The sequence below is a fragment of the Serratia ureilytica genome, assembly GCF_013375155.1.
In the GTDB taxonomy this organism is placed as follows: Bacteria; Pseudomonadota; Gammaproteobacteria; order Enterobacterales; family Enterobacteriaceae; genus Serratia; species Serratia ureilytica.
On record NZ_JABXOF010000003.1, the window covers coordinates 112,082 to 513,811 of the forward strand.

351 protein-coding genes, 1 tRNA gene, 5 pseudogenes, 2 riboswitches and 1 other annotated feature (1 of these 360 running past the window's edge) are annotated in these 401,730 nt (G+C 59.8%); of the genes and pseudogenes, 174 read left to right on the forward strand and 183 right to left on the reverse strand.

The window, feature by feature from the left end; genetic code table 11:
* Together HWW83_RS07105 and HWW83_RS07110 are read left to right on the forward strand one after the other, a co-directional pair.
* Positions 1-433, forward strand: partial view of an Rrf2 family transcriptional regulator gene (locus tag HWW83_RS07105; protein WP_033650438.1) — the 3' portion only. The gene continues 38 nt to the left of window position 1, outside the view; only the last 433 of its 471 coding nucleotides appear in the window; its start codon lies off the left edge, out of view; it ends in the stop codon at positions 431-433.
* A gap of 193 nt (positions 434-626) precedes the next feature.
* Positions 627-761: an AcrZ family multidrug efflux pump-associated protein gene (locus tag HWW83_RS07110; protein WP_033643027.1), complete on the forward strand. Its 135-nt coding sequence runs from the start codon at positions 627-629 to the stop codon at positions 759-761.
* Positions 762-821: 60 nt separating this feature from the next.
* Here the strand turns inward: HWW83_RS07110 and HWW83_RS07115 are convergent, their stop codons facing one another.
* Positions 822-1,700 carry an alpha/beta hydrolase gene (locus HWW83_RS07115; RefSeq protein WP_176589162.1) on the reverse strand — a complete coding sequence of 293 codons (879 nt, stop codon included), beginning with the start codon at positions 1,698-1,700 and terminating at the stop codon, positions 822-824.
* Positions 1,701-1,850: 150 nt separating this feature from the next.
* Between HWW83_RS07115 and HWW83_RS07120 the strand changes: the two genes are divergently transcribed.
* The 3 genes from HWW83_RS07120 (at position 1,851) to HWW83_RS07130 (ending at position 5,188) form a co-directional block, all read left to right on the forward strand.
* Positions 1,851-2,600: a DeoR/GlpR family DNA-binding transcription regulator gene (locus tag HWW83_RS07120; protein ID WP_033650433.1), complete on the forward strand. Its 750-nt coding sequence runs from the start codon at positions 1,851-1,853 to the stop codon at positions 2,598-2,600.
* A gap of 12 nt (positions 2,601-2,612) precedes the next feature.
* Positions 2,613-3,680, forward strand: a complete 1,068-nt coding sequence (locus tag HWW83_RS07125; protein ID WP_069100340.1) for an oxidoreductase — start codon at positions 2,613-2,615, stop codon at positions 3,678-3,680.
* 113 nt (positions 3,681-3,793) lie between these two features.
* Entirely contained in the window at positions 3,794-5,188 is a 1,395-nt protein-coding gene (locus HWW83_RS07130; protein WP_069100341.1) for an MFS transporter, read from the forward strand.
* Here the strand turns inward: HWW83_RS07130 and HWW83_RS07135 are convergent.
* From HWW83_RS07135 to HWW83_RS07165, 7 genes are all read right to left on the reverse strand, one after another.
* Positions 5,173-5,709 (reverse strand): dihydrofolate reductase family protein, encoded by a 537-nt coding sequence (locus tag HWW83_RS07135; RefSeq protein WP_169539571.1) that lies wholly within the window; start codon positions 5,707-5,709, stop codon positions 5,173-5,175. The two genes, HWW83_RS07130 and HWW83_RS07135, sit on opposite strands and share 16 nt — an antisense overlap.
* Entirely contained in the window at positions 5,709-6,110 is a 402-nt protein-coding gene (locus HWW83_RS07140; protein WP_015377846.1) for a VOC family protein, read from the reverse strand. Before HWW83_RS07140 ends, HWW83_RS07135 begins: the two co-directional genes overlap by 1 nt.
* A 147-nt stretch (positions 6,111-6,257) precedes the next feature.
* Positions 6,258-6,452 (reverse strand): ribbon-helix-helix protein, encoded by a 195-nt coding sequence (locus HWW83_RS07145; protein ID WP_004928567.1) that lies wholly within the window; start codon positions 6,450-6,452, stop codon positions 6,258-6,260.
* 80 nt (positions 6,453-6,532) lie between these two features.
* The gene (locus tag HWW83_RS07150; protein ID WP_176589163.1) at positions 6,533-7,321 is read right to left on the reverse strand and encodes a spermidine synthase; all 789 of its coding nucleotides are present in this window, start codon (positions 7,319-7,321) and stop codon (positions 6,533-6,535) included.
* Positions 7,322-7,355: 34 nt separating this feature from the next.
* Positions 7,356-7,811 carry a 3-hydroxyacyl-ACP dehydratase FabZ gene (gene fabZ / locus HWW83_RS07155; protein ID WP_033643035.1) on the reverse strand — a complete coding sequence of 152 codons (456 nt, stop codon included), beginning with the start codon at positions 7,809-7,811 and terminating at the stop codon, positions 7,356-7,358.
* Between the two features lie 188 nt (positions 7,812-7,999).
* Complete coding sequence (locus tag HWW83_RS07160; RefSeq protein WP_025302805.1) at positions 8,000-8,494, reverse strand: TIGR00645 family protein; 495 nt, start codon at positions 8,492-8,494, stop codon at positions 8,000-8,002.
* Positions 8,495-8,588: 94 nt separating this feature from the next.
* Positions 8,589-9,788, reverse strand: coding sequence for an MFS transporter (locus HWW83_RS07165; RefSeq protein WP_176589164.1), 1,200 nt, complete (start codon positions 9,786-9,788; stop codon positions 8,589-8,591).
* A 97-nt stretch (positions 9,789-9,885) separates the two neighbouring features.
* Between HWW83_RS07165 and HWW83_RS07170 the strand changes: the two genes are divergently transcribed.
* Positions 9,886-10,827 carry a LysR family transcriptional regulator gene (locus HWW83_RS07170; RefSeq protein WP_033650428.1) on the forward strand — a complete coding sequence of 314 codons (942 nt, stop codon included), beginning with the start codon at positions 9,886-9,888 and terminating at the stop codon, positions 10,825-10,827.
* 6 nt (positions 10,828-10,833) lie between these two features.
* Here the strand turns inward: HWW83_RS07170 and HWW83_RS07175 are convergent, their stop codons facing one another.
* Both HWW83_RS07175 and HWW83_RS07180 read right to left on the reverse strand, forming a co-directional pair.
* Positions 10,834-11,127 carry an Rdx family protein gene (locus HWW83_RS07175; RefSeq protein WP_025159743.1) on the reverse strand — a complete coding sequence of 98 codons (294 nt, stop codon included), beginning with the start codon at positions 11,125-11,127 and terminating at the stop codon, positions 10,834-10,836.
* Between the two features lie 127 nt (positions 11,128-11,254).
* Positions 11,255-12,490, reverse strand: a complete 1,236-nt coding sequence (locus tag HWW83_RS07180; protein WP_033643039.1) for an NAD(P)/FAD-dependent oxidoreductase — start codon at positions 12,488-12,490, stop codon at positions 11,255-11,257.
* A gap of 191 nt (positions 12,491-12,681) precedes the next feature.
* Here HWW83_RS07180 and HWW83_RS07185 point away from each other — a divergent pair, with 191 nt between their 5' ends.
* The 3 genes from HWW83_RS07185 to adhP all read left to right on the forward strand — a co-directional run bounded on the left by HWW83_RS07185 (position 12,682) and on the right by adhP (position 15,987).
* Entirely contained in the window at positions 12,682-13,467 is a 786-nt protein-coding gene (locus HWW83_RS07185) for a sulfite exporter TauE/SafE family protein (RefSeq protein WP_083223808.1), read from the forward strand.
* Positions 13,468-13,483: 16 nt separating this feature from the next.
* A complete protein-coding gene (gene blh / locus HWW83_RS07190) occupies positions 13,484-14,773 on the forward strand; it encodes a bifunctional sulfur transferase/dioxygenase Blh (RefSeq protein ID WP_033643041.1) in 1,290 nt (429 codons plus the stop codon).
* A 197-nt stretch (positions 14,774-14,970) separates the two neighbouring features.
* Positions 14,971-15,987, forward strand: a complete 1,017-nt coding sequence (gene adhP / locus HWW83_RS07195) for an alcohol dehydrogenase AdhP (protein WP_033643042.1) — start codon at positions 14,971-14,973, stop codon at positions 15,985-15,987.
* Positions 15,988-16,047: 60 nt separating this feature from the next.
* Here the strand turns inward: adhP and exaC are convergent, their stop codons facing one another.
* Positions 16,048-17,568, reverse strand: coding sequence for an acetaldehyde dehydrogenase ExaC (gene exaC, locus HWW83_RS07200; protein WP_033643043.1), 1,521 nt, complete (start codon positions 17,566-17,568; stop codon positions 16,048-16,050).
* 275 nt (positions 17,569-17,843) lie between these two features.
* Between exaC and HWW83_RS07205 the strand changes: the two genes are divergently transcribed.
* The gene (locus HWW83_RS07205; RefSeq protein ID WP_176589165.1) at positions 17,844-19,619 is read left to right on the forward strand and encodes a sigma-54-dependent Fis family transcriptional regulator; all 1,776 of its coding nucleotides are present in this window, start codon (positions 17,844-17,846) and stop codon (positions 19,617-19,619) included.
* A 57-nt stretch (positions 19,620-19,676) separates the two neighbouring features.
* Here HWW83_RS07205 and HWW83_RS07210 read toward each other — a convergent pair whose 3' ends face one another.
* Positions 19,677-20,594 carry an ABC transporter substrate-binding protein gene (locus HWW83_RS07210; RefSeq protein WP_089191740.1) on the reverse strand — a complete coding sequence of 306 codons (918 nt, stop codon included), beginning with the start codon at positions 20,592-20,594 and terminating at the stop codon, positions 19,677-19,679.
* A gap of 149 nt (positions 20,595-20,743) precedes the next feature.
* Between HWW83_RS07210 and HWW83_RS07215 the strand changes: the two genes are divergently transcribed.
* Entirely contained in the window at positions 20,744-21,937 is a 1,194-nt protein-coding gene (locus tag HWW83_RS07215) for an MFS transporter (protein ID WP_103101450.1), read from the forward strand.
* 30 nt (positions 21,938-21,967) lie between these two features.
* Here HWW83_RS07215 and HWW83_RS07220 read toward each other — a convergent pair whose 3' ends face one another.
* The 7 genes from HWW83_RS07220 to HWW83_RS07250 all read right to left on the reverse strand — a co-directional run bounded on the left by HWW83_RS07220 (position 21,968) and on the right by HWW83_RS07250 (position 31,346).
* On the reverse strand, positions 21,968-22,780 hold the full coding sequence (locus HWW83_RS07220) for a hypothetical protein (RefSeq protein ID WP_069100349.1): 813 nt from the start codon (positions 22,778-22,780) through the stop codon (positions 21,968-21,970).
* A gap of 22 nt (positions 22,781-22,802) precedes the next feature.
* The gene (locus tag HWW83_RS07225; protein ID WP_176589166.1) at positions 22,803-23,975 is read right to left on the reverse strand and encodes an MFS transporter; all 1,173 of its coding nucleotides are present in this window, start codon (positions 23,973-23,975) and stop codon (positions 22,803-22,805) included.
* Positions 23,972-24,781 (reverse strand): hypothetical protein, encoded by an 810-nt coding sequence (locus tag HWW83_RS07230; protein WP_015377860.1) that lies wholly within the window; start codon positions 24,779-24,781, stop codon positions 23,972-23,974. The genes HWW83_RS07225 and HWW83_RS07230 overlap by 4 nt, the downstream gene beginning before the upstream one ends.
* A gap of 3 nt (positions 24,782-24,784) precedes the next feature.
* Positions 24,785-26,233: a radical SAM protein gene (locus tag HWW83_RS07235; protein WP_099783057.1), complete on the reverse strand. Its 1,449-nt coding sequence runs from the start codon at positions 26,231-26,233 to the stop codon at positions 24,785-24,787.
* Positions 26,233-27,510, reverse strand: a complete 1,278-nt coding sequence (locus HWW83_RS07240; protein WP_046898373.1) for a glycosyltransferase family 2 protein — start codon at positions 27,508-27,510, stop codon at positions 26,233-26,235. Before HWW83_RS07240 ends, HWW83_RS07235 begins: the two co-directional genes overlap by 1 nt.
* Positions 27,511-27,586: 76 nt before the next feature.
* The gene (locus tag HWW83_RS07245) at positions 27,587-28,963 is read right to left on the reverse strand and encodes a glycosyltransferase family protein (RefSeq protein WP_089194737.1); all 1,377 of its coding nucleotides are present in this window, start codon (positions 28,961-28,963) and stop codon (positions 27,587-27,589) included.
* A 277-nt stretch (positions 28,964-29,240) separates the two neighbouring features.
* Positions 29,241-31,346 carry a putative bifunctional diguanylate cyclase/phosphodiesterase gene (locus HWW83_RS07250; RefSeq protein WP_142002409.1) on the reverse strand — a complete coding sequence of 702 codons (2,106 nt, stop codon included), beginning with the start codon at positions 31,344-31,346 and terminating at the stop codon, positions 29,241-29,243.
* A 1,024-nt stretch (positions 31,347-32,370) separates the two neighbouring features.
* Here HWW83_RS07250 and HWW83_RS07255 point away from each other — a divergent pair.
* Positions 32,371-35,301, forward strand: coding sequence for an autotransporter domain-containing protein (locus HWW83_RS07255; protein WP_233788444.1), 2,931 nt, complete (start codon positions 32,371-32,373; stop codon positions 35,299-35,301).
* A 444-nt stretch (positions 35,302-35,745) separates the two neighbouring features.
* Here HWW83_RS07255 and HWW83_RS07260 read toward each other — a convergent pair whose 3' ends face one another.
* The 8 genes from HWW83_RS07260 to HWW83_RS07295 all read right to left on the reverse strand — a co-directional run bounded on the left by HWW83_RS07260 (position 35,746) and on the right by HWW83_RS07295 (position 45,029).
* The gene (locus HWW83_RS07260) at positions 35,746-38,181 is read right to left on the reverse strand and encodes a glucose/quinate/shikimate family membrane-bound PQQ-dependent dehydrogenase (RefSeq protein WP_033643055.1); all 2,436 of its coding nucleotides are present in this window, start codon (positions 38,179-38,181) and stop codon (positions 35,746-35,748) included.
* Positions 38,182-38,330: 149 nt separating this feature from the next.
* The gene (pqqF, locus tag HWW83_RS07265; protein WP_176589167.1) at positions 38,331-40,640 is read right to left on the reverse strand and encodes a pyrroloquinoline quinone biosynthesis protein PqqF; all 2,310 of its coding nucleotides are present in this window, start codon (positions 40,638-40,640) and stop codon (positions 38,331-38,333) included.
* A gap of 2 nt (positions 40,641-40,642) precedes the next feature.
* On the reverse strand, positions 40,643-41,779 hold the full coding sequence (pqqE, locus tag HWW83_RS07270) for a pyrroloquinoline quinone biosynthesis protein PqqE (protein WP_033643058.1): 1,137 nt from the start codon (positions 41,777-41,779) through the stop codon (positions 40,643-40,645).
* Complete coding sequence (gene pqqD, locus HWW83_RS07275; RefSeq protein ID WP_033643059.1) at positions 41,772-42,050, reverse strand: pyrroloquinoline quinone biosynthesis peptide chaperone PqqD; 279 nt, start codon at positions 42,048-42,050, stop codon at positions 41,772-41,774. The genes pqqE and pqqD overlap by 8 nt, the downstream gene beginning before the upstream one ends.
* Positions 42,050-42,805 carry a pyrroloquinoline-quinone synthase PqqC gene (pqqC, locus tag HWW83_RS07280; RefSeq protein ID WP_033643060.1) on the reverse strand — a complete coding sequence of 252 codons (756 nt, stop codon included), beginning with the start codon at positions 42,803-42,805 and terminating at the stop codon, positions 42,050-42,052. The genes pqqD and pqqC overlap by 1 nt, the downstream gene beginning before the upstream one ends.
* 9 nt (positions 42,806-42,814) lie before the next feature.
* Complete coding sequence (gene pqqB / locus HWW83_RS07285) at positions 42,815-43,726, reverse strand: pyrroloquinoline quinone biosynthesis protein PqqB (protein ID WP_033643061.1); 912 nt, start codon at positions 43,724-43,726, stop codon at positions 42,815-42,817.
* Between the two features lie 58 nt (positions 43,727-43,784).
* A complete protein-coding gene (pqqA, locus tag HWW83_RS07290; protein ID WP_004937827.1) occupies positions 43,785-43,862 on the reverse strand; it encodes a pyrroloquinoline quinone precursor peptide PqqA in 78 nt (25 codons plus the stop codon).
* A gap of 117 nt (positions 43,863-43,979) precedes the next feature.
* Positions 43,980-45,029, reverse strand: coding sequence for a dipeptidase (locus HWW83_RS07295; RefSeq protein WP_099783079.1), 1,050 nt, complete (start codon positions 45,027-45,029; stop codon positions 43,980-43,982).
* A 245-nt stretch (positions 45,030-45,274) separates the two neighbouring features.
* On the opposite strand from HWW83_RS07295, the gene HWW83_RS07300 reads away from it, so the two are divergent.
* Positions 45,275-45,748 (forward strand): SLATT domain-containing protein, encoded by a 474-nt coding sequence (locus HWW83_RS07300; RefSeq protein WP_122003826.1) that lies wholly within the window; start codon positions 45,275-45,277, stop codon positions 45,746-45,748.
* Between the two features lie 8 nt (positions 45,749-45,756).
* Positions 45,757-46,842 carry a DUF4917 family protein gene (locus tag HWW83_RS07305; RefSeq protein WP_176589168.1) on the forward strand — a complete coding sequence of 362 codons (1,086 nt, stop codon included), beginning with the start codon at positions 45,757-45,759 and terminating at the stop codon, positions 46,840-46,842.
* A gap of 185 nt (positions 46,843-47,027) precedes the next feature.
* Here HWW83_RS07305 and HWW83_RS07310 read toward each other — a convergent pair whose 3' ends face one another.
* Complete coding sequence (locus HWW83_RS07310) at positions 47,028-47,693, reverse strand: O-methyltransferase (protein ID WP_096242244.1); 666 nt, start codon at positions 47,691-47,693, stop codon at positions 47,028-47,030.
* 93 nt (positions 47,694-47,786) lie between these two features.
* On the opposite strand from HWW83_RS07310, the gene HWW83_RS07315 reads away from it, so the two are divergent.
* A complete protein-coding gene (locus HWW83_RS07315) occupies positions 47,787-48,428 on the forward strand; it encodes a TetR/AcrR family transcriptional regulator (protein ID WP_160204291.1) in 642 nt (213 codons plus the stop codon).
* Between the two features lie 40 nt (positions 48,429-48,468).
* Here the strand turns inward: HWW83_RS07315 and HWW83_RS07320 are convergent, their stop codons facing one another.
* Together HWW83_RS07320 and HWW83_RS07325 are read right to left on the reverse strand one after the other, a co-directional pair.
* Positions 48,469-49,374, reverse strand: a complete 906-nt coding sequence (locus HWW83_RS07320) for a LysR family transcriptional regulator (protein WP_160204292.1) — start codon at positions 49,372-49,374, stop codon at positions 48,469-48,471.
* A gap of 68 nt (positions 49,375-49,442) precedes the next feature.
* On the reverse strand, positions 49,443-50,138 hold the full coding sequence (locus tag HWW83_RS07325) for a helix-turn-helix domain-containing protein (RefSeq protein WP_226772939.1): 696 nt from the start codon (positions 50,136-50,138) through the stop codon (positions 49,443-49,445).
* Between HWW83_RS07325 and HWW83_RS07330 the strand changes: the two genes are divergently transcribed.
* Positions 50,128-51,165, forward strand: coding sequence for a cyclase family protein (locus HWW83_RS07330; protein ID WP_230358676.1), 1,038 nt, complete (start codon positions 50,128-50,130; stop codon positions 51,163-51,165). The two genes, HWW83_RS07325 and HWW83_RS07330, sit on opposite strands and share 11 nt — an antisense overlap.
* Positions 51,166-51,168: 3 nt before the next feature.
* Entirely contained in the window at positions 51,169-51,696 is a 528-nt protein-coding gene (locus HWW83_RS07335; protein ID WP_069100362.1) for a carboxymuconolactone decarboxylase family protein, read from the forward strand.
* A gap of 78 nt (positions 51,697-51,774) precedes the next feature.
* On the opposite strand, the gene HWW83_RS07340 is transcribed toward HWW83_RS07335, so the two are convergent.
* From HWW83_RS07340 to HWW83_RS07350, 3 genes are all read right to left on the reverse strand, one after another.
* Positions 51,775-53,244: a pyridoxal phosphate-dependent decarboxylase family protein gene (locus tag HWW83_RS07340; RefSeq protein ID WP_069100365.1), complete on the reverse strand. Its 1,470-nt coding sequence runs from the start codon at positions 53,242-53,244 to the stop codon at positions 51,775-51,777.
* Between the two features lie 18 nt (positions 53,245-53,262).
* The gene (locus HWW83_RS07345; protein ID WP_071845182.1) at positions 53,263-54,645 is read right to left on the reverse strand and encodes a diaminobutyrate--2-oxoglutarate transaminase; all 1,383 of its coding nucleotides are present in this window, start codon (positions 54,643-54,645) and stop codon (positions 53,263-53,265) included.
* A 505-nt stretch (positions 54,646-55,150) separates the two neighbouring features.
* Positions 55,151-56,371 carry an NADH:flavin oxidoreductase/NADH oxidase family protein gene (locus HWW83_RS07350; RefSeq protein ID WP_176589169.1) on the reverse strand — a complete coding sequence of 407 codons (1,221 nt, stop codon included), beginning with the start codon at positions 56,369-56,371 and terminating at the stop codon, positions 55,151-55,153.
* Positions 56,372-56,441: 70 nt separating this feature from the next.
* On the opposite strand from HWW83_RS07350, the gene HWW83_RS07355 reads away from it, so the two are divergent.
* The gene (locus HWW83_RS07355; protein WP_033643072.1) at positions 56,442-56,849 is read left to right on the forward strand and encodes a MerR family transcriptional regulator; all 408 of its coding nucleotides are present in this window, start codon (positions 56,442-56,444) and stop codon (positions 56,847-56,849) included.
* On the opposite strand, the gene eno is transcribed toward HWW83_RS07355, so the two are convergent.
* The 3 genes from eno to HWW83_RS07370 are packed head-to-tail and all read right to left on the reverse strand — an operon-like array spanning position 56,846 to position 59,543.
* Complete coding sequence (gene eno, locus HWW83_RS07360; protein WP_069100168.1) at positions 56,846-58,129, reverse strand: phosphopyruvate hydratase; 1,284 nt, start codon at positions 58,127-58,129, stop codon at positions 56,846-56,848. The two genes, HWW83_RS07355 and eno, sit on opposite strands and share 4 nt — an antisense overlap.
* A 16-nt stretch (positions 58,130-58,145) precedes the next feature.
* Positions 58,146-58,574 (reverse strand): adenine nucleotide alpha hydrolase family protein, encoded by a 429-nt coding sequence (locus HWW83_RS07365; RefSeq protein WP_033650404.1) that lies wholly within the window; start codon positions 58,572-58,574, stop codon positions 58,146-58,148.
* A 3-nt stretch (positions 58,575-58,577) separates the two neighbouring features.
* Positions 58,578-59,543, reverse strand: a complete 966-nt coding sequence (locus HWW83_RS07370) for a DHH family phosphoesterase (protein ID WP_080280835.1) — start codon at positions 59,541-59,543, stop codon at positions 58,578-58,580.
* Positions 59,544-59,583: 40 nt separating this feature from the next.
* Positions 59,584-59,659, reverse strand: a riboswitch (Fluoride riboswitch).
* A gap of 180 nt (positions 59,660-59,839) precedes the next feature.
* On the opposite strand from HWW83_RS07370, the gene HWW83_RS07375 reads away from it, so the two are divergent.
* The 4 genes from HWW83_RS07375 to HWW83_RS07390 all read left to right on the forward strand — a co-directional run bounded on the left by HWW83_RS07375 (position 59,840) and on the right by HWW83_RS07390 (position 64,024).
* Positions 59,840-61,720 carry a PAS domain S-box protein gene (locus HWW83_RS07375; RefSeq protein ID WP_103101464.1) on the forward strand — a complete coding sequence of 627 codons (1,881 nt, stop codon included), beginning with the start codon at positions 59,840-59,842 and terminating at the stop codon, positions 61,718-61,720.
* A gap of 71 nt (positions 61,721-61,791) precedes the next feature.
* Positions 61,792-62,640: an AraC family transcriptional regulator gene (locus HWW83_RS07380; RefSeq protein ID WP_060660719.1), complete on the forward strand. Its 849-nt coding sequence runs from the start codon at positions 61,792-61,794 to the stop codon at positions 62,638-62,640.
* 53 nt (positions 62,641-62,693) lie between these two features.
* Complete coding sequence (locus tag HWW83_RS07385; RefSeq protein WP_103101465.1) at positions 62,694-63,101, forward strand: DUF2000 domain-containing protein; 408 nt, start codon at positions 62,694-62,696, stop codon at positions 63,099-63,101.
* A 239-nt stretch (positions 63,102-63,340) separates the two neighbouring features.
* A complete protein-coding gene (locus HWW83_RS07390) occupies positions 63,341-64,024 on the forward strand; it encodes a hypothetical protein (RefSeq protein WP_103101466.1) in 684 nt (227 codons plus the stop codon).
* A 19-nt stretch (positions 64,025-64,043) separates the two neighbouring features.
* Here the strand turns inward: HWW83_RS07390 and HWW83_RS07395 are convergent, their stop codons facing one another.
* The gene (locus tag HWW83_RS07395) at positions 64,044-64,913 is read right to left on the reverse strand and encodes a LysR substrate-binding domain-containing protein (protein WP_103101467.1); all 870 of its coding nucleotides are present in this window, start codon (positions 64,911-64,913) and stop codon (positions 64,044-64,046) included.
* A gap of 181 nt (positions 64,914-65,094) precedes the next feature.
* Between HWW83_RS07395 and HWW83_RS07400 the strand changes: the two genes are divergently transcribed.
* From HWW83_RS07400 to HWW83_RS07420, 5 genes are all read left to right on the forward strand, one after another.
* Positions 65,095-66,267, forward strand: a complete 1,173-nt coding sequence (locus HWW83_RS07400; RefSeq protein ID WP_232094507.1) for an MFS transporter — start codon at positions 65,095-65,097, stop codon at positions 66,265-66,267.
* Positions 66,268-66,284: 17 nt separating this feature from the next.
* Positions 66,285-68,255, forward strand: coding sequence for an FAD-dependent oxidoreductase (locus tag HWW83_RS07405; RefSeq protein ID WP_176589170.1), 1,971 nt, complete (start codon positions 66,285-66,287; stop codon positions 68,253-68,255).
* 233 nt (positions 68,256-68,488) lie between these two features.
* The gene (locus HWW83_RS07410) at positions 68,489-68,806 is read left to right on the forward strand and encodes a cupin domain-containing protein (RefSeq protein WP_033643078.1); all 318 of its coding nucleotides are present in this window, start codon (positions 68,489-68,491) and stop codon (positions 68,804-68,806) included.
* A gap of 356 nt (positions 68,807-69,162) precedes the next feature.
* The gene (locus HWW83_RS07415; RefSeq protein WP_033643079.1) at positions 69,163-69,954 is read left to right on the forward strand and encodes an AraC family transcriptional regulator; all 792 of its coding nucleotides are present in this window, start codon (positions 69,163-69,165) and stop codon (positions 69,952-69,954) included.
* Between the two features lie 86 nt (positions 69,955-70,040).
* Positions 70,041-71,576 carry a phospholipase D family protein gene (locus HWW83_RS07420; RefSeq protein WP_069100165.1) on the forward strand — a complete coding sequence of 512 codons (1,536 nt, stop codon included), beginning with the start codon at positions 70,041-70,043 and terminating at the stop codon, positions 71,574-71,576.
* Here the strand turns inward: HWW83_RS07420 and HWW83_RS07425 are convergent.
* Both HWW83_RS07425 and HWW83_RS07430 read right to left on the reverse strand, forming a co-directional pair.
* On the reverse strand, positions 71,557-71,913 hold the full coding sequence (locus tag HWW83_RS07425; protein WP_050594418.1) for a thioredoxin family protein: 357 nt from the start codon (positions 71,911-71,913) through the stop codon (positions 71,557-71,559). The two genes, HWW83_RS07420 and HWW83_RS07425, sit on opposite strands and share 20 nt — an antisense overlap.
* Positions 71,910-72,332 carry an MAPEG family protein gene (locus HWW83_RS07430; protein ID WP_033650398.1) on the reverse strand — a complete coding sequence of 141 codons (423 nt, stop codon included), beginning with the start codon at positions 72,330-72,332 and terminating at the stop codon, positions 71,910-71,912. The genes HWW83_RS07425 and HWW83_RS07430 overlap by 4 nt, the downstream gene beginning before the upstream one ends.
* A 186-nt stretch (positions 72,333-72,518) precedes the next feature.
* Between HWW83_RS07430 and HWW83_RS07435 the strand changes: the two genes are divergently transcribed.
* Positions 72,519-72,833: an ArsR/SmtB family transcription factor gene (locus HWW83_RS07435; protein ID WP_042784504.1), complete on the forward strand. Its 315-nt coding sequence runs from the start codon at positions 72,519-72,521 to the stop codon at positions 72,831-72,833.
* A gap of 24 nt (positions 72,834-72,857) precedes the next feature.
* Here HWW83_RS07435 and HWW83_RS07440 read toward each other — a convergent pair whose 3' ends face one another.
* Both HWW83_RS07440 and HWW83_RS07445 read right to left on the reverse strand, forming a co-directional pair.
* Complete coding sequence (locus tag HWW83_RS07440; RefSeq protein ID WP_176589171.1) at positions 72,858-74,243, reverse strand: MmgE/PrpD family protein; 1,386 nt, start codon at positions 74,241-74,243, stop codon at positions 72,858-72,860.
* A gap of 2 nt (positions 74,244-74,245) precedes the next feature.
* Positions 74,246-75,844, reverse strand: a complete 1,599-nt coding sequence (locus HWW83_RS07445; RefSeq protein ID WP_332107997.1) for an MFS transporter — start codon at positions 75,842-75,844, stop codon at positions 74,246-74,248.
* Between the two features lie 121 nt (positions 75,845-75,965).
* Between HWW83_RS07445 and HWW83_RS07450 the strand changes: the two genes are divergently transcribed.
* A complete protein-coding gene (locus HWW83_RS07450; protein ID WP_033643085.1) occupies positions 75,966-76,574 on the forward strand; it encodes a TetR/AcrR family transcriptional regulator in 609 nt (202 codons plus the stop codon).
* 4 nt (positions 76,575-76,578) lie between these two features.
* Here the strand turns inward: HWW83_RS07450 and HWW83_RS07455 are convergent, their stop codons facing one another.
* Both HWW83_RS07455 and HWW83_RS07460 read right to left on the reverse strand, forming a co-directional pair.
* Positions 76,579-77,718, reverse strand: a complete 1,140-nt coding sequence (locus HWW83_RS07455; protein ID WP_176589172.1) for an ABC transporter substrate-binding protein — start codon at positions 77,716-77,718, stop codon at positions 76,579-76,581.
* Positions 77,718-79,859 (reverse strand): TonB-dependent siderophore receptor, encoded by a 2,142-nt coding sequence (locus tag HWW83_RS07460; protein ID WP_083223800.1) that lies wholly within the window; start codon positions 79,857-79,859, stop codon positions 77,718-77,720. Before HWW83_RS07460 ends, HWW83_RS07455 begins: the two co-directional genes overlap by 1 nt.
* Positions 79,860-79,996: 137 nt before the next feature.
* Between HWW83_RS07460 and HWW83_RS07465 the strand changes: the two genes are divergently transcribed.
* From HWW83_RS07465 to HWW83_RS07505, 9 genes are all read left to right on the forward strand, one after another.
* Positions 79,997-80,221 carry a hypothetical protein gene (locus HWW83_RS07465; RefSeq protein ID WP_033643087.1) on the forward strand — a complete coding sequence of 75 codons (225 nt, stop codon included), beginning with the start codon at positions 79,997-79,999 and terminating at the stop codon, positions 80,219-80,221.
* 300 nt (positions 80,222-80,521) lie between these two features.
* A complete protein-coding gene (locus HWW83_RS07470) occupies positions 80,522-82,126 on the forward strand; it encodes an AMP-binding protein (protein WP_069100162.1) in 1,605 nt (534 codons plus the stop codon).
* A complete protein-coding gene (locus HWW83_RS07475) occupies positions 82,123-82,851 on the forward strand; it encodes a thioesterase II family protein (protein ID WP_176589173.1) in 729 nt (242 codons plus the stop codon). The genes HWW83_RS07470 and HWW83_RS07475 overlap by 4 nt, the downstream gene beginning before the upstream one ends.
* 42 nt (positions 82,852-82,893) lie before the next feature.
* Complete coding sequence (locus tag HWW83_RS07480) at positions 82,894-83,922, forward strand: PLP-dependent cysteine synthase family protein (protein WP_033643090.1); 1,029 nt, start codon at positions 82,894-82,896, stop codon at positions 83,920-83,922.
* Between the two features lie 22 nt (positions 83,923-83,944).
* A complete protein-coding gene (locus HWW83_RS07485) occupies positions 83,945-84,502 on the forward strand; it encodes an allene oxide cyclase barrel-like domain-containing protein (protein WP_050440105.1) in 558 nt (185 codons plus the stop codon).
* A gap of 40 nt (positions 84,503-84,542) precedes the next feature.
* Entirely contained in the window at positions 84,543-85,718 is a 1,176-nt protein-coding gene (locus HWW83_RS07490; protein ID WP_033643091.1) for an NAD(P)/FAD-dependent oxidoreductase, read from the forward strand.
* Positions 85,719-85,731: 13 nt separating this feature from the next.
* Positions 85,732-88,611 (forward strand): type I polyketide synthase, encoded by a 2,880-nt coding sequence (locus HWW83_RS07495; protein ID WP_129993069.1) that lies wholly within the window; start codon positions 85,732-85,734, stop codon positions 88,609-88,611.
* Positions 88,612-88,627: 16 nt separating this feature from the next.
* Positions 88,628-89,665, forward strand: a complete 1,038-nt coding sequence (locus tag HWW83_RS07500) for a Glu/Leu/Phe/Val dehydrogenase dimerization domain-containing protein (protein ID WP_033643093.1) — start codon at positions 88,628-88,630, stop codon at positions 89,663-89,665.
* A gap of 61 nt (positions 89,666-89,726) precedes the next feature.
* On the forward strand, positions 89,727-90,824 hold the full coding sequence (locus HWW83_RS07505) for a hypothetical protein (RefSeq protein WP_060660711.1): 1,098 nt from the start codon (positions 89,727-89,729) through the stop codon (positions 90,822-90,824).
* 53 nt (positions 90,825-90,877) lie between these two features.
* Here HWW83_RS07505 and HWW83_RS07510 read toward each other — a convergent pair whose 3' ends face one another.
* The 3 genes from HWW83_RS07510 to HWW83_RS07520 form a co-directional block, all read right to left on the reverse strand.
* Positions 90,878-91,819: a sugar phosphate isomerase/epimerase family protein gene (locus HWW83_RS07510; protein WP_033643095.1), complete on the reverse strand. Its 942-nt coding sequence runs from the start codon at positions 91,817-91,819 to the stop codon at positions 90,878-90,880.
* Between the two features lie 10 nt (positions 91,820-91,829).
* Complete coding sequence (locus HWW83_RS07515; protein ID WP_176589174.1) at positions 91,830-93,005, reverse strand: Gfo/Idh/MocA family protein; 1,176 nt, start codon at positions 93,003-93,005, stop codon at positions 91,830-91,832.
* Positions 93,006-93,072: 67 nt separating this feature from the next.
* The gene (locus tag HWW83_RS07520; protein WP_033650386.1) at positions 93,073-93,996 is read right to left on the reverse strand and encodes a substrate-binding domain-containing protein; all 924 of its coding nucleotides are present in this window, start codon (positions 93,994-93,996) and stop codon (positions 93,073-93,075) included.
* A 316-nt stretch (positions 93,997-94,312) separates the two neighbouring features.
* Here HWW83_RS07520 and HWW83_RS07525 point away from each other — a divergent pair, with 316 nt between their 5' ends.
* The 3 genes from HWW83_RS07525 to HWW83_RS07535 all read left to right on the forward strand — a co-directional run bounded on the left by HWW83_RS07525 (position 94,313) and on the right by HWW83_RS07535 (position 96,343).
* Positions 94,313-95,323 carry a LacI family DNA-binding transcriptional regulator gene (locus HWW83_RS07525; RefSeq protein WP_176589175.1) on the forward strand — a complete coding sequence of 337 codons (1,011 nt, stop codon included), beginning with the start codon at positions 94,313-94,315 and terminating at the stop codon, positions 95,321-95,323.
* A gap of 228 nt (positions 95,324-95,551) precedes the next feature.
* Complete coding sequence (locus tag HWW83_RS07530) at positions 95,552-95,932, forward strand: nuclear transport factor 2 family protein (RefSeq protein ID WP_176589212.1); 381 nt, start codon at positions 95,552-95,554, stop codon at positions 95,930-95,932.
* 6 nt (positions 95,933-95,938) lie between these two features.
* Complete coding sequence (locus HWW83_RS07535) at positions 95,939-96,343, forward strand: hypothetical protein (RefSeq protein WP_176589176.1); 405 nt, start codon at positions 95,939-95,941, stop codon at positions 96,341-96,343.
* 130 nt (positions 96,344-96,473) lie between these two features.
* Here the strand turns inward: HWW83_RS07535 and HWW83_RS07540 are convergent, their stop codons facing one another.
* The gene (locus HWW83_RS07540) at positions 96,474-96,689 is read right to left on the reverse strand and encodes a hypothetical protein (protein WP_033643101.1); all 216 of its coding nucleotides are present in this window, start codon (positions 96,687-96,689) and stop codon (positions 96,474-96,476) included.
* A 24-nt stretch (positions 96,690-96,713) separates the two neighbouring features.
* Here HWW83_RS07540 and HWW83_RS07545 point away from each other — a divergent pair, with 24 nt between their 5' ends.
* Positions 96,714-97,091, forward strand: a complete 378-nt coding sequence (locus HWW83_RS07545; protein ID WP_033643102.1) for a VOC family protein — start codon at positions 96,714-96,716, stop codon at positions 97,089-97,091.
* Positions 97,092-97,171: 80 nt separating this feature from the next.
* Here HWW83_RS07545 and HWW83_RS07550 read toward each other — a convergent pair whose 3' ends face one another.
* Positions 97,172-97,630, reverse strand: a complete 459-nt coding sequence (locus tag HWW83_RS07550) for a YbaK/EbsC family protein (RefSeq protein ID WP_042784516.1) — start codon at positions 97,628-97,630, stop codon at positions 97,172-97,174.
* A 168-nt stretch (positions 97,631-97,798) separates the two neighbouring features.
* Here HWW83_RS07550 and HWW83_RS07555 point away from each other — a divergent pair, with 168 nt between their 5' ends.
* The 6 genes from HWW83_RS07555 (at position 97,799) to HWW83_RS07580 (ending at position 103,465) form a co-directional block, all read left to right on the forward strand.
* The gene (locus tag HWW83_RS07555; protein ID WP_033650381.1) at positions 97,799-98,224 is read left to right on the forward strand and encodes a DUF2231 domain-containing protein; all 426 of its coding nucleotides are present in this window, start codon (positions 97,799-97,801) and stop codon (positions 98,222-98,224) included.
* A gap of 10 nt (positions 98,225-98,234) precedes the next feature.
* On the forward strand, positions 98,235-99,536 hold the full coding sequence (locus HWW83_RS07560) for a PQQ-dependent sugar dehydrogenase (protein ID WP_176589177.1): 1,302 nt from the start codon (positions 98,235-98,237) through the stop codon (positions 99,534-99,536).
* 338 nt (positions 99,537-99,874) lie between these two features.
* Positions 99,875-100,282, forward strand: coding sequence for a DUF2946 domain-containing protein (locus HWW83_RS07565; protein ID WP_071991645.1), 408 nt, complete (start codon positions 99,875-99,877; stop codon positions 100,280-100,282).
* 223 nt (positions 100,283-100,505) lie between these two features.
* A complete protein-coding gene (locus HWW83_RS07570; protein ID WP_163965328.1) occupies positions 100,506-102,572 on the forward strand; it encodes a TonB-dependent copper receptor in 2,067 nt (688 codons plus the stop codon).
* Between the two features lie 141 nt (positions 102,573-102,713).
* Entirely contained in the window at positions 102,714-102,875 is a 162-nt protein-coding gene (locus HWW83_RS07575; RefSeq protein ID WP_162997437.1) for a hypothetical protein, read from the forward strand.
* Between the two features lie 110 nt (positions 102,876-102,985).
* A complete protein-coding gene (locus HWW83_RS07580) occupies positions 102,986-103,465 on the forward strand; it encodes a GNAT family N-acetyltransferase (protein ID WP_033643107.1) in 480 nt (159 codons plus the stop codon).
* Positions 103,466-103,478: 13 nt separating this feature from the next.
* Here HWW83_RS07580 and HWW83_RS07585 read toward each other — a convergent pair whose 3' ends face one another.
* Positions 103,479-104,372 (reverse strand): LysR family transcriptional regulator, encoded by an 894-nt coding sequence (locus HWW83_RS07585; protein ID WP_033643108.1) that lies wholly within the window; start codon positions 104,370-104,372, stop codon positions 103,479-103,481.
* A gap of 84 nt (positions 104,373-104,456) precedes the next feature.
* Here HWW83_RS07585 and HWW83_RS07590 point away from each other — a divergent pair, with 84 nt between their 5' ends.
* Positions 104,457-105,233 (forward strand): NAD(P)H-dependent oxidoreductase, encoded by a 777-nt coding sequence (locus HWW83_RS07590; RefSeq protein WP_033643109.1) that lies wholly within the window; start codon positions 104,457-104,459, stop codon positions 105,231-105,233.
* A 37-nt stretch (positions 105,234-105,270) separates the two neighbouring features.
* On the opposite strand, the gene HWW83_RS07595 is transcribed toward HWW83_RS07590, so the two are convergent.
* A complete protein-coding gene (locus tag HWW83_RS07595; protein WP_033643110.1) occupies positions 105,271-105,825 on the reverse strand; it encodes an NAD(P)H-dependent oxidoreductase in 555 nt (184 codons plus the stop codon).
* Positions 105,826-105,926: 101 nt separating this feature from the next.
* Here HWW83_RS07595 and HWW83_RS07600 point away from each other — a divergent pair, with 101 nt between their 5' ends.
* Positions 105,927-106,286, forward strand: a complete 360-nt coding sequence (locus HWW83_RS07600; protein WP_033643111.1) for a winged helix-turn-helix transcriptional regulator — start codon at positions 105,927-105,929, stop codon at positions 106,284-106,286.
* A 4-nt stretch (positions 106,287-106,290) separates the two neighbouring features.
* On the opposite strand, the gene entS is transcribed toward HWW83_RS07600, so the two are convergent.
* From entS to fes, 4 genes are read right to left on the reverse strand one after another with little or no spacing between them, the layout of a single operon-like run.
* Complete coding sequence (gene entS, locus HWW83_RS07605) at positions 106,291-107,574, reverse strand: enterobactin transporter EntS (RefSeq protein ID WP_046687064.1); 1,284 nt, start codon at positions 107,572-107,574, stop codon at positions 106,291-106,293.
* Between the two features lie 58 nt (positions 107,575-107,632).
* Entirely contained in the window at positions 107,633-116,143 is an 8,511-nt protein-coding gene (locus tag HWW83_RS07610; protein WP_176589178.1) for a non-ribosomal peptide synthetase, read from the reverse strand.
* A 51-nt stretch (positions 116,144-116,194) separates the two neighbouring features.
* A complete protein-coding gene (locus HWW83_RS07615; protein WP_033643114.1) occupies positions 116,195-116,419 on the reverse strand; it encodes an MbtH family protein in 225 nt (74 codons plus the stop codon).
* A gap of 29 nt (positions 116,420-116,448) precedes the next feature.
* Positions 116,449-117,756: an enterochelin esterase gene (gene fes, locus HWW83_RS07620; protein WP_232096986.1), complete on the reverse strand. Its 1,308-nt coding sequence runs from the start codon at positions 117,754-117,756 to the stop codon at positions 116,449-116,451.
* Between the two features lie 202 nt (positions 117,757-117,958).
* On the opposite strand from fes, the gene HWW83_RS07625 reads away from it, so the two are divergent.
* Positions 117,959-120,148, forward strand: a complete 2,190-nt coding sequence (locus tag HWW83_RS07625) for a TonB-dependent siderophore receptor (RefSeq protein WP_096242262.1) — start codon at positions 117,959-117,961, stop codon at positions 120,146-120,148.
* A 50-nt stretch (positions 120,149-120,198) separates the two neighbouring features.
* Here HWW83_RS07625 and HWW83_RS07630 read toward each other — a convergent pair whose 3' ends face one another.
* Positions 120,199-120,819, reverse strand: a complete 621-nt coding sequence (locus HWW83_RS07630; RefSeq protein ID WP_042784528.1) for a helix-turn-helix transcriptional regulator — start codon at positions 120,817-120,819, stop codon at positions 120,199-120,201.
* Between the two features lie 512 nt (positions 120,820-121,331).
* Here HWW83_RS07630 and HWW83_RS07635 point away from each other — a divergent pair.
* Both HWW83_RS07635 and HWW83_RS07640 read left to right on the forward strand, forming a co-directional pair.
* The gene (locus HWW83_RS07635; RefSeq protein ID WP_033643118.1) at positions 121,332-121,679 is read left to right on the forward strand and encodes an antibiotic biosynthesis monooxygenase family protein; all 348 of its coding nucleotides are present in this window, start codon (positions 121,332-121,334) and stop codon (positions 121,677-121,679) included.
* Positions 121,680-122,221: 542 nt separating this feature from the next.
* Positions 122,222-123,496 carry a Glu/Leu/Phe/Val family dehydrogenase gene (locus tag HWW83_RS07640; protein WP_033643119.1) on the forward strand — a complete coding sequence of 425 codons (1,275 nt, stop codon included), beginning with the start codon at positions 122,222-122,224 and terminating at the stop codon, positions 123,494-123,496.
* 39 nt (positions 123,497-123,535) lie between these two features.
* Here the strand turns inward: HWW83_RS07640 and HWW83_RS07645 are convergent, their stop codons facing one another.
* On the reverse strand, positions 123,536-125,074 hold the full coding sequence (locus HWW83_RS07645; RefSeq protein ID WP_176589179.1) for a long-chain-fatty-acid--CoA ligase: 1,539 nt from the start codon (positions 125,072-125,074) through the stop codon (positions 123,536-123,538).
* Between the two features lie 133 nt (positions 125,075-125,207).
* On the opposite strand from HWW83_RS07645, the gene HWW83_RS07650 reads away from it, so the two are divergent.
* Complete coding sequence (locus HWW83_RS07650) at positions 125,208-125,777, forward strand: DJ-1/PfpI family protein (RefSeq protein WP_033643121.1); 570 nt, start codon at positions 125,208-125,210, stop codon at positions 125,775-125,777.
* A 7-nt stretch (positions 125,778-125,784) separates the two neighbouring features.
* Here HWW83_RS07650 and HWW83_RS07655 read toward each other — a convergent pair whose 3' ends face one another.
* From HWW83_RS07655 to HWW83_RS07685, 7 genes are all read right to left on the reverse strand, one after another.
* Positions 125,785-126,138 carry a DUF1493 family protein gene (locus HWW83_RS07655; protein WP_033643122.1) on the reverse strand — a complete coding sequence of 118 codons (354 nt, stop codon included), beginning with the start codon at positions 126,136-126,138 and terminating at the stop codon, positions 125,785-125,787.
* A 157-nt stretch (positions 126,139-126,295) separates the two neighbouring features.
* A complete protein-coding gene (locus tag HWW83_RS07660) occupies positions 126,296-127,738 on the reverse strand; it encodes an efflux transporter outer membrane subunit (protein WP_332108455.1) in 1,443 nt (480 codons plus the stop codon).
* Between the two features lies 1 nt (position 127,739).
* Positions 127,740-130,877 carry an efflux RND transporter permease subunit gene (locus HWW83_RS07665; protein WP_176589180.1) on the reverse strand — a complete coding sequence of 1,046 codons (3,138 nt, stop codon included), beginning with the start codon at positions 130,875-130,877 and terminating at the stop codon, positions 127,740-127,742.
* Position 130,878: 1 nt separating this feature from the next.
* Positions 130,879-132,021, reverse strand: coding sequence for an efflux RND transporter periplasmic adaptor subunit (locus tag HWW83_RS07670; RefSeq protein WP_096242264.1), 1,143 nt, complete (start codon positions 132,019-132,021; stop codon positions 130,879-130,881).
* Positions 132,022-132,145: 124 nt separating this feature from the next.
* On the reverse strand, positions 132,146-132,808 hold the full coding sequence (locus tag HWW83_RS07675; protein WP_163965342.1) for a hypothetical protein: 663 nt from the start codon (positions 132,806-132,808) through the stop codon (positions 132,146-132,148).
* Between the two features lie 43 nt (positions 132,809-132,851).
* On the reverse strand, positions 132,852-133,532 hold the full coding sequence (locus HWW83_RS07680) for a class I SAM-dependent methyltransferase (protein ID WP_033643126.1): 681 nt from the start codon (positions 133,530-133,532) through the stop codon (positions 132,852-132,854).
* Between the two features lie 79 nt (positions 133,533-133,611).
* Positions 133,612-134,748: an agmatine deiminase family protein gene (locus HWW83_RS07685; RefSeq protein ID WP_176589181.1), complete on the reverse strand. Its 1,137-nt coding sequence runs from the start codon at positions 134,746-134,748 to the stop codon at positions 133,612-133,614.
* A gap of 143 nt (positions 134,749-134,891) precedes the next feature.
* On the opposite strand from HWW83_RS07685, the gene HWW83_RS07690 reads away from it, so the two are divergent.
* Together HWW83_RS07690 and ggt are read left to right on the forward strand one after the other, a co-directional pair.
* Positions 134,892-135,755 carry a LysR substrate-binding domain-containing protein gene (locus tag HWW83_RS07690; RefSeq protein WP_033650363.1) on the forward strand — a complete coding sequence of 288 codons (864 nt, stop codon included), beginning with the start codon at positions 134,892-134,894 and terminating at the stop codon, positions 135,753-135,755.
* Between the two features lie 162 nt (positions 135,756-135,917).
* Entirely contained in the window at positions 135,918-137,591 is a 1,674-nt protein-coding gene (gene ggt, locus HWW83_RS07695) for a gamma-glutamyltransferase (RefSeq protein WP_142075566.1), read from the forward strand.
* A gap of 156 nt (positions 137,592-137,747) precedes the next feature.
* Here the strand turns inward: ggt and HWW83_RS07700 are convergent, their stop codons facing one another.
* Positions 137,748-138,743 (reverse strand): hypothetical protein, encoded by a 996-nt coding sequence (locus HWW83_RS07700; RefSeq protein ID WP_176589182.1) that lies wholly within the window; start codon positions 138,741-138,743, stop codon positions 137,748-137,750.
* Positions 138,744-138,903: 160 nt separating this feature from the next.
* Here HWW83_RS07700 and HWW83_RS07705 point away from each other — a divergent pair.
* Positions 138,904-139,044, forward strand: a pseudogene (locus tag HWW83_RS07705) (hypothetical protein); the annotation flags it as partial.
* A 48-nt stretch (positions 139,045-139,092) separates the two neighbouring features.
* Here the strand turns inward: HWW83_RS07705 and HWW83_RS07710 are convergent.
* The 3 genes from HWW83_RS07710 to HWW83_RS07720 form a co-directional block, all read right to left on the reverse strand.
* Positions 139,093-139,863 (reverse strand): DeoR/GlpR family DNA-binding transcription regulator, encoded by a 771-nt coding sequence (locus tag HWW83_RS07710; protein WP_033643131.1) that lies wholly within the window; start codon positions 139,861-139,863, stop codon positions 139,093-139,095.
* A 113-nt stretch (positions 139,864-139,976) separates the two neighbouring features.
* Positions 139,977-141,200, reverse strand: a complete 1,224-nt coding sequence (locus tag HWW83_RS07715; protein WP_033643132.1) for an FAD-dependent oxidoreductase — start codon at positions 141,198-141,200, stop codon at positions 139,977-139,979.
* Positions 141,190-142,593 carry an NAD(P)/FAD-dependent oxidoreductase gene (locus HWW83_RS07720; protein ID WP_033643133.1) on the reverse strand — a complete coding sequence of 468 codons (1,404 nt, stop codon included), beginning with the start codon at positions 142,591-142,593 and terminating at the stop codon, positions 141,190-141,192. Before HWW83_RS07720 ends, HWW83_RS07715 begins: the two co-directional genes overlap by 11 nt.
* Positions 142,594-142,851: 258 nt before the next feature.
* On the opposite strand from HWW83_RS07720, the gene HWW83_RS07725 reads away from it, so the two are divergent.
* From HWW83_RS07725 to HWW83_RS07735, 3 genes are all read left to right on the forward strand, one after another.
* On the forward strand, positions 142,852-144,312 hold the full coding sequence (locus tag HWW83_RS07725) for an FGGY-family carbohydrate kinase (protein WP_096242268.1): 1,461 nt from the start codon (positions 142,852-142,854) through the stop codon (positions 144,310-144,312).
* Positions 144,305-145,537, forward strand: coding sequence for an ethanolamine utilization protein EutH (gene eutH, locus HWW83_RS07730; RefSeq protein ID WP_033643135.1), 1,233 nt, complete (start codon positions 144,305-144,307; stop codon positions 145,535-145,537). The genes HWW83_RS07725 and eutH overlap by 8 nt, the downstream gene beginning before the upstream one ends.
* 99 nt (positions 145,538-145,636) lie before the next feature.
* Entirely contained in the window at positions 145,637-145,993 is a 357-nt protein-coding gene (locus HWW83_RS07735; protein WP_049188927.1) for a DUF1937 family protein, read from the forward strand.
* 38 nt (positions 145,994-146,031) lie between these two features.
* Here HWW83_RS07735 and HWW83_RS07740 read toward each other — a convergent pair whose 3' ends face one another.
* Both HWW83_RS07740 and HWW83_RS07745 read right to left on the reverse strand, forming a co-directional pair.
* On the reverse strand, positions 146,032-147,957 hold the full coding sequence (locus HWW83_RS07740; protein WP_033650356.1) for a DUF3857 domain-containing protein: 1,926 nt from the start codon (positions 147,955-147,957) through the stop codon (positions 146,032-146,034).
* A gap of 122 nt (positions 147,958-148,079) precedes the next feature.
* Positions 148,080-148,649, reverse strand: coding sequence for a helix-turn-helix domain-containing protein (locus tag HWW83_RS07745; RefSeq protein ID WP_033643138.1), 570 nt, complete (start codon positions 148,647-148,649; stop codon positions 148,080-148,082).
* Positions 148,650-148,778: 129 nt separating this feature from the next.
* On the opposite strand from HWW83_RS07745, the gene HWW83_RS07750 reads away from it, so the two are divergent.
* Positions 148,779-149,675: a DMT family transporter gene (locus HWW83_RS07750; protein WP_033650354.1), complete on the forward strand. Its 897-nt coding sequence runs from the start codon at positions 148,779-148,781 to the stop codon at positions 149,673-149,675.
* Between the two features lie 209 nt (positions 149,676-149,884).
* Here the strand turns inward: HWW83_RS07750 and HWW83_RS07755 are convergent, their stop codons facing one another.
* The 5 genes from HWW83_RS07755 to tetR all read right to left on the reverse strand — a co-directional run bounded on the left by HWW83_RS07755 (position 149,885) and on the right by tetR (position 155,432).
* Positions 149,885-150,490 (reverse strand): nitroreductase family protein, encoded by a 606-nt coding sequence (locus HWW83_RS07755; protein ID WP_176589183.1) that lies wholly within the window; start codon positions 150,488-150,490, stop codon positions 149,885-149,887.
* 69 nt (positions 150,491-150,559) lie between these two features.
* A complete protein-coding gene (locus HWW83_RS07760) occupies positions 150,560-151,858 on the reverse strand; it encodes a c-type cytochrome (RefSeq protein ID WP_176589184.1) in 1,299 nt (432 codons plus the stop codon).
* A gap of 28 nt (positions 151,859-151,886) precedes the next feature.
* Positions 151,887-154,145 (reverse strand): xanthine dehydrogenase family protein molybdopterin-binding subunit, encoded by a 2,259-nt coding sequence (locus HWW83_RS07765; protein ID WP_176589185.1) that lies wholly within the window; start codon positions 154,143-154,145, stop codon positions 151,887-151,889.
* Positions 154,142-154,615, reverse strand: a complete 474-nt coding sequence (locus HWW83_RS07770; RefSeq protein WP_033643143.1) for a (2Fe-2S)-binding protein — start codon at positions 154,613-154,615, stop codon at positions 154,142-154,144. Before HWW83_RS07770 ends, HWW83_RS07765 begins: the two co-directional genes overlap by 4 nt.
* A gap of 175 nt (positions 154,616-154,790) precedes the next feature.
* Complete coding sequence (gene tetR / locus HWW83_RS07775) at positions 154,791-155,432, reverse strand: tetracycline resistance transcriptional repressor TetR (RefSeq protein WP_033643144.1); 642 nt, start codon at positions 155,430-155,432, stop codon at positions 154,791-154,793.
* Between the two features lie 64 nt (positions 155,433-155,496).
* Between tetR and tet(41) the strand changes: the two genes are divergently transcribed.
* The 4 genes from tet(41) to HWW83_RS07795 all read left to right on the forward strand — a co-directional run bounded on the left by tet(41) (position 155,497) and on the right by HWW83_RS07795 (position 160,388).
* A complete protein-coding gene (tet(41), locus tag HWW83_RS07780; RefSeq protein WP_071883552.1) occupies positions 155,497-156,675 on the forward strand; it encodes a tetracycline efflux MFS transporter Tet(41) in 1,179 nt (392 codons plus the stop codon).
* 198 nt (positions 156,676-156,873) lie between these two features.
* On the forward strand, positions 156,874-157,830 hold the full coding sequence (locus HWW83_RS07785) for a sulfonate ABC transporter substrate-binding protein (RefSeq protein WP_176589186.1): 957 nt from the start codon (positions 156,874-156,876) through the stop codon (positions 157,828-157,830).
* A gap of 258 nt (positions 157,831-158,088) precedes the next feature.
* Positions 158,089-158,823, forward strand: coding sequence for a MurR/RpiR family transcriptional regulator (locus HWW83_RS07790; protein WP_033643147.1), 735 nt, complete (start codon positions 158,089-158,091; stop codon positions 158,821-158,823).
* 128 nt (positions 158,824-158,951) lie between these two features.
* Complete coding sequence (locus tag HWW83_RS07795; protein WP_122016607.1) at positions 158,952-160,388, forward strand: 6-phospho-beta-glucosidase; 1,437 nt, start codon at positions 158,952-158,954, stop codon at positions 160,386-160,388.
* Positions 160,389-160,452: 64 nt separating this feature from the next.
* On the opposite strand, the gene HWW83_RS07800 is transcribed toward HWW83_RS07795, so the two are convergent.
* The 7 genes from HWW83_RS07800 to HWW83_RS07830 all read right to left on the reverse strand — a co-directional run bounded on the left by HWW83_RS07800 (position 160,453) and on the right by HWW83_RS07830 (position 167,940).
* Positions 160,453-161,631, reverse strand: coding sequence for a 4-hydroxybenzoate 3-monooxygenase (locus tag HWW83_RS07800; RefSeq protein ID WP_016927657.1), 1,179 nt, complete (start codon positions 161,629-161,631; stop codon positions 160,453-160,455).
* Between the two features lie 12 nt (positions 161,632-161,643).
* Entirely contained in the window at positions 161,644-162,999 is a 1,356-nt protein-coding gene (locus HWW83_RS07805) for an MFS transporter (protein ID WP_142002457.1), read from the reverse strand.
* 395 nt (positions 163,000-163,394) lie between these two features.
* The gene (gene dsdA, locus HWW83_RS07810) at positions 163,395-164,732 is read right to left on the reverse strand and encodes a D-serine ammonia-lyase (RefSeq protein ID WP_047575133.1); all 1,338 of its coding nucleotides are present in this window, start codon (positions 164,730-164,732) and stop codon (positions 163,395-163,397) included.
* A 109-nt stretch (positions 164,733-164,841) separates the two neighbouring features.
* On the reverse strand, positions 164,842-165,531 hold the full coding sequence (locus HWW83_RS07815) for a VIT1/CCC1 transporter family protein (protein ID WP_176589187.1): 690 nt from the start codon (positions 165,529-165,531) through the stop codon (positions 164,842-164,844).
* 26 nt (positions 165,532-165,557) lie between these two features.
* Positions 165,558-166,031: a VOC family protein gene (locus HWW83_RS07820; protein WP_060439899.1), complete on the reverse strand. Its 474-nt coding sequence runs from the start codon at positions 166,029-166,031 to the stop codon at positions 165,558-165,560.
* Positions 166,032-166,042: 11 nt separating this feature from the next.
* Positions 166,043-166,393 carry a DUF1428 domain-containing protein gene (locus tag HWW83_RS07825; RefSeq protein WP_038871540.1) on the reverse strand — a complete coding sequence of 117 codons (351 nt, stop codon included), beginning with the start codon at positions 166,391-166,393 and terminating at the stop codon, positions 166,043-166,045.
* Positions 166,394-166,497: 104 nt separating this feature from the next.
* The gene (locus tag HWW83_RS07830; protein ID WP_129993052.1) at positions 166,498-167,940 is read right to left on the reverse strand and encodes a GGDEF domain-containing protein; all 1,443 of its coding nucleotides are present in this window, start codon (positions 167,938-167,940) and stop codon (positions 166,498-166,500) included.
* 388 nt (positions 167,941-168,328) lie between these two features.
* Between HWW83_RS07830 and HWW83_RS07835 the strand changes: the two genes are divergently transcribed.
* Complete coding sequence (locus HWW83_RS07835; RefSeq protein WP_390904300.1) at positions 168,329-170,467, forward strand: TonB-dependent siderophore receptor; 2,139 nt, start codon at positions 168,329-168,331, stop codon at positions 170,465-170,467.
* A gap of 4 nt (positions 170,468-170,471) precedes the next feature.
* On the opposite strand, the gene HWW83_RS07840 is transcribed toward HWW83_RS07835, so the two are convergent.
* Positions 170,472-171,320 carry an alpha/beta fold hydrolase gene (locus HWW83_RS07840; RefSeq protein WP_033643153.1) on the reverse strand — a complete coding sequence of 283 codons (849 nt, stop codon included), beginning with the start codon at positions 171,318-171,320 and terminating at the stop codon, positions 170,472-170,474.
* A gap of 129 nt (positions 171,321-171,449) precedes the next feature.
* Between HWW83_RS07840 and HWW83_RS07845 the strand changes: the two genes are divergently transcribed.
* On the forward strand, positions 171,450-171,617 hold the full coding sequence (locus HWW83_RS07845; protein ID WP_226886075.1) for a hypothetical protein: 168 nt from the start codon (positions 171,450-171,452) through the stop codon (positions 171,615-171,617).
* A gap of 48 nt (positions 171,618-171,665) precedes the next feature.
* Here the strand turns inward: HWW83_RS07845 and HWW83_RS07850 are convergent, their stop codons facing one another.
* Positions 171,666-174,095, reverse strand: coding sequence for a DUF3772 domain-containing protein (locus HWW83_RS07850; protein WP_169539598.1), 2,430 nt, complete (start codon positions 174,093-174,095; stop codon positions 171,666-171,668).
* Positions 174,096-174,545: 450 nt separating this feature from the next.
* Between HWW83_RS07850 and HWW83_RS07855 the strand changes: the two genes are divergently transcribed.
* From HWW83_RS07855 to HWW83_RS07865, 3 genes are all read left to right on the forward strand, one after another.
* Positions 174,546-176,276, forward strand: coding sequence for an ABC-F family ATP-binding cassette domain-containing protein (locus HWW83_RS07855; protein ID WP_123061715.1), 1,731 nt, complete (start codon positions 174,546-174,548; stop codon positions 176,274-176,276).
* A gap of 47 nt (positions 176,277-176,323) precedes the next feature.
* Complete coding sequence (locus tag HWW83_RS07860; RefSeq protein WP_047026074.1) at positions 176,324-176,764, forward strand: GNAT family N-acetyltransferase; 441 nt, start codon at positions 176,324-176,326, stop codon at positions 176,762-176,764.
* 66 nt (positions 176,765-176,830) lie between these two features.
* The gene (locus HWW83_RS07865; protein ID WP_089197087.1) at positions 176,831-177,676 is read left to right on the forward strand and encodes an inositol monophosphatase family protein; all 846 of its coding nucleotides are present in this window, start codon (positions 176,831-176,833) and stop codon (positions 177,674-177,676) included.
* Here HWW83_RS07865 and HWW83_RS07870 read toward each other — a convergent pair.
* From HWW83_RS07870 to HWW83_RS07895, 6 genes are all read right to left on the reverse strand, one after another.
* Positions 177,619-178,995, reverse strand: coding sequence for a cation diffusion facilitator family transporter (locus HWW83_RS07870; protein ID WP_033643159.1), 1,377 nt, complete (start codon positions 178,993-178,995; stop codon positions 177,619-177,621). The two genes, HWW83_RS07865 and HWW83_RS07870, sit on opposite strands and share 58 nt — an antisense overlap.
* Before the next feature lie 26 nt (positions 178,996-179,021).
* Complete coding sequence (locus HWW83_RS07875) at positions 179,022-179,201, reverse strand: hypothetical protein (protein ID WP_004938106.1); 180 nt, start codon at positions 179,199-179,201, stop codon at positions 179,022-179,024.
* Positions 179,202-179,308: 107 nt separating this feature from the next.
* Positions 179,309-179,401 carry a protein MgtS gene (gene mgtS, locus HWW83_RS07880; protein ID WP_004938109.1) on the reverse strand — a complete coding sequence of 31 codons (93 nt, stop codon included), beginning with the start codon at positions 179,399-179,401 and terminating at the stop codon, positions 179,309-179,311.
* 132 nt (positions 179,402-179,533) lie between these two features.
* Positions 179,534-180,556 (reverse strand): magnesium transporter, encoded by a 1,023-nt coding sequence (locus HWW83_RS07885; protein WP_033643160.1) that lies wholly within the window; start codon positions 180,554-180,556, stop codon positions 179,534-179,536.
* 75 nt (positions 180,557-180,631) lie between these two features.
* A riboswitch (M-box (ykoK) riboswitch) is annotated at positions 180,632-180,805 on the reverse strand.
* A 143-nt stretch (positions 180,806-180,948) separates the two neighbouring features.
* Positions 180,949-182,568: an ABC transporter substrate-binding protein gene (locus HWW83_RS07890; protein WP_129993051.1), complete on the reverse strand. Its 1,620-nt coding sequence runs from the start codon at positions 182,566-182,568 to the stop codon at positions 180,949-180,951.
* Between the two features lie 174 nt (positions 182,569-182,742).
* Positions 182,743-183,012: a hypothetical protein gene (locus HWW83_RS07895; protein ID WP_033643162.1), complete on the reverse strand. Its 270-nt coding sequence runs from the start codon at positions 183,010-183,012 to the stop codon at positions 182,743-182,745.
* A gap of 708 nt (positions 183,013-183,720) precedes the next feature.
* Here HWW83_RS07895 and HWW83_RS07900 point away from each other — a divergent pair.
* From HWW83_RS07900 to HWW83_RS07920, 5 genes are all read left to right on the forward strand, one after another.
* A complete protein-coding gene (locus HWW83_RS07900; RefSeq protein WP_033643163.1) occupies positions 183,721-184,296 on the forward strand; it encodes a hypothetical protein in 576 nt (191 codons plus the stop codon).
* Between the two features lie 273 nt (positions 184,297-184,569).
* The gene (locus HWW83_RS07905; RefSeq protein WP_103101496.1) at positions 184,570-185,586 is read left to right on the forward strand and encodes an iron ABC transporter substrate-binding protein; all 1,017 of its coding nucleotides are present in this window, start codon (positions 184,570-184,572) and stop codon (positions 185,584-185,586) included.
* Between the two features lie 33 nt (positions 185,587-185,619).
* Entirely contained in the window at positions 185,620-187,203 is a 1,584-nt protein-coding gene (locus HWW83_RS07910) for an ABC transporter permease (RefSeq protein ID WP_129993050.1), read from the forward strand.
* On the forward strand, positions 187,200-188,237 hold the full coding sequence (locus HWW83_RS07915) for an ABC transporter ATP-binding protein (protein WP_089197090.1): 1,038 nt from the start codon (positions 187,200-187,202) through the stop codon (positions 188,235-188,237). Before HWW83_RS07910 ends, HWW83_RS07915 begins: the two co-directional genes overlap by 4 nt.
* Before the next feature lie 222 nt (positions 188,238-188,459).
* Entirely contained in the window at positions 188,460-189,005 is a 546-nt protein-coding gene (locus tag HWW83_RS07920; RefSeq protein ID WP_033643168.1) for a cysteine hydrolase family protein, read from the forward strand.
* Between the two features lie 45 nt (positions 189,006-189,050).
* On the opposite strand, the gene HWW83_RS07925 is transcribed toward HWW83_RS07920, so the two are convergent.
* The gene (locus tag HWW83_RS07925) at positions 189,051-190,547 is read right to left on the reverse strand and encodes an alpha/beta hydrolase (RefSeq protein ID WP_033643169.1); all 1,497 of its coding nucleotides are present in this window, start codon (positions 190,545-190,547) and stop codon (positions 189,051-189,053) included.
* Positions 190,548-190,768: 221 nt separating this feature from the next.
* Here HWW83_RS07925 and HWW83_RS07930 point away from each other — a divergent pair, with 221 nt between their 5' ends.
* Both HWW83_RS07930 and fusA read left to right on the forward strand, forming a co-directional pair.
* Complete coding sequence (locus HWW83_RS07930) at positions 190,769-191,017, forward strand: glycine zipper domain-containing protein (RefSeq protein ID WP_004938127.1); 249 nt, start codon at positions 190,769-190,771, stop codon at positions 191,015-191,017.
* 248 nt (positions 191,018-191,265) lie between these two features.
* Positions 191,266-193,371, forward strand: coding sequence for an elongation factor G (gene fusA, locus HWW83_RS07935; RefSeq protein WP_033643170.1), 2,106 nt, complete (start codon positions 191,266-191,268; stop codon positions 193,369-193,371).
* 27 nt (positions 193,372-193,398) lie between these two features.
* On the opposite strand, the gene HWW83_RS07940 is transcribed toward fusA, so the two are convergent.
* A complete protein-coding gene (locus tag HWW83_RS07940; RefSeq protein ID WP_060660678.1) occupies positions 193,399-194,367 on the reverse strand; it encodes a DMT family transporter in 969 nt (322 codons plus the stop codon).
* A 98-nt stretch (positions 194,368-194,465) separates the two neighbouring features.
* On the reverse strand, positions 194,466-195,293 hold the full coding sequence (locus tag HWW83_RS07945; protein ID WP_163965373.1) for an AraC family transcriptional regulator: 828 nt from the start codon (positions 195,291-195,293) through the stop codon (positions 194,466-194,468).
* Positions 195,294-195,489: 196 nt separating this feature from the next.
* Between HWW83_RS07945 and HWW83_RS07950 the strand changes: the two genes are divergently transcribed.
* Complete coding sequence (locus HWW83_RS07950) at positions 195,490-196,923, forward strand: NAD-dependent succinate-semialdehyde dehydrogenase (RefSeq protein WP_033643173.1); 1,434 nt, start codon at positions 195,490-195,492, stop codon at positions 196,921-196,923.
* A 428-nt stretch (positions 196,924-197,351) separates the two neighbouring features.
* On the opposite strand, the gene HWW83_RS07955 is transcribed toward HWW83_RS07950, so the two are convergent.
* The 3 genes from HWW83_RS07955 to HWW83_RS07965 are packed head-to-tail and all read right to left on the reverse strand — an operon-like array spanning position 197,352 to position 200,219.
* Entirely contained in the window at positions 197,352-198,254 is a 903-nt protein-coding gene (locus tag HWW83_RS07955; RefSeq protein ID WP_176589188.1) for an alpha/beta hydrolase, read from the reverse strand.
* The gene (locus HWW83_RS07960) at positions 198,244-199,137 is read right to left on the reverse strand and encodes an alpha/beta fold hydrolase (protein ID WP_033643175.1); all 894 of its coding nucleotides are present in this window, start codon (positions 199,135-199,137) and stop codon (positions 198,244-198,246) included. Before HWW83_RS07960 ends, HWW83_RS07955 begins: the two co-directional genes overlap by 11 nt.
* 26 nt (positions 199,138-199,163) lie before the next feature.
* Entirely contained in the window at positions 199,164-200,219 is a 1,056-nt protein-coding gene (locus tag HWW83_RS07965) for a sugar phosphate isomerase/epimerase family protein (RefSeq protein ID WP_129993712.1), read from the reverse strand.
* A gap of 140 nt (positions 200,220-200,359) precedes the next feature.
* Here HWW83_RS07965 and HWW83_RS07970 point away from each other — a divergent pair, with 140 nt between their 5' ends.
* A complete protein-coding gene (locus HWW83_RS07970) occupies positions 200,360-200,953 on the forward strand; it encodes a TetR/AcrR family transcriptional regulator (protein WP_033643177.1) in 594 nt (197 codons plus the stop codon).
* A 39-nt stretch (positions 200,954-200,992) separates the two neighbouring features.
* Here HWW83_RS07970 and HWW83_RS07975 read toward each other — a convergent pair whose 3' ends face one another.
* Positions 200,993-201,886, reverse strand: a complete 894-nt coding sequence (locus HWW83_RS07975; RefSeq protein WP_033643178.1) for a LysR family transcriptional regulator — start codon at positions 201,884-201,886, stop codon at positions 200,993-200,995.
* Between the two features lie 64 nt (positions 201,887-201,950).
* Between HWW83_RS07975 and HWW83_RS07980 the strand changes: the two genes are divergently transcribed.
* Complete coding sequence (locus HWW83_RS07980) at positions 201,951-203,108, forward strand: alpha/beta fold hydrolase (protein ID WP_197665059.1); 1,158 nt, start codon at positions 201,951-201,953, stop codon at positions 203,106-203,108.
* On the opposite strand, the gene HWW83_RS07985 is transcribed toward HWW83_RS07980, so the two are convergent.
* The 4 genes from HWW83_RS07985 to HWW83_RS08000 all read right to left on the reverse strand — a co-directional run bounded on the left by HWW83_RS07985 (position 203,087) and on the right by HWW83_RS08000 (position 207,502).
* The gene (locus HWW83_RS07985) at positions 203,087-203,407 is read right to left on the reverse strand and encodes a cupin domain-containing protein (protein WP_089194796.1); all 321 of its coding nucleotides are present in this window, start codon (positions 203,405-203,407) and stop codon (positions 203,087-203,089) included. The genes HWW83_RS07980 and HWW83_RS07985 overlap by 22 nt on opposite strands.
* A 118-nt stretch (positions 203,408-203,525) precedes the next feature.
* A complete protein-coding gene (locus HWW83_RS07990) occupies positions 203,526-204,245 on the reverse strand; it encodes a glucosamine-6-phosphate deaminase (RefSeq protein WP_033643180.1) in 720 nt (239 codons plus the stop codon).
* 190 nt (positions 204,246-204,435) lie between these two features.
* Positions 204,436-206,316, reverse strand: coding sequence for a potassium transporter Kup (locus HWW83_RS07995; RefSeq protein WP_176589189.1), 1,881 nt, complete (start codon positions 206,314-206,316; stop codon positions 204,436-204,438).
* A 256-nt stretch (positions 206,317-206,572) separates the two neighbouring features.
* Positions 206,573-207,502, reverse strand: a complete 930-nt coding sequence (locus HWW83_RS08000) for a LysR substrate-binding domain-containing protein (protein WP_176589190.1) — start codon at positions 207,500-207,502, stop codon at positions 206,573-206,575.
* 170 nt (positions 207,503-207,672) lie between these two features.
* Between HWW83_RS08000 and HWW83_RS08005 the strand changes: the two genes are divergently transcribed.
* The 9 genes from HWW83_RS08005 (at position 207,673) to HWW83_RS08045 (ending at position 215,105) form a co-directional block, all read left to right on the forward strand.
* Positions 207,673-208,623 (forward strand): branched-chain amino acid ABC transporter permease, encoded by a 951-nt coding sequence (locus HWW83_RS08005; protein WP_046687108.1) that lies wholly within the window; start codon positions 207,673-207,675, stop codon positions 208,621-208,623.
* A 10-nt stretch (positions 208,624-208,633) separates the two neighbouring features.
* On the forward strand, positions 208,634-209,746 hold the full coding sequence (locus HWW83_RS08010; RefSeq protein WP_033643184.1) for an ABC transporter permease subunit: 1,113 nt from the start codon (positions 208,634-208,636) through the stop codon (positions 209,744-209,746).
* Positions 209,743-210,513 (forward strand): ABC transporter ATP-binding protein, encoded by a 771-nt coding sequence (locus tag HWW83_RS08015; RefSeq protein ID WP_176589191.1) that lies wholly within the window; start codon positions 209,743-209,745, stop codon positions 210,511-210,513. Before HWW83_RS08010 ends, HWW83_RS08015 begins: the two co-directional genes overlap by 4 nt.
* The gene (locus HWW83_RS08020) at positions 210,506-211,219 is read left to right on the forward strand and encodes an ABC transporter ATP-binding protein (protein WP_033643186.1); all 714 of its coding nucleotides are present in this window, start codon (positions 210,506-210,508) and stop codon (positions 211,217-211,219) included. Before HWW83_RS08015 ends, HWW83_RS08020 begins: the two co-directional genes overlap by 8 nt.
* Before the next feature lie 76 nt (positions 211,220-211,295).
* Positions 211,296-212,405, forward strand: a complete 1,110-nt coding sequence (locus HWW83_RS08025) for a branched-chain amino acid ABC transporter substrate-binding protein (protein ID WP_346405209.1) — start codon at positions 211,296-211,298, stop codon at positions 212,403-212,405.
* Between the two features lie 18 nt (positions 212,406-212,423).
* Complete coding sequence (locus HWW83_RS08030) at positions 212,424-212,915, forward strand: L-2-amino-thiazoline-4-carboxylic acid hydrolase (protein WP_149542461.1); 492 nt, start codon at positions 212,424-212,426, stop codon at positions 212,913-212,915.
* Positions 212,912-214,138, forward strand: a complete 1,227-nt coding sequence (locus HWW83_RS08035; protein ID WP_176589192.1) for a Zn-dependent hydrolase — start codon at positions 212,912-212,914, stop codon at positions 214,136-214,138. Before HWW83_RS08030 ends, HWW83_RS08035 begins: the two co-directional genes overlap by 4 nt.
* Before the next feature lie 82 nt (positions 214,139-214,220).
* Positions 214,221-214,568 carry an ArsR/SmtB family transcription factor gene (locus HWW83_RS08040; RefSeq protein WP_004938187.1) on the forward strand — a complete coding sequence of 116 codons (348 nt, stop codon included), beginning with the start codon at positions 214,221-214,223 and terminating at the stop codon, positions 214,566-214,568.
* Between the two features lie 3 nt (positions 214,569-214,571).
* Complete coding sequence (locus tag HWW83_RS08045; RefSeq protein WP_176589193.1) at positions 214,572-215,105, forward strand: SRPBCC family protein; 534 nt, start codon at positions 214,572-214,574, stop codon at positions 215,103-215,105.
* Here the strand turns inward: HWW83_RS08045 and HWW83_RS08050 are convergent, their stop codons facing one another.
* Positions 215,106-216,134 (reverse strand): transporter, encoded by a 1,029-nt coding sequence (locus HWW83_RS08050; RefSeq protein WP_033643191.1) that lies wholly within the window; start codon positions 216,132-216,134, stop codon positions 215,106-215,108. It lies immediately after the preceding gene.
* Positions 216,135-216,390: 256 nt separating this feature from the next.
* Between HWW83_RS08050 and HWW83_RS08055 the strand changes: the two genes are divergently transcribed.
* Entirely contained in the window at positions 216,391-217,143 is a 753-nt protein-coding gene (locus HWW83_RS08055) for a hypothetical protein (RefSeq protein ID WP_122003862.1), read from the forward strand.
* Between the two features lie 68 nt (positions 217,144-217,211).
* Here the strand turns inward: HWW83_RS08055 and HWW83_RS08060 are convergent, their stop codons facing one another.
* Entirely contained in the window at positions 217,212-218,642 is a 1,431-nt protein-coding gene (locus HWW83_RS08060; RefSeq protein ID WP_122003863.1) for an SH3 domain-containing C40 family peptidase, read from the reverse strand.
* A gap of 235 nt (positions 218,643-218,877) precedes the next feature.
* On the opposite strand from HWW83_RS08060, the gene nudI reads away from it, so the two are divergent.
* From nudI to HWW83_RS08075, 3 genes are all read left to right on the forward strand, one after another.
* Positions 218,878-219,303: a nucleoside triphosphatase NudI gene (nudI, locus tag HWW83_RS08065; protein ID WP_046687112.1), complete on the forward strand. Its 426-nt coding sequence runs from the start codon at positions 218,878-218,880 to the stop codon at positions 219,301-219,303.
* Positions 219,304-219,396: 93 nt separating this feature from the next.
* Complete coding sequence (gene pbpG / locus HWW83_RS08070) at positions 219,397-220,233, forward strand: D-alanyl-D-alanine endopeptidase (RefSeq protein WP_047575080.1); 837 nt, start codon at positions 219,397-219,399, stop codon at positions 220,231-220,233.
* 139 nt (positions 220,234-220,372) lie between these two features.
* A complete protein-coding gene (locus HWW83_RS08075; RefSeq protein WP_046687114.1) occupies positions 220,373-221,359 on the forward strand; it encodes an MsnO8 family LLM class oxidoreductase in 987 nt (328 codons plus the stop codon).
* On the opposite strand, the gene HWW83_RS08080 is transcribed toward HWW83_RS08075, so the two are convergent.
* Positions 221,356-222,660: an aminotransferase class I/II-fold pyridoxal phosphate-dependent enzyme gene (locus HWW83_RS08080; protein WP_176589194.1), complete on the reverse strand. Its 1,305-nt coding sequence runs from the start codon at positions 222,658-222,660 to the stop codon at positions 221,356-221,358. The genes HWW83_RS08075 and HWW83_RS08080 overlap by 4 nt on opposite strands.
* A gap of 66 nt (positions 222,661-222,726) precedes the next feature.
* Between HWW83_RS08080 and HWW83_RS08085 the strand changes: the two genes are divergently transcribed.
* Genes HWW83_RS08085 through HWW83_RS08095 form a run of 3 tightly spaced genes read left to right on the forward strand, consistent with a single transcriptional unit; the run spans position 222,727 to position 224,540 of the window.
* On the forward strand, positions 222,727-222,981 hold the full coding sequence (locus tag HWW83_RS08085; RefSeq protein ID WP_033643198.1) for a hypothetical protein: 255 nt from the start codon (positions 222,727-222,729) through the stop codon (positions 222,979-222,981).
* Complete coding sequence (locus HWW83_RS08090) at positions 222,978-223,694, forward strand: glutamine amidotransferase (RefSeq protein ID WP_176589195.1); 717 nt, start codon at positions 222,978-222,980, stop codon at positions 223,692-223,694. The genes HWW83_RS08085 and HWW83_RS08090 overlap by 4 nt, the downstream gene beginning before the upstream one ends.
* A 3-nt stretch (positions 223,695-223,697) precedes the next feature.
* Positions 223,698-224,540 carry a PfkB family carbohydrate kinase gene (locus HWW83_RS08095; RefSeq protein WP_049210152.1) on the forward strand — a complete coding sequence of 281 codons (843 nt, stop codon included), beginning with the start codon at positions 223,698-223,700 and terminating at the stop codon, positions 224,538-224,540.
* A gap of 43 nt (positions 224,541-224,583) precedes the next feature.
* Here the strand turns inward: HWW83_RS08095 and HWW83_RS08100 are convergent, their stop codons facing one another.
* The 3 genes from HWW83_RS08100 to olsF form a co-directional block, all read right to left on the reverse strand.
* On the reverse strand, positions 224,584-225,297 hold the full coding sequence (locus HWW83_RS08100; protein WP_033643201.1) for a flagellar brake protein: 714 nt from the start codon (positions 225,295-225,297) through the stop codon (positions 224,584-224,586).
* Positions 225,298-225,373: 76 nt separating this feature from the next.
* Positions 225,374-226,156 (reverse strand): N-formylglutamate amidohydrolase, encoded by a 783-nt coding sequence (locus tag HWW83_RS08105; RefSeq protein ID WP_033643202.1) that lies wholly within the window; start codon positions 226,154-226,156, stop codon positions 225,374-225,376.
* A gap of 101 nt (positions 226,157-226,257) precedes the next feature.
* On the reverse strand, positions 226,258-227,979 hold the full coding sequence (gene olsF / locus HWW83_RS08110) for a bifunctional ornithine lipid synthase OlsF (protein ID WP_033643203.1): 1,722 nt from the start codon (positions 227,977-227,979) through the stop codon (positions 226,258-226,260).
* Positions 227,980-228,777: 798 nt separating this feature from the next.
* Between olsF and HWW83_RS25855 the strand changes: the two are divergent.
* From HWW83_RS25855 to uspE, 7 genes and pseudogenes are all read left to right on the forward strand, one after another.
* Positions 228,778-228,929, forward strand: a pseudogene (locus HWW83_RS25855) (transcriptional repressor AgaR); the annotation flags it as partial.
* Between the two features lie 26 nt (positions 228,930-228,955).
* Entirely contained in the window at positions 228,956-230,122 is a 1,167-nt protein-coding gene (locus HWW83_RS08120) for an SIS domain-containing protein (protein ID WP_176589196.1), read from the forward strand.
* A 9-nt stretch (positions 230,123-230,131) separates the two neighbouring features.
* Positions 230,132-230,986, forward strand: coding sequence for a tagatose bisphosphate family class II aldolase (locus tag HWW83_RS08125; protein WP_033650298.1), 855 nt, complete (start codon positions 230,132-230,134; stop codon positions 230,984-230,986).
* A 306-nt stretch (positions 230,987-231,292) separates the two neighbouring features.
* Positions 231,293-231,604, forward strand: a complete 312-nt coding sequence (locus tag HWW83_RS08130) for a YmdA family protein (RefSeq protein WP_033643206.1) — start codon at positions 231,293-231,295, stop codon at positions 231,602-231,604.
* A gap of 219 nt (positions 231,605-231,823) precedes the next feature.
* Entirely contained in the window at positions 231,824-232,348 is a 525-nt protein-coding gene (gene ogt / locus HWW83_RS08135; RefSeq protein ID WP_004938274.1) for a methylated-DNA--[protein]-cysteine S-methyltransferase, read from the forward strand.
* A 280-nt stretch (positions 232,349-232,628) separates the two neighbouring features.
* Positions 232,629-233,393, forward strand: coding sequence for a fumarate/nitrate reduction transcriptional regulator Fnr (gene fnr / locus HWW83_RS08140; protein ID WP_004938278.1), 765 nt, complete (start codon positions 232,629-232,631; stop codon positions 233,391-233,393).
* A 126-nt stretch (positions 233,394-233,519) separates the two neighbouring features.
* Complete coding sequence (gene uspE, locus HWW83_RS08145; protein WP_004938281.1) at positions 233,520-234,482, forward strand: universal stress protein UspE; 963 nt, start codon at positions 233,520-233,522, stop codon at positions 234,480-234,482.
* Positions 234,483-234,543: 61 nt separating this feature from the next.
* Here the strand turns inward: uspE and pntB are convergent, their stop codons facing one another.
* Together pntB and pntA are read right to left on the reverse strand one after the other, a co-directional pair.
* Entirely contained in the window at positions 234,544-235,938 is a 1,395-nt protein-coding gene (gene pntB / locus HWW83_RS08150; RefSeq protein ID WP_025159771.1) for a Re/Si-specific NAD(P)(+) transhydrogenase subunit beta, read from the reverse strand.
* Between the two features lie 10 nt (positions 235,939-235,948).
* Positions 235,949-237,478 (reverse strand): Re/Si-specific NAD(P)(+) transhydrogenase subunit alpha, encoded by a 1,530-nt coding sequence (gene pntA, locus HWW83_RS08155; RefSeq protein ID WP_033643207.1) that lies wholly within the window; start codon positions 237,476-237,478, stop codon positions 235,949-235,951.
* A gap of 537 nt (positions 237,479-238,015) precedes the next feature.
* Between pntA and ydgH the strand changes: the two genes are divergently transcribed.
* A complete protein-coding gene (ydgH, locus tag HWW83_RS08160; protein ID WP_025302966.1) occupies positions 238,016-238,966 on the forward strand; it encodes a DUF1471 family protein YdgH in 951 nt (316 codons plus the stop codon).
* On the opposite strand, the gene HWW83_RS08165 is transcribed toward ydgH, so the two are convergent.
* Positions 238,959-239,153, reverse strand: coding sequence for a hypothetical protein (locus HWW83_RS08165; protein WP_127897184.1), 195 nt, complete (start codon positions 239,151-239,153; stop codon positions 238,959-238,961). The genes ydgH and HWW83_RS08165 overlap by 8 nt on opposite strands.
* Positions 239,154-239,210: 57 nt before the next feature.
* Between HWW83_RS08165 and HWW83_RS08170 the strand changes: the two genes are divergently transcribed.
* From HWW83_RS08170 to HWW83_RS08180, 3 genes are all read left to right on the forward strand, one after another.
* Positions 239,211-240,602 carry an amino acid permease gene (locus HWW83_RS08170; protein ID WP_176589197.1) on the forward strand — a complete coding sequence of 464 codons (1,392 nt, stop codon included), beginning with the start codon at positions 239,211-239,213 and terminating at the stop codon, positions 240,600-240,602.
* Between the two features lie 221 nt (positions 240,603-240,823).
* Complete coding sequence (locus HWW83_RS08175; RefSeq protein ID WP_164119845.1) at positions 240,824-241,309, forward strand: DUF2753 family protein; 486 nt, start codon at positions 240,824-240,826, stop codon at positions 241,307-241,309.
* Positions 241,310-241,340: 31 nt separating this feature from the next.
* A complete protein-coding gene (locus tag HWW83_RS08180) occupies positions 241,341-241,736 on the forward strand; it encodes a pyridoxamine 5'-phosphate oxidase family protein (protein ID WP_033643210.1) in 396 nt (131 codons plus the stop codon).
* A gap of 99 nt (positions 241,737-241,835) precedes the next feature.
* Here HWW83_RS08180 and HWW83_RS08185 read toward each other — a convergent pair whose 3' ends face one another.
* Entirely contained in the window at positions 241,836-242,246 is a 411-nt protein-coding gene (locus HWW83_RS08185; protein WP_033643211.1) for a hypothetical protein, read from the reverse strand.
* 183 nt (positions 242,247-242,429) lie between these two features.
* Here HWW83_RS08185 and folM point away from each other — a divergent pair, with 183 nt between their 5' ends.
* The 4 genes from folM to HWW83_RS08205 all read left to right on the forward strand — a co-directional run bounded on the left by folM (position 242,430) and on the right by HWW83_RS08205 (position 246,789).
* Complete coding sequence (gene folM, locus HWW83_RS08190) at positions 242,430-243,152, forward strand: dihydromonapterin reductase (protein ID WP_033643212.1); 723 nt, start codon at positions 242,430-242,432, stop codon at positions 243,150-243,152.
* Positions 243,153-243,227: 75 nt separating this feature from the next.
* The gene (gene rstA, locus HWW83_RS08195; protein WP_004938307.1) at positions 243,228-243,953 is read left to right on the forward strand and encodes a two-component system response regulator RstA; all 726 of its coding nucleotides are present in this window, start codon (positions 243,228-243,230) and stop codon (positions 243,951-243,953) included.
* Complete coding sequence (gene rstB, locus HWW83_RS08200; RefSeq protein ID WP_033643213.1) at positions 243,950-245,254, forward strand: two-component system sensor histidine kinase RstB; 1,305 nt, start codon at positions 243,950-243,952, stop codon at positions 245,252-245,254. Before rstA ends, rstB begins: the two co-directional genes overlap by 4 nt.
* A gap of 35 nt (positions 245,255-245,289) precedes the next feature.
* Entirely contained in the window at positions 245,290-246,789 is a 1,500-nt protein-coding gene (locus HWW83_RS08205; protein WP_046687123.1) for a carboxypeptidase M32, read from the forward strand.
* Between the two features lie 170 nt (positions 246,790-246,959).
* On the opposite strand, the gene HWW83_RS08210 is transcribed toward HWW83_RS08205, so the two are convergent.
* Positions 246,960-247,865 carry an alpha/beta fold hydrolase gene (locus HWW83_RS08210; protein ID WP_176589198.1) on the reverse strand — a complete coding sequence of 302 codons (906 nt, stop codon included), beginning with the start codon at positions 247,863-247,865 and terminating at the stop codon, positions 246,960-246,962.
* A gap of 185 nt (positions 247,866-248,050) precedes the next feature.
* Between HWW83_RS08210 and asr the strand changes: the two genes are divergently transcribed.
* The 3 genes from asr (at position 248,051) to HWW83_RS08220 (ending at position 249,437) form a co-directional block, all read left to right on the forward strand.
* On the forward strand, positions 248,051-248,329 hold the full coding sequence (gene asr, locus HWW83_RS08215; RefSeq protein ID WP_033643216.1) for an acid resistance repetitive basic protein Asr: 279 nt from the start codon (positions 248,051-248,053) through the stop codon (positions 248,327-248,329).
* A gap of 87 nt (positions 248,330-248,416) precedes the next feature.
* Entirely contained in the window at positions 248,417-248,497 is an 81-nt protein-coding gene (gene ydgU, locus HWW83_RS25895; protein WP_456301727.1) for a small membrane protein YdgU, read from the forward strand.
* Positions 248,498-248,624: 127 nt separating this feature from the next.
* Positions 248,625-249,437 (forward strand): trypsin-like serine peptidase, encoded by an 813-nt coding sequence (locus HWW83_RS08220; protein ID WP_046687125.1) that lies wholly within the window; start codon positions 248,625-248,627, stop codon positions 249,435-249,437.
* 96 nt (positions 249,438-249,533) lie between these two features.
* On the opposite strand, the gene hrpA is transcribed toward HWW83_RS08220, so the two are convergent.
* Complete coding sequence (hrpA, locus tag HWW83_RS08225; protein ID WP_176589199.1) at positions 249,534-253,421, reverse strand: ATP-dependent RNA helicase HrpA; 3,888 nt, start codon at positions 253,419-253,421, stop codon at positions 249,534-249,536.
* A 269-nt stretch (positions 253,422-253,690) separates the two neighbouring features.
* Between hrpA and azoR the strand changes: the two genes are divergently transcribed.
* Positions 253,691-254,296, forward strand: a complete 606-nt coding sequence (gene azoR / locus HWW83_RS08230) for an FMN-dependent NADH-azoreductase (protein WP_015377994.1) — start codon at positions 253,691-253,693, stop codon at positions 254,294-254,296.
* Positions 254,297-254,415: 119 nt separating this feature from the next.
* Here azoR and HWW83_RS08235 read toward each other — a convergent pair whose 3' ends face one another.
* The 3 genes from HWW83_RS08235 to HWW83_RS08245 are packed head-to-tail and all read right to left on the reverse strand — an operon-like array spanning position 254,416 to position 257,554.
* Positions 254,416-254,739 carry a YdbL family probable chaperone protein gene (locus tag HWW83_RS08235; RefSeq protein ID WP_033643218.1) on the reverse strand — a complete coding sequence of 108 codons (324 nt, stop codon included), beginning with the start codon at positions 254,737-254,739 and terminating at the stop codon, positions 254,416-254,418.
* Between the two features lie 8 nt (positions 254,740-254,747).
* Complete coding sequence (locus HWW83_RS08240) at positions 254,748-254,945, reverse strand: YnbE family lipoprotein (RefSeq protein ID WP_025302979.1); 198 nt, start codon at positions 254,943-254,945, stop codon at positions 254,748-254,750.
* Positions 254,942-257,554, reverse strand: a complete 2,613-nt coding sequence (locus HWW83_RS08245) for a YdbH family protein (RefSeq protein ID WP_176589200.1) — start codon at positions 257,552-257,554, stop codon at positions 254,942-254,944. Before HWW83_RS08245 ends, HWW83_RS08240 begins: the two co-directional genes overlap by 4 nt.
* A gap of 443 nt (positions 257,555-257,997) precedes the next feature.
* Between HWW83_RS08245 and HWW83_RS08250 the strand changes: the two genes are divergently transcribed.
* Positions 257,998-258,990 (forward strand): 2-hydroxyacid dehydrogenase, encoded by a 993-nt coding sequence (locus HWW83_RS08250; protein WP_033650287.1) that lies wholly within the window; start codon positions 257,998-258,000, stop codon positions 258,988-258,990.
* Positions 258,991-259,042: 52 nt separating this feature from the next.
* The gene (gene hslJ / locus HWW83_RS08255) at positions 259,043-259,468 is read left to right on the forward strand and encodes a heat shock protein HslJ (RefSeq protein WP_033643221.1); all 426 of its coding nucleotides are present in this window, start codon (positions 259,043-259,045) and stop codon (positions 259,466-259,468) included.
* 29 nt (positions 259,469-259,497) lie between these two features.
* Here the strand turns inward: hslJ and HWW83_RS08260 are convergent, their stop codons facing one another.
* Positions 259,498-259,752, reverse strand: a complete 255-nt coding sequence (locus HWW83_RS08260) for a putative hemolysin (protein WP_176589201.1) — start codon at positions 259,750-259,752, stop codon at positions 259,498-259,500.
* A gap of 499 nt (positions 259,753-260,251) precedes the next feature.
* Entirely contained in the window at positions 260,252-260,584 is a 333-nt protein-coding gene (ssmE, locus tag HWW83_RS08265) for a multidrug efflux SMR transporter SsmE (protein ID WP_033632935.1), read from the reverse strand.
* A 247-nt stretch (positions 260,585-260,831) separates the two neighbouring features.
* On the opposite strand from ssmE, the gene nifJ reads away from it, so the two are divergent.
* The 3 genes from nifJ (at position 260,832) to HWW83_RS08280 (ending at position 266,079) form a co-directional block, all read left to right on the forward strand.
* Positions 260,832-264,365 carry a pyruvate:ferredoxin (flavodoxin) oxidoreductase gene (gene nifJ / locus HWW83_RS08270; protein WP_176589202.1) on the forward strand — a complete coding sequence of 1,178 codons (3,534 nt, stop codon included), beginning with the start codon at positions 260,832-260,834 and terminating at the stop codon, positions 264,363-264,365.
* 229 nt (positions 264,366-264,594) lie between these two features.
* Positions 264,595-265,533, forward strand: coding sequence for a tRNA 2-thiocytidine(32) synthetase TtcA (gene ttcA / locus HWW83_RS08275; RefSeq protein ID WP_069100970.1), 939 nt, complete (start codon positions 264,595-264,597; stop codon positions 265,531-265,533).
* 147 nt (positions 265,534-265,680) lie between these two features.
* Positions 265,681-266,079, forward strand: coding sequence for a VOC family protein (locus tag HWW83_RS08280; protein WP_033643223.1), 399 nt, complete (start codon positions 265,681-265,683; stop codon positions 266,077-266,079).
* A gap of 217 nt (positions 266,080-266,296) precedes the next feature.
* On the opposite strand, the gene zntB is transcribed toward HWW83_RS08280, so the two are convergent.
* The gene (gene zntB, locus HWW83_RS08285; RefSeq protein ID WP_033643224.1) at positions 266,297-267,280 is read right to left on the reverse strand and encodes a zinc transporter ZntB; all 984 of its coding nucleotides are present in this window, start codon (positions 267,278-267,280) and stop codon (positions 266,297-266,299) included.
* 50 nt (positions 267,281-267,330) lie between these two features.
* On the opposite strand from zntB, the gene HWW83_RS08290 reads away from it, so the two are divergent.
* From HWW83_RS08290 to HWW83_RS08300, 3 genes are all read left to right on the forward strand, one after another.
* Entirely contained in the window at positions 267,331-268,140 is an 810-nt protein-coding gene (locus HWW83_RS08290) for a hypothetical protein (RefSeq protein WP_223524914.1), read from the forward strand.
* Positions 268,092-269,183 carry a hypothetical protein gene (locus HWW83_RS08295; RefSeq protein ID WP_122003873.1) on the forward strand — a complete coding sequence of 364 codons (1,092 nt, stop codon included), beginning with the start codon at positions 268,092-268,094 and terminating at the stop codon, positions 269,181-269,183. The genes HWW83_RS08290 and HWW83_RS08295 overlap by 49 nt, the downstream gene beginning before the upstream one ends.
* A gap of 194 nt (positions 269,184-269,377) precedes the next feature.
* Entirely contained in the window at positions 269,378-269,626 is a 249-nt protein-coding gene (locus HWW83_RS08300; RefSeq protein ID WP_004930507.1) for a hypothetical protein, read from the forward strand.
* Between the two features lie 158 nt (positions 269,627-269,784).
* On the opposite strand, the gene HWW83_RS08305 is transcribed toward HWW83_RS08300, so the two are convergent.
* Positions 269,785-271,419 carry a peptide ABC transporter substrate-binding protein gene (locus HWW83_RS08305; protein ID WP_176589203.1) on the reverse strand — a complete coding sequence of 545 codons (1,635 nt, stop codon included), beginning with the start codon at positions 271,417-271,419 and terminating at the stop codon, positions 269,785-269,787.
* Between the two features lie 158 nt (positions 271,420-271,577).
* The gene (locus HWW83_RS08310; RefSeq protein WP_015378006.1) at positions 271,578-271,928 is read right to left on the reverse strand and encodes a hypothetical protein; all 351 of its coding nucleotides are present in this window, start codon (positions 271,926-271,928) and stop codon (positions 271,578-271,580) included.
* Between the two features lie 206 nt (positions 271,929-272,134).
* Between HWW83_RS08310 and mpaA the strand changes: the two genes are divergently transcribed.
* Positions 272,135-272,842, forward strand: a complete 708-nt coding sequence (mpaA, locus tag HWW83_RS08315) for a murein tripeptide amidase MpaA (protein WP_116286234.1) — start codon at positions 272,135-272,137, stop codon at positions 272,840-272,842.
* A 3-nt stretch (positions 272,843-272,845) separates the two neighbouring features.
* On the opposite strand, the gene ycjG is transcribed toward mpaA, so the two are convergent.
* The gene (ycjG, locus tag HWW83_RS08320; RefSeq protein ID WP_046687132.1) at positions 272,846-273,820 is read right to left on the reverse strand and encodes an L-Ala-D/L-Glu epimerase; all 975 of its coding nucleotides are present in this window, start codon (positions 273,818-273,820) and stop codon (positions 272,846-272,848) included.
* A gap of 225 nt (positions 273,821-274,045) precedes the next feature.
* On the opposite strand from ycjG, the gene tpx reads away from it, so the two are divergent.
* Positions 274,046-274,549: a thiol peroxidase gene (tpx, locus tag HWW83_RS08325; RefSeq protein ID WP_004930536.1), complete on the forward strand. Its 504-nt coding sequence runs from the start codon at positions 274,046-274,048 to the stop codon at positions 274,547-274,549.
* Between the two features lie 56 nt (positions 274,550-274,605).
* Here the strand turns inward: tpx and tyrR are convergent, their stop codons facing one another.
* From tyrR to pspA, 7 genes are all read right to left on the reverse strand, one after another.
* Positions 274,606-276,177: a transcriptional regulator TyrR gene (tyrR, locus tag HWW83_RS08330; protein WP_033643230.1), complete on the reverse strand. Its 1,572-nt coding sequence runs from the start codon at positions 276,175-276,177 to the stop codon at positions 274,606-274,608.
* Positions 276,178-276,490: 313 nt separating this feature from the next.
* The gene (locus HWW83_RS08335; protein WP_033650280.1) at positions 276,491-277,552 is read right to left on the reverse strand and encodes a YcjF family protein; all 1,062 of its coding nucleotides are present in this window, start codon (positions 277,550-277,552) and stop codon (positions 276,491-276,493) included.
* Positions 277,549-278,946, reverse strand: a complete 1,398-nt coding sequence (locus HWW83_RS08340; RefSeq protein ID WP_176589204.1) for a YcjX family GTP-binding protein — start codon at positions 278,944-278,946, stop codon at positions 277,549-277,551. The genes HWW83_RS08335 and HWW83_RS08340 overlap by 4 nt, the downstream gene beginning before the upstream one ends.
* Positions 278,927-279,193 (reverse strand): phage shock protein PspD, encoded by a 267-nt coding sequence (gene pspD, locus HWW83_RS08345; RefSeq protein ID WP_071845135.1) that lies wholly within the window; start codon positions 279,191-279,193, stop codon positions 278,927-278,929. The genes HWW83_RS08340 and pspD overlap by 20 nt, the downstream gene beginning before the upstream one ends.
* A gap of 96 nt (positions 279,194-279,289) precedes the next feature.
* Positions 279,290-279,649 carry an envelope stress response membrane protein PspC gene (pspC, locus tag HWW83_RS08350; RefSeq protein ID WP_033643233.1) on the reverse strand — a complete coding sequence of 120 codons (360 nt, stop codon included), beginning with the start codon at positions 279,647-279,649 and terminating at the stop codon, positions 279,290-279,292.
* Positions 279,649-279,876 (reverse strand): envelope stress response membrane protein PspB, encoded by a 228-nt coding sequence (pspB, locus tag HWW83_RS08355; protein ID WP_004930553.1) that lies wholly within the window; start codon positions 279,874-279,876, stop codon positions 279,649-279,651. The genes pspC and pspB overlap by 1 nt, the downstream gene beginning before the upstream one ends.
* Positions 279,877-279,939: 63 nt before the next feature.
* Positions 279,940-280,605, reverse strand: coding sequence for a phage shock protein PspA (gene pspA, locus HWW83_RS08360; RefSeq protein WP_004930555.1), 666 nt, complete (start codon positions 280,603-280,605; stop codon positions 279,940-279,942).
* A gap of 184 nt (positions 280,606-280,789) precedes the next feature.
* Here pspA and pspF point away from each other — a divergent pair, with 184 nt between their 5' ends.
* A complete protein-coding gene (gene pspF / locus HWW83_RS08365; protein WP_060660660.1) occupies positions 280,790-281,797 on the forward strand; it encodes a phage shock protein operon transcriptional activator in 1,008 nt (335 codons plus the stop codon).
* A gap of 155 nt (positions 281,798-281,952) precedes the next feature.
* On the opposite strand, the gene HWW83_RS08370 is transcribed toward pspF, so the two are convergent.
* Together HWW83_RS08370 and HWW83_RS08375 are read right to left on the reverse strand one after the other, a co-directional pair.
* Positions 281,953-283,083: an MFS transporter gene (locus HWW83_RS08370; RefSeq protein WP_060660659.1), complete on the reverse strand. Its 1,131-nt coding sequence runs from the start codon at positions 283,081-283,083 to the stop codon at positions 281,953-281,955.
* Positions 283,084-283,113: 30 nt separating this feature from the next.
* On the reverse strand, positions 283,114-284,079 hold the full coding sequence (locus HWW83_RS08375; RefSeq protein WP_218035828.1) for an SDR family NAD(P)-dependent oxidoreductase: 966 nt from the start codon (positions 284,077-284,079) through the stop codon (positions 283,114-283,116).
* Between the two features lie 83 nt (positions 284,080-284,162).
* Here HWW83_RS08375 and HWW83_RS08380 point away from each other — a divergent pair, with 83 nt between their 5' ends.
* Positions 284,163-284,300 carry a hypothetical protein gene (locus HWW83_RS08380; RefSeq protein WP_154582449.1) on the forward strand — a complete coding sequence of 46 codons (138 nt, stop codon included), beginning with the start codon at positions 284,163-284,165 and terminating at the stop codon, positions 284,298-284,300.
* Positions 284,301-284,457: 157 nt separating this feature from the next.
* On the opposite strand, the gene zigA is transcribed toward HWW83_RS08380, so the two are convergent.
* The 3 genes from zigA to folE2 are packed head-to-tail and all read right to left on the reverse strand — an operon-like array spanning position 284,458 to position 287,132.
* Positions 284,458-285,645, reverse strand: a complete 1,188-nt coding sequence (zigA, locus tag HWW83_RS08385; protein ID WP_033650275.1) for a zinc metallochaperone GTPase ZigA — start codon at positions 285,643-285,645, stop codon at positions 284,458-284,460.
* Between the two features lie 10 nt (positions 285,646-285,655).
* Positions 285,656-286,216 (reverse strand): LbetaH domain-containing protein, encoded by a 561-nt coding sequence (locus tag HWW83_RS08390; protein WP_060660657.1) that lies wholly within the window; start codon positions 286,214-286,216, stop codon positions 285,656-285,658.
* The gene (gene folE2, locus HWW83_RS08395; RefSeq protein WP_176589205.1) at positions 286,206-287,132 is read right to left on the reverse strand and encodes a GTP cyclohydrolase FolE2; all 927 of its coding nucleotides are present in this window, start codon (positions 287,130-287,132) and stop codon (positions 286,206-286,208) included. Before folE2 ends, HWW83_RS08390 begins: the two co-directional genes overlap by 11 nt.
* A 204-nt stretch (positions 287,133-287,336) precedes the next feature.
* Between folE2 and sapA the strand changes: the two genes are divergently transcribed.
* From sapA to sapF, 5 genes are read left to right on the forward strand one after another with little or no spacing between them, the layout of a single operon-like run.
* Positions 287,337-288,986, forward strand: coding sequence for an ABC transporter substrate-binding protein SapA (gene sapA, locus HWW83_RS08400; protein WP_033643238.1), 1,650 nt, complete (start codon positions 287,337-287,339; stop codon positions 288,984-288,986).
* Positions 288,983-289,948, forward strand: a complete 966-nt coding sequence (sapB, locus tag HWW83_RS08405) for a putrescine export ABC transporter permease SapB (RefSeq protein ID WP_004930575.1) — start codon at positions 288,983-288,985, stop codon at positions 289,946-289,948. The genes sapA and sapB overlap by 4 nt, the downstream gene beginning before the upstream one ends.
* On the forward strand, positions 289,935-290,825 hold the full coding sequence (gene sapC, locus HWW83_RS08410) for a putrescine export ABC transporter permease SapC (protein WP_004930580.1): 891 nt from the start codon (positions 289,935-289,937) through the stop codon (positions 290,823-290,825). The genes sapB and sapC overlap by 14 nt, the downstream gene beginning before the upstream one ends.
* Positions 290,825-291,817 carry a putrescine export ABC transporter ATP-binding protein SapD gene (gene sapD, locus HWW83_RS08415; RefSeq protein WP_016927551.1) on the forward strand — a complete coding sequence of 331 codons (993 nt, stop codon included), beginning with the start codon at positions 290,825-290,827 and terminating at the stop codon, positions 291,815-291,817. The genes sapC and sapD overlap by 1 nt, the downstream gene beginning before the upstream one ends.
* 1 nt (position 291,818) lies before the next feature.
* Positions 291,819-292,631, forward strand: a complete 813-nt coding sequence (sapF, locus tag HWW83_RS08420; protein ID WP_016927550.1) for a putrescine export ABC transporter ATP-binding protein SapF — start codon at positions 291,819-291,821, stop codon at positions 292,629-292,631.
* A gap of 145 nt (positions 292,632-292,776) precedes the next feature.
* Here sapF and HWW83_RS08425 read toward each other — a convergent pair whose 3' ends face one another.
* Positions 292,777-293,034: a hypothetical protein gene (locus HWW83_RS08425; protein WP_004930590.1), complete on the reverse strand. Its 258-nt coding sequence runs from the start codon at positions 293,032-293,034 to the stop codon at positions 292,777-292,779.
* A gap of 16 nt (positions 293,035-293,050) precedes the next feature.
* On the opposite strand from HWW83_RS08425, the gene HWW83_RS08430 reads away from it, so the two are divergent.
* On the forward strand, positions 293,051-294,235 hold the full coding sequence (locus HWW83_RS08430; protein ID WP_047575019.1) for a CMD domain-containing protein: 1,185 nt from the start codon (positions 293,051-293,053) through the stop codon (positions 294,233-294,235).
* Positions 294,236-294,686: 451 nt separating this feature from the next.
* On the forward strand, positions 294,687-295,235 hold the full coding sequence (locus HWW83_RS08435; RefSeq protein WP_033643240.1) for an inclusion body family protein: 549 nt from the start codon (positions 294,687-294,689) through the stop codon (positions 295,233-295,235).
* Between the two features lie 88 nt (positions 295,236-295,323).
* Here HWW83_RS08435 and HWW83_RS08440 read toward each other — a convergent pair whose 3' ends face one another.
* Both HWW83_RS08440 and dacD read right to left on the reverse strand, forming a co-directional pair.
* Positions 295,324-296,229, reverse strand: coding sequence for a LysR family transcriptional regulator (locus HWW83_RS08440; protein ID WP_033643241.1), 906 nt, complete (start codon positions 296,227-296,229; stop codon positions 295,324-295,326).
* A 64-nt stretch (positions 296,230-296,293) separates the two neighbouring features.
* On the reverse strand, positions 296,294-297,463 hold the full coding sequence (gene dacD / locus HWW83_RS08445) for a serine-type D-Ala-D-Ala carboxypeptidase DacD (RefSeq protein WP_176589206.1): 1,170 nt from the start codon (positions 297,461-297,463) through the stop codon (positions 296,294-296,296).
* A gap of 282 nt (positions 297,464-297,745) precedes the next feature.
* Here dacD and HWW83_RS08450 point away from each other — a divergent pair, with 282 nt between their 5' ends.
* Positions 297,746-300,052: an FdhF/YdeP family oxidoreductase gene (locus HWW83_RS08450; RefSeq protein ID WP_033643243.1), complete on the forward strand. Its 2,307-nt coding sequence runs from the start codon at positions 297,746-297,748 to the stop codon at positions 300,050-300,052.
* Positions 300,053-300,067: 15 nt separating this feature from the next.
* Here the strand turns inward: HWW83_RS08450 and HWW83_RS08455 are convergent, their stop codons facing one another.
* Positions 300,068-300,922 carry a LysR family transcriptional regulator gene (locus HWW83_RS08455; RefSeq protein ID WP_089194821.1) on the reverse strand — a complete coding sequence of 285 codons (855 nt, stop codon included), beginning with the start codon at positions 300,920-300,922 and terminating at the stop codon, positions 300,068-300,070.
* Between the two features lie 99 nt (positions 300,923-301,021).
* On the opposite strand from HWW83_RS08455, the gene gloA reads away from it, so the two are divergent.
* Together gloA and HWW83_RS08465 are read left to right on the forward strand one after the other, a co-directional pair.
* Positions 301,022-301,549, forward strand: coding sequence for a lactoylglutathione lyase (gloA, locus tag HWW83_RS08460; protein WP_019452681.1), 528 nt, complete (start codon positions 301,022-301,024; stop codon positions 301,547-301,549).
* Positions 301,550-301,735: 186 nt separating this feature from the next.
* On the forward strand, positions 301,736-303,670 hold the full coding sequence (locus HWW83_RS08465) for an exoribonuclease II (protein WP_060660652.1): 1,935 nt from the start codon (positions 301,736-301,738) through the stop codon (positions 303,668-303,670).
* A gap of 74 nt (positions 303,671-303,744) precedes the next feature.
* Here HWW83_RS08465 and HWW83_RS08470 read toward each other — a convergent pair whose 3' ends face one another.
* Entirely contained in the window at positions 303,745-305,055 is a 1,311-nt protein-coding gene (locus HWW83_RS08470) for an MFS transporter (protein WP_033643247.1), read from the reverse strand.
* 30 nt (positions 305,056-305,085) lie between these two features.
* Complete coding sequence (locus HWW83_RS08475) at positions 305,086-306,249, reverse strand: M20 aminoacylase family protein (protein WP_033643248.1); 1,164 nt, start codon at positions 306,247-306,249, stop codon at positions 305,086-305,088.
* Between the two features lie 384 nt (positions 306,250-306,633).
* On the opposite strand from HWW83_RS08475, the gene HWW83_RS08480 reads away from it, so the two are divergent.
* Positions 306,634-308,700 (forward strand): carbon starvation CstA family protein, encoded by a 2,067-nt coding sequence (locus HWW83_RS08480; RefSeq protein ID WP_046687146.1) that lies wholly within the window; start codon positions 306,634-306,636, stop codon positions 308,698-308,700.
* 84 nt (positions 308,701-308,784) lie between these two features.
* Here the strand turns inward: HWW83_RS08480 and HWW83_RS08485 are convergent.
* From HWW83_RS08485 to fsa, 6 genes and pseudogenes are all read right to left on the reverse strand, one after another.
* Positions 308,785-309,198, reverse strand: a pseudogene (locus HWW83_RS08485) (hypothetical protein); the annotation flags it as partial.
* A gap of 361 nt (positions 309,199-309,559) precedes the next feature.
* A pseudogene (locus tag HWW83_RS08490) lies at positions 309,560-310,912 on the reverse strand (VENN motif pre-toxin domain-containing protein); the annotation flags it as partial.
* Between the two features lie 50 nt (positions 310,913-310,962).
* Positions 310,963-311,265, reverse strand: a complete 303-nt coding sequence (locus HWW83_RS08495; protein WP_033640149.1) for a hypothetical protein — start codon at positions 311,263-311,265, stop codon at positions 310,963-310,965.
* Positions 311,252-321,856, reverse strand: a complete 10,605-nt coding sequence (locus HWW83_RS25685; RefSeq protein WP_255326654.1) for a hemagglutinin repeat-containing protein — start codon at positions 321,854-321,856, stop codon at positions 311,252-311,254. Before HWW83_RS25685 ends, HWW83_RS08495 begins: the two co-directional genes overlap by 14 nt.
* Positions 321,857-321,924: 68 nt before the next feature.
* Complete coding sequence (locus tag HWW83_RS08520) at positions 321,925-323,529, reverse strand: ShlB/FhaC/HecB family hemolysin secretion/activation protein (RefSeq protein WP_230358696.1); 1,605 nt, start codon at positions 323,527-323,529, stop codon at positions 321,925-321,927.
* A 374-nt stretch (positions 323,530-323,903) separates the two neighbouring features.
* A complete protein-coding gene (gene fsa / locus HWW83_RS08525) occupies positions 323,904-324,569 on the reverse strand; it encodes a fructose-6-phosphate aldolase (RefSeq protein ID WP_046687149.1) in 666 nt (221 codons plus the stop codon).
* A 149-nt stretch (positions 324,570-324,718) separates the two neighbouring features.
* On the opposite strand from fsa, the gene HWW83_RS08530 reads away from it, so the two are divergent.
* From HWW83_RS08530 to osmB, 4 genes are all read left to right on the forward strand, one after another.
* Complete coding sequence (locus HWW83_RS08530) at positions 324,719-325,618, forward strand: glycyl-radical enzyme activating protein (RefSeq protein ID WP_046687150.1); 900 nt, start codon at positions 324,719-324,721, stop codon at positions 325,616-325,618.
* Between the two features lie 4 nt (positions 325,619-325,622).
* Positions 325,623-328,055 (forward strand): formate C-acetyltransferase/glycerol dehydratase family glycyl radical enzyme, encoded by a 2,433-nt coding sequence (locus HWW83_RS08535; RefSeq protein ID WP_046687151.1) that lies wholly within the window; start codon positions 325,623-325,625, stop codon positions 328,053-328,055.
* A gap of 50 nt (positions 328,056-328,105) precedes the next feature.
* Positions 328,106-328,852 (forward strand): DeoR/GlpR family DNA-binding transcription regulator, encoded by a 747-nt coding sequence (locus HWW83_RS08540; protein WP_004930631.1) that lies wholly within the window; start codon positions 328,106-328,108, stop codon positions 328,850-328,852.
* Positions 328,853-329,110: 258 nt separating this feature from the next.
* A complete protein-coding gene (osmB, locus tag HWW83_RS08545; protein ID WP_004930634.1) occupies positions 329,111-329,329 on the forward strand; it encodes an osmotically-inducible lipoprotein OsmB in 219 nt (72 codons plus the stop codon).
* Between the two features lie 188 nt (positions 329,330-329,517).
* Here the strand turns inward: osmB and yciH are convergent, their stop codons facing one another.
* Together yciH and pyrF are read right to left on the reverse strand one after the other, a co-directional pair.
* Positions 329,518-329,844, reverse strand: a complete 327-nt coding sequence (gene yciH, locus HWW83_RS08550) for a stress response translation initiation inhibitor YciH (RefSeq protein WP_004930637.1) — start codon at positions 329,842-329,844, stop codon at positions 329,518-329,520.
* Between the two features lie 10 nt (positions 329,845-329,854).
* A complete protein-coding gene (pyrF, locus tag HWW83_RS08555) occupies positions 329,855-330,583 on the reverse strand; it encodes an orotidine-5'-phosphate decarboxylase (RefSeq protein ID WP_046898957.1) in 729 nt (242 codons plus the stop codon).
* Between the two features lie 329 nt (positions 330,584-330,912).
* Between pyrF and bhsA the strand changes: the two genes are divergently transcribed.
* Positions 330,913-331,173, forward strand: coding sequence for a multiple stress resistance protein BhsA (bhsA, locus tag HWW83_RS08560; protein ID WP_033643254.1), 261 nt, complete (start codon positions 330,913-330,915; stop codon positions 331,171-331,173).
* 172 nt (positions 331,174-331,345) lie between these two features.
* Entirely contained in the window at positions 331,346-331,645 is a 300-nt protein-coding gene (locus tag HWW83_RS08565) for a hypothetical protein (RefSeq protein ID WP_033643255.1), read from the forward strand.
* Positions 331,646-331,706: 61 nt separating this feature from the next.
* Here the strand turns inward: HWW83_RS08565 and lapB are convergent, their stop codons facing one another.
* From lapB to pgpB, 3 genes are all read right to left on the reverse strand, one after another.
* Positions 331,707-332,879 (reverse strand): lipopolysaccharide assembly protein LapB, encoded by a 1,173-nt coding sequence (gene lapB / locus HWW83_RS08570; protein WP_019452693.1) that lies wholly within the window; start codon positions 332,877-332,879, stop codon positions 331,707-331,709.
* Between the two features lie 6 nt (positions 332,880-332,885).
* A complete protein-coding gene (locus tag HWW83_RS08575) occupies positions 332,886-333,188 on the reverse strand; it encodes a LapA family protein (RefSeq protein WP_033643257.1) in 303 nt (100 codons plus the stop codon).
* Between the two features lie 298 nt (positions 333,189-333,486).
* Positions 333,487-334,251: a phosphatidylglycerophosphatase B gene (gene pgpB / locus HWW83_RS08580; RefSeq protein WP_033643258.1), complete on the reverse strand. Its 765-nt coding sequence runs from the start codon at positions 334,249-334,251 to the stop codon at positions 333,487-333,489.
* A 278-nt stretch (positions 334,252-334,529) separates the two neighbouring features.
* Between pgpB and ribA the strand changes: the two genes are divergently transcribed.
* The gene (gene ribA, locus HWW83_RS08585; RefSeq protein ID WP_019452695.1) at positions 334,530-335,123 is read left to right on the forward strand and encodes a GTP cyclohydrolase II; all 594 of its coding nucleotides are present in this window, start codon (positions 334,530-334,532) and stop codon (positions 335,121-335,123) included.
* Positions 335,124-335,180: 57 nt separating this feature from the next.
* On the opposite strand, the gene acnA is transcribed toward ribA, so the two are convergent.
* The 5 genes from acnA to topA all read right to left on the reverse strand — a co-directional run bounded on the left by acnA (position 335,181) and on the right by topA (position 342,598).
* A complete protein-coding gene (acnA, locus tag HWW83_RS08590) occupies positions 335,181-337,853 on the reverse strand; it encodes an aconitate hydratase AcnA (RefSeq protein ID WP_089197118.1) in 2,673 nt (890 codons plus the stop codon).
* A gap of 223 nt (positions 337,854-338,076) precedes the next feature.
* On the reverse strand, positions 338,077-338,355 hold the full coding sequence (locus HWW83_RS08595) for a hypothetical protein (protein ID WP_176589207.1): 279 nt from the start codon (positions 338,353-338,355) through the stop codon (positions 338,077-338,079).
* Between the two features lie 309 nt (positions 338,356-338,664).
* Positions 338,665-339,639, reverse strand: coding sequence for an HTH-type transcriptional regulator CysB (cysB, locus tag HWW83_RS08600; protein WP_004930690.1), 975 nt, complete (start codon positions 339,637-339,639; stop codon positions 338,665-338,667).
* 221 nt (positions 339,640-339,860) lie between these two features.
* Positions 339,861-339,995, reverse strand: a complete 135-nt coding sequence (locus tag HWW83_RS25690) for a hypothetical protein (protein ID WP_255201708.1) — start codon at positions 339,993-339,995, stop codon at positions 339,861-339,863.
* Positions 339,996-340,000: 5 nt separating this feature from the next.
* Complete coding sequence (gene topA / locus HWW83_RS08605) at positions 340,001-342,598, reverse strand: type I DNA topoisomerase (RefSeq protein ID WP_015378045.1); 2,598 nt, start codon at positions 342,596-342,598, stop codon at positions 340,001-340,003.
* 427 nt (positions 342,599-343,025) lie between these two features.
* On the opposite strand from topA, the gene HWW83_RS08610 reads away from it, so the two are divergent.
* Positions 343,026-343,277 carry a YciN family protein gene (locus HWW83_RS08610; RefSeq protein WP_033650243.1) on the forward strand — a complete coding sequence of 84 codons (252 nt, stop codon included), beginning with the start codon at positions 343,026-343,028 and terminating at the stop codon, positions 343,275-343,277.
* A gap of 50 nt (positions 343,278-343,327) precedes the next feature.
* Here the strand turns inward: HWW83_RS08610 and sohB are convergent, their stop codons facing one another.
* A complete protein-coding gene (gene sohB, locus HWW83_RS08615; RefSeq protein ID WP_033650242.1) occupies positions 343,328-344,374 on the reverse strand; it encodes a protease SohB in 1,047 nt (348 codons plus the stop codon).
* Between the two features lie 359 nt (positions 344,375-344,733).
* Between sohB and HWW83_RS08620 the strand changes: the two genes are divergently transcribed.
* Positions 344,734-345,495: a YciK family oxidoreductase gene (locus HWW83_RS08620; protein ID WP_164119588.1), complete on the forward strand. Its 762-nt coding sequence runs from the start codon at positions 344,734-344,736 to the stop codon at positions 345,493-345,495.
* A 13-nt stretch (positions 345,496-345,508) separates the two neighbouring features.
* Entirely contained in the window at positions 345,509-346,099 is a 591-nt protein-coding gene (cobO, locus tag HWW83_RS08625) for a cob(I)yrinic acid a,c-diamide adenosyltransferase (RefSeq protein ID WP_033643265.1), read from the forward strand.
* A 39-nt stretch (positions 346,100-346,138) separates the two neighbouring features.
* Here cobO and rluB read toward each other — a convergent pair whose 3' ends face one another.
* From rluB to rnm, 5 genes are all read right to left on the reverse strand, one after another.
* Positions 346,139-347,044, reverse strand: coding sequence for a 23S rRNA pseudouridine(2605) synthase RluB (gene rluB, locus HWW83_RS08630; protein ID WP_033643266.1), 906 nt, complete (start codon positions 347,042-347,044; stop codon positions 346,139-346,141).
* 159 nt (positions 347,045-347,203) lie between these two features.
* On the reverse strand, positions 347,204-348,001 hold the full coding sequence (locus HWW83_RS08635; RefSeq protein ID WP_033643267.1) for an alpha/beta fold hydrolase: 798 nt from the start codon (positions 347,999-348,001) through the stop codon (positions 347,204-347,206).
* Between the two features lie 148 nt (positions 348,002-348,149).
* The gene (locus HWW83_RS08640) at positions 348,150-348,509 is read right to left on the reverse strand and encodes a Rap1a/Tai family immunity protein (protein WP_016927523.1); all 360 of its coding nucleotides are present in this window, start codon (positions 348,507-348,509) and stop codon (positions 348,150-348,152) included.
* Between the two features lie 115 nt (positions 348,510-348,624).
* Positions 348,625-349,245, reverse strand: coding sequence for an L-threonylcarbamoyladenylate synthase (locus tag HWW83_RS08645; protein WP_033643268.1), 621 nt, complete (start codon positions 349,243-349,245; stop codon positions 348,625-348,627).
* A gap of 47 nt (positions 349,246-349,292) precedes the next feature.
* Positions 349,293-350,174 carry an RNase RNM gene (gene rnm / locus HWW83_RS08650; protein ID WP_033643269.1) on the reverse strand — a complete coding sequence of 294 codons (882 nt, stop codon included), beginning with the start codon at positions 350,172-350,174 and terminating at the stop codon, positions 349,293-349,295.
* A gap of 252 nt (positions 350,175-350,426) precedes the next feature.
* Positions 350,427-350,530 (forward strand) — a sequence feature (Trp leader region).
* A 24-nt stretch (positions 350,531-350,554) separates the two neighbouring features.
* On the opposite strand from rnm, the gene HWW83_RS08655 reads away from it, so the two are divergent.
* The 6 genes and pseudogenes from HWW83_RS08655 (at position 350,555) to HWW83_RS08685 (ending at position 357,649) form a co-directional block, all read left to right on the forward strand.
* Positions 350,555-352,117 (forward strand): anthranilate synthase component 1, encoded by a 1,563-nt coding sequence (locus tag HWW83_RS08655; RefSeq protein WP_033643270.1) that lies wholly within the window; start codon positions 350,555-350,557, stop codon positions 352,115-352,117.
* Positions 352,117-353,713 (forward strand): annotated as a pseudogene (gene trpD / locus HWW83_RS25695) (bifunctional anthranilate synthase glutamate amidotransferase component TrpG/anthranilate phosphoribosyltransferase TrpD). Before HWW83_RS08655 ends, trpD begins: the two are co-directional and overlap by 1 nt.
* A 3-nt stretch (positions 353,714-353,716) precedes the next feature.
* Positions 353,717-355,078: a bifunctional indole-3-glycerol-phosphate synthase TrpC/phosphoribosylanthranilate isomerase TrpF gene (trpCF, locus tag HWW83_RS08670; RefSeq protein WP_169539684.1), complete on the forward strand. Its 1,362-nt coding sequence runs from the start codon at positions 353,717-353,719 to the stop codon at positions 355,076-355,078.
* Between the two features lie 26 nt (positions 355,079-355,104).
* On the forward strand, positions 355,105-356,310 hold the full coding sequence (trpB, locus tag HWW83_RS08675; RefSeq protein ID WP_170852993.1) for a tryptophan synthase subunit beta: 1,206 nt from the start codon (positions 355,105-355,107) through the stop codon (positions 356,308-356,310).
* Positions 356,310-357,116 carry a tryptophan synthase subunit alpha gene (gene trpA, locus HWW83_RS08680; protein ID WP_047574957.1) on the forward strand — a complete coding sequence of 269 codons (807 nt, stop codon included), beginning with the start codon at positions 356,310-356,312 and terminating at the stop codon, positions 357,114-357,116. Before trpB ends, trpA begins: the two co-directional genes overlap by 1 nt.
* A 218-nt stretch (positions 357,117-357,334) precedes the next feature.
* A complete protein-coding gene (locus HWW83_RS08685; protein ID WP_016927515.1) occupies positions 357,335-357,649 on the forward strand; it encodes a BON domain-containing protein in 315 nt (104 codons plus the stop codon).
* A 44-nt stretch (positions 357,650-357,693) separates the two neighbouring features.
* Here the strand turns inward: HWW83_RS08685 and ompW are convergent, their stop codons facing one another.
* The gene (gene ompW / locus HWW83_RS08690) at positions 357,694-358,326 is read right to left on the reverse strand and encodes an outer membrane protein OmpW (RefSeq protein ID WP_019452715.1); all 633 of its coding nucleotides are present in this window, start codon (positions 358,324-358,326) and stop codon (positions 357,694-357,696) included.
* Positions 358,327-358,612: 286 nt separating this feature from the next.
* Between ompW and HWW83_RS08695 the strand changes: the two genes are divergently transcribed.
* Positions 358,613-359,053 (forward strand): YkgJ family cysteine cluster protein, encoded by a 441-nt coding sequence (locus HWW83_RS08695; protein ID WP_033643277.1) that lies wholly within the window; start codon positions 358,613-358,615, stop codon positions 359,051-359,053.
* A 34-nt stretch (positions 359,054-359,087) separates the two neighbouring features.
* The gene (locus tag HWW83_RS08700) at positions 359,088-359,840 is read left to right on the forward strand and encodes a YciC family protein (protein ID WP_033643278.1); all 753 of its coding nucleotides are present in this window, start codon (positions 359,088-359,090) and stop codon (positions 359,838-359,840) included.
* A 50-nt stretch (positions 359,841-359,890) separates the two neighbouring features.
* Here HWW83_RS08700 and HWW83_RS08705 read toward each other — a convergent pair whose 3' ends face one another.
* Entirely contained in the window at positions 359,891-361,594 is a 1,704-nt protein-coding gene (locus HWW83_RS08705; RefSeq protein WP_103101077.1) for a SulP family inorganic anion transporter, read from the reverse strand.
* Between the two features lie 221 nt (positions 361,595-361,815).
* Between HWW83_RS08705 and HWW83_RS08710 the strand changes: the two genes are divergently transcribed.
* Entirely contained in the window at positions 361,816-362,355 is a 540-nt protein-coding gene (locus tag HWW83_RS08710; protein WP_033643280.1) for a septation protein A, read from the forward strand.
* A 76-nt stretch (positions 362,356-362,431) separates the two neighbouring features.
* Entirely contained in the window at positions 362,432-362,860 is a 429-nt protein-coding gene (gene yciA, locus HWW83_RS08715; RefSeq protein WP_004932085.1) for an acyl-CoA thioester hydrolase YciA, read from the forward strand.
* 70 nt (positions 362,861-362,930) lie between these two features.
* Here yciA and tonB read toward each other — a convergent pair whose 3' ends face one another.
* Together tonB and HWW83_RS08725 are read right to left on the reverse strand one after the other, a co-directional pair.
* The gene (tonB, locus tag HWW83_RS08720; protein WP_033643281.1) at positions 362,931-363,674 is read right to left on the reverse strand and encodes a TonB system transport protein TonB; all 744 of its coding nucleotides are present in this window, start codon (positions 363,672-363,674) and stop codon (positions 362,931-362,933) included.
* A gap of 235 nt (positions 363,675-363,909) precedes the next feature.
* Positions 363,910-364,563 (reverse strand): epoxyqueuosine reductase QueH, encoded by a 654-nt coding sequence (locus tag HWW83_RS08725; RefSeq protein WP_033643282.1) that lies wholly within the window; start codon positions 364,561-364,563, stop codon positions 363,910-363,912.
* Between the two features lie 176 nt (positions 364,564-364,739).
* Here HWW83_RS08725 and HWW83_RS08730 point away from each other — a divergent pair, with 176 nt between their 5' ends.
* Positions 364,740-365,036 carry a YciI family protein gene (locus HWW83_RS08730; protein WP_033643283.1) on the forward strand — a complete coding sequence of 99 codons (297 nt, stop codon included), beginning with the start codon at positions 364,740-364,742 and terminating at the stop codon, positions 365,034-365,036.
* Between the two features lie 109 nt (positions 365,037-365,145).
* On the opposite strand, the gene HWW83_RS08735 is transcribed toward HWW83_RS08730, so the two are convergent.
* Positions 365,146-366,000 carry a LysR family transcriptional regulator gene (locus HWW83_RS08735; RefSeq protein ID WP_164119586.1) on the reverse strand — a complete coding sequence of 285 codons (855 nt, stop codon included), beginning with the start codon at positions 365,998-366,000 and terminating at the stop codon, positions 365,146-365,148.
* A gap of 91 nt (positions 366,001-366,091) precedes the next feature.
* Between HWW83_RS08735 and HWW83_RS08740 the strand changes: the two genes are divergently transcribed.
* Positions 366,092-367,057, forward strand: coding sequence for a DMT family transporter (locus tag HWW83_RS08740; protein ID WP_176589208.1), 966 nt, complete (start codon positions 366,092-366,094; stop codon positions 367,055-367,057).
* A 37-nt stretch (positions 367,058-367,094) separates the two neighbouring features.
* On the opposite strand, the gene HWW83_RS08745 is transcribed toward HWW83_RS08740, so the two are convergent.
* Together HWW83_RS08745 and HWW83_RS08750 are read right to left on the reverse strand one after the other, a co-directional pair.
* On the reverse strand, positions 367,095-368,096 hold the full coding sequence (locus HWW83_RS08745) for a LacI family DNA-binding transcriptional regulator (protein ID WP_033643286.1): 1,002 nt from the start codon (positions 368,094-368,096) through the stop codon (positions 367,095-367,097).
* Between the two features lie 71 nt (positions 368,097-368,167).
* Positions 368,168-368,722, reverse strand: coding sequence for a D-lyxose/D-mannose family sugar isomerase (locus HWW83_RS08750; RefSeq protein WP_042784691.1), 555 nt, complete (start codon positions 368,720-368,722; stop codon positions 368,168-368,170).
* A gap of 228 nt (positions 368,723-368,950) precedes the next feature.
* Here HWW83_RS08750 and HWW83_RS08755 point away from each other — a divergent pair, with 228 nt between their 5' ends.
* From HWW83_RS08755 to HWW83_RS08775, 5 genes are read left to right on the forward strand one after another with little or no spacing between them, the layout of a single operon-like run.
* Positions 368,951-369,985 (forward strand): NAD(P)-dependent alcohol dehydrogenase, encoded by a 1,035-nt coding sequence (locus HWW83_RS08755; protein WP_042784692.1) that lies wholly within the window; start codon positions 368,951-368,953, stop codon positions 369,983-369,985.
* 4 nt (positions 369,986-369,989) lie between these two features.
* Positions 369,990-371,507, forward strand: coding sequence for a xylulokinase (gene xylB, locus HWW83_RS08760; RefSeq protein ID WP_103101074.1), 1,518 nt, complete (start codon positions 369,990-369,992; stop codon positions 371,505-371,507).
* Positions 371,501-373,009 (forward strand): sugar ABC transporter ATP-binding protein, encoded by a 1,509-nt coding sequence (locus tag HWW83_RS08765; RefSeq protein WP_369825822.1) that lies wholly within the window; start codon positions 371,501-371,503, stop codon positions 373,007-373,009. The genes xylB and HWW83_RS08765 overlap by 7 nt, the downstream gene beginning before the upstream one ends.
* Before the next feature lie 18 nt (positions 373,010-373,027).
* The gene (locus tag HWW83_RS08770) at positions 373,028-374,065 is read left to right on the forward strand and encodes an ABC transporter permease (protein WP_033643291.1); all 1,038 of its coding nucleotides are present in this window, start codon (positions 373,028-373,030) and stop codon (positions 374,063-374,065) included.
* A gap of 33 nt (positions 374,066-374,098) precedes the next feature.
* Positions 374,099-375,106 carry a substrate-binding domain-containing protein gene (locus HWW83_RS08775; protein WP_176589209.1) on the forward strand — a complete coding sequence of 336 codons (1,008 nt, stop codon included), beginning with the start codon at positions 374,099-374,101 and terminating at the stop codon, positions 375,104-375,106.
* 143 nt (positions 375,107-375,249) lie between these two features.
* Here HWW83_RS08775 and HWW83_RS08780 read toward each other — a convergent pair whose 3' ends face one another.
* Entirely contained in the window at positions 375,250-375,813 is a 564-nt protein-coding gene (locus HWW83_RS08780) for a TetR/AcrR family transcriptional regulator (RefSeq protein ID WP_069100708.1), read from the reverse strand.
* A gap of 127 nt (positions 375,814-375,940) precedes the next feature.
* Between HWW83_RS08780 and smfY the strand changes: the two genes are divergently transcribed.
* Both smfY and HWW83_RS08790 read left to right on the forward strand, forming a co-directional pair.
* Positions 375,941-377,413, forward strand: a complete 1,473-nt coding sequence (smfY, locus tag HWW83_RS08785) for a multidrug efflux MFS transporter SmfY (protein ID WP_033643294.1) — start codon at positions 375,941-375,943, stop codon at positions 377,411-377,413.
* 200 nt (positions 377,414-377,613) lie between these two features.
* Positions 377,614-378,105 (forward strand): Dps family protein, encoded by a 492-nt coding sequence (locus HWW83_RS08790; RefSeq protein WP_019452735.1) that lies wholly within the window; start codon positions 377,614-377,616, stop codon positions 378,103-378,105.
* A 46-nt stretch (positions 378,106-378,151) separates the two neighbouring features.
* Here the strand turns inward: HWW83_RS08790 and HWW83_RS08795 are convergent, their stop codons facing one another.
* Positions 378,152-378,328: a YciY family protein gene (locus HWW83_RS08795; RefSeq protein ID WP_025159792.1), complete on the reverse strand. Its 177-nt coding sequence runs from the start codon at positions 378,326-378,328 to the stop codon at positions 378,152-378,154.
* A gap of 242 nt (positions 378,329-378,570) precedes the next feature.
* Between HWW83_RS08795 and cls the strand changes: the two genes are divergently transcribed.
* Both cls and HWW83_RS08805 read left to right on the forward strand, forming a co-directional pair.
* Positions 378,571-380,031, forward strand: a complete 1,461-nt coding sequence (gene cls / locus HWW83_RS08800; protein ID WP_103101072.1) for a cardiolipin synthase — start codon at positions 378,571-378,573, stop codon at positions 380,029-380,031.
* Between the two features lie 56 nt (positions 380,032-380,087).
* Positions 380,088-380,411, forward strand: a complete 324-nt coding sequence (locus HWW83_RS08805; protein WP_004932139.1) for an HI1450 family dsDNA-mimic protein — start codon at positions 380,088-380,090, stop codon at positions 380,409-380,411.
* A gap of 73 nt (positions 380,412-380,484) precedes the next feature.
* Here the strand turns inward: HWW83_RS08805 and oppF are convergent, their stop codons facing one another.
* The 7 genes from oppF to HWW83_RS08840 all read right to left on the reverse strand — a co-directional run bounded on the left by oppF (position 380,485) and on the right by HWW83_RS08840 (position 389,202).
* The gene (gene oppF / locus HWW83_RS08810; RefSeq protein ID WP_019452737.1) at positions 380,485-381,486 is read right to left on the reverse strand and encodes a murein tripeptide/oligopeptide ABC transporter ATP binding protein OppF; all 1,002 of its coding nucleotides are present in this window, start codon (positions 381,484-381,486) and stop codon (positions 380,485-380,487) included.
* Complete coding sequence (locus HWW83_RS08815) at positions 381,483-382,499, reverse strand: ABC transporter ATP-binding protein (protein WP_016927496.1); 1,017 nt, start codon at positions 382,497-382,499, stop codon at positions 381,483-381,485. Before HWW83_RS08815 ends, oppF begins: the two co-directional genes overlap by 4 nt.
* Positions 382,500-382,510: 11 nt before the next feature.
* Positions 382,511-383,419: an oligopeptide ABC transporter permease OppC gene (gene oppC / locus HWW83_RS08820; RefSeq protein ID WP_004932149.1), complete on the reverse strand. Its 909-nt coding sequence runs from the start codon at positions 383,417-383,419 to the stop codon at positions 382,511-382,513.
* A gap of 14 nt (positions 383,420-383,433) precedes the next feature.
* Positions 383,434-384,354: an oligopeptide ABC transporter permease OppB gene (gene oppB, locus HWW83_RS08825; RefSeq protein ID WP_004932150.1), complete on the reverse strand. Its 921-nt coding sequence runs from the start codon at positions 384,352-384,354 to the stop codon at positions 383,434-383,436.
* 83 nt (positions 384,355-384,437) lie between these two features.
* On the reverse strand, positions 384,438-386,075 hold the full coding sequence (oppA, locus tag HWW83_RS08830) for an oligopeptide ABC transporter substrate-binding protein OppA (RefSeq protein WP_176589210.1): 1,638 nt from the start codon (positions 386,073-386,075) through the stop codon (positions 384,438-384,440).
* Positions 386,076-386,224: 149 nt separating this feature from the next.
* Positions 386,225-387,862 carry an ABC transporter substrate-binding protein gene (locus tag HWW83_RS08835; protein ID WP_046898917.1) on the reverse strand — a complete coding sequence of 546 codons (1,638 nt, stop codon included), beginning with the start codon at positions 387,860-387,862 and terminating at the stop codon, positions 386,225-386,227.
* A gap of 695 nt (positions 387,863-388,557) precedes the next feature.
* Positions 388,558-389,202: a YchE family NAAT transporter gene (locus HWW83_RS08840; RefSeq protein ID WP_015378089.1), complete on the reverse strand. Its 645-nt coding sequence runs from the start codon at positions 389,200-389,202 to the stop codon at positions 388,558-388,560.
* 529 nt (positions 389,203-389,731) lie between these two features.
* On the opposite strand from HWW83_RS08840, the gene adhE reads away from it, so the two are divergent.
* Entirely contained in the window at positions 389,732-392,404 is a 2,673-nt protein-coding gene (gene adhE, locus HWW83_RS08845) for a bifunctional acetaldehyde-CoA/alcohol dehydrogenase (RefSeq protein ID WP_033643300.1), read from the forward strand.
* A 120-nt stretch (positions 392,405-392,524) separates the two neighbouring features.
* Here adhE and HWW83_RS08850 read toward each other — a convergent pair whose 3' ends face one another.
* On the reverse strand, positions 392,525-393,109 hold the full coding sequence (locus HWW83_RS08850) for a thymidine kinase (RefSeq protein WP_033643301.1): 585 nt from the start codon (positions 393,107-393,109) through the stop codon (positions 392,525-392,527).
* Positions 393,110-393,813: 704 nt separating this feature from the next.
* Between HWW83_RS08850 and hns the strand changes: the two genes are divergently transcribed.
* Positions 393,814-394,221 (forward strand): histone-like nucleoid-structuring protein H-NS, encoded by a 408-nt coding sequence (gene hns / locus HWW83_RS08855; RefSeq protein ID WP_004932170.1) that lies wholly within the window; start codon positions 393,814-393,816, stop codon positions 394,219-394,221.
* Between the two features lie 188 nt (positions 394,222-394,409).
* On the opposite strand, the gene HWW83_RS08860 is transcribed toward hns, so the two are convergent.
* The 5 genes from HWW83_RS08860 to rssA all read right to left on the reverse strand — a co-directional run bounded on the left by HWW83_RS08860 (position 394,410) and on the right by rssA (position 399,967).
* Entirely contained in the window at positions 394,410-395,420 is a 1,011-nt protein-coding gene (locus tag HWW83_RS08860) for an NAD-dependent epimerase (protein WP_033650223.1), read from the reverse strand.
* A gap of 9 nt (positions 395,421-395,429) precedes the next feature.
* A complete protein-coding gene (locus HWW83_RS08865) occupies positions 395,430-396,773 on the reverse strand; it encodes a UDP-glucose dehydrogenase family protein (RefSeq protein WP_046687225.1) in 1,344 nt (447 codons plus the stop codon).
* A 43-nt stretch (positions 396,774-396,816) separates the two neighbouring features.
* Entirely contained in the window at positions 396,817-397,734 is a 918-nt protein-coding gene (galU, locus tag HWW83_RS08870; RefSeq protein WP_033650221.1) for a UTP--glucose-1-phosphate uridylyltransferase GalU, read from the reverse strand.
* 213 nt (positions 397,735-397,947) lie between these two features.
* On the reverse strand, positions 397,948-398,961 hold the full coding sequence (gene rssB / locus HWW83_RS08875) for a two-component system response regulator RssB (RefSeq protein ID WP_176589211.1): 1,014 nt from the start codon (positions 398,959-398,961) through the stop codon (positions 397,948-397,950).
* A 103-nt stretch (positions 398,962-399,064) separates the two neighbouring features.
* Entirely contained in the window at positions 399,065-399,967 is a 903-nt protein-coding gene (rssA, locus tag HWW83_RS08880) for a patatin-like phospholipase RssA (RefSeq protein WP_042784708.1), read from the reverse strand.
* Positions 399,968-400,085: 118 nt separating this feature from the next.
* On the opposite strand from rssA, the gene HWW83_RS08885 reads away from it, so the two are divergent.
* The 3 genes from HWW83_RS08885 to HWW83_RS08895 all read left to right on the forward strand — a co-directional run bounded on the left by HWW83_RS08885 (position 400,086) and on the right by HWW83_RS08895 (position 401,727).
* Positions 400,086-400,550 carry a YchJ family protein gene (locus tag HWW83_RS08885; RefSeq protein WP_033643306.1) on the forward strand — a complete coding sequence of 155 codons (465 nt, stop codon included), beginning with the start codon at positions 400,086-400,088 and terminating at the stop codon, positions 400,548-400,550.
* A gap of 68 nt (positions 400,551-400,618) precedes the next feature.
* A complete protein-coding gene (gene purU, locus HWW83_RS08890) occupies positions 400,619-401,467 on the forward strand; it encodes a formyltetrahydrofolate deformylase (RefSeq protein ID WP_004932187.1) in 849 nt (282 codons plus the stop codon).
* A 175-nt stretch (positions 401,468-401,642) separates the two neighbouring features.
* Positions 401,643-401,727 (forward strand) — tRNA-Tyr (locus HWW83_RS08895).
* Positions 401,728-401,730: the final 3 nt, after the last annotated feature.

Genomic DNA, 401,730 nt, shown 5'->3' on the forward strand with positions numbered 1-401,730 from the left:
TCTGACCAACATCACGCTGTGTCGCGGCCAGACGGTGCGTTCCGAAGATATCGCCCGCAGCGTCAACACCAATCCGACGGTGGTGCGGCGCATTCTCGGGGCGTTGGCGGAGGCGGGGCTGACCTATTCGCAGATGGGGCAAGGCGGCGGGGCGCTGTTGGCGCGGCCGGCGGAAGCGATTTCTTTGCTGGACGTGTATCGCGCGGTGGAGGATCAACCTTATTTCACGCTGCATCGCACCCGGCCTAACGAGGCGTGCTATATCGGCCACGCCATTACCCCGGTGCTGGAGCAAGAGTTTGCGCGCGTCGGCCATGCGCTGGAAGCCAGCCTGGCACAGACCAGCATCGCCGAAATGGCCGGGCAGGTTGAGCTGCGCGCCGGCTATCCCTTCGTCCCTTGTTCACCGCAATATCAAGCAGATACGCAATAAAAAATCACGCCAAACCCCGTTCCGCGCAGAGCATTTTTTGCATTGCGTTAATGTAATTGTGTAAGTTACATTAGCTCGCATCAAGTGTGATGTAGCTCACGTTTTAGACTGCCTCCCCACGATAATCGACCGTTTGGCCGGAAACCTTTTCTTCCGGCGCAGATTCGCTGTGCTTATAAACCAGGAGAGAACGATGTTAGAAATGATTGAAAGCTTGGCCACCGTGGTGGTCCTGGTGCCGGTAATGGTGGCCGTCTTGCTCGGCGCGATTTACGGCCTGGGTGAAGTGTTCAACGTCTTTTCCGCTATCGGCCGCAAAAACGGCTGAATCTGTATGCTTGGGGGCTATCGGCCCCCGGCTATAACTCCCTTATTTCCCCCTTTCTCTCTATGAACGCGCCGTTGCGTCGATCATCGCCATCACCTGCCGAAACATCGCGCTTTCCGCATCCGCCAGCTCGTTGACCAGCGTAAAGTGATTGCAGTGGCGGTCGGCCAACAGGTGGACGTCGAGGCCGCGCGCCAGGCAGGCGTCATAATAGGCCTGCGTCTGGTTTTTGAACCCCTGGGTTTCCCGCTGACCGACGTCGAGCAGGATCTGCGGCGCATGCGCTTTCGCCGGCAGCAAAAACAGCGGGCTGAGAGTTTGCGCCTGTTCGGGCGTCAGGTGCAGCCAGTCGTTGATGTAGATATCGCACAGCGGGCGCAGATCGTAGAGGCCGCTCAGCGCCAGCGCGCCTTTGATCGCATCGGGCGGCAGGCGATAGCGTTGCTGCCAGCCGTCGGCGATCAGCATGCCGCACAGGTGGCCGCCGGCCGAACTGCCGCTGACGAAAATGCGCGCCGGATCGATGCCGAACGGTGCCCCGTGATGATAAAGCCAGGCGACGGCGCTGCGCACCTCATGCACGATCTCCGCCAGCGTCGCTTCCGGCGCCAGCGTATATTCCAGCGTGGCGACCGCCACACCGCGGCGGGCGAACGCGGCGGCCATCGAGCAGGCTTCCTCTTTGCGCTGTGAATGCCAGTAGCCGCCATGAATAAAGATCAGCAGCGGGGCGGGCTGTGCGCTGGCCGGGAACAGATCGAGACGCTCGGCGGCGCTCATGCCGTAGCGCAGATCGTAAATGCCCGGCGTCTGCGCTTTGGCGCGCTGAGCCAGCGCGGCATAGTCCGCCATGCAGGCGTCAAAATCCTCCACCGAAGCGCGGGCGTTGTATTGCGCGGCGCGGACGCTCAGGTCTTCAAACGTCAGATCGATGTTCATGCGTTTCTCCGGATTGTTATGCGTTATGTCTTCATCATCGTCCCGCAGGGGAAAAGATGTTTGATCTCCGGTGCGCACAATTGCGGCTTCTCCAATGCTGTTATCTGCTGTATATTGCCGTTTTATGCTTTTTTAATGCGGAATAATCCCATGCACAAAGCGGCACGACAGCGCCATTTACTGGATTTGCTCAGCGAACGCGGGCAGGCGGCGGTGGCGGAATTGGCCAGCGCCATCGGTGTTTCGGTCGATACCGTGCGCCGCGACTTGGCCGATCTTGAGCGGCAGGGGTTGGCGCAGAAACATCACGGCGGCGCGATAGCGCTCGAACCGTCCGGCATGCCGCGCCAGGCGCGCGCGGCGCTGTTGCCGCAGGTCAAGCAGCGGCTCGGCCGCGCGGTGGCCGCACAGATCCCGCCCGGCAGCACCCTGATGCTGGATGCGGGCAGTACGCTGTTGGCGGTGGCGCAAGCGTTGCGCGGCCCGGCGACGGTGATCACCGCCTCGTTGGATATCGCGCAGTGCCTGAGCGATAAGCCGGAGATCCAACTGATCCTGCTCGGCGGCCAGTGGGACGCGCGCCAACGGCTGTTCGCCGGCAGCGCGACGCTGGCGTTGCTGGAACGCTACCGCGCGGACATCGCTTTGCTGGGCGCCTGTGCGGTGCATTCTCAGCTGGGGCTGAGCGCCGGCGAAGAGGCCGATGCAGAGGTCAAACGCGCCATGCTGGCCAACAGCGGCGAGCGCTGGCTGGTGGCCGACCATATGAAGCTGGATCGCTGCGAGCCGCATCACGTGGCGGATCTGGCGCAGATCCAACGCCTGTTTACCGATCGCCCGTGGGATAACCTGGACGAGCAATCAATGATTGAACTTTGTGTCGTCGCCGACGACCGCTAGAGGAGAACCCTGATGAACGATAACGCTCAACCGTTGCAGGTGGCGCTGATTGGTTACGGCTTTGTCGGCAAGGCGTTTCATGCGCCGCTGATTAACGCGGTGCCGGGTCTGGCGCTGAGCGTGGTGGCTTCGCGCGATGCCGCCAAAGTCCATGCCGATCTGCCACACGTGCGCGTGATCGCCGATCCGCTGGAGGCGATCCGCTTGCCGGAAGTGGACCTGGTGGTGATTGCTTCGCCGAACGCCACCCATGCGCCGCTGGCGCTGGCTGCGCTGGAAGCGGGCAAGCACGTGGTGGTGGATAAGCCGTTTACGCTGGATTTGGCGCAGGCGCGCACGCTGATTGCGGCGGCGGAGAAGCACGGCCGTCTGCTGTCGGTATTCCAGAATCGCCGCTGGGACAGCGATTTCCTGGGCGTGAAGCAGGTGATCGAGCAGGGACTGATCGGCAAGGTAACGCACTTTGAGTCGCACATCGATCGTTACCGCCCAGAAGTGCGGGTGCGCTGGCGCGAGCAGAATCTGCCGGGCAGCGGGCTGTGGTTCGATCTGGGGCCGCACATGGTCGATCAGGCGCTGCAGCTGTTCGGTTTGCCGCACAGCGTGCAGGCCAACATCGCCACGCTGCGCGCCAATGCGCAGATCAATGACTGGGCGCATGTGGTGCTGAACTACCCGACGCACCGCGTGATTTTGCATGGCAGCATGCTGGTGGCGGGCGGCGTGTCGCGCTTTACCGTGCACGGCGATAAAGGCAGCGTGGTCAAAGCGCGCGCCGACGGGCAGGAGAGCCAACTGCTGGCCGGCGTAACGCCGGGTTCGGCGGAGTGGGGTAAAGACGACGACGCGATGCGCCTGTTTATCGGCACGGAGCCGGTGCGTACGTTGCCGACGCCGGATGGCGATCAGCGCCAATATTACGTCCAGGTGCGTGACGCGCTGCGCGGCGCCGGCGCCAACCCGGTCACCGCATCGCAGGCGTTGGCGGTGATGGCGGTGCTGGAAGCGGCCACGCTGGCGGCGGAAACCGGCGTAACCCAAACGCTGCCGCTCACCGAGGCGGAGATCGCCGCCTGGTAACGCATCGCGCCAGATAAGGCGTCAGATGCATTGATACAGTGCATCGCATGCGTCTTCCGCCATCCCAACCCCTGACATAGGCTAACCCTCAGTCTATGTCAGGAGTGCTTATCATGTTATCCCATCCTTCGCCGCAGGGCGTCCGCGGCATACTGGCCGCACTTTCTCTGTGTATGCTGTTGTCATCGCTCGGCATCAGCATCGCCAACGTCGGGCTGCCGGCGCTCGCCACCGCATTCCATGCCTCGTTCCAGGCGGTGCAGTGGGTGCTGCTCTGCTATTTGTTGGCCGTCACCACCTGCATCATCGGCATCGGCCGCTTGGGCGACAGCCTCAATCGTCGCCGCCTGCTGCTGGCGGGCATCGCGCTGTTTACCGCCGCTTCGCTGGCTTGTGCGTTGGCTCCGCAGCTGTGGCTGCTGCTGGCGGCGCGCCTGGCGCAGGGGCTGGGGGGCGCAGTCATGATGTCAATCACCATGGCGCTGGCGGGCGAGGCGCTGGGCACGGAAAAGATCGGCCGCGCGATGGGGCTGCTCGGCACTATGTCGGCCGTGGGCACCGCGCTGGGGCCGTCGTTGGGCGGCGCGCTGATCGCCGGCTTCGGCTGGCGAACGATATTCCTGATCAACCTGCCGCTGGGGCTGCTGGCGCTGTGGCTCGCCTGGCGATACTTGCCGAATGGGGCGCGGGCGGCGACGCGCCCTGAACCGTTCGACCGCGCCGGCACGCTGCTGCTGGGCGGCGCATTGCTTTGCTACTCGCTGGCGATGACTCTGGGACGCGGTGATTTCGGCGCGCTTAACCTGGCGTTGATGTTGGGCGCTCTGTTGGCGGCAGGGGTGTTTATCCGCGTGGAGCGCCGCGCCGTGTCGCCGCTGTTGGCACCGACGATGTTCCGCCATCCGGCCCTGACGGCGGGGCTGGCGGCCAGCGCGTTGGTCATGACGGTGATGACCGCCACGCTGGTGGTCGGGCCGTTTTATCTGGCGCGCGCGCTGGGGTTAAGCGCCGCGCAGGTGGGGCTGGTGATGTCGGCAGGGCCGGCGGTGGCGATCCTGACCGGTATTCCGGCGGGTTATCTGGTGGATCGCTTTGGATCGCAACGCATCGCCCAGCTTGGGCTGGCGGCAGTGGCCGCCGGGGCGGGATTGCTGTCGCTGCTGGGCCGCTGGGGCGTACTCGGCTATGTCGCGCCGATCGCGCTGTTGACCGCCGGTTATGCGCTGTTTCAGGTGGCCAACAACACGGTGCTGATGAAGGATCTGTTTCCCGAACGACGCGGGTTGATCGCCGGCATGGTCAATCTGGCGCGCAATCTGGGGGCGATCACCGGCGCGTCGGCGATGGGGGCGCTGTTTTATCTGGCCTCGCAGCGGGTGGCGGGCGCCGCGGCGGCCGCGGCTTACGGCATGCGCGTCACCTACGGCGCGGCGGCGTTGCTGGCGTTGGCGGCATTGCTTATCGCCTTCGGCGGCCGCCGACTGGCGCTGCGTTATGACGCGCGCTGAACGGCGTAGCGTTCTTGCACGAAACCGTTGTCCGACTGGGTGACGGCGAGCAGACGCAGGCGCTGCTCAGGGGCATCGGCGCCGAACAAGGGAATGCCGCCGCCCAGCAGCAGCGGCACGCGCGTAATCGTCAATTCGTCGATCAACCCGGCCTGCAGGAAACGCTGCACGGTCTGGCCGCCGTCGATATACAGGTGACGGCAGCCGGCCTCGGCCAACCGCGCCACGACGCTGGCCGGTTCGCCGCTCATCCAGCGGACAGGCTCTGCGCCGTGCGGTGCGGATTGCGTCGACAGTACCACCACCGGCAGTTCTCCATAGGGCCATTCGGGAAAGGCGCGGACTTTTTCATAGGTATGGCGGCCCATCACCAGCGCGTCGATGTCGGCGATAAACGCTTCAAAACTCAGGCCATTGAGCAACGACACCGCGTACTCGGGCCGCAGCAGCCAATCGATGTCGCCGTCGGGGCCGGCAATGAATCCGTCTACGCTGGTGGCGATGTAAACCGAGCATTTCATCAGGCGAGATCTCCGCGGTAAACCACATGGACCTTGTTGCCGTCGGGATCGCGCAGGTAAGCGCCGAAATAGCCTTTGCCGTAGTGCGCGCGCTCGCCGGGTTCGCCTTCACTGCTGCCACCCGCCAGCAGGCCGGCGGCGTAGGCGCGTTTAACCGCCAGCTCGTCGGCGGCGAGAAAGGCCAACATGCTGCCGTTGCCGGCGCTGGCGGGCTGTCTGTCGAAGGGTTGGTAGGCATAAAACCGCGGCAGCGTTTGGCCCGGCATCACCCAGCAGCGGGCGGCGGGGCCGCCGTCCGGCGTCACTTCCCGCCGTTGTAAACCCAATGGCAACAAAATGGCGTCGTAGAACGCGGCGGCGGCGTCCAGATCGCTGACGCCGACGGTAATATGGCTGAACATGGCGCGTTTCCTTTCCCAAGAGAGAATAATGAACGGATAAAACAGTAGCAGCGATAGCGCAGGATGGACAGACCGCGGTGGAGGATTCGGATTAGGGACGCGCGCAGGGGGGCAAAGCGCGCTTCAAGGTTTGTGGGGCGGGCCGCCTCAATTGCTCTCGACGCGAGGATTGGCGTGGGTCGGCTGGCTGGGATAATCCACCTGATGCTTGTGCAGATAATCGCGTATCAGCTGGCGCACCACCTGGGAAGGGGTGACGTCCTGCTGCAGGCACAGCTCTTCCAGGGCTTTCTTTTTGTCCGGGTCAATCAGCACCGTTAGCCGCGCCGTTTTCTTTTCCATCAGGATCCTCCAGAGAATGATGACTGAATGATAATACCATGTGAGCGAAGCGGCCAGCCAGACAGCGCCGCCGCTCGTCTTTAGCGGAAATGCAGCCGCTCTATCTTGCGTGACAGGTAGCCGAGTTCGCAGTTGAACAGCTCGCCGCTGCCGGCGGCCAGCGTGCGCAGCGTGCTGAGCGGCAGCGACACCTGGGCCGGCGTAGCATAAATGATCACGTTGCCGCTGGGGGCGACGCAAAACAGCACGGTGGCGAATATCCGGTGCAGGCTGTGGTACAGCAAGCTGTTTTCGTCGGGCAGATCGTGGTAATTCAGCACCAGCCAGCCCCCGTCATTCAGCCGCGCGGCGCAGTTCTCGAGGAATGTCTGGGTGCCTTGCTGCGGATCCATGGCGAACGCCGAATAAAGATCGGAGAAAATCAGATCGTAACGCGTTTTGGCGGGCGGGCGCACGAAGTCCATGGCGTCGGCGGTGCGCAGGCTGATGGTGTCGGTGGCCGGCAGCGTAAAATAGCGGCGCGCGACGGCGATCACCGCGGCGCGCAGCTCAACGACCTCCAGGCGCATAGCCGGATCGAGCGCGTGCAGCGCACGCAGCAGGCTGCCGCCGCCTAACCCCAGGATCAACGCCGACGTCGGCGGCTGCCAGGCCACCGCCATCAGCATCGCTTTGATGTAGTTGTGGATCGGCTGTGCGGGGTTGCTGAGGCTCATCTTGCTTTGCTCGCAGATGCCGTCAAACCGCAGCGTGCGGTAGTCCTTGTGATCGGAAACGATGATTTCGCCCCAGGCGTCGGCTTCGCGAGCGATCACCTGGCCACGCGGGGAGAAATCGAGGGTTCTGAGTAAGCTGTCAACCAGAGACATGGTATTCGCAGGGCTCCTTTGGCAAGCGGCCTGTTTACTTACGGGCGCACATGAAATCGGCGGTGCAAATGCGCCGGCCATCGATGCTGGCACGGCCGGTGAAGCGGGCGATCGCGCCGCGCCGGCGTACAAAGGCGACCTCCATCAACACCTGGTCGCCGGGACGGGCGGCGCGATAAAACCGCGCCCGCTGAATGGAAGCGAAGTAGTAATGTTCCCCTTCGTTCAGCGCCCCGAGATAGTAATGCGCCAGCAGACCGGTGCTTTGCGCCAGCGCTTCCACCAACAGCACGCCAGGAAAACCGGCGAAGCGCGCATGGCCGCTCCAGAACGTCGGCTCATTGGCGGTGATGTTCTTGATGGCGCTCAGCCGCCCTTCGGCGATGCAGGTGCCGGCGGGCAGCACGCGATCGACCAACAGACAGGGATAGCGATGAGGCAGAATCGCCTGAATATCGTGGAATTGCAGGGGGTGACCATGTAATGGCATGGGGGAGCGTGATCCTGTCTGCGGCGAATCCGGCGCGATGGCCGGCGTTCGGTCCATAATGAGTGTAATGACATTATAATAAAATTATCATCAGATGTGCCAGATGAAAGACATGACGGCGGCGACGGTTGGGAAACAGCGAAGGAGGGGAAGACACCCGATCCTGACGATCGGGCGTGGCGGCGCGTTTAGTGCTTGGAGCGGGTCACTTTGTCCAAATAACCCATCACGAAGGCGGAGAGCACGAAGGTGAGGTGGATGATCACATACCACATCAGCTTGTTGTCTGGCACGTTCTTGGCGTCCATAAACACCCGCAGCAGATGGATGGACGAGATGGCGACGATAGACGCGGCGACTTTGTTTTTCAGCGAGGTGGCGTCCATTTTGCCCAGCCAGCTCAGCTTTTCTTTGCCTTCGGTGATATCCAACTGCGAGACGAAATTTTCGTACCCGGAGAACATCACCATCACCAGCAGCCCGCCGACCAGCGCCATGTCGACCAACGACAGCAGGGTCAGGATCAGATCGGCTTCAGCGACGGAGAAAATGTTGGGCAGGACGTGCAGGATCTCCTGAAAAAATTTGATAGACAGGGCGACCAGGGCCAGTGAAAGGCCGAAATAAACCGGCGCGAGCAGCCAGCGGGAGGCGTACATCGCGTTTTCTAGCAAGCGTTCCATCATAAAATTGTTTTGAATGCGTAGCAAAAAGGGCGCTCAGTATAGCGCAAGAGGCCTGGGTGAAATCAACCGCTTGCGCCAGTAGAGGGCGATATCAGGCCGCTACGCGCGCCGTTTTGCGCCCGCAGCGGATCCACAGCGCCACGGCCCCCGCCGCCGTCGCCAGCGCCACGACGCCCGGCCAGCCCGCGCTTGCCAGAATGCGGCTGCCGAGGGCGGCGCCGGTCGCCATGCCGATGAATACGCCGGTGAACAAGAGGGCGTTCAAGCGGCTGCGGGCCGCCGGATCAAGACCGTAGACGATGGTCTGGTGTGCGATCAGCGTCGCCTGGATGCCCAGATCGAATCCGACGGCGCTCAGCGCAATGAGAGCCAGCTGCGCCGGGAGCGGCAACAGCGGAAGCAGAAACATCAGGGCGAAGGCGGCCAGGACCAGTGCCGCGCCGATGCGGGTCACGGCGTCAGGGCCGTGCCGATCGGCCAGGCTTCCCGCCAACGGCGCCGCCAGCGCACCCGCCGCCCCTGCCAGACCAAACGCGCCGGCCGCCGCGCTGCCGATCTGGTAGCGCTCCGCCAGCATCAACGCCAGCGTTGACCAGAAAGCGCTGAAGCCCAATGACAGAAAGCCTTGCGCCAGCGTTGCACGCTGCAGCTCGGGATACGCGGCCCACAGATGCCCCAGCGAGCGCAGCAGCGCGGGGTAACTCAGCGCGTTATGGGGGCGAAGACGCGGCAACATGCGCCAGATAGCCAGCGTGATCGGCAAAACGCCCAGCGCCGCCAGCGCGTAAACGCTGCGCCAGCCGGCGAACTCGGCGAGCGCGCCGCTGAACACGCGCGACAGCAGAATACCGGCCAATAGCCCGGTCATCACCGCGCCGACGGTTTTGCCGCGGCTGGCCTCCGGCGCCAGCGTGGCGGCGGCGGGGATAATGTCCTGGGCGACGGTGGCGGTCAGGCCTATCGCCAGGCTGCTGAGCAACAACAGCGGGAATGAGGTGGCAAACGCGCAAAGCAGCAGCGTCAGCGTCAGCAGCGCGCCTTTGATCAGAATGATCCGCCGGCGATCGTACCGGTCGCCCAGCGGCGCCAACAGTAAAATGCCCAGCGCATAACCCAACTGGGTCAGCGTCGGCACCATGCCGGCATCGGCGACGCCGGCGTGGAAATCGGCGCCCATCATGCCGAGCATGGGCTGGCTGTAATAGATTGAAGCGACGCTGAGGCCGGCGCCGGCGGCCAGCAGAAACACGACGTTGGCGGACGGGGCGCCGTTGGTGGCGGTGGTGCTCATGGCAAAGATCCCTGCAAAGTGAATGTGCGGCCATTTTTACCGCTTGCTTCATTCCGCTGTAGCCCCCTCGCAGGTAAAACTGTTATACACTTAACGTATGAATAAAATTAATTTACCCAACGGCGACCGCATAACTTTGCTGCATACGCTGGTGCGCATCGTCGAAAGCGGCAGCCTGTCGGCGGCGGCGCAGCAGCTGGGCACCTCACAACCGACGATCAGTCGGCGTCTGCAGGCGTTGGAGCAGCTGCTGGGCGCCAAACTGATCCAGCGGACGACTCACGCCCTCAAACTGACCGACGACGGCGAGCGCTGTTACCGCCAGGCGCGGGGGCTGATCGAGCAATGGCAAAGCCTGGAAGAAGGGCTGGGCGGCGCGCGCGACGAACCGGTCGGGGTGTTGCGCGTGCGGGCGCCGCACGCTTTCGGCCAGGATCAGCTGATCGGTCCGTTGGGCGAGTACCTGCGGCGCTACCCGCAAACTTACGTTGAGTGGACGCTGAACGATCATTCTCCGGACTTTATTCCCGAAGGCGTGGATTGCGCCATTCACGTCGGTGCGGTGACCGATCCGTCGGTCGTGGCGGTATTGCTGGCGGAGGTGCCGCGCAGCACGGTAGCGTCGCCGGCGCTGCTGAAGAGCCGAGAACCGGTTCGCTGTCTTGACGATTTGGCGCGGTTGCCGTGGCTGGCGTTGAACAGTTTTTATCGCAATGAAGTGGTGCTGACCCATGTTGAGCGCGGCGAGCAGGGGCGGTTCGATATAACGCCGAGGTTGAGCACCGACAGCCTGTACGCGGTACGCAAGGCGGCGCTGGAGGGGCTGGGCGTCGCGATTGTCTCCTCCTGGCTGGTGCGGGACGATGTGGCCGACGGGGCGCTGCAAACCGTGTTGCCGGCCTGGCGCGCCGCGCCGCTGCCTATCTACCTGCTGTATCCCTACGCCAGCTATTACCCGGCTCGCCTGCGCAAGTTCATGGAAATGATGAAAGAAGTGATGCCGCGCATTCTCGGCGCGCGGCCGCCGGCGGCGGGCTGATGCCGTTCAGTGCCGGGCTTTTTTGCCGTCGCTGTGGCCGAGGGAACGCTCGGGAAAGCTGTGATCGCGCAGCCGCTGCTTTAACTGCGCCGCATCGGGGAAGCCGCCGTCAATTTTGCGATCCCAAATCATCACGCCATCGACGCTGATTTGATACACCCCGCCGGTGCCCGGCATCAGGGTGACGGAGGCGAGATCGTCGCCGAAGGTATTGAGCAGCTCTTGCGCCATCCAGCCGGCGCGCAGCAACCAATTGCATTGTGAACAGTAGTGAATCGTAACGGCGGGGGCATTTTTCATCGTTGATCGACCGGTTAGTGGTGACGGCTTGCAATCAGCCTGATGGCTCGCAAGCGATGGTGGCTGTGTATCGCCAAATAGTCAAGCGCCTGCGGAAGCCGCGAGGCGCGGATAACGATGACGGTCGCTATGGTTTGCTTTTGGCAAACCATTCGACCCCGCGCAACATGCCCGCCCAGTAAAATTTGGGTAAAAACCAGGCCTTCAGCCACCATGCCATACGGCTGGGATGCGTGTTGTCGAACAGAGGAAAGGTGGGGAGCAATTTACTGTCGTAACCAAACTCCGCCAGAACAACCTTGCCTTTCTCTACCGTCAATGGGCAGGAGCCATAACCATCATACCGTGCCGCATCAGGGGCGCCGTTAAGCTGCGCCGCGATGTTCTCTGCCACCACCACCACCTGTTTGCGAGCCGCCGCCAGGGTTTTGGCATTTGGCGTGGCACAACAGTCGCCAACCGCAAAAATCGTCTGCCACTGCTTATGCCGTAGGGTGAATTTATCCACGTCGCACCAACCTGACTCGTCAGACAACCCACTTTGCGAAATGAACGCCGGCGCAGATTGCGGCGGCACTACGTGCAGCATATCGAAGGGCAGTGTCACTTCGCGTTTGCCTTCTTCATCACCGTCCAGAGAAAAGGTCGCTTGCCGACGCTGCCCATCAACGCGAACTAAATTATGCCGGAAGTTGACCTGTGCGCGGTATTTTTTCAAGTAATCGGTCAGCGGAGGAACAAATTGCGGCACGCCGAATACCGCCGCGCCCGCCAGGCAAAAATTGACGTTAATATTATTAAGGACACCTTGTCGCCGCCAGTGATCGCATGAAAGGTATAAGGCTTTTTGCGGCGCGCCGGCGCATTTTATCGGAATTGGTGGTTGAGAAAATATCGCCTCGCCGCCTTGCATTTCACGAACCAGTTTCCAGGTGTATTCCGCAAGATCAAAACGATAATTAGAGGTGACGCCATTCATTCCCAACGTTTCTTCAAGACCCTCTATTTTATCCCAACGTAAAACGAGGCCGCAGGCAACAATAAGGAAGTCGTAGTTTATTTTCTGCCCTTGGCGGGTCTCGACATATTTTGGGCCGGGCTCCACTCTGACCACGCTATCCTGAATCCATGCGGTTCCTGGGGGGATGACGGCGCGCATGGAACGCCGCGTTTCATTGATATCAAAAAGCCCGCCGCCCACCAGGGTCCATGCCGGTTGATAATAATGACAGTCGCCAGGTTCAATTACCGTTATATCAATGCCTTTAACTCGCTTCCTTATGCTTGCCACGACGCTTATTCCAGATGAACCACCGCCAATAACAACAACTTTTTTCTGGGTGTTTATTTTTTCCGGTTTCATGCAGGCCTCCTTTCATAAGAAAGTAGGGGGTTAATGCCCAGATTAAAAGGGGATTCATAGAACTTATGGTTATATTGAAAATCACATATTCGATTTAGCTATATGTAATAGCTAAATATAATAAGTTATTTGACAATCAATGCGAACTGATCGTTAATAAATGCCACAAACACCGTTCAGGAATTAACGCATTGGATTTTTTCCATTTTACTTTTTATACCCTGATGTTATTGGTGATAACCGGAGGAATAGTCGGATTTCTCTTGGCCCTGACAGGCGGAGGCGGCTCCATCGTTTGTGTGCCGCTGCTGCTGTATATGGTGCAAATCCCGGATACGCATTTGGTGATAGGCACCAGCGCCATGGCCGTCGCCGTCAGCGCGCTGCTCAACCTTTTTGCGCACGCCGCCAAAGGAAACGTCCGGTGGCGAACCGGCATTGTCGTGTCACTGGTCGCGGTGGTCGGGACGCTGGCAGGTTCACAGATGGGAAAAATCACGGACGGGCGCTATCTAACCCTGCCTTTCGCTTTGCTGATGCTGATTGTCGCCGGATTAACGCTGAAAAAAAATCACCGGGCCGGCAACGGGTTGGCTTCCCCGGATGCAACCTTTCATCCCGCCATCGTGTGGCCCAGCGTGTTGGCGCTCGGCGCGGTGGCCGGCTTTCTGGGTATCGGCGGCGGATTTTTAGTGGTGCCGGCGCTGCTCTGGTTTTTCCGCTTTTCGCTGCTTGAAGCGGTGGCCACCTCGCTGGTGGTGGTTTCTGCCATGGGTTTATCGACGAGCGCAAGCTATGCCTTGTCCGGCAAGGTGTCGCTCGTCATCACGTGCTGGCTGATCGTCGGCGGTGTTCTGGGGGGCGTCGTGGGGGTTGCGCTCACCGAGCGCCTGAAGAAACGCGAGGACATTATCCGTGTGCTCTACGCCGCCATGCTCTTGGTGCTGGCCCTTTATATGCTTTTTAAAAGCTTATAAGACAGAAGGAAAAAATATGCGCATCCGTACATACCATCATCAGCTCTCCTTTTCGGGGGCGCCCGCAGCGAGTGATTTCGCTACCCTGCATCAACAAGGCTACCGGCTTATTGTCAACAACCGGCCAGATGAAGAACCGGGGGAGCATCTATCCCATCAGCAAGAGAAAACGCTGGCTGAAGGCATGGGCATAGACTACGTCTATCTTCCTTACACGTTCGACACGCTGACCTGGGAGACCGTTTATACCTTCCATTACCTGTTGCGGCGGGGCAAGAAGACCCTGGCGCACTGCCGGAGCGGGGCGCGCTCAGCCTGCCTTGCTCTGCTGCATGCGCTGCGCGAAGGGCGGATCGATGAAGCGCGATTCCGCAGCCAATGCGAAGAATATGGCGCGGATGCCGATAAGGCGCTCAGCTGGTATCGCCGGCATCAGTCCGTTCAGTCTCATGCGCAAGTGCACGCATTTTATGAGCCGGAAAGCGGCAGCCTGCAGTATGTCGTCGCCGATCCCGAGGCGCGTCGCTGCGCCATCATCGACCCGGTACTGGATTTTGACCGCCGATCGGGCACGGTATCGCATCAGCAGGCGCACACCATTTTGAGCTTTATCCGGCAGCAAGGATGGGGCGTGGCCTGGGTGCTGGATACGCACCCGCATGCCGACCATTTTTCTGCCGCAACCTGGCTGGCGCAGAAAACCGGCGCCCTCAGCGGTATAGGCGAAAAAATCACCGCCGTGCAGGGGCTGTGGCAAGACATCTATAATTTGAAGGAACTGCCTCCCGCCGAGACCGTGTGGGATGCGCTGTTTGCGGATGGGGACGTCTTTTTTATCGGCAACCTGCGCGCTGAAGTCTTGCTGTCTCCTGGCCACACCCTGGCTTCCGTCACGTATCACATTGCCGATGCGGCGTTTATTCACGATACGTTTTTCATGCCTGACAGCGGCACCGCAAGGGCCGATTTCCCCGGCGGAAATGCGGAAGCCCTGTGGGATTCGTTGCAGCGGATCTTGAGCCTGCCAGCGGATACCCGCCTGTTTACCGGCCACGATTATCGCCCGGCGGGGCGTGAGGCCCGCTGGGAAAGCACCGTGCGAGAGCAGCGCGAGAACAACCCCTGGGTGGCCAACATGGATAAAGCCCAATTTATCGCGCAAAGAAAGCAGCGAGACGCCACGTTGCCGCATCCGGAATTGATGCTGATGGCGCTGCAGGTCAACATTCGCGGCGGCGTTCTGCCTGATTGCGAAGATGATGGGCGGCACTACCTCAAAATCCCTGTTAATCGCTTCAAGGGGTAAATCAAGCCAGAGAGGCGCGATTGTTCACGGCTGTCAATCTCAAGGCGATCGCGCCGTCTGTTAATGGTTTTTTATGAAATAATCAGACTGATTCATATTTAATTATTTGTTTTTACACAAAACACGCGGCGCTTGCCCTCGCCGAATACAGTCACTACATTAACAACTGTACTTCCCACACTGCTAAGGAAAACACCATGAAAGCTGCCGTAGTGACGAAAAACCATACCGTAGACATTCAGGATAAAGTGCTGCGCCCGCTGAAGCACGGCGAAGCGGCGTTGAAAATGGAGTGTTGCGGGGTGTGCCACACCGATTTGCACGTGAAAAACGGCGATTTCGGCGAGGTGCCGGGCATTACGTTGGGGCATGAGGGCATCGGCGTGGTCTCCGCCGTCGGTGAGGGCGTCACCTCGTTAAAAGTGGGTGACCGCGCCAGCGTCGCCTGGTTTTACCAGGGTTGCGGCCACTGCGAATACTGCGTCAGCGGCAACGAGACCCTGTGCCGCTCGGTGAAAAACGCCGGCTACAGCGTTGACGGCGGCATGGCGGAAGAGTGCATCGTGGTGGCGGACTACGCGGTGAAAGTGCCGGACGGGCTCGATTCTTTCGCCGCCAGCAGCATCACCTGCGCCGGCGTCACCACCTACAAGGCGGTGAAGATTTCCGATATCAAGCCGGGGCAGTGGATCGCCATCTATGGCCTGGGCGGGCTGGGCAACCTGGCGTTGCAGTACGCCAAGAACGTGTTTAACGCCAAAGTGATCGCCATCGACGTCAATGATGGCCAGCTGGAGTTCGCCAAACAGATCGGCGCCGATCTGACTATCAACTCCAAAACGCAAAACGCGGAGGAGATCATTCAGCAGCAAACCGGCGGCGCTCACGCGGCGGTGGTGACGGCGGTGGCGAAAGCCGCCTTCAACTCGGCGGTCAATGCGGTGCGCGCCGGCGGTAAAGTGGTGGCCGTGGGGCTGCCGCCGGAGAGTATGGATCTGAGCATTCCGCGCCTGGTGCTGGACGGCATTCAGGTGGTGGGTTCGCTGGTGGGCACGCGCGAAGATCTGAAAGAGGCGTTCCAGTTCGCCGCCGAAGGCAAAGTGACGCCGAAAGTGACCAAACGGCCATTGGGCGATATCAACGCCATCTTCGAGGAGATGAAGGCGGGCACCATTCGCGGTCGCATGGTGATCGATCTCGGCATGGCGAAGTAGGCCACGCGAAAAAAGAAGGCCACCTGCGGGTGGCCTTCTTGTTATCTCATTACGCCGGCTTCAGAACAGGCCCAGCGGTTTGGCGTCGTAGCTGACCAGCAGGTTTTTCACCTGCTGATAGTGCGACAGCGCCGCCTTGTGGGTCTCGCGCCCGATGCCGGAGTTTTTGTAGCCGCCGAACGCGGCGTGCGCCGGGTACAGGTGGTAGCAGTTGGTCCATACGCGGCCGGCCTTGATCGCACGTCCCATGCGGTAGGCGCGGTTGATGTCGCGGGTCCACAGCCCGGCGCCCAGCCCGAACTCGGTGTCGTTGGCCAGCGCCAGGGCTTCGGCCTCATCCTTGAAGGTGGTGACGCCAATCACCGGCCCGAAGATCTCCTCGCGGAAGAAACGCATGCTGTTGTCGCCGGTGATCAGCGTCGGCTGCAGGTAGAAACCGTTTTGCACTTCGTCGCCGCGCTGAGCGGGCTCGCCGCCCGCAACGATTTTGCCGCCCTCGTTTTTAGCGATGTCGATGTAGGACAGGATCTTGTCGTACTGCTGTTTTGACGCCTGGGCGCCGATCATGGTCTCGGTGTCGAAGGGATCGCCCTGGCGGATGGTGGCGATACGCGCCAGCACTTTCTCCATGAACTGCGGGTAGATGGACTCCTGGATCAGCGCGCGTGAAGGGCAGGTGCAAACCTCTCCCTGGTTGAAAAAGCCCAGCACCAGCCCCTCAACCGCCTTGTCGATAAACGCCGGCTCCGCCTGCATGATGTCTTCAAAATAAATGTTCGGCGATTTGCCGCCCAGCTCGACGGTGCTGGGGATGATGTTCTCCGCCGCACAGGCGAGAATGTGGCGGCCGACCGGCGTGGAGCCGGTGAAGGCGATTTTTTCGATGCGTTTGCTGCGCGCCAGCGCTTCGCCGGCCTCGGCGCCGAAACCTTGCACCACGTTGAGCACCCCCGGCGGCAGCAGATCGCCGATCTCTTCCATCAGCACGCTGATGCCGAGCGGCGTCTGTTCCGCCGGTTTCAGCACCACGCAGTTACCGCCCGCCAGCGCCGGCGCCAGTTTCCAGGCGGCCATCAGCAGCGGGAAGTTCCACGGGATAATCTGGCCGACCACGCCCAGCGGTTCATAGATATGGTAGGCCACGGTATTTTGGTCGATCTCCGCCGCGGTGCCTTCCTGCGCGCGCAGGCAGCCGGCGAAGTAGCGGAAATGGTCGACCGCCAGCGGCAGATCGGCATTCAGGGTTTCGCGGATCGGTTTGCCGTTGTCCCAGGTTTCGGTCAGCGCCAGCATCTCCAGCCGCGACTCGATGCGATCGGCGATGGCCAACAGCACATTGGCGCGTTCCTGCACGCTGGTTTTACCCCAGGCGTCCGCCGCCGCATGCGCCGCGTCAAGCGCCAGCTCGATGTCTTTGGCGTCGGAACGCGGGAATTCGGCGATCGGCTGGCCGGTCACCGGCGAGGTGTTGGTGAAGTAGTTGCCGGATACCGGTTCGACAAATTTGCCGCCAATGTAGTTGCCATAGCGTTGACGGAACGAAACCAGCGAGCCAGGCAAACCGGGGTGAACATATTTCATGTGAAGCACCTCTCTGCAGATGATAACCGGCGCTATTGCGCTGCGCCTGTGAGTGCGGCCTGTCGCCGCAGCACAGAGAAGCACGCCCCGTGCCAGATTAGCGACGGACGTAGCGTTATTTAAAAAATGGCTATTTATTAAAACGTTAAGCACTGATGTGGGTAAGCCAATCGAGCGGTGCCGCTGCCGCCGATGATTTTTTGTGTTCCGTGTCGCAACGCCTGATACACATCCATGATACATATTTGCAACACTTGCAGCCGGGGGAGAAACGCATGTTGCCTGACGATCGCTTGCTCACTGAGAGCGCCAGTTTGCTGACCCACCCGCTGGCGGAATCCTGGCAGCGCAGCCGCAGTTACGGCCTGACGCGCGCCGATCAACATATCCCGTTTATCAAAGCCGGTCTGCTCGAAGAACTGCGCAGCCGCAACGACTGGGTGCCGCAACGGGTACAGCCGCTGATCGAACAGTTGGGCGCGCAAATTACGCGTCAACCGGCCATCGTGGTGATCGCCGACGCCGACGGGCTGGTGTTGGAAACCCGTGGCAATCACGATTTTCTGCACAAGGCGTCGCGCTTTGCGCTGGCGCCGGGCAACCAGTGGGGAGAAGCGGAGCGGGGCACTAACGCCATCGGCACTGCGCTGGCGCTGGGCGCTTTCTGCGAAGTGCGCGGCGATCAGCATTTTCTCAACCAAAACGCCGGATTGAACTGCACCGCCGCGCCGATCTACCGGCCGGATGGCCATATTGCCGGCATACTGGATCTCTCTGCCCCGGCCCAGCGCCCGTATCCTGATGCGCAGCGTCTGATCATGCAGGCGGTGCGCCATATCGAACACCGCTGGGTCAGAAGCGCGATCGCCGATCGTCACTGGACGCTGCGCCTGCACGCCGACGCTGGGCGCCTGGGCAGCGCGCAGGAACTGCTGCTGGTGTTTCACGACGAAGTGCTGATCGCCGCCAATCGGCTGGCGATGGTCGAGTTCCAACTCTCGCCGGCCGCATTCGGCTCGCTTGAATTCGCTCAGCTGTTCCCCGATCTGTTGCGGCAACCCTCCGGCGCGCCGCGCCAGACGCTGGCCGGCAATCAACGGCACTATTATTCGCTGCTCGAGGCGCCCCAACGCCGCGTTAGCGCTCTGCGTTCGACGCCGCCGGCGGAACGGCACGACGAGCAGCATCAGAAAGCGTTGCGTATTCTCAACGCCGGCCTTTCTCTGTGCGTGACCGGCGAAACCGGCTGCGGCAAGGAGCACTTCAGCCGCCGCCTGTTTCAGGAAAGTCGCTGGCGCAACGGCAACTTTGTGGCGATCAACTGCGCGGCGCTGCCGGAACCGCTGATCGAGTCCGAACTGTTCGGCTATGCGCCGGGGGCGTTTACCGGTGCCAACCCCAAAGGCTATATCGGCAAGATCCGCGAGGCGGACGGCGGCGTGCTGTTCCTCGATGAAATCGGCGACATGCCGGCGGGCCTTCAAACGCGCCTGCTGCGGGTGTTGCAGGAGAAAACGGTCACGCCGCTCGGCAGCCGCAGCGCCTATGCGGTCGATTTCGCGCTGGTTTGCGCGACGCACCACGATCTGCATCGGCAGGTGCAAACGGGGGCGTTTCGCGAAGATTTATTGTATCGCATACAGGAATACAGCCTGCGCATCCCGCCGCTCAGAGAGCGGGCGCAATTGGAGGCGTTCATTCTGCAGCTGTGGCGGGAGCTGGGCGGCGAACGGCGCGACATTCGCCTGTTGCCGGAGGCGCTGGCGATGCTGGCGCGCTATCCGTGGCCCGGCAACGTGCGGCAATTGTTAAGTACGCTCAAGGTGCTGCTGGCGCTGGCGGACGATCGCGCGGTGATCACCCTGGACGATCTGCCGCAGTCGATCGCGGTACTGTCGCCGCGCCAGGTATGCGCCGACGCCGGCGGCGAGGATCTGCAGGCGGCGATCGACAGGGCGGGCGGCAATCTCAGCCGGGCGGCGAAGGCGCTCGGCGTTTCGCGCAGCACGCTGTACCGCAAGCTGGGGAGGCGAAGAGCGGCAGAGGAATGACGCTTATCGATTGACGGGCGATAAGGCCCCGCTGCGCGGGGCCTGTTTGTTGCTCTCTCAATCCCCCAGTCCCGGCGGGTTAATCTCGGAGTGGGCAATCTTCTCGTCGCTCTCCGCCCAGCGATCCAACACCTGCAGATAACTGCCGTTGGCGATGGCGCTGTTGAGCGAAGCCTGCACCGCGTCCACCAGGCCGTTGCCTTTCTTCAGCGTGACGGCGATGTTGGCGGTCTTCGGCCAGCCGCCGGGCACGATGCCCACCAGCCGGGTTTTACCGGTCAGCCGCGCCTGATAAGCGCCGGAGACGTTGGGCCCGAAGGTGGCGTCGGCGCGGCCGGACTGAATGGCCAGCGTGGAGGCGGCCTTATCGGTGACGTACACCGGCTGCAGCGGCGCTAATCCCTTGGCGCGGTTCTCCTTGTCCCAGGCCAGCAGTACCGCTTCCTGATTGGTGCCGGAATCGACGATGATCTTTTTACCGGCGATATCCGGCGCCGTTTTGATCTGGGTGATTTTACTGTCGGACTTGACGTAGAAGCCCAGCGTATCCTGCCGATAGGTGGCGAAATCGAATTTGGTTTTGCGTTCGTTGGTCACTGTGATGTTGTAAACCGCGGCGTCATATTTGCCGGAGGCCACCCCCAGCGGCCAGTCTTCCCACGACGTGGGCACCAGCCTGAGTTTCAGCCCCAAACCGTCGGCCACCAGGCGCGCGATGTCCGCCTCGCTGCCGATCACCGTTTTATTGTCGCGGGCGTACAGGCCGAACGGCGGGCCGCTGCCCAGCAGGGAAATGGCCACCGTCAGCGTGCCGGGTTCCACGAACCGGAAGCCGGCGGGGATTTTGGCCACGGCTTCGGCGCTCTTCACCGTGTGGATCGGCGTTTCGTTGGCGACGAGATCCACGCCCGGTGCGGCGGCGGCGGAAAAACTCAGCAGCGCCGCAATCACTATCATCTTTTTGCTATATATCATTATGTTAATTACCTTCATTATTATGGATGTCACACGGTCGTTGCACTATCTCTAAAGGCTGCAGATCTGTGAACGAACAAAATCAACTAACCAATCTTGGAAAAATCATGAGGCGCCTCTGGCGGCGCTGAATCGATCGAGGATGAACCATGCCGTCGCGTTTCGCTACGTTGGGCCGCATACCGCGCGGCGTGTGGGTATTGGGTGGCGTGAGCCTGCTGATGGACGTTTCCTCGGAAATGATCCATAGCCTGTTGCCGCTGTTTATGGCGACGACGCTCGGCGCCAGCGTGATTGTCATCGGTCTGATCGAAGGGCTGGCGGAGGCGACGGCGTTGATCGTCAAGGTGTTCTCCGGCGTGCTCAGCGATTACCTCGGCAAACGTAAAGGGCTGGCGCTGCTGGGCTACGGGTTGGGCGCCATCAGCAAACCGTTTTTCGCCATCGCGTCGTCGTCCGGCATGGTGATGAGCGCGCGCCTGCTGGATCGCGTGGGCAAAGGCATTCGCGGGGCGCCGCGTGATGCCCTGGTGGCCGACGTGACGCCGCCGGAAATTCGCGGCGCGGCTTTCGGGCTGCGCCAGTCGCTGGATACCGTCGGCGCCTTTTTAGGGCCGCTGCTGGCCGTCGGTCTGATGCTGCTGTGGCACAACGATTTTCGCGCCATCTTCTGGGTGGCGGCGATCCCGGCGGCGCTGGCGATTGCGCTGCTGTTTTTCGGCCTGAAAGAGCCGGCCGCCACGATAACCCACAAGCGCACCAACCCGATCACTCGCGCCAACCTGCGGCTGCTGGGGCGCAGCTATTGGTGGGTGGTGAGCATCGGCGCGATCTTCACGCTGGCGCGCTTCAGTGAAGCGTTCCTGGTGTTGAAGGCGCAGCAGGGCGGCACGCCGCTGGCGCTGATCCCGCTGGTGATGGTCGCCATGAATCTGGTCTACGCCTGCTCGGCCTATCCGTTCGGAAAACTGTCCGACCGCATGAGCCATGAAGGATTGCTGAAAGCCGGGTTGCTGGTGCTGATCGCCGCTGATCTGGTATTGGCGCTGAGCGATCATTGGGGCGGGGTGCTTTTTGGCGTCGCGCTGTGGGGCGTGCACATGGGCATGACCCAGGGGCTACTGGCGGCGATGGTGGCACATACCGCGCCGGCGCACCTGCGCGGCACCGCGTTCGGCATGTTCAATCTGATCAGCGGCGTGGCGCTGCTGCTGGCGAGTCTCGGGGCCGGAACCCTGTGGGAGCTGTTCGGTTCCGCCTCCACCTTCTACGCCGGGGCGCTCATCTGCGTGGTGACGCTTATCGGCATGAAGCTGGCGCCGTTCGGCGAACGGCGGCCGTGAAAGCGGCGGCGCTCAACGCCGCCGCGCGGTTTACGCCGGATGGGCGTCATTCTCGTTGCCGCCAATCGCCAGGTAATCCGTGTAGATTTGTGGCGCGCCGGAGAACGACGCCAGTGTTTTCCACTCGTCGTACATGCGTTCGGTGTCCTGATGCTCGGCCACGAACCTGAGCGCTTGCTCGGTTGAGACATCGAGCTCCGGATGGAACGCGTTGAGCGACGCCAGACTTTCAATGATCAGCATCACCGCGTATTGGTCCAGCCGATTGCCGCTCTGGCCCTTCAGCAGGTGAAACTTCCAGCCCGGGTAGTCTTCCACGCGGTGGATGTTGTCGGTAATGAACCGTTCAAACCGCTCGGGTGAGACGCCCGCTTTAAGCGCCAGGTTATGAATGCCGATGACACGCTGAATGCTTTCCTTCCCTGGTTCGCTGCGGTAATTGGGGCCGGGCGGCAATGAACTGCGGCTATTCTCGGCCACCAGACGGTAACAGGTGTAAAGGGTCGGCAGTTCGGCGAAGGTCGCGAAGGTTTTCCACTCCTCAATCAGCGCGGCGGCCTCCGGACGCTGCCGCCAAAAGGCGTGCGCCTCGTCGGTCAGCTCGCCGTTGCCGTCGATATAGCGCGCGTAGGTGGCGGCGTCTTTAGCCTGATAAACCATCAGGTACTGATTTTCACGCTCGCCGCGCAGGCCGCGCAGCAGCGTCCATCGCCAGCCGGGATAGGCCGGGATGGCGACGCCTTTACGGCGAACGAACGCTTCGAAACGATCTGAGGCGACGCCCCGTTTCAGGTTGATTCCCACGTAGTGCAGGGAGAAAACCGGCGTGGTTGATGCATGCATTAAACGATCCTCGCAAGTTAAGTTAGTGAGATGTGTTCGTCACGGCTTTGGCGCTGATGCTGACCAGCAACAGGCACAGCAACGTGCAGCCGAAAGCCAGGGCCAGGCTGGTGTAATTGGCGATAAAACCGATCAGCGCCGGGCCGGTTAATAAGCCGAGATAGCCGACCAGCGTCACGGCCGGAAACGCCTGGCCGGGCGGCACCTGTTTTTGATTGCCGACGGCGTTGAACAGAATGGGAACGATGTTGGCGATGCCCAGACCGGCGAGCATCAACCCGCCAAAGGCGGCCGATACCAGAGGGACGGTGACGGTCAACAGCACGCCTGCCGCGGCGCACAGGCTGCCGAGCAGCAGAGTGCGGTAGCGCCCGACGGCGCCGATCAGCCTGTCGCCATACAGCCGCCCGCAGGCCACGGCGACGGCGTACAGCGTGAACCCGATCCCCGCCTGCGATTTGGCCACGCCGCGCTCGGCATGCAGGAATAATGCCGACCAGTCGAGCATCGCCCCCTCGGTCAGGAACACGAAGAAACAGAGCAGGGCGATAAACAGGATCTTGCCGTGGGCCAGCGCCCACCGCGCGCCGCCCCGTCGCCGCTCGCCGATGCCGCCGTGCGCCAGTAAATCGCCGGCGACGATCAGCAGCAGGATCGCGATGAGGAGGGCGATCAGGCCGATGGCCTGGGTCGGGGCGAGGCCCGCCAGCAGCAACAGACTGACGCCGCCGGCGCCGGCAATGCCACCAAGGCTGTAGAAGCCATGAAAACCGGACATTTTCGCCTGGCCGCTCTCCCGCTCGACGATTATCGCCTGTGAGTTCATCGCCACATCCATGATGCCGTTGACGGCGCCAAATACCCCCAATGCCGCCCCCATCAACAGCGGAGCATCGAGTAACGCCAACAGCGGCAAGTCGATGCACAGCAAGGCGCCAGCGCCCAGCAACACGGCGCGGCACCCCAGTTTGGCGATCAGATACCCGGCGAAGGGCATGATCGCCATGGAGCCGGCGGCGAGGCAAAACAGCAGCAAACCGAGCGCGCCGTCATCGATGCCCAATCGCGCTTTCACGAAAGGGATCAACGGCGCCCAGGCGGCCATGCCCAACCCGGCGAGGAAGAAGATCGCTCGGGTGGCGATTTGCCGGCGATGATTCTCTGCGGCCTCGCCGGTTAGCCAAGGCAGCATCATGACGATCGGCTCTGCGCGACGGACAGATAATCGGTATAAATCTGCGGTGAACCGGAAAATGACGCCAGTTGCTTCCACTCTTCATACATTTGCTTGGTGTCGCGATGCGCTTTGGCGAAGGTTGCCGCTTCGGCGGTGGCGATATCGGGCTCCGGATAGAACACGTCCAGCGCCGCCAGGCTGACGATTTCCATCATCACCGCGTACTGGTCGAGCCGATTGCCGCGCTCTCCCTTCAGCAAGTGAAACTTCCAGCCCGGATAATCCTCAATGCGATGGTGATTTTCGGCGATAAAGCGTTCGAATTGCGCCGGGGTCACGCCTTCGCGCAGCGCCAGATTGTGGATGCCGATAATGCGCGCCTCGGGCGGTTCGCCCGGCCGTTCCCGGTAGCGCGGGCCGGGCGGCACGTCGCTTTTTCTGTTCTCAGCCAGCAGGCGATAATCGCTGAACAGCGTCGGCAGCAGGCTGTAGGTGCCCAGTTTTCGCCACTCGGCGAGGATTTCCTGCGCGGCGGCATGCCGCCGCCAGAATTCGTGCGCGTGCGCCGTTCGCTGCCCGGTGGCGGTGACGTAACGATCGCGCTGCTCGGCGCTGTCAATCTCGTACAGCATCAGGTATTGCCCGACGCGTTCGCCGCGCAGGCCGCGCAGCAACGTCCAGCGCCAGCCGGGATAACAGGGGATATGCACGCCTTGTTCGCGCACGAAGGTTTCAAACTGTTGTGGCGTGACGCCGGCTTCGGTATCGATGCCGATGTAATAAAAGCTGAATACCGGTTTGGGATCGGAGACTGTCGTCGTCATCTTTCACTCCTGATTGGCGAATGCGGCGGAAAATTGGGTATTGATAATGGCTTCGACCAGCGTGACGCCGATGGGCGTGAGCGTCACGCACGGGCCATCGACAGTGACCAGCGCTTTATCTACCAGGATTTTCAACGTGCGGCGGATGACCGGGTTAGCAAACAGGCTGTTGCCGTCAAAGCGCCGTTTAAACACCCGATCGTCCACCGGCAGCAAGGTGGAGAGCGCCATTTTGAAGGCGTTCACTTCACGCTGGATCGGGGAGAAACCGCGGCTTTCCTCGATGGGCAGGCGGTCTTGGTTGAGCGCCTCCTTGTACTTCTTGTAACCGGTGATGTTGATGGCTTCGGATCGCGTCGATTTGGAGCTGCCGCCCAAACCGATCGCCACTTCCGGATACTGCTTGTCGAGATCGGTGATGAGCGCTTTCCACTTTTCCGGCTGTTGATCATTGCGGTGAAAGTACATGGTGGGGTGTTCGGTATAGCCGCCATTCAGGTAGTTCTCGACCAGCTCGCGCATTTGGTACTGTTTGCCCAGGCCAGGGAAGCGCAGGTTGTTGATGCTGATCAGCCCCTTTTTCTGCCACAGGCTTTCGCGCTCGCCCGAGACGCCGGTGCGATTTTTAATAAACTCATCCATGTGCAGCTTGGTGCAGACGACGTGCGACAGATTCAGCTCGAGGGTTTTTTCCATGTCGTATTTCACGTCGTCCACGCTTTGGCCCAGCATGCCGTAAATGAGGTCCACGCTGACCCAATCAATGCCGAGCGCGCGCGCATGATGAATGGTCTCCACGCACTCTTCGGCCGAGTGCATGCGCCCGCAGGCGGTGATGATGTCGTCATTGAAGGATTGGGTGCCGAAACTGATTTTGCTGAAGCCGAGCTCTTTCAGCAGCGCCAGATAGGCTTTGTTCAGGGTGCCGGGCTCCCCTTCGAAGCGCAGGGTGGCGTTGGTGAAGTTAAAGTGGCTGAAGTAGAAGGCCATCATGCGGCGCAGTTCCGGCTCCGGCAGCAAGGACGGCGTGCCGCCAAAGACGTTGAATTCACCGATTTCCACTTCGGCCAGGCTGGGCACGCGCGCCAGCCACATTTGCGCCTCCTTGATGTTGAAATCGACCAAATCGCGGAATACCGCCTGAGAGGCGGGCGCCTTGGGATTGAGGATCACCGTGGGGTACTGACAAAAATGGCAGCGATAGCGGCAGGTCGGGATATAGGCCCAGAGGTGGATTTTGCCCGCCTGGCGAATGTCAGCCTCCATATCGGCAAAAAACGCGGCCAGCGGGTAGTCGACGAGATCGCCGGGGAACACGTGACAGCCGAACGGATCCTTATGGACGTACTCCAGAAAGGCCCGGTTTTCCGGTTGCGCCAGGAACGCGTTCACCCGCGGCGTGGGATAGTTTTCATCGATATCCAGCAATGAGTGCAAGGCTTCGTCGTTCATCAGAAGACCCCCCCGTTGCCGAAATAGTTGTGGGCTTCGCCGGACTCGCGGTCTTCACAGAAGTAATAAACAAAGCGGGTGAAATCCTCGTCTTTGACCGTATCGAAGCAGGCCGGCAATGCGGGCGGGAAGCCGATATCGTCACCGACGGCGCGCCGCATGGCGGCAAACAGCGCATCGCGAAATTCGAGGTAGAGCCGATAGGCGGGGGTTTTGTAGGCATGGATCGGTTTGAAATCGATGATGCGCATCTCGTGTTTCAGCTCATGAATGCGGCGGTAGAGGCTGTCGGCCAGCGGGCCGGAGAAGAAATCGCGCACTTCGCTGTTTTCCAACAGCAGATACGGATTGAGCAGCACCGGCAGTAAGATATTCTTTGGCGTGTAGTCCTTGACCGAGTAGTCCCAGGCCAGTTTCGCCTCCGCCGGCGTGGCGTCCGCCAGCGCGGTTTTCTGTCGCTCAACGTCCGGCCGAACGTCCTTCATGATAATGATGCCGTCCTTGCCGTAGGCGATGCCGTTGATCACCTCATCGAGAATGGTGTCCACCCGGCGGCTGTTGATCTCAACGTAAGCATGGCGAGCGTAAACCGGCTTGCCGCCGTAGGCGATGACCTTAATGCCGAAGTCCCAGTCGTCGGACAGGTGTTCGACAAAGCGGCCATGGTTGAGCTGGTAGAAGATTTCGATGCCGCCTACCGCGTCATACAGGCTGCGCTCCACCCCGAACCCTTTGCCGTCGGGGAAGCCGCCGAACAGGGAGAACGAAAATTCGCGCAGACGCAGCGTTTTTTGGATCTCGCGGAACAGGTTGGGGCGGTGCTCAAACTCTGCGGGAGGGTAGTAATAGTTGCAGGTGCCCAGGTCGCCTTGTTGCTCGATCATGGTATTCACCAGCTCGTAAAGCCAAAATGCATCCACGGTGCAATCGGCATCGGCGGAAACGATATAGTGCTTGCGTTTATTTCCCAGCCGGCTGTCGCGGGCTTTAGAACGCAGCGACGCATAGTCCATGCCGCGTTTTCTGGCCGAGGAGACACCCTGCACCGTTTCGGCGATAACATGAATGGCCATAGCCGGATGCCTTTCACTAAACGCGTTTATTTTAGCGACGGAATCATCGGTGGAGTTGTTATCAACGACAATCAGTTCGTAAGTGTCGTGGGTGATTAATTCATTCTTGGTGTGCTGATTGAACAGCGAAAGTAAAACCGCCTCAATACGGTCGCTTTCATTATAAACGGGCAGTACGACAGACACAAAAACAGTATCACGCATAGATCCTCCAAGGGCTAATGAAAGTCCACAGTTAGAAATGGCTTGTCTGAAAATGAAATGTCACGTCATTCGATGATTAGCTGATATTTAAGAACTCCATGACGTTGTTGGATAAAATCCGCTTGCCCAGCGCGTAATTCTTTTCCGCCACGCGTTTCATCTTCTCCTTGTTATTAATGAACCGGTAGACTTCCTGGATGAATTCGTCGTTCGGCGGCCCATCCTGTAACTCGGAGATCGGCATGACGGGCGCTTCAAACCCATGCCGGCCGTAGACTTCGTGATAATATTCGTAGCGAGTGGTGATATAGCAACGGCGGCAACTGATCGCTTCGCCGATAGGATTGCCATAGCTATCATAATCATACGAGGTGAGAAACGAGACCAGGTCGCAAGAGTGATAGAGGTCCTCTATGCAAAACGCGTCGTTTTCCGAGCGCATATCGACATGAGGAAGCATGCCGACGAATTTGACATAGGGGAGAACATTCAGTTCCTGCGCCAATTTAGCGAGTTGCAGATAACATGACGGATTTTCATATTCATTGCCGGCGATCGCCAAATAGGCGCGTCGCGTGTTGTGGTCGCGGATAAATAAATCGTTCAGCCGGCTGATCAGTATAATATCGCGGTCCAATCTTTTCTGAGGGATGATGCGGGTGGTTCTGGCAATGAGAAGATCATTGTCGCGAATATTCATCTGCTTTCTGACATTCGTTCTTTCGTGACTGTCCGAGAAGTCATAGGTATTTTTCTTTACCTCGACATGGACATCATGATTGCACCAGGCCTCCAGCTTTTGCTTCAGATCGTGATTGAGCGTGACATAGGTAATGTATTTTGAAGGGATAGGTTTGATGGCGTGAGAATAAGGCGGTGGGCCGTATTTGAGCACCTTTTTTTCGCTGTTCCACATCAGGTCATGATCGCGCCAGATGACGAAACGCGTCAGTCGATAACGTCGGCCATAATCTTCGATCGCCAGATACAGCGCTTTGGTATAGATGATGTTTTCCGGCAGCGTGCCGTTTTCCACCACCACATGGCTGATTGCGAGCGCTTCCCATTGGGCGATGAGGCGATCCGCCAGCTGCCGCGCCGTCAACGCGATGGTATGCAACAAAGCGGCTTTTTCTTGCTCGTCAATGGGCGTTTTCTGGCCGATCAACGCCGCGTGCGCGTACTCGAGAAAGGCGGGGTGGTAATCTGGAATCGACGTGATGTCGTCCAGGCGGACCAGCGTAAAGACATCGCGGTAGATGTCATGCTCATGCTGATAGGGTTTATTAAAGTTTCCCTTATCAATCTTGATGTCGTATCCCAAATCAAGATAAGAGCGAAATCCACAGGCTTGCAGTCGTTTGGCAATCTTCATTGCTTCCACCGTGATCCCCGAGACCGAGACGGCATCGAACGAAATGAACATTGCATTCTTCTCTTGCCTTTCGTGCATCGCAGTACCTCCTGCTATTATTTGTAGTGCATTGATTTAAATTAACTATTTCTTAACAAGTCTCCGGTAACGTTCCCAATTGAGTGGAAAAAGAATCGTTTTGACGCTCTGGAATACACTCAAATCTGACAGAACGGAAGCTTAACCGTTCAAAAATGTAAAGATACGTTTATGCTTTGTGAGGGCTCTCACAAATATTCCGGTGCGGGAGGCGTGAAACAAGCAGAGGAAAAGAGGGGGGATCAAGCCCCCCGAATGTGGGGCATGCGATGCCGATTTAACGATTCGCCGTGCCGCCTTCGGCAGGCTGAAGTATCGCCTGCAGCAGCGTCGGCACCTGCTGGGATCCCACCGCCGGGCTGAACAAAAACCCCTGGCCGATATGGAAACCGGCTTCGCACAGCGTTTGGCGCTGCTGCTCGGTTTCCACGCCTTCGGCGATGATATCGATCGACAGCTTTTGACCGAGAATGCCGATGCTTTCCACGATCGCCAGGATCGCCGGTTCGGTGTTCATGCGTTGAATGAAGTCGCAGTCCAGCTTAATGCAGTCCAGCGGGTAGTCCATGATATGGCTGAACGAGGAGTGGCCAGTGCCGAAGTCGTCCAGCGCGATACGGATACCCATCTCTTTGAGCATGTGCAGCGCGCGCAGTACGTATTTCGAACCGTGCTTGTTGAACGCGTGTTCGGTCACTTCCAGTTCGATCAGGTGGTGGGGAATGTGGAACTTCAGCAGGCGTTGCAGGAAGGTTTCGGCGTAGTTGTCGCGTAAAAACTCGATCGGCGACACGTTCAGCGAAACGGGCCGCACCGCCACGCCGGCCGCGCGCCAGCGGGCGATATCGGCGAAGACTTTCAGCTGCATGGCTTCGCTGATTTTGGTCGCCAGTTCATAGTCGTTGAAGGCCTCGCTGACCGTCGCCGGCAGCTGTATGCCGTTTTGCGGGCAATGCCAGCGCAGCAGCGCTTCGAAGCCGACGATGCTGCCATCGGCGAGGCTGACCTTCGGCTGGTAGTTGGGGCGAATGCAATTATCGCGCACGATCTGGCGCGCGTAGTTGAGCTGACTGGCACGGGCGCGGGCTTTGTCCATCATCTTGCTGTCGAACATGTAGACGCCGCCGCGGCCGCCTTCTTTCAGTTCATACAGCGCGGTATCGGCGCACTTCATCAGCTCTGACGCATCGCGGGCATCTTTGGGATAGATGGCGCCACCGATGCTCATGCCGCAATGCAACGTCTTGCCGCCGTGGGTGATCGGCGTCTCCAGCTGCAGCAGAAACTTGTTGGCGATGCGGAAAATATCCTGCTCGTTTTCGACGTCGCTGATCACGACGGCGAACTCGTCGCCGCCGAGGCGAGAGACGAACGAATGAGTATTCATGCAGGCGCTGAGCCTTTTGCCCAGCACCCGCAGCAGATGATCGCCCGCCGCGTGGCCCAGCGTATCATTCACCAGTTTAAAATGGTCAAGATCCAGCAGCATCAGCCCGAGCGACTTGTTGCCGTGCAGGGCGCGCTTCATCTCTTGCTTCAGCTTTTTCTTGAAGAGGCGCCGGTTGGGCAGGCCGGTCAGTTCGTCATACTCGCTGGCAAGCAGCAGGCGTTGCTCCATCACGCGCTGCGACGTCACATCCCGTGAGACGCACAAGATCTCGGCCACGGCGCCGTGCTCATCGCTGACGGGAGAGAGGATGTTGTCCCAATGCTGTTTTTTGCCCTGCGGCGTCACGCTCAATCCCGCGAAACGCGCATTCTTACCGGCTTTGACGCTGCGCAACGCTTTGCTGCCGCGGCGGCGAACTTCGGGCGACAACAGCCCCAGCCAGGGCATGCCAAACTCTTTTTGCGCCGGATCGAGGCCGAGCGCCAGGCTGCCGGAGCGGTTCATGTGGCGCAGCGTGCCGTCGCGATTGATCACTTTGATGCAGTCGACGCTGGCGTCCAGCATGTCTTGCTGGATAGAGAGCGCCTGAACGTTTTGCTGGCGTTGCAGCATTTGCGGATGGATGTCGGTGGCGGTGAGGTACCAGCTGGGCTCCAGCGCCTTGCCGTCCTGGCGGGTGTTAAACGCCAGCATAAACCACCGGTAGGCGCCGCTGCGCTCGCGCAGACGGGCTTCGCCGGCGAACGAGGAGAGGGCAACGATGGCCTGGCGCCATTGCGCGGCCAGGCGTTCGCGATCGTCAGGGTGCAGGGCCTCGAGCCAGTCTGCGGCGCCGTGCTCACCGGCGATTGCGCCGGTATAGTCGCGCCACTGCTTGTTGAAGTAACCGCCAAGGCGGTTGCCGAAGCAAATCAGACCCGGCAAGTCGTCTACGATTTCGCTGTAGAGGTCGATCGGATTTTTGTTATTTTTCTGCTCGGGCAACAGGCTCATGCGGTATTTCCTCGGAAAATTACCCATATTCTTGCTCTATAGCAGAGCCTCTTTCAATATAGTCTTGCCAATGAAAATGGGAATAGCCAGCGGGCGCGGCTAAAAATCGGCCTGGTAGCATGAAATAGATTACGCAAGAACGCATTAGGAATACTCCTGTTATTTATAAGCCCCTCTTATATTGCATCGAAAAATAAGTGCTCCGACCAGGCGGTTTAATAATCGCAAAAAAGTAATCAAACCTGATGTTTCTTTTTGAGGAAATGTTCAGTCTTTCTGCTGCTCTTTCACTCGTCATACCGCCTCTCTTATGCATCATGACTGACAAAATCCGCATGCCGGGCGGTAAAAAGCGCCATGTTATGCCCGGCTCAGCGGTGGCCGACGCACTTGTCGCCGACGTTTGCGGTGAAAGTTATGATGCAAATCAAGAAATGTTTTGTTTCATCTGTTGACACTTTGCTTACGTATAAGATAGCCTCGCGAATGAAAATCATTAACAAAACTGGATGATTGAGCGGGATGCACTCACAGCCTGATTCTCGCGCTTCGGCCGGATGGCCGAGCCGTGCCGGTATAACGGCGCCGGGTTTATCGCCGGCAAACGTACATTCGCCACCTGTCTGCACTTCTGCGCCCTAAGCGTATGGCGTGGTGACATCTTCATGTCCGCACGCCCGAATTTTTATCACTCAGCCTGTTTTATGCGGCCCGCGTCGGGCAGGCATGCGTTATCTGTCGTTTCACGATCATAGGAGGTTTCAGCGCAGTTAAAACGTCAGTTTTCTTCTGGGTATAAATAAACATGGAGCGTAAAATGATACTTAATAAAAAATTGAAGTTAGCGTATTGCGTGTTTCTGGGTTGTTATGGCTTATCTCTTCATTCATCTCTTGCTGCTTATCGGGAACCAGGGCAATTAGGTTCGCCCGACAGTTGGAAAACCGCAGAATTTAATCGCCAATGGGGGCTTGAGGCTATTTCCGCCGAGTTCGCCTATGCCAGAGGCTATACCGGAAAAGGCGTGACGATTGGCGTTATTGATGATGCCATTCTCTCTCATCCGGAATTTGCCGGTAAACTGACGCGGCTGGATAACGGCAGCTATAATTTCTCGTATGATAAACAAGATAATATGTCATTCGGCACGCATGGCACGCATGTCGCCGGTATTGCAGCCGCCAAAAGAGACGGCTCCGGTATGCATGGCGTCGCCTACGACGCGGACATTATCGGCGCCAAGTTGAACGACTTCGGCAACCGCAACGGCCGCGAAGAACTGATCCAGAGCCCAGCCCGGGTTATCAATAACAGCTGGGGGATCCCACCGGCGGTCAGAAAGGATGCCAATGGCAACACCATTTGGCTGCCGAACGGGCGGCCTGACTATGTGGCGTGGGTGAAAACCGACGTCATCAATGAAGTGATGCGCAATAAGTCCAACCTGGAATGGGGCAGCGAGCAACCCGTGCCCACCGGCGGGCACAGCGCCATGGCGACGCTGCTGCGCGCCGCCAAGCATGGCAAACTGATCGTTTTCTCGGCAGGCAATTACAATAACTACAATATTCCTGAGGCGCAAAAGTCACTTCCCTATGCTTTCCCTGAGGTATTAAACAATTATCTGATCGTGACCAATCTGAGTAATAACGATAAGTTAAGCGTTTCCTCAACCAGCTGCGGACATACGGCCAGTTTTTGCGTGTCAGCGCCAGGCAGCAGTATTTACAGCAGCGTAGGGGAGCTGGTTTCCAATACCGGCGGGGCGGTGAACCGCGAAGCCTATAATAAGGGCGAGCTGACGGTTAAACCCGATTACGGAAATATGTCGGGCACCTCAATGGCGGCGCCGCACGTCACCGGATTTGCCGCCGTATTGATGCAGCGCTTCCCTTATATGAGCGCCGCTCAAATATCCGCGGTCATCAAAACCACCGCCACCGATTTAGGCGAGGCCGGCATTGATCATTTATTCGGCTGGGGCCGCGTCAATTTACGCGATGCGATCAACGGGCCGAAGATGTTTATCACCCAAGAGGATATTCCGCAGGAATTCTATGTGCCGGGTTCCTACAGTGAAAAACAGTTTGTGGTGAATATCCCCGGTCTGGGGAATATCGTCGAAGCCGGAACCCCGGTTGAGCGGCGTTGCACGTCGGGCGAATGCGACTTCGATTCGTGGAGCAATGACATCCGCGGCCACGGCGGGTTGACCAAAACGGGCGCCGGTACGCTGGCGCTGTTAGGCAATAATACTTACAGCGGTGACACCTGGGTGAAACAGGGCGTACTGGCGATCAACGGTTCGGTGGCGTCCAATGTCTATATCGAAAATAGCGGCACGCTGGCCGGCGACGGCACGGTGGGGGCGTTCAGAGCGGTTCGGGGCGGCAGCGTGACGCCGGGAAATGGCATCGGTACGCTGCACGTGTTGCATGACGCCGTGTTTGATCGCGGCTCGCAGTATAACGTGGAGGTCGCAGACAATGGCCGCAGCGATAAAATCGAAGCGCGGCGCGCTTTCCTCTACGGCGGCAGTGTGAACGTCAGCCTGGAGCACAGCAAAAACCTGCTGTCGCAAAATGAGGCGCAAAGCCTGCTGGGCAACAAATACACCATCCTGACGACGACGGATGGCGTGACCGGCCGCTTCGAAAATGCCAATCCTTCGTATCCGTTTGTCAACGTGACGCTGGACTATCAGGGCAATGACGTCGGCCTTGGGATCACGCGCACCGCCGCCCGTTTTGACAGCCTGGCCAGCACCGAAAACGAGAAAGCGGTCGCCCGGGCGGTGGAAACGCTCAACGCCACGGAACCGGTCACGGAAACGGCCAAACGCAGCGTCGCGGCGCCTACCGCTGAAGCGCTAACCGCACTGCAGGGCGTTGAAGGCGAGGCGACAGCCGTTACCGAAGCGACGAGCCCCGTGGCCGGCCATCCGGTTTATGAAAGCTTCCTCGGCTTCACTTCGGCCAGAGAATTGCAGCAGGCGACCCGTCAACTGTCCGGCCAGATCCACGCGGATATGGCTTCCGCCCAGATCAACGAAAGCCGTAATTTGCGCGATACCGCCACCGAGCGATTGCGCCAGGCTGAAGGCCGCCGCACCGCTTCCGATATCAAAGCGGATGATAATGGCGCCTGGGCGAAACTGCTGGGCAACTGGGGGCATGCTTCCGGCAACGACAACGCCACCGGTTACCAGACATCCACCTATGGCGTGCTGTTGGGTCTGGACAGTGAACTGTTTGACGACGGCCGGCTGGGCGTGATGACCGGGTATACCCGCACGTCGCTGGATGGCGGCTATCAGTCAGATGCTCACAGCGACAACTACCATCTGGGGCTGTACGGCGACAAACGTTTCGGCGCGTTGGCGCTGCGAGCGGGCGGCACCTATACCTGGCATCGCATCGACACGTCACGCTCGGTAAACTACGGCGCGCAGGCGGATCGCGAAAAGGCCCGCTATAACGCGCGCACCGGTCAGCTGTTTATCGAAAGCGGTTACGATTGGAGCAACGACGTGGTCAATCTTGAGCCGTTCGCCAACCTGGCGTACACCCACTATCGCAACGAGGGGATCAACGAGCAAGGCGGAGCGGCGGCGCTGCGCGGCGATAAGCAAAGTCAGTCCGCCACCGCTTCGACGCTGGGCCTGCGCGCCGATACGCAATGGCAGACCGACAGCGTGGCGATCGCGCTGCGCGGCGAGCTGGGTTGGCAACATCAGTACGGCAAGCTGGAGCGTAAAACACAGCTGATGTTCAAACGCAGCGATGCGGCGTTCGACGTGAACAGCGTCCCCGTTTCCCGTGACGGGGCGGTTCTGAAGGCGGGCGTCGATGTTTGGGTTAACAAAAACGCCGTGTTGTCCCTCGGTTACGGCGGGCAATTGTCGTCCAACCATCAGGACAACAGCGTCAATGCCGGTCTGACCTGGCGCTTCTGATAGCCGTTGATCCGTTTCACGCTACTCAGCCCCCATCGCAACGATGGGGGTTTTTTATGGGGCGCGCGGAAGCGACAGGCCGGGCGGCGGTGTCTTCACAGGATAAAGGCGCGTTAGAACAGGATGTTTCTAATTCTTTTGGTTAGAAAAATTGATGATAATCATCTGAAATGACTAAAAGGATTTAGGCCGAAACATGGAATTTCTCTTCATTTTATTATTTTTTACCTTATACATATCAATTGCCTGTGAGTATCACCGGCGCCGGTGGCGCGCGCTGTATCGCCGTAAGAGAAATAGAAGAAAAGGGATGAAAATGAAACGGATGGTTAATATTCTGCTGTTCAGGCAATAAACCCAAAAAAAAGGAGACGTCATGCAACGTCTCCCTCTAAATGCCCATTGAGCGCGGTGCGCCGCTTTATTTAACCGGCGTTCCGGCGATTATTTATCCAGCGCGTAGGCGATGACGTAATCACCACGATCCGGCGACTGACGTGCGCCGCCGGCGGAAATGACGACATACTGCTTACCGGTGGTCGGCGAGACGTAACTCATCGGCGTGCCGCCGCTGCCGACCGGCAAGCGCGCTTTCCACAGCTCTTGCCCGGTGGACGAATCAAAGGCGCGCAGATAATAATCCTGCGTACCGGCGATAAACACCAGGCCGCCTTGAGTCGCTAGCGTGCCGCCCAGCGTCGGCATGCCGACCGGCATCTGCGCGCGCATTTTGATGCCGAACGGCCCGGTATCCTGCACCGTTCCTACCGGAACCTGCCACACCACTTTGCGCGTCTGCAAATCGATGGCGGAGAGGGTGCCGAACGGCGGTTTTTGGCAAGGAATGCCCAGCGGCGACATGAAGCGATTCTTATTGACGGCATACGGCGTGCCTTTGAGCGGGACCGCGCCCATGCCGGTATTCACGGCTTCACCGCCGTTGCCGGCCGGCGCGCCTGCGTCGGCTTTCTGCGGGATCATCTGCACCCACAGACCCAGACGCATATCGTTGGCGAAAATATAACGGTTGTTCGGATCGGTAGAGAGACCGCCCCAGTTCATGCCGCCCAGCGAGCCGGGGAAGCTGAGGGAAACGTCGGTGTCCGGCGCGGTGAACAGGCCGTCATAACGCATCGATTTAAAGCTGATGCGGCACATCAATTGATCGAATGGCGTAGCGCCCCACATGTCGGACTCGCTGAGCTTCTGCGCGCCAATCTGCGGCATGCCGACGGAGAACGGCTGCGTGGCGGAATATTGCTCGCCCGGAATGGTGCGGGTCTTCACCGGCAGTTCCTTCACTTCGGTCAGCGGTTTGCCGGTATGGCGATCCAGCACGAAGATCTGCCCGCTTTTGGTGCCGATAACCAACGCAGGGCGGGTGGTGCCGTCCTGCATCGGGAAGTCGAGCAGGCTGGGCTGCATCGGCAGATCGAAGTCCCACAGATCGTTATGCACGGTCTGATAGACCCATTTCTCTTTGCCGGTGGTCGCGTCGAGCGCCAGCACCGAGGCGCCGTATCGGTGATCCAGCGCGTTGCGGTTGGCGCCCCACAGATCGACGGAGGAGCTGCCCATCGGCAGGAAGACCGTGTTCATCGCCGGATCGTACGACATCGGCGCCCAGGAGTTCGGGGTGCTGCGCACGAAGTGTTGATCCGGTTTCAGGGCAGCGTTCGGCTGCGGATTGCCCGGGTCAAACGCCCAGCGCATTTCGCCGGTGATCACGTTGAAGCCGCGCAGCACGCCGCCGGGCATATCGGTTTGCACGTTATCGGCAACGCGCCCGCCGACCACCACGGTGGTGCCGGCCAGCGTCGGCGCTGACGTCAGTTGATATTTAGGATCGGCGGCGTCGCCCAGACCGGCCTTCAGGTCCACCACGCCCTGGTTGCCGAAGTGTTGGCAGAATTCGCCGTTGTCGGCGTTAATCGCCATCAGGCGCGCGTCGATGGTGTTCATCAATATGCGTCGTTGGCAGCTGTCACCGGCCGCCAGCGCGACGGGCGCGGCGGGGGTTGAACCCGGCACGCTCGGCGCGGGCAACGGCTTGTTGACGTCGAAGTAGGCCAGGCCGCGACAGCGGTTCCATACCTGCGACTTGGCGTTGACTTCTCGCCGCCAAATTTCTTTGCCGCTGTCGGCGTCGACGGCGATCACATTGTTATGCGGCGTGCACAGGAAAATGCGGTTGCCGATCTGCAGCGGCGTTTGCTGATCTTCCGCGCCGTTGCCATCAGGGCTGATAGGGATGTCACCCGTATGGAACGTCCAGGCGACTTTCAGCTCCCGCACGTTATCGCGGGTGATCTGATCCAGCGCGACGAAACGGCTGCCGCCCGGCGTATTGCCGTAGTTATCCCAATCTTTCTGCTGTTGCGCTTTATCAACCGGGATCAGCGGCAGCGGCTGGCCGCTGAAGGCAACGGTGGGATGCGGCTGGAACATTTGGACAAAGGCGCCGACCATGCCGACCGCCAGCAAGGCGGAGAGCAGGTAAGCCGGCTTGGCCAACGGCGCTTTGCCTTCGCGCTTGCGCAGCGCCGGCCAGGTGAGGAAGGCCAGCAGCATCAGGCCGGTCGGCACCATCAGGCGGGAAATCAACGGCCAAAAATCAAAACCGGCGTCCAACGGCGCCCAAATGACGGTGCTGATGAACACCGCCAGGAACAGCCAAACCGCTGAGGACTTGCGGCGGAAAAACTGAATGGCCGACAGCAGGATGACGAGGCCGGCAATCAGGAAGTAGGCGCTGCCGCCCAGCGAGAGCAGTTTGCCGCCGGCGACGGTGAAGAACAGGCCGGTGGCGGCCAGGATGATGCCCAACAGGCAACACCACAGCGTAAGTTTTATGCCCGAACGTGCATTGGCATCTGACATTGAATAATCTCCAATAACATACTGATTCTTAAAGGTGAAAAGGTCGTTATTGGCGACTATTGTAACATTGATGGAGGTGCGCTTGTTAAGGATATGTAACTGCATTTATGAGGGAAAAGCCGACGTTATCGGCACAACCTCGGTTTGGCTTAGAGGAATATCCGTTTCTGCCAGTGTACGAGCTGCGCGGCAGGCAGAGAGGCAACCTGCGCCACCCGGTGGCGATTTTCCAGGGCGATTTCCCGGGCGCGTTGCAACGGCTCGGCGCTGAGGCGCTGCACGCTTTGCCGCAGCGCCTGTTGCGCCAGCGCCAGTTCGCCGGCGCCGAGGTGCGCCAGTTCATGGCGCATCTGCAGCAAGAATTCGTCGGTTAACTGCCGCAGCTGCGCAACGGCGAACGTCGGGGATTGCAGTGCAAACAGCAGGCCTTCGGCATCGGCGCTGCGATGAAAGGCGCATTGCACCACGTAACCCACGTTGCGCTCGACGCGCAACTGCTGGAAGTAACGCGGCGCGTAAAGCCGGGCCAGCACGCGCAGCGCCCAACGCCCTTCGGCTTCGTCGTTCGGCAGCGGGTAAAATTGCAGCAAGGCGTGTTCTGCGCCGCTTTCCGTCAGGGTGACGGGGTGGTGATGCAGAGGCGCCGGCCGCTGAGCCTCGTCGGTTATGGGAAAAGGAAAGTCATACAGCAAATGCGACAGCCGCCGTTTTAACTCGCCGTCGCCGCCGACCAGGGTGGCATGCCAGAGTGGGGCCGTTGCCGTTGATACGCTCAACGCCGCCGGCAATTGGGCTAACAGGCGGCGAATGGCGATATCGTTTTGCGCTTTGAGCTGCGCGTGGCGCAGGTTTCTCGCCGCCTCGTTGATGACGGCCGGCGGCAGCGCCGCCAGGGCTCGATTCACGACGTTCAGACCGTGGCAGATCAGCGCTGCGCTGCCCGCCAGCTGTAACAACCACACGCCCTGGTGGCGCTCGAAGCTTAAATGTCCCTCCCGATGGGCTAACTCGGCCGCTCCAGGGCGCAATGCCGCCTGCAAACCACAGGCCTGTTCTTCGCTGAGAGCGCCATGCGGCGATGGGCGCAGCAGCAGCACCGGCTGCGCTTCGTCGGGGTGCAGATGCCGCAGCGGCGCCTGGCCGGCCGGCAGGGGCGGGATCGGCAGCGCCGCCGAGGTGGAGAAAAAGCGGAAAGGATCTATTGTGGGCGTCGGCACGGTGCGGACGAAGGGCGCGAGCGCCAACGGCAGCCCTTGAATTTCACGCGTTTCACCGCCTCCCTCAGGCAGCATGGCCAGACGGCGATGCGGCGCGCTAATCAGCGCCGAAATATGCCGTGGCCAATCGTCGTTCGGCTCCACCGGCGGCAGCCCAAATGCTCTGGCGCGCAACTGATCGAGCGGCGCCAAACGGTGGAAATCGCGGTTTGCCAGTTGCCCGAAATGCGCAAGCTGAGCCGGTGTCAGCGCGATAAGCGCCTGCAACCAGGCCAGCAAGGCGCTTTCGATGTGGGCGGCTTCAGACGCCGAGCCGTGATTGACGGTAAAAATAAAACTCAGCAGGGCGCTGTTTTCAGCGCAGCGGGCGTAATCCAGCCTAACGGCGTCGGCCCACGCGTGAGCGCGCAGCCGTGCCAGCAGCCCGCCAGGGGCTTCGTCCAGCAATAAACGCTCCAGCCGCCGCAGCCAGCCGCGTGAACGGGAGTGCGGCAGGGCAAACACCAACCGCAGCTGCGGCGCGCCGGGGAGAGACAGCGTGTAATCTTGCCCGGCGGCCAGCGGCGGCAATGCCTCGGGCGGCTCGATGCTGCCCGGCGGCAAGGCGCCGCCGTAGCGCTGCGCCAGCGCATGCAACTGCTCGAGCGATTGCGGGCCTTGCAGCCACAGCGTGATGTTCGGCGCGCGGTAATAGTGGTGGTGAAACTGCCGCAGCACCCGCTGCAACGCGGGAATATCGCTGCCGAAAGCGGCGCGGCTGCCGATATGAAAGCGGTGCAACGCGTCAATGCCGCTGAACATCTGCCGCTGCGCCGCTTCGCAGCGGGTTTCAACGTCGGCGCGCAGCAGGCGATATTCGGCGTCGATGACCTCGATCTCCTGGGCGATTACCTCAGCCGCCAGCTGTGGGACGGCGAGCATATCGATCAGCCTGGCCAACCCCTCCGCCAGCTGTTCGGCGCCCACCTCAAAGAAAAACGCGGTTTGCGTGGCCTGGGTCGTGGCGTTTAACCGGCCGCCGACCGCCGGCGTCCAGCCCATCAGCCCATCCTGCGCGCTAAAGTTCACGCTGCCGCGAAACAGCATATGCTCCAGCAGATGCGCCAGGCCCGGCCAGGCGGCAGGCGCCTGAAAGCTGCCCGCCTCGATGCGCACCAGCGCGGCGGCGGCCTCGGCGTCAGGGGTGCTAATCGCCCTGACGGCCAAACCGTTATCGAGCTGCCACGAGGCGGCGAGTGTCATCGTCAGCCCTTGAAGATCAATCGGGAGTTGGTCTGATTGCGAAAACGCAGCTGATCGATGCCGATCTGCGAGCGATTCGCCGCTTCACGCGCCGCCAGAATGGTGCCATGGTGCGGCGACTTGCCGCACACCGGATCGGCGTTGTCGGCGTCGCCGGTCAGCATGAACGCCTGGCAGCGGCAGCCGCCGTAGTCTTTCTCTTTCTCCGAACAGGAACGGCAGGGCTCAGGCATCCAGTCATAGCCGCGATAGCGGTTAAAGCCGAAGGAGTGATACCAGATATGCTGCAGATCGTGCTCCAGCACCGACGGAAAGGCGATCGGCAACTGGCGGGCGCTGTGACAGGGTAACGCCATGCCTTCCGGCGTCACGCTCATGAAAATAGCCCCCCAACCGCCCATGCAGCCTTTGGGGCGTTCCTCATAGTAATCCGGCGTGACGAACAGCAGGTTGGCCAGCTTGCCGTCGGCAGCCATGCGCTCGCGATAGCGTTTCACCACGGCTTCAGCATCGGCGATCTGTTCGCGGGTCGGCAGCAGGCCTTCACGGTTCAGGTGCGCCCAGCCGTAGAACTGGCAGGTCGCCAGCTCGACGTCGTCGGCATCCAGCTGGATCGCCAGTTCGATGATGCGGTCGATCTGGCCGATATTATGGCGATGCAAGACGAAGTTAAGCACCATCGGATAGCCGAGCGCCTTGACCGCCTTGGCCATCGCCAGCTTCTGCTGAAACGCCTTGGCGGAGCCCGCCAGCGCGGCGTTCAGCGTTTCGTCGCTGGCCTGAAAACTGATCTGAATATGATCCAGCCCGGCGTCGGCGAAGGTCTGCAGCTTTTTCTCGGTCAGGCCGATGCCGGAGGTGATCAGGTTGGTGTAAAACCCGAGATCGCGCGCGGCGGCGATCAGCTCGGGCAGGTCTTTACGCACCAACGGCTCGCCGCCGGAGAAACCGAGCTGTACGCTGCCCATCGCCCGCGCCTGGCGAAACACCGCGATCCATTGCTCGGTCGTCAGCTCTTTTTCCTGCGCGGCAAAGTCGAGCGGGTTGGAGCAATAGGGGCACTGCAGCGGGCAGCGATAGGTCAGCTCCGCCAGCAGCCAGAGCGGCGGATTTACCGCCGGCGCGCGTGGCTCAGTCACGGAAGGTCACCCATTTTTGTTCGTAGGCGCGCTGGAAAAACGCCAGCACGTCGTCCGCCAACCCCTCGGCACCGGGGAAGCGGGCGTTCAGCTGCGCGATGATGCCGTTCAGCGTGGTGTTGCCGTCAACCAGCTGCAGGATGGCGGCGGCGCTGTCGTTCAGTTTGGCCATGCCTTCCGGGTAGAGGATCACGTGGCTGTTTTGCACCTGCTCCCATTGCAGGCGGTAGCCGCGGCGGAAGACGGGGGTGTGTTCAGGATTCAGTGTCATTACACCAGCCTCTGATTGTGCCAGACCCGCGCGGCGGTCACGCTGTGGTAAGGCGGGCGGTTCAGGGTATAGGCCATGCTCATGGCGTCCAGCATGCTCCACAAAATATCCAGCTTGAACTGCAGGATTTCCAGCATGCGCTGCTGTTTTTCAACGGTATCGCAATAGTCCAGCGCCAGCGCCAGCCCGTGCTCCACGTCGCGGTTAGCCTGGCCGAGGCGACTGCGGAAATAGCCGTAGCCGGCGGCGTCAATCCACGGGTAGTGCTGCGGCCAGCTGTCGAGGCGCGACTGGTGGATCTGCGGCGCAAACAATTCGGTCAGCGAGCTGCAGGCCGCTTCCTGCCAACAGGCGCGGCGCGCGAAGTTGACGTAGGCATCCACCGCGAAACGCACGCCGGGCAGCACCAGTTGCTCGGATAGCAGGGCGTCGCGCTGCAGCCCAACCGCCTCGCCGAGGCGCAGCCAGGCCTCGATGCCGCCTTCGCTGCCGCCGTAACCGTCGTGATCCAGAATGCGCTGCACCCATTTGCGACGGGTTTCCGGCTGCGGGCAGTTGGCCATGATCGCCGCATCCTTGATCGGAATGCTGGTCTGATAGTAGAAACGGTTGGCCACCCAGCCCTGGATCTGCTCACGGGTCGCTTCGCCGTTGTGCATCGCGATGTGATACGGGTGGTGGATATGATAATAAGCGCCTTTGGCGCGCAGCGCCGCTTCAAATGCCTGCGGAGTCAGGGGGAGTGGTTGCGTCATGGCGATTCCCTACAGTTCGATATTCATGCCGTCCCAGCTCACTTCGATGCCGGCGGCGCTCAGGCTCTGCCGTTCCGCGGAGTCTTCATTGAGGATCGGGTTGGTATTGTTAATGTGGATCAAGATCTTGCGTTTGGCGGGCAAGGTGCTGAGCAGGGCCGCCAGCCCGTGCTCTTCCGCCAGTGCCAGGTGCCCCATGTCTTTGCCGGTATTGCGCCCCACGCCGGCGTTGGCTAGCTCGTTGTCGCGCCAGAGCGTGCCGTCGATCAGCAGGCAATCCGCCCGGCGCAGCCAGGGCATCAAAGCCTCGTCCGGCTCACCCAGGCCCGGCGCGTACAGCAGACCGACCCCGCGCGCGGTATCTTCGATAAACAGCGCCACGTTGTGGCCCGGCAGCGGGCGATCGCGGTACGGCGAATAGGGCGGCGCGTTGCTGAGCAGCGGAATGGCGGTGAAGCGCACGTTTGGGCAGACCGCCGTGTGGAACGGTTCGCCGGGCGTCACAGGGTGATGGATTAACCCGCCGTTCCAGTGAGAGAGCATGGGAAACACAGGGAAACCGGTGCTGAGATCGTCGTGCACTTCGGGGGTGCACCAGACCTGATGCGGGCAGCCCTCACGCAAATTGAGCAAGCCCGCGCTGTGATCGATCTGGCTGTCGGTCAGCACGATCGCGCCGATGCCGGTGCCGCGCAGCACGTCGGGATTGTTCAATTCGGGCGAGGCCAGCAGCTGATGGCAAATGTCCGGGGAAACGTTGCACAGCACCCAGTTTTTACCGTCGTCGCTGACGGCGATGGAAGACTGCGTGCGGCGCGTGGCGTTGATGCTGTGGCTGCGAACGCCCCGGCAGTTGTCGCAGTTGCAATTCCACTGGGGAAAGCCGCCGCCCGCTGCCGAGCCGAGAACTTTTATCTGCATGTCTGAACCAGAAAAAGAAGGAAAGAAATGCCCGCGCGAAAGGCGGGCAGACAGGCGATTAACGGTTGGAAATGTACAGCGTCACTTCCAGCCCCAGACGCAGGTCAACAAACTCAGGTTTGGTCCAGGTAGTCATAGCGGTGCTCCTTTGCATGCATCGTGATAGTTCGAAGCCAATGAGAAAAATTCGCATTCGGCTGGCTCAATGTTGACGAAATGTGACGGAGATCGCAACCGTTAAAGCGTAACCGGGTTATTCACCCCAGGTGGCGGAGAGCACGTTCAGCCAGTTGCGCCAGGTCAGCTTCTCCAGCAGCCGGTCGTCAAACCCCGCCTGCTTGAGCGCTTGCGTCAGGCGCGGCAGGCCTGCGGCGTCCTCCAACGGTTGCGGTACGTTAACCCCGTCAAAATCAGAGCCAAATCCCACGCGATCTTCACCAAGTTTAGCGATCAAATACTCAACGTGTTTAACAATTTCTGTTAAGCCGGTCGTTGCACTGTCACGTTTTCCGTCAGCCCGCAGGAAGGCGGTGCCGAAATTGACGCCGACCATACCGTCGCTCTGGGCGATAGCGTCCAGCTGCGCGTCGGTCAGGTTGCGCGGCTGCGGGCAGAGGGCGTGGGCATTGGAATGGGTGGCGACCAGCGGTGCGGTGCTCAACGCGGCGGTTTGCCAGAAGGTTTTCTCGTTCATGTGCGAGACGTCAATCATGATGCGGCGCTGGTTGCAGGCGCGGATCAGCGCTTCACCGGCCGGCGTCAGGCCGGGGCCGGTATCGGGTGATCCGGGGAACGGCCCGCTGACGCCGGTGCCGAAGGCGTTCGGCAGATTCCAGAAGGGCCCGATGCTGCGCACGCCCAGCCGGTAGAAGGCCGCCAGCTGCGTCAGCGCCGCGTCGATCATGCCGGCACCTTCGATATGCAGCACCGCGGCGATTTGCCCGTCGAGGCGGCACTGTTCTATCTCGGTAGCCGTGCGGCAGAGACGCAACTGCCCCTGAGAGGCACGTTCCAACTGGTGCAGGATGGCTATCTGCCGTTCGGCTATCGCCAGCGGATCGAACGCGGCCTGCGCTTCCTCCAGCGTTTGATTACGCATTTGGGCGATATAGCTGACCGGAGGAATAAACACCGCGAACAGCCCGCCGCAGAATCCGCCGCGCCGCATGCGTGGAAAGTCGAGGTGGCCCGGCGTGACGTGCGAATAAAAGGCGGTGACCGGATCGTCATCGTGCTGCAGCCACAGGTTGAGCAGCAGATCGTTATGGCCGTCGAACACCGGCCAAAGGGGGGGAAGCGTCATGGGCGTTTCACTGTGTCAGGCATCATGCACGTATATTCCCTGATTGGATGATGGTTAACAAGCATTCACGATTTACTGGATACCAATCAGGCCTAAAATTGACTGGTAAAAACTTTTCTTTAAGTGAGCTCCATGGCAATATTTAAACGTCGTTGTCAAATTTTTAAACTTTCCCTTCGAAGGGATTTAATTTTACTGCTTATAGTTAAAACTGCATATTTCAATTTTTTGACTAGGGAGGGGCTTTGAATAGACTGGAGCTGAACGATTACAAGAATCGTATAGAACTCATGAGTGATTGGCATGAACGTTTATATAATGCGCAACGAGGACATTATGTATGTTCGGAAAAATTGTACAATAAAGCAGATCTAACAGGGTATGCCCTAATCCTGAGTTCCACGATTGTTACTGGATGCCTTTTCTTCGATGCGCAGGGATGGTGGAAATTCATGCTAGTCACTATGAGTATTCTTTCTGCAGCATTGTCCGGACTTGTTTCATTTGGACGCTTTTCAGAAAAAGCTGAATTACATCGTGCGGCGGCAGGAAACTATGGAAAGCTAAGGCGACAATTGGAAAATCTGCACGCAAAAAAAGATAAGCTCGATGATGATGCGCTAGACATAAAGCTTAAAGTTTTGAGAATTGAATGGGAATACATTTCTCAAAACTCTCCCTTAACACCTAAATCTGCATTGAAAAATCGTGGTATCTAAGGATGGAAATGGAAAAGATCAACAAATGGGAAGATATAGAGCAACATTTTTTATCGGGCAGTCTGATTTTAGGTAATGGCGCAAGCATTGCCGTATCAGACTCATTTAATTACGATTCGTTATATCTAGAAGCACAACACCGTGATTATCTCAATGCCTTTTCAGTCAGTGTATTCAAAAGTTTCAAAGCAAATGATTTTGAATTTGTCTTGCGAAACCTATTGCAAGCTAAGCAAGTTAATCAGGTTTTGAATATTGACTGCACATTAATAGATTCAGCATATATAAACATTAGAGATGCATTGATAAGAACACTCCGTGATATTCACATCTCTTACAGCGAGGCGCTTCCGCATCTACCAAGTATTTATAATTTCATGAGGTTATTTAAAACTGTAGCATCACTTAATTATGACCTTATCGTATATTGGGCGGCAATGCTTGGCAATCATGAACTAGGACGATGGTTCAAGGATTGCTTTACTCCTTATTATCTGGATGAGGATTGGGAGAAATACCTCGAGCCAATTGGTGAGGCGTCGGGGGCTACACTGTTTTTTTATCCTCATGGTAATCTAGTCCTTCATAGAGAGGACTTTTTGACCAGAAAAATAATAACCAGGCCTGATCTTTACACCCATGATCTTTTGAACGAAATTTTATCCTGCTGGGAAAAAAATGCCTTTATTCCAGTATTCGTCTGTGAGGGGCGACAAGATGATAAAGTTAGGTCAATATCAAATAGCAGTTATTTAGATAGGGTGTTTTATGAGGTTCTACCCAATCTGGAATCTAAATTGGTTATATATGGTTGGAGTATTGGACAGCAAGATCAGCATATCATTGAGCAAATAAAAAAAGCTGAATTATCTAGGGTGGCGGTTTCTGTTTTTCGCGAAGATAAAGAGTATATGGAAAGAGTTAAAAGAATATTTTCTCGCATTGGTGTTCAAGATGTTATTTTTTTTGATGCCGAAAGCCCTGGAGTCTGGAATAATCCCTCTAGAAAGTCACCTGATTGTGGTGAATTTGACTTCAAAATCGATCTAAAAGAGGGCGAGAAACTAACCAGCTTAAGAAGGTTTTATGACTAAAATCCATCATTAAATAGAAGCTATCAAGAATAGTTTAAAATAGATTTAATTTATCCGCCAGGAGCTCCTGACGGATAAATTGGGTGTTATAAATCTGATGAATTTTATTTCATAACTTATCAGTTGGAGGAGTCAATACTTCCGTTCTCTAACTTACTGGTAATTCCAAACTGTATTGGAATTTTTTATAAAAGGCGTATCGACAGCTCGACGTCATCCGCGAACGGCGTGGAGAGATAACCCGACGCCGGAGAACGCACGCGCGCCAGATAATCTGGGCTGTCATCGGCGTTATCGGCGACGATCAGCGCGCCGGGGCGCAGACGATTTTCCAGCAGCGCGAGGATATCGGGGTAAAGTCCCTTGGCGCCGTCGAGCAACAGCAGATCGACCGTGGCCGGCAGATCGTCGCGCAGCGTTTCCAGGGCGTCGCCGACGCGGATCTCCACCAGATCGACGACGCCGCCTTCAGTCAGGTTGTTGCGCGCCTGCACCGCTTTGCTCGGTTCAAACTCGCAGGTAATCAATCGGCCGCCGCCATTATCGCGCAGTGCGGCGGCCAGGTGCAGAGTAGAAATGCCGAACGACGTGCCGAATTCGACGATGTTTTGCGCCCGGCAACCGCGCGCCAACATATACAGCAATGCGCCGGTTGCCGGCGACACGGCCAGCGGGAAATCCTTCAGGCGGTGGTAGAGTTCGCGATACTCGGTTTTGCTCTGCATCAGCCGGCTTTGCTCTGCGTCCGGCACGTCGCGGAACAGGGCGGCAAGCGCCGGCGAGCGGCGGGATGCCTGTTGAAACAGGCGGCTTAGCAGCGGCGCTAAGGGGGCAGTGGTCAGGGTACTCATGGCTAATTTCCTGTCGTAAATGGAGCGCGTTAGCGCATGCCGCTATAATATGACGAACTATTCGTATTCCTCTATTCGCATTGGCCGTCCGCTATGACTGAACGCCGCAGTAAGCAAATTTCCTCGAGAAAACAACCACAACAGGCGCGATCTGCCGAACTGGTTTCCGCCATTCTGACCGCTGCTATTCAGGTTTTGGCGCAGGAGGGGGCGGCACGTTTCACTACCGCCAGAGTGGCTGAACGTGCCGGCGTCAGCGTCGGGTCGCTTTATCAGTATTTCCCCAACAAGGCGGCAATCCTGTTTCGTTTGCAGAGCGACGAATGGCGACAGACCACCGATATGCTGAGCCGTATTTTGGCCGACCGCGAGAAAACGCCGTACGAGCGCCTGCGGTTGCTGGCGCAGGCATTTATCCGTTCGGAATGTGAAGAAGCGCAGATGCGCGTAGCGTTGAATGATGCGGCGCCGCTTTACCGAGATGCGCCGGAGGCACAGGCGGTGAAGGCGACCGGCAAGGGTATCGTGCAGGTTTTCATGTGCGAAGCGTTGCCTGATGTGCCGCCGTTCACTCGTCGGTTGGCGGGCGATCTGATCGTCGGCACGTTGGGGGCTGCGGGCAAGCAATTCTCCGAAACGCCGCGAACCGATACCGAGATCGCGTCTTATGCCGATGCGATGGCGGACATGTTCTGCGCTTATCTGGCCGATTTAAACGCGCGCGCGGCACCATAAGAGAATATTGGGTGACATTGTCACCTGCTGCGCGCGGTGTCTACACCCATTGGCGACAAACGGCCAACACCAACTGCCGCAGCCAACGGTGATCCGCCTCGGCGTCCAGACGCGGGTGCCACATTTGCGAGACGGTAATGGGCGGCGTTTTCACCGGCAGCTCGAAGACGCGCAGCGGGCCGTCGGCCGGTTGAGCCTGCAGGAAGGAGGCGGGCAACAGCGCCAGCAGGTTCGAGGCCTGCGCCACCGCCAGCGCGGCCGGAAAGCTCGGCACCACGGCGGCAATCTGGCGCGTCAGCCCCAGCTCCGCCAGTGCGGCATCTACCGGCCCGAGGATGCGCCCGCTGCGCGAGGCCACCACGTGGCCGCAGGCGGCGTAGTCGGCGGCGCCGATCTCCGGCTGTTGCGCCAGCGGATGCGTGGTTCTCATCACGCCAACGAAGCGATCGCGAAACAGCGCCTGCAGGCGGATTTCCGGGCCCATGTCACCCAGTACGCCTATCTCCAGATCGACCAGACCTTCACGCAGGGGGCGGTCGCTTTTCTCCGGCTTGGGCGCAAAGCGCAGCCGCACTCGCGGCGCCTGTTCGGCGGCGGCGGCGATCAGCGCCGGGCCGAAGGCCTCGACAAAGCCGTCGTTGGCGCGCAGGGTGAAGGTACGATCCAGCGCGGCGGGATCCAATGCTCCCTGCGCCGGACGCAACACAGCGCGCGCTTCGAACGCCGCGTGCCGCGCCCGCTCGCGCAGCGTTTCGGCGTAGGGCGTCAGCACCATATGACGGCCGGCACGCACCAGCAGGGGATCGCCGGTCGCCGTGCGCAGTCGGCTGAGGGTACGGCTCATCGCCGAGGCGCTTAAACCGAGACGTCGCGCCGCGCCGGCAACGCTGCCCGCCGTCAGCAGCGCGTCGAGCGCGATCAGCAGGTTGAAATCAGGGTCTGTCATGCGTGCGCATCCTGTCGTGCTGAATAGGGGGAAGGCGTTCGATGCAGTTTGTGCGTGCTAATGCTGCATCAGTCGCCATGCATTATGCCTGAGCCTGTTTTCGATGTGCCATGACTTACCGCTAAAAAACCGGAGGGAGACTGGCCCGTTTGTCGTCTGAACATGGCGATAAAGGCGGAAGGATCGTTATACCCCAGGGTAGAGGCGACATATTTGACGGCTTTCCCTTCCTGCAACAGCCTCATCGCCATGAGGGTTTTGCTTCTCAGCTTCCATTCATTGAAAGAGATGCCGGTAGCGGCGAGAAATCGCCGAGACAGCGTACGCTCACTCAAGCCCAGCATGCCCGACCATTGTGCCAGCGTGTTGAGATCGTGCGGCGCGGCGCTCATCTTTTCGGTCATGATCTTGATAACGTCGTCGCTGCCGAGCGGCAGATAGCTGTCAAAACGCTCCGACAGCGCCAGCTGCTCAAGCAACGCGGTAACCAACGTCTGGTCCTGAGGCGTGCGCGGATAGCCAATACGCCTTTCTGAAAAATCGGCCAGCACCGCTTTGACGACCTTATTCAGCCGCAGGGTTTGCGGTTTGTTCGGTAAGAATTGGCATAGTGGGGGACTGACATGAAGAATGACATAATCAATTGCACTCTTTGCGACGGATTCATGTTCGGTATTAACGGGAAGCCAAATGGCATATTCCGGCGTGGATAAATAAATATTGCTCTCAATATTTATTTCCACCAGCCCTTTCATGGAATACATCAGTTTTCCCCAGGGCAACGCCTGTAAAGGGAATTGCGCTCCTGCCGGCCAGGATTTATTTCTGAACCAAATCGATATTGGGGCTTCCCCGGTCAATTCTGACGGTTTCATGACGCCTTCCTGTCCGCTCATGGCTGCGCCTTCCTATTATAACAATAAGTTGTCTGATAATCGGCATTTCTATTCTATGGGGAAAGCTTACTCTGGGCAGGTCATTCCCCTGGATAAAGGTAACCTTATGTACGGCAAAATCATTGATCTTTCGGTGCCGCTGATGAGCGGGATCGCCTCCGATCCGGAAAGTTTTCTGCCGGAAATCGAGTATGTTGATAACAAGCGCGGAGCGTTGCAGCTGGCGGAATCATTTCCCGGCCTGGATCCCCGGGAGCTGCCGCGTCAGGAGGGCTGGGCGGTGGAGTTTGTCCGCATGAGCACCCATGCTGGGACGCATATGGACGCCCCTTATCACTACCATTCACATATGGATGACGGATCGGCGTCAAAAACCATTGATGAAATACCGTTGGAATGGTGTATCGGCCCTGGCGTCAAATTGGATTTTCGCCATTTTCCCGACGGTTATGTGGCCACTGCGCATGATATTGAGCGTGAATTAGCGAAGATCGGCCATCATATCACCGCCGGCGATATCGTCCTGGTCAACACGGCGGCCGGCGGGCGTTACGGCAGCGAAGATTTCATTCATCGCGGTTGCGGCATGGGCCGTGAAGCGACGCTGTATCTTACCGAGCGCGGCGTCAGGGTGGTCGGCACCGATGCCTGGAGCTGGGACGCGCCATTCAGCCATACGCGCACCAAATTTGAACAAAGCGGCGATGTTTCGCTTATTTGGGAAGGGCATTATGCCGGCAGTCAATATCCTTATTGCCAGATTGAAAAACTGTGCAATCTTGAATTGCTGCCGCCCTGTGGATTTAACGTGATCAGCCTGCCGGTCAAGGTTTATAAGGCATCCGCCGGCTGGGCACGGCCGGTTGCAATTATCGATGAACGCGCAGGAGAATAAACGATGGCCAGAATAAAACTGCCGACGGTGAGTGAATTAACGGCTGAACAGCAGCAGCAATATGCCCGTTTCCCCGCCAACCTTACGCTGGGGCTGTTGAAAACCAGCCGTTCGGCGCAGGGATATCTGTCCCTGGGGGCTTCCTTTCCTGCCGGGCGACTGTGCGATAAAGATCGGGAAATGATCATATTAAGGGTTGGCGCGTTGAGCGGCAGCGCTTATGAACGCATGCAACACTACCCACTGGCGATCCTTGCGGGGTGGCACGATGACGACATAGAAAAAATAGAGCAGGGTGTGGGCATCGACGCTAGAGGGGTCGCCATCTTGCATTTTGTCGATGAATGCGTGAAACAGGTGAAGGTCTCTGCCGACACATTTCACGCGGTCAGGCACTATTACGATGAGGTTCAACTGGCTGAGCTGTCATTAATGATTGGGCACTACATGATGACGGCGCGCTTTTTGGAAACGCTGGAAATCGATCTGGACGATCAAGCGACGTCCTGGGAAAACATGTCAACGGATTGAGTGCGCACGCCCGGCGTGAGCGCGATAAAAAAGCCGATAACCCCAGGTTATCGGCTTTTAATGTGCAATGGCAGAGGGTTACGCCGGCAGCTGCTGCGCGGTTTTCTCGACCAATGCCAGCAACAGCTTGATGTCTTCCAGCGTGACGATCGGGTTCAGCAGCGTCATCTTCAGGCAGGTTACGCCATCGAACTCGGTCACGCCGACGTTGGCGCGGCCCGATTCCAGCAAGGCGTCACCGATACGCTGGTTAAACAGCGCGACGGCCGCGTCGCCGTTCGCCGCCAGCTGCGCCGGACGGTAGCGGAACAGCACGCTGGCCAGCTGCGGCTGCATCACCAGTTCCAGCGATTCCTGATCGGCGATGTAACGCGCCACCTGTTGCGCCAGCGAGACGCCATGATCGATGATCTCGGCATACTGCTTCTGCCCCAGCGCTTCCAGCCCCATCCACAGCTTCAATGCATCGAAGCGGCGGGTGGTCTGCAGCGATTTGGAGACCAGGTTCGGCACGCCTTGCGCTTCGTCGAATTCGGAGTTCAGGTAGGCCGCCTGATAGCGCATCAGCTCGTAGTGGCGCTCGTCTTTCAGCAGGAAGGCGCCGCAGCTGATGGTCTGGAAGAACTGCTTATGGAAGTCCAGGGTGATGGAGTCCACCAGCTCCAGGCCGTCCAGGTAGTCGCGGTACTGCTCGGAGAGCAGCAGCGCGCCGCCCCAGGCCGCATCCACGTGCACCCAAATTTTCTGCTCCGCCGCCAGCCGCGCGATATCGCGCAGCGGGTCGATCGCGCCGGCATCGGTGGTGCCGGCGGTGGCGACGATCGCCATCACCTGCTCGCCGTTAGCCTTGGCCTGCGCCAGTTTTTCCGCCAGATCGTTCACGTCCATGCGGGCGAAGCGATCGGTTTTCACCAGCGTGACGGACTGGTAGCCGAGGCCCATCAGCGCCATGTTCTTCTGCACCGAGAAGTGGGCGTTTTCAGAACAGAACACTTTCAGCTTGCGCAGATCGCCCACCAGACCGTCCTGTTGCACGGAGTGGCCCTGACGCGCGAAGAATGCATCGCGCGCCAGCATCAGCCCCATCAGGTTGCTCTGGGTGCCGCCGCTGGTGAACACCCCGGCGTCGCCGGGCTGGTAACCGACCTGGGCGCGCAGCCACTCGATCAGCTTCATTTCGATCAGCGTGGCCGACGGGCTCTGATCCCAGGAGTCCATGCTCTGGTTGGTGGCGTTGATCAGCACTTCAGCGGCCTGGCTAATCACCAGGCTCGGGCAGTGCAGGTGCGCCACGCACTGCGGGTGGTGCACCGACAGGCTGTCTTTCAAAAAGTACTCGATGGCGCGCTCGATCGCCGCCTGGTTGCCCAGGCCTTGCGGGGTAAAGTCGAGCTGGATGCGCTCGCGCAGTTCGGCAACGCTTTTGCCCTGATACATCTCGGGCTGTTGCAGCCACTGCACGACGGCTTCACTGCTCTGTGCGATCGCCTGGCGGTAAGCCTCGGCGCTGTGCGCCGAGGAAGCCAGAATCGGGTTTAACTTGGACATCGCGGTCATTCGCTCCAATCAGACTGGCTTGACGCCGGCGGCCAACAGCGCCTGCTCAAATTTATCCAGGAAAATACCCAGCTCATCATTGGTGATCAGCAGGGAAGGCAACAGGCGCAGCACACAGCCGTTGCGCCCGCCGCGCTCCAGGATCAAGCCGGATTCGAAGCATTTTTTCTGCAGCAGCGCGGACAGCTCGCCATCGGCCGGGTAGCAGCCCATGTGATCCTGCGCTTCGTTCGGCTTGACGATCTCGATGCCGATCATCAGGCCCAGACCGCGGACGTGACCGATCACCGGATAACGTTTCTGCAGCTCGGCCAGCTTGCCTTTGAGCCATTCGCCTTGAGCGGCCACTTTGTCGGCGACCTTATGCTCCTTCAGGTACTGCAGGGTGGTCAGGCCGGTGGCCATCGCCAGCTGGTTGCCGCGGAAGGTGCCGGTGTGGTGGCCCGGTTCCCAGGCATCGAACTCTTTTTTGATGCCCAGCACCGCGAGCGGCAAGCCGCCGCCGACCGCTTTCGACATCACGATGATGTCCGGCTCGATGCCGGCGTGTTCGAAGGCGAACAGCTTGCCCGTACGGGCGAAACCGGCCTGAACTTCGTCGATGATCAGCAGAATGCCGTGTTCCTGCGTCACTTTGCGAATGCGCTGCAGCCACTCGGCCGGGGCCGGGTTAACCCCGCCTTCGCCCTGAACGGCTTCCAGGATCACCGCCGCCGGTTTACGCACGCCGCTTTCCACGTCGTTAATCAGATTATCGAAGTAGTAGGTCAGCGCCTTGACGCCGGCTTCGCCGCCGATGCCCAGCGGGCAGCGGTATTCATGCGGATAAGGCATGAATTGCACTTCCGGCATCATGCCGTTGATGGCCGCTTTCGGCGACAGGTTGCCGGTGACCGACAGCGCGCCGTGGGTCATGCCGTGGTAGCCGCCGGAGAAGCTGATCACGCCGGAACGGCCAGTGTGTTTTTTCGCCAGCTTCAGCGCGGCTTCCACCGCATCGGCGCCGGACGGGCCGCAGAACTGCAGGCAGTACCCTTTGCCTTCGCCCGGCAACAGAGAGAGCAGGTAGTCGGAGAAACGATCTTTCAACGGAGTCGTGAGATCGAGAGTATGTAACGGCAAGCCGCTGGTAATGACATTTTGGATGCTTTGCAGGACGTCGGGGTGATTATGTCCAAGAGCCAACGTTCCCGCCCCGGCCAGGCAATCAAGATATTGATTATTCTCAACATCAGTGATCCAAACGCCCTGGGCTTTCGCAATTGCCAACGGCAATTTGCGCGGATAACTCCTAACATTCGACTCAAATTCGGCTTGACGCGCCAAATAGGTTTCATTGTTTCCGTTTAATGAGTTTGCAACTAAAGTATCAATACGGACTTTATCCGTCATCATATCTCTCCTACAACCGAAGGTCTCAAGACGCAACGATTGAATTAATGAATTAGAAAAGTAACTGCCTTGTGAAAAGCGCGACCAATATATGGCTTTTTCGCCTGGGACTCAATAGCCGATTTTGTTTTGAATTGTTTAGTTTTTTCTTAGGCTCATCAATATGTTGTTGATTTGTTGACCGTTGGTTTTGCCGGCAAAAAACAACATTTCTTTAACATTGCGTAAAAATCCTTTTCTGCTTTCCTTTGGCTGCTTCTTTAATGCATTTATTATTAAGGTGAATTTCCGATTAATAACATAAATAGAAAATAGCGGCTTATTTTCATCTATTCACCACCTTAAGTCCTATAGCGGTTATATACACAAAATTTGTGATGAATATAAGCAGTCGAGCGTTAAAAGCGCAGTATCCAGAGTGGTGATTTCTTGCAGATTTTACGTAGCGCGATCAAAACAGCGGGATTTTTGTGCGGCGCCGGCGTGTCTGCCGGCGCCGCGGTCATTAACGTTGCCGTAACCAGGCATGATAGCGCCGCAGAGTGCGACGGGTGCGCCACCGATCGATGAGCAGCGACCACAGCGGGGAGTAGCGCACGTTGCGCGTCCGATCGCGGCTCAGGGCGTACATGCGGCGCTTGATCAGCGCCATGCGGGCGAGCAGCGTCAGCGTTTTGTCGCGCCATTTTACCGGTGCGGGCAGCGCATGAGGGGCTTCACCGGTTTGCCAGCGGCGCGGCAGATCGGGAATTTCCGCCATGGCGGTGGCGATGCCGACCACCGCGACGCCGCTGTTCAGCACCCGTTGCGCCACCGACGGGCGGGCGATGCCGCCGGTGGTCATCACCGGCATGCGCGCTACTGCGGCGAGATCGCGGGCGAAGGTCAGAAAATAGGCTTCGCGCGCCAGGGTGCTGTCGTCTGCGGCTTCCCCCTGCATCGCCGGGCTTTCATAACTCCCGCCCGACAACTCCACCAGATCGACCGGCAGTTCGTTGAGCATCAACAATACCTGTCGGGCCTCGTCCGGCGAAAAGCCGCCGCGCTGAAAATCGGCTGAATTGAGCTTCACCGCCACGCAAAAGTCTGGCGAGACACGCTGGCGCACCGCGCGCACCACCTCCAGCAGCAGACGGGCGCGATTCGCCAATTCGCCCCCCCAACGATCGCTGCGCTGGTTGGCCAACGGCGACAAAAACTGGGAGATCAGGTAGCCGTGCGCCGCGTGGATCTGCACGCCGGTAAACCCGGCCTTTTCGGCGGCGTGCGCGCTGGCGGCGAAGCGGGCGATCACCTCGGCAATCTGCGCTTCGCTCATGGCTTCCGGCTGCGCGAACGCCTTGCTGTACTTGCCCATCGCCATCGGGATGGCGGAGGGCGCCCAGGCGTTGCCGCCCATGTTGGCCATCACCTGACGGCCCGGGTGGCTGAGCTGCATCCATACCTGCGCGCCTTCCTGGCGCGAGGCCGCCGCCCAGGTTTTGAACGCCTCGAGCGGCGTATCCTGTTCCAGCACCACGCCGCCGGGGCCGGTCATGGCGCGTCCGTCGATCATCACGTTGCCGGTGATGATGAGGCCGGCGCCGCCGATACCCCAGTGGCGATACAGACGCCATAGTGCGGGGCCGGGCAGTTGGCCTTCATTGGCCAGATTTTCTTCCAACGCGGCTTTGGCCAAACGGTTGGGTAAGCGGCTGCCGTTGGGCAGAATCAGCGGGGTAAACATCGGGTACGTTCCTGTCGCAGGGGGAATGGCGCTATACTAGGTTTAAAGTTAACTTTAAGGTCAATAGGGCATGAAAATCGGAGAGTTGGCGGAACGCGCCGGCATGGCCGCCTCGGCGATACGTTACTACGAACAGCAGGGTCTGCTGCCCAAAGCGGTGCGCGGCGTTAACGGATATCGGGTGTATAGCGAAAGCGCGTTGGAGCGGCTGCACCTGATCCAAATCGGCCAGAATCTGGGGTTCTCGCTGCAGGCGATCCGCGGGGTATTGGCGCTGCAGGGCAGCGCCTATCAGGATGGGTTGATGCAAGGCGTCGACAGCCGGCTGGCGGAAATCGAACGGATGATGGCGACGCTGAACGAGCAGCGTGAGACGTTGATGGCGACGCGGCGTATTCTGTTGGAATCCGGCGTGGCGGGATTATGCCGCGCAAAAAATGAAAAACAGGCCGGTGCGTGGCCGGCCTGCAAAGATTAACGGTGTTTAAAGGCGGCGCGTCCGGCATATACCGCCGCGCTGCCCAATTGGTCTTCGATGCGCATCAGCTGATTGTATTTTTCGATCCGCTCGCCGCGGCACGGCGCGCCGGTTTTCAAATGGCCGGCTCGCATCGCAACCGTCATATCGGCGATAAAGCTGTCGACGGTTTCGCCGCTGCGGTGTGAGATAAAGGCGCCCCAGCCATTTGCCTGGCAAAGCTGCACGGCGGCGAAAGTTTCGCTCAGCGTGCCAATCTGGTTCAGCTTGATCAGCGCCGCATTGGCCAATCTTTCATCAATCCCGCGCTGGATGTATTTCACGTTGGTGACGAACAGATCGTCACCGACCAGTTCCACCTGATCGCCCAGGGCGTCGCTGAGAATGCGCCAGCCCGCCCAGTCGTCCTCGGCCAAACCGTCTTCAATCAGCACGATGGGAAAATCTTGCACCAGCCGCTGGTAATAGGCCGTCATCTGTTCGGCATCCAGCTCAGCGTTTTCGCTGCGCAGGCGGTATTTGCCGTTGGCATAGAATTCACTCGAGGCCGGGTCCATGCAAATGGCGATATCGTCTCCCGGTTGATAACCGGCTTTCTCTATCGCCTGCACGATCAGCTCCAGCGGTTGCCGGTTCGAGGCAACCGCCGGCGCGAAACCACCTTCGTCGCCGACGCCGACCGACAGGCCTTTTTCCAACAGGATTTGGCGCAGCGCCTGATAAACTTCACTGCCCCAGCGCACGGCCTCGCGCAGCGACGGCGCGCCCAGCGGCGCTATCATAAACTCCTGAAAGTCCGCGCCTTGCCAGCGGGCATGCACGCCGCCGTTGATGATATTCATGCAGGGCACCGGCAGCAGGTTGGCGCCGATACCGCCCAGATAACGATACAGCGGCAGCTGCGACAATTTCGCCGCGAGGCGGGCGGCCGCCAAAGAAACGCCAAGCAGGGCGTTGGCTCCCAATCGGCTCTTGTTCTCGCTGCCGTCCAGCGCGATCAGCCGGCGGTCTATCTCCTCTTGTTGGCGCACATCCACCCCGCGCAGCGCCTCGTTGATCGCCGTTTTGACGCTGTGCACCGCCTCCAATACGCCTTTGCCGCCGTAACGGTGCGGATCGCCGTCGCGGTGTTCCACTGCCTCGCGCGAACCGGTGCTGGCGCCGGAGGGAACCGAAGCCCGTGCTACGACGCCCGCCGCAGTCATTTCAACTTCGACGGTGGGATTGCCGCGCGAATCTAGGATCTCTCTGGCGGTTACGTTTTCAATTTCATAGCTCATGGATGATCACCTCATTCTAGGGAGTAGGCACGTGCTTTATCAGCACGTCGATCGACAAATGGTTAACGAACTCGAAGCCGAAGGAGGCAAAGACGCCGAATGGTCGGTTCTGATGGCCAAGCAGCAACAGATCGACGCCTTCACGGGCAATCAGGGTTTCAACGTCTTTGAAGCGATGGATGCTGACCATTGCGCGCACCTCCAGGGGGATTGAGCAGTCTTCCACCAGGCGGCTGAGCATGGCTTTGGCGGCGATCACCTCGCTGGACTGGCGATCTTTGGTTTGTGCATCGCTGAGGTAGTCCAGCTCGGCATAGTCGGCGCTGATGTGCGCCACGGTAATGCGCGTATTCATCTGCTGATTGAGGCGTTCGGCGTGGCGCAACAGCAGCCGGCCGTCGCGTTCATCCTGCACCAGCAGTAAAGCATGTTGATAGAGCGGCATGACTTATCTCCCTGCGTTAGCAATCTGTAGGGTTAACCACGGTAAAACCTCTTTTTTCCGGCTCGTCATGCCGGGCAGCGACACCTGCCGAATGGCCAGCACCCGGTTCGACGAGAAATACAGGGTAGAGCGGTGGCGGGTGATATCGGTAACCAGCAGCGCGGCCATCTCCAGCCCGGCCTCCTGCTTAGCCTGCTCGAGCGCCTGTTGCAGCGCGGGCAACAGCGGATCGATATCGCTCATAGCCCGCACTTCTATCTGCGACAGCAGCAGCGAGACGCTATGGATGCGGTAATTCTTGGCGTCACGGTGCAGCAACTGCGGGGCGGATTGCCCCGAAAGATCGGTTTTGGCGGCAAGCAATCCGGCGGTGAAGGCGTCATAGTCAACGTGAGAGATTGCGCATAACCGCGCGACCGCCACCCGATCCTGTTCGGTGGTGGTCGGTGCGCTCAGCGCAACGGTATCGCTCAAAATCGCGCCCAGCAGCAGCGTGGCCTGGGCGGAAGAAAGCGGCATCGGCGTATCTGACGTCAGTATGGACAGGATCACGGTGGCGCAACAGCCAACGGCGCGGATCCAGACATCGGGCGGGTTGCGGGTGATCAAGGTGCCCAGCCGGTGATGATCGATAACGCCGACCACATCGCTGTCGGGCAATGAGGCCGGCCCTTGTTCGACGTCGGTAAAATCCACCAGCCAGACTTTGCGGTCACGGAGATCGTCTGTCAGCAGCGCAGGCGCTTGTACGCCGGCGGCGGCCAGTATGTAGCGGGTTTCCGGCGTCAATTCGCCAAGGCGGAAAGCGACGGCCGGTTTGCCGAGGTGATTGAGCCAGTCCGCGACCACCAGCGCGCTGCAGATACTGTCGCTGTCGGGATTTTTATGGCCGAAAACGTACAGCGGCATTTCCCGCACGGCGAGATCAGGCTGGGACGGAAAAGGGGTAATACGTGAGATTTCATTCATAGCGACTCCTGACATACCTGCCTAAAAAATAAAGCGAAGTTGTATATCAGGCGTCATCATCCGGTTCGAGCGAACGCGGCGGTTGGGAAAGGTGGAACACCATCACCTTGTGAACGACTGTAGCGCAGCGCGGTGGCAAACGCAACGCCCGGCAAAGCTGGCGAGAATGCATAATCGGATTGATACTGAGTGAGTCTATGATGGACAAGGATATTTGCCGCTAACCGACGGATAGGCTGAACGGAATCACGCCGGCCGGCTGCACCGGATCCGTGGGTGTCACAATGGGAGTCAACATGCTCGAGCCATGCTTCCCCGAAAACGAAGCCGAACGCCTGTCGGTATTGGATTCGCTGAACGTGCTGGATTCGAACTCAGTAGAAAAGCTGGATCGCATCACGCGGCTAGCTGCGAAATATTTCGGCGTCACCATTGCGCTGGTGTCACTGATCGACCGGGATCGCCAATGGTTTTTATCGCGCTACGGTCTGGATGCCCGAGAAACGCCGCGCAATATCTCGTTTTGCGGCCATGCCATCTTGCAACGCGAAGCGCTGGTGGTGCCCGATACCGCCAAGGATCCGCGCTTTTTCGATAATCCGCTGGTGATCGGCGGGCCGAGGATCGGTTTTTACGTCGGGCAACCGCTGCTGTCGCTCGACGGCTTGCCGCTCGGCACCCTGTGCATTATCGACAGCCAGCCGCAGCCGTTTTCCCCGGAGCAGGTGGCCGATCTGCACGACTTCGCCGCCGTGGTGGAAGAGTACCTCCAGAGCATTGAACGCCACGTCTATACCGAAAACCTGAAGTCCAACCTGCAACGCTCGGAAGCCTTGTTCGAACAGACCTTTGCCCAGGCGGCGGTAGGGATGGCGCTGGTCTCGCTGCAAGGATATTGGCTGCGGGTGAATCCGCGCATCTGCGAAATGCTTCAGTACTCCGAGCGCGAGCTGATGGATCGCACCTTCCAGGACATTACCTATCCGCTCGATCTCAACACCGACCTGGAAAAGCTGCAGCAGCTGCTGAAAAATGAAATCAGTACCTATTCGATGGAAAAACGCTATTTCCGCGCCGACGGCTCGATCGTTTGGGTGCAGCTGACGGTGGCGCTCAATCGTTTGCCGAACGGCAAGCCGGACCATTTCATCTCGGTTATCGTCGATATCAGCGAGCGTAAAGCGGCCGAGGCCGATCTGTTCGCTCTGCAACACGAGCTGGAACAACGCGTCGAAATCCGCACGCAGGAGCTGAACGTGGTGGTTAAAAAGCTCAACGAAGAGATTGAGACCCGGGTGCTCGCCGAATATCAGCTCAGTGCGGAGAAGGAGCGTCTGCGCGCCATTACCGACAATATGCCGGCCTTAATCAGCCAGATCGACGGCAATGAACGCTACCTGTTCGCCAACAGCGCCTATAAGACCTGGTTTGGTCTGGAAGAGGCCAGCCTGCAGGGCATGACGGTGCGCGAGTTCATGGGGGAAAGCGTGTATCAGATGGCCCGGCCGATGATCGCGCGGGCTTTGGCGGGCGAAATGGTCAGCTTCGAAAATGAGCTCCAGACCCAGAAGGGGCTGCTGATGATCCACACCACGCTGGTGCCGTGCGAAGCTCAGGGGTTTTATATTCTGTCCATGGACATTACCGAGTTGAAGCGCCTGCAGCAACGGTTGGAGTACGATGCCACGCACGACATGCTGACCGGATTGACCAACCGCCGCGCCTTCCTGCGTCGGTTGTCCGGCACGCTGCAGGCCTGTTGCGAACAGCGGCAAATGGCGCTGGTGTTCATCGATCTCGATGGTTTCAAAGCTCTCAATGACAGCTATGGTCATGACTTCGGCGATCTGATCCTCAAGACGTTCGCCAGGTTGCTCAGCGCCTGCGCCGGCGAGCGCCATAGCGTCTCGCGTCTGGCCGGTGACGAATTCACGGTGATCCTGTGGCCGTTGGCGGATCCGCAGCGCGAGGTCAGCGAATTTTGTGAAAACGTCTTGGCGCGGCTGGCCGATATTTCGCAGATCGGGCAGCAGACGGTGAGTCTATCCGCCAGCCTGGGAGCGGCGATTTCCTCACACACTGACGTGACGGAGGAGATGCTGTTGACCCGCGCCGACGGCGCGATGTATCAGGCGAAATCGGCCGGAAAGGGCACTTATGCCATCTGCGAGTTGTGAGCGTGAAACGGTGACCGTCTCAGGGTAAGCTGTTTTCTTCTTTCCTATGGGCAGAACTCCGGACTTATTGCATGGCGTCTAATCATCAACACAAAGACTGGCTGGAATTGCGGCGCGATGACGAAACCGGCATCGAGAGCGTCAATGCCCACTTTCAGGGGCATGCCTACGATCCCCACGATCATGACGAAATGCTGGTGGGCGTGACGCAGCAGGGTTTACAGCGTTTCAACTGCCATCGTTCATTGCATACCAGCCGGCCGGGACGCGCCATGCTGATCGAGCCTGGCGCGGTGCACGATGGTCATGCGCCTCAGGCCGAAGGGTTTACCTATGCCATGCTTTATCTGCCGCAGCATTGGGTTTCCGACGCGATGAACCGCCGCGGATTAGGGGACGCTTCAGTGCTGGAAGGCGCTTTCCACAGCACGTTGACCGACGATCCGATGCTGGCCACCGCGATACAACAGGCTTTTTTTGCGTTGCATCAGGGGGAAGGCCGGCTGGCGCGCGATCAAAGCCTGGACCAACTGCTGACGCTTTTGGCGCGGCATATTCGCGTCAGGCCGGCTTCCCAAAGCGATGATGCTTTGATTGTGATGAATCGCTTACGGGACTACTTGCACGAGCACATGGCGGGTAATCCCAGCCTGGATGAACTTGCGCTTCAGTGCGGTCTGGACCGCTTCCGCCTGACTCGCCAGTTCACCCGGGCTTTCGGCCAGTCGCCGCATGCTTATCTGGTCCGGCTGAGGCTGCGGGCCGCACGCTTGTTGTTGGCGCAGGGGGACGAGCCGGCGCAGGTCGCGATGCAGGTGGGCTTTGCCGATCAGAGCCACTTGGGCCGCTGGTTCCAGCGCGCCTACCGTTTATCGCCGGCGGCCTATCAACGTCAGTGCACAAACGTTCTATACCGCTGATTCACTCATCGCCGATGATGCGCTTTTAACAGCACAACGGAGTAGAGCGGAACATGTTTGATACCAAGATAGCGTTTATCGTACGCGACGATCTGCAAACCTGGCAGCGGCTGAATGTGGTGGCCTTTCTGGCGACGGGCATCGCCGCCGCTGCCCCGGAAATCATCGGCGAGCGTTACGTGGATGCGCAAGGCAGACGCTACGGCGGTATTTCCGGACAGCCGATGCTGATTTTTGCCTCGGACCTGCCGGGCCTGCAAAATGTGCATCGCAAAGGGCTGGAGCGGGAATTGACGTTGATCCCCTATGTGCACGCCATGTTCGCGACCGGGCACGATGAAGCCAACCGGCAGGTTTTTCTCGCAGAAGACGCGGACAATCTGGATTTGGTCGGTCTGGCGCTGCGCGGACCGAAGAAAGCGGTGGATAAGGTGATAAAAGGCCTGGCGCTCCACGCCTGAGAATACCGTTAGCGCGCTGCGCTTTTGCCGCAGAATAAGAGTTAAAAGAGTTTGATGCTGAGTTAAATAGTCAACGGCATGATTATTTAACTCATATTAAATGTCTTATTTATCCTTCAGTGTGAATAAAACGAAAACAGCTATACTGCAGGATACTTCTCCAACTTTTCTTTTGGTCTTGCAAGCCGTTCAGCGCGTTACGCAATCTATCAAATCACTTCAATATCAAGGGGGTTTTTATGAAAACCGTCCTGCAGCATATTTGGGTAAATAAAGCACGTTACGCCCAACTTCCGCTATTTGATTTCCTGCGCGATGAAAACCGCACGCCACAGGAGCGGTTGGCGTTTCTGCCCCATATCGCGTTTTTTATTATGGCTTTCGCCGATTTGAATAAGCTGATGCTGCGCAATGAAACGCCGGCGGCCGATATTTACCAACGGAAAGTCAATACGCATACCCATGAAGATGACCATCACTGGCCGTGGTATCTCGAGGATCTGGACAAACTCGGTTACAACCGCTGCGTCGACACGGTGGCGCATCTGGAAACGCTGTGGAGCGACAGCACTCAGGCGAATCGGTTATTGACCTACCGGCTGTGCGCGCGGGTAAGCAGCCTCGGCGGCCTGGAGCGGATCGTGGTGATTGAGGCCATTGAAGCCACCGGCAACGTACTGTTTGGACTGACGGCGCCCTTGGCCACGCGCATTCAGCAGGCGACCGGCGTCGAACTGCGTTACTGCGGCGAGTTTCATTTGGCTTTGGAGAGCGGGCATGCTCAGCTGCAGGATCATGAGGAGCTGGCTGCGATCCCCTTGGCGGAAGACGTCAGGCAACGTTGTATCACCCATGTCGACCATGTTTTTGCCTGGTTTACCGAATGGACGCATGAAACGCTCGCGCATGTCCGGGAGGGCTGACGCGTTCCCGAACCGGCGCTTACGCCTGAAACGCCTGCAGCCAGGCGGCGAATGTTCTCACGACGTCATCGTCCCGGTCGCGCAGCAGCAGAGAATAGACGCCGGTTCGGATGGTCAGCGTCGGGAAAGGCGACACCAGTCGGCCTGACGACAGGTGTTTGGCGCAGAACAAATAAGGCACAACGGCCAGCCCCAGGCCGTCTTCGGCCGCCTGAATGGCGGCGAAGGTATGATCGAGCGTAAGCGGCGGCGGCGAAGCGTCCAGCGCCGTCGGATAAGCATTCAGCCAGCTGCGCCACAAATCTTCCCGGGCGCGGATGCGGATGGCGGTATGCTCGCCAAGCGTGTCCGGCGCAATGACCGGTCTGGCGTGCAAATAGCTCTGGCTGCAGACCAGCAGGCTGTCTTCCTGCAGGAAAGGGAGCGCTTTCAGCCCGGAGAAGTGCGCGGGATCGCGCCGGATCGCCACGTCAAACGGCGTATTGCGATCGACGGCGCCGATGCCGGTGGTGATATCAATCGCGACCCCCGGATGACGCTCATTGAATGCCGCCAGCTTCGGCATCAGCCAGTGCATGGTGAACGTCGGCAGGCTGTGCACCACCAGCCGCTGCTGGCCGGCGCTCGCTTTCAGCGCGCTCTCCGCAGCAAACAGTTCGCCGATGACCCGGGACGCAGTGCGGGAAAAGTTCTCACCGGCCTGCGTCAGCCGCACGGATTTGTGTCCGCGATAAAACAGCGTGATCCCCAGCTGTGCTTCGAGACTGCGAATATGGCGGCTGACCGCGCCGGTGGTGAGAAACAGCTCATCCGCAGCGGCGCTGAAGCTGCCGAGACGGGCGGCGGCTTCGAAAGCGGACAGGTGCGGCAGGGAGTGGATTTTTTTCATAGGTTGAGTCTAGCTCAACCAAATGGGGGAAGAAAGATCGTTTGTCAGCCTTTGATTTTGCTCACTATGATGAGGCATCTCCTTCTGATTGCTGAGTTTATGATGCGGATCTTTTGGCTATCGGTCATGCGTGTTAATGGCGTTATTCTCCCCCTGCGGTTGGCAGGGAGGCGGCGCTGAAATGCGGGCTTTTTATCTGCTTTGCGTGAGCCGGGCGGGTCTGTGTCTGGGCACCATGATGTTCGCCGGCGCGCTGCCGACCATCAGGAGCGAGTGGCAGCTCGACGCCGCTTCGGCCGGCACAGTGCAGACGGTGTTCAGCCTGACCAACGCCCTGGCGTTGCTGGTGGCCTCCTGGTGGTGTGACTCGTTGGGCGCCCGCCGGGTTTATCTGCTGTTCTCCTGGCTGGGCGCCGCTGCGTTGATGCTGTTCGCCGTATTTGCCCATTCTTATCTCAGCGCGTTGGTGTTGATGGCCTTCGTCGGTTTGACGCAGGGCGGGGCTTATACGCCGGCGCTGCTGTTGGCGATGGGGATGAACGGTCCGGCGCGGCGCGGTTATGCCATCGGCATGGTGCTGGCGGCCAGTTCGTTGGGGTATTTTCTGTCGGTTTTCATCGCCGGTTGGAGCGCCATGCGCTGGGGCGCCGGCGTGGCGTTTTCTCTGTGCGCCGCCGGTGCGTTACTGGGAGCGCTGGCGGGATCGTTGGCCCTGGTCGGTTATCGGGAACCGCAGCCGCGCACGCTGGGGAGGAGGACGAAACGTGAGAGCTATGCTATCACCTATGCGACCCTGCTGTTGCTGATCGGGTATATCGCCCACAGCTGGGAACTGCTCGGCAACTGGGCCTGGGCGCCCAGCCTGGTCAGCGAGGCGTTGAGCGGTTTCTCTCTGGATCCGCTCAGCGCCGGATTGATCGTCGCGGCGGTGATCCACCTGGCCGGCATGATCGCCACGCTGATTGTCGGCACCGTTTCCGACTATTTCAATCGCGCGTCGGTGCTGATGTTTATGGGCGCCGCCGGCGCGTTGGGTTCGCTGCTGATGGGAGGGTCGGCGAACTGGGGGCCGGGCTGGACGCTGCTGCTCGTCAGCATCGGCAGTTTCTTTATTCTCGGCGACTCCGGCGTGCTGTCGGCCGCGATGGCGGACAACGTACCGCCACAACAGCTCGGCAGCGTGATGGGCTGGCGATCGTTGCTGGGGTTCGGCATCGGTTCGTTCGCCCCTTTCTCCTTTGGCGTGGTGATGGATACCACCCACAGTTGGGGCGCGTCTTATGCCGTATTGGCCTGCGGCGGCGGGGTAGCCTGTCTGGCGGCCTGCTTGCTTTGGCGACAACATTTGAAATGAGGTACGGACATCATTAAATGAATGGAACATCATCACGCATTGTTATCGTGGGCGCCGGGATTGTCGGGGCATCGATCGCCTATCATCTCGCGCGTCAGGGGCAGCGCGTTATCGTCGTTGAGCAGGCGCATCCCGCGGCGGGGGCCACAGGCAGCTCGTTCGGCTGGATCAGCGAAGGTGTGCCAGAGGGCGCTCCCGATGCGTTTCTGCGGCGCGAGATCGTGGCTGACTGGGTGCGGCTGACGCAGGAGATCCCGGAATTGTGGGTGAATTGGTCCGGCGCGCTCAGCTATGGTCAGGCGCCGGCGACGCAAAACCCCGACAATCGGCGTCTGTCCTCCGCCGAGGTGATGGCGCTGGAGCCGGCGCTCGGGCTGCCCGATAGCCAGGCCTATTTTGCGGCGCGCGATGGCGCGGTCGATCCGCAAGAAGTGACACAGCGGCTGCTCGAACGGGTAGGCGCGTTGGGCGGCGAGTTGCTTCTGGGACGTGCGGTCAGCGGATTTCTGCGCGAGGCCGGTGGTCAGATAACCGGCATCGTTACCGAGGAGGGCGCGATCGCCGCCGAACGGGTAGTGCTCGCCTGCGGTACGGGGATCTCGGCGCTGCTGGACGGCAGCGAATTCTCGTTGCCGATCGAGGCGTCGCCGGCAATTTTGTTGCGCTATCACGCGGCGGCGCAGGCGGTGAACACGCTGATTGCGGGCGACGACATCGAAGTGCGTCATGCGCAAAATGGCGATCTGCTCGCGGCGGAGGATTATCCTGCGGGCGGCGATGTCAAACGCGTGGAAGAGGACGCGCGATCGGCGATTCAAAACCGCCTGCACGGCTCGGCGCCATTGCAACTGCAGGCGTGTTCGGTGGGGCTGCGCCCCAGGCCGCGCGACGGTTATCCCATCCTCGGGCCGCTGGGCGCCACCTGTCTCTATGTGGCGGTGATGCATCCGGCCGTGATGTGCGCTCCGACGTTGGGTCGGCTGGTCAGCGACGAGTTGTTGCACGGCGTTAATCCCGCCATTCCTCACGGTTACCGCCCGGCGCGATTTATTGATGATGGGGGTGAAGGGGGGGATATCATCGCGATTGCCGGTCGGTTCGCGCTGGATACCGCGCAGCCGCCGCTCAGTCTTTATCCCTATGCGCCGGTTTATAAGATAGGGGAGCACGTCCTGAAGCGCACCCGTCCGACGTCGGGCGAAGCCCAGGCGCTGGCGGCGTATCTCACCGCGTTGCGTCGTCAGGGCGTTGACGTCGTGGCGCCGACGGCCTGTCCGCAAGAGATAGCGGGCAGTATGTGGGTGGTTTATCCCTTTGTGGCGGGAGAAAAATATGCGGGCCGCGATGAGCAGATTATCGCGGCGGGCAGGCTGTTGGGAAGGATCCACGCGTTATCTTCGGCAAACAATAACGCCGGGCTGGCGGTTTATGACGAGTATGCACTGACTGAAGACGATATCTCAGCGGATCTGGCCGAGATCGCCAGTCATGCGGCAAGCCAGGGGCTGACGCTCGACATCGAGGCGCTAAAAACGCGTATGCTGCAGATTGCCGGGCGGCAGACGGCGCTTAGCGCACGGGATCTCCCTTGCGTGGAAACGCCCTATGACTTTAAAGCCGATAATCTGATTTATGTCGCGCAGGATAGGCCAGTGCTGATCGACCCCGATAACGCGCTGTTTTTGCCGCGCGTGTTCGATCTGGCGCTGGTCCTGCTGCTGTTCCACAACGCGCTGGACTCGGCGCCCGACCGCGTGTTCACCGTACAGGAATGGCGGCTGTTTTTGACGGGGTACGGTGAGTTTGTCGCGTTGACGGCCGGCGAAGTGCAAAGCTGGCATCAGGCGGTAGAGCATCTGTTTCTCGACGAAGTCCTGTGGCTGATGGCGGACTTTGCCGATGGCTGGCGCGATCCTCGGCAAACGGCGCTGTTCTTCTCTCTGATCGGGCTGCTGGATAATCTTTCCGACTACGGATTAACACCGTAATGCGCTCAACGTTGCAGTGGTTTTTTGCGCCGTTGGCGAGGCTCTTATATATTTATTAGCATGCCTGAGGCAGGTTAGGCATGAAGCGGAGGCCGTACAGGCCGCTGCAAGCACGACAGTTAATCCGTTCGCCAAGAGGCTGCGAGACGGTGCTTTCGGTAGGGACAGCCGCCAAACGTTTTTACGGCGACCGAAGGCGGAGCAGCTACTCACAGGTCACGAGGACACTTACCATGCATAAGAGAACACTGGCGTCACTGCATTACGAAAACATGCCTTACGATGGGGTGCGCTTTCATATTTTGAAACGGGAGACGCCGGGCCATACGGCGTTGCTGAAGCTGGATGCGGGCAGCCGACAACCGGCGCGTTTTCATCCGGGATGGGTGAAACTGATGGTGCTGAGCGGTGAACTGAAGGTTGACGATCAGACGCTGCAACCTCATGAGATGTTAATCATTCCTGCCAATACCGCCTATACGGTAGAGGCCATAACGGAAGTGATTTGTCTGGCGATTTCCGAGCTGGACGGAGCCGAACTGGCCCGTTGACGTATTGACAAGAAGGGATAGCGGAGAGCCTAGGCGCTCTCCCTATCCCTTCAGCATTGAGCCGCCCCCAGGCTAAGCTACCTGCTGACTAGGCATAAACCTCCTGATTCAATCCACCGCGCTTTCCCTTTCCATCACTTTCGGCCTCCGTCGCCCCCGCAACGTTGCCGCCATTGTGCAGCGCATGCACAATGTCATCGCCCCGTTACCACGCAGAACGATGAAATGTGGGTGTCATAGTGAGTTTATTCGCATAAGGCCCCTGGTGTGGCTTGCGAGAACGTCACTATATGGAGGATCATGCGGCCTCTCTATCAAATAAAAGACATTCGCGTTATCAAAAGGGACAAACGACCATGGGATTCGAAGTCGACAACGCCGAAACGAAACGCATCAACCTGAGCAGCCACGAGAATTCCTCGTTCGAGGTGACAGGGCTGGTGAAACACTATCCGGCAGGCTTTGTCGTTCCTTTCCACTCGCATAAACGTTGCCATTTGCTCTATTCGCAACAGGGAGTGATGGCGGTCGAGGCGGGCAGCGGGCGTTGGATCGTGCCGCCAACCACCGCAGTCTGGCTGCGGCCGGGGGTGGAGCATCAACTGGTCATGCAGAGCAATATCTGCGTTTACGGGATTTTTGTCGATGAATTCACCGCCGCGCGGTTGCCGTTGCGCGACGGCGTTTTGCAGGTGTCACCGCTGCTGCGGGAGCTGATCGCCCAACTGGCGACGCTGGCACCCGAGGGCGAGGAAACCAAACGCCACGCGCTGCTCAGAGCGCTGTTCCTCGAGGAACTGAGCCTGCAGCCACAGCTGGCGCTGCATCTCCCTTGGCCGATGGAAGCGAGAATGGCCGCCATTTGCCGGCAGTTGGTCATCACGCCGGCCGACGATCGCGGCATTGAGATCTGGGCGGATTCACTGTCGATCAGCGCGAAAACCTTCCAGCGTCACTTTACTCAACAAACCGGCATCACCTTTGGCCAGTGGAAACAGCGTCTGCGGCTGCTGTCGTCCATTCCGCTGCTGTTGGCCGGCCACTCCATCATACACGCCGCTTTCGAAAGCGGTTATGAGAGCCACAGCGCCTATTCGGTGGCGTTTAAAAAACTGTTTGGCGTTTCGCCTTCGCGCTTTACGCTATAGCCGTATTGCAGAGCGCGCTTCTCCTATAGATTGAAGCAACCTAATGACGTATAAAGCAAAGCAGTCAACCTCCGAGGCCGCTTCCCGTGATAAAAATTGTCGTGTACCTGATTATCGCCGTGACGATCGCCATTATTGCGGCAAGAGTCATCTTTCGTTTGCCGGATATTTCCCAACGTTCACCGCAGGCGGCATTGCCGGCGGATCCTGCCGCGCTATTGCCGGCGCGGGCCGCCGAACAGATGGCGGCACACCCCGGCCTGAGCGGCGTGGTGCCGCTGGTCAGCGGCCACGATGCGTTCGCCAGCCGCCTGGCGTTGGCGCGGATGGCGGAAAGGTCGATCGATGCCCAGTACTATATCTGGCATAACGACACCTCCGGGCAGATCCTGCTGAAAACCCTGTATGACGCGGCCCAACGCGGCGTGCGTGTGCGGCTGCTGCTGGACGATAACGGCGTCGCCATGGATGAGACGCTGGCGGCGCTGAACGCGCAGAAAAACGTCGAGATCCGTCTGTTCAACCCGTCTACCGTGCGTACGCCGAAGCTGGCCGGTTACGCCTTCGACTTTATGCGCATGAACCGGCGCATGCATAACAAGTCCTACATCGTCGACGGCGCCGTGGCGATCATCGGCGGCCGCAACATTGGCGATGAGTATTTCCAGGTCGGCGACGAGAACTATTTCCTCGATCTCGACGTGTTGAGCGTCGGCAGCGTGGTGGCGGAGACCGCCGATGTCTTCGATCGCTACTGGAACAGCGCCTCGGTATTCGGCGTTGAGCAAATTATCCGGGGCCAGGGCAACCTCTCGGCATTCCTGACGCAGGCCGCCGCAACCGAAACCAGCGAGCGCGCCCGTAAATTGGCGGTGCAGCTGGAAACCAGTGCGGTGCGCTTTCGTGATGGCGCCGTGCAGCCGGAATTCACCCAGGTAGAGCTGGTGGCCGACGATCCGGCGAAGGGATTGGGCAAAGCGTCGCGCGATCGCTTGATGGTGACGCAGCTGGGCAAGATCATCGGCGGCGTCAGCCGGCAATTGGATCTGGTCTCCGCCTATTTCGTGCCGGGGCGGGAAGGGGCAACCTTCTTTGAATCGCTTGCCAAACAGGGAAAATCCATCCGCGTGCTGACCAACGCAATGAACACCACCGACGTGCTGGTGGTTCACGCCGGCTACGCCAAATACCGGCGTGAGCTGCTGCAGGCGGGCGTCGAGCTGTTCGAGCTGAAGCTGCGCGCCGGGCAACCGACGGGGCGCAAGGAACTCAAGCCGCTGGGGCTGTCCGGTGCGGCGCTGCATGCTAAAACCTTCGCCATCGATGACAAACGGGTGTTTATCGGCTCGTTCAATTTCGATCCGCGCTCGGCGCACCTGAACTGCGAAATGGGATTCTTGATCGATAGCCCGTCGCTGGCGGCCGACACCCGCCAACTGTTTGATGGCCCGCTCGAATACGCCGCCTATCGGCCGGTATTGACGCCCGAAGGCAAAATGGTGTGGAAAGAAGCCTTCGAAGACGGCCACACCGAGGTGCACCAGCAAGAACCCGGCGCCGGCTGGGTAAAACGCATCGTTCTTACCGTGGCCGGCTGGCTGCCTATCGAGTGGATGCTGTAACGCCGGCGAAGGCCGTCGCCACCCGGTGTAACAGCCGTTGCAAGGGAACCTCGCCCGCGATGATTGCAATGAGGCGCGCATCCTCAAACAGGGCGAGGGAGGGCACGGATTTGATGCCGAACGCAGGGGCGACCGTCGGCGCCTGCGCGACGTCAATGCGGCCGAAGGCGATCTCGTTGGCGTGACGGTGCAGCTGTTCAACGATCCCCTGCATATTCTGACAAGGGCGGCACCAGGAGGCGGAAAAGTAGAGGATGGCCCGCTGCCCCTCGGGTTTGTCTGCGTCATAGAGGAAACGGGTCACCTCATGGGGCTCTGCCAGGTTCGTGATCGTCATGGCAGGCTCCTGACGATCTCTATCCCCATCCAAATCATCGTGACGATTTGCGTGAAAAAGAAAGCGAAGCGCCAGGTGGCGACTTTCTCCGTCTGCTCGAAACCGATGTGAACCAGACTCTGCGCCATGCGCGCGCCGAGCAGGACCAGAGACAAGACATTCAGCGTCGTGCTTTCCACCTGAAATGCGGCTATCGCTACAACGAGGGCGGTATAAACCGGCAAATTTTCAATGCAGTTACGATGCGCCGCAATGGCGCGCTGGTAGCCATCGCTGCCCTGCGGTTTATTCGCTTGCCATTCGCTGACCGTGGCGCGGCCGGTTAAAATTCGGGACCAGCGATAAACGCCGACGGTGCCGAATAGAATCAATAATGTCCAGCCGGCAAACGCCAGCAGTACCAGGGTTGGCATATTCATAACGCATTCTCACTTGTGTTGGGAAAGAGCCTGCGGCCTCAGGGAGAGCCGCTCGGCTTGAATACAAGGCTATATTAGAATTATATAAATTAGCAATAACTAATTTAATGGATGCTAATGTAATGCTGTGCCGGCGCCTGAAAGCCGCTATAATGCGGCTGAATGATGACGGGGCCGTGATTGACCATGAATGCAAAAGCTAAGCAGGATCCTTTTTTGAATGAAGGGGCGATTGAGGCCGCCAGGCTGTTGAAAGCGATAGGCAACGAACACCGTTTGCTGGTGCTTTGCCTGCTATTGAAACACGATGAGATTGCCGTGGGGGAGCTTCAACAGTTGGTGCCGCTCAGCCAATCGGCGCTGTCGCAGCACCTGGCGAAAATGCGCAATGAAGGTCTGGTAACGTACCGACGCGAAGCGCAAACCCTGTTTTACCGTATCGATAACCCAAACGTGGCGAAAGTGATCGCCACGCTCAGAGAGATTTACGCGCCGAAGTGAGAGGGCAGGCGAAGTGCGTCGGGACTAGCGCACTTCTCGCGTTGCGGCCAACAAGGCTTGTAACGAAGGCGCTTCGACCAGATTCTCGATGCAGGCCATCAGTTTTCGCGCATTAAGGCGTAATCCCTCACTGGGTGATTGCGCACAGCAGTGAAGAAATTTCTCACGAATATCCTGCATATCGGCCGGATTCTCCGGCCAGCCGCGGCCAAACTCGGCCTTGAGCCGCAGCGTATCATCCTGCTCCGGCGTGATGTGTAGTTCGAAGCGGTCAAACCTATCGAAGGCATGTTGTTCATGAACTTCGATACGCTGCGCCAGAGCAACGACCGTAGGTTCTGTCGCTGAAGCCGCGCTGAATTCACGTGCGCTGGCCTGGCCGCGCAGCAGCGCGTTGGCGATGATGTAACGCGCGCTGAATTGCGCATCGATTTCGGCCGTTTTCTGCGGCTCGTATGGCGCGCCGCAGACCATGCGCATGGTCGGCGAGGCATGCAGAGTGATCTTCGCCCGTGCGGGATCGGACAACTGCCGATGCGGGCCGTCGTTCAACAGCGCTTCGGTCAGCGCCAGCAGAATGCTGCAGTGCGGGTAGAGTTTGAAACAGGTCGCTTCTTCACCCAGAAAGGCGGAGCCCAATTGGTGGGTCAGCAATCCCAGGTCGGGTTCGCCCGGGGCATAGAGATTGAAAAATCCGTTCTCGCCGCTCAGGACGCGTTTAGGGCCACTTATTCCAGCCTGCGCCATTAAAACCGCTTCCAGCGCATGGCGAGCCACCAATCCCTGGCTGATACGTACCGCCAGCGTCTTGTCCTGGTAGTGTTGGAAGGTGCCGATGCCAAAATCGAAAGCCAGGCCGATAGCGTCGGTAAAGGCGTGCAGGTCCAGGCGCAACAGGCGGGCGGCGATCGCTGCGCCGGAAAACAGGCCGAGGATGTTCGAGTCGAACCCGCGGTAGAAAAAGCCGTTCGCCTGCGCGGCGAGGTTGATGCGTTGAGCGAAGTCTTGCCCAACGGCCAACGCAGCCAAGGTGTCGAGGCCGGAAGCACCCGACAGTTCCGCAGCCGCCAAGGCCACAGGAATATCCGAGGAGCTGGGGTGCCAGCCAGGAGAAAGCACGTCGCAATAATCGAGCGCGCGAGCGCGTACGGCGTTGACAAACGCCGCCTGCGGCGCGGCGAGCCGCTCTTCGCTGCCGATAATGCTGGCTTCGGCGTTGCCGCTCCAGCGTCTGGCCAGCGACAGCGCCGCGTCAACGCCGCTTTGATCGTAGCCGGCGGCGAGACAGCCAAGATTATCCATGAGCCGTTTACACTGGAATGCCAGGACGGCGGGGGGAATCATGCACGCATCTACCTGCGAAGCGAAAGCGATCAATTCTTCGATCGGGTCGACCGATAATTTTGTCATGTTCATTCCTCGTTCAGTCGTTCAGGTGACTTGTTCAGCACGGCGTTTCCGGCCTGAGGATGCAGACGGAAACGCGGATGCAGCATGATCAGCAGCCACACGGTCATCACGATGCTGAGTAATCCGGCACACAGCATGGCGATCCCGAAACCATTGGCGAAGGCGCTGTGCGTCAGCGCTTGCATGCGGCTCGTGCTCAATGCATCAACGGCCGTTTGCTGTTGTTCGATGACCGCCGTCCGGGCGATTGCGGCGGCCTGTTCCACGCCTTGCGTTTGCAAAGCCGCAGTCAAGGTGGTCACCGCTTTCATGCTCATCAGCGTGCCCAGCAAGGCGATGCCCAGCGTCATGCCGGTTTGTCGCAGCGCGTTCATCGTTGCCGACGCCATCCCGGAACGTTGCGGCGCGACGGTGCGCATCACCAAGGCGCTTGTCGCCGGCATGGACAGCCCCATGCCGAAACCGAGCAGGGCCAAATAGAGCGCCACCAGAGCGTAAGGCGAATCGGCGTGCAGCTGCGTCAGCAACAGCAGGGCAACGCCCATCAGGCCATAACCGACGATCATCAGCGAGTTCACGCTCAGTTTGGCGGACAGGCGGCCAAAACCGGAAGCGGCCAGCGCCATGGCGAGAAATTCCGGCGCCATGCGCCAACCGGTGTCGGCGGGGCTCCAGCCCTGGGCCTGTTGCAGAAATAGCGAGACGAAGAAGACGCTGCTGTAAGCGGAAAAACCGAGTACAAAAGAGGCGAGGTTATAGCCGCTAAAATCGGCGTTGCGAAACAGGCTCAGCTGCAGCAAGGGGCGTTTGACCCGCGTTTCCACCCAGAGAAACAGCGCAAACAGCGCCAGGGCGGCGTACAACGGAAAACGCGATTGCACACTGTGCCAACCGAATTCTCCGGCGGCAATCAGCCCGTAGGTCAGCGCGCCAAGCCACAAGATGCTCAACCCTTGCCCCAGCGGGTCAAGCGCAGCGTGCTCAGGATGCGAGCTTTCTCGCAGCCCCCAACCGCCCAATATCAACGCGACGATCCCGACCGGAATGTTGATCCAGAAGATGCCTGGCCAACCGGTGGTATGCACCAGCAAGCCGCCCAAAACCGGGCCAATCACCAGCGAAAGGGCATTGACCGAAGACCAGATCCCGATCGCGCGGGTGCGCAACTGCTCCTCCGGAAAAGCATGAGTCAATAACGACAATGCCCCAGGGATAACGGCTGCGCCGGCGATCCCTTGTATCACCCGGCCCGTCAGCAGCATGCCGAGAGAGGAGGCGAATGCGCAAACGATCGAACCGACGGTAAACAATGCAACGCCGTACAGCCAAATACGCTTGCGGCCAAATCTGTCGCCCAGCGGACCGGAGGAAAGGATTAACGCGGAAAGGCAAAGGGCATAGGCGTCAACGACCCACTGCAGGCCCGACATGTCGGTTTGCAGCGATTCCAGCATCGTGGGCAGCGCCACATTGACAATGCTGATATCAAGCGACGCCATAAATGTACCCAGACAGATGGCGGCAACGAGCGAAATCCTGCGCATACCGGACATAGTGGGGCTCCTTATTGAGATGGGGGTGATAGTGAAAACTATTCTCATCCTATATTATGACTGACCGTCGGTCAATGGAGCGTAAATATTGATTTCACTGAGATAGGCCGGCTGGTCAATGGCAACAACATTGGTTACGATGGCCGCTGGACTCCTAGTGGATGTTGATATGAAGACAAAAGAGAAGATGAAAGAAACACAGCCTCGAACCAAACCGGCGGAAGTGCGCTTGGATGAATTGATGGATGCGGCGCAGAAGCTGTTTATCGAAAAAGGGTTTGAAGCGACCACCATCAGCGATATCGTCCGCGACGCCAACGTCGCCAAAGGGACCTTCTACCACTATTTTCCGTCCAAAAATGAAATGTTGTCCGCTTTACGTATACGTTTCACCAATCACTTTATCGAGAAAATTCAGCTGGCTATCGATGAATGCGCGCCGGATGACTGGTTGGCGCGTCTGAGAGCCTGGTGTGATGCCGGCGTGGCGACCTATTTTGAAGGCATGGAACTGCACGATGCGTTGTATCACGATCATCATTATCATACCCGAGGCAATCAGGATCGTGATGCCGTGCTGGAGCAGATCCTGACGATTTTAAACGATGGCGCAGCGGCGGGCGCCTGGCGTCTGGAGAATCCGCATCTGACCGCCATCTTGATGTATCACGGCATGCATGGTGCCGTGGATGACGTCATGGTCAACCCCGACGCCGACCGCCAAGGGCTGGGGCCTGCGCTGGCGCAGGAATTCATGCGTTTGCTGGGATGTCGCTGATCGTTTACGGCGCCGCCTTGAGCGACACCCAGTAACCGGGCTGATACGGAATGGGAAGAAATCGGGCGAAGAGTTCAGCAAAAGTCGCTTCGGGATCAACGCCGGCAAACAGCGACGGATGGAACCAAGTGGCCAGACGTTCGATCGCGACGAAATTAAAAGGGTGATCGTAAAACGGGTGCCAAATGGCGTACGCCTGTCCGTTCTTTGCCGCGGCCAGGGTGCGATAAGCCGGGCGTCGCATCAATTTTTCCAGCCGCGTTTTTGCCAGCGTCAAATCTGCGCCTGGCCCAAGGTTGATCCAGTCACCGTGGGGCGAGTAATGACTCCAGTTACTGCCGGTCACGACGATTTTATCGGGCCGGGAAGCGATCACCGTTTCCTGACTCAATGCGCCGTAAACGCCGTGAATATGCGTCTGAGCCAAATTGAATCCTCCTGCGCTATCCACCATCTCGCCGTAGTTGCCATTGCCCCAAGACAGGCAGCAATCCTCGTATAATCCGGCGGCGCGCTCCATCATTATGCGTGGGCGCGGCGGAGCCCGTTTCATCAGCGTGTCGCGGATCGTATCGAGATGACGCTGGCGGAAGCGAATCAGGCTATGTGCACTTTGCGGATTATCAAACAGCTGCCCCATGATGGCGATGCTTCTGGCGCTGTTGTTCATCAGGCCGATGCTCATATCGACAAACACCACGGGGATGTTCGCCGCCGTAAGCTTAGTCATCAGGCCGCTCGTTTCCAGCACAGAACGCGTATTCGCGTTGAGCAAAATGGCTTCGGGCCGCAAGGCGATCAACCTTTCCAGATCGAATTGCATTTGCTGCACGCCGGCGAAGGCCGGCAGCTTGGCCAGTTCGGGAAAATAACGCAGATACAGCCGGTAACTGTCCAGGTCGGCGGTGCGGAAATTGTCTCGCCAACCCACCAGTTTTTCCATCGGCGCGCGTGGGTTGAGCGCCGCAACGGTATAAAACAGGTTGCCTTCCGCCAGGAAAATACGCCGCAGAGGATAGCGTAAAGTCACCGTACGCCCGACGATATCGGTCACGATCTGTGTATCAGCCTGGGCGCGCAGAGAGCGTGAAGGCGAAGAAAGTGCCAGCAAAGCGGCCGCCTGAAGAAAACGTCGTCTGTGCATCAGAAATACCAGCTTATCGAACCGATGATGCGGCGTTCGATGCCGATGCTGCAGTAAGGCGCACTGGTGCAACTGGCGATGTAAGATTTGTTGGTCAGGTTGTTGACCGTCAATCCCAGCTCCAGATTATACAGACGAGGATCCCAGGCACCCGGCGTATAGCGAACGGTCATATCGCCGAGCCAAACGGCGGGCACTTTGAAGGTGTTGGCGCCATCTCCCCAACTGGCCCCCAGGTAGCGGGTACCGCCACCGATCAGCAGCCCCTGCAGCGGCCCTTTAGTAAAGCGATAGTCCAGCCACATCGAGCCGGTCTGCGCCGGAATCCCCACCGGATGTTTCCCCTGCGTGCTATCGTTAGCCTCCGTCACGACGTTGTTGACCCAGGCATAGGACAGCATCAGATTAAGGTTATCGGTCACCGCCGCCCGTGATTCCAGCTCCACGCCGCGAGAACGCACTTCACCCGTTTGGGTGTAATAACTGGGATTAAGGGGATCGATGGTGCTCACATCGCGCTGCGTCAGTTGGTAGACCGCCAGGCTGGTCATCGTTGCGCTGCCGGGAGGCTGCAGTTTCATCCCCATCTCATACTGAGTGGAATGGGTTGGCTTGAACGGCGTGCCTTGAGCGTTTGTGCCGGTCAACGGATCGAAGGCGGTAGAGACGCTGGCCCACGGCGCCAGGCCATTGTCGAACGGGTAGCTCAACCCGGCGCGATAGCTCCAGGCTGCGTCATTGGTTTGCGTTTGAGTATGGGCCAGATTGTCACTGGTACGCATGCGTGACCAGTCATGACGGCCGCCCAACAACAAATGCCATCCGCGCCAGCTGGCTTCGTCCTGTCCGTATAAGCCCGTGCGCTGGAAGCGTTGCGTTGTCGACGTGCGTGAAACCGGGATAGGTTCGAATGAAGGGCGGTACTGTTCGGACCAGGGATCAAACGTCACGGTTTGCGATCCCCACCAGTCTTTATCCAATTTACCGGCCTGAAAGTCGATCCCGGCCAATCCCTGATGGACGATGGCGCCGGTAACGAATGTCGTCTCGGCCTGGTTATCCATCACGATGCTGTCCGCCTGACTCGGTGCGTCCTGATAAACCGCCGTCAAAAGTCCCTCGTCCGGCGTGATGGCGCGCGTAAAATCGCGCCGCACCGTCGAGTCTACGTGGGAATAGCGCAGGTTTTGCTTTAGGCGCCAGCGATCGTTCAATTCGAATTCAAGCAGCGAGGTCATATCGTATTGCGTACGGCTCGAGTGCTCGTGCGCGGGATCGCTGTAATTTCTATCGGTATCTATCTTGCCGTGCGGATTGGGCAACAGCCCCAAAACCTGGGCGGGAAGGGTGTTGTAATAGCCTGATTGGGGTTCGCGAAGATAGTGAACCAACACGGTCCAGCGCGTGCGATCATTGGGTTGCCAGGTGATTGCGGGCGCCAGAAAGAGGCGCTTTTGCCTGGTGTCTTCGATCTGCGAACCGCGCGTGGCCGCCAGACCATCGAAGCGGTACACCCACCGTTCGTCATCGGTCAGCGCGCCGGTGGAATCGAGGCTGAGGGCGTGCGAGCGGTCATTGCCGACATCCCATTTAAGCTGATTCGACTCGGCGGTGGAAGGGCGTCGGGAAATCATATTAATTACGCCGCCGGCGCCCCCCTGGCCGTATAACGAGGATGAAGGGCCATGCAAGACTTCAACGCTTTGCACTCCCCAGGTTTCAATTTGCGGTCCCCAAATGCCGCTATTGCCGATGACGCGCAATCCATCCAGGTAGTAGTCGGCCTCAAAACCGCGCATTTTGGCGAAGTCCACGCCGCTGGAAAAGGCGCCGAAACGTTCCACGGCAACGCCGGCGCTGTAGCGCAACGCCTGGCTAACCGTGTCGGCCGACTGCACGTCCATTTGCTGGCGATTGACCACCGAGACAAATTGCGGCACATCGACCAACGGTGACCGGGTTTTGGTCGCCACCGTCGCTTGCTGTGCGGCATAACCCTGTGGGGCATTGTCTGAGGAGGAACCCTCTGCGACCACCCAGATCGACTCTTCATCGGCCGCCAGGGTCAGGCAGGGCATCATGCCCAGCAACAACGGGCAAAGATAAGCCTTCCGCAGGCGAAATCCGTTGAATTTATTCAAAAAAAATCCCTCTTTAAGTAAGAGTCTCGCTGCGAGGGCGGGAGTCTGGTCATCTCAGGCAAGCGTTAAAATACTCATTGACCGACTGACGGTCAATATGAATAATTATCAATACCATTTAACGATTGGATAACATTATGAAGACTCTGGATGATTTGTTGGCGCTGTTGGCTGAGGTGGGGGTACCTGAAGATGTGCTGCAAGAGGCGGATGGCAGCTGGCAGTTGCGTCAAGATTTAGCACTCAGTTCGGCGGAAACGGTGGCATTGCAAGCCCTGCTGAAAGCCCGCTGTGTTAACGCGCCATCGCTGTGGGGAGGGCGAGACTATTCATTAGAACAGCTTATTTCTGAAATGTCATAAGCAAGTATAAAAAAAGTATTATTTATAATGTGTTGTTTATAAAGGAGATTAAAACGACATGATAGGGGTGAAACATAAGATCTACAAATAATTAACGCCAAGGTAATTGACTGACGGTCGGTCATGGTGTTTGATGTCGACCAGAAAATGAAGTGTTTTTGAGTCCGTTTTGCTTTTCATTCTGAGCCAATACAGAAGTGATGGCGCCGCCTGACCGAGGTGCCGAAAGCTGTTTGTTTAACGAATTGTGATTGAGAAAGATAACAGTCAAACAGTGAGTTAACTCATTATGGAGTCGCTATGGTTAGTGTTGAGGATTCGATCAACCAACGTTTATTGCTGGCCCTTCAACAACATGGACAGCGCCCGGCGCTTTTTGAACACGGGGAGGTTTACACTTACGACTGGCTGAACGGTGCGGTGGCTTCAGCCGCTTTGAAGCTGTGTCAATTGGGCGTGGTGAAGGGCGATCGGATCGCCTATCAATTGCGCAACACCCGTGAAGCGGTTGTCATCATGCTCTCTTCGTTGATGCTCGGTGCGATCCCGGTGCCGATATTACCCTCTTATCGAGAAAAAGAGCTGAGGCACATTCTGCATCTGACGGCGCCAAAAGTATTTGCCCTGCAGCGAGGTTCCCGTCGCTATAACCCACTTGCCGCTTTGCAGACGCTGTTGGCCGAAGGTCTCAATATCGATGTGATATTGGTCGAAGACTACGATGACGCCGGGCACGACACTCGTTACCTAAACCTGCAACATTTCTGTTCGCCTTTGACGCCCGCGCCGCCACTTCACGCCGCCACCATGACGCCGTCGGATACCGCCGTCATGTTGCTCTCGAGCGGCACCACCGGTTTACCTAAAGCGATTGCCCGTAAAAATGGCGGCTACAGCTATATGATCGAGTGCGGCTGTGACGTGTTTGCTTTAGACAGCCATTCGGTCTATTTCGCCGCGATGCCGGTTTCGCATGGGTTTGTCATCAATTGCCCCGGTATACTCGGTACGCTTTCTCGCGGCGGCGCCGTTGCGCTCGCCGACGCCCCGTCGGCGGAAACGGCGTTGGACGTGATCGAGCAATGCGGCGTGACACACACCACGCTGGTGCCTGCGTTGCTGTCTCAATGGAGCGAACTGCAGCGGCAAACGCCGCGCGACCTGACGTCTTTGTGGCATGTTCAGGTGGGTGGCGCCAGGGTGACGCCTGAGCTAGCGGCCTCCGCCTCCCGCAACCTCGGCATTACCCTGCAGCAGTGCTATGGCATGAGCGAAGGGCTGCTGTGTTTTAACTCGATTGACGATGATGACACTCTGCGATTCAGCTCTCAGGGCCGGCCGTTGAGCCCGCATGATGAAGTGCTGATCGTCGACGAAAACGGCCGTCCTTTGCCCGTGGGCAAATCAGGCGAACTGATCACCCGCGGCCCTTATACGCTCACCGAGTATTACCAAAATCCCCAGGCTAATCGTAGCGCGTTTACGGCGGACGGCTTCTACCGTACCGGCGACCTGGCGCACGTCGATGCCGCGGGCAACATTTTCATCGACGGCCGCGTAAACGACTCGATCAACCGCGGGGGAGAGAAATTCAGTCCCAATGAGATAGAGGAGTTGGCTGAACAGCATCCTGCCGTGGTGCGAGCCGCCTGCGTTGGTATGCCGGACGATCTCTACGGTGAGGTGCCTTGTCTGTTTGTCACCAGCACAGATACCACTCTGACTCTCAGCGCATTGCGCCGCTTCTTTGAGAAAGAAGGGCTGGCGGCGTTCAAGGCGCCGGAGCGGCTGATTGTCATCGATACCATTCCGATGAAAGGGATCGGCAAGATAGATCGCGTGACGTTGCGCGACATACTGCGCCAGGAACAGACGGTCAAAAATACGGCGGGGTTGAACTCATGACGCCATTGCGCACGTCTCTCGGTTGCGTGGTGAGGCTCAGCCGCCCATGCAGTTCACCGGTCAGCAAACAATTGGTCGTATTTCCACATGCCGGCGGCGGCGTTGCGTTCTATCAGCACTGGCGTGATCTGCTGCCGGACGAGGTGGATCTGTTCATCGTGCAGTATCCCGGGCGAGAAGACGCGCAAGACGCGCCGGCTTGGGAAACGGCGCAGCGAGCCATTACGCGCTGCGTTGATGCGCTGCATTCTTCGCTGGGCATCGCGCCGGTGGTGATTTTCGGTCATAGCATGGGCGCGCTGTTTGCCCTGCAGGTTGCCGCGGCGTTACAAGCGTCGCGTTTTAACATCGACGCCGTGTTGTCGGCCCAGCGCGCGCCCTCTGAACTGAAAATACTTCAACAGGAAAGCCTGCGGCAAGAGGTGTTGGGCGACATCCTGACATTCAGTGAAAGCAGCGGCGCACTGTCGCTGGATGAGATCACTCGCCCGCTTGTCACCCGCTTGATACAGCAAGATCTACAGCTGTTGGGCGCGCTCAGCGCAGAACCTTTGCCCGACATGCAGCCACGCATTTTGGGCGGCGATAACGATCCGTTGGTTAGCCGCGCCGCGCTGTCGCGGTGGGAAAAAGAACTCCCCGGCAGCCGGGTGCAATTCCTCGCGGGCGATCACTTTTATTTCGCGCAGGACACCGCTGCGTTTCTCCGCCAGCTGCTCCGGTAACGCTGGCTTATTTGTCAACGTATGGCTTTAAAGGAACCTCTGATGAATTTTGAGCTGTTTAACCCACAGGATTGCGCACCGGATACGGAGAAAGCCTTCGCTCTGTTCCCCCAGTTGAAAAAATTCTATGCGACGTTAGGCAATACCCCGCTGGTTGAAGTGCCGTCGCCAAAGGGAAAGGCGTCGATTTACGCCAAGTTTGAGTTTGAGAATCCGTTTGGCTCGGTGAAAGACCGCACCGCGTTCGGTCTGTTTTGCGATGCCATCAATCAACACGACTTCGCCGCCGGTGAATTGAAGTTGCTCGATTCCTCGGGGGGCAATATGGCGAAAGCCCTGGCCAAACTCGGCAATATGTGCGGGATAGCGGTGCAAGTGGTGATCCCGGATTCGTCTCCGCAACCGCTTATCGACACGTTAAAAGCCGATAAAGCCATCGTTACTCTGGTCGATCGCAATCAGTTCCTGCTCGGCGTCATTGCACGCAGCCAGCAGATTGCGCATGAAGATGGCAGTTGGACGCTGCTTTCTCAGCATCTTAACCTGGTCAACACCGCCGTACATCAGCATGCGACGGGCGCAGAGATTCGCCGGCAGCTGGAGGGTGAGCGCATCGACGGTTGGGTATCGGCGGTAGGGACCGGCGGGACCTTGTCGGGGGTGGCCGCCGCGTTGCGGCAGGATAACCCACAGCTGATCGTGTGGGGCAGCACGCCGCGCGAACTGCCTTACGGTACGCTGTCTGCGCCGAACGGTGAACCTAAATTTGCCGGAGCCGGCGGGTTGGGCTTCGGTTTCCGTCAGCCTTTCATCAGTAAGTTGATGCCGCAGGAACCGCCTTTCAATCCGGTTTCCTATCGGGAAGCGCTCAGCGCGATGCACGAATTCCATCAGTTGACCGGCGTTAAAATCGGCGCATCTTCCGCCGCCAACTGGAAAACGGCCTGTAAGCTGGCAGAAACGCTGAGTGCGGATCAACGGGTTGTCACACTCTTTGCCGACGCCGGTTCCGATATCGATCGAGAAAAAGGGCGCGAGTGGTTCAAACAATCTGAAGCCTTGACCGTTTAATAACGTCTAAAAGGAATATTTCATGGAAATTATACAGGGCAATAATAATGTATTGTCTGAGCTGATCGCGCTTGGCGATTATGTTCGCCAGTTAATAAGTTCAGGTAAAGAGGCCAACGATATTGAGCATATTTTGGCGACGAAAGACGGCTATAACAATGCCACCGTGCTTTCCGTTATCGAAATGGCAAATATTACCTTTAAAGCAAAAGCGGATAATGTCCCTAACGTTGGCGATGCCAATTCACATATCGATCGGTTGGTGGATAAGCAGGGGCATGATATCGGCACGATGAAGGGCCAGGGGTGGAAAATCGCCTCACTGCCGGACGACAGCGTGGTTTCCTGGTACCACGAGACGGCCGAGACGCCGCTGGGGCGAATCGAAACCGCCGGCATTTGGAATTCCAGTGCGATTTGGGCGGGGCAATGGCAATCGTTGTTCGCCGCCGGCGTTAGCGGGGATGTCATGGGGAAGATCGGCGTTCGTCAGCTCTATCAGGATATTCCGCGAGAAAAATATCTGACGCTGATCGTCCTGTTGCCGCTGGATCAGATTAAAAGCTTAATTAAAAAATAATTTTATCAAACACACACAATATCCATTACGAGGGATAGGTATGCACACGTCGGTACACTGGGATGTCATTATTATCGGCGCTGGCCCCATCGGGCTGGCCGCCGCATGGAATTATGCGCGAGAGCATCGCGACCATAAGGTTTTGGTCCTGGAACAACATGCGCTATTTACGCAACTGGCCGGCACCAGCGGGGAGGAGCGCCATTGGCGTTTGCAATATTCGGAGCTGGAAATATTCCGCCTTACCCTGGAGGCCGACAAATTGTGGCGGCAGCTGGAACAACAGGCGGACAGAAAACTGATCCACCGCATTGGCAGCCTATGGTTCGGCGATGCGGATGTCTGGACCAATGAGGGGCAAATCCGCCAAACCATGCTTTCAATGGATGAAATGAGGTTGCCTTATGAACGTCTGACGATGCGTGAAATCGAACGGCGCTATGGTTTCACCGGCTTGGACAGCAACTATGAAGGTTTCTTGCAGCAAGACGGCGGCGTGATCGACGTTAAAGGCACCCTGGCGTCGCTTTACTCGCTGGCCAGCGAAGCCGGCGTGGAGTTCCAGTTCCAGCAATGTGTGAAGGCCGTGGAGCCCGATGCTCGGGGCGCAACGGTGCTGACGACGCAAAACCGTTATCGCGCCCGTAAAGTCCTGGTTGCCAGTGGGCCGGGCAGCAAGAAACTGCTGCGCCAGTTGGATATTGAACTTGCGCTTTCTACCTATGAGATGGCCTGCATCAGCATGCTGCGCAGCCAGCGCCTGGGAGCCAACGATCCCTTCTGGTTTGCTTTCCAACCGCCGGTGGAGAGCGACAGCAACCTGTTTTATGGCTTCCCGCCCAACCCTTGGTCCGTCAATGGGTTTGATCGGCTGGGGACCGATTTCGAAGTGGATCCGATCACCGAAGCCAATGCGCCTGGCTATAGGGCAAACCCGCAGCACGTGGAGCGCGCGTTGGAGTTTGCCCGCCGGCATATGCCGTTCCTCGAACCGGATAAACAGCATTCCGCTGCAAGCTGTCTGGCCGTGTTGCCCACCGATCCGGCGCGCCAATTCTATCTCGACAGCGCCAAGGGCCGCTGCCACGGCGGCGAACATCTGGTGGTCTCGGCAGGGGGATGGGCGTTCAAATTTACGCCTCTGATGGGGCAAATTTGCGCCGATCTGCTGGCGGAACGAGAGCCCCGTTGGGACATCAGCGCATTGCGTTTCTGAGCGGAGAACCTTCATGCAGCAGGTGAACAGCAATGAACGGGATATCGCCCTGGTTGGCATGGCCTGCCGTTTCCCGGGTGCCGAGGACATCGAAAGCTGGTGGCATAATTTGATCAACGGTGTCGAATCCCTGGTTCGCGTCGATAACGATCGGGATGATGCCGTCGACAAGGGATATATTCCCGTCGCCGCGCCTGTGGCCGGCGACATATCTCGCTTTGATGCAGGATTCTTCGGTATTAGCGCGCGCGATGCGCTGCTGATGGATCCCCAGCAGCGGCTCTTTTTGGAATGCGCCTGGCACGCGCTGGAAAGCGCCGGTGTGACACCGGGGGAACTTGAGGATACCGGGCTGTTCGCCGGCTGTAGCAGCTCTGACTATTTACGTCAGGCGCAAGGATCCGAGCTACTCGATAAACTCAATCCTTCGCCGTTCGAGCGGCAAATAATGAGCGATAAAGATTACCTCACCAGCAGGGTGGCCTGGCATCTGGGCATCGGGGGGCCGGTGTGCAACGTGCAAGCCGCCTGCGCCACTTCGCTGGTGGCGGTATACGAAGCGGTCCACGCCTTGCGCAGCGGCCGTTGCAACCTGGCGTTAGCAGGCGCTTGTACCCTAAGGATCCCGCAAAACGACGGCTATTTTGCGCAGCAAGGCATGGTGTTTTCCACCGATGGGCACTGCCGGCCATTTTCCGCAGATGCCAGCGGTACGGTATTCGGCAGCGGCGTCGGTGTGGTGGTGTTGAAGCGCCTGAGTGATGCGCTGGCGGCCGGCGATAACGTCGTCGCGGTGATCAAAGGCGTGGCGATGAATAATGACGGCGCGCGCAAAGTCAGTTTTACCACCACCAGTTTGCATGGCCAGCAACGCCTGCTGCGCCAGGCGATGGACGATGCCCGGTTGACGCCTGAGGATTTTCGCGCCATCGAAGCCCACGGTACGGGCACTCTGGCCGGCGATCCCATCGAATTCGAGGCGCTGAACGGCGTTTTCCGAGAGCATACGACACGACGGGGGTTCTGCGCCATCGGCGCAGTCAAGGCTAACGTCGGGCACCTGGAAACCTGCGCCGGCATGGCGGGATTGATTAAGGCCGCCCTGCAAATTCAGCATGGCTGGCTCACGCCGCAGATCAACGTTGGCTCACCGAATCCGGAAATGGCATTGGCGGAGAGTCCGTTTGAGTTTATCTGTTCCGCTCAACGGTGGGATCGCGAGGATCCGCGCCAGGCCATCGGCGTCAGCGCATTCGGTATTGGCGGTACGAATGCGCATGTCGTACTGGCGAGGCCGCCTGTCATGCCGCCGGCGCGAACAGCGGCCTCATTGTCCTCCACCGTCGTACCGATCAGCGCACAGTCAGAACAGGCCTGGCATCGGCTGGTAAAACGCTATCTGCAGCGACCGCACGGCGAAAACGACGAACGCTTGGCCTGGAGCGCGCAAAGCGGAAGAAAGTCGCTGCGCTATCGCGGCACCTTGCAGATAGACGATCGGGGCGCGTTGAGCGTGAAAGAAAACATGATGGATACGGGGAAAGGGCGCTTGTCGGTAGTTTTCCAATTCCCTGGCCAGGGAAGCCAGTTTATCGGTATGGCCAGCGATTTGATGGCGCAGGATGCGACCTTCAGAAAACTGATGAACGACAAACTGCAGATAGTGCAAACGCAAGCCGCACTGGATCTCTCGGCGTTATTTACCGGAGAGGCCGCACCCGAGTCGATTAACGATACCGCGTTGACGCAGCCCGCGCTGATCGCCGTCGAAATCTCCATGGCCGAACTGCTGATGCATTACGGCGTCGAGCCGGATTGGGTCATTGGGCACAGCCTCGGCGAAATTGCGGCGGCCTGGGCCGCTGGGGTGTTCTCGGTGCAAGAGGCGCTGGTTTTCGCCGCTCATCGTGGGCGTCTGATGGCCGGGTTGCCGTCCGGGATGATGTTGGCGGTAGAGCTGAGCGTTCAACAGGTTCAGCCCTGGTTGAGTCATCAGCTATCGCTGGCGGCAGAAAACAGTGATGACGGCTGCGTGCTGTCCGGCACCGCTGAAGCCATTCGCGCTTGCGAACGCCAGATGCGAGACCGAGGCGTGCGATGCAAAGCCTTGAATGTTTCACATGCGTTTCATTCGACCCTGATGGATCCCATTCTTGACGAGCTGGCCGATATTGCGCCGCCGCCGGGTGAATCGGCGACGGGGGTACGTTACGTCTCCGCCTTGCTGGCGACCGAAGTCGAATGTTCGGCGCTTGACGGCCGCTATTGGGCGCGTCATGCCCGTGAACCGGTCAATTACCACCGCGCCTTGCAGCAGCTACCGCAGCGCGGCAAGACGTTGTTTATCGAAGTTGGGCCGGGTTCGACGCTCACGGCGTTGGTTGCACAGCTGAAATCCGCCGGTTCTGTGACCGCGGTGCGAACCTTGCCGCGTCGCGACGAAGCGCAGAATGAAGGTGCCGTATGGATCCAGGCGCTGCAAAAAATCTGGCGCGCCAGCGTCAACGTTAACTGGCGCCGCCTGTGGCAACTGCCGCCTTCGCGCATCGCATTGCCGATGTATCCCTTCGATCCGGCGCACTGGTGGTTGGGCGAACGGGACAGGCAGGGGCCGCAAGCCGAGCGAACGCCGGCGGCAACAAGCCAGTCAGATCCCCAGATGGCGCGTATCTGGCGCGTTTGGGGGGATGTGACCGGCGTGAACCCCGATTCTAACCACTGTGACTTTTTTGACGCCGGCGGGCAGTCGCTGATGGCGCTGCGCCTGCTGGCGATGTTGGAGCAAGAGTTTGGCAAGGCAATAGGGATGGCCGATTTTCTTAAGCGGCCTACGCCGTGGGGCATTAAACAACAGTTGGACCAGGCTGGAGCATTCGAGCAAGATTCTCATTAAAACAGGATGGCAAATTATGTCAGTTAACAATGAATTGCTGAATACACATAACCAATACCAGATAGAAACGGTCGTAATCGATGACGAAACGTCATTCACCCTGGCTTACTCGTCGCAGATCAAGCTGCTACCGGCCAATGGCGGTATCCGTTGGCGAAACTATGCGTCCCGGCAGCAGCAGGAAGAGGAGGCGATCATGCTGGCGCAGCGCATGTCGCTGAAGCACGGGCTGTACAATACCGGCTTCAGCGGCGGCAAAATCGTGGTGAACAGCAAACGTTCTCCCCAAGAGCAACCGGCAGTGCTTGAAGCGATAGGCGCTCTGCTCAATCGCTATGGCGGCACCATGTTTACGGGATGCGATATCAATACCGGCAATCGAGAGATGGACTATCTGCGGCAGTTTACGCCGTGGATCCTGAATGCCATGGACAGCCCACAAGTCGATACATCGGTGGCAACCGGCTACGGCGTCTGGAGTTCGATGAAAAAAGTGTTGACGCTGAGGCTCAATCATTTGCCTCGCGCGCGCATTGCCATTCACGGTATGGGCAAGGTCGGCACTGAAGTGGCGAAACAAAGCCTGCTGTTCGGTTGTGAGGTGACGGCCTATGACATCAACCCCGCAGCGCAATTTCCTGCGGGGGTGCGCCGCGTGAGCGAAGAGGAACTTTGGGCGCAACCCAGCGAGGTGCTGTGCATCGCGTCGATGTCCAACGTATTGAATGCACAGAATATTGAACAGCTGAATACCCGCTGGGTGGTGAGCAGCGCCAACTCACCGTTTAATACGCCACAGGCTGAACAGCGGCTGTTGGCGCGCGGTATTCACTATCTGCCGGACTACGTCAGCAACGCCGGCGCAGTGATCTGCGACAGCATCGAAATGGCGTTTACCGACCGTTATAACCAAATGAACCAGGAGCAGGTCAACGCCTATGTTCACTCCGTGATTGGCGCCAAGACGGAGGAGTTGCTGCAGCGCGCTCAACTGCTCAATTGCGATATTGGACAATTGTTGCAACCGATCAAATCCGCCGCCATGGTGGCGTAAGAAATGGGCCGGGGAGCCTGCGCTTTCCCGGCCTCGGCATTTTTAACGGGCACATAACTCCATGATTATTGTAAAAGACGCTTTGCGTTGCAAAGTAGAGGCCGAATCGCAAGGGCGTCGCACCGTGCTTTACACCGCAAGTGGGCAGCCCAGCTATATGCATGTGATACCTCGTTTTACGCTGCAAGAGGTCACATCAGGGTTAGGCGAGGCGGTTCATCCTGCGTTTATCGTCAACGGTCAGCGAAAAGAGGCTTTCTTCTACGGCTGTTACCCCGGCACGCTGATCCATGGCGAACTGGTCAGTCAACCTGAGACGGCCCCGGCCAGCTGGCATGACCTGGCCGCATTTCGACAGGCGGCGGCTCGCAATGGACGCGGCTGGCACATTGGCACCAACGCCGAATGGGCCGCGTTGATGTTCTGGTGCCGTCATCATGGCTGGCCGGAGTTAGGCAATACCGAGAGTGGGCGATCGCATCGCGATCGACGCCAGTATGGCAAGCGATGTGACGGCGGTGTCGTGGGCGATGAGCAGGGCGATCCGACAACGTTTACCGCATCCGGTCCGGCTGCCTGGTATCATGACGGTACGCCGCACGGTATTGGCGATCTCTGCGGCAACCTTTGGGAATGGCAACACGGGCTGAAATTGGTCGCGGGGGAAATCCTGCTTTTACCGGACAATGACGCCGCGATGCCGATGACCGATAATGAAGACGAACGCTGGCGCGCGGTCGACCTGGCAACAGGCGAGTGGCTACCTCCCGGCAGCCCGGGAACCGCAAAATTCGATGCTTCATCGCCGAGTCTTACCGGCAATGCCGGCACGCCGCGCATTTCGGACCGTATCCGGCATTTCAACGGCGATCCGCATGACAATGGGTATCCGCCAGGTTTGATGGATGATGAGTTCGGGCGTATTGGTGCGGCAAGTGGAGAGTCGGTGCCGGATATATTGAAAATCCTCGGCGTTGTACCGCATCACCGGTGTGCGGACGGCGATCAGGTTTATCTGCGCAACTACGGCGAACGCATGCTGATGCGAGGCGGCGCCTGGTATTCCGGTGCGGGTGCCGGGCTGAGAACGCTGTGCCTGAGCCATGGCGCTGGGCATGCCAGTGCGACGGTGGGCGCCCGGCCGGTATGGTGTTTGTAAGCGGTTGGCAATTCACTGGGTGGCGCAGCGGCCGTGGCCGCTGCGCAGGATATTTATTGGCTGAGGGTTTGCTGCAGCGCCTGAACGGAAGAGGCGATGCCGGCATCGACCGACATGGTCAAGTCTTCCATTTCCAGTGACACCCAGTCGTTGTAACCCATCATGCGCACCACCGAGAAGAATTCCTTCCACCACTGCAGATCCCGGCCGCAGCCGACGGCGACATAATTCCAGGCCCGGTCAGCTACCTCGTCTATCGGTTTGGTCTCCAGCAGCCCGTTAACCTCGACGACGCCGCGCTCAAGGCGTACGTCTTTGCCGTGCACATGGTGAATGGCGGGCCCAAGGGCGCGGGCCACCGCGATGGGATCTGCGCCCATCCAGATCAAGTGGCTGGGATCGAGGTTCAGACCCACCATCGGGCCAACGGCCTCTCGCAGCCGGAACAGCGTTTCCGGGTTCCACACCAGCATGGCGCTGAAGTTTTCCAGCGCAAAGCGCTCGACGCCGCACGCTTTGGCTCGGGCGACCAGCGCCTGCCAATAGGGGATCGCCACCTCATTCCATTGATAGTCCAGACAGTTTTTCACCGTAGGGGGCCAGCTGACGGTATAGGTGATCCAGTTGGGGATGGTGTCATGCGGGCTGGCCGGGGGCAGGCCGCTCATCATGACGATCTTCTTCACCCCCAACAGGCCGGCCAGCTCCAGCGTATTGTCGGTTTGCCGCAGATGACGCTGCCCCAGCTCGCCCGGATCGAGCGGATTGCCGGAGACATTGAGCGCGGCGATCTCCATGCCGCGGCTGGCCAGGGCCTGCTGCAGCTGCCGGCGTTTGGCCGGGTTGGCCAGCAGATCGTCGGTATCCAGATGGGGCGCCGGAGACCAGCCGCCGGTGGTCATTTCCACGCCGCGCACCCCCAGCTCCAGCAACCGATCCAGCATCGGCTCGAAGGGCAAATGGCCCAGGCTGTCGGTACAGAATGAAAGTTTCATGGTGTTTTCCTTATAGGTAATTGACCCAGGTGGCGCCGTTGTCGGCGGAACGAACGCAGTTTTCAATCCAGCGCACGCCTTCTAACCCGGCATCGATATCCGGATAGATCAGCGTGGCCAGCGTTTGCCGATCGCCGTGCTGGCTGGCGCTGATGGCGATGGCGAACTTGAGGTAAATATTGGCCCAGGATTCGGCCAGCCCTTCGGTATGCAGCGCGCCGAGCCGCTCTTCGGCCAGCGCGCTGTCGTCCAGATAGGGCATGCCGTGGTGCAGCGTTTGGTTGGGCCGCCCCTGGATCTCATAGCGCAATTCGCCGGGCGTGGAATCGCTCCATTGCAGGCTGGCGCGTGCGCCCACCACGCGAATGCTTTGGCTGTCCATCGCGCCCGCGTTGATGGCGGAGGCCCACATGCGGCCGACGGCGCCGTTTTCGTAGTGCATCAGCACCATGGCATTGTCTTCCAGCGGGGCGCGGGAAGGGATAAAGCTCTGGCGATCGCACAGCAGGGAGGCAATTTTCATGTCGGGCATCACCAGCTGTGAGATGTAGAAGGTGTGGGTAGAAATATCACCCAGAACAAAGGAGGGGCCGGCGATTTTCGGATCGACGCGCCACTTTTGCGCCTCGAACGTGTCCGCGCTTTCGTTGGCGTTGAAGCCATGGGTGTACTGCAATTCGACCATGCGTATTTCGCCGATGTCGCCGTTCGCGATCATGGCGCGCATCTGCATCAGCAGCGGATGCCCGGAGAAGCCGTAGGTTACGCCGACGATCAGGCCTTTCTCCGCCGCCAGCGCCTTGATTTCTCTCGCCTCCGCCGTAGTGAAGAACAGCGGTTTTTCGCAGATGACATGCAGGCCGGCATTCAGCGCGGCGCGCGTGATTTCATAGTGGGTGCCGTTAGGGGTGGCGATGGTCACCACCTCAACACCATCTTCGCGGTAGGCCTCTTGTTTCAGCAACTGCTGATAGTCGTCATAGCAGCGTTCAGCGGGCACGCCGAGATTGACGCCAAACTCACGCCCGCGCGCCGCGTCGATATCAAAAGCGCCGGCAACCAGCCGATAGGCGGTATTGTCGCGCAGTGCGCCGGAACGGTGCTTGTAGCCCACCTGACTGAGGCGGCCGCCGCCGATCATCGCCCAACGCAGCGGGCGAGGGATGCTTCTTTCACCATTTAACATGCTGACTCCTGATACTGTGGTTTTGCACTCGGGTGCAAAGTGGGTTGAAAAAGAGAGTGGCAACGGTTTATTTCTGGTTCATTTGCGCAAATTGCGGGTAGTTTTCTCGCGTCACGGTGGCATAAGGCACCCAGTTGTAAGACTCGGTTTTGGCGTGATCCAACATCGCTCGGGTCACTTGCACCGCGCCGATCGCCTGGGCTTTGGCATCCTGGAAAATGGTCACCGCCAGGTCGCCGTTTTTGATAAATTGCAGGCCGTCGGGCGTGCCATCGATACCGGCAACCAGTACGCCGTTCTTTTTGGCCTGCTTCAGCGCCATGATCGCGCCGATGGCCATCTCATCGTTGTTGGCGGCGATCGCATCGATCGGTACGCCGTTCAGCAACCAGCCGGAGACCACGTCGACCGCTTCATTGCGTTGCCATTTCGCAGTCTGTTTCTCTACCACTTTCAGCTCTTTGTGTTTGGCGATCACCGCCTCCACCGCGCGGGTGCGCTCGCGGGTTTCTTCGTTGGAGAGGGCGCCCATCAGGATCGCCACGTTGCCGCGGTAATTCATTTTTTTCGCCAGAGCCTCCATCTGCAGGCGACCGCTGAGCGCCGAATCGGAGCCGACGTAGGCCGTCGCGCCGCTCAGCGGCACTTCGGGTTTGCGGTTGACGAAGATAAGGGGGATAGCGGCGCGTTGGGCGGCCGCTATCATCGGCTGAACGCCTTGCGTATCGACCGGGTTGAGGATAATGGCGTCCACGCCCTGATTAATCAGATCGTCTACCTGCTGCACCTGCAGGGCGACATCGCCTTTGGCATCAACGAACTGGCCTTGCAGCTGCTGCGCAACCAGTTCCCGCGCCATTTGGCTGCGCAGGATAGAGACGAAGTTGAGATCGAAGTTGGCCAGCGCCACGCCGACCTGGTAGGTCTTGGCCTGGGCGGTCACGACAAACAGCGAGCAGGCTAACATCAACAACAGTCTGGTTTTTTTCATTACGGTATCCTGTTGAGAAGAGAGGTGTTATGTAAAAACAGTGTTTTGCAACCGGGTGCAAAACAGGAGACAAAACGGCGATGAGTCTCTGAATGCCACCGTGAATGTCGGCCATGGATAAAATTTGGTCAACAGGGGAAAGGTGAAAACAGCGCGGACGATCACAAACTCTTTATGTTTTGCACCCGGTTGCATAACAAATTGCAATCGGGTGCAAAAACGGGACATAATCGCAGCAGGTATGCCGGCAGGCGCTTAGGGGATCTGAGCGAGCAGGGTATAGTGTGACTTCACCGAAGCAGGGATCGACGCAACCATGACGAAACACCACAAAGCCACCGCCAGCGACGTCGCCGAAAAGGCCGGCGTCTCTAAATGGACGGTATCGCGCGCCTTTACGCCCGGTGCGTCGATCTCAGACAGCGCGCGTGAAAGCGTACTGGCGGCGGCGGCCGAGCTGGGCTATCGACCCAATCTGCTGGCGCGCAGCCTGTCGCAAAAACGCACGCACATCATCGGCGTGGCCATCGACGAAATGAAGAACCCGCATTCGATGATGATGCTCGATATGGTCACCAAACAACTGCAAACCCGCGGCTATATGGCGCTGCTGTTGAACATCACCGCGGGGGAAAACTACCGGGCGGTGATGGCGATGGCCGATCAGCTGCAGGTCGATGGCATTTTGTTCCTGGCGACGGTGTTAACCCAAGAGTGGGCGGCGATCGCGCAAGATCTGCATCAGATCCCGCTGGTGCAGGTGTGCCGCAATACGGAAAGCGAACACATTGATGTGGTCAATATCGACGGTTACCGCGCCGGCGAAGAGATCGCTGAGTTGCTGATAGAACAAGGGCATCGGCGCTTTGGCTACATGAAGGGGCCAGACACGCAAAGTAGCCATTTGCTGCGCATGGAAGGCTACCGCGATAGGCTGATAACCTCTGGCTTTCAGCTGGATCGGGTGCTCACGGCTGGCCACTACGATCGCCAACGCGGTTTCCAGCTGATGAGCGAATACCTGCAGGCAACGCCGGAAAGCGAGCGGGTTGAGGCGCTGTTCTGCGAGAACGACGTGTTGGCGCTGGGGGCGCTCGAAGCGCTCAGGCAAGTGGCACCGTCGTCTGCAATGGCCGTGGTAGGTTTCGACGATATCGACGAGGCCGGATCAGCCAACTGGGCGCTGACCAGCTACAGCCAACGCATCGACCGGCTGGTCGAAGAAGCCTTGAATCGCCTGCTCGATAATCGCACCACGGCAGACGGTGCCTGGCGACATGGGGAATTGCGGGTTCGGCGGTCGCACCTGGGAGAGAAACAGGCGTGAGGTTTTTCCTTTTGGTGACGGCGTCACTTTGGAGGTTTAATGAGAACTCGTCGCGATAAAAAAACTCTATAGAAGAGAAAGTGTTACCTTCAGATGCCCCATAGCCAGCGGTGGCGAGTACCGCTGGGGGCGCCATGGCAAAGTCAGGTTTCACGAGAGTCATTCTGGTGTAGATTGACTGCCGAAGTTTGCCAGATTTCACGTAGCGCGATCAAAAAGGAGGGCATTTTGACGCATTCTGCAAAGTTGTTTAGCCAAATCCAGACGCTTGAGGTTGAACTGCATCAGCCATCGGTGCGCCGCGATCCGCAGCGCATCGCGGCATTGTTGCATGAAGACTTTGAAGAGATTGGTCGCTCAGGTCTGCGTTATGACAAACGCCAGACCGTTGCGGCGCTGGAAATGGAAACTGAGCATCCGCAGATTGTTGCCGAAGGTTTTACGCTGGCGAAAATCAGTGAAGGCGCCGTGTTGCTGACGTATAAGAGTTTTCAACGCAACGCGCAGGGCAACGCCATTCGTTGCACAGAACGGTCGTCGATTTGGATGCTGACGGAAAAGGCCGGTTGGCAGATGCGGTTTCATCAGGGCACACCGACCGAGGATTAAACTGAGGTGCTGAAACTGAACGGGCTGATGATGGGCTTAAACATAAAAAAGGTTAGCAGCCTGATAAGGCTTGAAGGTGAGGTGAGAAAGGACGGCCAGGCTAACGGCGGTGCGTATCCAATAATACAATTTAACATAATATACATTATGCGCACCCATGTGGTTATACGTGGATTCTGGCGTCCTGGCTTGATCATGGGTTTTCTCCTGTGGCCAACCATTTCAACGCCCGTTGCTCATGCCGTTGAACGAATTCGTTTTTCAGCTGGTCTTAAGCCGTCGAGTTTTCGCTGCAGGCTTCATTGCCATTGCCGCTTATTGCTGAGCGACACTATGATGTTTGCGCAAAAATCTCTGAACAGCGCTGCCGCTTCCCAGGATTTCGGTACCTGGCGTTCCAACGCCGCTTAACCGCCCAGCAAAATTATCAATCGTTGGTTTGGCCGCCAGCCAGTATCTCGCGAAGTTTCAGCTTTATCACGTTCCACCCACTGAGGATCATAGATAAATGCGTTCTGCCATTAATGATGACCGGGCATGCTTATAGCGATACATCTCTGGGGATATTGAGGCGAAATCCCCCCGCCTTTTTGATCGCGCTACGTGAAATCTGATAAAACATGGCTACTGCGATACTGCAGATTTCACCAAAACGCGCCATAAAAATGAACAACTTCTGCCTGCCAAATGCGTACTGGCGTTCGTCTTCACCGTTTCCGGTGGCCTTCATGGCGTTGGCTATACTGAATGGGAACATTCTTCCACACTCCAGGACATCCCCATGTTTGACCATGTGAAATTTGGCGTCAGCGACTTTGCTCTGAGCAAAGCGTTTTTCCTTAATGCGCTGGCGCCGCTGGGCGTAAAGATCGTTGCCGAAGGTGAACCCGATTATGGCGTTGAGCTGTGTCCCGATCGGGGTAACGTGTCATTATGCCTGTTTCAGACCGATGAAAAACCGGCGCATCTGCACCTGGCATTTACCGCAAGCAGCCGTGAACAGGTCGATGCGTTCTATCACGCCGCGTTAAGCGCCGGCGGCAAAGACAATGGCGCGCCCGGTTTACGCCCCAATTATCATGCCCACTACTATGCGGCGTTTGTCATTGGTCCGGATGGTCATAATATCGAGGCGGTCTGCCACAATGCGATAGCCTAGTTTTCCATTTAAAAACAAATAATTATACAGAGAAAAGACTCTGTATTTAACATAACGTATTGTGACGGCGTCACTATCAGTTACCCCGTCACGTCAATCCACTCCGCTCCCGTGATGCCGGCCAGCCGCTGTGGCGCAATTCTCACGCCGGAGTTATCGCTGCCGCCTGCCGGAAGCACTTCATCGAAAGCGCGCAGGCTATGATCGCAGTAGATCCTCACCGCCTCCGGTGCGGCAAAGGGACAAACGCCGCCGGGCGGATAGCCGGTTAATGCTTCAACCTCTTCCGCCGGCAGCATACGCGCCTTCACGCCGAAGAATTGCTTGTACTTCTTGTTGTCGATTCTGGCAGTTCCCGCCATCACCAGCAGCACCACATCGCCGTTAACGCGAAACGAAAGCGTCTTGGCGATCTGCCCGCTCTCCACGCCAAAGGCTTCTGCCGCCAGCGCCACCGTTGCGGTGTTCTTTGCCAGCACCGTCACCGTCGTCTCCGGTGCGTGCTCGGCCAGAAAACGCTGAACGCGTTCTATGCTCATGCCCTGCCTCCTGATATTGCTAAACCATTGATAATGCCGAAGTGATGGTTTCGGTTTTAACATCGCATGCTAAAAATGAGAATCAAAATTGTTCAAATCGCTGGATCTGAACAAAGCTTTAAGGGGCCAATGGCCTTTTTACCCATCATTTTTCATGGAGATGCCTGCATGACCACGCAAACGACAGCAAGGCCCTCAGCGGCCGCAGTGGCCGTCTATGAATGGCTCAACCCGATACCTTACGGATTTTTCACCGCGGCGCTGATTTTCGACATCATTTATGCCTGTACCGCTAATATTCAGTGGGTCAATGGCGCAAGTTGGCTAATTGCCATCGGCCTGATTTTTGCCATCATTCCCCGCCTGATTAACCTGGTACAGGTATGGTTCGGCAGCGCTCGGCTGCGGGGATCGTCGGTCAAACTCCATTTCTGGCTGAATTTGCTGGCCATCGTTCTCGCCATTATCAACGCTTTCGTGCATAGCCGGGATGCGTATGCCGTGGTGCCCCAAGGCCTGGTGCTGTCTGCGATCGTGGTCGCGCTGCTCAGCCTGGCGAATATTCTGCTGGCCCTTGGCGCCCGCGCAAAATAAGGAGGTTTTCATGAAGCTCTCATCTCTGGCGCTCACCCTTTCCGCCGTTTTGGCCTTGGCCGGCTGCGATAACAGCGCCGTCATTTCGCCAGAGCAACAAATGGGCCCGGACCCGACGTTGCCGGCGGCGCAAGACTTTCTGATGCCGCCGATGCAGGTGCCTAAGGGCGTTGGCTGGCAACAAGATCAGACGCCGAAAGTGGCGGAAGGCTTGAAAATCGATAAGGTGGCAGACGATTTGCTTCATCCGCGTCAGTTGCTCACGCTGCCCAATGGCGACGTGTTGGTCGTGGAGGCCAACGGGCCGGGCACGGAAGCGGTGAGCACGCCCAAGCAGCTGATCGCCGGCCTGGTGAAAGGCCAATCCGGTAAAGGCGGCAAAGGGGGCAATCGCATCACCCTGCTGCGCCCGACCGCCGGCGGCAACTGGGAAAAGCACGTGTTCCTCGAGGGGTTCGATTCCCCGTTCGGAGTCCAGCTGATTGGCAATACGCTGTTCGTGGCCAATACCGGCAATATCATGCAGTACGCCTATCAGCCTGGCGAAACGCGCATCAGCGATCCGGGCAAAGAACTGGCCGATTTGCCGGACACCATCAACCATCACTGGACCAAGGCCCTGCTGGCCAGCCCGGATGGGAAAAAGCTGTATGTCGGCATCGGTTCCAACAGCAACATCACCGAAAACGGCCTGGCCGTAGAGTACCGGCGCGCCGCCGTGCTGGAAGTGGACACCGCCTCCGGCGCCAGCCGCATCTTCGCCAGCGGCCTGCGCAACCCGACCGGGCTGCAGTGGGAGCCGCAAAGCGGCAAGCTGTGGGCGATTGTCAACGAGCGTGACGAAATCGGCGCCGATCTGGTGCCGGATTACCTGACCTCGGTGCAAGACGGCGGTTTCTACGGCTGGCCTTACAGCTATTTCGGCCAGCACGTCGATCGACGGGTACAGCCGCCGCGGCCGGACCTGGTGGCGAAAGCCATCAAGCCGGATTACGCGCTCAGCTCGCACGTCGCGCCGCTGGGGCTGCTGTTCTACACCGCGAGCGCTCTGCCGGCCGACTATCGCGGCGGCGCTTTTATCAGCGAGCACGGCAGTTGGGATCGCTCGCCGCTGAACGGCTATCGGGTCAGCTATGTGGCGTTTGAACAAGGCAAACCGGTTGGCAAGCTCAAGGCCGTGGTGACAGGCTTTGTCTCCGATGATGAGAAGGAACTCTATGGCGCCCCTGTGGGGCTGGCTGTCGATAAGACCGGCGCTTTGCTGGTTGCGGATGACGTCGGCAACACTGTCTGGCGCGTCAGCGCGAAGTAAGGTTACGGGCGGGTTCCGGTGAACTCGCCCGTGACATTGTCACTCACTCCTCAGCGCCAGCCAGATCGTCATAAAGCGGAATAATCGTTCTCGCCAGTTTTTTCGTCATTAATATTATCCCCGTCACGTTATTGGCGCAAAAATAATAGCCGTCGGTCAGAATTAAAGCGCTCATTCGATAATATATTCATCAACAGATCGTTGATCAGAAATAAAAGGTTTTAACATTTCGACATAAACCAGTACAATTCCCTCCCCTGTGTTAACCCTTTTTTAGGTTGATTGTGTCGTTAATTCAGCCCCCTGCATCACGTAACCGGGCCGCCGCCTGGTTAGGGATGTTCGCCATTCTGATGTTGTTCATTGCGCCGGTGGTCTCGCGATCCCTGGAGCATGCGCGCGCCGGAAGTGCTGAAACGACCGTCATGGCGGACTGCGGCATGGCGATGCCGAAGCCGATGCATCATGATATGCATTCGCCGCCGGCCGCGCCGGAAAAGGCCGCATCGCCGATGATGCAGCACGGCGGCGGCCACCACAACATGGCGATGATGATGGACGACAGCGCCTGCGGCTACTGCGTGCTGTTGCTGCACGCGCCGCTGCTGGACGTGAGCCACGCCCCGCTGTTCTGGTCTCAATCTCTGGCCTCGCGCCCGCCGCCGACTCATTATCTCGTTCCCCTGTTTGCCCACGTCGTTCATACCGAATTACAGCCGCGCGCGCCGCCCGTCTCTTTCCTCTGATTTAACAATACCCCATTGCCGTTTCTGTATTGCCGTTGATCATTTCAACATGGCGGAATTAATACGCCCAATGGTTATGCATTGAGACGACATTATTAGCCCGGTTATTTCCACGTTGAGGGAATTAACCCCCGTATTTTCCGATGGTGATTTTCGCCAGGCATCCCCACGCCTGAATAAATCGCCGGAGAATAATGGAAAAAAGTTAGCTTAAGGAAAGATGATGTTTAAACCCGCTTATAAAAAGAACGCCGTCACCCGCGCAATCACCACCGCCATGCCGCTGTTCCTGCTGGCCGGCCACGCGGCGCAGGCGCATCAGCACCCTACCGACGCACAGGTTAATGATGGCGACGTGATCACCGTCACCGCACCGCTCTACTCTCCGCTGACCATCGTGACATCACCGAAAACCCCGCGTCAGCCGGTGCCCGCCAGCGACGGTTCGGACTATCTGAAAACCATTCCCGGTTTTTCGCAGATCCGCAACGGCGGCACCAACGGCGATCCGGTATTTCGCGGCATGTTCGGTTCGCGGCTGAAAATTCTCACTGACGGTTCGGAGATGCTCGGCGCCTGCCCATCGAGAATGGATGCGCCCACCTCTTACATCTCGCCGGAAAGCTTCGATCTGCTGACCATCACCAAAGGGCCGCAGACGGTGCTGTGGGGGCCGGGTTCGTCGGCGGGCACGGTGCGTTTCGAACGTGAACGTCCGCGCTTCGACAAACCGGGCATCAAGGGCAACGCCAGCGTGCTGACCGGCTCCAATGGCCGCTGGGACGAGAATATCGACGCCAGCCTCGGCGCCGAACAAGGTTACCTGCGGGTGATGGCCAACAAGTCGCGCGCCAATGATTACCAGGACGGAACGAATACGCGCGTGCCGTCGCGCTGGGACAAATGGAACGGCGATCTGGCGCTCGGCTGGACGCCGGATGCCGACACGCTGCTGGAAGTGACGATGGGGCGCGGCAACGGCGAAGCGCGCTATGCCGGCCGCAGCATGGACGGTTCGCAGTTCAAACGCGAAAGCCTGGGCATGCGGGTGGAGAAATCCAACATCGGCGAGGTGCTGGATAAGTTGGAAGCGCAGGTCTACTACAACTACGCCAACCACGTGATGGACAACGTGACCCTGCGCTCGCCGGGCAGCGGCGGCATGGGCGGCCATGGTGGGCATGGCGGCATGAACATGGGGGGCCACGGCGGGCACATGATGTCTTCCGGCATGACGATGCAGCTCGATCGCCGCACCGTCGGCGGCCGCGTGATGGGCACCTGGCAGTGGCAGGACGTGAAGCTTGAAAGCGGCCTGGACACGCAGACCAATACCCACCGCAGCATGAGCCGCGGTAGCTGGGAAAAAGACGCCCAGTTCAACAGCTACGGCGCCTTCGGTGAGCTGACGTGGTCCACCAGCGATCAGGATAAGCTGATCGGCGGCGCGCGTCTCGATCGCACCCTGGTGGAGAACTTCCGCAGCGGCAGCGACGGGGAACGTTCAGATACCCTGCCGAGCGGCTTTATGCGCCTGGAGCATACGCTGGCCGAGCTGCCGCTGATGCTGTATGCCGGCGTCGGTTATACCGAACGCTTCCCGGATTACTGGGAGCTGTTCTCGCCGAAGCTAGGCCCGAACGGCAGCAAGGATCCGTTCTCCAACGTCAAGAGCGAGAAAACCACGCAGCTCGACATCGGCGCGCAATACAACGGCAAGCGCTTCAACGGTTGGGTCTCCGCTTATGTGGGCCGCGTCGATGATTTCATCCTGTTCAAATACGATCCGCACAATGCGCGTCTCAGCCAGGCCGATAACGTCAACGCCAACATCATGGGCGGCGAAATGGGCATGGGTTATCAACTGAGCGAGCACTGGAAAACCGACGCCAGCCTGGCCTACTCCTGGGGCAAAAACACCAGCGACGGCCGGCCGCTGCCGCAGATCCCGCCGCTGGAGGCGCGTCTGGGGCTCACCTATGAGTACGGCGACTGGAGCGGCACCGGCCTGTGGCGTTTGGTCAGCAGCCAACACCGCGTGGCGATCAACGAAGGCAACGTGGTAGGCAAAGACTTTGCCGAAAGCGCCGGCTTCGGCGTGCTTTCCGCTAACGCCGCCTACAAGGTGAATAAAAACGTCAAGCTGAGCGCCGGTCTGGATAACATCCTGAACAAGACCTACAGCGAGCACCTCAACCTGGCGGGCAACAGCGCCTTCGGGTATTCGGCCAACAGCGCGGTGAATGAGCCGGGCCGCACCCTGTGGGCCAAGGTTAACGTCACCTTCTAAACCGTACACCGGGCGATGGGCAACCGTCGCCCGGTCAGGCGATATGCGATCCGGTTCTTAGGATATGAGTTTTAAGTTTTTCCCATTCGGTTGAGCGGCGATTAGTATCACTCTCAATGTAATCAAGGATCCGGAGGGAATATGCAAAAGCTCACTCGTTTTCTGGCCCTGCTCGGCGAGCTGATGATTGAAAAAGCCGAAGACGCCGCGCCGCAGGCTGCTCGGCCTGACGATCGCGACGACGCGTTGCCGCCGCGCCTCGAACGTGGGGTTCCGCTGGCCGACCGCTTCCTGTTCATGTAATTCCTCTCACTGTCTTTTGGTCCGGCACGTTCTGATATTTCATTATCGGACGCCTGCGTCTATCTTCTTTCGATGGTTCCAGCCGATTCATCATAGGAGATAGCAACGCAATGAAGATCAGAACGGTAACCCCGCAAGACGCTGAAGCCCTGACGCAGTTATTGAATGACGTGATCGGCGCCGGCGGCACGACGGCGATAGAAACGCCCCTCACCCCCGCCGAATTCAGCGAATGGTTCATCAGCGGCAGCAATGCGCTGAGCTGCCAGGTCGCGGAGGTGGATGGGCTGTTGGTGGGCTTCCAGGCGCTGAGCGCAGATGATGCCCTGCCGCCCGATACCGCAGATATTGCCACCTTCTCCCGCCTGTCGCCGAAGGTGCGCGGCGTCGGCAGTGCGTTGTTCCCTGCCACATTAGCGGCGGCGAAGTCGCACGGTTTCAAGCACATCAACGCCACCATTCGGGCGGATAACGTCGGTGGCCTCGCCTACTATCACAAAATGGGCTTTCGCGATTACGACCGTTTGCCGCAGGTGCCGCTCAGCGATGGCACGCCGATCGACAGAGTCAAAAAACGCTTCTCCCTTTAACCCGCCAACCCGCTCACACTGAACGCACGATATGTTCGCGCAGCCACCGGTGAGCGGGATCCCGGTGCGATCGTTCGTGCCACAGCATGGTCATTTCAAAGCCCGGCACCGCCAGCGGCGGCTCGAGCCGTTGTAATAAAGGCTGGTTGCGCACCAGCCGCTCCGGCAGCATCGCCACCAAATCGGACTGCGTCAGCACCGAGATAACGAACAGAAAATGTGGCACGGAAAGCACCACCCGCCGCGTCAGCCCCACGTCCGCCAACGCCCTGTCGGTCATGCCATAGAACCCGCCGCCGTCCGGCGAGACCATCACCTGCTCCAATTGGCAAAATTGCGCCGGCGTCAGCCTGGCATGCAGCTTGGGGTGGCCGACCCGGCCCACCAGCACATAGCGTTCACTGAACAGCGTGCGCTGACGCAGACCGGGCGGCGCCCCTTCGCGGGTGTGAAACGCCAGATCGATCTCCCCCTGTTCCGCCCGTTTGGCGATGCGTGACGGCGGGATTTCCAGCACCGCCAGCCGGGTGCCCGGCGCCGCCGTGCGCAAACCGTTCAGCGCCGGCAGCACGATGGTGGATTCGCCGTAGTCGAAGGCGGCCACGCGCCAGGTATCGGTCGCCACGGCGGGATCGAACGGCGTCGCCGGCGTCACCGCCAACTCGAGCGCCGCCAATGCCTGACGTAACGGTTCCCGCAGCTGCTCCGCTCTGGCGGTCGGGCGCATGCCGCGCGGGCCGGGCAACAGCAGCGGATCGTCAAAGATCGCCCGCAGTTTGGCGAGGTGCACGCTGACCGCCGGCTGGGAGAAATTGAGCCGCTGCGCCGCGCGCGTGACGTTGTGCTCCGCCAGCAGCGCGTCGAGCGTCACCAGCAGGTTGAGATCCAGCCGCCTTAAATTATTCATGGTTATACCTGGGATAACGGTAATTCATTTCTAATATACCGACTAACGCCCTAACCTGCAGCTCTCACACCAAGGAGAGCTGTTATGAATGTGCTGATTGTTTACGCCCACCCGGAGCCGCTGTCGCTGACCGGCTCACTGAAAAACTTCGCCGTTGATCGCCTGGCGCAGGCCGGCCATCAGGTACAGGTGTCCGATCTGTACGCCATGAAGTGGAAAGCGGCGCTTGACGCCGACGACAGCCTGGAAGGCGCATCAGGGCCCCGTTTCGATCCTTCGCTGGATTCGCAGCGCGCGTTTGCTAACGGCGTGCAGAGCGCCGATATCGAACGGGAGCAGCAAAAATTGCGCTGGGCGGACGTGGTGCTGCTGCAGTTTCCGCTGTGGTGGTTCTCGATGCCGGCGATCCTCAAAGGCTGGTTCGAGCGTGTCTATGCCTATGGTTTTGCCTACGGCGTCGGTGAGCATTCCGACACCCATTGGGGTGACCGTTACGGCGAGGGGACGCTGGCGGGCAAACGGGCGATGCTGATCGTCACCGCCGGCGGCTGGGAGTCCCATTACGCCCCGCGCGGCATCAACGGGCCGATCGACGATATCCTGTTCCCGATCCAGCACGGCATGCTGCACTACCCAGGGTTCGAGGTGCTGCCGCCGTTCGTCACCTACCGCGCCGGCAAAACCGATGAGGCACGCTTTGCCGCCCTGTGCGAGCAGCTCGGGCAGCGGCTGGATAATCTGTGGAACGCCGAGCCAATCCGCTTCCGGCGGCAGAACGCCGGTGACTATCTGATCCCGCAGCTGACGCTGAAAGCGCATCTCGCGCCGGGGCAAGACGGTTTCGGCGTTCACATCGAGTAGCCGGATGCGCACGCCCGGGCGCATCCGGGGCGTGCCCTTAATTCAGGGCGGCGAGAAATGCCCGATAGCCCTGCGCGCTGCTGTCCAACTCGTGTTGCTGAACCTGCTCTGCCGTCCCGTCCGAAGCGGCTTCCTTGCCGTAAAAGGCAAAGAACGAAGCATAGTCGGCCCGCACATAATCGGCGGTCACTTCAAACGGCCGGAAGATCTCCTCCAGCGAGTAGCGATAACGCCCTTCACGCGCGTAATCTTCTGCGCGCACGCCCGCCGTGACCGCCAGCGCCAGTTTCTTGTTCTGCATCTTATAGCCACTGCGAGAACCGTAGGCCCAGCCGTAGGTGAGCACGTCGTCCAGCCATTTTTTCAGCAGCGGCGGGCTGCTGAACCAGTAAATCGGGAACTGCAGCACGATGTTGTCATGCGCTTCAATCAACTGCTGTTCTTTGGCGACGTCGATCTGCCAGTCCGGATAGGCCTGATGCAGTTCGTGCACGGTATACAGCGCCGGATAGCGCCGCAGTTCCTCCAGCCAACGTTTGTTGACCACCGAGTTCGCCATATCGGGATGTGTCACTACCACCAACGTTTTCATACTGATCTCTCCAGTCAGGTGTTTCGACGCATCTTAGGGTATGCTGACAGAATGTAAAATACGCACACTCACGACACATACTTACCCTGGAGAAAGTGTAAATGACCGCCGAATCCCACTGCAGCCCTACGGGCATCAGCCTTGAAGACACCGGTTATGGCTACACCCTGTCGGTGATCAACGGTAAATACAAAATGATTATTCTCTACTGGCTGGCGTTGTATAAGCCGGTATTGCGCTTCAACGAACTGCAGCGCTGCATCGGCACCATTTCGTATAAGACGCTGAGCTCGACGTTGAAAGAGCTGGAAAAAGACCGTCTGGTGGTGAGAAAGGAGTATCCGCAGATCCCGCCCAAGGTGGAGTACAGCCTGTCCGAGCGCGGGCGTTCGCTGATCCCGGTGATCGACATGATGTGCGACTGGGGGGAGCGGCACCGGCCGGAACAGCCGGCGCCGTGAGGGGTTAGTTGTCCGCCGCCGCTGAGGTTGCCGGAGCCGGCTCATCGTGCTCGACCAACGCGTCCGCCGGCCGGCACTGGCGCAGCGTGCGCACGCTGAAGGCCACCAGCACGCCGAGCACTGCGGCGAATGCGCCAAACGACAGCACGCTCATCAATGGGGTGAACACCCTGCCCAGTACACCGAGCCCCAGCGCGCCGATCGAATCGCCGGTCACGTCCTGCGCGGTGCCGAGGCTGTTCACCCGCCCCAGCAGATGATCCGGCGTATTGCTCTGGATCAGCATGAACTGCAAGAGCGAGGCGATGGCATTGGCGTAGCCGTAACACACCAGCGCCAGCAGCGCCGGCGCCAGATGGCTGAACAGCCCCAGTGACGCGATGGCGGTGAACGCGACGATAGCGGCGATCAGGATCAGCACCCCAGGGCGAGGGAAACGCCCCACCCAGCCGCTGGTTAGCGCACCCAGCATCGCACCGAGCGGCACTGCGGAGTACATCAGGCCGATAGAGGACGCGCCGACGTGGTAAGCGTCCTGCGCCAACGCCGGGAACAGCACCCTCACGGCGCCGACGATGCTCATCAACATCCCCAGCAACACCACCGAGCCGACCACCTTATTGCGCCAGACAAACTGGAAGCCGCTGGCGAGCGCGCGCAGCGGGTGTTCCGGCTCCTGCTGCTGCGGCAGCAGCGTCGGCAGGCGCACCAGCGGGACCAGGGTGCCCAGCGTCCCTGCCGCCGCGACGGCGAAGGCGAGACCGACGCCGCCGAACACGATGATGATCCCCCCCAGCGCTGGCGCCAGGATCGCGCCGATGCGCACCGTCACCATGCTCAAGGCCCCCGCCGCCGCCAGGTTTTCGCGCCCGACCAGCAGCGGGATCACCGCCATCAGCGCCGTCATGCCGAGCGCGCCGAAGAACCCGTCCCAGGCCGCCAGCAGATAGAGCGCCCACAGCGACGGGGCCGGCGCGAAGGCATTCAGACTCAGGGCGACAAAGCCCAGCCCGCAGGTGCCGCGCGCGAACAGGATCAGCTTGCGGCGATCGTAGCGATCGGCGAGCACCCCGCCCAACATCAGGCCGATAAACATGCCTACGCCGTCCAGCGCCACCGCCACGCCCACCTGCAACGTGGAGCCGGTCATCGCCTGGATCTGAATCGGCACCCCCACCGCCAGCATGCCGAGTGAAAACACCGACAGCATGCGGGCGCAGAAAATCGCACGAAAATGCGCATTGCTTCTCAGCAAACTGAAATCAAGAAAAAAAGAAGGTTTGGCCATAGTGTCCTGCATATCATGTTTTAGTACGGGCCGTGGCGCACACCCCGGCCCGGTTGCGTTATACCAACCCGTATTGCCGCGTCAGCAGCGAATGCAATAGCGGCCCTAGCGTCTCCAGCGAGGCCGGCGACAGAATGTCCGCGTGCTCGCAGCCTTGGTGATGACAGATCAGCCGATCCAGATACGGCGCCCACACGGCGTTGATGTCCATCAATGGCGGCAGCGTCCGGTCGGCGACAAACAGCGTCGCCGTGCCGTGGAAACGCTGACTGCGCGCCTGAGAAAGAAGGCGCACCGCGTCGCGGTAGTTGGCGACGATGCTGTCGAACATCGCCGCCTTCTCCGCCATCAGCGCCGGATCGCCATGATCTTCCGCCATAAACTCGGCCTGTTCCTGCGCCACCTCCTTCTGCGCCTCTTCCTCGCTGGGGCCGGTCCAGTCCTGGCCTTCCGGCGGATAGGTATCCAGCATGCCGAGGAACGCCACCTCTTCGCCCTGCTGCTGCAAACGCGCGGCCATCGAGTGCGCCAGCGTGCCGCCGAGCGAATAGCCCAGCAGGTAATAAGGCCCCTGCGGCTGCAGGCGGCGCAGAGTGGCGAGATGACGATCGACCATCTGCTCAATGTCCTCGCAGGTGGCGATGGCACCATCCGGCCTTGGCGACTGCAGGCCGATGATCGGGTAGCTCCCCGGCAGATAACGGCTCAGCCCCGAGTACTGCCAGGCGAAACCGGAAGCCGGATGCAGGCAGAACAGCGCCGGGCCTTGGCCCGCCCGCAGCTGCAGGCACTCGCCGACGCCGCGGCTCTCGGCCGAGCCGGCGGCCTGCGCATCATCGAGCAGGTGCGCCATTTTCTCCAGACTGCGGGCGAACATGATCTGCCCGACGCTCAACGGCCGGGTGACGCGCCGACGCAGCTCCGCCGCCAGGCGCATCGCCAGCAGCGAGTGGCCGCCCAACGCGAAGAAGTCGTCGTCGGCATACACCGTCTCGCGCCCCAGCAGTTCGCTGAACAGCGCCGCCAGCAGGCGCTCGCTGTCGCTGTGCGGCACGCGGCCGCTCTGCGGGCTCAGCTGCGGCCGAGGCAACGCTTTGCGATCCAGCTTGCCGCTGGCGCTGAGCGGGAAGCTGTCGGTCATGACATAGCTGACCGGCATCATGTGCGCCGGCAAACGCGCCTCCAGCGCCTGATGCAGGACGGCGGTATCCAGCGTCACGCCCGGCTGGGCGATCAGCCAGGCGACCAACTGCCGCATATCGGCGCCGCCCAGCCCCGTCGCGCCCTCACCCAGTTCGATGGCGTGCACCGCCGCCTGCGCTACTCCCGGCTGCGCCAGCAGCGCCTGTTCGATTTCGCCCAGTTCGATGCGCTGGCCGCGGATCTTCAGCTGATCGTCGCTGCGCCCCAAATACTCGACGCTGCCGTCTTCCAGCCAGCGGGCGATATCGCCGGTGCGATACATGCGCGCCCCGTTGCCGGCGGGATCGGCGACAAACCGCTGCGCCGTCAATCCCGGCCGATGCAGATAGCCGTTGGCCAGCTGAATGCCGCGCAGGTAGAGATCGCCGGCGCAGCCGACGGGCACCGGCCGCAGCATGGCGTCGAGAATGCTCAGTTGGGTGTTCCAGACCGGTTTGCCGATCGGCACGCCGGCGCCGCTCACCGCCGCCAATGCCTCGCCGGACGCCGGTTGATAGGTGACATCAACCGCCGCCTCCGTCGGGCCATACAGGTTATGCAGCGGCGCGGCGACCAACGCCTGGTAGCGGGATGCCAGTTCACACGACAACGCCTCACCGCTGCAGAACACGCGTTTCAGGCTGGCGGCGGCGCGCTGCGGCGCACGTTCGTTCAGCGCCTCAACCCAGATAGCCAACATGGACGGAACGAAATGCAGCGTGGTTACGCCATAGTCGTCGATCAACGTCGTCAGCGCCTGCGGATCGCGGTGCGCCTCCGGCGGCGCCATCACCAGGCGCGCGCCGACCATCAGCGGCCAGAAGAACTCCCAGACGGAAACGTCGAAGCTGCACGGCGTTTTCTGCAATACCACGTCCTGCGCATCGAGCGCATACTCGTGCTGCATCCAGAACAGACGGTTGACGATCGCCCGGTGGTTCACCACCACCCCTTTCGGCCGCCCGGTAGAGCCCGAGGTATACAGGACGTAGGCGGGATAATCGCCGTTCCCCGCCGGTGCGCGCTGCATCGGTTCGCGCCCGCTGTCGTCCAGCGCATCGAACCGCAACGTCGGCGCCAGCGCGGCAAAACGGGCATCCAAGGCGCTCTCGGTGATAATCAGCCGTGGCTTGGCGTCTGCCACCATGTAGGCCAGACGCTCATCCGGGTAACCGGTATCCAGCGGCAGCCAGGCGGCGCCGGTTTGCACAATCGCCGTCAGCGCCAGGCTGAGGCGCACGGAACGCGGCAACGCCACCGCGACGATATCGCCCGGCTGAATGCCCGCCGCCGTCAGCCGTTCGGCCAACAGCGCGGCCTGGCGCTGCATGTCACGGTAGCTGAGGGTGTGCCCGGCATCCTGCAACGCGATGCGTTCCGGCGTGCGCCGAGCTTGATCGGCGATCGCCTGATGCAAGGTGGTGTCCGCTACCGCCTGTGCGGTGCGGTTGACCGCCGCGATCAACGCCTGTTCCTGCGGGGTTTGCAATTGCCAGCGCGGCAGCGGCAGATCTGGTTGGGCGATCCACTGTTGCAGCAGCGCCATCAGCCGCGCGGCGAAGCGTTCAGGCTGCGGCACCGAGTCACGGTACTCCATCAGCAGACGCAGACGCTCGCCGGGCAGCACCAGCAACGTCAGCGGATAGTGGGTATAGCCTTTGTTGCGGATGGCGTCGCAGCGCAGGGAACCTGTGCCGCCGAGCAAGGCATCGTTGTCCGGGTAGTTCTCCACCACCAACAGCGTATCGAACAGCGTGCCCGCGCCGGCCAGGTGCTGGATCTCACCCAATCCCAAATCGTCGTGCTCCAGCAGTTCAATCTGCCGGTGTTGCAGAGCGGTCAGCTGTTCCGTCAACGGCCGGCCGTTTTCCAGCCGTACGCGTACCGGCAGCGTGTTGCTGAACAGGCCAACGTGCTCTTCCACGCCGTCGATCTGGCCAAACCGCCCGGAAACCGGCGAGCCGAACACCACGTCCTGATGGCCGCAACAGCCGGCCAGCTGCAGCGCCCAGATGCCCTGCATCACGGTATTGAGCGTCAGCCCGCGTTCGCGGCACAGGGTCAGCAAACGCTGTTCCTCCGCCGGCGGCAGCGTCATTTCCAGCTCAAACACGCGGTCGTCCTGAGCCTCGCCAAACAGCAGCGTTGGCCGCACGTCCTGCAGCGTCTCGCGCCAGATGCGGCGCGAGGCGTCGGCATCCCGCGCGGCCAGGCGGCGCACGATATCGGCATAGTTCGAACGCAGCGGCGGCAACGCCGTTATCCCTTCACGCAATGCGAGCATCAGATCGTTGAGCACCACCGGCGTCGACCAGCCATCGACGATCAGGTGGTGGGCATTGAGGAACAGCGTGCAGCGTTCACTGTCGCCGTGTTTGACCCACAGCGCATGCAGCATCGCGCCCGGCTGGTTAAACAGATCGCGCTGCAGCTCTTTCTGCTCCAGCTCATTCAGCGCCTGCATTTCTTGTTCGGCGGACAGCGGCGGCAGCCTGAGGCTGTCCAGCGGCCAATGGCTTTCCTGCGGTATCAGCTGCAGCGGTTCGCCCTCGCGGTTGAACCGGGCGGCCAGCTGCGGATGGCGGCGGATCACCGCATCCAGCGCCTGCTGGAGCCGTGGCGCGTCCAGTTCGCCGCAGAGGCTCAGGCGCGTCAGCGAGTTATAACTGCCGCCCTGCTGCGCCGTCTGGGCATGGAACAGCAAGCCGTGCTGCAAGGGCAACAGCGGTAGCGCATCGGCCAACGGCCCATACTCCCGCTCCCAGGCGCGCAGCGTTTCATCGTCGACGTTCGGTTGGGCGATCTCGGCCGCCGTCAACGTTGCCGCTGCGCGTTCGGGATGCCGTTCAGCAAACTCGCACAGCGCACGCACGGCCTGCTCGATGCCCCTATGCAGCGCCTCGATGTCGCTCGCGCTGAAGATGGCCTCCAGCCAGCTCCAGTTGATCGCCAGACACGCGCCGTCGCGCCGCTCTTCGACAAAGATGTTCACTTCCAGCCCGTAACACAGCGCCTGCTGCGTATCCTGCGCCACTGCGAAGGCGTCGCGGAAACGGGTCCGGCTGCGCTGCGGCGTCCAGTGTCCCTCATCCTGGCCGAAGCGCCCGAGGTAGTTGAACAAAATCTCCGGCGCATTGCGCTGCGCCAGCGCGGCCAGTTCGTCACGCTGCGGATGTAAATAGCGCAGTTGACCATAGCCGATGCCGCGATCGGCCACCGCGCGCGTCACCCGTTTCACCGCGCGCACGGCCTCGTGGTGTTCGGCGTCATGCAGTTCGATGCACAGCGGGTACTCCGCCGTCAGCCAGCCGACGGTGCGCGCCAGATCGAGGCTATCGTCCAGTTCGGCGCGGCCGTGCGACTCCAGCGAAAAGCGCAGCGAAGCGGCCTGGAAATGACGCCGGCAGGCCAGCGCCAGCGCGCACAGCATGATCTCTTCGACCTGAGCGCGGTATCCCTGCGGCAAGGCGCCCAGCAGCGCGGCGGTCAGCCGGCTGTCGAGCAGCGTGCGCCGTTCGCTCACCGAAGCGAGACGATCGGTCTGCGGATCCAGCGCGCGGCGCCCCAAGCGCGGCACGCCGTCCGCCAGCATCTGCCGCCAGAACGGCAGCTCGGTTTCCCGGCGTTTGGCGTCGGCCCGTAAACGCGCGGACCACTCATAGAGCGAGGTTTCCTCCGGCGGCAGCGCGATCGGCTGCCCCTGCATGGCGCTGTCGGCCGCTTGCCGCAGTTCGTCGAGCAGGATGCGCCAGGAAACGCCGTCAACCACCAGGTGGTGGATCGCCAGCACCAGCCCGAGGCTCTGCCCGTCACGCTGTAACAAGATGGCCTGCATCATGCTGCCCTCGGCCGGATTGAGGCGCGCCAGCGCGGCATCAAACGCCTGTTCCGCCGCGGTTTCCAGATCGCCGGATACGGGATGACGCTGCATCAATTCACCGGCGGCGGCGGTTTCAACCACCAACTGGCCGTCGCGGATCCGCGCGCCCAGCGCCGGGTGTGCCGTACGCAGCTGTTCCAACGCATAACGCAGCTGTGCCGGTTGCAATTCGGCAGGCACGCGCAGGAAAACGCCGTGCGCGAAGAGACGATGCATGTCGCCCGTCTCGGCAAACCAGTGCAGGATCGGCAGCCCGTCGATCGGGCCTTGCTGCACGCTGCGCGCGGCCTGAGATCCAACGGCCAGCGGCTGCATCGCCTGCGCCATGCGCGCGGGGGTGTGCAGCGCGAAGATCTCACGCGGCCGCAGCAGATACCCGTTGCGCCGCAGGGCGGTGCCCAGCCCCATCGCCGAGATGCTGTCGCCGCCGAGCGCGAAGAAATCGTCGTCGGCACCGACGCGCTCCATCCCCAACAGCTGCGCCATGGCGCGGCAAATCAGCCTTTCCTGCTCGGTGGCCGGCTGGCGCAGGCTTTGCGCCAGCGTCTCCTGCGGTTTGGGCAGCGCCTGACGGTCAATCTTGCCGTTAACGTTAAGCGGCAGCTCCGGCATCACCACCAGGATCGCCGGCACCATGTAATCCGGCAGACGCTGCGCCAACTGCCCCAGCAGCTCGCTCTGCAGCGCGGGTGAGGCGCGCCGCGCGTCATCCTGCACCGAGCAGTAACCGATCAGGCGATAGGTAGCGCCGATCGGCTCGGCGATCACCACCGCCCGCCCCACGTCCGGCAAGGCAGCCAGCGCGCTCTCCACTTCACCCAGCTCGACGCGGAAGCCGCGCACCTTGATTTGGTGATCGGTACGGCCAATGAACACCAGCTGGCCGTCCGCGCTCCAACGCATCAGATCGCCGCTGCGGTACATCACCTCGCCGTCGGCGAACGGATTGGCGACAAAGCGCGCCGCCGTCAGATCCGGGCGGCGCAGGTAACCGCGCGCGATGCCCTTGCCTGAAATGTACAGTTCCCCCGCCGCGCCGATCGGCACCGGCTGCAGGCGACTGTCGAGCAGCCAGACTTCGGTATTGGCCAGGGGGCGCCCGATCACCGGCTGGTCTGCGGCCGTGACCGGCGCGCCGAGGGTATCGACGGTGTATTCGGACGGGCCGTAATAGTTATGGATCTCGACTTCCGGATGCTGCCGCATCAGGTTCCACAGCGTCGGTGTCGCCGCCTCGCCGCCGATCATCACAAACGCCGGCAGCGGAAACTGTCCCTTCAGCAGGCCGCAATCCACCAACTGCGAGAGGAACGACGGCGTGATATCCAGCAGATCGATCGGGGTCTGTTGGGTCTGTTCGAGCAACGCCCAGGGGTCGCGGCGCAGCTCTTCATCGAAGATAACCAGTTCGCTGCCCATCATCATGCAGAACAGCGGCTCCCAGGAGGAGTCGAAAGAGAACGAAGCGGTATGCCCGGCGCGCAGACGCCGCCCGCGGCGAGCCTGGAATTTTTCAATCGCCGGGCCGAATAGAGAGGCCTGATGCGACAAGAACAGGTTCAGCAGCCCGCGGTGCGTGGACATCACGCCTTTGGGTTTGCCGGTCGAACCGGAGGTGTAAATCATGTAGGCCAGATGCGCCTCGTTCAGCGGCGCGCGCCGCTCTTCGTCCGATATCGGCGCGGCCTCGGCGGCCGCGCAGCGCGCCCGGCATTGCGCCTCATCGAGGCACATGATCTGCGGCAGATCCGGCATGTTGGCCCGCGTGTCGCTGTGGGTCAGCAGCATCACCGGCCGCGCGTCGTCGCACATCAGCGCCAGACGCTCACGCGGATAATCCAGATCGAGCGGCATATAGGCCGCGCCGCTGGCCAACACGCCAAACAGCGCGACCAGCGTGTCCACCGAGCGCGGAATGCCGATGGCGACCACGTCTTCGGCGCCGATGCCGCTTTCGATCAGCACGCGCCCCAGTTGCATCACCCGTTCACTGAGTTGACGGTAGCTGAGGCGCACATCGCCGCAGGTCACCGCCAACGCCTCGGGCTGTCGCTCAACCTGACGCTGGAAAGCGTCCATGATCGACACCATGCCCGCCGGCGGCGTCAGCTCAGCGCCGCGCCCCCAGGCCGCGAGTTGGCGCAGCTCCCCTTCGCTGACCAGCGCCAGTTGACCGTTCGGCTGATGCGGCCGCCGCGCCAGTTGCTGCAGCCAATGGCCAATGCGCTCCGCATGGCCTTGCAAGGTGCGCGGCGCGTATTTGGCCGGGTTGGCCACCAACGACAGCGTCAGCACGCCGCTTCGAAAACCGATCTCAAACTCGAGGTCGTCGACCGGCCCCATCGCCAGCGTATGGGTAACGGCCGCTTGACCGTCGAAGGACAAGGCGCTGTGGTAAACCTTGACGTTGATCACCGGGCCGTACAGCTCCTGATGGCCGCCGACCAGGCCGAGATCGCGTTTGATCTGCTCCGCCTCATAGCGCTGATGGCGCCGCACCTGTTTGATTTCCGCCGCGGTGGCCTGGCAGACGTCCGCCAGCGACATCTCCGGCGTCACGTTCAGCAGCAGCGGCAGCACGTTAACCACCGGGCCGATCGCCGCCAGCGCCTGCGAGCCCATGCGGCGCATGAAAGGAAAACCGATGGAGAGCCGGGTTTCGCCGCTCATGCGCGCCAGATACATCGCCAGTGCCGCCGTGACGATATCGGCCGGTTGCAACGACTGCAGCGCCGCATCGCGCAGCGCTTCGTCAAACAGCGACTCCGGCAGCACCAGCGCCTGTTTGAGCGGCCGAGCGCCCGGTTCGACCTCGCGGTTTTCCGTCGCCAATGACAGCGGCGACGGCAGATCGCGCAGATGCTGCCGCCAGAATTCGGCCGCCCGCTGGCGTGCGGGCGACGTTTGCCATTGCTGAAACTCTTCCACCACCTTGCCGAACGGGGTAAACGGCGAGGCCGCCGGCGACAGCCCGTGGCGCAGCGCGCGGTAGATATCGGCGATCCGGCGGGTGATGGCCTCGAAGCTGAAGCCGTCCAGGGTCAGATGATGAAAGCGCTGGTACCAGAACCAGCGATCGGCGCTGATGCGGATCACCGCATGGCGATAGAGCGGGCGCTCGCCGTCCGCGGGCAGATCCTGCGCCAGATCGTCGTGCATCAGCGCCAGCGCCGCCTGTTCGGCGTCTGGCCGTGCGCTGAAGTCAAACCACTCCGGCGCCAGCACCCGCGCGGGATCCGCGTTCAGCGGTAAACGTTGCACCGGCTGGCCGTCCTGCGCCTCAAAGAAGCGCGCCTGAACCGTATCCGCCTCCGCCAGCCCCTGGCGAATCGCGCGCTCCAGCGCCGAACGATCGATATCGCCGTGCAGTTCGGTGTAGTGCGCCACGGCAAAGCTGTTGCGCCGCAGCGCGATTTGGTCGGCGATCCAGATCCCCGGTTGCGCCGCAACCAGCGGATAATCCCGATACTCGACCTGAGTATCCGGCAAAGAAAGCGTTTCTGACATGGTGTCTGTCCTTTTCCTCAAACGGAATGTAGCGATGTGGCTGTGCGGCGATTAACGCGGCGCATCCGCCGCTTTCAACGACGCCGGCCGCATGTCCTGCCAGTGCGCTTCGATATAGTCGATACATTCACCGCGCGACGCCGGCCCCATCAACACGCGCCATCCCGGCGGCGTATCGGCAAACTGCGGCCACAGCGAGTACTGCTGTTGCGCGTTGACCAACACGGAGAAACGGAGACTTTCGTCATCGAACGGGTTTTGTTGTTCCTGAGTCATTTGCCTTACCTGTCTGTCAAAATGTGGAATTACTTCATTGCGGAAAGCAGCCGGCGCACGCCGTCCACCAGACCGCCGCGCCAGCAGAGCGCGTCATGTCCGCCGGAATACACGCGGTAGTCGGCACGATGCCCGGCCGCCGTCAGCGCCTGGTGCATCTGGCGATTGACGAATTCGATGTCCGCCTCCCGATCGCCGGCTTGCTGAATCACGGTGAGCGTCGGCGCGGTCGCGCCGCGCTGCCGAACCTGGCGTATCAACCAGCCTTCCTCCAACTCGTGGCGTTTTTCAAACTGGGTAACGAATTGCACCGTGGGCCACCAGAAGGAGCCGGACTGGCTCAGCACATGGCCGAAGCGCTCGGGCCAGTGCAGGCCGGCGTATAACGCCGCCAGCCCGCCGTAGCTCTGGCCGGCGACCACGGTGCGCGCCCCCTCTTCGCTGAACGGTTCGCGCCGCTGCGCCTGCGGCAGCAGTTCGTCGATCACCGCCTGCCAAAAGGCGGCGTTGCAAGGAAGTTCGTTTTCCCGGTGTTCGCCATCGATCGCATCGATCAGCAGCCAGCACGCGGGCGGCAGATGCCCTTTTGCGGTCTCGTTCTCAATCACCGGCAGCAATGCGTGCCTTTCGATCCAGTTCTGGCCGTCGAGCAGCAGCACCAGCGGGCGGTTCGCGTTGTCCGCCGCCTCGCCGGCGGCATACAGCCACACGCGCCGCCGGGTGCCCAGCCGTTCGCTGTGCCAGTGAAAAAGCTGTAGCCGCGCTTCATCCAACGGCCGATCGGCGGCCTGCCAGGCGCTTTGGTCGTCCGCGTCCGGCCCCTGAGCCAGGGAAACGGCGCGCGGGCGATAAGCCGGCCCCAGCGAGGTGCGATTCAGCGGATCGGCGATCGCCAACGGGAACAGCGATACCCACCAGGCGCGCTGCTGGCGATCGCGCAACGTTTCGTCGTCGCTGAAGACGGGAGGAAGATCCCGCGCTGTAATCGGGATCAGGCTGTAACTGCCGCGCCAGCGGCGATCGACAACGGCCGCACCGTACCAAACGTCGGTGCCGGGGAGCCTTTTCAGGCTGCTGGGGGTCGTGCTGTGATGGTCGGTAATGCCGTTGATATCGGCATAGACGCGACATATCGGCGAGAGCCGCTCGTCGCCGGCAGGATCGCGCCATAGCCAGGTCATTCTGACGTGCTGTTCATCGTGCGCTTCGACGACAGGCGTGCCATGAGCGGCAACCTTCTGCCACCACGCGGATTGCCCTGCCGCCTCTTCACGCAGCCACTGCGCCGCCAATCCCTCACGACCGTTTTCTGGCCTCTTTTCCGGCAAAAACTCCATAGCGCCCCTTACATAACGTGCGTGACTTTTACAAAACCTGACAATCGTATTGATACTCATTATCATTTTCAATACTATTTGTCGGATTTTTGCCGTCGTGCAAACGCGACGTCTCCGCGTCGACGAGGGAAAGCGTATTCATCGACATTGCGGGGTTTATCAGGGTGGCATTACACACAAAAGTAGGCATGCAGGAGAGATAATGAATATTAGAAACAAAGGGATAGAAAACGATAGCGCAGAGGCGATGTCCGCCAACCGGCTGTTGCTGGGGGCGACGCTGGCGCTACTGCCCTTCGCGCAAAACGCTTTTGCCGCGGCGGACGAGACGATGGTGGTGACTGCCGACGCGCAGAGCAGCGTGACCGCGCCCGTCAAAGGGATCGTCGCCAAAGAGAGCGCCGCCGGCACCAAAACCGCCGCTCCGCTGAGCAAAACCCCGCAGTCCATCTCGGTGGTGACGCGCGAGCAAATGAACGACCAGGAACCGGCGTCGGTCGCCGACGCCTTGAACTACACCAGCGGGGTGGTCACCACCTATCGCGGCAATTCCAACCGCAATGACGAAGTGATCAGCCGCGGCTTCCGCTACGCGCCCAAGCTGCTCGACGGCCTGCACTTTGGCCTCTCTAGCCAAAACGGCGGCGCCGGGCAGATCGATCCCTGGTTGCTGGAGCGTGTGGAAATGGTGCACGGCCCGGCCGGCGTGCTTTACGGCCAGGTCAGCCCCGGCGGCGTGGTGGTGATGACCAGCAAACGCCCTACTGCCCAGAGCATTCACGAAGTTAAATTCAGCACCGGCAACCGTCATCTGGCGGAAACGGCGTTCGACTTCGGCGGCAAACTCAACGACGACAACACCCTGTTCTATCGCCTGAACGGTATCGCCAGAACCGAACATGAGTTTGTCAAAGACAGCAAGCAGCAACGGGTGGCCATCGCCCCGGCCTTCACCTGGCTGCCGAACGAAGACACCAGTTTTACGCTGCTGACCAGCTACCAGAACGATCCGAAAGCCGGATCGCGCAACTTCCTGCCGCGCGCCGGCACACTGTTCCCGACCAGCGCGGGCTATGTGCCCTATGACTTCAACATCAGCGAACCCAGCTTCAACAAGTCGCGGCGCGAGCAGGCGTCGATCGGCTACAGCCTCGAGCACAACTTCAGCGATGCGCTGTCGTTTACCCAGAACCTGCGTTTCACCCACCGTGATGAGGACTATAAATATCTGGTTTATAACGTAAACTCGAAGGTCAACGACCACACCGTCACCCGCATGGCGCAGCATGAAACGCAGATGACCAACGAGTTTGGCGTGGATAACCAGCTGAAGGGCCTGTTCGACACCGGCGAGGTGAAACACACGGTGCTGGGCGGATTGGATTACCGCTACAGCCATATCGATTCGAAGATGTATCGCGATCGCGGCAACGATTACCCGATCGACTGGGCCAACCCGGTTCGCCCCAGCATCGATGGCAGCACGCTGGCGCTGGCTTCCAGCGATTTGAAGACGCTGAATCAGATCGGGGTGTATCTGCAGGACCAGCTGGCGTGGAATAACTGGAACCTGCTGCTGTCCGGCCGTCAGGACTGGTCGCAGGTCAACACCCGCGATCGCACCAGCGGCGGCAAAGAGCAGACCTACAATGATGCCCAGTTCACCGGCCGTGCGGGCCTGCTCTACGCCTTTGACAACGGCATTTCGCCGTACGTCAGCTACAGCACCTCGTTCGATCCTAACCTGTACCCGAGCGCGCCGGGCGCCGACCCGCTCAAGCCGACCACCGGCAAACAAACCGAGGTGGGCGTGAAGTACCAGATCCCGGGCGGCAACACCCTGCTGACCCTCTCCTGGTTCGACATCACCCAACGCAATGTGGCGTCTTACAACCGTCTCACCTCCGCCTACGAGCAGATCGGTGAGGTGAAATCCAAAGGGATTGAGGCGGAAGTGCACGCTCAGCCGACGCCGGAGATCAAGCTGATCGCCGCCTACACCTACACCGACGTGGTGACCAAAGACTCCAACTCGGCCGACGAAATCGGCCACAGCCCGGCGGGCATTCCGCGCCACGCGGCGTCCGCCTGGGGCAGCTACAGCTTCCTGAGCGGCGCGCTCAACGGCCTGACCGTCGGCAGCGGCGTGCGTTACATCGGCGATGCGCCGGCCGACGCCACCGGCCAGTACGACGTGCCGCACTACACGCTGTACGACGCCATGGTGAAATATGATCTCGGCCAGGCCTCGCCGGCGCTGCGCGGTGCGGCGCTGCAGCTCAACGTGCAGAACCTGACGGACAAGAAATACGTTTCATCCTGCAGCGGCGAGTACGCCTGCTTCTACGGCAGCGGCCGCAGCGTCATCGCTTCGGTGAACTACCGCTGGTAACGAAAAGGGGCGGCCATCGCCGCCCCTTTCTTCCACCTTTCCCGCCGCGTTTACTCTTGCTTCAATTCCCGCAGATGCTTGTACACCGTAGCACGCCCCATCGACAGCACGTTGGCGATATAGTCCGCCGCGCTTTTGGCCTTGAACGCCCCCTGATGATAGAGATCGCTGACCAGCCGCCGTTTCTGTTCGCGGCTCAGCGCGCCGAGCGCAGCGTTCTCGCGCCGCAGCCAGTCATGCAGGAAGGTATTGATCTTCTCTTGCCAGTCGTCTTTGAACAGCTGTTGCGGCTGCGGCTGCAATCGCGTGACCGACAGGAACATATCCAGCGCGTTGCGGGCGTCCTCGAACATCGCGGTGCTCAGGTTGATGCACAGCAGATAGCTGGGGTTACCCTGCTCGTCGCGCGCGGCGATGCTCACCGAGCGCATCTTTTTGCCGTCCCAGTTCAGCTTTTCGTAGGGGCCGGTCACGTTGGCGCCGCCATCAAACGTGAAATCTTCCAGCCCCGCGTCGTCGCCCGGTTTGCGCTTCGACAGGTTGTTCGCCAGGTAGGCTATCTTGTTGGCGGCCAAATCGTGGATCACCACTTCCGCATTCGGGAAAAACAGGGCCGCGATGCCGTCGGCGACTGACCGCAACAGTTCAAGTTGAGAAGAAGAATTCGCCACGCTGGGGTGTCTCCGTATAGCCCGGTTTGGTTTGTTGCTCAGCCGCTTAGCATACCGCAGTTGCCGCCGCTTGCCGAGCGGATGGCGTTGTTTTCCCCCTCACCACCGGCTGCGCCGCAAGTGACCTTTTATCCCGACGGGGGGCATGATTGGCCATTGCCGGTCGCCGGCGAAATAACGCCCGCCCCTTCAAAGAGGAAAAGGAAATAGGTTAACCACGCCGTTCATCTACCGTTTTTTTATTTAAAAACCGCCCCTTTGCCAATGACATTAATAACCGCACCACCGTTATTGAATTATTGCTTAAGGCCGTTGGCAAGTTGATTGGCAAACTCCCTTATGCAAGAAAAATCTCATACAAATCATCATGTTTTGCATAAAGCAAAGCGCCAATTCAGATTATTCCTAATTATTTATTTCAGACATCAGGAATAAATTTAACCTGCAGTACTGCAATAAGGATGCAGCTTAATTTGAGTTGTATAAGCAATTTAATTTAAAGGACTTTTATTATGAATTATGAATCCAAGGCGGACTGTTCCGCCAACAGCTACATTATTGAAATTTCAAGTTTTAAACTGCCGGCCTCACTCAGCCCTGAAGCGTTTGCCGTATTGGACAAGCGCGTTGAAGAGGAATTTATCTCGAACCAGAACGGGTTTATTTCGCGTGACTCAGGCATCAGCGTAGACAATGAGCCTCGCTGGGTGAACATTGTAAAATGGGAGACGCTGTTGGATGCGGATGAAAACATCTACCAATTTACGCAAGCTTCCGCGCCGGCGTCCGTCAAAGAATATCTGGCGAGTATCGGCGCTGAACCGGTGGAATTACAACGCTATCAGCATACCGGCGCCTAATGCGTATCGGATGACCACGCCACCGCGGCGCGGTCTTCTTTAAACGTTGATTCGCCAAACCAGAACGGGTGGCCGGCCGCTCGCGGTCACCCGTCCGTTTCAGGTGAACACGCTTTTCAGCCCACTCTTCTGCCGCAATACAGTAAAACAGCCCCGAATCATGCTTCTCGCTGCCCAGGCAAAACGCGGCGGCAGACGGCGTTTTAACAGGATTTTAACGCTGCCGAGGGGAAACGCCATTGTCAACATAGCAGTTAAATAAAATGAAACTTTTTGATCACATTCAAGCTTCTGAAAAATAGATATAAAGGGTTTTTATGCGTTTTATATGCATAAAGTATGCATGTGCCCGCTAACGCCCGGCGAAAAGTAATTAACTATTCATTTACCGCCCTGCAGGCGGCGAAAAACCGTCCGCTGGCCCGATGAGCGGGGGGCTAACAACCGGCATAATTAGTGGTAAATTTAGCGGCGCAAAGTGTTATGCGCTTGCTAATCCACGGTTAAACGAAATAAATACCTCTAAAATATAAAGGTTGGTTATGGAAAAGCTATCCTACGCTTCAGACAGCAGCACCACCGCTTGGGCTACATATCTGCAACAAATCGATCGCGTCGCCCCTTACCTCGGCGACCTCTCACGCTGGGTTGATACGCTGCGTCACCCTAAACGCGCTTTGATTGTCGATATCCCGCTGCAGATGGACGATGGCACCATCCGTCACTTCGAAGGCTTCCGCGTACAGCACAACCTGTCGCGCGGGCCGGGTAAAGGCGGTATCCGCTTCCACCCTGACGTCGATCTGAACGAAGTGATGGCCCTGTCCGCCTGGATGACCATCAAGTGCGCCGCGGTCAACCTGCCGTACGGCGGCGCCAAGGGCGGCATCCGCGTCGATCCGTTCAAACTGTCTGAAGGTGAACTGGAGCGACTGACCCGCCGCTACACCAGCGAAATCGGCTTCATCATCGGGCCACAGAAAGACATTCCTGCGCCGGACGTCGGCACCAACGCCAAAGTGATGGCCTGGATGATGGATACCTACTCCATGAACCACGGCACCACCATCACCGGCGTGGTAACCGGTAAGCCAATCCACCTCGGCGGCTCCCTGGGCCGTGAGAAAGCGACCGGCCGCGGCGTGTTCGTGACCGGCAGCGAAGTGGCCAAGCGTCTGGGCGTGCAGATCGAAGGCGCCAAAGTGGCGGTGCAAGGCTTCGGTAACGTGGGCAGCGAAGCGGCTCGCCTGTTCGTCGGCGTCGGCGCTCGCGTCGTCACCATCCAGGACCACTCCGCAACCCTGTTCAACGCCAACGGCATCGATCTGGCCGCGCTGACCGAATACCAGGCCAAGCACAAGCAGATCGCCGGTTTCCCAGGCGCCAGCGAGATCGAAAGCGAAGCGTTCTGGTCGGTTGACATGGACATCCTGATCCCTGCGGCGCTGGAAGGCCAGATCACCCGTCAGCGCGCCGAAATCCTCAGCGCCAAGCTGGTGCTGGAAGGGGCTAACGGCCCAACCTTCCCAGAAGCGGACGACATTCTGCGTTCCCGTAACATCACCGTGGTTCCGGACGTTATCTGTAACGCCGGCGGCGTAACGGTCAGTTACTTCGAGTGGGTGCAGGACATGGCGAGTTACTTCTGGAGCGAGTCCGAGATCAACGAGCGTATGGACAAGATCATGACCGACGCGATGGTCCACGTCTGGAACAAGGCCGCAGAGAAAGAGTGCAGCCTGCGCACCGCCGCTTATATCGTGGCTTGCGAGCGCATCCTGACCGCACGTAAAGAGCGTGGCATCTACCCAGGTTGATGCCCGTTTCCCGGCCTGCCCCGGCAGGCCGGATTTTCCTCAGCGCAAACAGCGTTTCAACACCTTACCGGTACTGGTCATCGGCAAGCGTTCGACAAACTCGACGATACGCGGATACTTGAACGCCGCCAGCCTCTCCCGGCTCCAGGCGATCAGCGCCTCTTCCTCGATCGGCTCCTCCGTCTCTTTCAACACCACCACCGCTTTGATCTCTTCACCCAGCGAAGGATGCTCGACACCGATCACCGCCACCAACGACACCGCCGGATGGCGAATCAGCGCCTCTTCAATCTCGCGCGGATAGACGTTGAACCCGCCGCGAATGATCATGTCCTTGGCCCGATCGACGATGAAATAGAAGCCGTCGGCATCGCGGCGCGCCAGATCGCCGGTGCGGAACCAGCCGTTTTCCAGCACTTCCGCCGTCGCCTCGGGACGGTTCAGATAGCCTTTCATGATGTTGTAGCCGCGCACCGCGATCTCTCCCACCTGATCGACACCGTCGATCGGTTGCCCGGTGACGTCGAGCAAGCGAACCTCCACGCCCCAGATCGGTTGGCCGATAGAGCCGGGTTTGGTCACGCGGTGCGGATGATTAAAGGTGGCGACCGGGCTGGTTTCCGACAGACCATACCCTTCGAGAATGTTGACGCCGAAGCGGCGCGAGAAATCCTCCAGGATCTGCACCGGCAGGCTGGCCCCGCCGGATACCGCCATACGCAGCGTGCTGCGCAGGCACTCGATATCCGTATGCTCATCCAGCGCATTCAACAACGCCCAATACATGGTCGGCACGCCGGCAAAAAAGGTAATGCCGTGCCGCTGCATCAGCGCGATGGCCTGCGCGGCGTCGAAGCGTTCGACCAGCACCAGGGTGGCGGCGGCGGAAAATCCGGCATTCATCTGCACCGTCGAACCAAACGTGTGGAACAGCGGCAACGTCACCAGATGGCGATCGGGATCCGTTTCCGAGCCGTCGAACAGCCTCACCGATCCCAGCGCGTTAAGCACCAGGTTGGCGTGGGTCAACTCAGCCCCTTTGGCCCGGCCGGTGGTGCCGCTGGTATACAGCACCACCGCCGTGTCGCTTTCGAGCGTCGCGGCCGAAGCGAACTCGGTGGCCTGTGCGGCTATCGCCGTGCTGAAACGTTCGCCTTCGAGCGGCAGCCGATCGCCGATGATAAACACCTCACGGCATTGCTCCGCCTTCGCCGCCGCCCGCAGCGCCTCTTCCCCCAACGGCAGGCCGCTGCTGCCTTCGAAGCAAAACAACGCCACCGCCGCCGAGTCCGCCAGGTAATAGTCGAACTCTGCGCTCTTAAGCAGAATATTCAGCGGCACCACCACCGCGCCGCTTTTGAGAATGCCGTAATAGATAGCCGGAAACTCCGGCCGATTGGGGCAGGCCAGCGCCACTCGCTCACCGGGCTGCACGCCGCGCGCGACCAGTAAATTCGCCACCCGGTTGGCCATTTCATTCAGCGCCCGATAGCTGAGCAGTATATCGTCCTGTATCACCGCCGGCCGTTCCGGCCAGGTGCGCGCACTTTCTTCAAGCAAGGTAGCCAGATTCAGCATCGGGGATCCTCCCTGGGTTGAGCGGCGAGAAAGCGCCGCAGTATCACGAGTATAGATAGGCGCTTTGCGGTTCGCATTCCCAGGGGCGCTGGGCTATACCTTAGGCATTCCCCCTCCTGCTGGAGTTGTGATCATGAGCAAGAAAAAAATCCTGATGCTGGTCGGCGACTACGCCGAAGATTACGAAACCATGGTGCCGTTTCAGGCATTGCAAATGCTTGGCCATTGGGTGGATGCCGTGTGCCCCGACAAAGCCGTCGGCGACTACATCCAGACCGCGATCCACGACTTTGACGGCGCGCAGACCTACAGCGAGAAACCCGGTCATCGTTTCACCCTGAACGCCGACTTTGCCGCCGCCAAGGAAGAGCACTATGACGCGTTGTTGATCCCCGGCGGTCGGGCGCCCGAATACCTGCGGCTGAATCCCGACGTGATCGCGCTGGTGCAGGCGTTCGACGCCGCCAAAAAACCGATCGCTGCCGTTTGCCACGGCCCGCAGCTGCTGGCGGCGGCTGGGGTGTTGAAGGGCCGCACCTGCAGCGCCTACCCGGCTTGCGCCCCGGAGGTGCGGCTCGGCGGCGGCCATTATGCGGAGATCGGCATCGATCAGGCGCATGTCGACGGCAATCTGGTCACCGCCCCGGCCTGGCCGGCGCATCCGCAGTGGCTGGCGAAATTCGCCGAGCTGCTGGAGCAGTAACCTGGCGCTAGCGCAATTGCTCGATAAGAAAATGGATGTCGTACAGCCAGCGTTTGGCGCGCGCCGAGCGCACCAGCATCGATACGCACAGCGGCCGGGTGTGTTCTTTACAGGCGGAGGGAGAAAACCAGCGCCCGGTATTGCTCGGCGGCTGGAAATACAGCTCGTGGTTGTAGTTGCTGCTGTCGACGCCGAAGGTATCGAAGTAGCGGCGCATCAGCGTGTTGGAGTCGCTGAACGACAGGTTGAGCGCGGTGTTAATCTCGGTTTCCGGGGTGATGACCGCCCCCTTCTTCTGCCGCCCTGGTGCGTTGAATGCGGCGATAAGCGCGATGACCTGTTGCTGAATGTCTTCTGCCATGACGACCTCGAGCCGATATGAAGAAAAGGTGAATGCAATTATCTGTCTGACTCTGCCCGCCGCGGCGAGTTCGGGCCGCCGCGCGGGTTTTCCGTTTCTTTACACTTTCCATAAGTAAACCGCGCGCCGCCCAACTCGCGGCGTGCGCGGTCGACGGTTAGCGGCTGAGCGCCGCCTTATCGGCGATGACGCCGTCCCCCTGCCGCTCGGCGGCAACCCCGCCGCCCAACACTTTATACAGGGTCGCCTGATTGTCGTACGCGGTCTGCTGTGCGGCGATCAGCGACTGCTGCGCCGTATACAGCGTGCGCTGCGCGTCCAGCAGCGTCAGGTAGCTGTCCACGCCCTGGCGGTAACGCAGTTCGGCCAGGCGATAATATTGCTGCGCCGCCGCCACATAGCCGGTCTGTGCCGCCAGCTGTTCCTGCAGCGTGGCTTTGCGCGCCAGCGCGTCGGCGGTTTCCTGAAATGCCGTCTGCACCGCTTTCTCATAGGTGGCGACATACAGGTCTTTCTGCGCCTGGGTGTAGTTGAGCTGAGCCGTGTTATAGCCGCCGCTGAAGATCGGCAGGCTGATGCTCGGGGCGAACGACCAGACGCCGGCGCCGTGGCTGAACAGCGCCGAGAGTTCACCGCTGCCCACGCCGCCGCTGGCGGTCAGGCTGATCGACGGGAAGAATGCCGCACGCGCCGAGCCGATGTTGGCGTTGGCGGATTTCAGATTATGCTCGGCCTGCAGCACGTCCGGCCGCGTCAGCAGCACCTGCGAAGACACCCCGGCCGGCAGATTGCGCATGATTTCGCCGAGCGCATCGATACCGTCGGGCAGCAGGTTTTCCGGCACGCTTTGCCCCACCGCCAAATCCAGCGCGTTTTTCGCCTGCGCGGCGAGGGTGGCGTAGCTGGCGGCGTCCGAACGCGCCTGCTGATAAACGGTTTCCGCCGACGCCACGTCGACCAGCGACGAAATGCCGTGCTGTTGATTGTTGCGCGTCACGTCCAGCGAACGTTTGGCGCTTTCCATCGTCTGCTGCGCCACCGCCAGATTGCTGCGCTCGGCCGCCACCGCCACCCAGTCGGTGACGATATCGGCGATCAGCGTCAGACGGGTGCTTTTCGCCGCTTCCGAGTTGGCCAGATAGGTTTCGAACGCCGCCCGCGACAGGCTGGCGTTCTTGCCGAACAGATCCAGCTCGAACGCGCTGACGCCGCCCTGCGCTTCGTAACTCTGGCTGATGGCGGTGGCATTGCCGTTGCCGGTCAGCGAACGCCCGCGGCTGCCGTCGGCGGTGGCGTTGATCGTCGGGAACAGCGCCGAGCGCTGCTCACCGTACAGGGCGCGCGCCGAAGCGATATTGGCGATCGCCTCACGCAGATCGCGGCTGCTGTTCAGCCCCATCGCCACCACCTGCCGCAGCCTGGCATCCTGCACATAGTCGCGCCAGGCGACGTCCGGGTAGCTCAACGCCTGCTTGCCGGCGGCCTCGCCCTGCGGCAGGTTGGCGGGCACCGGCGCCGCCGGGCGATGGTAGTGCGGATCCAGCGACAGACATCCGCTCAGCAGCAGCGGTAAAGTTAACATCATGACTCGTTGCAACACGTTATTCTCCTGCCTGCGACGGCGAGTTGGTGGGCCGACGGGTAAACATGCGGCGCACCAACACATAAAACAGCGGTACGAAAAAGATCGCCAAGGCGGTGGCGGTGATCGTGCCGCCGATAATGCCGGTGCCGATGGCAATTCGGCTGTTGGCGCCGGCGCCGCTGGATACCGCCAGCGGCAGCACCCCGGCGGTGAACGCCAGCGAGGTCATCAGGATCGGCCGCAGGCGCATGCGCGCCGCGTGGACCGCCGCGCCAATCAGCGTTTCCCCCCGCTGGTGCATCTCCTCGGCGAACTCGACGATCAAAATGGCATTTTTCGCCGACAGCCCGATGATGGTGAGCAGCGCCACCTGGAAGTAGATGTCGTTTTCCAGCCCGCGCAGCGTGATCGCCAGCAGTGAGCCCACCACGCCCATCGGCACCACCAACATCACCGCGAATGGAATCGACCAGCTCTCATACAGCGCCGCCAGGCACAGGAACACCACGATGAGCGAAATGGCGTACAGCGACGACGCCTGGCCGCTGGTCAGCCGTTCCTGATAGGACAGCCCGCTCCAGGAATAGCTGCTGCCGGCGGAGTATTTCGCCGCCAGTTTCTCCATCTCGCTCATTGCCGTACCGGAACTGACACCGGCGGCGCCCTGCCCGGTGATCTCGAACGACGACAGCCCGTTATAACGCGACAGGTTCTCCGGGCCGTAGATCCAGTGCGAAGACGCAAAGGCGGAGAACGGCGTCATGCTGCTGTCGCCCGATGCGTTGGTGCCGCGCACAAACCAGCGGTCGAGGTCTTCCGGCTTGGCGCGGTACTGCACGTCGCCCTGCATATAGACTTTTTTCACCCGGTTGCGATCGATAAAGTCGTTGATGTAGGTGCTGCCGAACGCGCTGCTGAGGGTGCTGTTGACGTCCGCGGCGCTCAGGCCGAGTGCCTGCAGTTTGCCGTTGTCGATCGCCACCTGCAGCTGCGGGGTGTCCGGCAAGGTGTTGGCGCGCACCGCCAACAGCGATGGATTGCCGGCGGCGGCGGCGACAATCTGATCGCGCATCGCCTGCAGTTCGGCGCGGGTGGTCGCCCCTTTGGCCTGCAGTTCGAAGGTGAAGCCGTCGGACTGGCCGAAGCCGTCGATCGCCGGCGGGCTCATGGAGAACACTTGGGCGTCGCGCAGCGAGGCGAAGTGCGCCATGGCGCGTTTGGCGATGGCGTCGGCGGTGTTTTCGCTGCCGCCGCGTTGGCTCCAGTCTTTGAGGCTGACGAACGCCATGCCGGCGTTTTGCCCGCTGCCGCTGAAACCGAAACCGTTGATGGTGAAAATGGTGCTGACGTTGGCCTTTTCCTGGTCGAGAAAATAGGCGGTCACCGCCTCGCTCACCGCCGAGGTGCGCGCGTTGGTGGCGCCGGCCGGCAAGGTGTACTGCACCATCACCGAGCCCTGATCCTCGTTGGGCAGGAAGCCGGTCGGCAAACGCAGATACATTACGGCGGCGGCGATCAACAGCAGGCCGTACAGCAGCAGATAGCGCATTGGCCGGTGGATCACTGCGCCGACCTTGTCGGCGTACTTCGCCTGCAACCGGTCATAACCGCGGTTGAATTTGCCCAGCAAGCCTTTGTCGGTCTGCGCGTCGTGCGCGGGTTTCAGCAACGTGGCGCACAAGGCCGGCGCCAGCGTCAACGCCAGCACCACCGACAACACCATCGAGGAGACGACGGTGATCGAAAACTGGCGGTAGATCACCCCGGTGGAGCCGCCGAAGAACGCCATCGGCAGAAACACCGCCGACAGCACCAGCGCGATGCCGACCAGCGCGCCGGTGATTTCGCGCATCGATTTCTCCGTCGCCTCGCGCGGCGGCAGCTTATCCTCGCGCATCACCCGTTCGACGTTTTCCACCACCACAATGGCGTCATCCACCAATAGCCCGATCGCCAACACCATGCCGAACAGCGTCAGGGTATTGATCGAATAGCCGAACGCCGCCAGCACGCCGAAGGTGCCCAGCAACACCACCGGCACGGTAATGGTCGGGATCAGCGTGGTGCGCAGGTTTTGCAGAAACACGAACATCACTACCACCACTAACGCCACCGCTTCAAACAGTGTTTTCACCACCTCTTCGATCGAGATGTTGATGAAGTCGGTGCTGTCTTTCGGGTAGGCCACCTTGTAGCCCTGCGGCATGGCGCTTTGGTATTCCGCCACCTTGGCCTTTACCAGCTTGGCGGTGCTCAGGGCGTTGGCGCCCGCCGCCAGCTTGACCGCGATCCCCGCCGCCGGGTGGCCGTTGAGGTGCGCGCTGGCGGAGTAGTCTTCGTTGCCCAGCTCAACCCGCGCCACGTCGCCCAGCCGCACCAGCGCCCCGCTGCTGTCGCTTTTCAGGATGATATTGCGGAACTGTTCCGGCGTTTGCAGCCGCGACTGCGCCTTCACCGTGGCGGTCAGCTGCTGGTCGGCGGCGGCCGGCAGATCGCCTATCTTGCCGGCGGACACCTGGGTGTTTTGCGCCTCGATCGCCGTCTGCACGTCGGAAGGCATCAGCGAAAAGCTCGCCAGTTTGGTCGGATCCAGCCAGATGCGCATCGCGTATTCCGAGCCGAACACCTGTACGTCCCCGACGCCCTCGATGCGCGACAGCGGATCCTGCAGGTTGCTGACCAGATAGTCGGAGATATCGGCCATCGTCGCCTTGTCGCTTTCGTCATACAACCCGACGATCAGCAGAAAGCTGCTCTGGGATTTTTTGACCGTCACGCCCTGTGCGGTGACGGCGCTCGGCAGACGACTTTCCGCCTGCTGCACCTTGTTTTGCACCTGCACCTGAGCGATATCCGGATCGGTGCCCTGCTCAAAGGTGACGTTGATGCTGACCGAGCCGCTGGCGCTGCTGGTCGACGAGAAATACAGCAGGCCGTCCAGGCCGGTGAGCTGCTGCTCAATCACCTGGGTGACGCTGTTTTCCAGCGTTTCCGCGTCCGCGCCCGGGTAGGTGGCGGAGATGGCGATCTGCGGCGGTGAGACGTCCGGGTACTGCGAGACGGGCAATGAATTGATCGACATCAGACCGCACAGCATGATGATGATGGCGATCACCCAGGCGAATACCGGACGCCGGATAAAGAACTGCGCCATATCACTGCTCCCCGCGTTGGGTTTTGTCGACCGAGACGTCTACCGGCTTCACCGCGGCGCCGATCGTCACCTTGCTGGTGCCTTCGACGATCAGGCGATCGCCGTCGTTCAGCCCGCTGTCGATCAGCCAGTTGCTGCCCACCACCCGTTCGGCGCTGACGGTGCGTTGCGCCACTTTGTTTTGCGCGTTTACCACCAACGCGGTGGCTTCCCCTTTGGCGTTGCGGGTGATGCCCTGCTGCGGCGCCAGGATGGCTTTGGGATCGACGCCGTTATCCACCGTGGCATGGACGTACATGCCGGGCAACAGCTCATGTTCGGGGTTGGGGAACACCGCGCGCAGCGTGACCGAACCGGTGGCCTCATCCACCGCCACCTCGGTCAACTCCAGCTTGCCGGCGTGGGCATAAGGCGTGCCGTCCTCCAGCTTGATGGCGACCGGCGTGACCGCACCGCGCTGCAAAGCGGCCTGCTGACGGCGCAGTTTAAGCAACTGGGCGCTGGACTGGGTCAGATCGACATAGATCGGATCCAACGCGCGGATGGTGGCCAACGCATCAGTCTGGCTGGCGGTGACCAGCGCGCCCGGCGTCACCGACGAAATGCCGATGCGGCCGGCGATCGGCGCCCGCACCTGGGTATAGGCGAGATTGATGCGCGCCGTTTCCAGCGCCGCCTGATACTGCGCCACCGACGCCACGGCCTGCAGATACGCGGCTTTGGCGTCGTCTGCGTCCTGTTTGGAAACGCCGTTCTCTTTCACCAGCGCCGCATAGCGCTGCGATTTGAGCCGGGTGGATTGCACCGTGGCCTGAGCGTTTTTCAGCTGGGCGGCGGCCTGATCGTAGCTGGCCTGATAGCTGGCGGGGTCAATTTGATACAAGACCTGCCCGGCTTTCACCTCGGCCCCTTCGGTAAACAGCCGCTGCTTGATGATGCCGTCGACCTGCGGCCGCACGTCGGAGGTCATGGTGGCGTTAACCCGACCGGTCAACTCGCTGCTCAGGGTTACAGACTGGCCGCGCAACGTGACGACGCCGACCTCCCGTTCACCGCCTGCGCCCGTCGGCGCGCCGGCGTTTTGCCCATCGCAGGCGGCCAGCGACAGCGAAAGCCCCAGCGCCAAAAGCGTTTTCCTCTGCATTGCAATACGATCCTATTGAGAATGACTATTCTCAATATATCGAATGCCGGAATGCGCTTCTGAAAGGGTTGCGTAAGGATTGCGTAAAATCTTTTCGAAGCGGAAAACGGTGGCGCAATCTCGTTCAGCGTGGTTTCAGCACATTGGCGCAGCGGTTTTTAGCCAATGCAATAAAGCGTTCCACTTCAGCCGGGGGCGGCGCCGCTTCAGTTGTATCAGGCTCTTGCTCCCGATGAGCATCGCTCGCCGGCTGCTTGCAGCGATAAACCAGGCCATACAGGGGATGGCGCCCATCGTCGGTTTGATAATAATTGGCCACGCGGGCGAACGAATAGTAATAATAAGGCGTTGAATGTTCTTCGCCCCGATAAACGTTTTGCGTGCCGCCATCGTAGAACGTCACGTTGGCGGTCTTTTCCATCAACCGATCCAGGTCGTCGATCACCTGCTCAGTGCAGCGGTTTAATTCACGCCGATCTTGTTCATTCAATTTATCGGCATAGTCGTCGGCGCAGCGGGTGATATAACCTTCATACTGGAGATTGTCGACGAGCTTAAGTTCGAAATAACGGTATGAGCGCTCGGCGATCTTCACCCCCTCACGCTCCTGAATCAGCTTCGCATCCTGAATAAGGTACACCGCCGCCGGATCCTGATTCTCGAGCGTAAGCATGGCCGCAGTGGCCCCTCCAACAGGCGTCAAGAGCGCCCCCATAAGCAGGGACAACCGTGTGATTAAACGAAAGTCCATTGTTTTAGCGTCTTGGTCCATCATAAATTTCGTCATCTTATCTCGTCAGCGGCGGCGTACCGAGCGCCGCGTGGGATTTTTAGGGTTTAACCAGTCTAAACACCGTTTTGGTGTGCCAATAGTAGTCGATCGCTGCCGAAACAGTCGGCATCCAGCCGTCCGGCTCATAGGGAACGAAGCCGGAAAAACCCAGCCTGCGGGCAGAGACCTGGAATCCCGCGGCGGAGAAAATACGCGCATAATCGTCCAGAGAACGATCCTGCACCACGGTATGCGTCTGTTCAGCCACCCTTTCGCGCCATTGCGGCCACAGCGGGTTGTCGGTGTGGCAACCGGTCACCGCATAATAAACGCCGCCCGGCTTCAGCACCCGCAGCATATCGGCGGCATGCTGCGCGATATCTTCAATCAGGTAGATGACTTCATGACTGAAGGCGATATCGAAGTGGTTCTCATAACCCGTCAACCGCGTGTCGGTCTGATAAACGATCGGCAGGTTTCCTTTCAGGCGGTTGGCTTGTTCGACGGATTGGCGGGCGATATCAACGCCGATCCCCTCACTAAATGGCCGAATTTGATGCAACAGGCGCAAAAAACCGCCCTGATTGCAGCCGAAGTCCAGCACCCTGACGCCGGACAGTTCGCGTTCCGGCACCAGGCTCAGCAGATGCCGCCAGATGGGCGCATGGCCTTCGGCCATGGCCTGCTCTGCGTGCGGATCGCGATACCAGGTGGGAATGCTCAAGGATGAGTCGTTCATTATGGCCTCCTTCTGTTTCCACTCAGCCAACCACAGCCTATGGCGACAAACAACCGCGTGCGCATTTTTTGAACACTCACTAGTCTGGTTTGCCAGGCGCCGGCAGTTGGCTGGTCACGCAGTGAATGCCGCCGCCGCCGGCGGCGATCGCGTCGATCTCCAACTGCACCACCTTGCGCTGCGGATAGAGCGCCGACAGCAGTTCAAACGCCGCCTTGTCCGCCTGCGGGTCGCCAAACTCCGGGGCGATCACCGCGCCGTTGATAACGAAATAGTTGATGTAGCCCGCCGCGAAATCGGGATTGCGGCGGCTGAAACGGCTGTCGCGCGGTGCCCGCGGCGGCGAGAGCGTATGCACCTGCAGCGTGCGGCCGTCGGCGTCGGTCGCTGTCTTGAGGATCGCCAGATGCGTCTGGGTGACCGCATGATCGTAAGAGGCCGGGTCGGTGTCCAGATTGGCCACCACCACGCCCGGCCGCACGAAACGGGCGTAAAAATCGACGTGGGCATCGGTGATGTCTCGGCCTTTAATGCCCGGCAGCCAGATAATTTTACGCAGGCCGAGCATCGCCTTCAGCTCCTGCTCAACCCGATCCCTGCTCCAGCCCGGGTTGCGGTTCGCATTCACCCAACTGCTCTCGGTCATGATGCCGGTGCCGCGCCCATCCACCTCAATGCCGCCGCCTTCGCCTACCAGTGCGCTGCGGCGTGGTTGAGGGACGCCGTATCGCCTGGCGGCAAACCCTGCCAGACGCGCATCCTTGGCATGCTGCTGCTTATCGCCCCAGCCGTTGAAGTTGAAATCCACCGCGCCCAGTTCGCCGGCATCATTGACGACGAAATTGGCGCCGATGTCGCGCATCCAGATATCATCCAGCTCGGTGACGACATAGCTGACGTTGTGACTGCCGCAGATGGCCTCGGCCAATTGCCGTTCACGCTCGCGGCAAAAAACCGTCAACGGCTGAAATTCGGCGATGGCGCGGGCGATACGCCCCTGCGCCGCCCGCACGTCCGCCGTGAAGTCGCCCCAAATCGCGCGCTGCGCGCCGAACGCGATAAACGCCCGCTGTTGCGGTTCCCCTTCATCCGGCAAGCGCCAGGCCGGATTAAGCGCAGCTTTTGCGTGACCGCGTAACGAAATACCCAATGATGCCGTCAAGCCGACGCCGGCCACCGCCGAAAGCTGCTTGATAAAGGTGCGGCGCGTTGACATAAATGCCCTCTTTTAATTAATTTAAATTCAACTGGTTAACCGGTTTTTTCGCTCTCCGGGAATTGAATCTCATGCTAGTCTTCCCCTGCCGCTGCGACAAACGATATATTTAGTGGATATCTGATTAGACAGGCTTATTGATAATGTTAAAACACTGGCCCCCGTTAAGCGCATTGCGCGGTTTTGAAGCGGCGGCGCGTCTGGGCAGTTTTCATCAGGCCGCCGAAGAGCTGCACCTTACCCAGTCGGCAATCAGCCAGCAGATCCGCAGCCTCGAGGCTTTTCTGGAACAGCCGCTGTTTTTCCGCACCGGCCGCAGCGTGACTCTGACCGATGCCGGCCACGATCTGTTCAGCACCGCGCAGGTGATGCTGCAACAATTGGCCGTCGGCATTCGTCGTCTGGACCAATACCGCAAACCCAATCAGTTGATCGTCAACACGACGCCGGCCTTTGCCCGCCACTGGCTGACGCCACGGCTGGGCGAGTTCAACCAGCGGCATCCGCAGATAGATCTGTGGCTCTTCACCAGCTTCGAGCCACCGGATATGGCGACGGACAGCATCGACTTGGCGATCCGCGACGATCTCAGCGCGCAGGCGGACTGCACCTTTAAGGTTCTCTGCACCGACCGGCTTTATCCCGCCTGCCACCCCAGCCTATTGGCGCTGGCGGCGGAGCAGCGCGTCACGCTGCACGGCGAACGCGAAATGGACTGGAGCCACTGGACGGTGGCGGGCGGCGCGCACGTCGGCCAGCGCGACAGCGGGCTGAATTTCTCCGATCCCGGCCTGCTGCTGGATGCCGCCTGCCAGGGGCTGGGCATCGCGTTGGTCAGTCAGCTGCTGGCGCAGCAAGCGCGTGACGCCGGGTTGCTGCATCCGTTAACCGAGCAACGCGTGCGCGGCGCCAACTGGGCGTGGCTGCTGCATCGCGACAGCGAACACAATCCGCTCGCCCGGCACTTCTGCCAATGGCTGCAATCGACGCTGCCGGCCGACGCATAACGCGCCACATCACGATTTGCTACTCTGGTCAGGCGGCCCCGCCTGACCGCTGCTACTTTCAATAAAGCGCCGCAACAGCCCGAATAAAACGCGCTAACCTGCTGTTTCAAAAATAATTAGTTGAATTCACCTGATAACTGAACATCGCTAAAAGGATCTTCTATGTCTGCCGGTTTATTGAAAACGATAGCTCTGAGCGTGGCCCTGGCCTGCGCCGTCCCCGTCGCCTGTGCCGCCGATCTGAGCGCCGGCGCGGTCGCCGCTCCGGATCAGTATGGCGCAAAAGTCGCCGCGCATATTCTGCAGGCCGGCGGCAATGCGGTCGATGCGGCGGTCGCCACCGCCTTTACCCTGGCGGTCACCTACCCTGAAGCCGGCAATATCGGCGGCGGCGGCTTTATGACGCTGTACGTCGACGGCAAACCCTATTTCCTCGACTACCGCGAAGTGGCGCCCAAGGCCGCCGGCAAAACTATGTATCTGAACGAGAAAGGCGAAGTGATCGAGAATCTCAGCCTGGTGGGCAGTCGCGCCGCCGGCGTGCCGGGCACCGTGCTGGGGCTGTGGGAAGCCCACAAGCGTTTCGGCAAGCTGCCGTGGGCCGAACTGCTGACGCCGGCGATCGGCTACGCCCGGCAAGGTTTCACCGTGGCGGATCAGCAGTATCAGTACCGCGAAGACGCCAACAAGCTGTTTGCCGGTAAAACCAACTTCGGCGACTATTTCGGCGCCATGAAGCCCGGCACGGTGTTCAAACAGCCGGAGCTGGCCGCCACCCTTGAGCGCATCGCCAAATCGGGCGCCGACGATTTTTATCACGGCGAAACCGCCCGCCTGCTGGTGGCGCAAATGCAGCGCGACAACGGGCTGATCGGCGCGGCGGATTTGGCCGACTATCGGGTGAAATGGCGTGAACCGATGCGCATCAGCTGGCGCGGCAACACCGTGTATACCGCCCCGCTGCCCAGCTCCGGCGGCATCGCGCTGGCGCAGCTGCTGGGGATAAAAGAAGATCGCGCCGCCGACTTCAAGGGCGTGCCGCTGAACTCGGCGCGCTATATCCACCTGCTGGCGGAAATCGAAAAACGCGTGTTCGCCGATCGCGCCGACTACCTCGGCGACCCGGATTTCACTAACGTGCCGGAAGCGCAGCTGATCGCCCCCGACTACCTGCAAAAACGCGCCGCCGAGATCAACCCGACGGCGATCTCGCCGACCGAGCAGGTGCGGCCGGGGCTGGAAAGCCACCAAACCACCCACTTCTCGATCGTCGATGCGGCCGGCAACGCGGTCAGCAACACCTATACGCTTAACTGGGACTTCGGCAGCGGCGTGGTGGTCAAAGGCGCCGGTTTCCTGCTCAACGACGAGATGGACGACTTCAGCGCCAAACCCGGCGTCGCCAACGCCTTCGGCGTGGTGGGCAGCGACGCCAACGCCATCGAGCCGGGCAAACGCATGCTCTCCTCGATGAGCCCGACCATCATCACCCGCGACGGCGACGTCACCCTGGTGATCGGCACGCCGGGCGGATCGCGCATCTTCACCTCGATCTTTCAGGTGATCAACAATCTCTACGATTACCATCTGCCGCTGGCGCAGGCGGTGGCCGCCCAGCGCGTGCATCACCAACTGTTGCCGAAGGACACCGTTTATTACGACAGCTTCGCGCCGCTGACCGGCAAACCGGCGGACGAGCTGAAGGCCATGGGCTACACCCTCGAAGACCAGGGCTGGAACATGGGGGATATTCAGGTCATACGCGTCGATGGCCGCACGCCGGAAACCGCGTCCGATCCGCGCGGCCGCGGCGTGGGGCTGGTGGTGAAAAAGTAACCCTCCGGCGGCCCGCTTCAGGCACGCCGGGCCGCCACTCACTGGCAGCTGCTGCACCGCTACAGCGTACATAACCCGCTCATCCGGTAATTCTGGCAGTGGCTGCAGTCGGCTTTTCTAGGTTAATAATTACACACTCAGTTAATAGGATATACTTTATCTAGTCATTGGAATAACATCATCCATAGTGAATGGTACATTAGTACCATCGCAATGGGTGAAAAAGCCCAATCTAACTGACTCATCTGCCAAGTTAAACATCGCGATATGATGATGTTGTGCAAATATATTTTCTGAAAACAATCTAAGACCCGAACCATACAGTTCGACTTCAACAGAAAGTCCTGAGAAATCCAAACCCAAGCAATTTGAAAGAATTTTTTGGTCAGTCGCTGGAAAACTCTCTTTATAAATCTCGTTATACTTCGGTTGAAAATACCTAATTAAACCAGCTTCGGAAAGGCAAATTACCTCTTTCTTTGAAAGAGGATGATCTATTATACTCCTCCCTCTACTATCATCCTCCTGCCCACCGATGCTAGATTTATCCATACTATTAAATGAAGAGGCTAGTATGTAATCATCATATTCCAATGTAACTATAAATATTTGATCATCAGGAAAGTCACACATAGTATCCGCAAGGATTTTCTGAAGTGTTGAATGGCTTCTAAGTCTATCCATTGCTGTTCTTTTTCCTTCTGCAAAGGCTTGACCTACATAGAGCACCTCCAAATCATGGTAGATCTCATTCTTGGTATATAAAGCTAGAAAGTCACTAGGCCAATATCGAATCCATTTGCCATCTCTACCCAATGTATGAATTTTTCTATGAGGATAGTCCGCCGCCACTATACTTTCCTCCCCACTTTCAAATTTAAAAGGAAAACTATAGGTTGATATAACCTCCTCTCCATTGACCCTGCTAATAACTTCTCCACTCAGAATCCCATCGTTTATCAGAAGCATCTCTTTACTGCATATTGCTTTTGGCCTTTTACAAATGAGATAAATATGGCTATTATCTGCTATGCTTTGATGTTCCTCTTTCATTCTTCCATCTGAGTGAAGTTGATCTGGAGTAAAAATTAGCCATCCTTTTGAAGTCATGCCAATAGAGAACTCAGATACAAACTTTCTCTTACCAGCCATAATCATTTCCTCTCCGAAATATATATAACAACCCTTGATAGCTATGAGTATTGATGGTTTAAAAGTACCTACTCTCTATTTTAGTATTATATTGATAAATTATTATGCATTTTTACCTGCATCTTTACCTGCATCTTCATAGCGTTCAATAACATTGTTAGTCGGCGCCTACTACCCGGAGGCCAACGTGCTGGTGCCGCTGCATTACATCGATGAGGAGAGCGGCACGCCTTCGTATAAATCGGTGCCGATCCGCGTGAAGTTGAGATCCAAAGAGGTGCGCGCGGTCGATATCGCCTGACGGAAGCGGTTTGAGCCTTTCTCCGCATGGAGAAAGGCTTCTCACCCTTTATACCTGCGCCACCAACACATTAACGTTGGCGGGGAAAACCAAGCCCTCTAATGCATTACCGCTGTCGGAGGTCACCAGATAATCGACCTCGGGCCATTTGGCCACCAGCGTCATCGCATGTCCGCGCAGCTTATTTTCGTCGGCCAGCACGATGCACTTGCGGCTCTGGGCAATCATTTTGCGCGCGATGGCCGCTTCATTGACGTTCTGATCCATCACGCCGGTCTGCAGATTGACCGCGCCGGCGCCGATGATGGCGTAGTCGGCGAAAAACGCCTCGATATTATTCAATGCGATCGCGCCCAGGCACGCCATTTTGGAGTCGATGAACTGCCCGCCGATCAGCACCACGTCAATGGAGTCATTTTCCAGACAGACGTTGGCGATAAGCGGCGAGTTGGTGATGACCGTCAGTTGATCGATCGTCGCCAACTGCCGGGCAAACTCCAGCGTGGTGGAGCCGAAATCCACGAACACCGTATCGCCCGGTTGGAGCAGCGTCGCCGCTTTCTCCGCGATGGCGCGCTTCTCGGCCTCGGCGATTTTGGCCCGCTCGTTGAATTCATGCTCGAATTTAAACTGGCTGCTCACCGCGCCGCCGTGGATCTTCTTGATCAGCCGATAGTCTTCCAGCTTGTTCAGGTCGCGCCGAATGGTTTCCTGCGAAACCTGGAATTTATCCGCCAGCTCATTCACGTAAACCCGGCCGTTGGCCTGGATCAGCGCCAGTATTTCATTGCGCCTTTCCACGGAATTAGAGATATCCATTCACATTACACTCGCTGCCTTTAGTAAGAGTGACTGCCTCCGCCGAGACTTGCGGCGTTAACTGACGGAATACTACGGGTTTCAGGGCGTTAGACGCAAGCCGTTGCCGTCGTTCACCCGGCGGATTCTATGCTGATGTGCAGCGCATCACGCTCAGCCTCGGCTGGCAAGACGATATTGCGCAGCAGGATCCGCCGTTCAGGCAGGCAACGATGCGTTTTGCGGTACAGCACTTTCTCCCCCAACCGCACCACCACCGAACCGGACACCGCCTGTTCCACGCGCATATTGATCGTGACCGTGGCGGGATTGCCGATCAGCGCCACACGGGCGGGCGCAGTCAGACGTATCCGTTCGTCGTGCCGCACCGGCAGGATTTGCCGCGCCGGCGGCAGCGTGCGCTGCAGCGAATGGGCAACGGCCTCGCCGACGCGCAGCCCTTCCTGATAACACTGGTCGCCCATGTCCGCCGGGTGCAACATGTTGCCGACGGCGAAATAGGCGGCGTCGGAACAGCGGCCGAACTGATCGGTCAACGGACAGCCGCTGTCCGGCCGCTGCGCCAGGTGGCTCTGGCGGATCAGCGTATACTCCCCAGTGAAGCGGCCGGTGAAGATCAGGCTGTCGCAGGCGATGCGCCGTTTCTCCCCCTGGCGATTTTCCACTTCTATAGATTCAACCCGATCGCGGCCGGCAATATCGGTCACACGCGAATAGTAGTGGATCGGCACTCCCATCAGACGCGCATAGAGCGCGCTCAGACGCCAGGCGACGGGTCTGCCGCCGCTTTCAATCATGGCGACGGCGCGTACGCCGGCGTTACGCAGCGTCCACAGCGCGGAGAAACTGACCAGCTCGGTGCCGATCACCACCGGCGCCTTGCCCGGCTGCAGCCCGCGCAGATAGACGAACTGCTGCAGTGCACCGGCGGTGAGTACGCCCTGCGGCCGCAGCCCGCTCACCAGACGCGGATGGCGCGGCGTCTCGCGCACGCCGGTCGCCAGGATCACCCGCTGCGCTTTCAAGGTGCTGACGCCGCGGCAGTCCGTGATGGTCAGCTCGCCGTCCGGCTTGATGGCGAGCACCGTCACGCCGGTACGGATCTCCACCTGCCCGGCGCGCGCCAGTATTTTATCGACATAGGTGGATCCCAGCATCGGCCTATAAAACGTTTGCAGCCCAAAGGTGGGGTGCCGACAGTGTCTGGGCACACCGCCCGCCTGCCGTTCCCGTTCCAGGAGCACCACATCCTCGATCCCCGCCTGCCGCAACGCGGTCGCCGCTGCGATCCCGGCCGGCCCGGCACCGACAATCGCCACCTGATACTCAGTTTTCATCAATGCTCCCTACGGCCAGCGTCTGGCCAAAACGATCGCCTACCATTTCCGCCACCCGGCTGCTGCAATAAAAACCGTTGCAGCGCCCCATCATCACGCGCGTGCGGCGCCGCAGCCCGCCGATGCACTCTGGCGGCACGGCGGAATCGAACGCCGCCTCGATCTCCCGCTGGGTCACCAGCTCGCAGTGGCAAACGATGCCGCCGTTGTCCGGGCGCGCGTAATCGCGCAGCGCGTAGTCGGCAAGCATCGGCATTTGCGGCCAATACACGGTCTCCGGCGTTTTTGGCGTGAAGCACGGCGTAAAGTGGTCGCGATAGAGCTGTTCCACATATTGCGCGATGCCCAGCGCCGCCGTCAGGCCGGTGGAGCGAATGCCCGCCACGCAGATCCACTGCCGATCGGGATAGTGCTGAATGCGGTAGTGTTTCTGTTCAGTCGCCGGGCGTAATCCGGCATAGCTGGCGGTGACGCTGTAATTCGCCAGCGTGGGCAGCAATCGCGTCCCCTGTTCGATCAGCTCGCGCATTTTGGTTTCGTCCACCGTCGCCGTCTCGCGATCCTGCTGTTCTTCGGCGGTCGGCCCGAGCAGCAAATTGCCGAAGATGGTTTTCGACAGCAGCACCCCTTTGGTGATCGTCGTCGGCACCGGCAGGATAATGGCGTTGACCTGCCCGGCGGCGGCCTTGTCGAACACCAGGAACTGCCCTTTGCGCGGGCGAATTTCAAACTCGGGCTGATGGCAGAAACTTTCTACCCGGTCGCCCTGATTGCCGGCGCAGTTGATGACGATTTTGCCGTGAAACTCGCCCCGGTTGCTGGTTAGCCGCCAGCCGGTCGGCAAGTGTTCGGCGCCGGTCACCTCGGTATTGAAGCGATAGTCGCCGCCGTGTTTAACGCCCTGTGTCAGGTAAGCCAGCGGCGTGCTCCAGGGATCGATCACGCTCTCGCCCGGCACCTCTACCGCCGCCAACGCGCCGGGTGCCAGCTGCGGCTCACGGCGATACAGCTCGGCGGCGTCGATCTGCGCCACGTCCAGCACGCCGTTGTCGTGCGCCTGTTGCACAATCGCGGGCAGCGCCGCCAACTGCTGCTCGTCCCAAGCCACGACCAGCGCGCCGGTGGGCAACAGCGGCAGATTCATTCGTTCACGGATGGCGATAAATTCCCGGTACCCGGCCTGCATGCAATGCAGTTCCAGGCTGCCGCTGGGCGCATCGAAGCCGGTATGCAGCAGCGCGCTGTTGGCTTTGCTGGCGCCGGACAGGATATCGCCCCCTTTTTCCAACAGCAGCGTACGGGCGCCCATCAGGCAGAATTTGCGGAATACCGCACACCCGACCACACCGCCGCCAATCACGACAATGTCCCAACCCGTTTGTTCTTCCATCATGCTGATGTCCCGTTTTGATGTGATAACCACAATAAAACCACACAATAACCGCATTTGAAATGACAAAAACAACATAACTCCCAAAAAAAAGCCGCAAAAGGCGGTGATAAGCAAAAAGTATGAGGTCGATCACGCGGGGTTATTTTATCTTGTGATTTATGTTGCTTTTGTGTGTGAAATTGAAGATAGATTATTAAAACAGTCACACAACCAACACCAGGCACAATAAAAAAACAAAACCTATAAGAGAGCGAAGCAATGATGAATCAACGTTATGCCGCGATTGATCAGGGGACCACCGGCACCCGGGTCGTGGTGTTCGGCGAAGACGGCAGGCACCATTCACCGGCCAGCATGCCGCACAAGCAGATCACCCCCAATCCGGGCTGGGTGGAACACGACGCCCTGGAGATTTTGGCGAATATCCGCCGCTGTCTCAGCCAGTGCGACATGGTGGACGCCATCGGTTTAGGGCATCAGGGCGAAAGCCTGCTGGCCTGGGACGCCGACAGCGGCCTGCCGCTGTACAACGCCATCGTTTGGCAAGATCAGCGCACCGAGCCGGAGATCCAGCGGCTGAAACGCGAAGGCGTTGAGCCGCTGGTGACGGCGAAAACCGGTCTGCCGCTCGATACCTACTTCTCAGCCAGCAAGATGGGCTGGCTGATGAACAACGCCCCGGGCGCCAGGCAATTGGCGCAACGCGGCCGCCTGCGGCTCGGCACCATGGACGCCTTCTTCCTGTTCCACCTGTGCGGCCGGCATCTTACCGACTATAACTCGGCCTCGCGCACCTCGTTGTTCAACATTCATACCCTGCAGTGGGATGAGGAGCTGTGCCGTTTGTTCGGCGTGCCGATCGACAGCCTGCCCGAGGTCAGAGACAACATCGGCCACTTCGGCGACGTCGCGCTCAACGGCAAACCGGTGCCGCTGACGGCCTGCATCGTCGACCAGTTTGCCGGTACATACGGCCACGGCTGCCATCAACCGGGGCAGATGAAGATCACCTTCGGTACCGGCGCCTTTTTACAGGCGATCACCGGGCCGCGCCCGATCGATGCCGGCGAGTCCGGCCTGTTGCCCACGCTGTGCTGGAAGCTGCCCGACAGCGAGCCGGTGTATGGCCTGGACGGCGGCGTTTATAACGCCGCCTCCGCCATTAACTGGGCGAGAAAGATCGGCCTGTTCAACGATTTCGATGAATTCGGCGACTTCCCCTCTCAGCCGGCCATCGCGCGCGGCCTGGCCTTTGTGCCCGCGCTCTCCGGACTGGCTTGCCCGTACTGGGACCGCTCCGCCGCCGGGATGTGGGCCGGGCTGTCGCTGGAGACCGAGCGCAAGGATCTGCTGCAGTCGATCCTCGAAGGCATCGCCATGCGTTCCGCCGAGGTGATCAACGCCATGGATAAACTGAAACCGATCGGCGACAGCATTTCGGTGGACGGCGGCCTGTCCGCCAACCGCTATTTCACGCAGTTTCTCGCCAACCTGATCCAAAAGCGCATCGTCTCTCCCACCAATAAGGAGATCACCGCCCAAGGCGTTGCGCTGTTGGCGCGTAAAGGACTGGGGGTGGAACATCCGCTCAAGGTGCTCAACCGCTATGAAGTGACGGAACCCGCCGAGGTCGATATGGCGGGCTGGTTTGCCCGCTATCAGGAAATCATCGCGCGCTCGCGCGGCTTACGTTCATCGCAGGAGGAACACCATGGCTGAGTTCGGTAATTTCATCATCTATATCATCATGGCCGGCACTCTGATCGGTGCGCTGGCGTCGATCGTCAAACCGGAAGGCGAGCTGGGACGCGAATTCGTCAACGGCATTCACGCCATCGGCCCGGTGTTTCTCGCCCAGGCTGGCATCATGGCCGCAATCCCGATCATCTCTTACCTGATCATGTACAGCATCGGCCCCTTCTTCTCGGCGCTCGGCTCCGACGCCTCGATCGCGGCGCTGGCGGTGATCGCCGTGGACATGGGCGGCTATCAGCTGGCCGACGCCATTGCCGCCAACCGCGATATGTGGATCGTCGCCATGTTGGTGGGCTACACCTCGGGTGCCAGCATCGTGTACCTGATCCCGGTCGGGCTTATCATGCTGAACCGCGACGACCATAAATATCTGGCGCTGGGTGCCATGGCAGGCCTGATCAGCATTCCGTTCGCCGTGCTGATCGCCCTGGTGACCATCACCTTCAATAACCTGCCGGTCAGGGAGATTATCTCCACCACGTCACCTGCCGCGCACTATCTGCAGCTGGACTTGCTGCAGGCGCTGCGGCTGCTGTCCCCGCTGTTCGCCCTGTGCTTCCTGCTGGCGTTGGGGCTGAAGCTGCGGCCGGCGGCGATGGTGAAAGGATTCCTGATCTTCGGCAAGGCGGCGGATGCCTTTATCAAGCTGGTGTTGGCGCTGTGCATCATCGAGCATTTCACCGGTGTGTTTAAAAAGGTGTTCGGCGGCTGGGTATTCGATCCATTATTTGCCGACAAAGACGAATTATTCCGCGCTATCGAGATCGCCGGTTATATCGGCATTATGTTGGCGGGCACATTCCCCATTTGTTATTTATTCCAGCGCTATTGCCGCAAGCCGATGCATTTTATCGGTAAAAAGCTCGGTTTATCGGATACCGGCGCGCTGGGCTTTATTATGGTATTGGCCAATATCATCGCCGTTTATCACCTGTTCAAAGGCATGCGCGCCCGCGATAAGGTGCTGTGCGTGGCCTTCGGCATCTGCGCACAGGCCACGTTGGGCGATCACCTGGCGTTTACCGCCAACTTCCAACCTTCGCTGGTGTTGCCGATCATGATGGGCAAATTCCTCGGTGGCATGATCGCCGTGCTGATCGCCATAAAAATTTCGGTGCCGGAGGCTGAATTGCTGGAAAAAGAACAGACGCAAAGGCAATCGACGGCCATCGCCGCCGCCGCTCGTTAAATTTACCCCTAAGCCATAAAAATAAACGGGGCGCCGCCTCACGGGGAAGCTGCGCCCTTTTTTCGTCCCTGACAACAATTATTGAGAGAACAAACGCTAATGAGAAAAATATTTTTAGCCTGCCCCTACAGCCACGCCGACGCCAACGTCGTGCAGCAACGCTTTATGGCGTGCAACGACGTCGCCGCCGCTATCGTGCGCGCCGGCAGCGCCGTTTTTAGCCAGGTCAGCATGTCGCATCCGATCAACCAGTGTTTGCAAGAGCTAGACAAAACCGCCATCGGCAAGCTGTGGGCGCCGATCGACGCCCTGTTCATGGCGGCGATGGATGAGTTGATCGTGCTCGACTTGCCGGGTTGGCAAGAGAGCGGCGGCATCAAACGCGAGATGGACGCTTTCGCGGCGCGCGGCTGCCGCGTCAGCCTGTGGTCCGAGGTCGCGAGCGAGTTCAACTGAGGCGTGCGCCCCGCCGCTTGACGCAGCGGGGCAGCGGCCTATTTGCCGTTGGCCAATTCACCGTACACCACCTGGCCGCGGAAACCGCGCCGCACCTGCTGGAACAGCTCGCGGAATGCCGGGTAATCCTGCGCCTGGCACAGCGCTTCCTTGCCGCGAATGGCATTCACCTGCAGGCGGTGATTGACGGTCACCTGCTGCCCGTCGCGCCGCCACTCGACGCGATAGTCGCCCGCCGCATTGCGGAATTGCCGATCTTTCGGAATGGCGATGATCGGCACGTTGGCCGGCAGCTGCAGACGGTAGGTTTCGTCGTAGCGCTGCGCGGTGCAGTAGAACGGTGTTTCGTTGCCCGGCGCCGCCGTGGTGGTATACAGCGTGCGGAACGATTTGCCGCCGGGCGGGTTGGGCAACGTCATGCCGCCCACCACGCCGAAATCGACGTAGTCGTCCGCCTTGAAGCGGAAGCGATAGCCGAACTGCTTTTTGAGATCCAGCGGATCGCTGTTCATCGCCACTTCGCCGTTGCCGTCGATACCGGAAGCGGACATGATCGTCGCTTCGGCCTGCGCCCGATTCTGACGGTTGATCTGTGAGAAGTAGCCCCGCAGGTCAATTTCTTCCACTTCGCTCAGCCGGCGCTCGGTCTGTCCGCGCAGATTGCCCGCCTTGTCGAACACGAAATCGACGTTCAGCGCGCTCTTGACCGGCTGCTCATCGCTGCCCGGCGTGCGCGCCAGCCTGGCGTCGCGCGTCAGCAGCACCGGCGCGCCCAAATCGCCCTCCGGCAGTTGCCCGAAACGCGCCCAGGGATTGGTGGAATCGAGGTACAGTTTGAATTCCGGCACGTAGGTGATGGCGTGATTGAAGCGGCCAAGCAGCGGCACTTTAGGCAGTATCGGGCCTTCATCCATGCCGATCAGCACCGGCGAGCTTTCAATGCCTTTGGCGGCGAGCAGCGCCTCCAGGATCACCACGTGATCCTTACAGTCGCCGTAATGGTTATCGAGAATGCTCTGCGCCGAATTCGGCTCCAGCCCACCGTTGCCCAGGTACACCGCCACGTAGCGAATGTTTTGCGCCACCCAGCGATAGAGGGCCTCCGCCTGCTCGCGCCGATCGCTGATACCGGCGGTGATATTGTCCGCCAGCGCCTGAATGCCCGGCGTCACCTTCGCCGCCGCGCCGGCCTTCAGCTGGTAGGCCTTGGCCAACTGCGGCCACTCGCGGTAGGTACTGGCCATGATGGTCGGGCTGAAGGTCCAGCTGTCCGCCGCCCAGTTTTGCGCCTTCATCGGCGCGCTGCGCGAATAATGCCAGCGCCAGTGCGCCTGGCCGTTGCGGATTTGCGGTTGGTCCCCGCCCTCGACGCCGCGCGTGAAGATATGCATCGGCAGCTTGGCCGGCGCCTGCAGGGTCACTTCGGCGTCGTCGAACTGATCGAAAACGCTGAACGTCTCCCACAGGCCGAAATAGTCAGGGAAATACGGGGTGTTCTGCGTGCGGCGCAGTTCGTACACCACGCGCGAGCCCGGCGCCAGGTTGGAGAACACGATGACGCGCACCTTGCGATCGGCATACAGCGGCGCCGTGGCGCTGGAATAGCTTTCCTGGGTATAAATGCGATCGGGCGCCACATCGTGGCGCTGGCCGTCGGCGGTCAGCGTATAGGCGGCGACCACCTCCAGCGTTTCCATTTTCTCGCTGTAGCTCAGGCGGATCTGGCTGAATTTTTCGACCGCCGCCTTGGTTTTCAGCAGCACTTCGTAGCTTTCCGTCTTCACGTTGGTGGCGTTGGCGTTAACGCGGTAATCCGCGCGATAGCGCACGAAGCTGAAATCGTTGTTGGCCGTGTCGTTCTGGCCCTGATCCGCCGCGGCGGGCGGTGCAGCGGCCAACACGGTGGCCGGGTGCGTCGCCGTCAAACCGGCGAGTAACAGTATGGAAGGAATAGCGATTTTCATCTTCGGTCCTTGAAGGGCAACAAACGGCGACGCCGGGCTACGCGTCTGCCCCGGCGTCAAAACAGGCGGGCACACTAATATAATTGAGAATCATTTTCAATAAACGAACCGTCAACGCCGTGCTAGCCCTGCTCGATCAGCATCACAGCGGTGGTCTCCGGCTCCAGGGCCTCGAAAACGTGCTCGCGATCGGCGGAGTAACTGATGTAATCCCCGGCGCTCAGCACCTGCGGCTGATCCGCCGGGCCAAGGCGCGCCCGTCCACTGCTGATGATCACATGCTCGACGGTGCCCGGCGGATGCGGCCGGGAAAGTTTGACTTCGCCGGGCTGCACCCGCAGCCGGTAAATGTCGCGCTGCGCGCCCGGTGGACAAGTGGCCAGCAACGTGGCGGCGTAGTTGCCCTGCTCTGACACCGCCGCGGTCCCCTCATGAGCGCGGATCACTTGCACCTGCCTGCTGGGTTGCGAAATCAGTCGGCTGACCGGCACATCCAGCGCCATCGCCAACGCCCACAGCGTTTCCAGACTGGGATTACCGCTGCCGGCTTCGAGCTGCGACAACGTGGACTTGGCGATACCCGCGCGCTTCGCCAGTTCGGTGACGGACAGGTTCAATCGCTCCCGCTCACGGCGGATTGCCGCCGACAAGAGGCCGATCGGCGTGATGTTCTGCATTAGGCTCTCGCTCATTGTTCGTTATACCATTCATTTGTTCGACTTGACGAACGCCGTCAACCATGTTCATCATAATGTTCGATTGTTCATTTTAATGATTAAGCGACTTCACCACAAGCACGGTCAGGCCGCGAGGGAAACGACATGAAAACGAAAACGCGCGGCGCAGTGCAAATGATCCTCGCCATGACGATCTCCGGCACCGTCGGTTGGCCGGTGATCGTGTTAGGGCAGCCGCCCGCCACGGTGGTGTTTTGGCGCTGCGCGTTCGGCGCGCTGGCGATGCTGGCCACCTGCGCCGCGCTTGGGCAACTGAAATCAGGCGCCATCAACCGGCGGCAGCTGGCTTTCGCCGTCCTGGGGGGCCTCGCGCTGGTGCTCAACTGGACGCTATTGTTTGCCGCCTATGCGCATGCCTCGATCGCTGTCGCCACCGTGACCTACCATGTTCAACCGTTTATGTTGGTGGCGCTGGGAGCGCTGCTGTTCGGCGAAAAACTGACGGCTAATCGGCTGGGCTGGCTTCTGCTGGCGTTCGCCGGGATGGTGTTGATCGTCACCGGCCGGCAGAGCGGTGGCGGCGATGGCGACTATCTGCTGGGCGTGGCGCTGGCGCTCGGTGCGGCCCTGATGTACGCCCTGGCGGCAGCGATCGTCAAACAGCTGGCCGCGTTGCCGCCGCAGCTCATCGTGTTGATTCAACTGACCGTTGGCGCGGTGGCGATGGCGCCGTTCGCCGGTCTGGCCCACCTTCCCGCAGAACCGCTCGACTGGCTGCTGCTGGCGACCCTCGGCCTGGTGCATACCGGGGTGATGTCCACGTTGCTCTATGGCGCTATCCAGAAAATCCCCACCGCTCTGGTTGGCGCGCTGTCGTTTATCTACCCGGCAGTGGCGATCGTGGTGGACTGGGCGGCGTTCGGGCACCGTCTCAGCCTGTTGCAGCTGCTGGGCACGCTGGCCATTCTCGGCGCGGCCGCGGGCATGAACTTCGGCTGGCGATGGGCGCCCGCCGCGCACCGGGCCGGTAAAATCGGTTAATCCCGTCCGACGGGCAAGCTATGCACAATAAGGCATTCGCCTTGTGTTCGGCGCGGTGCTATTTATTTAAACCGTGTAGGGTAGAAGGAGTGTTCTATGTGGCATCACCGCCTGCAACGGCGCATCCGTTTCAGTTACTGGAATGAACTGTGCGTCATAAAAAAATAAGGGAAGGCGCAAGCCTTCCCTTTTGTCATTCACCGTTCAGCTCAGAAGCGATCGGTTTTCACCACCTCGTCGAACGGCAGCTTGCCGATGCGCGGGTAAGGTTGCCCCGCCGCCTTGCCGATAGCGACCATCAGCGCGATCTGATAATGCGCCGGCTTATTGATAATCTCGCCCACCGCGTCGAAATCAAAACCGTCCATCGGGCAAGAGTCGTAGCCCTGCGCCTTGGCCGCCAGCATCAACGTCTGGGCGAAGATGCCGCTGCTGCGCATCACTTCGTCGCGCTGCACCTGCGGTTTACCGCGATAATACTGATCGACGGCCGGGATCATGAACTGCTGCACCGGCTCCGCCGCGTCGGCCCAAACGGTTTTTACCTTCGATTCCCAACTCGACAGATCGCCGCACAGCACGACCAGCATCGACGCGTCGGTCACCTGCGCCTGCCCCCACGCCGCCTCGCGAATTTTCTCGCGCTGCGCGCGATCTTCGATCAGCAGCGGGCGCCAGTGCTGCAGGTTAAACGCGCTGGGAGCGCCCTGCAGCGCAATGTTCAACAGCGCTTTTTTCTCTTCGAGCGTCATCACCTGCTGCGTATCGAACTGCTTGGTGGCGCGGCGTTGGCGGATCGCGTCTAACGTATTCATTTTACTGCCTCTGTCCATGTGAAAAGGTCTATTGTCGTCAACGCGGCGCGGCTGTCCAGCCCCAGGCGGCTATTTCTGCGCGGTTTCGGCGCGCAAACGGCTGACCTGCGCCGCCAAGTCCGGCCACGGCGCCTGACCGGCGTAATGCTGCCGCAGATAGTTGAGCAGAATGGCGATCTGCGCGTCATTCAGGTTATGGCGAAAGCCCGGCATATAGCCCAGCTCGGCGTTCGCCGGCCGCTGTATGCCGTCCAGCACCACGCGAATGGCGTTGTCCGGCGCGTCGGCGAACAGGTTGGTGTTCAGCGCCAGAGACGGCCGCACCCCCGCCATCTGCGCGCCTTTTTCCTGCGCATGGCAAGCCATGCAGGCGCCGGAAAACAGCCGCGCCCCTGCCGAACTCAGAGGCTCCACCTGGCGCTCCGCCTGAGCGTTTAACGTTGTCGCCGTAGCGCCCGCCGCCGTTTCAGGATGATAGCTGCGCAGATAGACGGCGATCGCCTGCAGATCGGCCTGCGGCAAGCGCGACAGCCCTTCTTCGATCACCGGCGCCATCGGGCCGGCGGCGACGCCGTGGTTGGCCGAGTAGCCGGTGCGCATGAAATCGACCAGATCCTGCTGCGTCCACGCGAGCGGCGCGGGCGAGCGGCCGGTCAACGCCGGCGCCGTCCATCCCTCCGCCACGCCGCCGGCCAGGTGCTCGTCACCGGTTTTCTCGCCAAACAGCACGTTGCGCGGCGAGTGGCAGGCGCTGCAGTGCCCCAGCCCTTCGACCAGGTACGCGCCGCGGTTCCAGTCGGCGCTTTGGGTCGCCTGTTCCGGCATCGCGCCCGGCGTCAGGAACAGCAGGTTCCAGGCAAAGATGCCCTGGCGAATGTTGAACGGAAAGTGCAGATCGGTGGCCGGCGGCCGGTACTTGACCGGCGGCTGCGACATCAGATAGGCATACAGCGCCTGCAGATCGTCGTCGCGGGTGCGGGTAAAGGCGGTATAGGGAAACGCCGGATAGAGATAGCGGCCCTGGCGATCGACGCCGTGGCGCATGGCGCGTTCGAACGCCGCGTAGCTCCAGCTGCCGATGCCGGTTTCCACGTCCGGCGTGATGTTGGTGGTGTAAATGGTGCCGAAGGGGATCTCCATCGCCAACCCGCCGGTGTTGCGCTCGCCGCCCGCACGGGTGTGGCACACGGCGCAGTCGCCGAGATCGGCCAACGTTTTGCCGCGCGCGATCTGCGTCTCGCTGAAACTGTGGGTCGCATCGGCGGCGAGCGGCGCAATCTCCGGCTGCCAACTGGCGACCACGCCGGCGACCACAACGGCGATCACCGTGACGCCGCCCCACCCGACGATTTTTTTCATCTTACTCATCTTTGCTGTCCTTGTTCGTTACGGGGGGTTAATGGCCGGCCTGAGCGCGCAGCGCGGCGAGCACCCGCGCCGGTGTGAACGGCACCTCGCGCAGGCGCACGCCGAGGGCGTCAAACAGCGCGTTGCCGATCGCCGCCGCACTCGGCACCGAGGCGGACTCTCCTGCGCCCATCGGCGCTTCGTCCGGGCGGTCGATCAGTTGGATATCGATCTGCGGCAATTCGTCAAAGCGCAGGATCGGATAGCCGCCCCAGTCCAATGACGTCACACCCGACGCGTTGAAGGTCACAAACTCTTTCAGCACCCGGCTGGCGGATTGGATAATGTTGCCGTGCACCTGATGGCGCACCCCGGCCGGATTGATCATCCGGCCGCAATCATGCGCCACGAAGATTTTATTGAGCGTGATCTGCCCGGAAAGGCGATTGACGCTGAGATCGCACACCCAGGCCGCCCAGGCGGCGCCGAAGCCGGGGAATTTGCTGTGGAAATAGCGCGCATAGGCGAAGCCGCGGCCGCTCACCACTTCGGCCCCGGCGGCGCGCGAGCGGTGCGCCGGGCCGTCTTGCCAGTTAGCCTGGCGCTTCAGGGCCTCAATCAAGGCCACCGCGCGCGGATCGTTCAGGTAACGCAGGCGAAACGCGATCGGATCCTCGCCGGCGCGCCAGGCCAGCTCGTCGATCCAGGATTCATGGGCGAACACGTTGGGCAGCGCCGAAACGCCGCGCATCCACGACGCCCGCACGATCGGCGCGGCGTCCTGACAGATCACCCGCATGTGCGGATACGCGTATTGCGGAATGGCGGTGCGATCGCCCATCTGTTGCACGTCGGCCCGGTTGGCCACCTTGCCGGTCAACACCAGCGGCAAGGTCACCGCATTGTTGGAGGGATAGCTGGTTTTCAACTCGTAAGCCGCCACCCGATTTTGCGCGTCGAGGCCGCCGCGCACCCGGATCAGTTGGCCGGTGCCCTTCGGCTCCCAGCCGGATTCCTGTTCACGCATCAGCTGCACCCGCACCGGGCGGCCGGTGGCCCGCGCCAACAGCGCCGCGTCCGCCGAGACGTCGTCGGCGCAGTTGCGGCCATAGCAGCCGGAGGCTTCCATGCGGGTGATGTGCACCTGCTCAGACGGCAGCTCGAGCAGCCTGGCGATATCTTTGCGCAGATCGTGCGGGTTTTGCGTGCCGGACCACACCTGCGCCCGCCCGTCTTTGACCTCCGCTACCGCGCAGGAGGGGCCGATCGAGGCGTGCTGATGGTAAGGCCAGACATAGTCCGCCTGCACTTCGGTATGCAGCAATGCCAACGCCTCGTCCGTGCCCGCATCATCGCGCAGCACGCGGTCGGTTTTCGGGTTGGCTTCCAGCGCGGCGGGCAGCGCCTCCGGCGACAGGTCCGGCAGGCCGGCCCAGGGTTTCCATTCGGTTTTCAGCCGGCGCATGGCGGCGATCGCCTGCTCTTCGCGCTCGGCCACAATGCCGATGAAATCATTGATCACCACCAGTTTCACGATGCCCGGCAGGTGCGCGATCGAACTTTCATCCACCGACAACAGGCCACCGCCCAGCGGCGCGCTGCTGTCGGCGCCTGCGTAAGGCGGGCGCACCACCCGGCCATGCAGCATGCCGGGCAAGCGCAGGTCGTGCACGTAGGTCAGCCCCCCGCTGACCTTGGCCGGAATATCGACCCGGGCGACGGCGCGGCCGACATAGCGGCCCTGCTGTTCACCGTTCAGCGGCACGTTTTTATCCAGCGTCACATGCAGATTTTGCCCGCTCGCCAGCTGCGCATAGCTCAAGGAACGCCCCGGGTGCTTGGTCACAAACACCTGTCCCGCCGCCGCCGTCAGCTGGTCGGCCGGCAGTTCGAAGGCTTTGGCCGCCAGCGCCGTCAGCATATGTCGCACCTGCGCCGCCGCCTGCCGCAGCGGCACCGACGTGACCTGTATGGTGGCGCTGGCGATGGTCGGCCCCTGATCCGGCGTGCGTTGCGTATCGCCGAGGATCATCGTGACGTGCTCGAACGGCACGCAAATTTCGTCGGCGACGATCTGCGCCAGCGCGGTGCGAATGCCGGTGCCGAGATCGACATGGCCATTGAAGGCCGTCACCCGGCCGTCGGCGGTGAGGCTGATAAAGCTGTCCACCCGATCCAGCGGCAGATCGGCAGGCGATGCAACCGTCTCGGCGGCGAAGGCGTTAAACGGCGCGGGCAGCAGACTGCTGACCATCACCACACCGCCGGCTTGCAACAACTGTCGGCGGGTCAGTTCGAGGCGGCTCATGCTTGCCTCCGCGCAGCCAGCAGATCGCGGGCGCGCTCGGCGGCGCGCAAGATCTCAAGGTGGGTGCCGCAGCGGCACAGGTTGTAGGCCAGCTCTTTCTTGATGGTTTGTTCATCTGCATCCGGCTCGCGTTCGAACAACGCGACCAGCGTCATGATCATGCCGTTGGCGCAGTAACCGCACTGCGCCGCCTGCTCATCGATAAATCCCTGCTGAACCGGATGCAGCGCCTCCGGCGTGCCCAGGCCTTCCAGCGTGGTGACGGACTTGCTTCCTACGGCGGCCAGCGGCATTGAGCAAGAACGCGCGGCGACGCCGTCGATCAGCACCGTGCAGGCGCCGCACTCCCCCAGGCCGCAGCCATATTTGGGGCCATTCAAGTGCAGATCGTTGCGTAAAACGTACAGCAGCGGCGTGTCGGGCGCGAGATTGCCGAGCGGAACCACCCGGCCATTAACGTTGATTTCCATGGTGAAACTATCCCTTAAACAAACGGATTTAATCCGTAACATCACTGCGGTGAATAATTGCGCAGCGTGCTAATAATTATCATCAAAAGACTTGACGATGTTAAGGGAATGTAGCCGCCATGGCTTTAACGAAAAGTGGGTATTTTCTATAAATTTCCGATAGATAAGCGCGCTTTTATGATTGCCGCCCGTGATTATTGTCGATCGCCAGTCCGGCCTCGGCGCCGTCGACCAACAGCCGCACCCCGGCTTCGAACAGCGCATCCGCGCCCTTCTCCTGCAATGTTTCCCAGCCTTGGCACAGCAGCGGATAACGGCGGCGGTCGGCGTCATTGAGCGGATCGTCAGGCTGCATTTGCTGTTCCTCCAGCACCCAGCCCACCACGAAACGCCCGACGGCGAACAGCAGGTTTACCGCGCGCTCCGGCGTCAACCCCGCCCGGCACAGCAGCGCCACCTTGGCCTCAATGACGGCGAATTGCGGCTCCTGCGGCCGGGTGCCGGCATGCAGACGCGCGCCGTCGCGGTAAGCCAGCAGCGCCCGACGGAAGTTGCCGGCATTGGTGACAACCCAATCCTGCCAGGGCATGTCGGCGGGCACCTCTTCACGGTGATCCAGCATGATGGTTTCCGCCATCGCCTTCAGCAGCTCGGCCTTGTTCTTGAAATGCCAATAGAGCGTGGGAGATTGCACGCCCAAATGTTGCGCCAGGCGGCGGGTGCTCAGGGCATCGATGCCGATGTCGTTCAGCAACGCCAGCGCCCCGCGCAGGACGGTTTCTCGCGTTAAACGTGTCGCAGTATTTTTTTCGCTCATCTCTCTATCACTGATAGGGTAACTGTGGAATACTCAATACTCTATCACTGTTAGAGTCACAATTTTGAAAAAACCCATGCTGGTTATTTTGTTGACGGTGTTGCTGGATGCGGTGGGCATCGGTCTGATCATGCCGATTCTGCCGGCGTTGTTGCGTTCGCTGGGCGGTCTTGACGCCGGCAGCCTGCACTACGGCGCCCTGCTGGCGGCCTATGCGTTAATGCAATTTCTGTTCTCGCCGATCCTCGGCGCGCTGAGCGATCGTTTCGGCCGGCGGCCGGTGCTGCTCATCTCGCTCGCCGGCGCGGCGGCCGACTATTTGCTGATGGCGTTCGCGCCGACGCTGGCCTGGCTCTATCTGGGCCGGTTGCTGGCGGGCATCACCGGCGCCAACATGGCGGTCGCCACCGCTTACGTCACCGACATTACGCCGGCCGGTCAACGCGCGCGGCGTTTCGGCCTGGTGGGCGCGGTATTTGGCGTCGGTTTTATCGTCGGCCCGCTGCTCGGCGGTTCGCTGGGCGAGTGGCATCTGCATGCGCCCTTCCTGGCGGCGGCGGCGATGAACGCCGTCAACCTGGCGATGGCGTTTTTCCTGCTGCCGGAATCGCGTAAACCCCGCGCCCGCGCCGCCGAGAAAATCCGCCTCAATCCCTTTTCGTCATTGCGACGGCTGCACGGCAAGCCTGGCCTGCTGCCGCTGGCCGGTATTTACCTGATCATGGCGCTGGTTTCGCAGGCGCCGGCCACATTGTGGATTTTATACGGTCAGGATCGTTTCGGCTGGAGCATGATGGTAGCGGGCCTGTCGCTGGCCGGTTACGGCGCCTGCCACGCGCTGTCGCAGGCCTTCGCCATCGGCCCGCTGGTCGCGCGGCTCGGCGAACGCAAGGCGCTGCTGATCGGCCTGGCCGCCGACGCAATGGGCCTGGCGCTGCTGTCGATCGCCACGCGCGGCTGGGCACCTTTCGCCTTGCTGCCGTTCTTCGCGGCGGGCGGTATGGCGCTGCCCGCGCTGCAGGCGTTAATGGCGCAAAAGGTGGACGACGATCATCAGGGCGAGCTGCAAGGGACGCTGGCCAGCATGGGCAGCCTGATCGGCGTCGCGGGGCCACTGGTGGCGACGGCGCTGTACGCCGCCACGCGCGATGTCTGGCCGGGCCTGGTCTGGGCGTTGGCCGCCGCCCTATATCTGTTGGTTCCACTGTTGCTGGCGCGTTCGCGCGAGCGTGACGCGGCATAACGTCGAGCTCACCCTCTCCCGCTTAAGCTGATTTCTGGCTAAGCAAGGCATTATTCAGCATAAGCGGGCGCTTTACACGCCACTGCGCCGCTCATTATCATCGCCCTTATCCCGCCGCAGGAAAATTTAAATGCCGTTTCATGGCGTTACGCCCAGCGCGTCATCGCTACCGTTCACTTCGCCTATCGGAAAATCAGGATGAGAAAACTCACAACGCCGCTGATCGCCGCCCTGCTGCTCGGCCTGTTTAGCCTGCCGGCCGACGCGCAGGAGAAACCGCAACAAATCACCATCGGTTACCAGAAAGCCAACATTTTTGCGCTGCTGAAATACCGCGGCACGCTGGAGAAAACCCTGGAGCCGCAGGGCGTCAAGGTTCGCTGGATAGAATTCCCCGCCGGCCCGCAGATGTTGGAAGGGTTGAACGTCGGCAGCATCGATCTGGCGGCGACCGGCGACGCCCCGCCGGCCTTCGCGCAAGCCGCCAAGGCCGATCTGGTTTATTTGGCGCATTCGCCGCCCAGCCCGAAAACCGAAGCCATCGTGGTGCCGCAGGATTCGGCGATCCGCTCCGTGGCCGATCTGAAAGGCAAACGCGTGGCGTTGAACAAAGGGTCGGACGTCAATTACCTGCTGGTGAGCGCGCTGGAACAGGCCGGCTTGAGCTACAAGGACATCACGCCGGTCTATCTGCCGCCGAGCGATGCCCGCGCCGCCTTCCAGCGCGGCAGCGTCGACGCCTGGGTGATTTGGGATCCCTACTACGCCGAGGTGGAAACCCATGCCAACGCCCGCCGGCTGAAAGACGCGGAAGGCCTGGTGCCGCACTACACCTTCTATCTCGCCAGCCGCCGCTTTGCCGAAACCTACCCGGACAGCGCCAAGCAGGTGATTCAACAGCTCGGCGCGCTGAGCGACTGGGCCAACGGCCATCCGCAGGAAGCGGCGGCGATCCTCGCTCAGAGCACCGGCCTGGATCAGGCGATTTGGGCCAGAGCCATCGCCCGCATGCCGTTCGGCAGCCAGCGCATGTCGCCGAAGGTGTTCAGACAGCAGCAGCAGTTGGCGGATAAATTCACCGCCATCGGACTGCTGCCGGGTAAGGTGGACGTCAACGCCGCCCGCTGGTCCGAAGATAAGCCCGAGGCGCCGTAGCCTTTGCCGCGCTTTGGCTTTAGAAAGCAGAAACCGGCATTTTGCCGCCGGAGTAAGCTGACCTATGCTAACCCTGTGTGATGAAACGCGTTTTCATGGCATGTCTTCCGGAACGTTTTGCTTTATTTGTTCGTCGTGAACCCTGGGCCGCCCCTGACTGGTGCGGCTTTTCTTTTTTGTTCGGCAGTGCCAGCAGCGGGGAATTTTGCTATGTTAACCCGCAGATACACTTCCCGTTTTCAGCCGCCGGATCGACTCATGTTTACCCACAAAGCAATCGCCGCGCTCAACGCCCTGGAGCTGATGGTTTATAACTACGTCAGCAAACACAAGAATCAAGTGATGTACATGACCATCCGCGAACTGGCCGAGGCCGCCGGCGTGTCCACCACCACCGTGCTGCGATTTTGCAAAAAAATGGGGTGTGACGGCTATTCGGAATTTCGCATCCGTTTCAAACTGTACCTGGAGCAAACCGATGCGCCGCCGGTCGATTCCGGCATCGGCGAAATTCTCAGTTTTTTTAAAAGCGTCAGCAACGATGAATTTAATCAACTGCTCGATGAAGCGGTGCGGCATATCGCCGCCGCCGAGCGAATTATTTTCGTCGGCATCAGCACCTCCGGCGCCCTGGGGAAATATGGCGCGCGTTTCTTTTCCAACGTCGGAAAATTTAGCACTCATATCGACGATCCTTATTATCCCGTCAACAGCGATATGTATAAAAGCGCGGTGGCGATCATGTTGTCGGTTTCCGGCGAAACCGAAGAGATCCTGCGGCTGGCCAGCCAGTTCAGCCTGCACCACTGTAAAATCATCAGCATCACCAACAACGAAACCTCTTCGCTGGCGCGGCTGGCGGACTTCAATCTGTCTTATCACGTCCCGCAACACTTGATCGGCGATCATCATAATATTACTACGCAAATTCCCGTGCTTTATATTATTGAAACCATCGGCAAGCGCCTGGGAAGAATGAACGCGATAAAATAAAACAGGCTGTTTTTTTATTGTGACAAATCACGTTTTACGGCGATTTGTTATATCGTGACATTTCTTTCGGTCTTGTTACTCTATTGGCAACGCGAACGTTATTACCCTTCATTAAATAAGATGAGACATTGACGATGAAACAGTTGCCGAAAGATTTTCTGTGGGGAGGCGCGGTCGCCGCGCACCAGGTTGAAGGCGGTTGGGATCAGGGCGGCAAAGGGCCAAGCATCGCCGACGTGCTGTCCGGCGGTTCGCACGGCGTGGATCGCGTGATGACCGACGGCGTGCTCGACGGCTATCGCTATCCCAACCACGAAGCGGTGGACTTCTACGGCCGCTACAAGCAGGACGTGGCGCTGTTCGCCGAGATGGGCTTCAAGTGTTTTCGTACCTCGATCGCCTGGACGCGCATTTTCCCGAACGGCGACGAAGCAACGCCGAACGAAGCCGGCCTGCAGTTTTACGACGACCTGTTCGACGAATTGCTGAAATACGGCATCCAGCCGGTGATCACCCTGTCCCACTTCGAAATGCCTTACCATTTGGTAAAAGCCTACGGCGGCTGGAAAAATCGCCGGGTGGTGGAGTTCTTCGTGCGCTTTAGCGAAGTGGTGATGCGCCGCTACCGCGAAAAAGTGAAGTACTGGATGACCTTCAACGAAATCAACAACCAGAGTAACTACCGCTACCCGCTGTTCGGTTACTGCTGTTCCGGCGTGGACTACACCCAGGAAGACAACCCTGAGCAGACGCTGTACCAGGTGTTGCACCACCAGTTCGTCGCCAGCGCGCAGGTGGTCAAACTCGGCCATCAGATCAACCCGGAATTCAAGATCGGCTGCATGCTGGCCTGCGTGCCGTTCTACCCTTATTCCTGCAAGCCGGACGACGTGATGTACGCCGTGGAAGCGATGCACCAGCGCTATCTGTATACCGACGTGCAAATGCGCGGCTACTACCCCAGCTACCTGCTGCGTGACTGGGAACGCAAAGGGCTGAAGATCGAGATGCAGCCGCAGGACGCGCAGATCCTGCGCGAGGGCTGCACCGATTACATCGGCTTCAGCTATTACATGAGCAATGCGCTGCAGGCCAACGCGGTGGACGGCAGCGACGGCATGTTCGGCTTCCCGGGCAACGTGCCGAACCCGCACGTCAAAGCCTCCGACTGGGGCTGGCAGATCGATCCGGTCGGGCTGCGCTATTCGCTGAACGTGCTGTATGAACGTTACCAGAAGCCGCTGTTTATCGTGGAAAACGGCTTCGGCGCCTTCGACAAGGTGGAAGCGGATGGCCGGATCAACGATGACTATCGCATCGACTATCTGCGTGCCCATATCGAAGAGATGAAAAAAGCGGTGATTGAAGACGGCGTAGACCTGATCGGCTATACGCCGTGGGGCTGCATCGACTGCGTGTCGTTCACTACCGGCGAGTACAGCAAGCGCTACGGCTTCATCTACGTCGATAAACACGACGACGGCACCGGCACGCTGGAACGGTCGCGCAAGAAAAGCTTCGACTGGTATCGTCGGGTGATCGCCAGCAACGGCGAACAGCTGTAACCGCCGCAGTTCAGGGGCGGTGACGCCCCTTCTCGCCCATGCCGCCCGGCATGGGCGTTTTCGCTTATATCGCCGGGAATGGCGCCCCGACATAATTTTCCGCCAGCATCGTCATGGCACTGCGCGATTTCACCGTGTACTGCAGCTCTGAGAGTTGCAGCCGGTGTTCGAAAGGCGTGTCTTCCCGCCGGGTATGCAGCATGTGGGTCATCCACCAGGAAAAATGCTCGGCGCGCCAGACCCGCTGCAAGGCGGTGTCGCTGTAATCGTCCAGCCGTTGCCAGTCGCCTCGCCGGTAAAACGTCTCCAGCGCCTGGGACAACAGGCAAACATCGGCCATGGCCAGATTCAACCCTTTGGCGCCGGTCGGCGGCACGATATGCGCCGCGTCGCCCGCCAACAGCAAGCGCCGGTAGCGCATCGGTTCGGTAACGAAGCTGCGCATGCCCACCACGTTTTTCTGAAATATGCGGCCCTTTTTCAGCGTCCAGCCTTCATGGTTTTCCAGCCGCTGCTCCAACTCGCGCCAGATACGATCGTCCGACCATTGATCGACCTGTTCCGCAGGATCGCACTGAAAATACATGCGTTGCACGCCGGGCGAACGGGTGCTGATCAACGCAAAACCGCGCGGATGGCAGGCGTAGATCAGCTCTTCGCTGGACGGCGGCGCTTCGACCAGAATGCCGAACCAGCCGAACGGATAGGTGCGGGTGTAATCCTGCCGCAGCCCGCCGGGCATCGCCGCGCGGCTGATGCCGTGGAATCCGTCGCATCCGATGACAAAGTCGCAGCGCAGCCGGCGCGGCTGGTCGCCATGACGGTAGTGAACCTCGGGCTGCGCGCTGTCCAGCGCCTTCAATTCAACCTGTTCCACCTCGAAAAACAGATGGCCCTGCGCAGCCAGACGCGCAGCGATCAGGTCTTTCAAGACTTCATGCTGGGCATAGACGGTGACGGCGCGCTCGGTCAATCCGGCCAGATCGATGCGGTGCTGCCGGCCGCCGAACGCCAAGCGGATCCCCTGATGCCGCGCCCCTTCCCGCCGCATCCGCTCCCCCAATCCGGTCTGCTCGAGCAGATCGACGGTCCCCTGTTCGAGCACCCCGGCGCGAATGGTCGATTCCACCGCCTCCCGGCTGCGCGTTTCCAACACCACCGATTCCACACCTTGCAGGTGCAGCAGATGGGACAACATCAAGCCGGCCGGACCGGCGCCGATGATCACAACCTGTGTGCGCATAGCATGACTCCCTCATAGCATTTTGTTGAGCGGCGCCGGCAGCGCCGGGTAGCCGCCGGAAAGGTGTTTGGCGAACAGCGCCAGCGCCGCGATCAGCGCCGGGATGGCCAACAGCGTGAAAATGGTGCTGAACGACAGCTGCATCTGCATCAGTACGCCACCGCTCATCGCCCCCAGAATGCCGCCAAAACGCCCGAGACCGAGCATCCAGGCCACGCCGGTCGCCCGGCTCTGGGTGGGATAGAACCCGGCCGCCAGGGCCGGCATGGATGACTGGGCGCCGTTCATGCAGGTGCCGGCGATGAACACCGTGAGCGCCATCAGCAGCGGAGAGGTATAGACATAGCCGATGATGCCGACGAACAAACCGGTCAGCAAATAGCCGACGGCCACCACCTTGTGCGGGTTCATGCGATCCATCAACCAACCGATAATCAATACGCCGAGTCCCCCGCCGAGCGGAAACAGCGCGGTGATCAGCGACGCCTGCGTAACGGAGGCGCCGGTTTCACGGATCAGCAGCGGCAGCCAACTGGTCAGCAGATAGAAGATCATCAATCCCATGAAGTAAGTCAGACACAGCATCAACGTGCCCAGCAGATAGCGACGCGAAAAGATCATGCCCAGCGGCGACGCTGCCTTTACCTGCCCTTCTTCCTGCAACATGAAGCGCGGCGACGGCGTCATTCGGATCGGCGCAATGCGTTTCAGCACCTTGGCGATGCGCTCTGCGGCATAGCCACGCGCGACCATGAAGCGCACGGATTCAGGCAAGGCGGCGATCAGGACCAGCGCCAGCAGCAACGGCATAACGCCGCCCAGCACCATCACGCTCTGCCAGCCGAAATGCGGGATCAGCCAGGCGGAAGAAAAACCGCCCAGCGACGAACCGAGAGGGAAACCGCAAAACATCAGATTCACCATCAGGGCTCGGCAGCGCTGAGGGGCATATTCCGACATCAGCGTGGCGGCGTTCGGCATGGCCGCCCCCAGTCCCAGCCCGGTCAAAAAACGCAGCAGCGTCAGCGTCGAAAGCGAGCCGGCGAAGGCGGTCAGCAGGCTGAAGCCGCCGAACAGCAGCAGCGAAATCACCAGCACTTTCTTACGGCCGATGCGATCCGCCAACGGGCCGGCGGCCAACGCGCCTACCGCCAGACCGACCAGCGCGGCGCTCATTACCGGCCCCAGCGCGGTTTTGTCTATTCCCCACTCCTGCACCAGCGACGTGGCGATGAAGCCGATAATGGCGGTATCGAAACCGTCCAGCGCGACCGCCAAAAAACACAAAACCAGTATCAACCACTGGTAGCGAGAAAATGGCTGGTTATCGATAAACCCTCGAATTTCTACGTTGTTATCATGCGGCATGGCTTGCTCCTCAGAGAGTGCGGCAAACCTCACCGCACGGAACAGCCGGCTGCGAGCCGGCGAGAGGGTTAATTTGTGCGATTATCGGAATATAGTTCGTTAATCGACAATCAAATCAAACCACCCCACGGCGAATGCTTCAATATTGTTAAAAAAATAAGCGTGCGATAAACGAACATCAGAAAGCGGTAAATAAAATAATTTTATTTACTATTAATTGGATATGGAGATTTAAGCCGTGACTGCGGCGTGGGGAGTTGTGATTTTGTTAACATTTCAAAAACATCATGAGCGCCCGGTCTGACGTTGCCCCTGGGCCGGAGGGAACCGGCGCTTGTCAAACCGCGCTCGCCGCCTAAAAACAGGAAGCGAGCGCAAGCCTCGGCGCTATTGGCTCACGGCGCCGTTTGCGCGGCGGCGAGGTATTTCGCCATTTCCGCCGTCGGCACCATGCCGCCGCCGGTCGCCCATACCAGATGCGTCGCCTGGGCCAGGCTCTCCGCGCTCACGCCCTGCTCGCTGAGCTGCCGCGCGTGAGCGGCAACGCGCCACGGCCCGGGCATGCCGGCCAGGGCGGAGGGTTCCAGCTGGATATGCTCGTGCCTGTCCAACAGCCCGAGCAGCGCGAACATCTCTTCGTCGCTCAGGGTGTAAAACGCGCTCAGCAGGCGCTCCATCGCCCGGCCGACAAAACCGGAGGCGCGCCCCACCGCCAGTCCGTCCGCCGCCGTGCGGTTGTCGATGCCGAGATCTTGCACCGCAATGCCGTCATGCAACCCGCTGTAGACGCCGAGCAGCATGCAAGGGGAATGGGTCGGTTCGGCGAAAATGCAGTGAACATGATCGCCGAACGCCAGCTTGAGGCCAAAGGCGACTCCGCCCGGCCCGCCGCCGACGCCGCACGGCAGATAAACGAACAGCGGATGCTGCGCGTCCACCACGATACCCTGTTCGGCAAACTGCCGCTTCAGGCGGCCGCCGGCCACCGCGTAGCCGAGGAACAGGGTTTGCGAGTTTTCATCATCGATAAAGAAGCAACTCGGATCGTCCGCCGCCTGTTTGCGCCCTTGTTCGACCGCCACGCCGTAATCGTCGGCGTATTCCACCACCGTCACGCCATTGTCGCGCAGCTTCTGTTTTTTCCACGCCCGCGCGTCCGCCGACATGTGCACGCTGACGTCAAACCCCAGCCGGGCGCTGATGATGCCGATGGATAATCCCAGATTGCCGGTCGATCCGACGGCGATGCGGTACTGGCTGAAGAATTGACGGAACTCGTCGGAAAACAGCCGGGCGTAGTCGTCGCCGGTGTGCAGCAGCCCCGCCTCCAGCGCCAGCTTTTCCGCGTGCGTCAGCACCTCATAGATGCCGCCGCGCGCCTTGATTGAGCCGGAAATCGGCAGATGGCTGTCCTTTTTCAACAGCAGGCGCCCGCCCAACGTCTGCCCATAGCGCCGATCCAACGCGAGCTGCATGGCCGGGATCGCCACCAGCTCGGATTCGATGATCCCCTTTGTCGGTTGGGTTTCCGGGAAGGCCGCGGCAAGATAAGGCGCGAAACGCGCCAGGCGCTGCTCCGCGTCAGCGACGTCGGCGGCGGTCAACCCGACGTGGGGCAACCCTGCGGCCAGCGTTGTCGCGCGCGGATTGAACCAGGTGATCGGCTCTAGCGCAACCATGCGTTGCAACAGCGGATGCTGGGCGACCCACGATAGGATCTGTGATTTCTGCATAAGTGTCCCTGACTGATGTTGGCGTTGCCGTCACCTTGCCGCGAACGCCGGCGGCTGACAAATGATAAATTCTGAGCTTGAGGTGCACTAGATTGATGCAAGCGCGACGTTAGCCGGCCGTCACGCCAAACAGCAGGCCGACGCCGGAAGAAACCGCCATCGCCAGTGCGCTCCAGACGAGGATGCGCGCCACGCCCGGCAAGATCGGCGCCCCGCCGGTTTTCGCGGCGATGCCGCCGAGAACGCCGAGGGAAATCAGCGCCGACGCCACCAGCGCCGGCCGCGTCCAGGCGACCAGTACCCACATCGCCACCAGCAGCGGCAACAGCGCGCCGAGGGAGAAACTCAGGGCCGACGCCAACGCAGCCTGCAGCGGCCGGGCGCGGGTGGCGGAGGAAATACCCAGTTCGTCGCGCGCGTGCGCCTCCAGCGCATCATGCGCCATCAGCTTTTCCGCCACCTGCCGGGCCAGCGCCGGATCCAGACCGCGATGCACGTAGATTGACGTCAGTTCGCGAAACTCCCCCGGGTAGTCTTCAAGCAGCTCCGCCTGCTCTTCCGCCAGCGCGGCCTTTTCGGTATCCGCCTGCGACGAGACCGACACATACTCGCCGGTGGCCATCGACATCGCGCCCGCCACCCACCCGGCGACGCCGGCGATCATCAGCGTGGAATGCGAGGCGCTGGCCGCCGCGACGCCCAGCAGCAGACTGGCCGTTGAGACGATGCCGTCGTTGGCGCCGAGCACCGCCGCCCGCAGCCAGCCGATGCGTTCAATACTGTGCCGCTCTCGATGCATCCTTTCTCTCCCACGTTCTCTTTCCGCTAGTCCCGCGCCGCCGCTTCCAGGCCGGCGATGTCGATTTTGCCCATCAGCAGCATCGCTTCCGTGACCCGCCGCACGCGCGCGGCGTCGGGGTCGTTCATCAGCTCGGTCAGGCGCCGCGGCACGATCTGCCAGCACAGCCCCCAGCGATCGCGCAGCCAGCCGCACTGCTCCGCCTCGCCGCCCTCGCTCAACGCATCCCACAGCCGGTCAACCTCCGCCTGATCGTCGCATTCCACCATCACGGAAAAGCTGTGATTGAACGGATCCAACGGCCCGGCCTCGATCGCCGCATAGCGCTGGTCACCCAGAGTGAAGGAGGCCAGCTTCACGCTGCCGGCCGGGCCGCTCGGCGTATCCGCCGGCAGATCGGAAAACCAGTTCACGGACGAACCGGGGATCAGCGCGACGTAGCAATTCAGCGCCGCTTCCATGTCTTTTTCAAACCACAGATGTTGCGTAATTCTGGCCATCTGCGCCTCCTTTACGCATCGAGGATCGGCGCGAACCCGCCAAAGATCATGCGTTTGCCGTCAAACGGCATCTCGCCCAGCGCCTTCATGCGCGGATCGTTCATCATTTTCTGGTTGGCGGCGTCGCGCACCGCCTTGGAGGGGTACTCTATCCAGCTGAACACCACCACTTCGCCCTCCTGCGCCTTTACCGCGCCGCGAAAGTCGGTGAGTTTGCCGTCGGGCACGTCATCGCCCCAACACTCCACGATGCGCGTGGCGCCAAACTCTTTGAACAGCGGCGCCGCAGCGGCCGCCAGCCGGTGATAAGCCTCCTTGTTGGCGGCCGGCACCGCCACCACAAACCCGTCTACGTATTTCATCCTGGTATCCTCTTGTCTGATTAAGGACAGTCGGTTCGGCGCAGGCGGAAATGCCCGCGTCCCTTACCAGTTTAGACCGCAGGCACGCAGCGCGGATCGGAAGTTCAGCGGCCGTGACAGGCCGGCGGAGACGATTCCGGTGTGGCGACCCGGTTGCGGCCGGCGTTTTTCGCTTTGTACACCGCCAGATCCGCTAGTTTGAGCAGGTCGGCCAGGCTTTGGCCGGAACCGCCCGGGCAGGTCACCATGCCGATGCTGACGGTGATCTGCAGCGGATGCCCGGCCGGCATGAGGATAGACTCCGTTTCGATGCGTTGCCGCAGGCGTTCGGCCAATTGCCATCCCTGCTGCGGCTGGCCGAGCGTCGAAACGATGGCGAACTCTTCGCCCCCCATGCGGCCGAACAGGTCACCGACGCTCAGATCGGCGGCGATCGCGCGGGTAAAGGCCATCAGCGCCTGATCGCCGCCGGCATGGCCGAAACGGTCATTAATCGATTTGAAATAGTCGATATCGAGCATCATGACGCACACCAGCTCGCCCTTTTGGTCTATCAACCGTTCGCCGCGTTGCATAAACGCATTGCGCGTCAGCACGTGCGTCAACGCATCGTGATTCGCCACGTGCTCCAGCGTGCGCAGCAGCGCATTGCGCGCATAGTTCATGCTGGCGACGGCGATCGGCCCCAACGCCAGCAGCGCGATGCCCAGGCGCATGGATACCGCGTTCTGCAGCACCTTCATGTCGAGCGTGGTGCTAAGCAACCCGAAATCGATCGCCAGATGGCACCACAGCACGTAAACCAGCACCGCGATCATGGTGCTGAACAACGAAAAGGACATCGCCAGCCACAGCAGCACCGGCATCGGGAAGATCACCGCGCCGGGGCCGCCGATCAGCACGCTGCAGACCGCCGCCAGCGCCAGCAGCGCCAACACCGCCAGTTTCCCCCCCGCCTGCGGCCATTGGCTGCGCTGGGTGAACATGGCGCAGGTCGCGCGCAGGCGATGTCGCCAATCGGCGGGAAACACCAGAATGAACGGCATCAGCGTGACGTAGTTGGTGAATTCAGATGAGAACCACAGCGCCAGGGAGGTCAAATAGGGCCTGCCGAACAGCCACTGCGAGGCCGCCGCGCCCACAACGCCGGTAACGGCGGCAGCGGCCAGGCAGATACCGAACAAATACATGCTGGAAGCGCCACGCTGCAGCGTGCGCGCCGGCGGCGGCAGGCGCATGAACAACAGATACCCTACCACCACGCCGGCCAGATTGGCGGCGTTCAACAACAGCGCCTTTTCCAGCGAGCTGCCGGTCAGCAGATCCGCCGCCAGATACCCCAACACCGCCATGCCCCAATCGGCGCGCGTGGCCCACCGTGAGCGGCGCACCAAAACGGCCAGCAGCACGGCGTTAGCCGGCCAGAATATCGCCAGAAAACTGCCGGGCCGGCTCACGATGCCCAGCAGACACAGCGCGAACACCAGCAAAAAAAAGCTGAGCGCGGGCCAGATTTTCCGGGTATCGGACAACGAGGTGGTTTGCATCTTGGATCCAGAGACTTCCGCTAGCGTAAGGTGACAGTCTTTGCGTGTCACAACCGTCGACGATGAGGAGAAGATAAACGGCCGACCCGCCTATTATTGCCAGTTTTTCCTGCCCGGACACCTGTTTATTCATCAAGGGAAAATATATTTGTGTATCAATATATTGACAGGAATCACCCTTCCGACGAACAAACTGCCGCGTCCCTCCCGTCACTGCGATCGTTATTGCCATCCATCCGAATTTTTACCGGCAAAATCGCCGTCTTTTTCCCTAATGACAAAATTAAATCGTGCAATGAAGGGATACCGGTATTCCTCTCTATTCAAAACCTATAAATGATAATTATAATGATAATTGTTACTATTTATTATTTTTTCATGGAATTATATGCACCAGTCAGTTCTTCGCCGCCCCAACAAAAACAAAAAAAATCACGTTTTCCGCACGCTGCCCCTGATCGCCGGCCTGTTTCCCGCCCTGACGATCGCCGCCGCGCCCGACGCAAAAAAGGAAGACGCCATCACGGTGACCGCCACCGCCCTGCCTGCCGGCAGCTATAGCGCCGATACCGCCTCAACCGGCAGCAAAACCGCCACGCCAATCGGTGAACTGCCGCAATCGGTCAGCGTCGTCACCTCACAGGTGATTGACGACTTCCAGGTCAAAAGCGTCAATGACGCGATGAAATTCGTCAGCGGCGTCACCCAGGGCAACACGCTCGGCGGCACCGAGGATGGCTTCGTCAAACGCGGGTTCGGGGTTAACTCCGACGGCTCGGTCTTCATCGACGGCGTGCGCAGCAACCAAGGGCTGAGCATGGACGCCACCACCGATCGCGTCGAGGTCCTGAAAGGTTCCGCGTCGCTGCTGTATGGCATCCTCAGCCCCGGCGGCGTCATCAATCTGATCAGCAAAAAACCGCAGTATGACTGGAACACCCGCATCAGCGGCGCCACCAACAGTTTTGGCGGCGGCAGCGGCAGCGTCGATGTGACCGGCCCGCTGGACGGCGGCTTCGCCTTTCGCCTGATCGCCGAACGCCAGCACGCAGATTACTGGCGCAATTTCGGCAGCGACGAACACACGCTGATCGCCCCCTCGCTCAGTTGGTTCGGCGACCAGGCTTCCTTTAACATCGCCTACAGCGAATACAAGTACGACATTCCTTACGATCGCGGCACCGCATTTATCGACGGCAAACCGGTCGATGTGCCCTATAACCGCCGCTTGGATGACTACGCGAACCATGCCTGGGGCAAGAACAAACGTCTGAACGCCCATTATGAGTACGCGCTCGATCCGATCTGGACGACCCGGTTCAACTACGCCTGGCTGCAACGCCGTTACGACAGCAACGAAGTGCGCGCCACCGCGGTCGACACCACGACCGGCATCGTCTCACGCCGCGCCGACGCCAACCGCGGTTTCAATCATCAAACCCACTATTACTCCTGGGATCTGACCGGTTCGCCCCAGCTGTTCGGCATGCAGCACGACCTGCTGCTGGGCGTGGACTACGAGAAAAATCAGACCTACAAGGCCTATTCCTACCGCGGCAAGGTCTCTAAGACCTTCAACATGTACGATCCGGTGTATGGCGAAACGCCGGTCACCGACAGCACCACCTACAGCGACGCGTCAAGCAACCTGCGCGCCACGCTGTTCAGCCGTTCCCTGTACGCCAAGGACAGCATTCATCTTACCGATCAATGGATCGCGGTGCTGGGCGCGCGCTATCAGTCGTATTACCAGAACAACAGCAACGGTTTCCAGAAACCGAAAAATACGCTCAATGACAAAGACGACCAGTTTTTGCCGCAGGCGGGGTTGGTGTATAAGCTGACGCCGAGCCTGTCGCTGTACGGCAATTACAGCCGTTCGTTCACGCCGTCCACCGCCATCGACGACAATGGCGACGTCGCCACGCCGGAAACCGGCACCACCTATGAGGTGGGCGGAAAATGGCAGATCACCCCGGCGTTTGACGCCACGCTGGCGCTCTATCGCATTGATGAAAGCAACATGTCGATCTTTATCAACGGCGTGACCCGCAGCATCCCCAAAGCGCGCTCCACCGGTGCTGAACTGGAGTTGAACGGGGAAGTGGCGCGCAACTGGGATCTCACCGCCAACTACAGCTACGACAAGACCGAAATTGTCGAAGACAACCTCAACCCGGACAACGTCGGCAATCGGCTGGTCAACGCCCCAACCAACATGGGCGGCCTGTACCTCAGCCGCCGCATGACATTGCCGGTGGTGCCCGGCGAGGTGCGCATTGGCGGCGGCGCGCGCTACGTCGGCCGCCGAGCCGGCGATCCGGAGAACAGTTTCACCATGCCGGCCTATACCGTGGCGGATGCCTTTGTCGCCTGGGACAGCAAGCTGCTTGGGAAACATACCCAGCTGAAACTGAATGTGAAAAACCTGTTCAACCGCGAGTACTATGCCTCCAGCGCCGGTAATTTACGCGTGATTGAGGGTGAACCGCGCAGCCTGAGCCTGCAGGCGACGGTCGATTTCTAACCTGTCATGCCTTGGGCGCCGTTTGGCGCCCGTTTTCTTTGCGCCGGCCGCGGCACATCACATCGGCGAGAAAATCCAGCAACGCGCGGTTGAACAGCGCGGGCCGCTGCAGCGGCGCGAAATGGCTGACGCCCGGCAGCGTCGTCAAACGGGCGCCGGGAATGCTGCGGCTAAGATAGGCGGCATGTTCGGCGCGGATAAATTCATCGTGTTCGCTGTGAACGATCGTCACCGGCACGCGAATGGCCGCCAAATCCTGTGCGCGGTAGTCCGGCTGGCTGCTCATCATCAGGCTCACGGCGGCGACGAACGCCTCGAAATCGTCCGGCGTCGGCGACAAGGCGGCATAGTCCTGCGCATGGCGCGCAAAACAGCGCTCGACGATCGGGCTGGGCGCCAACGGTTTAACGCCGCTGGCGTCCATATTGCAGCCGAAGAAAAAAACGCCGTCCACCTGCCCGGGCGCCTGATGGGCGGCGATGAGCGCGACGCAAGCGCCGTCGCTCCAGCCCGCCAGCGCGGCGTGGGGTATTTGCAGCGCCGCCATCACCGCCAACAGATCATCGGCCATCCGATCGTAACGATACGGCCGGGCGTCGCGCGTGCTGCGCCCGTGCCCGCGGCTATCGATGAGCAACACCCCGTACCCGGCGGCCCGCAATGCCGGCAGCTGATACCCCCAGTTGCCGCTGTGGCCCAGGCCGCCGTGCAACAGGATCACCGCCGGTCCGTCGCCATAGGCGGCATACCAAATACGCGCGCCGTCGTGGTCTATATAACCCTGCCGGGCTCCCGGCGGTAAGGGCGGCGCCCCTAACGCGGCAAAGCGCGTCAAATCGTCGTCGATGTGCATCTTTCCCCCCTCGTTCGCCGGCGCGGTGCGGCGAAACGGCATCCAAGGAGTATAGATCGCACTGGCGGGCGGTAGCGTTCGCTTTCCCGACATATACTTAAAGGAGGAATCGCAATGGAGGACGGAGAGATGAAAAAGATAACGCTGGTGCTTTTGACGTTGTTGCTGAGCGGCTGTATCGGCGGCGGCGGCGGCCCGTCGAATGCGCCGCCGGCGTCGCCGAATGAGCCCTACACCTGCAGCAACTCCGGCGCCAACAGCGACTGTTCGCAGTCCGTGGAGCCGTCGATGTACTAGCCGCGTTCGGCGGGCCGTTGATGAACGACCCGCCGCCTCATGGCAGAACTAGGAAGAGTGTTCCTCTTCGTTAGCCTGATATCGCGTCGCCTGCTGCTTCATGAACACCACCTCCTGCGGGCTGGACAGGCTCACTTCCTGAGCGCGCAACAGCTTGAGGATGTTAAACAGCAGTTCACTCTTGGTGGCGCCGACCATGCGCGGGCTCGGCACATAGCCAGTCACGCTCAGGATAATGCCGTCCGGCCCCAACTGGCTGAAGCGCACGTAAGGTGCCGGCGTCTCCAGAATGGTTTCGTACTCGTTGTAAGCGCTCAGCAGGATATTGCGCACCTGCTCCGGATCGATCGAGGTCGGGAACGTCAGCGCAATGGTCACCACGCCTTGCGCGTTGCCCATGGTGGCGTTACGTACGTTCTGTGAGATCAGCTGCGAGTTCGGTACGATCATGGTGGAGCGGTCGCTGAGCTGAATTTCGGTGGCGCGTACGTTGATGCGCCGCACGTCGCCTTCCACGCCGCCGATGCCGATCATATCCCCGACCTTCACCGGGCGTTCGGTCAGCAGGATCAGGCCGGAAATAAAGTTCTTCACAATCTCCTGCAAACCGAAACCGATACCGACCGACAGGGCGCTGACGATCCACGCCAGGTTGCTCCACTGGATGCCCAGCGCCGCCAGGGTGATCAGAATGACCAGCACATAGCCGATATTGCTGAACAGCGTCACCAGCGAGGCGCGGATGCCGACGTCCGAAATGGTCTTCGGCAGCAGCTCAGAGCCCAGCCAGCGCCGCACCGCGCGCAGGATGTAGATGCCGATCGCCAGGCAGATCACGGCGTTGAGCAGGTTGCCTGGCACGATGTTGAAACGCTGCAAGCCTTCGCCGGTCAGGATCGAGACGATTTTCTCCATCAGCGAGCCCGGCGTGGTGCTGCCGAACGAGCCGTTGAACAACGCGACGATCATCAACAGCAACAGCGAACATTTGGCCAGCGCGGTGGTGATGATCGCCACCTGCTCCAGATGGCGATCCTTGAAGCTGAGCGTTTTCTTCAGCATCTTGCCGCTGACGGTCTGCGGCGAAAACAGTGCGGCGCACAGGTCAGTGGCGAACAGCACCATGAAGTAGAACGCCATCAGCACCAGCACCACCCAGATGAGCTGGTAGGTCAGGAAGCGGGCAAAAGCGATATAGCCCACGAGCAGTGAAAGCAGGATCACCACCGAACACACCAGGGTGACGATATGCACCAGCCCGCCGACCAGCGTGCGTTTTTCCAGGTGCGCGCCCTGCTGCTCCAGACGGCGACGAATGCGCTGGCCGCGCAGCGGCGCCGCCAGCAGCACCATGCCGATCAGCCCCGCCACCAGGCCGTTGCCGAAGATGGTGGTGGCCAATGAGGCGCTGACGACGTTGTTGATCAGCTCCACGGTGCCGAACGCCAGCGCCAGGCCGGCCAGCAGCGGCGAGAAGTAACGCAGCCCGGCGGCCACTTCATTGTCCAGCGAAGCCAAACGCCAGGACGGGCGATTCAGCGACAGCGCCGCACGCCCCAGCCCGGCGATCAGCGCGCAGAAAATCCCCAGACGGTTAAAGCCTTCGGCGAAGTCTTCCAGCATGACCGGCAGCGGCTGCACGCGGATAAAGACGTAATACAGCAGGTTCAGCGCAATCGAGGTGGTGATCACCGTCACTGCCACGGTGATGATGGCCATAAAGCTGCGGCGCAGGCGCCCGTCCGGCAGGAAACGAATGCTGACCCAGGCGAGGAAACGCTCGGACAAATAGCGCCCCCAGGACCAGACGATCACCGCCAGCGCCAGCAACGCCAGGGTGCCGTACCGCCATTCGTCCTGCCAACTGGCGTCCCAGGCCGCTTTCATCTCGGCGTTGAACTGGTCCAGCCGCTGCACGTCATCCGCTGACGGCTGCACGACCGGCGTCCAGAATTTGACGCCCAAAATGCTGCCGGTGTTCAGCGCCAGCTGGGTTTTGAACGCCACCCGACGCAGATCGCTGATCTGCTGGCCCAGGTCGAAGGCGCTGGTCTTGATGGCCTGCGCGCGTTTTACCGCATCGTCCAACTGCTTCTTGCTGCTGTTCAGCGCATTGCGCTGCTGGGCGACGGCGGGAGTTTCCGGCAGCGCGCCGGCCGCCGGGGCCGGCCCCAGCACGTCCAGCTGCGCCTGCAGTTTTTCCTGCACCGGCTGCAGATCGGCGGACAATTTATCCATGCTGGCGACCAGATCGTCCGTCGCCAACCGCAGCTTGCTGAGCTGGGTGTCGGTCGTCGCTTTGGAAACCAGCTGCTTCATGCTGTCCAACTGCTTTTGCGCGGCTTTCAACTGCGTAGCGGGATCGGGCGCGCTTTCGGCGGCGGGATCATCCTGGGTGGCGGCGACGGCGGCGAACGGCGTCAGTTGCATACCCAACAGCAATAATAACAACAGCAGGAACGGGCGAGGCTTTAACATAAATTCAGTGCTCAGCATCATTATCTGATAGACAGACGAACAGGCGGCGGATGAACCGTCGCTTAACCATAAACGCTAATTATAATAGCTGCTTAATGTCGGCCGAAATACAGTAATTATTCCCATTGTGTGCCACGCGCCCGCGCTCGCCTTAGCTTGCTGATTATTCGGGCGCTTTTACACTGGCGATACGGCATGAAGCGCTCTATAATCCAGCCACCGATTAACCTGCAACCAATAAAAGGAGACTTACTATGCTGACGTGTGAATTGGTTTTTCACTCACACTTCTTTGGTAATCGTCGCCGCTCAAGCATTACCGGTATCGCGCTGCGATAACCCAGCTTGAGCGAAGCTTACTAAAATCCAGGATCTTCCCTCCGGCTTACCGGGTTATCGTCAGCAATGTTTGACGATAGGCATTGTTATGCCTGTAACTCTTGAGTAAGCAATGAGCACATTACTGTCTGCACAATCTGTCGGTTACGACAACGCGTTCGGCGTCCTGCTGAGCGAGATTTCCTTCAGCCTGAAAAAAGGCGACCGCATCGGTTTGATCGGCGATAACGGCTGCGGCAAAAGCACCCTGCTGCAAATTCTCAGCGGCGACCTGCCTGCGCACACCGGAACGGTGACATTGTCACATCAATGTCTGATGGCGCGCATCGAGCAGCACCTGCCGCCGGAACTGCACGCCAGCACCCTGCTGGATGCGGTTCTGGCGCGGCTGCCTGCGGGCCAACACCTCAGCGAACGCTGGCGCTGCGAAGCGCTACTGGCCGAGCTGGGGTTTGAACCGGCGAGCTGGATGCTGACCGCCGGCACCCTCAGCGGCGGCCAGCATACGCGGCTGCTGTTGGCGCGCGCGCTGATCCGCCAGCCCGATCTGCTGCTGCTCGACGAACCCAGCAACCACCTGGACCTGCCCACGCTGCTGTGGCTGGAACAGTTCTTGCGTAACTGGACCGGCAGCTTCGTGCTGGTGTCGCACGATCGCTACCTGCTCGACCAGGTAACCAACTGCACCTGGATCCTGCGCGACAAAACGCTGCAGTTCTTCCGTTTGCCCTGCTCTGCGGCGCGCACCGCGCTGGCGGAACAGGACGCCGCGGACGAACAGCGGCGCCACGCCGAGCAAAAGGAAATCGACCGGGTGGAAAAAAGCGCCAAGCGCCTGGCGACCTGGGGCAAGGTCTACGACAACGAAGATCTGGCGCGCAAGGCCAAGCAAATGGAGAAGCGCGTCGATCGGTTGAAGGAAGAACAGACCACCCTGACCGCCGGCAGTCCATGGCGGCTGCGGCTGCAGGGAGAAGCGCTGGACGCCGATCGCCTGCTGGCGCTGCCGCACTGGGCGGTGCGCCCGGCGCCGGATGCGCCGGTGCTGTTCAGCCTGGAACATCTGCGCGTGAAAAGCGGCGATCGCATCGCCATCGTCGGGCGCAACGGCTGCGGAAAATCGTCGCTGTTGCGCCTGCTGTGGCGCGAGTATCAGCAACAAACGCAGCGCCCGGCGCTGTTCCATCCGCGCGTGCGTATCGGCTATTACGATCAGAGCCTGCAACAGCTGCGCGATGAAGACACGTTGAGCGAAGCGCTGGCGCAGTTTGCGCCGCTGACCGAGGAACAGCGGAAAATGGCGCTGATCGGCGCCGGGTTCCCTTACCTGCGCCACCATCAGCAGATCCGTTCGTTGAGCGGCGGCGAGCGTTCACGGCTGCTGTTTGTCGGCCTGACGCTGGCCAACCATTCGTTGCTGCTGCTGGACGAGCCCACCAACCACCTGGATATGGCGGGCAAAGAGGAGCTGGCGGAAACGCTGCGTCAGTTCCCTGGCGCCGTCATGCTGGTCACCCACGATCGGATGCTGATCGAACAGAGCTGCAACCGCTTTTGGCTGATAGACCAACAAAAACTGGAGGAGTGGCACGATCTGGCGCCGGTGTACCAGCGTCTGGCGGGTGAAACGCCGGCGCTGCCGACGGCGCACGAGGCCAACGCAGACGCCCCGACGCCAAACCCGCAGTTGGAAGGCGAAGAGGCGTTGCTGACCGCCCTGTTTGCCCTCGAAAGCAAACTGGAGGCCGACCTGGCGCGTAAACCGAAGCATCAAAAACCGGAGCTTCAGGCGCGCTGGCGCCGCGAGATTGCCGACATCACCGCCCGGTTGCATCTGGGCTAACCTTGACAGGCCGCCATCCGGCGGCCTGTTTTTTGACGGAGTGCGACATGGCATTTTCCCTTGAGCAAGCCTCACTCGCGCAGCGGCCGCTGCTGGCGGCCATGCTGTCCGATTGCCTTCGCGAGCTGGGCGTCGATGGGGATTACCCCTATTTGCCGCTCTACTGGCGCGAGGCCGGCCGCTACCCCTATTTGATGTTGAGCGATCGGCAAACGGCCGGGTTCGCGTTGGTCAGGCGTCTCGATAGCGCCACCGTCGAAATGGCGGAGTTCTACATCAAGCCCGAATGGCGACGCAACGGGATGGGGCAACGGGCTGCCCGCGCCTTGTTCGCGCGGCATCCCGGCGGTTGGTCGCTGTCAGTCAGCCAGGATAATCCGCGCGGGCTGGCGTTTTGGCGCTCGGTAATACCGGCCGGGGCCAAGACCGAACCGCTTTCAGCCCACGACGCCCTGATACTGCTACGTTTTTATTATCCGCCGCGTTGAACGACATATTACGTTCATTCTTTTATGGCAGAGTAAATCGATTCGTTCTTTGTTATCGAGCCTGCCATGACGTTACTTTCCCCACGGGACATCGAGGCGCGCTACCGCTTCGCGCGTGAGATCGCCCGCGCCGCCGCCGATCTCGCCTTCAGCTTTTACCAACGCCGGCAAAGTCTGGCCGTCGAGTTTAAACAGGGCCTGCAGGACGTGGTCAGCGAGGCCGACCGCCGCGTCGAGGCGCTGATCCGCCGCATGATTAACCGGCGGTTTCCCCTGGATGGGTTTCTCGGCGAAGAGAGCGGCGGCACCAACGATAGCGCGGCCTGCCTTTGGGTCGTCGATCCGATCGATGGCACCGCCTGCTTCCTGAACGGGCTGCATACCTGGTGTATCGCGATAAGCGTGGTGATCGACGGTGAGCCAACGATCGGCGTGGTTTACGATCCTAATCACCGCGAGATGTTCCGCGCCTGCCGCGGCCAAGGCGCTTTCCTCAACGGGGAACCGATCGGCGTGCATGCCGGGCGCAGCGTCGCGGAGGGCGTGATGGGCGTCGGGATATCACCTCGCGCCTCGGCGGCGGAATTCAGCGGTTTTCTCTGTCGCCTGCTGCAGGCGGGCGGCATGTTTGTGCGCAGCGGCTCCGGCGCGTTGATGACCGCCCAGGTGGCCGCCGGTCGGCTGCTGGGCTATTACGAACCGCATATGAACGCCTGGGACAGCCTGCCTGGGCTGGTGCTGACGCGCGAAGCCGGCGGCGTGGCGAATGACTTTATGCATCACAACGGGCTGCGGCGCGGCAACCCGCTGCTGCTGGCCAACGCGGCGCTCTATCCGCAATTGGCCGAGCTGATTCAAACGCCGGGCTTGATCGGCTCGACGTGCCCTATCGCGCGTGAGATGGCCGGATAAAGTGCGCGCAGCCGCCGCTCGACCCGATCGACCGCATCGTGCGCGGCGGCGATGGTTACCGCCGGCGACACCCGGCAGTGGAAGTTGACGATGATGCCACCGTCGGTTCTGCGCGCCCGGATGTTGTGCACGTCTTGCACCTTATCCCCCTGCTCCAGCGCCGACTGCAAAATCAGCCGGATATCGGCCAGCTCGGCGGCGGAAACATCCTCGCTGGCCAGCCAGTGCGGCGTCTGCGGCTCCAGATGGGTCTCTATCTCGGTGTCCTCGCCGATCGCCTGACGCAGGATCCCTTCTATCTCCGTGGCAATATCATGCGCCTGCGCCACGCTGGCGTTGGCCGGCACCGCCAGATCCATGCCGATCGCCATGTGCGTCGGCAACTGCTGCAAGGTGACGTTCTGCACCTGCGCGCCGTGATTGGCGGCGATCGCCCGAATGCGCGTCGCCATGTCTTCGTCGCTGCGGGTCTGCGGCACCGCGATGACGGTAAACTCCGCCTTGGCATACTGCTGCCGCAGCCGTTCGACGATTTCTCGCTTCAACGCATCGATGCGTTCCAGCGGCAAGGTGCGGCACACCGCCACCGTGATCTCGACAAACAGTACGGCGCCGGCGTTGCGAATACGCACGCTGTCGCAGGCCAGCACCGCCGGGAAGCTGTCCAGCGTGGCGCGAATCGCCTCGGTGGCCCCGGCGGGCGCGGCATCCATCAGCGAGTCGAAGGAACGTTTACCCAGTTTGATTGCCGCGACAAAGATAAAACCGGCGACGATCAGCGCGGCGATGGCGTCCGCACGGCCAAAGCCCAGCAGCACAAACACCATGCCCAGCAGCACCACGCCGGACGAAAGCATGTCGGAGAAGAAATGCAGCGCATCCGCCTCCAGCGCCGCGCTGTCGGTCGCCTTGGCGACGCGGCTGAGCGCCCGCACGCGGAAAAAATCGACGCAGATGGAAATCAGCAGCACCGCGATCACCACCGGCGCCGCGACTATCTCATGCGGTTGTCCAAGCAGGCTGCCGCCCGCCTCGTAGACGATCCAACCGGCGGCGCCGAGCAACAGCAACACCTCGAACAGCGCCGCCAGGTTTTCCACCTTGCCGTGGCCGAAGTGGTGATCGTCATCGGCGGGTTTATCGCTGATGCGCACCGCCAGCCAGGTGATGCTGGTGGCGATAAAATCGGTGAAAGAGTGGATCCCTTCGGATATCAGGCCAATACTGCCGGTAAAAATGCCGGCGACGAATTTGCCCGTGGCCAGCAACCCGCTGGCGATCATCGAGTTTCTGGCCACGGCCTGTTTTTCATTTTGCATTATGCTGCTCACATTCGGACGGTGATTTATTTTTTTACTTTAGAGGATAATTGCCAGACAAAGGCGATCAGCAGCATACTGCCAGAGAAAGTCAGCATGAGGCTAGTAAGAAAATTGGATTTTCCGGTGGAATAAAAATAAATCTCATTCACCCCCACCGAAATCATTAAAATGGCATAGAGCAATCCCAGAATAAGAATCGTCATTATTATCAACTCCCGTATCAGGCCGCGCGTTCAGCGCGCCGCTAAATCCTCCCCATAATAAATAGCGGTTACGGGGAGGATGCATCTAGGCGGATCTTTAGCGTTCATCAATCATCCCATTTGGTGCTCATATAGGCCGCCAACAGGCCCAGTGAGCTGATCATTGCCAGGAATCCCATAAAAATAGTCATGTTTCCCATTGTTTTGTCCTCAGGTTAAATGTTATCGATAAAATCCCCTTGCGTTAAATATCGGGGTTGGTCGGTGTCCATGGTTTTTTAACGTCCTCCTCTTTTTTTCAACATTCCCGCACTTTCAAGCGCGGGACCCGTTTAAATTCCCAGGACGTGCTGGGCAATTTTGAAATAGATAATCAGGCCGGTGCCGTCGATAAAGGTGGCGATAAACGGCGCCGACACCACCGCCGGATCGATACCGAGCCGTTTCAGCAGCATCGGGATGATCGACGAAACAATGGCGCTCCATACGGTGATCGCCACCAGCGACAGGCTGACCACCAGCGTCACCTCCATGCCGACGCCCATGATCCAGGCGCGCACCCAGGCCGCCAGACCAATGGTGACGGCGATCAGCAGCGAGGTCGTGACCTCTTTGCGGATCACCGCGCCCAGATTGCGCAGGCTGACCTCGCCCAGCGCCATGGCGCGCACCAGCGTCGAGGTGATCTGGGTACCGCTGTTGCCGCCGGTGCCGATCAGCAGCGGGATGAAGAACGCCAGCGCAATCGCCGCTTCGAGCTGATCTTCAAACGCTTTCAGCACGTTGCCGGTGTATGCTTCGGCCACGAACAGCATCAGCAGCCACACCGAGCGTTTGCGCCACAGCGCCCACGGGCTGGTCTCCAGATAAGGCTTGTCCAGCGGCAGGCTCGCGCCCTGACGCTGCGCGTCTTCGGTGTTTTCATCTTCGACCAGCCGAGCGATCTCGCGCTCGCCCAGCACGCCGACCAGCGTGTTGTTCGCCACGACCGGCACCACGTCCAAACCGCCTTTGCCCAGCAGATGCGCCACGTCGTTGCGATCGTCGTCGGGTGAAACCTGGAAATAGCTGTAATCCATCATTACCCCGACCGCTTTATCCTGTTCTTCGCACTGCAGCAGTTTTTTCACCGACAGCGTGCCGCGCAAATGATAATCGTCCGCGGTAATAAAGACCCGGGTAGGAATTTCGTCCGTTTTTAGCTGTGAAAGTAAATATTCCCGGGCATGCGTGACCGTCATCGTCGCGGGAACGGTAATAAAATCGGCGTTCATATAACCGGCGACCGAAGTTTCATCGAGAGTTTCAGTCGCGCGCAGCGCCGGAGAAGAAGAGTATTGATGTGACTTGATCATTTTGTCAGTCCCTATTTCTGTTGTGAACTTCAACAGCGAATCGCATAGGGGCGTAACCACAGAGGGAGTGCAGACTGCCTATCTCCGCGTCCAGGTTTTAGCACTATACAACGTATCCGAATTGTTGCTCGGAAGTTACTTTGGGCTGAACCTTAATCCGATAAAGCCTGTCTTAACCTTGGGCATCTCTCGATGTCGTCAGATCAGTAACCTGTGTTTGTATAGGAGCCTCGCCAAACGAGATACTGCATATAAACTACCGGCGCAGTATAGGCGTTGTTTTATCCGGCGGGAAGAAAAGATTGCCCGTCGTTTATGGAGTATTTAGGATATTTTTATTAAACGCGAATCTATAAAAACGGCTGATATAAATCAGCCGTTTTTTTTATTTATCAGTGCGCGAGAATGTAGACGTTTTTATCGTATAGGGCGCCCTGTCGGGTGAAGTCGATCCCCTTGACGTAGGGTTTGATGAGCGTGGCGTTGGCTTCGTAGTACACCGGCGCGACCGGCGTATCGACGGCCAGCACCGCCTCGGCCTGCTGAAAATACTGCTGCACCTGCTGCGGTGTCGGCGCCGCCGTCGCCTGATGCAGAATGCGATCGTATTCCGGGTTGCGGTATTTGGGGCTGTTCTCGCTGCTGTCGGCGCGGAACACATTCAGGAAGGTAGAAGGATCGTCGTAATCCGCCAGCCAGCGGGTAAAGGCTACGCTGTACTGGCCGCGGTTGATATTATCCAGCGTCACTTTACGCTCCTGGCTTTGCATGCCGGCCTCCACTCCGAGGTTCTTTTTCCACATGGCGGCGGCGGCGATGACGATCTTCTTGATGGTGGCGTCATTGCTGTACAACACGGTAAAGCGCAGCGGATGCTCGGCGTTGAAACCGGCCTCCGCCAACAACTGTTTCGCCTGGGCGTGGCGTTGTTCCGGCGTCAAACCGGCCGCAGCGCCGGCCTGCAGGCGATAGCCGCCCGCCCCCGTTGGGGTAAAGGTCCAGGCCGGCTGCTGGCCGTATCCCAGCACCTTGCCGGCGATAATCTCTTTGTCCAGCGCCAGGTTCAGCGCCTGGCGCACCCGCACGTCGTTAAACGGCGTCTGCCGGTTATTGAAGGCGAAATAGCTGGTGGAGAGCAGCGGATAGGTCACCAGCTGTTGATCCCCGAGCGTTTTTTTCAGCTGCTGATACAGTTCCGGCGGCGTGGTATAGCCCAATTCCACCTCGCCGGCGCGGAAACGCGCCACCTCCGGGAACCCCTGGATCGGCAGGAAGGTCACCTTGTTGAGCACGGTGTTGGCGTTATCCCAATACAGCGGATTGCGTTCCACCACCACTTTTTCGTTCACCACCCACTCGCTGAGGCGAAACGCGCCGTTGCCGACAAAATGCGCCGGTTGAGTCCAGTTTTTGCCGTATTGCTCAACCACCTTGCGGTTGACCGGCAGAACCGGAAAATGCACCAGTTGTTTGAGCAGGTAGGCGTTGGGCTCAGACAGCGTCACCTGCAAGGTGTGCGCGTCCAGCGCTTTAACGCCCAGCTCGCTCGGCGGTTTGCTGCCGGCGTTGATCGCCGCCGCATTCAGCACATAGGCCGAGGCCAGATAGCTGCCGTAAGGCGACGCGGTTTTCGGATCGGTGAGGCGCCTCCAGCTGTAAACGAAATCGTCGGCGATCACCGGATCGCCGTTCGACCATTTGGCCTGCGGCCGCAGATGGAAAGTCCAGACGTTGCCCTGGTGCTCCCATTTCTGCGCCAGCGCCGGGATCACTTCGCCCTCTTTTCCAACTCGCAGCAGACCTTCGAACAGATCGTTGAAGATGTAGAACTCCACATTGCTCTCGGCCAGGTTCGGATCCAGCGTCGCCGGTTCATACCCGTTGGCGCGCACCAATTCCTGTACCGGCGCCAGTTTAGCGCCCGTTGGCACCTCCGCCGCCTGAGCGATCGTTGCGTTTAAAGCCAGGAGGATTAAACCAGCCAATTTCTTGCCATTAAATGAATATTTCACGTCGATATCCCTGATTAGTGTTTTATCGCGTTCAATATGCAATGTGGCAGTGGAATAAATTAAATCATTAATCGCTATGAGTCATAACCAAAAGCGGTGTTGAATTTCTTTCATTATCAAAGGAATATCCCTCACCGCGCTTCCCGCTTTCAACACAATGCGCGTTGCCGTCCCCTACTTGATGTTCACGGTCGTGATACCAAACAGCGGCAGGCCTTTAACCGGTTCTGGGCCGGGCTCCCCCCACACCATTAATGATTTACCGCTCGCTTGCGCCTGGATCGCCAGATTCACCAGCAATTTCGGATAGGGTTCATTAGCCGCTACCGATAACGGAAATACGTTTTCGTATAGTCCTCCATCGATCGCCATCTCCACATGCACGCAATCATTAGCTACATCGATAACCACGATCGGATTGGTATAAAACGGTCCATTAGACATAGACACCTCTCTCACTATTTTTTGGTGAATATAATTCTTAATTCGCGTTGGCGGCCCGTGTTATTAATGCCTGTGCGAAACGCTGAAGAACGACATGAAAAGACTGAAGAAAAAGATCGCCAGTGGATAACAAGTCGTCAATATTGAAACAGGTTAATAACCATTACAGATTCGACAAAGAACTGATATAAGTCAAATGCAAACCCGCGTTTACCCGTTACCTCAATGAATATATTAAGAATATTCAAAAAAAAAGATAACTACAGCTTAACTTCATAAAAATCAATTAATTAAAAAACACCCTCACTTACCCTATATTAATTAATCGGTTACGAAAAAGGTTAAAATCAAAATAATGGACATGCCAAATAAGTTGCTTTTCAATGTAAAAATAACAGTAGGAAACCCACTTGATATCTCCGTGACACCTAACTACCTTTAAATGGCCTCGAGACTAACACGAGGCCGCCGTTGGTTATCAAACCAATAACTGGCGAATGATTTAATAAGATATAATTACCAGAAGACAAATCCAAATATATAAACGCGTGCCGAAAGGATAGGATGTAACGGTTTGGTTGCCATACCGTTCTTCTGCCGACGGCAATAACTATTTCCATTCAGATGCAATTACCTGTCTGGTGGCTAACCGGATTCAGCGTGATATGCATTTCAGACTAACTCAGCAAAAATCATAGGGGTTTACATATGCCTTCACTGCAAGATATTACGCCTGAACAGGCTAACGCATTGAATAAACAATCACGTGACGCTTATAACGCGGAAGTGCAGAGCCGTCAGGCGCTGCTCAACCAACATCCGCAATTGAAACCGGCGTTCAACCAGCAAGTGCATCCGCAATCCTTGTGTGGATGCGGGTGCCAACAAAATATCTGCGGCTACTTCAGCTTCCAGGGCTGTGGCTGTGGGTGTGGCTGCGCGCCACATGCGGAGACCGTGCAAATTTCCGCGCAGCCTGCCAATATTGGTCCCAATGCCCCATCAAACGGTACATCGGTGCGTTTTGTCGGCCAGGCCACCGGCACTGGCTCAGACGGTAACATCAACATCCCGACGATTTATTTGCAAGGCACCGTACCCGATGCCGAAAATCTGATCGGCGTTCCATTAACCCTGCAATTGGCCATCAACCCCGGTTCGATCGTCCTGACGCTGCTGGAGAATGGCCGGGTGCTGGCCTCTTTGGTTCATCCACCGCAGTGGGCGAGCAGCATCAACGGGCAGTTCTTCGGCGTTGGCAACGGTGAGTTTGTGCTGGCGTGACAAGAAGCAAGCCTGACGGGCGGCTGCCTGCGATGGCAGGTGGCCGCTCACTGTGAGGTAACGCGCCCCAATTCTATTCAGACAATCAATACAGATTATTCCAGCCGAAACTTAACTTATCCTTAGGGCAATTCATTTTGTGAGCGATCGTCAAAAATAATTTAATACGAATCGTTTTCACTATCATTATTGATGTTCTTGGCTAAAATCGGCCTGCTTGCGCTTGCCAGGCGATATTCGTTTTCCTCATTCGAACGCTAAAAGGATAACTGCATGAAGCTGCGTATTTCATCTCTCGGCCCCGTCGCCCTGCTCGCCTCCTCGATGATGCTGGCCTTCGGCGCTCAGGCGGCCTCGGCCGATCAGGGCATCGTCATTTACAACGCCCAACATGAAAACCTGGTCAAATCCTGGGTCGACGGGTTTACCAAAGACACCGGCATCAAAGTCACGCTGCGCAACGGCGGCGACAGCGAACTGGGCAATCAGCTGGTGCAGGAAGGCAGCGCCTCGCCTGCCGACGTGTTCCTGACGGAAAACTCCCCGGCGATGGTGTTGGTGGATAACGCCAAGCTGTTCGCCCCGCTCGACGCCGCCACGCTGGCCCAGGTAGAGCCACAATATCGCCCAAGCCACGGCCGCTGGATCGGCATCGCCGCCCGCTCTACCGTATTCGTCTATAACCCGGCCAAACTGACCGACGCGCAGTTGCCGAAGTCGCTGCTGGATTTGGCCAAGCCGGAATGGAAAGGCCGCTGGGCCGCTTCGCCATCGGGCGCCGATTTCCAGGCGATCGTCAGCGCGCTGCTGGCGCTGAAAGGCGAGAAAGCAACGCTGGACTGGCTGAAAGCGATGAAAACCAACTTTACCGCCTATAAAGGCAACAGCACGGTGATGAAAGCGGTCAATGCCGGCCAGGTCGACAGCGGCGTGATCTATCACTACTACCCGTTCGTGGATGGCGCTAAAACCGGCGAGAACAGCAACAACATCAAGCTGTACTACTTCAAACATCAGGATCCGGGCGCATTCGTCAGCATCTCCGGCGGCGGCGTGCTGGCTTCCAGCAAGCATCAGCAGCAGGCGCAGGCGTTCATCAAGTGGATCACCGGCAAACAGGGCCAGGAGATCTTGCGCACCAATAATGCCTTCGAATACGCCGTCGGCGTCGGTGCGGCTTCCAACCCGAAACTGGTGCCGCTGAAAGATCTGGACGCGCCGAAGGTAGACGCCGCGCAGTTGAACAGTAAGAAAGTTGTCGAACTGATGACCGAGGCCGGCCTGCTGTAAGGCCCGCCGGCAAACCGAGAGTTTTTGATCGTTATGTCAAACCTGAGTACCCACGCCGCGCAGACCGCGCGGCGTTATTCCACTATCCCTCGTCACCCGCGGCCGGGGCCGATCGTGGTGGCCTGCGCCGTGTTGCTGTCGTTGCTGGCGCTGCTGCCGCTGGGATTCGTTATCGGCGTAGCGTTTGAAACCGGCTGGCAAACGGTCAAAGCTCTGGTTTTCCGCCCGCGCGTGGCGGAGCTGCTGTTGAATACCCTGCTGTTGGTGGTGCTGACGCTGCCGATCTGTGCCGTGCTGGGGGTGGCCCTGGCCTGGTTGACCGAACGCACCACGCTGCCGGGCCGCCGTCTCTGGGCGGTATTGGCGACCGCGCCGCTGGCGGTGCCGGCCTTTGTGCAAAGCTATGCCTGGATCAGTCTGGTGCCGTCGATGCACGGCCTGGGCGCCGGCGTTTTCATCTCGGTGCTCGCCTATTTTCCGTTTATCTACCTGCCGGCCGCCGCGGTCTTGCGCCGTCTGGATCCCGGTATCGAAGACGTCGCCACCTCGCTCGGCTCCCGGCCGCCGGCGGTGTTTTTCCGTGTGGTGTTGCCGCAGCTGAAGCTGGCGGTCTGGGGCGGTTCGCTGCTGATCGCGCTGCACCTGCTGGCGGAGTATGGCCTGTACGCCATGATCCGTTTCGATACCTTCACCACCGCCATCTTCGATCAGTTCCAGTCGACCTTCAACGGTCCGGCGGCCAACATGCTGGCCGGCGTATTGGTGCTGTGCTGCCTGGGGCTGCTGTTGCTTGAGGCCATAAGCCGCGGCCGCGCGCGCTATGCCCGCGTCGGCTCCGGCAGCGCCCGCAGCCAAACGCCGCGTCGCCTGTCAGCGCCGCTCGCCGCGCTGGCGCTGCTGCTGCCGATCGCGCTGACCGCGCTGGCGCTGGGCGTGCCTTTCATCACCCTGGCCCGCTGGCTATGGCTGGGCGGCCTCGACGTATGGCGCAACGCCGATCTGTGGCCCGCGCTGTGGCAAACGCTGTCGCTGTCCGCCTCTGGCGCGCTGCTGATTACGCTGTGCGCCATTCCGATGGCCTGGCTGTCGGTGCGCTATCCGGCCCGGCTGTACCGCGTGCTGGAAGGCTGTAACTACGTGACCAGCTCGCTGCCCGGCATCGTGGTGGCGCTGGCCCTGGTGACCATCACCATTCACAGCTTCCGGCCGATTTACCAAACCGAAATCACCCTGCTGCTGGCGTATTTGCTGATGTTTATGCCGCGGGCGCTGATCAACCTGCGCGCCGGCATCGCACAGGCGCCGGTGGAATTGGAAAACGTGGCGCGCAGCCTCGGTAAATCGCCGGCGCAGGCGCTGTGGAGCACCACGTTGCGGCTGGCGGCGCCGGGTGCCGCGGCGGGCGCGGCGCTGGTGTTCCTGGCGATCGCCAATGAACTGACCGCCACGCTGTTGCTGGCGCCGAACGGCACCCGCACGCTGGCCACCGGATTTTGGGCGCTGACCAGCGAGATAGACTACGTCGCCGCCGCACCTTATGCGCTGATTATGGTGGCGCTGTCATTGCCGCTCACCTGGCTTCTTTATTCTCAATCTAAACGCACGGCGGGACTATGAGCACGCTCGAACTGCACGGTATCGAAAAATCTTATAACGCCATCAGGGTGCTGGAACACATCGACCTGCAGGTTGCCGCCGGCAGCCGCACGGCGATCGTCGGCCCTTCCGGCTCCGGCAAAACCACCCTGCTGCGCATCATCGCCGGTTTTGAAATCCCCGACGGCGGACAAATTCTGCTGCAGGGGCAAGCGATGGGCAACGGCGGCGGCTGGGTGCCGGCGCACCTGCGTGGCATCGGCTTCGTCCCGCAGGATGGCGCGCTGTTCCCGCATTTTACCGTCGCCGGCAACATCGGTTTTGGCCTCAAAGGCAGCAAGCGCGAAAAACAGCGTCGCATCGAGGCGCTGATGGAGATGGTGGCGCTGGATCGTCGCCTGGCCGCCCTGTGGCCGCACGAACTGTCCGGCGGACAGCAACAGCGGGTCGCATTGGCGCGCGCCTTGTCGCAGCAACCGCGGCTGATGTTGCTGGATGAGCCGTTCTCGGCGCTGGATACCGGCCTGCGCGCCGCCACCCGCAAAGCGGTGGCCGAACTGCTGACGGAGGCCAAAGTCGCGTCGATCCTGGTCACCCACGATCAGAGCGAGGCGTTGTCGTTCGCCGATCAGGTGGCGGTCATGCGCAACGGTCGGCTGGCGCAGGTAGGCGCGCCGCAGGATCTTTATCTGCGCCCGGTCGATGAACCGACCGCCAGTTTCCTTGGCGAAACGCTGGTGCTGACCGCCGAGCTGGCGCACGGCTGGGCCGACTGCGCATTGGGGCGCATCGCCGTCGACGATCGCCAACGCAGCGGCTCGGCGCGCATCATGCTGCGTCCGGAGCAGATTCAAATCGGTTTGTCCGATCCGGCGCAGCGCGGCCAGGCGGTGATCACCGGCATCGATTTCGCCGGCTTCGTCTCCACCCTCAATCTGCAAATGGCCGCCGACGGCGCGCAGCTCGAGATCAAAACCGTCAGCCGCGAAGGCCTGCGGCCCGGGGCGCAGGTCAGTCTCAACGTGATGGGGCAAGCGCATATTTTCACCGGCTGAAAGTGTGGGGAGCGACCCTTGACGTTCCCCTCACCACCGCGCATTATCAATGGCATGAATCGCATCGCGCACGCCCTCACCACCACCACCACCGCAACCGCCACGCAATGGCGGGCTGCACGGGTGCGCAACAGCTAACGACGTATCCCCAAGCCCCGCCAGCCATGGCCGGGGTTTTTTATTTCTCCGTGCCCGCCGGCAATTTCATTACGGAGAAGACCTATGCCAACTATCCCCGCACCGCGCAGCGCCCTGCTGGTTATCGACATGCAAGTCGGCCTGTTCGCCTCGCCGGACCATCCCCCGTTCGCCGCCGAAACCCTTCTGGCGAAGACCCATGCGTTGATACGCGCCGCACGCGTGGCGAATGCGCTCGTGGTGTTTATTCGCCACACCGGCCCGGCAGGTTCACCTATCGCCGCAAACAGTCCACTGTGGCAAGTTCACCCCGATCTCGACACCGATGCGCAAGCCGACTGGTTCATCGATAAAACCCATCCCAGCTGTTTTTACCGGACTGGCCTGGCGGAGCGGCTTAAGCAAGCCGGCATCGGTCGGTTGGTGATTTCGGGAATGAAAACGCAATACTGCGTAGACACCGCGTGTCGGCGCGGCGCGGAGTTGGGATTTGACCTGGTGTTGGCCGCCGATGCCCATAGCTGTTCGGACACGGCGGCGCTCGGCGCCGACGCCATTATCCGTCACCATAACCAGACCCTGTCGGGGCCGTTCGTGACGCTGGCGCTGGCGGAAGAGGTGAAATTCTAAAACACGCGCGACTTGGCTGCCAGGCCGGGCCAACGCCCGGCCTCCTCAGCGGCAAACCTTGTCGCGGCGCGGCTTTTTCGGCGCCAGCAGATACTCCACCACGCTTTCGTCGACGCAGCTGTCGATGCCGTTCAGCGCCAACGTATGTCCGTCGCGTTCGCGGGTGATCAGCGGGCTTTTAAAGGCCGAGGCCATCACCTGGGCATTGCGGTACGGCGTGGTTGGATCGTAGCGCTGGGCGACGAACAGCAGCGGCGGCAGCGCGGCGGACGCCACCGGCATGTGCGGCCGATCTTTGCCGCGGTACGGCCACAGGTCGCACATTTCCAGCGGATACTCGTGCAGCGGCAGATAGTGGGCATATAAAGCGGCGGTATTAATCTCCTGCCGCTGCCTGCGCAACAGCTGCGGATCGGCCGTTGGGTTGGCGACGTCGGCGCAGGTGATGACGTTCAGGGCATCATCGGCATCCGGAGAATAGCTTTCGTCGATCAGATCGGAAACCTGTTGCCCGGCGATGCCGGCATCGAGCTGGCGCAGTACGGTGGCCAGTTCATGCCAGCGCTCCGGCCACAACAGCAGCGAACGCGTCACCGTCAGCACATCGTCGGCGGAGATCTCATAGCCCGCCGCAGTGACGAACGGCTGCTCATGCAGCTTGCGCAGCAAAGCATGATAACGCTGAAGCGCCTGATTGGCGCCGCCGCCAAGCTGGCAGCTGTCGGTTTTTCCGCAATAGGCGGCGAAACGCAGGAAACTTTGCTGGAAGCCTCGCTCCTGATTCATGCGCTGGGTGAAATCGTCCTCCGCCAGATCCACCACCCCGTCCAGCACCAGCGCGCGCGTTTTCTTCGGAAAACGTTCGGCATACAGCGCCGCCACCTTGGTGCCGTAAGAGTACGCCACCGCCGTCAGCCCCGGTTCGCCCAGCGCATGGCGGATCGCGTTCAGATCGTTGACCGCCTCGTCGGTGCCGATGTGTTGCAGCACGTCCGCGCCGGTCTGTTTGATGCAGGCGGCGATCAGGGTGCGCGTCTGGTTCTCCGCGCCGGCCACGTCGTTGTCGTCCGGTTCAGGGAGTTCGTCACCTTCGGCCACCTGGCAGGAAATTTTTGGCGTCGATTGACCGACGCCGCGCGGATCGTAACCGATGATGTCGTAGGATTTACGCAGTTTGGCGACGTGGGCGTCGTTGCCGAGATAAGGATTGATCCCCGGCAGGCCCGGCCCGCCGCTGATCACCACGACGCTGCCCTTTTTCGGCCCGGTGGCGGGCAGCAGGGTCAGCGCCAGACGCACGGTCGGTTCCCCCGCCTGCGCCGAATGGGCGGGAGGCGTAGCGTAAACCAACGGCACGTCGAGGTAGCCGCAGCGCAGCCCCGCCTGCGGCGCTTCATCGAACCAACGCTGAAAGCCGCTGTTGAGACAAGATTGCCAACGAACGCCGTTCTCGGGCGCCGCGCCGTGAGCCGCAGGTTTGGCCTGGGCGGGCAACGCGGCGGCGGTCGCGGCGAGCAGCGCCAGAATACGCAGTACTGACATGGGGAGTCCTTTCAACTCAACGAATCGGTCAAAGGGTAACGATACTCGGTTAAACCGCTAGCCAATAGAACATAAAAAAATGCGCGGGTGAAGCCGACGTCGTGCGTATGGAAAGACTTTTCTTTGCTCGGATTGATCTTATAACGCACAGAATGCTGCAAAAAACGCCGTTCACCTGCTAGGCTTAGAGTTCGTTAACCCACAAGGAACAGGAGAGCAGCATGTTTGGTAAAGCGGAAGACAAAGCCAATGAAGCCGCAGGCGCGGTAGAAGAAGCGTTCGGTAAAGCCGTCGATTCGCCGGAGCATCAGGTGCGCGGCGCGGCGCGCAAGTACGCCTCCCAGGCCAGCTATGCCGCCCGTGACGCAGCGGACAGCGTAAGAACGCAGGTGGAAGCCAACCCGCTGGCCGGCGTGGCCGTTGCGGCGGCAGTCGGCATCGTTTTCGGCTTCCTGCTGGGACGCAAATAAGCGGCGAATGCGCCCTACGACAATAGGCCCGTTACGGGCCTTTTTTTCGCCCTTTTCTGCGCCGGCGCCGTTGTGCGTGCAAACTTTCATCTATCACAACCATCGCTTAAAAAAACCAACGCCTTCAACTACGATTAGTTTGTGACCAGAGCAAGGCTCTGCGATCCGGCGGATAACCCTATGAGGATTATCATCATTATCCATGCTGTTTAAGCCGCTCTCCTTCACGCGGCTAAGAAAGGTTGATTATGGCTCGCACCACCCCTATCGAACGTTACCGCAATATCGGCATCTCCGCGCATATCGATGCCGGCAAGACCACCACCACCGAGCGGATTCTGTTTTACACCGGGGTCAGCCACAAGCTGGGCGAAGTGCATGACGGCGCGGCGACCATGGACTGGATGGCGCAGGAACAAGAGCGCGGCATCACCATCACCTCGGCGGCCACCACCTGCTTCTGGAACGGCATGCAGCATAATTATCCGCAGCACCGCATCAATATCATCGACACCCCCGGGCACGTCGATTTCACCATTGAAGTGGAGCGCTCAATGCGCGTGCTGGACGGCGCCGTCATGGTCTATGACTCGGTGGGCGGCGTCCAGCCGCAGTCGGAAACCGTCTGGCGCCAGGCCAACAAATACAAAGTGCCGCGGCTGGCGTTCGTCAACAAGATGGACCGCATCGGCGCGGACTTTTTCCGCGTGCGCAAAATGATGATCGAACGCCTCAAAGCCAACCCGGTGCCGATCGTTATTCCTATCGGCGCCGAAGACCGCTTCAGCGGCGTGGTGGATCTGGTGCGGATGAAAGCCATTCTGTGGGACGAAGCCTCGCAGGGCATGAACTTCAGCTTCGAAGAGATCCCGGCCGACCTGCGCGAATCGGCGCAGGAGTGGCGTGAAAACATGATTGAAGCGGCCGCCGAAGCGTCGGAAGAACTGATGGAGAAATACCTCAATCAGGTGCCGCTGAGCGAAGAGGAGATCGTTCACGGGCTGCGGGTGCGCACCGTCGCCGGCGAAATCCAACCGATGCTGTGCGGATCGGCGTTCCGCAACAAAGGCGTGCAGCGCATGCTGGACGCGGTGATCGAGCTGATGCCCTCGCCGCTCGACGTGCCGCCGATGGAGGGCCACGGCGAACACGATGAAATCATCACTCGCAAAGCCGACGACAACGAAAAATTCTCGGCGCTGGCGTTTAAGCTGATGACCGACCCGTTCGTCGGCCAACTCACCTTCGTGCGCGTCTATTCCGGGGTGCTGGCCAAAGGCAGCAGCGTTTATAACCCAATCAAGGGCAAAAAGGAGCGTATCGGCCGCATCGTGCAGATGCACGCCAACGATCGTAAGGACATCGACGAACTGCACGCAGGCGACATTGCCGCCTGCGTCGGCCTGAAGGACGTCACCACCGGCGATACGCTGTGCGATCCCGGCGCCATCATTACGCTGGAGCGCATGACCTTCCCCGAACCGGTGATCGCCCAGGCGATCGAGCCGAAGACCAAGGGCGATCAGGAGAAAATGGGCATCGCGCTGCAGCGGCTCTCTTCGGAAGATCCGTCGTTCCGCGTGCGCACCGATGAAGAATCCGGCCAAACCATTATCTACGGCATGGGCGAGCTGCACCTGGAGATTATCGTCGATCGCATGCGCCGCGAGTTCGGGGTGGAGACCACCACCGGCAAACCGCAGGTGTCTTACCGCGAAACCATCCGCAAACGGGTGGCCGACGTGGAAGGCAAGTTCGTGCGCCAATCCGGCGGTAAAGGGCAATACGGCCACGTGGTGCTGACCGTCGAGCCGAACGAACCCGGCAAAGGCTTCGAGTTCTTCGATGAGATCAAGGGCGGCGTCATTCCCGGCGAGTTTATCCCGGCGGTGAAAAAAGGCGTGCTCGAGGCGCTGAATAACGGCGTGCTGGCCGGTTATCAGGTGGTGGACGTCAAGGTGCACCTGACCTTCGGTTCTTACCATGACGTCGACTCGTCGGAACAGGCGTTCCGCATGGCGGCGATCTTCGGCTTCAAGGACGCCTGCCGCCTGGCGGATCCGGTGATCCTCGAGCCGATCATGTCGGTGGAAGTAGAAACGCCGGAGGATTATGCCGGCAACGTGATGGGCGATCTCTCCTCACGCCGCGGTCTGGTGCAGGGTATGGAAGATATCCCGGGCGGCGGCGGCAAGGAAATTCGCGCCAAGGTGCCGCTGTCCGAGATGTTCGGCTACTCGACCACCCTGCGTTCGATGTCGCAGGGCCGCGCCACCTACACCATGGAATTCAGCCACTACGCCGAAGCGCCGCGCAACGTGGCCGAAGAGATCATTCACCACAGCAAGCGTTAACCCTCACGCCCGCCGCCACGGCGGGCGTCACCTCGGCTTGTCCTCCAGCGCCACCACCACTGGCTGCGGTTTGATGCGCATGGCGTACACCACGCCGGCCATCAGACAGACGATGCCCGCCAGCGTCAGCAGCGGCGGCCAGGCCTGGCGCAACAGAAAGGTATACGCCAACCCCGCCAGAATTTCGAACACGATGAGCGGCCCCACCAACACCGTCGGCAGCCGCTGGCTGGCTTCGTTCCAGCACAGCGCCCCCAGCCAGGAGCAGAACACGCCGATGATCAGCATCAGAGGGATAAACACCTCAGGGCGCGGGCCGAACGGCAAGGCGAACGCCGGCTCGCTCAGCGCCAACTGACCGCAGACCGCCAGATAGCCCAGCAGCGCCAGCGGCAGCGTCACCAGCCCTTGGGCCGTGGCCCAGGTGGCCGGACGCTGCGTCGGATTCTCCCGCAGCCAGCGTGAATTGCGCAGCGGGAACCAGGTCCAGCACGCCACCGCCAACACGGCCAGCCCAAGACCGCTGAGATAGCGCCAGCCGTCGATCGGCACCGCATTGCCGCGCAGCTCGGCGACGTTCACGCACGCCAATCCACAGACGATCAACAGCAGTGCCGGCGCCAGTTTGCCCCAGGCCAGGCGCCCGTCGTGCCGGCCGTAAAACAGATTGGCGCAAATGGCGATCACGACCGGCAAGGTGCCGATGATCATGGTCGACACCGGCGCACCGGTGCGCTGAATGGCGCTGGCCAGGCACAGGTAGTACAGCAGATTGCCGATAGCTGTCAGCTTGAGCGCTTCCCACCAATCCTGGCGCCGCAGCTTATGCAGGCGGCGGCGATCGAACCACGCCAGCGGCAAGGCGATCAGCCCGAAGGCCAGATAGCGCCCGGTGGACTGCAGCGCGGCGGGATAGTCCGGTACCAGCAACGGACCGACGAAAATCAATCCCCACATCAGCCCGGCGGCCAGGGCAAACACAACGCCAATGAACATAACAACTCCGACAAACGGCCGGTGCGGCCAACCCGCCCGACAAGACAGCGGCAGAGTAACGAAAACGCGGGGAGGAATTATTGTAGCAGGTTGCTGTTTTAGCCCAATTTCACCTGTTTCTGGAAACGCACTGGCGTGACGCCGTAACGGTTGGCGAAGGCGCGCGTCAGGTGCGCCTGATCGGTCAGCCCCGCCGCCGCCGCCACCTGTGCGGCGGGCATGCCGCGCTCCAGCATGCGTTTGGCCTGCGACAGCCGGATCGCCATCAGCATCTGCTGCGGCGAGACGTGATATTCGGCCTTGAACTTGCGCAGGAAATGGTACGGGCTGAGCGACACCAGCTCGGCCAGTTGGTTGAGCGTTATAGCCTCGGCGAAGTTATCGTGCAGGTAGCTTTTCACCACCTCGAAACGGTGCGCCGCCTCGGCTTTCTCCCGGCGCCCTGTGCGGATGTGCGGTTGCAGCAACGCCACCGCTTCCAACAGCAGGCCGTCGAGCGTAAGCGGATCGTCGGTTTGCCACAGCGCGGCGAGAATGGCGGACAGGCGCTGCGCCGCCCGCGGATCGTGGCGCACCGCATCGGTAAACCACTGGCTCCGATCGCCGGACAGCTGCTCCAGCGCCTCGGGCGCCAGATAGAGCATGCGGTAACACCAGCCGCCCGGCGTTTCGGCTTCGCCGGTATGCAGCTCGTCAGGATTCATCAGCACCAGCGCGCCCGGCGCCGCCAGGTGCTGCGCCCCGCGATAGCGGAAGCGCTCCGCCCCGGTGTCCACGGTGCCGATGGCGAAGGCGTCGTGGGTATGCGGCTCGAAGGCATAGCGTTCGATATGCGCCTGATAGAGTTCGACGCCGGGCAGATGCGACAAATGCCGGAACTGCGCGCTGTCCTTCTCGAACGGAAACTGTTGTGGAACCCCTTGCACTCGACCTCCTCATCCGTGCTGACAATCTGCTCAGCATAGCCAAAACATCGCCGGTTGAGTAGCCGCCCTGGTCCTTTCGTGCCCCTCGCCTGGACGATCGGCGCCATTCGGCGTAGGGTTAAGGTCCCTGTCCCTTTCAGACGGGCCGCATCGCGAAGCTCATCGGCCCCTGACACTCCGCAAACAAGAGGCAACAATGTATCCGGATACTCAACTGTATATCGATGGACAATGGCGCAGCGCGCTGGCCGGAAAAACCCTGCCGGTCTCCAACCCCGCTACCGACGAGATCATCGGTCAAGTGGCGCACGCCGCCGCAGAGGATCTCGATCTGGCGCTGGCCGCCACCGAACGCGGGTTTAACGTTTGGCGAAACACCGCCGCACACCAGCGCGCCAACCTGATGCGCAAAGCCGCTGCGCTGCTGCGCGAACGCGCCGACGCCGTCGCCGCCATCATGACGCAGGAACAGGGTAAGCCGGTGGCGCAGGCCAAAATCGAAATTCTCAACGCCGCCGACGTGATCGAGTGGTTCGCCGGCGAAGCCACCCGCACCTACGGGCAGATTATTCCGTCCCGCGCTCGCGACGTGCAGCAGCAAACCCTGAAACTGCCGGTCGGCCCGGTGGCCGCCTTCACGCCGTGGAACTTCCCGATCAACCAGATCGTGCGCAAGCTGTCCGCCGCGCTGGCGGCGGGTTGTTCAATCATCGTCAAAGGCCCGGAAGAAACGCCGGCCTCACCGGCTGAGCTGATCAAAGCCTTCGCCGACGCCGGCATTCCGGCCGGGGTGATCGCGCTGGTGTACGGCACCCCGGCGGAAATCTCGGAATACCTGATCCCGCATCCGACCATTCGCAAGATCTCCTTCACCGGCTCCACCCGCGTGGGCAAACATCTGGCTGCGCTGGCCGGCCAGCATATGAAAAAGGCCACCATGGAGCTGGGCGGCCACGCGCCGGTGCTGATCTTCGACGACGCCGATCTCGACGCGGCGGCCAAAGAGCTGGCGCAATCCAAGTTCCGCAACGCCGGCCAGGTCTGTATCGCCCCGACCCGCTTCCTGATCCAGCAAGGCGTTTATGAAGCCTTCGTGGAGAAATTCACCGCCGCGGTGCGTGAACTCAAGCTCGGCAACGGGCTGGAAGACGGCGTGACGATGGGGCCGATGGTGCTGGGCCGCAGCGTCGACAATATCGAGGCGCTGGTGCAAGACGCTATCGCCCACGGGGCGAAGGCCAGCACCGGCGGCAAACGCGTGGCGGGCAAAGGCAACTTCTTCGAGCCGACGGTGCTGCGTGACGTGCCGCTGAGCGCGCGCGCCATGTCGGAAGAGCCGTTTGGCCCGGTCGCCCTGCTACGCCCGTTCGCCACCTACGACGAGGCGATCGCCGAAGCCAATCGCCTGCCGTACGGGCTGGCCGCCTACGCTTACAGCCGCAACATCGCCACCGTCAATGCGCTGGGGCGCGACGTGGAGAGCGGCATGCTGAGCATCAACCACATCGGTTTCGGCCTGCCGGAAACGCCGTTTGGCGGCGTGAAGGACTCCGGCCACGGCACCGAAGGCGGCAGCGAAGCGATCGAGTCCTACCTGGAAACGCGTTTTGTCACCGTCGCCGGCCGTTAATCGCACGTCGGATGAATAGCCAGAAGCCCCGCAATGCGGGTAATCCTGGTTAGTTAGCGTTTTTCTGAACGTATTTGTGCAGTTTTCGGTCGATAAAGGTGAGATGCGCCATGAAGCTCATACGCTTCGACCGAGCCAGGGGCCGAAGGCGCGGCCCCTGGCAACCCGCGCCTTTGCCCTATCAGACGGTTGGCTTTGCCAACTTCCCTCTCTCCGCCATACCGCATTGAGGCCGGTTGCGACAGGCGTCCCTGCCTGTCTCACCTGAAACCGCCGTCCATGGCGGTTTCTCCTAATGCGCTATGCCTGCGTTCGGCGTCTTCAAGGGCGCCCAACACCCTGCTTATCTCACTATTTTCATTGCCTTTCATAACACAACATCAAACGAATGGGATAAGAATGGTTCATCGCGTCTTAGCGTGAACTTTTTACTCGCGAGCCAGCTCGAACAGGCGCCGCGCCGCCGGGGCCAGCCCCAACATGTGAATGCAGGCATGCACCATGCCCGGCAACCGTTCACAGCGTACCGCCACACCCGCCTCACGCAGCCGCTGCGCATACAGTTCGGCCTCATCGCGCAGCGGATCATATTCGCAGCTCAGGATAGTGGCCGGCGGTAACCCGCGTAGCGTGGCGGCATGCAGCGGCTCGGCGCCGGGATCGCGTCGCTGGGCCAGGTACTGCTGCCAACAAAACACCATCGCGTCGCGCGTCAAAAAATGCCCCTCGGCGAATTCGCGATAGCTCTTCGTCGCCATTTCGCGGCTGAGCGCCGGGTACAGCAGCAGTTGACGTTCAATGTGCGGGCCCCCGCGATCCCGCGCCAACAGCGCGACCGCCGCCGCCAGATTGCCTCCGGCGCTGTCACCACCCACCGCCAGATGGTCAGCGTCAATCCCTAACTGCGGCGCCTGTTGCGCCGCCCAACAGAGCGCCTGATAGACATCTTCCAGCGGCTGTGGAAAAGGAAACTCCGGCGCCAGTCGATAATCGACCGACAGGATTATCCGATCGGTGGCGTTAGCCAGCGCCTGACAGGGCTGGTCATACAGCGACAGCGAACCGAGGCACCAGCCGCCGCCGTGGGCGAACAGCATCGCCGGTTGTGCGGCAGCGCGCCTTTCCCCCGCCGGTAGATAGGCGCGCAGCGCAATCCGGTGCCCATCGGTGGCGACCAGCGTAAAATCCCTGACGCCGCCGCTCGGTTGCGGTGCGCCCTGCAGCAGACGCAAACCGCTTTCCGTGGCCGCCCGCATGTCCGCCAACGACGCGGGTGGCGGCGCGTCGGCCGAGGCCGCCAAAAAGGCGGCGATGCGTTCATCAAGCGGCATGTTGCTCTCCCGCCAGGAACGGCGCAATCAGCGCGATAAACGCCTCATGACACTCCTCGGTGATGAAATGGCCGCAGCCGGCGACCGTTTCGCCCCGCAGATCGCGCGCATTGCCCCGTAGCGTCGTCAGCGGCGCGTCGCCGGTGGCGTGCTCCGCTCCCACCGTCAACACCGGCATCGTCAACGGCGTGGCGGCGCGCAGCCGGTTCTGGCGAACGGTCTCCGGGATCGCCCGGTAATAGTCGAATCCGGCGCGCAGGCCGCCCGGCGCCGAATAGGCGGCGATATAGACCTTAGCCGCCACCCGATCGCGCCGATAAGACCAGCGGTTGAAGATATAGCCAAGATACTCCCGCTCGCGCCCTTGGGTCAGGGTCTCCGGCAAATCCGCCAGCTGGTTGAACATGAAATGCCACAGGAAGATATTCTCCTCCGGCGCGACGAAAATCGGCGGCGGCGGCGCCAGACCGGGGATCACCGCCTCCGTCAGTACCAGACGCTCCACCGCCTGCGGGAAATCGCTCGCCATGGCGTAACCGATCCACATGCCGATATCGTGGCCGACCAGTTGGTAACGTTGATGGCCCAGCTGCGCCATCATCGCGTGCAACGCCGCACCGATGCTGCCGGTGTCGTAGCCGCCGGCGGGCTTGTCAGAGTCGCCGATGCCCGGCGGATCGACGGCGATCGCCTGAAAACCGGCCGCCGCCAAGGCACGCATCACATAACGCCAGGTGTACCAGGTTTGCGGCCAGCCGGGGATCAGCAGCACCGGCCGCCCTTCGCCGGCCACCACGCAGTGAAGGCGCCGGCCGTTGACCTGGGTATAGACGTGTTCCGCCGCGAGATCCTGCAACAGGATCTCGTTTTGACTGTGTTTCATGGGGTTAACTCCCTGTGGGGTCAGGCTCAGCGAATGCCGAGCAATGCATTGATCTGCTGAGGATTGACCGGCGCACCGGCGAAGTCATCAAACACTTTGTCGGTGACACGGATAATGCGCTCGCGAATGAAGGCCGCGCCTTCGCGAGCGCCGTCCTGTGGATTTTTCAGGCAGCACTCCCACTCCAGCGTCGCCCAGCCCGGATAGCCATACTGCGTCAAACGGGAGAAAATGCCGTTGAAATCGACCTGGCCGTCGCCCAGCGAGCGGAAACGGCCGGCGCGATCGATCCAGGACTGAAAACCGCCGTATATGCCCTGACGACCGGTCGGATTGAACTCGGCGTCCTTAACGTGGAACATGCCGATAACGTCCTTATAGATATCGATAAACTCCAGATAGTTAAGCTGCTGCAGCACCATGTGGCTCGGATCGAACAACACCCGGCAACGCGGATGGTTGCCGACGCGCTGCAGAAACATCTCAAACGTCACGCCGTCGTGCAGATCCTCACTCGGGTGAATTTCATAACACAGATTGATGCCCTGCTCCTCGCAGGCGTCGAGCACCGGCAGCCAGCGTTTGGCGAGCTCGTTGAACGCGGTGTCAATCAATCCTTCAGGGCGCTGCGGGAACGGGAACAGATAGGGCCAGGCCAGCGAACCGGAAAAGGTGCCCAGTTCGCTGAGCCCCAGCCGCGCCGACGCCTTCACCGCCAAAAGCATTTGCTGCAGCGCCCACTCGCCGCGGGCCTTGGGATCGCCCTGCAGCGCCGGCGGCGCAAAGCTGTCGCACAGCGCATCGTAAGCCGGGTGCACCGCCATCAGCTGGCCGAAGATATGGCTGGTCAGTTCGCTGACCACCAACCCCTGCTCCGCCAACATGCCGGTCAAATCGTCGCAGTAAGTTTGGCTTTCCGCAGCGGTGGCCACGTCGAATAAACGCCGATCCCAGGCCGGGATCTGCAAGGCGGTAAAACCGGTCCGCGCCGCCCACTCGGCAATGGCGGGCAAGCTGTTGAACGGCGCCGCGTCATCGCTGAATTGCGCGAGATGCAGGCTTGGACCTTTGAGGGTTTTCATCGTAAACTCCTATTGGTTGTCGATTGACAAACAATAGGAGCAAAGCGCGGCGACCGCAAGCGAAATTTATAAAGGCATTGGTATTCCCGTCGATTTAAGCGATCCTATGTCGCTGAATGGCAGGTAAATTGGAGCAGCGAATGGCAGGCAGACCGCGCGAGTTCGATCGCGAACAGGCGCTATTGAAGGCGCGAAACTTATTCTGGCGGCAAGGTTACGAAGGCACTTCGATGTCGGATCTGGTGGCGGAGTTGGGCATCGCTTCCGCACGCATCTACAAAGCGTTCGGCTCCAAAGAGCAGCTGTTTCGCGAGGCGATTGCCTGTTATGAAACCGCCGAAGGGGGCTTCGCCGATCGCGCCTTCGCGACGGAAAGCGGCATTCGCCCGGCGCTCAAACGCCTGCTGGAAGACGCCGTGCGGCTCTATAGCCGGCCCGATCTGCCGCAAGGCTGCATGGTGGTCTCCGCCGCCGCCAGCGTCAGCGCGGAAAACGACGGGCTCAAAGCCTGGCTGGCAGAGCATCGGCTGCAGCGCACGCAGCAGATCGTCGAACGGCTGCGGCAGGCGGTGCAAACCGGCGAATTGCCGGCCGACACCGACGCCGACAGCCTGGGTGACTATTTCGCCGTCTTCTTGCACGGCCTGTCGATTCAGGCGCGTGACGGCGTCACCGAGGCGCGGTTATTGGCGGCGGTAAACGTGGCGCTGACGGCCTTGGGCGACCGCGCCTAATCGATTCTTGAATGCGGTTCAAACTCAGGCGCGTTTTACCTATGGCTGTGGAGGAACTGCGTTTTTGACAAAATCCGCGACGTGGGGATTGATATTTTCCGCCTTGTGAATCAGAGCAACCTGATACGGGATCTGTTCTCCACTAAGCCGACAAAAAGAAACGTTTGCCCAGCCGCTTTTTTGCATGAATTCAGGGACCAGACTGACTCCTAATCCCGAAGCAACAAGGCCGACTATCGTTTCCATCTGTACGGCTCGCTGAACAACCTCAGGAGCAAATCCTGCCTTTTCGCAGGCCTCAATGATAGCGCGATAGAGACCTGGCCCTTCTTGCTCAGGAAACAATACCCACGGCTCCCTGGCCAGGGCAGAAAGCGAAAGAACGCCGCTTGTTCCGGCAGGATGTTTACTCGGCAAAACGGCAATCAGCGGGCAGCTAAAAAATGGATGGCAAGACAGTTTCGGTATGGCGTATTCAGGAACAGGTAAAACCGCAATGCCAATATCAATCGTGTCTTCCAAAAGGCTCGCAACCTGTCGCGCCGTCGTCATTTCTTTCAATTCAAGAACAACCTGCGGACAGGAAAAGTGAAAACGGGCGACCATTTCGGGAAGCAGATGTCTGACGGCGGAAGCGACAAAACCGATGCGCAAAGCCCCCGTCATTCCCTGGCCAGCGCGTCGTGTCAGTAACATCGACCGTTCCATCTGCATGAGCGTCGTAACCGCTTCCTTCTGCAACACTGCCCCTGCGGGAGTCAATGCCGTTATTCGATTGGTTCGCTCAAAAAGCCGGGTGCCCAAAACCTCTTCCATTTGACGGATCGCTTTTGTCAGCGGGGGTTGAGCCATATGCAAACGCTCGGCCGCTTTCCGGACATTCATTGTTTCCGCAACCACAAGAAATTGGCGGAGCTGACGCAGAGTAAGCATGTCGTGATACCTAAAATATATTAAGAAAGCGCCACAATAGTATTAGACACGTCAAGGGGAGCACATGAAGATGCTTCCTGTATATATTCGTGGAGCAGAAATAACAATGAACATACTCAGATCGTTGTCACTGACTTATCGAAACCTAAATACGTTGCTAGCCCTCCTTATCATGTCAGCGTCGTCAACGCTGGCTGCATCAAAAGAAAATGAAATCCCCACACCGGTAAATCGAACAGACAGATACATTTTGCTTGCGGGCGGAGAGCAACTGCACGTCAGGGAAGTCAGCCTGAAATCTGAGGGCAAACCTGTACTGCTGATTCATGGCGCACGGGTTCCCGGCCTGGCCTCTTTTGATTTGCCCGTCAAGGGCGGCTCTTTGGCTGCAGATCTGGCGTTAGCCGGTTTTCGGGTATATATCCTCGATCTGCGGGGATATGGGTTATCCAGCCGGCCGGCCGCGATGGACAGCCCTCCTAACCAGTCAGCGCCGTTGATCCGCACTGCGGACGCCATAACCGATATCGATCGCGCCGTGCAGGCTATTCAGGCATGGAGTCGAGCGCCCCGCATTAATATCCTGGGATGGGCGACTGGAGGACACTGGGCGGGCGCTTATGCAGCCCAATATCCACAGAATGTGGAACGGCTGGTGCTCTATAACACGCTTTATGGCGGAACCGCTCACCACCCGCTGCTGGGCCAGGGATCGCCGCTGGACGATCCTCAAAATCCCGGGCACTTCAACGCCGCCAAATTTGGCGGCTGGAGCCTCAACACGCGAGACAGTCTGTTTGTCGCCTGGGATAACAGCATTCCCGTGGCGGATAAAACACAATGGCGTGATGAAACAGTTAAACGCGCTTACGGTGATGCCGCACTGGCATCGGACAACACCTCACAGCGCAGAACGCCACACAGCTTCCGCGCTCCGACCGGTGCAATGGCTGACAGCTTTGAACTGGCGATGGGCAGAAAACAGTGGTCCGCAACAGCCTTAACAACCGTTCCCGTATTGGTTGTTCGCTCGGAGCGGGATTTCTGGAGCCGGCCCGAGGATGTTGACGCCATCATGAAAGATGCCCCTTCAGCCGAAAAGCTGGTCATTCCTGAAGCGACACATTTTGTCCATCTCGATAGAGATAACGCCGGCAGACAACGCTTTCTCCAGGGCGTTGTCAGATTTCTGGCGCAGCCTCAGCCCAACGACGGCACTTGATCTTCCGGCAAATCGACAATCACCAGCGTGCCTTCGCTGCCCGGCAACACGCGGTGCGGCACGCCGGCCGCGGCCTGATACAGCTGACCGGCCCGCACCACCACTTCTTCCCCCGCCACCTGCAGCCGCAGGTGGCCGCTGATCACCAGCAACCCTTCGCTGTAATCATGCACTTCATCCGCAATGCTGCGCGCATCCATGCGCAGCACTTTGATATTGGCCGCACCGACGCGGCCCAGCACGGCAGAGCGCCAGGCCTCAGGCAGTTCGGCCGCCTGCTGGTTTAAATCGAACAGCATCGGAATCCCCCAGGTGCATGAAAAAACGCACTCTAGCCTGATTCTGCGCCGCAGGGAAAGACGCTTTGGTTGCAGGTTATGACCGTTGGTTCTGAGGCGAGACGCGCCGGATGAACGCTTAAGGCAGCAGCGCCGCGGCCTCCCGATCGGCGATAATCAACAGGTCCGGATGCAGCATCAAAATGCTGGCGGGCACCCCGCTCTCCACCGGCCCGCTGACAATGCGCCGCAAAATGTCCGCTTTGTGCGAACCGTTGACGAGCAGCACCAGCTTTTTGGCGGCCATCACGCTTGCAGGCCCCAGGGTGACGTAATGATCGGGCAGCCATTCAGTGCGGCCGCCCACCTCTTTGAGCAAAATGTCCGCCAGATCCGGCCTAGCGGAAACCGGCACCCGACAGGTGCGGTCTTCGAAGGCGGTGGTGCCCGGCAGATTGCCGCAGAAATGCCCGTCCGCCCCGACGCCCATCACGATCGCATCCAGCCCGCCATCTTCGGCGATACGCCGATCGTGCTGCAGGTAGTTGTCCGAATTCAAGACGTGCAGTTGCCGCTCGGGGATCGCCGCCGGGCCAAAGAACATACGGTGCAGATTCTCCATGGTGACGCCATAGCCCGATCGGCCGGCGTAAGGAATTTCATCGAAATTATAGTAATGCGCGTTGGCGAATTCCGCGTGGCCCTTGACGCGCGGAGCCAACAACTCATACATCCGTTTAGGCGTCGAGCCGGCGGTGATAGCCAGATTGACGCGCTGCGGGCGCAGCATGTAACTCAACAACAGGCTGGCGGCCAGCTCACTCATTTCCTGGTAGTCATTAGCGACGACAAGTTTCATTCCCTTCTCCTTTTGCAAAAAAAAAAACCTAACCGCCCATCCGGCCATGTTCGATGCCGGGAGAGAAGTTAGGTTTTGCCTGATCGCGTCAGTAACAATCCGTTTCTTGTCAGGTTATGGCGGCCAGGAATGAAATGCAAACCGCGTTGTGTGATGCAAGCCGCAATTGCGGCGATGCCTTTTTCGCGCCCTATACCGGCACGCGGCGGCTAATCTCCACCACCTGATCGCTGGGCAGGTAGTAATAATCCGTGACGTGCATGCCGTTGCGCACCATCAGCGCGAACAGGTTGCGCTGCCAGGATGGCAACCGGTCGTTCGCTTCGCGGCGCACCACGGTCTCGTGCCCGAGATAGTAGGTCGCCTCGTCGAAGTTCAGACCGGATTTCTGCGCCTCGACGTGCTGCAACAGCTGCGGGATGTTAGGCCGCTCCATAAAGCCATAGCTGGCCACGCCGCACCAAAAGCCCGGCGACAGCTCGCGCATCACCAACCGTTCAGCATTCGAGACCCGCGGCTCATTGACGATGGCAATGGTGAGCGCCAGCACGTTGGCGTGCAGCGAACCGTTACGCTTGACCTGCCATTTCATCACCGACGGCGTCCCTTGCAGGCTGCGAGTCAGGAATACCGCGGTGCCCGGCACGCGCGGCACGGATTCGCGGCGGATTTTCTCCAGGAAATCCGCTACCGGCACTGTAGTTTCACCGAGGGTGCGCGCGGCCGCCAGCACCCCGCGATGCCAGATCAGCATCACGGTATAGACCGCGGCGGCCAACAGCAGCGGGATATAACCGCCCTGCAGCACTTTAGTCATGTTGGCCGTCAGGAAGCTCAAATCGACCACGAAGAAACCGCCCGCCACCAACAGGCTGGCGATCGGCCCCCAGCGCCACACCTCGCGCATGGCGACGAACAGCAGGCCGGTGGTCATGATCATGGTCAACGAGACGGCGATGCCGTAGGCGGCGGCCAGATTGTCCGACGATTTAAAGAACACGGTCAGGAACAGCGTCACCACCATCAGCAGCCAGTTGATGGCGCCAATGTAGATCTGCCCGTAACTTTCCTCGGTGGTTTGTTTGACCCGCAGCCGCGGCAGCCACCCCAGTTGGATCGCCTGCCGGGTCATGGAAAACGCACCGCTGATGATCGCCTGGCTGGCGATGATCGTCGCCAGCGTGGCCAGGATCACCAGCGGGATCAGCATCGCCGGCGGGCATAAACGGAAGAAGATGTTCTGCGTGACATCGGCGCCGCTCAGGATCAGCGCGGCCTGACCGGCGTAGTTAAGCAACAGGCTGGGAAAAACGATGCCGAACCAGGCCAGCCAAATCGGCCGTTTGCCGAAATGCCCCATGTCGGCATACAGCGCTTCGGCGCCGGTGACGCACAAAAACACGCCGCCCAGCACCAGGAAGCTGGTCAGTCCGTTGGAGAACAGGAAGTGAATGCCGTAGAGCGGGTTCAGCGTCAGCAAAACCGCCGGATGCTGGATGATACCCCACACGCCCAACGCAGCGATCGACAGGAACCACAGCGCCATGATCGGCCCGAACACGCGGCCGATGCGCGCGGTACCCACCGGCTGAATGGCGAACAGACTGAGCAAAATCACCACCGCCGCCGGCAGAATATAGGGCTGCGACGCCGGCAGCACGATGTTCAGCCCTTCGAGGGCCGAGAGCACCGAAATGGCCGGCGTGATGGCGCCGTCGCCGTAAATGAGCGCGGCGCCGAACAGGCCGGCGAACAACACCAGCGGCCGGGATTTTCGCTTGCTGACCAGCAGCGACATCAGCGCCATGATGCCGCCCTCGCCGCGGTTGCCGATGCGCATGGCGAACATGGCGTATTTGAGAGAAGTGACGATCACCAGCGTCCAGAATATCAGCGACAGCAGGCCAAGGATCACCGGCGCTGAAGGCGCGTCGCCGGAGAGAAACAGCACGGTTTTCAGGGTGTACAGCGGGCTGGTGCCGATATCGCCGAACACCACGCCCAATGCGCCCAACGCCAGCGGCGCCAGCCCCGTCTTATTCACGGTTTCCGTATCATTGCCGACAGACATCTGCTCGCTCCTTGACGTTGCGCTGAGAGTGGGAATTATTGTCACTTTGTGGCCGTCGCGCCACGTGATCGGCAAGTTAAGCATAGCCGTCATCTTCGCCAGTGACAGCATCGCGCGTTGAAGCTTCAGCAATCATCGCCGGTGAGCAACGGTTTAAAAACGCCCACCCCGGAGGGCCTATTACTTTCCTGTTGGCGTGGCGTGCGTCGTGGGAAAGTGAAATGAACGTCCGGCTCCCCCCTGTTTCCGCCCGGCGTTACGCGAGCCGGCTCTCATCGGCTTCGCGGCGCAGCCACTGCCGCAGATTTTCGCCTTCCTGCGACAGCTCGCTATCCAGTCGAGCGCACAGGTAATAATCGCGGCCGTCGTCGATCGACAGATCGAACATTTTGATCAACTCACCGCTTTCAAGGTACTGGGCGATTAACGGTTCACGCATCAACGCGCACCCTAACCCCGCCTGCACCGCCGCCAACGTCAACAATCCGTCCTCAAACATCGGGCCGATACTGCGCAGCGGACGCTTGACGCCGGCCTGCTGAAACCATTGCATCCAGGTATTGCGCTCCTCGTCGTGCAGCAGCGGCAGCGTCGCCAGCTGCTCCGGCGTATCGAGCAAACCATGCAGTTTACTGAATGCCCGGCTGCACACCGGCACCATTTTGCCGGACATCAGCTTCTCGCTGCGATAGCCGGTCCACTGCCCGACCCCAAAGCGGATCGACAGGTCGGCGGCGTCGCTCAGGTAATTGCGGTGGTTGGCGTAGACCACATTGATGTCGATATCCGGATTTTCGCGCAGGAAACCGCGCAGCCGCGGAATGAACCAACCCATGCCGAACAGCGGGATCAGGCTGATGGTCACCTGCCGCGACGCGGATTGCTCGCGCACGTGTTCGGTCGCCTGGCGCAGCACGTTGAACGCCGAGCGAATCGAACGGTAATACTCCCGCCCCTCGCTGCGCAGCACCAGGTTACGCCCCTGCCGTTCGGTCAACGGCATCTGCAAAAATGCCTCCAACGTTTTGAGTTGATGACTGACCGCCGAAGGCGAAATCATCAGCTCGTTAGCCGCCGCGCTGATGCCCCCCAGGCGCGCGATGGCTTCGAACGCCCGCACGGCGCGCAGCGGCGGATCGTTCGGCAGCATCGGCAATGGCTCATCGTACTGTTCTGTTTTTTTCATATATTGACTGTTTTTGGGAAATCAACACTGAAGGAATGGATTCAATATACATAAAAATCAACGCATTAAAATCACTCGTTTTTTGTATAAGAAAGTATTTTTCCGTATTTTACAATTTTTTTAAATTCTCTACTGTGACCCTCCTGACTCATTATCTCCGGACTCTCTCTATGGATACGCTGGTACAGCAAACCGTCAACGGTTTGATGCTCGGCAGCATCTATGCGCTGATCGCGCTCGGTTACACCATGGTGTACGGCATCCTGCGCATCATCAATTTCGCGCACGGCGACGTGCTGATGGTCGGTGCGCTGAGCGCGTTGTCGGCGATAAGCCTGTTGCAACACCACTTTCCCGCGTTACCACCGTACGCCACGCTGCTGCTGGCGGCCCTGTTCGCCATGGCGGTCTGCGCCATCACCTCGATGGCGATCGAGCATCTCGCCTACCGCCGGTTGCGCAATGCACCGCGCCTGGCCCCGCTGATCAGCGGTATCGGCGTCTCGCTGCTGCTGCAAACCCTGGCGATGCTGATCTGGTCACGCAATCCCCTGATGTTTCCGCAGCTGCTGCCAATGACCCCCATCGCCCTGACCGCAGGCAGCGGCGGGCATGCGCCGGCGGTGATCACCGGCACGGCGATCGTCACGCTGGCGGTGGCCGTCGCGGTCATGGCCGGCTTATGGCTGCTGGTCGAACACAGCCGTTTCGGCCGCGCCATGCGCGCCACGGCGGAAAACCCGCAGGTCGCCGGCCTGATGGGCATCAGTCCTGACCGCATCATCGTTCTGACCTTCGCGCTCGGCGGCGCGCTGGCGGCGGTGGCCGGCATCATGATGGCCAGCAACTACGGCAACGCCGGTTTCTCGATGGGCTTTCTGCCGGGCATCAAGGCGTTTACCGCTGCCGTGCTTGGCGGCATCGGCAACCTGCGCGGCGCGATGCTCGGCGGATTGCTGCTGGGCCTGTTCGAATCGCTGGGCACCGGCTATCTCGGCGAGCTGACCGGCGGCGTGTTCGGCAGCAACTACCAGGACGTGTTCGCGTTTCTGGTGCTGATCGCCGTGCTGGTCTTCCGCCCCTCCGGGCTCTTGGGCGAACGCATCGCCACGCGCGCATAAGGACATCACCATGACCGTTTTGACTCCTCCCGTTCCTCTGGCCACGCCGCGCCGCGCCAGGCTGGGGCTGACGCTGTTCATTCTCGCGCTGCTGCTGGCGCCCTGGGTGGCGGGCGCCGCCGGGGGCAACTACTGGGTGCGGGTCGTCGATTTCGCCCTGCTGTACCTGATGCTGGCGCTCGGGCTGAACATCGTGGTGGGCATGACCGGGTTGCTGGACATGGGCTTTATCGCCTTTTACGCCGTCGGCGCCTATTTGGCCGCGCTGCTGTCGTCACCGCATCTGACACAGCAATTCCCGCTGCTGCTGCAGTGGTTCCCCGACGGGCTGCACCTGTCGATGCTGGGTCTGATCCCGCTGGCGGCGCTGCTGGCGGCGGCGTGCGGCATCCTGCTCGGCGCGCCGACGCTGCGGCTGCGCGGCGATTATCTGGCGATCGTCACGCTCGGTTTCGGCGAAATCGTGCGCATTCTGATGCGCAATCTCGACCGCCCGGTCAACCTCACCAACGGCCCCAAAGGCATTTCCGGCATCGATCCGGTCAGCCTGTTCGGCCTGAAGTTTTCCGGCATGCATGAGTGGTTCGGCGTGCGTTTTTCCGGCCTGTACCTGTATTACTACCTGTTCGCCGCCCTGCTGCTGGCGATCCTGTTTATCAGCCTGCGGCTGCAGAACTCGCGCATCGGCCGCGCGTGGACGGCGATCCGCGAAGACGAGGACGCCGCGCGGGCGATGGGCATCAACACCCGCAACTTCAAGCTGCTGGCCTTCGCCATCGGCGCCACCTTCGGCGGCGTGGCCGGCGCGCTGTTCGCCGCGTTTCAGGGCTTCGTGTCGCCGGAATCGTTCACCCTGCAGGAATCGATCGCCGTACTGGCGATGGTGGTGCTCGGCGGCATGGGGCACATCCCCGGCGTGATCCTGGGCGCGCTGCTGCTGGCCGCCCTGCCGGAGCTGCTGCGCAGCAGCATGGGGCCGCTGCAGCAGGCGCTGTTCGGCCAGGTGCTGATCGACCCGGAAATCATCCGCCAACTGTTTTACGGCCTGGCGCTGATCCTGGTGATGCTGTATCGCCCGGCGGGCCTGTGGCCGGCCCGCCACGCACGGGGGAACGCCGCATGACGCCGCTGCTCGCTTTACACCATATCAGCAAACGCTTCGGCGGCCTGACGGCGGTGGATGACGTCAGCATGAGCATCCGCCAGGGGGAAATCTACGGCCTGATTGGGCCGAACGGCGCCGGTAAGACCACCTGCTTCAACCTGATCACCGGCCTGTATCGCGCCGACGCGGGCGAGTTCCGCCTGGCGGGCCAGCGCTATAAGCCCCAGGCGATCGACAAAGTGGCGCAGGCCGGCATTGCCCGCACCTTCCAAAACCTGCGGTTGTTCAATGAAATGAGCGTGCTGGAAAACGTGATGGTCGGCTGCCACGTGCGCACCCGCAACGGCCTGTGGGCGGCGATCGCCCGGCACCGTCGCGCCAGGGAGGAGGAACAGGCGGTGCGCGATAAATCTCATGCGCTGCTGGAGTACGTCGGCATCAGCCAATTCGCCCATTACCGCGCCGGCGATCTCGCCTACGGCCATCAGCGGCGGCTGGAGATCGCCCGCGCGCTGGCGACCGAGCCCCGGTTGCTGGCGCTGGACGAACCGGCGGCCGGCATGAACGCCAGAGAAAAAGTGGCGCTGCGCGAACTGCTGCTGCGCATCCGCGACAGCGGCAAAACGCTGCTGCTGATCGAACACGACGTCAAGCTGGTGATGGGTCTGTGCGATCGGCTGACGGTGCTGGATTACGGCAAAGCGATCGCCGAAGGCGAACCGGCTCAGGTGCGGCGCGAACCGGCGGTCATTCAAGCCTATCTGGGAGGCGGCGCGCATGTCTGAAGCCCTGCTGAGCGTTAAACGACTCAAAGTGTCTTATGGCGGCATTCATGCGGTCAAAGGCATCGATTTCACGGTGAGCGCCGGCGAACAGGTGACGCTGATCGGCGCCAATGGCGCGGGCAAAACCTCGAGCCTGCGGGCGCTGACCGGCCTGCAGCCGTTTGAGGGCGACATCCTGTTCGACGGCCGTTCGATTCGCGGCATGCCGCCGCACCGCTTGCTGCAGCAAGGGCTGGTGATGGTGCCGGAGGGACGCGGCATTTTCACCCGCCTGACGGTGCGAGAAAACCTGCAGCTGGGTGCCTATGCGCGGCGTGACGCATCGGCGGTGCGGCAAGATTTCGAACGCGTGTGCGCCACCTTCCCACGGCTGAGCGAGCGCCTGCATCAACCGGCCGGGCTGCTTTCCGGCGGTGAACAACAGATGGTGGCGATGGGCCGCGCGCTGCTCAGCCGCCCGCGGCTGCTGATCTTGGACGAACCGTCGATGGGGCTGGCGCCGATTGTGGTGGAGGCCATTTTCTCGGTCATCAAGCAGTTAGCCCGTGACGGCGTCACGCTGCTGTTGGTCGAGCAGAATGCCCGCCTGGCACTGGCGTCCACCGATCGCGCCTACGTTCTGGACAGCGGCAGCCTGAGCCACAGCGGCCGCTCCGCCGACATGCTGGACGATGAAAAAATCAAACGGATCTATTTGGGTGAATAACCGTTGTTACCTTTAACCGCACCAGGAGTATGACATGCAGCAGAACATTCGCATCAAGCCGTTGGCGCTGGCCGCCATGACAATGATCCTGAGCCTCCCGGCGCTGGCGGACGACACCGTGTTGATCGGTCTTGCCGGGCCGCTGACCGGCCCTTCCGCGCGCATCGGCAAAGATCTCGAAAACGGTGCACGGCTGGCGATCGCCGACGCTAACGCACAGAAACCGACGCTGAACGGCAAACCGGTCACCTTCAAGCTGGTGTCCGAGGACGATCAGTCCGACCCGCGCACCGCCGTGGCCGTGGCGCAGCGTTTGGTCGACGAAGGCGTCGCCGGCGTGGTCGGCCACTGGAACACCGGCACCAGCATCCCGGCGGCGCGCATCTATCACGACGCCGGCATCGCTCAGGTGGCGCCGGTGGCGACCGGTCACGGCTACACGCAGCAAGGTTTTGACACCAGCTTTCGCGTGATGGGCCACGACGACGACGGCGGCAACTACGCCGGGCAATATGCGGTGAAGACGCTGAAAGCCAAGCGCATCGCAGTGATAGACGATCGCACCGCTTTCGGCCAGGGGCTGGCGGACGAGTTTATCAAATCGCTGCAGGCCCAGGGCGTGCAGCCGGTCACCCGTGAGTATGTGGATGACAAGACCGTTGATTTCAGCGCCGTACTGACCACCGTCCGCAGTAAAAACGCCGATCTGATCTTCTTCGGCGGCGTGGATTCGCAGGCGGCGCCGCTGGCGCGCAAACTGAAACAGCTGGGCATGAACGCGCAGCTGATGGGCGCCGGCGGCTTCGTCAGCCAAACCTTCCTGACGCTGGCGCAGCGGGAAGGCGAAGGCGTCGTCGCGCTGGAGCCGGGGCTACCGCTGGAACAGATGCCGGGCGGCAAGGCGTTTGAACAAGCCTACCGCGATCGTTATCACACCCACATCGAACTGCATGCGCCCTTCGCCTACGACGCCACCCGGGTGCTGATCGCCGCCATTGAGCAAGCCGATTCGGCCAATCCGGCCGATTATCTGCCGAAACTGCGCGCCATACATTACCAGGGCGTCACCGGCGACATCGCCTTCGATGCGCAAGGCAACCTGCAACAGCCGAGCTTCACCCTGTACCGGGTGGTTGACGGCAAATGGCAGCCGCAAACCGTGTTGGGCGGCGCCAAGTCACAATAAATCAAGAGGAGCAAGGCGATGAGCTGCGCAAAAAACGAATTGGGCATTTTGGCCCGCAGAAAGATCGAGGCGGAGATCATCAAGCCGATCTACCAGATTCTGGTGCGTGAAATCGGCAAGGCGCGCGCTCAGGCGGTAATCGGCGAAGCCATCGAGAATGCCGCCATCGAGGCGGGCAAAAAGTTCGCCGCCCAGGAACCGAACGGCGCGGATCTGCGCAGCTTCGCCGCCTTGCAGTACCTGTGGGAAAAAGACGATGCGCTGCGCGTCGAGGTGATCAATCAGGACGCGCAGCACTTCGACTATAACGTCACCCGCTGCCGCTACGCCGAGATGTATCACGAGATGGGGCTGGGGGAGATCGGCCACCTGCTCTCCTGCGCTCGCGACAGTCAGTTTATCGTTGGCTATGCCCCTGACGTCGACCTGCAGCGCAGCCAGACCATCATGTCCGGCGCCCCCTGCTGCGATTTCCGCTACACCGCTAAAACGCCGGGAGAAGATCAATGACGTATCGAGTCAACGGCGAGCGCCTGTGGCAAAGCCTGCAGACGATGGCGCAGTTCGGCGCCATCGCCAATAACGGCATCACCCGGCTGGCGCTGAGTGAAGAAGATCGGCAAGCGCGCGATCAGCTGCGCGCCTGGGCGCTGGAGGCGGGTTGCACCGTACGCGTCGACAAAATGGGCAACATGTTCCTGCGGCGTGAAGGCGCTCGCCCCGAGCTGGCGCCGGTCGTCACCGGCTCGCACGGTGATTCGCAGCCCCGCGGCGGCCGTTTCGACGGCATCTACGGCGTGCTGGCCGGATTAGAGGTTATTCGTACCCTTAACGATCGGCAGATCGTCACCGAACGCCCGATTGAAGTGATCAACTGGACCAACGAAGAAGGCGCGCGCTTCGCGCCGGCGATGATCGCCTCGGGCGTGTTCGCCGGGGTATTCGACCTGGAATACGGCCTGACGCGCCGCGACGAGCACGGCGTCAGCCTCGGCGACGCGCTGGAGCGCATCGGCTACGCCGGCGAGTATCCGGTGGGCGGTTCGCCGATCCATGCCGCCTTCGAGTTGCACATCGAACAGGGGCCGATTCTGGAAGCGGAGCATCTCGACATCGGCGTAGTCACCGCCGCACAAGGGCAGCGCTGGTATGAACTGGAGGTCGTCGGCTTCAGCGCCCATGCCGGCACCACGCCGATGGAGCGGCGCCGCGACGCCCTGCTCGGCTTTGCGGCGCTGGTCACGGCGGTCAACCGCATCGGTTGGGATTTCGCGCCCGACGCGCGCGCCACGGTGGGCATGGCGCAAATCACCCCCAATTCGCGTAACGTGGTGCCGGGGCGCGTCTTTTTCAGCGTCGAATTCCGCCATCCGCAGGAGGCTATTCTGGCGCAGATGGAGCAGCGCCTACTGGCGGCGGTAAACGAGGTCAACGGCGGCGGCCTGGCCGCCCGGGCCGAGCGCATCTTCCAGTATCCCCCGATCGCCTTCGATCCGGGGTGTATTGGCAGCGTGCGTCACGCCGCGCAGGCATTGGGCTATCGCCATCGCGACATGATTTCCGGCGCCGGCCACGACGCCTGTTACCTTAATCGCGTCGCCCCGACCGCCATGATCTTCATTCCCTGCGTGGACGGCATCAGCCACAACGAGCGGGAAGATATCACCCCCGCCTGGGCCGCCGCCGGCGCCGATGTGTTGCTCAACGCCCTGCTGGCGCACGCCGACGCCTGATCCTCGCCCCGGTTTGGCGCCGGGGCAAAAAATATTCAACAAAACGGTTGAATATTAGCCTGCCTGATCTATATTCAACCATATGGTTGAATTATCTTCCTCACAGCTGGACGCCATTTTTCATGCGCTGGCCGATCCGACCCGCCGCTCGATGTTACGCGCGCTGGCCGGCGGTGAACGCAGCATCGGCGAACTGGCCGCGCCGTTGCAGATGTCGTTCGCCGGCGCCTCCAAGCACGTGAAAGCACTGGAACATGCGGGCCTGGTGCAACGCACCGTGCAAGGAAGAAACCATATCTGCCGGCTCGAACCCGAGCCTATGGCGCAGGCCATGCACTGGCTGCAAACCTATGAACATTTCTGGACTGAACGGCTGGATGCGCTCGAACAGGCGCTGCTGCAGCCCGAACAGCTTCCTCCCAAGGAGTGAACCATGAATGATTACGGCATGATTATCGAACCCGGTACGCTGCGCATCCAGCGGTTGCTGCCCGGCCCCATCGAGCGAGTGTGGGCTTACCTGACCGAATCCGACAAGCGCGCCACCTGGCTGGCGGCCGGCGCCATGAAGTTGGAAAACGGCGCGCCGCTGGAGCTGGAGTTTCGCAACTCCGATCTGGCGGACGAGCACGAGCAACCGCCGGCCAAGTACAAACAGCATGGCGGCTGCGTCAGCAACCGCGGCCACATCACCTGCCTGTTCCCGCCGCGCCTGCTGAGCTTTACCTGGGCCGAACAGGAGCAGGGGCGCCCTTCCGAAGTGACCTTCGAGTTGACGGAACAGGGAAACGCGGTGCTGCTAACGGTCACCCACCGGCGCCTGGCTAACCGCGACGAGATGCTCAGCGTCGCCGGCGGCTGGCATACCCATCTGGATATTCTGCTGGATCGCCTGCACGATCGGGCGCCGCAGCCGTTCTGGAGCACCCATGCCCGGCTGGAAGAAGAGTACCGCGCCCGCCTGTAATTACGACTCGTCCCTGCGCCTGAACGCCAGATAACCGGCGATCAGCGTAAAACTGCCGACCAGCAACACCAGCAGGATAAAACCGTGGTGATTGCTGGCCAGCGGTATCCCTCCGACGTTCATGCCGAAAAAACCGGCGACGATGTTGATAGGCAACGCCAGCACGGTGATCACCGTCAGGGTGTAAAGCGTGCGGTTATTCTGCTCCATCAGTTTGGCGCCCAGCTCTTCCTGCAGCAGCCGAATGCGTTCGGTCAGGCTGGCGAGATCGTTCAACACCACGGTGAACTCTTCGGTAAACTGCCGCAGATCCTGCACCACCTCACGGCTCAGCCAGCTCGGCGGCCGGTTCAACAGGCGAAACAGCGCGGCCGGCTCCGGCGCCAACAGGCGCTGAAAGCGCAATAGCATGCGGCGCATGCGCCCCAGCTCGGCGCGGTTGCGTTTAACGCGGCTCGTCAGCAGACGATCCTCGATGGTATCGACATACTGGTTGGCCTGCCGCACCACCTGCTCCAGCACATCCTCCTGCTCTTCCAGCAGGTGCGCCAGCAGTTCGGTGGACGACGCCAGCTGCAGCGCCGTCAGGCGGCCCAGCAACCGCTCGATCAATCGCACCGGTTTATGACGCACGGTCACCACCAGCCCACGGCGGCAATACAGCCACAGCGTCGCCGTTTCCGGGTTGTTGTCTTCAGGGTGGAAGATCACGTCGTTGAGCACGGCGAACAGATCGTCGCCCTGCCGCTCGATGCGAGTAGTGTGGGAACCGTGGCGAATTTCGTGAAAGAAAAAATCGGAAATGGCGAAATGGTTTTTCAGCCACTTCTCCGCCGCCGCGTGGTTGAGATTGAGGTGCAGCCAGATAAAACCGTCGCCGGGCGACAACGTTTGGTAAGCCAGGCAAACCTGCTGCGAGTTCAGGCGCGCCGGCGGCTCGCCGGAGCGAAACGCATGGCCGTAGATCAGCCCGGTCACTTCATCATCAAAATCCAGCTTGTGCATCTTTTCCGCTGCCCTTTGCACCATAACGCCTTATCCTGCCTATTGCCGTTAGCCCAGATCGTCCACGCTGTTATAACAAGCTTTATCGCTCGGCGTTAATGATTTTCAACGCACTTGCTCATTAATATTTCCGTCATAAAAACGTCATTTCATTTTAAAAAGTTTTCATCCCTTGCCCGTTCAGCAACCGCACAATGGCTAAATGAATATAGCGGCTGATACCCTCCATCATGCAAGACACATTCATTTAAGGAACACGCTCAATAAGGAGACAACGACAATGAACAAGTTTATTACGGGCGGATGGAGCCAGTCTCTGGCTGGCCAACCGCATAAAGCGTTTGATGTCATGATGTACGGCATGGTAACCAACCTTGATGGATTAACCACAGGCACCTCAGCCCAGCCAGGATGGAGTCCGGAAAAACAAAACAAACCCGATACGCTTCCCGGCTTTAACGGAAAGGCGCTATGGGTTTACGGCGGCGGCGGATGCTCCCCGCAGCAAAAGCCGGCCAATGAGGATGAAGTGTTGAGGATCGTCGCGGCCACGGTCGATCGGGGCTGGGATGGCGTCGATTTTGATGACGAATGCAATATGAACACCGAACGGGTCATCGAAGCCATGAAACGGCTAAAAGAGGCCGGGAAAGAGACCAGCTTTGGTTTTATTGCCGGTTATTCTTACAACCACCCCAATACGGAAAATGGCAACAAGCTCAACGAGAAAGTCAGAAAAATCATTCAATCAGACCAATGCGACCGCTTTATCCATTACTGTTATGCGGCAGCGATGTGGAGCAATGACGATATTCTCGCTAATGTGATCCCGGCATTAAAACAATCGTTGGCGAACGGGGCCGAAAATAAAAAATGCATTCTGGCCCTGACGACCAAAGGATTGACCGACTGGAATTTAAATTACTTTATCGATCAGGTTTTGGACTTTAACCTTGGCGGATTATTTATTTGGAATTACGCTAACCTGACGGATGAGCACGATAAAATTATCCAGCGCCGGCTAGGCAATTAGCGCAGTTCGATTTGTCGCCGCACAACAAGCGGCCGCATTCGCGGTCGCTTTATCAGCTAAAGAAAGGGCTATTCAATAAATCCCAGTTTAAACTGCGCCTTGCCCGCCAGCGACATCAGGCTCGCATCTTCAGGATAGGTCGCCAGCAGCGGGAAAAAGACTGCGCCGCCGATAATGCTGCGGCGCTTTGAATCTGCCGGGCGCAGCCCCCAGATATTCTGGTACGTCATCGGCACAACCTGGCCGTCAATGAGCGCATTGCCGATATACAGCATGATATGGCCCGGAATGTAAACCAGCGTGGTGAAGGGTTTGCCGTGATCTTTGAGATAGCGCAACCGTTCACTGGTGTTCGCTTGAGCAAGATCAACCACCCGGGTGGCCGCCTGTATCTGCGCGGCGGAATTTCTGGGAAGAAAGAGGCCAAAAGGCATCAACAGACTGCGCAGTTCGGCGGAGCAGTCATTATTGAAGTTATAGTTCCCCCAGCCATAAGGCCTGCCGCTCATTGACCGCATCAGTACGGCAAGATGTTCGGGCGTCATTTTCCACGGCATGTCGGCAAATTCCCCCTTCTTGACAACGACCCGGCGCATCTGTGCGCGGCCATCCTCTCGGCGTACCGGCACGGCGACCACAAAAAGGCCCTGTCGGTGACGGTAAAATGGCAGAATCGTGCCGTGGCGCGCCGTAAAATAAAACTGGCCGCCCGTTTGCACCGAAACCGGCTGTTTAATGAATGCCCCCAGATTTTTCCCCGCCAGCGCCAGCCATTCTGAGACAAACCGCTGATCCGCCGCCGCGATGTCTTCGCTATGCACCCAACCGATCACCGTAGGCGACATGACGTATTTCCAGCGTTTATCGCGGCTTTGCGTAATAACGTATACCGGAGTGCCGGGGCGGATAGACGAATCCTGCAGATTATCAAAGGGATAACCTTGTCCAGCCAGGCGAGGGTCGTCATAAGCCGGATCGTCCGTCGGCAGGATCCTGACCAGCGTCTCCCTGACCGCAATGCCTCGGGCCGAAGAATGATAAACCTGGCTAATGTCCGTAGACGCGTTATCTCTGACTTGCTGTTTCCAGCGGTCGGTGTGAGTCCTGAAGTTTTCCCCCCAGGAGACACTTCCACGGCCAAGGTATTTATCCATTGCGGCATCACGGTGGCTTTCCGCTTCGCGGTTCAGGACGGCAGCGATGTAATGCGGATTCCAGGGGGATTCATCGTTCGGCCCCATGCCAAAATAGTGAGATTTGAGGGCGGAAAAATGACGTTGCTGCGTGGCGGCATCCATCACAGGCATCCGCTGCTGCGGACCAGGCGGCAACCATTTATCGACAGACTGCGAATAGTTCCCCAGCGGGAACAACGATTTGGTGGCATCGATAGGGGCTGTCGCCGTGGCGTCTTGAGGGGGCTGGCTGACCGGCGCGCTGTGGCAGGCCGACAGCAGCAGCAGAGTCATCAGGCACAGCGGTTTTATTCCATTAGGCATACGTTATCAACTCCATGATAGGTTAAAATCCCTGCTTTATCCTGACGCGAAATTATTCGAATTGATACTTAATAACACCTGCGATTGATTTCCCGTTGAAGAAAACAAAGCCGGAGGCAACCCCATGACAGACGCCGACCGGATTTCCCGCCGCCGCACAGAATGCGATCGACCTTCCCGCCCTGCGCCGCCAAATCTGCTATCCTGCGGCTTTGCTTTCTGACAGGAGTCCTCCATGCGCCAACGCATCATTGTCTGCCCGCTGATTGAAAACGATAACGCCTTCCTGCTGTGCAAAATGGCCGCGCACAAGGGCGTATTTCCCGGCCAGTGGGCGCTGTCCGGCGGCGGCGTCGAGCCGGGTGAGCGGATAGAGCAAGCGCTGCGGCGCGAAGTGCGCGAAGAGCTGGGCCCCGCACTGATCCTCGACAGCATCACGCCCTGGACCTTCCGCGACGACGTGCGCATCAAAACCTACGCCGACGGCAGCCGGGAACAAATCTACATGATTTACTTGATTTTCGACTGCCACGCCGCCAACCGCGACGTGACGATCAACGATGAATTCGACGACTACGCCTGGGTGCCGCGCGAACGCCTGGCGGACTACGATCTGAACGAAGCCACCCGCTTCACGCTGCGGCAAAAGGGATTGCTGTAACAGTTTGAGCGATTATCACCCTATTTCCTTCACATTTGCCGGGCAGACTCTTTTGATATTTTTTAATCACTTAGGGTCACTATTGCCGTCGCTATGCTTTTATTTCTCCCTGTTCTCCGTCTGTCCGTCCGGCGCTTCGGCGCCGCCGCCCTGTTCAGCCTGCTGTTCGTTTTGGCACCCGCCCATGCCGCCGCGCCGCCATTGGTGTTGAATGCCAAATCGGTGCTGGTCGTCAATCAGCGTACCGGAAAAACGCTCTATCAGAAGCAACCGAACCGCGTGCTGCCGATCGCGTCTCTGTCCAAGCTGATGACCGCCATGGTCGCCCTGGACAGCAAACGCCCCATGGGCAGTCAACTCAAAGTCACCGCCGCCGATCGCGATCTGCTGAAAAAAACCCATTCGCGGCTGACCATCGGCTCGGTGCTCAGCCGCCGCGACATGCTGCACATCGCCCTGATGTCTTCGGAAAACCGCGCCGCCGCGGCGCTGAGCCGCAGTTATCCCGGCGGGCGCAAGGCCTTCGTGGCGAAAATGAATCAGAAAGCGCGCGCCATCGGCATGAAACGCGCCCGTTTCTACGATCCGACCGGGCTAACGCCGCGCAACGTAGCCACCGCCAGCGATCTGCTGAAAATGGTCAATCACGCCTATCGCTATCCATTGATTCGCCGCTTCAGCACCGACAAGCAGCAGATCGTGCGTCCTGGCCGCGGCCAGCTGGTCTATCGCAGTTCCAACGGTCTGATCAACAACCCGGCCTGGAAGATCCAGCTGCAGAAAACCGGCTTTACCGACGAGGCCGGTCACTGCCTGGTGATGCGCACCACCATCAAAGGGCAGCCGGTGGTGATGATCTTGCTTGGCGCGCAGCCGCGCTACGGCCACTACCGTGACGCCATTCGTCTGAAGGCCTGGCTGGAGCGGTAAAATCGCGGCGCTTTACCGTTCTACGCATATCCAAATCCGTTTTGGATCAATGGAATATCCTATCGCCAATCAGTATTAAGCCGCGCGCCGCCCGCATGGTATTTGTCAGGCATATCTGATGATGAAAGGAGCGGGAAAAATGGCTTATGCCTTGAGCATATTGGAAAAAAGTCCGATCGCCGACGGGGAAAGCGCCGCGCAGGCGCTGGCGCGCACGCTGCAGCTGGCGCAACGGGCGGAACGCTGGGGGTATCGGCGTTTCTGGCTGGCGGAGCACCACAACACGCCGCAGCTCGCCTGCCCGTCGCCGGAAGTGCTGATCGGCTACCTGCTCGGCCAGACGACGCGCATTCGCATCGGCTCCGGCGGCGTGATGCTGCAGCACTACAGCGCCTACAAGGTGGCCGAAAACTTCAACCTGCTGGCGGCGCTGGCGCCGGGACGCGTCGATCTCGGGGTGGGCAAAGCGCCCGGCGGGCTGCCGCTCGCAACCCAGGCGCTGCAGGCGGCCCACGATCGGCAACGCAAGCCGGACTTTCCTCAGCAGCTGTCGCAGTTGACCGCCTATCTGAACGACGACGCCGAGCCCGGCCTGAGCGCCACACCGCTGCCGCCGCAGGGCGCGCAGCGTTTTCTGCTCGGCGCCAGTAAAGAAAGCGCGACGCTGGCGGCCGAGTCCGGCTGGGCCTTCGTGTTCGCCGCGCATTTGAACGGCAATCCGCAGGATATCCGCGACGCGCTGGAGCACTACGCCGCACACAGCGGCGGCCGCAAGGCGCTGCTGGCGGTGGCGGCGATCGTGGCCCCCAGCGAGGAACAGGCCGCGGCATTGGCGGCCGACATTCGGCAATACCGCGTGCACATTGCCGGTGAGCAGAGTGTGACCGTCGGCAGCCTGGCGCAGGCGGAGAGTTTCGTGCAGCAGGCCGGCGCCACCGACTACCGCATCGAGCCGCGGGAAAGCCATATTCTGCTCGGCACCGCGCAGCAGGTGCATCAGCAACTGGCGCAGCTGCAGCAACAGTACGGCGTGGAAGAGTTCATCATCGACACGCCGATCGCCGAACCGGCCGCCCGGTTAGCCTCGCTGCAGTTACTGGCGGAGGAGAGTTTGACGCCGGCTTAGTTGATCGCCGCCGCCGCCCGCATGGCTTCGGACAGATCCTGCGCCAGCGGCGCCAACTGCGACGGCGTGACGTTCGCCAGGCTGACGCGGAGCGCCGGACCGCACTTCAGGCGGAAAGGTTCACCGCCCTGCACCAGCCATCCCCGCTGCGCCATCAGCTGCGCGGCGGCGGTTTCCGAACGCACCGGCACCCACAGATGCAGCCCTTCACCTACCGCCAGCGCCGTGTGATTCAACGCATTGAGCCGCTGGACCAGCTCGTCCCGTCTGGCCTGATACGCCTGTTGCGCCCGCTGCAATTGCCCTTCCTGCAAGGCTTGTTCCCACAGTCTGGCGGCGATCTGCTGCAAGATATGGCTGACCCAGCGTTCGCTGATGTACTGATCGGCGCGCATCGCCTGCAGCAAGGTCGGGCTGCCGCAGGCCAACGCGATGCGCAGATCCGGGCTGAGAAACTTGCTGAGCGACAGCACGTACAGGCCGCGATCGCCGTCGAACGGCAGATGCAGCGGCTGTTGCGACAACGGCCCCCAGAAATCGTCGACGATCGCCAGACACTGCGGATGGCCGCGCAGAAAACCTCGCCACTGCTGCGCACGTTGCGCTGAAAGCGAAGCGCCGGTCGGATTATGGGCGCGCGGCGTCAGGATCACCGCGTCGGCCGTGCCACTCTCCGGCAGCCGACAGCCCTGTTCATCCACCGCCAGCGGCAGCGGCCGCAGGCGCAGGTGACGCAGCAGCGTCAATAGCGGCGGCCAGCAGGGATCTTCCACCCACACCGCCGCCCCAGGCTGGGCATGGCAGCGCAGCGCCTTTTCCATCGCGTCCAACGCGCCGGAAAACACCGCCGGTTCCCCCAGGGCCACGCCCTGGCGCCCGAGCCACTCACGCCCGAGACCGGTCAATACCGGCAGGTCGCCGCTGATGTCATAGCCGTTTTGCTGCGGGAACACCTCCGCCGCGCCAAGCCTCAGTGCCGGCAGCAAAGCGGCATCCAGGTTGCCGCTGGCCAGATCGCACATCCCCGCCGGCACCTGGCGCGGCGTATAGGCCGCACTCACCGCCGCCAGCGGCGGCTCCAGCACCACCGTACCCGCCCGCCCGCGCGTCGCCACCAGGCCGGCATCGCGCAATCTGGCGTATGCGCTGGCCACGGTATTCGGATTGACCTCCAGCTCCGCCGCCAGCTGGCGTACCGGCGGCAACAGTTCGCCCGGCCGCAGCGCGCCGTTTTTGATGCGTGCTGCGATCTGCTCGGCAATCTGGACAGCGCCGTCGCCTTTTGCATACAATGAAGCCATACATAAATCCTTTTGTACTAGTTCAAATAAGATTAGCAGTTTCTGCGGCCAAAAGTAAGGGGTTCCATGGATAAACATTACGTGCTCGACATTCAGTATGCAGGAAAAGCCTTTGCCCGCCTGCAGCTGTTCACCCCGTGGGCAGCCGATCAGCTGGAGCAGGCCTGCGCGCTGTTCCCGGCCGCACAGGGTTATCAGGTGCAGCTCAGCCAAGTCAGCGAACGCCGCATCGTCTACCAGAGCGGCGCGCAAGGCATCACGGTGCTGGGCGAGTCGCTGGCGCTGATCCCCTTCACTCACGCTAGCGAGGTTAAACAATGAAAAAAGCCGTCGCCATTCGGCACGTCAACTTTGAAAACCTGGGCATCCTCGGTTCCCTGCTGTCACTGCGCGGCTATCAGATCGATTATTGCGATGCCGGCCGCGATGATATTCGTGCTATCAATAATGAAGAGACCGATCTGTTGGTGGTGCTCGGCGGGCCGATCAGCGCCGCTCAGCACTTTTCCGGCGAGCAGCGGTATGATTTTCTCGACCATGAATTCGCGCTGGTCAAACAGCGCCTGGCGCAGCGGCGGCCGACCCTCGGGGTTTGCCTCGGCGCGCAAGTGATCGCCCAGGCGCTGGGCGCTGAGGTTATTTCGCTCGGCGTGAAAGAGATAGGCTTCGCCCCGCTGACCACGCCGCCGGCGGAAGAGGAGTCGGTGCTGGCGCCGCTGGCCGACACGCCGGTACTGCACTGGCACGGGGATATGTTCATGATCCCGGACGGCGCCCGCTGCCTGGCCGGCACGGCGGTATGCCCGCATCAGGCCTTCGACTATCAGGGGTTCGCGCTCGGCCTGCAGTTCCATTTGGAGGCGGATTATCGCGATATCGAACGCTGGCTGATTGGCCATGCCTGCGAGCTGGAACTGGTCGGCATCGCGCCCCAGACCCTGCGCGACCAGGCCGCGCGCCACGGCGCGCAGCTGGAACAGCGCGCGCGGCAGGTGTTCGCGCGCTGGCTGGATAACAACGAACCAAGGAAGTAACTCATGCAACAGGCTTCACCTTTGCGGTCACCGTCTATCGACGTGATCAGCATTCAATCTCAGGTGGTCTACGGCAGCGTCGGCAACGGCATCGCCTACCGCGCTCTGCTGAAAAAGGGACTGGAGGCGCTGCAGGTGCCCAGCGTGCTGTTCGGCTGCCCGCCCTATTACGGCAAACCGCACGGCGGTGTCATCTCCGGCGATTGGTTCGGCGGTTTTCTCGACGACCTGATCGCCCGCGGCGTCATGAAGCGCGCACGGGCGGTGATCGTCGGCTACCTGGGCGACGTGATGCAGTGCCATATTCTGGCCAACTGGCTGCAGCGGGTGCGCTCGCTCAATCCGCAGATAAACATCTATATCGATCCGGTGATGGGCGATTACGGTGAGGGGATCTACGTGGATGAGCGCATCGTCAACTGCTATCGCTCGCCGTTCCTGCGGCTGGCCAACGGCCTGACGCCGAACGGTTTCGAACTGGAGCAGCTGTGCGGCCGGCAACTGAGCAGCCGCGAGCAGACACAACACGCCGCGCAGGCGCTGTTGAACGACACTACCGAATGGGTGTTGGTCACCAGCGCACCGGGCGTAGCGCAACACGAAGACGAAGTGGGATTGATGCTGGTCACCCGGCAGGAAACGCAGTGCTTTACTCATCCGAAGGTCAAATCGGCGGTCAAAGGCACCGGCGATCTGTTCACCGCGTTGCTGGTCAGCCATCTGCTGCAGGGCGCTGCGCTCGACGCGGCAGTGGTTGCCGCCGGCGATGAAGTGTGCGGCGTACTGGCCGAAGCGGCGCATTTCGGTTGGGAAGAAATCGGCAGCCTGCGGGCGTTAAAACCGTAAGGCCTGTGGAGAGTCAGGGGCAGCGTGCCGCCCCTGATAAATATCAGCGTTTTTTCTTTTTGTTGAAATCCAGCTCGAAGGCGAACACCGCGCTCTGAATTTTGCGCTCCATCGCCAATCCGAGCTTAAGAAAGCGGCATGACAGGCGCGAGAAGTGCACCACCTGGTCGTTATCGTCGGTTTCCTGATCGTCGTTGACCACCACCAGCTCCATGTTGACCTTGAAGCTGCCGTAGCTGCCCAGATCCAGCTCCGCTTTCTTGAACTGCAAGCCTGGCTGGAAGAAATCCGGCAGCGGGCCGTCGAAGCGTAAACCGACGCCGCCGGCGGAGAGATCGTGGATCCGCAGCTCGTACGGCGTGCCGTCCGGGTATTCGCCGGTACAAAAGAATTGGCGCCAGTGCGGCGTAGTGATGCGGAATTGACGGCGACGCTGGATATAGACCAGCTCCTGCGGCAGCCGGGTCGAACAGGCCTGTACGCCCTGATGTTCGGTCAGCTCCGCCTGGGGGACGGAAAACTCGATTTTGGCGTCGTTGCTTTCAATCACGATGGTGCAAGCGCCGTCGATGGCGCTCGAGGCTTCCTCACCGCTAAACACGATATTGTCCGGCCCGACGCTCAATAACAGACTTTGAAACCGGTGCTGCTGATTTTCTACGCGCAGCGGCGTGCGTTGTTTGCAAATTTCTCGCAGAATCGCCAGAACTTCAAAACGCTCCCGTTTGATAAACAGTCCGTTATCGCTGTGCTCCACACGTGTCTCCTGACTTTTTTTCTAATGACGTCTTACGTATTCCTTACGGTTATCATCTCTGGGAATATTCCTAAAGTCAAATTTGCCAGCGTTGCCAGGCCTGCGGCAGCAGGCGCGCGAAACGTTTCGCCCATGCCTGTTGCCCGCGTTCGTCAGCGACCAAATCCTGGCGAATTTCGATGCCGACGTAAGGCAAACCGCGGCGCTCCGCGTGCACCGGCAACGTGTAATCGGTGGCGTCCGTCATCGCATAAGGTTCGTTAATACCCACCTGCAGATCCCCCTCTTCACGCAGCAGTTCAGCCAACAGCAGCGCAAATTCCGGGTAGCGGTTAAACAGCAGCCCCACCTGCCAGGGGCGCGATTGGCCCTTGAACACCGGCGTGAAGCTGTGCATGGCGATCACCGCCGTCGGCAGTTCACGCAGTTGGCGTTGCCCCAGATGCTCGTCGATGGCGTGGTGATACGGCAAAAATACCTCGCGCTCACGCGCCAGCGCGTGTTCGGCGTCGATGCTGATATTGCCGGGGATGGGCGTCAGTTCAGACAAATGCGGGATCGAGCTGGCGATGCCGGGCGCCCGGTTGCAGTCGATCACCAACCGTGAGTAACGCTGATGAATCAGCGTGGCGTCCAGTTGGCGGCTCAGATGGCGCGATACGCCCAGCGCGCCGATATCCCAGCCGATGTGGCGCTCGATCTCCCCCGGCGGTAAGCCGAGATCCCCGAGGGATTGCGGTATCGCCTTGCCGGCGTGATCGCACAGCAGCAAAAATGGCGCTTTGCCGCGCGGGGTTTCAACGGCGGCGGCGGGCGGTTCATCGGCGGACAATAACGGCGGGATAAACGAATGAGGCATGAAAGGCTCCGGCGGTGGAAAGCAAAACGTTTATCGTAGCGCTATCCCGTCGCCGGCCCCAAGGTCGTACTTAGATCAAAAAGGCATGAGTCAGACGCCGATCATGCCGTCTCGGCTTCCTGCGGCTGATGCACCGCAATATAACGTTGATAACGCGACGGCTTGAGCCGCGAGGTATCCACCAGCACCAGGCCGTCGATGCAGTTGTTGAAGGCCGGATCGGTGCCAAAGTCGATAAACTGCACCCCGCCCGGTTCGCACAGCTCGGTGTACTGTTTGTACAGCGTCGGGATCGAGCAGCCGATGTTGCTGAGCAGGCTCTTCAGCCGCACCAGATCTTCCTGGTAGTTATCCCCGGCAAACTGCGCCAGCACCTGCGGCAACGACGCCGGATAAGGACGACGCGACTGCGCGAAGGCGTGGTCCGGCGAGAAATAGAGTCGATAGAAGGCGATCAACAGATCCCGCGCCGCCAGCGGCATGCCGCCGGAAATGGATACCGGGCCGAACAGATAGCGATACTGCGGGTATTTCGACAGATAGGCGCCGATGCCCAGCCACAAATAATCCAGCCCGCGCTTGCCCCAATAGGCCGGCTGAATGAAGCTGCGCCCCAGTTCGATGCCCTGCGCCAGGATCGGTTCCATATCGCGGTCATAGTGGAACAGGCTGTTGCTGTAGATGCTCTCCAGGCCCTTACGCGCGATTTGTTCGGCGGTGGGGATAAAACGATAGGCGCCGACGATCTCCAGCTCCTCTTCATCCCACAGCACCAGGTGATAATAATCGTCGTCGTAGCTGTCCAGATCGCGGCGGCGGCCGGATCCTTCCCCCACCGCGCGGAAAGCGATCTCGCGCAGGCGCCCCAGCTCGCGCAGGATCGGCGTGCGCGCTTCATCGTGACGGCGATAGAGATAGATGGTTTTGCCGTCCGGTGTCACCCCCAGTCTTTCGCAGTTCGCCAGCGCCTTTTTCAGCTCCAGACGCTCTTCCGGCAACGCGATCGGCGATTCGCTGGCGAACAGCCCCGGTTTGCCCTGGCCCAGGCGATACACGTGGCGGCGAAAGCGCTCCGCCAGATCCTTGGCGCTGGTGTGGCCATCGTGCCAGTTGGCGAACGGCACGCGGCCGCCGATGCGGATCCTGATGCGCCCGCCCCGCTGCTGGAACATTTCACGCACCAGCAGCAGCGTCGACAGCGGACGATAGACCAGCGAGGTAAAGTAGAACAGGTTGCTGTTGCGCGCGCTGATATGAATCGGCACGATCGGCGCGCGCGCCTTGGCGGCCAGACGCAGAAAACCGGTATGCCAGTGGCCGTCGCGGATGCCTTTCGGGCTCATGCGCGACACTTCGCCGGCCGGGAACAGGATCAGCGCGCCCTGATTGTCCAGCTGCTGCTGCATGCCTTCTATCTGTTTGCGGCTGGTTTTATAAGCGACGTTATCCACCGGCACGAACAGGTTGCGCAGCGGTTCGATGTAAGTCAGCAGTTGGCTGGCCACCACTTTCACATCCGGACGCACCGCCGCGACGGCGCGCAACAGCACCAGTCCGTCGAGCGAGCCGATCGGGTGATTGGCCACGAGCACCACCGGCCCCTGGCTGGGGATGTTTTCCAGATCGCCGTCCACCAGCTCGCAGCTGAGGTTAAAGTAGTCCACCACCTGCTCGATCAGATCGAGCCCTTTCAGGTGGGGATAGTCGGCGGCGAACTGTTTGAATTCTTTTTCGAAGAGAAGGGTTCTTAGCAGGCTGCGCTGCCAGGCAGGGGTATTGCGGTGTGGAAATGCATCTTGCAACAGAGAATCCAGGCTGAACATCGCGTTATCTCCTGACGTAGTCGCTGCAAACTTAAGCCAGAGCCATGACTCTGACATGTCAGTCACATGACAATAAAATGAATCCATCGACTATCAGGTATAGCAAAGTAATGGCGATTTGGGAGCGAAAGACGCATTTTCGCCCCCACTTCCCCTCACATCGGCGCCAGCAACGCTTCAATGCGGCGGTTCACCGCCTCACGCAGGCGCTATCGGCTGCAGATCCTCGCCGGGATGGGCCACGAACGGATCGCCGGAGGGAAACGCATGGCCGCTGTCGTTCACCCTCACCCGCTGCAATGCGGCGCTATTACACGCGCCGGCATAAAAAAACAGTGAAAGCCCGGCGGCTGCCGAATTATCGCTGCGGCTTTCGGCCTCGACGGACTGAATAATTAAATGCCGGGAATTGTCGACTGAAAAATAACGAATTTGCCGTTTTCACTTTGCGTTGACGCTGCTTTCGGTTGGCGCTCAAACGAAAGCAAAATCAAATATAACCAACTGATAGATATAGATATTTTAAAATTAATCGATTGCATTTCAGTGTTTCGTTTGCTGTAATTCGCCACGAACAACTGAAAGCGCTCCGGTCGGTATCGCTGCGGCTTATTAAGCCGCGGTCGGGCACGGCTACAGGTAAATCAGGAGTCTGCGTTAATGATCACTACCGCAAAACGCCGGGAATTAATTATCGACCCGCTGTGCCGCGAAGGCGCGTCGCGCGTGGAACCGCTCAGCCAGCTGCTTTCGGTCTCCAGCGTCACCATCCACATCAATCGCGACGTCAAACACACCCTCGCCGACGCCAGCAAATTCGGCCGCACAAGTTTTTGCACGATCGCGACATCGGCCAGATCCACCGCCTGGTCACCGACAGCCGCATTCCGGAACACTGTCTGCAGGCGCTACACCCTTTAGGGATCGACGTGATTATCGCCGACCGTTAACCGAGGCTTTTTAAGGAGCTGTCATCATGAACGCGTATTTCTCTTACGAGGCGAATTGGCTGAAGCAGCGCAACGCCTGGCACACCGCCGCAGAAATTTGGCAACAGCCGGATCTGTGGGCGGCGCTGCACCGGCAGCTGCAGGATAAACAGGCGCAATGGCAGCCGTTTCTGGCGCCGCTGCTGGCCAATCCGCGCCTGCAGATCGTGCTGTGCGGCGCCGGCAGCTCAGCGTTCGCCGGCCGCGCCCTGGCCCCCTGGCTGCGCGAACGCACCGGCCGCGACGTGGTGGCCTACGGCACCACCGATATCGTCGCCAACCCGCTGCAGTATCTCGACCCTGAGCGGCCGACGCTGCTGGTCTCCTTCGCCCGCTCGGGCAACAGCCCGGAGAGCGTGGCGACGGTGGAGCTGGCCGACCAACTGCTGCCGGAAAGCTACCACCTGATGCTGGTGTGCAACCCGGACAGCAAGCTGGCGCAGTATGCGCATCGGCGCGACAACGTCTGTTCGCTGGTGATGCCGCAAGGTTCTAACGATCAAAGCTTCGCCATGACCTCCAGCTTCAGCTGCATGATGCTGAGCGCCGCGCTGCTGCTCGGCCCCCTGTCGCTCGAGGCCGCCCAGGCGCCGCTGCACGCCATGGTGCAGCGCTGCCGCGCTCTGCGAGAAACGTTGCCGCCGCAGGTGAAGGCGCTGGCCGCCGGCGGTTTCCGCCGCTACATCACCCTCGGCGGCAGCTGCTTTACCGGCCTCGCCGAAGAGGCCTCGCTCAAGATGCTGGAGCTGACCGCCGGGCGCATCGTGACGCGCTACGACTCGCCGCTCGGCCTGCGTCATGGTCCGAAATTCATGGTCGACGGCCAGACGCTGGTGGTGTTGATGTTCTCGCGCGACGACTACGCCCGCCAGTATGACCGCGATCTGTGGAACGAACTGCAGCGCGATGGGCAGGCGATGCAGCTGGTCGGATTGACCGGCGGGCGCCAACCCCTCGCCGATACCCTGCTGCATATGCACGATGCGGCAGACGATATCTGGCTGCTGTTCCCGTATCTGCTGTTCACCCAAATGCTGGCCTTCGAGAGTTCGCTGGCGCTGGGGCTGACCCCAGACAACCCTTGCCCGACCGGCGAGGTTAACCGGGTGGTGAAAGGCGTGACGATTTACCGTTTTCCTTCCCCCGAGCTGTAAGGAGATCCCATGTATCTGATAGCCAACCGAGACATGCTGCTCAAGGCGCAGCGCCAGGGTTACGCCGTTCCGGCGTTTAACGTTCACAATCTGGAAACCGTGCAGGTGGTGGCGGAGACCGCCGCCGAGCTGCGCTCGCCGGTGATCATGGCCGGCACGCCCGGCACCTTCAGCTATGCCGGCACCGACTACCTGATCGGTATCTGTCAGGCGGCCGCGCACCGCTACGATCTGCCGCTGGCGCTGCATCTGGATCATCACGAAGAGCTCGATGACATCGAGCACAAGGTGAAAAGCGGCATCCGCTCGGTCATGATCGACGGCTCCCATTTGCCGTTCGAGCAGAATATCGCCAAGGTGGCCGCCGCAGTGGCCCTGTGCCATCGCTACGGCGCCAGCGTGGAGGCGGAGCTGGGCCGCCTGGGCGGGCAAGAGGACGATCTGATCGTCGATACGGCGGACAGCTTCTATACCGACCCGGTGGCGGCACGCGAGTTTGTCGCCGCCACCGGCATCGATTCGCTGGCGGTGGCGATCGGTTCCGCCCACGGCCTGTATCACGGCGAACCGAAGCTGGACTTCGAACGCCTGGCGCTGATCCGCGAACAGGTGGACGTGCCGTTGGTGCTGCATGGCGCCTCCGGCATTCCGGAAGCGATGGTCAAGCGCGCGATCTCGCTCGGCGTTTGCAAGGTCAACGTCGCCACCGAATTGAAAATCGCCTTCGCCGATGCGGTGAAAAGCTACTTTTCACAGCACCCGGATGCCAACGATCCGCGCAAATACATCGTCCCCGGCAAGCTGGCGATGAAAGAAGTGGTGGCGGAAAAGATCCGCATCTGCGGCAGCAGCGGCATGCTGTAATCCCACGCCCGCCCCCGGTTTCAGTGGCTGCACCACGGGGGCGAAAACATCCCGCCATTTTCCGCTTTCCTGAGAGAACGATCACAGCCTGTTATCCCGCCCGCGCCTGAAACCATTAACCGGTCTTCACTATGATCCAAATCATGGTTTTACTCATCCTACCTCTCTATTATCAAATCCATTGAATGCAGGCAGTAGGATTTTTGCCCATTCGTTTTTATTTCGCCAAGCGAAATAGCTTATTTGATGAAAACAAGCGCGCTTGTTTTTTAATTGGCAGTGTTTTTACTCTGAAAGGAACAGCGTATGAACCATTACTTAGCCGTATTAAGCGCATTGGTCATTCTGCCCTTCGCTCTGCAAGCAAAACCGCTTTCCGGCAGCCAGGTCGCCTCTGGCGTCGTCCGCTTCACCGGCGCCATTACCACGCCTGCATGCACCGTCAAACATCAGGATGAAAAGCTTATCTCCAGCTGCTTCGGTAAAGTGACGGAATATCAGAACGGGTATATATCCTCTTCGTTAAAAGCGATGCCAAAAGAATTAGTTTCTGCCGTCAGCAGTGAGATGGTGAATAACGATCCCCATTTAAAACGCGTGACCATCAGCTATAAGTAACCACAAAGCGTTACTGCCTGCTGAAATAATAAACAAGACACAACTTGACTTGATGACTTATAAATTTATTTTATAAATTTATCACACAATAACTCCCCGACTTACCGTAAGCCGGCTATTCGGGCGACCCTGCGGTCGCCCATCAGCATGTCCGAAATCCGCCATCGCTCCCTTGCGTTTCATGCGATAATCGCCCTACCAAACCGAGGAGTGATCCAGATGCAGACTTTTTTGATTGATCGTACCGCCACGCCGGTGGGAGAACTGGTGCTGATTGCCGATGAACAGGGGCGCCTGCGGGCGATTGACTGGACCGATCACGAAGCGCGCCTGATGAAGCTGCTGAATACCCACTACCGCGCCGATCGGTTCACCCTGCGCGAACAGCGCGATCCCAGCGGACTGACCGACGCCATGCAGCGCTATTTCGCCGGTGAACTGAGCATTATCGATCGGTTGCCGGTGATGACCGCCGGCACCGAGTTCCAACGCACCGTCTGGCAACAACTGCGCCAAATCCCCTGCGGCGAGATCCTGACCTACGGCCAGCTCGCGCAACGCATCGGCCGTCCGACCGCCTCGCGCGCGGTCGGCATGGCCAACGGTTCAAATCCGATCAGCATCGTCGTGCCCTGCCACCGAGTGATCGGTTCGCAAGGCGCACTGACCGGCTATGCCGGTGGCGTACAGCGCAAACAATGGCTGCTGCAGCACGAAGGCTACCTGCCTAAAAGCCTGCTGTAGCCGCGCCAGGCGATTATCCGGCGCCATTGTTTGGCGACGCTTAATAAAGCCCATTGCTCAACGCCACGCTCGCAGGCCGCTGGGCCCTATGAATAACTTGTGTGAATAAAACGCATAAGTCACAAATAATACTCATAACTTCAGTCCCCTACAGAATAATCGGCGGCATGTGTGCGTAAAATTCGCACACAATGCCCCTATTCAGACTAATGCTACCCTTATCAGCTGCGGCAAAAGATGTTAAAATTGACTCATATCAATTATTGAATGAGCGTAATCTATGATCCCGGAAAAACGCGTGATTCGTCGTATCCAGTCTGGTGGTTGTGCGATCCATTGCCAGGACTGCAGCATCAGCCAGCTGTGCATTCCTTTCACCCTTAATGCCCACGAGCTGGATCAGCTCGACAACATTATCGAGAGGAAAAAGCCTATTCAGAAAGGCCAGACCCTGTTCAAGGCCGGCGACGAGCTGAAATCGCTGTACGCGATCCGTTCCGGGACCATCAAGAGCTACACCATCACCGAGCAAGGCGACGAGCAGATCACCGGCTTCCACCTGGCGGGTGACCTGGTGGGCTTTGACGCCATCGGTGGCCTGAAGCACCCAAGCTTCGCCCAGGCGCTGGAAACCTCGATGGTGTGCGAAATTCCGTTCGAGACCCTCGACGATCTGTCCGGCAAAATGCCAAACCTGCGTCAGCAGATCATGCGGTTGATGAGCGGCGAGATCAAAGGCGACCAGGACATGATCCTGCTGTTGTCGAAGAAAAACGCCGAAGAGCGCCTGGCGGCGTTCGTTTACAACCTGTCGCGCCGCTTTGCGGAGCGCGGTTTCTCTCCGCGCGAGTTCCGTTTGACCATGACCCGCGGCGATATCGGCAACTATCTCGGCCTGACGGTGGAAACCATCAGCCGGCTGCTGGGCCGCTTCCAGAAAAGCGAAATCCTCAGCGTGAAAGGCAAATACATCACCATCGAAAACGCCGACGCCCTGTCGGTGCTGGCCGGTACGCCGCGTATCAACGTGACCGTCAACGCCTGATTCTCCTGCCGGATCACCATTTCCCCGAAATTGTTGATCCGGCACGCTTCTGTTGTTGTTCTGTTTTTCAATGTTGGGTTACTCTGTAAATTAACAGACTGTTGATTTCAGCTGTAAGGAGGCCCTATGGCGAAGTATCAGAATCTTCTGGTGGCTATTGACCCCAATCAGGACGATCAGCCGGCATTGCGCCGCGCCGTGTACCTGGTAAAACGGAACGGCGGGCGCATCAAGGCCTTCCTGCCCATCTATGACTTCTCTTACGAAATGACGACCCTGCTCTCCCCGGATGAAAGAACGGCGATGCGGCAAGGTGTGATCAGCCAACGCGCCGCCTGGATCAACGAGCAGTGCCGCTTCTATCTCAACGACGGCGTGCCGATCGAAATCAAAGTGGTCTGGCATAACCGCCCCTTCGAAGCCATCATTCAGGAAGTGCTTTCCGGCCAACATGACCTGCTGCTGAAAATGGCGCACCAACACGACCGGTTGGAGTCGGTGATCTTTACCCCCACCGACTGGCACCTGCTGCGCAAATGCCCTTGCCCGGTGTGGATGGTGAAAGACCAGCCCTGGCCGGAAGGCGGCAAGGCGCTGGTGGCGGTCAATCTGGCCAGCGAAGAACCCTATCACGACCCGCTCAATATCAAACTGGTGCAAGAAACCGTCGAACTGGCGCAAAACGTCAACCAGACCGAGGTTCACCTGGTCGGCGCCTATCCCGTTACCCCGATCAACATCGCCATCGAATTGCCCGACTTCGACCCGAGCGTCTACAACGACGCCATTCGCGGCCAGCATCTGATCGCCATGAAGGCGCTGCGGCAAAAATTCTGCATTAAGGAAGAGTTCACCCACGTGGAAAAAGGCCTGCCGGAAGAGGTGATCCCCGATTTGGCCGAACACCTGCAGGCCGGCGTGGTGGTGCTGGGCACCCTGGGCCGCACCGGCATTTCAGCCGCCTTTATCGGCAACACGGCGGAACATGTGATCGATCATCTGAAATGCGACCTGCTGGTGATTAAACCGGAAAACTTCAACTGCCCGATCGAGGCGGATGAAGACGATGAACACGACGACGAAGATTAAGCTTCGCGCATAAAGAAACGGGCCGCTGAAAAGCGGCCCGTTTTTCTTTGGTTGCCCAATTTTACTTCTGCAACGCCCGCAAAATCGCTTCCACGCTGTCTTTGGCGTCGCCAAACAGCATTTGGGTGTTCTCCTTGAAGAACAGCGGGTTCTGCACGCCGGCGTAGCCGGTGTTCATCGACCGTTTGAACGCGATCACGTTCTGCGCTTTCCACACTTCCAATACCGGCATGCCGGCGATCGGGCTGCGCGGATCTTCCAGCGCCGCCGGGTTCACCGTATCGTTGGCGCCGATCACCAGCACGGTGTCGGTATCCGGGAAATCGTCGTTGATTTCATCCATCTCCAGCACCACGTCGTACGGCACCTTCGCCTCTGCCAGCAGCACGTTCATGTGGCCCGGCAAGCGCCCCGCGACCGGGTGAATGCCGAAGCGCACCTTCACGCCGCGCGCCCGCAGTTTTTCGGTGATTTCCGCCACCGGATACTGCGCCTGCGCCACCGCCATGCCGTAGCCCGGGGTGATGATCACCGAGGTGGAGTTTTTCAACTGCTCGGCCACCTCTTCCGCCGTGGTTTCACGGTATTCGCCCATCTCTTCGGCATCGCCGGTGGATGAACCGTCGCTGCCGAAACCGCCGGCGATCACGCTGATAAACGAGCGGTTCATCGCCTTGCACATGATGTAAGACAGGATCGCCCCCGAAGAGCCCACCAGCGCGCCGGTGACGATCAGCAGATCGTTGCTCAGCATGAAGCCCGCCGCGGCCGCCGCCCACCCCGAGTAGGAGTTGAGCATCGACACCACCACCGGCATGTCGGCGCCGCCGATCGAGGCGACCAGATGCCAGCCGAACGCCAGCGCGATCGCCGTCATCAGCAGCAGCGTCACCACCTGCCAGCCCACGCTGTCGGTGCGCACGAACGCCACCAGCAGCAGGAACGAGATCACCAGCGCCGCCAGGTTCAGCTTGTGGCGATTCGGCAGCATCAACGGCTTGGAAGAAATGATGCCGCGCAGTTTGCCGAAGGCGACGATCGACCCGGTGAAGGTCACCGCACCGATAAAGATGCCGAGGAACACTTCGGTCAGATGGATATTCGCCATCACCGGTTCCATCGGCGCACCGTGATCCAGATAGCTGTTGAAACCGACCAGCACCGCGGCCAGGCCAACGAAGCTGTGCAGCACCGCCACCAGCTCCGGCATTTCGGTCATCTCGACCTTCTTCGCCAGATAGACGCCGATCGAGCCGCCGATGATCATGGCGATGATGATCCAGCCGACGTTGCCGGAATCCGGCCCCAGAATGGTCGCGATCAGCGCTATCGCCATGCCGGCGACGCCGAACAGGTTGCCCTGCTTCGACGTTTCATGACGCGACAGGCCCGCCAGGCTGAAAATAAACAAAATAGCGGCAACAATGTATGCAGCTGTAACCAATCCTCCAGACATTTGTTACCCCTTAGTTCTTGCGGAACATCTTCAGCATGCGCTGAGTGACGGTGAACCCACCGAAAATATTGATGCTGGCGATCAGCACGGCGATAAAGGAGAGGAAACTCACCCAGCCGCCGTGGCCAATTTGCAGCAGCGCACCGACCACGATAATCCCTGAGATCGCGTTGGTGACCGACATCAACGGGGTATGCAGCGCATGGCTGACGTTCCAGACCACGTAGTACCCGACCACGCAGGCCAGCGCGAACACGGTAAAGTGCGACAGGAACTCTTTCGGGGCTGCGTCCGCCAGCCAGCCGAACAGCAGGATCGCCAGAGCCATCAGGCCGTACTTCAGCCACGGCGAGGTCGGCTTGGCTTCAGGTTTGGCGACCGGTGCGGCGGCGGGCGCCGCTTTCGGCTGGGCGGAAACCTGGATCGGCGGCGCCGGCCAGGTGATTTCACCGCTGCGCACCACGGTAACGCCGCGGATCACCGTATCGTCGAAATCGATATCGATCTCGCCGTTCTTCTCTTTCGACAGCAGCTTCAGCAGGTTGACCAGGTTGGTGCCGTACAGCTGCGAAGATTGTGTCGGCAAGCGGCTCGGCAGATCGGTATAGCCGATGATTTTCACGCCGTTGTCGGTCACGGTAATGGTGTCGGCCACGGTCAGTTCGCAGTTGCCGCCAGTTTGCGCCGCCAGATCGACGATCACGCTGCCCGGCTTCATCGACGCCACCATCTCTTTGGTGATCAGCTTCGGCGCCGGTTTACCCGGGATCAGCGCGGTGGTGACGATGATGTCAACCTCCGCCGCCTGTGCGGCGAACAGCGCCATCTCTGCCTTGATAAAGGCTTCGGACATCACTTTGGCGTAACCGTCGCCGCTGCCCGCTTCCTCTTCAAAATCCAGCTCGAGGAATTCCGCGCCCATGCTCTGCACCTGCTCTTTCACTTCCGGGCGGGTGTCGAAGGCGCGCACGATGGCGCCGAGGCTGCCCGCAGCGCCGATCGCCGCCAGGCCGGCCACGCCGGCGCCGATGATCATCACCTTGGCCGGCGGCACTTTGCCGGCGGCGGTGATCTGGCCGGTGAAGAAGCGGCCGAACTCATGCGCCGCCTCGACGATGGCGCGGTAGCCGGCGATGTTGGCCATCGAGCTCAGCGCATCCATCGACTGGGCGCGCGAGATGCGCGGCACCGAGTCCATCGCCAGCGCGGTGACGTTGCGCGCCGCCAGCTTGGCCATCAGCTCGGGGTTTTGCGCCGGCCAGATAAAGCTGACCAGCGTGCTGCCTTCGCGCATCAAGGCGATCTCGTCGTCTTGCGGCGCGTTGACTTTCAGGATCAGATCCGACTGCCACACGTCGTTTTCGTCGACCAGCGCCGCGCCGGCGGCTTCGTAGGCGACGTCGTCAAAACTGGCCAGTTTGCCCGCCCCGCGTTCAATCGCGACGGTAAAACCCAGCTTCAGCAGTTGTTCCACCGTTTTCGGCGTGGCTGCGACCCGGGCTTCATTGGCCAACCGCTCTCTTGGTACACCAATACGCATAATGTTCCCTTCTCACCTGTCTTGGATGATGTTTATTATTTTCCTGCCCATAGAACGGCGCCATCGGAGAGCGAGGCGTCAACTTGCCCGCACTGATTTCAGACGCCAACTATAACCTACTGAAAATAAGGTCGATGATCCATAATTGCTTACGCATTCAGCCCTGTTTTTACATAAAAACGCCGGGCGCGATATGACAAATCGCAATTTACAGTGAAAAAATGCATACAGAACAGCACATTCTGCATGGTTAGAGGTTTGCGCCCGGCGTAACGATTTATCGCCATGCGGGGCGGATAAGCATAAAAGTTATCATTTTGTGAATAATTAACACTAATGACACCAAAGCCTTTATTATGGAAACTTATGGCGGCGGCGCCATCCGTGCGACCCGCGTCACCGTCAAGGATTTGTCGCACGGGATAACATAAAATGCTGAGACAGTTTTCAGAATTACATGTAATAATCGACGGCTGAATTACACTTAAACAGTTCAGTACGTTATAAACGTTAATGCGCTAGGCGAAAGGATTTTTTATGAAGCTGAAGACCACGATCATCGCGTCAGCCTTGTTATCACTCACCGCGCTGTCCGCTCATGCGGCGCAAGAGTTAACTCCTGAGAAAGCAGCGGCGCTGAAGCCGTTTGATCGCATCACGATTACCGGCCGCTTCAATGCGATCAATGAAGCCGTCGACGCCGTATCCCGCCGTGCAGACAAACTGGGTGCCGATTCCTTCTATATCCAGGACAGCAACAACAGCAACAACGGCGGCAACTGGCGCGTCACCGCAGACCTTTATCATAAAGATGCGCCAGAAGTGAGCAAAACACCAAAATACCGCGTATTTAACGGCGTGAATGAACTGCCTAAAGAGGAAGCCTACCTGCTGGAGCCTTACGATACCGTGAGCGTCAGCGGTTTCTACCGCAGCCAGCCGGACATTAACGACGCCATCTCCAAAGAAGCGCAGAAAAAAGGCGCCGCCTCATTCTTCATCGTGCGCCAGGTTGACGCCAACTCCGGCGGCAACCAGTTCGTCACCGCCTACATCTATAAGGCCGATGCGCCGAAACGCCGCGTGCAGAGCCCGGACGCCATACCGGCCGATTCTGACGCCGGCCGGGCCGCGCTGGCCGCCGGCGGCGCCGCAGCCGCGAAAGTCGAAATTCCTGGCGTCGCGTCTTCCGGTTCACCAAGCCGCGAAGTGGGCCGTTTCTTCGAAACCCAGTCCTCTACCGGCCAACGCTATACCGTCACGCTGCCTAACGGCACCAAGATTCAGGAAGTGAACAACGTGACCGCCGCGCAGATGGTGCCATTCGATTCCGTCACCTTCACCGGCCACTTCAACAGCATGACCGACGTGTCCACCGAAGTGGCGAAACGCGCGGCCGAGAAAGGCGCCAAGTACTACCACGTCACTCGCCAGTGGCAGAACAAGAGCGGCGGCAACCTGACCGTCAGCGCCGATCTGTTCAAATAAAACCCGCTTTTCGGTTTACCATCGGGCAGCCCTTGAGCTGCCCGTTTTTATTGCCGCTCTTTTCGCCGCTCGTTGAATAGTTTTTTGTAAATTCCGCATATTCAATCATTGCATCTCTAATCATCCCTCCGTAGAATTTGCGCCAATTTTTAGGGCTATTGTCTATTAGCGCAATGGTTGTTAACACATTGTTGCCGCCAAGCAGTTCCCTTCCAGTTGTTTATTCTGCGTTCAGGATCCGTCATTGGAAAAAAAACTCGGTCTTACCGCGCTAACCGCTTTGGTGCTCAGCTCGATGCTGGGCGCCGGCGTGTTCAGTCTGCCGCAAAACATGGCGCAGGTCGCCAGCCCCGCCGCGCTGCTGCTGGGTTGGGGGATCACCGGCGTCGGCATTCTGTTTTTGGCGTTTGCCATGCTGTTGCTTACGCGTCTGCGCCCGGATCTGGACGGCGGCATCTTCACCTACGCCAAAGAGGGATTCGGCGAGCTGATGGGCTTCTGCTCTGCCTGGGGTTACTGGCTGTGCGCCGTAATCGCCAACGTCTCGTATCTGGTGATCGTGTTCGCGGCATTGAGCATTTTCACCGATCGCGGCGGCAACGTTATTCTCGGTGACGGCAATACCTGGCAGGCGCTGATCGCCGAATCCGCCCTGCTGTGGATCGTGCACGCGCTGGTGCTGCGCGGCGTGCAAACCGCCGCCAGCATCAATCTTGCGGCCACTCTCGCCAAGCTGCTGCCGCTGGGGATGTTCGCCGTTCTGGCGGCGATCGCCTTTAAAATGGACGTGTTCACGCTGGACTTCCAGGGGATCGCCCTCGGCAAGCCGGTATGGGAACAGGTCAAGGACACCATGCTGATCACCCTGTGGGTGTTTATCGGCGTGGAAGGCGCCGTGGTGGTTTCCGCGCGCGCGCGCAATAAGAAGGACGTGGGCCGCGCGACCATGTTGGCGGTACTGTCGGCGCTGGCGGTGTATCTGATGGTCACCTTGCTGTCGCTGGGCGTGGTGCCGCGCAGCGAACTGGCCGACATGCGCAACCCGTCGATGGCAGTGCTGATGGTGGAACTGATTGGCCCGTGGGGAGACGTGATCATCGCCGCCGGTCTTATCATTTCCGTGTGCGGCGCCTACCTCAGCTGGACCATCATGGCGGCGGAAGTCCCCCTGCTGGCCGCACAGCACGGCGCATTTCCACGCGTGTTCGGCAAACAGAACCGCCATCACGCCCCATCGTCTTCGCTGTGGCTGACCAACATCGCGGTGCAGCTGGCGTTGGTGCTGATCTGGTTGACCGGCAGCAACTACAACTCGCTGTTGACCATCGCGTCGGAAATGATCCTGGTGCCTTACTTCCTGGTCGGCGCATTTCTGTTCAAGGTGGCTTACCGTCGCCGCGACAAGCGCCTGATCTTCGCCGCCACCGGCGCCTGCGTCTATGGTTTATGGCTGCTGTACGCTTCCGGGCTGATGCACTTGCTGATGTCGGTGCTGCTGTATGCACCGGGCCTGTTGGTGTTCATGTACGCCCGCCGCGGCCATCAGGATATCAATCTGCTGAATCGCCTGGAAAAAGGCAGTATCTTCTTGCTGCTGGTGGCCACGCTGCCTGCCGGCTGGTTTATGTTGCACTAATCGCCTGCCAATGCGGCTGCCCGTCAGCCGCATTTCGTTACCCCGCTTTCCTCTTTTTTACCTCTCCCCCCGCTGTTGATCCGCCAATTGCCACGCTTGCGATCTTAAATGCAATTAATTATCATTATCATTTATAGCATCACCGGCAGGACACAGGTGAGGCCCCCGATGGCAAACATCAGGAGGTCTTGTTAAGACAGGCTGAAAATGGAAGGCATTTCATGGCTGAAAAACTGCTGCACGCACTCCCCCTGTTTGCCGCCTGGGAAGCGCTGATCGCCGAAGGCAACACGGCGTTCAATCAGCAACGCGATCGCCTGGCAATGACGCACTATCAACAGGCGCTGGAAGTCGCTCAGGCGATCCTCGCCGAGAAACCCTGGCTAAATGCGGACTATACCGCCAGATTTGAAGCGCTGAATATTTTCGAGTCTGCCCTTGCCGCGCTGATCGTCACGTTCAACAACATTACCCATCTGCGCCTGCGGCAGAAGCCTCTGCGCGGCGTCGAGCTGCATGTTCATCAGGCCCGAGTCGCTATCGAGCAACTGTTGGACGATACGTCGCTGTGCGAACAGATGCAGCAGATCGCCGAACGGCACCTGCTGCGCTTCAGGATTGAAACCCTGCACTTGCTGCGCGAACACCGGTTGCCGGAAACCAGCGTCTGCGCGCCGGCGGCCAACGCTTCCGCTACCTTGCATTAAAAGTGACACACCAATCTGAGGGTCATCTGTAATGAATGAATTGAATGACGAGATGAAGAAGATGCTGGCTAAACAGCTGCCTGTGCAGGCGACCAGCAGCCCGAACGGCGTTCCCGATATAGGCCCCAAGCGCTCTTTGCGCCTCTATGATGACCGTACGCTGATTTACAACGAAAATACCGGTGGCCAAACGCTGAAAAACATCAAGGCCGGCTCGAAAATGGCCGTTGTGGTCATCGATCGCGAGGCGCTGGACGGTTACCGCTTCGTTGGCACGCCCGAACTGTTTCTGGCGGGCAAGCCGTTTGACGATGCGTTGACGTTTGCGGAAAAAAACGGAATGAAGCCGCCGAAGTACGCGGTGTTAATTCATATAGACAGTATTTATACCCTGCGCTCCGGCCCGAATGCCGGGACCCAGCTCTAGACGCCGGCCGTCATGCGGCGTGAGACATCACGTTCATGGTTAGGCCATCGCGACGAGTCAATTGCCTAACCATGAACGGGCGGCCGGGTTGATGCCCGGTCAGCTTTTGGGAGGGATCGCGACGGTCATGCGTTCACCCACCAGAGTAATCGCAATGCCTTCCGCACACTCTTTCTGAATGGCCGCCAGTTGTTGAGCCTCCAGCGCATAAGGCAACTGAATATCAAACACCGCCAGGCCCTGCTGCTGCGCCAGGTCAATCAGGCGCACGATGTTGGTTTCATCGCTGACCTGCGTCGACACCACCTGCAGCGCCAACTCTTTTAACTGCTCTTTGCGCGTTTGCGAGGTGGTCACGCGCGATTTCAACACCATGCCGAAGATCGGCATCACACCATAAATAGCATCAACAAAGCGCCAGTGCTTCCTGCACGATGCGGACAGAAAATCCATATAGTCGAAACAGATTTTCTCACTGCGCGCGATGGATGCAAGGTGATTGCTGTTCATCCCCTCATTCCTCTCATGGCCAGTGTTAACCCGTGGTCTTTCAAGCCGCCGCCGGGGGCAACCTGAAATGCATTGGGGATCTTATATCCAGAAATGGATAATCATGCGAAGCTTTAACGACTTTCCGCCGTATGATGGCATAATTCCCCTATTGTTTGCCAGTCTGTCCAGGAGCTTTAATCAATGGAACACCACAACTCCGCCCCGGTGCTGATTACCGGCGGCGCACGGCGCATAGGGCTGGCGCTCGCCAGAGCGTTTCTCCAGCGCGGCGTTCCGGTCATCATCGCCTACCGCAGCGAATATCCGGCGATGGCCGAGTTGAAAGCCTTGGGCGCCTGCTGCATTCAGGGCGATTTTTCCACCCATGAAGGCATTTATCGTTTCGCCGATCAGGTGCGGCAGGCCGCGCCCAAGCTGCGCGCGGTGATCCACAACGCCAGCGCCTGGCAGGCGGAGTCACCGGAGGTGCCGCCGGAACAGGTCATGGCGGCGATGCTGCAAATTCACGTCTACACGCCCTATTTGCTCAATCAACTGCTCGAGTCCTGCCTGACCGGCCAGGGCCAGGCCGGCGCCGACATTATCCATCTGACCGACTATGTGGTGGAAAAAGGCAGCGACAAGCATATCGCCTACGCCGCCAGCAAAGCCGCGCTGGACAACATGACCCGGTCGTTCGCCCGCAAATTGGCGCCCGAAGTCAAAGTCAACGCCATCGCGCCGGCGCTGATCATCTTCAATCCGGGCGACGACGAAGCTTATCGTCGGCAGGCGCTGGCGAAGTCGCTGATGAAGGTCGCGCCGGGCGAGAGCGAAGTGGTCAATCTGGTGAACTACCTGCTGGAGAGCCGCTACGTCACCGGCCGCACCCACGGCGTCGACGGCGGGCGGCCGCTGCGCTGACGCAAAGATCCGCTTGGCGCAACCTCGCGGGCCGCGCTATGCTGAAATCCGCTTTTCTTATTAAAACACGGGCATATGCATAAAATTGTTTTTGTGGAAGACGATCCTGAGGTCGGCAAACTGATCGCCGCCTATCTGGGTAAACACGATATCGAGGTGCTGATCGAACCGCGCGGCGACAGCGCGCAAGCGCGCATCGAGCGCGAGCAACCCGATCTGGTGCTGCTGGACATCATGTTGCCCGGCAAAGACGGCATGACGCTGTGCCGCGATCTGCGCCCCACCTTCCCCGGCCCGATCGTGCTGCTGACCTCGCTCGACAGCGACATGAACCATATCCTGTCGCTGGAGATGGGCGCCAACGACTATATCCTGAAAACCACGCCGCCGGCGGTGTTGCTGGCGCGCCTGCGTTTGCATCTGCGTCAACACAGCCAGCAGCCGAAAGAAGAGTCGGTTCAGCCGCTTACCCAGCATAACGCGCTGCATTTCGGGCTGCTGTGCATCGATCCGGTCAACCGTCAGGTTACGCTGGGCGAGGAAACCATCACCCTGTCCACCTCGGATTTCGATCTGCTGTGGGAGTTGGCGACCCACGCCGGGCAGATCATGGATCGCGAGGCGCTGCTGCAAAACCTGCGCGGCGTGAGCTACGACGGCATGGACCGCAGCATCGACGTGGCGATCTCCCGCCTGCGCCGCAAACTGTACGACAACGCGCTGGAGCCTTTCCGTATCAAGACGGTGCGCAACAAGGGCTATCTGTTCGCCCCTAACGCCTGGGCATCGGTGCAACAATGAGAAAACTTTTCGTCCAGTTCTTTCTGTTGCTGTTCGTCTGTTTTCTGGTGATGGCGATGCTGGTCGGCCTGGTGTACAAGGTGACCGCCGAGCGCGCCGGCCGCCAGTCGATGGACGATTTGATGAAAAGCTCGCTGTACCTGATGCGCAGCGAGCTGCGCGAAATCCCGCTGAAGGACTGGAACAAAACTATCGCCACGCTGGATCTCAATCTGTCGTTCAAGCTTCATATCGAACCGCTCGGCAAACAGGAACTGAGCGAGGATCTGAAAAAGCGGCTGCGGCTGGGTGAAATCATCGCCCTCGACGATCAGTACACCTTTATGCAACGCATTCCGCGCAGCCACTATGTGTTGGTGGTCGGCCCCATTCCTTATCTGTTCTATCTGCACCAGATGCGTCTGCTGGATCTGGTGTTGCTGGTGTTTATCGGCATGTCGCTGGCGCTGCCGGTGTTTCTGTGGATGCGGCCGCACTGGCAAGACCTGCTCAAACTGGAAAACGCCGCCCAGCGGCTCGGCGCCGGGCATCTGGATGAACGCACCCACTTCGATCCCACTTCCAGCCTGAGCCGGCTCGGCGTGGCGTTCAACCAGATGGCCGACAACGTCAACACCCTGATCGCCAGCAAGAAACAGCTGATCGACGGCATCGCCCACGAGCTGCGCACGCCGCTGGTGCGCCTGCGTTATCGGCTCGAGATGAGCGATAACCTGTCCGAAGGCGAGCAGCAGGCGCTGAACCGCGATATCGGCCAACTGGAGTCGCTGATCGACGAGCTGCTGACCTATGCCCGCCTGGACCGGCCGCAGGTTGCGTTAAACATTGAACCCATCGATCTGCCAAAGTGGCTGGAGGACAAGGTCGATGATATCCGCCTTATCCATCAGGAACGCGACATCCAGCTCGACATCCCGCACGTCGGCGACTTCGGCGGCGTCGATCTGCGCCTGATGGAGCGCGTGCTCGATAACCTGGTCAACAACGCGCTGCGCTATTCCGAACAGCGCCTGCGCGTTGGGCTGTGGTTCGACGGCGACCTCGCCTGTTTGCAGGTCGAAGATGACGGGCCGGGTATCCCGCCGGAAGAGCGCGAGCGGGTGTTCGAGCCTTTCGTTCGCCTCGATCCCAGCCGCGATCGCGCCACCGGCGGCTGCGGGCTGGGGCTGGCCATCGTCCATTCCATCGCCGTCGCCTACCAGGGACAGGTGTTCGTCGAAGGCAGTTCGCTCGGCGGCGCCAGCTTCCGTTTCTGCTGGCCGGTGAAGCCGACATTCAGTTTAAAAGCCGATCTGGCGTAATACCGCCGGACCCTTCTCATTGGAGCCGAATAATAATGACATCTGCACCTTCCAACACATCTGCTTACGATCACCTGCGCGCGCTTTTTAGCCGGCTGTCGCGTTTCGGCCACCTGTCCGCCATCGCCGGTTGGGACATGCAAACCATGATGCCGCCGGGCGGCAGCAAGGCGCGCTCCGAAGCCCTGGCCGAATTGAGCGTGCTGCAGCACCAGATTTTAACGGCACAAAGCACCGGCGCGCTGTTGGATCGCGCGCAGCAGGAGACGCTGGACGAGATCGACCGCGCCAACCTGCGCGAAATGCGCCGCCAGTATGAAGACGCGGTGCTGCTGCCGGCGTCGCTGGTCGAAGCCAAATCGCTGGCCGGCGCCCGCTGTGAACACGCCTGGCGCGCCCAGCGCCCGGCCAACGACTGGGATGGCTTCGCGGAGAATCTGCGCGACGTGGTCAAACTCAGCCGGGAAGAGGCGCAGATCCGCGCGCAGGCGGCCGACACCAGCCGTTACGATGCCCTGCTCAACCTGTATGAGCCGGGCATGCGCAGCAGCGATCTCGATCGCATCTTCGGCGATTTGAAAACCTGGCTGCCGGATTTGCTGCAGCGCGTGGTGGCCAAACAGGCCAATGAACCCTGCCTGGCGCCGCAGGGCCCGTTCAATGTGGACACCCAGCGCCAGCTAAGCCTGAGCGTGATGAAGCTGCTCGGTTTCAACTTCGACAATGGCCGCGTTGACGTCAGCGCCCACCCGTTCTGCGGCGGCGTGCCGGAAGATGTGCGCATCACCACCCGTTACAACGAGAAAGAGTTTTTGACCGCGCTGCTCGGCATCGTGCATGAAACCGGCCACGCCCGCTACGAGCAGAACCTGCCGCGCGATCTGCTCGGCCAGCCGGTCGCCCTGGCCCGTTCCACCGCCATCCACGAATCGCAGAGCCTGCTGTTCGAAATGCAGCTGGCGCGCGGCAATGAATTCCTGAAAATCTTGCGTCCGCTGGTTACCGCGCAGTTTGGCGAACAGCCGGCGCTGGAAGAAGCCAACTTCATTCGCCTCAACCAGCGGGTGAAACCGGGCCTGATCCGCGTCGACGCCGACGAGGTGAGCTATCCTGCCCACGTCATCCTGCGCTACGAAATTGAAAAAGCGCTGATCGAAGGCGAGATCGAAGTGGAGGACATTCCGGCGCTGTGGAATGAAAAGATGCACGCTTACCTGGGCCTCGATACCATCGGCAACTACCGCAACGGTTGCATGCAGGATATCCACTGGACCGACGGCGCCTTCGGCTACTTCCCGACTTATACTCTCGGCGCGATGTACGCCGCGCAGCTGTTCCACAGCGTGCGTCAGGCCCTGCCTTCGCTGAACGAGGACATCGCCGCCGGCAATCTGCAGCCGTTGTTCCACTGGTTACAGCATAACATCTGGCGCCACGGCAGCCGTTTCCCGACCGACACGCTGATCGCCAATGCAACCGGTGAAGCGCTCAATCCGCGCTACTTCCGCCAGCATTTGGAAAACCGCTACCTGTAATCTCTCCCCGTGCGCGGCCACGGCCGCGCCCTTTTTCCCCTGCTTGACCTAATAATGCTACATAGCGCGCTTTCCTTGCCGGCAACGCCTTGGCTACAGGGTGGCGGGTTGTTACCTACCAATAGTATGTTGTAACTAATACCATAAACAGCCGCGCCCCTATCTGCCTCTCATCCCAGCGCATGACGGGCGATCATCGTCACCAATTGTGGTCTCAACGCGGCGGGCAGATCATGCCCCATGCCCGGCGTAATCTGCAATCTGGCGTTGGCGACGGCCCGAGCGATCGCCACCCCGCCGGCCTTGCGCACCAGCCGATCGCGATCGCCGTGAATCACCAGCGTCGGCGCGGCAATGCGCCGACTGTAACGCCGCAGATCGCCGCTGCCGAGCAGCGCGGAAAGTTGCCGCTGCATGCCCTCCGGATCCACGCCCCGCTTCAGCAACCGCTTCACCAGGGCATCCAGCTCCGCCTCCTCCGGCGGATAAGTCGCGGTGCCAAGCGCGCGCAGAAAGGCCTTCATCCCTTCCTGGCGCTGCTGCAGCGTCATATCGGCGGCAGGCCGGCGCACCAGCAACCACAGCAGCGAAGGCGCCGGCGGCGGTAACAGCGGTTGATTGGTGCTGGAAAACAAGATGCATAACGAGGCGACGCGCTGCGGGTATTCGGCGGCCAACACCTGGGCGATAATCCCCCCCATCGAGGCGCCAAGGACATGAGCCTGAGGAATGCGTAAATGATCGAGCAGATGCGCTGCGTCCGTCGCCATATCCGCCAGGGTATAAGGCACCGGCGTTTGCCAGCCGAGCTGAGCACGCAACATCAACAGCCACAGCGGCGTCTTGCGCTGCGCCCGCGTTTTACCGGAAAGGCCGACGTCGCGGTTGTCGTAGCGGATCACCCGAAATCCCTTGGCGACCAGAGCGCGGCAGAAATCGTCAGGCCACAGCAAAAGCTGCGCGCCGATGCCCATGATTAACAACAGCGGCGGATGCGCCTCATCGCCCCAGTCTTCATAGGCCAGCGGCACCTCACCCTGTTCCGTCACGCCACAACGAACCGTTATCTCGTTCATTTTAAATCCCTTTTATCGAGCCTGACGGTCATTATAGCAGCAATCCCTCCTGCCGCCGCCGCCCTGTACATTAGGTTACAAGCCGAAACCAATCACTCACGGAAAGCCGGACGCCGTTTGCCTACTATCATCTCAACGGCCCCGCAGTGGGGTTGATACCCAAAAGTCATGTTGAGGATTCTGCGATGAAAAAAGTATTAGCTCTGGTTGTTGCCGCTGCAATGGGTCTGTCTTCCGTGGCTTTCGCTGCCGAGGCTGCCACCACTACCGCGCCTGCGGCTACTGCAACCACCGCCACCGCTGCGCCGGCTAAAGCTCAGGTGAAACACCACGGCAAGAAAGCCCCGGTACAGAAAGCTCAGGCGGCCAAAAAGCATCACAAGAAAGCCGGCAAAAAAGCCCCGGCGCAAAAAGCCCAGGCGGCTAAAAAGCACCACAAGAAAGCCAGCCACAAAAAAGCGTAATATCGTGAGGTTCCCCTCACCGCTTCAGGCTTGACGTGCACGACACCCGGTTCACCGGGTGTTTTTTCATCCGGGGGGGTCTCATTGATGCTGCGCCGCTACCTGTTCGAGATCATTCTGACCGCCCTGATCCTCTGTGGACTGATCGCCGTCTTTTTTTATCTGTAGCCTGTCGCCTCGCCGGCGGGAAATTATTGAAAAATCAGTTATTGCCCATCCACATGGCTGCTAAATCAGTCTATAGTTAGCATTCAGTGTGTTTATGGATGATCCGTATTTGTCAGGCAAGAGATCTATGCGCATATCCGTTTTACTGTTGCTGTGCTCACTCCCGCTCATCGCCTCCCAGGCGGCACGCGCCGACGGCCCGTCCAAGGCCGAGCAAACGCGTCTGTTTTTCGGCAAAGATGAACGAATCAAGGTCACGGATACCGCCGCCCAGCCGTGGCAAGCCATCGGCCAGGTCGAAACCGCCAGCGGCAATCTGTGTACCGCCACGCTGATCTCCCCACACCTGGCGCTGACCGCCGGCCATTGCGTGCTGGCGCCGCCGGGACAATTGGATAAAGCCGTCGCCCTGCGCTTCGTGGCGGGCGATAAATCATGGCAGTATCAAACCGACAATATTGAAACCCTGGTCGACAGCAAACTGGGCAAAAAGCTGAAAGCGGACGGCGACGGCTGGATCGTGCCGCCCGCTGCCGCCGCTTATGACTTTGCGCTGATCCGGCTGAAAGACAAAACGCCGCTGCCGATCGCCCCGCTGCCGCTGTGGCAAGGCGACAGCAAGGCGTTGACTCAGGCCCTGAAACAGGCCAAACGGCTGATCACCCAGGCGGGCTACCCGGAGGACCATCTTGATGACCTCTACAGCCACCAAAACTGCAAGGTGACCGGCTGGGCCCAGCAAGGGGTGCTGTCGCACCAGTGTGATACCCTGCCCGGCGACAGCGGCTCACCGCTGCTGTTGAAAACCGCCGACGGCTGGCAGCTGATCGCCATCCAGAGTTCGGCGCCGGCGGCGAAAGATCGTTACCGCGCCGATAACCGCGCTCTGGCGGTGCCCGGCATCCGCGAGGCGCTGGACGCCCTGGCGGCAGGCAAGTAGCTCTCGCAACGGCGCATCAAGCGCCGTTGCTGTTTCTCTGTTTCCTGAATTTCAACTTGCGCTGCGCCGGCCGTTTGCCGGCCGGCGCGCCTGAGCTTAGCCCGAAAGCTGTTCGATGGTTTGCAGAATGCGCTTGTCGGAGATAGGGTAAGGTGTGCCCAGCTGCTGCGCGAACAGGCTGACGCGCAGTTCTTCAATCATCCAGCGCACCGCTTTCACCTCTTCCTCCTGCTGTCGCTTCGGCGGCAGCTTGTTCAGCCACTGCTGCCACGCCTGCTGCACCTGCTCCACCCGCAGCATCTGCGCGCGATCGCGGTGCGGATCGATAGCCAGTTTCTCCAATCGGCGTTCGATCGCCTGCAGGTAGCGCAGCGTGTCCGGCAGCCGTTTCCATCCGTTGCCGGTGACGAAGCCGCGGTAGACCAGCCCGCCGAGCTGGGTCTTGATGTCCGACAGCGCCAGCGCCAACGACATGTCCACCCGGCCTTTCAGCCGTTTGTTGATGTTGAAGACCGCCGTCAGGATCTGTTCAACCTGCTTGGCCACCTCAACGACCGTGTCGTTCAGCTCGGCGCGGATCTGCTCCTGCAACCGTGCAAAGTCTTCCTCCTGCCAAACCGGGCCGCCGTGTTCGGCGATCAGTTTGTCGATGCCGCACGAAATGCAGTCGTCGATCAGCTCCAGCACCTTGCCGTACGGGTTGAAATAAAGCCCCAGCTTGGCCTTGTTCGGCAGCTTTTCATGCAGATATTTGATCGGCGAAGGAATATTCAACAACAGCAGGCGGCGCGTGCCCTGCCACATCGCCTGTTGCTGTTCGCTTTCGCTGTCGAACAGGCGGATCGCCACGCTGTCCTTTTCATCCACCAGCGCCGGATAGGCTTTCATCGAATAGCCGCCGCGCTTCTGCTCGTAGAACGCCGGCAATTGGCCAAAGCTCCAGACATGCAGGTTGCTCTGCTCCAGTCCGTCATCGGCCACCGCCGACAGCGTCTCCTGCACCTTCTCTTTCAACTGCAGGCGCAGGGCGGCCAGATCTTTGCCTTCGCGCAGCGTCTGGTTTTTCTCGCCCACCACGCGGAAAGTCATTTTCAGGTGATCGGGCACCTGATCCCACTGCCAGTCATCACGTGACACGGTCACGCCAGTCATACGCCGCAGCTCGCGCTCCAGCGCGTCAAGCAGCGGCAATTCCAGCGCCGTTACGCGGCCAAGGAACGCTTCGGCGTAGTTCGGCGCCGGCACGAAGTTGCGACGCACCGGTTTCGGCAACGATTTGATCAGCGCGATCACCAGCTCACGGCGGATGCCGGGGATCTGCCATTCGAAGCCCTGCTCCTCCACCTGGTTGAGGATCGGCAGCGGGATGTGCACCGTCACGCCGTCGGCGTCAGTGCCTGGTTCGAACTGATAGCTCAGCCGCAGTTTGAGGTTGCCCTGATGCCAGAAGTTCGGGTAATCCAGCGCGCTGATCTTGTTGGCGCCATCCTTGATCAGCATCTCTTTTTCGAAGTTCAGCAGGTCGGGCTGCTGTTTGGCGGCGGTCTTCCACCAGCTGTCGAAATGAAGGCCGGACACCACGTCGTTGGGGAGACGGCGATCGTAGAAGCCGAACAGCGTTTCGTCGTCCACCAGAATGTCGCGGCGACGCGATTTATGCTCCAGCTCTTCCACTTCGGCGCGCAGCTTTTGGTTTTCGCGGAAGAAAGCATGGCGCGTCTGCCAGTCGCCCTCCACCAGCGCATGGCGGATAAACAGCTCGCGGCACAGCAGCGGATCGATGGCGCCGTAATTGACCTGGCGCGCCGCGACGATCGGCAGACCGAACAACGTGACCTTTTCGCTGGCCATCACCGCCCCCTGCGACTTCGACCAGTGCGGTTCGCTGTAGCTGTGTTTCACCAGGTGCTGAGCCAGCGGCTCGATCCATTCCGGTTCGATGCGCGCGGCGATGCGCCCCCACAGGCGGCTGGTTTCCACCAGTTCAGCCACCATGGTCCACTTCGGCGGCTTCTTGAACAGGCCGGAGCCGGGGAAGATCGAGAAGCGGGCGTTGCGCGCGCCGGTGTATTCCTGCTTGTCCGCATCCTTCTGGCCGATGTGCGACAACAGGCCGGTCAGCAGCGCGGTGTGGACGCTGCGGTAGTCGGAAGGCGCGCTGTTGATCGGCAGCCCCAGCTCTTTCACCACCTGGCGCAGCTGAGTATAGATATCCTGCCACTCGCGCACCCGCAGGTAGTTGAGAAAATCGTTGCGGCACAGCCGGCGGAACTGGCTGGAGGAGTTCGCCTTTTGCTGCTCCTGCAGATAATCCCACAGGTTGACGAACGCCAGGAAGTCCGAGTCTTTGTCGGCGAAGCGGCGGTGTTTTTCATCCGAGGCCTGCTGCTTGTCCATCGGGCGCTCACGCGGATCCTGAATCGACAGCGCGGCGGTGATGATCATCACCTCGCGCACGCTGCCGCTCTTCTGCGCTTCCAGCACCATGCGCGCCAGACGCGGGTCGATCGGCAACTGCGCCAGCTGCCGGCCCTGCGGCGTCAGCTGATAGTGGCCGTTATCGGCGGTGGTGATCGCCCCCAGCTCTTCCAGCAGGCGCACGCCATCTTGAATGTTGCGTTTGTCCGGCGCCTCGACGAACGGAAACGCGGCGATGTCGCCCAGCCCCAGCGAGGTCATCTGCAGAATGACCGACGCCAGGTTGGTGCGCAGAATTTCCGGATCGGTAAATGCCGGCCGCGAGAGGAAATCCTGTTCGGAGTACAGACGGATGCACACCCCCTCCGACACGCGGCCGCAACGCCCTTTACGCTGGTTGGCGGAGGCCTGCGACACCGGTTCGATCGGCAGGCGCTGCACCTTGGTGCGGAAGCTGTAGCGGCTGATGCGCGCGGTGCCCGGATCGATGACGTACTTGATGCCCGGCACCGTCAGCGAGGTTTCAGCCACGTTGGTGGCCAACACGATGCGGCGGCCGTGATGCGACTGGAACACCCGGTTCTGCTCGCTGTTCGACAGGCGCGCATACAGCGGCAGCACTTCGGTATGCGGCAGATTGAGACGGTTCAGGGCATCGGCGGTATCGCGGATCTCGCGCTCGCCGCTCATGAAGATCAGAATGTCGCCCGGCCCCTCGCGTCCAAGCTCGTCCACCGCATCGAAAATCGCCTGCAGCTGGTCGCGATCGGTATCGTCGCCGTCGTCGACCACCGGGCGGTAGCGCACCTCCACCGGGTAGGTGCGGCCGGAAACCTCGATGATTGGCGCATTGTTGAAATGGCGCGAGAAGCGCTGCGGATCGATGGTCGCCGAGGTGATGATCACCTTGAGATCCGGTCGCTTCGGCAACAGTTCGCGCAGGTAACCGAGAATAAAGTCGATGTTGAGGCTGCGCTCGTGCGCTTCATCGATGATCAGCGTATCGTACTGCATCAGCAGACGGTCCTGCTGAATTTCCGCCAGCAAAATACCGTCGGTCATCAGTTTGACCAGGGTGTTTTCTCCCACCTGATCGTTGAAGCGCACCTTGTAGCCGACGCTGCCGCCGAGCGGGGTTTCCAGCTCGTCGGCGATGCGGTTGGCGACGGTGCGCGCCGCCAGGCGGCGCGGCTGGGTATGGCCGATCAGCCCTTTCACCCCACGCCCCAGCTCCAGACAGATCTTCGGCAACTGGGTGGTTTTCCCCGAGCCGGTCTCCCCGGCGACGATCACCACCTGGTGGTCGCGGACAGCTTTTAAGATGTCCTGCTTTTTCTGGCTGACCGGCAGGCTTTCCGGATAGGTAATGCGCGGGCAAGACGCGGCGCGCGCCTGCACTTTTTGCCGCGCCGTCGCGATGTCGCTTTCCACTTCGGCGGCGACCGCCAGCTGGGCATCGGGATTTTTGATTTTTCGTGCGCCCTGCAGGCGACGACGCAGGCGTTGTTGATCGCGGAGCATCAGCTCGCCCAGTTGGGCCGGCAGTGCCTCGAGCGGAGATTTCACGTTCGGTGTTCCTTGTTTCATCGTGGCCAAGACCAGGCTTAGCAACGGTTTAATGTTTTTTTAGCGATTTTTTTGCTTTAGCCGCACAGCCTATCACAAACGGCTTTTTCCCCCTACTTTCGCGAGTAACGCCTCGGCAGGTTATTCAATAAAATCGAACGAAGATCTCGAAATATTGCGCTATCACTGTTGGGGGAATGTGAATAGCATGTAGTTCATGCAAGGGACGCTGAGTCCTGATGTCACTGTCACAACGTAAGGAATTATCGATGAGCAACGTATTGGTTCTGAAATCAAGCATCCTGGCGACCTACTCTCAGTCTAACCAACTGGCCGATTTCTTCGTAGAGCAATGGAGCAACGCCCACAGCGGCGACACCATCACCGTGCGCGATCTGGCCGCACAGCCAATCCCGGTGCTGGACGGCGAGCTGGTTGGCGCGCTGCGTCCTTCCGATGCTCCGTTGACTCCGCGTCAACAAGAAGCGCTGGCCCTGTCGGACGAACTGATCGCCGAGCTGCAGGCCAATGACGTTATCGTGATCGCCGCACCGATGTACAACTTCAACATCCCGACCCAGCTGAAAAACTATTTCGATCTGGTCGCCCGCGCCGGCGTGACTTTCCGTTACACCGAAAACGGTCCGGAAGGCCTGGTGAAAAACAAACGCGCCGTGATCCTGACCAGCCGCGGCGGCATTCATAAAGGCACCCCAACCGACCTGGTGGAACCTTACCTGCGTCTGTTCCTGGGCTTCATCGGCATCACCGACGTGGAGTTCGTCTTCGCGGAAGGCATCGCCTACGGTCCGGAAGTGGCGACCAAAGCACAGGAAGACGCCAAAGCGGCCCTGTCTCAGGTGGTTGCCGCGTAAGAGCCAGCGCAGGGGCGCCATGCCCCTGCCGGACAAGAGGCAAGCCTTGTCAAACCTGCACTACCCTCATAATAATCATCTATCCGTATCATTCAGCGCGCCAGACGGCGCGCTTTTTTTTACTTCTTCAGCCACTGGCCGTTGATGCCGCGCACATACTCGCCGCTCTGCGCCCGCGTCACCAGCTTCTGGCCGGCCATGCGCGCCACTTCATCGACGGCGATATGGTTGCCGTCCGCCACTTCCTGATACTTCTCGGCGCGGCCGGCGTTGATGCGCTTCACCAGCGCCAAAGTTTCGGCGTCCTGCTGCACCGGCGCGATGTAGCCGCTCAGGGTTTCCCCCACCCGCCCTTGCTGCTTCGCCTCATCCAGCGTCAGCGCCATCGCCAGGCCGCTGAACAGCCAGGCGGCGCCGGCCAGCCACAAATAACGTTTTTTCATGTCGGCTCCTAGAACAGACCGCTTTGGGTTTTCAGCAGGTTTTCGACGTCCTTATCCACCTTGATATGAATTTCATGTTCGATCTTGACGTTCATATTGATGGTGATCGGATCCTTAGGCGTCGCCACCTCGATGCGCGGCACGCAGCCGCTCAGCAGCGAAACGCACAGCACCGCTGCCAGCGTCGACACACTCATGATTTTCATTGTTGCTCCCCAGGTTGTGAGAGGGCCTGCTCCAGCCACTCCTGTAAATTGTCGCCGAAGCGCAAACTGCGCCACAGCTGAAACACGTTTTCCTGATGACGATAGTTCAGGATCACCTCGCGCTTGGCGCTTTTCTGCGGGTTGATGCCGTCGATGCGTGCGCTCAGCGTCAGCTCGCCCAGGTTGTCGAGATCGACCCGGGCATGCGAACGGTTGATTTCCATGTAGCGCAGCCAGTCGATCGCCGCGCCGGTCGCCAGGTTGTTGCTGCCGATGGCGTCGGCCATGTCTTTGTCCAGGCGCAGCGTCAACGTGCCGGCGTTGGCGATCCAGCCGTTTTGCACCAGCCACTTCGGATGGTTCAGGAACAGCGGCAACTCGCCGTCGACGCGGCCGGACATGGCGAACTGCTTCGGTTTCAGGGCGGTAAACAGCGCGCTGAGATCGACCTTGTCCAGCTTCAGCACTGCGGCGTCATGCTGCGGCAACCGCAGCGCAGACAGGCTGATATGCCCGTTGAGCATGTCCACGCCGACGTTGCTCAACGTCAGTGGCTGCCCTTCGCTATAAGGATAGGTGCCCTGCAAATCGGCGGAAATGTTCTGCATCTCGAACAGGTTGGTGAAAGACTTGATGCGCAGCGATACCGGCTGTTTAGCTCCCAATTGCCAGTGATGCTGCTTGAACCGGTACGACAGGATGAAATCCAGGCCGCTCATCTCCCCGTCCTTCAGCCACATGCCGCCGTTTTTCACCACCCAGTGGCCACCGGCCTCGAACCCTTGTTCGCGGGCGGCGGAAAACGCCGACTGCGCGTAAAACTCGCCGTCGCGCAGCGTGAGATTGAGATCCGGCGCCAGCAGCGGTTGGAAGACCTTCAGCGACTGTTTCGGCCACCAGCCTTCGCCGCGCAGACGTTCGCCGTCCCAACGGCCGCGCAGCGCGATCGGACCGATCTGTTGCGCCTGTAGCTTGCCCTGCATCTGGAAACTGTCCGGCGAACGGCCGTTCACCTGCAGCGCCAGCACCGGCGCCGGCAGATAACCGCCATCGCTGAAGATGACCTTATCCGCCGCCAGCTGCAGCTCACCGTTGAACTGCGGGCTTTGTTCATCACGCCGCCAGCGCAGCGGCTGGTTGAGGCTCAAGCGCGGCGCGGCGACCGTCACCAGGCCGTACTTCAACTTATCGAAGCCGGTGGAGAGTTTATCGAGCACCAACTCGCTGTCGCGCCAGCTGCCGCTGCCGGCCACGTCCCAGGCGGCCTGCAGCGGCGGCAAGCGGCCATTGCCCCAGTAGCGCCATTGCCAGTGGCCCTTGTCCGGCCAGAAATCCTGCGCCTGGCCGTCCAGATGCAGCTTGAAGCGGCCCCAGTAACTGTCGCTGGCGCTCAAAATCGCCTGCAGGCGGCCGGTAATACCGGCAGCGGTCACCTTCACGCCCGCCAGCGGCAAACGCGCCTCTTCCAGCGTCATTTCCGGCGTCACCTTGCCCCACAGGCGCAGCAACGAACCCGGCTGCAGAACCAGCGTCGGATTGAGAATGCTGCCGCCGAGCACGCCCGGGACCGACGCGGTAGCGGAGAAGTCGGCCAGATTGGCCTGGCCGGTCAGTTGGAACCGCAGATCGCTGTCGGTCAGCCCCACCTTGCCCGGCCCGAGGGTGAGCACCGCATTGCCCTTGCCGTTGTGGCCGGCCGTGATCACGTTCAGCCGCGCGCTGATCTCCGTTTCATCCAGTCCCTTGCTCCAGTCGTGCAGCGCGATGCTGAGGCCGCCGTTCAACGGCTGTCCGCTGTAGGGCCAACGCCACTCGCCCTGCTTGATGCTGACCCGCTGCGGGGTCACTTCCCACGGCAGCACCGCCAGCGGCCGATCGTCGCCTTTCTCGCTCACCGTCAACACGCCCTGCTGCTGTTGCCAGCGCATATCCAGCAAAACCGGTTTTTCCAGATAGGCCGTCTGCATTTCACCCTGCAGCGCGCCCTGCGTCGGCAGGCTGGCCAGATCCAGCGGAATGGTTATCTTGCCGGCGAGGCGCAGCGGTTGCGCGCTGTTGGGCGGAATGACGGTCAGGCTGTGCAACGTCAGCTGTTGTTTTTCATCCAACTGCGCCTCGGCGCTGAGATTCGGCCCCCGATAATGCAGACGTTGCCCGTCAGAGCCGGAGGAAAGCTGCAGCTTCCCGGCATAACGCTGCCAGGGAATGAGCGTGAGGTCATGAATGGTGAGATCCAGCGGCGGCAGCTGCCGCTGCAGTTGATCGAGCGCAAGCGGCGCGCTGTTGGCGTCGCCGCCCGGCAGTTTTGACAAACAGGCGCTATCGACGCTGACCTTATCGCTCGACAGCTGCCAGCGGCCTTGCCGATAAGCCAGCCGCGTCGGCCCGACGCTGGCCAGCAGACAATCTTGCGCGGTGAAACGCGCCCCCGCCAACGTCAGGCCGCCCTGGCGCCAATGCAATTTGCCCTGCAACTCCAGTCGGCTTCCCGACGGCAACCAATGCGATAACACCCCCGGCAGCCAGCGCGGCAAGGTTTGCCACAACGCCAGCACCAGGATTGCGCAGCCCGCCACCGTCCCTATGAATACTTTCAATCGCCTGGTCATTAAATGATTGCTTCGTTCCTGTGTTAGGCATTGGTTAAGTCTATGCCTGAATTGACAATAATGATGGCACGAATTTGACATAGGGTGAAGCTGAGCGCGGTCGCAGAGGCGATTTGCACCCTTTTGGCGCAAGCGCGCGCGGAGTTGTAGATTTTCGTTACATATACATCACATAAATAGGACAGTTTTCAGACTTTTGTTATTGTTGTTACCGTTGATGATTAATAGTCTTGCAAGCATTCTAATAAAAGTTTAGCTGCTAGCTAACTGTGTACTAGAGAAGCCATTCCCCACACCCCCGTGGGGATTTTTTTGTCGCCCGCCTCACCGTCGCCTTCCCTTCACCGCCGCCAGCCCACAGCAGCCCTGCAGCGTGGCTAACCAATTGTCGAATTTACTAAAATCTGTTAAATTGATCACAAAATCACGGTGGAGAAACCACGATGAAATTGGCGATATACAGCACCAAACAGTATGACCGTAAATATCTCGAACTGGTGAATCAGCAGTTTGGCTATGAGCTGGAATTCTTCGACTTTTTACTCAGTAAAAAAACCGCCAAAACGGCCGCCGGTTGCAAGGCGGTGTGTATCTTCGTCAACGACGACGGTAGCCGTGAAGTGCTCGAAGAACTGGCGGCGCTGGGCGTCGAAATTCTCGCCCTGCGCTGCGCCGGTTTTAATAACGTCGATCTGGACGCCGCCAAAGCGCTGGGCATCAAGGTAGTGCGCGTGCCGGCCTACTCGCCGGAAGCCGTGGCGGAACACGCGGTAGGCATGATGATGTGCCTGAACCGCCGTATTCACCGCGCATATCAACGCACCCGCGACGCCAATTTCTCTCTCGAAGGGCTGATCGGCTTTAACATGCACAATCGCACCGCCGGCGTGATCGGCACCGGTAAAATCGGCGTGGCGACGATGCGCATTCTCAAAGGCTTCGGCATGAAGCTGCTGGCTTACGATCCGTTCCCCAGCGAACAGGCGCTGGAACTGGGCGCAGAGTATGTCGACCTGAAAACGCTGTACGCGCAATCCGACGTAATCACCCTGCACTGCCCGCTGACGCCGGAAAACCACCATCTGCTGAATGCCGACGCCTTCGCGATGATGAAAAACGGCGTAATGGTGATCAACACCAGCCGCGGCGCGCTGATCGACTCTACCGCCGCCATCGACGCGTTGAAGCAGCAAAAAATCGGCGCGCTCGGGATGGACGTCTACGAGAACGAACGCGATCTGTTCTTTGAAGACAAGTCTAACGACGTGATTCAGGATGACGTGTTCCGCCGCCTGTCGGCCTGCCACAACGTGCTGTTCACCGGCCATCAGGCTTTCCTGACCGAAGAGGCGCTGACCAGCATTTCGCAAACCACGCTGCAGAACATCAGCCAATTGGATCGCGGCGAAGCCTGCCCGAACCAGTTGAACGCGTGAACGGCATTTCGGGGCGCCCCCTGCGGCGCCCTGTTTATTTGAGAGCGCGACGATGAGAACAACGATGGCCGCCCTTGCGGCGCTGGTCTTGGGGGGATGCAGCATGAAACCACCCGCGACCGTTACGCCCGGCGATCTGATGCATCATAATTTCGTGTTGCAGAGCGTCGATGGCGAAGCGGCAAAATCCCCAACGGGCGGCGTCCTGCTCAATCTGGAGTTCGGCGAGAACCTGCATGTGTCCGGCGCGATGTGCAACCGCTTTTTCGGCCAGGGGCAATTACGCGACGGCGTACTGACGGTAAAACCGTTGGCCTCGACGCGCAGGCTGTGCCCTGATGAGCAGCGCAATCGCTGGGATCGGGTGATCGGCACCGTGCTGGAAAACGGCGCCGAAGTGACGCTGAGCGCGCAGCAGCTGACGCTCAACGGCAGCGGCCACACGCTGGTTTATGCCCTGCGCGACTGGGTATATTGATTCTGGACGCCAGGCCTGGCGCCGTGGGCTTACCCGGCGCAGCTGCCCAGGCCCAGCGTGCGTTCCTCACACTGTTTGCCGTTCGGCATCTGGCACATGCGCAACGCTTCACCGTTCAAGTTGTGCGCGATGGTGGTAACGCCGCCGACCGCCGCGCAACCGGCGCTGGTCTGCAACGTATTGATTCTGGCACTGTTGCCCTGCTGTACTGGCTCTTCGTTGTTGCTGCTGCAGGCGGCTAAAAGCACCACGGCGCTGGCAAGCAGCCATTTTGATGTCGTCATTATCCCACTCCTGAACCCGGAACTGCGCTGTGTAAAATCGCCATTGCCGATAACGCGCGTCACTTGGCGGACACGTTTCGCTATCTTTGATGCAAACTTGTTTAATCTAGCTCGATATATAAATAATGAAAATATATTCCGGCCATTATTTGTGGTTTTTTTGCACCGGCCGGACATTTATTTTGTTTGCAGAATATTTCCGCCCCCATTGCGGGAGGTTAAACGTGACAGCGGCCCCCACCGCCCGCCCCGGCCGCAGAGAGAAAGTGATAACGTCACCGTTGCCGGCGACGGGGTTTCTTCGCATGATATCGGTATTAATTAACCCCGCGTGCTTTCGGCGTGACGGCGCATTTTTTGCTACCGGAGAGGATGATATTTGCGTCTATGCTGACGGCGCTAACTAATTAGCATTCCACTATTTTCAGTGAATGATGGCTGAATTCTTCAACCGGCGCGACTTGCTGTCACGCCGGCTTTTTTTACATCAAAATAACATTCAGTGCACAGAGGCTTTCGACAGTAAATTAATTACCAGCACGCCGGCAATAATTAATCCCATGCCGACAATCGCCGGCCAATCCAATTTTTGCTGATAAACGAATACCGCCGCGACCGACACCAGCACGATCCCCATGCCCGACCAAATCGCATACACAATGCCCAGCGGCATGCTCTTGACCACCATCGACAGCCCCCAAAACGCTACGCCGTAGCCCAGCACCACCAGCAGCGACGGCCACAGACGGGTAAAGCCCTCGGAGGCTTTCAACATGGTGGTGGCGATCACTTCCGCGACTATCGCCATCGTCAAATACATAAATCCGCTCATGGTTTTCTTCTGTCAGTTTACCGATGCGCAATTATGACGCGCCGGAAATAAATTGTCTTTAAACGGCGAAAACAATTTATTGAAGGACCTCAACCGGCGATGCAAATAGCGATGCCGGATACGCTTGCCGATTTATCGCCCGCCACACAAACGCGATAAAGCCGCGTTCAAACCCTCTGTTAGACTTTTTTCCATTACTGCGAAAGTGCGCTTTCGCGGCTTTGTGAGCAATGAAAAGGTAATGTCGATGATAACTACAGATGGTAATAATGCAGTCGCTTCCGTGGCCTATCGCACCAACGAAGTGATTGCCATCTACCCTATCACGCCAAGTTCCACCATGGCGGAGCAGGCGGACGCCTGGTCCGGCGATGGCCGGCAAAACATCTGGGGTGATATCCCGCGCGTGGTGGAAATGCAGTCGGAGGGCGGCGCGATCGCCACCGTGCACGGCGCCTTGCAGACCGGCGCGCTGTCCACCTCGTTCACCTCATCGCAGGGTCTGCTGCTGATGATCCCGACGCTGTACAAACTGGCCGGCGAGCTGACGCCGTTTGTGCTGCACGTCGCCGCACGCACCGTGGCCACGCACGCGCTGTCAATCTTCGGCGATCACTCTGACGTGATGGCGGTGCGCCAGACCGGCTGCGCCATGCTGTGCGCCGGCAGCGTGCAGGAAGCGCAGGATTTCGCGCTGATCTCGCAGACCGCCAGCCTCAACGCGCGCCTGCCGTTCATCCACTTTTTCGACGGGTTCCGCACCTCGCACGAGATCAATAAAATCGTACCGCTCAGCGACGATACGTTGCGGCACATGCTGCCGCAGGCGGCGATCGACGCCCACCGCCGCCGGGCGCTGTCGCCGGATCATCCGGTGGTGCGCGGCACTTCCGCCAACCCTGACACCTATTTCCAGTCGCGCGAGGCCACCAACCCTTGGTATGACGCCGCCGACCAGCACGTGATCGACGCCATGGAGGCTTTCGCCGCCCTCACCGGCCGCCACTACCGGCCGTTCGACTATTATGGCCACCCGCAGGCCGAACGCGTGGTGGTGGTGATGGGCTCCGCCGCCGGCACCTGCGAAGAAGTGATCGACACCCTGCTGACCCGCGGCGAAAAAGTCGGCGTGCTGAAAGTGCGGCTGTTCCGGCCGTTCTCCGCCAAATACCTGCTCGACGCCCTGCCGGACAGCGTGCGCAGCGTCGCGGTGCTCGATCGCACCAAAGAACCGGGCGCGCTGGCCGAACCGCTGTATCTGGACGTGATGACCGCGCTGGCGGAAGCCTACAGCCGGGGTGAACGCGCCACGCTGCCGCGGGTGATCGGCGGCCGCTACGGCCTGTCGTCGAAAGAGTTCGGCCCGGACTGTGCGCTGGCGGTATTCCGCGAGCTGGCCCAGCCGCAGCCGCGCCCGCGCTTCACCGTCGGCATCTTCGATGACGTCACCGGCCTTTCGCTGCCGCTGAGCGACGAAATCCTGCCGCAGCGCGCCGAGCTGGAAGCGCTATTCTACGGTTTGGGCAGCGACGGCTCGGTCTCGGCCACCAAGAACAACATCAAAATCATCGGCAACGCCACGCCGCTGTATGCGCAGGGCTATTTCGTCTACGACTCCAAAAAGGCCGGCGGCCTGACGGTCTCGCACCTGCGCGTCAGCGAGCAGCCGATCAATTCGGCCTATCTGGTCAGCCAGGCGGATTTCGTCGGCTGCCACCAGCTGCAGTTTATCGATAAGTACCAGATGGTTGAGCGCCTCAAACCCGGCGGCACCTTCCTGCTCAATACCCCTTACGGCGCCGACGAAGTCTGGTCGCGCCTGCCGCAGGAGGTACAGGCGCTGTTGCATCAACGCCAGGCGCGTTTCTACATCATCAACGCCGCCAAGCTGGCGCGTGAATGCCGGCTCGGCGCGCGCATCAACACCGTGATGCAGATGGCGTTTTTCCATCTGACGCAGATCCTGCCGAGCGACGTGGCGCTGCAACAGCTGCAGGACGCCATCGCCCGCAGCTACAGCAGCAAAGGCCAGGAGATCGTCGAGCGCAACTGGCAGGCGCTGGGCGCCACCCGCGGCGCGCTGATTGAAATCCCGCTGCAGCCGGTCGACGACAGCAGCCCGATGCGCCCGCCGGTGGTCTCGGACGCCGCGCCTGACTTCGTCAAAACCGTTACCGCCGCGATGCTGGCCGGACTGGGCGATGCGCTGCCGGTTTCCGCCTTCCCGCCGGACGGCACCTGGCCGGTGGGTACCACCCAGTGGGAAAAGCGCAACATCGCCGAAGCGATCCCGGTCTGGCAGCCCGACCTGTGCACCCAGTGCAACCATTGCGTCGCCGCCTGTCCGCACTCCGCCATTCGCGCCAAGGTCGTGCAGCCGGCGGAGATGGAACACGCCCCCGCCTCCCTGCAGTCGCTGGATGTCAAAGCGCGCGATATGCGCGGGCAAAAATACGTGCTGCAAGTGGCGCCGGAGGATTGCACCGGCTGTAACCTGTGCGTCGAGGTCTGCCCGGCGAAAGATCGCCAGAACCCGGAGATCAAGGCCATCAATATGGCCTCACGCCTCGATAATCTGACGGCGGAAAAAGACAACTACGATTTCTTCCTGCAGCTGCCGGAAATCGATACGGCGCAGCTGGAACGCATCGACATTCGCACCTCGCAGCTGATCACGCCGCTGTTCGAGTACTCCGGCGCCTGCTCCGGCTGCGGCGAAACGCCGTACATCAAGCTGTTGACCCAGCTCTATGGCGACCGTTTGCTGATCGCCAACGCCACCGGCTGTTCGTCGATCTACGGCGGCAACCTGCCGACCACGCCGTACACCACCAACGCCGAAGGGCGCGGGCCGGCATGGGCCAACTCGCTGTTCGAAGACAACGCCGAATTCGGCCTGGGCTTCCGTTTGACGGTCGATCAACATCGCGCGCGGGTGCTGCGCCTGCTGAATTCGCTGGCGCCGCAGCTGCCGGAGCAGTTGGTCAATGCCCTGCAGATGGAAGACGTGGCGCCGGAGCCGCGCCGCAAGCAAATCGCCGAACTGCGCGCGCTGCTGGCGAGTATTGAAGGTGAAGATGCGCGCCAGCTGGCGACCGACGCCGACTATCTGGTGGATAAATCCATCTGGCTGATCGGCGGTGACGGCTGGGCCTACGACATCGGCTTCGGCGGTTTGGATCACGTCCTCAGCCTGACGGAGAACGTCAACGTGCTGGTGCTCGACACCCAGTGCTACTCCAACACCGGCGGCCAGCAGTCGAAGGCCACGCCGCTCGGCGCGGTGACCAAATTCGGCGAGCACGGCAAGCGCAAGGCGCGCAAGGATCTGGGCGTCAGCATGATGATGTACGGCCATGTTTACGTCGCGCAGATCTCGCTGGGGGCGCAGCTCAACCAGACGGTGAAAGCGATTCAGGAGGCCGAGGCCTATCCGGGACCGTCGCTGATCATCGCCTACAGCCCGTGCGAAGAGCACGGCTACGATCTGGCGCTCAGCCACGATCAGATGAAACAGCTGACCGCCACCGGCTTCTGGCCGCTGTACCGCTTCGATCCGCGCCGCAGCGCCGAGGGCAAGGCCGCATTGGCGCTGGATTCACGGCCGCCGAACAGCAACCTGTCGGAAACGCTGCTAAAAGAACAGCGTTTCCGCCGCCTGAACGCGCAGCAGCCGGAGGTGGCCAGCGCGCTGTATCAGGCCGCCGAGAAAGAGCTGAAGGAGAAATACGATTTCCTCAGCCTGCTGGCCGGCAAGGCGGAAAAGTCCGCCGCTGAGTAACCTCCCTCAGGGCGCGAGCGATTCGCGCCCTGATCTTTTACCGTTGACGTAAGGCGTAGCAATAAAACCTGCTGGCATTCCTGCGCGCAATCCGTACCATACAGGCCTCGCGTCGGGCGCGTGGAAGCTGGATGATGAATAATGATCAAAATCGGCCGGTTGAATGGTAAACTCGCGGTCTACAACGCCATGCCCCTAGTGCCCCCCATTGAGAATGAGCACGATTTAAATGTCAGAAAAGCAATCCGTTAGCCAAAAAGAGCAGTACAACCTGAACAAATTGCAAAAACGCCTGCGCCGCAACGTGGGCGAAGCGATCGCCGATTTCAATATGATTGAAGAAGGCGACCGCATCATGGTCTGTCTGTCCGGCGGCAAAGACAGCTACACCATGCTGGAGATCCTGCGCAATCTGCAGCAGAGCGCGCCGATCAATTTCTCGCTGGTGGCGGTGAATCTCGACCAGAAACAGCCCGGCTTCCCTGAGCATATTCTGCCTGCTTACCTGGAAGGCTTGGGGGTGGAGTACAAGATCGTCGAAGAAAACACCTACAGCATCGTTAAAGACAAGATCCCGGAAGGCAAAACCACCTGTTCACTGTGCTCGCGCCTGCGCCGCGGCATTTTGTATCGCACCGCCACCGAACTGGGCGCCACCAAGATCGCGCTGGGCCACCACCGCGACGATATTCTGCAGACGCTGTTCCTCAACATGTTCTACGGCGGCAAGATGAAAGGCATGCCGCCCAAACTGATGAGCGACGACGGCAAGCACGTGGTCATTCGCCCGCTGGCCTATTGCCGCGAAAAAGACATCGAGCGTTTCTCGATCGCCAAAGCGTTCCCGATTATTCCATGCAATCTGTGCGGCTCTCAGCCTAATTTGCAGCGCCAGGTGATCGGCGACATGCTGCGCGACTGGGACAAACGTTACCCAGGCCGGCTGGAAACCATGTTCAGCGCCATGCAAAACGTGGTGCCTTCGCACCTGAGCGATATCAATCTGTTCGATTTCAAAGGCATTCACCACGGCAGCGCGGTGGTGGACGGCGGCGATTTGGCCTTCGATCGCGAAGACATTCCGATGCAGCCGGTCGGCTGGCAGCCGGAAGATTCGGACGACGCGGCGCCTGTGCCGGCGCGTTTGGACGTGCTGGAAATCAAATAAGTCCCCTCGCCGCTCGCCACCCTGCGAGCGGCGATCTTTTCCCTCTCTCGACGATCTCGATCCTGTTCACAGTTTGCGCATAATTTGCTGGGCGATGCCGTTTTTACCCTATACTGTGCATTTATACAGTCATATGGAGATCGCGCAATGAATATCACCCCCTGCCTGTCCCACGTCTCGCTGGGCTCGAACGATTTCGTCGCCGCCGCGGCCTTTTACGATCGCACGCTGGCCGCCTTGGGTTGCCGACGGGTGCTGGAGCATCCCGGCGCGATCGGTTATGGCCGTGACTACCCGGAGTTCTGGCTGCAGGTGCCGATCGACGGCCAGCCCGCTTCACCCGGCAACGGCACGCACGTCGGTTTTTTCGCGACCAGCAAGCAGCAGGTGGATGAATTCCATCGCCAGGCGCTGCTGGCCGGCGCCGTCGATGAAGGCGCGCCCGGTTCGCGGCCGCACTACGGTGAGGCTTACTACGGCTGCTTTGTCCGTGATTTGGATGGGCACAAGATTGAAGCCAGCTTCTGGGATGAAAGCGCGGCCTGAGGAAGAGAGAAATCGAATAAAAAAATGCCGGTGATTAAACCGGCATTGTACGAATCAAATGTGCTATGCAGTAATTCAAAAATAAGAAAGTAAGACAATTATGGAGCGCAACGCCCATCGCTTGACGTTGCATTCACCTGCGAGAGAGATCATGCCCCATTTCCCCCGGCTAAATGTTGATTTTGCTCAATGTTAACCGGGTTTTCGTCATTTTCGCCTACAGCCAGCGGCTGCGCTTCAGCCACCAGGCGACGCCAAGCACCAACCCGACCAGCATCAGGCAAAATGCCGCGAAACCGAAGGGGTTGCCGCCGCCCGGTATGCCGCCAAGGTTGACGCCAAACAGCCCGGTCAGGAAGGTGGTCGGCAGAAATACCATCGCCAACAGCGACATGGTGTAAGTGCGGCGGTTCATCGCGTCGGCCATCACCGTGGTAATTTCGTCGGACAAGATGGCGGTGCGCGCGATGCTGCCGTCCAGATCGTCCAACCCGCGCCCCAGGCGATCCGCGATGTCCTGCATGCGGCGGCGATCGTCGTCGCTCATCCACGGCAGGCGGTCGCTGGCCAGCCGTGCGAAAACGTCACGCTGCGGCGCCATGTAACGGCGCAGCACGATAAGCTGTTTACGGATCAACGCCAGCTGGCCACGCTCCGGCACCTGCTGTTCCAGCAAGGCGTCCTCCAGATCGATAATCTTGTCGTGCAGATCCTCAATGAATTCGCTGGTGTGATCGGTCAACGCATCGGAAATCTCCACCAGCCAGTTGCCGCTGTTGGTCGGCCCGGCGCCGCTTTGCAAATCGTTCACCACCTGATCGATGGAATACACCTTGCGGTGCCGCGTGGAGATAATCAGTTTATCGGTGATGTACACGCGAATGGTGACCAACTGGTCCGGCCGTGAGTTGGCGTTAAAGTTGATGCTGCGCAGCGTGATCATGGTGCCTTCGCCCTGGCGGCTGACGCGCGGCCGTGAGCTTTCGCCGGAGAGCGCTTCGCGCACCGAGTCCGGCAGCAGCGGCGTGGTGCTCAGCCATTCGGCGCTGGCCGGGTGCGCGTAATCAAGATGCAGCCAGCAAGGCGCGTCGCAGGTGATCTTGTCATCCCGCTCGATCGGCGTGACGCCGCCCTTGCCATCCAGCTGGTAGGCGTAGACCGCGTCGGCGACCTGCAGCTCGCTCCCCTCAATCACATCCATTCATTTATCCCCTCAGTCTTGCTTATGTTGCTGAGTCTAGCGTTAACGCCTTGGAGATCAAAGACCAAGCTGTAACGCCAGTTTTCATGTTGTCCCATAAGCGTGGTCTATACTTCTGCTGCCAGGAACGCAAGACAGCCCGAGAGGAAACTCGCATGTTACAAATCAGCACCGCAGATATCTTGAAAATCGTCCTACCGACCGTCATTACGCTGTTTATCGCCGTGGTCAAAACGCCTTTTCGCATTCGGCGGGAAAACCACGATAAGCTGTTAAACCTGCTCGAATCCGTCGAGAAGCCCCAAAGCGCCCCCATACGTCTGTTGCGGTTTCGCGACTATATCGGCAACCGCAGTGCCGGCCTTGTTGCGCTGCAGCTGCTGCTGGCATTGCCGGATAGCGTAGCGGCGCTGGAACGCTATCGTTTCACCGGTGGCCGTCAGCAAATCTTGCGCGCCACGCCCGCAGGCTTCGTTTTGCGGCCAAGCGCCAATAACGCGTTCAAGCGTTTCTTGCTTTCCTGTCGCTATTTCTTGCTGTATTTGGTGTTCGTTACGTTGCTGGTGCTGTTCCCTGCGTTGACTCAATGGGGGCTGCAGCAGTTAGGGGTATTGATTACGCCCTATTCACTCCGCTATCTGCCTAATGCGCGCATCACCGACGGCTGGCAGCTGCTGTTCCCCGGTTTATTATTTATTATCATTATGTTCAGCCTGGCATACCTGACCTTCAGGCAGCTGGCACGCGCGGGCAACCTCAGTTCGGAACGCGCCTTTTATCGCTACTATCAACGAGCGCGTGAGGAACAACGATGCCGGGAAGTCCTGAGACAACTGCGCGCTGCGCTGCGCCGAACCTGACGAGAATGCGCCGCCTGCGTTGCATCGCAATGGCCGCCCTGCTGCTGTTCGCCCAATCGGCTCGTGCAGAGCCGGTGTTAGAACGCCTCGCCACGCCCTATCACGCGCCGACGGCGGCGGGTTCACTGCCTTATTTTGTCGCGCACGCTCACTCCCCCCAGCCGCGCACCGCGCTGGTGGTGATGCACGGCCACCCGCGCGATGTCGCCAAGACATTGCAAGCGGCGATCGACGCCGCGCAGGGAGCGGGAGACAACAGCTTGCTGGTCGCCCCGCTGTTCCAGGTGCCGGAGACGCTTGCCGCCCGCTGCCGTTCCGCCGGGCTGCCGGCGCCGCAAGAGGGGGACGCCCTGTGGCGCTGCGGCTCCTGGATCGAAGGCGGTTTGGATAATGGCGGGAAAACCGGCTCGTTCAACGCCATGGATAACCTGCTGGCCGATCTGAAACGGCGCTGGCCGTCGTTGCAGTCGATCACCGTCGCCGGTTTCTCCGCCGGCGCCCAATTCGTGCAGCATTATGTCGGCTTCGCCAACCCGCCGGACGGAGTGCGTCTGCGCTATGTCGTCGCCGATCCGGGCAGCTGGCTCTATTTTGACAACCTGCGTCCCCAGCCCCTTCACCCGGAGCTCTGTGGCAGTGAAAAAACCTGTCGCTTCCGCTGGCAAACGCTGGACGCCGGCCAGTGCCCACAGGCTAACCAGTGGAAATATGGTACGGAAGCGCTTCCCGTTCACCTGCAGCGCACCGCCGACGCAGCCCGCCGGCGTTATGCGGCGGCGGATATCACCTACCTGGCCGCAGACGGTGATACCGGCACCGCGCCGGGGGCCTACTATCGGATACTCGACAAATCCTGCGCCGCCCAGCTGCAGGGTCCCTACCGGTTGCAGCGCGCCCTGGCCTATGCCGACTATGACCGGCGCTATCTGGCGCCGGAGAAGCCGCATCGGTTAACCCTCGTTCCCGGCTGCGGACACAACGTCGCCTGCGTCTTTCCCGCGCCGGCGGCCAGGCAAGCGCTGTTCTCCATTAATGCAGACTAATAATAACGGCATTGAAATAAACCATTGCCGATAAATCAGACAATATCGCCGATAAAGCGCTGGTAATGCCGTTATTATTATGACTTAACATATTGCTATCAATTTTAATTCAAAATGATAATAATAAATCAACACAAAGCTGTTTCAGCGCAAATTTTAGGGGCATATACTTTTCTCACTACGAGGAGGTAGTTATGTTACGCGACCATTTAAAAATAAACGCCAGCGATACGCTGGAAAAAATCAGCAATATCCATTTGCAAAACCAGGGCCAGGAAGAGATCAGTGAGTTTGTGGTGAAAAACGCCGCCGGCCTGCAAATTGGCAAGGTCTCCGTCCACGATCGTTTCAGTACCCGTCGTTCTTATCCCACCAGCTACCGCATTACTCAGACCGATATGAGTGGCCGCGTAGTGGTGGACGCCATGCGGGACTGTCTGTAAGCGTAACCGCTCTCTGAAATAGACAATATTAATGTGATGATGGCAACCCTGTTTATTATTAAACGGGGTTTATCGCGTGGAAAAATTAATTAGCCTCGTGGTTTCGCCGTCGAGAAAATAACGCCCCCGCATTGCGCGGGGGCGATAAATAAGCCCACTCAGTGTTTGATGATATACATCGTTTGGCTATAGGCCACGTCTTCCGGATTGGTGATCGGGTAGCCTTTTACCCACGGTTTGATCAGGCGGCCGTTGGTGTATTGGTATATCGGCGCGATTGGCGCCTGATCGGCAATGATCTGTTCCATCTTGTTGTAATCGGCAGTCACCGCCGCCGGGTTGGTTTCCCGCCCCGCCTGCGCCAGCAGCTTGTCGTAGTCCGCGTTCTTGAACTTGGCGATATTGCCGCTGTGGGTGGAGGTCAGCAGCGACAGGAAGGTCGACGCCTCGTTATAGTCACCCACCCAGGAGGCGCGGATCACATCGAAATTGCCGGTATTGCGGCTGTCGATGTAAGTTTTCCACTCTTGGTTTTGCAACTTGACGTCAATCCCCAGCTTTTTCTTCCACATCGAGGCCACGGCGATGGCGATCTTCTGGTGGCTCTCGGAAGTGTTATACAGCAGCGTCAGCTTCAGCGGGTTGTTCGGGCCGTAACCGGCCGACTGCAGCAAGGCCTTGGCCTGTGCGTCCAGCTCCGCCTGCGGCTGCTGTTGCAGCAAACTCGCCTCGGGTTTGAACCCGGCGGTGACGTCCGGCGTGAAATGATAAGCCGGTTTTTCACCGGTGCCCAACACTTTCTCCGCGATAATCTTGCGATCGATGGCGTAGGACAAAGCCTGACGCACCCGCACGTCGTTGGTCGGCGCACGCTGGGTGTTGAACGCGTAATAATAGGTGCCGAGCTGATCCGGGGTGTACACCTGCCCCGGGATGTCTTTCAGCAGCTTCTGATACATGTTTTTCGGGAAGGATTCGGTGATGTCGATGTCACCCGCCAGGTAACGCTTGGTGGCGTTGGATTCCTGGTTGATCGGCACGAAGGTCACTTTGGTCAGCACGGTGCGCGCATGATCCCAGTAATGGTCGTTAGGCGTCAGCACCAGCTTCTCGTTCACCACCCGCTCCTGCAGTTTGAACGCGCCGTTGCCCACCAGATTGCCGACCTTGGTCCAGTCGTTGCCGTATTTTTCCACCACCGCCTTATTCACCGGGAACAGGCTGAAGTTGGCCGTCAGGCTGACGAAGTACGGCACCGGCTTGTCCAACTGCACCTTGAGCGTGTAGTCATCCGGCGCCGATACGCCCAAGCGATCGGCCGGCAGTTTGCCGCTGATGATCTGCTCGGCGTTCTGGATCCCCGCCAGCTGCGCGAACCAGGCGAACGGCGACAGATTTTTCGGTTCTACCAGCCGCTGCCAGCTGTAGACGAAGTCTTTTGCCGTGACAGGGTCACCGTTTGACCAACGCGCGTCTTTACGCAGATAGAAAATATAAGTCTGATTGTCGCTGGTCTGCCAGCGGGTGGCGACGCCGGGGATCACTTTCCCGTTGGCGTCCTGATTGACCAGCCCTTCGAACAGCTCGCGCGCCAGCTGAGCCTCCGGCAAGCCAACCGCTTTGATCGGATCGAGCGAGGCCGGTTCGTCTTTAATGTGGCGCACGATTTCCTGTTTGTCCGCCAGCGCGGTGCCCGGGGGAACCTGCGCCGCCATGGCGCTGCTCATACAGGCGCCGATCGCCGCCGCGCAGAGCGCCAAACGAAAACCCCGTTGCATTTTTTTTCCCGTCATTATGATTTGTCCCCCGTTAACCATCTGAATTTTTTATCATATAGCACAAGATCCATCCGGCCTAGAGCCCGCGGGCGAGAAGTTGCAAAAAGTGCGATTCAGGCGATAAAAAACCCGTGCGGCGCAGGGCGGCACGGGTGGGATTGCGGCAGCGACCGTCAGTCGTACAGGTGGATGCTGTTGATGCGGTAGCTGAACTCTTCACCCTCTTCTTCATCGAACACGGTGAAAAAGCCTTTCTCAGCCAGCGGACGGGCCGAGATATCGGTTTTTTGCAGCTGACGCGCATCCGCGTCGTCGTAGCCGTAATCGAGATAGAAGGCATCTTTCTGGTAATCGATATGCAGGGTGAACGGATAGTTCGATTCGTCCCCGCGCCCGTCGTCATTTTTCACCACGCCGAACCATTCGCCCTGACGGATCTGGTTTTCAGCGTCTACGCCGCACAGCAGCGTGATGGTGTCATTTTCATTTTCGCTATAGCTGGCGATGATTCTGGCTACTGGCATGTTAAATCCTCTTGCGGGTGATTGGCTTAGCTCTGCCGTTAGTATAACAACAGCCTCAGGCCAGGTGCGGTTTAATTGGCATTTTCGCCGCTACCGCATCACAGATCGCGCAAACGCCGCACAATTGCGATGGGAAAGATGTCTCAAAGCGTAATACACTGAATAAAATGACAATGACTCTCGGCCTTTAACTCAGGGACAACACCATGACCGAACATCGACCGCGCAGTGAACGTGGCCAGTTGGCCGTCGCAGGAGAGAACTACGGCAGCTCGCTGCTGGGCGCGCCGCTGCTCTATTTCCCGGCGGCGGTCAGCGGCCCGGAAACCGGGCTGATCATCGCCGGCACCCACGGCGATGAAAGCGCCGCCATCGTAACCCTGTCCTGCGCGCTGCGCAGCATCGCCCCCGAACAGTTGCGCCACCACGTGGTGCTGGCGGTCAACCCCGACGGCTGTCAGCTGGGGCTGCGCGCCAATGCCAACGGCGTCGATCTGAACCGCAACTTCCCGGCCGCCAACTGGCGCTCCGGCGACACCGTCTATCGCTGGAACAGCGCGGCGCCGGTGCGCGACGTCAGGCTCTCCACCGGCGGGCGTCCCGGCTCCGAACCGGAAACCCAGGCGCTGTGTCATCTGATCCATCGCCTGAAGCCGCATTGGGTGGTGTCGTTCCATGAGCCGCTGGCCTGCATCGAAGATCCCGCCAGCTCGCGGCTCGGCGTTTGGCTGTCGCACAAGTTCGAGCTGCCGCTGGTGACCAGCGTCGGCTATGAAACGCCCGGTTCGTTCGGCAGCTGGTGCGCGGATCTGTCGCTGCCGTGCATCACCGCCGAATTCCCGCCGATCTCCGCCGATGCCGCCAGCGAGCGCTACATCAACGCCATGATCGAACTGCTGACCTACCCGAATTAATCCCTACGGGGCGAGATCGACGATCGCCCCGCATTCGAACGCCAGACCCGGTTCGACGTCCCGCGCCAGCCAGGTCGGGCCGTCCAGATCGACGAAGCGCGCCGCCGGCGCCAGCGGCAAGGCGGCGGATATCGCCCGCGACGTGCACAACATGCAGCCGAGCATGATGGCGAATCCCTGTTCGCGCGCGGCCTGCGCCAGTGCCAGCGCCTCGGTCAAGCCGCCGGTTTTGTCCAGTTTGATGTTGACCATCTGATAGCGTTGCGCCAGCCGCGGCAGATCGGCGCGGGTGTGGCAGCTCTCATCGGCGCAGATCGGCAGCGGATGAATAAAGTGTTCCAATGCGGCGTCGTCACCGGCCGGCAGCGGCTGCTCCAGCATCGCTACGCCGAGATCGGCCAACAGCTGGCAGCGCGCCGCCAGCCCTTCCGCCTGCCAGGATTCATTGGCGTCGACAATCAGCGTCGCCTGCGGCACCGCGGCGCGGATCGCCACCAGCCGCTCGCTGATATAGTGATCGTCGAGTTTGATCTTCAGCAGCGTGGCGCCCTGCCGCTCCAGCTCACGCGCGGCGAAGGCCATCGCTTCCGGCGTTCCGATGCTGACGGTCTGCGCCATGCGGATCTGCGCCGGCGCCGTCACGCCGCTGCGCTGCCACAGGCTCTGCCCGTGCAGACCACACTCCAAATCCCACAGCGCCGAGTCCAGCGCGTTGCGGGCCGCGCCCGCCGGCATCTGCGTCAGTAGCTGCTCGCGGGTGATGCCTTGCGCGATCGCCGGCGCCATCTCAGCCAGCTGCGTCATCACCGATTCCTCGCTCTCGCCATAGCGCGGATACGGCGTGCATTCGCCGACGCCGCGCACGCCCTGCTGTTCGATTTCGACCACCACCACCCTGGCTTCGGTGCGGCTGCCGCGCGCGATCACGAAGGCGGTGTGCAGCGGCCAGGCTTCCGGGTAAAAACGCATGTCTCTCATAACGGCTCCTGAGCGAAAACTGCGCATCCAGGCAGGCTGATGCGCCGGTGATGTTTTATAGAACAGCCTAATATATACAACTATTTAGCAAACTTTGATATCCAATCCGCCCCGCTTGTCATAAACTGGCGTCAGGGTGTGAACCTGATGTTAACAGCCGTCGCCGGCGCGCCGTTTCATCAGGTTCATACCCTTTGTATAAACACCTGTAAAAGGAATCTAGCAATGACTCAGACAGTACATTTTCAAGGCAATCCGGTCAGCGTAGCGGGCAAACTGCCACAGCAGGGCGAACAGGCCAAGGCCTTCTCGCTGGTTGCCAAAGACCTGTCAGACGTAGCGCTGAGCAGCTTCGCGGGTAAACGCAAAGTCCTGAACATCTTCCCAAGCATCGATACCGGCGTCTGCGCGACGTCGGTGCGTAAATTCAACCAGTTGGCCAGCGGCCTGGATAACACCGTGGTGCTGTGCATCTCCGCCGATCTGCCGTTCGCCCAGTCTCGTTTCTGCGGCGCGGAAGGCCTGAGCAACGTGGTCACGCTGTCCACCCTGCGCGGCGCCGAGTTCAAACAGGCGTACGGCGTTGAAATCGCCGAAGGTCCATTGGCGGGCCTGACCGCGCGTGCGGTCGTGGTGCTGGATGGCCAGGACAACGTGCTGTACAGCGAGCTGGTGAACGAAATCACCACCGAGCCGGATTACGACGCGGCGCTGGCAGCGCTGAAATAATAAAGCCGGCGAACGCCGGCTTTGGATACACGGGAAGGCGCCGCAAGGCGCCTTTTTTATTCTTCGCCCTCAGCGCCGCCTTTGCGGCTGCTCAGGCCATACTCGCGCAGCTTGTTGGCGATGGCGGTATGGGAAACGCCCAACCGCTTCGCCAGCTTGCGGGTGCTGGGATAGGTGCGATACAGGCGCGTCAGCACCGAGCGCTCAAAACGCTTGCTGATGTCGTCCAGTGAACCGTCCAGCACCTCGTCGCCCAGCGACATCTCCACCTCGAACTCCGGCAACACGATATCCTGCGGCCGCAGTTCGTAGCCTTCGGTTTGCGTCAGCGCGCGGTAGATGGCGTTTTTCAGCTGGCGCACGTTACCCGGCCAGCCGTATTTGCTGAGGAAGCTGCCCAGATCGTTCGCCAGCTTGGGCCGCGCCACGCCCTGCTCATCGGCGAAGCGCGCCACGAACAGCTCGGTCAGCGGCATGATGTCCTGCGGACGTTCGCGCAGCGGCGGAATGGTGATGGTCAGCACGTTGAGGCGATAATAGAGGTCTTCGCGGAATTCGCCGCGCTGCACCAGCTCGGTCAGGTTCTTCTGGGTGGCGCAGATCACGCGCACGTCGACGTGCACCTCATGCTCTTCGCCGACCCGGCGGAACGTGCCGTCATTGAGAAAACGCAACAGTTTGGTCTGCATGCGCGGCGACATTTCGCCAATCTCATCCAGCAGCACCGAACCGCCGTTGGCCTGCTCGAAGAAGCCCTTTTTGCCTTCCAGCGCGTTGGGATAAGCGCCCGGCGCATGGCCGAACAGCTCGCTCTCCACCACGTCATCCGGCAGCGCGGCGCAGTTCAGCGCCAGGAACGGCTGTTTGCCGCGCGGGCTGCGCAGGTGGCAGGCGCGAGCCAGAATATCCTTGCCGGTGCCGGTATCGCCCACGATCAGCAGCGGCGCATCGAGCATCGCCAGTTTGCGCGCCTGCTCCAGCACGTGACGCATCTTGGCGCTCACCGCGACGATGTGATCGAATTCGGTATCGTCGTTCACCGACAGATTTTGCAGTTGGCGACCCATGCGCGCGGTGGACTTCAACATCACCACCGCGCCGACCGCAGCCGGCTGTTGCTGTTCGTCCTCCAGATAGATAGGCGTAATGTCCATCAGGAAGTCCTGGCTGCGGATCACCACCCGTTCTGAGTGCGGCGCCGTATGCTCACTCTCCAGCCAGCGGCTGAAGTTATAGCCGCCGATCAGCGCCCCGGCGGTCTGGTTGCGGATCTTGTCTTCGTTCAGGCTGAACAACGCCAGCGCCGCCGGATTGGCCAGCTCGACCTTGCCCTTCATGTCGATAGAGAACACCGGCTCCGGCATCGACTCCAGCAGCGCACGCAGCGCGCGATGCTCGCGTTCGGAAGGCATAAAGCTGACGGTGCGCACGTCGGTCACGCCGGCGATGCGGCGGATCTCCGCCATCAGCGCGCGGAAAGTATCGAAGTCCAGCTGGGAGAAATTGAGGTAAATGCGGCCGATGGGATCGATCTCGATGCCACGTAAGTCAATGCTGCGCGATACCAAAAGATCGAGTAATTCTCGAGTGAGACCGAGGCGGTCTTCGCAAAATACTTCCAAACGCATCAGTGTTGGCCTTATCTCTGCAGGTGCGGGGATCGTTAGCGATGATGATACTCCCTCGCACCGGGCGGTAGAAGCGATCTGTCAGCAAAAGTTGACAGAACTCTGATTTATTGCCGTGGTTGCTGATTTTAAACGCAAGCGAATAACAGCATCGGCGTCATTTTAGCCCACAAACAGAGAGTTATCACAAACAGATTTAATTTTGCAGGTATTTATCACGCAAGCACAGGGGGATCGACTATCGTCAAGTCTCGATTACGTCCGGCGTTGGCGCCGGTGAAATAACGGCGCTGCCAGGAGCGCCGTCGCGGGGTTATTTGGCCTTGCCGTCGCTCTTTTTCAGCGTGTCTTTCAATTGGCCGATCAGCTGGCTGCGGAAATCGCCAAGCTTCGGTTTTTCCCCTTCCAGCCACGGCAGCGGGCGACACAGTTCCATCGCCTTGATGCCCAGCCGCGCGGTCAACAACCCGGCGCCGATGCCCTGCGCCGCGCGCGCCGACAGCCGCGCCGCCAGATCCTGCGACATCCAGTCCATGCCCACTTCGCGCACCAGTTCGGAGGCGCCGGCAAAGGCGATGTTGAGCAGCACCAACCGGAACAAACGAATGCGGCTGAAGTAGCCCAGTTCGATGCCATACAACGCGGCGATGCGGTTAATCAAACGGATGTTGCGCCAGGCGATAAACGCCATATCCACCAGCGCCAACGGGCTGACGGCAATCATCAGCGTCGATTCGGCGGCGGAGCGGCTGATTTCGCGCCGCGCTTGGTTGTCGAGCACCGGCTGCACCAGTTTGGCGTACAGCTCCACCACTTCACGGTCATTTTGGGTTTCATGCAGCGAGGCCTGCCAGCGCTGCAGCGCCGGATGCCCCTGATCCAGCCCGGCCTGGCGCGCCAGCTTCTCGCAGAATTCGCGCCCTTGCCCCAGTCCGTGGCTGTGCAACAGCTCGCGCGCCACGTCGCGCTCTTCCGCGCGCTGGCGCAGCCGATACAAACGCCGCCACTCGGTGACCACCGAACCGACGCCGGCGAACACGATCAGGCCTCCGGCCACGCCGCCGCCCATGGCGATCCAGTCCTGCTGCACCCAGGCGGTATGCACCCACTGCACGCCCTGCGCCACCACGCTGACGCCGAACAGCGCCAGCCCGGCGGTGACCATTTTGCGCCACAGGCTGCGTTTCGGCTTCAGCGCAGCGTTGATGATGCCCTCGGCGCGCCCTTCTTCCTCCTCCTGCTGCAGCTCCGGCGCCGCCGGAAAGAAGCTCTCCGCCTGCTCGGCGTCGAAAGCAACGCCGGCACGCAACGTCGGTTCCTGCGGCGGCTGCAACGGCTCGTCAAAATCGATACGCGGTTTGATCGGCTCGCTCATCGCAATTTGTCTCCCAGTAAAAATTCCATCACCGCATCCAGACGGATATGCGGCAACGGGCTGTCCACGCTCATGGCGCGCGGGCGAAACTCATCGAAGTGGAATCCCTGGCTCTGCCAGAACGCCGGCCCCGGCAAACGGGCCGGCACTTCGCCGGGGAACACCGTCAGCGGCGCGCCGTCGCTGAGGCGATTGCCCTTCAGCGCCGGAATACGCTGCCCCTGATGATCGACAATGCCGCTCTCGGTCGCCTGCACCGAGGCCAGGCCGACGCAATCCATGCTGATGCCTTCGAACGCTGCGTTCTGCCACGCCTCTTGCACCAGCTGCTGCAGCAACGACACCAGATTGGCGTGCTGATCGGCGGTGATGTGGTCCGCCTTGGTGGCGGCGAACATCAGTTTGTCGATGGTCGGCGAGAACAAGCGGCGAAACAGCGTGCGTTTGCCGTAATGGAAACTCTGCATCAGTTGGGTCAGCGCCAGGCGCATGTCGTTGAACGCCTGCGGGCCGCTGTTGAGCGGCTGCAGGCAGTCAACCAGCACGATTTGCCGATCGAAACGGACGAAATGCTCTTTATAGAAGTTTTTGACGACCGACTGACAGTAATAATTGAACCGAGCGCGCAGCATGCCGATATTGGTGTGTTTGTCGGCCTGCGCCAGTTTCGACTCGCCCGCCGCGGCAACATCGGGCCACGGGAAAAACTGCAGCGCCGGTGCGCCGGCCATGTCGCCCGGCAGCACAAAACGGCCCGGCTGAATGAAGTGCAGACCTTCGCTTTTGCAGCGCAACAGATAATCGGTGTAGGCCTGGGCGATCGCCGCCAGGCGATTTTCGTCGGCCGGGGCCAGCGGATCGCAGGTTTTACACAGGTCAAGCCAGGGCTTGGCCCATTCGGCGCGTTCCCCCTGCAGCAGCCCGGTCATCTGCCGCGACCAGGCCAGGTAATCCTGCTCGAGCATCGGCAGATCCAGCAACCATTCGCCCGGATAATCGACGATCTCCAGGTACAGCGTGGAGGTGTCTTTGAAATGGCGCAGCAACGAGTCGTTGGAGCGGTAGCGCAGCGCCAGTCGGATTTCGCTGACGCCGCGCGTCGGCGTCGGCCAGGCCGGCGGCGCGCCGTACAGCTGCGCCAGCCCTTCGTCGTAGGTGAAACGCTGGATGCCGAGATCGCGCTGCGGGATGCGCTTGACGCCCAGCAGGCGTTCTTCGCGCACCGGTGAAAACAGCGGCATGCGCGCGCCGCTGTGCACATGCAGCAGTTGATTGACGAAGGCGGTGATAAAGGCGGTTTTGCCGCTGCGGCTCAGGCCGGTCACCGCCAGGCGCAGATGGCGATCCATTCCGCGGTTGACCAGCGAGGTTAACTCATTTTGCAGTCGTTTCATTGCTCTCCTTGACGTAACGCCCGAATGCCTTGTTCAGGCCTTTACGGAACAGCGGTTCCAGCACCAGCGCCAGCACGACGCGCACCGGTTTGCGGCCGACGGTCTTCAGCAACCAGCCGGCGGCGCCCGCCGGGCCATAGTTCAATAACGCTATGATGATGACTTTAGCCAATGTCTTCAACATTGCCGCCGCTCCTCGTTTAAATCCACCCGTTCTGACGGTGTTCGCAACATCGATTTTATTCATGACAATGCCCTCCGGCACAAGAGATTAAGGTTACATTCAACGGGATAACGGCGGCGAAGATACCCGGCCTGCGCAGGCCGGGTATCGCAAGAAGGGTTACAGCTTGCGGAAGCGGCTCTGAACGCCGAAGGTGTCGGACGTCACGTAACGCTCGACCTGACGCAGCTGCTGTTCGCCGCTGCCCAGCTCATATTCCAGCTGATCGAGCAACTGGCGCGGCGTCTTCTGATGCTCGCCCTCGAAACGGCTGGCCGGCGCTTCGTCCAACACGAACACCAGCGCGATATAGGCCACCAGCGTGAAGAAAAACAGCCCAAAGAACAGCGACAGCACCACCATCACGCGGATCAGGCGCACCGGCACGTCGAAATAGTGAGCCAGACCGGCGCAGACGCCTTTTACCATGCCTTCTTCGGGTACGCGATAAAGCTTTTTACTGCCCAGCGTCATGCTCATCAGGACTGTCTCCAGTTCGGGTGTTCCGCATCGAGGATCTCTTCCAGCGCCTGAATGCGTTCACGCATGCGTTTGGCGTCTTCCGCCAGCTGCGCCAGGCGCTGCATTTCTTGCTGACTCAGCTGGATGCCGGTCTGTTGCCGATTGCTGTAATGCAGCCAAAGCCAAATCGGCGCGACAAACAGCACGAAAATTGTCAGCGGAATGGCAAGTAATAAAGCACTCATTGTTATTCCTTCTTATCGGATCCTGGATAGGCGGCCACCTCCGGCGTGTGGCCGCGGTTCGCCTTACTCGGAGCGGTTCATCTTGGCTTTCAGCGCCGCCAGTTGCTCACTGATGGCGTCGTCGGCTTTCAGCTCGGCAAACTCCTGGTCCAGCGACTTCTTTTTACCGATGCTGATGCTTTCCGCTTCGGCTTCCATATGGTCGATGCGACGTTCGAACTGTTCGAAACGCGCCATCGCCTCATCCAGCTTGCCGCTGTCGAGCTGACGGCGCACCTCGCGCGAGGAAGATGCGGCCTGATGGCGCAGCGCCAGCGCCTGCTGCCGCGCGCGGGTTTCGGTCAGCTTGTTTTCCAGCTCACCGATTTCGCTCTTCATGCGCGCCAACGTTTCTTCTACGGTCGCCACTTCTTGCGTCAGCGTGGCGATCAGGTCGGCAACCTTTTGTTTTTCGATCAGCGCCGCGCGGGCCAAGTCTTCTTTATCTTTGCGCAGCGCCAGCTCGGCTTTTTCCTGCCAGTCGCTTACCTGGCTTTCACCCTGCTCGATGCGACGCAGCAACTGCTTTTTCTCCGCCAGCGCGCGCGCCGACGTAGAACGGACTTCAACCAGCGTGTCTTCCATCTCTTGGATCATCAACCGCACCAGCTTCTGCGGATCTTCCGCCTTGTCCAGCAGGGTGTTGATGTTGGCGTTCACGATGTCGGCAAAACGAGAAAAAATACCCATAATTCACTTCCTCTTGGTTCTGATGGCGTCTGAAGCGCCGCGTTAAGTCGTACAGCTTGCCCAAAGAGATAATCAAAACCCGTGCCAACTTTTATCTAATTGAAAAACAACAACTCTTTATTTTTGACTCTCTGCGCGCTTGCTGTAGAGTGATTATTTTCACCAAACATTGGCGAATTTCATCATGAACGAACAGCCAGAGAATTTGTTGGGCGAAGCAAACGCCTTTGTCGAAGTATTGGAGCAAGTCTCCCAGGTGGCAAAGCTGAACAAACCGGTGCTGGTGATCGGCGAGCGCGGCACCGGTAAAGAGCTGATCGCCCATCGTCTGCACTACCTCTCCAACCGTTGGCAAGGGCCGTTCATCTCGCTCAACTGTGCGGCGCTGAATGAAAACCTGCTGGATTCCGAGCTGTTCGGCCACGAGGCCGGTGCCTTTACCGGTGCGCAGAAACGTCATCTGGGCCGCTTCGAGCGCGCCGACGGCGGCACGCTGTTCCTCGATGAGCTGGCGACCGCGCCAATGCTGGTGCAGGAGAAATTGCTGCGGGTGATCGAATACGGCCAGCTGGAACGCGTGGGCGGCAGCCAGCCGCTGCGGGTAGATGTGCGCCTGGTGTGCGCCACCAACGACGATCTGCCGGCGCTGGCGGCGGCGGGCAAGTTCCGCGCCGATCTGCTGGATCGGCTGGCGTTCGACGTGGTGCAGCTGCCGCCGCTGCGCCAACGCCGGCCCGATATCATGTTGCTGGCCGAGCACTTCGCCATTCAAATGTGCCGTGAGCTGGCGCTGCCGCTGTTTCCCGGCTTTACCGAACGCGCCAGGCAGACGTTGCTCAACTACGGCTGGCCGGGCAACGTGCGCGAACTGAAAAACGTGGTGGAACGTTCGGTCTATCGTCACGGCGACAGCGACAACCCGCTGGATGAGATCGTCATCAACCCGTTTGCGCCACGCGAGGCCACACCGCTTACGCCTGCCCCTGAAGGCGCCAGCGCGTTGCCGGCGCTGCCGCTCGAGCTGAAAAACTGGCAGTTGGAGCAAGAGAAGGCGCTGATCGAAGCAGCGCTGCAGCAAGGGCGATTCAACCAGCGCAAGGCGGCGCAGCTGCTGGGGCTCACCTACCATCAGCTACGCGGTATGCTGAAAAAGCATGCGCTGCTGCAAAACGGCGAGCAAGACGAGGATTAGCAACGCGGGGATTGGGTGCCGGTCTTTCCCGGCCGTCAGCTATTAGCCCCAGGTTGAGAGATGTGGCCTGAGAACGGCCGCCTGGAGAGGCCGGCCTTTCTCGACGGTCACGTCTATCTGCGGATAGCCCGCCGATGAATCACCTTCTTGTAAGATCACAGCGGTATTTTTCCTGCCCGATAAATGACGCCGAGCGACAACGCGACGCAGACCAGAAAGGCATAGCGCAAACCGACAGTTTCGGATAAGAACCCGATTAACGGCGGCCCGATCAGCGTCCCCAGAAAACCGATGGTCAGCACTGCCGCGATGGCGGCGCTTGGCGCCATGGAAGAAGACCTTGCGGCCGCCCCCGCAACCAGCGGAATAATGGCGCAAATGCCAAGCCCAACCAGGAAAAAACCGATTATCGACGTCACCAAACCCGGTAACCAGGTCGTTAGCGTCATGCCGGTGAATGCCAGCATCCCGCCCCATTGCAACGTTCTTCTCACTCCGATCCGATCCACGAACCGGTTCAGCATGAGCCGGCCGATCGTCATGGCCGCCATAAATACCGTAAAACCCAGGCCGATGTATTTTCGATCGACCGAGACGACGTCCTGAAAATAAACGACGCTCCAGTCATACATAATGCCCTCACAAGCCATCGAGCAGAAAACGATCAGGCCATAGTTGAACAGCGAGCGGTCCGGGATGGCGAAAGCGCGCCCGGTCTGTTCCAGTTCCGGTTTGTCGAACAATGCCCGCCGACACAGCAAGGCGGACATCAGAGCCACCGCCGCTATGCCCGCAAAGTGCAGCGGCAAGGCGACATCCCGACCGATCATTAACGCCCCGATCCCTGCGCCGACGAACCCCGCCACGCCCCATATACCGTGAAAGAACGGCAGCCTCGTTTTACCGCTGACCGCCTCGGCGATACTGGCCTGCATGTTGTTCGAGACATTGACCGCGCTGTAAGCGAACCCGCATAAAAACAGCAGCACCGCCAGTTGCAGGACCGTCGCGGCGAAGGGCACCAGAAGCAAAAGCGTGGCGTTGAACAGAATAGCCGCGACGCCGACCACCCTGCTGCCGAGTTTGGCGATCGCCCATCCCGATATCGGCAGCGACACGACCACGCCGGCCGACATGGCGAACAGGACGGTGCCGAATACGCCGTCAGACAACGCAAGCCCTCCCTTGATCGTCGCCATCCTTGAACTCAAACTGCCGAAACACAGCCCCAGCATGAAAAACATGCTGGATATCGCCAGATTTTTTTCTTTCATCATCGACATCATGGGCTCCCCCTTATCCGATTAGCGGCCTGGTCAGGCGAAGGCATCAATGCCGGTCAGCGATGCCGAAAGCGCCCACAGACGCTGCGCCTGTTCCGGGTCGATCGCGTATTCCTTCACGCCGACCAGCGCCTGACTGTCGTGGGCGACGATGCCGGCAATATCGCCATCCTCGCAGTAGAGGCCCCCTAATCCCTGCAACTGCGGTGAGGTGGCGGCCCAGACCTGCGTAGCAGCCCCCTGCTGAGGCGTTTTAAGGGCATCGGGATCGGCCGGATTGCCCTCTTCGTCCATCCAGCCCAGGGCTATCATCTCTGCTCTCGATATGTGCCGCTGCAGCGGCGTGGCGATGCTACCCGGATGCAGGCTAAATGCGCGGATCCCCCGCGAGCGGCCCAGAAGATCCAACCAGACGGCGAACAGGGCATTCGCCGTCTTCGACTGACCATACGCCAGCCACTTGTCGTAACCGCGTTCGAACTGCACATCTTCCCAGCGGATCGCCGAATGGTGATGCCCGGCGGAGGAGACGGTGACCACCCGCCCGCCATCGGCAATGGTCGGCCACAGCAAATTAGTCAGCGCATAGTGGCCGAGATGGTTGGTGGCGAACTGCCTTTCCCAACCGTTCCCCACCCGCGCCTCCGGGCATGCCATCACCCCGGCGTTATTGATGACGATATCCGCCCGTAGGCTCGATGCGGTAAAGTCTGCAGCGAAACGACGCACGCTGTTCAAATCGGCGAGATCGAGTTCGGCGATCTCGACGCCGGCGCTCAGCCCTAACACCGCTTTGGCTGCCGCCGGTGCCCGGCAAGCGACGATAACCCGTGCGCCGGCGTCGGCCAGCGCCAGCGTCGTCTCCAGACCGAGGCCTGAATGGCCACCGGTGACGATGGCCAGCGTGCCTGACAGATCCTGGCTCGCGAGCACCTCGCCGGCGGTCGTTTTGGGCCCGAATCCTGACTTGATGGGGGTTTGTTGGGTAATCACAGGCATTCTCCTCACGGTTAACAGTGGCCGGCCAAACGCAGCCGGCGCGTCGATGAGAAGGAGTATGAAATTCCGTCACGGGACTGTGAATGCATGAAACCCCGAACTTCTGTCGAGATCGTCCAGGTTACGCGGCGAAAAAGAAAAAAGTGGAGCATGGCGGCTCGCCAGGCGAGGTTTCCGGTCTGAAACAGGCAAAAAAAAAGCCAGCACCCGAGCTGGCTTAAAAAACACTGGAAGCAATGTGAGCAATGTCGTGCCTTCCACATCAGAGCCGCAAACTGTGGCCTTCCGTGAACTGCCAGGCGATGATAATAGTTATCAGTATCGTCTGTAAAGCACTTTGTTGAGAATTTTTCTCATTACCACACGAAGATTGCGCAATTACCACTCAGGGAACGGGTCTGCCATCTCCAGCCAATAGTCCACGCCGGCGGCCATTTCGTCGTCGCTCAGCAGGCAGTCGTCCAGCAGACGCACGATCGCCGCCTGTTGCAAGTGCTGGCCGATAAACACCAGCTCCTGGCGCATGTCGCCGAACGGCTCCACCCATTTCTCCTGAATATGCGCCCGCGTTTGCGGATCTTGCGGCCAATTGTCTTGCGGGATCGCGCGCCAAAAGGTGCCCGCCAGGCCGTAATGGGCGATGCCGCCGGCCTGGCTCCACTGCCCGGCCTGCCGCGGCCGCGTCGCCAGCCAGAAGAAGCCTTTCGAACGCAGCAGCTTGCCGCCGCCCCAGTCGCCGTTGATCACGCGGTAGAACTTGTCCGGCGCAAACGGCCGCCGCGCCTGATAGACAAAGCTGCTGATGCCGTAGCTTTCCGTCTCCGGCACGTGTTCGCCGCGCAGCTCTTTCAGCCAGCCGGGCGCCTGCTGCGCCTTTTCAAAACTGAAGCTGCCGGTATTCAGCACCGCCTCCAGCGGCAGTTTGCCCGGCGCGATCGGCACAATGCGGGCGTCGGGATTCAGGCTGGCCAGCAGCGCCATCACTTCACCCTGCTGCGTTGGCGTCAACAGATCGGTCTTGCTGACCAGGATCACGTCGCAAAATTCAATTTGCTCAATCAACAGGTCCGCCACGCTGCGCAGATCGTCCTCGCCCAGGCTTTGGCCGGCCTCCTGCAGGCTTTGCGCCTGCTGGTATTGCCGGATGAAATTCACCCCGTCGACCACCGTCACCAGGGTATCCAGCCGGGCGAACTGCGACAGGCTTTCCCCTTGTTCATCCTCAAAGGTAAAGGTTTCCGCCACCGGCAGCGGTTCGGAGATGCCGCTCGATTCGATCAACAGATAATCGAAGCGCCCGTCCTGCGCCAGCTCGCGCACCGACACCAGCAGGTCTTCGCGCAGCGTGCAGCAGATGCAGCCGTTGCTCATCTCCACCAGCTTCTCCTGCTGGCGATCGAGGCGCACTTCATTCTCCACCAGCGCAGCGTCGATATTCACCTCGCTCATGTCGTTGACGATCACCGCCACGCGCATGCCCTGCCGGTTGTTCAGGATGTGGTTCAGCACCGTAGTCTTGCCGGCGCCGAGAAAGCCGGAAAGCACGGTCACGGGAAGTTGTTTCATGGGGACCTCATTAAAATTCATTGCGTAATGCCTGGTAACCGCGCACCAGTTCGACGTTGGTGGCGGCCACTTCTTCCGAAAACTGCAGCGCGCTGCGATCGACCTGGCGATAGCGCGACAGGTCGCTGTCCGGCCCCACGCGCTCGGTCGAGGGGATATAGCGGTTTTCCGGCAGCGTCACGCCGTCCACGACCGCGTTGTAGCGCACCACGCAGCCGGACTGAACGTGGCAGTTGAACAGCACGCTGTTGAAGCCGATAAACACCCGATCGTCGATGCGGCACGGGCCGTGCACAATGGCGCGGTGGGCGATCGAGCTGTAACGGCCAATAGTCACCGCCGCCCCGCTCTTGGAATGGATCACCACGCCGTCCTGAATATTGGAGTGCGAGCCGATAACGATCGGCTCCATGTCGCCGACGGCGTTCAACTCGTCGGCGCGAATTACCGCATAAGGGCCGACGTAAACGAAGTCTTCGACGATCACCCGGCCGCAAATAATGGCGGTGGGATCGATGTAGGCCAGCGGCGAGACCTGCGGCAGATGGCCACTGGGGTTTTTACGCAGCATGGTGTTCTCCCCGCCAGCTCAGCTCCGCCACCGCATTGTGGGCATGCAGGCTCTCCTGATGCTCGACGCGCAGCGAAAAAGCGCGGTAGTCGCACTGGCTGCGCAGCATGCGATACAGACGGCGCGCCGCGTCCTCGCAAAACATCAGATTCTGACCGTTGGCCAATGCGAAGGCCTGTTCGTCGCGGCGTTTCACCAGCGTTTGCACCGGCGTGCCCAGCGCGTGTTCGATGCGATCAATCAGTTTCACCGGCTCAAACGCCCGTTCATTCTCGGGCGTCACGGTGATCCAGGCCCAGCTGCGCTGGCTGTGGGGGGTGGCCGGCATCCCTTGCTCCAGCAGCCACTCGCTCACCTGCCGTTGGCTGACCCGCTCCGCCGCCTGTTCAAAATCAAACTGGAACTGTTGCTGCGCCAACTGACGGCTGAGCGCCGCCGAACTCGGGCAGGTGGAGGAATAAGGCACGCCGACGGTCAGCGCCAGCGTCAGCGTATCCGTCAGAGTGGCCTCGATGCGCAGCGGATAGGCTTTCCAGCCGCGCTGCGGCGACAGCAGCGCCGGGCGTGACAGCAACAGCTCGCCACTGATCGACAAGCTGGCGCGATCGCTGTGTTCCGGCTGCGAAGCCAAAAAGGCCTGCAGCGTTCGGCCGATGCGCTGCGGCGTCAGCTCGCCCTGCGTCAACTCGTCCAGCGCCAGATACAGCCGCGACATGTGAATGCCGCGCTCGCCCGCCGCTTCGGCGCGCAGGTTGATACCGGCGTCGACCTTCGCCATCAATGGCTTGCAGGCCAGCTCCAGCGGCAGCGCGATCCCTTGCATCCCGACCCAATCGAGCCCGACATCACTCATTTCGCCGCGCCATGCCTGAGCATCCGGCAGCGAACGGCGTGGTGGAAGTGCAACTTCGTTCATACATCCCCTTGCGTTATTGTGACTTTGCCGGGGAACGGTAACATGATTTTGTTATATTATAACATAATATGGAAAACTTTTTTCTTGCCGCTGAACGGGCTGATCAATCAAGTCGCAGAAAACTCAGCGATTTTGCTCAATGGATTGGGCTACTGGTCAGAGTGCGATACACTAACGCTATTGCTGATTAACCCATGAGCCTCTATGCGTGGTTTACCCTTTTGGATACTGTCGTTGTGCCTGACGGGCTCTGCCCTGGCCGCGACAACACCGCCCGCGCCCAGCGCGGCGCCGCTGCCGGACATTCGCCAGAGCGGCTTTGTTTATTGCGTCAGCGGCATACTGAATACCTTCAACCCGCAAATGGCCAGCAGTGGCCTGACGGTGGATACCCTGGCCGCCCAGCTGTACGATCGCCTGCTGGACGTCGACCCCTACACCTATCGCCTGATCCCCGAGCTGGCGCAGAGCTGGGAGGTGCTGGACAACGGCGCCACCTACCGCTTCCATCTGCGCAAGGACGTGCCGTTTCAGACCACCGCCTGGTTCACGCCCACCCGCAAGATGAACGCCGACGACGTGGTATTCAGCTTCGCCCGCGTATTCGATCAGAAACACCCGTATCACGACGTGAACGGCGGCGAATACCCCTATTTCGACAGCCTGCAGTTCGGCGATTCGGTGCAGAGCGTGAGAAAGCTCGACGACTATACGGTGGAGATTCGCCTGCAGTCGCCGGACGCCTCGTTCCTGTGGCATCTGGCGACCCACTACGCGCCGGTGCTGTCCGCCGAGTACGCCGATCTGCTGACGCGTGAGGGCCATCAGGAGCTGATCGACCGCGAGCCGGTCGGCAGCGGCCCGTTCCTGCTCAACGAATACCGCTCGGGGCAATATATTCGCCTGGCGCGCAACGCCGCCTACTGGAAAGGGCTGCCGCGCATGCCGCAGGTGGTGATCGATCTGGGCGCCGGCGGCACCGGCCGCCTCTCCAAGCTGCTGACCGGCGAATGCGACGTGCTGGCTTATCCGGCGGCCAGCCAGCTGTCTATCCTGCGCGACGATCCGCGCCTGCGCCTGACGCTGCGTCCGGGGATGAACATCGCCTATCTGGCGTTCAACACCCGCAAACCGCCGCTCGACAACCTCAATGTGCGCCAGGCGATCTCGCTGGCGATCAACAACCAGCGGTTGATGCAGTCTATCTATTACGGCACGGCGGAAACCGCCGCCTCGATCTTGCCGCGCGCCTCCTGGGCCTATGACAACGACGCGCACGTCACCGAGTACGATCCGGCCAAATCTCGCGAGATGCTGCGGCAGGCCGGCGTCGGCCAGCTGAACCTGAAGCTGTGGGTGCCGACCGCCTCGCAGTCTTACAACCCGAGCCCGCTGAAAACCGCCGAGCTGATCCAGGCCGATCTCGGCCAGGTGGGCATCAACGTCACCATCGTGCCGGTGGAGGGCCGCTTCCAGGAAGCGCGCCTGATGGAGATGAACCACGATCTGACCCTGACCGGCTGGGCCACCGACAGCAACGATCCGGACAGCTTCTTCCGGCCGCTGCTGAGCTGCGCGGCAATCCGTTCGCAAACCAACTATGCTCACTGGTGTGACCCGAGTTTCGACGAAGTGCTGCAGAACGCGCTGCTGTCGCAGCAGCTGTCTCAGCGCATCGACAACTACCGCAAGGCGCAGAAAATCCTTGAGCAGCAATTGCCGGTGCTGCCGCTGGCGTCTTCCCTGCGCCTGCAGGCCTATCGTTACGACATCAAGGGATTGGTGCTGAGCCCGTTCGGCAACGCCTCGTTCGCCGGGGTGTACCGTGAATCCGCGCCGGAGGTGAAAAAGTGATTATCTTTACCCTGCGCCGCATTCTGCTGCTGCTGATCACGCTGTTCTTCCTGACGCTGGTCAGCTTCAGCCTGAGCTATTTCACGCCGCGCGCGCCGCTGAACGGCGCCGCCCTGCTGGACGCCTATCAATTCTACTTCGTCAGCCTGCTGCACTGGGACTTCGGCGTCTCCAGCATCAACGGCCAGGCGATCAGCGAACAGCTGCGCGAAGTGTTCCCGGCCACCATGGAACTGTGCCTGCTGGCCTTCGCCCTGGCGCTGTTTATCGGCATTCCGCTGGGCATCATCGCCGGCGTGCTGCGCGGCAAGTGGCAGGACACCGCCATCAGCACCTTCGCGCTGCTGGGCTTTTCGATGCCGGTGTTCTGGCTGGCGCTGCTGCTGATGCTGTTCTTCTCGCTGCATCTCGGCTGGCTGCCGGTTTCCGGCCGCTTCGATCTGCTGTATCAGGTGAAGCCCATCACCGGTTTCGCGCTGATCGACGCCTGGCTGTCGGACTCGCCGTATCGCGCCGAGATGATCGGCAGCGCCCTGCGCCACATGATCCTGCCGATCGCCGCGCTGGCGGTGGCACCCACCACCGAAGTGGTGCGGCTGATGCGCATCAGCACCGACGACGTGCTGAGCCAAAACTACATCAAGGCCGCCGCCACCCGCGGCCTGTCGCGCTTCACCATCATTCGTCGCCACGTGTTGCACAACGCGCTGCCGCCGATCGTGCCCAAACTGGGGCTGCAGTTCTCCACCATGCTCACGCTGGCGATGATCACCGAAGTGGTCTTCAGCTGGCCGGGCCTCGGCCGGTGGCTGATCAACGCCATTCGCCAACAGGACTATGCGGCGATCTCCGCCGGCGTGATGGTGGTCGGCACGCTGGTGATCACCATTAACGTTCTGGCCGACATTCTGGGTGCGGCAACCAACCCGCTGAAACATAAGGAATGGTATGCCCTTCGATAACGTATACCGCGAGAAAAAGATGCCGAGCCCGCTGCGCTACACCTGGCGGATTTTCTACGGCGACGCGCTGGCGATGATCGGTTTTTACGGCGTGATCGCCCTGTTGCTGTTGTCGCTGTTCGGTAGCCTGCTGGCGCCCTACGCGCTGGATCAGCAGTTCCTCGGCTATCAACTGCTGCCGCCGTCCTGGTCGCGCTACGGCAACGTGTCGTTCTTCCTCGGCACCGACGATCTCGGGCGCGACATCCTCAGCCGCCTGTTGACCGGCACCGCCGCCACCTTCGGTTCCGCGCTGGCGGTGACGCTGGCCGCGGCGTTCTGCGGCGTGATCCTCGGCGTGTTCGCTGGCGTCACCCACGGGCTACGCTCGGCGGTGCTCAACCACATCCTCGATACCCTGCTGTCGATTCCGTCGCTGCTGCTGGCGATCGTGGTGGTGGCGTTTATCGGCCCCAAACTTGAACACGCCATGCTGGCGGTGTGGCTCGCCTTGTTGCCGCGCATGGTGCGCACCATCTACAGCGCGGTGCACGACGAACTGGAGAAAGAGTACGTGGTGGCGGCCCGGCTTGACGGCGCTTCCACGCTGCAGATCCTGTGGTACGCGGTCATGCCGAACATCGCGGCGGTGCTGGTGACCGAGTTCACCCGCGCGCTGTCGATGGCCATTTTGGACATCGCCGCGCTCGGCTTCCTCGATCTCGGCGCGCAATTGCCTTCGCCGGAATGGGGAGCGATGCTCGGCGATTCGCTCGAGCTGGTGTACGTCGCGCCCTGGACGGTGATGCTGCCCGGCGCGGCCATTCTCGTCAGCGTGCTGCTGGTTAACCTGTTAGGCGACGGTATGCGCCGCGCAATCAATGCCGGGGTGGAATAATGCCGTTACTCGATATCCGCAATTTGACGATTGAATTTATGACCGCCGAAGGGCCGGTCAAGGCGGTCGATCGCGTCAGCATGACGCTGACCGAGGGCGAAGTGCGCGGGCTGGTGGGCGAATCGGGCTCCGGCAAGAGCCTGATCGCCAAGGCCATCTGCGGCGTAACCAAAGACAACTGGCGCGTTACCGCCGATCGCTTTCGTTTCGACGACATCGATCTGCTGCAGCTGAGCCCGCGCGAGCGGCGCAAGCTGGTGGGCCACAACGTCTCAATGATCTTCCAGGAGCCGCAGTCCTGTCTCGATCCTTCCGAGAGCATCGGCCGCCAGCTTGCGCAGGCCATCCCAGGCTGGACCTATAAGGGCCACTGGTGGCAGCGCTTCAACTGGCGCAAACGCCGCGCCATCGAATTGCTGCACCGCGTCGGCATCAAGGATCATGACGACATCATGGGCAGCTTCCCGTACGAGCTGACGGAAGGCGAGTGCCAGAAAGTGATGATCGCCATCGCGCTGGCCAACCAACCGCGCCTGCTGATCGCCGATGAGCCGACCAACGCCATGGAACCGACCACGCAGGCGCAGATTTTCCGTCTGTTGGCGCGCCTCAACCAGAACAACAACACCACCATTCTGCTGATCAGCCACGACCTACAGATGATGAGCAAGTGGGCCGATCGGGTGAACGTGCTGTACTGCGGGCAAACGGTGGAGAGCGCCCAGTGCGAAGAGTTGCTGGCGGCGCCGCACCACCCTTACACCCAGGCGCTGATCCGCGCCATGCCGGACTTCGGCCGCTCGCTGCCGCACAAAAGCCGGTTGAATACGCTGCCGGGCGCCATTCCTTCGCTGGAACACCTGCCGATCGGCTGTCGCCTGGGGCCGCGCTGTCCTTACGCGCAGAAGAAGTGCATCGAAACGCCGCGCCTGCGCCCGGTCAAAAACCACTTCTTCGCCTGCCACTTCCCGCTGAACATGGAGGAGCAATAACATGGAAACGCTGTTGGAAGTGCGCAACCTGAGCAAAACCTACCGCTACCGCACCGGGCTGTTCCGCCGCCAGCACGTCGAGGCGGTGAAATCAGTCAGCTTTACCCTGCGCGAAGGCCAGACGCTGGCGGTGATCGGCGAGAACGGCTCCGGCAAATCCACGCTGGCGAAGATGCTCTCCGGCATGGTGGAACCCACCGCCGGCGAGCTGCTGATCGACGATCATCCGCTGGCGTTCGGCGATTATCGTTACCGCAGCCAGCGTATTCGCATGATTTTTCAGGATCCGAGCACCTCGCTCAACCCGCGCCAGCGCATCGGCCAGCTGCTGGATGCGCCGCTGCGGCTGAACACCGATCTTGAGCCCGCCGAGCGCGAGCAGCGCATCAACCAAACGCTGCGCCAGGTCGGCATGCTGCCGGATCACGCCTACTACTATCCGCACATGCTGGCTTCCGGGCAAAAACAGCGCGTCGCGCTGGCCCGCGCACTGATCCTGCAACCGAAGGTGATCGTCGCCGATGAGGCGCTGGCGTCGCTGGACATGTCGATGCGCTCGCAAATCATCAACCTGATGCTGGAACTGCAGGAAAAACACGGCATTTCCTATATTTATGTCACCCAGCACCTCGGCATGATGAAACATATCAGCGACCAGGTGCTGGTGATGCACGAAGGGGAAATCGTCGAGCGCGGCAGCACCGCGGAGGTGTTGGCGGCGCCGCTGCACGAATTGACCAAGCGTCTTATCGCCAGCCACTTCGGCGAAGCGTTGACCGCCGATGCCTGGCGGCGCGACGGCGGCCGCTTCTGAGTCACGCCTTCACCTCAAACCCGCTGCGGCGGGTTTTTTATCGCCTTGCGCGCCTGCCGCTTAGCAAGAAAGTGCACATGCAAATTACATTCTTGTTATATATCCTTATATTTTATTCCTTTCAGTTATTGATTAGTCCGTAACATTATTTTATCTCGCCAGGGCGATCGGTGAGGATATCCCCTACGTTGCACTTCTCATACGACAGGATATCGCACTGATGAACAGCATTCGCCATCGCCGCCTTACGCAGTTTCTGCTCACGCTGGCAGCCGGTTTTTCTGTTTACGGCCACGCCCTCTGCTGTGATGAGCTGCGCTAAAACCGCCTTTCGCCCCGCCTGCGGGCATGTTGCCTCTTTGTCCAGCCGACGCTGCCGCGCGCAGCGGCGGCTGTTGATCATGATTAAGGATTGACCTATGGAACGACTCCGTCGACAACATAATGCCCAGTGGTATCACGAAACCCAAAGCAGCGTGCGGGGCGATGCGCCGCTGGAACCCCAGGCGGCCACCCTTCGCGATCGCTTTCTGCTGGGGCTGGGCGCCTTCGCCGATGAAGCCTTAAACAATGCGCTCAGCGCTCGCGCCGGGGTGTTCAGCGCCTCGTTGGCCGGTTACCACGCGCTGTTTCCCGACCAGGTGCCGCTGTCACGATACGTGACATTGTCACCCTACGATCGCCTCAGCACCGCGTTGACCGTCGCTCAGGTGACGGGCGTGCAATCGCTTTGTAGCCACTACGCCGCCCGCCTCGCCCCGCTGCACAGCCCGGACGCCTCCCGGGAAAGCAATATCCGCCTTGCTCAGATCACCCAATATGCCCGCCAGCTTGCCAGCCAGCCCACGCTGATTTGCCGCAAGGCGCTGCAACAACTCGCCGACGTCGGGCTGAGCCCGGCGGATATTGTCACCTTTTCGCAGGTGATCGGTTTTGTCAGCTATCAAGCGCGCGTGGTCGCCGGCGTCGCGGCGTTGGCCGGCCGCCCGGCGGTGGTAGTGCCCGGCTTTCCTAACGTCGAAGACGCCGATGGCATCGCTTTCAGCGCCGACGAACTGAATTGGTCTGCCCGCCTGCCACCGATCGACGCGGAAACCGCCGCCGCCGAACAGCTTGATGTGTTGGATCAAAGTCACCCGCAGGCGCGCGCCGAATCTTATTATTTGCTGTTAGCCCACGACGCCGCCACCCTGCGCGAGCGCAACGGGGTGTTCAACGGCATCAATGCCGAAGGATATGGGTTATCGAGTCGCCTCAAGGCGCTGGCGACGCTGGCGGTCTCGCGCATCAACGGCAGCCGTTACTGCGCGGCCACCGTCGCGCAAGAATTGCAGGATGAGGGATTGGTTCAGGCGCTGTTCGCCGGGCTGCCTCAGGGGCTGGCGTATACCGAAGATTCGGTAAAACTCGCAGTGATGCGCACCGCCGCCGAGCTGACTCGCGCACCTGAGAAGTTCACCCCGCAGAGCGTGCAGCCGCTGTTCAACAGCGGCCTGGATCAGGCACAGGCGCTGGAGGTGATCCTCACCGTCGCGCTCTACGCCTGGGAAAACCGCCTGCGCCAAACGCTGGGCGATGCGGAACCGGCACAGACTGCCCTGTAATCTATCAATGAGTTGGCGGCCCATTTTGCCGCTAACTCATCGCCCGTCCTTTTTAGAGATAAATATCAATAATCATTTAAATTTCAAATTTAAAACCAAATAATTTAATTAAATTAGTGTTAAACTCCATTTTTCTCTATTTTATTCTCCCGTCGCACTTCGAGAAAATTATCACTGTAAACAGGATAATAGGCAGTTCGTGCTCGCCTCTCATTCTGTAACTGCATTTATCTCAGAATCATCAAAACAAGGTTTTAACCCTGCTAATTAATAGAGGCACCCATTAATTTCTCTACATTTTCACCGGTGGCTGCCTTGTTATTTAGTCTCTATGATTAAGCCGATAGCGCCGTTGTCACTCCTCATTTTAAATATCCATTCAATAAACGGCTGCCATCAACCCCATTATTTTCACTTTCTATCACAGCAAAAAATATTGTGAGGCTAACTTATGTCTGAACAAGAACTTAAATCCAGCAACAATATCGTTAACGTTATTGTCGTCATCGATACCGATGCGCTGATAGAAGCATTCGAGAATAAAAACCCCAGTCAGGATGCCGGCAGCCCGACGGGCATCGGCCACCAATATGCCTATATGGTCGTCACTTCCGAACAGGTGATCGGCGGCTCCGGCACGGCGGACCTGAATTTTAAAGCCAATGTCGGCGACGTCATCCGTTGGACCGGCACTTCCGAATCGGCAAATTTCGATGCCGGCGTCCTGATCTATGGGCTGCCGCAGTTTGGCAGCGGCACCCAGGTTTTCTCCAACCCGACATTCAAAATGTACACGCGCAGCTCGATGATGCCTGCGCAAAATACCGTATTCCCCGTCACTTTCACCAACCAAACCTATTGGTTCATACAGGCTGACATTACCAATACCGGCACGGAAAACTATTGCATTCAATTTGGCCTTTATTATCGACCAAACGGCGGAGACCAAAAACTATTAGGTTACTTCTATTGGGATCCGACTATTACCGTCGGCAATTAACACGTATTTCAGCAACCATTAGAAGAGAAATGATTATGGCCCCTAGGGGCCATAATCATTGCCGGGCACGGGATAAACTTAAATTTTTCTATCCATTTTGCCGCCGCAACCACTCGCTGGCGGCATCGAAAAACTTCTGCGCCAACGGCGTGGCGCGCTCCGACATATCGACCACCACCGCCGCATGACGCGGCATGGCGGCGATGGCCACCGGACGCCGCTGCAATGCCGGCATCAGCGGCGATTGCAGTTGGCCGCGCGGGAACAACCCGCAGCCCAACCCGACGAAAATCCCCTCCAGCAGTTGGAAGATAGAGGTAGTTTCCAGCCGCGGGTGCAGCGTCAATCCAGCGTCGCGGAAATGCTGATCGAGATAGCGGCGGAAATAACGCGTCGGCTCGGCCAGACACAGCGGCAAGGCGGCCACTGCCTCCAGCGGCAACGGCGCATCCCCCACCAGCTTAGGGAAATGCTGCGGATGAAACACCAGCTCAACGCCGGTTTCCACCAGCGGCTGCGATTGGAAATGCAGTTCTTTCAAGGTCGACAGCTCGAAAAAGCCGATGCCGATATCTACGGTGTGCGCCGTCAGCGCCTCCAGCAGCTGATCGGCGCTCAGCACCGCCAACCGATAATCAAGATGGGGATAACGTTCGCTGACCGCCTTGAGCATTTCCGCCACCGAGATGCTGCACTGTGGCACCACGCCGAGGCGCAACGTGCCGTGCAAGCCGTGCTTGAGCGACTCCACCTCCAGTTTCAGCCCTTGGTAGACCGAGACGATCTCGCGCGCCCACGCCAACACCCGTTCGCCCTCGGCGGTAAAGCCGCCGAAATGGTTGCCGCGGTTAATCAGCGAAACGCCCAGTTCTTTTTCCAGATTTTTCAATCGCATGGACAGCGTCGGCTGGCTGACGAAGCTGGCTTCCGCCGCCCGGCCGAAGTGGCGCTCCCGTTCTAAATTACACAGATAAATCAGTTGTTTAATATCCATAGCGCGGCTCAATGATCGGCATTCGCACCAGTATACCACCGGGCGCCGTCGCCCGCCCGGTGAGTCAGAGTTTGAGCTTCACGTAATCCGCCAAGCGGGAGAACACCCCGCCCTGCGGCACCGCCCGCAGCGCCACCAGTGGCAGGGTTTTCACCACCTGACCATTGTCGCTGATGCGGATCTCGCCGACGATTTGTCCTTTGTTGATCGGCGCTTCCAGCCGCGCAACGTTGAGCACGTACTGCGCCTTCAGCTTGTCCGCCTCGTTTTTCGGCAGGCTGAGCGACTGGTCCTGCGCGCTGCCGACCGGCAAGCGGTGGCTTTCACCATACCAGATCGGCTCTTCCCCCAGGCTTTGGCCGGCGCTGAACAGGTGTACCGTGCTAAAGTCGCGCAGCCCCCAGCTCAGCAGCTTGCGCGCCTGTTCCTCGCGGCCTTTTGAACTTTTGCCGCCCATCACCACGGCGATCAGACGGCGATCTCCTTCGGTGGCGGAAGCGATGATGTTGAAGCCGGCCGAGGCGGTGTGTCCGGTTTTCAGTCCGTCGACGTGCAGGGTCTTGTCCCACAGCAGGCCGTTGCGGTTCTGCTGCGTGATGCCGTTCCAGGTCAGCGATTTCTCGCTGTACATATGGTATTCCGCCGGCTCGCTCATGATGATGGCGCGCGCAATCACCGCCAGATCGCCGGCGGTGGTGAACTGGCCCGGCGCATCCAGCCCGTGCACCGTTTCAAAATGCGTGTTCTGCAATCCCAGCTGCGCGCTCTTCTCGTTCATCAGCTTGACGAAGTTGGCCTGGCTGCCCGCCACATAGTCCGCCATCGCCACGCAGGCGTCGTTGCCGGAATCGATGATGATGCCGCGGCTGAGATCGCGTACCGTGACCCTGTCACCAGGCTTCAGGAACATCAGCGAGGAGCCTTTGAACACCGGGTTGCCCTGCGCCCAGGCGTCTTTCCCCACGGTGACGACATCGTCGAGGCCAATCTTATGCTCATCGAGCGCATGGTCGATCACCAAACCGGTCATCAGTTTGGTCAGGCTGGCCGGATTGCGCCGCTCGTCGGCATTGCCGGCCGCCAGCACCTGGCCGGTGGTGTAATCCATCAATACGTAAGAGGCGGCGTCTATCGCCGGTGGGGCCATGGTGGAAAAATGGGACGCCGTTTCCGCCGCCTGCGCCGCTAAAGGCAGTAAGATACCGCCGATCACCACTGATACTGAACGCTTCACGCTGTGTTCCTCAGGCCCGCAGGCTAAATAAAATGCCAATATAATCCGCGAGATAGACTGCATGAATTCACTTTCAGGCGAAACCATTACTCTTTTGCAGCGGGTGTCTTTATGCAACCATTTGTTTAGGTCAGCGTCCGCCTGCGATAGATATGCTCTATGCCGCCATTGCCCCATTCGATTAGACGCCTGCCTGCCGCGCCCCTAAACTTGTGACATAAATACGCAAGACGCATAAAAAAGCGTTTACTTTTTAGCTACAACCACCTGCGAAGTGTCACCATGAAATTCAAACCGTCAATCAAGCCTTATACCGGCCCAGCGGGCGGCTGGGGTTCGCTTGAAGCCACCACCCGCTTTGTCCTCGACAGTAAACAAACCCTAAAAAACATGCGCAACCTGATGCGCGTCAACAAGGCGCGCGGCTTCGACTGCCCCGGTTGCGCCTGGGGCGACGACAACCACAGCACCTTCAGCTTCTGTGAAAACGGCGCCAAGGCGGTCAGTTGGGAAGCGACGCGCAGCGCCGTCGAGCCTGAGTTCTTCGCCGCGCACAGCGTCAGCACCCTACAGCAGCAGAGCGACTATTTCCTCGAATATCAGGGGCGCCTCACGCATCCGATGCGCTACAACGCCGAAACCGACCACTATGAGCCTATTCATTGGCCGGACGCGCTGGCGCTGATCGCCAGGCACATCAACGCAATGGACAACCCGAATCAAATCGAGCTGTATACCTCGGGCCGCGCCAGCAACGAAGCGTCGTACCTTTATCAACTGTTCGGCCGCATGCTCGGCACCAGCAATTTCCCCGACTGCTCCAACATGTGTCACGAGGCGAGCGGCGTCGGGCTGAAGCAAAGCATCGGCGTCGGCAAAGGCACCATCCGCATCGATGACTTCGAAAAAGCCGACGCCATCTTCGTGTTCGGTCAAAACCCCGGCACCAACCACCCGCGCATGCTTCACAGCCTGAAAAACGCCGCCCGACGCGGCGCGCGCATCGTCAGTTTCAACACCCTGCGCGAGCGCGGGCTGGAAAGATTCGCCGATCCGCAGGATCCGGTGCAGATGCTGACGCCAAAATCCTCGCCGATCAGTTCCTCCTATTACCAACCGAATCTGGGCGGCGATATGGCGGCGGTGCGCGGCATGGTGAAAGCGCTGCTGGAAACCCACCGCCAGCGGCTGGCCGCCGGTGAACCCGCCCTGTTCGACCTGGCGTTTATCGAACGGCACAGCGTCGGCGTAGAGGCATACCTGGCGCAGGTGGATGCGACCGAGTGGCAGACCATTACCGCGCAGTCGGGCCTGAGCGAGGCGCAATTGCGCCAGGCGGCGGCCACTTACCAGGGCGCCGAGCGGGTGATCTGCACCTGGGCGATGGGCGTGACTCAGCATAAGCACTCGATTGCGACGGTGCGTGAAATCACCAACCTGCAGCTGCTGTTCGGGCAACTGGGCAAACCGGGCGCCGGTCTGTGCCCGGTGCGCGGCCACAGCAACGTCCAGGGCAACCGCACCATGGGGATTGACGAGAAGTCGCCCAAGGCGCTGCTCGACAGCCTGGAACGCCACTTTAACTTTACCGCCAATCGCGCGGTGGGCCACAACACGGTGGAAGCGATCGAAGCGATGTTGCGCGGCGAAGTGAAAGTGCTGATCGCGCTGGGCGGCAATCTGGCCGCCGCGGCGCCGGACACCGAGCGCACCGCCCGCGCCCTGCGCAACTGCGATTTGACGGTACACATCAGCACCAAACTTAACCGCAGCCACCTGGTGACCGGCAAAGACGCGTTGATCCTGCCGACGCTGGGCCGCACCGAATTGGACATGCAGGCCAGCGGCTCGCAGTACATCACGGTCGAAGATTCTTTCAGCATGGTTCACGCTTCGGAAGGCATCGGCAAACCGCTGGCGGATACCCAACGTTCGGAAACGGCGATCGTCTGCGGCATCGCCGACGCGGTGCTGGGCACGCAGCAGTTGGACTGGCTGGAGTTGGCCGACGACTACTCGCTGATCCGCGATCATATCGCCGCCACCATTCCCGGCTTTGAGGATTTCAACCGTCGCTGCGAGCAGCCCGGCGGATTCTACCTGGGCAATGCCGCCGCCGAACTGCGCTTTGCCACGCCGAGCGGCAAGGCGGAATTCAGCGCCGCCGCGCTGCCGGCGACCCTGTTCCCGCAACTGGGCGACGTGCAAGCGCCGTTTACCCTGCAAACGCTGCGCTCGCACGATCAGTACAACACCACCATCTATGGCCTGGATGACCGCTACCGCGGCGTTTACGGCCAGCGCGAAGTGTTGTTCATCCATCCGGAAGATCTGGCGGCGCTGGGCCTGCAGGATGGCGAACGGGTTGAGATAGAGACTCTGTGGAACGATGGCGTGGTGCGTAAAGTGGACGGATTCAAGCTGGTGAGTTACGACATTCCGCGTGGCAACCTGGCGGCCTACTACCCGGAAACCAACCCGCTGGTGCCGCTGGCCAGCTTCGGCGACGGCACCGGCACCCCGACCTCGAAGTCGATCCCGGTGGCGATTCGCCGCAGCGAACAGCACCCCTCGCTGCGCATTGCCTGAAAACGCGCGCCCGGTTCACGCCGGGCGCTTCAATATCGCCAGGATGGTCTGTAATTCGTCGGACAGCTGATGCCGTCGCCAGACGAAGTACAGATCGCTCACGCCCTCCTCGCCCATTTCCACCACCTTCAGCCCCGGAGCGGGCAAAATCTGCGGCAGCAAAGAACCCGGCACGCAGGCGACGCCGCAACCTGCCTGCACGCAGGCCGCCATCGCGGCATAAGACTCCATTTCCAGCGTCATGCGCGGTTTCAGCCCGCGCGAGGCCAGCCAGTGATCCACCTTCAGGCGGAACGAGCATTCTCGGCTGAACGTGTAAAATTCCAGCGCCGCCAGCGTGGCGGCATCGGGCTGCCCGGCATCGGCCGGCATCAGCATCACCAGCCGTTCGTCAAACGCCTTTTGGCTGGCCAGCAACGGATGTTCAATCGGGCCGTCGGTGATCGCCAGATCGAGGGCACTGTCGATCAGCATGCGCTCCAGCACCAATGAATCGCGGCTGAGCACGTTGATCTGCAGATGGGGTTGTAAACGGCGCAGCCGGGCGATGCGCGCCGGCAAATGGCTGACCAGCGAGAAATCCAGCGCCCCAAGGTTCAGCAGCCCATGCTGATGTTCTCCGGCGAACAGCTGCTTACTGCGCTCCGCCTGCGCCACGATGTCGCGCGCCTGTTGGTAGAACAGCCGGCCTTTGGGATTGACGTACAGCCGGTTTTTATCGCGGAAAAACAGCTCGCCGCCCAACGTCTCTTCCAGCTCGCGCAGCCGCAGCGTGACGTTGGAAGGCACGCAGTGCAGCTCACGGGCGGCGGCGGCGATGGTTTTGTGTTCCACCACGGTGCAGAAAAACTTCAGCTGGCTCAGCTTCATCTATCATTCACTTTTAGTTAGTGTTTTAGTTAAAAACAATCACTTTAGATTAGCATCGATTTCACCTACAGTCTGTCGACACCCTGAGGAGGATCACTGATGCCACTGAATGATTTACTGACGCTGCCCGGCGTGGCGGCCCAACCGGACGCGGTAACCGACGGTTACGTGTTCAACCACACCATGATCCGCGTGAAAGACCTGACCAAAGCGCTGGATTTCTACACTCGCGTACTGGGTTTTACCCCGGTCTATCTGGAAGAATTCAAAGAGGCCGCCTTCACCATCTGCTACCTGACGCGCAGCCCGCGCGAGCAGATCCCACAGGATGACGACGAACGCAAACGCTGGGCGCTGAGCCAACCGGGCATTCTCGAGCTGACCCATAACCACGGCACCGAAAATCAGGCGGATTTCCATTACCACAACGGCAACGGCGAGCCGCGCGGCTTTGGCCACCTGTGCGTCACGGTGCCGGACGTGCGCGCCGCCTGCGAGCGTTTTGAGCGCCTGGGCGTCACCTTCCAGAAACGCCTGCATGAAGGCCGCATGAACTACGTCGCGTTCATTCGCGATCCGGACGATTACTGGATTGAAATCCTGCAGCCGACGCCGCTGCAGGACTGATTGCCCCCCTCCTTCACCCCGGCCTGCGCGCCGGGGTTTTTCATCGTTCGCCCTTCGATTGACCAATCTTGCGCAAAATCGCGCGGCAACGCGGGGTTCCGTGACGTTAGGCTTGCTCGCAGCGGGTGATTCGCGTAAAACTGTCAGCCGCAAATCTTGCCACTCACAACCCATTCACTGGACGATATGTTTCAAGATAACCCGCTGCTGGCGCAGCTAAAACAGCAACTTCACTCTCAGACCCCGCGCGTTGAAGGCGTAGTGAAAGGGACTGAGAAAGGCTTTGGCTTTCTTGAAGTAGACGGTCAAAAAAGCTACTTCATTCCGCCGCCGTACATGAAGAAAGTCATGCACGGGGATCGCATTATCGCCACCCTGCACACCGAGAAAGAGCGCGAAATCGCCGAGCCGGAAACCTTGGTCGAGCCATTCCTGTCGCGCTTTGTCGGCCGCGTGCAAAAGCGCGACGATCGTCTGTCCATCGTGCCCGATCATCCGTTGCTGAAAGACGCGATTCCGTGCCGCCCGGTGCGTGAACTGATCCACAACTTCCAGGCCGGCGACTGGGCGGTGGCGGAAATGCGCCGCCATCCGCTGAAAGGCGATCGCGGCTTCAACGCCGACCTGACCCAGTTTATCACCGACGGTGAAGACCATTTCGCCCCGTGGTGGGTGACGCTGGCGCGTCACAACCTGGAAAAAGAGGCGCCGGAGATGCAGGCCCTCAGCGAGCCGGACGCTGCGCTGGTGCGTGAAGATCTGACCGCGCTCGAATTCGTCACCATCGACAGCGCCAGCACCGAAGACATGGACGATGCGCTGTACGTGACCGACAACGGTGACGGTTCGCTGCAGTTGACCATCGCCATCGCCGATCCTACTGCCTACGTAGAACAAGGCAGCAAGCTGGACGATATCGCCCGCGTGCGCGCCTTCACCAACTATCTGCCGGGCTTCAACATCCCGATGCTGCCGCGCGATCTGTCGGACAACCTGTGCTCGCTGCGCCCTAACGAGCGCCGTCAGGTGCTGGCTTGCCGCGTGACCATCGCCGCCGACGGCGCGCTGGGCGAAGATATTCAGTTCTTCGCCGCCGAGATCGAATCCAAAGCCAAACTGGTGTACGACGAAGTCTCCGACTGGCTGGACGGCATTACCGGCTGGCAACCGCCGAGCGACGCCATCGCGCAACAGATCACCCTGCTGAAACGCGTTTGCGACGCGCGCAACGCCTGGCGCCACCAGCATGCGCTGGTATTCAAAGATCGCCCGGACTACCGCTTCGTGTTGGGTGAAAAAGGCGATGTGCTGGAGATCGTTACCGAGCAGCGCCGCAGCGCCAACCGCATCGTTGAAGAGTGCATGATCGCCGCCAACGTCTGCGCCGCCATCGTGCTGCGCGATCGCCTGGGCTTCGGCGTGTACAACGTGCACACCGGTTTCGATCCTGCGCTGGTTGAGCAAGCGGTCACCGTACTGCAGGCCAACGGCGTCGAAGCCGAAGCCGAGAAGCTGCTGACCCTCGACGGTTTCTGCGAACTGCGCCGCCACCTGGATGCGCAGCCGACCCAGTTCCTCGACAGCCGCATCCGCCGCTTCCAGACCTTCGCCGAGATCAGCACTACGCCGGGGCCACACTTCGGTCTGGGGCTGGAGGCTTACGCCACCTGGACATCGCCGATCCGTAAATACGGCGATATGGTCAACCACCGCCTGCTGAAGGCGATCATCAACCAGCAGCCGGCGGAAAAACCGCAGGATGACGTGACGGTGCAGCTGGCGGAACGCCGCCGCCTGAACCGCATGGCGGAACGCGACGTCGGCGACTGGCTGTACGCCCGCTTCCTGCAGGACAAGGCCGGTACCGATACCCGCTTCAACGCCGAGATCATCGACGTGACACGCGGCGGCCTGCGCGTGCGCCTGCTGGACAACGGCGCGGTTGCCTTCATCCCGGCGCCGTTTATTCACGCGGTGCGTGACGAGATGCAGTGCAGCCAGGAAACCGGCACCGTGCAGATCAAAGGCGAAGTAGTTTATCGCCAAAGCGATACCTTGCAGGTCACCATCGCCGAAGTGCGCATGGAAACCCGCAGCGTGATCGCCCGGCCGGCGGCCTGAACGCCAGCCTGAAACGGTAGCGACGCCAAACGCCGACGGTGAAAACCGCCGGCGTTTTTTTTCGTCCGCGCTCGCTAACGCAATGGGTTACCGCCGGTTTCACGCAGCAATGGCAGCACCGCCAACGAAGCCAGCGTCGCCAGCATCAGGTAGACGGCGGGCGCCAGCAGCGAGCCGCTCAACGCGATCGACTGCGAGGCGATATATTGGGCGAAGCCGCCGAAAATCGCCACGCCGAGGCTGTAGACCAACGCAAACCCCAATGCGCGAATGCGCTGCGGAAACAGCTCCGAAATCATCAGCATGGTCGGCACCGAGCCGAGCGTGGTCAATCCGACCAATATCGCGACAATCAGCAGCAGCACCGCCGGATGCGGCGCGGCGCTCAGCCACCAAAACGCCGGCAAGGCCACGATCAAGATAGCGATGCGCGAGCCTCGGATCAGTGGCAAGCGGCCATAGCGATCGCACCAGTGCCCGACCAACAGGCTGCCGCCGAAGGTCACCAGCCCCGCCAGCAGCATCGCGGCATAGCCGTAGGCCTGCGGCATGCCTAAGTATTTCACCGCGTAAGTGCCGAGATAATACATCGAGATGTAAGTGGCGACGGTGGCACCAATGGTCAGCATCACGCCGAGCACCACCGCTCGCGAGTGCCGTCGCAGCTGCGCTGGCGGTTCATGAGCCCGCGACACCGGCGGCCGGTCGCTTTCCAATCCGAGACGCAGCCAGCAACCGAGCGGCGCCAGCGCCACGCCGATAAAGAACGGAATGCGCCATCCCCACTCGGCCATGGCGTTCGGCTCGCCGGAGATCGCCGGCAACGCCGCGCTGAGCGCCAGCGCGGTGACGCCGCCGACCACGGTGGCGATGCCCTGCGTCGCCAGCGACCAACTGGAATAGAAGCCTCGCCGGTTAGGTGGCGCCGACTCCACCAGCAACGACATCGATGCGCCCACCTCGCCCCCCGCCGCCACGCCCTGGATCAAACGCGCCGCCACCAGCGTGACGGTTCCCCAATAACCGGCGCTGGCGTAGGTCGGCGCAAAGCCGATCATCGCCGTGCCGAGGCTCATCAGTGAAATCGTCAGGATCATCGCCGGCTTGCGGCCATGGCGATCGGCATAGGCGCCGATCAGAATGCCGCCCAGCGGCCGCATGAAAAAACTGACGCCAAACGTGGCGAACGCCAACAGCAACGCCAAATTGGGATCGCTCGAGGGGGGAAAAAACAATACGCTGATATAAATAACGAAGAAGTTATAGATACCGAAATCGAAAAACTCCAGCGCATTGCCGAAGGAGGCGGCAAATATCACTTTCTTGCCGCCTACCCTCGCGGGCGCGTTTATTGTTGGTTGCGTCGCCGCCGTATTTTCACTCATCATTATCTTCCCTGTTATTATTCTTCGAATTTATTTTAAATACGCTTCCGCCAACGCTCCCCAATACTGGCTGCCGGCCGCCAGACACCCATCGTTAAAGTCATATCCCGGGTTATGCACCATGCAGCTTCCTTCGCCGTCACCGTTACCGATGATCAGGTAGCAGCCTTGCGGATGCGCATCGAGCATAAAGGCGAAGTCTTCGCTGCCCATCAGCGGCCTGGCGCCGTAGTGCGCGCGGGCGGCGCCGAACTGCTGCTGCGCCACGCGGTGGGCGAAACGGGTCATCGCTTCGTCGTTGACCAACACCGGCGTGCCGTTAACGTGTTCCACCGTCGCGTGGGCGCCGAAGCTTGCCGCCTGCGCTTCGATCAGCGCCGGAATGCGCGCCAGCAGCGTAGCGCGCGCCTGGCGATCCAGCGAGCGTACGCTGAGCTTCATCTCCGCGCTATCCGGGATCACGTTGGCCGCCTCGCCGGCCTTGATGCTGCCAACGGTGATCACCGCCGCCTCCAGCGGATCGATATTGCGCGAAACGATGCTCTGCAGCGCGACGGTGATATGCGAGGCCACCAGCACCGGATCGACCGCCAGCTGCGGGATGGCGCCGTGGCCGCCGCGCCCCTGCACCCGCACGTTGAACTGATCCATCGAGGCCATGAACGGGCCGTGCTGGAAGAAGAACTCGCCGAGCGGCATCCCCGGCATGTTGTGCATGGCGAAGATGGCATCGCAGGGGAAGCGTTCGAACAGCCCCTGTTCCACCATGCGCGCGCCGCCGTTCAGCATCTCTTCCGCCGGTTGGAAAATCAGGTGCAGCGTGCCGTTGAAGTTGCGCGTTTGCGCCAGGTAGCGGGCGGCGCCGAGCAGCATAGTAGTATGGCCGTCATGGCCGCAGGCGTGCATGCGGTTGGCCACGCTGCTGCTCCAGGGTTTGCCGTTGTTTTCCTCGATCGGCAAGGCGTCCATATCGGCGCGCAGTCCGAGGCGTTTAACGCCGTCGCCCACCCGCAGCGTCCCCACCACGCCGGTGCCCGCCAATCCGCGGTGTACCTCATAGCCCCACGAGCTTAGATAATCCGCCACCAGATCGCTGGTGCGAAATTCTTCAAAACCCAACTCGGGATGCTGGTGAATATCATGCCGGATGGCCGTAAGCTGCGGTAAATACCCTTCAATGACTTTATTTATCATAATTAAATTCCTTTCGTAGCTTTATTATTTATTTAATGAATGAATAAAAGTGCGAATTGAAATAAAGGTATAACACGGCATGAGTAATTTTATTTCGGCGCGCCTCGCCAGATAAAATAATAGGCCGCCAGACGCCGTGCTCTGATAAAAAACGGCGATGATTCGCTGTATGCGAAGTGAAAGTGCAGAATGAACTTCTGCCGGGAAGCGCATGGGCCGCAGCCTGCGCCAGCGGTGTTTCATCACGTTGTTTTTACACTAAAACCCCACCTGCTTCACATTTCTCATCCGACCTGCCACGGTTCGGCGGCAAAACTTCTACTGTTAAAACGTCATTCCTAATAACAACGTCGATTTTACCTCTGCACGCCAAGGAGTTATTTCATGAGAAACATCAGGTCCGGACTTATCTGGCTGCTGGTGGCGTTGGTCGGCGCCTTCGCCTTCGCCATGCTGGCGCTCAGCCGCGGCGAGCACGTCAACGCCGTCTGGCTGGTGGTCGCCGCCGTCGCCTGCTACAGCATCGCCTACCGCTTCTACAGCCGGTTCATCGCCGACAAGGTCTTTGAACTGGATGACCGCCGTCTGACCCCGGCCGAACGCCACAACGACGGCCTGGACTACGTGCCCACCAACAAATGGGTGCTGTTCGGCCACCACTTCGCCGCCATCGCCGGCGCCGGGCCGCTGGTGGGGCCGATCCTGGCCGCGCAGATGGGCTTCCTGCCGGGAACCATCTGGATCCTGGTCGGCGTTATGTTGGCCGGCGCGGTGCAGGATTTTCTGGTGCTGTTCATCTCCACGCGCCGCGACGGGCGTTCACTGGGGGAAATGGCCAAGCAAGAGCTGGGGGCGTTCGCCGGGGTGATCACCATGCTCGGTGCGCTGGGGGTGATGATCATCATCCTGTCGGCGCTGGCGTTGGTGGTAGTGAAAGCGTTGGCCGACAGCCCGTGGGGGCTGTTCACCATCGCCGCCACCATCCCGATCGCCCTGTTCATGGGCATCTACATGCGCTTTATCCGGCCGGGCAAGATCGCTGAAATTTCGGTGATTGGCTTCGTGCTGATGCTGCTGGCGATCGTTTACGGCGGCAACGTGGCGCAAGATCCCTATTGGGGACCGTTCTTCACGCTGCACGGCACCACCCTGACCTGGGTGCTGGTGATCTACGGCTTCGTCGCCTCGGTGCTGCCGGTGTGGCTGCTGCTGGCGCCGCGCGATTACCTTTCCACCTTTATGAAAATCGGCGTCATCATCGGCCTGGCCATCGGCATCGTCTTCGCCATGCCGGAGATGAAAATGCCGGCGGTCTCGCGCTTTATCGACGGCAGCGGCCCGGTATTCGCCGGCGCCCTGTTCCCGTTCCTGTTCATCACCATCGCTTGCGGCGCCATTTCCGGCTTCCACGCGCTGGTCTCCAGCGGCACCACGCCGAAGCTGGTGGAGCGCGAAAGCCACATCCGCTTTATCGGTTACGGCGCCATGCTGATGGAATCTTTCGTCGCCATCATGGCGCTTATCTGCGCCTCGGTGCTGGATCCGGGCGTTTACTTCGCCATGAACTCGCCGGCGGCGCTGATCGGCACCACGGTGGAAAATGCTTCGCAGGTGATCAACAGCTGGGGCTTTATCGTCACGCCGGAAACGCTGGCGCTGATCGCCAAAGAGGTGGGCGAGAACGCCATCCTGTCGCGCGCCGGCGGCGCCCCGACCTTCGCCGTGGGCATGGCGCACATCATCAGTGAGGTGTTCAACAGCCGGGCGATGATGGCCTTCTGGTACCACTTCGCCATTCTGTTCGAAGCGCTGTTCATCCTGACCGCCGTCGATGCCGGCACCCGCGCCTGCCGCTTTATGGTGCAGGATCTGGTGGGCGTGGCGGTGCCGCAGCTGGCCAATAACCGCTCCTGGTTCGGCAACCTGGCGGGCACCACGGTGGCGGTGGCCGGTTGGGGTTTCTTCGTGTATCAGGGCGTGGTCGATCCGCTCGGCGGCATCAATACCCTGTGGCCGCTGTTCGGTATCGGCAACCAGATGCTGGCGTCGATGGCGCTGATCCTCGGCACCGTGGTGCTGTTCAAGATGAAAAAGCAGCGCTACGCCTGGGTGACTATTCTGCCGACCGCCTGGCTGTTCGTGACCTCCATGACCGCCGGCTGGCAGAAGATCTTCCACGAAAAACCGAGCATCGGCTTCCTGGCGCAGGCGAAGAAGTTCTCCACCGGCATCGAGCAAGGCACGATCATTGCGCCGGCCAAGTCTCTGAAAGACATGGAAACCATCGTGTTCAGCAACCAGATCAACGCCGCGCTGTGCGGGTTCTTTATGCTGGTGGCGGTGACCATGCTGATCGCCGCCTTCTTCGCGATCCGCCGGGCGCTGCGCGCCGAACAGCCGACGGCGCACGAGGTCGGCGCCGCGCTGAGGGAAGAGGCCGGCCGCAGCTGAGTCTCGCCGTTAGGAGAAACGGCCGGCCTCTCAGCGTACTGTTCAGAGGCCAGCCGTTATTTGTTTGAAGATGTCGCCCCCGAGAATATTGTCTTCACCGACCCGCTTTTTAATTTCCGTCGCCAGGTACGGCGATGCACCGCTCGCCAGCGCGCCCGCCAGATTATTGCCCGCCAGCGCCGTCAGCACCCCCGTTACCGCCTGCGCCGCCTTCTGCAGGTCGCTGCCGGTGCCGTATTGCCGCATCGCGTTGTCGTACGCCTGCTTCATCACCGCCGCATCGTTCGTCGGTTTCCCGCTCTTCTCAAGCTGCTCCCTGGCCTGCGCCAGCGCCGCCGGGTCTTTCTGCGCCTTCAGCCCGGCAATCTCACCCTGCGTGCGGATGACGTCCATTGCCTGGCCGCCAATCTCCCCAATCAACTGCGCCTGCTTCAGCCGGTTCTGTTCCTTCTCCTTGTTGAATATCGGGCTGATGCTGCCATCGTTGGCGTTATCGACAGGTTTTTGTCCGGCGGTGAGCGTGCTGCCTTGCGACTGGCGGCTGGCGGTGCGGGTTTCGTTCTTCGACGACTGACTGCCGTAGGAGGCGCTGATGCCCATCGTGTTGGTGGCACCCTGCGCTGCACCGTTGTGAGCTGGGGACAAACCGGCGGCGGCGTTTTTCGCCTCCGCCGAGGCGGTCAGTACACGTCAGGTTTACCCTTGTCCCCGTTACAACTGATGAATCGCCACGGGTTTAACAGACTGGACTGACCCCACCCCGCTATGACTGCCTGAAGCGCGGCAGGAACTGACCCTTGACGTAAAAATCCCGGCTCAATGGCCTAATGCCGATCAGTTAAGCCTGAGTGGCATTTTTTTATCCAGCCTCTGGGCGTTCTGTGCAGGGGAATTGCCGTAAATGTCCCCCGGCACTTACTTCTAAACGCCCAATAACTGGTTTAGAATTTGCACCTAAATTACCTACAAGATCCAGTGCCTTGTTTCGAGCATTTTCCCAGTTTTTCTCTGGTTTAAGAATTTGTTCGATTTTAGGCTGAGTGCTTCCCTTAGCCTTACTAATTCCCCCAAACGCTGATGCAGCAGCGCTCGCTACAATACCCGCCTGAACCTCATCCAGACCGTACTCTTTCTGGAGTGCTTCCGATACTTTCTGAGTGGCAACAACACCTTCAGCCTGCATCTGCTGCGCAAACGTCGCCGTCAGATCGTAAACCATCTTGATCGGGATATCTTCACCCAGGGCACGATCTATTGCCTGCTTCACTGCCAGACTGTCGGTCAGCACGTCACCGTATTTCTGCTGACAGCTTTCCGGATTGCTGGCGCAGTCGCTGATGAGCTGCTTCTGCTGGGCGGTACTCAGCTCCTCATACTTCTTGATAACGCCGCTGCAGTCACCGCCGCTGGCCTGGCAGGACTTCATTTCAGCAGACCAGTTATCTATCTGTTTGCTGCTCAGATAGTTATTCTCAACCGCATTCTTTCCAGCCTGACCGCCGGTCACCGCTCCCGCAGTATCCCCCGTCGCCAGGCCGCCTGCAAGCCCTGCGGCCAGCTGGCTCAGCGTGCTCACCTGCTGCTTCTCGCTTTCGCTCAGCTGCTGCGCCGTTTTGCCCGGGAACAGCTGCCCGGCAATGTAGCGCGCCGCCAGTTCACCGCCGCCCGCGCCCAACCCGCCTGCCGCAGCTGACTGGTTGTTCAGCTGCGCCGTCACCGCGCCCAGCACCGCGTGCGCCATCGCATTGGCGGCGATGTTATCCTCACCGACCCGTTTCTTGATTTCCGTCGCCAGGTACGGCGAGGCACCACTCGCCAGCGCGCCCGCCAGGTTATTGCCCGCCAGCGCCGTCAACGCGCCCGTCACCGCCTGCGCCGCCTTCTGCAGGTCGCTGCCGGTGCCGTATTGCCGCATCGCGTTGTCGTACGCCTGCTTCATCACCGCCGCATCGTTCGTCGGTTTCCCGCTCTTCTCAAGCTGCTCCCTGGCCTGCGCCAGCGCCGCCGGGTCTTTCTGCGCCTTCAGCCCGGCAATCTCACCCTGCGTGCGGATGACGTCCATTGCCTGGCCGCCAATCTCCCCAATCAACTGCGCCTGCTTCAGCCGGTTCTGCTCCTTCTCCTTGTTGAATATCGGGCTGATGCTGCCGTCGTTGGCATGCTCGGTATCCCGGTTTAGCTGCGCCACATCCTGCTGCTGTTTCCCGGTATTGCCCGGAAACAGCTGAGCGGCATCAGTGCCCTAGCAGAGGCTGTTGATATTTACTTCAGCATCTTCATTAGCTCATTCATTAGTTCGGAAGCATCTTCTTTATAGCTTGATTCCCACTGAGTTTTCCAATCTACTGGGCGTCCTTCATCCTCCCATTCTGATAGAGCAAGTGCATTGATGATTTCCAGTTCAAACCAGATTCTCAGGTAATTATCTCTGCTTTTTTCATCCTCAAATAACTCATTTAATTGAGCCAAATCCTCTGCATAGCTTACGAACTTAGCAAAGCTAACAACGTTATTTAGAGAACTAAACGCACACTCACGAATAGCATCCTTCTTATTTGTCGCCATATTTAACCGTTACCACCCTTCCTGATTCGTTCGTTACCACTGACACTTTGCTTTCAGGATCAAAATGGACTGTTGTTCCGCCGCGGCTAGGAGTCGACTTTCCATTTTTAATTGTATTCTCAACAACAGAAGGAGTTATTCCTCGATCCTGCATCCTATCTAAGGCATGACCTGAATACTCTCGGTTTCCGATTGTACTTGGTTGATTCCTGACGGGTTGATAAGATGGATTACTTGGTTGATTCATCGGATTACGCTTGCTTCCCATAGGGATCGTTGCCGATACCTCATCACTGGCCTTATTAATCAACCTGGACGCTTCAGCGACATCCCCCTTCTTCAGCGCCGCCTCTGCCGCCTTGATCGCCTTACCGGCCGCATCACCAGCACCTGGGATAATCCCTATCGCCGCTACCAGATAATCCAGCGCACTCTGCGCTTCCGCAAAGCTCTTGATATCTCCAACCACCGGTACAAAATCGGCACCTGTCGACAGGATATCTTTCAGCTCTTCCCGGCGCTCAGTATACATCTTCACCGAGCACGCTTCCGCGCTCATTCCGGCACAGTTTTGCTGCTTATAGCGCTCATTTTCAGCGTCGACACGCTCTTCGGCTACCTGCTGAGGTGTCTTACCCTGAGATACAGCGTCAACAACATCACTCAGCGCGTTATTCTCAACCGCATTCTTCCCAGCCTGCCCGCCGGTCACCGCTCCCGCAGTATCCCCCGTCGCCAGGCCGCCTGCAAGCCCTGCGGCCAGCTGGCTCAGCGTGCTCACCTGCTGCTTCTCGCTTTCGCTCAGCTGCTGCGCCGTTTTGCCCGGGAACAGCTGCCCGGCAATGTAGCGCGCCGCCAGTTCACCGCCGCCCGCGCCCAACCCGCCTGCCGCAGCTGACTGGTTGTTCAGCTGCGCCGTCACCGCGCCCAGCACCGCGTGCGCCATCGCATTGGCGGCGATGTTATCCTCACCGACCCGTTTCTTGATTTCCGTCGCCAGGTACGGCGAGGCACCACTCGCCAGCGCGCCCGCCAGATTATTGCCCGCCAGCGCCGTCAGCACCCCCGTTACCGCCTGCGCCGCCTTCTGCAGGTCGCTGCCGGTGCCGTATTGCCGCATCGCGTTGTCGTACGCCTGCTTCATCACCGCCGCATCGTTCGTCGGTTTCCCGCTCTTCTCAAGCTGCTCCCTGGCCTGCGCCAGCGCCGCCGGGTCTTTCTGCGCCTTCAGCCCGGCAATCTCACCCTGCGTGCGGATGACGTCCATTGCCTGGCCGCCAATCTCCCCAATCAACTGCGCCTGCTTCAGCCGGTTCTGTTCCTTCTCCTTGTTGAATATCGGGCTGATGCTGCCATCGTTGGCATGTTCGGTATCCCGGTTTAGCTGCACCACATCCTGCTGCTGTTTGTCTTTGTCGCGAACTATCAGCGTCCCCTCACTGACGCCGGCCTTCGTCGTGCCCTCGGCGTGCCCGCTGTTGTTGGCGCCCGACAGCATGCCGCCGGCCATATTGGTCAGCAGGTCTTTGCCCACCGGCCCGCCGGTGCTGAATGAACCGCCGCTGTGCGTCGCGCTGTAGTCCGCCTGGTTGTGAATGTCCTTCCAGCCCAGCGTGCCGGTATCGAGGCGGTTGTTCTCTTTGTCTGCCGTGCTGGCGATGACGGCGCCGTCGAACTGGGTATGTTCTTTGACCTTGACGTCATACCCGCCTTTGCCCGCAAACAGCCCGGTCTGCTCCTTGACGCTGTCAAAATTACTTTTGAGCTTGTCCTGGTTCGCGCTGATGTAGCCCGAACCGGTCATCGAGCCTAAGGTGAAACTGCCGCCCGCGCTGACATTTTGCTGTTTGGCGTCATAGCGGTCGCTGTCCTGTTCGCTCTGCAGCGTCAGGTCACGGCCCACGTCGACGGTAACCTTTTCGCCGCTGGCCTGCGCGCCGGTAAGCGTGGTGTCTCGGCCGCTGGTCAGGCTGAGATTACTGCCCGCATCCAGGGTGGTTTCGGTATGGGTCAGGCCGTTGCCGTTCTCATGTCCCTTGCCGGCATTGACGCCGGCCGAGACGCTGATGCCATAGCCGCCCGAGCCGGCGCCGATACCGACGCCGACGTTGCCGCCTTTGCTGCTGTTCTTGCCGACGGTGCTTTCGCTGTTCTGCGCCGACTGCAGGGTAATGTCCCGCGCCGCATCCAGTGACAGGTCTTTGCCCGCCTTCAACTGGCTGCCGGTGATGGTGATATCGCCGCTTTGCGCATTGTGGTTCTTGCCGGTCGCCGTTATCGACAGGTTTTGCCCGGCGGTAAGCGTGCTACCCTGCGACTGTCGGCTGTCGGTGCGGGTTTCGCTTTTCGACGACTGACTGCCGTAGGAGGCGCTGATGCCCACCGTATTGGTGGCGCCTTTCCCCGCCTCTGTGTTGAGCTTGTCGAGTTCAACGGCTTGCGCCGCCTGCACGCCGGAAAGCGCCGCCTTGGTGTTTTGCAGCGCGGTCAGGCGCCCGTCGCCTTCTTTTCTTGCCTGTTGCGCCGAGCTGACGGCGGTGTTGAGCGCGCCGCCCGCGGTGCCCGACAACGCCACGCTCAGGCCGCTCTGCTTTTGCTCGAAGGTTTCTTTGCGCGTGCGCCGATCGTAGCCGGGGTCGATAGTCACGCTGTCGCCGGTTAACGCCAGGTCCTTGCCCGCCACCAGGTCGGCGCCGCCAATGTGCAGTTGGTTGCCCGCCGTGATGTTGACGCTGCCCTGGCTGCTGCCGACGGTGCTGACGCTTTGGCTCTGGGTCGTGGCTTTCTCGTCGACTTCGTGTTTGCTCGACTGTTTGCCAATCGTGAAACCGATGCCGCCGCTTCCCAGCAGGCCGCTCTTTTTCTTCTCTTCCAGCAGGTAATGCGTGTCGGTCTCGGTGGCCGCACCGATATCGATATTACGGCCGGCCTGCAGGTTCACGTCCCGATCAGCGGCAATGGCAGAACCGGTGACCGTCAGGTCATTGCCGGCGCTGATGCTGACGCTGTTACCACTCAGCAGTGTACCGTTCTCGCGCGTGGTTCGGTCGTCGGTCACAGTGTGGCTGCTGCTCTTGTTCAGGAAGCCTTTTTTCTCGGAACGTTCCTCGCTGTAGCGCGACTCGCGCTCGGTGGCCGTATTGAGGGTGACATCCTTTTTTGCCTGCAGGGCGATGGCACCCTGGTCACTGTGAAGGGTGCTGCCGGTGACCGTGACATCGCCCTCACGCCCGATAACCGTGACGCCCTGCTGACCGCTGAAGGTGCTGCCGGTGCTGATTTCGCGCTCGGTTTGTTCGATGCGATGGCTTTTGGTTTTGCCCTCGTGTTTGTTTTCGCTGTCCAGATCTTGCGTGCGGCTGCGCGCGTCTTTAATGGTCACGTCTTGCGCGCTGGCGCCAATACGCCCCTCTTTGCTCTCAATCTGCGCGCCTTCCGCCAGCAGTTGGTTACCCGCCACCAGAGTGACGCCCTGATCACCGCCGAGTGCGCTTAATGTCAGGCTCTCTTCCTGGCGGTCGTTGCTTACCGAGGAAGTCCGGCTGTTGGCATCCAGGTGTGTGGTATTGGTGGTGCTTTCGGCCTTGATGTTGATATCGCCGCCGGCCTGCACGCGGGTGCTGCCGCCGGCCTTGGCCTGGCTGCCCATGAACGTGACGTCTCGCCCAGCATTGAGCGTGAGGTTGCCGCCGGCGTTAAGCTCACTCCCCTGAGCCTGTTGCCATTCGCCGCTGACGTGCGCCATCCGGGAGCCTGCCGCTTCCGTGCCGCCGCGGGTACGGTTGCCCATAGAGCCCGAGATAACCTCAAGGTCGGCGGTATGGTTGCTTTTGGCGGCGGTGATGGTCAGGTTGTTGCGCGCGCTCAGGTTGAGCGTATCGGTCGCATCGAGCTTTGCCCCCGTGAGCGTGATATCGGTGCCGCGCAGGCGAATGTCGCCGGCGCTTAGGGTTGCCTGACGCAACGCATCCTGCAGATTGGTGCTCAGGGTCAGACTGTCGGCCTGCACGTCAATGCTGCCGGCCTTGATGTCACCGCCCTGATGCAGGAACTGCCCGGCGTCGACCGTCAGGGCTTTGTCGGCAAACAGGTTGCCGGCATTGGTGATGCTGTTGGCCGAGAGTTGCAGATCGCCACCACCAATCACCGCGCCATCGCCGGTCAGGCGCAGCGTGGTCTGTGCCAGGTACACCTTCGGCACCCATACCGTTTGCGGGCCGCCTTCCGTTTGCACCGTCTCGCTCACCAGCCAGACAATATCCTGCTGCAGCGCCGCAATCTGCTCCGGCGTCAGGGCCACGCCCGGCACCAGATGGAAGTCCTGGGCGACTTTACTGCCGTTGTTCATCAACTGCTGATACTGTTCCATCGCATCCCAGCCCTTGACGGACGGTTTGCCGGTCAGCGCCAGCACCTGCTCGCGCACCAGACGCTGCTCGTAAAAGCCGTCCCCCAGGCGCTTATGGGCCTGCGCGGGGTCATACCCTACGCGTTCGAGCATGTAGTCGCTGCTGATAAAGTTGTCGCGGCGGGTAAAGCGTTCATCGGTCACCACCAGGAACGGGCTGCCGGTCGCCGTAGGTTGACTAAACAAGCCGTTATTGGGGATGGCGGTGGCCACATTGCCCAGATGCTGTAACTGCGTCAGCGCCAGCTCAGACGGCAGCAGCGGGCGCCCCAGCGGCGAAGACGGTGTGGCGCCGGGTTGCGTCATCTGTTCGCCCGGTGCCAGCGTCGTATCGCCGTCAGATCGGGCAGCACCCTCTACCGTGAAGGCCAGCGGATTGTGCTCCAGTTCGGCGCGTTCGGCATCCACGGCGTTTAATGCCGCCTGAAGCTGGCTGATTTGTGCCTGATTGAGCGTGGTATTGGTGATACGGGCCCCGTTAATGGTGACCGTGCCGTTGCCGGAGATAATCCCATCAACGGTCGCCAGCGCCGTGGTCTCGTCTCGATTGAACGTCGGGTACCAGTGATGCGTGTCCTTGTCATAGTGGTCAACGATCACCGCCTGGCGCCGTTCGTTAACCGAGTAACCTCGGTTGTCTACGCTGCCGCCGCCGTCCTGCGTCAGGTTGCCGTTGGCGGTAATGACGCTGGCGTCATTGAGCAATGCTCCCGTGATGCGCAGCACCATGTTGCCGCCCGCCAGAATACGCGCGCCGATACCTTCAGAGACCAGCCTGTCGCGCGTCAGCGTGCCGCTTTCGGTTCGCTCGCGGAAGTTGTTGTAATCGGTGATGAATGGCGCGCTGTCGATGTCGACATGCTTTTCGGGATCCCAGGTCATCACCTGCGTCCAGTCGTGTTCCCAATGGAAGCCGTTTTGATAAGGCGTCGGGATAGTCGCCAGTTGGTTTCCCCCCCGCGTCTCGTAGAACGTCATCGCATAGCTGCCGTCGGCATTCGGCTTGAGCGCCAGGTAGTTGACCCACAGGTCGGTAAGTGTGCCTTTGTTGTCCTTGACCCGCACCTGCGCGCGCTTGCCCGGCGCATCAATGGCCAGCAGGGTGCCGTAGCGGTTGGTTTGCGCCGCCGCGTCATCCTGGAAGGTCAACTGCTGGGTGGTCGGCGCCAGGGTACTTTTGTCGGGGTTGACCTTTGAGCCGTAGGAGCGCCAGTAATAGTTGTAGCGGTGCCATTTGTAGTCACTTTTTTCCGCCTCTCGCTCAATCACGAGCCCTTCACGCAGGTTGTTCAAGCGACGGGCCTCAATGGTGGCGTCCCCGTCCGCTTCGATAAAGCTCGCCCGGTTATCTATCAGGTCGTCGCTGTGCAGGTGCAGGCGGTCGGCGCTGTAAATCAGGGCGCCATCCCGGTTGGTCAGTCGCTCACCGGCCTGCACCGTCAGGCTTTGGGTCGCCGCCATCACCGCAGGCTGACCATGGTTGTCGATGACGCGCCCGCGCACGGTGATAGCGTCCCCCATCAGCGCCGCCGTGTTGTCCAGGGTATCGACGTTCAGCGTCATGCTGTCCGCTTCAATACGCCCGGTGTTTTGCAACGCCCCGGTCGTCAGCTGCAGCGTTTTGCCTACCAGAGACGCCGGATTAGTGATACTGGCCGCATTGAGCACCAGATTGCCCGGCAGCAACCAGTCCGCCAGGTTGGTAAAGGCGCCGCTCAGGGAGAACGTCACCGTGCCGTTACTACTGATCGTTTCGCCGGTCTGATGGGTGTAGTCCTGCTGTGCGGACAGCGTCAACGCCTGCAGCCCCAGCAGGGTACCGTTCTGATTATTCAGGGCACGCGCATGCAAGGTAAGTTGCCCTGAGCTCTCCACGCGGCCGCCCTGGTTAAGCAGCGCCAGCGGCGAGTCGGTACGGGAGAGGGCAGCGTTGATATCGAGATTGCCGTCGGCCAGGATGCGTCCCTGACGGTTGTCCAACTGCGTGACACCCGAGAGGGTCATCTGCCCGCTGCTCTGCAGGCGGCCTGCGGTATTGTCAATGTCACGGGCGGTGATGTCGGTACGCGTGGTACCCAGTATCAGCCCGCCGTCTCGGTTGTTCAGGCGATCGGTCAGCAGTTTGATTGCCCCCTGGCTGCTGAGCGTGCCCTGACCGCTGTTATCGAGTGCTTCGGCCTTGAGCGTCAGGCCCTGGGTCGACACCAGTTGTCCACCCTGGTTGTTGACCTGTGCCCCCTCAAGGGTGAGCGCGTCGCCGCTGTGTAACTTGCCTTGTTGATTGTTAAGCCGGTCGAGTCGGTAGATGCCCGTGCCCTGACTGATGAGCGTGCCGCCGTCGTTGTTCAGCTGCTTTGATGTCACCGTGATGCCGCCACGGCTGCTGAATACGCCGCGCGTATTATTGATACCGGCGGCCGACACCTCTTGACCACCATTGCTGCGCACTGCACCGCCGGTATTTTCCAGCAAGCCAAAAATGCGCAGTGTCACCTGTTGCTGGCCGTCTATCGTCCCGCCGGCGTTATTCAGCGCTTGTGCGTCAAGTTGAAGCGCCTCACCACTCTGCATTTTCCCATCGCGGTTGTTCAGCGCATCGCTCAGCATAAGGCGTTGTTGTTTCTGGCTGTAGAGCAGCCCGCCCTGCGTATTGTCGAGCGAACGGGCGGCGATACTCAGCCCCTCGCCGGCCAGCCACTGACCGCCAGCGTTATTGACGGCGCCGGCGTGTTCGCCGTCTTTGGCACCCGTAACAGCAAGCTGCCCCTGCGCCAAAACCTTGCCGTTGCGATTATCGATATCCTGCTTGATGCGCAGCGCCAGGTCGTGTGCCGACTGTAGTACACCTTTAGCGTTACCCAGCCAGTCAGCCGCAAGCTGTGCGGCCTGCAGGCTCTGTACGCTACCTTCCGTATTGTCAAAACCGCCGCTGTTCGCCTGCCAGCCGCCCTGACTGCCCATCCAGCCCCGGGCGTTGAAAATGTCCTGCGCCTGCAGCATTTGAGACGACTGACTAAAAATCCGCCCCTGGCCGTTATCCAGCTTGCCGGTGAACTGCATGTCCAGGCTGCCCAGCGCGTTGATTGCACCCAGGGCATTGCGCAGACTGGCGGCGCGCACCTCGGTGCGCCCATTGCCGGTAAACGTGCCGCCCCGATTGTCCCAGTCGCCGGTCAGGTTCAAGAAAAGCACCTGCCCACCGAGCACCACACCGGCGGCGCGGTTGGTCAACTGCCCTCCCAGCAGAGACAGATCGCCGCCGCTCTGCAACGAGCCGCCATCATTATCGAACAGGCTGGTCGCACCGCCGTTAACAGCAAGGGCCTGCTGCGCGGTCAGTATACCGGTGCGATTGAGGATATTGCCTGCGGCGTCAAGTGTCAGGTCACCGCCGGACTGCAGATGCCCGCCAGTATTGTCGAGCGACTGCGCGCTGGCGGTGACCTGCCGGCCGCCTTGTGCGGTGCCGCCCTGATTGTCCCAGTCGCCATCGGTCTTGACGGTGAGTCTATTGCCGCCTTCAAGCCAGCCGGCGGTGTTGCTCAGCCCTTGCTTCGCCGTCAGATCCGCATCCTGCCTGGCGACTACCTTGCCCTGAGCGTTATCGAGGCGCTGCGCCGCCAGTGTGAGTGACTCGCCGCTGATTTCGCCCTCGCGGTTCACCAACTCAGCCGCACTGTTCAACACCAGTTGTTGCCCGCCCAGCAGTTTGCCGGCCTCGTTGCGCACGCTCCCTGCCGCTATGTGGGTTTGCCCGCTCCCCGATATCGTGCCACGGCGGTTATTCAACTTACCGTCGGTGCGCAGGGTCAACGTCTGCCCGGCGCCCAGCACCCCCTGCGTATTGTCCACCCCCTGGCGGGCATGCAGGTCAAGCTGCGCTTGGCCAATCACCTTGCCCTGCGTGTTGTCGAGGCGAGCAGACTTCACCGTCAGCACCGCGGCGCTAATTTCGCCGTCGCGGTTGCTGGTGTTACCCGAGGTGGTCAGGGTTGATGCCTGGCCTGACAGCAGCTTGCCGCCGTCGTTGTTGAGGTTCGTTGCCGTTGCCGTGACGGCCGTTTCGCCTTGCGCCGTACCCCCGCGGTTGTCCCAGTCGCCGGTATGGATATCCAACGCCTTGCCGGCACCAATGAGGCCGCGTTGATTATCCAGGCGGCTGGATGTCAGATCGAGATTGCCCTGACCGATGACCTGTCCCTGCGTGTTATCCAACCGCTGCGCCACCAGACGTACGTCATCACCGCTCAGGGTTCCGGACGCGTTATTCAGATCGCTGCCCGCCTCAAGCGTCAGGCCGTTCCCAGCCAGCAGGTTGCCCCCGGCATTATTCACCGCGCCATTAGCATGGAGCGTGAGCCCCGACTGGGTTTTTAACGTGCCCCCCTGATTATCGAGGCGCCCGGCATCGAGACGCAGGTCGCCGTTACTGCCCAGCGTCCCGCCGGTATTGTCGAGCAGGCCGCCGACCTGCCAGTGCTGCGCCGCGCTCCCCAGCGCCACCAGGCGGCCTCGCTGATTGACTAACTGGCTGGCCGAAAGCCGGAGGTTCTGCGCCTCGATGGCACCGTCACTGTTATCCAATGAGCCCGCTAGGGTAAAACGGCTCTCACCATCACCGGTCTGTGACCAGGTCGCCTGTTGGTTGAACAGATTGTCAGCATCTACCGTCCAGCGCCCAGCCTTGACTTTGGCCTGCTGTGCATCCACATTTTCCGTCGTACTCACGGCCAGCTCACCGCTGTCAACGGTGGACTGGCGCAAGGCAACGCCGCCGTCACGTGCCGTCAGCGCGGTACGACCAGTCGCAACCTGTGCGCCGCTGATATCCACCCGGCGTCCGGACACGTTGACGCTCTTTTTACTGAGCAGACCGCCACTGGCGCGGATATCGCCCTGGCTATCGAGCTGCAGATTGGCATCCTGGACCAGCGTGCTGTCGGCATTGCTGCCCGCCAGCAGGTGGCCGCTGCTCTGGATGCCACGCGCGGCGTTCAGGTGCACATCCCCGGCCGCCGCCAGCGTACCGGACTGCGTCAACATTCCCTCGCGACTCTGCGCGGCCAGTTGGCTACCGCTGTACACTTTGCCGTGCGTCTCGATGTCGCCTTTTGCCGCCAGCTGAATATCGCCGTTGGCCTGCGTGGCCGCATCCGGCGCATCAGAGCGCCAGCTGAGCTTGCCTTCGCTGCTGACAGTGAGCGTTTTGCCTGCCTGAACTTGCCCGTTCTGGTTGCGCACGCCAACGCCGGCCTCAGTGCCAATCATGCGGATACTGCCGCTGTACATGCCGCCCATCTGCCCCATGTCGATGGCAAGCTCTGGTCTGGTACTGCCGTCGTCTGAAAGCGGTGTCGCGGTTTTACCGTCCGCACTCACGCGGTTACGACCGGCCACCACCGACATGCCTTCTTTAGCCCAGACGCCGGCGTTGACCTCCACCGCGCGCGCCAGAATATCGACGTACTCGGTATCATGACGGGTATCCCCGTTAAGTCCGCCACCCTCGATGCGCACCACGCCGCGCTCAACCAGGTAACCCGCCAAGCTGCCATCGGCGTTCAGTTGCGGACGGCCTGTGGTCAGCGTCATGCGCCCGGCATTGATGGTGCCGCAGCCGTTGCAGACAATGCCGGCGGGGTTGGCCACAATCACCTGCGCCTTGCCGCCGGCCACTTCCATAAAACCGCGCAACTGGCTGGGATTGTTGCTGTTGACTTCGTTGAGGATGACACGCGCCGGCGCGGAATTGGGATTGAGGTTAGGGTTACCCTGGATCATCCCGGCCATCTGGGTCGAGGTCATCACCGCCGAGTTATTGAGGATGGCGCCTTTGGCGTCGACATCGAACTGCTGATACTGGTTATGTGAGACCCCAGCCTGGTTGGGGGCTGTGATGTTGACCTGCGGCAAGCCGCTCTGGGTATTGATGACCTCCGGCCGCTGGGAAGGATTGGCACCGCCGTCCGCGACAATGCCGTCTGCCATGACGGGGCCGGCGAACATGAGCAGCCCAAGCAGCCACACTGACCGACGCAAGGTGACCCACAGACGACGTCCAGTCGTTATCCCTGAGCCGATGCGCTGGCCCGGTTCGCTGCTGCAGCTGCGAGCCAGTTCGGACACCACCCGCAGTTCCCCGTGAGTGCGGCTGAAGATAAGGCGATAACAATGTTTGTTCATGGGTCACATCCGTGAGAAAAGTCAGTCCAATCAGGTCAGTATCAGCAACGTTGCCGGTATCGCGATGTTCAGATTTCCAGATTTACGCTAAAACCCGCGGTCGCACCGGAGGTATGGAACCCTGCGGGCTTGTAGAGCGGCACGCCGGCAAACAGGTCATAGCTGAATCGCCCCCACAGCGCACCGCGCACACCGAGCGCACTGCCCGCCAACTGATGCCCCACCAGGTAGCGGGTGCCCGGGCCGTCCACCCGGCCGTAGTCGGCAGCCATATACAGTTCGTGCCCGCGAGAAAACGCATTCCAGGCGATTTCGTTGCGCCACAGCAGCCCTTTTTCGCCGGACAGCATCTGCTCGCCGTCAAAGCCGCGCACCGTGTAACGCCCGCCAATGGCCATCCGCTCCTGCGGCGTCAACGCATTCTGGCTCCACTGGCCCCGCACACTGGTATAAACCCGCCAGGGCTGCTCACCCCAGAAGAAAGGCCGGTTGATACCCAGGTCGCCGAGCAAAATGCCTGTACGCGCACTGCCTTCGTGACGCGATTCTTCCGGCGCAGGCAAGGCATTGAACGCCCCGGTACCGCGGCGCCAGCTGATATTCGCATCCAACGTGGTGGTACCGAGGTAACTGCGCTGGTTAAGCCCCAGCTCCCAGCCGGCGGTCCGGCGTTTTTGCGACGCAATATCAACGTCGTCCACGGCGTTAGTGGAATGTTTGCGGTAGCCGCGCAGGTTAAGCGTTAACTTGTGCGACTGGTCGCGGTACAGCAATCGGGAAACGGTCAACTGAATGTTGTCGCTCTTGCCGCTATAGCGCAGCACCTCGTTGGCGTTAGGGATGTTCTGATGGTAGGTGTAGTCGTTGTAATTGGCCGAGAAGGCCCAATATCCCACCGGGAAGAAGTAATTCAGCGTATGTGAACGGTTGCCAAACGGCCCGTGCTGAAACACATCCTTGCCGATGTTGGCGTAGAAAAGGTCATTTTGCGCAAACGGCGCATCGAGTGCCAGAGTGGCCGAACCGAGATAGCGCCCGGTACTTTTGGAGCCGCTGTCGTCCAGCCCCAGGCTGAGCCGCACCGGCCGCCCCTCGTGCCAGTTGACCTGCAGATCGCTGGTGGCCTCTTGGGCACCGGGTACGATTTTGATGTCGGCACTGGCGCTGGGCACTCGTCTAAAGTTCTCCAGCCCCTGTTCGATATCACGCAAGTTAAGGATATCACCGTGTGAGGCCGGAATAGCGTTCCATATCCGTCCCCGCCAGGAGACCGGTTCCTCGAAACGGATATCACCGATGCGCCCCGGTTGCAACGTCAGCGTCAACACGCCTGTAGTCAGGTCCTGCTCCTGCGCCATTACGCGTGTAGTGACATAGCCTTTCGCCAGTATGACGTTTTGCACCTTGCTGATGGCAAGCGCAATGCCCTGGCCGCCCAAACAGCGGCCTTCGGCATCTGCTGCTGCGCCCAACGCCCACTGAAAGCGATCGGCAGACTCCCCGTCCAACGCTAGCCGGTTGATGATGAAACAAGGGCGTTCATCGATTGGGTAATTGGGCAGCACAACGTCGGGACGGGAAAGGCGCGCATCGGCCTGCGGGGCATTTTGCTGTTGCAGGGCACGCTCGCGCTCCTGCTGGCGCTGCTGTTCGCGGGCATCAATGGACGCCATACCATCGCTGGTAGCCGCCGAAGCGGAAAACAGGGGTACAACGCCTATCAATAATCCCGACAGCCCACAGCGGATAGAATAGAGTAAAGCACGAGCATTATCTGAGCGCATCCTTGGCTCCTCACTGTTACTTATAGTTATTTATCTAACCAAAATCATAAGTTACGTAAATTAATGTAAATAAACTTACTCTTGGGCGAATTATGAGCTTCGAGGGAGAAAAATCAACAGCTTTATGGCACTGCGGTTCACAAAACCATAAGGGAGACGGCGGCATGAGAAGAATGGCGAAACTGCGGAAGGATGACGCCATGATGCGTCATCCTTTAAAATTAATTGTCGATCGGGAAGAAAATTAACACATCAGGCCGTTATCAGCTCAACAAATTGCTGCCGAACGCCCCTTGCCAATCCTGTTCGAATTTCTCGACTGCGGCCTGCACTGCCGGCGCATTCAGGAACTGCTCCGCGACGTCCACCGGCAGCGTGATGGCCTGGCAGCCCGCCAACAGGCACTCCAGCGCCTGGCGCGGCGTTTTGAAACTGGCGGCCAGCACCTGCGCCGACGGCGCATGCAGGCTCAACAGCTGCTGCAGCTCGTGCACCATTTCGATGCCGTCGCCGCCCTGCGCGTCCACCCGGTTGACGTAAGGCGCCACATATTCCGCCCCGGCCAAGGCCGCCAACAGCCCCTGTGCAGCGCCGTACACCGCGGTGCCCAACGTCGGAATGGACATCGTTTTAAGCTTCTTGATCGCCGCCAGCCCTTCGGCGGTCGCCGGGATTTTCACCACCAGCCCCGGTACCCGCTGGCTGAGCAGCGCCGCCTCCGCCACCATACGTTCCGCATCGGTCGCCATCACCTGTGCAAACAGCTTGCCGGTGCCGCCGAGGGCGTCGCGCAGCGCGGGCAGCACTTCCCAGATCGGCTTGCCTTCCTTCGCCAAGATGCTCGGGTTGGTGGTGACGCCGTGCAGCGGCAGAATGCGCGCCAGGCGTTTTACCGCGGTCACATCGGCGGTATCGAGATAAAGCTCCATCACGGACTCCTGTGTCATGTTCTGTAGGCGGATTCAAACTCTGATCATCATAGGGCAAAAACCGCGCTAACTTTTGATCAAAATCAATTCAACTTTCATTCGAAACATCTTTAATGGCGAAAGATACAGCAACGCCAAACGGGTGACTCATGATCTTCAATGTGCAGCGCTACTCGACCCATGACGGCCCGGGCATCCGCAGCGTGGTCTTTTTAAAAGGCTGCCCGCTGAGCTGCCGGTGGTGTCAGAACCCGGAAAGCCGCTCGCGCCACGCAGACCTGCTGTTTGACGAACGTCTGTGCCTGAGCGGCTGCACGCTGTGCGCCGAGCGTTGTCCGCAAGGGCTGCAACGCACCGACGGGCCGCTGACGCTGCAACGCGAGCTGATTAGCGCAGACGATTATGCCGCCCTGGCCGCCGCCTGCCCGACCGGCGCACTCAGTCTGTGCGGCAGCCCGATCAACCCCGACGATATCATGGCCGAGGTGATGCGGGATAAGCCTTTCTACCTGCGCAGCGGCGGCGGTTTAACGCTGTCCGGCGGCGAACCCTTTATGCAGCCGGACATCGCGGCGGACCTGCTGCGGCGCGGCCGCGAGGCCGGCATCCACACCGCCGTCGAATCCTGCCTGCACGTCCCATGGCGTTATATCGCCCCTTCGCTGCCGTGGCTGGATCTGCTGCTGGCCGATCTCAAACACACCGACGAAGCGCGCTTCAGAGCCTGGACCGGCGGTTCCGCCCGCCGGGTGATGAGCAATTTTCGTCGGCTGGCGGCGCACGGCGCGCAAATGACCGTACGCGTGCCGCTGATCCCCGATTTCAACGCAGATCGCCGCTCTGTCCGTGCCATCGTCGACTTCGCCGCCGACGAGATCGGCGTGTCGGAGATCCACTTTCTGCCGTACCACACGCTTGGCATCAACAAGTACCACCTGCTCGGCGAATCCTACCGTGCCGCCCGCACGCCACTGGACGCACCCGACCTGCTGGCCTTCGCCGAAGACTATGCCGGCGCCAAGGGCCTGACCGCCATTTTGCGAGGATAACACCATGACCACGTTGGATTTGACTACCCTGAGCGCCCGTATCCAGGCGCATAAGAATGCGCTGATTCACATCGTCAAACCGCCGGTGTGCACCGAACGCGCGCAGCACTATACCGAGGCCTATCAGCAGCATCAGGACAAGCCGCTGCCGGTGCGCCGCGCCCTGGCGTTGGCCAACCATCTGGCGAAACGCAGCATCTGGATCGCCAACGACGAGCTGATCGTCGGCAACCAGGCCAGCGAGCTGCGCGCCGCGCCGATCTTCCCCGAATACACCGTCGGCTGGATAGAAAACGAAATAGACCAGTTGGCCGACCGGCCGGGCGCCGGTTTTTCGGTCAGCGACGAGAACAAGGCAATTTTGCATCGTCTGTGCCCCTGGTGGCGCGGCCAAACGGTGCAGGATCGCTGCTACGGCATGTTTACCGACGAACAAAAGGCGCTGCTGGCCACCGGCATCATCAAGGCCGAGGGCAATATGACCTCCGGGGACGCCCATCTGGCGGTCAACTTCCCGCTGCTGCTGGAGTTAGGCCTCGATGGCCTGCGTGAAAAGGTGAACGCGCGCCGCAGCCGCCTGCGTCTGACCGAGTGGGAAGATCTGCACAAGGCGCAGTTTCTCAACGCTATCGATATTGTGCTGACGGCGCTGAGCGAACACATCTTGCGCTTCGCTCGCCTGGCGCGCGACATGGCGCAAAACGAAGCCCGCGACTGGCGGCGCGCCGAGCTGCTGGCTATCGCAGACAACTGCGACCGGATCGCCCATCGCCCGCCGCAAACCTTCTGGCAGGCGCTGCAGCTGTGCTATTTCATCCAGCTGACGTTGCAGATCGAATCCAACGGCCATTCGGTTTCCTTTGGCCGCCTCGATCAGTATCTCTATCCCTGGTATCGGCGCGACGTGGAGCTGGAGCAAAACCTGGCGCGGGAAGACGCCATCGAGCTGCTGCACAGCTGCTGGCTGAAGCTGCTGGAGGTCAACAAGATCCGCTCCGGCTCGCACTCCAAGGCCTCCGCCGGCAGCCCGCTGTACCAGAACGTTACCATCGGCGGGCAAAAACTGATCGACGGCCGGCCGTGTGACGCGGTCAATCCGCTGTCCTACGCCATTCTCGAATCCTGCGGCCGCCTGCGTTCCACCCAGCCCAACCTCAGCGTGCGTTACCACGCCGGGATGAGCGCCGGTTTCCTCGACGCCTGCGTACAGGTGATCCGCTGCGGCTTCGGCATGCCGGCATTCAACAACGACGAAATCGTCATTCCCGAGTTCATCAAGCTGGGGGTCGAACCGCAGGACGCTTACGACTACGCCGCCATCGGCTGTATCGAGACCGCCGTCGGCGGCAAATGGGGCTATCGCTGCACCGGCATGAGCTTCATCAACTTCGCCCGCGTGCTGCTGGCGGCGCTGGAACAAGGCCGCGACGCCACGTCCGGGCAGATTTTCCTGCCGCAGGAACAGGCGCTGTCCAAAGGAAACTTCGCCGATTTCGAGCAAGTCTTAACCGCCTGGGATCGGCAAATCCGCTACTACACGCGCAAGTCGATCGAGATCGAGTGCGTGGTAGACAGCGTGCTGGAGGAGAACGCCCACGATATCCTCTGCTCAGCGCTGGTGGATGACTGCATTGAACGCGGCAAAAGCATCAAACAAGGCGGCGCCAAATACGATTGGGTTTCCGGCCTGCAGGTCGGCATCGCCAACCTGGGCAACAGCCTGGCGGCGGTGCGCAAACTGGTGTTCGACCAAGGGGCGATCGGCCAGCAGCAGCTGGCGACGGCGCTGGCCGAAGACTTCGCCGGGCTGGATGGCGAACAGCTGCGCCAGCGGCTACTCAACGCCGCGCCCAAATACGGCAACGACGTGGACGACGTCGATCGGCTGCTGGTGCGAGCCTATCAAACCTACATCGAGGAACTGAAGCAGTACCGCAACACCCGCTTCGGCCGCGGACCGATCGGCGGCGGCTACTACGCTGGCACCTCGTCGATTTCGGCCAACGTGCCCTTCGGCGCCGCCACCCTGGCCACGCCGGATGGGCGCAAGGCGCACCAGCCTCTGGCGGAAGGCGCCAGTCCGGCGTCTGGTACGGACCACCTGGGGCCAACGGCGGTGTTCAATTCGCTCGCCAAGTTGCCGACCGAGGCGATCCTCGGCGGCGTGTTGCTCAATCAAAAGCTGAATCCAGCGACGCTGGACAACCCGCGCGATCGGGAAAAGCTGATGCTGATGTTGCGCACCTTCTTCGAGAGCTATCGCGGCTGGCATGTGCAGTACAACATCGTGTCGCGCGAAACGCTGCTGGCGGCGAAGCAACACCCTGACCAATATCGTGATTTAGTGGTTCGCGTAGCTGGCTATTCCGCCTTCTTTACCGCATTATCCCCTGAGGCGCAGGATGATATTATTGCGCGCACAGAACATACTCTTTAAACCTTTGACTCTTAGTGGCCGCGCCTTGGCGGCCGCATCATCAGGCCGATATGAATTTACGACAACAGACCATATTGCAGTTGGTTAACGATCGCCGGCGGATCAGCGTCAATGAGCTGGCGCGCGCCTCGGGCGTATCGGAAGTCACCATCCGGCAGGATCTCAACCTGCTGGAAAAACGCAGTTATCTGAAACGGGTACACGGTTCCGCCGTGGCGTTGGAGAGCGACGACGTCGACGCTCGCATGATGTCCAATTTCACCCTCAAACAACGATTGGCACAGTACGCCGCGGCGCAGGTCAACGACGGCGAGACGATCTTTATCGAAAGCGGCAGCGCCAACGCCCTGCTGGCGCGCTATATTGCCGAACGCAAGCGCATTACGCTGATCACCGTCAGCCACTATATCGCCAACCTGCTGAAAGAAACCGACTGCGACGTGATTGTCCTCGGCGGCATGTATCAGAAGAAAAGCGAGACCGTGGTCGGCCCACTCACGCGGCTGTGCATTCAGCAGGTGCATTTCAACAAGGCGTTTATCGGCATCGACGGCTTTCAGGCCGAAACCGGCTTTACCGGCCGCGACATGATGCGCGCCGACGTGGTCAGCGCGGTGCTGGCCAAGGGCGTGGAGAATATCGTGCTGACGGACTCCAGCAAATTTGGCCAGATCCAACCCAACCCGCTGGCGCAGCCGGGGCAAATCAGCCGGGTGATCACCGATTCACGTTTGGCGCTGGAGTATCAGCATCAGCTGAAACGTCAGGGCGTACAGGTGGAGCTGGTCAACGAATAACGCGCCGCGCGGGCCACGCCGCCCGCCGTTTCCCTTGCGCAGCGGGATTTTAAGACTATTTACCTGTTTATCCTTCCCGAGAAACCTATACTCAGCTTCGGTAACTTTTGGGCCGTAACCCGCTAATTATTCGGCCGTTAACAAAAAATGCCATTTTTTATATCGATACCGTATGGGAATCAACAGCAGGCCTGATTTATGGTTAACGCCTATACTTATAGGGCACTTCCATATAGCCAATGCTAAGGAGAAGTCATTATGATGATTATCAATAAACGTTTCGCCACCGCCGCTCTGGCTCTGACTCTGGCGTTTTCACTGAGCGCCTGTTCCAACATGTCCAAACGCGATCGCAACACCGCTATCGGCGCCGGCGCCGGTGCAGTCGGCGGTGCAGTGCTGACCAACGGCAGCGCTTTGGGCACGCTGGGTGGGGCTGCGGTGGGCGGCATCATCGGTCACCAGGTTGGCAAATAACCTGCCCGATGCTCCTCCGCCGACGGGCGGGCAAAAGCGCCTCGGCGCTTTGACGTATTAACCAATAACGATGATTTCAGGTCTGTTTTACTTTAAGTCTATAGTTCTTTCGCCGTTAACGGGTTAACCCCCGGCAGCAACAACCTCTAGCCATGCCGCAGCATTGCACTGCGGCATGGCGATTCGCCTCAACCGCCCGCCAGTTTGACCTTCATGCCTTTGGCTTCCAGCAGCTGTTTGAGCAGATCGCGTTTATCGCCCTGGATCTCGATGACTCCCTCTTTCACCGAGCCGCCGCAGCCGCATTTCTTTTTCAGTTCGGCCGCCAGTTTGTCGAGCGCGGCATCATCCAGATCGACGCCGGTAATCAGGCACACGCCCTTCCCCTTGCGGCCGCTGGTCTGGCGCTGGATGCGCACGACGCCATCGCCCTTGGCGCGTTGCGGTTTAACCTCTTCCTGCTTGATGCGACCGGTGTCCGTGGAATACACCAGACGGCTGTTATCGTCATTCATCATCGCTTCCTCAGGCCAAAGAGGCGCGGATCGCGCGCAGCGTCGCGGCCGGATCCGCAGATTGGGTGATCGGACGCCCAATCACCATATAGTCCACGCCGGCGGCCTGCGCCTGCACCGGCGTCATAATACGACGCTGATCGCCCGCCGCGCTGCCTTCAGGGCGGATCCCCGGCGTCACCAGTTGGAAAGCCTGCCCGCAGGCGGCCTTCAGGCGCTGCGCTTCGTGTGCCGAACATACCACGCCGTCCAGCCCGCAGTCGCGGGTCAGGCGCGCCAGGCGCTCGGCGTGTTCTGCCGGACTGGCCTCGATGCCGATGCCGCGAAGGTCTTCCGCTTCCATGCTGGTCAGCACCGTGACGGCGATCAGCAGCGGCGCATCCGCCCCGTATGACACCAGCGCTTCTTTAGCGGCGGTCATCATGCGCGCGCCGCCGCTGGCATGCACATTGACCATCCAAACGCCCAGCTCGGCCGCTGCGGCTACCGCATGCGCCGTGGTATTGGGAATATCGTGGAATTTCAGGTCAAGAAATACGTCGAAGCCGCGCCCGTGCAGATCGCGCACCAGCTGCGGCCCAAACAGCGTGAACATTTCCTTGCCCACTTTCAGCCGGCAGTCTTGCGGATCGATACGGTCGGCGAACGCCAGCGCAGCGTTCTTATCGGCGTAATCCAACGCCACAACGATTGGAGATGATTTTAAGTCATTGTTATTAGTGTTATTTTCAGACTTCATTTCTTCTACCTTCTGTAAAATGGAGATAATCAGGGACTCACCCGCGAAACTGACCGCCGCATTCTACATGCCAGGGGCCAGAAATCCCAGCCGCAGCGCGCACCGGCGCTCTGTCATGTTACCTTGCGTCTTTGTCATGGCGCGTCAACGTAAGCGCGTCAGCAATAAACCACGCAGCGTAAAACGCCGTAAAGATGCGTAAATTATCAATCAAATATTTTGAACCACTTGCTCAGCATTATCAGATTTTCAATCGGCCCAGATGCTTTATTATTCACCACATCGGAAGCGAATGGCTTCCTTCCTAAATAAACAGACTGGAGTCACTCATGAAAACCATCAAATATTTTGCAGCCGCTGCCGCTATCGCACTGACCTCTTTCGCCACTTTGGCCGCTGAGCCGATCAACAGCCAGCAGGCCGATAGCCTGACCGCGACCGGCGTCGTTTCCGCAGGCCACGCAACCACCCTCAGCAGCCTGGAGAAAAAACTGGCCGCTAAAGCAGATGCTCAGGGCGCCAGCAGCTACCGCATTATCTCCGCCGGCGGTAACAACATGTTGAGCGGCACCGCAATCATCTACAAATAAGGATTCCGGTACAGGGCCCGAGATTTCGGGCCCTGCCTCTGTTTCCCGCTTAAAAACCCCGCATTTGCCCCGCTCTTTATTGTTACAAAAATATTAAATTTTTATTACACACTAGACACCCGATCGCCAGTGGCTTAGCTTGAAGGCATCTTCCTGCAGAAAGGCTTTCAAAATGAGCGAGATATCGACACTTACCATTAAAATTCCTCTGGCACTGAAGGAGAAAATCCGCGCCGCCGCCGCTGAAAACGAATTTTCATTGAGCGTGGAAGTGTGCCAGCGCCTGGAAAGCAGCTTCAACGCGCCCGTCGTCAAGGCAGAAAAACCGGCCAAGAAAGCGGACGACCTGCACCACGGCGAGATCGACAATCAAAGCACCGAAGAAGAAATCGAACAGCCTCTGAGCCAAAAAGAGCTGAAGAAGCTGCGTCAGCTATTGAAAACCGGCGCTAAAGGCGGCAAGAAAAAGTAAGCGATGAACATAGAAAAACGGGGCGATCAATCGCCCCGTTTTATTTTGTCTCACCGCCGCGCTATTGTCCGTCCAGACCGCGGATCGGTTTAACCGATGACCAGGCGCGACACGACGGACAATGCCAATAGAGCGAGTGCGCGGTGAAGCCACATTTGTGGCAGCGGTAACGCGGCTTGGTGCGAATTTGCTCGCCGACCATATCGCGCAACAATAGCAGACTCTCTTTCGCACGGCCGTCTTCAGCGTCCGCCAGGTGATAATCCATCAGCCGATAAAACACCCGCATAGTGGGATGACGCTGCAGCTGGCGGTTGATATAGACCTGCACCACGTCGCGCCCTTCGTGCTGCTCGATGATTTCGGCCAGCATCAGATCGGCGGTTGCGCCAGTGTTCTCTTCCACGCAGCGCTTCAGGAAATCAGCCCAGTTGTGCTGCTGTTCCGGCAGGTGCCGGTAGCATTCCTGCAGCATCGGCAGCGTTTCGCTGACCAGCTCTTTATCCTGACTCAATACGCGTTGCAGCGACTCCGCTGCTTTGGCGTAGTCGTTTTGCGCCATGTAAATGCGCCCGAACATGATGGACACGCGCGCGCATTGTTTATCGGCCGCGTCCGCACGCTTGAGCAGGCTCATCGCCCGATCGAGATCGTCGCTGCCCATCGCCTGCAGCGCCAGTTCACAATAAAAGTGCGCGATCTCGACGCGTTGTTTCTCTTTGCCCAGCTTGACCAACTTTTCCGCCACGTCGATCGCTTTCTGCCAGTCGCTGGTCGCCTGATGGATCACCAGCAGTTGCTGCAGCGCCGAGACGCGAAAATCCGCTTCGTCAGTCAACTGGCTGAACATGTCTTCCGCGCGGTCGTAAAGCCCGGCGGCCATATAGTCACGGCCCAGCTGCTGCACCGCCAACAGGCGCTGCTCAAAGGTCAGGGAAGCGCTTTCCATCAAGGCCTGATGGATGCGGATAGCGCGGTCGACTTCGCCGCGCGAGCGGAACAGGTTGCCCAACGTCAGGTGGGCCTCAACGGTGTTGCTGTCCTCTTTCAACATGTCGAGGAACAGATCGACCGCCTTATCCTGCTGGTTTGAAAGCAGAAAGTTCACCCCTGCCACGTATTCACGCGACAGGCGGTTGGCTTCTTGCTGTTTATCCTGCTGAGCGCTTCTGCGCCCCATGTACCAACCGTACGCGGCAGCCACGGGCAGCAACAGAAACAGCAGTTCTAACATAGAGGGTTATTCCTTGCTGACAACGGCCTGAGCCGCCGGTTCAGCGGGCTGCTCAAGCTGCAGCTCCAGCCTTTTGATCTTGCGCTCGGCGCGGCCCAGCGCAATGCGCGTACGCAGATAGAACAGACCGCAAATGATCCAGCCGAGAATGAAACCGGCGCCAAACAGCGTGGCCAACAGGGTCGATACGCGATAATCGCCCTGCGCAACCAGATAGTTAAAATTGACCACCTGATCGTTATGCGCACCCAAGGTGACGGAAATCACGAAGATCACCAGAACCAACAAAAAAATCAGCAAATATTTCACATTCTTTCCCGCGATGCCGAGTGAATCGGATGAACGATGCCAAAACGTGGCGTCCCTAACCCTTAAGTTAGCATTTCCCGTTGCGGCAGGGAAACCCTGCGGCACGATAAAACCACATATCTGCTGGCATATTCGGCAGTAAACGGCTTTAACGAACAAATTGATGAGAAAGCTTCTCAAAACGTCGAATTTATAAGGATATGGGGGCGACGGCGCGGATTGCAATGGCGGGAAAATGTAAGCGGTTAATGCGGCGCCGATCTGGCGCCGCGCTTTTTGTGACATGGTCACATAACGTTCATTTCTCCGGCTTGCGCGCCGCGATTTCCTGCTGCTCTTGCGGCGGCGGCGTCAGAGGACCGAACCAGCGCTGCGCCAGCCAGCAGGTGATCACCACCAGCAACCAACTGATCAACGTGGCCATTGCCAGATCGCGCGGCCAGTGCATGCCCAGCAGCAAGCGGCTGCCCATTACCCCGGCCGCCCACACCATCAGGATCGCGACGGTTTTGTAATGGCGGCGCGGCCACAGCAGCCCTACGCCCAATAGCGCCCAGGTGGCGGCGAACATGGTGTGCCCCGACGGAAAAGCAAAGCCGGTTTCAAACTGCCAGTGCTTGCGCAGCCAGCCCGGCACCAGCGTCTGGTCTTGCAGTTGCTCGCGCACCAGCGCGCTGCGCTCTTTGCGCTGCAGCGAGTAGAAATACTTGCCGTCCACGCCGTGGGTTTGCTCCAACCACACCACGAAAGGACGCGGCTCTTGCACCCGATCCTTGATCAACGACTTCACGCCCTGCCCAATCAACAGCGCGGCGAAAAGCAGCATCGCCAGACCGATGGCCGGCTTCAGCCGAAAGCGCAGGCACCACAAAAACCAACCGCAGAGGATCGCGCTGGTCAGAATGCCCCACGGCGAGGTCACGGTTTCGGTCACCCAGTACAGCGCTTTCAGCAGCCGGTCATTGCCGCCGGGTTGCCAGTGCCAGCCGGATACCCAGACCGCCAGCGGCATCAACAGCAGCAGCAACGCGCCGCCCGCCGTGCGTTTTGCTATCTCATACATTCCCGTTTTCCTCTGCGTGAATCAGGCTGCAGTGTAACAAGAGTGCAATCTTGATAACACGCGAAAAATTAAACAGATAGACAACCTATCGCAATAATAGGTGGCCAGAAAACGCCATCTGCTGGTTTGCTGAGCACCGCCCGGCAAGAAGTTGTGGCAAAATAGCCGATAATTAACGAAATAGAGATCGGCGTAGCACGTTTTAGTCTTGGTCAATGCACTAACCGGACTTAGGATGCGCGACAATGATTGAATCGTAGGTTTTTGTGGAGAGTGACATGCAGCTTAAACGGGTGGCAGAGGCTAAACTGCCGACACCTTGGGGCGATTTCCTGATGGTAGGATTCGAAGAACTGGCGACCGGGCACGATCATCTGGCGCTGGTATTCGGTGATATTTCCGGTGAAGCGCCGGTGCTCGCACGCGTGCATTCCGAATGTCTGACCGGCGACGCGTTGTTCAGCCTGCGCTGCGACTGCGGTTTTCAGCTGGAAGCCGCGCTGGAGCAGATCGCCGAAGAAGGCCGCGGCATCCTGCTTTATCATCGCCAGGAGGGCCGCAATATCGGCCTGTTGAACAAGATCCGCGCCTATGCCCTGCAGGATAAGGGCGCAGACACCGTGGAAGCCAACCATCAGCTCGGCTTCGCCGCCGACGAACGCGACTTCACCTTGTGCGCCGACATGTTCAAACTGCTGGGCGTCGACGCGGTGCGCTTGCTGACCAACAACCCGAAAAAGGTCGAGATCCTGACCGAAGCCGGTATCAATATCAGCGAGCGCGTGCCGCTGATCGTCGGCCGCAATCCGAAGAACGAACACTATCTGGCGACCAAGGCCGCCAAAATGGGCCATTTGCTCGACCAGAAGTGATCGCCGCCACGGTGAAGACAATCAGGGCGCCTTGCGGCGCCCTTTTTACTGCCCGATTTACAGCATTTTCCTGATTACGTAGTGCAGGATGCCGTCGTTTTCGTAGTAGGTCAGCTCATTGCCGGTATCGATGCGGCAACGGGTGTCGATCACCTCCTTGCGCCCGTCGGCATAGGTGATATGTACCGGCACCGTCTGGCCCGGCTGCAGCTGTTGCAGGCCGCCGACGCTGATCTGCTCGTCCCCGGTCAGCCCCAGCGTTTTGCGCGTCACGCCCTGCGGGAACTCCAGCGGCAAAATGCCCATGCCGATCAGGTTGGAGCGGTGAATGCGCTCGAAGGATTCGGCGATCACCACCCGCACGCCCAGCAGGCGCGGCCCTTTCGCCGCCCAGTCGCGGCTGGAGCCGGAACCGTACTCTTTACCGGCGATCACCGCCAGCGGCACTTTCTCCTGCTGGTACTGCATGGCGGCGTCGTAGATAGACAGTTGCTGCTGCGACGGAATATGGCGGGTATAGCCCCCCTCCACGCCAGGCACCATTTCGTTGCGGATGCGGATGTTGGCGAAGGTGCCGCGCATCATCACTTCGTGGTTACCGCGGCGCGAACCGTAGGAATTAAAGTCCTGCGGCGCCACGCCGTGCTCGCTCAGGTAACGCCCCGCCGGGCTGTCGCGCTTGATGTTGCCCGCCGGCGAGATGTGGTCGGTGGTCACCGAATCGGCCAGAATCGCCAGAATGCGCGCGTCCTTGATGTCCTGCACCGGATCCGGTTTCACCTTCATGGTGCTGAAAAACGGAGGATGGCGGATATAGGTAGAATCCTCCTGCCATTGATAGGTCGCCGAACCGGTCACCTGGATCGCCTGCCAGTTGGCGTCGCCATCGAACACTTCGCCGTATTCTTTGTGGAACATCTCGGTGCGCACTTCTTCCACCGCCTGAGCAATGTCCTGGCTGCTCGGCCAGATGTCCTTCAGGTAGACCGGTTGACCGTCATTGCCCTCGCCCAGCGGCTCTTTGGTCAGATCGATCTTCATGCTGCCCGCCAGCGCATACGCCACGACCAGCGGCGGTGAGGCCAGCCAGTTGGTTTTCACCAGCGGGTGGATGCGCCCTTCGAAGTTACGGTTGCCCGACAGCACCGCGCCCACGGTCAGATCGCCCTCTTTGATCGCCTGCTCGATAGGATCCGGCAGCGGCCCGGAGTTGCCGATACAGGTGGTACAGCCATATCCCACCAGGTTGAACCCCAGTTCTTCCAGATAAGCGGTGAGCTTGGCGCTGTCGAAGTAGTCGGTCACCACTTTGGAACCCGGCGCCAACGACGTTTTTACCCAAGGCTTGCTGCGCAGCCCTTTCTTGACGGCGTTTTTCGCCAGCAGGCCGGCCGCCATCATCACGCTCGGGTTGGAGGTGTTGGTGCAGGAGGTGATCGCCGCGATCACCACCGCGCCGTCGTGCAGCTCGTGCTGCTTCCCATCCAGCGTAAAGGGTTTGCTGTCTGCCTTGGTCTTGTGGCCGCCGATATCCAACTCGGTAGCGGCCCTGAACGCCTGCGGCACATTCGGCAGCGCGACGCGATCCTGCGGGCGTTTCGGCCCGGCGAGGCTGGCCTCGACCGTCGACATATCCAGCGCCAGCGAGCTGGTGAATACCGGCTCATCCCCCGGGTTGCGCCACATGCCCTGCGCCTTGGCGTAGGCTTCCACCAGCGCGATTTGTTCGGCGCTGCGGCCGCTGAGTTTCATGTAGCCGAGCGTGACGTCATCTACCGGGAAGAAACCGCAGGTGGCGCCGAACTCCGGCGACATGTTGGCGATGGTCGCCCGGTCCGCCAACGGCAGATCGGCCAGGCCGTCGCCGTAAAACTCGACGAACTTGCCGACAACGCCGTGCTTACGCAGCATTTGGGTGACCGTCAGCACCAGGTCGGTGGCGGTAATGCCCTCGCGGAGCTTGCCGGTCAGCTTAAAGCCGACGACGTCCGGGATCAGCATCGACACCGGCTGGCCCAGCATCGCCGCTTCCGCTTCGATACCGCCGACGCCCCAGCCGAGAATGCCCAGGCCGTTGATCATGGTGGTGTGAGAATCGGTGCCCACCAGCGTATCCGGATAGGCCACGCGGCGACCGCTTTCGTCACTGTGCCACACCGTTTGGCCGAGGTATTCGAGGTTGACCTGGTGGCAGATGCCGGTGCCCGGCGGCACCACGCGGAAACGGTTGAAGGCTTTCTGCCCCCAGCGCAGGAAGGTGTAGCGCTCGTGGTTGCGCTGCATTTCGATACGCACGTTGTCTTCGAAGGCGTTGTCATCGCCGAATTCATCGACGGTAACCGAGTGGTCAATCACCAGATCCACCGGCGACAGCGGGTTCACCTGGTCGACATTGCCGCCCAGCCGCCGCACCGCTTCACGCATCGCCGCCAGATCCACCACCGCCGGAACGCCGGTAAAATCCTGCATCAGCACGCGCGCCGGACGGTAGGCGATCTCACGGTCAGCATGGCCGGTTTGTAACCAGGCGACGATGGCCTTGAGGTCGTCAACCTGCACGGTATCGCCATCCACATGGCGCAGCAGGTTCTCCAACAGCACTTTCATTGATTTCGGCAACCGGTCGATATCACCCAGCTGCTTCGCCGCCAGCGGCAGACTGTAGTAGTAATATTCGCTATTCAGCGCAACCAGCTTATCCAGACTTGTTTCACGAAGATCGGACGACATAGCTCCTCCATTTCTTATTGTGATTAAAACAGGGTAATCAGTGAGGTCTTGTTTAAAGATACCACAAAGATAAGTTAACGTTTTGATAACAACACGATTTGATCACAGCGATAGGTGAGAACAATCAAGAAGAAGGAAGTGCGAGCGCAGCCAAGGGGTTAGGCCACGCGTCAACGAAAACGCCGCAACGAGGCGGCGTTTTGGCAGCGAAAATCTCGCGGCTTTAGCGGGGTTTGCGCACCAGGCGGCGACATACTGTGAGCACAACTGCAGCAATGATAGCAGAGACACCCAATTTAATGGCAATGACAGCCGAGTCGAAACTATTCATCCCTATTTCACCATCACCGCTAATTTCTATGTTGTTGGAAACGAAGCTGTCGAAAATTCCGTCTGGCAGGTAGCGCAACAACAAAAAGGTTAGCAACAAGAACAGAACAATCCAGAGACTTTTTTCATTGTGATACCACGCATTTACTGTAATCAGGCTCGCCTTGAACATCTATACGACCGTACGCCATCAGCCCTCGACCTCCAGGCACTCTCACCTTTCTACGTCTTAGCAGCGCATCCCGAAGGATCTGGAAATCACTCGATAAATCAGCGTAGTTAAGCCTGCATATCTGCATAACGTTGAATTTCCATACTCAATTATCCGAACGTTTTGCAGTCTACTTAGAGGCTAACGGGTTGAAAAGAGGACGGCGGCTTTTCAGGATGATCCTGAGAAACAAGGAAGGTGCGGGTTTCCGGGCTAAAAAAACCCGGTTTAGCAGGCGCCTAACCGGGTTTGATTTGATATCGTCAACGATTACTTAATCGGCAGCTTGATGTCCTTGAACATCGCTTCAATTTCTTCGTTGGAGCGCAGCGCCACTGCGCTGTCGACCACGTCGCGCGTCAGGTGCGGCGCGAAGCGCTGAATGAAGTCGTACATGTAGCTGCGCAGGAAGGTGCTGCGGCGGAAGCCGATTTTAGTGGTGCTGTAGGTGAAGATATCGCGCGCATCCACCGTCACCAGATCCGGATCCTGCACCGGATCCACCGCCATGCTGGCGATCACCCCTACCCCCAATCCCAAACGAACATAGGTTTTAATCACGTCGGCGTCAGTGGCGGTAAAGACGATGCGCGGCGTCAGGCCGGCGCGGTTGAAGGCGGTGTCCAGCTCCGAGCGACCGGTAAAGCCGAAGGTGTAAGTGACGATCGGGTAAGCCGCCAGTTCTTCAATGCTGATGCTGCTTTTGCCCGCCAAAGGATGATCGGGCTTCACCACCACCGCACGGTTCCAGTGGTAGCACGGCAGCATGATAAGATCGTCATACAGGTGCAGCGCTTCGGTGGCGATGGCGAAATCTGCGGTGCCCTTGGAGACCGCTTCGGCGATCTGCGTCGGCGAGCCCTGATGCATGTGCAGCGAGACACGCGGGTAACGCTCAATGAAGCCTTTGATCACGTTAGGCAAGGCGTAACGAGCCTGGGTATGCGTGGTGGCGACGTACAGCGAGCCTTTGTCCGGGTAGGTGTGTTCACCGGCGACGGCCTTGATGGCGTCTACCTTGGACAGCACTTCACGCGCGATGCGAATGATTTCCTGGCCGGCCGGGGTGACCTGGGTCAGGTGCTTGCCGCTGCGGGCGAAAATCTGGATGCCCAGCTCATCTTCGAGCATGCGCACCTGTTTGCTGATGCCGGGTTGAGAGGTATAGAGCCCTTCTGCCGTCGAGGAGACATTCAGGTTGTGGTTAACCACTTCCACAATGTAACGAAGCTGCTGCAATTTCATATCTTATACCATCCTAGGTTAAACACTGCGGCTTACCCGCAGCCAGGTATATCGGTGTCGCCCCGGTATGCTGAAACTCACAAGCCATAAACCCCGTGTTCTACCCTGATGGTGAAGAAAACGCCGTTGTTAATAAGCTTTAATAATAAAAAAACTTTTTATATAACCACTATACCACGATGCAGCTTCAAGTATAGATCCGCGTCACACTATGATAACGATTATTTTGCATGGGTATCAACGTGAAACGGCGGTGTCGGAGGGATAAAAACAGCAAAGGATAGATCCGTTTGCCCCTTTTCACCAATAAAAAAACCAGCCGCCAGGGCTGGTTTTTCATCTTGCGGGCAGGACATCGGCCTTACTTCTTGCCTTCGACCCACTTGCCGTCCACGTAGAACGCGGACCAACCGGTCGCCTTGCCGTCTTTTTCAGAGGAGACGTACTGCTGCTTGGTTTTACGGCTGAAACGCACCAGCGTTTTGTTGCCTTCGGCATCCGCCACCGGCGCATCGGCCAGGTAGCGCAGTTTCTCCGGCAGACGATCCTTGAAGCGAGCCAGTTCTTCCACCAGCGGCGCGCGGGTCTCGCGCGATTTAGGGAAGGTGTTGGCCGCCAGGAACACGCCGGCAGCGCCGTCACGCAGCACGAAATAGGCGTCGGACTTCTCGCACGGCAGCTCCGGCAACGGCACCGGATCTTCCTTCGGCGGCGCGACATCGCCGTTACGCAGGATCTTGCGGGTGTTTTTGCAGTTCTCGTTGGTGCAGCCCATGTACTTGCCGAAACGCCCCATTTTCAGGTGCATTTCCGAGCCGCACTTGTCGCACTCCACCACCGGGCCATCATAGCCTTTCAGACGGAACTCGCCCTCTTCGATCTCATAGCCGTCACACGCCGGGTTGTTACCGCAGACGTGCAGCTTGCGCTGGTTGTCGATCAGATAGCTGTCCATCGCCGTACCGCATTTCTGGCAGCGGCGGCGGGCGCGCAGCGCGTTGGTTTCCGCGTCGTCGCCTTCGAGGATGTTGAGCACTTCCGCTTCCGGCACCAGGTTGATGGTGGTTTTGCAACGTTCCTTCGGCGGCAACGCGTAGCCGGAACAACCGAGGAAGACCCCGGTGCTGGCGGTACGGATGCCCATCTTGCGGCCGCAGGTCGGGCAGTCGATGCTGGTCATCACCATCTGGTTAGGCCGCATGCCGCCTTCTTCCGGATCCTTCTCCGCCGTTTCAAGCTGCTCGCTGAAATCAACGAAGAATTCGTCCAGCACCGCTTTCCACTCGGCCTGGTTGTTGGCGACCTCATCGAGGCCGTCTTCCATGCGGGCGGTGAAGTCATAGTTCATCAGCTCGCGGAAGTTTTCTTCCAGGCGATCGGTGACGATCTCACCCATTTTCTCGGCATAGAAACGGCGGCTTTCCACCCGCACATAACCGCGATCCTGAATGGTCGAGATGATGGAGGCGTAAGTGGACGGACGCCCGATGCCGCGTTTCTCCAGCTCTTTCACCAGCGAGGCTTCGCTGTAGCGCGCCGGCGGCTTGGTGAAGTGCTGGCTCGGGATCAGTTTCTGCAGATCCAGCTCGCTGCCGATTTCGACGAACGGCAACGTGCGATCTTCATCGCCTTTGCGCAGAGCCGGCATCACCTTGGTCCAGCCGTCAAAGCGCAGCGTACGGCCCTTGGCGCGCAGTTGATAATCGCCGGCTTTCACCGTCAGCGTGGTGGAATCGTATTGCGCCGGCGTCATCTGGCAGGCAACGAACTGGCGCCAGATCAGCTGATACAGCTTCTGCGCGTCCGCTTCCATGTCTTTCAACTGCTCGGCGAGCACGTTCACGTCCGAAGGACGGATCGCTTCGTGCGCTTCCTGCGAATTCTCTTTGCTGCTGTACTGATTCGGCGCTTTCGGCAGGTATTTATCGCCGAAGTTGTCGCCGATGTAGCCACGCACCATGTTGAGCGCATCCTGGCTCAGGTTGGTGGAGTCGGTACGCATATAGGTAATATGGCCGGCTTCATACAGCCGTTGCGCCATCATCATGGTTTTCTTCACGCCGAAGCTCAGGCGGGTGCTGGCGGCCTGTTGCAGCGTGGAGGTAATGAAAGGCGCGCCCGGCTTGCTGCTGGTCGGTTTGTCTTCGCGATCCAGCACCGTGTAGCGGGCTTTTTCCAGCAGCTTGACCGCGGCGTGAGTCTGCTCGCGGTTGACCGGCTTGAACGGTTTGTCGTGCGCGTGAGTCACTTCCATCTGCAGCGCGGTTTCACCCTTTGCCAGCAGATCGGCATGCAGCTCCCAGTACTCTTCCGGCACGAACGCCTTGATGTCGCGTTCGCGCTCAACCACCAGACGCACCGCCACCGACTGTACGCGGCCGGCGGACAGGCCGCGGGCAATTTTTTTCCACAGCAGCGGCGAGACCATATAGCCCACCACGCGGTCCATAAACCGGCGCGCCTGCTGCGCGTTGACGCGGTCAATGTTCAGCTCGCCCGGCTGTTTGAACGCCTGTTGGATCGCGTTTTTGGTGATTTCGTTAAACACCACGCGGCTAAAGCGTTTGTCATCCCCACCGATCACTTCCCGCAGGTGCCAGGCGATGGCTTCCCCTTCGCGGTCAAGGTCGGTTGCGAGATAAATGTGGTCGGCGTTTTCCGCCAACGATTTTAACTCGGCGACCACTTTTTCTTTACCCGGCAGGATTTCATAATGCGCTTTCCAGCCGTGGTAAGGGTCGACGCCCATGCGATTTACCAGCGCCGCCTTCTCATCTTTTTTAACTTTTTTCTTGGCTTTGTCTTCGGTTGAGTCAGCGCTCTTTTTGCTGGCTGAGCCACTGGTCGGCAAATCACGGATATGACCGACGCTGGACTTCACCACGTAGTCACTTCCTAAATATTTATTAATAGTTTTGGCTTTTGCCGGGGACTCAACTATTACGAGAGCTTTACCCATATTTACCTTTACCTAATTTATTTCTTCTAAAAAGAAGTCTTTTATCTCGCCGTGCCGCGGCAATTCGTGTCTCTTTTTTTATATTGCGGCAGTCTGGCAAGAGATCAACAGATTTTTTTCTTTTGGTTGCCCAACTGCTCAACCTGAACGCAAGTTGTTGATCCTGCCTGCTATTCACCCATGCCCCAGAAGTATGGCTGCGTGATTTTTATTCATGGCGTAAACAAAACCTTCCACCCGACGCCGCAAAATCCCACACTGTACCTGATAAAAAGCGTCACGCAACCTAATTAGCACGGAAAGGCAGATTTCGCCAACCGGCCGCCGCCCATGGCCATCCAGACGGCAAATAAACCTTAGTCGGTTTGCGGATAAAAGCGAACCGGCGTTAGAATATGCGCAGCGTTTTTTGTTTGGAGTCTAATAAATGCACAAGAATACTGCACCTATCGGCCGCGAGGCCCTGCTGGCGGAAGCAAATAACATCATCCGCCAACACGAAGATTATCTGCACGGCATGATCGCCACCGACGTTGAACAAAAAAGCGGCGTTTTAGTTTTTCGCGGCGAATACTTTTTAGATGCCGATGGATTGCCCACCGCCAAAACCACCGCCGTATTTAATATGTTTAAACATTTGGCTCACCTGCTTTCGGAAAAATACCATTTGGTCGATTGAGAAAACAAAACGGGGGCGCCTGGCCCCCGTTGATTCCTGCTCTTCTCGCCTTACAACAACGGCTTTTCCCCGCGCTGCCACCAGCGCAACAGCAAACGATCGACGCTTTCCGCCGCGCTGCCGGTGAAACGATCCATCAAACGTTTACGACGCGCATAGCGCACGGCGATCACTTCGTGGTTATCCAACTCGGCGATCAACAAATCGTCGCTGGTGCCGATGGCGTCGATCAGGCCTTTCTCTTTGGCCTGGGTCCCGAACCAGTGCTCACCGGTGGCGACGCTGTCGATGTCCAGCGACGGGCGCTGCTCGTGCACGAAGCGTTTGAACAGCTCGTGCGTTTCGTTCAGATCTTCGCGGAACTTCTCGCGCCCCTGCTCGGTATTTTCACCGAACAGCGTCAGCGTACGTTTAAACTGCCCGGCGGTATGCAGCTCCACGTCGATGTCGTTCTTCTTCAGCAGGCGGTGGAAATTCGGGATCTGCGCCACCACGCCGATGGAACCGATGATGGCGAACGGCGCCGCCACGATGCGATCCGCGACGCAGGCCATCATGTAGCCGCCGCTGGCCGCCACTTTATCCACCGCCACCGTCAGGCGGATGCCGCCTTTGCGCAAGCGCTCCAGCTGCGAAGCCGCCAGGCCGTAGCCGTGCACCACCCCGCCCGGGCTTTCCAGACGCAGCAGGACTTCATCCTGCGCCGAGGCCACCGCCAGCACCGCAGAGATCTCTTCGCGCAGCGACGTCACCTCGTGCGCATCCATGCTGCCCTTGAAGTCCAACACGTACAGGCACGGCTTGGCCACTTCCACCGCGCCGGATTTGGCGCGCTGCTTCTTCAATTTGTCATCAGATTTGGTCTGCTTCTTGAACTGTTTCAGCCAAACCTTTTGCTCGGCAGTATCCATACGCGCCAGGCGCATATCGCGCTGCATTTCGCGATACTGTTCACCGAGATCGGTCAGCTGCAGCTCCCCTTTCTGGCGGCTCTTGCGTTGCCCCAGACTGACCGCCAGGATGGCCAACGCGGCGATGGCGAGCACCACCGTGGCGACCTTGGCCAGAAACAGGCCATAAACAGATATAAACTCCACAGATTCCGCCTTTATTTACAGGTTGTTAGTATGATTCTTTCCATTTTAGCCAACCGCAGCGCCTGCTGTCGCGGCTAAATGAAAATTCATTGCGTTCTGCACGTCACTATGGGGACGATTCAAGGCCGAACCAAGCCGCCGCCGCGCCGCTTTTGTTACAAAAGAATGTCATTTCAGCCTGCTACGCATTGAAAATGCCCACGGATTAAGGCATATAACACCCATTATTCATCAATATGATGAGACAGATTCGCTGCGCGGCCCGCAGAAGGTCGAGCTCTCGCTCCCGCCCTGGCCGCGCGTTTCACCCTTGCTCCCCACGATATGCGGGAGAACAGCCACCCAGGCGAGGATTTATCGTGCATTACCAACCCAAACAAGATCTACTCGAACAACGCATTATTTTGGTCACCGGCGCCGGAGACGGCATCGGCCGCGAAGCGGCGCTGACCTACGCTCGCTTCGGCGCCCAGTTAGTGCTGCTGGGACGCACCGAGAGCAAACTGCTGGCGGTACAACAAGAGATCGCGGCCCAGGGCGGCGCCCCGGCCCTGGTGGTCACGCTCGACTTGCTGCACGCCACGCCGGAGCAATGCCGGCAGATAGCCGACGATCTGGCGCGCCAAATTCCGCGCCTGGACGGCGTGCTGCACAACGCCGGCCTGCTGGGCGACATTGCGCCGATGGCCGACCTGTCGATAACCATGTGGCAAGAGGTGATGCAGGTTAACGTCAACGCCACCTTTATGCTGACTCAGGCGCTGCTGCCGATGCTGCTGAAATCCCACGCCGGGTCGCTGGTGTTCACCAGTTCCAGCGTCGGGCGCACCGGCCGCGCCGACTGGGGCGCTTATGCGGTGTCGAAGTTCGCCACCGAAGGCATGATGCAGGTATTGGCCGATGAATACAAAAATCGTAATTTGCGGGTAAACTGCATCAATCCGGGCGGAACTCGCACCAAAATGCGCGCATCCGCCTTCCCGCACGAAGACAAAAACAAGCTGAAAACCCCGGCTGACATCATGCCGCTGTACCTGTATCTGATGGGCGAGGACAGCCGGCGAAAAACCGGCATGAGCTTCGACGCCCAGCCGAACCGCAAACCCGGCGCGGCCGAATAATAAGGAGCGTTTCATGGCGGAAGATCGTCATCAACAGCGCCAGCAGCGCCTGAAAGAACAGGTCGATGCACGCATCGCCGCGGCGCAGGACACCCGCGGCCTGCTGCTGGTGTTTACCGGCAACGGCAAAGGCAAAACCACCGCCGCCTTCGGCACCGTCACCCGCGCGGTCGGTCACGGCATGCGCGCCGGGGTGATCCAGTTCATCAAGGGCGAGTGGCCCAATGGCGAAAAGAATCTGCTGCAGCAACATGGCGTTGAATTTCAGGTGATGGCTACCGGCTTCACCTGGGAGACGCAGAACAAGGCAGGCGACACCGCCGCCTGCCAGGCGGTGTGGCAGCACGGCAAACGCATGCTGGCCGACAGCGGCCTGGATCTGGTGCTGCTGGACGAAGTGACCTACATGTTGACCTACGGCTATCTGGAGCTGGAAGAGCTCAAAGAAGCGCTGCGGCAGCGCCCTGCGCACCAAACGGTGATACTGACCGGGCGCGGTTGCCATCGCGAGCTGCTGGAAATGGCGGATACGGTTACGGAGATGCGGCCGGTGAAACACGCGTTCGACGCGGGCATCAAGGCGCAACAGGGGATCGATTGGTAACAAAACGTTCTGGCCCCGAACGGGGCCAGAATGACGGGATTAGCTGCGTTTGCTCGGTTTGCCCGATTTACTCGGTTTGCTGCCCGGCGCACTGCGACGGCCGCTGCCGGCCACCTGCGAGTGACGCTTGACCGCGCGACGGATTTGGTTAGCCTTCACGCGGCGGCGCTCACGCTCCACCGGCATCTTGCTGACCGTTTCCGGTTTCAATTCAACCAGCTCGCGCAGGTAGTTGATCGCCGGCAGATCCAGCTCGGCCCAGCCGCCGCGCGGCAGGCCTTTCGGCAGATCGATATCGCCGTAGCGTACGCGGATCAGGCGACTCACCTGCACGCCCACCGCTTCCCACAGGCGACGCACTTCACGGTTGCGGCCTTCGGTCAGGGTCACGTTGTACCATTGGTTGAGGCCTTCACCGCCCTGGAAGCTGATGGTGCGGAACGCGGCCGGGCCGTCTTCCAGTTGCACGCCTTTGCTCAGCTGCTTCACTTTCGCATCGTCGACCTGGCCAAACACGCGTACCGCGTACTCGCGTTCCACTTCACGGCTTGGGTGCATCAGACGGTTGGCCAGTTCGCCATCGGTGGTGAACAGCAGCAGACCAGAAGTGTTGACGTCCAGTCGCCCTACCGCCACCCAGCGCGAACCGCGCAGCTTCGGCAAGCGATCGAACACCGTCGGGCGGCCTTCAGGATCGCTGCGGGTACACAGCTCACCTTCCGGTTTGTAGTAAGCCAGCACGCGGCAGACCACCTCTTCGGACTCTTTGATCGACAGGACATGACCATCCAGACGAATTTTCATCGCCGGGGTCACTTCAACGCGATCGCCCAGCTTGGCGACCTTGCCGTCGACGCTGACGCGCCCGGCTTCAATCATGGTTTCGATTTCACGACGCGAGCCGTGCCCGGCGCGCGCTAATACTTTCTGTAACTTTTCGCTCATTGAGCAACCTCTAATGTCGCCTTCACAGGCGTCGGGGGGATAACCGCCGCGGCCAATCGCCGCAACGGTAATAATACGTTTATCAAGATCGAACCGCGCATTATACAGGCTTTCTAAGGTGTTGAAACCCACTTTATCGGCGGTGCCCCCAAGCGGCGTTCACGGCGCCAAGAAGTCCTCCACCGCCCTCAGCACCGCGTCGGGCCGTTCCAGAATGCCGAGGTGAGTGCGGGCCTCTTCTAAACGCGCCACGGAGAAAAACGGCCGCTCGGCGGCAAATGCCTGCTGTTGCCGCAGATAGTCATCGCGGCGATCCAGCGAGTAAATATGCCGGCACGGCGGCGGCGCGCTCATTCCCGCCAGGCGTTGCAGCGGCGAGCCGAACTGCCGGTAGGCCTGTTCGATGGCCACGCCGGCGGCGCGCCAGAGCCGGTCATCTTCCTGCGCCATCTCGACCTCCAGATGGCATTTGACCCGATCGTGGCGGATGCCGCCCTGCCAGAAGTCGAACAAGGCGTCGCGCGCCGCCAGCCACTGCTGCGGCTGCTGCATGCGGCTCACCGCCGCAAAGAACGCTGGCTCCGGCTGCGTCATGATCCAATCGAGAAACACCATGCCCTGCACCTGCTGCGGCAACGCCTCGGCCAACGCCACCGCCAACCAACTGGCGTGCGCCACCGACAGGGTGATCACGTTGTCCAAACGCAGCGCCGTCAGCAATTGGCGCACATCCTCCAGCAAATCGTCCGCCGTCAGCGACATCTCCGCCGCTTTTGACGACAGGCCGTGGCCACGCCAATCGATGCTGATCGTCCGATAACCGTCGGCCGCCAGCGCGATGAACGGCTCAAACACGGTTTTCGGTTCGCACCAGCCGGGCAGCAACACCAACGTGAGCGGCCCTGAGCCGATATCCTGATAATCGAGCGTCATGTTGGCACTGTGAAATGCGGTCATATTACCTCCTGCGCGTCTCTCCCCGACCCGTTCGGGAATTACCGACGGGCTAAGGGTGACAGCGCAGCAGGTCATGATCTATTGAAGTTCGTGCGGAAAAGACCCGAGCGCACCTTATGAAAAAATGCGCACTTATTGGAATGGGAATTTAATGGCGCACGCAGGGATAGGCGGCGCTCAACGCCAGCATAATCACCGACGGTGCGGAATAATGCAGTTGCTCGGGATGTTCGTTCAAGTACTGCATTACCGCGTCGGCGGCTACGCCGATGCTCATTCCGGCCTCTGGGCAGATATTGCGATTGCCCTGCATGGAATAGGTATCGAATACGCCGGCGACGTATCCCATAAACATGCCGCCATTCAGCGCTTCGGCCACGGTGGCTTCACCGCTTTTATTTTTTACGTAACCGCCGGATTCCGCCAGCAAACCGCTGCCCGAATAAAAACCCGCATTCGCCATTGAGGAAAATAATAAGGCCGCTAAAAAAGAAACCTGTTTAATCATTGCTGCGCATCCTGCCCATTATCAATTCTGAAGTCTTCAAGAATAGCGGCTTTCACGCGAAATAGCGTCGCTTCAGCCGTTTTTCAGACAATGGGCAAGGTGGCAATATTTTACATCAGCGGAAAGGCGCCGCGTCGCCGGCGCCTTCGCGCACCACTTCCGGCGAGGATTCGGTCAGATCGATAACCGTGGTCGGCTGTTGGCCGAGGAAGCCGCCGTGGATCACCAGATCGACCACCTTGCCCAAATGATCGCTGATCTCTTCCGGATCGGACTCGGCGAAATCATTGCCCGGCAGCATCAGCGTGGTGGACATCATCGGTTCGTTCAACGCCTCCAACAGCGCCAGCGCGATCGGGTTCGACGGCACGCGCAGGCCGATGGTTTTGCGCTTTTCATTCATCAGGCGGCGCGGCACTTCTTTGGTCGCTTTCAGAATGAACGTGTAGTTGCCCGGCGTATTGTTTTTGATCAGACGGAACGCCGTATTATCGACGTGAGCATAGGTCGACAACTCGGACAGATCGCGGCACATCAGGGTAAAGTTGTGGTTGCCGTCCAGCTGACGGATGCGGCAAATGCGCTCCATCGCCGCCTTCTCTTCCAGCATGCAGCCCAGCGCATAGCCGGAATCGGTGGGATAGACGATCACCCCCCCTTTGCGCAGCACCTCTACCGCCTGGTTGATCAGGCGCGGCTGCGGGTTGTCCGGGTGAATATAAAAAAGCTGACTCATGACTTGCTCCTAAAATAATGCCCGCGCGCGTTGCCACGCGCGTAAAATCAGACCGCCTGGCCCGGCTGCGGCCAATCGCGCCACACCGGCTCGACGCCGCCCGGCAGCCACAGCTTGCGCCCCAGTTCGATCCACGAGCAAGGTTGATGGAAATCAGAGCCTTGCGAGGCCAACAGGCGGTAGTCTTGCGCGTATTTCGCCAGCTGAGTGCGCTCATGCGGCGCCTGCTGACACTGCGCCACTTCCATGGCGTCGCCGCCGTGTTCGGCGAAATGCGCCAGCAAGCGTTTCAGCCATTTCGCGGTCAAATCGTAACGGCCCGGGTGCGCCATCACCGCCTGGCCGCCCGATTGATGAATCGCATCAATGGCTTGTTCTATTGTACACCACTGCGGCGGTACATAGCCGGTTTTCCCCTTGGCCAGGTATTTCTTGAACACCTGAGCCATATTGTCCGCCACACCGATCTCCACCAGGTAACGGGCGAAATGGCCGCGGGTCACCGCGCCGGCTCCGGCCAGGCGCTGGGCGCCGGCATAGGCGTCGGGAATACGCGCCTTGCCCAGCCGCACGCCGATCTCCTGCGCCCGCCGGTTGCGGCGTTCGGTTTGTTCCGCCAACAGCGCCACCAGCGCCGGATGCGCGACGTCCATACCCAACCCAACAATATGGATTTCATGATTTTCCCACAGCGTCGAGATTTCCACTCCATTGACCAACCGCAACGGCAACACCTGCTCCGCGATGGCGGCGGCGGCCTCGGCCAGCCCGGCGGTCGTGTCGTGATCGGTGATCGCCAACACCCCCACGCGCATCTCTACCGCCCGCTGCACCAGCTGCGTCGGCGTCAGGTAGCCGTCGGAGGCGGTCGTATGGCTGTGGAGATCGTACAGGGTAAAAGCGGTGGATTGAGGGTTACTGTCTGTCAAAACGGCTATCCGGCAATGGCTTGGTTTTCTATCATACCTGCGATCGGCGGCCGGACGGAAATCTATTCTGCCCCGGTTGGGCGCGCGGGCGGGATGATGAACAGAATTCACGCTGACCGCTAAAACATTGTACAAAAAGGGGGTTGACTTTGCCCTCGCGAACCAGTTAACTAGTACACAAGTTCACGGCAGTGGCCGTGTCGGATGAGAGTTAACAAAGAGAGTCTGCAAATGAACACATACATTTCTCTTCACGGTTGGTGGCGTACCTCCCTCTTGCGGGCGGTGTAATCGCGCATAGCTGTCATCTGACAATGCAGATTTCCTGAGCCCGCACCTGATGCGGGCTTTTTTATGGACAGAATTCACTGGAACCACCGATGATGAACATCAAACCACAATTGACATTACTGAAGGCGCAGGCCAGTTACCGGGGCGATCCCACCACCCTTTTCCACCAGCTGTGCGGCGCCCGGCCGGCCACCCTGCTGCTGGAGTCGGCGGAAATCAACAGTAAACAGAATCTGCAGAGCCTGCTGGTGATCGACAGCGCGCTGCGCATCACCGCGCTGGGTCACACCGTCAGCGTGCAGGCGCTCACCGCCAATGGCGCGGCGCTGCTGCCGCTGCTGGACGAAGCGCTGCCGCCCGAGGTCAGCATTCAGGCGCGCCCAAACGGCCGCGAGCTGACCTTCCCGGCGATCGACGAGGTGCAGGACGAAGACGCGCGCCTGCGCTCCCTGTCGGTATTCGACGCGCTGCGCACGCTGCTGACCCTGGTCGACTCCCCGGCGGACGAGCGTGAAGCCGTGATGCTGGGCGGCCTGTTCGCCTACGATCTGGTCGCCGGTTTCGAAAACCTGCCGACGCTGCGCCAGGATCAACGTTGCCCGGACTTCTGCTTCTATCTGGCGGAAACCCTGCTGGTGCTGGATCATCAACGCGGTTCCGCCCGATTGCAGGCCAGCGTCTTCAGCGAGCAAGCGAGTGAAATACAACGCCTGCAGCAGCGTCTGGCGCAATTGCAGACCGAATTGAAACAAACCCCGCAGCCAATCCCGCACCAAAAGCTGGAAAACATGCAGCTGAGCTGCAACCAGAGCGACGAAGAGTACGGCGCGGTGGTCAGCGGGCTGCAGGAAGCGATCCGTCACGGCGAGATTTTCCAGGTGGTGCCGTCGCGCCGCTTCTCCCTGCCGTGCCCGGCGCCGCTGGCGGCCTACCAGACGTTAAAAGACAACAACCCCAGCCCGTACATGTTCTTCATGCAAGATGACGAGTTCACCCTGTTCGGCGCTTCGCCGGAGAGCGCGCTGAAATACGACGCGGGCAATCGCCAGATCGAAATCTACCCGATCGCCGGCACCCGCCCGCGCGGCCGCCGAGCCGATGGTTCACTGGATCTGGATCTCGACAGCCGCATCGAGCTGGAAATGCGCACCGACCACAAAGAGCTGGCCGAGCACCTGATGCTGGTCGATCTGGCGCGCAACGATCTGGCGCGCATCTGCCAGGCCGGCAGCCGCTACGTGGCCGACCTGACCAAAGTGGATCGCTATTCGTTCGTCATGCACCTGGTTTCCCGCGTGGTGGGCACCCTGCGCGCCGATCTCGACGTGCTGCATGCCTACCAGGCCTGCATGAATATGGGCACCCTGAGCGGCGCGCCCAAAGTGCGGGCGATGCAGCTGATCGCCGCCTCCGAAGGCACGCGCCGCGGCAGCTACGGCGGCGCGGTAGGCTACTTTACCGCCACCGGCGATCTGGATACCTGCATCGTCATTCGCTCAGCCTACGTCGAAGACGGCATCGCCACCGTGCAGGCCGGCGCCGGCGTCGTGCTGGACTCCATCCCGCAGGCGGAAGCCGACGAAACCCGTAATAAAGCCCGTGCCGTGCTGCGCGCCATCGCCACTGCGCACCATGCCAAGGAGGTGTTCTGATGGCCGATATCCTGCTGCTCGACAACGTCGACTCCTTTACCTACAACCTGGTCGATCAGCTGCGCGCCAGCGGCCACCAGGTGGTGATTTACCGTAACCAGATCGCCGCCGAGGTGATCATCGAGCGTCTGGCGCAGATGGAACAGCCGGTGCTGATGCTGTCGCCGGGCCCCGGCGCCCCTTCCGAAGCGGGCTGCATGCCGGAACTGCTGCAACGCCTGCGCGGCCGGCTGCCGATCATCGGCATCTGCCTCGGCCACCAGGCGATCGTCGAAGCCTATGGCGGCCAGGTCGGCCAGGCGGGGGAAATCCTGCACGGCAAAGCCTCGGCGATCGTTCACGACGGTGAAGGCATGTTCGCCGGCATGGCCAACCCGCTGCCGGTGGCGCGTTACCACTCGCTGGTCGGCAGCAACATCCCGGCCGATCTGACCGTCAACGCCCGGTTCGGCGAGATGGTGATGGCGGTACGCGACGATCGCCGCCGCGTATGCGGCTTCCAGTTCCACCCGGAATCGATTCTGACCACCCATGGCGCGCGCCTGCTTGAGCAGACCCTGGCCTGGGCGCTGGCGAAGTCATAAAAGGAACACGACGATGCAACCTATCCTTGAGAAACTGTACCGCGCTGAATCGATGAGCCAGCAGGAAAGCCAACAGCTGTTCAGCGCCATCGTGCGCGGCGAACTGGAGCCGAGCCAACTGGCGGCGGCGTTGATCAGCATGAAAGTCCGCGGCGAGCGCCCGGAAGAGATCGCCGGCGCAGCCAAAGCGCTGCTGGAAGATGCTCAACCGTTCCCGCGCCCTGACTATCTGTTTGCCGATATCGTCGGCACCGGCGGCGACGGCACCAACAGCATCAATATTTCCACCGCCAGCGCCTTTGTGGCGGCGGCGTGCGGCGCGAAAATCGCCAAACACGGCAACCGCAGCGTCTCCAGCCGCTCCGGCTCTTCGGATCTGTTGGCGGCATTCGGCATCCGCTTGGATCTGCCGGCGGAAGAGGCGCGCAAGGCGTTGGACGATCTTGGCGTGTGCTTCCTGTTTGCGCCGCAGTACCACACCGGCTTCCGTCACGCCATGCCGGTACGCCAGCAGTTGAAGACCCGCACGCTGTTCAACGTGCTGGGCCCGCTGATCAACCCGGCGCGTCCGCCGCTGGCGCTGATCGGCGTTTACAGCCCGGAACTGGTGCTGCCGATCGCCGAAACCCTGCGCGTGTTGGGCTATCAGCGCGCGGCGGTGGTTCACGGCGGCGGCATGGACGAGGTGGCGATCCACGCCCCGACGCACGTGGCGGAATTGAACAACGGCGAAATCTGCAGTTATCAGCTTACCCCGCAGTCCTTCGGATTGGAAACCTATCCGCTGGAGGCCTTGCTGGGCGGCACGCCGGAAGAAAACCGTGACATTTTGGCGCGGCTGTTACAAGGTAAAGGCGAGCCGGCGCACGCTGCGGCGGTCGCGGCCAACGTCGCGTTGCTTCTGAAGTTATTCGGACATGAAGACCTGCGCCAAAATGCGCGGCAGGCACTGGATATGATCAACAGCGGGCAGGCCTATGAGCGTGTCATCGCACTGGCGGCAAGAGGATAAATGATGCAGGAAACCGTGCTACACAAGATTGTCCGCGACAAAGCGCAATGGATCGCGGCGCGACAACAGCAACAGCCCCTGGCCGGCTTTCAGAATGACATCGTACCGAGCGAACGCAGCTTCTACCACGCGCTGCAGGGCACCCGTACGGCTTTCATTCTCGAATGCAAGAAGGCCTCGCCTTCCAAGGGGCTGATTCGCGAGAACTTTGATCCGGTGGAGATCGCCACGGTCTATAAAGATTTCGCCTCGGCGATCTCGGTGCTGACCGACGAGAAATACTTCCAGGGCAGCTTTGATTTCCTGCCGCTGGTGAGCAAAACCGTCAGCCAACCGGTGTTGTGCAAAGACTTTATCATCGACCCGTATCAGATTTACCTGGCGCGCTACTATCAGGCCGACGCTATCCTGCTGATGCTGTCGGTGTTGACCGACGAACAGTACCGCCAGCTGGCGGCGGTGGCCCACAGCCTCAATATGGGCGTGCTGACCGAAGTGATCAGTGAAGAAGAGCTGCAGCGGGCGATCGCGCTGGAAGCCCGCGTGGTCGGCATCAATAACCGCGATCTGCGCGATCTGAGCATCGATCTGGACCGCACCCGGCAGTTGGCGCCGCGCGTGCCGCATGGGGTGACGGTGATCAGCGAGTCGGGCATCAACAATTACGGGCAGATCCGCGAGCTCAGCCACTACGCCAACGGTTTCCTGATCGGCAGCGCGCTGATGTCGGAACCCGATCTGCGCGCCGCCGTGCGCCGTGTGATCCTGGGCGACAATAAAGTGTGCGGCCTGACTCGCCCACAGGACGCCGCCGCCGCGTATCAGGCCGGCGCCATCTACGGCGGATTGATTTTCGTCGGCCGCTCGCCGCGCTATGTGGATATCGTCCGCGCCCGCGAAGTCATTTCCGGCGCGCCGCTGAAGTACGTCGGCGTCTTCTGCGACGCCCAGCTTGATACCGTGGCGCTGACCGTAGAGCGCCTCGGTCTGCAGGCGGTGCAACTGCACGGCGCGGAGGACCAGGCCTATATCAGCGCCCTGCGCGCCCGCTTGCCGGCCGATTGCCGCATCTGGAAAGCGCTGAGCGTGAAAGAACAGGTGCCGGCGCGCGATCTGCAGCATGTCGATCGCTATCTGCTGGACAACGGCGCAGGCGGCACCGGCCAACGCTTCGACTGGTCGGTATTGCAAGGCGAAGATCTGACCAACGTTATGCTGGCGGGCGGTCTGCGCGCCGACAACTGCGTCGAAGCGGCCAAGCTCGGCTGCGCCGGGCTGGACTTCAATTCCGGCGTGGAAAGCGAACCGGGCATCAAGGATCCCGCGCGCCTGGCCTCGGTCTTCCAAACCCTGCGCGCTTACTGAATACGGCTCTACATTAATAACGGATAATGACGGGAACTCTCATGACGCTGCTTAACCCCTACTTCGGCGAATTTGGTGGTCAATACGTGCCGCAAATTCTGATGCCGGCCCTGAAACAACTCGAAGAAGCCTTTGTCAGCGCTCAGCGCGATCCGGCGTTTCAGGCGGAATTCATCGATCTGTTGAAGAACTACGCGGGCCGCCCTACGGCGCTGACGCTGTGCAAAAATCTCACCGCCGGCAGCAACACCAAGCTCTATCTGAAGCGGGAAGATCTGCTGCACGGCGGCGCGCACAAGACCAACCAGGTGCTGGGCCAGGCCCTGCTGGCCAAGCGCATGGGCAAAACCGAGATCATCGCGGAAACCGGCGCCGGCCAACACGGCGTCGCTTCGGCGCTGGCCTGCGCGCTGCTCGGCCTGAAATGCCGTATCTATATGGGCGCCAAAGACGTTGAGCGCCAGTCGCCGAACGTGTTCCGCATGCGGCTGATGGGCGCGGAAGTGATCCCGGTGCACAGCGGCTCCGCCACCCTGAAAGACGCCTGCAACGAAGCGTTGCGCGACTGGTCCGGCAGCTATGAAACCGCGCACTATATGCTCGGCACCGCGGCCGGCCCGCACCCGTACCCCACCATCGTGCGTGAATTCCAGCGCATGATTGGCGAAGAGACCAAAGCGCAGGTGCTGGAGCGCGAAGGCCGCCTGCCGGATGCGGTCATCGCCTGCGTCGGCGGCGGCTCCAACGCCATCGGCATGTTCGCCGATTTTATCGATGACGCCGACGTTGGGCTGATCGGCGTGGAACCCGCCGGTCTGGGCATCGAAACCGGTCAACACGGCGCGCCGCTCAAGCATGGCCATGTCGGCATCTATTTCGGCATGAAGGCGCCGATGATGCAGACCGCCGAAGGCCAGATTGAAGAATCCTATTCAATCTCCGCCGGGCTGGACTTCCCGTCCGTCGGGCCGCAGCACGCCTACCTGAACAGCACCGGTCGCGCCGAATACGTGTCGATCACCGACGACGAAGCGCTGGAGGCGTTCAAAGCGCTGTCGCGCCATGAAGGCATCATCCCGGCGCTGGAATCCTCACACGCCCTGGCGCACGCGCTGAAAATGATCCGTGAAACGCCGCAAAAAGAGCAAATCCTGGTGGTCAACCTGTCCGGCCGCGGCGACAAAGACATATTTACCGTTCACGACATTTTGAAAGCACGGGGAGAAATCTGATGGAACGTTATCAGCAACTGTTCACGCGTCTGGAAAGCAGCAAGGAAGGCGCCTTCGTCCCGTTCGTGACGCTGGGCGATCCTAATCCGGCGCTGTCGCTGCAGATTATCGACACCCTGATCGAAGCCGGCGCGGACGCGCTGGAGCTGGGTATCCCCTTCTCCGACCCGTTGGCGGATGGCCCAACCATCCAGAGCGCGACGCTGCGTGCCTTCGCCGCCGGCGTTACGCCGACCCAGTGTTTCGAGCTGCTGGCGGCCATTCGTCAGAAGCACCCGACCATTCCCATCGGCCTGCTGATGTACGCCAATTTGGTGTTCCATAAAGGCATCGATGCTTTTTACCAACGCTGTGCGGAAGTGGGCGTGGATTCGGTGTTGGTCGCCGACGTGCCGTTTGAAGAATCGGCGCCGTTCCGCGCCGCGGCCGTGCGCCACGGTATCGCGCCCATCTTCATTTGCCCGCCGAACGCCGATGACGATCTGCTGCGTGAAATCGCGTCGCACGGTCGCGGCTACACCTACCTGCTGTCGCGTTCCGGCGTCACCGGCACCGAAAGCCGGGCGCAGTTGCCGCTGCATCACCTGGTGAACAAGCTGCGCGAGTATCACGCCGCGCCGCCGCTGCAGGGCTTCGGCATCTCCGAGCCCGAGCAGGTGAAGGCTGCGCTGCAGGCCGGCGCCGCCGGCGCCATCTCCGGATCGGCAATCGTCAAAATCATCGAACGGCACCATGCCAACCCGGCGGAAATGCTGACCAAGCTGGCGGCCTTCGTCAGCGCGATGAAGCACGCGACCCGCGCGTGATCCCCTTCGGCGAGCGCCTTGCCGGCGCTCGCCTTAACAGCTTGTTTCCCCTCAAAGTTTGTTCTATTTATTTACAGCAAAAATTTGAACAAACCCGCGTCTTGTCTCACAATAAACATTGTTCGCTATGCATTTCTTCGTTTGATTTGGGGAATGCGCTCGCTGCGGCGAAAAAACCGCATCGAATTTCAACCATAACATTGCATGGAGAGTAATTTATGAAGCTGTTTAAAACCCTTTCGGCCTTGTGCATGGCAGCCGTTGTGGCGGTCGCGGTGAGCGCTTGCGCACCGACGGCGAAATCAGAGGGAACAGGCGGTTATATCGATGACACCGTGGTCACCACCAAAGTGAAATCGGCGCTGCTGGCGGATAAAAACATCAAGTCGCGCGAAATCAGCGTGGAAACCTTTAAAGGACGCGTGCAGTTGAGCGGCTTCGTGACGTCAAGCGATGACGCCAACCGTGCGGTGCAGGTCACACGCGGCGTGGCCGGCGTGAAATCTGTTGAGAACGTCATGCAGGTTAAATAATACCGACACAGGGAGGCGCAATGCCTCCCTGTTTGCGGCCTTCATCAGAAGCGATAACCCGCCCCAAACATAAACACCCACGGATCCAATCGCGTATCGAAGCTGTGGTGCCCACCGTTCGCGTCGTTGAAACGCGTTTTGGTTTCGATGTTCATCCACCACACCGACATGTTCAGCATCCAGTGCTCATCCAGGTTGTAATCCAGACCGGCCTGTGCCGCCACGCCCCAGGAGTCTTTCAGATCGAGGTTGCTCAACCCGGCGCTTTTGCCGTAGTCGTTGAACTTCTCGTCGAAGAAAGTGGTGTAGTTAACGCCGACGCCCAGATAAGGACGCAGTTTGTCCTGCTTGTCGCCGAAGTAGTATTGCGCCATCAGCGTAGGCGGCAGTTGATGAACGGTCGCCAGATCGGTGCCGCCCAAGGTAACCTTGTGGCGGAACGGTGTCGCGGCCAACAACTCAACGCCGATGTTGTCCGTCACCATATAACCGAAGGTCAAACCGAGCTGGGTATTGTTTTTCGCATCCAGCGATCCCAAACCCAATACGTTGTCCGAGCCCGCATTTGGACGCACCGTCGCGGTGCCCGCACGGAACAGGAAATCACCGGCCTGATGCGCACTTGCCAACATAGGCGCCATCATCGTCGCCAATACCACCAGAGTTGTCTTTTTCATTATCCATTCCATTTGTGTGGTTAATCTCTCGAGGGGGAATATACCTACTTTCGGGTATTTGTGATCCCATCGAGATCACATCTTATGTGTAAAATTTTAAAATCCCACCAAAAACAAGGTTACCTAACCGCTTAATAAATCAAGGATTGATCTGCATCAAAAAAACGATTTTGTTGCAAATTATCTACATGTTCAAATTTCAGTTGCGGAAAAAAATACGGCTGAGGTAATTTCATCTTCCGTGTTGGTTTTGGTTGGTGCCGTGAGGAGTCGGCGGGCAATCAAGATGAGCGAAATCCTTAATCCCTGTGTCAGCTGCGGCGCATGCTGCGGTTATTTTCGAGTGTCATTCTATTGGGCCGAAGCCGAAGACGGCGGCGGCACCGTTCCCCTTTCCCTGACGGAGCCTCTGACCCCGTTCCTGCGCTGCATGCAGGGGACCAACAGCAAGTCTCCGCGCTGCACCGCGCTGGACGGCGAGATTGGCAAAGCCGTGTCGTGCTCGATTTATCTTAATCGGCCAAGCCCGTGCAGAGAGTTCGATCAGTCCGGTGAAAACGGCCTGCGCAACGAAGCCTGCGATCGCGCTCGCGAACGCTACGGCCTGCCCCCCTTGCCGGTGCCCTTGCCGCTGTCGTTGCCTGAGACGACGATCGTTGAAGAAATAGACGTAGTGCAATTCGCGGGGTGCCACAGCGGCGTGGAACAGGGTACAATCACCCACTGATTTATCTCTGTTTTCTCGACGCCAAGGAGTCTGCATGCCTATCACGGCCAACGCTTTGTACCGTGACAGTTTTAACTTTTTACGCAATCAACTGGCCAGCATCCTGATGCTGGCGCTGTTGACGGCGTTTATCTCGGTGCTGCTGAACCAAGCTTTCAGCCCCGATGCCGAACAGTTGGCGACGCTGGCCGCCTCCACCAGCGATTTTGCGTCGTCGACCGGCATGGGCATTCAGGACGTGATCCAGCAGATGACGCCGGAACAGCAGATGGTGTTGTTGAAAGTGTCGGCCGCCGCCACGTTCTCCGCGCTGGTCGGCAACGTGCTGCTGGTCGGTGGGATGCTGACGTTGATCCGTCTGGTGTCTCAGGGGCAACGCACCAGCGCCCTGCGCGCGCTCGGCGCCTCGGCGCCCGATCTGCCGCGCCTGCTGCTGCTGCTGTTTATCTGCACCTTGCTGATCCAGCTCGGCCTGACGCTGTTCGTGGTGCCGGGCGTGATCATGGCTATCGCCTTCGCGTTGGCGCCAGTGATCGCCTCCGTCGACAAGAAAGGCGTCTTCGCTTCGCTCAAGCTGAGCAGCAAATTGGCCTTCGCCAATGCGCGCGTGATTGTGCCGGCGATGATGCTGTGGTTGGCGGCCAAGCTGCTGGTGCTGTTTTTAGTGAGCCATCTGTCAGTGCTGACGCCGAACGTGGCCAGCGTCGTGCTGACCGCGTTAAGCAACCTGGTCTCCGCCCTGCTGCTGATCTATCTGTTCCGTTTGTATATGCTGCTGCGCGGCTGACGCCGGCGCAACAAATGCCCAGGGGCACGCTTCGGCGCGCCCCTTTTTGTTTACCCCACCGCGGCGGCTTCCGCCTGTTCCTTACTCTGAATCAGCTTCAGCGCCAGATAGAGATCCGGCACCAAAATCAGCTCCTTGTCCCGCCCCAACCGATTGATGCGGAACCAGCGCGTCAGTTCAGTGCGGCGCCCGGCCAGCACCAGTTTGACGTTACGCTGCAACAGATCGCGTTTCAGTTCGTCGATGGCCGCCAGCACGCTGATATCGGCATGGGTAAAGCTGGCCACCGCGTCCACCACCACCCAGCGCGGCTGGAATGGCGTACTGTCGACCAAATTGAGAATGCGGCGTTTGAAGTAGGCCACGTTGAAGTAGGTCAGCGGCGAATTGAAGCGATACATCATGACGCCGGGCACCGCCTTCACCCCATTGTTGTTGCCCATGGAATGGATCATGCCTTCATCGTTAACGCCCAGCAGCTGTTCCGTCGGCCGAAAGACGGTGTGCAGAAACTGCATCAGCCCCAGCAACACCGCCAGCCCGATGCCGCTGATCACCCCGACCAACAAGACGCTGAGGAAGGTAAATATCGCCAGGCGAAAAGCCTGCGCGTTGCGGCGGCGCAAGATCCAGATGCCGCGAAAATCCAGCAGCGACCAGGCCGCATACATCAGCACCACGCCCAATCCCGCCACCGGAATAAACTGCAGCGGCGCCATCAGGAACAGCAAGACGAAAGCGATCACCGCGGCGGCGATGATCGACACGAGCTGGCTCTTGCCGCCGTTGGCGTCATTCACCGCGGTGCGCGAATCCGCCCCGCTGATGGCGAAGCCTTGCGACAATGCGGAGACGATATTCACCATCCCCAGCGCGCGAAACTCAGCGTCAGCGTTGACCTCATAGCCGTTTTTGGCCGCGAAACTGCGGGCGGTCAGCATCATGCTGACAAAGCTCACGACCGCCAGGTTGAGCGCCGGGATCACCATGTCGCGCAGCAGCCCGGGCTGAAAGTCCGGCCACTGGACGATCGGCAACACGCCGCTGAAACCGCCCACCGTCACCACGCCATACTGCTGCAATCCGCCCGCCCAGGTGACGAACGCCGCCACCACGATGGCGAACAGCGGCGCCGGCCAGTTAGGCCGCCATTTTTTAAATCCGAGCAGCGTCACCAGCGTCAACAAGGACACCGCCATCGTCAGCCAGTCGCTGTGCAACAGGTTGGCCGGCAGCGCGTAGATGCGCTCGATCAGCTGCGCCGGGCGCACCGTGAACCCCAACACCTTGCCGATCTGATCGACGATGATGGTCAGCGCCACGCCGTTCAGCAGCCCGCTGAGGATCGGCCGCGACAGCAGATCCGCCAGCGCCCCCAGCTTGAACCGGCTGGCCAACAGGCACCAGCCGCCCATCATCGCGGTCATCATGATGGTCAACTGCCAATGGCGTTCCATATTGCCCGCCGCCAGCGGCGTCACCACCGCGGCGATCACCGCACAGGTGGCGGCATCGGGCCCGACGATCAGCTGGCGTGACGAACCGAACAGCGCATAGGCCACCATCGGCAAGATACAGGAATAAAGCCCCACCACCGGGCTAACCCCGGCCAGTTCGGCATAGGCGATGGCCACCGGCAAGGCGACGGCGGCGACGGAAAGACCGGCGCGCATATCCGGTTTGAGCCAACTGCGTTGATAGCCCAATAAATGCGTCAAACCAGGCGTCAGGGCCTGGAGAGATTTCCACTGCATGCTGTTTTCCGCGGTAAATTATCTGGTTATTATGGCACTTACTATGCGATCTGCGGCCAGCGCTGGCAATGCGCCCGTACTTTCTTGCGTAAGTTTATGCAAATTCCTGCTTTCGCGGCAGAAATCCGCCGGCCAAACGCCGATAATCGGCAGCGCCCGGCGGTACACAGAACTCGCCGAATCCGGTATAGTCGGCCGATGAACAGATGATGGATTGATTTATGAAGCAGTTTCTTGATTTCCTCCCGTTAATTGTCTTTTTCGCTTTTTACAAGCTGTACGACATTTACGTCGCTTCCGGCGCATTGATCGTCGCCACCGCGCTGGCGCTGGTGTTCACCTGGGTGAAATACCGCAAGGTCGAGAAGATGACGCTGATCACCTTCCTGATGGTGCTGGTGTTCGGCACCCTGACGCTGGTGTTCCACAACGATTTATTCATCAAGTGGAAAGTGACGGTGATTTACGCGCTGTTCGCGCTGGCGCTGCTGATCAGCCAGTGGGTGCTCAAAAAGCCGCTGGTTCAGCGCATGCTGGGCAAAGAGCTGACGCTGCCGGACAAAGTGTGGAGCAATCTCAACCTGGCCTGGGCGCTCTTCTTCCTGGCCTGCGGCCTGGCGAACATCTATGTCGCCTTCTGGCTGCCGCAAAGCGTCTGGGTCAATTTCAAAGTCTTTGGCCTGACGGTGCTGACGCTGGTATTCACCCTGCTCAGCGGCATCTATATTTACCGGCACATGCCGGCAGAACAGAAAAAATAGTTACAAATTTGTTAATGCCTGCGGCGCTTGCCGCGGGCAGTATGATGTGATTCCCTCCTTTTAAAAGCAGACTGCTATGACACAACAACGACCTTTACCCAGCGGCGAGCTGGTGCTGCGCACGCTGGCGATGCCGGCCGATACCAATGCCAACGGCGATATTTTCGGCGGCTGGCTGATGTCGCAAATGGACATCGGCGGCGCCATCCAGGCAAAAGAGATCGCCGAGGGGCGCGTAGTGACGGTACGCGTAGACGGCATGACCTTCCTGAAACCGGTGGCGGTAGGCGACGTGGTTTGCTGCTATGCGCACTGCATCCGCACCGGGCGCAGCTCGATCACCATCAATATCGAAGTGTGGGTAAAGAAAGTCTCCTCCGCCCCAATCGGCCAACGCTACCGGGCGACCGAAGCGGTGTTCACCTACGTGGCGGTCGATGCGGAAGGCAACTCGCGCGCGCTGCCTGAGGGTAAAATGAATTTCCGCGTCGGCTTCGAAGAGTAAGCCTGCGGCTGCGCCGCAAATGCAAAAAGGGTCGCCGAGGCGACCCTTTTTTTCTTGGCGCAAACCGAAATCAGTTCATTTCGGTGGTGCCGTTCAGCTTGAAACGAATATTGACGATAAGATCCTTCGCTTCTTTGGCTTGATACCGCCATTTGCGCAGCGCCTGTTTCACTTCTCGCTCGAACATGTTGCGCGGCTCAGCCGACAAGATGCGCACGTTGGTCACGCGGCCATCGCTGTCAACATCGAACTGCACCCGCACGTTGCCTTCGATCTGCAAGGCTCTGGCGCGCGGCGGATAAATCGGTTCCGCACGGCTGATCGGTTTTGGCCCGACCTCGCGCGAGTTGCCCTGTACCGGCGCGGCGGGCGCTTGTTTCACCGGCGCTTTATCGATCGGTTTGGCCGGCGAGTCGTTATTGAACGGCGAAGGCTCGCGCGGCTCGACCTTCTTCGGCTCCGGTTTCACCGGTTTTTCTACCTTCGGCTTTGGCTTGGGCTTCGGTTTCGGCTTGACCGGCTCCGGTTTCACAATCGCCTTCGGCGGCGGCTCCACAATAGGTTCTGGTTCAGGTTCCGGCTCAGGTTCCACCTGCGGCGGCTCCGGTTCTGCCGGAGCAGGCGGCGGCGGTTCAGCCATCGCGGCGGTGTTGACCATCATGACGCTGATCGGCGCCTCTTCAGGCTTTGGCAGCTCAACCACTTCTTTTACCGAAGCGTAAAGCAGTCCCGCCACCAGGGCGCTGTGCAGGCCTACGGACAAGACGAAAGGCACGGATATACGGCGATTAAGGAACATCTTTTTTAGCGGCATAATGATTCTGTTTCCTCTGGTTCGCCAAGTTTAAATGCAAATAGCAATCATATTCAATAACGAAAGGCAAACTATCGCTTTAATCGTCAGTCTCCGCGGCGAAAACCAGCAAACTCATAAGGATATTAACCTGAACGTTGCTTTTTTACCGCCGAATCAACACGCTTCGTTAACGTTCAGACGGCGCTAAAAAATAAAAAACCCGCCGTAGCGGGTGGATTGCGGTAATTAAGCGTTATTCTTCATCACCATAGTAGAGCACGCCCAGTTTGATCAGCGGCCGCCCTTGCGCTTTGCGGTGCAGGTTGGTGTCGCGCAGCGAATAGACGCAGCCGCAGTATTCCTGCTGATAGAAGCGTTCGCGCTTGCTGATCTCTATCATGCGGGCCGCGCCGCCCTTCTTGCGCCAGTTGTAATCCCAATACACCAGATCGGGATACTTTTCCGCCGCCCGAATGCCGCAGTCGGTAATCTGCTGCATGTTCTTCCAGCGCGAGATGCCGAGCGAGCTGGAGATGGTGTCGTAACCGTGCTCATGCGCATACAGCGCCGTGCGCTCAAAACGCATGTCGAAGCACATGGTGCAGCGAATGCCGCGCTCCGGCTCATGTTCCATGCCCTTGGCGCGTTCGAACCAGTTGTCGGTGTCATAATCGGCATCGATGATCGGCACCCCGTGCTTTTCGGCGAAACGGATGTTCTCTTCCTTACGCAGCAAATACTCTTTTTGCGGGTGAATGTTGGGGTTATAGAAGAAAATAGCGTACTCGATGCCGGACGCCTGGATCGCTTCCATCACCTCGCCGGAACAGGGCGCACAGCAAGAATGCAGCAGCAGTTTGCTTTTGCCCGCAGGCAAATCGAGTTTTTCCCTTACCAGTTCCGTCATGTCCTCACCTCAATGGCATATCTGTTTAAGCGCGCCGCACTATACGAATAAAAAGTAGCGGCTTCAAGGCATAAGCGCCAATCCCCCCCATAAATTCACCGCGCGCCGTTCCCCTGCCGCGCCTTTTGCGCTACCTTGGTGGCACCGTTTTATAGCCATGATTTTACAGGTGAAATATGCTTTATCTGATCTACGCGCAAGACGTTCCCCACTCACTGGAAAACCGTCTGGCGGTGCGCCCGGCACATCTGGCGCGCCTGCAGGCGCTGCGTGACGCCGGCCGTCTGGTGGTCGCCGGCCCCAACCCGGCCATCGACAGCAACGATCCCGGCGCCGCCGGCTTCACCGGTTCAACGGTGATCGCCGAGTTCGCCTCACTGGCGGAAGCCCAGGCCTGGGCGCAGCAGGATCCGTACGTCGCCGCCGGCGTCTACGCCGACGTGACGGTGAAGCCGTTCAAGCAGGTGTTCTGATCTCCAGCCCTCCGAATACCGGGAACGCCCCGCTATACGGCGTTTCCGGCGCTAGCCACACCTCAGCGTCACCGTCGCGCTCGGTTCGTCTTCCCCGCGCGGTCGATATTCATGTTCCGCCCCGGAAATACTCACCGATAACGCTTTCCAGCATCGCCACCGCCGATTGACCGGCAGCAGCGGCAGAACGCAGCAGCTGCACTTCGTGCGGAGCGACCGACGGCAATTCGTCGAGGATCCGCATCGCCGCCGTCACGCGTGCGCGGTCGAGCAGCGTGACGGCCAATCCTGCCTCAACGGCGGCAGCCACCACGCTGGCCGAAGGGCTGCTCACAACCACTCGCCAATGCCTTCCCGCCCCGCTCAATGCAGCGATCATAGCCTCTCGGTAAGGGCAATCGGCGGCATGCAACGCCAATGGTATCGGTTGGGCCATATCCAGCGCCAATCGGCGGCCGCCAACCCAAACCGGCGCAGTCACCGCAAGCGGCATCTGGCGCAGTCCCCCCATCGGCAGCACCGCCAACGCCAGCTGTAGCCGGTTGCGTCCGATCTGTTCAACCAACGCCTGGCTGGCGGCCGTAGACACCTCCAGCATCACCGCAGGAAAACGGGTGGCAAACGCCGGCAGCACATCGCGCATGACATGTGATGCGTATTCATCAGGCACTCCCAGCTTGATATGTCCACTCAGCGGTGCGCCCTGCAGCTCACGCAGAATATCGTCGTGGGCATTCAACAGCCCGAGCGTCGAGGCCAGCAGTTTGTCGCCTAAGGGCGTCAACACGACGGACTGATTGTCGCGCTCCAGCAAGCGGCCGCCCACGACCTGTTCCAGACGCTGAATATGAACGCTCACCGCGGCTGGGCTGCGATGAACAAAGGCCGCCGCCGCACGAAATTGCCCCAAACGGGCGATAGCGTGAAAAGTGCGCAAAAGATTAATGTCCAGGGTTGGCCGCATGGTTTAACTCTATTAAACAACTGAACGAAAATTATTCGATTTATTAAATTATAGCGGCTCACTACCCTTGGGGAAAAAGGAGAAGATCACCATGCCCCTGTCAGAATTTCGTCCACCTTCCTGCCGCGATAAGGTGGGCGACAAAGCCGCCGTCTGGTTGCCGGCAGCGGAAGTCCTGCTGATCGTCGCCTGGAGCTCGGGCTTTGTCGGCATCCGTTTCGCCGCCGATTACGCGCCGGTGTTGCTGGTGGCGTTCTGGCGCTGTGTCGTGGTCGCTTTACTGCTGATGCCGTTTAGCCTTCGCGCCATCAGGCGCTCCTCGCCGCAGTCGGTAGCCGCTCATGCCGGGATCGGGCTGCTTGCCATGACCGGATACCTGACCGGCGTCAGTAAAGGCATCGAGTACGGCGTGCCGACCGGGTTGGCCGCGCTCATCGCCGATTTGCTCCCTCTCGGCACCGCACTCTTGAACATGCTGTTTCTACGCCGGCTGCCCGATGGCCGCGTCTGGCTCGGCCTGGCATTAGGCTCTCTCGGGGTGATATTGGCGACGGGCGGTGCTATTTCCTGGGGAAGTGCGCCATTGTGGGGCTACCTGTTGCCGCTGGCGGGGATGCTGTCACTGGCACTGGCGACGCTGTGGCAGCAACGGCTGCCGCAGGCGCAAGCGCAAGCGGTGAGCCTGCCCGCCAGGTTGGGGATACAAAGCGCGATTTCAGCGCTGGCTTTTGCCCCACTGGCAGGCGCAGAAAGCCCGCTGCTGCCAACCATGACGACAGGGTTGGTTATCGGCGTGCTTTGGACCGCGCTTTTGGCCACCCTGGCCGGTTACGGTTTGTATTGGTTCTGCCTTAGGCATACCTCTGCATTGCGTGTGACGAGCCTGCTGTTCCTCAGCCCCTTCGTCACCTTCTGCTGGGCATGGTTAATGTTCGATGAGCCCCTTTCCTGGCCTATGCTGCTGGGCGCAGCAACGGCGGGGAGCGGCTTGTGGCTGCTTATCCGCCCCCCGATGAGGGGCCGGACTGAACGCGCTGAAATGAATAATGGCAGATAAGGTTAACGAAGATGCCGGCTACACGTTGCCGGCACCGTTACACGACGAGTTTTCCCCGCACCACCACCTTGCCCGGCTTTATCTCAGGATCGGCAATACGGCGGATCGCCAGATTCAACGCTTGCCAGGCGATCTCTTGCAAGTCGTGTGACACACAGGGGAAATGGAAACCGTAGATCTCGGCATGTGAAACCTCATCGATGCTGAACAACGACACGTCCTGCATCAACGGCAACCGATGTTCGATACAGGCCTTGATGATGCCCAGCGAGATCTGGTTATTGCAGCCGACGAAAAAATCGGGGGCGGGGTTATTGGCCAGCCAGCGGCTCGTCTCTTGCCAGGCGACATCCATAAAGAAATCGGCATACCGCACGTCGAGCGAAGCCACCTTCCCTTGCAATGCCGCCTGCAAGCCAGTGACCCTGTCACGCGCAACGTTGGAATTCTCCGGCCCGGAGATCACCACCACCCGCTGCGCCTGCTGTTCCAGAAGCCAACGCCCCGCCTGAAGGCCGCAATCCAGATTATCAATATACACTCCGCTGCAGTGGTGACTCTCCAATTCCCGATCGATCAACACCACCGGTATATTGAGCGTTTCCAGACGTTTGAGGTAGGAAGGCCGGTACAGATGATCGTTGGAAATGACCGAGAGAATAATCGCATCGACGTTGTAGCCAATGAGTTTGTCGATGATCCTGTCTTCGCTTTCCTGAGACTCATAGGAGTCGAACACCAGCGTGTCGTACCCCATCTTTTGCGCTTCAAGCGTCATCAGGCGCGTCAGGCCGCCAAAGAATGGGTTGGCCATGTCGGGGTTGACGATGCCAATGGTTCTGCTGCTTTTCGCCCGCAGATTGCGCGCCGCGGCATTGACCACGTAACCGAGTTCGGCGGCGGTCTCCCGAATTCTCCTCAACGTTTCCGGATGGACCTTGTCCGGCTGTGAAAATGCCCGCGAAGCGGTTATTTTGCTGACGTTCGCCTGTGCGGCGACGCTAGCCAGCGTCGCTTTCCGTCCTCGACCCACGGCCAAATGCAGCTCCTTAGCTTGAAGGTATCATTTTGTATCATTCCCGGCATCATGACAGAACTTTGTTCTTGGCGCTAATGGTTTACGCCGGCAAGACGGTTAATTCGCGGATCGGTAAAAATATCCAGCTCGTCACGGCTCTCGGAAGAGAACTCGGACACCACCGCGCCCTGCTTCCCCGCCTGAAACCAGTGACGGGTATTGGGCGCAATGGTGTATTGTTCCCCCGGCCGCAAGAGGATATAGCGATGACAGGTATACCACTGCTCCGCGCCCTCCGGCACCCGGCATACCGGTTGGCCGCCGCGATCGTTGGGCGTCAGACTTTCATCATCGACAAACAAAAACACCTCTCCCCAACGGCAACGGAACGTCTCTTGCTTGCCGGGCGTGCCGGCAAAGGGAGGGTGTAAATGTTCCGGGCAAGTCTGCCCAGGAAACAGCACCAGCTCTTTCGCGCAATACCGAGGTGAGTTGACGTAGGTCAGCAGCTGCAACCCGGACGCGGGATAGTCGGCCAGACCAAACGTCGCAATTTCAATGCGTTGCTGTTCTTCTTCGGTCAAGATAATGTCCGCCTGGCGCAAATACTCCAGCGTAGCGGCTCTGGCGCTTTGTTGTTTGTTCATCATTCCCCCGGCAAAGTAACGGTATCGATATCAACAGGCCGATATTAAAACCGTCATTGCCACGCCGATTTTGTGACCACCGTCGCTATATTGAATAACAACCCGCCAGCAAAATTAACTCTCGTCGAGCAATTCCAACATTGATCACAGTTTAACCACCCGCATTGGCTCACTATCGCCGCATTGAAATGATACCGTTACCATAAAAATGATTCACCAGGAGGCAATATGAAAGCATTAGTGCTGGCCAAAGCGGGGGAAATCGCTATCGAGGACGTCCAACTGGCCGAAACGCTGGGGCCCGACGATGTACAGATAAAAATTCATTCCGTGGGCATCTGCGGCAGCGATGTGCACTATTACCAGCATGGCCGCATTGGCCCGTTTGTGGTCAAAGCCCCGATGGTGCTCGGCCATGAGGCCGCCGGCGTGGTGCTCGCGACAGGTGAAAACGTCACTCACCTCAGCGTCGGCGATCGCGTTTGCATGGAGCCCGGCATTCCCGACCTCAACTCGGCGCAGACGCGCGCCGGGATTTACAACCTGGACCCCGCCGTTCGCTTCTGGGCGACGCCGCCGGTGCACGGCTGTTTGCGCGAAACCGTCATCCACCCCGCCGCATTCACGTTCAAACTGCCGGACAACGTCAGTTTCGCTGAAGGCGCCATGGTTGAACCCCTGGCCATCGGCATGCAAGCGGCCACCAAAGCCGGGATCAAACCCGGCGATATCGCGCTAGTGATCGGCGCTGGGCCGATCGGCGTGGTCACCGCCCTCGCGGCGCTGGCGGGTGGCTGCTCGGACGTCATTATCTGCGACCTGTTTGACGAGAAACTCGCCGTGGCGGCCAGCTATGAAGGGCTGCACGCCGTCAATATCAAAACCGGCGACCTGGCGGGTAAAGTGGCTGCGTTCACCAGCGGCAATGGCGTCGATATCGTGTTTGAATGCAGCGGCGCAAAACCGGCTATCGCTACGCTGGCCGAACATGCGGCGCCAGGGGCAACCGCCGTGCTGGTCGGCATGCCGATCGACGCCGCGCCGATGGATATCGTCGCAGCGCAGGCCAAGGAAATCACCTTCAAGACCATTTTCCGCTACGCCAACATGTATCCGCGCACGCTGCGGCTGTTGAGCAGCGGCAAATTGCGCGTCCAGCCGTTGATAAGCCAAACCTACAAATTCTCCGACAGCGTGGCCGCCTTCGAGCGCGCGGCGGCGGGACATGCCTCGGACATCAAAATCATGCTGGAAATGGAGTGATCCTATGGCGCTCTATGCTGGCATAGACTGCGGTACGCAAGGCACGAAAGTCGTGATTGTCGACAGCACACAGGGCGTGATCCTCGGTGAGGGCAGCGCCCCTCACCGCCTCATCAGCCAAGCCAATGGCCGGCGCGAACAAGAGGCCGACTGGTGGATTGAGGCGTTGGTCACCGCGTTTCGCCAAGCCGTGACTAACGCCGGTATTGATGCCGGGGAAATTAACGCTCTGGGGGTCTCGGGCCAACAGCATGGATTTGTGCCGCTGGACGCAGACGGCAACGTGCTGCACAGCGTCAAGCTGTGGTGCGATACCGAAACCGCGGAGGAAAACGAACTGCTGCTGCAGCGGCTCGGCGGCGCCAAGGGCTCGCTGGACAAGCTCGGCCTGCGGGTCGCCACCGGTTATACCGCGTCAAAAATCCTTTGGTTCAAGACGCACCATCCGGCGCTCTGGGCAAAACTGCACACCGTGCTGCTGCCGCATGATTATTTGAACTTCTGGTTGACCGGGGAGCGTGTAGCGGAATATGGCGATGCTTCCGGCACCGGGCTGTTCGATGTGCGCACCCGTAGCTGGAGTCAAGCCGCCGTCAATCTTATCGATGACAGCGGCCGTTTATGGCATGCCCTGCCGCCGCTCAAAAGCGCGGAATGCTGCATCGGCACGGTGCGCCCCTTCGTGGCGGAAAAGCTCGGCCTCGGCCCGGCAGTTCGGGTCTCGACCGGCGGCGGCGACAACATGATGGCGGCCATCGGTTCCGGCAACATCGAGGCCGGCACCGTTACCCTGAGCCTCGGCACCTCCGGCACGCTATTCGCCTGGTCCGCCGCGCCCGTCGTGGCGGAATCCGACATGATTGCCGGTTTCTGCTCCAGCACCAACGGGTGGCTGCCCTTGATATGCACCATGAATGTCACCTCGGCCACCACGGCCATGCAGACGCTGCTGGACGAAGATCTTGACGGCTTTAACCGCTTATTGGCGCAGGCGGCGCCGGGTGCCGGCGGCGTCGAGATGCTGCCGTTCTTCAACGGCGAACGCGTTCCCCCGCTGCCCCACGCGCGCGCCAGCCTGCATAACCTCGATAGCGACAATTTTACTCGCGCCAATCTCTGCCTGGCGGTGGTTGAAAGCGCCACCTACGGCCTGCGCTATGGCATCGAGCTGTTTCGCCGCCAGGGCATCGAAACGCGCGAGATCCGCCTCACCGGCGGCGGCGCCCGCAGCACCGCCTGGCGACAAATCGTCGCGAACGTGATGGGGTGCCCGGTGGTCTGCCTGAACGTCAAAGAGACCGCCGCGCTGGGCGGCGCCATTCAAGCGATGTGGGCGACGTCGTTGGCCGATCGCCCGCACCAGAACGCCGCCGGGCTCTTGGCTGAACTGTGCCAACGCTTCGTTTCCCTGGATGAAGCCACGCGCACGACGCCAAACGCCGACAGGCAAACGCAATACGAGACGCTTTATCAACGGTACCTGCAGCGTTTGCAGCGGACATACCCGGAGGTTCAATCGTGACGCGAGATCCCCATACGCAAGCCCCTGCCTATCTGCTGGAAGTCAGCGGCGTCAGGAAAGCCTTTGGCCCGGTCGTGGCGCTCAAGAACGCCGAGTTTTGCCTGCGGCGCGGATCCATCCATGCCCTGTGCGGCGGCAACGGCGCGGGGAAATCCACCTTTCTCAGCATTCTGATGGGCTTTATTCAACCCGATGGCGGCGACATTTTTATCAATGGTCAACGCTGTGAATTTCATCATCCCCGGGAAGCCCTCAATGCCGGCATCGCCATCGTGCAGCAGGAGCTGAGCGCGATCCCGGACCTGACGGTGGCAGAAAACATTTGGCTGGGCCGCGAGCCGAGACGCCTGGGTTTCGTCGACTTTGCGACGCTCAACCAACGCACCACCCGTCTGCTCGAGGAACTTGATTTCAAGATCGACGCGCGAGAAAAAATGCGCAACCTGAGCGTCGCCGAGCAGCAACTGGTCGAGATCGCCAAAGCGCTGTCGCACGCCAATGCCGACATCATCATCATGGATGAACCCACCTCGGCGATTGGCGAAGAGGATGCGCAAAAAATCTTTCATACACTTCAGCAACTGGCGGCGAAAGGTAAAGGCATTATCTACGTCTCCCACCGTTTATCCGAGATATTCCAAATCGCGGACAGCTACACCATTTTCCGCGACGGCGCCTATATCCATGAAGGCTATATCGCCGACATTACCCGCGAGCAGTTGATCGAACACATTATCGGCGGCGAGTACGACAGCGAGTTCGCCAAGTTCAATCAACCCGGCGAAGAGGTCTTGCTGGAGGTCAACGGTCTGTGTTGGCGCAGCAAGATAAAGGATATCAGCCTGCAGCTTAAGCACGGTGAGATCCTGGGCATCTACGGCCTGGTGGGATCGGGCCGCAGCGAGTTTCTCGATCTTATCTTCGGCATTCAGCATGCCGACAGCGGCACGATCCGCTTGGGCGACAAGACGCTTAACCGCCATTCCCCGCGAGAGGCCATCGACAGCGGCATTGCCTACGTGACGGAAGATCGCAAGGAAACCGGCCTGGTGCTGTGCCGTTCCGTCAGTGAAAACATCAATATCGCCTCTTTTGCCGGCATAAGCCGAATGGGGTTCGTCAGCGAAAAACGGGAGCAAGCGCGAACCCGCGACATGATCCAGCGCTTTAACGTTAAAACCCACGATGGCGAACAGCCCGTGGGCAACCTGAGCGGCGGCAACCAGCAAAAAGTGGTGCTGGGCCGCTGGGCGCTGTTGGAGCCGGAGGTGTTGTTGCTCGACGAGCCGACGCGCGGTATCGACGTCGGCGCCAAGAAAGAGATCTATCGATTTATGTCGGAGTTCGCCTTGCAAAACAAAGGGATCATCATGGTTTCCTCCGAGCTTTCGGAAATTATCGGCATGAGCGATCGCATCCTGGTGTTTCGTGACGGGCAGTTGGCCGGCGAGCTTGCGGCAGCCGATGCGACTCAGGCAGCACTGATGAAACTTGCGGTTTAACAGAGAGAGAAAAACAAAATGAGCAGCGCCCACTCCTTATCACCAGGAATGTCATTTTTCACCCGCAATAAGCGCCGTATGCACAAATACGGCATTATCATCGCCTTTTTCGCGCTGTGCCTGATCGTGGCGCTGATTGGCGAATATCAGGTCGCCCAGGGAGCCTGGAGCAGCAATTATTTTCTCAGCAATGAAAACACCCTGATCGTACTGCGCCAGGTCTCGATCAACGGCATTCTGGCGATAGGCATGACCTTCGTCATCATCACGGCAGGCGTCGATCTCTCCGTCGGCTCGGTGCTGGCGTTAAGCGGCATCGTCGCCGCCCGCTTCGCCACCAACAATAGCGGATTGGCTATCGGTGATACTGCGACCGCCGTTATGGCGCCGCTGATCGTGGCGCTGGGGATCGGCATCGTCTGCGGCCTGGTGAACGGCACCGTGTTGGCTCGCTACCGGTTGCAGCCGTTTATCGTCACCATGGGCATGCTCTCCGCGGCGCGCGGGTTAACCATGTTGACCACCAACGGCAATCCAGTATCGCAATTGAACAGCGATTTCCGCTGGTTAGGCAATGGCTATGTCGGCGGCGTTCCGGTGCCCGTCATCATCTTCATCGTGCTGTTCGCCCTCGCCTGGCTCGTGCTGAATAAAACCCTCTTCGGGCGCTACATCTACGCCGTCGGCGGCAACCCGAAAAGCGCGCGCACCTCGGGGATTAACGTCACGCGCATCAAAATACTGGTGTATACGCTGTGCGGCGCGCTGGCCGGCATCGCCGGCCTGATCCTCACCGCGCGCACCGGTTCGGCGCAAACCAACGCCGGCGCTGGGTATGAGCTGGACGCCATCGCGGCGGTGGTGATCGGCGGCACCAGCATGGCCGGCGGCGTCGGTACGCTGGTCGGCACCTTCTTCGGCGTGCTGATTATCGGGGTGATGAATAACGGCCTCGATCTGCTCGGCGTGCAATCGTACTACCAACAAATTATCAAAGGCGCATTGATCGTTCTTGCCGTCTTGCTCGACCCCTCGCGTAAGCAACAGCGCGATTAATAACATCAGACCCAACTCTACCAGGAGAAAACCATGAATAAGACCAAGATAGCGTTGTTTGCCTCTGCCATGCTGTTCGGCAGCCTGTCGGCGGCTCAGGCCGCCCCGGTTAAAATCGCGGTATTGATGTACGGCAACAAAGCCGAGTTCGTGCAATTGATGGAAAGGTTCGGCAAGGAACACCCGGCGGTGAAAAGCGGCGAAGCCGTACTGACTTTCTACGATGGGCGTTATGATGCATCGGTGCAAAACGATCAGGCCGCCACCGCTATCCAGACGCGCGCCGATGCCATTATCGTCAACCCGATGGATTTTGAGGCCAATATCGATATCGTCACCAATGCCAACGAAGCCAAAATCCCGGTGGTGGTCACCAACGCGCGCCTGAACACGGACGCGATGACGTCTGAAGTGGTGTCTAATGACGAGCTGGGCGGGTATCTGGAAGCCAAAGCCGTACTGGACAAACTCGACTGCAAGAACCAGAAGGTGAACGTGGTGATTATCGAAGGCCCGAAAGGCGGCAGCGGCGAGATCCAGCGCGGCAAGGGCAATGATAAAGCGATTGCCGAGTGCGGCGCCGGCCAGGTGACCGTGCTTGAACGTAAAACGGCCAACTGGTCACGCGCTGAAGCGCAGCCGCTGATGGAAAACTGGCTGCAGAAACACCGGGGCAAAATCAACGGCGTGATTGGCCAGAACGACGAGATGGCGCTGGGCGCCATCGAAGCGATTAAAGGGGCCGGCCTGAACGTGAAAGACTTTGCCATTGCGGGCGTCGACGGCGTTTCCGACGCGATTCATGCGGTGCAGGCCGGTGAAATGGTCTCTATCCTGCAAGATGCCAAAGGCCAGATGCAGGGTTCCATCGACGTCGCGCTGCGCGCCGTGAAAGGGGAAAGTTATCAACCACAGTCGGATATCTGGAAACAGTACGCCAAAGATCTGAAATGGGAGGGCGGCACGCAGAAGCATTATTATATTCCGTGGACCGTCGTCACCCCAGAGAATGCCCAGCAACTGTTGGACGCGCGCAAGTAATGTCCGGCGCCCCCTGCACTCAGGGGGCCTTTGCTCCGAAGCTTGCCGCAGGCAAAAAAAAAGCCAGCACGGAGGGGCTGGCTAAAAAGTTCTTCGAGGGAATATCTTGTGCGATAAACATACGCCTTTCGCCGCACGCTTTACTAGCTATCAGTGCGATAGGCGCTGCCCGTTAAAATCAACGCCTGCATATCGGCGAACATCGTTTCCCATTCCGCCTGGCCGATATCCATCAAACCGAAATAACGCAGCATAAAGGCGCCTTCGGTGGCCAGAAACGCCAGCCGCGCGCGCTTACCCTCTTCGGTAGTCAAATCCAGCCCGGCGATGCGGCTGCGATACCATTCGCGCGTGCTCGCCAGATGCTCCGGCGTTTGAATCAGCGTCGCCATCAACCCGGCGGCCTTGGCGCTGGCGGTCTGATCCGAACTTTGGGTAGCCAACATATGCGCCCGCACGCTGGTCTGCGGCGAAGGATCGTCGCCGGCGATAGCGGCGAACAGCGTCTCGTAGGCACTGCCCCAGCGATCGAACATCGCGTCAATCAGGGCGTCTTTGCTGCCGAAGCAATACTGCACCCCGCCCTTGGAGATCCCCATCGCTTTGGCGACGGCGTCGATGGTTAAACCGGCGGCGCCCTGGGTGGCGACGATCTCTTCGGCGGTGTCCAAAACCTTGTCGCGATCGATGCTGCGTTGACGTCCCATTAAGAAACCCTTCTTTTCAATACGAACGTATGGATATATATTATCACCAGTATACCACCCGGCATCGCCGGAGGGTTACCGCAATGGCGGCGCCTTCGCGTCGCCCACGTAAACTGGATTATGACTTATGTACGCCAAGAACCGCTGGTTGATCCTGACGATGGTCGCCAGCGCCCTTTTCCTGATTGTTATCGACATGACGGTGCTCTATACCGCTCTGCCACGTTTAACCCAGGCGCTGGACGCCAGCGCCTCGCAAAAACTCTGGATCGTCAACGCCTACCCGCTGGTGGTCGCCGGGCTGCTGCCCGGCGCCGGCATGCTGAGCGATCGCGTCGGCCATAAGCGGCTGTTTCTCGCCGGGCTGCCGGTGTTTGCCGTCGCTTCGCTGTGCGCCGCCTTTTCGCCCACCGCCGAATGGCTGATCGCCGCACGGGTGTTCCTCGCCGTTGGCGCAGCAATGATGATGCCCGCCACGCTGTCCATCGTGCGCCACGTCTTTACCGACGAACGCGAACGCGCGCTGGCGATCGGCATCTGGGCCTCGGTGGCCTCGGGCGGCGCGGCCATCGGCCCGGTGGTCGGCGGCCTGCTGCTGGAGTATTTCTGGTGGGGATCGGTGTTCCTGATCAACGTACCGGTGGTGTTGCTGGTCTGGCCGCTGGCGTGGAAACTGATCCCCCGCTGCGGCGGCGATAACCCGCGCCCCGCCGATATCGTCGGCTCGGTGCAGATCATGATCGGTCTGGTCGGCGCTATCTATGCGCTGAAGGAACTGAGTAAGCCGGCGCCTGACGTCAGCGCGTTGCTCGCAGCGGCCCTGATCGGCATCCTGTTCCTGGCGCTGTTCGTGCGTCGCCAGCAGCGCAGCGCCCACCCGATGATCGATTTCTCCCTGTTCCGCAACCGGCTGTTCGCCGGCGGCATCGGCGTGGCGCTGCTGTCGATGGTGGCCCTGATCGGCGTCGAGCTGGTGCTCAGCCAACGCCTGCAGCTGGTGCTCGGCCTCAGTCCGCTGCAGGCGGCGCTGTTCATCTTGCCGATCCCGCTGGCCTCGGCGCTGGCGGGGCCGATGGCCGGTTTACTGTTGCCGCGCTATGGCGAACGCAGCATCATCCTCGGCGGTTTCGCCCTGACCGCCTTCGGCATCGCCGGCCTCGCCCTGTTGTATCAAAGCAGCATAGCGCTGCAGCTGGTGAGCCTGGCGTTGGTGGGCTTTGGTCTCGGCGGCGTGATCACCGCCGCGTCCACCGCCATCATGCTGAACGCGCCGGAGGAGAAATCCGGTATGGCGGCCTCTATCGAAGACGTCTCCTACGAGCTGGGCGGCGTACTGGGCGTGACGTTGCTCGGCGGGCTGATGACGGCGGTCTACAGCCATAGTCTGGCGCTGCCGGCGGAGCTGCCGGTCAGCGAGTTGGCCTACGACAGCATCGACGAGGCGTTGCGCCTGGCGGCCGGGATGGCGGCCGATCGCGCGCAGCAGCTGACGCAGTTGGCGCGTTTGGCCTTCGATCGCGCGTTTATCATGGTGCTGATCGCCGCCGCGCTGTTAATGGCGCTGGGCGCCGGCGTGGTAAAACTGGCGCTGCGCAAGTAACCGATAAAAGCGACTTTTTTCGCCTGCGGATCCTGCGTAAACTGATTCGGCAATTTGCTCGACGGATTTATCGTCATCGGTTTGAGCGATGGCAATGATGCCTGTTATCGTGTTTAACCCTGCGATAAATCCGGTTACTGTAACAGCTATGGAAATTGATTCTGTCTACCCTTGGAACGAATAATCAGGAGAAGATTATTATGGCAACGGCGAAGAAAGCAGCGAAAACCCATATCGGCCTCGACAGTAAACAATCGGCAAAACTCGCCGAAGCGCTAAATGCGCTGTTGGCGAATTATCAGGTGCTGTATATGAACGTGCGCGGCTATCACTGGAATATTACCGGCCCGCAATTCTTTGAGCTGCACGCGAAATTCGAAGAAACTTACAACGATCTGCTGACCAAGGTGGATGAGCTGGCGGAACGCATTCTGACGCTGGGCTCGCAGCCGCGCCACGCTTACAGCGACTATCTGAAAACCGCCGATATCAAGGAACACACCAATGTGACCGATGATAAGGGCACGCTGCGCGGCCTGTTGGAAGGGTATTCAATCTTGCTGCAACAGCAGCGTGAACTGCTGACGGTCGCGGCGGACGCCGGCGACGAAGGCACCGCGTCGCTGATGAGCGATTACATCAAAGAGCAGGAAAAACAGGTCTGGATGCTCAACGCCTACCTCGGCAAATAAACCCAGGCGCCATAACAAAACAGTCCCTCACGGGACTGTTTTCGTTTTACCACTCGCAGGATACCGCAAACAGCAGCGCGCGCCGATGCTGATCGTCCAGGCGACGGCGCACCCGGATAATATGGCGATTGCTGCAAGACTGGCGCTCCAGCCAACGATGCCGACGGCGTTGGCTCTGCCGCAACATTCGCCAACGGCCCACTTCATTTCTACTGCGTCTCATAATTCCGTCACTCGTTCGTCTAATGCCAACCGCGGGCATTATAGCCCTTTCAGCCCGCGATCCAAGTCGCCGTTATCGGCGACATCGCAGGCGCCGCGCCGCTAAAAGCCGCCCTTTCGATTTCGGCAAGTGCCTTAACTTCATCATATTTATGTAACATAAGCGCCGATAAAAGGTTTCGCCTTGACCGATCTGTGCGTACACTCATCATTGGTGGTTTGCGAACGGGATTTTTCGCCTTTATGACAACATTTTATACCGTAATCAGTTGGCTCATGGTGTTCGGCTACTGGCTGCTGATCGCCGGCGTGACGATGCGCATTTTGATGAAACGCCGTGCGGTTCCCTCTGCCATGGCCTGGTTGCTGGTTATCTATATTCTGCCGCTGTTCGGCATCGTCGCCTATTTATCGTTCGGCGAGCTGCATCTGGGCAAGCGCCGGGCCGAGCGCGCCAAGGCCATGTGGCCGTCGACCGCGCGCTGGCTGAAAGAGCTGAAAGAGAGTCGCCGCATCTTCGCCACCGAATACAGTAAAGTCGCCGAACCGCTGTTCCAGCTGTGCAACCGCCGCCAGGGCATCGACGGCGTCAAGGGCAACCAGCTGCAGTTGCTCACCACCACCGACGACACGCTGAAAGCGCTGATCCGCGACATCGAGCTGGCGCGCCACAACATCGAAATGGTGTTCTATATCTGGCAGCCCGGCGGCCTGGTCGATCAGGTGGCCGAATCGCTGATGGCCGCCGCGCGGCGCGGCGTACACTGCCGTCTGATGCTGGACTCCGCCGGCAGCCTGCAATTTTTCCGCAGCCCCTACCCGGCGATGATGCGCAACGCCGGCATCGAAGTGGTCGAAGCGCTGAAGGTCAACCTGCTGCGCGTATTCCTGCGCCGCATGGATCTGCGCCAGCACCGCAAGGTGGTGCTGATCGACAACTACATCGCCTATACCGGCAGCATGAACATGGTCGATCCGCGCTATTTCAAACAGGATGCGGGCGTCGGTCAATGGATCGATCTGATGGCGCGCATGGAAGGCCCGGTGGCCACCACCATGGGCATCGTCTATGCCTGCGACTGGGAAATTGAAACCGGCAAGCGCATTCTGCCGCCGCCGCCGGACGTCAACATCATGCCGTTCGAGCAGGAAAGCGGCCACACCATTCAGGTGATCGCCTCCGGCCCCGGCTTCCCCGAGGAAATGATCCACCAGGCGCTGCTGACCGCGGTTTATTCCGCGCGCGAACAGCTGATCATGACCACGCCGTACTTCGTGCCGAGCGACGATCTGCTGCACGCCATCTGCACCGCCGCTTTGCGCGGCGTCGAGGTCAGCATCATCGTGCCGCGCGACAACGATTCGATGATGGTGCGCTGGGCCAGCCGGGCGTTCTTCTCCGAGCTGCTGGAAGCCGGCGTGAAAATCTATCAGTTCGAAGGCGGCCTGCTGCATACCAAGAGCGTGCTGGTCGACGGCCAGCTCAGCCTGGTCGGCACCGTCAATCTGGATATGCGCAGCCTGTGGCTGAATTTCGAAATCACCCTGGTGATCGACGACGACGGCTTCGGCAGCGATCTGGCCTGCGTGCAGGAAGATTACATCGCTCGCTCCAAGCTGCTGAACGGCAAAGAGTGGCTGAAGCGGCCGTTCTGGCACCGCCTGGTCGAGCGCCTGTTCTACTTTTTCAGCCCGTTGCTGTAAAAGCCGCGGCGAGCGTGCTTTAATAGCGCCAAATCATTTGTTATCAGGATTTTTTTATGGATTTGAATAACCGCCTTACCGAAGACGAAACGCTGGAACAGGCCTACGACATCTTCCTCGAATTGGCCGGCGACAATCTGGATCCGGCGGATATTCTGCTGTTCAATCTGCAGTTTGAAGAGCGCGGCGGCGCAGAACTGTACGACCCATCCGAAGACTGGAGCGAGCACGTGGATTACGACCTGAACCCGGACTTCTTCGCCGAAGTGGTGATCGGTCTGGCGGACAGCGACGGCGAGCCGATCAACGACGTATTCGCCCGCGTGCTGATCTGCCGCGAGAAAGACCACAAGCTGTGTCACATTCTGTGGAAAGAGTGATTCACCGCTAACGTTTCGGATAAAAAAAGCCCCGCTGAATAAGCGGGGCTTTTTGTTGCCGGCTAGCGGCGCATTACAGCGGATCGACCTTCAGGCACGAAACCGCATGGCGGAAACTGCCCTCCAGCAGCGGGCGCGTCTTGGCGCACTCCGGCCCGGCGATCGGGCAGCGGGTGCGGAACACGCAGCCGGACGGCGGGTTGATCGGCGAAGGCAGCTCCCCTTCCAACAGCTGGATCTGCTTTTCCTTCTCCTTGTCCGGATCCGGGATCGGCACCGCCGACATCAGCGCCTTGGTGTAAGGGTGCTGCGGATTGTGGTACACCTCGTCATAGGTGCCCAGCTCCACCGCATGGCCCAGATACATCACCAGCACGCGATCGGAAATGTGCTTCACCACCGCCAAATCGTGGGCGATAAAGATCAATGACAGCCCCATTTCGCGCTGCAGCTGCTGCAGCAGGTTCACCACCTGCGCCTGAATCGACACGTCCAACGCGGAGACCGGCTCGTCGCAGATCACCAGCTTCGGTTCGAGGATCAGCGCGCGCGCGATGCCGATACGCTGGCACTGGCCGCCGGAGAACTCGTGCGGATAACGGTTGATCAGATTAGGCAGCAGGCCGACCTTCAGCATCATCGCCTTGACCTTGTCCTTCACTTCCTGACGCGGCATTTTCGGGTAGTAGGTGCGCAGCGGCTCAGCGATGATTTCGCCGATGGTCATGCGCGGGTTGAGCGAAGCCAGCGGATCCTGGAAGATCATCTGGATATCGCTGCGGGTTTTGCGCCAGTCGGCGTCGCTCATGCCCAGCAGATCTTTACCCAGCCAGGCGACGCGCCCGCTGGTGGCCTTCACCAGGCCGATGATGGCGCGCGCGAAGGTGGATTTGCCGCAGCCGGATTCGCCGACCACGCCCAGGGTTTCCCCCTCGAACAGCCGCAGCGTAACGCCGTCGACCGCCTTCAGGGTTTTCGGCGGCTGCCAGAACCACTGCTTGTCGTCATGAATGTCGAAGTGCACTTTCAGATCGGCCACTTCGAGCAGCACTTTCTTGTCGGTTACCGCTGTCATACCAACGCCTCCACCGGTTTAAAGCAGGCGCGCAGGCGCCCTTCCCCAAATTGCTCCAACGGCGGAGCGCTCGCGCACTGTTCCATGGCGTACGGGCAGCGCGGCTGGAACGGGCAGCCTTTCGGCAACCGCAGCAGGTTCGGCGGGTTGCCGGGAATAGTCAGCAACGCCTCGCCTTCGGCATCGAGACGCGGCACCGCGTTCAACAGACCGATGGAATACGGGTGGCTCGGCTGGTAGAACACCTCGCGCGCGCTGCCGTATTCCATGGTACGCCCGGCGTACATCACCAGCACCTTGTTGCAGATGCCGGCCACCACGCCCAGATCGTGGGTGATCATGATGATGGCGGTGTTGAACTCACGCTTGAGCTCGTTGAGCAGCGTCATGATCTGCGCCTGAACGGTCACGTCCAGCGCAGTAGTCGGCTCGTCGGCGATCAGCAGCTTCGGCCGGCACAGCAGCGCCATGGCGATCATCACGCGCTGGCGCATGCCGCCGGAAAACTCGTGCGGATACATGCGCATGCGCTTGCGCGCTTCCGGCATTTTCACCGCGTCAAGCATGCGTACCGACTCTTCAAAGGCTTCGCTTTTGCTCATTTTCTTATGCAGCATCAGCACTTCCATCAGCTGTTCGCCAACGCGCATATACGGGTTCAGCGAGGTCATCGGGTCCTGGAAGATCATCGAGATCTCTTCGGCCCGCAGCTTGTTGAGCTGGTTTTCCGGCAGGTTGAGGATTTCGCGGCCGTTGAATTTGGCCGAACCGCCGATGCGGCCATTGCTGGCCAGCAACCCCATCAGGGCGAATGCGGTCTGCGATTTGCCGGAGCCGGATTCGCCGACGATGCCCAGCGTTTCACCGGCGCGCAGATCGAAGTTCAGATCGTTCACCGCCGTCACGTCGCCGTCCGGGGTGGAGAACGTGACGCGCAGATCTTTCACGTCCAGCAGCGGCGACGCTTTAACGCCGACGGCGGTTTGCAGTTGTGGATGTTCAATGGTGCTCATGGTGGCACTCCTTAACGATCTTTCGGGTCGAGGGCGTCACGCAGGCCATCGCCGATAAAGTTGAAACAGAACAGAGTGACTACCAGGAAACCCGCCGGGAACAGCAGCAACCACGGTGAAACTTCCATTGAGTTGGCGCCGTCGCTGAGCAATGCGCCCCAGCTGCTCAGCGGCTCCTGCGTGCCCAGCCCCAGGAAGCTGAGGAAGGATTCGAACAGGATCATGCTCGGCACCAGCAACGAGGCATACACCACCACCACGCCGAGCACGTTCGGCACGATATGCCGCAGCACGATGTTGCGCGTGGAGACGCCGCACACCAGCGCCGCTTCGATGAACTCCTTGCGCTTCAGACCGAGGGTTTGGCCGCGCACGATACGCGCCATGTCCAGCCACGACACCATGCCGATCGCCACGAAGATAAGCAGGATATTCTGGCCGAAGAAGGTCACCAGCAGGATCACGAAGAACATGAACGGGAAGGAGTTGAGGATCTCCAGCAGGCGCATCATCACCGAGTCGATTTTGCCGCCCAGATAGCCGGACATCGCGCCGTACAGGGTGCCGACGATCACCGCCACCAGCGCCGCCGCCACGCCGACCATCAGCGAGATACGCCCGCCGATCGCCACGCGCACCAGCAGATCGCGCCCGGAGGAATCGGTGCCGAAATAGTGCCCCGATTCAACGCTGGGGGCGGCGGACATCATCGCCCAATCGGTATCGTCGTAGGCGAATTGCGACAGCATCGGCGCCAGCACCACAAACAGCGTGATCAGCGCCAGGATGAACAGGCTGCTGACCGCCGCGCGGTTGTGCATAAAACGCCGACGCGCGTCTTGCCACAAGCTGCGCCCTTCCACTTCCAGCTTCTCGCTGAAGTGTTCCAGAGCTTCGCTGTTCTTTTTAGTCAACATCATTCGCGTGCTCCAGATTAATAACGGATTTTCGGATCGATGACCGCATACAGCACATCGACGATCGCGTTGAACAGAATGGTCAGAGCGCCCACCAGAATGGTCAGGCTCAACACCAGGGAGTAGTCGCGGTTCAGCGCGCCGTTAACGAACAACTGGCCGATCCCCGGCAGACCGTAGATGGTTTCGATCACCATCGAGCCGGTGATGATCCCGACGAACGCCGGGCCCATGTAGGACAGTACCGGCAGCAGCGCCGGCTTCAGCGCGTGGCGGAAAATGATGCGGCGCATCGGCAAACCTTTGGCGCGCGCGGTGCGAATGAAGTTGGAGTGCAGCACTTCAATCATCGAGCCGCGCGTGATACGGGCGATGCTGGCGATATAGGCCAGCGACAGCGCCACCATCGGCAAGATGATGAACTTAGGCGCGCCGCCGTTCCAGCCGCCGCCCGGCAGCCATTTCAACGTAATCGCGAAGATCAGCACCAAGAGCGGCGCCACCACGAAACTGGGTATCACCACCCCGGTCATGGCGAACCCCATCACCGTATAGTCCCATTTGGTGTTTTGATTCAACGCCGCGATCACGCCGGCGCTAACGCCCAGCACCACCGCCAACAGAAACGCGGCCAGACCGAGCTTGGCGGACACCGGGAAAGAACTGGCCACCAAATCGTTGACCGAATAGTCCTTGTATTTAAAGGACGGGCCGAAGTCTCCCTGCGCAAGCTGCGCCAGATAATGACCGTACTGTTTCCAGATCGGGTCGTTCAAATGGTATTTGGCTTCGATATTCGCCATGACTTCCGGCGGTAATGCGCGTTCCCCGGTAAATGGACTGCCGGGCGCGAGGCGCATCATGAAGAATGAGATGGTAATAAGGATAAATAGTGTCGGGATCGCTTCCAACAAGCGACGAAGTATAAATTTCAGCATTGCCCTAACCCTGTGCGACAGCCTGATGACGGCTTATTATTCTCAACATGGGCCGGCGGCCTGCGCCGCCGGCTCTTACCGTATCAATGCTTGATGATGTACAGGTTTTTGTCGTACACGTTATCAAGCAGGTCTTTGCCGGTGTAACCACCAACGTAAGGTTTCACCAAACGGGCGTTCACATAGTAATACAGCGGAACGATGGCGGAATCTTTATCCAGCTGCACTTCCGCTTTCTGATACAGGTCGGCGCGTTCGTCTTTGGTCTTCGCGGTCAACACGTTGGCCATCAGCTTGTCGAACTCGGCGCTCTTGTAGTGCGGGGTGTTACTGCTGCTGTCGGACAGCATCATGTTCAGGAACGAACTCGGTTCGTTGTAGTCGGCGCACCAGCCGGCGCGCGATACGTCATAGGTGCCCTGATGGCGGGTATCCAGGAAGGTTTTCCACTCCTGGTTCACCAGCTTCACGTCCACGCCCAGGTTTTTCTTCCAGATGGAGGCGGCGGCGATCGCCAGCTTCTTGTGCAAGTCGGAGGTGTTGTACAGCAGGGAGAAGGTCAGCGGTTTACCCGGGCCGTAGCCGGCGTCCGCCAGCAGTTTCTTCGCCACTTCGTTGCGTTTTTCCTGCGTCCAGCCGAACCACTCCGGCGGGGTCAGCTTGGCGCCGTCGGTGTATGGCGGCGTAAAGCTGTAGGCCGGCAGATCGCCCTGGTTTTTCACCTTGTTGACGATGATGTCGCGGTCCATGCCCAGCTTCAGCGCTTCACGCACGCGCGCATCGGTGAACGGCGCCTTCTGGTTGTTGATTTCGTAGTAGTAGGTGCACAGATAAGGATCGACGTGCAGCTCTTTCGGGATCTCTTTCTTCAACTTCTGGAACAGTTCGATCGGCATGTTGTTGTAGGTCATGTCGATTTCACCGGTGCGGTAGCGGTTAACGTCGGTCACTTCCGACGAAATAGGCAGGAACGTCACTTTATTGATGATGGTTTTGGCGTTATCCCAGTATTCCGGGTTACGTTCCAGTACGATGCGTTCGTTGACAACCCAGTCTTTCAGTTTGTAGGCGCCATTGCTGACGTAGTTGGCCGGCAGCGTCCACTTCTCGCCAAACTTCTCTACCGCGTCCTTATAGACCGGTTTCATGGCGTAGTGTGGGGTCATTTCAACCAGATAAGGCACCGGCTCGCTCAGGGTCACCTGGAAGGTGTGGTCGTCGATGGCCTTCACGCCCAGCGTCGACTTGTCTTTTTTACCGGCGATGATGTCATCGACATTTTCTACGTGGGCGTACTGCAGGTAGCTGGCGTAAGGCGACGCGGTTTTCGGATCCACCACGCGCTGCCAGCTGTAAACGAAATCTTGCGCCGTCACCGGCTTGCCGTTGGACCATTTGGCGTCTTTACGCAGGTGGAAGGTCCAGACTTTGAAATCCTTGTTATCCCAGCTTTCCGCGACGCCCGGCACGATGGAACCGTCCGGGCTGTTGTTCGCCAGGCCTTCCATCAGATCGCGGGTCACGTTGTTTTCCGGCACGCCCTCGATTTTATGCGGGTCAAGCGACTGCACTTCGGAACCGTTGTTTTTGACGATTTCTTGCTTGTCGGCCAGTTGCACGCCTGCAGGAACGTCGGCCGCGAAGGCGGAGGTGGTTGCTGTGATGCCGAGCGCGGCGATGACGCCGGCGGCAATGAGGGTTTTCTTCGTGATGTTGGTCATACTTATCGACTCCAGTTTTTTATTATCACAGGCTCTTCGTGGAACCTGCGTTGCCCGTAAGCGGACTCTGTTTTCCCGCCGCTGCGGAACGAATGCGGCGGCGGGCCTTCCCCATATTCCCCTGCGGTTCAGCGTGAGGAATACCCCTTTTACTGCTTGATGATGTACAGATTTTTAACGTCGGTATAGTCCAGCGGATCTTTGCCGGTGAACCCGCCTACCGTCGGTTTGATCAAACGCGCACTGACGCGGTAATACACCGGAATCAATGCGGAGTCTTTGTCCAACTGCGTTTCCGCCTGTTGGTAGAGCGCGGCGCGCGCGGCTTCATCCGGCGCCTTCAGCGTGGCGGCCATGATGGCGTCGAACGCCGGGCTCTTGTAAAACACGGTGTTGATGCTGCTGTTGGACAGCACCAGGTTCAGGAAGGCGCTCGGCTCGTTGTAATCCCCGCACCAGGTGGCGCGCGCCACGTCGTACTGCCCCTGATGGCGGCTTTCCAGCGAAGTCTTCCACTCCTGGTTGCGCAGCGTGACGTCGGCGCCGAGGTTCTTCTTCCACATCGATGCGGCGGCGATCGCCTGCTGTTTGTTTTGATCGGAGGTGTTGTACAGCAGCGAGAACTTCAGCGGCTTGGCGGCGCTGTAACCCGCTTCCGCCAGCAGTTTTTTGGCTTCGGCGTTGCGCTGCTCCTGGCTCCAGCCGGCCCACGCGGGCTGCGTGAAGTTGGCGCCTTCGGTGAAGGTCGGCGTGAAGCTGTAGGCCGGGATCTGCCCCTGGCCCATGATTTTGTTGGCGATAATGTCGCGATCCAGCGTCATCTTCACCGCCGCACGCACCCGCGGATCGGTGAACGGCGCCCGCTGGTTATTGAGTTCGTAATAGAAAGTGCACAGATAAGGGTTAACGTGCAGTTGATCGGGCACCTCGCGCTTCATTTTGACGTACAGGTACGGCGGAATGGCGCTGTTGGTGATATCGATCTCGCCGCTGCGGAAGCGATTGACGTCGCTGACTTCAGAAGCGATCGGCAGGAAGGTCGCCTGGTTGATCACCGTCTGCTTGTTATTCCAGTAGCTCGGGCTGCGCTCCAGCACAATGCGCTCGTTCACCACCCATTCTTTCAGGCGGTAAGCGCCGTTGCCAACATAGTTAGCGGGCAGCGTCCATTTATCGCCGAATTTCTCCACCACCGCGCGTTTGACCGGTTTGAGCGACGTGTGGCTCAGCATGCTGATGAAATACGGCACCGGTTCGCTCAGGGTCACCTGCAGCGTTTGATCGTCCAACGCCTTGACGCCGAGAGTCTGCGGGCTCTTTTTACCGGTCAGGATGTCGTCGATATTCTCGACTTTGGTGTACTGGAGGTAACTGGCGTAGGGAGAAGCGATCTTCGGATCGGCCAGGCGTTGCCAACTGTAGACGAAGTCTTGCGCGGTGACCGGGCTGCCGTCACTCCATACCGCGCCGGGGCGCAGGTGGAAGGTCCACTGCCGATAATCCTGGTTTTCCCAGCTCGCCGCCGCCGCCGGTACCACATGCCCGTTGGCGTCGGTGCTCACCAGCCCTTCCAGCAGGTTAAGAATGATATTGCTTTCGGGCACGCCCTCGACCTTATGCGGATCCAATGAAGCCACTTCGCTGCCGTTGTTGATGACAATATTCTGCTGCTGCGCCAATTGGACGCCGGCCGGAACCTCCGCCGCCAAACTGCTATTTACGGCAATGACGCTCAACGCGCCGCTAATCAACAAGGTCAAAGAAGTGCGCTTCAGGGTTTGCTGCATAATCGAGGCTCCTTTTCACCGACAAGCATCGCTTATCGAAGTTTGTGAAGTGTTTATAAGAATTCTAAATAAACGGATACCAGCAAAAATCATTCCCGTTTTTATGGCGCATTTCAGTTAATTGACCACGGGAAAGTTGCTCGGAAATTAGCAGAAGCCAAATTCCATAGCCAATAAATTTTACAAAAATGTTAAGCAACTCTCTTTTATCGCACCAAGCCCGATCCGGCCCTTGTGATGAAGGGCAAAGGAAGACATGAAAAAAACTTTGATTTTAAAGGAGAAAACTCAAAATTAGTTTCATTTGAAACTGTCGACGCAATACCATTGCCGCACAAAGAAACATTCAGTTAACAAACCAGCCATTCAAAGAACAAACACCTGCCTACAGGCGGTTAATCACTAATAACACCTGGATGAAAGTGAGACAAGCCCCACAGAATGATGTGATTAATTTAACAACAGCTTTACCGTTTAACGAGGAGAAAACGCGCGGAAATGGGGAAAGAAAAGTGTCTGAAATAACGCTTAGCGTTTTTTTTAAGCAGCAACATGAGATTTATGCAACATAAGAGTGCAATGGCATAAATTTTATTCATCTTGTGCACTATAATAATGCGAACCAATAAATAATTTAACTTTTAAAATTAATTTTAGCCGCGCTCAAGGTCAGAGGCGCGGCCAAGCGAGAGCGATTACAACAGGCCGGGGAATATCGCCTTAATGCCGGTAACGATAAATTCGATCCCGAGCGCCATCAGCAACAGGCCCATGATACGGGTGATCACGTTGATGCCGGTCTGCCCAAGCAAACGCACCAACAGCGGCGCGGCGCGGAACAATAACCAGCAGCAAAAAGCGAATAAGGCGATCGCCACCGTAAAGCCGAGCAGGCTTTGCCAATTGTGATAACGGGAACTCCACACGATGGTGGAACTGATCGCCCCCGGCCCCGCCATCAATGGCAGCGCTAACGGCACCACGCCGATGCTTTCGCGGATCGCGCTCTCCGATTTCTCCTGTTTGTTCTGCTTATCTTCACCCAGCTTGCCGCTGATCATCGACATGGCGATGGTCACCACCAAAATACCGCCGGCGATGCGGAACGAATCGATGGAGATGCCGAACATCCGCAATATCCCTTCCCCCAGGAACAGCGATGTCCATAGAATGATGGCAACCGACAGGTTGGCGGTCAGGTTGGTTTTATTGCGCCCCGCTTCCGCCTGGTAACTGGTCATACTGATAAATACCGGCAAGATGCCCACCGGGTTGACCAGCGCAAACAGACCGACAAAGAACTTGATAAAGCCGGAAAGATCCAACAGAGATTGGCCCACAGATGGCTCCGCGTTAATTGCTGTAAAGGTGTGCTGACTATGCGCGCTAATGTAATGGAATTGCCGCGGGTAATCCATCCGGCCAGAGCAGCATTTTTGACTACCAGCAAGTTAGGCAACAAAACAAATGCCCTTTGTTAAAGTGATGTATGGCCTTTTGATTTTTTATGTTGAAAAAAGAGTCACCGATCACAGTTATTGAGAATCACTCTCAAAAACACCAAGCTGAAAGGTGTCAGCTTGCACTTTTCATGATTTAGATCACAAATCAACTACCCAACAGTGGGTAAGCTCTTAGTCGTAGTCAGGGAGTAGAACAAAGTAGGCCGCGGCATCGCCGGTTCCGTTCTCCTCACTGCCTGCCCCTCCGGTTGGCGTAGGGTGAAGCTCTTTAAGCAAATCAGCAGCATGCGAAGAAATAACGCGGGAAGACCCCGGTATTCTCATCACCGCTTATCCCCGTTACGACTATACTAGTGGCTCGCACGGCTTATTTACTGAAAGAGTTTAACATTATCAGGAGAGCATTATGGCTGTAACGAATGTCGCTGAACTGAACGAGCTTGTCGCACGTGTCAAAAAAGCCCAGCGCGAATATGCCAACTTCACTCAAGAGCAAGTGGATAAAATCTTCCGCGCTGCCGCCCTCGCCGCTGCTGATGCCCGTATCCCGTTGGCCAAAATGGCCGTGGAAGAATCCGGAATGGGTATCGTCGAAGACAAAGTGATCAAAAACCACTTCGCTTCCGAGTACATCTACAACGCCTATAAAGATGAAAAAACCTGTGGCATCCTGTCTGAAGATGACACTTTCGGTACCATCACCATCGCCGAACCTATCGGCCTGATTTGCGGTATCGTTCCTACCACCAACCCAACTTCTACCGCGATCTTCAAAGCGCTGATCAGCCTGAAAACCCGCAACGGCATCATCTTCTCGCCGCACCCGCGTGCGAAGAATGCCACCAACAAAGCCGCCGACATCGTGCTGCAAGCCGCTATCGCCGCCGGCGCGCCGAAAGACATCATCGGTTGGATCGACCAACCTACCGTCGAGCTGTCCAACCAGCTGATGCACCACCCTGACATCAACCTGATCCTGGCCACCGGTGGCCCGGGCATGGTGAAAGCCGCCTACAGCTCCGGCAAACCGGCAATCGGCGTAGGCGCCGGTAACACGCCGGTCGTGGTGGACGAGACCGCAGACATCAAACGCGTGGTCGCCTCTATCCTGATGTCCAAAACCTTCGACAGCGGCGTTATCTGCGCTTCCGAACAGTCGGTCATCGTCGTTGACGCTATCTATGATGCGGTACGCGAGCGCTTCGCTTCCCACGGCGGCTATCTGCTGCAGGGCAAAGAACTGAAGGCGGTGCAGGACATCATCCTGAAAAACGGCGGCCTGAACGCGGCCATCGTCGGGCAATCCGCGCCGAAAATCGCCGAGATGGCGGGCATTAAAGTGCCGGCCAACACCAAAGTGTTGATCGGCGAAGTGAAGCTGGTCGACGAGTCCGAACCTTTCGCCCATGAAAAACTGTCGCCGACGCTGGCGATGTACCGCGCCAAAGACTTCGAAGACGCCGTCGCCAAAGCCGAAAAATTGGTCGCCATGGGCGGTATCGGCCACACCTCTTGCCTGTATACCGACCAGGATAACCAAACGGCTCGCATCGCCTACTTCGGCGATAAAATGAAAACGGCTCGCATCCTGATCAACACCCCGGCTTCTCAGGGCGGTATCGGCGACCTGTATAACTTCAAACTCGCGCCTTCGCTGACGCTGGGTTGCGGTTCCTGGGGTGGTAACTCCATCTCTGAAAACGTCGGACCTAAGCACCTGATCAACAAGAAAACTGTAGCGAAGCGAGCAGAAAACATGTTGTGGCATAAACTTCCGAAATCGATCTACTTCCGCCGTGGCTCGCTGCCAATCGCGCTGGAAGAAGTGGCGACCGACGGGGCGAAACGCGCCTTCATCGTGACCGACCGTTTCCTGTTCAACAACGGCTATGCTGACCAGATCACCAAGGTTCTCAAGTCACACGGCATCGAAACCGAAGTGTTCTTCGAAGTGGAAGCCGATCCGACGCTGAGCATCGTGCGTAAAGGCGCCGAGCAGATGAACTCCTTCAAACCGGACGTCATCATCGCGCTGGGCGGCGGTTCGCCGATGGACGCCGCGAAAATCATGTGGGTGCTGTACGAACATCCTGAAACCCACTTCGAGGATCTGGCGCTGCGCTTCATGGACATCCGCAAGCGTATCTACAAGTTCCCGAAAATGGGCGTGAAAGCGAAGATGATCGCCATCACCACGACGTCAGGCACCGGTTCGGAAGTCACGCCATTCGCCGTCGTGACCGACGACGCCACCGGGCAGAAATACCCGCTGGCCGACTATGCGCTGACCCCGGACATGGCGATTGTCGACGCCAACCTGGTGATGAACATGCCGAAATCCCTGTGCGCCTTCGGCGGCCTGGATGCGGTGACCCACGCGCTGGAAGCCTACGTGTCGGTGCTGGCGAACGAATACTCTGACGGCCAGGCGCTGCAAGCGTTGAAACTGTTGAAAGAGTATCTGCCGGCCAGCTATAAAGAAGGCGCGAAGAACCCGGTTGCCCGTGAACGCGTGCACAACGCCGCCACCATCGCCGGTATCGCTTTCGCCAACGCCTTCCTCGGGGTTTGTCACTCCATGGCGCACAAACTGGGTTCGGAGTTCCACATTCCGCACGGCCTGGCTAACGCGATGCTGATTTCCAACGTCATTCGTTACAACGCGAACGACAACCCGACCAAGCAGACGGCCTTCAGCCAGTACGACCGCCCTCAGGCGCGCCGCCGCTACGCTGAAATCGCCGACCACCTCGGCCTGAGCGCACCGGGCGACCGCACCGCGCAGAAGATTGAGAAGTTGCTGGCCTGGCTGGACGAGCTGAAAACCGAGTTGGGCATCCCAGCTTCCATCCGTGAGGCGGGTGTGCAAGAAGCCGACTTCCTGGCGAAAGTCGACAAGCTGTCGGAAGACGCTTTCGACGACCAATGCACCGGCGCCAACCCACGCTATCCGCTGATTGCCGAACTCAAGCAAATCATGCTGGATACCTTCTATGGCCGCGAGTTCAGCGAAACGGTGGAAGAGGAAGCGGCTGCACCGGTCGCAGCCAAAACCGCAGTAAAGAAGCCCAAGAAATAACGGTTCCGTGAACCGATGAAAAAACCCGCCGAATGGCGGGTTTTTTTATTGCGTCTGGCGCGCGGTTTTTCTTATCCCGCCGCCAAAACGCCTCAGCGGGCGCTGGCGGCATTTTCGCCCCTACTCCAGGGAGTGGATCGCCTCTTTATAATGCTTGCGACAGACGGAGACATAGCTCTCGTTACCGCCAATCACCACCTGCTCGCCGGCGTGCATCGCCTTGCCATGCTCATCCAACCGCAACACCATGTTGGCTTTACGCCCGCAGTGACAGATGGTTTTCAATTCCACCAGCTTATCGGCCCAGGCCAGCAAATATTGGCTGCCGGTAAACAACTCGCCGAGAAAATCGGTACGCAAGCCGTAACACAATACGGGAATGTCCAGTTGGTCCACCACATCGCATAATTGCTCAACCTGCGCTTTGGTCAGGAATTGGCTTTCATCCAGCAGCACACAATGCACCGGCTGCTGTTGATGCTCTTGCTGGATCATGGCGTACAGCATCGAGTCGTTGTTATAGAGCTGCGCCTGCGAGGATAAACCAATGCGCGAACTGACTTTGCCTACGCCAAAGCGGTGATCGATCTCCGCAGTGAACACCAGCGTGCGCATACCGCGCTCTTGATAGTTATATGAAGACTGTAGCAGCGCGGTGGACTTGCCGGCATTCATCGCAGAGTAATAAAAATAAAGTTGAGCCATGGCCCCGCAACTCCGATGGTATAAGAAATATTCAAAATGTTGATTAGGACGGTAAGTGTACCATAACCCGCCCCCCCGGCTCAGCCCAAAGCGAACGAATATTGCGTTCGCCGTAATAATGCGCTTTCAAGCGAAACATATCGTTCTGTCGGCCTGTTCTTTTTACAGCTATTTACAGGATAATGTATGCCTGTCATCACTATTAATTCTTGCTAATGGTTAAGCCCGGTGATTTGCCCATTAATGCCGACTTGCCCATTCCCTCTCGCTGGCGCTGCAGCCGCGGCGGAGCCCCCGTCTATTATACGCGAGCCCAATACCGGGCATTTAATCACCTGCGCCGACGCGCCAAGGTTTACTGACGCAATCTTTACCTATATACCCCTATTGTTTACAATGTCTGGCATGCCGTGGCGTGATTAAGCCCACAGAACTCATTGTAATATTGATATAAATTACTACGATAACTTATCGATGAAAGCCTTGTGATACGCGCCTTTTAAAGCCTGTCTGCTGAAATTTTGACTTAAGCGTGCCAAGGGTAATAGTTAACAGCCCTTCCTATTATTAGTCGGACTGATCCGATTAACGGTTTTTTTAAAGGTAAATTTGAGTATTCAAGCCAATTTGGCTATTGCAGAAAAGAAAAGAGCACTCTATTATTATCGAGACGCCCCCCACCAATATAATTTGAGACTAGGACAATGAGCGAAGCATTAAAGATTTTGAACAACATCCGCACTCTGCGCGCCCAGGCAAGAGAATGCACACTGGAAACGCTGGAAGAAATGCTCGAGAAACTGGAAGTTGTTGTGAACGAACGTCGCGAAGAAGACAGCCAGGCTCAAGCAGAAATCGAAGAACGCACTCGTAAACTGCAGCAATACCGTGAAATGCTGATTGCTGACGGTATCGATCCAAATGAACTGCTGCAAACCATGGCTGCCAACAAGGCTGCCGGCAAAGCAAAACGTGCAGCACGTCCAGCTAAATACCAATATAAAGACGAAAACGGCGAGCTGAAAACCTGGACCGGCCAAGGCCGTACTCCTGCGGTGATTAAGAAAGCAATCGAAGAGCAAGGTAAATCTCTGGATGATTTCCTGCTGTAATAGCGATTCAGTCCGTATCTGAAAGGCTCCCTGCGGGGGGCCTTTTCATTTTTAGAGCGTATAACCCTGATCCCGTCATTCCTCTCTCCTTTTAGTAAATATCCTAATTCGCTTTTGCGCCGTACATGAGATCGCAGCGAAAAAAAAGGGACCCAAAGGCCCCTTCTGTCGCATTTATCCGCGTTCAATTATTGAACCTGATAGAATGCCTTATACCAGTCAACAAAGCGCTTCACGCCCTCTTCAACGCTGGTTTCCGGTTTAAAGCCAATGTCACGATAAAGCTCTTCCGTATCCGCGCTGGTATCCATCACATCGCCCGGTTGCATCGGCAGCATATTCTTACGGGCCGTCACCCCCAATGCCTTCTCCAACGCACTGATATATTCCATCAGTTTAACAGGGGTGTTATTGCCGATATTATAAACGTGATACGGCGCTGAACTGGTTGCCGGCGATCCCTGTTCAACGGTCCATGACGGATCCGCCTGCGGAATAACCGCCTGCAACCGCACTATCGCCTCGGCGATGTCATCGATGTAAGTAAAATCTCGGTGCATTTCACCGTGGTTATATACGTCGATGCTCTCCCCGGCCAATATGGCTTTGGTAAACTTGAACAGCGCCATATCCGGGCGCCCCCAGGGACCATATACCGTAAAGAACCGCAGCCCGGTCGTCGGGAGACCGTATAAATGGGAATAGCTGTGTGACATCAGCTCGTTGGCTTTTTTAGTCGCCGCATACAGTGACACCGGATGATCGACAGAATCTTCGGTGGCAAACGGCAGCTTGCGATTCAGGCCATATACCGAGCTGGAAGAGGCGTAAAGTAAATGCTCAACCTTATTATGACGGCAGCCTTCCAAAACGTTTAAATGACCGATCAGGTTAGCATCGGCATAAGCCAACGGATTGACCAGCGAATAACGTACGCCGGCTTGAGCCCCCAAATGAATGACTCGCTGGAACTGATGCTCGGCAAACAATGCCGCCATGCCTTCACGATCGGCCAAATCCAGCTTGATAAAGCGGAATCCCGGCTTATCCGCCAGTCGATCCAGACGGGCCATTTTCAGGCCCACATCATAATAATCATTCAGGTTATCAATGCCGACAACCTGATGACCGGCGGTCAACAAACGCTCTGCAACGTGATAGCCAATAAACCCTGCGGCGCCTGTAACCAGGAATTTCATGCTCACTCCTTAAATAACCGGTTTAATCGAGGCGCCGCGGCCAATTGCGTAATAGGTAAAGCCGCGATTTGCCAAACGCTCCGGATCGTACAGGTTACGGCCATCGAAGATCACCGGCTGCTTCAACGCACCCTTGATCACATCGAAGTCCGGCGCACGGAAGTTCTGCCATTCGGTGCAGATCACCAGCGCATCGGCGCCGTGCAATGCAGCCTCTTTGGTGCCCACCAGCTTCAAATCGTCACGCTGGCCATAGATGCGCTGAACTTCGTTCATCGCCTCCGGATCGTAGGCTTGAACGGTGGCGCCTGCGGCCCACAGCTGTTCCATCAGCACGCGGCTGGAAGCTTCACGCATGTCATCGGTATTCGGCTTGAACGCCAGCCCCCACAGCGCGAAGGTTTTGCCCTTCAGATCGCCGCCGAAGTAGTCGTTGATAAAGCTGTTCAGCTTGTCTTTCTGCTGATAGTTGACCTGCTCTACCGCCTGCAGCAGCTTCGGTTGGTAACCGATCTGCTCCGCCGTGCGGATCAGCGCCTGGACATCTTTCGGGAAGCAAGAGCCGCCGTAGCCGCAACCCGGGTAGATGAAGTGATAGCCGATGCGTGAGTCGGAACCGATGCCCTGACGCACTTTTTCAATATCCGCGCCCAGCATTTCCGCCAGGTTGGACATTTCGTTCATAAAGCTGATCTTGGTCGCCAGCATGCAGTTAGCGGCATATTTGGTCAGCTCCGCGCTGCGGATATCCATCATGATCATACGATCGTGATTGCGGTTAAACGGTTCGTACAGCTCGCGAATAGGCTCGATCACATCTTTATTGTCGGTACCGATCACGATGCGCTCAGGACGCATGCAGTCTGCCACCGCCGCGCCTTCCTTCAGGAATTCCGGGTTGGATACCACGTCAAACGGCACGTTGCTGCCGCGTTTCGCCAGCGTTTCAGCCATCACCTGACGCACCTTGTCCGCCGTACCGACCGGCACGGTGGATTTGTCGATCACCACTTTGCGATCGGTCATGTGCTCGGCGATAGTGCGCGCCACCGCGGTGACGTACTTCAGATCGGCGGAACCGTCTTCATCCGGCGGCGTGCCGACGGCGATGAACTGGATAGTCCCGTGCGCCACGCCCGCTTTGGCATCGGTGGTGAAATGCAGACGGCCGGCCTCATAGTTTTGCTGCACCAGCGGCGTCAGACCCGGTTCGAAAATCGGGATATTCCCTTTTTTCAGGTTTTCGACTTTTCGCTCATCGACGTCAATACACATAACGTCATGGCCTACTTCAGCCAGTACGGCGGCCTGCACCAGACCCACATAACCAATACCAAAAACTGTTACTTTCATGTGAAAATCCTAGTTTTTCAAATTAAGACGAAAGATCACTCAATTACTTCTTGTCAGCGGCAACAACCTGTTGCAGCCACTGAGAAAATTCTTTGCCCAGGCTGGCATGGCGCATGCCGTATTCCACGAAGGCCTGCATGTAACCGAGTTTGTTACCGCAGTCATGGCTCACGCCTTTCAGGTGATACGCTTCCACCGTTTCCTGCTGCATCAGCATTTCGATACTGTCAGTCAGCTGAATTTCGTCGCCGGCGCCCGGAGGCGTTTTCGCCAACAGCGGCCAGATATCGGCGGAGAGGACATAACGACCGACAATCGCCAGGTTGGAAGGCGCTTTCTCCGGCGACGGCTTCTCGACCACGCTGACCATCGGCGCGCTTTCGCCCGGATGCAATTCGACGCCCTTACAGTCGGCTACGCCGTAGTTGCCAACATCTTTATGCGGCACAGGTTCAACCATGATCTGGCTGATGCCGGTGGTTTCGAAGCGCTGCAGCATGTCGTGCAAGTTGTCTTTTTTCGGATCGGCGCTGTATTCGTCAAGGATCACGTCCGGCAACACCACCGCGACCGGCTCATCGCCCACCATCGGGTAGGCGCACATAATCGCATGCCCCAAGCCTTTGGCATTCCCCTGGCGGACTTGCATCACGGTAACGCCCTTCGGGCAGATTGACTGCACTTCATCGAGCAGTTGACGCTTGACGCGTTTTTCCAGCATCGCTTCCAGTTCGAAACTGGTATCAAAATGGTTTTCGATCGAGTTCTTGGAGGAGTGGGTGACCAGCACAATCTCGTTAATCCCTGCTGCAATGCACTCATTGACGACGTATTGGATCAGCGGTTTATCAACCAGCGGCAGCATTTCTTTCGGAATGGCTTTGGTGGCCGGCAACATCCGCGTACCCAAGCCTGCAACCGGGATCACGGCTTTTCTGACTTTGCGATTTACAGCAGGCATTATTTCCTCTCTTAAAGCTGAAGCGCTCATTTTATGAGCTTGGGCTCGATATAAAAAAACCTTCGGAGTATACCAGCTTATGCGCGCCTGGCATTAACCAGAACACAAATAGAAAACATTTAGGACTATTACCCGTTCTGATAATCGGGAGAAGAAATAGACGGTTTAATTACCGATAAGTGAATAGCTTAAGATATCGCCGATCAACGCCCATTATTCAGCGCTGAGCATCAGCCGCAATCGGCCGCCGCTGCCCCATACCTGACATTGCCAGGCCGTACAGCGTTGACTGATCTGGTTCATGTAGGTGGCGCCCAGCGTGCCCAGCGGCACGCCGTTGCTCAGCTGAATTTGATTGTCGCCGGTATTGACGTTGGCATGCAGCCCGGCGGAAACCAGAATCAGGTTTTTATTTTCGGCGTGATAATATCCCAGCAACAGCGGGAATTGACCGTCTAATTTCCCCTGCCGCAATAATTGATTAACCTGCTTTAACAATGCCGACATTTGCGGCAGGCGATGTTGTTGATTAGCCAGATGGTCTTGCAGCAACCCATTAAATAATGCGCGTAACAGCAGCGCCGCCAATACGCCATTATCACCGGCGCGCGTGACGTCCAGGCAATAGAACGCCAGGTCTTTTTCTGACAATGCCGCGATATCCAGCACCAGCCCGGGATTTTCGCCCGTGGTTAACTGGCGATAGTTGATCCGGCAATGCGCAATGGTTTGCTGCACCGGCGGCTGCAATTGCTTAAGCAGTTTGACGGCTTCGGAAGGATTCTTGCTCAGCGCGTCCCAATCCTGAAACAGCTCAACCTCTTCAATCGCCAGGGAGGTAAACATATTGGGGTATAAACACGCCAGCACCGCCTCACGCAGGCGATTGAGATCGGTCAGCGGCTTCAGCAGCACATCCTGTACGCCCAAACGCAGCACCTTGGCGATGTCCGCCATTTTGTCGGTAGCGGAGATCACCAGCACCGGGATCTGCAGCCCCTGCAGACGCAGGTGTTCAACGAATTCGATGCCGCCCATTTCCGGCATCGCGAGATCGCACAGAATCAGATCCGGCTTGAAGTCATCGACGGCACTCAGCGCCTGTAAACCGTTGGTCGCCTCGCCGGTTTCAGCGCCCAGCGAGGTCAGATAACCGACCAGCACGGAACGAAAAACCTGTTCGTCCTCAACGATCAAGATACGCTTGTGAGTGAGTGGTAATGCCATCAGCCGAGCCTCGTCCCTTTCCATAGTGTAATAGTGGCTCAAAAAGGTCACTTATGCTCGTCTGAAACAGACCAACCGCGCATTGCCAACCAAGAACCGAGAATTATCTATTTTTTATCAACGGCAACAACCGATCCAGTTGTTTTTCAACCGCCAGCAACCCCGCCTCGATCGCTTCATCGGCGCGGTGGAAATCCAGCGTTGAGATCTGCGGGCAAAAAGGCTGGATCAAAACGTCCGGCGGATCGCTCGCCATCCGGTTGCGCTTCAGGCGATTTTCCAGCATTTGAATCGATGTGCTCATAATCTCCATCGCCGTCGGCGCCGTCGTCGGTTTGCGCTTGCGCATTCTGCCGACGCGCTCCCGCAGGCGCCCGCGCCAGGTCTCCGCAGGCGTATCGTCCGGGCTTTCGTCCTCGCCGCGTATCGAGAACAGATCCTGCTGCATCAAATGCGCGTCATGCTGCAGATCGACCGCAATGACAATATCGGCGCCCAGCGCCCGGCAGAGCGACACCGGTACCGGATTAACCACTGCGCCGTCCACCAGCCAATAACCGTCGGCCCACACTGGCGCCAATAGGCCTGGCATGCTGCAAGAAGCGCGCACCGCCTGATGAATATCGCCTTCGGTCAGCCACAGTTCGCGGCCGGTGCTGAGATTGGTCGTCACGGCGCCGAACTTCAGCGCACATTCGGCAATATCATTGATCTTCAACAGTTGCCCGACGGCAGTGAACACCCGATCGCCGCGCAACAAACCGCCGCGCTGCCAGGAAAAATCCATCAGACGAATGACGTCCCAATAGCTGAACGACCGCACCCACTGCTCCATCACCGGCAAACGGTGACTGGCGAATGCCGCCCCCACCAACGCGCCGACAGAACAGCCGGCAACGATATCGACCTCAATCCCCAGTTTCTTTAACGCATTGATCACGCCGATGTGCGCCCAGCCTTTAGCCGAGCCCGCCCCCAGCGCCAGTCCGATCTTGATTTGCCGCATAGCGCCATCCTCTCGGTAAAAGGTGTTCTCTGCTTTCAGGGTAGATTGTCACTGACGAATATTGTTAGGTAACATATGCGCTAAATTCATTTTCAGCCTCGTTTTCTCAGGAGTTATTTTGCCCGAATCATGCCCATGCGGCAGCGGACTGGCGTATAACGCGTGCTGCGCCCCTTTTATCAGCGGCAGTCAGCCGGCGCCGACGCCCGGCCAACTGATGCGTTCACGCTTCACCGCCTACGTGAATCATAACGTCGACTATCTGATCGCCACCTGGCACCCCGACTGCGGCGCCGAAGCGTGGCGCAATGCGATCGTCGACAGTTTCAAAAACACCGAATGGCTGGGCTTGACGATCGTCGAGGAGCAAACCGGCCATGAGCCGGACGAAGGCTTCGTCGAATTCATCGCCCGCTTCACCGATGGCGAAAGCGGCGAGCCCCAGGCGATGCATGAGCGCTCACGCTTCCTTCGTCGCGATCAACGTTGGTATTATATCGACGGCAGCAAACCCCAGCCCGGCCGAAATGCGATATGTCCCTGCGGCTCAGGGAAAAAATATAAGAAGTGCTGCGGGCGCTAGCCGGCCGGCGCTTCACGTTAACGCCTGCGCAGACAGGCCGTTCAGTATCAGACAGGATCCTCAAACCCATGCCACACCAAAATGTACAACGAAAAGTGTTACGCACCATCTGCCCGGACGCCAAAGGGCTGATCGCCAAGATCACCAACATCTGTTACAAACACGAGCTCAATATCGTCCAGAATAATGAGTTCGTCGATCACCGCACCGGGCGTTTCTTCATGCGCACCGAGCTGGAAGGCATTTTCAACGACAACACGCTGCTGGCCGATCTGGACAGCGCGCTGCCGGAAGGTTCGCTGCGTGAGTTGCACAGCACCGGACGTCGGCGCATCGTGGTGCTGGTCACCAAAGAGGCACACTGCCTGGGCGATCTGTTGATGAAAAGCGCCTATGGCGGCCTCGACGTTGAGATCGCCGCCGTAATCGGCAACCACGACACGCTGCAAACGCTGGTGGAGCGTTTCGATATTCCTTTCCATCTGGTGAGCCACGAAGGATTGACGCGCGAACAGCACGACCGCGAAATGACGGCCAAGATCGATCAATATCAGCCGGATTACGTGGTGTTGGCCAAATATATGCGCGTGCTGACGCCGGCCTTCGTGCAACATTATCCGAATCAGGTGATCAACATTCACCATTCGTTCCTGCCGGCGTTTATCGGCGCGCGGCCTTATCACCAGGCCTACGAACGCGGCGTGAAAATCATCGGCGCCACGGCTCACTACGTTAACGACAATCTCGACGAAGGCCCGATCATCATGCAGGACGTGATCCACGTCGATCACACCTATTCCGCCGAGGATATGATGCGCGCCGGCCGCGACGTAGAGAAAAACGTGCTCAGCCGAGCCCTGTATCAGGTGTTGGCGCAGCGCGTCTTCGTCTACGGCAATCGCACCGTTATTCTGTAATCGCTCAATAAATCGGTGCATTTCGTTCAGGGATGCACCGCCAAGAATAAAAAAACGGCAAACGATTCATTTTCTGCATTTCAATGCTTTACACATCCGCTTCATTTGATATGATGCGCCCCGCTTACCGAGACAGCGCTCTCGCAAGCAAGGCCAGTTAAATAGCCATGTATATGGTGGGGTTCCCGAGCGGCCAAAGGGAGCAGACTGTAAATCTGCCGTCACTGACTTCGAAGGTTCGAATCCTTCCCCCACCACCATCT

Coding starts and splice junctions, on each gene's coding strand:
- HWW83_RS07110 (WP_033643027.1), top strand. CDS start 627: ATGTTAGAAATGATTGAAAGCTTGGCCACCGTGGTGGTCCTGGTGCCG.
- HWW83_RS07115 (WP_176589162.1), bottom strand. CDS start 1,700: ATGAACATCGATCTGACGTTTGAAGACCTGAGCGTCCGCGCCGCGCAA.
- HWW83_RS07120 (WP_033650433.1), top strand. CDS start 1,851: ATGCACAAAGCGGCACGACAGCGCCATTTACTGGATTTGCTCAGCGAA.
- HWW83_RS07125 (WP_069100340.1), top strand. CDS start 2,613: ATGAACGATAACGCTCAACCGTTGCAGGTGGCGCTGATTGGTTACGGC.
- HWW83_RS07130 (WP_069100341.1), top strand. CDS start 3,794: ATGTTATCCCATCCTTCGCCGCAGGGCGTCCGCGGCATACTGGCCGCA.
- HWW83_RS07135 (WP_169539571.1), bottom strand. CDS start 5,709: ATGAAATGCTCGGTTTACATCGCCACCAGCGTAGACGGATTCATTGCC.
- HWW83_RS07140 (WP_015377846.1), bottom strand. CDS start 6,110: ATGTTCAGCCATATTACCGTCGGCGTCAGCGATCTGGACGCCGCCGCC.
- HWW83_RS07145 (WP_004928567.1), bottom strand. CDS start 6,452: ATGGAAAAGAAAACGGCGCGGCTAACGGTGCTGATTGACCCGGACAAA.
- HWW83_RS07150 (WP_176589163.1), bottom strand. CDS start 7,321: ATGTCTCTGGTTGACAGCTTACTCAGAACCCTCGATTTCTCCCCGCGT.
- fabZ (WP_033643035.1), bottom strand. CDS start 7,811: ATGCCATTACATGGTCACCCCCTGCAATTCCACGATATTCAGGCGATT.
- HWW83_RS07160 (WP_025302805.1), bottom strand. CDS start 8,494: ATGGAACGCTTGCTAGAAAACGCGATGTACGCCTCCCGCTGGCTGCTC.
- HWW83_RS07165 (WP_176589164.1), bottom strand. CDS start 9,788: ATGAGCACCACCGCCACCAACGGCGCCCCGTCCGCCAACGTCGTGTTT.
- HWW83_RS07170 (WP_033650428.1), top strand. CDS start 9,886: ATGAATAAAATTAATTTACCCAACGGCGACCGCATAACTTTGCTGCAT.
- HWW83_RS07175 (WP_025159743.1), bottom strand. CDS start 11,127: ATGAAAAATGCCCCCGCCGTTACGATTCACTACTGTTCACAATGCAAT.
- HWW83_RS07180 (WP_033643039.1), bottom strand. CDS start 12,490: ATGAAACCGGAAAAAATAAACACCCAGAAAAAAGTTGTTGTTATTGGC.
- blh (WP_033643041.1), top strand. CDS start 13,484: ATGCGCATCCGTACATACCATCATCAGCTCTCCTTTTCGGGGGCGCCC.
- adhP (WP_033643042.1), top strand. CDS start 14,971: ATGAAAGCTGCCGTAGTGACGAAAAACCATACCGTAGACATTCAGGAT.
- exaC (WP_033643043.1), bottom strand. CDS start 17,568: ATGAAATATGTTCACCCCGGTTTGCCTGGCTCGCTGGTTTCGTTCCGT.
- HWW83_RS07205 (WP_176589165.1), top strand. CDS start 17,844: ATGTTGCCTGACGATCGCTTGCTCACTGAGAGCGCCAGTTTGCTGACC.
- HWW83_RS07210 (WP_089191740.1), bottom strand. CDS start 20,594: ATGATATATAGCAAAAAGATGATAGTGATTGCGGCGCTGCTGAGTTTT.
- HWW83_RS07215 (WP_103101450.1), top strand. CDS start 20,744: ATGCCGTCGCGTTTCGCTACGTTGGGCCGCATACCGCGCGGCGTGTGG.
- HWW83_RS07220 (WP_069100349.1), bottom strand. CDS start 22,780: ATGCATGCATCAACCACGCCGGTTTTCTCCCTGCACTACGTGGGAATC.
- HWW83_RS07225 (WP_176589166.1), bottom strand. CDS start 23,975: ATGATGCTGCCTTGGCTAACCGGCGAGGCCGCAGAGAATCATCGCCGG.
- HWW83_RS07230 (WP_015377860.1), bottom strand. CDS start 24,781: ATGACGACGACAGTCTCCGATCCCAAACCGGTATTCAGCTTTTATTAC.
- HWW83_RS07235 (WP_099783057.1), bottom strand. CDS start 26,233: ATGAACGACGAAGCCTTGCACTCATTGCTGGATATCGATGAAAACTAT.
- HWW83_RS07240 (WP_046898373.1), bottom strand. CDS start 27,510: ATGCGTGATACTGTTTTTGTGTCTGTCGTACTGCCCGTTTATAATGAA.
- HWW83_RS07245 (WP_089194737.1), bottom strand. CDS start 28,963: ATGCACGAAAGGCAAGAGAAGAATGCAATGTTCATTTCGTTCGATGCC.
- HWW83_RS07250 (WP_142002409.1), bottom strand. CDS start 31,346: ATGAGCCTGTTGCCCGAGCAGAAAAATAACAAAAATCCGATCGACCTC.
- HWW83_RS07260 (WP_033643055.1), bottom strand. CDS start 38,181: ATGTCAGATGCCAATGCACGTTCGGGCATAAAACTTACGCTGTGGTGT.
- pqqF (WP_176589167.1), bottom strand. CDS start 40,640: ATGACACTCGCCGCCTCGTGGCAGCTCGATAACGGTTTGGCCGTCAGG.
- pqqD (WP_033643059.1), bottom strand. CDS start 42,050: ATGACACTGAATCCTGAACACACCCCCGTCTTCCGCCGCGGCTACCGC.
- pqqC (WP_033643060.1), bottom strand. CDS start 42,805: ATGACGCAACCACTCCCCCTGACTCCGCAGGCATTTGAAGCGGCGCTG.
- pqqB (WP_033643061.1), bottom strand. CDS start 43,726: ATGCAGATAAAAGTTCTCGGCTCGGCAGCGGGCGGCGGCTTTCCCCAG.
- pqqA (WP_004937827.1), bottom strand. CDS start 43,862: ATGACTACCTGGACCAAACCTGAGTTTGTTGACCTGCGTCTGGGGCTG.
- HWW83_RS07295 (WP_099783079.1), bottom strand. CDS start 45,029: ATGACGCTTCCCCCCCTTTGGCCGGTGTTCGACGGCCATAACGATCTG.
- HWW83_RS07305 (WP_176589168.1), top strand. CDS start 45,757: ATGGAAAAGATCAACAAATGGGAAGATATAGAGCAACATTTTTTATCG.
- HWW83_RS07310 (WP_096242244.1), bottom strand. CDS start 47,693: ATGAGTACCCTGACCACTGCCCCCTTAGCGCCGCTGCTAAGCCGCCTG.
- HWW83_RS07315 (WP_160204291.1), top strand. CDS start 47,787: ATGACTGAACGCCGCAGTAAGCAAATTTCCTCGAGAAAACAACCACAA.
- HWW83_RS07320 (WP_160204292.1), bottom strand. CDS start 49,374: ATGACAGACCCTGATTTCAACCTGCTGATCGCGCTCGACGCGCTGCTG.
- HWW83_RS07330 (WP_230358676.1), top strand. CDS start 50,128: ATGGAATACATCAGTTTTCCCCAGGGCAACGCCTGTAAAGGGAATTGC.
- HWW83_RS07325 (WP_226772939.1), bottom strand. CDS start 50,138: ATGTATTCCATGAAAGGGCTGGTGGAAATAAATATTGAGAGCAATATT.
- HWW83_RS07335 (WP_069100362.1), top strand. CDS start 51,169: ATGGCCAGAATAAAACTGCCGACGGTGAGTGAATTAACGGCTGAACAG.
- HWW83_RS07340 (WP_069100365.1), bottom strand. CDS start 53,244: ATGTCCAAGTTAAACCCGATTCTGGCTTCCTCGGCGCACAGCGCCGAG.
- HWW83_RS07345 (WP_071845182.1), bottom strand. CDS start 54,645: ATGACGGATAAAGTCCGTATTGATACTTTAGTTGCAAACTCATTAAAC.
- HWW83_RS07350 (WP_176589169.1), bottom strand. CDS start 56,371: ATGTTTACCCCGCTGATTCTGCCCAACGGCAGCCGCTTACCCAACCGT.
- HWW83_RS07355 (WP_033643072.1), top strand. CDS start 56,442: ATGAAAATCGGAGAGTTGGCGGAACGCGCCGGCATGGCCGCCTCGGCG.
- eno (WP_069100168.1), bottom strand. CDS start 58,129: ATGAGCTATGAAATTGAAAACGTAACCGCCAGAGAGATCCTAGATTCG.
- HWW83_RS07365 (WP_033650404.1), bottom strand. CDS start 58,574: ATGCCGCTCTATCAACATGCTTTACTGCTGGTGCAGGATGAACGCGAC.
- HWW83_RS07370 (WP_080280835.1), bottom strand. CDS start 59,543: ATGAATGAAATCTCACGTATTACCCCTTTTCCGTCCCAGCCTGATCTC.
- HWW83_RS07375 (WP_103101464.1), top strand. CDS start 59,840: ATGCTCGAGCCATGCTTCCCCGAAAACGAAGCCGAACGCCTGTCGGTA.
- HWW83_RS07380 (WP_060660719.1), top strand. CDS start 61,792: ATGGCGTCTAATCATCAACACAAAGACTGGCTGGAATTGCGGCGCGAT.
- HWW83_RS07385 (WP_103101465.1), top strand. CDS start 62,694: ATGTTTGATACCAAGATAGCGTTTATCGTACGCGACGATCTGCAAACC.
- HWW83_RS07390 (WP_103101466.1), top strand. CDS start 63,341: ATGAAAACCGTCCTGCAGCATATTTGGGTAAATAAAGCACGTTACGCC.
- HWW83_RS07395 (WP_103101467.1), bottom strand. CDS start 64,913: ATGAAAAAAATCCACTCCCTGCCGCACCTGTCCGCTTTCGAAGCCGCC.
- HWW83_RS07400 (WP_232094507.1), top strand. CDS start 65,095: ATGCGGGCTTTTTATCTGCTTTGCGTGAGCCGGGCGGGTCTGTGTCTG.
- HWW83_RS07405 (WP_176589170.1), top strand. CDS start 66,285: ATGAATGGAACATCATCACGCATTGTTATCGTGGGCGCCGGGATTGTC.
- HWW83_RS07410 (WP_033643078.1), top strand. CDS start 68,489: ATGCATAAGAGAACACTGGCGTCACTGCATTACGAAAACATGCCTTAC.
- HWW83_RS07415 (WP_033643079.1), top strand. CDS start 69,163: ATGGGATTCGAAGTCGACAACGCCGAAACGAAACGCATCAACCTGAGC.
- HWW83_RS07425 (WP_050594418.1), bottom strand. CDS start 71,913: ATGACGATCACGAACCTGGCAGAGCCCCATGAGGTGACCCGTTTCCTC.
- HWW83_RS07430 (WP_033650398.1), bottom strand. CDS start 72,332: ATGAATATGCCAACCCTGGTACTGCTGGCGTTTGCCGGCTGGACATTA.
- HWW83_RS07435 (WP_042784504.1), top strand. CDS start 72,519: ATGAATGCAAAAGCTAAGCAGGATCCTTTTTTGAATGAAGGGGCGATT.
- HWW83_RS07440 (WP_176589171.1), bottom strand. CDS start 74,243: ATGACAAAATTATCGGTCGACCCGATCGAAGAATTGATCGCTTTCGCT.
- HWW83_RS07445 (WP_332107997.1), bottom strand. CDS start 75,844: ATGAGAATAGTTTTCACTATCACCCCCATCTCAATAAGGAGCCCCACT.
- HWW83_RS07450 (WP_033643085.1), top strand. CDS start 75,966: ATGAAGACAAAAGAGAAGATGAAAGAAACACAGCCTCGAACCAAACCG.
- HWW83_RS07455 (WP_176589172.1), bottom strand. CDS start 77,718: ATGCACAGACGACGTTTTCTTCAGGCGGCCGCTTTGCTGGCACTTTCT.
- HWW83_RS07465 (WP_033643087.1), top strand. CDS start 79,997: ATGAAGACTCTGGATGATTTGTTGGCGCTGTTGGCTGAGGTGGGGGTA.
- HWW83_RS07470 (WP_069100162.1), top strand. CDS start 80,522: ATGGTTAGTGTTGAGGATTCGATCAACCAACGTTTATTGCTGGCCCTT.
- HWW83_RS07475 (WP_176589173.1), top strand. CDS start 82,123: ATGACGCCATTGCGCACGTCTCTCGGTTGCGTGGTGAGGCTCAGCCGC.
- HWW83_RS07480 (WP_033643090.1), top strand. CDS start 82,894: ATGAATTTTGAGCTGTTTAACCCACAGGATTGCGCACCGGATACGGAG.
- HWW83_RS07485 (WP_050440105.1), top strand. CDS start 83,945: ATGGAAATTATACAGGGCAATAATAATGTATTGTCTGAGCTGATCGCG.
- HWW83_RS07490 (WP_033643091.1), top strand. CDS start 84,543: ATGCACACGTCGGTACACTGGGATGTCATTATTATCGGCGCTGGCCCC.
- HWW83_RS07495 (WP_129993069.1), top strand. CDS start 85,732: ATGCAGCAGGTGAACAGCAATGAACGGGATATCGCCCTGGTTGGCATG.
- HWW83_RS07500 (WP_033643093.1), top strand. CDS start 88,628: ATGTCAGTTAACAATGAATTGCTGAATACACATAACCAATACCAGATA.
- HWW83_RS07505 (WP_060660711.1), top strand. CDS start 89,727: ATGATTATTGTAAAAGACGCTTTGCGTTGCAAAGTAGAGGCCGAATCG.
- HWW83_RS07510 (WP_033643095.1), bottom strand. CDS start 91,819: ATGAAACTTTCATTCTGTACCGACAGCCTGGGCCATTTGCCCTTCGAG.
- HWW83_RS07515 (WP_176589174.1), bottom strand. CDS start 93,005: ATGTTAAATGGTGAAAGAAGCATCCCTCGCCCGCTGCGTTGGGCGATG.
- HWW83_RS07520 (WP_033650386.1), bottom strand. CDS start 93,996: ATGAAAAAAACCAGACTGTTGTTGATGTTAGCCTGCTCGCTGTTTGTC.
- HWW83_RS07525 (WP_176589175.1), top strand. CDS start 94,313: ATGACGAAACACCACAAAGCCACCGCCAGCGACGTCGCCGAAAAGGCC.
- HWW83_RS07540 (WP_033643101.1), bottom strand. CDS start 96,689: ATGTTCCCATTCAGTATAGCCAACGCCATGAAGGCCACCGGAAACGGT.
- HWW83_RS07545 (WP_033643102.1), top strand. CDS start 96,714: ATGTTTGACCATGTGAAATTTGGCGTCAGCGACTTTGCTCTGAGCAAA.
- HWW83_RS07550 (WP_042784516.1), bottom strand. CDS start 97,630: ATGAGCATAGAACGCGTTCAGCGTTTTCTGGCCGAGCACGCACCGGAG.
- HWW83_RS07555 (WP_033650381.1), top strand. CDS start 97,799: ATGACCACGCAAACGACAGCAAGGCCCTCAGCGGCCGCAGTGGCCGTC.
- HWW83_RS07560 (WP_176589177.1), top strand. CDS start 98,235: ATGAAGCTCTCATCTCTGGCGCTCACCCTTTCCGCCGTTTTGGCCTTG.
- HWW83_RS07565 (WP_071991645.1), top strand. CDS start 99,875: ATGTTCGCCATTCTGATGTTGTTCATTGCGCCGGTGGTCTCGCGATCC.
- HWW83_RS07570 (WP_163965328.1), top strand. CDS start 100,506: ATGTTTAAACCCGCTTATAAAAAGAACGCCGTCACCCGCGCAATCACC.
- HWW83_RS07575 (WP_162997437.1), top strand. CDS start 102,714: ATGCAAAAGCTCACTCGTTTTCTGGCCCTGCTCGGCGAGCTGATGATT.
- HWW83_RS07580 (WP_033643107.1), top strand. CDS start 102,986: ATGAAGATCAGAACGGTAACCCCGCAAGACGCTGAAGCCCTGACGCAG.
- HWW83_RS07585 (WP_033643108.1), bottom strand. CDS start 104,372: ATGAATAATTTAAGGCGGCTGGATCTCAACCTGCTGGTGACGCTCGAC.
- HWW83_RS07590 (WP_033643109.1), top strand. CDS start 104,457: ATGAATGTGCTGATTGTTTACGCCCACCCGGAGCCGCTGTCGCTGACC.
- HWW83_RS07595 (WP_033643110.1), bottom strand. CDS start 105,825: ATGAAAACGTTGGTGGTAGTGACACATCCCGATATGGCGAACTCGGTG.
- HWW83_RS07600 (WP_033643111.1), top strand. CDS start 105,927: ATGACCGCCGAATCCCACTGCAGCCCTACGGGCATCAGCCTTGAAGAC.
- entS (WP_046687064.1), bottom strand. CDS start 107,574: ATGGCCAAACCTTCTTTTTTTCTTGATTTCAGTTTGCTGAGAAGCAAT.
- HWW83_RS07610 (WP_176589178.1), bottom strand. CDS start 116,143: ATGTCAGAAACGCTTTCTTTGCCGGATACTCAGGTCGAGTATCGGGAT.
- HWW83_RS07615 (WP_033643114.1), bottom strand. CDS start 116,419: ATGACTCAGGAACAACAAAACCCGTTCGATGACGAAAGTCTCCGTTTC.
- fes (WP_232096986.1), bottom strand. CDS start 117,756: ATGGAGTTTTTGCCGGAAAAGAGGCCAGAAAACGGTCGTGAGGGATTG.
- HWW83_RS07625 (WP_096242262.1), top strand. CDS start 117,959: ATGAATATTAGAAACAAAGGGATAGAAAACGATAGCGCAGAGGCGATG.
- HWW83_RS07635 (WP_033643118.1), top strand. CDS start 121,332: ATGAATTATGAATCCAAGGCGGACTGTTCCGCCAACAGCTACATTATT.
- HWW83_RS07640 (WP_033643119.1), top strand. CDS start 122,222: ATGGAAAAGCTATCCTACGCTTCAGACAGCAGCACCACCGCTTGGGCT.
- HWW83_RS07645 (WP_176589179.1), bottom strand. CDS start 125,074: ATGCTGAATCTGGCTACCTTGCTTGAAGAAAGTGCGCGCACCTGGCCG.
- HWW83_RS07650 (WP_033643121.1), top strand. CDS start 125,208: ATGAGCAAGAAAAAAATCCTGATGCTGGTCGGCGACTACGCCGAAGAT.
- HWW83_RS07655 (WP_033643122.1), bottom strand. CDS start 126,138: ATGGCAGAAGACATTCAGCAACAGGTCATCGCGCTTATCGCCGCATTC.
- HWW83_RS07665 (WP_176589180.1), bottom strand. CDS start 130,877: ATGGCGCAGTTCTTTATCCGGCGTCCGGTATTCGCCTGGGTGATCGCC.
- HWW83_RS07670 (WP_096242264.1), bottom strand. CDS start 132,021: ATGCAGAGGAAAACGCTTTTGGCGCTGGGGCTTTCGCTGTCGCTGGCC.
- HWW83_RS07675 (WP_163965342.1), bottom strand. CDS start 132,808: ATGACGAAATTTATGATGGACCAAGACGCTAAAACAATGGACTTTCGT.
- HWW83_RS07680 (WP_033643126.1), bottom strand. CDS start 133,532: ATGAACGACTCATCCTTGAGCATTCCCACCTGGTATCGCGATCCGCAC.
- HWW83_RS07685 (WP_176589181.1), bottom strand. CDS start 134,748: ATGTCAACGCGCCGCACCTTTATCAAGCAGCTTTCGGCGGTGGCCGGC.
- HWW83_RS07690 (WP_033650363.1), top strand. CDS start 134,892: ATGTTAAAACACTGGCCCCCGTTAAGCGCATTGCGCGGTTTTGAAGCG.
- ggt (WP_142075566.1), top strand. CDS start 135,918: ATGTCTGCCGGTTTATTGAAAACGATAGCTCTGAGCGTGGCCCTGGCC.
- HWW83_RS07700 (WP_176589182.1), bottom strand. CDS start 138,743: ATGGCTGGTAAGAGAAAGTTTGTATCTGAGTTCTCTATTGGCATGACT.
- HWW83_RS07710 (WP_033643131.1), bottom strand. CDS start 139,863: ATGGATATCTCTAATTCCGTGGAAAGGCGCAATGAAATACTGGCGCTG.
- HWW83_RS07715 (WP_033643132.1), bottom strand. CDS start 141,200: ATGAAAACTGAGTATCAGGTGGCGATTGTCGGTGCCGGGCCGGCCGGG.
- HWW83_RS07720 (WP_033643133.1), bottom strand. CDS start 142,593: ATGATGGAAGAACAAACGGGTTGGGACATTGTCGTGATTGGCGGCGGT.
- HWW83_RS07725 (WP_096242268.1), top strand. CDS start 142,852: ATGATGAATCAACGTTATGCCGCGATTGATCAGGGGACCACCGGCACC.
- eutH (WP_033643135.1), top strand. CDS start 144,305: ATGGCTGAGTTCGGTAATTTCATCATCTATATCATCATGGCCGGCACT.
- HWW83_RS07735 (WP_049188927.1), top strand. CDS start 145,637: ATGAGAAAAATATTTTTAGCCTGCCCCTACAGCCACGCCGACGCCAAC.
- HWW83_RS07740 (WP_033650356.1), bottom strand. CDS start 147,957: ATGAAAATCGCTATTCCTTCCATACTGTTACTCGCCGGTTTGACGGCG.
- HWW83_RS07745 (WP_033643138.1), bottom strand. CDS start 148,649: ATGAGCGAGAGCCTAATGCAGAACATCACGCCGATCGGCCTCTTGTCG.
- HWW83_RS07750 (WP_033650354.1), top strand. CDS start 148,779: ATGAAAACGAAAACGCGCGGCGCAGTGCAAATGATCCTCGCCATGACG.
- HWW83_RS07755 (WP_176589183.1), bottom strand. CDS start 150,490: ATGAATACGTTAGACGCGATCCGCCAACGCCGCGCCACCAAGCAGTTC.
- HWW83_RS07760 (WP_176589184.1), bottom strand. CDS start 151,858: ATGAGTAAGATGAAAAAAATCGTCGGGTGGGGCGGCGTCACGGTGATC.
- HWW83_RS07765 (WP_176589185.1), bottom strand. CDS start 154,145: ATGAGCCGCCTCGAACTGACCCGCCGACAGTTGTTGCAAGCCGGCGGT.
- HWW83_RS07770 (WP_033643143.1), bottom strand. CDS start 154,615: ATGGAAATCAACGTTAATGGCCGGGTGGTTCCGCTCGGCAATCTCGCG.
- tetR (WP_033643144.1), bottom strand. CDS start 155,432: ATGAGCGAAAAAAATACTGCGACACGTTTAACGCGAGAAACCGTCCTG.
- HWW83_RS07785 (WP_176589186.1), top strand. CDS start 156,874: ATGAGAAAACTCACAACGCCGCTGATCGCCGCCCTGCTGCTCGGCCTG.
- HWW83_RS07790 (WP_033643147.1), top strand. CDS start 158,089: ATGTTTACCCACAAAGCAATCGCCGCGCTCAACGCCCTGGAGCTGATG.
- HWW83_RS07800 (WP_016927657.1), bottom strand. CDS start 161,631: ATGCGCACACAGGTTGTGATCATCGGCGCCGGTCCGGCCGGCTTGATG.
- HWW83_RS07805 (WP_142002457.1), bottom strand. CDS start 162,999: ATGCCGCATGATAACAACGTAGAAATTCGAGGGTTTATCGATAACCAG.
- dsdA (WP_047575133.1), bottom strand. CDS start 164,732: ATGCAGAAATCACAGATCCTATCGTGGGTCGCCCAGCATCCGCTGTTG.
- HWW83_RS07815 (WP_176589187.1), bottom strand. CDS start 165,531: ATGCATCGAGAGCGGCACAGTATTGAACGCATCGGCTGGCTGCGGGCG.
- HWW83_RS07820 (WP_060439899.1), bottom strand. CDS start 166,031: ATGGCCAGAATTACGCAACATCTGTGGTTTGAAAAAGACATGGAAGCG.
- HWW83_RS07825 (WP_038871540.1), bottom strand. CDS start 166,393: ATGAAATACGTAGACGGGTTTGTGGTGGCGGTGCCGGCCGCCAACAAG.
- HWW83_RS07830 (WP_129993052.1), bottom strand. CDS start 167,940: ATGCAAACCACCTCGTTGTCCGATACCCGGAAAATCTGGCCCGCGCTC.
- HWW83_RS07835 (WP_390904300.1), top strand. CDS start 168,329: ATGCACCAGTCAGTTCTTCGCCGCCCCAACAAAAACAAAAAAAATCAC.
- HWW83_RS07840 (WP_033643153.1), bottom strand. CDS start 171,320: ATGCACATCGACGACGATTTGACGCGCTTTGCCGCGTTAGGGGCGCCG.
- HWW83_RS07845 (WP_226886075.1), top strand. CDS start 171,450: ATGAAAAAGATAACGCTGGTGCTTTTGACGTTGTTGCTGAGCGGCTGT.
- HWW83_RS07850 (WP_169539598.1), bottom strand. CDS start 174,095: ATGTTAAAGCCTCGCCCGTTCCTGCTGTTGTTATTATTGCTGTTGGGT.
- HWW83_RS07855 (WP_123061715.1), top strand. CDS start 174,546: ATGAGCACATTACTGTCTGCACAATCTGTCGGTTACGACAACGCGTTC.
- HWW83_RS07860 (WP_047026074.1), top strand. CDS start 176,324: ATGGCATTTTCCCTTGAGCAAGCCTCACTCGCGCAGCGGCCGCTGCTG.
- HWW83_RS07865 (WP_089197087.1), top strand. CDS start 176,831: ATGACGTTACTTTCCCCACGGGACATCGAGGCGCGCTACCGCTTCGCG.
- HWW83_RS07870 (WP_033643159.1), bottom strand. CDS start 178,995: ATGCAAAATGAAAAACAGGCCGTGGCCAGAAACTCGATGATCGCCAGC.
- HWW83_RS07875 (WP_004938106.1), bottom strand. CDS start 179,201: ATGACGATTCTTATTCTGGGATTGCTCTATGCCATTTTAATGATTTCG.
- mgtS (WP_004938109.1), bottom strand. CDS start 179,401: ATGGGAAACATGACTATTTTTATGGGATTCCTGGCAATGATCAGCTCA.
- HWW83_RS07885 (WP_033643160.1), bottom strand. CDS start 180,556: ATGATCAAGTCACATCAATACTCTTCTTCTCCGGCGCTGCGCGCGACT.
- HWW83_RS07895 (WP_033643162.1), bottom strand. CDS start 183,012: ATGTCTAATGGACCGTTTTATACCAATCCGATCGTGGTTATCGATGTA.
- HWW83_RS07900 (WP_033643163.1), top strand. CDS start 183,721: ATGCCTTCACTGCAAGATATTACGCCTGAACAGGCTAACGCATTGAAT.
- HWW83_RS07905 (WP_103101496.1), top strand. CDS start 184,570: ATGAAGCTGCGTATTTCATCTCTCGGCCCCGTCGCCCTGCTCGCCTCC.
- HWW83_RS07910 (WP_129993050.1), top strand. CDS start 185,620: ATGTCAAACCTGAGTACCCACGCCGCGCAGACCGCGCGGCGTTATTCC.
- HWW83_RS07915 (WP_089197090.1), top strand. CDS start 187,200: ATGAGCACGCTCGAACTGCACGGTATCGAAAAATCTTATAACGCCATC.
- HWW83_RS07920 (WP_033643168.1), top strand. CDS start 188,460: ATGCCAACTATCCCCGCACCGCGCAGCGCCCTGCTGGTTATCGACATG.
- HWW83_RS07925 (WP_033643169.1), bottom strand. CDS start 190,547: ATGTCAGTACTGCGTATTCTGGCGCTGCTCGCCGCGACCGCCGCCGCG.
- HWW83_RS07930 (WP_004938127.1), top strand. CDS start 190,769: ATGTTTGGTAAAGCGGAAGACAAAGCCAATGAAGCCGCAGGCGCGGTA.
- fusA (WP_033643170.1), top strand. CDS start 191,266: ATGGCTCGCACCACCCCTATCGAACGTTACCGCAATATCGGCATCTCC.
- HWW83_RS07940 (WP_060660678.1), bottom strand. CDS start 194,367: ATGTTCATTGGCGTTGTGTTTGCCCTGGCCGCCGGGCTGATGTGGGGA.
- HWW83_RS07950 (WP_033643173.1), top strand. CDS start 195,490: ATGTATCCGGATACTCAACTGTATATCGATGGACAATGGCGCAGCGCG.
- HWW83_RS07955 (WP_176589188.1), bottom strand. CDS start 198,254: ATGCCGCTTGATGAACGCATCGCCGCCTTTTTGGCGGCCTCGGCCGAC.
- HWW83_RS07960 (WP_033643175.1), bottom strand. CDS start 199,137: ATGAAACACAGTCAAAACGAGATCCTGTTGCAGGATCTCGCGGCGGAA.
- HWW83_RS07965 (WP_129993712.1), bottom strand. CDS start 200,219: ATGAAAACCCTCAAAGGTCCAAGCCTGCATCTCGCGCAATTCAGCGAT.
- HWW83_RS07970 (WP_033643177.1), top strand. CDS start 200,360: ATGGCAGGCAGACCGCGCGAGTTCGATCGCGAACAGGCGCTATTGAAG.
- HWW83_RS07975 (WP_033643178.1), bottom strand. CDS start 201,886: ATGCTTACTCTGCGTCAGCTCCGCCAATTTCTTGTGGTTGCGGAAACA.
- HWW83_RS07980 (WP_197665059.1), top strand. CDS start 201,951: ATGAAGATGCTTCCTGTATATATTCGTGGAGCAGAAATAACAATGAAC.
- HWW83_RS07985 (WP_089194796.1), bottom strand. CDS start 203,407: ATGCTGTTCGATTTAAACCAGCAGGCGGCCGAACTGCCTGAGGCCTGG.
- HWW83_RS07990 (WP_033643180.1), bottom strand. CDS start 204,245: ATGAAACTTGTCGTCGCTAATGACTACCAGGAAATGAGTGAGCTGGCC.
- HWW83_RS07995 (WP_176589189.1), bottom strand. CDS start 206,316: ATGTCTGTCGGCAATGATACGGAAACCGTGAATAAGACGGGGCTGGCG.
- HWW83_RS08000 (WP_176589190.1), bottom strand. CDS start 207,502: ATGAAAAAAACAGAACAGTACGATGAGCCATTGCCGATGCTGCCGAAC.
- HWW83_RS08005 (WP_046687108.1), top strand. CDS start 207,673: ATGGATACGCTGGTACAGCAAACCGTCAACGGTTTGATGCTCGGCAGC.
- HWW83_RS08010 (WP_033643184.1), top strand. CDS start 208,634: ATGACCGTTTTGACTCCTCCCGTTCCTCTGGCCACGCCGCGCCGCGCC.
- HWW83_RS08015 (WP_176589191.1), top strand. CDS start 209,743: ATGACGCCGCTGCTCGCTTTACACCATATCAGCAAACGCTTCGGCGGC.
- HWW83_RS08020 (WP_033643186.1), top strand. CDS start 210,506: ATGTCTGAAGCCCTGCTGAGCGTTAAACGACTCAAAGTGTCTTATGGC.
- HWW83_RS08025 (WP_346405209.1), top strand. CDS start 211,296: ATGACAATGATCCTGAGCCTCCCGGCGCTGGCGGACGACACCGTGTTG.
- HWW83_RS08030 (WP_149542461.1), top strand. CDS start 212,424: ATGAGCTGCGCAAAAAACGAATTGGGCATTTTGGCCCGCAGAAAGATC.
- HWW83_RS08035 (WP_176589192.1), top strand. CDS start 212,912: ATGACGTATCGAGTCAACGGCGAGCGCCTGTGGCAAAGCCTGCAGACG.
- HWW83_RS08040 (WP_004938187.1), top strand. CDS start 214,221: ATGGTTGAATTATCTTCCTCACAGCTGGACGCCATTTTTCATGCGCTG.
- HWW83_RS08045 (WP_176589193.1), top strand. CDS start 214,572: ATGAATGATTACGGCATGATTATCGAACCCGGTACGCTGCGCATCCAG.
- HWW83_RS08050 (WP_033643191.1), bottom strand. CDS start 216,134: ATGGTGCAAAGGGCAGCGGAAAAGATGCACAAGCTGGATTTTGATGAT.
- HWW83_RS08055 (WP_122003862.1), top strand. CDS start 216,391: ATGAACAAGTTTATTACGGGCGGATGGAGCCAGTCTCTGGCTGGCCAA.
- HWW83_RS08060 (WP_122003863.1), bottom strand. CDS start 218,642: ATGCCTAATGGAATAAAACCGCTGTGCCTGATGACTCTGCTGCTGCTG.
- nudI (WP_046687112.1), top strand. CDS start 218,878: ATGCGCCAACGCATCATTGTCTGCCCGCTGATTGAAAACGATAACGCC.
- pbpG (WP_047575080.1), top strand. CDS start 219,397: ATGCTTTTATTTCTCCCTGTTCTCCGTCTGTCCGTCCGGCGCTTCGGC.
- HWW83_RS08075 (WP_046687114.1), top strand. CDS start 220,373: ATGGCTTATGCCTTGAGCATATTGGAAAAAAGTCCGATCGCCGACGGG.
- HWW83_RS08080 (WP_176589194.1), bottom strand. CDS start 222,660: ATGGCTTCATTGTATGCAAAAGGCGACGGCGCTGTCCAGATTGCCGAG.
- HWW83_RS08085 (WP_033643198.1), top strand. CDS start 222,727: ATGGATAAACATTACGTGCTCGACATTCAGTATGCAGGAAAAGCCTTT.
- HWW83_RS08090 (WP_176589195.1), top strand. CDS start 222,978: ATGAAAAAAGCCGTCGCCATTCGGCACGTCAACTTTGAAAACCTGGGC.
- HWW83_RS08095 (WP_049210152.1), top strand. CDS start 223,698: ATGCAACAGGCTTCACCTTTGCGGTCACCGTCTATCGACGTGATCAGC.
- HWW83_RS08105 (WP_033643202.1), bottom strand. CDS start 226,156: ATGCCTCATTCGTTTATCCCGCCGTTATTGTCCGCCGATGAACCGCCC.
- olsF (WP_033643203.1), bottom strand. CDS start 227,979: ATGTTCAGCCTGGATTCTCTGTTGCAAGATGCATTTCCACACCGCAAT.
- HWW83_RS08120 (WP_176589196.1), top strand. CDS start 228,956: ATGAACGCGTATTTCTCTTACGAGGCGAATTGGCTGAAGCAGCGCAAC.
- HWW83_RS08125 (WP_033650298.1), top strand. CDS start 230,132: ATGTATCTGATAGCCAACCGAGACATGCTGCTCAAGGCGCAGCGCCAG.
- HWW83_RS08130 (WP_033643206.1), top strand. CDS start 231,293: ATGAACCATTACTTAGCCGTATTAAGCGCATTGGTCATTCTGCCCTTC.
- ogt (WP_004938274.1), top strand. CDS start 231,824: ATGCAGACTTTTTTGATTGATCGTACCGCCACGCCGGTGGGAGAACTG.
- fnr (WP_004938278.1), top strand. CDS start 232,629: ATGATCCCGGAAAAACGCGTGATTCGTCGTATCCAGTCTGGTGGTTGT.
- uspE (WP_004938281.1), top strand. CDS start 233,520: ATGGCGAAGTATCAGAATCTTCTGGTGGCTATTGACCCCAATCAGGAC.
- pntB (WP_025159771.1), bottom strand. CDS start 235,938: ATGTCTGGAGGATTGGTTACAGCTGCATACATTGTTGCCGCTATTTTG.
- pntA (WP_033643207.1), bottom strand. CDS start 237,478: ATGCGTATTGGTGTACCAAGAGAGCGGTTGGCCAATGAAGCCCGGGTC.
- ydgH (WP_025302966.1), top strand. CDS start 238,016: ATGAAGCTGAAGACCACGATCATCGCGTCAGCCTTGTTATCACTCACC.
- HWW83_RS08175 (WP_164119845.1), top strand. CDS start 240,824: ATGGCTGAAAAACTGCTGCACGCACTCCCCCTGTTTGCCGCCTGGGAA.
- HWW83_RS08180 (WP_033643210.1), top strand. CDS start 241,341: ATGAATGAATTGAATGACGAGATGAAGAAGATGCTGGCTAAACAGCTG.
- HWW83_RS08185 (WP_033643211.1), bottom strand. CDS start 242,246: ATGAACAGCAATCACCTTGCATCCATCGCGCGCAGTGAGAAAATCTGT.
- folM (WP_033643212.1), top strand. CDS start 242,430: ATGGAACACCACAACTCCGCCCCGGTGCTGATTACCGGCGGCGCACGG.
- rstA (WP_004938307.1), top strand. CDS start 243,228: ATGCATAAAATTGTTTTTGTGGAAGACGATCCTGAGGTCGGCAAACTG.
- rstB (WP_033643213.1), top strand. CDS start 243,950: ATGAGAAAACTTTTCGTCCAGTTCTTTCTGTTGCTGTTCGTCTGTTTT.
- HWW83_RS08205 (WP_046687123.1), top strand. CDS start 245,290: ATGACATCTGCACCTTCCAACACATCTGCTTACGATCACCTGCGCGCG.
- HWW83_RS08210 (WP_176589198.1), bottom strand. CDS start 247,865: ATGAACGAGATAACGGTTCGTTGTGGCGTGACGGAACAGGGTGAGGTG.
- asr (WP_033643216.1), top strand. CDS start 248,051: ATGAAAAAAGTATTAGCTCTGGTTGTTGCCGCTGCAATGGGTCTGTCT.
- ydgU (WP_456301727.1), top strand. CDS start 248,417: ATGCTGCGCCGCTACCTGTTCGAGATCATTCTGACCGCCCTGATCCTC.
- HWW83_RS08220 (WP_046687125.1), top strand. CDS start 248,625: ATGCGCATATCCGTTTTACTGTTGCTGTGCTCACTCCCGCTCATCGCC.
- azoR (WP_015377994.1), top strand. CDS start 253,691: ATGAGCAACGTATTGGTTCTGAAATCAAGCATCCTGGCGACCTACTCT.
- HWW83_RS08235 (WP_033643218.1), bottom strand. CDS start 254,739: ATGAAAAAACGTTATTTGTGGCTGGCCGGCGCCGCCTGGCTGTTCAGC.
- HWW83_RS08240 (WP_025302979.1), bottom strand. CDS start 254,945: ATGAAAATCATGAGTGTGTCGACGCTGGCAGCGGTGCTGTGCGTTTCG.
- HWW83_RS08245 (WP_176589200.1), bottom strand. CDS start 257,554: ATGACCAGGCGATTGAAAGTATTCATAGGGACGGTGGCGGGCTGCGCA.
- HWW83_RS08250 (WP_033650287.1), top strand. CDS start 257,998: ATGAAATTGGCGATATACAGCACCAAACAGTATGACCGTAAATATCTC.
- hslJ (WP_033643221.1), top strand. CDS start 259,043: ATGAGAACAACGATGGCCGCCCTTGCGGCGCTGGTCTTGGGGGGATGC.
- HWW83_RS08260 (WP_176589201.1), bottom strand. CDS start 259,752: ATGACGACATCAAAATGGCTGCTTGCCAGCGCCGTGGTGCTTTTAGCC.
- ssmE (WP_033632935.1), bottom strand. CDS start 260,584: ATGAGCGGATTTATGTATTTGACGATGGCGATAGTCGCGGAAGTGATC.
- nifJ (WP_176589202.1), top strand. CDS start 260,832: ATGATAACTACAGATGGTAATAATGCAGTCGCTTCCGTGGCCTATCGC.
- ttcA (WP_069100970.1), top strand. CDS start 264,595: ATGTCAGAAAAGCAATCCGTTAGCCAAAAAGAGCAGTACAACCTGAAC.
- HWW83_RS08280 (WP_033643223.1), top strand. CDS start 265,681: ATGAATATCACCCCCTGCCTGTCCCACGTCTCGCTGGGCTCGAACGAT.
- zntB (WP_033643224.1), bottom strand. CDS start 267,280: ATGGATGTGATTGAGGGGAGCGAGCTGCAGGTCGCCGACGCGGTCTAC.
- HWW83_RS08295 (WP_122003873.1), top strand. CDS start 268,092: ATGCCGGGAAGTCCTGAGACAACTGCGCGCTGCGCTGCGCCGAACCTG.
- HWW83_RS08300 (WP_004930507.1), top strand. CDS start 269,378: ATGTTACGCGACCATTTAAAAATAAACGCCAGCGATACGCTGGAAAAA.
- HWW83_RS08305 (WP_176589203.1), bottom strand. CDS start 271,419: ATGACGGGAAAAAAAATGCAACGGGGTTTTCGTTTGGCGCTCTGCGCG.
- HWW83_RS08310 (WP_015378006.1), bottom strand. CDS start 271,928: ATGCCAGTAGCCAGAATCATCGCCAGCTATAGCGAAAATGAAAATGAC.
- mpaA (WP_116286234.1), top strand. CDS start 272,135: ATGACCGAACATCGACCGCGCAGTGAACGTGGCCAGTTGGCCGTCGCA.
- ycjG (WP_046687132.1), bottom strand. CDS start 273,820: ATGAGAGACATGCGTTTTTACCCGGAAGCCTGGCCGCTGCACACCGCC.
- tpx (WP_004930536.1), top strand. CDS start 274,046: ATGACTCAGACAGTACATTTTCAAGGCAATCCGGTCAGCGTAGCGGGC.
- tyrR (WP_033643230.1), bottom strand. CDS start 276,177: ATGCGTTTGGAAGTATTTTGCGAAGACCGCCTCGGTCTCACTCGAGAA.
- HWW83_RS08335 (WP_033650280.1), bottom strand. CDS start 277,552: ATGAGCGAGCCGATCAAACCGCGTATCGATTTTGACGAGCCGTTGCAG.
- HWW83_RS08340 (WP_176589204.1), bottom strand. CDS start 278,946: ATGAAACGACTGCAAAATGAGTTAACCTCGCTGGTCAACCGCGGAATG.
- pspD (WP_071845135.1), bottom strand. CDS start 279,193: ATGAATAAAATCGATGTTGCGAACACCGTCAGAACGGGTGGATTTAAA.
- pspC (WP_033643233.1), bottom strand. CDS start 279,649: ATGAGCATGACGCTGGGCAGTAAAAAGCTTTATCGCGTACCCGAAGAA.
- pspB (WP_004930553.1), bottom strand. CDS start 279,876: ATGAGTGCTTTATTACTTGCCATTCCGCTGACAATTTTCGTGCTGTTT.
- pspA (WP_004930555.1), bottom strand. CDS start 280,605: ATGGGTATTTTTTCTCGTTTTGCCGACATCGTGAACGCCAACATCAAC.
- pspF (WP_060660660.1), top strand. CDS start 280,790: ATGAACGAACAGCCAGAGAATTTGTTGGGCGAAGCAAACGCCTTTGTC.
- HWW83_RS08370 (WP_060660659.1), bottom strand. CDS start 283,083: ATGATGTCGATGATGAAAGAAAAAAATCTGGCGATATCCAGCATGTTT.
- HWW83_RS08375 (WP_218035828.1), bottom strand. CDS start 284,079: ATGCCTGTGATTACCCAACAAACCCCCATCAAGTCAGGATTCGGGCCC.
- HWW83_RS08380 (WP_154582449.1), top strand. CDS start 284,163: ATGCATGAAACCCCGAACTTCTGTCGAGATCGTCCAGGTTACGCGGCG.
- zigA (WP_033650275.1), bottom strand. CDS start 285,645: ATGAAACAACTTCCCGTGACCGTGCTTTCCGGCTTTCTCGGCGCCGGC.
- HWW83_RS08390 (WP_060660657.1), bottom strand. CDS start 286,216: ATGCTGCGTAAAAACCCCAGTGGCCATCTGCCGCAGGTCTCGCCGCTG.
- folE2 (WP_176589205.1), bottom strand. CDS start 287,132: ATGAACGAAGTTGCACTTCCACCACGCCGTTCGCTGCCGGATGCTCAG.
- sapA (WP_033643238.1), top strand. CDS start 287,337: ATGCGTGGTTTACCCTTTTGGATACTGTCGTTGTGCCTGACGGGCTCT.
- sapC (WP_004930580.1), top strand. CDS start 289,935: ATGCCCTTCGATAACGTATACCGCGAGAAAAAGATGCCGAGCCCGCTG.
- sapD (WP_016927551.1), top strand. CDS start 290,825: ATGCCGTTACTCGATATCCGCAATTTGACGATTGAATTTATGACCGCC.
- sapF (WP_016927550.1), top strand. CDS start 291,819: ATGGAAACGCTGTTGGAAGTGCGCAACCTGAGCAAAACCTACCGCTAC.
- HWW83_RS08425 (WP_004930590.1), bottom strand. CDS start 293,034: ATGATCAACAGCCGCCGCTGCGCGCGGCAGCGTCGGCTGGACAAAGAG.
- HWW83_RS08430 (WP_047575019.1), top strand. CDS start 293,051: ATGGAACGACTCCGTCGACAACATAATGCCCAGTGGTATCACGAAACC.
- HWW83_RS08435 (WP_033643240.1), top strand. CDS start 294,687: ATGTCTGAACAAGAACTTAAATCCAGCAACAATATCGTTAACGTTATT.
- HWW83_RS08440 (WP_033643241.1), bottom strand. CDS start 296,229: ATGGATATTAAACAACTGATTTATCTGTGTAATTTAGAACGGGAGCGC.
- HWW83_RS08450 (WP_033643243.1), top strand. CDS start 297,746: ATGAAATTCAAACCGTCAATCAAGCCTTATACCGGCCCAGCGGGCGGC.
- HWW83_RS08455 (WP_089194821.1), bottom strand. CDS start 300,922: ATGAAGCTGAGCCAGCTGAAGTTTTTCTGCACCGTGGTGGAACACAAA.
- gloA (WP_019452681.1), top strand. CDS start 301,022: ATGCCACTGAATGATTTACTGACGCTGCCCGGCGTGGCGGCCCAACCG.
- HWW83_RS08465 (WP_060660652.1), top strand. CDS start 301,736: ATGTTTCAAGATAACCCGCTGCTGGCGCAGCTAAAACAGCAACTTCAC.
- HWW83_RS08470 (WP_033643247.1), bottom strand. CDS start 305,055: ATGAGTGAAAATACGGCGGCGACGCAACCAACAATAAACGCGCCCGCG.
- HWW83_RS08475 (WP_033643248.1), bottom strand. CDS start 306,249: ATGATAAATAAAGTCATTGAAGGGTATTTACCGCAGCTTACGGCCATC.
- HWW83_RS08480 (WP_046687146.1), top strand. CDS start 306,634: ATGAGAAACATCAGGTCCGGACTTATCTGGCTGCTGGTGGCGTTGGTC.
- HWW83_RS08495 (WP_033640149.1), bottom strand. CDS start 311,265: ATGGCGACAAATAAGAAGGATGCTATTCGTGAGTGTGCGTTTAGTTCT.
- HWW83_RS25685 (WP_255326654.1), bottom strand. CDS start 321,856: ATGAACAAACATTGTTATCGCCTTATCTTCAGCCGCACTCACGGGGAA.
- HWW83_RS08520 (WP_230358696.1), bottom strand. CDS start 323,529: ATGGCGTCCATTGATGCCCGCGAACAGCAGCGCCAGCAGGAGCGCGAG.
- fsa (WP_046687149.1), bottom strand. CDS start 324,569: ATGGAGCTTTATCTCGATACCGCCGATGTGACCGCGGTAAAACGCCTG.
- HWW83_RS08530 (WP_046687150.1), top strand. CDS start 324,719: ATGATCTTCAATGTGCAGCGCTACTCGACCCATGACGGCCCGGGCATC.
- HWW83_RS08535 (WP_046687151.1), top strand. CDS start 325,623: ATGACCACGTTGGATTTGACTACCCTGAGCGCCCGTATCCAGGCGCAT.
- HWW83_RS08540 (WP_004930631.1), top strand. CDS start 328,106: ATGAATTTACGACAACAGACCATATTGCAGTTGGTTAACGATCGCCGG.
- osmB (WP_004930634.1), top strand. CDS start 329,111: ATGATGATTATCAATAAACGTTTCGCCACCGCCGCTCTGGCTCTGACT.
- yciH (WP_004930637.1), bottom strand. CDS start 329,844: ATGAATGACGATAACAGCCGTCTGGTGTATTCCACGGACACCGGTCGC.
- pyrF (WP_046898957.1), bottom strand. CDS start 330,583: ATGAAGTCTGAAAATAACACTAATAACAATGACTTAAAATCATCTCCA.
- bhsA (WP_033643254.1), top strand. CDS start 330,913: ATGAAAACCATCAAATATTTTGCAGCCGCTGCCGCTATCGCACTGACC.
- HWW83_RS08565 (WP_033643255.1), top strand. CDS start 331,346: ATGAGCGAGATATCGACACTTACCATTAAAATTCCTCTGGCACTGAAG.
- lapB (WP_019452693.1), bottom strand. CDS start 332,879: ATGTTAGAACTGCTGTTTCTGTTGCTGCCCGTGGCTGCCGCGTACGGT.
- pgpB (WP_033643258.1), bottom strand. CDS start 334,251: ATGTATGAGATAGCAAAACGCACGGCGGGCGGCGCGTTGCTGCTGCTG.
- ribA (WP_019452695.1), top strand. CDS start 334,530: ATGCAGCTTAAACGGGTGGCAGAGGCTAAACTGCCGACACCTTGGGGC.
- acnA (WP_089197118.1), bottom strand. CDS start 337,853: ATGTCGTCCGATCTTCGTGAAACAAGTCTGGATAAGCTGGTTGCGCTG.
- HWW83_RS08595 (WP_176589207.1), bottom strand. CDS start 338,355: ATGTTCAAGGCGAGCCTGATTACAGTAAATGCGTGGTATCACAATGAA.
- cysB (WP_004930690.1), bottom strand. CDS start 339,639: ATGAAATTGCAGCAGCTTCGTTACATTGTGGAAGTGGTTAACCACAAC.
- HWW83_RS25690 (WP_255201708.1), bottom strand. CDS start 339,995: ATGTCCTGCCCGCAAGATGAAAAACCAGCCCTGGCGGCTGGTTTTTTT.
- topA (WP_015378045.1), bottom strand. CDS start 342,598: ATGGGTAAAGCTCTCGTAATAGTTGAGTCCCCGGCAAAAGCCAAAACT.
- HWW83_RS08610 (WP_033650243.1), top strand. CDS start 343,026: ATGCACAAGAATACTGCACCTATCGGCCGCGAGGCCCTGCTGGCGGAA.
- cobO (WP_033643265.1), top strand. CDS start 345,509: ATGGCGGAAGATCGTCATCAACAGCGCCAGCAGCGCCTGAAAGAACAG.
- rluB (WP_033643266.1), bottom strand. CDS start 347,044: ATGAGCGAAAAGTTACAGAAAGTATTAGCGCGCGCCGGGCACGGCTCG.
- HWW83_RS08635 (WP_033643267.1), bottom strand. CDS start 348,001: ATGACCGCATTTCACAGTGCCAACATGACGCTCGATTATCAGGATATC.
- HWW83_RS08640 (WP_016927523.1), bottom strand. CDS start 348,509: ATGATTAAACAGGTTTCTTTTTTAGCGGCCTTATTATTTTCCTCAATG.
- HWW83_RS08645 (WP_033643268.1), bottom strand. CDS start 349,245: ATGAGTCAGCTTTTTTATATTCACCCGGACAACCCGCAGCCGCGCCTG.
- HWW83_RS08655 (WP_033643270.1), top strand. CDS start 350,555: ATGATGAACATCAAACCACAATTGACATTACTGAAGGCGCAGGCCAGT.
- trpCF (WP_169539684.1), top strand. CDS start 353,717: ATGCAGGAAACCGTGCTACACAAGATTGTCCGCGACAAAGCGCAATGG.
- trpB (WP_170852993.1), top strand. CDS start 355,105: ATGACGGGAACTCTCATGACGCTGCTTAACCCCTACTTCGGCGAATTT.
- trpA (WP_047574957.1), top strand. CDS start 356,310: ATGGAACGTTATCAGCAACTGTTCACGCGTCTGGAAAGCAGCAAGGAA.
- HWW83_RS08685 (WP_016927515.1), top strand. CDS start 357,335: ATGAAGCTGTTTAAAACCCTTTCGGCCTTGTGCATGGCAGCCGTTGTG.
- ompW (WP_019452715.1), bottom strand. CDS start 358,326: ATGAAAAAGACAACTCTGGTGGTATTGGCGACGATGATGGCGCCTATG.
- HWW83_RS08695 (WP_033643277.1), top strand. CDS start 358,613: ATGAGCGAAATCCTTAATCCCTGTGTCAGCTGCGGCGCATGCTGCGGT.
- HWW83_RS08700 (WP_033643278.1), top strand. CDS start 359,088: ATGCCTATCACGGCCAACGCTTTGTACCGTGACAGTTTTAACTTTTTA.
- HWW83_RS08705 (WP_103101077.1), bottom strand. CDS start 361,594: ATGCAGTGGAAATCTCTCCAGGCCCTGACGCCTGGTTTGACGCATTTA.
- HWW83_RS08710 (WP_033643280.1), top strand. CDS start 361,816: ATGAAGCAGTTTCTTGATTTCCTCCCGTTAATTGTCTTTTTCGCTTTT.
- yciA (WP_004932085.1), top strand. CDS start 362,432: ATGACACAACAACGACCTTTACCCAGCGGCGAGCTGGTGCTGCGCACG.
- tonB (WP_033643281.1), bottom strand. CDS start 363,674: ATGCCGCTAAAAAAGATGTTCCTTAATCGCCGTATATCCGTGCCTTTC.
- HWW83_RS08725 (WP_033643282.1), bottom strand. CDS start 364,563: ATGACGGAACTGGTAAGGGAAAAACTCGATTTGCCTGCGGGCAAAAGC.
- HWW83_RS08730 (WP_033643283.1), top strand. CDS start 364,740: ATGCTTTATCTGATCTACGCGCAAGACGTTCCCCACTCACTGGAAAAC.
- HWW83_RS08735 (WP_164119586.1), bottom strand. CDS start 366,000: ATGCGGCCAACCCTGGACATTAATCTTTTGCGCACTTTTCACGCTATC.
- HWW83_RS08740 (WP_176589208.1), top strand. CDS start 366,092: ATGCCCCTGTCAGAATTTCGTCCACCTTCCTGCCGCGATAAGGTGGGC.
- HWW83_RS08750 (WP_042784691.1), bottom strand. CDS start 368,722: ATGAACAAACAACAAAGCGCCAGAGCCGCTACGCTGGAGTATTTGCGC.
- HWW83_RS08755 (WP_042784692.1), top strand. CDS start 368,951: ATGAAAGCATTAGTGCTGGCCAAAGCGGGGGAAATCGCTATCGAGGAC.
- xylB (WP_103101074.1), top strand. CDS start 369,990: ATGGCGCTCTATGCTGGCATAGACTGCGGTACGCAAGGCACGAAAGTC.
- HWW83_RS08770 (WP_033643291.1), top strand. CDS start 373,028: ATGAGCAGCGCCCACTCCTTATCACCAGGAATGTCATTTTTCACCCGC.
- HWW83_RS08775 (WP_176589209.1), top strand. CDS start 374,099: ATGAATAAGACCAAGATAGCGTTGTTTGCCTCTGCCATGCTGTTCGGC.
- HWW83_RS08780 (WP_069100708.1), bottom strand. CDS start 375,813: ATGGGACGTCAACGCAGCATCGATCGCGACAAGGTTTTGGACACCGCC.
- smfY (WP_033643294.1), top strand. CDS start 375,941: ATGTACGCCAAGAACCGCTGGTTGATCCTGACGATGGTCGCCAGCGCC.
- HWW83_RS08790 (WP_019452735.1), top strand. CDS start 377,614: ATGGCAACGGCGAAGAAAGCAGCGAAAACCCATATCGGCCTCGACAGT.
- HWW83_RS08795 (WP_025159792.1), bottom strand. CDS start 378,328: ATGAGACGCAGTAGAAATGAAGTGGGCCGTTGGCGAATGTTGCGGCAG.
- cls (WP_103101072.1), top strand. CDS start 378,571: ATGACAACATTTTATACCGTAATCAGTTGGCTCATGGTGTTCGGCTAC.
- HWW83_RS08805 (WP_004932139.1), top strand. CDS start 380,088: ATGGATTTGAATAACCGCCTTACCGAAGACGAAACGCTGGAACAGGCC.
- oppF (WP_019452737.1), bottom strand. CDS start 381,486: ATGACAGCGGTAACCGACAAGAAAGTGCTGCTCGAAGTGGCCGATCTG.
- HWW83_RS08815 (WP_016927496.1), bottom strand. CDS start 382,499: ATGAGCACCATTGAACATCCACAACTGCAAACCGCCGTCGGCGTTAAA.
- oppC (WP_004932149.1), bottom strand. CDS start 383,419: ATGATGTTGACTAAAAAGAACAGCGAAGCTCTGGAACACTTCAGCGAG.
- oppB (WP_004932150.1), bottom strand. CDS start 384,354: ATGCTGAAATTTATACTTCGTCGCTTGTTGGAAGCGATCCCGACACTA.
- oppA (WP_176589210.1), bottom strand. CDS start 386,075: ATGACCAACATCACGAAGAAAACCCTCATTGCCGCCGGCGTCATCGCC.
- HWW83_RS08835 (WP_046898917.1), bottom strand. CDS start 387,862: ATGCAGCAAACCCTGAAGCGCACTTCTTTGACCTTGTTGATTAGCGGC.
- adhE (WP_033643300.1), top strand. CDS start 389,732: ATGGCTGTAACGAATGTCGCTGAACTGAACGAGCTTGTCGCACGTGTC.
- HWW83_RS08850 (WP_033643301.1), bottom strand. CDS start 393,109: ATGGCTCAACTTTATTTTTATTACTCTGCGATGAATGCCGGCAAGTCC.
- hns (WP_004932170.1), top strand. CDS start 393,814: ATGAGCGAAGCATTAAAGATTTTGAACAACATCCGCACTCTGCGCGCC.
- HWW83_RS08860 (WP_033650223.1), bottom strand. CDS start 395,420: ATGAAATTCCTGGTTACAGGCGCCGCAGGGTTTATTGGCTATCACGTT.
- HWW83_RS08865 (WP_046687225.1), bottom strand. CDS start 396,773: ATGAAAGTAACAGTTTTTGGTATTGGTTATGTGGGTCTGGTGCAGGCC.
- galU (WP_033650221.1), bottom strand. CDS start 397,734: ATGCCTGCTGTAAATCGCAAAGTCAGAAAAGCCGTGATCCCGGTTGCA.
- rssB (WP_176589211.1), bottom strand. CDS start 398,961: ATGGCATTACCACTCACTCACAAGCGTATCTTGATCGTTGAGGACGAA.
- rssA (WP_042784708.1), bottom strand. CDS start 399,967: ATGCGGCAAATCAAGATCGGACTGGCGCTGGGGGCGGGCTCGGCTAAA.
- purU (WP_004932187.1), top strand. CDS start 400,619: ATGCCACACCAAAATGTACAACGAAAAGTGTTACGCACCATCTGCCCG.